The sequence below is a fragment of the Algoriphagus locisalis genome, assembly GCF_900116615.1.
In the GTDB taxonomy this organism is placed as follows: domain Bacteria; phylum Bacteroidota; class Bacteroidia; order Cytophagales; family Cyclobacteriaceae; genus Algoriphagus; species Algoriphagus locisalis.
In genome coordinates, this window is record NZ_FPBF01000002.1 from 519042 (window position 1) to 919806 (window position 400765).

A 400765-nucleotide genomic window follows, 5' to 3' on the forward strand; every position below is an offset into this window, starting at 1 on the left:
TGGAATTGTCCGAGTAAAGGCAAAGCTTTCAAAAAGTATTCGTGAGGGTGTTGTTTTTCTCCCGATGCACTGGGGAAAGCAATTGCAAAGTGACCTCAATCGAGCAAACAACTTGACAAAAACTGTGGTCGATCCGCAGTCTAAAGAACCGGATTTCAAATTCACCACGGTATCAGTTTCCAAGTACAAGAAAGCCACTGAGAAAATTGTGGTCGTAGGTGCTGGAGCGGCAGCTTTCAGATTTATACAAAACTACCGAGAACATAACGAATCGGATCAAATTCATGTATTCTCCAAGGAGCCTCATCCTTTTTACAACCGGGTACTTTTGCCTGAGTATGTAACCGAAGAATTGACTTGGGAGCAACTGCAGAAGATCAAGGAATATGAACTTCAAAAATTAAAAATCAGCCTCCACACTGGTCTTTCCATAGAAAAAATTGATCCTGAAAAGCAGGTTGTGGTCGATGATGATGGAAAGGAATATCCCTTCGATAGGTTGATTCTGGCTACAGGCAGCAGAGCTTTCATCCCAAAAGATGCGCAATTAGACCTTCCAGGAAGATTTACGATGCGGAATAAAATTGATGCGGATCGATTTAAAGACTACCTGGATTCAACCAAATTACCTCCCGAAAATCAACATGTAGTAATCATAGGAGGCGGTTTGCTCGGTCTGGAACTCGCTGCAGCACTACAACACAATCGCGTAAAAGTGACAATCGTGCAGCGTGCTTCCCGACTCATGGAACGACAACTTGATGAGGTGTCAAGTAAGCTACTTTCGCTGGATGTTCAGGAGCGGGGAATTCACGTGTATTTTGACAATGAAGTGAGCACAGTCTTCGATGACGAAGAGCAAAAATCACTTTCTATCACCCTAAAAAGTGGTAAAATAATTTATGCTAATGCCGTAGTTTACGCCATTGGTACTCAACCAAACATTAAAATCGCTAAAGATAACGGCATTTTATGTGGTCGTGGAATCAAGGTAAACCAGCATTTACAGACTAATTACCCCAACATTTTTGCCATTGGTGAGATTGCGGAATTCGAAAACCAACTCTTCGGAATCACCTCAGCAGCAGAAGAGCAAGCGATGATTTTGGCGAATTATATTGCCGGAGATGTCAGCAGCATTTATAGCGGATCCGTGCTGATGAATATTCTGAAATTCAAGGATTTGGAACTGTGCAGCATTGGTGATATCATCATCCCTGAAAATGATGATACCTACGAGGAAATCATTTTCACAGACATGAAACGGCGATATTATAAGAAATGTATCGTCAAGGATGATCTTTTGATAGGAGCCGTATTGATGGGGGACAAAAATGAATTTGCAGAATTCAAATCCTTGATAGAGAACAAAATCGAGCTTTCCGAAAAGAGAAAATCACTACTTATGGGCTCATCAGACACACGACCTGTCATTGGTAAACTAGTCTGCAGCTGTAGTCGTGTAGGAGAAGGAAACATACAAGAAGCAATCGCAGGTGGATGCGTAGATTTCACTGAACTGTGTCAGCAAACTGGCGCTGGTTTAGGCTGCGGAAGTTGCAAAACAGAGGTAAGAGAAATTCTTCATCAATCAAAAGTCCTTGCATGAAATCGTCCTTTCATAATAATAAGTGAGATGGTAGTGTCAGCCTGAGCGAAGTCGAAGGCTCTTTTAAATTTAAGTAAAATTATTGTCCTCGACTCCGCTCGGACTGACACAATTTGCTGAAAAAAATAATACGTCAATAGGTAGGACAACATGTTCCGGACAAGGCTATCTGACCATTGAAAAGTAAACAGATGAAACAGACATTCTCAAGAGTTGTAGTTAAAGGCGGAGTGCTATCTCCTGCTGAACTAAAGCAGATTTTGGAACTGGCAGAAAGTGCTGGTTTAGACACAATTTCTTTGGGCTCTCGCCAAGACATTCTATTCATCAAGGATGAAGATAGCTTGGAAATTGATGCTCAGGACAAATTCCAGTTGGTTTCGCCTGAAGAAATCGGCGTGGAAAACATCGTCTCCTCTTATGTTTCTTCTGATATTTTCCCGAATACTCCTTGGCTCACAGGTGATCGATATCTGTATATTTTGGAGCAATTTAGAGTTCAGCCAAACCTTAAAATAAACATCACGGATCCAAAGCAGCGCTTGGTTCCGCTGTTTACAGGCCATCTGAATTTCATTGCATCTCAGCATGAAGATTACTGGTATCTATACGTTCGACTTCCGGAATGGGAAGATACCATGATGTATCCTGCGCTGATCTACAGCTGGGATATGTCGAAGGTAGCTTCGGCTATTGAGGATATTCTTCAAGAAGAACCCGAAACTGTGGAATTCCTTTTTGAGTTGGTAAACGACGCTGTGGACTCCAATAATAGGACTGTTGATACTCCTCTGGAAGTGCCTTTTTATCCTTTTCCCTATTATGAGGGAATCAATCGCGTAGGTGATGATCGCTATTGGTTGGGGCTGTATTGGAGAAACAACAAGTATTACACTGAGTTTCTGAAAGTACTTTGCGATCTCTGCGCGGATAGTAAAATTGGTAAAATCTCCATCACTCCCTGGAAGTCTATTATCATCAAAGGAATCCCTGAAAACACAAAGATTGAATGGGAAAGACTACTTGGGCGTTACGGAATCAATGTGCGTCACTCCATGCTGGAACTGAATTGGCATCTTCCTGTTAACAACAAATCTGCTCTTAAGCTTAAGGAGTATTTGGTGGAAAACTTTGACAAAAGAGACATCAGTACGTACGGATTGACTTTTGGAATCACCGATTACACCCGAAAAGCTTACTATTTCACCTCTATTATTATTGAGAAAAACCAGCCTCCAGTTGGATTGGAAAGCATCAAAATCCGCAACACCTACAATCTGCTCTATGCCAAAAACTTTGACCCAAATACTCAGCAATACATCGTGTATGTACAGGAGGTGGATAAAGTCGAATTGCCAGGATTACTTATAGAGCTAAGTAAGATGTATTTTGAGCAGCTAGGTAAAAAGCCAGCCGGTTCTAAACAGCAGAGTAAACCAAAGGAGATGGTCAAAACAGAGGCATACCAATGCTCCGATTGTCTAACAGTTTATGATCCCGTTTATGGAGATTCATCTCAGGATATTGCTCCGCTGACTCCTTTTGAAGATTTGCCTTCGGAATATCATTGTTCACTTTGCGAAGCACCGAAGTCTAAGTTCACTAAAAAAACGTTTGAGAAGCAAATAGATTAAGTAAAGACTAATAGACTGTATTTCAATCAGTTTAAAAAAGGGTCACTATTTTTCCATTTTTAAAATACTTAGTTTTTTACGTATTTTAATTAGGTTTTAATAAGTACTTTTACGTATATTTCTTACGGAAATAACTTATTGAATCATGAAAAAAATTTTTACTCTGCTCCTCACCCTATTGGCCTACTATCAAGTTGGCTATTCTCAGGAATTCACACTTGATGCGGATATTCGTCCAAGATTCGAATATCGTCACGGCTTTGGAAGTCTCTTCCCAACGGACGCCAAAGCAGCTGCATTCGTAACGCAGCGATCTAGACTCAATTTGGGTTTTCAAGACGAAAAGCTAAGCCTCTATTTAAGTGTACAGGACGTAAGTACCTGGGGCGACACCCAGCAACTCAGCGCTGAAGATGGTAATGACTCTTTTGGCCTTTTTCAGGCATGGCTTCGCTATTCTTTTACCCCCAACTGGGCAATCAAATTAGGCCGTCAAGTCATATCGTATGATGATCAGCGGATTCTTGGGGGAGTGGATTGGGCTATGCAGGGAAGGTTTCATGATGCTGCTATGATCCAGTATTCGAAGGATAAGTTCAAGCTAGATTTAGCTTTTGCTTACAATCAGGAGAATCAAAAAACATTGGGAAGCGATTACACCATTACTGGTTTTTTCTCCTACAAAACCATGCAAATGGCTCACCTTACTAAGTCATGGGACAAAGGATCGATTAGCTTTCTCTTTATGAATAATGGTTTTCAGAAGTACACCAGCGACCCGGTTCCTCAGACAGACGGACTTTATTACCGCCAGACTACAGGCACTTATTTTACATTCACGCTTTCTGCTCTCACTATTACGGGTTCAGCTTATTTGCAAACCGGAATGGCAAATGCCTCTACAGATCTGAGCGCATACCAGTACATGATTGAAGCAAAATATAAAGCTGGAAAAGTGACTTTAATTGGGGGCTTTGAGTCATTGAGTGGTACAGATCAAGCTGGCGAAGAAAAGAATAAATCCTTCTTCCCTCTTTATGGTACCAACCATAAATTCAATGGATACATGGATTACTTCTACGTGGGAAATCATGCCAACAATGTAGGACTGAACGATTTCTATGGCAAAGTAGCCTTATCAATCGGCGAGAAATCTACTTTGGGCCTTAATGCTCACGTGTTTTTTGCCAACGGTGAAATGGCCGACGATTTATCACAAAATTTAGGCACAGAGCTAGACTTGGTTTATGGTAACTCGCTGGGAAAATATGTGAAAATGAATGTGGGTTACTCTCAGCTATTTGCCACGGAAAGTATGAGTGCTGTGAAAGGCGGAACAAGTTCAGAAAACACCAATAACTGGGGTTGGGTGCAATTGATTGTGAATCCTAGATTGCTTACTTATAAGTTCAAGGAGGATTAATCAGAAATTTTTCATAAAATTGGCAAAGGTTACCTTTTTAGGCAACTTTGTTAGGGTGCAAACAACTTACTTTAAATGAGCGAGTTTAAAAGAGAAATCGGATTCTACGAAAACCATTTCAAGGATTTCTATTTTAAACAACAAAAAGTTGTCAGAGAGAAAATTGACTGGACCCTAATGGTTATAAGGACTACTCGGGTGGTACCTGAAAAATTCTTCAAGCACCTTACAAATACCGATGGACTTTGGGAAGTTAGAATTTCAGCTGGCAATGGAATTTTCCGAGTGTTTTGTTTTTTTGATGAGGGAAATTTAATTGTTGTGCTAGGTGGCTTTCAAAAGAAAACACAAAAAACGCCTATTAAGGAAATAAAAAAGGCAGAACGGCTTAAAAAAGAATACTATGAAAACAAATAAAAGAATTACCTCATTCGACGACCATTTAGATCAACAATACGGGAAAATCGGCACTGAGTCACGACAAAAATTTCAAGAAGGATTCGAAACTTTTAAAATAGGGGTATTGATTCAGGAGGCGAGAAAAAAACAGAACCTCACTCAGGAACAACTCGCAGAAAAAGTAGGAACTACGAAGAATTACATTTCGAGAATTGAAAATAACGCGAGCGATATCCGATTATCCACATTGATGAGAATAATCCGAGAAGGACTAGGAGGACATTTAACCCTTAATGTAGAAGTGTAATCCTGCCAATAACTTTTTAATTGGATTGCTCGAATTTCTCTTTCGCTCCGTCCAAATAGTCAATAAAAGCCTGAATATCGGTATCATAACCTTTGGGTTGGGCTAAAAGATTTTCATTATGATCCAATATCACATAGTAAGGCTGAGCATTATTTTGGAAGCGGGTAATCTGAAAATCAGCGTTTTGCTTTCCTAATGTTTTTTTGACCTTATTGTCGTATTCAGAAGTGTACCATTCACTTTCAGGAAGTTCCAATCGCTCGTCGATGTAAAGTGCCACCATGACAAAATCTTCTTTCAGACGCTTTAATACCTGAGGATCCACCCAGACATTTTCTTCCATCTTACGACAATTCACACAGCCGTGTCCAGTGAAGTCAATGAGCAAAGGTTTATTGGCTTTTTTGGCAGCGCGCATTGCTTGCTCATAATCGAAATAACCTTGAATTCCATGAGGGATCTCCAGTGGGATATCAGCGTATTTGACAGGTTCGCCAAGGATATTTTCTCCAGCTTCAGTATTTAAGCCACCAGTCATTTTAAATTGCTGAGTGGACATCGGCGGTAGATAGCCACTTAGGTATTTCAGTGGAGCTCCAAAAAGTCCGGGAATCATATAGAGCACAAACATGAATGTGAACAATGCCAAAAGCAGTCTTGGCACTCCTATAGTTTCCATAGGTGAATCATGTGGAAGGCGAATTTTACCCAAAAGATAAAGTCCCAATCCTGAGAAAATCACAATCCAGATGATCAGGAAAATATCCCGATCCAGGATTCCCCAGTGGTAGACTAAATCAGCAATGGAAAGGAATTTGAAAGCTAAAGCGAGTTCCAAGAAACCCAGAACAACTTTCACAGAATTCAGCCAACCACCTGACTTCGGAAGTCTGTTCATCCACTCCGGGAAAATGGCGAATAAGGTAAATGGAATAGCGAATGCAAGTGAAAAAGCAAACATTCCTAAGATTGGTTTAATCAATTCCCCTCCAGCGGAAGAGATCAAAATTGATCCCACAATTGGGCCTGTACAAGAAAAGGAAACCAACACTAACGTGAAAGCCATGAAGAAAATGCCTGTCAGACCTCCCTTTTCAGACTTTTCATCGATTTTATTCACAAAGCTGGAAGGCAAAGTAATTTCAAACATGCCTAGAAAAGCGAGTGCGAAAAAGATGAAAATCCCAAAGAAAAACAGATTTGGAAGCCAGTGCGTTGCCAGCCAATTGGCGAACTCAGGGCCTTGGATAGCTGCTACGGCGGTACCGGCTATCGTATAAATAGCAATGATCGACAACCCATAAATAATGGCATTTCGAATCCCCGTTGCTTTGCTTCCTGCACGTCCAGTAAAGAAGCTCACTGTCATTGGAATCATAGGGAAGACACATGGTGTTAGCAAGGCCGCAAGTCCAGCCAAGAAAGCCAACACCATAAAACCTAGTAGCGACTCGTTCTCCTGAATCGGAACAATTTCAATGGATGAATCCGCATTCTCTTCCCCTACCTCATTAAATAGATTTTCATCGCTGTCAGCAGAAGTATTTGTGGAGTTAGACGATTGAAAAGGAATTTCAAAGTCTTCCTCAAAAGGCGGGGTGCATTTTCCGGTAATATCATTACACATCTGATATTCCACAGTACCTTGAATAGTACCGGAATCAGCTTTTAGGAGGATTGCTTGCTCAAACCTCCCTTTTCCTATGAAGTATTTAACGTCACCTTCCCAGATATCCTCGTACTTTGTCTTGGGGTCAATAGCCGTAAAGCCTCCTTTTAACTCATAACCCGCTGGATTATCCAGCTTCAAATTTGCCAAAATTGGACCGAGCTTCGGATCAAAATCATTGGCATAGATATACCAGCCAATTGGAATTTGTGCATCGAACACCAGAGTAGCTTCATCACTATGCACAGGGCTAGGCTCGAGGGAAATCGTCCATTTTGGTGGAGCTACAATCCCTAGTTCTGCTGATTCCTGTTGTCCTGCTTCTCCAAAAACTGGAGTGTTTGTTTCTTGCTTTGCTGTAAAAGCTACCTCAATCTCTTCATCATAATTGACACACTGACCAGTTACATCAGAACACATCTGATATTCCAGTGTTCCTGAGATTTTTCCTGAAGTAGATTTAGGTACAAAAGATTGCTCAAACCGCCCTTTCCCAATGAAATATTTGACGTCTCCTTCCCAGATATCCTCGTACTTTGTCTTGGGGTCAATAGCCGTGAAGCCACCTTTTAACTCATAACCCGCTGGATTATCCAGCTTCAAAGTTGCCAAAATCGGACCTAAATCCGGATTAAAATCATTGGCATATATGTACCAGCCAATTGGAATTTGGGCCTCGAAGACCAAAGTCGCTTCTTCACCTTGAACAAGATTTTTTGGCTCGATGGAAACAGTCCATTTTGGTGGAGCGATAATCTGTGCTTGGGCGTAGAAACTGAAGAAAAGCAATGCCAGTAGCAGTAGTTTTCCTGATTTTCCTTTGGCTTTAGTCATGAAGTTGGAAAAGAAATGAATTGAGAATTGGGGGCAATAGGTGGGTTTATTTTTCGCTTAGTTTTCTAAACTGACGGAAGAATGCCGCGATAGTTTCTATTCCAATAAAGTAATTTTTCACGCCATAATGCTCATTCGGCGAATGCAGCGCATCTGTGTCCAGTCCAAAACCAAACAATATCGGATCAGAACCTAGTTCCTTTTGGAACAAAGCAACGATAGGAATAGATCCACCTTCACGGGTAGGAATTGGTCTTTTACCAAAAGTCTCCTCCATAGCTGCCTCAGCTGCCTTGTATCCAATAGACGAATCGGAAACGACTGCCGGTGCGCCACCATGATGAGCTTTCACTTTCACCTTCACGGATTTTGGAGCGATGGATTTAAAATGATTTTCGAACAACTCAGCGATTTCTCTCCAGTCCTGATCAGGCACTAAACGCATGGAAATCTTTGCATGAGCTTTGGACGGCAAAACAGTTTTTGCTCCTTCGCCAATATATCCACCCCAGATTCCATTGACATCCAGCGTAGGACGGATCCCTACTCGCTCGATCGTCGTGAAACCATTTTCTCCATGAACATCATCAATGTCCAATTTCTCTTTGTACTCATTTAGATCAAAAGGAGCTTCGTTCAGACGCTCTCTTTGCACAGCCGTCAACTCCTGCACTTTGTCGTAGAAACCTGGAATTGTAATGTGTTTGTTCTCATCCTGCATAGAAGCAATCATATCACAAAGCACATTAATTGGGTTGGCAACAGCTCCTCCGTATGTACCTGAGTGAAGGTCTCGATTGGACCCGGTTACTTCCACCTCCATGTAAGCCATACCTCGTAGACCGACCGTGATGGAAGGATCTTGCATGGAAATCATGTGCGTATCAGAAATCAAAATGACGTCAGCTTTCAGTTTCTCTTTATTTTCGATTACGAATTTGTCCAGGTTGTCAGAGCCGACTTCCTCTTCTCCTTCGATCATGAATTTAACGTTGCAAGGCAAATCACCAGAAGCCATCATCGCTTCAAAAGCTTTCACATACATGTAAAACTGTCCTTTGTCATCTGCTGATCCACGGGCGAAAATTGCTCCTTCCGGATGTATTTTTGTCTTTTTGATCACTGGCTCAAAAGGTGGAGAATCCCAAAGCTCATAAGGATCAGCAGGCTGCACATCATAATGCCCGTACACCAAAACTGTCTGTAAAGCAGGATCAATGATTTTCTCTCCGTAAACAATTGGATACCCTTTCGTCTGGCAGATTTCCACTACGTCAGCACCTGCTTTTTCTAGACTTTCCTTTACAAAATTAGCTGCCGCAAAAACATCATCTTTAAATTTGGGATCGGCACTTACCGACGGAATGCGGAGCAAATCCAATAATTCATTAAGAAATCGATCTTTGTTGTCACGGATAAAATCATTAACAGCCATATATCTGGGGATTATTTAGTACAGCTTCAAAATTATCCTTTTCAGCCTGAAATGCCTATTTTAAAAATGTAATTGTCAGTAAAGAAGACAGTAAGAACGAGAGAACCTGGTGAGTTTACAAAAAAAATCAAACCACATAGAATCATAGAAAAGACAGCTGTAAAAAGCTTTGTGCTCTTTGTTTGTGCTATAAAATGATTTTATCACAAAAGTCATAAAGGCATCAATGTTAGGACTGCTCGTACCATTAAGATTAGGTATGAATTCTCGACTCTGAAACCTATGATTCTATGTGGTCAAAAATTTTAAACCACATAGAATCATAGAAATCATAGCTTTAAAGTGCATTGTGGACTTTGTTTGTGGTGAAAATGGCTTTACCACTAATGCCATGAAGACAATTTTCCTCAGATCGCTTTCACATTCACCTCAATATTGCCTCTGGTTGCTTTAGAATAAGGGCAAACTTCATGAGCTGCATCTACCAATTTTTGAGCTTCTTCCAAAGACGCTGCATGCGGAATTTTCACATGAATATCCACTGCCAATCCAAAATCTCCAGGACCATAATTTCCTAAATGAACGTTAGCTGTGATCTCGGAATCACGTAAACTTGTCTTGCCAGCTACAGCTCCCAAAGCTCCTCCAAAACATGCTGCATACCCGGCCGCGAATAACTGCTCAGGATTGGTTTTTCCTCCTTCACCCCCAATTTCCTTCGGCATGGCTACATCAAAATCAATTAAACCATCATCTGTTTTAACATGACCTTTTCTTCCACCTGTATTAATGGCTACTGCTGTATAATCGACATTCAGTTTTTTCATCTTAGTTGATTTGTTTTAGTGTTTCAATAGTTATTAACATCTCTTGAAGAATTTGGTTTAGCTCAGCTATATTTAATTCCGAAGCTTCCTTGAATTTCCCATTTAATAGGCTTATTTCTTCCTGTACTTTCGATTGGAGTGACTTCCCCGGATAAGTCAATTCAACATGTACCGTTCTTTCATCAGCTTCTCCTCTCTGTCTTTTTACAAAATTCATTGCTTCCAGTTTTTTCAACAATGGAGTCAAAGTACCGGAATCCAGGTATAAGCGCTTCCCGATTTCATTGACCCTCAACCCATCTTCCTCCCAGAGAATACTGAGAACAAGAAATTGCGGATAGGTCAAATTCAATTCATTCAAGGAATTTTGAATGAATTGAATCATTAACCTTGAACTGGAATATAGAGAGAGTGAAAGCTGATGAATTGGAGACATTAGTTTATACTTTAGGTTTTATACAATTTAACCGTATAATCTTAAAAGTGGAAACTTTTCATGATGAGATAATTGATATCCACCGGAATCTAGTGTAGAAGAAGAAACTCTTTTGGGAAATTTTTACTTTTGATTCACAGAAGCCCATCTTTATGACGATACAACAACTGGAATACCTAATAGCTGTAGATAAGCACAGACATTTTGGCCACGCCGCAGAAAGCTGTTTCGTGACTCAACCTACCTTGAGTGCGCAGCTCAGCAAGCTAGAGCGAGACTTAGGGGTAATCCTTTTTGATCGGAGTAAAATGCCAGTGATCCCAACTGAAATGGGCGTACATATAATCAAACAAGCCAAGAAGGTCGTTTCGGAGAGTAAGGGAATTTTTGAATTAGTAGCCGATATGAAAGGTGATATTTCAGGCGTGATTAAGCTGGGAATTATCCCTACGCTTGCCCCCTATTTGTTGCATCTTTTTATCCGGAATTTCCTCGAAAAATACCCGCATGTAAAGCTAGAAGTGCAGGAAATGGTAACGGAGGATGTGGTGAAAAAGCTGAAGAACGATGAGTTAGATCTTGGTATTATAGTTACTCCTTTGGATGAGGCTGGAATCGTGGAAAAGCCGATGTTTTATGAAAAGTTTTTTGCGTATCTATCCAAGGATCATCCCCTACTCGATGAGTCTTTTTTCCAGCCTGAAAAAGTAATAAAGGAAGATTTCTGGGTGTTACAGCAAGGACATTGCTTTAGGGATCAGGTATTAAATCTTTGTGACCAAAGCTTGAGCGGACCTAAGAATTTCCACTATGAAAGTGGCTCGCTGGAAGGCTTGAAAAATATGGTGAACCGATACAAAGGAGTAACGCTTTTACCTGAATTAGCTACTTTGGAACTTTCCGAAGAAGAAAAATCGCGGCTTAGGCCATTTGACGGTGTATCTCCTACCCGGGAAGTAAGTATAATACTCAATCGAAGTTTTCTTAAACAAAAATTAGTAGAGCTCCTTTACAAAGAAATCACTGACTCCATCCCGAAGCATATGACGTCCAAGGCACATGGAAAAATCGTCAGGTTTAAATAAGCTTACTGTTTGGTAAGAATGTAATGATCTGCCAGGTCTCCAGTGATCATATTGCCCTCCATATCGAGTTGCCAAAGCTTATTCTCTCCAACTTTATATTGCGTTGGCCCATTGCTGACTTTTTCTAGCGTGATGATAGATCCGGTTTCATCCCAGGTAAAATTCCCCATATCATCTTCCTCTAGCGCATCATTTCGCCCAAAGTAATGTGTTGACAACACATAAGTTAGATCTTTATTGAGTGTCAGAACTGTTTCAATTCCCTCACAGCTCGCGCAGGGTACGGTACCTTTATAGGTGCCATTCCAATCAAGAGAAGTAGCGGAATTGTCTGATGTATAAACGATGGGTTCCTCTAGGACAAGCTCTTCCTCGACTTCTGTTTTCTGTTCAGGTTTGGAGCAGGAAATAAGGATAGCAGATAAAGCAAATAGACCTATTACGATACGGATTCTGTTCATGAAAATGATAGTCTGATTAGCCTGAAACATCAAGAATTAAACCGAAACTAATATTTTGAATAAATTTTAGAGCTTTTTTTGAAAAAAGCAGAAATGAAATCTCATGCTATTTAATCACAAAAAGAGGACTAAAGCCCTCTTTTTCCGCCTTCAAATGCTAACTAATCTAAAGTGATTTTGGCCCCTGGGACAGGTAACCTACAATCACAACTTCAGTTAACATTCTATTCTCTAAAAATTCAGCTTGATTCAAATCCATCTCCGCGCGAAGGTTCAGACCTTCATTACTCAGAATTTCCGCTCTATTCTTATATAGTTTTGGAGAAAAGGGGTTTTCTGCCAAAGCTTGGCTCACTGCGTCTAAGGGTGAAACCTCAGCCTTTTTCTGAAATGATGTCAAAAAAGGATTTGGCGGAAAACCAGCGCCTTTGGATAATTTGAAATCAAAGCTCATTAAATATTCTTCACCGTAAGTTTTTCCTTCCAAGTAAGATGGATCCCAGTTTTCTCTCAGCAAGTTAAGCGTCCTTGATACTTCCTCCTCAAATGCCAAATCACCCGATAAAATCTCATAATCTCCTGTCATAATGCCTCGGGAATCCATAGCGATAGAAACTACCACCAGGCCTTCAGTTTCAGTTTGACGCAATTCTGTAGGATATTTTAAATTCTTTGAGAGCAGCTGATTCATCTCTTTACGAGAATCCGAAGTCTGAGCAAATGTGCTAGTTATGCTGAAGAGGAATAAAAGCAAAAACAATCCAGGTAACTTTTTCATGATGAATTTAGGTTAAAGGGTTAAAGTTGAAGAATACAACTTACTGACTGTAAACGGTCTAGGCATAAAAATGTTCCAACAACTTAGTTATCAAACAGGAATACTCACTTAAACACCCCAAAATGCCAAAGAATACCGGCAGGATCGTGAAGAAAAAATTCATTGCCCCAATCCTTCTTTACGATTTTGCTCAGTTTAGTCCCGGGAAACTTATCGGGCAAGCCTAAAACTTTAATAGCTTCCCAATACGACTCAAGATCCTCTTCTATTTCCAGGAAAATCATGGTGTTTTCACACCAAGGCTTTGAATAGTAATCTTGCAAATAAAAGGCTAGCGTATCTGTGACTCTAACTAGTGACATCTTAGGATCAAGAGGTTTTACTTCAAAACCCAATACCTGATAGAAACGAATACTTTCCTGGTAATTTTTGGAACCTATAAAAGTACGGATAGATTTAGCTGGATGAATCATACGCCGAATTGTGTTAAATGGTGATCAAGATGCTTATAGAAAAGACTATTCCATTCCTCAGCAGTTAGGGGGCCAAAGGATAATGATTCCTTGCCTTCAAAATAAGGAATACCCAAATCTCTGGTTTTCTCTAAAAAGCCAATCAGTCGATCTTTTTCAGTCTCAAAGTCTCTGCGCTCGGCAATAATAAAAGCAGGTGCAGTTCTGGCATTTCTCGGGTAGGGCTTTTCATTTACAACACCCTTTTTCACAAAGGTTTTCAATAAGAAACGCATAAAGGCATTTGGCTTGGGGTGCATGTCAGTATATGCCATCTCATAGGCCACACAGCAATGGGCCATCATTTGATCTACACGCATAATTCCCCATCGAGGCGTAGTCTCTGGAGTCAGCTCATTTATCCTTTCGATCAATTCTTGGACTATCTGAGGATGAAAAATATTCTTCATGGCTTAGCTTCAGCTGGTTGAATAATCAAGATAAGCAAATGAAGCCAAAAACGAATTTTCACAGAGTCAGAAATTTATTTTAGCCAAATATCACTGGAAACAACATAATCAAATCCCTAATTATCAATACCTTAAAATTATTATGGTTTATATTATAAACTTATTTACATTTGAATCGTTGAATCAGGAAAAGCACAAAATCATGGAAAAAGAATTAACAAGTTCGGAGTCCTTAGCGATCATCACAGATATGATTGCAAAGGTGAAAAAAGAAGCTGCGGGAGATGGAAGCTTTCATCTTCTACTTTGGGGATGGGTAATTGCCCTATGCAATCTCGGCCATTATACACTTGAGAAAGTCGGGTATGAACACCCTTATTACATATGGATTACAGTCATCCCAGCATCCTTCATTAGCTTCTACTGGAGCTATCAAAAAAGAAATAAAGCCAACTTCAGAACACACTTAGATCTGATCTTAAATCAAATCTGGATAGGGATTTTTATAGCCATCCTTATTGTCCTCGGGTTTATGCCTATCCTAAGATTCAATCACAATCCAGTCATTTTGTTATTGGCAGCGGTGGGTATGTTTGCTACGGGAAGCATTATTAAGGTTTCAATAGTGAAGGTTGGCGGATTGCTATTGGCGATTGCAGCTATTATAGCATTCCTCGTTTCGGTATCAGATCAGTACTTGGTTGCTGGCATTGCCATGGTTTTGGGATATCTTGTGCCTGGTTATTACTTAAAAAACACTTATCGTGAGCGCGTTTAAGCCTTTAGACCCTCTTTTACATTCTCAATTACGTTTGGCTGTCATGTCACTATTGATTAGCGTAGAGTCTGCTGAATTCACATTTCTCAAAGAGAAAACTGAGTCCACTGCTGGAAATCTAAGCGTGCAGTTAGATAAACTAGACAAAGCTGAGTACATCAGTATTTCAAAGTCATTCAAAGGAAGGCGTCCGCTTACTACCTGCTCCATAACTCAAAAGGGAATCAAGGCTTTTGAGAGCTATGTGGAAAATCTTAAAAATTACATCACTTAAAAAAATTTGATTCTTTAGTTTATACCATAAACCAATTTACATAATTATGAAAAAGCTATTAGTATTAGTATTCCTTTTTGTTCAGGTAATATTCAAGGCAGGAGCCCAAAATTACGAAACCGACACTAAGGCAAAGCAAGAGGTAATAAAACTGAACTTTCTCACAGGAAAATGGAAAGGAACAGGCTGGATGATGGGTCAGGACATGAACAAACACACATTTGATCAAACTGAAAATGTACAGTTCAAACTAGACTCCACCGCAATTTTAGTAGAAGGAAAAGGGGTATCAAATGGAAAAACCGTTCAGGAAGCAATGGCAATCATCACATCCCAAAATGAAAGTAATCAATATGATTTTCAATCTTTTCTTCCTTCGGGGCAAAAGGGCACTTTCAAATCGGAGTTAATTAATGGAGCATATTATTGGTATCCCACGGATTTTATCCGCTATATCATGCGCGTCAATGAAAAAGGTCAATGGTTTGAAATCGGAGAAATCAACAAAGCAGGAACCTGGTACCAATTCTTTGAGATGACTCTGGAAAAGATAAACTAAATAAAATAGGCTCAAAATTGATTTTGAGCCTATTTTATTTAATCCAAAATCACTTTTTCCCGCTTAGGGTATTTGACTTCATATTGCAGTTTGAGTTCCTGCTGAGCTCCAGGCTGCAGGGTTATTTCCCAAGTCACAATTCCAGTCTGAGGGTCTAGTTTTCCTCCTGAGAGGCCTAAAGCTTCTACGCTAATATCAGAATTGACAGAAACTGGTATTTGGTCTTCCACGTTGATTGTCACTGCCTGAGACTTATTGTTTTTCACCGTGATTTTATACTCTCGACTCTCAGTAATGTTTGATCCTATCGCCCGCTTTTTGGAGAACTCGTCATTTTTCTCCCGCTGGATCACAATGCTTCTGTCTCGCCCCATGGATATTTCCAAGGTGTCCTGAAGTGATGAACCGTTCAGTATTGACCTGCCAACAAATCCATCTTCAAAGTATAAATTACTTTCTCCTTCCAACAAACTGTATTGACTCCAATCGGCAATTTCTGCGATTAAAAACGCATCATTATCAAGTTTAGGAACCACCGAGTATCTATACGAAGCATCCACTTGGTAATTCTTCAAGTCAACCAGAGTTTTCTCTCCATTCGATTTGATCGAGTAAGGCTCTGAAACTTCGATTTCGACAGTGGTTTGATTCTCGACCACCGAAGTTTGCAGTGCAGGTGCTTCACTTACTTCCGCCGAACTCATTCCTCTTATTTTTATATTAGACCCAGTGATAGATTTCTTTTGTTGAGCGCCATAACCGACGACAACTACTTCCTCCAACATATTTGTACTTTCGTCAAGGGAAATATTTATTCTAGATGAATTGATCGCTATGTCTCTAGGTTGATATCCTATAAAGGAGGCATTCAGCTGACTCGCTCCAGAAGGTAAGGTCAAGGAATAATTCCCATCAATATCAGTAACAGTTCCAATCGTGGTACCTCTCACCATTACTGTCGCTCCTGGAATCGCTTCACCATCTGCTGCACTTGTGATTCGGCCAGAAACTGAGCCGAAGTTTTGAGTCCTGGGATTGAAGGTGGTCAATCTGGCGAAATTCAATTCCCACTTTTCTAAATCAGGAATCTGCCCGCCTTGATTAGGATTACCATTTGAAAATCTGAGTTTGACATTTTTCCAGTCCACACCGGTATTTTGATATACTTCTGCTTTGTAGGTCAGCGAAAGAGGAGAACTCACATTTTTCACTCGGACATCATATTTTGGATACCAGCCTGCATTTGCAACTAGGTAATTGATTTCCAACTTAGCTGTTCCAGCCCGTTCAGCTTTCACCCGTATTCTGATTTCTGAAGTGGATTCATTTGCCGATTCTTGCATGGCCGCAATCTGATTGCTAAGCTTATTCATCTCATCATTTTCCTTCTGAATATTAGCTTGGATTTTCAATTCCTCAGCCTTTATTTTCATAAATTCTTCGTCGTAAAAGTCCATTGCTTGCTTTAACTCTGTCAAGCTTGACCCATTTTGCGTCCCTCCAATATTTTTGTTAGCATTCAGCAAACTGGTTTTTTCTTTCAGCACATCCAGTCGTGCCATTTCTATACTTTGATTTCTCTGGATAGCCAAAATAGAATCCTGAAGCGTTTTTACTTTTTCTCCCACTTTTTGCTCAGATAAATAATCCAAACGTTTGTTGACTGCCTGGATCGTAAAATCACCCATACCTTTGACCTGAATACTTTTTTCATCCACATAGGGAGAAAGGCCCTTAATCAAAATGAATGATTCACCGGCTGAAATCTGACCGTTGGAAGTTTCAAAGACTTGGGCTCCTGATAGGAAAACGGTGACTTCTTGGATCTCTGACTCAAAGGTCGATTCTTTGATTTCTTGGGAGAAACTAAAAAAAGACACAAGACAAAGTGCGAGTAAAAAAGGTAGTTTTTGCATGAATTGTGGGTTGAACTTTTAAGGAAGTAAAAATTTAACGAGAAACGAAATCCCGAGTTCAACTTCACTAAGTTAAGCAATCAAAAAAATCAGTTTCTCTATCCGCTTTCAACGAAAAGTAGGTGAGACAATTCAAGTAAAAAGCCCGGTTAAACTAGTTAATCGGGCTTCTTGCTTATCAAGCAGTTTGTCCAGCGTGTTTTCCTTCCCGGAATTCCTCCACCATCTTCTTATTAAAGGCAGGCAAATCTTTCGGACTTCGGGAGGTGACTAGGCCACTATCTACCACCACCTCTTCATCTACCCAATGTGCACCTGAATTTTCTAAGTCCTTTCTGACCGATGCAAAGGAAGTCAACGTGCGACCATTTGTAACTTCAGCTTCTATGAGCATCTGCGGGCCATGACAGATGGCTGCCACTGGCTTGTGGTCTTCGAAAAAGCTCTTGACGAAATTCACTGAGGTCATATCTCTTCTTAACAAATCTGGGTTAATCACTCCTCCTGGAAGCAACAAGGCATCAAAGTCAGAGGCACTCACTTGATCCACTCGTGCATCTACTTTGATTGAATCACTCCAATCGCCATTTTTCCAACCTTTTATTTGATCATTTTCAGGAGATATAATTACTACTTCTGCGCCTTCTTTTTCAAGGGCTCGCTTAGGTTCTGTCAATTCTGATTCTTCAAATCCGTTAGTCGCAAGAATAGCGACTCTTACATCTTTTAATAAACTCATGATTTTAGTGGTTTAGTTGGCAAATACTTTCATATGGAGAAAGTAGCTTCTGTTTGGAAGCATTTATAAATTCACCAAGACTGTTCCAAAAAAAGAATCCCGCCTGAGTGTAAGATAGGCGGGATTGTGGTTTTTAAATGATTGGACTTATTCCACGATTTGAGAAACTTAAGCAAATATTCGGGAAGAGCTTAAAGTGGTGATTCAACTCACTACTTGAAATCCAAATAGCTTTTGCTCAGCCATTTTTCTTCCAAACTCATTTTACACCAGCCGTCAGATTCTTTAGAAATGAATACTTCTTCGGATTTCATCAAGTTGTCCACAATAGGGAACCCCGTGCCAGGCCCACTTCTTACACGTAGCACATTGGCATTGACTGTGGCCCGTTTTACCTCGGTAGTATATCGGCCATATACCCAGTGAGATTGGCTATTGGAAATTTTCAACCAGCCATTTGCTTCCTCATAAATCCTCAGAATAGCGCCAAGCTGGGCAGCTTCTCTATCCGAAGCTTTCGAAGCAGAGCCGTTTGGTGCCGTTCGCACATTAAGCGAAGAAGCTGTGACAGCTACATAGTGTATGATGGAAGGAGGAGCATCTGTAGGGTGAAAGCCTGGGATCGCCTGAGCAACCATCGGGAGAAAATAAGTCTCGCAGTCCTGGGGTTTATTTCCTCCAAAAAATGCCGTGCCTGGACAGGATTTGTTACCTCCAGTACCATTGTTTCTTTTCCCAGTACTTAACTCGTACCAATGGTGATATATAATGCTAATTGTATTGATAGGTAGTCTGAATTTATCACAAAGCGCAGCTGTCATTTGGACTATGGCCATTCTATGTTCGTTGGTCATGGAGTCACCGTCGGTATCAAAATTACCCAGATGCTCTATACATATGGAATCTCGATTAGCTCCAAAAATACATGCTGGTGTAGCTTCCAACGATCTGCCTGTAACAATAGTACCATCCGGGAAACTGGTGAAATGTTGTCCTATATCACTCCAGCCGTTGTTTCGAACATGATGATTCTTCATGGCCAATTGTCTGTCAAAATGATTTCTTCCATTGAAATGAGTATAGTTAGGACTCCAGGTATGATGCTGCTGCACCGTGATAATGGTTCGTGCAATACGCTGAGACTGGATCCAAGGAATAAATTCAGCAATACTCATTTTCAAAAATCCATGTTTGCTTTCCATGATTAATAGGGTTAAAAGTTAAAAATCAGATCTTTAAGTTAAGCAGATTTACGCAAGCTTCGAAAATGAAGGAATGATAATTTTCATTTCATAGTAACTATAGTAATAGCTGCATATGGTTTGGAACTCCTTATTCCTTAATTTCCCAAATGCCGATTCTTGCTTAATAGTTGAATGAAATATATTTTCCATCTTTAACTCATTATGAAAGCAATTGTAATTTTCTCGCTACTACTTATCGGCCTTTCGCATGGCCTGATTGCCCAAAATAATTACCAAGCCACTATACTGGAATTTCAGCATGAACTGAACGAGGAATTTAAAAACCCTAAGGAGTCTCCGCTTACTAAAAAAGAGCAGGATGAATTCAAAGGACATGATTTCTACCCAATCAATAAAAAATATCATGTGATTGCAAAATTCGAAAAATTGCCTCCGCAAAGCTTTTTTCAAATGAAAACTACTGCAAACTCACTAAAAGACTATGACATCTATGGGGTTGCGACATTTGAATTCGGTGGAAAAGAATATCAGCTCCATATCTATCAAAGTCATCAGTTGAGAACCCAGGAAAAATACAAGGACTACCTCTTTTTGCCTTTTACTGATCTAACCAACGGAACTGACACTTATGGAGGTGGAAGATATATGGGCTTGAGTATTCCTGAAGGAAACACAATTGAATTGGATTTCAACAAAGCATACAATCCCTATTGCGCCTATGCGGCTGGGTATGCTTGCCCTATTCCGCCAAAAGAGAATGATTTGCCTGTGAAGATAGAAGCGGGCGTGAGAATGAAATAAAGGTGATTATTTGCTTTCTCATAAGACAATAATATTCATCAGATTCATCCTGGAAGTTTCGTCCATCAGATAGGTTTGGTCGGGATTGAGTTATCGATAGATAGTTCTCAAGCTTACTTAATCTCGATGGCTTTCAAGATATCTCACCGATTTACATTCCAGGTTCTGGCTAGAGGTTGGCGATTTCTATAAATATCCTTAAAGGACTTCCCAAATCTAGTTGAGCAAACATCGCACACATAAAAAAAGCCCCAACAACTAACTTGCTGGGGCTTCGATGCTATTGATAATTCTTAGTTTCCTTTTTCTCCAATTGAGATCATCGCACATCTGAAACCAATATGGTTGGTAGCAGAATCTTGGTGCATAAATCTTCTGGTACCAGGAGCTAGCCAGTAAGCTACATCTCTCCAAGATCCTCCTTTATATACTCTAAGCTCATCTGTGAGCATAGAAGTCATATACGTATCCTCTTCATCATCTGTCCCATTATTTCTAATTGGATTGAGGTCATCCATGTCTTGGTAAGAAAGTGGACGGTAAATATCCTGAACCCACTCGTTCATGTTTCCAGCCATGTTATATAGTCCGAAATCATTTGGAGCATAATTATAAACATTGGTTGGGATAATATCGCCATCATTTGATTCTCCTCCGGCAATTCCTCCATAATCACCTCTGCCTCTTTTGAAGTTGGCAAGCATATCACCTTGCTTACCTTTTCTTTTTACATTGTAAGGATTACGAACACCTCTACCATCCCATGGGTAGATACGGCCATATTCCTGATTTTCATCCAAATATTGAGTACCAATCATCGCTTTAGCAGCGTATTCCCATTCAGCTTCAGTAGGAAGTCTATAGTCAGCTAGTGCCACTCCTCTTTCTACCAGTTGACTTTTGGTAAACGAAGAATCGATTCCCCTGTCTTCTCTGATTATTTCCTGAACATATTCAGTTCTCCATTTGGAGTATGCGTTCGCTTGAACCCAAGAAACTCCTGCTACTGGGTAGAAATTAAAGCCTGGAAATCTGAAATAATAGGATTGGTACATGTCATTGAACGACATTTCACCACCTGCCCATACATTATCCTTTGGCTCGAGTTTAAGAAGTGAATCTGCACTCACCTTTTTCTTCATATTGAAAAGAAACTCCCGATAATCGTTATTGGAAACTTCTGTTTCATCCAGATAGAAGTTGGCAAGGGTAACAGTTCTTTCCTGATTATCACGGAAAGCCATCACATCCTCTTCCTGAGAGCCTAGCACAGCTCTACCGCCTTGGATAAATTTCAGATTTGGCCCTGGGATTTGCTCGGCATTTTTTGCTACAAAAAATTGAGTAGAATCATTTTCATCAAAACTGAATTCTGCTCCGGTGGTAGCACTTTTTTTACCAGGCTTACTTGCAGTTCTTCTGCCGTACCCAGGAGTTTTGTTACATGAGGTTAAAATAGAGCTTCCGACTATTGCCAAAGCTGCTACCCACATTCCCCAAGATTTGTTACTCAGACGCATATTTCTAATTGTTTTAGGTCTTTTTCAGTGTGCTAATATAATTGCAATGTAAAGCACTTGCAATGATTTGAGTTGAAGTACTTGGATTCCTTTTGACAAAAAACAGCCAAAATCCCAGAAATTCAACAAATTCGGTAGCCAAATCTGCAATTTTTATGCCACTAAATTATTTTAAAATCATGCTTCATTCATCTCTTTCAGCTTAATCTGAGCCTTTGAAATCGTAGAAACATTCGATAATGTAAGAATCAAACGGTTTTTGTACTCCTTTATTTTGCAAAATTTACTATTCATCTGTGCAAATCGCATAATTTTTTGGAAAATATCTGAGGAATAATAATCATCTCGGGTCGAAGGAAGTAAATGGCACTTCATCAACCCTCCCTTCAAGACAAGTTTCTCAATACCAAGTTTTTCGGCTTTCCATCTCAGGCGTACAGTTTCCATCAAATCTTGTACAGATTCCGGCAATGGGCCGAATCGATCCAGCAGCATAGTCGAGAATCTAGTCAACTCTTCCTCATCCTTGATTGCATCAAGTTTAGAATAAAGCCCCAGACGCTCACTGATGTTCCCAACGTACTCTTCAGGTATTAATAATTCCAAATCTGTCTCAATCGTACAATCTTGCACAAGCACTTTTACCTTTTCTGTGAGATCCGTCTCGAATAAAGCTGCAAATTCATTTTCCTTCAGTTCCTGAACAGCTTCATCGAGGATTTTGTGGTACATCTCAAAGCCCAGATCAGTGATAAATCCGCTTTGCTCCGCTCCTAATAAGTTTCCAGCTCCACGAATATCCAAGTCCTTCATAGCCACTTTGAAACCATCTCCCAAATCAGAGAATTCTTCCAGTGTCTGCATCCGCTTCCTAGCCTCAGCTGTCAAACCGGACATGGGTTGTGTGAGCAAATAGCAAAATGCCTTCTTGTTACTTCGCCCGACACGACCTCGCATCTGGTGCAAATCACTCATTCCAAACATGTGCGCACGGTTAATTATAATCGTATTCGCATTCGGTATATCGAGTCCTGACTCAATGATATTGGTAGAAACCAGCACATCGTACTCGTGATGGATAAAATCCACCATGACTTTTTCCAGTTTTTTCCCATCCATCTGACCGTGAGCTCCAACTACCCGGGCATCAGGGACCAATTTCATGATCAAATTGGCTATGGAATCAATTTCCCCCACACGATTGTGAACAAAGAAAACCTGCCCACCTCTTCTCAATTCATAAGAAACTGCATCCCGAATCACTTCTTCCTGGAAGGTCTGAACCTCCGTAGTCACCGGCTGTCGGTTTGGCGGAGGAGTAGCGATCACGGACAAATCTCTTGCTCCCATCAGGGAAAAGTGCAAGGTTCTCGGTATCGGCGTGGCAGTTAAAGTCAAGACATCCACATTTAAACGCAGATTCTTTAACTGATCTTTCACTTTCACCCCAAACTTCTGCTCCTCATCAATCACCAGAAGCCCCAAGTCCTTAAACTCAATGTCCTTATTGACGATTCTATGGGTACCTACGAGGATATCAATCTCGCCGGTTTTCACCTGAGCGATGATTTCCTTGATTTCTTTAGCAGTACGAAATCGGTTGATGTATTCGACTTTCACAGGGAAATTATCCAATCGTTCGCTGAAGGTCTGGTAATGCTGCATAGCCAGAATGGTCGTCGGAACCAAAATGGCAACCTGCTTTCTATCATTTACTGCTTTGAAAGCCGCACGGATTGCAACCTCGGTTTTCCCAAATCCCACATCTCCGCAAACCAAGCGATCCATTGGATAGGACTTTTCCATATCTGACTTCACATCTTGGGTGGCAGCAGCCTGATCGGGTGTATCCTCATAGATAAAGGAAGACTCCAATTCAATTTGCAATACCGAATCCTGGTGGAAAGCAAATCCCGCCGCAGATCTACGTTTGGCATACAGGGCGATCAAATCTTTTGCAATGTCTTTTACCTGCTTCTTGGCCCTGGATTTCTTGTTTTCCCAGTCTGGAGAACCCAGCTTTGACATGGCCGGAACGATGCCTTCCTGCCCCGAAAACTTTGAAATTTTGTGCAAGGAGTGAATGTTCACATATAGCAAGTCATCATCTCTAAAAATCAAACGAACGGCTTCCTGCATTTTGCCTGCGACGTCCACTTTTTCCAATCCAGCAAATCGGCCTACTCCATAATCCACATGAACGATGTAGTCACCGGGATGCAGCGCTTTCAGCTCTTTAATCGTAAGCGCTTTTGATTTACTGGCTTTGTCACGGGTCTTGTAGCGATGAAAACGCTCAAAAAGCTGATGATCTGTGAAACAGGCTATTTTTGATTGCTTATCATCAAAGCCCTCACGCAAGCCAAGAAGCATACTTTGCACCTGCAAGGTCGGGTCTAATTCTTTGAAAATCCCAAGTAGTCTATCGATTTGCTTTGCATTTTCCGCAGTCAGAATGTTGACAAAACCTTTCTTTTCATTCTCAGAAAGTTGGGTAACTAATAAGTCAAAATTCTTATTGAAAGAAGCCTGAGGCTGAGATTCCCATGTGGATTGTTTGGCATTTTTCAGGTAAAATTGCTTCCCAAATTCTACCCGTGAGAAATTGGCCGATGTTGTCGCAAAGTCAGCTCCTTTGTCAAATAAATCAGAAGGACCGAGTACTGTTTTTGTATTATTGGTTTTTTTGACGATTTGGTCAAAAGCGAGTGAAGCCTTGTGAAAACACTCGTCCATCACATCCAGCGTCAGCTGATAATCCTTAATCCAGACGATCGTTTGCTCCGGCAAAAAGCCCAAAAATGACTGCCTTACTTCCTGCAAAAGCTTGGTTTGCACGTTTGGAATCAATGAGATTTGATCTACACTGGCAATAGAGAGCTGTGATTCGGGATCAAAGGTGCGGATGCTTTCTATCTCTTTTCCAAAAAGCTCCAAGCGGTATGGGTTTTCATTGGAAAATGAAAAAACATCCAAAATCCCGCCGCGTATGGCAAATTGTCCGGGCTCATAGACAAACTCCGTACGCTCAAAATCATAGCTAGCGAGGATTTCAGAGACAAACTCCATATCAACTTGCTCCCCAACTTTGGCCGAAAAGGTATTCTCCAGAAGTGAGCGTTTGTTGATCACCCGCTCATAAATGGCTTCAGGATAGGTAATAATAATGCGTGATTTGCCTTTCTCCTCCAGTACAAGATTTAGAATCTCCGAACGCATCAGGACATTGGCATTGTCTATTTCCTCGTACTGATAGGCACGCTTGAAACTGGAAGGGAAGATCATATGCTCTTCGGTGTTCAGGAGATTCTGAAGATCCGAATTGAGATAAGCAGCTTCTTCTTTGTCTTGGGCAACGATAAGATGAAAACCTCCTTTTGTCTGAAACAGCGCTGAAAATAATACCATATCCAAACTCCCTGACAATCCCTTGATCTGGTATGAAAGCTTATCGCCATTTGAAATTTCATGAGCGATAGTCTGAAAAATTGGGTCTGATTGGTAAATGGAAAGAAAGTCTTGACGATCCAAAAGCGTGTGGTTTTAATACTTAGGTTGGTGGGACAAAGTTAGCGCTTTATGAATTCCTGATTTTCATTCTTGCTTTTTTTCCCTGCTAAGTAACACGGGAAGGCAATAAGAGTTCAGAATTAAAGAAACTAGACTTGACGGGAGTTGCACAGAAAAAAAAGTAACCTATTTACTCTTCAAGCTCTCCCAATCTTTACTTCATGTAGCGTAAATGATTGATTTGACACAAAACGTTTCCTGAGGAATAGTCACTTGAGAGAAAAATAAATAAGGCTAATTTCCACATTTCTTCTTCAGTGTTTTTGACATGTTATTATTCTTCCATTTGAATTGCATGGATTTTTACGTTATAAACCTTAAGTCTATTTTTATCTAAGAATTCTTGGTCAGTACTATAGTCCTTAGGATGTATTATAAATACATTCCGTCTAGAAGATTCTATCCTAACCCAATCATGGTAATTTAATTTGGAAGAATAGAAAGGTGAAGAGTTTATAACACTTCCCCACGTGACAGTTTTTGATAAAATCACATCTGGATCTAAGCTACCATGGAATAAACTAACTTTTGCCAGTGTATCGCTATCATAAGGTGAGAAATAGTAAGGAGGAACACAGCAAACTTTATCGTTTGAAAGATAAAAAAAAGTTGAATCCGAATTTGAAACACTTTTTTCTTCCCAACTTTTGCTATCATCAATAATGACATAAACGCTATTGTCAACCTTACTAATACTAACCGAAAATTGCATTAAAATTAATATTATTGTCCACATGGCTTTGTCAACGTTTCTGCCAGATCACTCAATAAGCTCTAGCCCTATCTTTACTTCATATAATGTAAATGATTGACTTGACACAAAACGCTTTCCGGAACAATAGTCACTTGAGAGAAGAATAAATATCTTTTTTTTATTTGTTTTCAATTTTGCCCATGATAGTAAATTATTGATATCTGAAGTAAACATCGGATTACCCTGTAGTATTTCGCGATAGCTCATAGTCATGGTGGAGGGCTTATCTTCAGGATATATATAATCATGACCAAGAGTAACCAATCCCCTAGTATCTCTATAATCCAGCACAATAAAGAACCTTTTTGGATTTTCACCTCTTTCTACATACTTAGCAAGCTGACAATTATTCACGATTAACACTACAAAGTCAGGAGTAGGAGGTTGAGGTAGAAACCAGAACGGTATAATTAAGATCAATTTCCACATAACTTTTTCAAAAAACCTGCAGTATAATTATCCCTGTAATATTTATCATATGGTGAAGCAATTGGAGAACTTGTCTTGATTGCCTTCATCTGCGCATAAGCAAAAGTTTTGTTAAACCCACCCCAAAACATATTTTTATAAAACTCCACAGTGACCCCATTTGGATAATCGCCATTCCTTTTCACATAACTGTTCAAAGATTGATAATCTTCCGGGAACTGATATTTGTGAATATTCATTAGCGCTTCGCCCATTTCACCCATCAGATTCTCTGCCATATATTTATGCTGCATATTATGTGGAGATATTTATGTGGCGTAATAAATATTGACATAGTTATTGAGATTTTCAGCAAAATCCCCATCCAAAGGCGTTTCTCCATTCGCTTTAAGTGCAGCATATATTACCCCATGAACTAGCTCATATATATTTCGATGAATCACATTATCCCACCAGTACTAATGCTAACCTCATAAACTTTAAATTCGTAGTCTGGATCCAAAGAACCTTTCACTAAATAATCGTCTTCATAAATAATAAAGTAAGTCTCAAGGCTACTTAGGTGAAACCAATCAGTATATCCCATCTCTTGATCGAACCAGACGATCTTGCTATCTAAATCCTTACGGGTAATTACCTTTTTTCGGAAGTCAATATCATGAGAAACTCTGATATGCAGATTTGGGTCATAAAAACCTTCTCTCATATATTGAAAGCTTTCAACACCGTCGGATGATCTGTCATGAAAGACTGTATTTGGTTCCAATCTATTAAAGATAATCACCAATTCTTTCTTATCAGTATCGATAGAATTTTCTATTTCATCTTCAACCTTTTGCCCGTTGCAAGAAGCAAACAACACAACAGTCCATAGTAAAATATTGAGTCTCATAATTGCTATTTACATGTTTCATTGAAATTGGCTGCAAAACTCTGATATTTCTCCATAGAGTATCTTTCTGGTAAATCATACCTCCACTTATCAGTCCATTTCAAACCATTCCACGCCATACCTTTATAAAAATCGGGAGGTAACCCATGTGGATAAGCTTTTTTGACTTCGGGGTCATTTAAAAATTCCTGTTTACCCAAATAGGGATGGATTAACTTTAAAACATCAGACATTCTATCTACTATTTTTTCAGCCATATAATTGTGATGTACGTCTGCATCACCATACTCCTTGTAGTATAATTCAACATACTTATTGAAATTGTATTCGAAATTTGCATCAATTGCGGTGCCCTTTTTATTGCCAATTGCCACATATAGTTCCGCATGGATTATTTCGTGCAATATAGTATGAGCAATTTCAAGTGACCCTCTATTTAATTGGGTCGAGTTAATAGTTATAACTATATTATTAAAGCCATAAAAGTCATTCGTTTCTGCGGCGGCTTTAGGATCTATTGTTTTTCCTACTGATAACACTACATTTCTAGAAACAGATGTTTCTCCAATAATTGCCAAGTTTTTCACAAATTGTGTTAACTCAAGTTTTCCTAAAATACACATTAGCTTTTCATTGTCTTTAAAGCTTTTATGTTTCTCAATTCTTAGATTAGGTGAAGGGAGCGTTGGTGGCGTATATTGCGAGGGTCCTCCACCGCCTCCTCCACTTCCTCCACTTCCTGATGAAATACCTCCCCCTACATTCACCCATTCACATACCTTAGAAAAGGTAGTGTCAAGATACTTTGGTGGAGAACTACTACCTCCCACAGTCGTGACCTGATACCAGTCTGTAGTGGTCTCAGTACATTCATAAACCATCTTTGCACTAGATGAATCTGTTCCTAATTGGCTTTCCTGCGATAGCGTTCTAGAAGAGACCTTTGTCCCCTGCTCAATCCGAAATCCTATCAGATGATGCTCATCGTAGGAAAAGAGATCAATCCACCCACTCCATTTCTCATCGATGCCCAAATAATAGAGATCGTTAAAATCCCTGTTTGAATTCACATCATCTGGAAAGTAGCGAACAATCAAGGGATCAAAACGCTCTTCTACAGGATCTTTTACAAACATGATATTTTGAATCGCTCCGCTTTCCAGGGTATTTTCATCCTGAGATAAAGAGGGAATATAGAATTCGGCATTATCCAGATTGATTTCAAAAACTTCCCGCCCATCCGGGAAATAGTAATGGTGAAACTTGTCCCAGTCAGGTTCCTTCTCTAAAAAAGGAAGAATCAATTCCTGGGATTCGGTCCGGAAGTTGACTCCCTGCTCAGGCAGTCTGAGTTTAGATTTGTTTTTGTCAAACCAATCTTTAACTAAGACAACCTCTGTGTTTTCACTTATCTCGCCAATTGGAATATCATTTTCTTCATTTACGCAGGAAGTGATTATAAAATTTACAGCGATCATTAAGATCAGAAATCTCGGAAAACGCAATCTATCCAGATTTTTGCTGAGGGAGAGAGTAAAATGTGTTTCATAAAAATCAGTTTAGTTAGCCTATAAAAACCTGCTTTAATTTCTGAATGAAATGGTTAAAATCCAATATCTTCAAATAAAATTTATGTTTTTTAACTCGCTTTTACTAATTCTATAGAATACCGATTTCTTGTTTTCTTCAATCATCTCCGCTTCCACTACATTTCCTTATCTTTGTCCCCCGATCATTAAATCAAAATACGCCCTCAACATTAAAGGGAGGGTATTGACATATAATTCTATGAGTAGAGAAGTTCGCGTAAGATTTGCCCCATCACCGACGGGGCCGTTGCATATCGGCGGTGTTCGTACAGCGCTTTATAATTACCTTTTTGCCCGCAAAAGGGGCGGCAAGTTCCTTCTGAGAATAGAGGATACGGATCAAACCCGCTTCGTGCCTGGTGCAGAAGCCTACATTCAGGAATCGTTGGAATGGCTAGGCATTTCTCCTGACGAAAGCCCATGGAACCCAGGTGACTCTGCGCCTTACCGCCAATCTGAGCGTAAGCCAAGCTACATGCAATACGCACTTGACTTGGTAGAAGCCGGGCATGCTTATTACGCATTCGACACCTCTGAGGAATTGGAGGCCATGCGTGAGCGATTGACCGCTGCGCGAGTGGTACAACCGCAATACAACAGCATCACTAGAACTCAGATGAAAAACTCGCTGACACTTCCTGATGAAGAAGTCAAAGCAAGATTGGCATCCGGCGAACCTTACGTGATCCGGGTGAAAATACCACGCAAAGAAGAAGTGCGATTGAATGACATGATCCGTGGTTGGGTGATGGTTCAATCTGCTACACTGGACGACAAGGTTTTGATGAAATCTGACGGGATGCCAACTTACCACCTTGCAAATATCGTGGATGATCACTTGATGAATATTACCCATGTGATCCGCGGTGAGGAATGGCTTCCATCTGCTCCACTGCATGTATTGCTATACAAGTTTTTTGGCTGGGAAGATACCATGCCTGAATTTGCCCACTTACCTCTTTTGCTAAAGCCTGATGGAAACGGGAAGCTTTCCAAGCGTGATGGCGATAAGTTAGGGTTTCCAGTATTCCCTCTGAATTGGGAGAATAAATTAGATGGGGAAACAGCATCTGGATTTAGAGAATCCGGCTATTTACCGGATGCATTCCTAAACTTCTTGGCTTTCCTCGGTTGGAATCCTGGAGACGACCGCGAAATCTTCTCTTTGGAGGAATTGATCGAAGCTTTCTCGGTAGAACGAATAGGCAAGTCAGGAACCAAGTTTGACATTGCGAAAGCAAAATGGTTCAATGAGCAGTATTTGAGAGCTAAATCAAATGCAGAATTAGCGCCGCATGTGATTGCTGATGCTTCCAAAGAAGGGGAAATTATCCTTCAGGACACAGCAGAGGCTCTAGTTGCTTTGATGAAAGAGCGCGTGACCTTCCCTTCGGAAATTTGGCAAGGAAGTAAATTCGTGGTAATCGCTCCTACCGAGTTTGATCAGGATGTGGCTGGCAAACGATGGAATGCTGACGCAGTGACAGTTCTGACAGCTTATGCAGAGACCCTGGAAGGTTTTTCAGGAACCTATGATGCAGAAACTGCCAAAGCAATGCTGGGAGAAACTGCCGAAGCAAAGGAAATTAAGCTTGGTAAAGTAATGCAGGCAGTTCGCCTTGCGGTAACAGGTGTAGGTGCTGGACCGGATTTGATGGAGATTTTTGCTATTTTAGGACCAGAAGAAGTAGCCAAACGGATTAGATTTTCGTTAGCTACTTTGGATGTAATCAGCTAAAAACACAAGCTATGACTAAGAAGAAAAAGAAAAACGAAGACCCTAAAGTTCATGAAGATTTGAACGGCTTCAAGATGAACATAAATTCCTTTGGTGAGATCTCCTCCTCCTTTTCAATTGATAAAATCAATGAGTTTCTCAATAAAAATGTGGAAGACAAAAAGCTCAAGGATAGAGATGACCTAGACCTGAAGGACAAAAAAAAGTAACAACCCCTTTCACTCCAGAATCCAAAGAGCTCCAGTTGGGGCTCTTTTGTTTTGGAATTTCAACTGCTATTAAGAATAGATGGGAGCCCCAACTATTAATTAAAGATATCGTTTAGCATTTATTCTTACACCTTTAATGCTTGCCAGAAGGCTCTTGATTCTTGGCTCTTAGATCTAATTTCTCAACTTATCCTCCTAAACACTTCCTTCCCAAACCTTTTAATTGGTTACTTTTGGATATGAATAGAGTATTGCTCACCAGCATTTTCATTATAGTCTCTTTCGTGGTCAGCGCCCAAACCAGCGTGGGGATCCGTGGTGGCTACGCGACCTCCACTTATTCTTATCGACCTACACCCAGCACCCGCGGGATTTCAGTGGATGGACTCGGCACGCCTACTTTCGCCTTGGTTTTTGAGCACTTCAATGCCAAAAACGCAGGGTTAGAAATAAATCTTCAGTTTCTACGCTTAGGATTCACGCAGATTTCAGATGAAGACATAGAACTTGAGCTAGTCAATGAAACCCAGTTTGACTACCTGAAAATCCCGATGCTTTCCAGCTTTTTCCTAGGAAGATCCGGTAGATTCCAAATCAAACTTGGGCCACATCTAGGCTATCTGCTTCAGGCTAAAGACATCACCCGTGAATTTTCTGGTGCCACACCAGCAGAAATCCCAACCTATGGTGGTGCCGATGACGAACCTAACAGAATCATGTATGGTCTAACAGCTGGAGCAGGTATTTCCAAGCTTTTTGGTAAAAGCACCCTGGCGGGAGAAGTCCGGTTTTCCTATGACTTCACCAATCCTGAGGGACAGGATCGTATTTTCGAGATGAGTTCTACCAACTTGGAGTTTACGCTAGCGTATCTTTTTAGAATAAGAGATTCGAAAATTGAAAGATTGAAAGATTGAAAGATTGAAAGATTTATACTCGTAATTTTATAATATTCAAATATGTATAGCCGCTTTTCTACCAGTAAGAAGGCAAAAGCAGCATAGTGTATGTTAAGCTTAAGAATTGAGGCCACTTTGGTCTTCGGTCATCGGTCTTCCGGCCGGTTGAGCAGAGAAATATTGGTTACTGGCATCATTCCGTATATCCATATATTCAAATTTTTCAATTGTGCCTGTCATATATTGGATTCATTCCCCGACTAACTTATGTAAATGAATCGCAGTCAGCTTGATCATATCTTAAAAGCTCACCACAGGGATGCATACCTATGGGCTAGGCAATGTTGCTCTTTTGAGGATGAGATGGCAAAGGATGTGCTTCAGCAGGCATATTTGAAGATTTTGGAAGGGCAGGCAAAGCTAAAGGATGCATCAAAAGCTAAAACCTGGCTCTTTTCGATCATTAGATATACCGCTATTGACGAGATACGAAAAGGCGGAAATGTCGTTTCGCTTTCCGATTCTTATGATCCAGTGGAGATCATTGAGGAAATAGATGCGACTGATTATGAAGGGATAATCAAGCACTTACCAGAAATGCAGCGAGAGGTGATTTTGATGGTTTTTTATCATCAGATGACCATCGCGCAAAGTGCCGAAATCCTACAAATCGGCCTAGGAACCGCAAGAACACATTACGATCGCGGGAAGAAGAAACTCAGGGAATTAATTACTAAAGTTCAAATCCAGGAAGAATATGGAAAATAATGAACAACTAGAACGGTTTTTTGATCAGATGAAAAAGCAGGATGAGCACATTGAAATCCCAGCTTTTCCAGAAGTCCAAACCCGGAAATTCGGTTTTTGGATTCCTACAGGAATAGCTGCGTCTATGATCTTTGCCTTCCTGTTTATCCAAAAACCAGCGCCTGTTGAAACTCCAGCTCCTGAAGTTGTGATTATTACACTTCATGAAGACGAAAATCAAAATCAACATTTCACTATAGAAGAAAGTACGTTCCTAGACACCTGGGAGTCGCCTACAGCTTCTTTATTATCAGAATATTAAGCCAAAAAAAATGAAAAAAATACTCTTCTTATGTCTTATGCTGTCCGCAGGATTTGCAACAGCCCAAGACCTCTTCCAGAAAAATCTATACTCTGCAGATAGGGTGATGGAGCTCCGAAATGATCTTGATCTCAGCGAGGCTCAGGCCACCAAAATCAAGAAAATCCATAGTGAAAATGCAGGTAAGTTCAGCACCATGAAGTGGGATCTGGATGATGAAACCAAAAAGCTTAAAGCACTTCTTGACGAAACTAAAATAGACCAAGTAGCTGTCCAGAAACAAATGGATAAGGTATTAGCGCTAGAAAACTCACTGAAAAAACAGCAGCTGAGCACGATGGTGGCGATCAAAAATGAATTAACCTTCGAACAGCAAGAGATCCTTCAAACACCTCGGGCACAAACTGTAAATGGAGTTAGCATTGCAGGATATGGCAAAAAATCAGTCTCTTCAGGTGACCATGTGAGTGGCTACACATCAAACTACCGAGTAGGCAAACCCCTTTATGGAGTTGCTGAACCTGGATCTTCATCCAACCCTAAAGTATCCGTGGTCGTGGCAGGGACTAATAACTCTGAAAACCCACCACTCTATATTATCAAATCCAAAAATACAGACCTTACTATTCCACACGGGGCTTTGAAGGATATCAATCCGAATGACATTGAAAGTATTAGCGTCTTGAAAGACAAGTCTGCCATTGACCTCTATGGCGAAAAAGGTGAAAATGGAGTAGTTATTATCACCTTGAAAGAGTATCCTAAAAAGTAATTAGATTCTTGGTTTTATAAATGGAAAAGGAGTCCCGCAATTGTGGGACTCCTTTTTTTCATATAGTTATTATTTGATTTTTAAAAGCCATAACCTGTCCCGTGACGAAGGATACGGGATGGAATCTCGCATGAATTATAATCATCCCAGCGTGTGACGCTTGAGTCATGCCTGTCTGCATCATGCAGGCTCGATTTCGCATTAATGTCTAATTCTGACAGGATTTATCCTAGTGGGAAAGAAATCAGTTACATAGACCTTTAAACCCTTTTCTTGGATAAAGTAGATGATTTTCAATTCAAAATTACTTGTCTCCCGATGTAGCACAAATCGAAATTCTTCCTTTTCATTCTGCAGATACTTTTCTTTTGTACCTCTGGAGGGAAAAAGCGCTAAAGATTGGACTGTGTTTTCAATATCAGCTTCTATTTCTAGTGCTCTCTGTAAACTAAAATTATGGATAAGGTATGGCAAAACTTCCTCTTGATACCTATGCAATGCAGACTTAGAAATTTCTATTTCATAGCTTTTTCCTTGAGCCATCGCCTATTTTGATTTCCAAAATCCTTTAGTGAAACAGTTTCACCTCTTTTAATTGACTGGAGAGACTCTTTAGTTCTCGATTCTAGCTCAGCCTGCTCAATCAATTCTTCTAATCTTTCTAGCACGGATGTATCTTTCATTCGCATTACTCTTTCAATCAGTTCTAACTTTAGAGTTTCTAGCACCATTTTTTAAATAGTTTAATTGAACCAATAATTTAGCAATCCTCATCCAGTTTAAGTTCAATCCAGCTAAGTTTTTTCAATTTCAATCCAAAAACCTCCAGCTTGCTTTGTGATCCTTTTTTAGAGGTTGCCCAGCCACTTTTGCTCTTAATATTTCCACTGGCATCGCATTTTGGCTCAATACCAAATCATGGTATTCTTTCTCGGTCATTTTTCCCGAATTGACTACTTCGTCTCTCAACGAATAAAACTCAAGCGCCCCGATCATATAGGCGATTTGATATAATGGCCCATATCCACCTTCGAATGATCTTCTTACCTCAGCTTCGGCATTAGCGCGCTCATGGCCAACTTTATCTACCAATAAATCAATACACTCTTGAGGAGTCATCTTCTCCAGATGATAATTCAGTGAGAAAATGATCCGTGCACAGCGGTGCATTCTCCAGAACAGCATCCCCACTTTATCCTTCGCATCTCGCGGGAACTCCTTGTCCCAAAGCACAAACTCCCAATACAACGCCCAGCCTTCCGTCCAAAATGGCGTTCCAAACATGCGACGATGAGTCATATTTCGCTGGTTCATAAACTGCTGCAAATGATGCCCAGGAATCAATTCATGCTGCACAGTAGCTCTGGAAAAATGTGGGTTATTTCCTCTCATACTCATCATTTTATCGGCATGACTCATTTCAGAAGTTGGGTATGCGATCTGAATGGATTCCCCTCCCAAAAAGAATGGGCTTATCCGCTGACGCTCAGCAGAGATCATGATCGTTCGCCAAGTTTCTTTTGCCAAAGGAGGCACAGTCACCAAATCGTTGGATTCCACATAATCAGTTGCTTCCTCTGCCAATCGGATCACTTCAGCTGGCCATTCTCCAGCCGGGAAATACGCTTCTTTCACCATTTCCAAGGCAGCTTTCCAGTCGTTACCAAACCCCAATTCGTTGGATGCTTTTAGCATTTCTTTCTCGCACCAAGCAAATTGCTTCTCCGCTTCCGCGATCAGTTCTTCCGGACTATACGCGATCATCTCAAAAGCCAACTGCTTCTCTAAGGCTTCTCTGCCAATAGGTCTTCCGATAATTCCACTTCCATCATCTTTCACCGAGTTGGTGTAGTGCTCACGCAATGCTTTTGCATACCCTTTCATACTTTCATCAAGCTTTTTCCAAGGCTCGGGCATCCACCAAGTGAACATGGGATCATAGTCGAAATAATAATTATATGCCTCCCCAGTTGCTCTATCCACAGCTTCTACCGCACTGGCAGCAAGATCAGCTTTCTGCCAGCTATTGTACTTTGGAGTTGAAGGCAGGTTTTTTAATTGCACATCCACTTGCTTCGCTACTTCATTCCAGGAAGCAGCAAGTTTTTGAGGTTCTGGCATTTTGGCTCTTCGCCTTCCCTGATAGAAATCCTCAAGGGGCTTTGAAAATGCCAAAACTTCAGATATTTCATCGAAGGAAGCTTTTTCTATAGCCAACTCAGCCAATTCTTTTTCCAGGTAATTCCGAAAAAGTACATAGTCTATTTTACCATCCTCTGAAAGAGAATTGTAATTCACCTTACCCAAATTGTTCAAATACTCCTGATTGAATTTCTGGATTCTGGAAAAATATTCATCAGAAAGAGAGTTGGAATACAATCTTCTCAATGCCCCATAATCGGCTTGATAGGTCTGGATGGTTTGAGCTAATTCGATAGCAAAACCCAAAGTAGCCATCAAACAGAAGAATAGAATTAGGTAGGTTTTTTTCATAAGAATGGAGGTATTTAAAACCTTAAATTAAATCTTTTGAGACTAAATCATCAAAATGACTCCTTCATATAGCCCATGAATTGTAATTCTTTGATCAGCGGTAAAACTTATTTTTAACAATAACCCTCAAACATTTTGTAATCAATTACTTATATTGATCCAGAGTCACAGCTTTTTCAGAAACTGAACCAAACAGGAATTACTTAAGAGTCTTGACCAGAGTTTTACTAAATCATTTTTAACTATTGCTTTTGCTACATCAGGCCACTTTTTAGCCGTAGCGGGAGCGATGCCCCCAAACCCCATACATATGGAATTAACGATCACTAGTCTGTCAAAGACCTATCCCAATGGAGTAAAGGCTTTGAATGACATTTCTTTGACTATCCCGCAAGGGATGTTTGGACTTCTCGGACCAAATGGAGCTGGAAAATCCACCCTGATGCGGACTATTGCTACGCTTCAAGATCCAGACTCAGGGAGTATCACGTTAGACAATATTAATGTCTTGGAAGATAAACAAGCAGTTCGTGAGCGCTTAGGATATTTACCACAGGATTTTGGTCTTTATCCTAGAATAAGTGCTGAGGTGATGCTTGATCATATTGCTCAAATGAAGGGCATTGGAAACAAATCCGAAAGGAAAGTACTGGTGGAAAGCCTACTTCAAAAAGTAAATCTTTACACTCACCGAAAAAAAGGTCTTGGAACTTATTCAGGCGGAATGCGCCAGCGATTTGGAATTGCTCAGGCTTTGGTGGGCAGTCCCTCACTAATTATCGTCGATGAACCAACTGCGGGACTGGACCCTTCGGAGCGAAACCGTTTCTATAACCTTCTTTCAGAAATCGGAGAAAACACAGTGGTTATTCTATCAACACACATAGTTGAAGACGTGAATACCCTTTGCTCAAATATGGCCATCATCTGTCAAGGAGAAGTTTTGATGCAGGGAAAGCCAGCCGAGGGAATTGCTTCAGTAAATGGTAAAATCTATAAGAAATCAATAGAGAAATCAGATCTGGGTGAATATCGTGAGAAGTACTCTGTGATCTCCACCAAACTGCTGGAAGGAAAACTCAGCCTAAGAATAGAGAGTGATGAAAATCCTGGAAATGGATTTGAAGCGGTTCCTGCAGATTTGGAAGATGTGTATTTCAGTCATATTTCTAAAAAAGTGGATCCCATCACGATTTAATCTGAAGCCATGTTTTTAGATATTTTCATTTTTGAACTAAAATATAGATTCAGTCGTCCCGCGACCTATATCTATTTCTTGATGCTATTGGTGGTCCCATTGCTTTTGGTGGGATTTGGGAATACTCCAGCCTCTGAAAAGGTCTATCACAATGCGCCGATTGTGATTGCAAATCTTCAGTTGTTGATTTCGATTTTTGGGATTCTGATCGCTTCCGCTGTGATGGGAGTTCCTATCTACCGGGACTTAGAGCACAAAACCGGTACTTTCCTGTTTAGTTATCCAATTTCCAAGTTTGCCTATTTTATGGGTAGATTTTGGGGCTCTTTCGCAACGCTGGTATTTATCTCTTTTGGTAGCCTTGTCGGATTTTATTTGGGGACGTTGTTTGGGCCGCTTTTCGGTACAGATGAGCTGCGTTATGGTCCAAATTTGCTGATCAATTACCTGCATCCTTGGATTACACTTTCTCTTCCAAACCTTTGGCTGGCAGGTTCACTCTTTTTTGCACTGATTGTATTTACCAGAAATATTAAGTCAATTTACTCTGGAGGAATAGTTGTTTTCATCATTTATTTACTTGCAAATTTTCTTGCACAAGATATAGAAAACAAGGATTTGGTGGAGATCATGGATCCTTTTGGAATCAACACGTTCGACTTTCAAACGAGATACCTAACACCTTTTGAGCAAAATAACTTTATCCTTCCCGTAGTTGGCAATTTGCTAATCAACCGATTGCTATGGATTGGGGTTGGAATCTTTTTTTTCGCAGCTGCTTACGCTAGATTTAGCTTTACCTATTTCTTTCAAACCCAGCAGAAAAAACCCAAAGCAGAAAAAGAAGAAACGAAAGCTCCCTTGCTTCAAAATGTGCTTGTTAAAGCAAATTTTGCAGGAAACTATCAGTGGAACAGTTTCAAAACACTGTCTAAAATTGAGTTTCAAAACATCTTCAAAGACATCTATTTCAAATCGATCTTGCTCGGTGGATTGGTGTTTTTGATTTTGGATTTTTGGATAGGAAATACGCTTTATTCAGTTCCAAACTTCCCCTCCACCTCCTTTTTGATGGAGTACAAGACCTTTGATTACAACCTCTTTGTATTCATCATTATTGTGTTTTTCACAGGAGAAAGCTTGCATAGAGATAAGTCCTCTGGATACGCTGTCATCAATGATACATTTCCGGTAAAAGACGGAACAGTGATCGCTTCGAAGTTTGCCGGCATGGCTTTTATCTGTCTGATGTTGGCCACTATCCCCATTTTTGTAGGATTGGCCGTACAGACTTTGAAAGGTTATTTCAATTATGATCTAGGCGTATATCTGGTCGATAGTTACTTGATCTCCCTTCCTGATTACCTACAAATGGTGATGTTGGTATTTGCGGTGCATTTGGTGGTCAACAACAAATTTGCGGGTCATGCCGCAGCAATTGGGATCTGGGTTGTGATGATCATATTTCGTGATTTCGCAGGATATGATTTCAATCTATTCTTTTTCTCCTACAAACCGGGTTACCGCTGGAGCGACATGAATGGGCTGGGACATTTTGGGGAACCGCTTTTTTGGTTTAACCTCTATTGGACTGCCATTGGCTTATTCCTGATTCTTTTCTTCAGTATTTTCTACAGCCGTGGTACGGAGAATTCACTCAAGAACACCTTGAAAACAGCCAAAGGAAGATTGACTCAAAGGACCTCCTTAGCGGCATACTTATTTCTGATTATCGGGATTGCCGCTGGAGCCTATATTTTCAATTCGGTAGTTTACCTGAATGGCTATCGAACAAGCGATGAAGGTGAGTTGCGTCAAGTGACTTATGAAAAGCAGTTGAAGCAATATGAGTTTATAGCTCAACCTAAAATCACCAAAGTCAATCTCAAAGCTGATCTTTATCCAATAGAACGGGATGCCAATTTTGAGGCGGCTGTACAGATGGTGAACAAAACCAATGAGCCGATTGACTCAGTTCATTTCAACAGTACCAGTTTGACGGAATTTGAGGTTTTCTACCAAGGGGAAAGTTTACCTTACCGCTTTCCCTTAGTCTATGAGCCTGCCAAATTTCAGATTTTTGGTAAAAAGCCAGTCCGGGAATGGTATAAAATCACTGCACTTCCAGAAACTTTGATGCCGGGAGACACGATAGATCTTGTCGTCAAAAGCAAAGTAATCAACGAGGGATTCCCCAATTCAGGATTTGGTCGAGAGCTGGTTTACAATGGTAGCTTTATTGCAGGAGGAATGCCTGAAATAGGCTATTCAGCTAATAACGAACTGAATAGTGACGAAAAAAGAAGAGAATATGATCTCCCGGAAAAGCTGGAAGATCTACCTCCTCATGACGATCCTTATGGGAGAAACACACTCCTATTCGCTGATGAAGCTGACTTGATTCAGTTTGAGGCTACAGTAAGTACAGTTCCAAGTCAGATCGCTATCGCTCCTGGATACTTGCAGAAAGAGTGGGAAGAAGAAGGACGTCGTTATTTCCACTACATACAAGATACACCGATTCAGGCATTCTTTTCTGTTCTTTCGGCAGAATACGAAGTACTTCGGGATAAGGCAACGTTGAGTTCTGGAAAGGAAGTGGATATCGAAATCTACTATCAGAAGGGTCATGAATACAATCTTGACCGCTTTGTGAACTCCTATAAGGATGGGCTCAACTATTTCTCAGAAACCTATGGAGACTTCCAGTTCAGGCAAATGCGGATCCTGGAATTTCCTCGCTATGCAGGTTTTGCGCAGTCATTTCCTAATACTGTTCCCTTTGCAGAAAGCTTCGGTTGGGTAGCTGATTTCTCTGACCCCAACAGCTTTGACTACGTCTATTACGTAACTGCGCATGAACTTGCACATCAATGGTGGGGGCATCAGATTACTCCTAATTATACCCGAGGAGCTAATTTAATCTCAGAAGCGCTGGCTGAATTCTCAGCATTGATCCTTTCAGAAAGAAAGTACGGCAAGGAAAATATGAAGCGATTCCTAAAAGACGAATTGGATGATTACCTAAGCGGAAGATCGAATGAAGGCAAAAAGGAAAATGTCTTTATCAATTGCAATCGCGCATACCAATGGTATAACAAAGGAAGTTTAATTCTTTATGGACTTCGGGACTTAATCGGTGCAGAAGCGATGGACTCTGCACTTTATAATTTCAATACCGAATTTGGCTTGCGTGAGGCGCCACCTTTCCCTGGAAGTTCGGATCTCTATAGACACCTAGCAGCAAAAACACCAGATAGCTTAATGTATTATCTGGATGATACTTGGAATAAAATCACCCTTTACGACAATAAAGCTGAGGAAGTGACCGCGACTAAAATAGCCGATGGGGAATATGATATCACTTTGAAATTAAGGTCTCAAAAGCTCTATGCCGATTCAGGCGGACAAGAGTCAAATGCCGAATACGAAGGAGATTACATCGATGTGGGAATCTTCGCGGCTGATGATCAGGATGAAAACGGGAAAGATCGTGTCAATCCACTTTTTGTGCAGAAATATAAAATCAAGCCGGGTGAAACCTCACTCACCATCAGAGTAAAAGGTGAGCCTGTAAAAGCTGGAATCGATCCATACAACAAACTGATAGATCGAATACCTGATGATAACACCATCAGCGTGGAGCTAAAGTAAAACGAAAAAGGGTCGTTTCGAATTGAGACGACCCTTTTTATTATTTCCTTTTTCGCAGCAAGGCTACCAATATCAAAACAAAGATAGCTCCTCCTACTACCCAAGCCCAAGGCTGTTGGTACCATTCTTTCTTACCGATGTTCACATCGATATCTAATCCTCCATCTTGAGCATATGCCACTACCGAAAAGAGCATTGTCATTAGGAATAAAAATACACTCTGCGAGTACTTTTTCAATTGATTTTTCATGATTGTATGGTTTTTATTTGAATCTAATATTATAAGTCGCTGCTACTCCAATAGCCTGAATATCAGCCCATGGTTCAGATGTAAATACCTGATTATAAAAAGCGAAAATATTCCAATCGTAATTGTGATAGCCAAGTTGTGGGCGTATGTAAAACCCGCCATCACTGGCGATATCTCCGGTCAAAAAGGTGTAACCTACATCCGTACCCACAAAGAAACCTGAAGGTTCAGGGTAATATCTCAGCATCAATCCCAGCGGGATGGCACCAAAGTCAGGAAGATTTTCCTTCCCAAAATAATTGGTGTATCCTGAAGCTACTCCAAGTCCGAAATTATCCGTTCTCATAAACTGCGCTGCCACATCCAGACCAAGCGCAAAAGAAGAAAAGTCACCTATGTCTCCTACCGGTACTCCCATATTAAGACCTAGTTTCAGCCAGGAGTTATCTTCATTGATATCTTCGATTTCTCTGGTGGCTTGTGCGTAAGTAGCGAAAACTGCCATCATTAAGGCAAATGATAATACTAATTTTTTCATTTTTGGTGTTGGTTTGTTTTTCCTCTTGTCTTGCCAAACCAAATGCCATGAAAAAATCGAAGCTTCCAAAAAATGGTCTAAAAGCCTCTATCCATGCAGTTAACAGGTTTTAACATATCTATTCCAGATTTCTGAAAAAACAAATACACCAACACCGTACACCCTACTTTGGGGAATATCCTTCCCAATAAAGCGCGATTAACCCATTTTTTACTCCAATTTCCTCCAATCTTTTGGGGTCATTTCCGTGAGCCCCTTGAATGTCTTGTTGAAATGGGAAAGCGTCTGAAAACCCACTTGAAACGAAACTTGGGATATACTTAAATCAGTCTCTAACAGTAATTTCTTGGCTTCGGTGACTCTTAGCTGTTGTACATATTGCGTAAAAGTCCTCCTAGTCCTCAGTTTGAAAAATCTACAAAATGCTTCTTTACTCATATAAGCCTGTTCAGCAACTTCCTCCAAACTTATCTGCCTTTTGCTATTATCAAGGATGAATCTCATCACCTGATCCATCCTGCGCCCATCTCTCTCAGTCATTGTTTTCATAACGGGGATTTGGTTCAAAGCCACCATATCCATACTCGTAAAGTCCAACAGAGACAATATATGAATGCAATGCCGTAACCTAGTGAGCCCCGAATAATCGCCAAACTCAGCTAGCAACGAAGCTATCTCTTCTCTAGTCTCTCCCAAAATCTTGAAGCAACCAGCTATTTTCTCATTTAGATGAATGAGATCATGGAAGTCTTCCACCTCCGAGAAAGCCTTGTTCATCGCTTTAAAATCAAAAAACAATGTATTCCCACCTATCTGGAGATTGCTGTCCTCCTCGTAATAAGCCGAATCACTTCGGAAAACATGCGGGATACTTTCCGGGAGCAAATACACATCTCCAGGCTCAAACCTCCCCACATAATCACCCACCAGGAGTTGTCCACGACCTTCCAAAATCAGTGTCAACTGGGCTTGGGGATGCTGGTGAAGACTGTCGTAAAAGTGTTTTCCGCGATCTTCTTGGTATTGTATAAATGAATTATCAGACTTTGGAATCTGAAAGGATATAACTTTACTCATATGTCATAATAGGCTTGAATTAGTAAATAAACCTAAATTTACTTGAATTATGATCAAAATAGTATCATTATTTATTAAAAGACAACTTTCATACATTTGATTCCTACCCTACCTTTGAAATAAAAAAAGCTATGAACTGGAAAGGCGTATTCCCTGCTGTAACGACTAAATTCCATGCCGACGGAAGTCTGGACATGGATCTATTTTTCAAAAACATCGACTACCAACTAGAATCCGGCGTTCATGGTATCATTCTAGGCGGAACACTCGGTGAAAGCTCTGTGCTAACTCAAGAGGAAAAGATCACATTAACCCGTGAAACGGTAAACTATCTGGACGGTAAAGTCCCTGTGATTTTGAATATCGCTGAAGGAGCAACTCAAGAGGCACTCTTCTGGGCTGCCAAAGCTAAAGAGCTTGGAGCTGCAGGTCTGATGATTTTGCCTCCGATGAGATATGCTGCGGACGCAAGAGAAGTCGTGGCTTATTTCAAAGCTGTGGCAAATAGTACTGACCTACCGATCATGATCTATAACAATCCAGTGGATTACAAGACTTTGGTCACCTTGGATATGTTTGCTGAGTTAGTGGAATGTGAAAATATCCAAGCAATCAAAGAATCAACTCGGGACATCTCCAATGTCACTCGAATGAGAAATAGATTTGGTGACCGATTCAAATTGCTTTGCGGTGTTGATACGCTTGCTATGGAAGAATTGGTAATGGGAGCAGATGGCTGGGTTGCAGGTTTGGTCTGCGCGTTCCCAAAAGAAACAGTGACCATCTTCAATTTAGTAAAAGAAGGCAAAAACGATGAAGCTAGAGAGATTTATCGTTGGTTCTTACCACTCTTGGAACTTGACATTCATCCAAAACTAGTTCAATACATCAAGCTTGCTGAGCAACATTGCGGTATTGGAAGTGAGCATGTAAGAGCTCCGAGATTGACATTGATCGGGGAAGAGCGCACACGCATTGAGAAAATCATTACGGACGGGATTGCCAAAAGACCTAAGCTATAAGCTTTAAGGCAAATGGCATCTGACTTGCACGTTTTTTACTATCTTCAAACTATTAACCTTTTAAACCTACAATTCCTATGATTGACGAAATTTTCAACGCAGCCCACGAGGCTTTCTTAACGTACAAAAATCTCCCTGCAAATCTCAAAGCAGACTTCTTAGATACCATTGCGGAAATCTTGGAAGCCAACCGAGCTAATATTGTACCTGTAGCGGTAAAAGAGTCTAATCTTCCTGAAGGGAGAATCAACGGTGAACTGGGAAGAACAACCGGCCAAATTAAACTTTTCGCAACCATGGTAAGAGAAGGAAGTTGGCTGGAAGCGACTATAGACCCAGGAGATAGAAATCGTGAGCCAATGCCAAAAGCAGACATCAGAAAAATGCTCACTCCAATCGGACCAGTTGTGGTCTTTGGTGCGAGTAATTTTCCACTTGCATTTTCTACGGCAGGAGGAGATACTATTTCAGCGTTAGCAGCTGGTTGTCCGGTTATTTACAAGGGTCATCCCGCTCACCCTGAGACATCCAGATTGGTAGCCGAATGCATACATAAAGCTGTAATCAGTTCAAATCTACCTGAGGCAGTGTTTATCCATGTAGAGGGAGGAATCGAAATTGGACAAGCTTTGGTGAAGCACCCGCTTGCAAAAGCAGTGGCATTTACCGGTTCTCACAATGGAGGAAAAGCGCTATTCGATCTGGCAAGTCAGCGTGAAGAACCTATTCCTGTTTATGCAGAAATGGGATCTGTGAATCCTGTTTTCACTTTCCCAGAGAAACTGGGAAATGAACTGGTTCCACTCGCACAGTCTTACGTGAGTTCCTTGACTTTAGGCTCAGGACAGTTTTGCACCAATCCAGGATTGATCTTCGTACCTAGTTCACATGCAGCTGCTTTTGAAGCTGCTATGGCTAAAGAAATCAAGGATATCGCCGGCTCCCCAATGCTGCATCCGGGCATTGCCAGTGCTTATTATGATTCCATAGAGTACTACCAAAGCCGTCAAGAACTTAAGTGGATCAAAGTAGCAGACCCTAAGCATCTAATCAACGGAAGTCCGGCTTTAGCTGAGATAAAAGCTGCAGACTGGATCGCTGATGATGTGTTCCAAAAGGAAGTTTTTGGAGCCTTTGCTTTGATGGTCGTTTATGATTCGCCAAATGAATTGATGGAAGCTGCCAAAAAACTTCACGGACAATTAACAATCACAGTCTGGGGAGACATTCCTGAGCTAAAGGAAAATGCTGCACTAATCAATATCCTTGAAGAGAAATGTGGCAGATTGCTATTTGCAGGTGTTCCTACAGGTGTTGAAGTCGGCTATGCAATGCAGCATGGAGGACCTTATCCATCCACTACAGATTCCAGAAGTACTTCCGTAGGTGCTGGTGCAATCAAGCGTTTTGCTCGCCCAATTGCCTTCCAAGATATGCCTGCTGATTTGTTACCAGACGCTTTGAAGAATGATAACCCAATGAAAATAGTAAGGCAAGTGAATGGGAAGTTTACGGTAGAGAAAATTAACTGATTTGGGATTTTAGATTTGAGATTTACGGCATTATGCTGGACTCCATAGGTCATTGAAATGATATGCGTCTAAATCCACTTTACCACCTTCCAACTTAAAACACTAGCTCAATTTCCCAATATTTCAATTTTCCAATCTTGAATTAGTTCATGTCAACACGACACACTTTCTCCTGCATCGATGCCCATACCTGCGGCAACCCGGTGCGGGTAGTTTCTGGGGGAGTTCCCTTTTTGAAAGGCGACAACATGCTGGAAAAACGCCAGTATTTTCTGGATAATCTAGACTGGATCAGAACAGGATTAATGTTCGAACCGCGAGGTCATGATATGATGTCTGGCTCAATGCTTTTTCCACCACATAATCCTGAAAATGATGTGGCTGTGTTGTTTATTGAAACAAGTGGATGCTTGGCGATGTGCGGACACGGAACGATCGGGACTGTGACCATTGCCATTGAGGAAGGATTAATCTATCCCAAAACTCCCGGAAAGCTTAGACTGGAAACTCCTGCTGGCCTGGTGCTAGTGGAGTACAAGCAGGAAGGCAGAAAAGTCAAGTCCGTCAAGCTTACGAATGTGAAAAGCTTTCTGGCTGCTGAAGGCTTGGAGATTGAATCCGATGAACTTGGAAAACTGAAAGTGGATGTTTCTTACGGTGGCAACTTCTATTGCATCGTTGATCCTCAGGAAAACTTTCCAGGATTGGAGCATTTCAAGGCTGAACAATTGATTTCTATGGCCCGCTCGCTTCGCAAGAAGATGAATGAGAAATATGAGTTTGTTCACCCAGAACACCCAGAAATAAAAGGACTTTCGCATGTGCTTTGGACGGGTAAAACGCTTGACCCAACTAGTACTGCTCGCAATGCAGTATTCTACGGAGATAAAGCTATAGACCGCTCGCCTTGTGGTACGGGAACCTCAGCTAGATTGGCACAATGGTACGCAAAAGGGCTTTTGAAACCAGGTGAAGACTTCATCCATGAAAGCTTCATTGGCTCTAAATTCATTGGCAGGATCGAAGAAGAAACAGAAATTGCCGGCAAACCAGCCATCATTCCAAGCATCGAAGGCTGGGCAAAAGTTTATGGATATAACACCATCATACTTGATGACGATGACCCGTATGTGCATGGATTCCAAGTGATTTAGTCCTTTGAGGTGTCATTATGAGCGACAAAGGAGCGAATAATCTCCTCGAAGGTCTTTTCTGAAAAGTACTTATTAACTAAACCTTCGAGGTTTTATAAACCTCAAAGGTTGTGCTATAAAAATGAAACCAACAATCATCATCGGCGGCGGAGTAATCGGCCTTTTTACTGCTTATTTTCTTGAGAAAGAAGGAATAGAAGTACAGGTAATCGATCAAGGTGACATGCAAGTGAATTGCTCCACTGGCAATGCAGGCATGCTCGTGCCTAGTCATATTATTCCTTTGGCAGCTCCAGGCATGATCAGCAAGGGTATTTCTTGGATGTTTTCTTCCAAAAGTCCATTCTACATCCACCCGCGTCTTGATGCTAAATTACTGAAATGGTGTTATCAGTTTTATAGAGCAGCCAATCCAAAACACGTGGAGCGAAGTGTTCCAATTTTGAAAAACCTGAGTTTACTCAGCAAAGCACTTTATCAGGAGTTTCGGGATGAGCATCCTGAATCTTTAATCGCTCTTCAGGAGAAGGGTTTGATGATGATTTATCAGACCGAAGCCGTTGAAAAAGAGGAAATCGAATTTGCCCATCTTGCGAATGCCAACGGTTTACAAGCAGATATTCTAACTCCAGAGGACATTCGAACTTTCGAGCCAAACCTAGAAGTAAAAGCCCGTGGGGCAGTCCGTTTTCCTGGAGATGCCCATTTGGATCCGGGGAAACTCTATGGCTTCCTAAAGAGTTACTTACAAGAAAAAGGAGTGAAATTCTTGCCAAATACCACGGTAACTGATTTCGAAAAAAGCGGCAATACGGTCAAAGCCGTTATCACGGATAAAGGTAAAATCGATGCAGAGAAAGTAATACTTTGCGGAGGTTCTTGGTCGGGAGAGTTGGCAGATCTGCTTGGTTTCAATCTTCCAATGATGGGTGGCAAAGGCTATTCCTTCTTGCAAGAAAACAAGCCTGAGATCATGCAATCTTCGATTTTAACAGAATCGAAAGTAGCGGTAAGTCCTTACGGCGAGCAAATACGCTTTGGAGGCACCATGGAAATTGCCGGTACCAATCAATCTGTAAACATCAATAGAGTGAAAGGGATTTTTGAATCCATTAATCGCTTTTACCCAGACTTCGAGGCAAAGTTTCCGGAACAAAATAAAATCTGGAAAGGCCTAAGACCATGTTCACCAGATGGACTTCCATACATAGGTTTTGCTCCAGGTTATTCCAACGTAATGGTAAATTCAGGCCATTCAATGATGGGTGTGAGTTTAGCTCCAGCTTCTGGCAAAATCATCAGCGAATTACATCAGCAGAAGGATACAACTTTGGAACTGAAAGGTTTTGAAGTGGATAGATACATTTAAGTACTCTAAGGTATTCAGAACCTCGAAGGACTTTTTTTGTTTACTGTTTTTTCAAGCCATTTCATTAACTTTCATTTATGGAATCAGATAAAAAAGATCTTGTAGAAGAGCCGTTTACAGAATATGGAAGGTATTCTTATGCGGACTATTTGACTTGGGAGATCGACGAGATGGTCGAACTCATCAAGGGAAAAGTATTTCGATCTGCCGCTGCAGCGCCTAGACGAAAGCATCAAGAAATAGCTGGAATGTTATATTCTCAATTTTTGATTCACCTTGAAGGCAAACAATGCAAAGCATTTATCGCCCCATTTGACGTAAGGCTTCCAGTGAAATCCCGAAAGAATGAAGACATATTCACGGTAGTTCAGCCTGATATATGTGTGGTTTGCGATCGCTCGAAATTGGATGATGCAGGATGTGTCGGAGCGCCGGATTTAATCGTCGAAGTGCTTTCCCCAGGAAACAATAAAAAAGAGTTACAGAACAAATACGAAGTTTACGAAGAGTCGGGAGTTCAGGAATATTGGATTATTTCTCCCTATGAGGAGACTTTGATGATCAATACGCTCACTGCTGGTAAGTATATTTCTTCCAGACTTTTTACACGTGGAGACATCGTCAAGTCTGAATGCATCGCCGGATTTGAACTGGATCTGGAAGAGTTTTTTGAGAAGATAGATTAGAAAGTCAAAAAAAATCCCGCCTCAGGAGAAGCAGGATAACTTTTGTAAGTAAGACAGAGTTTATTATCAAGTCGTATAAACAGAATTGAACATCACATAGTCGGTCGTCAAATCTGATCCCCAGCCTATTCCTTCTTCTTCACCGGTATTCAGCTCCATATGCACTCTGATATGAGATTCACGAAGAAGCTTTTTCATATAGGATTTTTCAAACTCAACAGGATTTCCTTTATCTAGTACTTGGACTAGATGTTTTTGATCTCCGATGAAAAGATTTACTTTTTTGTAGTTGAAGGCCACCCCGGCATTTCCAGCTGCTGCAACTATTCTCCCCCAATTTGGATCTCTGCCAAACATCGCTGTTTTCACCAAAGTCGAATCTGAAATAGCCCGAACCAATGTTCTGGCAATAGCCTCTGATCGAGCCTTGGTCACTTTGTACTCTATAAACTTAGAAGCACCTTCACCATCCGAAACAATCAACTTAGACAAGTGCGTCAGCATTTCCAGTAGTTTCTCCAAGAAAATCTCATATCCCGGATCATCCTTAGATTTCACTTTTCTATTACCAGCCAAGCCATTCGCCAGCACGGCCACCATATCATTGGTAGAAGTATCCCCATCAACTGTAATCATATTGAAAGAGCGATCTACACAATAGGAGACAGCTTCTTGAAGTAGCTTCTCATCAATATTAAAATCAGTCACCACAAAAGCCAGCATGGTTGCCATGTTTGGATGGATCATCCCAGAACCTTTGGCTACTCCGCCCATATTTACCGTCACTCCTTCATATTCAAAATCGATGAAGCCTTCCTTGGCAAAGGTATCAGTTGTCAGGATTGCATTCGCCACAAATGATCCGGCCTTAATTTCTCCGCTTAGTTTAGGGATATTGACTTTCAATCCTTCCACCACATCTTCGGTAGGGAATTCCACTCCAATAATACCCGTAGAAGCTACAATCACATCCTCTTCAGGAATCCCAAGAGCTTCTGCAGTAGTTCTTACCATTGCTTCAGCTCCCTCTCTTCCTTGATCTCCAGTACAGGCATTCGCATTTCCTGCATTACAGATGATCACCTGAGCGCGGTTGTTTTCAAGGTTTTTCTCGGTGATTTTAATAGGCTCAGCACGGACTTTATTTTGAGTCAAGGTACCAGCTGCTGCTGCTGGAACTTCTGAATATATAATGGCCAAATCCCTTTTCATGGATTTCACACCAGTGTGCGCACCCCAGCATTTGATGCCACGTACGTTTGTAATATTTTTAATCATCTTTTTCTAAATTATGATTTTATAATTCTTCTTTTTTGCCAAAAAGCTAACTATTCATAGAAGCAGCTCATTTCTAGCATTATGGCGACTTCGGTCTTCGGTCTTATGGCTTCAATGGCACTTGGTTCAATCCAGCGGACTCTGTCAAGCCAAACATTAAATTCATATTGTGTACGGCCTGACTTGCGGCGCCTTTTAGCAAATTATCGATTGCTGAGATCACAATCACTCGCTCCGTTCTAGCATCCCAAACAGGAAACACATCGCAAAAATGACTTCCACGCACGTCTTTGATTCCCGGAGCTTGGTTCCTCAATCTAACAAATGGCTTGTCTTTGTAAAAATCACGATAGATCTCAGTCAATTTTTCCTGATTCATTTCGCCTTTGATTTTGGCGTAAGCGGTCACTAAAATCCCTCTATCTACGGGCAGCAAATGAGGCGTAAACTGAACCGCAGTTTGGCTACCTGCCAATCCACCGAGTTGCTCTTCGATCTCTATAGTATGTCTGTGACCAGCGATTCCGTAAGCTTTGAAATTCTCATTTACATTGGAAAAATGCGTGGTTGCGCTGGCTTTAATACCTGCTCCTGTGAGACCTGATTTGGCATCGATGATCAAGGACTTCTCTTCGACCAGCTGCTTCGCAAAAAGCGGAGCCATGCTCAAAATCGATGCGGTAGGGTAGCAGCCTGGATTTGCAACCAAGGTTGCCAACTTAATTTTGTCAGCAAACAGCTCCGGCAAACCATAAACAGCGCTCGCAAATCCTTCTGGATAACTGTGCTTTTTGTTATACCATTCTTCATATACTTCTTTGTTAGAAAGTCTAAAATCACCCGAAAGATCTATAATTTTCGCTCCTGAATCTTTCCACTTTGCCACAAAATCCATGGAAACACCATGAGGCAAAGCCAGGAAAATCACATCCAATTCTTTATTACTGACTTCCTCTGCACTTACCAAAGGAATATCTAATCTGCTGAAAAACTGTGGGTGTAAGTCCGAAAATGGCTTGCCCACATGTGATTCAGAAGTGATCATTTCTATAGAAACTCCTTCATGATTCAGGAGTAATCTAGCCAACTCAGAACCTGTAAATCCAGAGGCTCCGACTATGGCTACTTTTAATTTTTGATTGCTCATATTAGGCGGATACGGTGGTTTCGGTTAAGATTTCGTCAAGTTTCTCCAAGAAAATATTCAGCTCATCTCTGCTAATGTTGAGTGCAGGAACTAGCCTTAAAATATTTCCCGCAGTAGCATTTGCCACGATTCCTTCCTCAAGCAATCTCAACACATAAGGCTTGGCTTCAGACTTCATTTTCACGCCTAGCATCAAACCTAATCCTCTCACGGACTCAAGTTCATCATGCTTTGCAATCAATTCTGCCAATTTCCCTTGCAGCCATTCGCTGGTTTCAGTAGCTCTTTTGCAAAGCTGCTCCTCATTGATCACCTCAATAGTCGCTATCGCAGATGCAGCTACAAGTGGATTTCCTCCGAAAGTCGTTCCGTGATCGCCAAACTCTATGGCACTTGCTACTTTTTCATTACAGAGAACTGCTCCTATCGGCGCGCCTCCACCTAGGCCTTTGGCCAAAGTCATGATATCTGGCTGTACTCCGAAATGATCTTTCGCAAACCATTTTCCAGTCCGACCGATACCGCATTGGATTTCGTCAAAAATCAACAGTATGCCTTTCTCATCACACAATTTTCGCAGTCCTTCCAAATACGCTTTTTCTGCAGGAACAACTCCTCCTTCACCTTGAATAGGCTCTACAATCACTGCTGCAGTTTCGGCATCAATTTCAGCTTCTACCGCTGCAAGATCATTAAATGGAACTTGGGAAAATCCTGTTGGGATCGGCCCAAAACCTTGTTGATATTTTTCTTGCCCAGTTGCTATGGTCGCCAAAGTTCTTCCATGGAAAGAATTGTGCATGGAAATAATTTTCCCACCCCTTTCATGCTTGTGCGCATATCTACGGGCAATTTTAATAGCTCCCTCCACAGATTCTGCACCGGAATTCGTCAAGAAAACCCGATCCAATCCTGAGATTTTAACAAGCAATTCACTAAGAGCAACCTGCTGTGGACTCACGAAAAAGTTAGAAATATGCATCAACTGAGCTGCTTGCTCCTGAATCGCTTTCACGACTTTTGGATGGCAATGCCCCACATTATTTACTGCAATTCCAGCCAATAAATCAATGTATTCCTTACCATCTGCATCCCAGAGTCTGCTTCCTTTGCCTTTAATAAACGCTAGTGGAAAGCGATTGAAGGTCGGTAAGTAATTTCCTTTGTCTTTGGTATATAAATCTTGATTTGTCATAGTCTTTTATAGGGTCAAAGTGGTTCCAATTTTTTCATTGTCGATCACGTACGTTGCGATCTGCTCAGGCCTGGTGCCATTCAGGATAATTGCTTTTCCCACACCTTCTTTCAATGCCAGCATACAGGATTGAATTTTTGGAATCATTCCACCCTGAATGGTTGTTCCCATATGCTTATTTACAGCATTTTCATCCAATTCACGAATGATAGATGCAGGGTCGGGATAGTTGAGAAAAAGTCCATCCACATCCGTTAATACGATCAATTGGTTAGCTTTTACGGCTGCTGCGAGTTTCCCGGCAAAAGTATCCGCATTGATATTATAAGAAGTGCCATCTGCTCCATCTGCCACACAAGCGACAACAGGCACATAGCCAGCTTCGCAAAGTAAATTAACCAGGCTATCGTCGATTTCAGTGATCTCACCGACCAAACCCAAATCGACAATACTGCCTTCAGCTGATTTGTGATGATATTTTTTGGCTCGCACCATCCCTCCGTCTTTACCGGAAAGGCCGACAGCTTTTAATTTATTATGATTTAGCGTGGATATCAAGTCAGCGTTGACTTCTCCGATGAGAGCTTTTTGGATTTCTGCGAAAGCAATGGCTTCCGTCACTCTGAGGCCATCCACAAATTGTGATTTGATGGCTGCTTTTTCTAGGGCTTTATTGATAAATGGCCCACCTCCGTGTACCATGATGACTTCAAATCCCGCTTCCCGAAGTTTAAAAATCTGTGCCGCAATTTCCTGCTGCAACTGGGGATTCACCATCGCATTCCCACCATATTTGATGAGAATTCTTTGCTTAGACATTTCTACTTTTTTTATATTTAATTGATTTTTTCCGAACCTGACTCTCCCTTATGGAGGGACAGAAATAGAAACAAATCAGAATTGAATTACAGTATTAGAATGTTGATAATTTGATAAATACAGGTTTAACTTATTTAACCTGCCATTATTTAAACAACCTTCGTACCGAAAGAGGATATTTTGCAGATTAGGTTCATCTTATTGAAATAGTGAAACAAAAAACTCTTAAAAGTCAAAAGACAAATATTTCTTTGGTAACAAAGGCTGACAAGCTGGCAGTTTTAATTTTAAATCTAACTATCAAATCCTAACACCCCCTCAATATTTTTTGGAGAAATTACGTCAAGAGTCGCCTTCGGGTATGCCGCTGTGAATGTAGAAGGAAACCTAACTTTGGCTTTTTCGCTCCACTTACATTCTATTGCTTTCATGCCTTCTTCTGATTCTTCTATAAAATCAATTTCCTGCTGTGCCGTTGTTCTCCAGAAATAATAGTTAGCATCCACGTTGTTATAAGCCTGATACTTCATCCGCTCTACGATAAAGTAATTTTCCCATAGCGCTCCCACATCCGTTCTATTTAGAAAAGGATTGAAATTTCCTAAAATCGCATTTCTGATCCCGCAATCGTAAAAGTAAATTTTCTTCCCTTTCTTTAATTCAGTTCTTATATTTCTGTTATACGCTGGAATCCTAAAGATTACGAATGCCTTTTCCAGTAGGTCTATGTACTTTTCTACCGTAATCTTATCCGCTCCTACTATTTGCGCTAACTCATGGTAATTAACTTCACTACCAAGCTGAAGCGCCAATGCTTTAAGCAATTTCTCAAGCAAAATCGGCTTTTTGATTTGCTCCAGCATCAACAAATCTTTGTAAAGATAACTTCCCGCAAGAAGTTTCAGCAACTCCTTTTCTTTTCCTACGTGTGTGACAATTTCCGGATAATACCCATAAATCATCCGCTGCTCAATTAGACGTTTTTCAGCCAATAAACCATGATGATTTACCATTTCTCCAAAACTCAATGGAAAGAGAAAGAATTCAAATTTCCTGCCTGTCAAAGGTTCATTCGAGAGATTTACCAAATCAAATGCAGATGAACCCGTAGCAATTACTTGCACGTCTTTGAGTTGATCTACGACTATTTTCAGAGTAATCCCAATGCCTGGAATTCGCTGCGCTTCGTCAATAAAAAGGATTTTATGATCCCCTAGTAAGTTCTTTAACCGCGTAGCTGTGGTATCTGTTAGCTCCGATCTCACATCGGCTTCATCTCCATTTAGATATAACCAGGTTTGACCAGATTCTTCCAATAATTTTTCGCAGAGTGTACTTTTTCCAACCTGTCTCGGCCCTAAAACCAGGATGGCTTTATTTCTGAACAAACGCTCTTTAATGGAAGAGAGAAGATTTCTAATAATAGCAGTTTGTGACATAGTAAAGAGGGCTAATCACAAATTTAATATAATTTTTGTGATTCAAATCACAAAATATAGCTATTATTTGTGATTCAAATCACAAAAATCACGGATACAGTTTAGTTTGAAATAATTTAAAACCAGTACAAACCGCTCTTAATTTGACTCCAATACCTTCACCATCTTATCAAATCCCTTTTTGATTTCTGTGAATTGTCGTTCCCGGGAAGCTTCCAAATCTTCTTTTGTAGCATTGGTGGCCACCTCGAATTGTTCATAGATTTCAGAAAACTCTATAGAACGCTGATTCCCTTCCAATCCCCAAGTCGCCAAATAAGCACCTAGCTTTTCTACCTTCAATCCTACATGCGGCACCGCATAACTCAATGCCGTAATCGCTCCATGCAAACTCGTGCCCACATAGCATTTCGCATTTGCGATCAGGTACATGATATCCCAGATATTGTCTGCATCAAAATAAGTAAAAGGGCTTTTCAAAAGTGTCCCTATCTCCTGAAGAGCTTCATGATCGTCGTGATCCAATGCTTTCCCAATTGGGCAAAGGCAGATTTCAGTATTCCCTTTTTGATAAATCTCATCCAGACCATCCGCAATGGTCTGCTCATGACCGCGTGTGGTTTTCTTATTTATTTGAGCAAAAACATACTTTCCAGAATGCTCAGCCACATATCCAGCCACCTCTTGGGTGACATTTTTATGCAGGAAATTCAACGGGTAAAACTCAGACATCAAAATCGCTGAATCAGGAAAGAGGTCAGCGCTCAATCCATTTTCCTTTAAATTATTCACTGTCAATTGATCCCGCACTGCAAAATAATCCGCATTCTGAAGCTTATCTTTCAAGAAATCATACTTTTCGAAAGTGGCTACACTTAACCCTGATCCACCGAGAGAATTCAGCGTCACAGATTGTACTCCGGCAAAATCTGATTTGTCAAACACGAAAGGAAGCGTGGTCTTTCCTTTCAGGATCTTCTTAGTCCAGCCATTGAGATCCAACAATTTATTTACCCGGACATGCCTCTTATTAATTTGTTGGAAAAGTGGATTCAGCGCAGCATAAAGCGAATTCCATGTCACTCCCAATGCCTCACCACCCGCGATAATCACATGAACAGGATTATTTGGATCATTACAGGCTTTGTAAAACTTCTGTAATCCCTTGGTCGGCAAGCCTCCAACAGATGTAAGATCACTCTCAACCAAACCGAAATACTCAAATTTAAAATCCTTACCGTATGTACTCAATTGCCTTTCGATCACCAATGGAAAAAGTAAATCCCCGTAATTGTATCGATCAAAGGCTCCAATAATTAAGACTTTTGTCATGTGTTTGTTTTTAGTCGTCAGGCCATAGACCACAGTCCACAGCTGGTAAAGCTGAACCTCGAACGCTTAACTAAATTGCCTTTGGGACAACCTTCAACGCTACTCAGTTCAGAATAATAATATCCTTGCAAAAAAGATACTTGATTTTAAATCCAGAGAAATTAAGCTGAGGAACTATTTTTGGTAAGTAGGACGTAAATTCAGTACAAAATCATCAAAAGACTATTTTGAGCACCAAACCAGTTGCAGTCCACCGTATTTTTTCAGGTTCAGTCTGGGGAATTTTAGCCAAAATCCTGGATGCTGCCGCCAAGTTTGTTACCATACCCTTATTGGTGGGTTTTTATGGCAAAGCGGACTACGGATTGATCGCTTTGGCCTTTTCCCTCAATGCCTATTTAAGGCTAATGGATTTGGGAATGAACGTGGGTTCCGTACGCTTTTTCTCCATGTGGGAAGCCAAAGCTGACTGGCAAAATATCGGAAAAGCTTCAAGATCCAGCATTATTTTCTACGGGACGATTGGTCTGGTCAATGCGCTGATTTTCATATTTATGGCCAACTACGGCCAGTTTTTCTTCAATCTAAAACCTGATCAGATCCCGACGTACAGGATCATGATGTACATTCTTTCGGCAAGTACAGTTCTCAACTGGCTGTCGAATGTGATCATCCAACTCCTCAGCGCCAAAGACGAATTGGGTTATGTGAATCGGGTGACGGTGGTCAGTAGCGTATTGAACTTCATGGTCGCAATTATCGCCATTCATTTCAAGTGGTCACTCCCACTTTATTTTCTTTTCTATACGATTTCCACGCTTGTCCCTATACCACTGAATATTTTAAAGTTGGGAGTTTTTCCGATCCCTAGGACTCAACTTCTTAAACCACAATGGGATGGGAAGATTTTTAGAGAAATAATCGGCTACAGTTCTGCGATATTTCTGATGGGTTTATTCCAGCTCACCGCAAATGAATTACGGCCAATCTTATTGGCAAAATTCGCCTCGGGTATCGATGTGTTGACGGATTATCGTGTAATTCAGACGATTGCGATGCTGATCATTTCCTTTGGAACGATCTTCCTTCAGGTACTTTTACCCTCAGCTTCCAAAGTATATCAAGAAGGAAATCATCCTAAGATGGAGAAAATGGTTTTCACTGCCACACGATACATTTCTATCTTTTTAAGTTTTATTGTCTTTCTGCTGGTGCTGAATTCGGAATCAATTCTCCTCCTCTATATGGGGAAGGATTACCTCCATTTGGCGGTTTGGCTGAACATTTGGCTGCTCACTGTGCTACTCAATATGCACAATACTCCCGTGGCTAGTCTGGTTCTTTCTTCAGGCAAAACCCGCTTCCTGATTTACTCCTCCGCGACGGCTTGTATTCTTTCCCTTCCGATTACAATCATTCTAGCTCCCACGCTAAATGTAGGCGCTGCGGTTATTGGGTACTTAGCTTACATGCTGATTCAGATCGGTTTTTTCTATATTTATTACATTCCAAAAGTGCTGAAACTCGATAGCAAGAAGATTTTCTTTGGCGCATTTTCTCCTTCTGTACTGGGTGCTTTGATTGCTTTCGCAGTCGCTTTTGGAGCTGGAAAATGGATAGAAATGCCGGAAGGTCTGTTAGGAATGATTATCAGCTCCCTTATTTTCACTACGGTTTTTGCCGCAATTCACTTTCTGTTTATCATCAAATCAGCGGATATTGAATTTCTACGCACAAAACTTTTGAAAAGAAAACCATCCAATGAGCAAGAATAAATTTTCGATTTGTATTCCTGCTTACAAGAGCAAATACCTGCAAGAATGCATCGCTAGCATACTTGCACAGACCGTTGCGGACTTTGAACTGATCATTTTAAACGATTGCTCGCCTGAGCCAGTGGAAGAAATTTCGCTAAAAAATCAGGACCCACGTATTCGCTATTTCAAAAACGAAAAGAATGTCGGTGCTTATGATTTAGTGGACAATTGGAACAAATGCATAGAGTTATCCACTGGGGAATATATCGTCATAATGGGGGATGATGACCGTTTAGCACCGGATTATTTGGCAGAATTTGAAAAGCTGATTCAATCCTACCCAGACTTGAATGTCTACCACTGTCGCAGCAAAATCATCGACGACGATGGAAATGATGTGATATTAACTCCAGCACTTCCGGCTTTTGAATATGTTTATGATTCGATCTGGCATCGACTGCGTCAATTGCGCTCAAACTACATTTCAGATTACGTTTATCGGGTTACTTCCTTGAAAGCACAAGGTGGTTTTTACAAACTTCCGCTTGCCTGGGGGTCGGATGATATCACCGCCTTTATCGCCTCAGCAAAAAAGGGCATTGCTCATTCGAATAAACCCGTCTTCGAATATCGAAGCAACCGTCTTTCCATCACCTCCACAGGAAATGACCTGCATAAAATGATGGCTGACTTGAGCTATTCGGTTTGGCTGGAAGATTTCTTGAAAACCAATCCTCCACATCCTTCTGAAAAAGTCATTTACAATCATTTGCTGAGGGAAAAAGGCAAGTACATGCATGATAAGAAGCTTTACACGATGATGCTTTCCATGCGAAGCAATCCTCTGGAGAAAGCAAAAACCTGGATGAATGCGCGGGATAAGTTTGGTTTATCCATCAAGGACATCGGTCTTTCGCTTGCGAAAAGCATGAAATCAAAAAGCTCCTGATGGCTATGAATTCACGCACCAAAATCATCTTCAATCCCTGCGAAAACAAGGAAAATCAATACATCGCTATTCTGGTGAATGGCTTGGAAAAGCATGGCTATGACGTAAACCGGTTGGATGATTTTCTTTCTTCAAGCAAGCATTATCAGTCCATCAAATTGCTGCATTTGAATTGGTTTGAAAATCTGGATGACAGCAGTGCCGCAAGTATGTGGAAAAGCTATTTCCGGAAATTGGTGGTGCTAGCAGCGGTTAAATTTGGGAAGAAAAAGCTGGTCTGGACCATGCACAATAGACTTTCACATGAGAAAAAATCAGGAAAATTAAGTAGGGCTTTGACACAGAAAATCGTTTCACAGGCCGATGCCATCGTGATTCATTCAGCAGTTTCCAAGGAAATATTGCAAAGCCAATACCCAAAACTTACCACTAAAATCGTCCACATTCCCCATCCTGATTTCGTCGATGTATATGGCCCGATGATTTCAGAAAACACCGACAAAAAGGGCACAAAATTGAAGTTGCTTTTCCTGGGTGCGATCAAACCTTACAAAAACATTGAATTGCTGATTGAGGTAGCCAAGAAATTTCCAGAAGCAGTTCATTTAACTATAGCAGGAAACCCGAATTCAGAAGGTTACCGAAGTGACTTACAAAAGGTAGCCGAAGGTGCTGGCAACATTTCTCTTCAGTTGAAATTCATCCCGGATGCTGATTTACCAAAATACATTCACGATTCCGACTTGCTTATTCTTCCCTATTCTATGGAAAGCAGTCTAAATTCGGGAACAGTCATTTTAGGCTTTTCCTATGGCAGAACAGTCATATGCCCGAAAATTGGCACTATTGATGACTTAGGAGCAGGTGAAGATGTTTTTGATTACCGTTATTCTTCTCAGGCCGAGCATCTTCAGGCATTGGAAAAACAAGTTCAAATAGCTATAAAGCTGCATCAAAGCAACCCAACTTCTCTGATTGAAAAAGGTCATAGAATGAGGAGTTTGGTACAAAAGAAAAACAATAAACAGGACGTAACCGATAGTTTAATCAAGCTTTACGAAAGCTTATTAAATTGATATTTCTTTTTCAGCTAACCCCAACTAATGAAAATAATATACATCAACTCTCTTTATAGTCCGCTGATCGAAGGTGGCGCAGAGATTTCCCTGAAACTTATCGTGGAAGGCATGAAATCTCTCGGACACGAGGTCGTGGTCTTGAGTTTGATGCCTGAAAAAGGGGTAAATACCGAGCAGGTTGATGGAGTAAAGGTCTACAGAGCAGGTCTGCAAAATGCCTATTGGCCATATTCTAAGGCCAAAAAAAATAAGCTTGCCCGACTCAATTGGCACTATCAGGATCAATCAAATGAAAAGATGTCAAGTGTAGTAGAAGAAGTTTTGGAGGTAGAGAAACCTGACATCGTTTCTTGTCACAACCTTGCAGGATGGTCTGCTGAAGTATGGAAACCCATAGCCAAAGCAGGAATTCCTATCGTACAAGTGCTCCATGATTTGTATTTGCTTTGCCCAAACAGCAACATGTTTAAAAACGAGCAAACCTGCGAAAACCAGTGTTTGAGGTGTAAACTTTTGCGCAGCAACCATGCAGAAAAATCAAAGCAAGTCTCGGCCGTTGTAGGTATCAGCAATAGCATTTTGCAGCGTTTTATTGACTTTGGCTACTTTTCAAACGCTTCTAAAAACATTATTTACAATACGCGAACAATTCCAAATCCTTCTCCAAAACGGCCTAGGAAAACCGAACAACCCATTCATTTTGGCTATTTGGGCACACTTTCTAAGGTAAAAGGATTGGAATGGCTGATCGAGCAATTCAAAACGCTGGACTTCGAAGCTAGCTTGAGCATCGCAGGAAAAGGAAATAAAGCCTACGAACAACATCTCAAAGATCTGTCATCAGGCGCTACAATTGAGTTTGTAGGCTATGTGAACTCCACTGAATTTCTAGCAAACATTGATGTACTTATAGTGCCTTCTCTTTGGGAAGAACCATTGGGAATGGTAGCAATCGAAGCGCTGGCAAACCACGTCCCTGTGATCGCTAACAAAAGAGGCGGACTTCAGGAAACTGTGAAAGACGGAGTCAATGGACTTTATTGCTTTGACCATTCATCGGATTCCTTAAGCGCTGCGATGCGTCAGCTTTATTTTGAACCCGAGCTATACAATCAGTTTAGCAAGGTAGCACGGGAGTCGGTTGCTTCAATTTTGGATGCTGATCGTATGATAGAAGAATATGAGTCAGTTTTGAAACATGCTTTGAAGAAATCCCAAACTGCTATTTCCAAATGAGCACACCGGAAATCACATTAACAAATCAGACTTCAGTCCTAGAAGGAAATCAATGGAAAGCTATTTCCATCGCTGAGACACTGTTTTTGCTTTCGCTGATTTCCATGTTCTTACCGGTAAAAGTTTATCCCCTTATTTTCCTGGTGAGCTCCTTCTTTTTTTACAGAGAAACTCCTCAGATAAAATACCCAAATTGGTCAATTGCTTTGGCTGTTTTTAGTAGCTATGCAGTCATCAGCTATTTGATTAACTATCCAGGCGAACCACTAGCGCTGACCAATATCATTAAATTAGTCATCAATTTCTCCTTTCTCTTTTTCGCAATCAATTGGCTTGGCTCACGGGAAAATGAAGCTCTAATCAATAAACTGGACACGGTTCTTCTGGTAGTCTTGGCCCTTTCCCTAGTCCAGCTTTTGATATTTCATCAAGCTTACGATTTCAGCTTAATTCTAGGCAGTGACTCTTCTGGAGAAGCAAGTGCTTTGTATAGAGATACACTTTTTTATTGGGGACTTGATGACAAAAACATGTTCGGAGCTCGCATTGCCTTGATGGGTTTTTCCTTCATTGCTATCCCTTTAGTGTTGAAAAGTAAGCTATCGATCTGGAGAATTGTCTTTGTTTTTCTGGTGGCTTTTCTCAGTCTTTCCCGAACTCCAATTGTTGCGTTATTGATTGGAGTTTTCATGTTGATTTGGTTTTCTGTGGATAAGAAATGGAAAATTGGACTAGTAATCTTGATCGCCATCTCACTCCCATTTGTCCTTCAAAAAGTAATTAGAGTAGATTCTTTGACTTCTTCAAATGATGGAATGGGCATCCGACTGGTTTATTGGACAGCTTTTTTTGAACATTTTGATAAAATCTCCCCTCTGGGAAATGGCTTTCTAAGTGCGCCGGATTTCCTTGATACTTATGCAGAATTCTATCGTGGAGAACCACATATCCATAACACCTTCATGTCCACTTATCTCGAAATGGGAATCGTTGGTTTTATATCCTTCATGACATTTATAATCTGCTTTATGCAGGAATGCTGGCGAAAAATGGGCAATCCACGTCTTTGGATTGCGCTTTTTCTTCCAATCCTGGCAATTATGATGATTCTATATTCAGGGTATGACAACGACGTAGTGATGTATTTCTGCCTGATTTATCTGATCGGTACTCTTCAGGAAATCAACTTCAAAAAAATAAAGATCAGCCTATGAATCGACAGAAAAAAATATTGATTGATAGTCGCTGGGCCGGGAATACAGGAATCGGAAGGCTGTATCAGGAAGTCATGAACTATGCTCCTTCTGAAGCTTCCTGTGAATTTGTGCAAAGCAAAATGGGCTTAGGAAGTTTGCTGTCTCCTTTGATGCTCGGTGAGGAAATTAAGAAGTCTAGTGCGGAGGTATTCTACAGTCCTTCTTTTATGCCTCCGGCTTTTTCGAAGATTCCCTTCATTTTTACCGTGCATGATTTGATGCATTTGTTTTACTATTCGAAGCTGCATAAGATTTACTATGAGCAGGTCATTGCTAGGCTAGCTCCAAAAGCCAAGAAAATCATAACCGTTTCGCATTTCAGCAAAAGCCAGCTGGTAGAACTTCTAAAAATTCCTGAAGAGCTCATAAAAGTGATTTATAATGGAGTGGATAGTCATTTTCTTCAAAATGAGGAAGAATATGAGAGCATTCGTCCCTATTTTCTTTACGTGGGAAATCGTCGAAAAAACAAAAATGTACCAGCCATGCTGACGGCCTTTGCAAAGGCTAGAATTCCAAATGACTTTATGTTTTTTCTTTCCGGTGATAACGATCCAGATCTTGAAACATTGATCTTGAGCCTAGGAATTCAAAAAAGGGTTCGGTTTTTGGGTTTTATCGAGGAAAAAGATTTACCCAAACTTTACAAAGGCGCCCATGCAACTTTGTTTGTATCCCTGATGGAAGGTTTCGGCTTGCCCATCATAGAATCCATGGCCTCAGGCACGCCTGTCTTGACTTCCAATACCAGCTCTCTTCCTGAGGTGGCCGGAGGAGCGGCACTTTGCGTGGATCCCACGGACATTTCCGCAATAGCTTCTGGTATAGAAAAACTGGTGAATGAAGAGGAATTCTATGTGGATTGCATGGTGAAAGGTTTGACACGGGCGCAGGAATTCAGCTGGGAGAAAACAGCTGCGGAAACCTGGGACACCATTTTAGGTTAAAAGCATTCAACTACATGATCAGAAATATCCAATTCTTCTTTTTATTGCTACTTGCATTGCCTTTAGCTGGCTTTTGCCAAAGCGATTCCTTAAAGCCTGGGAAGAAAATAAATGTGCTTGAAAAGGGAGTTTTGGCAGCATCTGAAAATGATCAGACAGATGCAATCCAAGGTGTGATCGACCAAGCAACGGAAGGAGATACGGTGTTTTTCCCAAAAGGCATTTATTTGGTCAGAACAATTCTTCTAAAATCTGGAGTGAATATTCAGTCAGAAGGAACCATCAAACATCACGAGTCTGCCAAAGACGGACAATATTCCATAGAAAAACAGAATTCTCCCAATCCTTTAATTTTGGGACAAGGAGTAAGGAATATCAGCATTTCACTGAAAGGAGAATCAAAAAATGAGGGGATCTACCTTCTGAAAAGCCATCAGATCCGAATATATGACAGCGAACTAATTGGAGATTCTACCAAGCGAAGAGCGCATCCTGGAATCATGACTTTTCAATCGAGCGGGATTGATATTGCCAATACAAAAATCCATCATTTCGGAATGCCAAGAGCAGAAACCCACAGCTATCAGCCGGGAACAGGTGTCCGTATTTTGTCCAGTAATACAGTTTCCATTCATGATTCTGAAATTTATAAAAATGGGGAAAACGGTGTTTTTATCCATGGAAGCAGAAAGGTGGAAGTAATCAACAATGTCATCCATCACAATGGAATGTCTGCGATACAGGTGGCTTTTGGGGATTCTGGCAAAGAAAAAGATTACAATTTCTCCTACAATGTACTGGAAGAAAATGCCTCCGATGCCATCGATATTAATAACCGATCCAAGGAAAAAGCGAAGAATATAGCATGCCTGATCACAGAAAATATCACTTGCGGAAATGGATTTGTGAAAGGAGAATCTACTCCAGACGGATCAGGAATCGTGACACTGATCAATGTGGCCAATGTGCTGATTTATAAAAATGAAGCTTATCGAAATAACCGTCCGGCAATCTATGTGGAAAGCTGCGGAGTGATCCTGGGAAAGAAAAACTGGGCTGATAATCAGGTGGAAATTACGTTGGATTTGGATGAATTGGTACTTGAAGAAAACAGGTTCAGCAGTATCAATTTGATTGCGAACACTAAAGCGCAGAAAATTCATCTCAAAAATAATGAGCTGGGTTCTCTTTCCCTTCCGAATGGAATCCAGGTCGAAGAATTTATCGTTGAAAACAACAGCTTTTCACACGCCAACTTCAACCTGAATTTGAAAGGGAAAGTGGAATTGATTGGAAATAAAATCGAAAACTCCTCGAGAAATCCCACAATTCTAATCACTGAAGCGGACAACGCACGGATTGAAAACAACGAGATTCTGAGTCAGAATTCCTCAGCCGTTATTCTCAGGAAGACCGCTAAAAACGTCCAGATCATTGGAAATCAGATCAAATCTTTCAACACAGCCATTTTTGACGACAACTCAAAAGAACTGGTCGTGAAAAACAACAAGGTAACTTCCATAGCCGGAGGAAAGGAAAACCAGGCTTTTCGAAGTCATTATCCCGATAATCTAATTTTGGAAGGAAATGAATATCGGGGCATAGCCAATACAGAAACGGTAATATTCGTAGGAAAAGGGAAAGCCAGCGTATCGAATGAAAAAATGATTACCGGAACAGCCAATTATGGAGTAGTAGATATCTCTGGCAATTAACCTCTGAGCAATGAAAGTCAATCTTTTTATTCCCACGCTAAACGCAGGCAAGACCTGGAAAGAGGTACTCGCTGGCATTGCTATGCAAAATCATCCGATTTCAAGACTTGTCATCATAGACTCTGGCTCAACCGATGGCACCCTGGATCTGATCAATGAGGAAACTTGTGATTTGATTCAGATTGACAAAAAAGACTTTGATCATGGAGGCACGCGGCAAATGGCAGCGGTGACCTTTCCGGATGCGGATATTTTTGTATTTCTTACCCAAGATGCGATACTCGCAGATTCCAATTCGATCAGGGTGATGGTGGAAGCTTTGGAAAAAAATCCTGAGCTAGGAATGGTCTATGGCCGACAACTCCCACACAAAAATGCCAAGGTTTTGGAGACGCATGCGAGGCTTTTCAACTACCCAGCGGAGTCAAAAACAAAGAGCCTAGAAGACGCTGACCGCTATGGAATTAGAACGATTTCCTGCTCCAATTCTTTTGCTGCCTATAGAAAAACAGCCTTTTTTAAAGTAAATGGCTTCCCAACAGGCTCTATTTTGGGGGAAGACGTATTAATTGCAGGTAAAATGTTGTTGGATGGATGGAAAATGGCGTACCTTTCGGACTCCAAAATACACCACTCACATGATTATTCTGCCATTGAAGAATTCAAGCGGTATTTTGACATCGGAGTATTCCACGTCAATAACCAATGGATTTTCGAACACTTTGGCAGGGCAGAAAGTGAAGGATTCAAGTATCTCAAATCAGAACTCAACTACACTTTTAAACACAACCCACTATTGATCCCAAAAAGCCTAGTCGCGACGGGAGCTAAATTTCTTGGGTATAAACTGGGACTGCATTATCAATCTCTCCCAGTCAGACTTCGTAAGTCATTCTCTATGACCAAGGCTTATTGGCGTCATGCCTGAACCCATCAGGTAATATCTCTCTCAATGTGTGGACAGCCTCCACATAATAAATGTTAACAATTTCCCAAAAAGCTCTTGAACAGCCAATATATAGGCGTGTTTTTGCTTGGCATCCCTATTGGATTATGTCAGGCACCACAGTATTTGACTAAAAAAATTAAACCAATGATACCTAACTCCACACATCAACAAGAAATTGTTTTCAAAGGCTACCAGTCGGGGCGCATAATCCCTGACCTTTATTCTTTAACAAACATTTCAAGAAGCACTGTATCACAACGAGTGAATGAGGGCATAGAAGTAACGACAAGATTTGCAAAAAGAACATTTGATATTTTATTTTCTTCCCTGGCAATTCTTACAGGTTTACCTGTTTTCCTAACATTAATGGCTATCACCAAATTGACTTCAAAAGGTCCTGTTTTCTACAAGCAGGAAAGAATCGGTAGAAATGGACAGCCATTTTATATCCTTAAGTTCAGAAGTATGATCGTGGATTCTGAGTTAAATGGCCCACAGCTTACTTCAGACAATGACCCTAGAATCACCAAATGGGGTAATTTCATGAGAAAAACCCACTTGGATGAACTCCCTCAGTTCTTCAATGTATTGATGGGGGATATGTCCGTAGTAGGTCCTAGACCAGAGCGTGCACATTTTATTCAACAGATCGTAGCAAGACAGCCACTTTATACTCAGTTGCTGACTATCCGTCCGGGAATTACTTCTATTGGACAGGTAGATTATGGTTATGCAGAGACAGTAGAAGAAATGTGTCAGCGAATGATTTTGGATTTAAAATATTTGAGCCAAGTCAATCTATTGACGGATTTAAAAGTGATAGGTCAGACAGTAATGACAATGATCAATAAAAAAGGAAAGTAATAAACTATTAACCACTAATTCACCAATAACAAACGGCATCCTCCTAGGTTGTCGTTTTTTTTTGTGAAAGATTAAATGAGTATGCTACTAGTCATGTATAATTACTTTGAATATTAAATCCAATCCATTATTTATACTGATCTCATCAACATTCACCCCGAATAATGAAGAAGACTGTTTTAGAAGATATTGGATTACTGATACTGAGGTTAGGCGCTGGAGGTATGATTTTAACTCATGGCTATCCAAAATTGATGCGGTTTTTTGGAGAGGAACCCATCAAATTCATGGATTTTTTAGGCTTAGGCCCAGTGGTCTCTTTATCACTGGCAGTTTTTGCCGAGTTTATCTGTGCGATTCTTATCCTTATTGGATTCAAGACCAGGCTAGCAACGATCCCTCTAATAATTACAATGCTAATGGCTGCTTTTGTAGCTCATGCATCTGATCCTTTTGGAAGGAAGGAACTACCTCTTTTATACTGTACTGTCTTCATATGTGTACTTATTTTCGGTGCAGGAAAGTTTTCCATTGATGGCATGAGCAACCGCAAATCCATGTACTACGGAGGATAACCTTTCTAATTAATCAGGTAAAGCAAAAGCTACGTAAGCATCTCCGCTTTTTGTGCCTTTTCCTCCACCACATGCGATCACGAGGAATTGCTTACCGTTCATTTCATAGACAGCTGGGGTAGCGTGTCCCGAAGCTGGAAGTTTAGCTTCCCAGAGAATCTCTCCAGTTTCCTTGTCAAAAGCTCTGATCATCTCATCCTTGGTGGCAGCTATAAAAAGTATTCCTCCAGCTGTTACTACTGGTCCACCATAGTTTTCAGTACCTGTCGGAGCAAATCCCTGACCACTTAGTGAATCTATTTCACCTAGTGGAACTTGCCACTTTTTCTTACCCGTGCTCATATCGATCGCAGTCAAAAGACCCCAAGGTGGATTTGATCCATAAACACCTTCTTTGGTCACCAACTTTTTATAGCCATCCATATAGTAGCGGGGAAAAAGTTGGGTTTTTCCTCCTTCTATCTCCTGCTTATCTCCTACTTCCAGAGCTTTGTCCATCAAATACTCTAAGATCACTTTTCTGTTTTCGGTAGAAATATGATCAAAAGCCGGCATCGCTCCTCTTCCTTTGCGAAGCAAAAGATCGAGTGAATCATAAGTGAATTTCTCCTTCAAATCTAGCAAACTAGGAATGGTTGGCGGATTCCCTTTCCGATCTAGCCCATGGCAATTGCCACAGTAATTTGTGTAAACAGACTTGCCCACATTTTCAAAATCTGCGTTGGGAGTCATTCCTATAATCCAAGGAATCTGATTGGCATTTACGTAGAAAGTCTGTGTTTCCGGATCAAAAGAAGCTCCGCCCCATTCTCCGCCTCCATCCATTCCCGGGAAAAGTACGATGGGTTTCTCCGGGTGAGGTGGTGCCCAAGTATCGCCATAAATCGCATCTTCGAGTTGATTTCTGATATCGGCTTCCCATTCTGGCTTAAGGCTCAGAATACTGGATTCATCAAACACCATATTCATAAATGGCTCCGGCAAAGTAGGAATTGGCTGAGTGGCGGACGTAAATTCCCCCGGCATGACAGACTGGGTAACTTCAGTTTCCACAATAGGCCAGACAGGCTCTCCAGTGGCACGATCAAAAACATACGTCATTCCTTGCTTGGAAATCTGGGCCACTACATCTATCCATTCTCCGTCTTTTTGAATTCTAATCAGATTAGGATTTGCAGGAAAATCCCGATCCCAGACATCATGGTGCACCGCCTGAAAGTGCCAGATTCGTTCTCCCGTTTGAGCATTCAAGGCAATTAGAGTGTTAGCATAGAGATTATCTCCTTTGCGATAGCCACCCCAAAAATCATAAGTAGCTGATCCTGTCGGTACAAATACAATTCCCCGCTCCTGGTCCACGGTCATTCCAGCCCAGTTATTTGCACCGCCGATCTGTTTTATAGTAGCTGGATCCCAAGTCTCATAACCAGGTTCTCCTTCCTGAGGAATGGTATGAAAAATCCATTCCCGCTTTCCAGTTCTGATATTGTAAGCACGAATATGACCAGGCGCAGCATCCAAGCCTTCGGATAGTCGCATTCCTATGATCAGCAAATCTCCATAAACCACTCCAGGAGCATTGGCTACGATCATAAAATCCTCCCTCTCGGTATCCAAACCTTTGCGAAGATCGACTTTTCCCTCATCTCCAAAACTCAGAATCGGCTCACCTGTCTCTGCATCCACTGCCATCAACCAATTCCCAGCTCCAAATAGGATACGTTTGTCATCGCCATCTTCCCAGTAACTCACCCCACGATTGGTGCCAGCCCAGGAATTCTCTCCACCCAATACCTCGAATGGGTCAAACCGCCAGACTTCTTCACCTGTTGAAGCATTCAAAGCAAACACATTCAACTTGGGAGTAGAGCCATAGAGCAATCCATTCACGACAATTGGCTGACATTGAATCTGAGAACTGGCAGTGGCATCACCGGTATTGTAGGTCCACGCCACTTCGAGTTGGGAGACATTGTTTTTTGTGATTTGGGTCAATGCCGAGTATCGAGAACCATCCGCCGGACCTCCATAATGAGACCAATCTGTATAATCGATTTTGGCTGTTTTTGGCTGACAGGCAGAAAAAAGTAAGAGTGAGCCAAAGACAACTTTGAGTAGGGGTTTCATGAATAGGTCAGGATGGGTTTGAAAGCAAAATATCGGGAATTACCGGCGAAGGAAAAAACTCTTCTCCAAGAGTCAATTTCTCAATTAGGTTTAAGAAGAAAATCACCCTCTGGAGAAGCAGGATAGTTATTCTACAGATTTCTTTCTCGAAAAAATCTTATGCACTCCGTAAATCACAAAGCCTAACCCAGTCCATAGTGCCATGTCGGTAATCTCCTCTATTTGAGTACTGCTAAGTAGCCAGATCGTAGCGACCATTCCTGCTATTGCCAGTGGAATACCAAACTTCAACTTGTAGTAATCGGCGTCTGGCTGGCTTTTGCGCAAGCGAATCAAAGCTCCGCAAACCAAGAGGTAAATCAGCAATCTTGCGATGACAGAGATCGCCAGCGAACCCATAAAATCCCAGACTGTGGCCACGATAATAATCAGAAAAGCAAAGAACAAAACAGCTACCGATGGAGTCCTAAATCGGAGATGAATAAAGGAAAAGATCTTTGGGAATTGCTGGGACTCACTGAGCGCAAAGGGCAATCTCGAACCGCTTAAAATCTGCACATTCAAGGTTCCCAAAATCGAAACAATCGCTCCAATCGTAATAAATAAGCCTCCACCATAACCCATAATTCGGGATGCAGCATCTGCCAAAGGCTTGTCTGAAGTAGCCAAATCAGGAAGTGTACCTATAGCTACGACCTGAATTAAAACATAGAAAACAGTGATAATCAGCGCCCCGGTCATCAACGCATAGGGAAGGTTTTTACGTGGATTCTCCACCTCTCCTGAGATCACTAAACCAGCCTCAAACCCTCCAAACGCAAAAATCAGCAACAAGGCAGAGTTTGCAAACTCAGGCATTGGCGGAGGTGAACTGAAATCAAAAGCTTCAGCATTTAAAAAGAAAAGACCAATCACAATAAAGATCGTCAGCGGAACCAATTTTGAAACCGTCAGGATATTTGTGGTGCGCGTGGAGTCTTTGATCCCAAGTAGATTAATCCCAGTTAAAACCCCTGTGATTCCTACGATCATCAGAATTCTCATCCATTCTTCCTGAAAAACAGGAGAGAAAAAGGACATGTAGATGACAAGCAAATTGACTAAGGTAGCATAGCTAAAAAGCCGAGTTAGCATCAACACCCAACCTACAGCGAAAGCCGGAATATTGCCAAAGGCTTCCTTAATGTAAAGGTATGGTCCGCCAGTTCTATCAAAACGAGAACTCACCTCCATAAACACCAAAATCAGGACCAGCATCACTACAGCACAAACACCAAACGCCAGCAAGGAATAAGGACCCGAAAGAGCAAAAGCTTTGGCAGGAAGGCCAAAAATACCCGCTCCTATGACAGAATTTATAATCAAAAATACCAGATCCCATCTGCGGATCCCTCGCTTAAGCATAATGTAGAATTAGGTGAATGAAGGTATAAAGTAGGGAGAAAAATCAAGTATCAAGTACAAAACTTGATCATCGGCAAATGGAATTTAAGTGGGAAAAATGGAAATTTTCAGTCCGTTCTCCGTGAGTTCTGTGGGATAAGTCTCTAAATCCCCGCAAGAGCCGACCTTCAATTTCCCAGTCTTCAAATCAAATCTATATTCATGCAAGAGGCAAACTATTTCGTTTGTCTCGGTTAATGTCCCTTGAAATAAAGAAGCTCCACGATGGGGGCAATCTGACTGAAATGCATAAAAGCTTTCCCCCGATCTCACCAAAGCAACGGTATGCTCATCCAAGTGAATTTTATGAATTGCCTCTTCAGGAATCATTTCCAAAACTTGGCTTTTCGAACTACCCAAAAAGAATGTTTTCATAAGAAGGAATTTCTCTGTTCAAAAGGAATCTAAACCACAACATAAACAAAGCATTGGTTTTCTGCAGAAACTTCCTGAATTTAATAGAACAATAAATCTCCTGTAACCATGAAAGCTTTACTCTTACTATTCACCGCATTTTTAAGTTTCAATTTAGCGATTGGGCAAAACCTGGAAGGTTCATGGAGGCTCACCCATCAAGACGGGCAAGAGGTTAAAGATATGGAATACATCAAAATCTATCAGGATGACTATTTCGCCTTTGGAGCAAAGCGAGTAGCTGACAATCACTTTGTGAGTGCTGGCGGAGGTCCATTTTCTTATGTAGATGGAAAATATCTTGAAACCCTGGATTTCTTTACTCTGGATCCATTTCAGGTAGGGAAGACAAATAAATACAAGCTGGACTGGGTTAATGAAAAGATGGTCATCTCCTCAGAGATCAACGGCAAAATGCTCGTAGAAATCTGGGAAAAAGTATCTGATGAGAAGAATGATCTCACCGGAAACTGGGTTATCACCGGTAGAAAAAGAGGTGAGGAAATCTCCAGATCTACCCCAGGAGCAAGAAGAACGGTTAAAATCTTAAGCGGAGGCAGATTTCAGTGGATCGCTTTCAACTCCGAAACCAAGGAATTCTCCGGTACTGGAGGAGGTACTTACACTGCCAAAGATGGAAAATACATAGAAAACATCACCTTCTTTTCACGTGATGATAGTCGTGTGGGAGCCAGCCTGGATTTCAATTACGAGGTCAAAGACGGAGAATGGCACCACAGCGGTCTCAGCTCCAAAGGCGATCCTATTTATGAAATTTGGACGCCGTATGCGATTGGATATACTGGGAAGTGAGAATTCTGAAGTTTGAAGTTTGAAATTCGAAGAATGACTATTTGTAAATATCCTTTGTGTGTCCTATAGCAATGACTCCTACTAAAAGAACTTTATCTTTAATCTCATAGATTACCCTAAAGTTCTGAATTCTTATTCTAAAGGCCGGTCTACCTTTAAGTTTCTTGTAGCCTGATGGTCTAGGATTGTCTGCTAAAGAAATTATAGCTTTTAGGATTGGGTTAGCCACATTATTGGATAGTTTATCCAATTGCTTTTGAGCCTTTGAAGTTAAAAGAACCTTATACTTACTCATTATCCAAACTTCTCTTTTTCAAATAATCTGAAATCGAAATACGCTCTCCACTATCGGAAACTTTCGATTCATCATACAGTCTGATATCCTCCAGTTCATCCAACTCATCCATCATTTTCTTGTAATCATTAATTGGAATGATAACTGCAACTTTTTCTCCCTTAGGATCTGTAACAAATTGATGTTTTCGATATTGAGTATCCATGCTTCAATTTAATTGAAAAAGACAAATATTTATTCAACTCATTCATAATGAGCAAATAAAAAAAGGAGCCTTATCAGCTCCTTTCTTATTTATTATGCTTCTACAACGTAAAGTTCTTTCAGCTTTCCGACTGTATAATCTACTTCCTCTATGGTATTAAATCGGCTAAAGGAGAATCTAACAGCATCCCGCTCTGGCGTGTGATTGATCGCTCTCAGCACATGCGAACCAACTGTGGCTCCTGAGCTGCAAGCCGATCCTCCAGAAGCTGAAATGCCTTCCAAATCAAGATTGAAAAGCAACATACCACTATTGGCTTCGGATGGAGGTAAGCTTACACTGAGAACTGTGTACAAACTCTTATCCAGATCAGCAGAAAGACCATTGAACTCAACTCCAGGAATTTCCAGCGTCAGGCTATGGGCAAAATGCTTTTTGATTGCTTCCACATGAAGTTGGTGCTCAGCCATGTCTTCATAGGCGATTTCCAATGCTTTTGCAATCCCGATAATCCCAATCACATTCTCCGTTCCACCACGCATATTTCTCTCCTGCGCACCTCCGTGAATCAATGGATGGATTTTTTTATCCTTTTTCACATATAAAAATCCGGATCCTTTTGGCCCATGGAATTTATGTCCACCAGCTACAATCGCATCCACTGGAAGAGACTTCATGTCATGAACATAATGACCCATAGTCTGCACCGTATCCGAATGGAAAAACGCTCCGTATTCTCTTGCAAGTGATCCGATGTGATTCAGGTCATTCAAATTGCCAATTTCATTATTTGCATGCATCAACGACACCAGGCTTTTTGGATTTGTTTTCAGCAATTCTTCCAGCTGATTCATATCCAATTCACCTTTCTCGTTTACATCAAGGATACTAAGCTTGATGTGGCCTTTTTTCTCACACATCTGCAGTGTATGAAGCACCGCATGATGCTCAAGTGGTGAGGTGATCGCATGCGTAATGCCATGGCTTTCTATCCCACAAACTATTGCTGTATTATCAGCTTCTGTTCCACCAGAGGTAAAGAAAATTTCGGCAGGAGTTACATTTAACAATTCAGCAACCTTCTTACGTGATCTCTCTATGGCAGTTCGGACCTCCCTACCAAAACTATGGACAGAAGAAGGATTACCGTAATGATTTCTCATAAAAGGAATCATAGCTTCGATCACCCGATCGTCCATGGCAGTGGTGGCTGCATTGTCTAAATAAACTTTCATCGTACTCGTGTTGGGTTGTATATTCTTTCTTTAGAGCTAATCTCAAATCATTGAAGCATTCACTACTTCTTTGATGTCGGCAATCAGCTTTTTCGCCAAGTGCTCTGCAGTAGCTTCCGACTCAGATTCAGAATAAATCCGAATAATCGGCTCTGTATTTGACTTCCGCAAATGTACCCATTCCTTTTCAAATTCGATTTTTACACCATCTATGTCGTTGATAGGGTGGTTTTTATATTTCTTTTTGATCTCAAGCAAAATATTATCGACATCAATCTCAGGAGTGAGCTCGATTTTATTTTTTGAAATATGGTAGTTTGGATAAGTCGCTCTTAGTCTGGAAATTGTCTTTCCGAAATTAGCCAAATGTGTCAAAAACAACCCGATTCCCACCAAGGCATCACGACCGAAATGAGAAGTTGGATAGATGATACCACCATTTCCTTCTCCACCGATCACTGCATCCACAGCTTTCATCTGGTTAACTACATTCACTTCTCCTACCGCTGAAGCATTGTAAACTCCCCCTCTTTTTTCTGTCACATCACGAAGTGCGCGAGTTGAACTAAGATTGGAAACGGTATTTCCTGGGGTTTTAGAAAGCACATAATCAGCAACTGCAACCAAAGTATATTCTTCTCCAAAAGCTGACCCGTCTTCATTGATAAATGCCAAACGATCCACATCTGGATCAACTACAATTCCTAGATCATAACTTCCTCGTTCAAGTTTCTGAGAAATATCTCTCAAGTTTTCCGGAAGTGGCTCAGGATTATGGGGAAAATGACCGTCTGGAGTACAGTACATCTCTTCTATTTCTGTCACTCCCAACGCTTTCAAAAGCATAGGAACTGCGATTCCTCCAGTGGAATTCACGGCGTCAACTACCACTTTGAAACTTCTGGCTTTGATCGCTTCTACATCTACCAGTTCCAAGTCCAAGACATGCTGAATATGGCGCTCGATGTAGTCATTAATTTGCGTATAGCTTCCAAGTTTTTTTACTTCCGCGAAAGAAAAATCCTCCTTTTCAGCTTTGTCAAGAATGTCTTTTCCTTCAGCATCCGAAATAAATTCACCTTTAGCATTCAACAACTTTAATGCGTTCCACTGAATGGGATTATGGCTAGCAGTAAGGATAATTCCTCCACCGGCTTTTTCTAAAGGAACCGCAAATTCTACCGTCGGAGTGGTACTTAAACCAAGATCGATCACATTGATCCCCATTCCTTGGAGCGTAGCCGAAACTAATCCAGAGACCATCTCACCAGAAAGACGTGCATCTCTACCGATAATTACCTTAGGATTATTTGTTTTCTCGAGTACCCAAGCTCCATATGCAGAAGCAAATTTGACAATATCAATGGGAGTAAGTCCATCGCCGGCCTTACCTCCGATGGTACCTCTGATGCCAGAGATTGATTTAATTAGTGACACGTATGGTGGTTTGATTTGATTAAAAACTAGTGAATCCCGTCAGGAAGCAGGGTTTCTTTTATTTGAATTTGGCCATGACCTTATCGACTTCATTGTCTGGATTACCACAGCTGGTATCACCATCCATGGTCTTACCACAGAAGCCGCAGGTCGCTCCTTCTTTATTAAGAAAGGGACTTTGGGAGGCACAAGTACCTTTGAATTCGCCGTTTTTGAGGAAAATGAGCCTTACCGACATCAAAATGAAGAATAAGGCAACGAAACCAAGGGTAATAAATACGGTAATCATAACGAATAAATTTGCGTAAATTTAAGGCTTTCCACCGAAAACGTCCACAAACCTAGCATAGTTTCCTCACCCATGACAAATTTGAGCACCCGAGCCGAGAAATTGGCAGCATTTGACAGATTACTTACGATCATGGATGAACTCAGGGAGCAATGTCCCTGGGACAAAAAACAAACGACAGAAAGTCTCAGACATTTGACCATAGAGGAAACTTTTGAGCTTTCTGATGCAATTCTCGAAGGCGATCCTGATGAGATCAAAAAAGAATTGGGTGATATTCTCCTTCATATTGTGTTTTATGCCAGAATCGGATCTGAGGAAGGCAACTTCGATATAAAGACCATGATCGATGCGCTTTGTGACAAACTCATCAGAAGACATCCCCATATTTATGGAGACACGCAAGCTGAGGACGAGGAGGCTGTGAAGCAAAATTGGGAGAAAATAAAACTCACCGAGAAAGGTAATAAATCCGTCCTCGGAGGAGTTCCAAAATCACTTCCTGCACTGATCAAAGCGATGCGGATTCAGGAAAAAGCTCGTGGTGTTGGGTTCGATTGGGAAGAAAAAAGCCAAGTCTGGGAAAAAGTGGAAGAGGAAATGCAGGAGTTCAAAGAAGAATTCAATGTGGCAGACGAAAGGGAAATCGATCCCGAAAAAGCCAGTGGAGAATTCGGCGACCTTTTATTTTCCTTGATTAATTATGCCAGATTTATCGACATCAATCCAGAGGAAGCTTTGGAACGAACAAATAAAAAATTCATCAAGCGGTTTCAGTATTTGGAATCTGCGGCAAAGAATTCTGGAAAAACTTTGAGTGAAATGACTTTAGCGGAGATGGATGTGTATTGGAATGAAGCGAAATCAAAGTAAAATTTGTAAGTGGTAAGAAGTAAAAGGTAAAAAGTGAAAAGTAAAATCAGGACGTGACAGAAAGAAAAATAAGAATCCAATGAACAAAATCATATTCACAAGTGAAGCTCCGGCGCCGATAGGGCCATATTCTCAAGCTGTTTTGGCTGGTAACTCGCTTTACGTGTCCGGACAAATCGCACTTGACGCTGAGACAGGAGAATTGATCAATGAGAATATCACCGAGGAAACTCATGCGGTGATGAAAAACCTGGAAGCAGTACTTAGAGCTGCTGATTTCACATTTCATGACATTGTGAAGTGCAGCATTTTTATAAAAAACATGGATGAATTTGGCACGATCAATGAAGCCTATGGACAGTACTTCAAATCAAATCCTCCTGCGCGTGAAACCGTAGAAGTAAGTAAACTCCCTAAAAATGTCAATGTAGAAATATCCTGCATTGCCGTCAAATAAAAACCTTGAACCTCCTGCCATACGATAGCGAAACCTTAGTCAGTGCTCTTTCCAAAGAAGAGGTGCTAAGCCACTTGAATCGTGTGACAAGGGAAGTCAATTACCTGAATCCGAGAACTCAAGCCAAGAAAGATGTACTTTTCAATGGATTGGTGGGACAGAATGGATTCAGAATATCCAAAGTTGTGGACAGGGCAGACACATTTCTACCTTTGATTTTGGGGAAGATCGAAACTACGCAGCGCGGATGTATTCTCTTCATCAACTACCGCCTGTTTCCTGGCGCGCTTTTTTTCATCGCATTCTGGTCTGTCATATTACTTTCCTTTACCGGATATTATTGTTTTGCCCTTCCTAATTATGGCTATGCCGCCATCTGCTTCGCACTAGGTTTGGTAAATTATATCGTAGCAATGTATTTCTTCAATCGGCAGGTGAGCGCTTCGCGCAAAGTCTTTCACCAGCTGATCAATTTCCAGATGAAGGATTAGCCATTCTATTTTTAGGGAAAAATGGCTTTTGGGGTTAATTTAGCCCCGCAAAAAAAGAATCAATAAAACATACAATATGAGCATCCGCATAGAAAAAGACACCATGGGGCCTGTAGAGGTGCCTGCTGACAAATACTGGGGCGCACAGACCCAAAGATCCATTAACAATTTCAAAATCGGTGGCGAGAAAAACCGCATGCCGATTGAAATCACTAAAGCTTTTGCGATTTTGAAAAAAGCGGCTGCTCAGACCAATGCTGAACTTGGCGTTTTGGATCAGGAAAAGGCTGATATTATCAGCACCGTTTGTGATGAAATCCTGGAAGGGAAGCACGACGATCAATTTCCTTTGGTCATCTGGCAGACAGGCTCTGGTACGCAGTCCAACATGAATTCTAATGAAGTAATCGCCTACCGCGCGCATGTGCTTCTTGGTGGTTCTTTGGAAGATGCCAAAAAGAAAATCCATCCTAATGACGATGTAAACAAGTCTCAGTCTTCCAATGACACCTATCCTACTGCTATGCACATCGCTGCTTACAAAATGGTGATGGAAACTACGATTCCTGGAGTTGAGAAACTTAGAGATACGCTTGCCCAAAAAGCTGAAGCTTTCAAAGATGTAGTGAAAATCGGCCGTACACACTTCATGGATGCTACTCCTCTTACCTTAGGTCAGGAGTTTAGTGGATATGTAGCCCAGTTAAATCATGGCTTAAAAGCTTTGAAAAACACCTTATCGCACCTTTCTGAATTAGCATTGGGAGGAACAGCTGTAGGAACTGGTCTTAATACTCCAAGAGGATATTCTGAGCTAGTTGCAAAGAAAATCGCTGAGCTTTCTGGACAGCCATTCGTGACAGCTGAAAATAAATTTGAAGCACTTGCTGCTCACGATGCCATGGTGGAATCTCATGGAGCTTTGAAGCAATTGGCAGTTTCTCTGATGAAAATTGCAAATGACGTGAGAATGCTTTCTTCCGGTCCAAGATCTGGAATAGGAGAGATTTTGATTCCTGAAAATGAGCCAGGGTCTTCTATTATGCCAGGCAAAGTAAATCCAACACAAGTGGAAGCCTTGACGATGGTTGCTGCTCAGGTAATGGGGAATGATGTGGCTGTTTCAATAGGCGGATCAAATGGTCACTTTGAATTGAACGTATTCAAGCCATTGATCGCTTCTAATTTCCTTACTTCCGCCAGACTTATCGGCGATGCATGTGTATCGTTCAACGACCATTGTGCAGTTGGAATCGAGCCAAATACGGCGATGATCCAGAGACATTTGGAGAATTCACTGATGCTAGTGACTGCTTTGAATCCACACATTGGCTATGAAAATGCTGCTGCGATTGCCAAGAAAGCACATAAGGAAGGATCAAGCTTAAGAGAAGCAGCAATTGCACTTAACCTATTGACTTCAGAGCAATTTACTGAGTGGGTGAAGCCTGAAGAAATGACGGGGAGTTTGAAGTAAAAATCATTCATTAATAAAAATAAAAATGGTCCCGTCAGAGCTGTCGGGACCATTTTTTTATCATAACAAGCAATAAAAATCTTATTGATCGAGGTCATTTAGTAGTGCTCTAATATAAGCATCAGTAATATTTTCTTGGTCAGATTTATCATAAATGGAAAGCAAATAAACCGTATCCTCAGTAATAGCAAAATTGGTTATCACTCTTGCGCCTCCAGACTTCCCTTTCCCTTTTGAAGCAATCGACAACCAGATTTATAACAATTTTTAAAAAGTGGAATGCCTTCTGTAGGATTAACTTCAAGTTTTTCTACCAACTTAAGGTATTCTGATTTAAGCGAATAATACTTCTTAAATAGCTTTTTAAGCTCCTTTTCGAATTCAGGTACAGATTTGACTTTATAAGCCACTGCTAGTCAATTAAGTCTCTAGCATCTTTAGCATTAAGCTTACCCGCTTTCACATCAAGCATTTCTTTGTAACCCTGCGCCACACTTTCTGCAATTATTTTTGATTCCTCACCACCATCAGAAGCAAAGAACTTAATATTCAGAGCCTTTAAAGCAGTCTTTATTTCCTTAGATCTTTCGCTACTTTCGACTTCTATTACAATAGTTTCCATGCTGTTAAGTTAAATAATAAATGAATGAAATTGATAAAGTGATTTTATACCTAATAGAAACTAATTTCCCTCGATGACAAAATCATTTCGGATTTTTCAATTATAGAATAATATATAACCAAAAAATGGCCCCGTCAGAGCTGTCGGGACCATTTTCACATGGTGTTACTTTGTCGGTATCTCAATAGTGTCTTTTAAAAGTTTCTGAGCTATATATTCTTTTAACTGTTCAAAATTCATATTTAAGGTTTCCTCAGAAATTTTCTCTCTTGCTTGACGCATCATTTTAACTGCATCGAATTTTTTTTTCCTTATTAGTCTTCATAGCTAATCAAATCTTTGGGACTTCTAATTTCAATAACGGGATAACCCAATTTAAGATTTACTGAGTTATAACCATTTATCCTTTGAAGATTAACAATATGTTTAAAGGTCCAACTTGCCAACACATCAACTTTGTGAATAGTTGCGAGAGCAATATGCCTACAGTCCTCAAGACTCGTTTTTCCAACTACTTTTTCGCTTATGTAAGCATCTGCCAAATCAACCGCCTCCCGTGTTAATTCAACTTTCTCAAAAACGTCTTTACCAAAAGAAGAAAGTAAATGCTTTACTCTATCAGGAGCATTTAATAATTCAAGCAATACAAGATCCGAGATAACAAAACTAACTTCTCCCTCTTCAAACATTCTGAAAAAGGACCTAGTGACATCTTTAAATTCTTCATCAAAGTAACCGCCTACTATTGAGGTGTCAATGTAAATACGTTGTTTATGCATATTTCACCCTCAATTTAGATCTACTTACTCATTCGGTGTCAACGGATTAGATTTTCTAATCAATCCATCTGGTAATTCCCCCTCTGTACTCGCTACAATCGTACAAACAGTCGCATCACCAGTGACATTGACCACAGTTCGGAACATATCCAAAATACGATCTGGAGCGATAATCAATGCAATACCAGCGGCTGGAACACCAATCGACTCCAGAACAATAATCAACATAATCAATCCAGCTCCAGGAACTCCTGCAGATCCGATTGAAGCTAGCGTAGCGGTTAAAACAATCATCAACTGCTGCGTCAAAGTCAATTCCATACCCAATGCCTGCGCTATAAATACCGCTGCCACACCTTGATAAAGGCTGGTTCCATCCATATTCACCGTTGCTCCTAAAGGCAGAACGAAACTGGAAACCTCCTCTGAGACTCCTAACTCTTCCTCCACTTGCTTCATCGTAACAGGAAGGGTAGCAGAACTTGAACTGGTAGAAAAAGCCAGCAATTGAGCTGGTCTGATTGCTTTGAAGAAATCCTTGTATTTCACTTTTGTGAACGCCATCAAAATCAATGGATAGACGACTAAAATCATGGTGAAGAGCCCTCCCAAAACAACTAAACTGTATTTCAATAAGGCCATCAATAATTGCACTGCGGAATCAGGGTTTTCTCCTGCTATCTCTACAATCAAGGATGCCATCAAAGCAAAAACACCAAAAGGTGCAATCATCATGATGTAATTCACGATCTGGATTATCACATCATTCATCCCATCGAAAAATGCGATCACAGGAGCAGCTTTACCCTTGGGGATTTGCAATAATGCTATCCCAACAAGTATTGCAAAAAACACAACTTGCAGCATGGCCGCATTATCTGTCGTGGCTCTGAAAACGTTATCAGGAACGATATCGACCAATGGTTGCAAAGGACTTTGCTTTTGCAATTCTGCCGCTTGACCTACTCTGGAGCCAGCGTCACCTTCATACAAACTCATTAGATTCTCCCTCGTTTCAGGAGGAAGACTTTTGCCTGGTTTGAAAACATTCACCAACACAAGGCCAATTGTCACTGCAAGAACAGTGGTGACTAGATAGGTGCCGATAGTTTTCCCGCCTATCCTACTCAATTTGGAAATATCACCAAGATTGGAAACACCAACGATCAAAGATGCCAACACGAGTGGCACTGCAATCATCTTTAGACCATTGATAAAAATGGTCCCAAATGGTTTGATATAATCTAATGTAAAAGAATTGGGAATTGCAGTTTTAATAACCACTAAGCCAAAAATCAACCCCAGAACAAGTCCGATGATAATTTGGGTATGTAAGGGTATCTTTTTAAACATATATATCTGGGTTAGAAGTCTTGCAGTTTATTGGTTTTTGCTAACAAAATATAATCAGCTATGACTAAAGCGGCCATTGCTTCCACAATCGGTACAGCTCTAGGCACTACGCAAGGGTCATGACGCCCTTTACCGGAAACTACCACTGCTTCACCGGCTTCGTTAAGAGAATCCTGATCCGTCATGATCGTAGCCACTGGCTTAAATGCCACATTGAAATAGATATCCTCACCATTCGAAATACCACCTTGAATTCCTCCAGAATGGTTGGTTTTCGTTCTTACTTTTTCTCCTTCCTGGAAAAAAACATCATTGTGGGCAGATCCACGCATTTTCACACCCTCGAATCCACTTCCATATTCGAAGCCTTTGACAGCATTGATGCTTAGCATGGCTTTACCCAGCTCAGCGTGAAGTCTGTCAAATACAGGTTCACCGATTCCAACGGGTGTATTCTGGATCACACAGCTCACCACTCCGCCAATGGTATCCCGATCTTTTCGCACCGAATCGATCAGTTCGATCATTTCCTCTGCAACTGCAGGATCTGGACATCTTACGATATTCTCCTCTGCTTTTGCTAAGTCAAGCTCTTCATGACTTTTCTCCAACTTCAACTCTCCAACCTGGGACACATAAGCCTGAATTGAGATTCCCTTTGTTTCCAAAAGCTGTTTTGCGATAGCTCCCGCAACAACACGAGCCGCAGTTTCCCTTGCAGAACTTCTACCTCCACCTCTGTAGTCTCTCAATCCGTACTTCTCAAAGTAGGTGAAGTCAGCGTGAGAAGGGCGAAATTTATCTGATATATGAGAGTAATCCTTACTTTTTTGATCTGAGTTATTGATGACAATCCCAATAGGAGTTCCGGTAGTGACACCTTCAAAAACTCCGGACTTGATCTCAAACTCGTCTTCTTCCTTGCGTTGAGTGGTAATTTTAGATTGACCAGGCTTCCTTCTTTGCATCTCTGCAATGAGTTTCGCTTCGTCTATTTTCAGTCCTGCCGGGCAGCCTTCGATGATTACCCCTAAAGCTAGTCCATGTGATTCACCGAAAGTGGTGATCTTGAATAGCTTCCCAAATGAATTGCCCATTATCTCTTTCTAATTATCAAAATAGCCAACAATGCTACTGCTATCAGCAGGAAAACGTTGATTGCGACCGTAAAATAGTATTTATATTTCTCGTTTAAAAACCTGTTGTCTTCGGTGGAAATGCGATCATAAAGTCCACCTAATCGCTGACTAGAAATCGCCTGATTGACTTTACTCTCACCAACCACTGTGATTTTAGCTTCAGGTCTTAATGTATCATACACAGCACGCTCTGGGTCAAAATAAACCCATTCGAAATTCTTCGATAGATCTACAGCTCCTGCCTCATTTATCGTGATGTAGTAATTGAATTCCTTAATACCGGAAACCCGTCCGTAGCCACGATTTATCTGCTGGCGGACATTAGGATCATACGTATTCAAATTCGCTGTAGGTATTCTTTTTGGCGCAGACACCGCATTGATATTCCCAACTCCGCTTACGCCAAAATTATAATCAAAGCCCTGTCCAGTCTCTACTTCTATGTTTGTAATGTTTTCTCTTAGCTGAAATTGGCCTACGCTAACCTCATTTTTGAGCGGATGAGGAGGTAGAGGCTTGACCTTGATCGTCTTTGGATTGGAATAAAAGGTTTTGAAATCCTCTTGTCTGTTTGCTCCAAAGAAAGTCGGGTTCTTGGCAATTTTGTATTTGATCATCTCCCAAGGAATTCGTGGGATAGTAATTTCTCCTTCGGAAAAAGGAAAAAAAGTAGCCTCATACACCTTAAACTTTGTCCACCTTTTACCATTAATAGTCACCTGCTCAGGATCTATATTACTGATATTGAAGTTTTCTTCCCAGGCATTGGTAGGCTTGATTTTCTTCAAAATATCATCCAGCTGCCTGCCTGGCTCGTGAAAATTAAAAGGGGCCTGATTGGATTCAGACATGTAAAAAGCCAGACTCACATTAACTCCCTCTCCTTGATAAACCTCCTCTTTATCCACAGAAACCGAGAAAAAAGCATCATCCTCTAGCTCCACATATTCTGGATCTTCTACAGCTGATCTCCCAAAAAAATCGGCAAATGGATCTGTAGCTGATCCTCGGCTAGTATTGGAACTTGTAGCATCACCAACAGCTATTTTTTTTCCTGGTGAAGAATAGGCCTGGCCATTGATCGTGAGCTCGAAAGAAGGCAGCGTGAAATCACCTTTTCTGCTTGGTTTGTAATATTGAATGATACTATTTGAGCTACTCATCTGCCCGTTGATGAGGTTCATAGACGAGGATTGGGAAATTCCCTGCTTTTGGAAACTCGGGATATCTGGAAACTGATCGTAAGATTTGATTTTTTCGTTGCTGAGGGTTACTTTGATAGTGAAAGTTTCATTCAACCCGATCTCAGCAGGTCCAAGCTCAATTTGAACTTCCTGAGCTTTAGCCATTCCTGTAACTAGGAAAAAGCTACATACGAAAATGAATCGGACAAGCGTTTTAATCATGATTGCGAAAATAGGGAATATTCTACTCTTTGATTTCTAAAATAACGCAACATCTAGAGAAATGCCTCCGTATTGAAACTTAAAATCAGTTAAAACCTTAAACTCTTTAGACTATGATCGAATATGTGAAGACTATCTTACAAAAGGTCAGCTTTTCCAAGTATTTGTTTGAACGTGAGCTGAGAAAGGGATTAAGATTAATTTCACCCACTGAAATTCAGGAATTCAAAGATTGGTGCTACCAGATGTTTGGCAAAGTGCATCAGGTAATTCTCAATCGGTATTTCGAACCAGCATTTTAAAAGAAAGCCCCGACCATTTTTGGACCGGGGCTTTTTCATATATGGTAGTTGGTATTTTTTTAATCTTTTGTAGCAAAGTCAGGATAAGCACGCATGCTGTGCTCATTGATATCCAAACCTTCAGTTTCTTCTGCTTCATCTACTCGGATGCCAACGGTCTTTTTCATCACAAAGAAAATCACACCAGCAAAAATCACACAGAACACACCAACGGCAGCTACTCCTATCAATTGGGAGAAAAACTGGCTTACGCTAGCCAAATCCCCAAATATGCCTACGGCTAATGTACCCCAAATTCCACCAACTAGGTGAACTGAAATCGCACCCACAGGATCATCAACTTTGATCTTGTCAAAGAAGACTACAGCTAGCACAATCAAACCTCCACCAATCAGTCCGATGATAATTGAAGAATTAACCCCCATTTGGTCAGCTCCAGCAGTAATACCTACCAGGCCAGCCAAAATACCATTCAATACCATGGTGATATCGTAGGTCTTAAACATCAAATAAGAAACTATCAATGCTCCGAAAGCTCCTGCGGCAGCAGCCAAACTCGTAGTCACAAACACTTTGGAAACCAATCCCGGATCTGCACTTAATACTGATCCGCCATTGAATCCAAACCATCCGAACCACAGCAAGAACACGCCAAGTGTAGCCAGTGGAATGTTATGGCCAGGAATCGCAGTCATTCCTCTGGAAGTATATTTGCCTATTCTAGGGCCTAAAAGTGCAGCGCCAATCAGCGCTCCCCATCCACCCACTGAATGGACAATCGTAGATCCTGCAAAATCATAAAAAGGTGTCTCAAGTGTATTTAGGAATCCACCACCCCATTTCCACATCCCTACGATAGGATAGCAAATCCCTACATATAGAAAGGAGAAAAAGATAAATGGCCCAAGCTTTACTCGCTCAGCAACAGCTCCAGATACTATAGTAGCTGCTGTAGCTGCAAACATGGCCTGGAAAATAAAATCGGTAAAGTAGGTATAGCCAGCGTTATAATTGCTCGTGTCCCAACCTTCCGGAAGCGTAAGTCCAAAACCTGCAAACCCGAAGAAGGAGCCAGCATATTCTGCTCCTGGGTACATCAGGTTAAATCCGACAAAAGCGTAAGTCAAAAGCCCGATGGCAGGAATAATAGTATTTTTGAATAGGATGTTAACGGTATTTTTTGAGCGAGTCAAACCAGCTTCTAAGCTGGCAAAGCCCAAGTGCATGAGGAAAACCATGGTAGTGGCAATCATCATCCATAAGTTATTGACGGTAAATAAGTCTTGCATTTGATAAAATAGGTTCGGTGGATAAATGAGTAAAATTAAAGTGCCTGCTCGCCAGTATCGCTGTTTCTGATTCGATAAGCTTCCAGCACATCATAGACGAAGATCTTTCCGTCTCCTACCTGACCAGTTTTACCCTCAGTGAGGATACAGTTGATCACAGGCTCCACCAATTCCTCTACCGTGACGATTTCAATTTTGGTTCTAGGAATATATGCCGGCTCATAAGGAACGCCACGGTACATTTCAAGCCTGGCATGCTCCAAGCCCATACCTTTCACCTCATAAAAGGTGAGAAACTTCACTCCAAGAGCAGCCACACAGGTGTGGATCTGGTCAAAGCGGGAAGTCCTGATAATCGCTTCAATTTTTTTCATTTTTTCAATGGGTTTAATGGTTTTTTGAATTAATGGCATAAAACTAAACAGAAAATTAAATTAATTCATATTATGGGTAATTTTTTACCCAATTCTGAAATGAGACACCTAGTATTCTTTATTTATGGAAGAAATGAAAGCCTATAACTGATCCATAAAATAGCAAACCCTCAAATTCAAGTTTAAATCAAAACCGAGTGAATTTCTTGAAAGAGGTACATTCCCTTGCCCTCCTAACATAAACACTTATTTTTGCCTTCGATTTATAAAACCTACTATGAACCAGAAACCAACACTTTTATTACTTGCTGCAGGAATGGGGAGCCGCTATGGCGGAAATAAGCAAATCGATGGATTTGGCCCTAATGGAGAGACTATCCTTGAATATTCAATTTTTGATGCGATTAGAGCTGGATTTGGCAAAGTTGTATTCATCGTCCGCGAAGAAATCCTCGAAGTCGCCAAAGAAAAATTTCTTCCAAAACTTGAGGGCAAGATTGAAGTTGACTTTGTAATTCAGTCCCTTGATAGTTTTGTACCTGCAGAATTGAAGCAAGCCGATCGTAAGAAACCCTTTGGGACGGCTCATGCAATGCTTTGTGCGAAAGACGTAATAAAAGAGCCTTTCGCTGTCATCAATGCAGATGATTTCTACGGAAAAGAAGCTTTTGAAGCTATCGGCAAATTCCTCACAACTGAGGTAAAATCAGACCTGCACGCGATGGTAGGCTATGCAATACAAAATGTTCTTTCAGAAAATGGTACCGTAAGCCGTGGGGTCTGCGAAACCAATGAGAAGGGGCATCTGACAGGCATGGTAGAGAGAACTTCTATCGCTCGTGAAGGAGATAAAATAGTAAGCAAAGGGGAAGGAGAAACTTTAGAAATCACTGAAGGAACTCCAGTAAGCATGAACTTTTGGGGTTTTCACCCAGCTGTTTTTGCTGATATTGAGAAAATGTGGAATGACTTTCTTCCAGCTAACCTCGATAATCTAAAATCGGAATTCTACATCCCAACCGTTGCCAACAACCTGATCAAAGCTGATGAAGCAGCCTTTGATATTTTGGAAGGTGGTAAGACTTGGTTTGGCGTCACCTACACAGAAGATAAACCTGTGGTGATAGATTCACTGAAAAAATTACATGATGCCGGTGAATATCCGGCTGATCTATGGAAATAAGATAAAGGAGCTTCGGCTCCTTTTTTTATGGCTTTGTATTGACAACACCATCCTCCAACGAAAAGAAAACTACCTCAGAGTCCAACTTTGAAAGTATCTTCTTTGACCTCTCCGGTCTCGCATCGGTCAAAAAAATCTGCCCAAAGGTATGCTGGGATATTAGCTGCATCATTTGAGCAATTCTTAGATCATCTAGCTTATCAAAAATGTCATCCAGTAAGAGAATTGGCTTTTCTCCTTTTTCCTTCTCGAAAATCTGAAATTGAGCCAATTTCAGAGAAATAATATAGGATTTTTGCTGTCCCTGGCTACCAATCTTCCGAATCGGATGCTCACCGATCATAAATCCAAAATCATCTTTGTGGATTCCTGCATTACTATTTTTGGTGATCATATCTTTTCTCCGAAGGCTTTTGAAATACTCTTCAAAGTCCGCTCGCAAAGCTTCAGTCTCATAAATCACGCTAACCAATTCCTGACCTTGGGAAATTTCTGAATAGTGGCTTTGCAGTAAAGGCGCCATCTCAGTCAAAAGCTCATTTCTTCTTGCTGATAGGACGATACTAAGCTCGATTAACTCAGAATCATAACTATCCAAAAGGGTCAGATCACGTCTTCCAGTTTCGGCAAACTTCTTCAGTAAAGCATTCCGCTGTTTTAGGTAATGATGATATCGAATCAATTGATCCAAGTATGCATGATCGAGCTGAGAAATCAGTCCATCAAAAAACTTTCTTCTTCCGTCTGATCCTCCTTTGATCAGCTCTGTATCATCCGGCGCAATTAAGACCAAGGGAATCAGTCCAACATGCTCGGAAGTTTTCGCCAGTGCCTTTCCATTTTGGTAGATCTGCTTCTTTTTCCCCAGTTCTACGGTACATCTCACCTCAAGCTGCTTTTCCTCAGCAAGCTCAAATTGACCTTTAATCGCAAAGAAATCTTTCTCGTGCTGCACGTTAAGACTATCGCTGGATTGCACAGCGCTTTTGGTCAAAGACAGGTAATGAATCCCATCCAGCACATTGGTTTTCCCGCTCCCATTCAAGCCTACAAAGCAATTGATCTCACGGGAAAATTGGAGTCGGGTCTTCTCGTGATTTTTAAATTGTAAGAGTTCGAGAGACTTCAGGTGCATGAGATTGGGTAATTATTTCGAAGGGAGCCTGTTATTTAGGGCGGGTTGATTATATTTGGATCCTAAAATTAGCATATTTTCATCATTACGATATGGCAAAGAAAACTGCAGCAACGAAGTCCAAAGTAAAATATTCGAAGGAAACCTACACCTTTTGGTACGAGAGCATGCTCTTAATGAGGAGGTTCGAGGAGAAAGCTGGACAACTTTACGGTCAGCAAAAAATCAGAGGATTCTGTCATTTATATATCGGTCAGGAAGCTTGCGCTTCCGGAGCTATTTCAGCATTGACCAAAGACGACAAGTGGATTACCGCTTATCGTTGTCATGCGCATCCACTTGGATTGGGTACTGATCCAGGAGCTGTTATGGCCGAGCTTTTCGGTAAAGCTACGGGTACTACCAAAGGAAAAGGTGGTTCTATGCACATTTTCGACAAAGAGAAAAACTTTATGGGAGGCCACGGAATCGTAGGAGCACAAATTCCTATGGGTCTTGGAATGGGCTTCGCCGAAAAATATAAAGGAACCAAAAACCTGGCAATTTGCTATATGGGTGATGGTGCTGTTCGTCAGGGAGCTTTTCATGAAGCGTTAAACTTGGCCATGCTTTACAAGACTCCTGTGATCTTCGTCATTGAAAACAATGGCTATGCAATGGGTACTGCTGTAAAGAGATCCTCTAACGTGGAAGACCTTTCTACTTTGGGAGAATCTTATGACATGCCATCATTTGCAGTGGACGGGATGAATGTGGAAGCCGTTCACGAAGCTGTAGCTGAGGCTGCTGACAGAGCAAGACGAGGCGATGGCCCGACTTTGCTTGAGATGAGAACTTACCGCTACAAAGGACACTCCATGTCCGATCCTCAGAAGTACAGAACCAAGGAGGAAGTGGAAGAATACAAGCAGCGTGACCCGGTAGAACAGGTTTTGGCAACCATCAAGGAAAATAATATTCTCAGCGAAGAAGAGATTGAGGAAATCATAAAAGGCGTAAAACAAAAGGTAACCGATGCGGTGAAATTTGCAGAAGAATCCCCTTGGCCTGACGGACAGGATGCTTTCAAGGATGTTTACATCCAGGAAGACTATCCTTTTGTGATGGAATAAATCAACAAATACATAACCTCTTAAAAGCCATGAAGACAGAAAGCTTTCATGGCTTTTTTATTGGGCTTTGTAGAAATTATAAAAACCGTATATTTGCGGCTGAAATTTGAGTAGCATGGCAACGAAACAAACTAAAAGAGTACACCCTGAGCATCACAATGATCTTTTGGAAGATCCTTCCGAAATAGCATCTAGATTAAGTAGAGGTGAGACTTTTTTAAAGCAGAATAGTAAGGTACTAGCTGGAGTATTAATCGCAGCAGTGGTTTTGATCGGAGGGATTTTATTTTTCCAAATCAATAACCAAAACCAAAATGAAGAAGCGCAGAAGGAAATGTTCCAAGCGGTGTATTTCTACGAGCAAGACAGCGTTCAACTAGCTTTGAATGGTGACGGTATCAATGCAGGACTTCTTAATATCGTAGATGAGTACCCAAGAACTGATGCTGCAAATCTTGCGCATTTCTACATTGGTTCAATCTACCTTTCTGAAAGAAAATACGAAGAAGCAATCAGTGAATTGGAGCAATTCTCAGCTGATGACTTCTTGGTACAAGCAAAAGCTTATTCCCTAATCGGTGATGCAAACATGGAGCTTGGTAATACTGATCAGGCGATAGCCAACTATAAAAAAGCGGCTGACTATGATGAGAACAAGTTTTTCACACCCAAGTATTTGACCAAACTTGCTATCGCTCAAGAAGCTGCCGGCAATATTCCTGAAGCAATCGCTGCCTATACTGAGATCGAAGAAAAGTACTTCGAGTCATTCGAATTTTCTGCTGCACGAAAACATAAAGCTCGCTTAGAAGGTCTTGCCTCTAAGTAATGCTTTTTATATAGCATACTAAGAAGAGTAAGGCCCTGCGGTCTTACTCTTTTTTTGTTTTACTCAGATCTAAAAACTGCCAAAACGAACAGCAGCCTAACCTAAATTTATCAGTTTAAAATTCTTGGTTCTTATTTCTAGCCCCTTGGCTCTTGATACTTGATACTTGATACTTGATACTTGATACTAAAAATCCTGACTCTTGATTCTTGGTTCTCTAATAAAAACTTTAAAAGCAATCCTATATGGCAACTTCTCTTAAAAGCCTAAGTGCACATTCCTCTAAAAACGTTCAGGATATCAGTGGTAAAACCTTTGGGATCATCGTATCCGAATGGAATGAAGACGTGACAGAAGCACTTTATTCTGGTGCATACCAGACACTTATTGAAAACGGTGCAAAAAAAGAAAACATCATTCGCAAGAATGTTCCTGGATCATTTGAACTAACCCTTGCTGCTCAATGGCTAGCCCAAGAAGAAAGCATTGACGCAGTAATCTGTTTAGGATGTGTCATCCAAGGTGAAACCAAGCACTTTGATTTCATCTGTGATGCGGTGGCGCATGGGATTACAAATGTGGCCTTGAAATATAATAAGCCGGTGATTTTTGGAGTATTGACCCCAAATACTCAGCAGCAAGCCATGGATCGCGCTGGAGGAAAACATGGTAATAAAGGCGACGAAGCAGCAATTACAGCTGTGAAAATGCTTGGATTCTAAGACAAAAACCTATTAACCTATAATCTTCAACAGTATGAAAATCATGAAATTTGGAGGCACATCCGTGGGCCGTCCAGAACGCATGCACCAGGTAAAAGACCTAATCACCCGCGGTGATGAATCAAAAGTCGTAGTTCTTTCTGCTCTTTCCGGTACCACCAATTCATTGGTAAGCATTGGAGAAGCCCTAGCAGCTGCAGATAAAGTTTTGGCAAAGTCTAGAATCGATGAGCTTCATGCGCATTACAATGACTTTTACCCAAAATTGGTAAAGACTGAAGCAGCAAGAGAAAAGGCTCAAGAGATCATCAAAGAGCACTTTGAGTTTTTGAATATACTTTTGAGAATCTCTTTCAACGAGGCTATTAACCGCGATATTCTTGCTCAGGGAGAATTACTTTCTACCAAGCTATTTCATACCCTTTTGGAGGAGTTGGAGATCCCTGCGGTATTCCTTTCTGCCTTGGATTTCATGAGTATTGATGAGAATTCTGAGCCGGAACTTCAGAAAATCTCTGATAAACTTAAAGCAATTCTTTCCCAGCATCCTGACGACACTATTTTTATCACTCAGGGTTTTATCTGCAAAAACCACCTGAATGAAGTTGATAACCTGAAACGTGGCGGATCTGATTACACGGCTTCACTTGTTGCAGCAGCAATCCAAGCTACGGCTTGCGAGATATGGACTGATATTGACGGCATGCATAATAATGATCCTCGTATCGTGGATAAGACACGTCCAATTGCAGAAATGTCTTTTGACGAAGCAGCCGAGCTTGCTTACTTCGGAGCGAAAATCCTTCACCCAGCATCTATCTGGCCAGCCCAGCAATTTAACGTACCAGTGAAATTGCTGAATACCATGCAGCCTGAAGCTCATGGAACGCTGATAAAAGCTGAAGTGGATTCGGTTGGTGTAAAAGCAATCGCTGCCAAAGACGGGATCACTGCAATCAAAATTAAATCCAGCCGCATGCTGTTGGCTTATGGATTTTTGAGAAAGGTGTTTGAGATTTTCGAAAAATATAAAACTCCGATCGATATGATTACCACTTCAGAAGTGGCAGTATCAGTGACAATTGACGATTTAAGTCATTTGGAACATATTTTGGAAGAGCTTGGAACATTCTGTAGTGTAGAAGTGGATAGAGATCAGACGATTATTTGTATCGTTGGAAATATGGTTTCCGAAAGCAAAGGAGCGATCCAATCCGTGATTGATTCGCTCATAGAATATCCTGTGCGTATGGTATCCTTCGGGGGAAGTCGCCATAACGTTTCCGTTTTGGTAGATTCCAAATTCAAAAAGGAAGCACTGCAAAGTCTAAATCAAGACCTGTTTACTTGGTAAAATACATAGCCGGCCTAGCGTCGGCTATTTTATTTAGACTCATTCTTAGTACTTTTGAGGGATGTCAGCGGAAAACGATAAACCAGGCTTTCTTCAACGCCTACAAACCAAATGGAAATTAGATAGCCTGCTTCAGGTTGTATTGGTTTTGGTGGTTTTTGCCTGCACCGGATTTACCATTCTTTTTATTAAGAATCCTATTCTTGACTTCTTCGGTGTAGAGAAAGGCGGATTTGTCAACACGATTCTTTATTTACTTTTAGTTCTACCGCTCTATCAGATCTTCCTGCTTATTTATGGCTTCATTTTCGGCCAGTTTAAATTCTTCTGGGAAAAAGAGAAACAGATTTTCAGGAGGATAGGAGGATTGTTTTCTAGAAAGAAATAGACGCATTTCAGAATCCCCTTAACTTTTACTAACTTCTCGCGTTAGTAGATTGAACTCATATGATTCTATCATTTGGATCAAAGGAAACTGAAAAGATTTGGAATGGTATCAGAGTGAAAAAATTACCTCCAGACATTCAGCAAACCGGTCGAAGAAAGTTAAGAATGCTGAATAACTCGCAAGAGATTGGAGATTTGCTTATACCTCCGTCCAATCGATTAGAAAAACTAGCAGGAAATTTCGCTGGTTATTATAGTATTCGAATTAAAATTCAATGGCGAATAATTTTCAAGTGGGAAAACGGAAACTCAACACAGGTAGAAATAGTAGATTATCATTAACAAAATGGAAAAATTAGCAAACATACATCCGGGAGAAGTTTTGAATTTGGAGTTTTTAGTGCCTCTAAATATCACTGCGTATCGATTATCTAAAGACCTTAATATCCCTCAAACTAGAATTTCAGAGATTATTAAAGGAAATCGTAGGATTACTGCAGATACAGCTCTCAGACTGAGTAAATATTTTGGAAACTCAGCTAAATTCTGGCTTGGCCTACAAAACGACTATGATATCGAAGAAGAAGCAGCTCAAAAAGAAAAAGAACTGAATCACATTAAGCACTTCGAAGAAAAGAATGTCGCTTAGCTTTCAGATCAGGAAATCCTACTCCAATTTACAGCAGTGTTCTTCTGTTGCTTGATCTGTCGGAGAATTGGCGCATTTTCCGGCTGAAGCAATTCCGGATCATTTGCTAAAAGTTGCTGTGCTGCATCCCTAGCCAAAGTCAAAATCGGCGCATCCTTACTCAGGTCAGCAATTAATAAATCCGTGATTCCACTTTGCTGGGTTCCCATCAGATCCCCAGGACCACGCAATCGCAAATCCACATCGGCAATCTCAAAACCATCATTGGTGCGAACCATCGTCTCCAATCGCACCCGCGAGTCCTTAGAAAGCTCATACTTGCTCATTAGGATGCAATAACTCTGCTCAGCGCCTCTTCCCACTCTGCCACGCAGCTGATGCAGCTGAGACAACCCAAAGCGCTCAGCATTCTCTATGATCATCACCGACGCATTTGGAACATTCACTCCCACTTCGATCACGGTGGTCGCAACCATGATTTTTGTTTCCTCTTTCACGAAGCGCTGCATTTCATACTCCTTAGCATCTGCTTTCATGCTGCCATTCACTATGCTGATTGGATAGTTAGGAAAAGCACGGGAAATACTTTCGAAGCCGTCCATTACATTCTTCAAGTCCATCTTTTCAGACTCTTCGATCAATGGATAGACGATATAAACCTGCCTGCCTTTTTTAATTTCTTCATTGATAAAGCCGAAAACCTTCAGTCTGTCTTTGTCATAGCGATGCACAGTCTGAATAGGCTTTCTCCCTGCCGGCATCTCATCGATCACCGATACATCCAAGTCTCCGTAAAGTGTCATCGCCAGCGTCCTAGGGATTGGAGTCGCGGTCATGACCAGAACATGAGGAATAAAAGCCTCATTCTTAGCCCAAAGTTTCGCCCGCTGAGCTACGCCAAATCGGTGTTGCTCATCGACGATTGCTAAAGCTAAGTTTTGAAACTGAACCACATCTTCTAAAAGTGCATGCGTCCCGATCAGGATTTTGAGTTCTCCGGAAAGTAATTCATCATGAATTATTTTTCGGGCAGACTTCTTAGTCGAGCCAGTCAACAAAGCAATTTTCAGCCTCATCATATCGGCAAATTCCTTCAAGCCTGCATAATGCTGTGTAGCCAAAATCTCCGTCGGAGCCATCAGACAAGCTTGGGCGCCCGAACTGATCGCAATCAAAGCACAAATAAAAGCAACCATTGTTTTGCCACTACCCACATCACCTTGAATCAAACGATTCATCTGCTTACCCGATTTCATATCTCCGTAGGACTCACGAATTACCCGCTTCTGAGCATTGGTAAGCTCGAAAGGAATATGATTGGTATAAAACTCTGTGAGTAGCTCTGTATTGTTTAAAATCTGACCTCGAAACTTTTCAGTTCGAGTCAATTTTAGCATCAAAAGACGAAGTTGTAGGTAGAAAAACTCCTCGAATTTCAATCGCTTTCTAGCCCGTTGTAGAAGATTAGGCTCTGTGGGGAAATGGATTTGTCGAATAGCCTCCTTTTTCCCAATGAGCTGGTACTGCTGCAAAATATCCGCAGAAATAGTCTCCTGAATATGTGGAAAGCAAACTTGGACCAACTGATCCATGATTTTGGAAATCCCTTTGGAATCCAAAAATCTTGCTTTCAGCTTTTCTGTGGTAGAGTAGACGGGCTGGAAATTATTTCTTTTCTCATTTGCTGAGGTAAGCGGCTCCATCTCGGGATGTGCTATGCTCCACTTTCTGCCAAATTGAGCTGGTTTCCCCAGAAAAACATAAGCTGCACCTGGAGCAATATTCTTTTGAACCCAAGCAATTCCTTTGAACCAGGTCATTTCCATTTCACCTGTTTCATCAGCTACATGCGCGACGAGTCGCTTTTTATTACCCATTCCAATGAGCTCCAGTTTTCGGATTTTGGCAACAATCTGAACAGATTCCATATCTGAATACAGTTCTCGGATCTTAAAAAACTTCGTTCTATCCTCGTAGCGAAACGGGTAATGCTGCAAGAGTTCCCCGAAGGTGAAAATATTCAACTCCTTGTTGATCAGAGCGGCACGCTGTGGACCTACTCCTTTGAGAAATTCTATTTTAGTGTCAAAAAAACCGGACAAGGAAAATTGATTTTTGGGTTAGGACAAATTAAACCCACCCAGTCCAATTGCCAATAAAAATGACTGGAATTGTCTGAAATCAATTTCAGGATTGTGTGATTGACTTCCAGATTTTCTCTAGCTCGGACTTACTTGCTTGGGTGTTTTTCAGCAAAATCATTTGATTCTTGGCACGATCAAAGTTCTGCTGTGGATATTCTACTTTGTAATACACATTGCCTTGTAGGTGATCTGTGAAAAAGCGAAGTCCCATAATGCAAATCATTACTTCTCCGGCTATCAAGAGCGACTGGCTTTCCTCAGCTGTTGCCAAGGTTTTAACCCCTTCCCAATAGCCTTTGATTAATTGCTCGAAAACTGGAATTTCTAACTGGATTCTTTCCCAGTTTCGGCTAGTCTCGGATTCGGAACAAGCCACCGTTCGCACCAAATCACCAAAATCATACATCAAATACCCACTCATCAGGGTGTCCAGATCGACCAAAGCCTCTACTTTTTGTAGGTCATGTGAAAAGATCAGGTTATTGATTTTGGTATCGTTGTGCGTAAGACGGGTTGGAAGGATGGATTGGAACTTTTGGTAAGCTTCAATAAGATCCTTTTGACTCAAGTAGAATTCCAGAACATCTTGATCTTCCTGAGAAAGTGTTTCTTGTCCAGCGGCCACCTCTTGCAGCTTTGCGAAGCGCAAATCCAATCTGTGAAAATCCGGAATACATTCCTGCAATTGATCTGTATCTACAACTTTGCCCCATTCTGCAAAAATCCCATAAGCTTTGGCTGCCAAATAGGCTTGATCCAACGCACTGATTTCTTGGATCGTCTGACCAGAGACAAATTTAAATAATCGAAAAAGGCGTCCGTTCACCGTAGTTATCAACCTATTATTTGAATTCAATAGAGGTAAAGGAAGCTGAAAAGGCAAAAAAGTATCGTTCCCTTGGGATTTCACCAATCGCTGATTATGCGAAATGCGCTCAGGAAATTGGAACACGCCATTGTTGAATTCCTGCAAAATAAATTTAGAATCTCCAGACTCTATCAAATAGGTACCGTGGATCAGCCCTGCTCCGAAAGCCTTAAATTGGAAATTTTCAAAAGGATGAAATTTGTAATTGGCAAGAATGCCAGCCATCTGTTCCTGATTCATGGCCCAAAGCTATAGCTTCACGTTCAATTCAGAATTATAAGGCACAAAAAAAACCGATCAGTTTGATCGGTTTTTGAAAATATTTTAGAAAAATCAATCGTTTTGATAAACTCTCAAAAACCCATCATCCTCTGAACTCACGACTAATAAGGGTTTTCCATTTGGACTTTCATCCGCGGAAATAAATAACACTCCTTCTGGAGCATCGCCTGTTTCCAAAACCTGCACAAAAGTAAACGAAGAAGTTCCAGTCAACTCATACACCATTACAGCATCCACTCGCTCCAACCCTACGAATACCAACGTTTTTTCATTGATCATCCCGATCGTTACTCCTTCAGGTTCTACTCCTTTATTATCGCCTCTACCGTCATCATATAGATTTGGAGCTACTGCTAAAAAGTCTTTCTCCAAACTGTTGTAATCCATCACCATCGCACCACTGTTGCCATCCCAAACTGTAAAAGATCTAGCTCCTATGCCATAGAGTTCTTCAAATATGCCATCATTATTTTCGTCTCCGGCGCTAGTGGTCACGGTATATCTACCCAAATTCTCATCCTTTTGTAGCTCTTCAGCATCTGGAAAAGCCACAGGATCAAGCTCCAGATCTTTTACTCTTTCTTCCTCAGCATAGCCATCATAATCTCTGGTATCGCCTTCATTCACCGTGATCAGGTAATTTGCACCATTTACTGCATAGCTAGCCAAAGCATCTGGCAAGAAATATGAAAGCAACGGCCAGCTTTTAAGGCTTACCTCATCATCCCTGTCGCTAGCATCCAATTCATTTCCAGCAATGGAATTATCTTTTAATCCAAAAGGAAAAACATCCGTGATGGTTTTAGTGCTCAAGTTCACCTTGGCCATTCCGTTATTTTCCTGCAAAGTCACCCAAGCAAATTCAGAATTTTCATCAATTGCCACGTATTCTGGCTCCACATCCTGAGCCAAAGTCGCACCTGGCCCGAAAACTCTAAAGCCATTTGACATCAAAGTTGCCTTCTGACTTTCGAAGCTTTCAAAACCAAGCGTCACAACTGAAAAGTTGGAATTCACATCTATCACTGATATTGAACCTACGGGATCAATCGTGTATTCGTCATTTGGCTCACCTTCATTGGCAGTGACAATGTATCGTGCATTTGGGCTGAATGTCACCATATCCGGCAAAGCACCTACTGTAACCTGTGCAATTGGAGTTGTCAAATCACCTGTGTTGTACACGATCACCGTACCATTATTCGTTTTGGTATCCGCTTCCACAGCCATAGCAAGCATTCCATCCTTCACAGCCACACTATTCACTCCTCCGCCAAATTGGGTCACGTCAATAGAACTGCTGATCACAGGGCTGAGTGGATCAGAAAAATCCACAACATCCACCTTCGAATCTTCGCTGTTGTTTACTACGAAGAGCTGATTGGTCTCTGGGTCAAACGCCGTAATTTCAGCAGCTGCCGCTCCACCTATTTGCAAAGAGGAAATTTGGCTAAAATCTATAGTTGTAATTGGAGTTGGTGTGGGGTCACTCTCATTACAAGCTACCAGTGCTGAAAAAAGCACGATTGATAAATATCTTTTCTTCATGTGATAAAAGTTAAATTGGTTAAAAATCAAAGCGCAAGTACACACTTTGATTTAACCTCATCATGAATCTGAGATTAGCCTTTGGTTAAGAATGATCGAACTGGTGATTAGATTACTTAATATTAGAATGCAGTTGCTGGCTTTTAGTAGCATTCAATTTCTAGGTGAAGAAGCGTATATAATTTCGATTAAATGCCGACTTGCCAAAATTCTGAGCAATCTTCGACAAAGCCTTTTCCTGTTTGCTAGAAAATAAATACATTAGCAAAATTTATCTTTTAAGTAGAAAGCAATTTTCGAAAAAATTTAAAGAACTTGTAAATACTAATCATTATGAACGTAACCGCCATAGACTGGGCGATCATTGCCGCTTTCTTTATTATTTCCCTTCTGATAGGGCTTTATACTTCGAAGCAAGCAGGATCCTCTGCCAAAGAATTTTTCCTCTCAGGTAGAAATATGCCTTGGTGGTTATTAGGTGTTTCCATGGTAGCAACCACTTTCTCAGCAGATACCCCAAACTTGGTAACCGATATTGTAAGAAAAAATGGTGTTGCAGGTAACTGGGCCTGGTGGGCATTCTTGCTGACCGGTATGTTGACCGTATTTGTCTATGCAAAACTCTGGAGACGATCTGAAGTTACCACCGACTTAGAATTCTATGAATTACGCTATTCTGGCAAAGGAGCTGCTTTCTTGAGAGCCTTCCGAGCAATCTATCTCGGTGTTTTCTTTAACGTGGTAATCATGGCAACCGTGTCACTTGCCGCTATCAAAATAGGTGGTGTTATGCTTGGCCTTACCCCTATTCAAACCTTATTGATTGCATCTATAGTCACTGTGGTTTATAGCTCTCTTGGAGGTTTAAAAGGCGTTTTACTGACAGACTTTTTCCAGTTTTTCATAGCGATGATAGGTTCTTTCGGGGCGGCTTATTTTATCATTGACCTTCCTGAGATTGGGAGTTTGAATAACCTTTTGACTCACGAAAATGTGGCTGGGAAACTTGATTTCCTTCCAGATTTCTCCAATCCGAATGCATACATTCCACTTTTCCTGATGCCAATCGCCATCCAGTGGTGGGCAACATGGTATCCAGGTGCTGAGCCTGGAGGAGGAGGGTACATCGCCCAACGTATGCTTTCTGCAAAAGATGAAAAAAATGCAATTGGAGCAACTTTGTTTTTCAACATTGCTCACTATGCCATGCGTCCATGGCCTTGGATTTTGATTGCGCTCGCGTCCTTGATCATTTTCCCGAATATATCAGACTTACAGACGGCTTTTCCGAATATTCCTGTGGATAAATTAGGAGACGATTTGGCCTATTCTGCCATGCTTACCTACCTGCCCACAGGTTTGATAGGTATTGTTTTGGCATCCTTGATTGCTGCAGTGATGTCCACACTTTCTACGCATTTGAACTGGGGGTCTTCCTACATCGTGAATGATTTCTACTTAAGATTTATGAAGCCAGAAGCTTCAGATAAGGAATTGGTTGCAGTAGGTAGAATTTCTACTGTGGTGTTGATGATCCTTTCCGCAGTTTTAGCATTAGCTCTTTCAAGTGCATTGGATGCATTCAATATTTTACTTCAAATCGGTGCAGGTACTGGCTTGATCTTTATCCTGAGATGGTTCTGGTGGAGAATCAACGCCTATACAGAGATCTCCGCAATGGCAATTTCATTCGTGGTAGCTATTTTCTTTGAGGTGATTAATCCAAAAGTAGAATGGATTATGATTCCAGAAAACCAGGCTTATTTGAAGTTGATTTATAGTGTAAGTATCACCACTATTGGCTGGTTGATCGTGACGTTTATAACTGCTCCTGAAAAAGATGAAGTGCTACTTTCATTTTACAGAAAAGTAACTCCTGCTGCCTTTGGATGGAAAAAAGTGCTCGATAGATATCCAAATGAGCGCCAGGTGATCGGTCGATTGCCTAAAGAAATCGGACTAATGATGATCGGCTCAGTGATGGTTTATGCAGCTTTATTTTCCACTGGCTTCTTTATTTACGGTAATATGCTCGGCGGATTTATAGGAGGAGCCATCGCTCTAGTAGGGGGAATCATTATTATTAGCTCCTGGAAAAAAATGAGTTAATCCTCAAATTTTACAGAATTCATCAAGTGGACCATGTCCTCCTTGATGAATTCTATTACCGGAGCAAGAGAGTCATTTTTCATAGCAGTATTGAAGTACAAGGCACCTCTGAGGAAATTATCAGTAGAATCGGTGACAAAAAACTGAAACTGCGTAGGCACTTCGCCTGAAAGTTCTGCCACTACTCCAGTATATCCCTCTGGAGTTAAAAGTACAGCTTCCTCTATCCCATATGCCTTCACTTGGTGCTGTGCTGTCAATTGAAAAGCATCACTGGATAATTGCCTGAAATTGACTTTATCTCCATCTATTCGCTTGTAGGTTAAGTGCACTTTTGCCCCAAAGTCTGCATAGTTCAAATTGACCCATGCATCTTCTTGAAGATTGAAGGAATCAGCCTCCACTTTTGAATAAGAAGAGTAATCGATCTGATAAGGATAACCCTCAGAAAGCCGCTCGAAAGAATGTTCTGGCAAATCAATGCGGTTGTAACCGGGAGGCTTTGGCAAATATGTCTCATCACAGCCCATTAACCCAACTAAAAAAAGCCCTATGCATAGATGTTTCCTCATGGTTTAAAATTAGACAAAGTGTTTGATTTGGCTGGAGAATAATTGAAATTTAACAAAATAACCAATCGCTATTCAAATGGAAAAAGCACTAAAAATTCTCTCTGGCAGTATGTTAATTGCCATTTTTATGATGGTCGCCTCTGCCGCCACAGCGCAAACGACTATGGACGAGTTCATGAGCAAATGGCAAAACAGTAAGCAATTCACTATTGATGTTCTGAACAAAATGCCTGAATCCGGTATGGATTACAAAACTGATCCGGAAGCAATGTCCTTTAAAGAGCAAATTCATCACATTGGAAATGCGATCGTTGGAATCTCGCAAGGATTCTTAAAAGGTGGTGACCCAGGATTTACGATTGATTTGGCAACTGCGTCTAAAGCTGATTTGGCAGATTATGTTGCCAAATGCTATGACTATGGCACTGCTACGATGAAGGCATTATCTGAAGCAGATGCTGCCGAATCCATGGATGTTTTTGGAAGTACTGTAACAAGGCGCCAAGTGATGGCTTTACTCATGGACCATTCTACACACCACAGAGGATCTGCGATTGCATACCTGAGAGCCGAAGGCGTAGAGCCACCAGCTTTTGTTGGTTTCTAAGAATAATTCATAATCTATAAAAAAACGGCAATGATTGATTTCACTGCCGTTTTTTGTTTCGTGGAAAAACTACTCTCTTATCCAAGCCACTTTTTCATCCATACTATCTCTTTTGCCTTCAGGCCAAGTATCACTCGCTGGCTTGGCTACATAGAAAAAGCCCATTAGCGCATCTTCTCCTTCCAATCCAAAATCTTCTCTGGCTTCCTGCCAGAAAGTAGGCCCACCAGTTCCCCAATAAGCCGCTAAACCATGAGCTGAAGCCGTCAAGTACATATTCTGAACAGCCATAGAAACCGCTGCGATCTCTTCCATCAATGGAATTCCTGCTGATCTTTTCAGGATAATAGCGATCATATGAGAGGCTTTCAATGGTTGCTGCTTAAACTTCTCATAGGTAGCTTCCAAAAACGGCGTTCCATTCTTCTCAGCGCGAAGCTTATACATGTCAGCCTGATAATCAGCAAATTTCTTCAAGCCTTCACCTGTATAGACAATAAACCTCCACGGTTGAGTCAATTTATGTGTTGGAGCCCAGCGCGCATTTTCCAGCATCTCTTCGATGATAGAATCATCAATTGGATCATTTTCCTTGAATTGTGCAGCAAACATGGATCTACGTCCACGTATGATTTTGTTAACTTCTTCGATATTGAAATCGGGCTTTTGCATAAAATATAGTGATGATTAATTCTAGTATTGAATTTGAGTAAGGCTTATTAATCGACAAAAGTTTCCTTGATCACGGATTTACATTTTCTGATTTCTGCCTGCGATAACTTGTCAAAAGATTTTACAATTCTTGATCGATCAATCGTTCGGAGCTGATCAATCGCAATCATTCCTTTTTTGCCATCATGATACACAGCAATTCGAGTGGGATACTTTTTGAGGTTTGTAGTCATCGGAGCGATCACAATGGTCTGCAGATGCAAATTCATTTCGTTTGGAGAAATAACAACATACGGACGTGTTTTCTTAATTTCGCTGCCGACGGTAGGATCTAGGTTTACTAAAACAATGAGGTATTGTGTTATTTCCATTCTTCAAGATGGTCATCGTCAATTCCCTCGTAAATTAATTGTTCATCGTCACCTTGAGCATGCATTTCGGCAAAAGCTTCTCCCCAGCCTTCACGTACATTTTTTATGGGTTTCAACACGATCTGGTCTTCTTCAAGTATAATTTCAACTTTATCGCCCAGATTATATTTTTCCAAAATGGTTTTGGACAATCTGAGGCCTTTAGAATTACCGATTTGAATAATTGAAGCTTCCATATTACCTTATTTTGTAATTACAAAGTTATAACGAAATTCTCACTTCGCCTAGTTATTGCTATTTGAAAAAACCCTTACGCTAAGTCTCCACACAAAAGTTGCTTTCTCAGATCTGGCTCAAACTTCTCAATGGCATACCTCAATGCCGTCCTTGGCATAGTCTGGTAGTTTTTTCTTAAAAACCCCATTTCTACCTCAAAATCCATGTTACCGATCTCCCGAAGCATCCACCCTACAGCTTTGTGAATTAAATCATGCGGGTGGTAAAGCAGCTTTTCAGCTAAGGCCAATGCATCTTCAAAATGCCCTCGCTTGATCCAATAATAAGTACTGATCATTGCCACTCTTTGTCTCCAGAGATGATCTATTTCCGCAAATTCATAGAATAGATCTTTGTTTCTGTTCAAATAATAATGCCCCAAAATATGATGACAGGAGCTATCCACCAAATCCCAATTATTCACATAATCAAGGTGGGACAAATAAAAATCTACCAACTCCTTTCGGTCAGGATCTGACTTCAGCTTTTGATAGCGATAAACAAGAATGTAGATAGCCGTCAGCCTCACTTCATGGTAAACATCATGCAATAGCTCATCTAATTCTGAGTAGCTAATCTCCTTAAAAACCGCCTTGGCTATTTTGCGTTGCTCGGGTACTTTAACTCCCAGAAACTGATCTCCTTCACCGTATTCTCCCGGTCCTGACTTGAAGAATCTGGGGAAAAACGCAGCTTTTTCAGGAATAGCTTTATCTGCAAGAGATGCTTTGATTTGCTCAGTTAAGACGCTCATGGCTAAAAGTAAATAACCTTACTCTTTTCTAAAAATCGTCTCCTCCGAAATCTCCGCCTTCTCGTCTGCTTTCATTTTGACCACTTTTCTCCTTGAATCCTCCGAATCTATAAGTGAAAGCAAGAGTTCCTACGCGGGTTTCACGCTGAAATACACGCTTCTCATCAAATCGCGGATTGTTGGTCGTAATTCTGAAATTTCGTGTATTGAAGATGTCACTCACATTGGCAGATATGGTCGCTTTTCCGTTGAACACATCTTTTCGTAAGCCTACATTCACACTGTATTGAGGCTCGATCTGACCCTGTGGAAGAACTATTGGACCGCGGTAATTCCCCTGAACCTGCACGTTAAACCAGTTAGGAATTAGCCAATTTGCAAGCAAATTCAGCGTCCAGCTGAAATTCTCATTGCTGAAGTCATCCTCGATATTTTCAGCATTGATCTTAGAATAGAAGAGGTTACCTGTCAACGTCGCATCCAGATTGTTAGAAACCTGGATCTGATTGATCAGCTCAAAGCCAGTGCTAGATCTTGTGTCTGCGTTTTCACGACTTTGGATAGCAACATTATCATCAGTTAGGATGGTAATACGTGTTTCTACATCTGTGCTATATCTATGGTAAACAGTAGCATTTAGCAAATACCTCTCCCAGCCTTTCATATAGCCTACTTCATAGCTATCTGTGAATTCCGGCTGCAAATATGGGTTACCTATGCTGAAGTTATACTGATCCCTCACTCGGTAGATTGGTGCCAGATCCCAGATACTTGGTCGTGATATTCTTCGAGTGTAATTCAGCGTCAATTCATTTTCTGGAGCTAATGTATAGCTTAGAAAAGCGCTAGGAAACACATTGAAATAATTGTTTGGAATGCTTTCATTATTTCTGACTGTTTCGCCTTGGGTCTCGGTGTATTCTCCTCTCAGGCCTAGCTGGTAGCCAAACTTACCTTTGGTATTTCTGTAGGTGAAATAGGCAGCATACACATGCTCGTCAAAATCAAAGGTGTCAGACAAAGTATCCACCACCACCGGTTCAAAATCTGAAAACTGATCGCCTTGGGCAAATTCCTGGCTCCACTGCCAATTGCCAAGTGTGGCTTTCAGGCCAGTCTCGATAGATGCGCCATTAGCAAACGGCTTCTCATAGTCCAACTGTGCAACGTATAGATTACTTGTTCTTGGTCTATCATTGGTCTGAACAAGTCGCTTGATTGGATCTGAATTGCCGTCAGCATCAAAATACTCCTGATTAGATAAGTCTGATTGTGAACGGTTATCATAGGAGTACGAAAATGAGGTAAAGAGCTTTTGCCCAAGGCTGTCGAAGTTTAAGGTATAGTTTATACCTCCTTCGTAATTTCCACTGTTACTCCATTCATTATTTTCTCTTACAAAACTAGAATCCACTGAGCCAGTCTGACTGATATTGAGTTGGGTCACATCAGAATATTCAATTTCATCATCAAAATTTCCTTGGAAATAAACTCCGAACAAGCCTCTCTCAGAAATATTGTAATCCACTCCAGTGCGAATCAAATGCGTCTTTTCCAACTCATATCCATCCTGCTCTTGCTCCAGACTGGGAGAGAAACCCTCCAAATAATTTGTTCGGGAGCCCTCACCGGTTTCTATTTGCCGGCGATCTTGCCAGTTATATGAAGCATAGAAATTAGCTTTCTCAGTACCATAATTCAGGTTGACACCGGCTTGGTATTTTTCCCGTGTACCAATTGAAGCATTTACCTGTCCGTTGAAGCCTGTCTTTTCATTCTTTTTCAAAACGATATTAATAATTCCACCTACACCCGTAGCATCATATCGGGACGAAGGGTTGGTAATCAACTCAACAGATTTGATACTATTCGCAGGAAATTGTGATAAAATACTTTCGGTATCGTCGCCGGATAGGTTAGACGGACGACCGTTGATGTAGATCAGTATATTTCCGCTTCCCCTCATGGTGATGCCGCCTTCGTCATCCACTTGGATCGAGGGAAGTGTACTCAGGAGCTGTGATGCAGTCTGGCCTTCAGCCACGATGCTGTTTTCTACATTGTAAGTTCGCTTATCTATGTCAGATTCAAACATAGACGTTACGCCTTCCACTACTACTTCATCGAGATTTTGAGCATCCTCCTCTAGGGTGATAGTCCCCAGGTTTACAGAGTTCTTGTTTTCGCTAAGGCTGATTTTTTCATAAAATTCCAAATACCCAATAAAACCCACTCTCAAAATATACTCTCCGGGAGCGCTGGTAAATTCAAAACTCCCGTCCAACTCACTCATTCCTCCAGTTACAAGCGCGGAATCGCTTGGGGTTAGTAAAGCGACATTCGCAAACTCCAAAGCTGCCTCACGCTTACCATCCACAACTTTTCCCTTGATGCGGATATCCTGGGCTAACAAATCTGCTGAGGATGCTATGAAAATGAAAAGAATAACTAATGGTGAATATTTATTCATAAGAATAGATTGAAAAGAGGTATGTAAAATTGGCGATTCTTTAGGCTGATATTTAAATATTTAAAAATCAACAAATTACTATTGAATACACTATGATTAACTTCTAAAAAGCACTAAGGTTTTACTTTTTGGGCAAAAGATGTTCTATGGAAAAATGTCTATATGATGAGAAAATTACCTGTTCCAACGGTATCGATTTTCTCTTCCTTTGAGAAATTTAGTATTCCATTGGATAAAATTTACCAGCTAGAGATTCAATTGTCTATCTTTCCATATGATTAGATTATTTTTCATAATGGGCTGTGTGCTAGCCTCTATTCTAGTTAACACTCATTCCATCGCCCAAGCTACGCAAGACACCAATCCCCAAACTGATCTCCAACATTTAGCCTCTCTATTTGAAGATGCTGAGCCAAGTGATTCCATTACAGGGGTCTATTTAAAGAATCTTATCCTCCAAAGTGAAAATTTGAGTGAATACGACCTGATGGCAGATTATGTACTTCAACTGGTCCATCATCCTTCATCTTCTATTCAGGATCCTGAGCTCAAAAGACGATTGCTCAAACAGGCTATATCACACGAAAATGAGTTAAGTAAATCGGAAGACAAGGGAAATCTACATTTAAAATTGGCAGGGAATTATTTTGACCTAGAACAATTCGATTCTGCCATTATGGAGTATGGCAAGGCCATTGAGAGATTCTCGGATAAGGATTCCATTTTTATCGCAGATTCATATTTCTTCAGAGGACAGGCCAGGGACTATAAGGGCGACCTTGTGGGTGGTATGCAAGACTATCAGTACGCCAGAGATATCTATTCAAACCTTCAGGACGAGGAATATGTGAATTATGTAGATGGAGGAATGGCCATTCTCTTCAGCAAATTTGCCATCTATAATGAAGCTGAAAAAATCAGAAACTCATTGATCACTACATACCGACAAGCAAAAGACCCTAGAAATGTTGCCATCCAACTTTATAATCAAGCCGAGGACTTTGGAAAACAGGGGAGGTATGAAGAGCAAAAAATCTATCTTCAGAAAGCAGATTCCTTGACACCCTTTGACCAGCGGGATTTCTACACAGAAAGTATGATCAAACTTTCTCTCAGCAATTACTTTGGAGAACATGGTGATATACAGAAGCAAAAAGAATATTTCGAACAGGCAAAAGAGATGCTGCCGGAAGTGCCGGAAATAGCTACTACAAATCCTGTTTATCTCAATGCTAAAGCGCTTTTAGCATACTCAGAAGGAAATTTTTCCGCTGCAAATCAGCTTGCTAATGCGTCTCTGGATGCAGCTAAAAAATCAAAGAATATGGATCATTTGATCAAAGCATACAAGTTGCTAGGTGATACCTATAATGACTTAGGGCAGTCTGCAAAAGCCTACGAAGTCAGACAAAAATTAACTCAATACACCGACTCCATTTTCTCTGCCAATCAAGCCACTACGTTCTCCTATTACCAAACCCTCTATGAAACAGAGCGGAAAGAAAAAGAAATTCTGACAAAAACCCAGGAGATAGAAGCAATAAGCCAACGAAACCAGGCCAGATTAAGATTGATTGGTATTAGCGTTTTTTTTCTGATCATCTCCGGGGTAGTGATCTTCCTTTGGAAGAATTTACAGCACGAAAAGAAGAAGAAAGATATGCAATCGAGATTTTCTCAGGAGCTACTGAAAAACCAAGAGGAAGAGCGCGTGCGGATATCAAAAGATCTTCACGATGGCTTAGGCCAAAGCTTACTTCTGATCAAAAACAAAGTGGCTCTTAACAAGGACAACACGACCGGAGAGCTACTCGATACCGCGATCAGTGAATTGAGGGCTATTGCCAGATCCCTGCACCCAATGCAATTGGAAAAACTGGGATTGAGCAAAGCTGCAGAAAATTTGCTTGACCAAATCGATCGCGAAACAGACATTTTTGTTTCCTCTGAAATTGAAGACCTCAAAGGAATCCTGAAAAAGGAAGAAGAACTACAACTCTATAGAATCTTGCAGGAATCTATCAACAACGTTCTGAAGCATTCCCAAGCCAGCGCCTTGCGTGTTATTTTTAATAAATCGGGAAAAAGGGTAGAGTTGAGAATTGAAGACAATGGAAAAGGCTTTGATTTCTCCGAAAAATTGAATGATTTTCAGAGTCTTGGTCTAAAAACACTTAAAGAGCGGATTGCGTCTGTCAATGGAAGTATGAAAATCAACAGTGAAAAAGGAGTAGGAACCAGTTTAAGCTTTATAGTCTATGTCTGATCAAAAACCTACTGTAGTAATAGCCGATGATCACCCAATCTTATTAAAGGGGTTGCAGGAATTTTTGGGCGAACTAGGACTAGATATAGTCGGGAAAGCTAAAGATGGTCAAGCGGCCTTGGACCTTATCACCACACTGAATCCTAAACTAGCCATCATAGATATGGAAATGCCCTACAGGACAGGGCTAGAAATTGCGACTGAATGTAAGACCTTAGGGCTGGACACCAAAGTCATTTTACTCACCCTACATAAGGAGCTATACCTATATCATCAGGCCAAGGAGTTAAATCTTTCTGGCTATATACTAAAGGAATTTGCATTAGAAGACCTTTCCAAAGCTGTTTCTATTGTACTGGAAGGTGGACAATTTTTTAGTGAGAAAATTTTCGAAGGAATGAAAGAGAACAAATTCCAGACAGAGGAGACACCCTTAACTCCCTCCGAAGTCAAAATTCTCAGATTAATAGCTGTAGGGCTTTCTACGAAGGATATTGCTAGTAAACTTTTTATCTCAGAACGGACTGTGGACAAGCATAGAAGCAATATGATCACAAAGCTACAACTTGAAAAAAAGCATAATTCTCTGCTAATCTGGGCTCAGAAGAACCGAGAAATCATTGATTGACAGTACATCGCAAAAAAAATAGGTATTAATACGTATTGAGTGGCTTTACCAGATTTGGTAAGTTTGATTAATTAATTCTTCACAATTAATTTTTTGAGAAATGAAAATATCTAGTCTTCAGGGGGATTTCAAAGTGATCCAAACCATAAAAAATCGAGACGAATTATTAGTCTTAGGTTCTTGGAAGGACTTGGTTAGGATGTTTGATAGCAACAGAACATTTCTTGTAAATAGAAATGAATCACTTTTTGGCATTTATCTATGCAAACAAGAATGTGCAGAATTTATGAATAAAATAATACAGGAAATTGATTACCATGAATGGGAAGACTTTAAAATAGACAAACCCTCATTCAACAATCAATTCCACGCGTAAAGGGTGATTTTTTCAACAATAAACTTCTAGGGCTGCGCGGATCATACGATCTACGGTTTTTTCAGCTTCTTTATCAAACTCTCCGGTTGGGCGATTAGCCACAATAGCGTTTAAACTTAACATACGATGATTCAGCAGCTGTCCCATAGCGTAGTAACCTGCTGTTTCCATTTCAAAGTTTGTCATCTTCAGGCCTGATACTTCCAGATTGGCTAGCCGCTCAATCATATTTTCCATTTTTGGCTTAAGCCTTATTTCCCGACCTTGGGGAGCATAAAAACCAGGAGCAGTAAGGGTCACTCCTCTATGAAATTCAGCAGGTAATTTTTGTAGAAGTCGAGACGATGCAGATGCTTGGTATGGCAAAAAAGTGAGGTCGAGAGTTTCTTTTACCAGATTTGCCCAGGCCTGACTGCCTTCTAGCTTCGGATAAAACTGCATTAGCGTATCAACCCCGACAGCAATCTCCGATGCCAACAAACTCCCAACTGGCAGATTTGCTTGCATACTTCCTGAAGTGCCTAGTCGTATGATCTCCAAACTGGATTCTACTGGCTTTACGGTATGAGTTTTAAGGTCAACATTCACCAAAGAATCTAGCTCGGTCATCAGAATCTCCACATTGTCAGTCCCCATTCCTGTGCTCATGACTGTGACTCTTTTTCCATTTAATCGCCCTGTATGTGTGACAAACTCACGCTTGCTGCCCTTGAAATCAATCTGGTCAAAATATTTTGAAACCAAAGCTACCCGATCAGGGTCACCCACTGTGAAAACAAGAGAAGCCAGATTCTCTGGCTTCAAATGCAAATGATAAATGCTTCCATCAGCATTTAATATCAATTCGGATTCTGGAATTTGTCTGCTCACACTACAAGTTAGGCATTTGATTTTTCTTTGCCTTTACGCACAAGGCCTTTATATGGGTTGTAGCCATTGGTATTTTTCTGATAATAACCAGTACCATCGTAAGTACGCTTATCAGGATTCTCCTTGCACTCGGTAGAGCAAGCTCCTTCCATCTCCCAACCACATTCTTCGCACATAGGCACGTGGGCATTGCAGGTAGAGTTGGCGCAATTGACCATCCGGTCAGATGGAGTTCCACAAACATGACATTTCGAAACGACCTTGGGGTTTACCTTATTCACATCCACCGCTATTCTATTGTCAAATACGTAGCATTTCCCCTCAAAGTCTTCTCCTCCGGCTTCCATGCCGTATTTGATGATTCCGCCATGAAGCTGATACACATCTTCAAAACCCTGCTCCAAAAGAAATGCAGAAGCCTTTTCACATTTGATCCCGCCTGTGCAGTAAGTCAACACTTTCTTATTCTTCAAATGCTCAAGTTCTTTGACCTTCTCCGGGAAGTCGCGGAAGTTATCGATATCGAGCGTCAAGGCATTTTTGAAACGTCCCAGTTCATGTTCATAATTGGATCGAACATCCAAGATCACGACATCTTCCTGATCTTTCAATTTCTTGAATTCCTCTGGATCAAGATGCTTGCCTGTGCGCACATTCGGATCAAGGTGTCTCAACGCACTGTGAACGATCTCAGGTTTGTAACGTACATGGATTTTGGTAAATGCGTGTTTGTCATGAGAATCGATTTTGAACTCGGTCTTCGCAAACCGCGGATCTGCATGGATGTATTCCATGTATTTCTCACAGTCTTCCACCAAGCCAGAAACGGTACCGTTTAGCCCCTCATCAGAGATGATGATCCGGCCGCGGATGTTGTTTTCTACACAAAAAAGGTGATGCTGCTCACGGTATTCTTCAGGATTCTCAATCTTGGCGTAGCAGTAATACAGGAGGATTTGATAATTGGTGTTTTCCATAACTTGAGCCCTGTTGCGGCAGGGTGTTTTTAGGATTTATGATTTACTATTTCAAATTTGAAATTAAAAATCTCAAATTCATTTAACTTTTGCAGCTGGGTTACCAAACACGGTTTCGTTTGCTCCTACTGTCGCGATTACCACAGATCCAGCGCCTACGCGAGCATTTTTACCAATAGTCACTCCAGAAACGATAGTCGCTCCAGAACCGATGAAAGCTCCTTCTTCGATGATCACGTCGGAATTAATTACTGATCCGGCACCCACTTGCACAAAGTCACCCAACTTAGCCTTATGCTCGATAACAGCCGCAGAATTGATAATACAGTGACTTCCTAGCTCTACGCCTGCACCGATATTCACATTGGCGTTGATAAAATTACCATGGCCGATGATCGTATCTGTGGATATATATGAACGCTGATGAATGGCATTTACAGGCTGAACTTTGCGACGCTCGTTCAACAATTCCACTAAGAACTTGCGGTATTTAGGATTTTCTTCGGCTACAAATGCTTCTGTCTTCTGGCCGATTAACTTCAAGAAACCGTCATCCTCAGGATTTCCAAGTACCGAAACGGTATTGATCTCTGTTCCGTGGATTTTCTCGTCCTCATCTAAGAACCCAAAAACAACCACATCGTTGCTGTTGAAAATCTCAAGTGCGGAATGAGCGATGCCTTTTGCACCAAAAATTATAACTGGTTTTTCCATAGTTTTCTGCAATTCAGGCTGCAAAAATACAGGAATTCACTGGCTTACCCAAAAATCATTTGGATTCTGATTTGATCAGCGCTTGTGCAATTTTACACTGCAGACATTTCTTCGGTTGGCAATAATTCTTAAAAAGCCCAATCATTCCCTGGGAATCAAATGCATTTCCGGCTGTCCAGCCATAGGATTGGAATTTAGTGATGATATGATTTTTCTCGGCAGAAACCTCCTGCAAGAGATCAAAGCAACGTTCTTGCCAGTCAGGCTCTTCGAAATACCGTCCATAGGCAAACCAAAGTGGAATCACATAATTGATAACCAAAAGCTCCAAAACCGTAGTGGAAATACCCGCGCTAGTCTGCCTTTCGGAAGGTTTGCCAAAGCTGTAATGATACTGCCAATAATCACTGGACTTGACTTTGAGCAATTTTTTGAAGCCTGCAAAATCATGAGAATCCTGCATCACAGACTGAAGTAAATTCGGAGCCTTGGAAAGGATCGCGGCTAACTGAGCAATCCTTAGTGTTGGAAAATTACTGGGCCGAACTCCCATAAACGTCCAATGCTGACGCTTCATAGGAGAATCCCAGACATATTTCTTACGATAAAACTCATATTCACGAATCAAAAATTGAACATAAGGCTCTTCCGATTCCGAGGGAAGCAAGCCTGCCTGACCTAAAAGAATAGCCTCCAAAACAGGTAACTGATCTCGATGCTTTTGAAGTACTTTATAAGGGACTAACATAGCCAGTTCACTCATCGCCTCATTGTTTTTCTTAAATCCAAAGCAGGTAAATAACCATCGATAGGCGGTTTCTTCCCAATCGTCAGTTGTGGATTTGAGAATCTGTAAAATCAACGAAGACTTTTCCTGAAGCCTTTCTACCAAAGCTTTCTCCAACGTGGAAAACCTAACAATTTCCGGCGCGTCTTTCAAACCATGTGCACAAGGCAAGTCAGACTTGTAGTCAAGCATACGCTCATAATTCCGCCAGATGTCCAAGTAAATCAACCCTTTCAGTTCAAGTGTGGGCATAGGAGTTCCATCATTTCTAAGCACCTGCAGATCATCCTCCCAAACGACATGTAGCACGACAGAATTATAAGCGGGATTTCCTCCATGCGCATGCTGCTTCCAATCGCTGGCCAGTCTGTGCACCTCTACATGACCGTGGAGTATTACGCCGCCGATGACCACCACCGAATCATGGAAGTCCGGTCCTTCACCTTGATTATGGAATCCTACCTGCACTATTTTCAGCTCATCTCCTGAAGTCGTGTGCAGTTTAGTCTTTTCGAAATATTGGTATTTCCATACTAGCTGTAAAAAATCTTCTTTGAAAGTCATAAAAGTATCGATTAAAAACCATGTGAATTTAACCAAAAACTAAAAAACAAAAAAGTCAGGAAACCCTGACTTTCAAATTTATAGATAATGAAAAACCCTATTAAAGATACATTTCTAGTAAGTTCTTCATTTCCCCTTGGAGTTTTTTTGCTTCCTGCCTAGCAGCTTTCCCAAAGTCTTTTTCCCCCGAAGCATAGATGATCCCCCGGCTTGAGTTCACTAACAGCCCACAAGTGGAATTCATGCCATACTTTGCCACATCTTCCAGGCTACCTCCTTGTGCTCCCACTCCCGGTACCAAAAAGAAATGATCAGGAACAATCTTTCGGACTTCCCCTATCAATTCACCGCGAGTTGCACCAACGACATACATCAGATTTTCAGGAGTGCCCCATTCTTGGCTTTTTTCCAAAACCGTTTGATATAACGGTTTCCCATTTTCGTCTTTGATCAACTGGAAATCCATAGAGCCGACATTGGATGTAAGCGCCAAAAGAATCACCCATTTGTCCTCAAACTCTAGAAAAGGAGTCACACTATCTGCCCCCATATATGGCGCTACGGTGACGGAATCAAAGTCCATTTTCTCAAAAAAGGCCTTTGCATAAAGCTGGGAAGTATTTCCAATATCTCCGCGCTTAGCATCTGCAATCGTGAAAATTTCCTTAGGTATAAGTTCGTTCACCTTCTGCAGCGTCTCCCAACCTTGTGGACCCAAAGCCTCAAAGAAAGCGATATTCGGCTTGTAAGCCACTGCATAATCTGCTGTTTCTTCGATTATCTCCTTGCAAAAGCTAAAAATCGGATCAGACTCAGATTTCAGATGTGCAGGGATTTTATTGATATCTGCATCAAGTCCAACACACAAAAAGGATGATTTTTTCTGAATTTGGGAGAAAAGCTCGGCTCTGGTCATGAAGTCTAGGATTTCGGCAAAGGTAAGAAACCATAATGGCATAGAAAAGGGATGAAAATCATCCTAAATTGAGCCAGAAAAATTCAAATATTTCGCGGAAAAATTAGTTTGAATTGGAATGTTTTTAATATTTTAAGAGAACTTTTATTCATATATAGACTACTCAAATTAGCTATACATTTTGTCTGGGCAATACTAAATTTTACTAATCAAAACAGAAAATGAAATCCTATATACACAGACTCTTTTTCGTTATTCCATTAATCCTTGGCTTGTGCTCCTGCAACAAAAATGTTTCTGAGGATCAAGGGATTCGGAGTGAAAATCAACTGAAGATTAATTATGCTAAAGCAATAACTCTTGATATTTCAGGTGGATTTCCTAAGCTTCAAGGAAACCCTATTTTCTTCTCAGACGAAAATGATTCTTATTTCTATATTCAAACAGCTAATGGAATAGGGACTTTTGATTTACAAAAAGGAGGAAAACCTATTTCAATGTTGAAACTTAGTGAAATAGAAAACTTCCGGGGAGGCACTTCTACAGCGCAAAATCATTTTTTACCTGTATCCAAAAATGAATTTCTCTACTTTGACAGGATAAATGATGAAATTTATGAGATTGAAAATTCCAAAGTGACAGCTAGTCAAAAAATGGCAAGAATAATGAATTCCAGCCCAAAGCCTCAATCTGGATTCCTCAAATTTGCTATTAAAGAAGAAAATATTGTTACACCACTGAATGTGCTGGAAATCTACGCTAGACCACCATATAACTATCAGAAGCTTGAAAATACTATTGGAATTTTTAAAAACAGCCTGAAAGAATTTGATTCAGAGATGCTCCTTCCTGAAAAATATTTAGGCAATAATGTAAATGCTTATGATATGCTGATTTCCTTCGATTACGATCCGAAATCCAACCAATTTATTATCAACTACCCTATCTTGGATGACCTGTTAATCACCAGTGATTTTGAATCTATTGAAAGAATAAAAGCTACTCCAAAAAGTCAATTTGTTGATTTGACAAATCGTTCTGGTGAAAAAATGGGAGAATGGAAAAAGGAATATTATTCAAGTAATTCCTTTTTTGCTGTCTATTATGACCCCTTTCGAGAACTTTATGTGAGACATTATCGAGAAGCTTTATCAGAAGTTGATTATGAATCTTTGGCGGCTAATTCTTTTAAAATGTTAGATCCAAGAAATAAAAATTACCTGCTTTTTTTAGACAAATCAGGTAATGAAATGCATACCATGGATGTCTCTGATTATAATCATTTATACATCCATTTTGGAAAAGAAGGAATGTATATCCTAAATGATACAGAACTGGAAAATGAAGATTCTTTGACTTTCAGCTTGTTTACCATCAATAAAAACTAACCGAAGTCAATCTACGCGAATTAAAGAAAAACAAATAACCTCTTAAAGGGATAAAAGGAAAGCCTCAAAAGCCTTCCTTTATTTTTTTCATAAATCCAGCAAGACCAATTGCGCGTGTATTTTCTCCCAAAGGAAATTCATCCTTGCCGGCATAGATGAAGTAGCGATGATCCGCTGATATATCATCTACAGCATTCAGGAAGCCTTTTGAGAGCTTTGGACTCAAGGTTCGCTTGATTTCTATCGCCCAAATTTCTCCGTTTAGACTCAAAACCAAATCAAGTTCTGCTCCGCCCGAGGTGCGATAAAATCCATAATCAGCTCCTTTTGGCAAGACAGAAATTATATTTTCGATAATGAATCCTTCCCAACTTCCGCCTACCACAGGATGTCCCAGCAGATCATCCAGTTTGGTCAGATTCAATAAAGCATGTGTTATTCCCGAATCTCTGATGTAGATTTTCGGAGACTTCACCAGACGCTTGCCCACATTCACCAACCAAGGTCTGACAGAACGAATCAGCAAAAGATCTTCAAGCATTTCCACATAGCTTTTCACCGTAGGTGAAGTCAGATCCAGACTTGCTCCAAGTTTAGAAAGATTGATCAACTGCCCTTGCTGGTGAGCGAGCATGGTCCAAAGGCGGCGAAGACGATTGGCAGGCACAAATTGTGCAATCTGCGGTATATCTCTTTCCAGATAGGTAGTGATGAAATTCCCTCTCCATGTCATACTGGATTTATCAGAGCTTGCCAAAAAACTATCAGGGAGACCTCCACGAAGCCAGAGCTTTTCAACATGACCTTCTATCGAATCCACTTCCATTACATTGAATCCTGGAAGTTCTTCATAAGCAATTCTTCCCGCCAGTGATTCGGAGGACTGGCGGATCAGATCTAAAGAAGCGGAACCTAAAATCAGAAATTGGCAGGAGCGCAAGCCCTTCTTTCTTCGTCGGTCAATCACTCCACGCAAAAGCGGAAAGAGATCCGGCATGCGCTGGATTTCATCCAGAATGATCAATTGGCCTTCGTGAAGATCAAAGTATTGCTCAGGCTCAGCTAACTTGCTTCGGTCTGAGGGACTTTCGAGATCCAAATAAATTGACTGGGGATCGATGGTTTCCACAAGCTCCTGCGCCAAGGTAGTTTTACCTACTTGCCGTGGGCCAAAAATCGCTATAGCCGGAAAATCAGGTATCAGTTCTTGGAGTTTCAATATCAAATCTCGTACAATCATCCTTGCAAATTTAAAATCAAATTTTAAATTTGCAAGGATGATTTTTTATTATTTCATTGAAAAACAGGTATTTAACTAGTTGGAGTCAAAATTAATTGAAATCATAGATCCTGTCAGCGAAACCAGTGCTGTGATCAAGAAAAAGATCAGACTAAAAGCGACTGCAATCGCCTCATCTATTCCTGCGTAAGTGTGCGCATAGACGAAAACCAGTTCCCGAGCGCCCACTCCACCTATAGTCAGAGGCAGCACTGCCACGATCGAGGAAAGTAAAAACACCAATTGATAGGCAAGAAAATTCTCGGTCACTCCAAGGCTTTTCAAAATAAACCATGCGCATACTAATTGTGCCAGCTGTCCAGCCATTGACCAGGCATTCGCCTTCCAAAAAGAGGGCAGAAAAGCTTTAAAAAGGAGTTTTTGTATCAGCCAAAAAGCAGGAAAAACCAACAATGCAGCTATTCCAACCATAAGCTCCCAAGGAATTTGCGAAGCAAAAGGCAAAGTCAAATTCACTGGAATAATCAAGACCAGCAGCAAAAACACGATGGCGACCAAACCTCCCAAACGATCCAGAAGTGAGGCTTTAACCAGCGACTTGACGAAAGTTTGATAATGCTTATTCAGCAGGTAAACCTTATAACCATCACCGCCAATTCCACCTGGAAGAAAAAGATTGTAAAACATCCCAATCAAGTAAAGTTTGATATTGAGCTTTTCAGAGATGATTAAACCAATGTTTTTGAAATAGAGATTTAAGCGAAATGCAGTAAAAAGCTTACTGAGCACAAAAGTGAAAACCGCAGGCACCAGCCAAAGCCAGTGAATAGTTTTGGTGATTTGCCAAAGCTGCTCGGTGTCGATTTTTCGAAAAACAAGAAACAACGCCAAGCCGGTCAAAACCAATTTCAAGGCAGTTGTTAATTTCTTCTTAAGAGAACGCTCTGTTTTCGCCAAAATTCAATTCCTGTATAAAAACCTAGTTGGCTCTGCCTATTTCCTGCTGCACCGCGACTGCAGGTTCCAGCACACCCTGAAAAACAGATTTGATGCTATAGGTTGTCTTATCCTGAGACTCGAAGTAGGTACGGACAATAATCTCTGCTATAATTCCCGTGGTGATAAACTGAATACCTCCCAGCACCAAAATAAAACCTAGAATCATAATCGGTCTTCCCCAGATATCCTCGCCCATGATTTTCAGGATGAGCAAGTAAAAGTTGATCAATAAACCAATCAAAAATGCGATAATCCCAATTCCTCCAAACAAGTGAATTGGGCGCTGGAAGTACTTTTGAAAAAATAACATCAGAATCAAATCCGACATCACTTTGAACGTTCTGCTCAAGCCATATTTGGATTCACCATGGATCCGTGGATGATGCTTGACATCCATTTCAGTCATTTTCGCTCCTTGCTGCTTTGCGAGCACAGGAATAAAACGGTGTAATTCTCCATAGAGCCCCATTCCCTGAGCAATCTCAGCTTTGTAAACCCGAAGCGTGCAACCGTAATCTTTCAAGTAAACTTTGGTGGTATTTCTGATCACCCAGTTGGCGATTTTACTTGGGATTTTGCGAAGCACAAACCCATCTTTTCTATTCGCCCTGCGGCCTGCTACCACATCCCATTCCTCATCGATTGCTTTTTGAAGCATCACAGGAATGTCAGTTGGATCATTTTGCAAATCCCCATCCATCGTAGCAATGTATTCGCCGGTAGCCATGTCTATTCCTGCTGCCAAAGCGGTAGTCTGACCAAAATTCCTGTTGAAAATAATCAGCTTAGTACGACTATTTGCATACTTTTTCACCTCAGCCACAGTCCTATCTGTAGAACCATCCTCGATCAAAATCACCTCATAATCGATCGCCGCAAGCGCTGCATAAGTTTGTTCTAAAAGTGGCTGGATATTATCCTCCTCGTTGTAAACAGTGATTACTACAGAAATAAGTGGCTTGGACATGGGATAAAATTTTGTCAAAAATACGGTAAAATACTTCCTAGGACAAAAAAGCTGGGATTCGCTTTCGGAAGCCAACGAAAATTTGGTGTGACAAAGTTCAATCACATTATCTTTGCAGCATGTCTTTAGTCACCTCCGAAAATTATCAAATCAGCCCTTGGGTAGTCATGATTGCTTTTGCCATTCTGATTGGCCCTTTTGCATTAAGCTTCCATATGCATTACCCGGATGAGATGTACTATACGGATGCGGCAGTGAAAATGCTGCAAAATGGGGACTACCTCACGACCTATTTGGGAAGTGGGGAATTGAGATTTAAAAAGCCAATTGGTACATATTGGGCTGTTTTGGCTGGTTTCAAACTCTTTGGAGTTACTCCATTTGCCTCCCGTTTTTTCTTTTTAATTGCTGGAGCTTTGACGATTGGATTTACCTATTGGTCAGCAAAAGTTCTTTTTGAGGACAAAAGAATAGCGGGACTTTCGGCTCTGATAATGGCATCCAACCCCGTATTGATTTTCAGTGCGACGCGCTCCATTCCTGATGTATTGCTTGTTTTGACCATGACCGCAAGTGCTGTTGGATTTGCAGGATTGATCCGCTTTGGTGATGCTACGCCGAAGAAATACCTGTGGATGCTATACATCAGTTTAGCTTTGGCATTTGAGGTCAAAGGCCTTCCTGCGGCTGCTCTGGGCGGGATTGGAATCATTTATCTGCTCTTTAATCCTTGGAAAAAAATCCCATTCAAGACACTTTTTCATCTCCCATCTTTAGCGGTAAGTTTATTTATAGCCTTGTTTTGGTTTGTTGCCATGTGGAAAATCCATGGACCAACCTACTTAGATAGTTTCTTGGAAGATCAAGTGGGGACACGGGTAGCTTCCCGCTCCCTTCTCATCATCCAAAATGGTTTTCTTGCGCTGGGAATTCTGATTCTGATTTTTCTTCCTTGGGTACTTTTTAGCTTCGCAAAAGCTAAAAAACCCATCGCAAGTGCCAGAAAAGAGGATCCCGTATTCTTCTGGTTTGCGATACTCTGGGGCTTAGCAATTCTCGGAATGGGCGCCATGACCAGTAAATTCTACGAACGCTATTTACTTCCTGTAGCTCCGGTGTTAGCTATTCTATTAGCTTGGATTCTTGTAAAAGCCGACTTTGAAAGCAAGAGAACTGGGTTAAAAGTCACAAGTTGGTTTTTCCTTATCCTGAATTCCATTGTTTTCATTTTCAGTCTTTGGCTCAATTTCATCTTGGGAGCAAGCGTGCTGATTTGGCTGCAACTTGGACTAGCCTTGGCCATTTTGGTCTATTTGGGAAAACTCACTATTCAAGACCTCAAACTCCCAAAAGCAATCGGCTATGGGTTTATGCTTTTGTTCTTTTTGATCTCTACGGGCACATACCAGATTTCCCTTCCTGATCAAGGTCAGCAGGTCAAAGCTTTTGTAGAAAATGAGCAAATTGATCCAATCGAGAAAATTGGGTTTATAGGAAACCTTCATACGAGCAGTAAAATCAGAATTGCTTTAGGCACAGATTTTCAAATGATCGATTTGCCGCGCTATGAATTCCGGGAGGAACTCAATAATTACGATAGACTAATAATCGAGGACAAGTACCTCGATTCTATTGACGCATCAGGTTTCCAAAAGAAAGTTGCATCCCTAAATTGGGCTTCACGTGCTATTCCAGATTTATTGAAGAATGCAGGAAACTCAGATTTCGAGCAAATCTTAGCCGAAAAAGGCCAGAAATATTACTGGCTGGAAAGATGAGATAAATGAACAAAACTCGAAGAATGTACACTTATTAGTCTAAATGAAAAATTAGTAACTTCACGCTATGACACTTGAATCCAATAAATTAGATACAATTAAAAAGTACTTTGAAACAAAACCTGTTTTAAAGGCCTATTTATTTGGTTCATATGTCAGAAATCAAGCTAATCACCAAAGTGATATAGATATTCTCGTTGACCTTGACTACTCCCAGAGAATCGGCTTACAATTCATTCAAATGAAATTTGACCTGGAGAGGCTTTTAAACTCCAAAGTTGACTTAGTTTCTTCTAATGGATTATCAAAATATATTAGGCCAATCGTTGACAGTGAAAAACTTTTAATTTATGCTAGGTAAACCGGGAGATAAGGTTCGCATAAATCATATCTACGATGCCATACTTGAAATAGAATCATATTTGCTAAATAAGGACTTTTCTGACTTTGTGAAAAACTCGATGATGAGATTTGCCTGTATTAAGCAAATGGAAATTATTGGTGAAGCATGCAATCACATTTCAGTCGATACAAAATCTAGTTTTCCATCGGTCGAATGGTCTCAAATTATTGGTATGAGAAACGTTTTTGTTCACGAATATTTTGGGATAGATTCTAATCTTGTCTGGGAAATTATCAAAAATGATATGCCTATTCTAAAGGTGCAAGTCAAGAAAATTTTAGATACGATAGAATAAGCTTTCTAACCTTGTTACATTTCTGATAAAATAATTGAATTAGAAGAGGTTCTTTAGCCAAAATTGATTCAATAAGTATCTGGCATGTAAGGATTAAAAGTTACTAATTTCCTCCAAACCTGAATTTTGGCAACACGAAGCGATTCACCGCGAAAAGTAATCGGCAATTCCTCTTCGTAGATCAATTCCTGAAAATCTGCAAATTCTCCAGGTGAATCATAATTCCAGCTAACGAAAATCCCCACTTCATCTTTTCCCAGAAATTGTTCCAGCCCTGGCCAGAGATCAAACTGATTCTTGCGTGCGCCCATATTCAGCATATAGGTTTGGGGATGCTCAGGCAGATAAAAGGAAAGTTCGGAAGCCATATGATAGGTTTCGGAGAAAATAAAAGCATCCTGAATACCTAAACTGTCTTGTATTGAAACCAAGCGCGCAGCTAGAGGCTCGTAGCCAGCCATTCTTCTGAAAGCTGATTTTTCCACTTTCTTAATGGCAGGAATGCTTTTCATAAACGTAAAGTCAGGAAGCAGAAAAAACAGTGGTAATCCTATGCTCAAACCCACTCCCCAATTCCGAATTCTTTGCCAAGTAAGACTTTGATTACAAACCCAGGCTGCCATCACTATCGACAAACTACCATAAGCAAAAACTGGCCAGTTCACTTCAATGGAAGTTAGAAAACTTAAAAATGCAAAACCAGCCCAAGATATTATTGCCGGTAAAAGTAAATAGACTTTTGCTCGGACCTGGCTTTGAATAGTTTTTCTAAACGCTCCTACGAACAGCGGAAGCATAAATACAGAAACCATTGCCAGCTGCCCTCCTATATATTCGAAGAATTGCCCAAAAGACTTTCCTGCATCAAAGGGTTTAGATTCTCCTCCACCACCGCTGAGTGCGGCCAAGTGTTTAAAAGTGTCGAAGTTATTTTGCCAGTTCCAGATTAAAGCAGGAATGAAGCCCAATAAGGTGATTAACACAAAGAGAATATAATTCTTGCTTTGAGCCTTCCAGCTTTTCGTATAAATAAGATACAAAAGAAGAAAAGGAAAGATCAGAATCATGACCATTTTGGCCATCAGTCCAAATACGGCAGCCACACCAGCCCAAACCCACCAAGACTTTTTACCATCTTCCAATCCTCTGTAGGCTAGATAAACACTCAACACCCAGAAGAAGGTAAGTGAGCTATCAGTCATATGAAACGTAGAAGCCAACCACCACATGGGCATAGCCTGAAGGATCATCGCTGCCCAAAATCCTACCTTTGGAGAATACAGATGTTTACCGAAGAGGAAAGTAACCCAAGACATCCCCACACCGCATAAAATGGCATTTATCCTTACTCCCAGTTCGGTATTGCCTAAAATGGCTGTGCTGAGGTAATTGAGAACGGCGACCAAAGGAGGCTTGGAGTAATAGTGCCAGGCCATATTCTGAGACCAAAGCCAGTATTGGGCTTCTTCAGTAAATAGGTCTATTTCAGGGCGAAACGTAAATAAAACCTTGGCGATCACGAGCAAAAGTGAAATAATCCAGAAATAGACGCTGTAGCTTGTTGATCGTTGCATTGACTAGGAATTGGAATAAAAAAAGGCATCCCCCATTACTGAGAGATGCCCCAAATTTAGTTAGGCTAGCTTATTACTGCTTAGCCAACACTACTTTTTCTTTGTGTTTTTTGATTTGACGTCTTAATCCTTCGATTGCATCATCAGAAGCCGCTTCGAAAGAGTCAGATTGGCTTTTGGTGAAAAATTGCTTTCCTGGCACATTCATTTTGATTTCTACAATTTTATTCGAGTTGTTGTCATTTTTGTCGAGCCTCAAAAAAACCTCTCCGTCTATGATTTGATCATAGTAAGTATCCAGTTTGTCAGCTTTTTTCTGAATAAAGTCGATCAGTTTGCGATCGGCGTCAAAATGGATGGAGTGCATCTGCAGTTTCATATTGATTTGCATTTAGTGGTGAACAAATAATTTAATTTATGCTTTCGGATGTGCCTGTTCGAACACAGCCTTAAGTTTTTCCATGGAATTGTGCGTATAGACCTGAGTGGCAGCGAGATTTGCATGACCTAGCAAATCCTTTACGGCGTTCAGGTCTGCGCCTTTATTAAGTAAATGAGTGGCAAAAGTGTGTCGCAATACGTGAGGACTGCGCTTAGATGTCTGCGCAAAAAGATCGAGATAATGCCTGACGATGCGAAAAATCATCATAGGGTAACTTTGCTTTTGTTGATTGCTGACAATAAAATACTCACTTTGACCTACTTTTGAAAACCTTTCCTCAAATACTTTTTTATATAGCAAAATATTCTGTTTTAAGCCTTTTGTAATAGGAATTATTCTTTCCTTTTTTCTCTTTCCAAGCACTTTGACCGAGTCTTCGATTAGATTGATATCTGACCATTTCAGACCTATTAATTCCGATAGCCTGACGCCGGTGAGGTAAAGAAATTCCATCACCATTTTATCCCGCTGTCCTTCGAAGGTCGGCTCGTAAATGCTTTCGTCTAGAACGGCAAGAATCGTCTCTTCCTGTACAAACTCGGGTAATTTCTTCGGATTTTTAAGACCTTTTAACTTATACGTTGGATCCTTGGAAATGATCCGTGATCGCAGCAAAAACTTGTAATACGACCTCAGAGTGGCGATTTTCCGATTCACCGAAGTAGTGCTTAACCCGCTATCTACCAGATCAATTACCCATGCGCGGAGCTCGGGATGTTGGGCTAAATAAATTTCATTGATATCAAAAGAAAGTCCCAAAAACTCCTCAAACTGGGTCAAATCCCGACGGTATGCGTCCACAGTATGAGGGCTGGCTTTCTTTTCAAACTCTAAGTAATTGATAAAGGAATCGATCATATGTCACGTAACTCTGGAGATAAGTTAGAAGAAAAACTGGCAAGTAGTATCCTGATGATTCACAAACGGGCATAAAAAAAACGCACTTGCCTGATGACAAGTGCGTTTGGTATTGGAAGATCAAAACTGATTACTTCGCTGCTTCTTCTTGTAGATGCTGCTTGTAAGCTGCTTTGATTACTTGTGCTCTTCTTACTACGGAAGGCTTAGTGAAAGCTTGTCTCGCACGAAGTTCACGGACTGCACCAGTCTTGTCAAACTTCTTTTTGAAACGCTTTAGCGCTTTCTCGATTGATTCGTTCTCTTTTACGTTAACTATGATCATATCTATACACCCCCTTTCGTGGGCACAAAGGTATTGATAATATTCTAAAAACAATAACACCACTGGTAATAAACTCTTTTCCACGGCTTGATATATAGGGCGTTTTGCCTAATTTTATCCTGGATCTTATTTCTTACGACGTGAACACCCACAACTTCTTCAAAACCTACCTGCTCGCCCTTAGCATCCTAACCGTATCTTTCACCCAATCTCAAACAGCATATTCTCAAGAAAACCCTGAGAAAATGGAATGGTTCAAAGATGCCAAACTCGGGATTTTCATCCATTGGGGAATCTACTCAGTAAATGGAATCGACGAATCCTGGTCTTTTTTCAATGATTACATCAGCTATGAGGATTACATGAAGCAGCTTTCGGGCTTTACCGCTTCCAAATTCGATCCTGAAAATTGGGCTAAATTGATCAAATCCAGCGGTGCAAAATATGCTGTGCTTACAGCCAAGCATCATGATGGTGTGGCACTGTGGGATACTAAGGCCTCAGATCTTTCTGTGGTGAAAAAGACACCTGCCGGGAAAGATTTGGTAGGTCCGCTGATGAACGCTCTGGAAAAAGAAGGGGTTAAAAAAGGCATTTATTTCTCTGTGCTAGACTGGTCTCATCCTGATTACGATAGAAATACAAGAGAGACTTACCGGTATAAAAATGATCCAACCCGATTCAAGAAATTCACAGATTTCAATTTCGAGCAACTTGCTGAATTATCCGAGCAATACAATCCAGACTTATATTGGTTTGATGGAGACTGGGAGCATACCCCAGAAGAATGGAGAAGTGCAGAGCTCAAAGAAAAATTATTGGGCTATAACCCAAATTTGATCATCAACTCCAGACTTGGGCCGGGCTTTGGGGACTACGATACTCCTGAGCAAGGAGTACCCGTAACAAAGCCAAATAGTGAGTATTGGGAATTGTGCATGACTATGAACAATAGCTGGGGCTATCAAGGAAACGACCATCAGTACAAAAGCCCAAGTGAATTGCTTAGAATCTTTGTGGATTGCCTGCATATGGGAGGAAATCTGCTGATGGATTTTGGTCCTAAGCCAGATGGCACAATTCCAGAGGAAGCAGTCAATATCCTCACTGAGTTTGGTCGCTGGACTAGCAAGCATGAATCTGCGATCTACGAAACTCAGGCTGGAATTCCAGACGGACATATTTACGCTCCTACCACACTTTCCAAGGATAAGACGATTCTTTATATCTACTTGGATTACAAGGTGAATGAGTCTCTAGCCATCAAAGGGTTAAAAAACAAAATCCAGCGTGTCTGGGTAGTTGGCAATGGCACAAAACTTCAATCCAGAGAAGTAGGCAAAATGTACTGGAGTGCAGTACCAGGCATGAAATACATCGACATCCCTGACCATGTATATGACAAGGATATCACTGTATTGGCGGTTCTGCTAGACGGTCCTGTAGATCTCTATCGGGAAAAAGGCGAGGTGATTGAGAGTAATTAATTTACGGAGCCCAACGTTTAGTGCTTTTTGTCTATGAACTGAAGAAACTAGTTCTTTTCGGGCTGGTAATCCATCCAATCCACTTCTAGTTCAAACGGATAGTTAGGCTTCTCCAGAGAGTTCGGATTCCCTTCCACTGCCCAATCCTGAGTATGCCAAAAATTCATTCTATACTTAGAAGCATGTTGTGGGATTCCAAGCTTTGAACCTTGGTAATCCCAAAGTGTAAGTGTGTCTGAAGTTTCCGGATGGATCATCCACCATCGCATTCGATCACTTTCCCAATCAAAACCATACGTATAAAACTGAGCGGAAGCATCGTAACTTTCGATTGCTGGAATCGTCTCAGGCATATTTTGCAATCCTTCTAAAGGAGTAGGTTTACCATCGTAATTAATTTTGGAGATGGTCTCAATGATTTCACCTTCGGCAAGATTGATTATCCTTCCTATGCGCTGAAGCTTGCCTTTCTCGCCCGTCCAGGTTCCCACATAGATGATCCTTGGATCCGCGATTAGCCATTCAAAGTCTATCTCACTCAGACCTTCTTTGTCATCCTCATGGTATGTAAAGTAACCCACTACAGCACCAACATTCGGTTGCCTACCTTTTACATCAGGCACTTTTAGGCGAGTGGAATAAGTCCCGAAGTGTGTAAACTTCTTTGAAATGATCTCAGGGCCTTTACCCGGTCCTGCTTGATCTAGAGGATCTAGTTTAAAGGAAAGAATTTTCTTTCCTGGATCAGTCGGGGAGTCCACGCCCATGTTAAACTTAAAATCGCTTGTTGTACCAGTCGAACCATAGTAAAAGTACCTCGATTTTGATTTCGAAAAATCTTCATGAAACTGTTTTTGGTACTTCTGGGAATCACTTTTGACCAAATGAACCAACGATACAACTAAGAGAACAAGCAGAAATTTCATAGTCGAAGATAGGATAAAACAAATAGCAATTGATTTTGGCTTGGTTGATTGGCTTTCAGACCATTGAGACGTAGTAAGTAAATTTTCAAACTAAATATTTACCCCCTTCATTGAACTTAACCGTTTATAAAAACGAAAAAGATATTTTTTTGTATTTACCGTTTTAAAAATGCAGCTTGAACTAAGCTAGCTTTTTAAATATCTTTTTATCTTAAACAAACTAATCATAAAATCGAGCATAATTTTGGTCTCACAATGAAATAATTGTTATTCAAGCGAGATTCCATATGGCCTTTAAAAGACAAATTAAAATCATATGAAAAAAATGATGATTTTAACCCTCGCCGTACTAGGTATGGTCTTGGTTAGTTTTGCAGTGGTGCAGCCAGCAATGGCTGATATGCCAGCGCCTTGCAATGAAACAATTGCTGATCCATATGGTTGTGCTATCAGAATTTGTGGAGAATGTATTATGACTTTTTGCCCAGGTGAAGCTCCTATTCCATCCTGTGGGCCAACAATCACACCGTAATGAAACGATTCACTTTAGCGCTAATTTGTATTATTTCAATTAATGCCTGCTCCTCCCCTGAGAATGGAGGAAGTCCTCCAGATTTGGCTGAGTTGGTTATAGTCGATTCTATTCGAGTAAATGAGAATAATTTTTATTTGAACGGACAAGGGCAAATAAAAATAGTAGGAGAAAGCTTAATTGCTGTCTCCTCTATTAGAAAACCCGCCATTGGATTAATTGACCTAAAAACCGGTAATCAAATCGCTCAGATCTCAGCTTCTGAATTCCCGGAGGCTTCATTTTTCCCTTCCTCTTTTGACATAGTAGATTTCCCTGTTCTATATATTGCTGATAGATATAGCAATTCTATCTATGAATTTAACATATTGGAAAAAAAATTTATCCGACGAATTAAGCTACAGATCCCAAGTGAAAAAGTAATAAAAATTGCTCTAGGAGAGTTTCATAAAACGAGTTCAGGATTTCTTGTAGAGCTAACTACTGGTAAAGTGGATACTATGCATCCCGATTATTACCGAAATGCAGGAAATCTGATTTATTCATTTAATAGTAATGGAGACAGCATCGGTTCTTTCTTGAAATATCCAGAAATTTTCACCTCTCAGAATGGCACAATTAACTCACAGACCTATTTGAAATCCACCCATTTCAACAATTCATTTCTCTATTCTTTCCCTCAGGAGGGAAAAATAAAACGAATTAAAGATAAAGCCCCATTTAGCGTCATTGAAGAAATGGATATTCCTGAAGCTTTATATTTTGATCAAACTCTTAAAGGTCTAGACAGAATAGTAACTTTTGATGACTTTCAAAATGGCGAAAACATCCAATTTCCAAATAATCATTATTTCAATTCCATTTTAGAAAATGAAACCCAAATTATTCTTGAAACATGGATGATGAATTCAGAAAAACCATCTAATCCAAGAACATCCAACCTTCTAATCTATGACAAAGCAGAAGAAACATGGTACGAAACCTCCAATCCACGAAATATCCTCGATATTGGTATGCTCGCAGGAGTAGTCAATGACACCCTTTATTTCTACGAAGGTAGTCTGATGAAATCAGACGAAAAATATATCAAAAGAGCTGTCCTTAAGCCTATCGACTAATATGGATTGATTACATCCAACAACTTTCTCAAAGTTCCAAGCTTTGGAAAAATTGGTCTTCCAGCTAAACAAAAAAAGGTCTCCCATTCACACAGGAGACCTTTTATATATATTGAAATGAATTGCTTTAAGCGACTACTTTCTCAGCTAGCAATACGATTACATTATCTTTTACTTCCACTACTCCGCCATCCACGACCATGGATTGCTTTCCTTCAGGAGTGGTAAAGGAAACAGTTCCCTTTGCCAAAGCCGAAACGATAGGAGCGTGATTATTCAGCACCTGGAATGATCCATTGGCACCAGGGAAACTGGCCTCGGATACTTCACCCTGAAATACTTTTTTGTCCGGTGTGACGATTTCTAAATGCATGGAATTTTATATCGTTTGGAGACTTCTATTCTGAAAAAAATCAGCAAAAGCCTTCGGTAAATACTATAATGCTATTGGTTTTCGGTTATCAAAACTGACAACCGAAAACCGACAACTGAGATTTATCTAACTTCAGCCAACATTTTCTCTCCCTTAGCGATGGCATCTTCGATGCTACCTACCAAGTTGAAAGCTCCTTCTGGAAGGTGATCCAACTCACCGTCCATAATCATGTTGAAACCTTTGATGGTATCTTTGATATCTACCAATACACCTTTCAAGCCGGTAAATTGCTCCGCTACGTGAAATGGCTGGGAAAGGAAACGCTGCACACGTCTTGCTCTGTGTACGACTTGCTTATCTTCCTCAGAAAGTTCTTCCATACCCAAGATCGCAATGATATCCTGCAATTCTTTGTAACGCTGAAGAATCTCTTTCACCCGCTGCGCACATCCGTAGTGCTCTTCACCCAGAATATCAGGAGAAAGAATTCTAGAAGTAGAATCCAAAGGATCCACCGCAGGATAAATTCCTAGCTCGGCAATCTTTCTAGACAATACAGTAGTAGCATCCAAGTGAGCGAAAGTCGTCGCTGGAGCCGGATCCGTCAAATCATCCGCAGGTACATAAACCGCCTGAACAGAAGTAATGGAGCCGTTTTTAGTAGAGGTAATACGCTCCTGCATGGTACCCATTTCTGTTGCCAAAGTTGGCTGGTAACCTACCGCTGATGGCATACGTCCAAGAAGTGCTGACACTTCAGACCCTGCCTGCGTGAATCGGAAGATGTTATCGATAAAGAATAGGATATCCTTACCAGCACCATCGCCTTCACCGTCTCTATAATATTCTGCCAAAGTCAAACCTGTCAAGGCTACTCGTGCACGCGCCCCTGGAGGCTCGTTCATCTGACCGAAAACAAAGGTTGCTTTAGAGTCTTCTAGTTTTTTCAAATCCACTTTGGAAAGATCCCATCCACCTTCTTCTTCAAGGCTGTGGACGAAGTCATCACCGTAAGTCACGATGCCTGACTCGATCATTTCACGAAGCAAGTCATTTCCTTCTCTTGTTCTTTCACCTACACCTGCAAATACAGATAGACCAGCATATGCTTTCGCGATGTTGTTGATCAATTCCTGAATCAATACAGTTTTACCTACACCAGCACCACCGAACAAACCGATCTTACCGCCTTTTGCATAAGGCTCGATCAAGTCAATTACTTTGATACCTGTGAAAAGTACTTCTGTAGCAGTAGAAAGATCCTCAAAACGAGGAGCAGATCTGTGAATAGGAAGTCTCTTACCAGCCGGTAAAGCAGGCAAACCATCGATAGCTTCTCCAACAACGTTGAAAAGACGGCCTTTGATGCCTTCGCCGGTAGGAACAGAAATAGGAAGACCAAGGTCTCTTACTTCCATGCCACGAACCATCCCTTCAGATGAGTCCATTGCGATAGTTCTCACTCGATCTTCACCCAAGTGCTGTTGAACTTCCATTACGACCACTTGGCCATTTTCTTTGGTAACTTCTACCGCGTCAAGGATATTTGGCAGCTTACCGCCTTCAAAGGAAACGTCCACTACGGGCCCGATCACTTGAGTTATCTTTCCAATATTTGCCATTTGATAATTGAAATGTAAAAAGGATGTGCTTTTTGAATTCGACCGCAAAATTAACCAATAATGCCTAAACCCAAAGGATATTTGGGAAATTAATCTACTAAGTCTCCGCTTTTTACAATTTTAGCATTTTTATTCCCATTATTTGGTACTCTCACAAATCACACTTATTGATACCTAGGTTATAAATACTGAGCACCTATTATAAAGCGCTCATTTTTTTAAGAACTTCTGCCTTGTTTTTATTTGGATTCAATCTAGTTAAGATTACATTTGCACTGTATTTAAACTTAATCTAAATAATGATAAAGCGATTTTTACCACTTATACTTAGTGTCATAGCGGCTTGTTCTTCTCCTTCTACTGATAAAGGAGAAGAATCTACAACTCGTAAAATCATCACAGCTGGCGGAACAATCACTGAAGTGGTGGATGCGCTAGGATACAGCGAAGAAATCGTCGCTACTGACATTACCTCTACTTATCCTTCAAGAATGCAAGACCTTCCATCGATAGGTTACAGAAATCAAATCAAAGCAGAAGGAATACTTGCTTTAGGCCCGGACCTGGTACTTATAGAAGAAGGTTACCTGAATCCTGATGTAGTCACTCAACTCAAAGCCGCTCAGGTAAACATCCAGATTTTCACCAAACCTACTTCCGTGGAAGGTACCAAAAAGCTTGTCACTGATGTTGCAGCATTCTTTGAAGAAGAAGAAAAGGGCAAAGAAGTGAACGCAGCTATCGATACAGATATCGCTGAGCTAAACGGTTATTTAGAATCCGTTGATAGCACTCCTCAAGCAATATTCATCATGGCAAGAGGTCCAGAGACGGTATTCATCGCAGGAGACAAAACTTTCGCCTCAGAAATGTTTAAGCTGGCAAAAATCGAAGGAATGGCAACTGGCTTTGATGAATTCGCTCCAATGACACCAGAATCTTTGGTGTCCATGAATCCTGAATACTTGGTATTCTTCGAATCAGGAATTCAAAGCGTAGGTGGAAAAGACGGCTTGGAAGCGATCCAAGGAATAGATCAAACCACAGCTTACAAAGAAGACCATATAGTCGCACTTGACGGCCAATACCTTTCTGGTTTTGGTCCGAGAGTAGGAAAAGCAGCACTAGACCTAGCTAAAGCAGTTCGTCAATAATTACTTATGAATTTCGCATTGAGTCATACAAAGATCCAACGTCAAAACCTTACCCTTTTTGGGTTTGGTCTGGTGCTGGTTTTGGTGGTAATTGCATCCCTTTCTTTGGGTGCTTTTAGCATACCTTTTCCGCAGACTCTCGCGATCTTATTTGACCAAATCGGAATAACTACAGGAACTTTCGAAGTCCAACAAGCGAATGTGCTCCTACAAATTCGCATGCCTCGCGTTCTCATGGCCATGCTGGTAGGCGGAGGATTAGGAATAGCCGGTGCCGCATTGCAAGGCATGTTCAGAAATCCCTTGGTAGAACCAGGATTAATAGGAGTGAGCACAGGCTCAGCCTTGTTTGCGGTGATATTCATGGTATTGGTGCCCACTATTTCTTCTTTGGCTTGGATCAAAACTTTGGGATTGCCGCTCTTTGCATTTGTTGGCGGATTAATCTGTGTAACGGCAGTTTATCAACTATCCAAATCCCAAGGAAGAACCGATGCCGCAACATTAATTTTAGCAGGCGTGGCCATCAATGCACTGGCAGCCGCATTGATAGGATTGGTTTTGTTTTTCGCCGATGATTCCGCTTTGCGAAGCTTCACATTCTGGAGTCTCGGCGATCTAGGAGGAGCAACTTGGGCGAAGATACCAGTGAGTTTGACACTTATTGGAGTTCCATCCATTCTATTACTATTCAATTCCAGACAACTCAATGCATTGGCGCTTGGTGAGCAGGAAGCATTCCATATGGGTGTAAATGTGCAGCAAGTCAAAGTTCGCTTACTAGTGTCTAGCGCTTTGATCGTAGGGGTTGGAGTGTCCATGGTGGGAATGATCGGCTTTGTAGGCTTGGTCGTTCCGCATTTGATAAGAATTCTTTTCGGCGCAGATCATAGATTGGTACTTCCGGGTTCATTCCTGCTAGGAGCAATACTGATGAATTTTGCAGATCTGATCGCGAGAGTGATTGTTATCCCAGCCGAAATGCCCATAGGTGTCATCACCGCTTTGATAGGAGCACCTTTCTTTATCTGGCTTATTTTTAACCTGAATAAAACTAAAAACTGATGCTTCAAGCTTCCAATGTACATTTTTGCATCCGCCAAAGACCTATCGTAGATGAAGTCAGTTTGGAGCTGAATCCAGGGGAAATTCTGGCTGTTTTAGGACCAAATGGCGCTGGCAAATCTACTTTCTTCAAACTGCTTTCCGGAGAAATCAAATGCAAACATGGTTCAGTAGGTTACAATGGCCATGAAATCAATAAATTAAAAGCCCGTGATCTTGCAGCAGTAAGGGCTGTGATGCCTCAGCATACCCAAGTCAATTTTCCGTTTACTGTGCAAGAAGTCGTCGAACTAGGCCTAATCAGCACCAGAGTAAAACAACCGGCAAAGCTTATCGAAGAAGTTTTGGAGGCTACAAACACTTCTCATTTGAAAGATCAGATTTTCAATAATCTTTCGGGCGGGGAAAAGCAACGCGTACAGCTTGCCAGAGTGCTGGTTCAAATCTGGGAAACAAAGCCTTTTCCGCGGTATTTGCTCCTTGACGAACCTACTTCCAGCTTGGACATTGCGCAGCAGCATGCCGTGTTGAAAATCCTCCAAACACTTAAAGCCAGAAATATTGGGATTCTGGTGATTCTACACGAGTTGAACCTGGCAGCACAGTATGCGGACAAAATCGCTCTCCTTAAGAATGGTCTGATCGCAAAGTCTGGGACTGTGGAAGAGGTTCTGGAGGAAAAAATCCTGGAATACGTCTTTGATCACCCGATACAATTAATTCAAAATCCTGTCACCGGCGGAGTGCTCATATCTGCAGCTGCTCAGGCGAATACATCTCAACCCTCATTTAAACAAGCTTAACCATGGAAACTATCCAAGAATCCGCCCAATCCCTAAAGCAAGCATGGGATAACCTAAAAGAAACTGAGCCACAACTGAGAATCCGTGATGCGGCTGCCAAACTTGGTGTGACGGAAGCACAACTTTTAGCGACCGGTATCGGTGCAAACGTGATTCGTCTGACTGATAATTTTACCGAGCAATTGGAAGAATTCCCAAAACTTGGTCGGGTGATGTCCTTGACCAGAAGCGAAGGCTGTGTATTGGAGCACAAAGGTCCTTTCCAGAAAATCGAAATGCATGCTGCCGGACCACACAAGATCGCTACGGTGATCGGTCCGATCGAGCAACGTGTGTTTTTCGCTGGCTGGAAATTTGGCTTTGCAGTGACTACCGAAACTCCCCGTGGTACCATGAAAAGTTTGCAATACTTCGACAAAGCCGGCGAAGCGATCATGAAAGTTTACTTACAGGAAAAATCAAATCCTGAGGCTTATGAGGAATTGGTGAAAAACAACACGGCAGCTGATCAGTCTAGTGAATTGGAACTTGAAGCTTTCCCGGCTCCTGAATACGTAAGCAAAGAAGAATTGGACTTCGAAGCCTTCTCCAAAGACTGGGAAATGATGAAGGATACGCACGATTTCTTTGGTATGCTTCGCAAATACAAACTGAACAGACAAGATGCTGTGAAGTGGATTGATGATAAATGGGCGTATGAAGTGGACAGACTTTCTGCACGAAAAATCGTGGAAACTGCCGCTGAGACTAAGCTTCCGATCATGATTTTCGCAGGAAACAAAGGCAACATCCAAATTCACCAAGGCAAAGTGCAGACGATCCGCCAAATGGGAGATTGGCTAAATGTGCTTGATCCTGATTTCAATATGCACTTGAATGAGAATGTGGTGGACAAAGCCTATGTGGTCCACAAAAACACGGAAGATGGTTTGGTATCTGCAGTGGAGCTTTTCGACAAAGAAGGCGAAATGGTTGCCCAATTCTTCGGATTGAGAAAGCCGGGACTTCCACAGAAACCTGAGTGGAAAGCATTGGTAGATAGCCTTTAGATAATTGTGGTTATCTGTATTGAAGTCAGTAACCTTTAATTCTCTGCTATACTGGCAGGAAGACCGATGCTTCGACTTCGCTCAGCACAGGTGACGGATGACCGAAGAAGCCTTTTTCGCTAGATTTTACCGAATTCTATATCGCTTTAGTCTTTTGGTGTTACAAGAACGGATATATAAATAAATATCAGACGGAAGCCGAAACTCCCGTCAATTCAAAAAATTTTATGCATATGCGTAGATTTGATCTAAATAAACGCTTTGTTATTTTCTCCCTGCTTTTGCTTGCAATGCCATTCTGGACGCAAGCACAGACTGTCTTGAAAGGAAAAGTAGTGGATGAAAAAGGAGATGGGATTCCCCACGCTACGATTTGGCTGGAAAATGGTAAAGGAGAAGTGGCTGATGAGCAGGGTAAATTCACCCTTTCCCAACTGCCTAAAGATGGCAAACTCAAAATCTCAGCTGTGGGATTTGAAACCCTTTGGGCAACTTGGTCAGCCGGAAAAACTTCGGAAACCTTCACCTTATCCTCCTTCACTTCCGACCTGAAAACGGTGGTAGTCACTGGGAGTTTTGAACCGCAATCTGCCAAGCAATCCGTCTATCAAGTACGGACAATCGGCTCCGAAGTGATTCAAAACCGGGCTCCAAGCAATATTCAAGAAGTTTTGAATACAGAGTTAGGTATTCGATTTTCTCAGGACAACGCATTGGGTTCAAGCAATATGGAGCTTCTCGGAATGTCCGGCCAAAACGTAAAAATCCTGATCGACGGTATTCCGATGGTTGGGCGACAAGGAACTTCCAATGAGATAAACATCAATCAAATCGACATCAACCGCATCGAGCGGGTGGAGATCGTAGAAGGGCCGATGTCCGTAGTCTATGGCGCTGATGCGTTGGCAGGAGTAATTAACATCATTACCAAGTCAGATGATGCTGAAAAATTTGATCTAAAAGCCAGAGTGCAGGAGGAAACTGTTGGAAGTGAATACAGTCCTTTTGATGGAAAAGGCTCGCATATCAGAAGTGCGACTGGAAGCTATCGCCTGAAAAACTGGGATTTCGGGGCTTCATTTTCCCAGAACAATTTTGGCGGATGGAAAGATGAAAAAACCGGAAGGGATTATGAATGGCTGCCTAAAGACCAGAACTTCCTAAACCTAAAAGCCGGTTGGGGTAATGAATACTTAAACCTAGAATATCAACTGGACTTTTTGGATGAAACAGTTTTTGCTTATGGCCCTGATGCCCGATTGGAGGTATTGGATCAGGAATTTATCACCAGCCGCTGGATGCATAGACTGAGCGGAAGATGGGATTCCAATACCACTTTTGGACTGACCTGGCAGGGAGCATTTACAGATTACACTAGAGACAACGAAACTTGGGTAAGCAATGTGAGAACAGGAGAGCATTACCAGTCCCAGGCTCCAGGAGCCAATACAACCATAGATTATAACGGCTTCAGCTGGAGAATGATCGGTGATTGGAAAATTGCTAACAGCTTCAAACTACAGCCGGGAATCGATCTTAATCTGGAAGAAGGATCAGGAGAGCGAATCACGGACAATGAAGGCATCCAGGATTATGCGGTATTCCTTTCTGGAGAGTGGTCGCCTTTCCCTTCAATAAAAATAAAACCAGGACTTCGCAAAAGCTGGAATTCCGCATACGATGCACCGGCACTGATTCCGTCGTTGAACACCAAATTTGCGCTGAATGAAAATCTTGATCTGAGAGTAGCGTATGCAAATGGTTTCAGAGCGCCATCAATCCGTGAATTATATTTCAACTTCTTTGACGCAAGTCACAGCATCACAGGAAATCCGGATCTGAAAGCCGAAACTTCAAACAGTTTCAATGGCTCATTAGATTGGAAAACCCAACTTAATCCGACTTGGAAAATCTCAACTGTATTGGGCGCTTTTTACAATGATGTAAAAGACAGAATCGCATACGGTCAAGATCCAAGTGACATTCAAGTCACAACACTATTCAATGTGGAGCGATACAAAACCGCTGGTTTCACGCTGAGCCATACAGAAAGCTTCAAGAATCTTTCGGCAAATCTAGGTTTCTCCTACATCGGTAGATACAATTTGCTTTCGGAGGAACAGACTGTGGTGCCGGAAATGAGCTGGACACCAGAGGTAAATACAAACCTGACTTATCAGATTTTGCCATGGAAAACCACTGCAACACTATTCTACAAATATACAGGAGCACTTCCTGGCTATGAAACTATCGCTGATTCAGACGGAAATCCCTCCGCCAAAGAAATCATGCTGGATGGTTATTACTGGATGGATATTTCATTCAAAAAGGATTTTGGAAAGCATCTCTCTGTGAATGCAGGAGCCAGAAATATTCTCGATGTAAGACAAATCAGTAGCACTTCTGAAGGCGGAGACGCCCATGGAGGTGGAGCCCAAAGACCTGTAGGCTACGGGAGATCATATTTCATTGGCCTCACTTATCAACTAAATAAATAATTATACAAACTTAAACACAATGAAACAGTATCATTTTCTAACTCTTACAGCCTTATTGGCTGGCGTAACGCTCCTTTCATCCTGCGGTGATGATGATCCAGAACCAGTAATAGTTCCACCTACAGAATCGGGTCTGATCGAAGTAGATGGTGGCGGGGCAGAGTATCCCAACACAGCATTTATTGACTTGAGTAAAGGCACACAGACAGCAGTAGCCAGAGAATCATGGGATTTAGCTTTCGCCACAGGATCAGAATTCAAAGTCCTGATCAACGGTACTACAGGAGCCATGGCTTCTGCTACTGGCGAAACTGATATCAATGCGGTATCTGCAGCGGGTATGACGTCTGCAGATTCGGCAGCCTTAGTTCTTAGCCATACAAATCCAATAGGAATTCTTCACGTTGACAATCCTTCAGATCCTCTTTCTAGTCCAATTATTTCAGCAGTAAGTGCTAATGATGACAATAACGAGGTATATATTCTTTCGAGAGGAGCAAGTGCTGTCGATGCTAAACCGCTTAAAAAAATCAGAATTATCAGAAATGGGGAAGGCTACACACTTCAGCATGCTGATGCTGACGCTACTGAATTCAGCTCTGTAGATATTTCAAAAGATAGTGATCTAAACTTTGTTTATTTCAGCTTTGAAGATGGCATCATAGATGTAGAACCTGGCAAAGCCGCATGGGATATAGCTTGGAGTGCTGGAACTTCTACTACTCCATTCCCATCAGCTCCAAATGGCACATTAGCATACTTCTATCAAGATCTAATCTTTCATAATATTTATGGTGGCGCTGCAGCTGTAGAAGTTTTAGAAGAAACAATTGCTTATGAAGCCTTTATAGAAGGTGATGCAATTGGACTATCTTTTAACACTACTGATAGACTATCAATAGGCTCAAACTGGAGAGCTGGCGGTGGACCTAATAGTGCTCCTGTAGTGAAGGAAGATGTTTATTACGTAATAAAAGATGCTGAAGAGAACATCTACAAAGTAAGATTCTTATCTGTAACCAAAGACGGAGAAAGAGGTAAGCCAAGCTTGGAGTTTGAGCTTGTCTCCGAAGAATAATAGCAATAATTAGGTTCAATGTTTCGGAAAGACCAAGTGCGGCAAAAGCTGTTCTTGGTTTTTTTATGTTAACCACTGCGTTTACAGAGAGTAACACGGAGGGCACAAATTTAATAGTTGAACTGTTTTTCCAGAAGCTTGATTCATTCGTTTTATTTTGAAACCGATTTCTAAAAAGGGTGAAGCAACATAAATAAAAATCTAAAATTGCGCCCTTTGCGTAACCCTCTGTGTTCTCCGCGGCTAAACAATTAATCCAACACTCGTCTAGCAAATAAAAATGCCTTTGACCAGTAATTATTACTGAGATAATCCTCCGAAACCCCAAGGGAAGTAGATGAGTGAATAAATCGAACATCTCCACGCGAGGTCTCCGTCACAATTCCGGAGTGAGTAACTTGCTTTCTCCTTTTGCCTGTGGCAAAAAACAGTACGTCTCCTGGCTTGATTTCATTTGTACGAATGCTTTTGCCCATTTTACTTTGATCCGCTGAGATTCTAGGCATCGTAACTCCCACAGAATAAAAAGAATGATAAACCAAGGCAGAGCAATCCATGCCTGCTCGAGTGGTGCCCCCATAGCGATAAGGAGTTCCTATATAACTTCTGGCGGTCTGGATCACAGTATTAAAAGGCTCACTGGCAGCTTTTCGTTTGGATGCGCAGGAAGTCGCAAGCATCAATCCCAAAACAAGAAAAAAAGCGGTAAAACGGAATTCTTTGCGCAGCATAGTGGTTTTTGTTCCTTCAAGTATAAGATGAAGCCGATCAGGAATCAACCTTTTTTCATCAAAAATGAGAATCGTTTTGGTAACTTAACGAGCGAAACCAGAGATTATGAGTAAAGAAGAATTCGCCAACCTTCCTTTTCACAAAAAAATAGCTACCCTCTACACAGAAGGCACTTTCGTGGTGGGCATTCGCTATTATAAGCACAAGGTGAATTTGTATTTGCTTGAAAATGAATATGTCGAGGTCTTCTACAATCACAAACAAGACAAAATCGATAAGATTGACTTTTTGCCACGGGATCATACTCGAATGAAATTCTATCTGGATCAGATAAAGTTGGCGTGAAATTTCCCGCAGAGAAAACCAATTTGCATAGAATCGTTTACCGCAGATCCACGCAGAAAAACAACGCTGATTTGCGCGGATTTTTGATGGAATATATTCGCTCTGTTGTTTTCCAAGATCCGCGACAATCTGCGGGAGTTATCTGCGAACATCTGCGGGAAATAGCCAGGAAAGGAATCAGTCCAGTGGTAAATCCCAAAAAATTCAAGTAATTCGCAGTGTTAAGTCAACTAGCTATGAAGAGAAAAATTGCCCTGGTGACAGGTGGATATACTGGAGAATCTGTGATTTCCCTGAAAAGTGCAGCTGTGGTGGAAAAAACCATTGACCGTAATCTATACGACGTTTACAAAATCCTGATTTATCCTGGAGATTGGCATTTTCTTTCCATTTCCGGAGAAAAAATCCCTGTGGATCTCAATGACTTCAGCATCAGGATTGGAGATGATAAAATCACCTTCGATGGAGTATTTAATATCCTTCATGGTTCCCCCGGAGAAGATGGTAAACTCGCAGGCTATTTTGATATGATCGGTCTTCCATACACTACCTGTGACCAGCTTAGCTCTGCTATCACGATGAACAAGGGCTACACCAAAGCTATTGTGGACGACATCGAGGAACTTCATATTGCCAAATCACTACAGCTTTTTGAGAACTCTGCTGCCAATCTCAAGCGTGTGGAGAATGAGTTGACCTTACCGCTCTTTATCAAGCCAAACAATGGAGGGAGCTCGATAGGTATGTCCAAAGTAAAAACCTGGGAGGAATTACCTGAAGCCTTGGAAAAAGCTTTTGCTGAAGACAAACAGGTGCTAGTAGAAGAATTCGTATCCGGTCGCGAATTTTCAATCGGATGCTACAAAGGAAAGGGAGAAATCACCGTCCTTCCAGCTACAGAGATCGTAAGCAGCAAGGAATTTTTTGACTTCGAAGCCAAATATGTAGCCGGAGTAACAGAGGAGATCACACCAGGTCGCCAAAGCGAAGAAGAAGTAGCGCGAGTAAACCGCATAATCGCTAAGATCTACGAAAAACTAAACTGCAAAGGAGCGATCAGAGTAGATTACTTCCTTCAAAATGAAACAGGTAAATTTTATTTTATCGAAGTAAACACGGTTCCTGGACAAACGGAAACCAGTTTGATTTCCCAGCAAATCAAGGCAATCGGAATGGAAGTAAAGGACTTTTACACGGAGCTTATTGAAGAGATGTTTTAGACTCTCGGAGGTCAGTGAAACACTCAGTTTCTAGGTGCATTCGCAGCTTGGAACAGTCTTTGGGCAATTGTAAGTCAAATACAAAAGTATTTGGCTGAGCCTACACTTGTCCCCGTGAAAGGCCAATAACAGCAATAATCTGATGAGCCCTTGTGAAAGTTTTTTCTCAGAGCGGGGATAGTACAACTCAGCAAGTGATCCAACTAAACCCGAAGGAAATGAAGAATTATTTGCTATTATCCTCCCTACTCGCAGTGATTTTTGGCTGCGGACCGACAGAAACTCAACAAAACGATATGACAGAACTAGTAACCGAATGGAAAAGCACCTCAGCCAAAGCTATTAGTCTGTACGAGGAAGTGGGGGATAAGAACTATGTGGTCAATAGCACTGAATCAGAGGGCAACGAAGAAGAAATGGGCATGATCACCTACAACAATCAGGAAACTAGCTGTGAGGCAGCCTATGAAAGTTTGAATACCTCCATGGGTGAATTTATAGCCACTTGGAAAGAGCAGTCGCAAAAAGTAGATGACCTGACCAGCAGTATGTCCACCGGAAAATGGTCGGATGAGGATCAGGAACTGATGGAATCTCTGAAGCAGGAAAGAGCCCAAAAAGACACACAAATCGAGCAATGGAAAGAGGAGCTAAAGCAACTCAATCAGCAGTGCGGACTAGACACGGAAGCCCTAGTAATCCAGGAGCAAGAAAGCTAAATCAAGCTAAAAATCTTCAGAAAAACCGTTTAGAATCAGTTCTGAGCGGTTTTTTTGTTAGTACCCTGCTGACTGTACAACCCAGAGCGATCCCAAACATATTCCTTTAGGCCATGCCGCTTTCTGAGTATAGGATAAAAGTAAAACTGATTGTTTCTAAATTCTGCAAATTGTTCTTCGAGAGTTTTTGCTTGAGAAAGTGTAGCTTCTAGCTGCTTTTCACCAGGAAAGGTAGGATAGTTAAAATCAGCTAAGACTTTCAATAAAAAAGCCTCCCAAAAATTCAGGAGGCTTGATATGTTACAATCCAAATGCGGATTTGATTCGATCTACGTAATCCAATTTTTCCCATGTAAACAACTCTACATCGAGTTTGATCTCATCTCTGTACGGAGAATAGAAAGTCTTGGTCACAAACTCGTTAGTTCTTCCCATATGACCATAGGCTGCCGTTTCCTCATAGATGGGATTTCTTAGCTTCAGTCTTTGCTCGATGGCATAAGGACGCATATCGAAGAGCTCCTCTATTTTCTTTGCGATAGCTCCATCATTCATATCCACCTTGGCAGTACCGTAAGTATTGATATAAATACCCATTGGCTTGGCTACACCAATAGCGTATGAAACCTGTACGAGGACTTCATCCGCTAGGCCAGCAGCCACCATATTTTTAGCAATATGACGGGTAGCGTAAGCTGCAGAGCGGTCAACTTTTGATGGATCTTTTCCGGAGAATGCTCCTCCACCGTGAGCGCCTTTTCCGCCATAGGTATCTACGATGATTTTTCTACCTGTCAAACCTGTATCCCCGTGCGGTCCACCGATAACAAACTTTCCGGTTGGATTGATGTGATATTTAATCTCAGAAGTAAATAGCTTCTGGATTTCTGGCTTTAGCTTAGCAATTACCCTTGGAATCAAAATCTCGATAATATCAGACTTGATTTTGGCAAGCATAGCTTCTTCCTCGTCAAAATCATCGTGCTGGGTAGAAACCACTATAGTATCAATTCTCTGCGGCACATTTTCGTCAGAATATTCTATAGTCACCTGCGCTTTGGAGTCAGGACGGATATAGGTGATATCCTTATTTTCTCTTCTCAACTCAGCCAATTCGCGCAGGATCATATGCGAAAGATCCAATGCCAACGGCATGTAATTCTCAGTTTCGTTGGTGGCATAGCCGAACATCATTCCCTGATCACCTGCACCTTGCTCCTCTGGACTTTGACGAACTACGCCTTGATTAATTTCAGAAGACTGCTCGTGAATCGCCGAAAGCACGCCACAAGAATTCCCCTCAAACATGTACTCGCTCTTCGTATAACCGATTCTATTGATCACGTCACGGGCGATTTTCTGCACATCTAGATAAATATCAGAATTCACCTCGCCTGCCAAAATCACCTGACCGGTGGTCACGAGCGTTTCACAGGCTACTTTAGAGTTTGGGTCGAAGGCTAAAAAATTGTCAATTAACGCGTCAGAAATTTGATCTGCGATTTTATCTGGATGCCCCTCAGACACTGACTCTGAGGTGAATAAATATGCCATAAATAAATGTTGGTAATGCGTAATTTTAAGGAAGCCCAAAAATACGGGAACTAGGGGAAATAAAAAATTGAAAAACACGGTCAATAGTAAAGTAGGATAATTTTATCACCTTAACCCAAAATACTTTAACTTATCACTACGTTTAGAGCTTACCATCATACATTAAACTTCTGAGCATCATGAGAAATCTTCTTTATACAATTTTGATACTTCTGTTTTCAGGATGCTCTACAGAGATTGAAGATCCAGAACCCTTTGTGCCACTTCCCATCGGTCCAGGAGGATGTAACCCTAAAGACATTTGCTGCTTTGACCTGAGTGAGAAGTCTGGCGTTTATGATTTGTTTAGCAGCTGGGAGTTTGCAGGATTTCAGACCATCTCCAACGGTCATGAAACTTTAGACAACCTGACTTGCCTTGCTAGAAACGCAGTATTTGCACTTGGAGGGGAAGATTACGATAATCTATTCAAAGTAACGCTTCAGTTTTCTAATGAGGACTCTAAGATCTCAGCATGTGAGAACTGGGCAGCTTTTAATCTCAGAACATTTTCAAATAAAATCACAGGTTGTTATTCCAGTAGCGAGGCAGGAAGTCTCTCAATGCTTACTCCTGAAAAAGGGATAGAGTATATACCGAACTACGCTTCTACTACTTTGCCCGTATCAGTATTTGAAGATGATTTTTTGAAGGCAATCCAGTCTGTGGAATCGTATGAGATAAAAGGCAACAAACTTTATTTGAGCTCAAAAGGCATACGGGAAAAACTCCTTTTTATCGCAAATGAAAATTGACTTAATCGAAGAGGACTTATTCTTTTTTATGATTATCCGCAATCTTGCCAGTAGCCATATTTCCTTTCTTAACCATAGGAAAGACAGCAGACAGCCTTGAAGCAAGTGGTATCCGAATCCTATGATACATTTATAGTTTTACTGGTATAAAATCGGACAATAGATTCTATTTTAAAATTCTCTTATTCATGCTTACGGCTCATAAAAATAAACTGAAGGTATAATCAGAATCGCATTATAAACTCCATGAAATAAAATCGAATACCAAATGCCATGATTAAGACGAATATAACTGAGCATCAACCCGATAAAAAACTGAGCTCCAACCAGAAGTGGTATCCAATAGAAATGAGACACAAAATCAAAATTGCTAAAATTCCCCAAATGGACCACCCCAAAGAAAATTGCTGAGGTGTAAACAACAAATTTGAGGTTTACTACCTCTTTCTGGCTCACACTAATTAACAAGAAAATCATATAAACTAAAAAAGCCACTAATAAAAACCATTGAGTACTCATCACTAAAAATGACAAAATCATACTCCACCAAATTGAAGATTTTTTCAAATCAAGGTGAAGCCTGAAAATCGGCTCTTCTATCAAAGGCGCAAGCAAAATCCCCAAGGGTACGATCAACCACTTATTTATTTTAAATATTTCCTCAAACAGGGAGTCAAATTGATCGCCGATCAAATAATTCATTAAGAGCCCAAATGGAATAACTAAGACGAGAGCAATGAGTAAAAAAGCAACCATACTCCTCGCTGACATTGGTGTATAGGATTCTGCTTTTACCGGATTTTTTGAAAAAGCGAGAAAATCTTGAAAAGTAGTTTGAAGCATTTGAAAGAGTTCTGTGTCAGTGAAAAACAATTAACATCCACTATTTACTAAAGAATACTTAGTCAACCAATCTAAATTTGGTTTTTAAACGTTTTCTTCTCAAATATTAAGGATAGAAATAAAACACCCGTAAATCCTAGCTATAAAAATCCTGCTGTCCATTTGCTTGCATCAAAAAGTCCTAGAAAAAGGAAATCAATCCTACAAAATGAAGTAGTCCAATAAAAATTAGCTCAGAAGTAATAGACTTTTTGTCAATATTTTGCAGGGTGTTGATAAAGTCCAGATCGATCCCAAACATATTCCTTTACGCCATGCCGCTTTTTGAGGATAGGATAAAGGTAAAATTGATTGTTCCTAAATTCTGCAAATTGTTCTTCAAGAGGTTTGGCTTGAGAAAGTGTAGCTTCTAGCTGCTTTTCTCCTGGAAAGGAAGGATAGTCAAAATTCTCCCAGAAGCTAGGGTGATATCGGGCTTTTCCAGAAATAAAAATCCAGCCATTATACAGATCAGTATGGTAGTTTATTGATCTATCAGAATAAACTCCTGCCACGTGGGCTTGATATTTCTCAGACAACTGTTGATTGTCTAGTATTTCCATGCTATAATCCATAGCATAAAGCTCTGCATATTCTTTAACCTCTCGGGTAATAGGGTTTTGCTCAGTTTGATAACCAAAATCTGTATAGGTCATCTGGTAATTACCATAAGTAAATAGGTATTTACCATCTGAATCTCTTCTGAATTTTACGACAGCTTCTCTCTCCTTTTGTAAATAGACTTGTCCAACTTTATCATCCATCTCTCGCTCTGGAGGAAATTTCTGCTTGAGCTCCATCATATGAATCCCATAGTCCTCTTGATCGATATAGATTATCGCATCCTCTAGTAAACCATACAGACTATAACCCCATCTAGAGGCACTACTTTTTACTCCATCATCTTTTGCCGTAATAGCCAAAACATAGACTTGCCTATCCCCAATTTTTTTACCGCCAAGCAGTTCATATTCAAACCAATTAAGCTTGAAATCCCAAAGTCTATAAGGAAGGCTAGGGAAAATAAAATTCCCAATTGCTCCCCTCGGTCTTCCTGTTCTGGTCGTTAAAACCCCATATTCCGTTTTCTGAATATTACTTATGGCCATAAAACTATAATTATCCCCACTGGTATTTGGTTTTCTGGAATGCTTTTTATGATACCCTTCAGAATGCATGTACCCCTCCGCTCGAGTCAAACCCTGGATGGTGTCATTAGCCCAGATAAGTTCCCTGTAAAAAACTTCGATTTCATGTGCTTTAACGTACTGCGTATTTACAAGATTCTCCTTAGCGAGTTCCATTATTCTTTTAGGATGAAAATCCAAAACTATAGCTTGGTCTAGCTCATATTCGCTGGGAATGATCTTTACTTGAATAGGGGGATTTTTCAGATCTTTTACGTAAATCTTAGTCGATTCATAGCCAATGTGCGAAAAGACCACCTCCATATTATCCTGGATATCAGCAGGCAATCGAAAATTAAAATCTCCATCTAGGTTACTTACTGTCCCTTTTCCAAGTTCGGTGATTATGATATTGACAAAGGGAACTGGTTCTCCTGTAGCCAAATTGGTCACTTTTCCATTTACCAAAATTTGGGAATATCCAGTAACTGAAAACAAGAGGAGAATCGAACAAAGAAATTGTTTCATTTCACATTTATTTGAGACTCAGCAAATAGAAACCTTGTTTTTCCGTCTGCTCATTAAAATAGCCATCCGCCACATAGCGATCACCTATTTTCCCGAGAATCTTTTTTGGATTTCAATGCAAGTAATAAAACACACGCAAATCCTAGATAAATAAATCCTGCAGTCCATTTGCTCACATCAAATAGCCCTAAAACAAGAAAATCATCCTCTATATCGGTAAATAGAAAAACATAAACGGAGTTCAATGCAAAAACAAGCATTAGAATCCAGAGAAACCCATTAGCGATTCTTTCCATCATCATTATCTACTAATTCATGGGATGGTTCACCTCTTAGTCCTCTTTTGAATTCATCCCAGTTTGCAAAAAAGTAAGATGAAACTAAAAAGGAAACTGTAAATACTAAAGCTTTAACAAGCGAAGAATTCTTCATGCCATTGACTTTAAAATGAAAAACTATTTCAATTTAAAAAATTAGTCAATAGCTGCAAAAAATCAACTTGATTTCTTCACCAACCCCTCCGTAATCTCATTCATCGCTTTGACTTTGTATTCAAAGTCGCCTTTAAGGGTTTCACGGTAAGCATTTAAGTTGTCCAGCAAATCATCCAATTCCTCAGGAAGTACATCTTCCAATAGTTGGCGAAGTCGCTTGGCCGCTGTTGGGGATTTCCCATTGGTACTGATCGCCACTTTCAGGTTGCCTTTGGTGACAATTCCACCCAGGTAGAAATCACATAAATCCGGCGTATCCGCCACATTTACTAATAGAAATCGCTCTTTTGCCTCGTCTTGGATCTGCCGGTTAACCGCTTTATCATCAGTAGCTGCGATGACTATATGTTTGGCGCCCAGATATTTCTCATGATACACATCCTCGATCATAGTGACTGTATCAGTGGTCTCTGCCAAGTCGATAAAACTTTGGGAAAACTCCCTGGAAACCGCTGTCACCTGTGCTTTTGGACTGGATTTGAGTAGAAATTCCAATTTCTCTGTACCCACATTTCCACCCCCAATCAAGAGTATATTCAGTTCGTGAACTTTGAGGAAAATGGGATATAAATGGTTCATGTGATTTCAGATTTGAAATTTCAAATTTAAGAATTCCACAACTTCATTATTCGAAATTCAGTATTCTTCATTCGAAATTAAGATGAAAGTGCAAAGTACATTTTCAAATCCCCAAAGATGCCATATCGACCGAGGAACGAGAGAGAAATCTCCTCGAGATATTAATCTATCCCAAGTCAAAACAAATTAGAGATTTCTCGCTTCGCTGCGAAATGACTCTCAACGTAAAACGATTTTGAACTATACCTTCGAGGTTTTAAAAACCTCAAAGGTTATACTTCACCGCTTCCCGGTAAACTTCAGCTAATTTAATGCTTTCGCGTACAACTTCACCGATGATGATAATTGCCGGAGCCTCTACTTTATTTTCAAAAGCCTTCTCCTCGATATCATGCATGAATCCAGCGGTGATTTTTTCATCTCTGGTGGTACCGCTTTGAATAATCGCGATGGGCAAGTCCTGTTGGCCAAACTTCCTATAAATTGCAGCTATTTCAGCCAATTTCTTGGTTCCCATCAAGACTACCAGGGTAGCTGTTGATTGGGCTGCAAGAGACAAATCCTTGGAAAGCTCACCGGCAGAAGTCGTCCCAGTGACCACCCAAAAACTCTCAGAAACACCACGCTTAGTGACTGGCACTCCTGCAGCTGCAGGAACTGCTATTGCCGAAGTAATTCCAGGAATCACTTCAGTCGAAATCCCAAACGTCTCTATATAATCTACCTCCTCTGCTCCACGCCCAAAAACAAAGGGATCTCCGCCTTTCAGACGGACTACATGCCCATGCTTTATGGCTAGGCTCACGCAAAGCTGATTGGTATCTTCCTGGGGCAATGAATGTTTTCCCACTCGCTTGCCCACAAAGATTTTAAGCGCAGATGTTGGTGCGTGATCAAGTAAAACAGGATCGATCAGCGCATCATATAACACCACATCGGCTTTGTTCAATGCCAAAACCGCTTTTAGCGTGATCAACTCGGGATCTCCCGGACCTGCGCCAACAAGCGTTACTTTCGGTTGAATTACGGTCTTCATGCAGTCACCTCTTCCTCACGGTAGCTTTTCAGCAGTCCGTAAATTTCCAATGCCTGTGCAGCATAGGCGTTTGCAAATTCTTCAGTAGGCTCGTTCTGATTGATCTGGTAGATTTTCTCAGCGAAAGTTCCTCCCACATTGATTTTGCCACTTTCTACAAATACCTCATCGAACTGCTTGATAATATTTGCATAAGAATTAGTGCTCACACTTTCGCTAAGCAAAATCGCTTTGGCAGCATTGATCAAGCCTGCATAGTGATGGTAAATGCTATCTGACCAGCGTCCTTCCTCCAGGCATTTCTGAGCGATATCGATTTTCTCTTTGGCTTCCAAAAGAAGTGTTGCGACCAAGTCAAGAACCACACCGGCACATTCTCCTACGCCCACCGCGATCTTGTACTCCTCAGTATTTCCCCAATCCACGTAATCAGCCGGAGTCACAGTAGATGCATCTCCAAGTTCCTTCAGCAATTCATAGAAATAGATCTGACCTTTCTCGTCGTAATAACTCAAGAAATCCTGCCCATTTGCATTTGCTTCAAAATCATCCAGTAAAATTCTCAAGGCTTGAGGTCCTCGTTTGCTAGGAATTTTAGTCACTTTATCTGCAAATCTGCCATTTCCATCTCCCATATTTCCCCCTCCAAGCAGAACCTGAAGTGCAGGAATTACAACTTTCCCAGATTTCATTGACATACCCTGAAAACCAATGTGAGCCATATTATGCTGACCACAAGCGTTCATACAGCCTGAGATCTTGATCACCAAATCCTGATTTTTCAGGTATTGTGGATATTCGGCAAGAATCACTTTTTCAAGTTCAGCGGCAATACCAGTTGAACTTGCAATTCCTAGGTTACAGGTGTCTGTTCCTGGGCAAGCCGTAATATCTCCCAATGAATTATAACCAGCAGCCGCCAATCCGATTTCTTTCAATTCCTTGAAGAAATAAGGAACCAAATCCTCCCGAACATCACGGATCAAGAAGTTTTGACGAAGGGTAAAGCGAACTTCAGCACTCGCATATTTCTCAACCAAATCGGCCAGTTTTCTAGCCTGATCTGTGTAGAAATCCCCAAGAGGAACTCTTACTCCAACAGAAACAAAACCTTTTTGCTTTTGAGGCAAAATATTGGTTAGTTTGAAGTGCTCAAAATCCAGCCCAAGCTCTTCTTCTACAGTCGCAGATGGAGCTTCAGGTAGCTTTTGCGCAGTATCATAAGATTCATGATCTATAGGATAAGACTTAAATGGAAGTGCTTTTTTCTCATTTTCCACCAATTCCAAAAACGACTCCAAACCAATATCCTTGATCAAGAACTTCATTCTGGCCTTCATTCTCTTCGCACGCTCTCCATGACGGTCAAAAATCCGGATCACTGCCTCTGCAAATGGAATTATCTGATCTGCCTCCACAAACTCTGAAAACACATCTGCGTGTCTTGGCTGAGATCCTAGACCTCCACCAAGCATGACTTTAAATCCACGAACTTCTTTGCCATCGACAAGCTGAACTTTTGGGATAAAACCCAAATCGTGCAAATAGCTCAGACCTGTATCTTCATCAGAAGAGGAAAAGGAAATCTTGAATTTTCTCCCCATCTCCTGAGAGATCGGATTCCTCAAAAAGTATTTGAAGACAGCATCTGCATAAGGAGTCACATCAAATGGTTCATTTGCGTCGATTCCTGCAGTTTCTGAAGCCGTCACGTTTCTCACGGTATTTCCACAAGCTTCACGGATGGTGACATCATCGCGCTCCAATTCCGCCCAAAGCTCAGGTGTCCTGTCCAAACTCACGTAGTGAATCTGAATATCCTGACGCGTGGTGATATGAAGTCTTCCTGTAGAGTATTCATCAGAAACCTTGCAGATTCTGCGAAGCTGATCTGAAGTAACTCTTCCGTAAGGCAGTTTGATACGGATCATCTGCACGCCTGGCTGACGCTGACCGTATATTCCCCTTGCCAATCGAAGGCTACGGAATTTCTCTTCGTCGATATTTCCACCTTTGAAAAGCGCAATTTTCTTTTCTAGGTCGATGATATCTTGTTCTACAATATGATTTTCTAATTCTGTTCTAAAGCTTTGCATGGCTGTAATAGGTTTTTGTCTGGGTTGGAAAGTTGGAAAGTGATAAGGTTATTAAACCTCTACTTCCAATTTTTTAATCATTCTATAAATCCAACCGAAACGGTATCATACTCTGCTTCATCGATTAGGATGAAGCTTCCATTTGACTTATTAGTCTTATAAGGATCAAAATGAATGGGCTTGCTCAATCGGAAATGAACCCGCCCTATGTCATTTAATTTTAAGGAATGAGCATCTTCTGCTCCTGTGAAATCCGTGTGAATTCTGGACTCTATTTGATCTACTTTTGCCAAGACACGATTTACTCCGTGCTGCAAAATATACTTCTTGCCTACGGTCAAAGCCTTGTTGTTCACCTGACAAATGGTGGCGGAAATCTGCTTTTCACTGGCTGGCAATTCCCCGCTTTTCACTAACATATCTCCGCGGCTCAAGTCCACTTCTGTTTCTAAGGTGATTGCAATAGAACTTCCTGCAGAAGCTTCTTGAACTTCCTGATCGAAATAGTGTATGCTTTTGATTTTGGAAGTATTCAATGAGGGCAAAAGCGTTACTTCATCACCTACTTTCAGGTTACCTCCGTAAAGCATTCCTGAAAAACCCCTGAAGTCATGCCAGGCTTCGGTTTTTGGACGGATGACATATTGCACAGGGAATCTCGCCACAGAACTTGGTTCCAAGTCCGATGGCTCAAGCACTTCCAGGTGATCTAAAAGTGTATTTCCCACATACCAAGGCATCTCTTCTGACTTTCTGGCGATATTTTCACCTTTCAGCGCCGACACCGGAATAAAGGTAATCTGGTCCTCAGAGAAATCTGATTTGGCTACCAAAGCATCAAAATCAGCTTTGATCTTCAAGTACACTTCCTCATCATAATCCACCAAATCCATCTTGTTGATCGCAACGACCACATGGCTGATTCGAAGGAGATTTGCGATAAAGAAATGGCGATAAGTCTGCTCGATCACGCCTTTTCTGGCATCGATCAGAATGATCGCCACCTGAGAAGTAGAAGCCCCGGTCACCATGTTTCTCGTGTACTCCACATGACCAGGAGTATCCGCTACGATAAAATTGGTTTTCGCAGTATTGAAATAAATATGTGCTACATCGATGGTAATTCCCTGCTCACGCTCGGCTACCAAGCCATCTGTTGCCAGAGAAAAATCCAAGTAATCATATCCGCGTTGCTTGGAGCTGCGCTCGATTGCTTCGATTTTATCTGTGGTCAGAGATTTGGTATCGTAAAGTAATCGCCCGATCAGCGTGCTCTTGCCATCATCGACAGAACCTGCAGTAGCGATTTTTATTAGTTTTCTATTTTCAGACATGTTGTTCATTTTTTAGTTGATAGTCAATAGACCATGGTTAAGAATACTTTGTACATGGTACATTGTACTTCGTACAATTCTAGAAGTACCCGACTTTCTTTCTAGTTTCCATGGCCGCTTCGGATCGCTTGTCATCAATTCGTGCACCACGCTCGGAAATGGTAGATAGACGAATCTCGCCCACTACGTCTTCCAGAGAAACTGCTTCCGAAAGGACCGCGGCAGTACAAGTCATATCTCCCACCGTTCTGAACCTTACCATTCTTACTTCAACTTCTTCGTGGGCCTCTCTGAATACATGCTCATTGGCTGTCCAGATCATGCCGTCCCGGAAGAAAACTTCCCGCTCATGCGCAAAATAGATTGATGGAATCTCAATATTTTCGGTTTTGATATACTCCCAAACGTCCAATTCAGTCCAGTTGGAAATCGGGAAACAACGTACATTCTGTCCATTATGGATTTTTCCATTTAGCATATCAAAAAGCTCTGGACGCTGATTTTTCTCGTCCCACTGACCAAAGTCATCTCTTACTGAGAAAACCCGTTCTTTCGCTCTGGCCTTCTCCTCATCCCTTCTCGCTCCTCCTATACAAGCATCGAATTTGAACTCTTCGATGGCATCCAAAAGCGTGGTAGTCTGAAGAGAATTTCTGCTTGAATATCTACCGCGCTCTTCACGAACTTTCCCCTGGTCTATGGAATCCTGCACATTGCGCACGATCAACTCCAATCCGAGCTCTTCCACTAACTTATCCCGGAACTCAATGGTCTCAGGGAAATTATGCCCAGTGTCCACGTGCAATAAAGGAAAAGGAATCTTCGCTGGGTAAAATGCTTTTTGAGCCAATCTCACGAGTGTAATGGAATCTTTTCCTCCGGAAAAAAGCAAAACCGGACGCTCAAACTGCGCCGCCACCTCACGGATGATGTGGATCGATTCTGCTTCTTTCGGATTAGGAATTAATAGGTTGTTCATTTCCTTACTATTTATGTCTTCTGATTGACTTCATTATTCGCTATTCGATGTTCATCATTCTTAATTAATCTTTTAATATCGAATGAAAAATGATGAGATAATGAATGTTGAAGTTCTAATGTCTTAAGTCTAAAATCTTATGTCTTGATTCTTGATTCTAAAATCTCAGATCTCACTTCGCATGCAGCCCACACTCCTTTTTTGAATCTTCCCACCACCATCTTCCGGCTCTTGCATCTTCTCCTTCCATAATCGCCCGTGTACATGGAGCACAGCCTATGCTGATAAAACCCTTGTCGTGAAGTGGATTATATGGAATATTCTTCTCGCTTATATAGTTGATCATGTCTTCAAATGTCCAATCCAATAAGGGATTGAACTTCAGAATCTGATTTCCTTCATCACATTCGATGCGTTTCATTCCTGATCTATTGGCTGATTGCTCGGCACGAAGTCCGGTGATCCAGACATCATTTCCCGCCAAGGCTCTTTTTAAAGGCTCTACCTTGCGGACAAAACAGCAGGACTTGCGGTTTTCAACCGAGTCATAAAACCCATTTATTCCAATCTCCGAAACCAGTTTTTCTACAGATTCTGTATTGGGATAATAAACTTTGATATTTTGCTTGTACTTCGCTTCAGTTCTGGAAAGCAGATCCAAGGTCTCCGGAAACAATCTCCCCGTATCCAGGGAAAAGATCGAAATCGGTAAGTTTGTCTCTGCGATCAATTGCGTGATTACCTGATCTTCCTGACCCAAAGAAGTAGAGAAAGTGACTTTGCCGGGGAATAAATCCGCGATCAAGGCCAATCCTTCCTGAGCACTCAATTCACTCAACTGAGCCTCTAACTCATGCATATTCTTTTCGAGTGTCATCTTCTTTTACTTTAGGTACAGATTCCCAGATTCTCTCATGGAAATAAAACAGGATGATTTTGGAGAAAACCTCAACAGATCCAATTGATAACGCCATCACGAACTCTCCAGTCACGAAATAGGAAATGATAATGGTGTCAATTGTACCCACGATTCTCCAAGAGATAGACTTAAGCAAGCTCTTCGCATTGCTATCTTTTCCCGGCTTGCTGGCAAACAGCTTTTTGAGTGGTTGGTCTAAAATCATACTAGGTTTATTACGAGCATAAAGTACAAAAGTATATAAACCCTATAAAATATATAGGGTTTATGGTAAAAAATTTTTATTCTTCTTTTAGAATATCCTCTAATGTCTTGTTTTCCAGTATTTTAAGAGTTTCATCTCTTACTTGGATCATCACTCGATTTATCCCGCAAACAGCTTCATTTTTGCACTCATCGCAGGGTTCGTAATAGTTTAAGCTCACGCAAGGAAGCAAAGCAATTGGTCCATCCAACAGGCGGATCACACGGGAAAGTGGAATATCCTTGGGTTCTTTGATCAGGTAATAACCTCCACCTTTTCCTTTTTTGCTTCCCAGCATTCCTGCCTTTTTGAGTTCCAAAAGTATATTCTCCAAAAACTTATGGGAAATCCCATGCTCTTCAGCAATCTCTTGTATCAAAACTGTCTTCTCATCTTTGTGTCTTCCAAGATAAGTCAGGGCATGAAGGGCGTATTTGGTCTTTTTAGAAAGCATAGACAAAAATAAGCTTTTTGGCGGAATACCCTAGTGTGGAGGTAGGCTTTGATTATTGAGGAAAAGGATGAGGTTAATAGTAAGAGAATCGAGAGTTAACTCCCTTTCTTCAATTCCCCTTTTTAATCAACAACGAATCCATTTCCAAAGCCTTGATGAAATTAAATTTAAGGTCAACTTCATTTTCCGATTGGAATGTGATATTATATTTAACATATGGTTCAGTAACTAACATTGTGTCTAATATTTCAGGACTAACTATTCCCAAAACATCTTGAAGGTTCAAATTTGTAATAGTTAATATATTATCTTTTGGTTTATAATGCCCAGAATTTGAATTCAAAAAAGGAATTCGTTGATACTCCATTTGATAATTCTCTGTTATCACTTCTCCAGGCTCTTCTGAGATCCCAAATTGCAGGTACCACAAAGTGATTAAGCCTAACACCAAGTTCCATCCTCCATGTAGTAGAAAAGCCCATATAATAGATTTATTAAGAATTACCCAACTAAATATTAAACCGAGCGAGAAAGTAACTCCAAGAAAGGGTATCCAAGACCAACTGAGATTAGCTTCCTTAGGTAAATGAAGAGAACTGAAGAGTAGGGATGTGAGAATAATTAATATATCCAATATTAAGCCATATTCATATCTTTTATACAAAATAAAAAGTCCATATATAATCAATACGAATATAAACACATTGATATTCCAGCCTGAGACAAATAAACTCATTGGGGTGAGAATTATAAAAAGGCCTTGAAGTATTTTGCTTTTTGACAGAAAGCCACGAAACCGTATCTCTTCGTATAATGGAGCAAATAGTACAGGTAATATGAAAGTATACAAATAAAAACTTGAAAAACTAGACTGCTTTATATCAGTCAGCGGTGGTGCTAGCTGAAAAAAAGCAATAAAGAAAAGTACCAGTGAAAGCAATATGCTTCCACTGATAAGTAACCATTTTTTTTGATTCATTAAGTTATAGGATTAATCAGGCAATTGACAGTTGACTGTACACGTACTTTCACTAAACCATCCTCCTTCTGTTACTTCCAATTCAGCCACTCCGCCTGCGTTTGCACAATTGTTTAAGGCTAGTGCACAAATACTATATACATCATCTCCAAGTTCATCCAATATAGCAGCCAAAAAATATGCTAATGGCCAACACCACGGACATGCAACCGATGTTCTAGAATTAGCTGAACCCATTGAATCACTCGGTGGTATTGTGAAATTGAGATTTTCAAACTTCAAGCCATTACTAAGTTCTACATCAAATGATATAGTACCGGGTTTTGACTCATCAACGTTTAGCAATTTTAAATACTCATCAGTCACCTCGTTTTCGATTATGAAACTATCATCTTTAAGCCTATAATTTTCTTGAAGATTTTCAAGATTAATATTTAAAGATTCAGTATCATACAAAAACTCATGTTTTCTTGAGTTTCTCTTATACTTAGTAATTGTCCCCTTAGAATTATCATTAAAGATATAAGTGTTTTCACCAATTCTGAGTACACCTTTGTTATCATCTTCTAGAGCTTGAGTAAGATCATCATTTAAAATAATTTCTGTTTGATCAAATTCACATCCGAAGGCAAAGTATGCCAAGCATACAAGTGCCATTAATTTAATTGTCTTCATTTTGCTTAAAAATTTTAGAGTTGTTGATTTATTAAAAAGTCTTCGGCGCTTTAAACTTATTTCTAATTTATACTTCAACCATTTATGGATCCAAATTCTTAGTATAAAAATTTTTAAACTACTCATATAACCAACTGACAATCAGCTATTTTATTTTTAACTCACGCAAAAATCCCATTTATAACGTGCTATAATTCAATTAGTTAACAAAACTCGAAAAGTTGATTTCAAACTGCATATTTTTACGTTTGAAGAGTCAAAAACGAAAAAAATCCCCGAGCTTCTCGGGGATTTTTAGAAAATTAAACTCTCCAAAGGTTGACCCCGATAGCTATCGTGGGCCTTGGAGGGTAGCTACTACCAATTACAACAACTCTACACTTCTCTTTACAAAGGCTGTCAGATCTTTACCTGTTAGCAAACCTTGGGAAAGAAGCGCAAGATCAAATGATTGCTTGGCTATTTTGATCTTTTCTTCTTCGGTTGCTGCTTTCAGAACTTTGTCCACTACTGGGTGATTTCCATTGATGGCCACTTTGTACGCATCAGGAAGGGAACCGTAGAAGCCCATTCCTCCGCCACCTGTGGCAGCCATTTCCTTCATTCTGCGCATGAATTCCTCCATGGTGATTGTCACTGGAAGTTCCTCCGGGCTTAAGCCTTCCACTTCTACTGTGTAAGTCTTATTGTTGATCGCTTTGTCGAAGATTTCCTTCACTTCCTTGCTCTGATCTTCAGTCAGTAGGTTGGCGTAAGTCTCATCCTTCTGGATCAGCTTCTCGGCTACATCGGCATCTACGCGTTTCAGAGACGTTTTTTCCAGTTTGCTTTCCAAATTCTGGATAAAGTGACTATCTATCGGTGAGTCCATCACTAAGACATCGTAGTCTTTCTTGTTGGCAGATTGAATAAATCCATCCTGCTTTTCCAAATCAGTTGCATACAAAATGACCGTTTGCTCATTCTTGTCTGTTTGGTTTGGCTTTACTTTAGACTGGTATTCTTCGATTGTGAAGAATTCGCCATTTGTATTTTTAAGTAATGCGAAGTCTTTCCCTTTTTCGTAAAATTTCTCCTCAGAGATCATTCCGTATTTCACGAAAAGTCCGATATCACCCCATTTTTGCTCGTAAGCAGTTCTGTCTTTTTTGTAAAGCTCAGCAAGCTTGTCTGCTACTTTCTTAGTGATGTAAGAATTGATTTTCTTCACATTCCCATCCGCCTGCAAGAAGCTTCTGGATACGTTCAAAGGAATATCCGGAGAGTCAATCACCCCATGCAGCAACATCAGGAACTCTGGTACGATGTCTTTTACCTCATCGGTGATAAATACCTGACGGCTGAATAATTTGATCTTGTTACGCTGAAGTTCGAATTCGTTTTTCACTTTAGGGAAATACAAAACTCCCGTCAAGTTGAATGGATAATCCACATTCAAGTGAATCCAGAAAAGTGGATCCTCAGACATTGGATAGAGTTCCTTGTAGAATTTCAGGTAATCCTCGTCGGTCAGATCGCTTGGTGATTTGGTCCAGATAGGAGTAGTAGTATTGATGATATTATCAACTTCCACTGACTTCCATTTCTTCTCGCCTTTGTCATCCACTCCATCTTCTACAGATTCGGTTTTCGTGCCAAATTTGATCGGAACAGGAAGGAATTTTGCGTATTTGTCTAAGATCCCCTGAAGCTTCCATTTGTCAAGGAATTCTTCAGAATCTTTGTTGATATGTAGAATAATGTCGGTTCCGCGTTCTTTTCTTTTTCCTTTGGAGATTTCGAAAGAAGTAGAACCGTCACAGGTCCATTTAGCGGCTTCCGCGCCTTCTTGGTAGGAAAGTGTGTTGATTTCCACTTTGTCAGCAACCATGAAAGCCGAGTAAAAACCTAGCCCGAACTTACCTATGATCTCATTGGCATCTTTGGCGTCTTTGAATTTCTCTACGAATTCCTCAGCCCCTGAGAAAGCCACTTGGTTGATGTACTTTTTGATTTCCTCAGCAGTCATCCCCAGACCTCGGTCGGAGATGGTGATGGTTTTCTTTTTCTCATCAAAGCTCACTTCCACAGTCGTATCTCCGAGTTCGCCGGAATACTGACCTAATGTCGCAAGTCGCTTGATTTTTTGTGTCGCATCGACAGCGTTGGAGACAAGTTCTCTTAGAAAAATCTCGTTATCAGAATAGAGAAACTTCTTGATAATCGGGAAAATGTTCTCGGTATGGATCGAGATCGTGCCTTTTTCCTGCATGGCTATAAATTAGTTTAGTTAAACACAATGTTTGTCGGGCACAGAATTGCAAGTGTTGTTCCAAAGGAGATTTGGTGTCATTTTGGCAGTTTCGATTTGGGATTTCTGATATACGATTTCAGATTTGTCGGACCGAAATCCGAAATCCAAAATCCGAAATCAATATATTTGGCGATGCTAAAGGTAATCTCGGTTCTGATCAGTAAAGAAGTCACGCTCGAATGGCGGCAGAAATTCGCGCTGAATGGGATTTTGCTTTATGTGGTTTCGGCAGTTTTTATCACTTATTTAAGTGTAGGTGCTAGACAAGGGAATATTTCCACTCCTACCTGGAATGCCCTGTATTGGATCATCATTCTTTTCTCGGCAGTGAATGCCGTGGCAAAAAGTTTTGTGCAAGAGCATCAAGGCCGTCAACTCTATTATTACATGATAGCATCTCCCGAAGCGATTATCCTTTCCAAAATCATTTACAATACAGGTCTGACGCTAATTCTAGCACTTTTGGGGTATGGCGTTTTTTCAGTAATTTTGGGCAATCCTATTCAAGACCAAGGCTTATTTCTACTCAATTTGGTTTTAGGAGCAATGGGTTTCTCGGCAAGTTTGACCATGGTAAGCGGGATCGCTTCCAAAGCTGGAAATAACGCCACACTGATGGCCATACTAAGTTTCCCGGTAATCATCCCGATTTTGCTGATGGCCATCCACATTTCCAAAAACGCAATGGACGGATTGGACTGGAGTGTAAGTGTGGATAAACTTTTGACACTTCTGGCAATCAATGTCATCGTAGCAGTGACTGGGTTTATTCTGTTTCCTTATTTGTGGAGGTCGTAGTCTTCTTAATTTGGAGTTCATCATTCATCATTCGTGATTTAAAATTGAAAAATTGGAAGATTGGAAGATTTGAAAATTACTCACCAACTCGTCGTATCCTAAACCTCCATTTATTTCTCGAAAAATAGACTTCCTAAAAAGTCAAAATTAAATCCCATCTTTAATTATCTTCTCTGTGAGCTCTATGTTATCCTCCGCGAATCTCCGCGGTTAAAAGAACTCACAAAAAGCAGCGTTTTCAGGAACTTATGCCTTATTTTTGCGCTTAAATTAGCAAAAATGCCCTATGCGCCAATCCTGGTGGAAATTTCTTGCAATTGCCCTGCTGCTGTACACACTAATCGCAGGCTTGCTGATGGACGTACCTCGACTACCCATCTTAAACGAAACTATACGAGCACTTTACTTCCATGTGACGATGTGGTTCGGCATGATACTCATGCTAGTCGCTGCTGTGTACTATAGCATCAAATACCTTCGCACCAACGACATTAGGCACGATGACATGGCGATAGAATTCACCAACTCAGCCATTCTATTCGGAGTATTGGGAATAGTAACGGGTATGCTTTGGGCCAAATTCACCTGGGGAGACTACTGGAGTAGTGATCCCAAACAAAATGCTTCAGCCATCGGGATATTAATGTATTTCGCATATTTAGTACTAAGAAATTCACTAACTGACTCTCAGCAGAGAGCGCGTATCGGAGCCATTTATAACATTTTCGCCTTCGCGGCTTTTATTCCCCTTATCTTCGTATTACCAAGATTAACAGACAGTTTACATCCTGGAAATGGTGGAAACCCCGGCTTCAATGCCTATGACTTGGACTCCAAACTTCGGGCGGTGTTTTATCCGGCGATTATTGGATGGACACTTTTAGGTAGCTGGATCGCAACTGTGCGCGTCAGAATGCGTAGGGTGGAGAGGACAATTGAAGACCGAATGATTAATTCCTGATAAATGAAAAAATTACTAACAATAGCTCTTTTGGTTTTCAGTCTTTCTGCTTTGGCACAAGAGAAAATCCCTGTCACTGAAGCCGATTACACCAATAGCTCGGTAGAAATGGCAGATGTCATGCGTTCAAATGGTAAAATCTATGTTTTGGTAGGTGTCATCGGGATCGTTTTCGCCGGGATCACCGTCTATCTCATCAGAACAGATCGTAAAATCACCAAGCTCGAAAAAAATCTTCATTCCTAAAATTCAATAATCTTATGAAAACAGGACATTTAATAGGCCTAGGAATCATTGCAATATCAATAGTAATTATCATGACTTCCATCGGTGATGCAAGTAGCTACGAAAGCTTCACCACTGCCAAAGAAATGAAGCAAAATGGAGATGACAAAGCGATTCACGTAGTTGGACAGCTGAAGAAAGATGGAAGCGGAGAAGTGACTGGTTTAAATGTGCGAGAGGACAAAGTTTCTTTCACTTTCATGTTGGTTGACAACGAAGGAGTGGAGCAGGAAGTGTTTTACAATGAGCCAGTTCCTGCGGATTTCACCCGCTCTGAATCTGTGGTGGTGATCGGTTCATATAAGAACGACGAAATATTTATTGCCGATAAAATCCTGATGAAATGTCCTTCAAAATATCAGGAAACTGAAGTGCAGGCGGCAGGAATGTGAGTAAGAGCAGTTAGAATAAAAAATCCATGATCAATACCTTTATCGGTAATCTTGGCCACTTCATGACAATAGTGGCCTTCGTCAGTGCACTGACTACCGCATACGCTTACATTCAATATTTCCGCGCTAACGAAATCGACAAAGCCAGCTGGAAAAGATTCAGTAGAATCAGCTTCGGTATCCACGGCATTTCCGCAGTGATGATTGCTGTGTCACTTTTTGAGATTATCTACAATCATCGTTTCGAGTATTTTTATGCCTACTCGCACAGTTCGGAAGCGCTACCCGTTCACTATATGATTTCCAGCTTCTGGGAAGGCCAAGAGGGAGCTTTTATCCTTTGGATCTTTTGGAATGTGGTGCTGGGAACCATCCTTATTTTCACCAATAAGTTCTGGGAAGCGCCAGTAATGATCGTTTTTGCACTCGTGCAGGCATTCTTGGTTTCCATGATATTGGGTGTTGTGATTGTGGATTTGAAAATCGGCAGCTCGCCTTTTATTCTCTTAAGAGATGCGACTCAAGCGCCAATCTTCCAGATGAATCCTGATTTCGTTCCTGAAGATGGAACAGGATTGAATCCACTTTTGCAAAACATCTGGATGGTCATTCACCCTCCAACACTCTTCTTGGGCTACGCTTCGACTTTAGTCCCTTTCGCCTTCTTGATGGGAGGACTGGTGACCAAAAAGTATTCTGAATGGATTCGTCCAGCGTTGCCTTGGGCGATTTTCTCCGCTATGATCCTAGGAATGGGAATCATCATGGGAGCTTACTGGGCATATGTGACGCTGAACTTTGGCGGGTATTGGAACTGGGATCCGGTGGAAAATGCAGTGTATGTACCCTGGCTCATTTTAGTAGCTTCGATCCACACCATGATTACTTACAAGAAAAGTGCAACGGCACTTAAGACCTCGATTGTCTTAGTGATTATGACTTTTATCCTAGTGCTTTATGCCACTTTCTTAGTGAGATCAGGTGTATTGGGCGACGCTTCTGTGCACTCATTCACCGACCTTGGGCTATCCGGGCAGCTGCTGATCTACATGCTTTTCTTCCTAGTTGTGGCTGTAGTCCTTTGCGTGATCAATTGGAAACATATTCCGACTTCAGAGAAAGAGGCTTCAGTTTACTCCCGTGAGTTTTGGGTGTTTATCGGTGCCACTACACTTGCATTGATGGCATTTCAGGTGATTCTTCCTACTTCCATTCCAGCTTGGAATGCGATGGTGGAAAGTTTCGGAGGCATATCGAATATGGCACCTCCGGCAGATCAGATAGAATTCTATACCAAATTTCAATTGTGGTTTGCTGTAGCCTTGGCTATGCTTACGGCCGTAGGACAGTTTTTCTGGTGGCAAAAAATGGACAAAAAAGCCCTGAAAGATGCGCTATTGACTCCTTACATCATATCAGTATTGCTATCTGCAGCGATTATCGTTTTGGCCAAAGTCTTTGATTGGCAATATATGATCATCGTCCTTGCGGGCACATTTACGATTACTGCCAACTCGGTAATTTTAGCCAAGATCTTGAAAAAATCTACGTTCAAACTAGCGGGTGGCTCTTTGGCGCATATTGGTCTAGGTATGATTCTGATCGGAATCATGTTCAGTTCAGGATATTCCGACACCATTTCCATCAATATGTCTGGCTTGACTTACAGCAACAGCTGGGAAGATGAATTGAACAAAGAGCATGTGCTACTTTGGATCAACAAGCCTACTCAGATGAAGGACTATACGGTGATTTACCGTGGTCGTCAGAAGAAGGTAAAAGGTATTTCTGAGTACGTTCCCGCGAAGATTCTTGAACCTACAGGTAAAGTAAATGAAGCCCTTGCTTTGGAGGATTACAAAGATTACTTCAAGAAAGGAGATAAAGTAGCTATCGTGCTGGAGGAAAACGACTACTTCCAGATCGAGTATTACCAAAATGAAGTGCTGAAGTTTTCACTTAGTCCCATGTCTCAGTTCAACGAGGGAATGGGTGGGTTGATTTCTTCTCCTGCTTCCAGAATCTTTATTGACAAGGATCTTTATACTTACGTGGCAGCCATGAATGATTCTGAAGATCCAGATTGGAAAGAAGATGAAACCTATGAAGTTGCTCCTGGCGAGCAATTCCACATAGCAGACTTCGTGACTTACTTTGATGGGGCTGATGTGCTGAAAGAGCTCGATGGATATGTCCTTCAGGAAGGTGACGTCGCTGTGAGAGCAAATCTCCGAATTTTGGATTACGATGTAGAGAAATTAATTCAGCCAACTTTCATCATTAGAAACAACCAGGTTGGAAAACTACCAGTGGTAGATAATGAGCTCGGAATCAAAGTGAGTCTTGAAAATATCCTGCCTGAAGAGAATAAGTTTGTCTTCAAAGTCAATCAATACCAAAAAGACTATGTGGTGATGAAGGCTATTGTAAAGCCTTATATCAATATTCTCTGGATTGGAACTATCATTATGCTTGCTGGATTTACGGTAGCTATATTCAGAAGATTTGATGAGTTCAAAAAGATGCGTGATAAAGGAATGGAGATTTAAAGTAGAATTCTGAAGTCAAAAAGATAAAGTTAGAAGAATAACAGAGCCCGGGGATAAATCACCGGGCTCTGTTACTTCAAGCAATTTTCTAGTCTATCGATAACTCGATTTTTAACTGAGTCAAGTCTTCAAGCAGCTCCTGTTTCATTTTCTGAGTGTATATCCGGTAAATATCACCTGAGTTTTGAAACTCTACCAATCTCTCAAAATCCCGAAGCCGTGCAGTCCATGTGACGCCATCAGTAACTAACAAAAAATAGGTGTCATTACGCTTTTCACTGATTATTTTCTGAACATCACCAATTACATCACTTTGCTTACTTCCAGTAGCCCCATAGGCCTTAACTTCAATCACGATGCTTGGTTGTTGGGTTGAAGGGATACAAAAATCTGCTTTTGCTGTGCTGAGTCCGTTTGAACCAATAAAGCTTTTCCGTATCTCGAATTTATCAAAAACCTCCCCAACAATAATCTCAACAAAATCTTCTAGATTCTTTCCTCTCGTTTGACCTTTTATTGCACTTCCTCTTCCCATCTTAAGTCTTTCTTGAATTATATCCTTCCAAGAATATTTCCTTGAAGACATCTCGTTAATCTTCCGAACAAGTCCAAGTTTATTAAGAGTTCTTGTATATCCGCTTGGATCAAACCTGAATGAAGTTTTTCCATACCCTTTCGGGTTCTCAAAGAAGATGGCTTTTAAGGTCTCCGTAAACTCATCTTTTGATTGTTCGAGAATAATGCGAAAAAGTGTGATAGAAACTTCAAAATCCTGTTCAAGTAACAAACTAAGGTGCTCTTCTTCTAGATCCCCACTTTGCTCCAAATTGTTTAGGTAATCAATGAATTTAATTGCAAAAGCATCTTTCCAATCTGTCACCACTTCACCTAAATCTGCAACCAATTGACTTTTTGTCTGTGTATGTCTTCTCATATTAGCCCTGACCAATAACTAAATATTCATTTACATTTGATCTCAATACGGAAGAATGATTACCAAAATGATATTTATGTGGCTTTGTTTTGACTTCAACATCATCTTTATGATTTTTCATAATACTAACCAAAGTCTCTAAATCTGGATAGGCGTTTGAAGAATAAGAAAGAACTAGAGTACTATCGGAAAATTTATCAAACATCTCTTCAAACGCTTGAATGGCAGTCTTTCTATAGGAAAAAGGAGTATGTTTTTTCTTAATTTTTTTCACTTTCGTGTTTTCCATGATTTCTTCACCTTTCCAATATTTAGATAAACCTTCCAAAAAGTGGTATCTTTTTACATAACAGTTATCATCTGAAGCAGGAACATAGGGAGGATCCATATATACCAGATCAGGTTTATACATTTTACTACCGAAATCGAAAACATTCAGGTTAAATGAAGCATTTTCTTTATGGTTATCGAATACCACTTCATTATAGATCGCTACTTGCTCTACAAAATGCTGCCTCATTGACAATCGTAAATCTCTTCTCCCATCATTGTATCGATCTAAATTCCCTGAAATTGTAAATACACCACGAGGTTGCTTCTTTAGGCAGGATCTGAATAAGGCAGCATAGGCTAAAGCTCTTTTATACTTAGAGCCTATTTGACCAATGTTTGATGAAATTTTATCTAAAAAAAGTAGATCAGCTTGGTCATAGAAAACATCTTTGAAAGTTCTTTGGATAAAATCCTCTGACTTCACATCCATATCAAGCAAAATGGACATATCATGAGCATTGATTTTGTCAGTATTATTTTCAATTACTCCCTTAGAAATAACTGAAGAAAAATTTAAAAAATCATTAGAGTAAACTTTCTTGTTCATCGATTTCATCATGTACGATACTACACCAGATCCTGAAAAGGCATCCAAGGCTGAATCAAAATCTAAACCCTCCAAAGTTTCGTGAATCCAATGAACTAGTTTGTTCTTGCTTCCCATGTATCTCATTAAAGGATACTTAGATACTCTATGCTCAACAGAGATCTCTGAATCAAATGGAAATAGCTGCAAGTCTTGCATTTTAACTTTTACGTTTGCTCTTAGTAATACTACAATTTAGAAGTTACCTTATTCTAGCTTCCAATCAAAAAATTATACCAGCAACATCCCCAATATCTCATCCAGGTATTCTCTGGAATTGGAAAGTCTTGGTACTTTATGCTGTCCTCCCAGCTTCCCTCGTTTACGCATCCACTTTTCAAATAATCCATGCGGTGCATGATGGATGATTGGTTCAATTAATGCCAGCCCTTTGTGTCGCTTAGCATCGTAATCGGAATTGATTTCTCTCAAATGCTCGTCCAAAAGCCTGTCAAACATGGCCGGATCTGATGGACTTTTCTGAAATTCCACGATCCATTCATGGGCTCCTTTTGATCCAGATCCGTCAAAATAAACTGGTGCTGCAGTAAAATTGGAAATCATAGCATCTGTATGTTCCGCTGCGAATTGAATAGCTTTTTCAGCATTTTCTACAATCACTTCTTCACCAAATGCATTGATGAAATGTCTGGTTCTTCCGGATATCCTGAAACGATAAGGAGTAGTGGAAGTGAACTTCACCGTATCACCAATTTTATATCTCCAAAGTCCACCATTGGTGGTAATCACCAACGCGTAATTCTTTCCAACCTCTACTTGAGACAATGGAATCACTTCCGGATTTTCACTATCCCACTCTTCCATGGAGATAAATTCATAGAAAATCCCGTAGTCCAAAAGCAGCAATAACTCATCAGAATCTTTCTGGTCCTGAATTCCAAAGAATCCTTCAGATGCATTGTATGTTTCCATGTAACGCATCTTTTCCGAAGGAATCAGCTCCTTAAAAAGACTTCTATATGGACCAAAAGCAACCGCACCGTGGAAAAATATCTCCAGATTTGGCCATACTTCTGTGATGTTTTTGGCTTTCTTGAGCTCTAAGACTTTTTGCAAGAGAACGATGGTCCAGGTTGGAACCCCAGCCATACATGTCACATCTTCGTCCATGGTCTCTAGAGCCATTTTTTCAATTTTGGCTTCCCATTCTCCCATCAGGGCAGTTTCCTTGGAAGGAGTTCTGACGAAATAAGACCAAAACGGCAAGTTCTCCATGATCACTGCAGAGATGTCTCCAGCTCTTGCGGTTCCCAGAGGATTTAAAGGATTTTGATCAAGAGTCCCACCAATCGTGAGGGTCTTCCCGGCAAACATCCTGGAGTCAGGGTAATTGGCCATGTAAAGCGCAACCATATCCTTTCCACCTTTATAATGACATTCTTCTAGGCTTTCATGGGTAACTGGGATGTATTTGCTTCGACTTGCGGTAGTTCCGGAGGACTTCGCAAACCATTCTATTTCTCGATTCCAGATCACATTATCCTTCCCTTCCATCGTTTTGTCGATGAATGGCTTGAAGCTATCATAGTTTCTTATGGGAACTCTCTTAGCAAAATCAGCATAGGATTTTATCTCCGAAAATCGATGTTCAATACCAAAATCTGTATTCTTTCCGGCTTCCAGAAGCTCCTTAAAAATTGCCTCTTGAACGGCAATCGGATTTTTCTTGAAATTTTCGATTTGACCTAGGCGACTCTTGAAAATCCAAGTCATAAGGGAATTCAGAACCGCCATTAATTAAAAACTTTTCGTTTCAACTCAAAATTAGATCCTAAATACACTTTTCTTACTTGCTCATCGGCTGCCAATTCTTCTGCTGTTCCTGCTTTAAGAAGCTTCCCTTCGAACATCAAATAAGCTCTGTCTGTAATAGACAGCGTTTCGTTCACATTGTGATCTGTGATCAAAATGCCGATATTTTTTGTTTTTAGCTTCGCAACGATAGTCTGGATTTCCTCCACAGCGATAGGATCCACACCTGCGAAAGGCTCATCCAATAAGACAAACTTAGGATCCACTGCCAAGGCTCTAGCAATCTCAGTTCTTCGTCTCTCACCGCCGGAAAGTACCATTCCAAGGTTCTTTCGCACGTGAGTCAAACTGAATTCTTCCAGTAAACTTTCCACTTTTTCTTTGCGCTCCTGTTTTGGCATTTTGGTCATCTCCAACACGGCCATGATATTTTCTTCTACTGAAAGCTTACGGAAGACAGAGGCTTCCTGAGCTAAGTATCCTATTCCCAGCTTTGCTCTGCGGTACATTGGCAAACTGGTGATATTATCATTTTCCAGAAAAATTTTGCCTTCATTCGGCTGAATCAATCCCACGATCATATAAAATGAAGTGGTTTTCCCAGCTCCATTTGGTCCCAGAAGTCCTACAATTTCACCTTGACTAACCTCCACAGAGATGTCATTCACCACCCGGCGACCTTTGTAGATTTTTACTAAATGTTCGGCACGAAGAATCATATCAATCAAATTTGATGTCTTTCACGTAGAGTTGCAAACTACTCTTATCGCGAAATACATTTTCCCGCATTTCTGCAACTATATCAAATCGCATTTTTCCGCGAAGCATATTTACTGTCGTCAAGTCAGGATCCTTTGCCCGATCTGCCATTCCAAATCCCAGACAAACTGGTGTAGTCACTTGACCATCCTGTACTATTTTGAACCTCAGATGTTTATCCTTAAGAACAGTCACATCTTCAGCATAAACATTCGCAATTCGGAAAATCGGTTCGGTATTTCCTGGCCCAAAAGGCGCCATTTGCTTCAAGATATTATAAAACTTGTAATTAATCTGATCTAAAAGCAATTCATCGTCAACTTCTATCACCGGTTTCCGATGAACTTCCTCGATTCTACTCTTCACCACCGCCTCAAATTTCTCCTGAAAAGCTGGAACATTCTCCACGGGAAGCGTCAATCCCGCAGCATACATATGGCCTCCAAACTGATCGAGCAGATCTGCGCATTCTTCTATAGCTTCGTAAATATTGAAGTCCACCACAGATCTCGCACTTCCGGTTGCTTTGCCATTGGACTCCGTCAAAATAATAGTTGGTCTATAATATTTCTCAATACAACGACTTGCCACGATTCCAATTACACCTTTGTGCCAATCTTCCTTGAAAAGCACAGTAGAATTCCACTCCACCAATTCTTCTCGGGAAGCGATCATTTCGAATGCCTCCTTGGTGATATTCTCGTCAAAATTCCTTCGAGTGGCATTTACTTCATCCACCACTTTCGCTCGCTCCATAGCGCCTTCCAAATCGGAAGAAATCAGTAATTCAACAGATGCCTTAGCATGTTCCAGTCTTCCGGAAGCGTTAATTCTTGGGCCAATTTTGAAAACCACATCAGAGATCCCAATGTCTTTTTCCAAATTACTGCTGAGCATCAAAGCTTTCAAACCAGGTCGTGGGGTATTATTCAAACGATCTAGTCCGTAATAAGCAAGAATTCTGTTTTCTCCTGTGATCGGAACGATGTCAGCCGCAATACTCACTGCCACCAAATCAAGATAAGCATCCAGCTGGGAACTGTCTATGCCACGCTTCATTGCGATAGCCTGGATTAATTTGAAGCCAACTCCTGCGCCACTTAATTCCTTGTAAGGATAATTACAATCAGAGCGCTTGGCATCCAGAACCGCCACCGCAGCAGGGAGTTCATCACCAGGCGTATGGTGGTCACAAATAATAAAATCAACGCCTAGCTGAGTCGCCAAAGCCACTTTCTCAATGGCTTTGATACCACAATCCAACGCTATAATCAGTTTGATATCATTTTCAGCAGCAAAGCGAACTCCTTTTTCCGAAATACCATAGCCTTCCTTGTAGCGATCAGGAATATAGAAAATCACATCGGGGTAGAAGGTTTTTAGAAAACCATACATCAGCGCCACCGCCGTAGTACCGTCCACATCATAGTCTCCATAGACCATGATCTTTTGTTCTTTAGCAATTGCTTCCTGAATTCTATCTACCGCCTCGGTCATATCCTTCATCAGAAAAGGATCGTGAAGCATCACCAGCGATGGACGGAAGTAGCTCTTTGCTTGCTCAAAACTCTCTACCCCCCGATTAATCAGCATATTGGCCAATGTCGGATTGACATTGATCTCTTTGCTCAGCTGATCTATTGCCGGTTGTGAGGTTTTGGGCTTTTGTTTCCAGAGGTACTCCATGAAGCTAATTTAGTAAACTAAGTTTCTTTTGATCTTATAAATAAAAGTATTGGTTCTATAATCGACTATGGTAGCCTAAAAGTTTACTTCGAAGCAAAAAAAGCTAGCCTTTTGCCTTCTTATATTTTCCCCAAAAATAGGCTGGGAAAATAAGTGCTTTGAGTTTCCAATCATTTTTCTCCGACAAAGTCAAGCTGGAGTCCTCATGCACAGCACGATACATTTTCCCTGCAAAAAGGCAATGGCCAATCAGCAATACAAAAACTACGGCGTAAATAATCAATTCGGTCATTTCAGGTAATGCGTTCAATGTGGTAAAGACAGAAGGTTTTGTGGCATCTTGGAGTTACTTGATCCTTTCTGGTTTTATTTACGATTTTCGAATTGCGATTTACGGCCAATATGTGAGAGTTAAATTTCACCTCACTTCTGAGCCTGACTGATGTAATTTTCTAATGTCTTGAATCTAATGTCTAACGTCTTATCTAGCTTTCTTCAAAATCAACGCCGCCCAATTGTCCTTACTTTGCTGAGAAATCAATTCCAGGCCAAGAGGCTTTGCGCAAGCATCCAAATCTTCTATATCCTCAGTGTAAAACCCGCTAAGAAGTAAAAAACCCTCAGATTTCAACAAATCAGCATAGATGCTCATCTCGTCCAAGAGTACATTCTTATTGATATTGGCTAGGACGATATCGAATTCACCCTGGGGATTTACTTCTCTGATCGTACCCAGCTCCATTCGGGTAGTGAGTCCATTCAGGTCGAAATTCTCATTTCCATTTTCCACACACCAATCGTCTATATCAAAGGCTTCGATTTCACTGGCTCCGAGTAAATGTGCCATGACAGCCAAGATTCCTGTTCCAGAACCTACATCCAATACTCGCTTGCCTTGATGATCGATCTGACCTTGATGTCTTAGCATCTGAAATGTGGTCGCATGATGCCCAGTGCCAAATGACATTTTTGGGTTGATCACTATTTCGTGCTTGAACTCAGGCTTACTTGGGTGAAAAGAAGCTCGAACATAAACCAGATCATCCACGGCGATGGGATCGTAATTTTTTTCCCACTCTTCATTCCAATTAACCTTAGGCATTACGCCCTCTTCCAAAGTGATTTCAGCATCCACTTTATATTGGGCTATCACTTCATCGAAAGCGCCTCGATCAAAATCTGACTCCAGCGTATAAGCATCGATTCCCTCCTCAGTTTCGAGGAAGGAATCAAAGCCTATCATGGATAGTTCTGCGATAAGGATTTCCCGGAATTGCTCCAGGCAGGTGATTTTAAACTCCAGGTAATCCATTTTTTATTAGAATGATTTGATAATATCCACGAAATCACGCGACTTCAAAGAAGCTCCACCGATCAATCCGCCATCTACATCTGGCTTCGCAAAAAGCTCCTGTGCATTCTTTGGGTTACAGCTACCTCCGTAAAGGATTGACGTGTTGTCAGCGATATCTTTTCCGTACTTAGTAGCGATGTGTCTTCTCAAAGCTGCATGCATATCCTGCGCCTCCTCAGAACTTGCAGTTTTTCCAGTTCCGATAGCCCAGATTGGCTCATATGCAATCACGAGCTTCGAGAAATCCTCAGCGCTCAAATCAAAAAGACCTTCAGTCAATTGGAACTTCACATTTGATTCGTGGGTACCTGCAGTTCTGATCTCCAATGATTCTCCACAGCAAAAGATAGGAGTCAAGCCATTAGCCAAAGCAATTTTCACTTTGGCAGCAAGCGTACTATTGCCTTCTTTGAAGTACTCACGGCGCTCGCTATGGCCGATGATGACAAATTGTGCTCCGAATGAGGCTAGAATCTTTGCAGAAACTTCACCGGTGAATGCTCCAGCTTCTTTATCAGAACAATTCTGAGCTCCGATAAAAACACCTTTTGCTTCACCAATCAGTTTTTTAACAGGGAAAATATGTGGAAAAGGAGGATTTAGCACCGCGATGGCATCGCCTGAATGCTCGTCCTTCATCATATTTAATATTTCGGAAGTAAGGGTCTGACCTTCTTCGAAAGTCATGTTCATTTTCCAGTTGCCGGCTACGATTTTCTTACGCATAGTGAGTTTTGAAAATTTAATTAGGTTTGATAAAAAAGGGATTCGATCTAATTTGGTTTAAAATTACAGAAAATGTCCAGTTGGGGAAAGTATAAGCCAAATGAGTCAGCAAAAAACTCTTGGTCGGAGGAAGAAGCTTTTGAAAAGCTCACCACTTACTGCGCGTATCAGGAGCGCTGTCCGTGGGAAGTAAAGAGGAAACTCTTCGAAAAAGGCATTAAGGACGAACTTGCGGAAAAACTAATCGCTGAGTTAACCTCAGCAGAATTTGTGAATGAAGAACGTTACGCGAGGTCTTTTGCCAGAGGCAAATTCAGACTGAAAAAATGGGGAAGGAACAGGATCCGGATGGAATTGAAGATGCGTGAAATTCCAGAAACATTAATTCGAAAAGGGCTGACAGAAATCGATCCTGAAGAATATTACGATACGCTTCTGACCCAAACGGAGAAAAAGTGGGAAAGTACTCGAGAACCAGACACCTACAAAAAGAAATTCAAAGTCACCCAGTATTTAATGAGTAAGGGATATGAGATGGATTTGGTGAAGGAAGCGGTTGAAAGCTTGATTAGTGATCAGTCGCAGTAGATGGTCGCATTTTCGTAGGTTTTACAGCTTTAGCGCAAGGTCTTCAGACTTACTTCATTGCAGTCTTCAGACTGCCTCTGATTGTTTAAACTGATAGCAGTCGAAGACTTCAATAGAATATGTCCAAGTCTGAAGACTTGAACAAGTGTAGGAAGTATAAACTGCAACTGAACCCTGCCTACTAACTTTCCACCATCTCACTCATAATCTTCGCAGAAAGCAAACAAAGCGGAATCCCTCCACCCGGATGCACGGATCCTCCACAGAAGTATAGATTTTTGATCGAGGAAGAATAATTCGCGTGGCGAAGGAAAGCTGCAAACTTATTATTTGAACTATTCCCATAAAGAGCTCCTTGGGCTGAGGAAGTCTTGGACTCGATAGTACGTGGATCTAGAATTCCCTCCACTTCGATTAGTGATTCTACATCAGTTTTCAGAATCCGGTTGAGCTTATGAAGAATATTTCTTTTTGCTTCTGCGATCATTTTATCCCAATCCTGCCCTTGATTATTCGGGACGTTGATCATGGTAAACCAATTCATGCATCCTTCTGGAGCGTCGTCTGATTTGTGCGTGGAAGTAATATTTAGATAGATCGTAGGGTCATCGTAGATCGTCCCCTTTTTGAAAATATGCTCGAATTCCAGCGCATAGTTATCTGAGAAGAAAATATTATGAAGGTCGAGTTCAGGAAAATCACGCTTGATTCCCCAGTAAAAAATCAGTGCAGAACTAGACTTGGGTTGCTTGAGCAAAAGTTTGGGTTGCTTCTCCTCTTTCAGGATGGTCTTGTACGCGTTGACCATATCCATATTGTTCACCAGCAGATCAGCGAACTGATCTTTCCCCTTTACTCTAATTCCTGATGCCTCTCCATTTTCCACTAGGACCTTTTCTACTTTCTGTCCAAAATGATAATTCACGCCAAGTTCTGTAGAAAGTTTATATAAACTCATCGTGATGTCATGCATTCCTTTTTTCGGGAAAAACGCACCGATATTAAATTCCAGATGGGGAATGATATTCAGCGTAGCCGGAGTCTCATAAGGGTTTGAACCGTTATAAGTTGCATAGCGATTGAAAAGCTGCACCAGCTTTGGGTGGGAAAACTGCTTCCGATTCGCCTCATTCATGGTGGAGAAGATTCCCAATTTCCCCATTCTCAGATAAGACTTAAGCGCCTGGGGATTTGTCCAGGTATCCAATTGATGAAGCGAGCGATTCATAAAGAGTGGCGCAAGGCTATCGTAGATAAATGCTGATTTCCTGAGTGCTTCCCGGATGTTTTGTGCTGGCTCACCTAATTTCGTCTGCACTTCCTCTGCAAAGCGGTTGATATCGGAATAGGCTTTCAACCTAGTGCCATCTTCCCAGAAATACTGGCAAGCCACATCGAGTTTTTCATATTCAAAGTAGTCTTTGGGGTTTTTCCCGGCCAACCGGAATAACTCATCCACCTGCTCTGGCAGGGTGAAAAGCGATGGCCCGGCATCAAATCTATACCCTTCAATTTCTATTTCAGACAGCTTTCCCCCTGGATAGGAATTTGCCTCGAAAAGTTCCACTTGAAAGCCTTTTAAAGCTAAGCGAATGGAGGAAGCTATGCCGGCAATTCCCGAACCTATGATTATGGCTTTTTTACTTGATGACATATCTGTAAAACTAGGAACTGAGAAGTTCTAAAAAAGTTAAAAAAAGAGAAATAGTAAATCGATTTGACACTTCAGCTCAAGTTTGAGTTCAAGAAGCTGCATTGGGGACTTTTATACTATATGAATGGGAGGAAGATGACCTTTGTTAAAGTCAATGGAACTGAAGACCTTCAAAAAAGCAGATAATCATCAAACTACCATTAAAAATGAAAGCATCTGTAATAAGGGAAAAATCAATGATAGTGGAAGTTCAGTGCAATTTGAGGCAAAAAATCCCTCATTATTTATAACTTTCGCAAACTTCAGTGATTTTAATTAGAGATAAACTAAGATGATTTTTAGTTTTTTCCGACTCTATTAACGGTTGGGTTCTCTTAATTTTTAATAAACCCAAAGAATATTCTGCTTGATTTGTTTATGCCAAAATTTGCAGTTTGAATTGTTCTATCCGTACACCATTCTCTGCAATTTTGGCAGGCTTTTCGTAAAAATAGATTTTATGAGCAAAAAGATTTTGGGCCTTTTAATCTTTCTTGTATCCGCTCAGACGGGTTTTTCACAAGATACGCGGCCGTACAAAGGGGGCTATACCTTCAAAGGTCTCAGAGGTACTGCCGAACTTACCTATACCTTGGATGAAGAGATGGAGCCAATTCTCAATGGCCCCTTTACCTTCAATTACAATAAAATGGACAGTTTGCAAAACGGGCTATTTGTAAAACTGCAGGTCAAGGGCACTTACGAGGAGGATCTAAAAGATGTCGCTTGGTCTTATAATCAAGAGACCCATCAGATTTCCATACAGGATATACTCAACCGTGAGATTCAAGCTTCCTTAGCTTCCAGGCATGTAGAGCTAGAAGCAAATTATGAAAATGGCAGCTTAGAAGGCCAATGGGATTACTTGGAAAAAAACTGGCAAAATAACGAGTACCTAAACCTATTTGAGGCTCAAGATCTTACTTTTCGAAAAGACAGTTTGCAAGGCTCCGTAAAACTTATTTCAAGCAATCCAGAAAAGCAGTATCAAATCTTCGGGCAGGTCAATAAAGAAGGTTTGATGGAAGGGAACTGGGATTTTTTCTATCCCTTAGATAGCGCAGTGACTATTCACGAGACCAGACGGTACGAAAAAGGTTTTCTCATCGGCCTTTCTAAAATGAATAACTTAAGCAATGAAAAACTCGATGAGGTGGTTTTTTACAACGCTATTGTAAAACTAGACTCCCTCAATCAGGGATTTGAAGTGGATTACCGAGTGTCCAGTCAAGCCTTTGGACTAATATTCAATGATGGATATACCGAAAACAGTGATGAGTTTCGTGAGCAATACTTGGGAACTTCTCTCTTACAAGATGCACTGAGCCGGATATTACAGTTCGAAGAAGATTTCTTTTCTGAAGATGGGTCGCTGGTTAAATATCCCTTGGCTACCCGCAGATTTGTGTACGCAGTCTCTGAAGAAGATCAGATTCGCTACGATGAAATAATTGATTATTTCGATCGATTGAAAGCTCAGTCCAGTCAAAAGGCACTTCTAGACTTCCTTTCTCTAAATCAAAACACCTCGGACTCTTTAGCTTTCACAGCGGCATACGTAGATTACCTTAATGACAAGATCCAAAGTTATGAGCAGGTGATAGGCCTGCTCCGAAATGGAGAAATCAAGTATTTCGATACTGAGAATTACGTACAGGATGGATTGAATTTCCTGCACCCAACAGAAGAAATTACCTATACTTATAACACCGATCTTCATGAGAAAACCCTAGAGTTCCCTGAGCTCTCCGAGCAAAGAAATCTGGGAATTGACCTGCTTGCGCATATAGAAACCGAATGGGAGTTTTTTGAGCAAACTCTGGGCTTCATTCAGCAACAGCAAATCAATTTCAGACAGACTAATGAACTGGATGTCCTGGAAGAGCGAATTTTATCTGAGAGAAAGCTCGTAAACGAAATCAAGGACTCCATAAACGTAACCTCAGAACGGCATCAAATTTTGTTGGATTCTGTGCATAAGCATCTGAGTATTGACAATTATCAAAGCCTTCTGGATGTGTATAATAACACGGAAGGGTTTTTAGAAAAAGCAGCCATAGGAGATGAACTTATAGAGCTATTTCTCTTCCAGCAGGAAAAGCTGCCCGAACTTGGCAGATATGAAAACCTGGGAAGTTTTCTCCGAAAGGAATTTACCGCAAAGACCCTAGATCCATTCACCTTTGAAACTGACTTCGAATATTTGAAGCAACAGGATCTCATTCAAGCAGCTGAGGAGATTATTGACTACGAACTAGATCTAATTACTAAATCAAAGGACTTCCGCGAAATACAGGCTCACCTGATCAATCTTGATGCCCTTGAATCCCGACTTTTGGAACTAGAGGGAAAGAATACCAAACGATTGGAAAGAAATATCCGCAAGGTGTCAGGAAATATCAATCAACTTAAAAAACTACTTTCCATATGAAGTGTGATTTTTTAATTCTTCTCTTGAAAAAGGTGATTAAGCCATTATGCATGGTATTGCTAATGGCATTTCCCATGGTGTCTATGGCACAAGAAGACCCTGATGAGCCGGAGGAGCGGATTACTTCTCGTAGATCCGAACTTTGGAATGGACTCTACACCAAGTACCGGATCGGGGAGAAGCTTTTCTATTACGGAGAGTACCACATACGGACACGGGATCATTTGATAGAAAACATGGCGCAAATCTATCTGAGATTCGGGCTAGCCTATATCATCAACAAGAATCTAGAAATCACCGGAGGAATAGTCACTCCATTCTACTGGGCTCCTCCTGAATACGCTGAACAAGATCAACCCTATGATAATGTCGTGAATCAGTTCAGGTTTTGGCAGCAGGCACTCTTTATCCAGTCCCTGGGAAAAGCTAAGCTATACCATCAGATCAGAACAGAACAGCGATGGAAAAGAGATTATTATGTTGGTTCTCCTTTTGAACTCTCCTTCCGCTGGCGCTATAAGATAGCATCCTACATTCCGCTGAATTCATACAAGTTCCAGCCGGGAACGTACTTCTTGTCGCTTTACAATGAAGTCTTTATCCAATCAGGAAAAACTATCGTCCGCAATCCCTTCGAAGACAACCGGGCTTTTGTGGGCATGGGGTATATATTGAATGAAAACATCCAGTTTCAAGTGGGTTATGCCAAAAGCTGGCAGCAACGAGACTCAGGTATCAATTACAACAATCGGGACTTAGTCCGCTTTTCAGTGTATCACAACTTGGATTTCACTAAGAAGAAAAGTCCTCCAGTGGACTTTCAGCCTGTTTTTTAACCCGGAATAGCATAAAAGGAATTTTGTTAAAAGTCAGAGTCAATGTAGCGACTTTGGCTAGGAGTACGTAAGGATAAAGTACTTACCTGCTTTTTTATGAAAAACTTACTACTACTTCCTCTCTTAGGAATAATTTTCTTTTCCTGCGAAAAACTTGATGAACCGGACCTTTTGGGAACCTACACCTACATTCCTGAAGGCTGTGATCCCGGAGCTAATCCTGAATTGGGTTGTGCAAGTACTCTGACACTTTCTCCCGATGGAGTGGCAGACATTCTGCCAAGTGGGGATATCATGTATAGAACTACTTTTAAGGTTAGAGGTGAAAAAATCATAGTGGCCAAAGCGGATGAGGTGATAGACCAATACGTATTTCGCTATGTGGATAATTCCACCTTGAAAAATGAAAGGGATGGAGCTTTGTGGGTGAAGTGACAAACTAATTTGATAGCCATCAGAATTTGTCTAAAAGCAAAAAACCTCTAAGATCACTCTCAGAGGTTTTTTTGATGGCTTTTCTTTTCTTACAACTTCTCGAATACTCTTCTAAAGCTAGTTGCCTCAGCGATTCTTCCATGAAGTTCAGCAATTGGAACTCGCTCTTGCTCGGTAGTATCTCGATGACGAATGGTTACTGTGTCATCTTCTAGAGTCTGATGATCGACTGCGATACAGAACGGTGTTCCGATCAGGTCCTGACGTGCATAACGCTTACCGATTGATGCTGCATCTTCATAAATGATATTAAAATCATATTTGAGTAGCTCTACGATTTCCTGACCTTTTTCTGGCAGGCCGTCTTTCTTCGTGATAGGAAGAATTGCCGCTTTCACCGGAGCAATAGCTGGATGTAGCTTCAGGTACGTTCTGCTTTTCTCCTCAGTTTTCTCTTCCGTATAGGCGTTGCAAAGTGTTAACAAAAACAAACGATCTGCCCCGATAGAAGTCTCGATCACATACGGGATGTAATTCTGATTGACTTCCGGATCGAAGTACTGCTGCTTCTTTCTGGAGAATTCCTGGTGTGATTTCAGATCAAAATCTGTTCTGGAGTGAATTCCTTCCACTTCTTTGAAACCAAATGGGAAATCAAACTCAATATCCATGGCCGCATTGGCGTAGTGAGCTAGCTTCTCATGATCATGTTTTCTAAGCTTTTCCGCAGGAGTTCCCAGTGCCAAATGCCATTTCATACGCATATCCGCCCATTTCTGATACCATTCCAGCTCCGTACCAGGACGCACGAAAAATTGCATCTCCATTTGCTCAAACTCACGCATTCTGAAGATAAACTGACGGGCTACGATTTCATTTCTAAACGCCTTACCAATCTGGGCAATTCCGAAAGGAACCTTCATTCTGGCTGTTTTCTGCACATTCAGAAAGTTTACGAAGATACCCTGAGCCGTCTCTGGTCTTAGGTAAATGGTCGTGGAATCCTCAGCCACAGAACCTACCTGAGTCGAGAACATCAAATTGAACTGACGGACATCTGTCCAGTTGGAAGTGCCGCTGATAGGGCATTTGATGCCTTCATTGGTGATCAAATCTCTCACTCCATCAAGATCTTCTGCTTCCAGCAATCTTGCCAAAGCTCCTGTTAAAGCATTTGCTTTTTCTACATCACCGGCTCTTTCAAAAACTGCCGCATGTTCTTCTACAAGCACATCAGCACGGTAGCGCTTCTTAGAGTCCTTGTTATCGATCATAGGATCATTGAAACTGTCCACGTGACCGGATGCTTTCCAGGTGGTAGGATGCATAAAAATCGCTGCATCTATCCCTACGATATTGTCCTGAACCCGTGTCATGGTTTCCCACCAAAGGCGCTTCAGGTTATTTTTTAATTCCACGCCATAAGCACCATAATCATACACCGCCTGTAGGCCGTCGTAGATCTCTGAACTTGGGTAAACAAATCCATACTCTTTGGCATGGGAAATAATATCTTTCAATTGCGCGTTTTCCGCAGGAGTTTCTGTTTTTGCCATAGGCGCAAAAATAGGGAAAATGAATGAATCACCGTAATAAAATGAAAGTCTCGAAACATAAGTAGCCTACATAGCTGCAAAACCAAAAAGGTCAACTCATCGCTGCGTTGACCTTTTTGGTTGTTGGTGGTTTTATTTTTTATCTAAAAGTGTATTTCACGCCAACCCCACCTCTAAGATAAGTGTGCGAGTGATTGGCTATAACCGGGGCTGCTTCTATCAAAAAGCCTAGATTTTTGGTATTGAAAGGAGTGATCAATACACCGACAGGAATTGCGACATAGATATCGTTATGATCGTCGTGATGCTTGTGGTGATGATCACCCAACAAACCCAAACCAGCGCCTACATAGGCATTGACCTCACTTTTACGTACGAAATTATAGCCTCCCATCAACTCCAATCCTATATCGTGACCGACCCCAAGTCTTGCTTCACCAAAGAATTCTTTGTCCGGGTCAGTTCCTACTGTGATGAACGTATCAGACGTTTGGAAATTCAGGCCAACTGAAACTTGGGCTTTAGAAATGGATATAAATGCAAAAAGAGCAAATGCTAATAAGAATACCTTCTTCATGGTGGATTAAAATTATTTCTAATCTTTTACCCCAAGAAAGAGCCAAAACTTAAAAAATCACCATCCTCCTTCTTCTTTTGAAACCCTTTTTCCTTCTTTTGCACTTGCAAAAGAGGATTCTATGATCTTTAAAACACTGATAGTCTGAGGAATCGTGATGTCCAGAGTTGCTCCTTTTGAAATGGCATCAGCAACATTCTGATAGAGAATTCTATAATTGCCCGGAATGGTTTCATACAATTTAGTTTCTTCGTTGAGGAAAATTTTTCCCCACTTTTCCTCAGTTTCCACACCCCAAGCCGGACCTTCTGGCTTTTCGCCTGCTTTGAAGGCCGCTTCCTGTACGTCCAAACCAAACTTCTGATAAGATCCATTTTTACCCAAAAGCAAAAACTTTGGCGTCGGCACATTCACCAAAGCACCCGCAGTTACTTTTGCTTTGAGTGAACCATAATCTAGCGTGATATCAAAATAATCGTCAGCAATTGCTCCTGTTCGTTGCTTTCGGATATCAGCCTGAATCCAATTAGGCAAGCCAAAAAGCAATACTACTTGATCTATCAAATGAGATCCTAAATCAAATGTGATCCCATTTCCTGGAACTTCCTTCTCTCTCCAGTTCTCTGTAATATCCGGGCGAAAACGATCAAAATGTGATTCCAAATAAACCAAATCGCCAAGATCTCCCTCACGAACCAACTTTTGCAAAGTCATAAAATCCCCATCATATCGACGGTTGTGAAACACAGAACAGATCAGTCCTTTCTCTTCCGCAAGTTTATTTAATTCCTCAGCTTCATGTGAGAAAATCGTTACGGGTTTGTCCACCACCACATGTTTTCCTGCTTCAAGGAACTGCTTAGCCATCGGAAAGTGAAACTCATTTGGTGTCGTGATCACAATCAGATCAGCAACGTCAGCATCAAGCAACTCCTGCAGGCTTCTATAGGTAGTCACATCAGCGTACAATTCCTCGCAGCGATTGGTGCGTCGCTCCACTGAGGCCACGAGTTCAAGATCTGGACACACATCAATAAGTGGTGCATGCATTTTCTCAGCTACAGAGCCAAAGCCTACGATAGCGGTCTTGATAGGATTACTCATTATTATAGATTCATTTCATGTGCCTTGTTCACCAACTCAATTCGGGAGCTCACCTGAAGTTTCTGGTGGATATTCTTTCTGTGAGTCTCGATAGTCTGCTTACTTAGATTCAGCATCCGGGCGATTTCTTTGTTTTGAATTCCCTCCTTGATTAAGTGGATTATTTCAGTTTCCCGGCGCGAAAGTTTATACTTCGTTCGGAATGCATCAAAATATGCGCCTTGCAAAGCTTGTTTTTTTACACGGTCAAAATTCAGCACATGCCTACCTTCAAAAACTTCATGAACGGTAAAAATCAACTCGTCAGGGTCAGCATCTTTTAATATAAAAGCGTCTGCTTTCTCATTGATGCATTGTTTATAAATCTTCTCCTCATCGTACATTGAAAGCACGATGACCTTCAGTTGCGGATGATTTTCCTTACAATGACTTAAAACGCCAAAGCCATCCATTATTGGCATATTGAGATCGGTCAGCACTACATCTGCCTCATTATCTGCAAGATAGTCACAGAGCTCTTTACCATTGGGAAAAACTCCAACGACCACCAGGTCATCTTCTTCCTCTAGGATTCCTTCGATTCCTTTAGCAAATAATTTATGGTCGTCAGCCAGGGCAATCCTGATCATGAAAGGTGGGGATTATTGTATTAGGGGGATTAAACTTCAAATTATACCCTTATTTCTAATTTGGCAAGGTTAAAGTGATTTCTGTTCCCTTTCCTACAGCAGAAGTAAGGTTAAATCCCCCACCGATCGTCTCCATTCTCTTCTTCAAATTGAACATGCCACTACCGGTTGACTCCTGAGAGGCATCAAATCCCTTTCCATCGTCCTTAATCAGAATTTGTTTTCCCTTCCCATTTTCATATATCCTAATCTTTATTTGATCAGGGGAGGCATGCTTAATCGCATTATTGAGAGATTCTTGAATCACACGGATTAACACCAGTTTTTGATCCTTGGGTAAATCAATGAGTTCAAAATCCGCAGCCAATGAAGTCTCACAAAAACCTGTGGCATGAATTCTCTCTAGCTGTTGGGAGATAAATTCATTGATGCTGATAGATTCTACCCAATCCAGATTTAATTGCTTGGAAAGGCCGCGCACTTCTTGAATCGCCTGAGCAAGTATCTCTTTTCCTTCTGCTTGTTTTTCAGGTTTGATGGATCCAAAATTGAGCTTTGCCAGAGAGAGTAACTGACCAATATTATCATGAAGCTCTCTTCCTATATGAGTCAGCGTTTCCTGCTGTATTTCATTCTCAATATTCAGCAAAGTCTTCTCATGTTCCGATTTGACTTGATCCATCTTTTGGCGGTTTTGGGTCTGGCGCTGCCTATGGATAAAAACCATGGAAATGACGAAAGTGGACATGATTCCGCCAAGAAATAGGGTGGCAAAAATGATGACGTAAATTTGATCTTCAGTTGGATTCATAAGAGGGCTCTTTTTCAAATATTCTAGAAATATGCGGAGAGGCGACAGATAAAGTGAGTATTCCAAGCGTAACAAGGGACATGATATCGCCTATGGTCTGTAGGGATTCACCTAAAACTGGGTTGACCTTATAAAGGTAAAATAAAGCCACCGAGGAGATGTAAGACAGGGAAAATGTGAACATAATAAATGTCATCTGCCAAAAGGAAACCAGTTTCAAGGGGTTGCTATCCAAATACTCCTCTTGCGTAATCATCCCGATGAAATAGAGCCCACATCCGACTAAGATCATATTTGCCCCCAAAGCAAATATGATGGGTTGATGTAAATACATTAATTCTATGCCGGATAACTGCAAGAATACAATGGCTACTACGAAAATATACATCATCCAGGTGATATATATCCTTTTAGAAGGAGCTAGCCATATCCTTATCAACCCTAAAAAAAGCAATACCCCTATCTGCTTGTCAGTTATGTTAAAAAGCCAAAGATTGAACTGGGGATATTGAGTGTTACCAAGAAAGGCGTTGACTGATTTTTTAAATTCATAGTTGTAATTTGTATAAAACCCAACATTTTGAAACAACACGCTAAGTACCACGATCAATAATGGAAGCCAATAGTGAACATTTGCTCTCAATTCTTTTGGCAATTTGAAAAAGCAAATTAATCCTATCATCAAAAGTAAATCCATAGGGATCGTGTACTCATTAAAAAAAGCCTCGATAAACCTATCATCCATATTCCTTCTATTTCTCTTAAGTATTTGTGATTTTATTACTAGAAAGGTTATAAAATTTAGAATTGGATTAGGCAGTTAAGAACTGCAAGCGATTTTACTCTAGCTCATTTTAATTCATAGATAGGATCACTATCAAAGACCTTCGGAAGAAATGGAGAAAGAATTATTATCACAAGCATTAATCTAATAGAAATCCCAAAAACCCTATCTATATGTGCCATATTTATGGCGATCTCCTTACTGATTCCATAAATGTAAATTCTAGCAACGGAGTTGATATAAATCAATGAATAAGAAAACAACAGAAAGGTAGTTTGCCAAAAGGAAATTAATTTCAAAGGTTTGGATTCTAAATAGTGGTCATTTGTGATCATCCCAATAAAATATAACCCACATCCTATCAATATCATATTAGCTGCCATAGCTCCAATGAAAGGCTGATTTAAATACAAAGGCTCTATGCCAGTAAGCTGTAAACTTAAAGAGATGAGGAAAAACAGGGGAATCATCCAATCAATGTATTTTTTCTTGGACGGTTCCAAAAAGCATCTAATTAAAAAAAGATAAAGAATTGTAGTGATTTGCTTATTGGATATATTATATAACCATATATTATAAGAGGGATTCTCGGTATTTCCGAGAAAGGCATTAGCTGCTTTTTTGAATTCATAATTATAATTCAAATATGCGCCTATCGCTTCATAACAAACAGAAAAACCCAAAATCAGTAAAGGAAGCCAATAGAGACTATTGGCTTTTTGTTTCTTTGGCAATTTTAGAAAGAAGTAGATTCCGATTATCAGAAGGATATCTACCGATATCGTATAATAATTGAAATAAGTATTCCAAAATTTACTTTCCATATTTAGGAAATATCCGGCTCGGGCTCACAGAATGGAGGGCAACACATCCCGTCATTTTGAAATTCATCCTCCTCACCAGTCAAAGTAATCTGGTCTTCGTCAAGATTTGCAGCCCTCATCACCAGTGTCAGTGCACCGGTCAATTCCTCCACTTCCTTAGGATGATATTTTGCTGCTACTTCTTCAGTGTATTCAGTGATATAAAACTGAATCCCTCCTTTTTTAGGATCCTTATCAGCTTTAGCCAGTAAGCCCTCTAATGTTTCTCTATTGAAAAATATCCAATTAGTCTGATCCGTTTTATCCTTGCCTTTTTTGTTTTTGGCTGGCTTTCCTTTCTTCACTTCCTTACTGTACTTTAACTTCATGCTTTCGAAGTCTTCTTTTGAAATTTTCATAGAAAAATATTTTTTAGTTTTAGGTGTAATGAAACTGTAGAACTTATTCCCCAAAAGATAAGAAGATTATATCTCTTGAGACAAAAAAAGGAGCGAGTATATCACCCGCTCCTTTTAAAAACATATTATGCTAAAACTTAAGCAACTTTTTTGGCTTCTTTAGCAACATTTTCATTGTCAATTTCTCTTTTCATCAAATCCACTACAATCGGAGTAGCGATATAGATCGAAGAATAAGTACCTACCAATACACCTACAAATAAGGCGAAAGAGAAGCCTCTCAATACTTCACCACCAAATACCAAGAGCACAATCACCACAATTAACGTAGTGAATGAAGTAATCAAGGTACGGCCTAGTGTCTGATTGATAGCATCGTTAAAGACCTTCACCAATTTGCCTGTGCCTCTATTTTCAATGTTTTCACGAATACGGTCAAACACAATCACGGTATCATTTATAGAGTAACCAATCACGGTCAATACCGCTGCGATGAATACCTGATCGATCTCAAACGTTGCTCCAAATGCACTTGCAATAGCAAAGGCAGCAATCACAAACAAGGTATCGTGTATCAAGGCAATGATAGATGCCAAGGAGAACTGCCACTTGCGGAACCTTAGTAAGATGTATAGGAAGATAGCGATCAATGCTACGACCATGGCTTCCACCGACGATGCTTTGATATCGTCTGCTACAGTAGCACCTACTTTTGATGAACCTGTGATGGCAAATTGACCGGTTGTTAAAGATTCAGCATCGTCAGTAAATGCTAATCCTGTTACGGCTGCAATTCCCTCTTTTACTTTACTTTCTACTTCAAGATTAGACTCAGCATCATCCTCATTTACCAAATAAGAAGTCGTCACTTTTAGCACATTGTTAGAACCATAAGTTTTTACTTCCACTGATCCATCAAATTCACTATCCAGACCTGACTTTAAATCAGAAGCTGCCATCGGCTCATCAAATGCGACGATGTAAGAACGACCTCCTGTAAAATCAACTCCGAATTTCAACCCATTTACTGCCGCAATACCAAGACCGATCACAATGATTGAAGTCGAGATAAGGTAAGCAACCTTTCTTTTGCCCAAGAAATCTAGATTCAATGAGCTTAATGAATTCTTAGCAAACGGCGTGGCAAAACTGATAGAGCTCTTATCTCCCTTCTTGCTCATCCAGGATACAATCACTCTAGTGATGAATACTGCTGAGAAGAAAGATGATGCAATACCGATCATCAATACAATTGCAAAGCCTTTTACCGGTCCTTGACCAAGTGCAAATAGGATGGCACCTGTAAGGAATGTCGTGACATTCGAATCCAGAATGGCTGAAAATGCTTTGTTGTAACCTGCATTGATCGCTGCAATCAGCCCAACCCCATTGCGAAGCTCTTCTTTGATACGCTCAAAAATCAATACGTTCGCATCAATGGACATACCTATCGTCAATACGATACCAGCAATACCTGGCAAAGTCAACGCTGTACCTAACTGGGCAAGGATTCCTAGGATAAAGAAGATGTTGAACACTAATGCTGCAATAGCTACCAGACCACCTTTTGAATAATAAGCCACCATGAATAGAACCACGATTGCCAAACCAGCTACCATTGAGATCAAACCTTGGTTCAATGCTTCCTTACCCAAAGTTGGGCCGATGATGCTTTCTTCTACGATCTGAGTAGGTGCTGGAAGAGAACCTGATTTTAGGATGTTTGCCAAATCCTGAGCCTCTTGTAAGGTAAAGTTTCCAGAAATCTCAGATTGTCCTGATGGAATCTCACCGTTTACTACTGGAGCAGTGTAAACATAGTCATCCAATACTACGGCGATTCTCCTACCGATATTTTCAGCAGTCAGCTTTCTCCACTTTCTAGCACCATCAGCGTTCATCTGCATAGACACAGCAGGTCTTGAAGTCTGGTCCAAAGCCTGACGTGCGTCAGTAACCACGTCACCTTCTAGTGGAGCTTCCTCAGTCCCTCTTTCAGTTTTAATCGCAAAAAGCTCCAATGTTTCGCTTCCGTCTTCTGCCTCAAAAGGCTTCACTCCCCAAAGAAGCTTGATATCTCTTGGCAATAAGTTTTTATAATCCTCATTTTTAATGATGCGGTTGATCGCCATCGTATCGCGAAGCTCGTATGCCAATCCATAATTAGGCTTAAGCAAGCTGAATAAAGGAGAAACACTGTTGTCACCTGATCTAGAAGGATCGATTTCTGCCAGTTGCTTTTCTAGGGCATTTTTTAAAGAATCCTCTTCTGTTAGATTTTCTGTAGATACGGTATCTGCAGCTACCTCTGCTGTTGATTGATTTGCAGCTACCCAAGCAGAGTTTACTGACTCTAGCGCTGCAAATATTTCATTGGATTCAGCCACTTCCCAGAACTGAAGTTTTGCTACACCTTGCAGTAGGTTTCTTACTCTTTCCTGATTGTCAACACCTGGCAATTCGATCTGAATACGACCAGAACCCTGAATTCTCTGAATGTTTGGCTGAGAAGTACCGAATCTATCGATACGCGTTCTTAGGATATTGAAGGAACGCTCGATCGCATTTTCGATCTCGTTGTCGATGATCTCGAGAATTTCTGAATCAGAAGACTCCAAAGAAATACGACCTCTATTGGCTGCCGTAGCGAAAATACTGCTAAGCTTTTGGTCTGGACTATTCTTTTGGAAGGCTGCATAAAATAAATCAACATACTTCGAATTTGAGGTCTTAGCTTCTTCACGAGCCTCTTCCACAGATTTATTGAACGCCTCATCCTTAGGATTGCCGGCAAGTCCTTTTACAATCTCCACAGGGGAAACTGCCAAAGTCACGTGCATCCCACCTTGAAGGTCAAGACCCAATCCAAGCTCAGTTTCTTTTACCTCTTGGAAAGTATAATCAGCTCCTAGAAAGCTATAAACCGGAGCTCTCCAGATAGAATCCAGATAGCTTTGTCTTTTAGAAAAATCCACGTTGCCGGATGCGTCAGTCGCATATTCCTGGGCTCCTTTTTGGATATTGTTTGATACAAATGTGAATGACAGATAGTACAAGCATAATGCTGTAACGATCACTGTCAAAAACACAATGACACCTTTGTTTTGCATGAGAAATTGAAATTATTAATTGATTGTAAATACAGATTTATGGCTATCCTGAGATTCAGGTAGCGGGATTTCAGCAGAAAATTGCTGGATAATTAAGGCCCCTTGGTGGATATTATTCGCTCAAAAAGTATTTCTACGAGCTGATTGGGCTGAAAAACAGAAGTTGATTCGGTAACAAAAGAGGTCCCTTCAAAGCTTACTACATCATGAATAAGATAGAGAATGCTGTGTGACACATGAACCACAAAGGGAACTACCGCATCTACTGCTACATTCAAAAAAGTCTGATCCTGATCCGATGACGAAGGCTTTTCCTGCTTTTCTATTTTAGTAGAGCCTGCATTTTCAGGAATATATTCTACACTGGAAATAAATAAACACAATAGCAAAGCTAGCATCACCGTGAGGCGCTGCTGGAATAAATTGCTATTTCGTTTAGTTTCTTTCATGCGGCGCAAATATAGCCAAATATTTAAAATGAGCGATTCTCTGTTTAGAATTTCTGAAGCAAGATATGGAAATCAGAACAATCTATTTAATATCAACAAGTTAACAGAATTAAATCTCAGCCATTTAAAGAGATCTGGCTCTCAAATAGGTACGGATTACATCTAAGGCTTTGTCGAAATTATGGTTATTCGGCACGATCAGGTCGGCATCGTTCATAAATGGCTTGATGTATTTCTCATAGGTAGGCATCACGTGCTGCTCATAGCGATACAGCACATCATCCAAATCATAGCCGCGCTCCACTTTATCTCTGATAATTCTTCGCTTAAGTTTGATGTGATCCTTGGCGTCTATAAAAACCTTCAAGTCCAAGAGGTTTGCCAGCTCTGGATAATACAACACAAAAATCCCTTCTACGACCACAACCGGAGCAGAAGAAAAAGTTAACATCTTGGGTGTTTTCGCTGAGTTATTAAAGGTGTATTCTTCACGATGAACCGTCTCGCCAGCTTGGATTTTACGGATATCAGCCGCGTACTCTTCAAAATCTATACTTTCCGGCCTATCAAAGTTATGAACCCCGTGATCATCAATCGGCTGCATCTCTCTTGGCTTGTAATAATTGTCCTGAGAGATCAAGCAAACCTCACCGTCCTCGAATGAACTTAGCAATCGCTCTAGAAAAAGTGTCTTCCCGGATGCAGAGCCGCCTGTTATGCCTACGATGAATGGTTTTTTCATTGGGCAAAGTTAACGTGATTTTCTTCTTTAAACAGAATTATATATGGCTCAAAAAGGAAATAAGTTCGCTAACTGCCTTTCCACGATGGGAGATTTCATTTTTCTCGGTAAGATTCATCTCGGCAAAAGACCTTGAATACCCTTTTGGCAAAAAGACTGGGTCATACCCAAATCCCCCAGCACCAGTTCGAGTCCTTAATATTTCTCCTTCAGCCACGCCTTCAAATTTATACTCTTCATCACCCAGTAACAGGGCAATGACCGTTTTAAATCGGGCGGTGCGAAGTGAAGTGTTTTCAAGGTTTTTGAGTAAAAGATCAATATTTCTCTCATCACTGCGAGGTTCGCCAGCATACCTTCCAGAGTAAACTCCCGGTTCGCCTTGCAGCGCATCCACTTCCAATCCAGTATCATCTGCAAAGCAATCCACACTAAAGTGTTCTTTAACGTATTTGGCCTTTTGAAAAGCATTATGCTCTAGTGTGTCGCCAGTCTCAGGAAGCTCTTCCAGACATCCTATATCTTTCAGAGAAACAATTTCAAAGCTATCACCCAGTGCAGCTTTTACTTCCTCAATTTTCTTTGGGTTGTTGGTAGCAAAACAAATCTTCATCCCTCAAAAATAGTGGATAATGAATACTTGCCATGATGCCATTAAATAAAATTCCCTTGATTGATGGGCTAGAAGACCGAAGACGGGAGACTCCCGCCAAGACGGGACAGGCTTAAGCGGCCTCAATATGAGTATTTACCATCCATGAAGACGCTGTTCATGATACTTTTGAGAACTTTTATGTTCAATTCTAATCCCAAACACCATTTCATCCAGTACCATTAAGCTTTTGTAAAACCTGCTTTATGTCTGTGCATTAAAAATTAGAAACCTGTAATTTCGAATTCAAAGTTTGATTCAAAGCCATGAAGAAAATCACCATTTATTGCGGTTCTAGAAAAGGAGAAAGCACAGTTTATGAAGCAGGCGCTCGGGCACTGGCTCAGGAAATGATCAAGCGAGATCACTCTTTGGTGTATGGAGCGGGTAGAGTAGGACTGATGGGTGTGATCGCGGACGAAATGTTAAACGCTGGTAAAGAAGTATTGGGTATCATCCCGCAGAAATTGGTTGATCGGGAAGTTGCTCACCGAGGCTGCACAGAACTGATCATCGTAGAAACCATGCGTGACCGCAAATGGCTGATGGCGGAGCGTGGAGATGCATTTATAGCAATGCCTGGAGGTATCGGCACTTTGGAAGAACTTTTTGAAATCATGACTCTAAACCAACTCCACTATATTCAAAAACCACTAGCCCTGTATAATGTCAATGGCTATTATAATAAATTGATTGCATTTTTGGAACATGCCATGAAAGAGGGATTTATGTATCCCGAGCAGGAAGAGTTATTGATTGTGTCTGATGACCCTGCAGACTTATTGGATCAAATAGATTCCTATGAGGCAAGAAGGCCTTCGGATTGGGGCTGAGGGTGCTGGACGTCGGGTGTCCGATGCACGGTTTCAGTCTGAGCGCAGTCGAAGACAGTGTGTTCATCCAGTTTAGCTATCCAAATTAGCGCTAGTATTCAATGTTAAAAGTTTGAAATAAGGTCCAAAATTGCTTCAGATCAAACTTTATAATGATAAATGTAAAATGTTGAATTTCGAATAATGAAGTTTGGCCAAAGCATCGGTCACCCGTCATCCGACATAAAACAGAATTTAAAACCATCCTAAAAAGATAATTTGCTATTTTTGCGAAGCATGATCCAAAAACTCTTTCCATTAGATAAAAACTACATTCTTAGACAAGCTCAGTCCGTGCTTGAGGAAGAACTTATTGATCGAATGGTTTTTGAATTGAAGCGTTCTTATACAGCCTTGTATAATCCCCTTCAATTGATGGATGAAACGTATGCTCAGATCCTGGATACGTTTATTTTTCCCAGAGAGCGGGTACGCCTGATCTACCGTCAACTTTGCGGTATTTATCGCTTTAAGCATGGAGACAATCAATTGGAAATGCTTTTTGATGGGAGAACTCACTTGGAGAAATTTCAGGAGGATTGGTCTGCAGCTTTTCTCAGATATGTACGTGAACTGGGAATCTATGAGCAATACGTGAAAACTATGCTCAGAATGACTTTACTTTTTGATACCGAGTCCAGAGCCGAATGGGCAGAAAACCACTGCAAAGCTTTTATCAATCAATACTTCGAATTGAAAGTGGTGAAAAGACATGGTGAACTAATTTTGAAAGTCGGGTAATCTCGAATATTCTAAAATCAACTAAGATTATCTGCAGGTTGGTTAAGACCAACTCAACGTTGTCCGTGGGTGGACAAAATTTTTCAAGTTCGAACGTAGGCTTCATCATAATCCTTCTATTGACGCAATTAATACACATTTCACTTGGCTTTCTCTTTGCAAAAACTGCAGTGCAAACCAGTCTGTCAGCGATATGATCATCAATAATTACTTCAAAACTGCCCTCAGAATTCTTCGACGAGAGAAGAGCAATTCCATTATTAACATAGCCGGACTGACTCTCGGGATTACCGGAGGTTTGATTCTTTTCTTGCTTGTTGCAAACGGGTCCAATTTTGACGATTATCATAAAAACAAAGACAGAATCTATCGGGTAGTCACCTCAGAGAAGACCAGCAATGGAGAGTCTTTCACGCAGGGAATCCCTCCGATTCTGGTCAGCGCATTTCAAGATGATTTAGAAGCAGAAGTGGAAACTGCCACCTTTACCTCCTATCGCCGCAATTCTATGATCGGCTTTGCTAAGCCAGACGGTTCATTTTCCAAGGTGGTAGAACCCACGGGGGTCGCCTACGCTGAACCTTCCTTTTTCGATATTTTCGATAGAGAATTTTTGATTGGTGATCCTTCTAGCATTGAAAGCCCAAATACCGCTTTGATCTCAAAGACCTGGGCTGAGAAATATTTTCAGAAAGAGGATCCGGTGGGTGAAGTAATTAAGTATGATGACAAGGATTTTAAAATCAGTGGCGTCCTAGAGGATTATCCTGTAAAAACCGACTTGCCTTTTGACTTGATGCTTTCATATGCAACTATCAAAAAGGAGAAAGAAGGCAGCGAATGGGGTGGCATTTCGGATACGGATAATTGTTACTTTTTATTGAAGGAAAATGCTTCAATAAAAAATCTGGAAGCTCAGTTGCCTGGATTTACGGAGAAATACTACGGAGAAAAAGACAAATCCGGCTTTGGAAAGAATTTCCTTATTCAGCCACTCAATACACTTCATAGTGATATGCGATTTGGCAACTACAACTCAAAAATGCCCTTCATAGCCAAAGTAACTTTTATAGGTATTGGGTTAGTTTTATTAGTTAGCTGTTGCATCAATTTTGTCAATTTGACTACAGCCGCAGCAGTGAAGCGAAGCAAAGAAATCGGCATCAGGAAAATTCTGGGAAGCTCCAGATCCCAACTCATTTTCCAATTGCTCAGCGAAACGCTTTTAGTGACATTTATCGCCACTGGATTCTCGGTTATTTTAGGGGAATTCCTGTTGAAATTCATCAACCCTTATTTAGGCCTCAATATCTCACTTCAATTAACTTCAGGCCTGTCTGTTTGGATTTATCTGATAGGTGTCATGATCATTGTCACTCTCCTGTCAGGACTGTATCCAGCTTGGATTATCTCTTCTGGCAAAGGCGGAAAAGTGTATTCTTCCAATAGTTCTGAAAAGAAAAGAGGATTCTCCATGCGCAGTTCGTTGGTGGTAGTCCAGTTTTTCATTTCCCAGTTCTTTATCATCGCGACCTTGGTCATGTATTCTCAGTTTCAGTACATTCAAAAAATAGATCTTGGATTTCAAAAAGATGCGATTGTGACTTTGCCAATTCCGGTGAATGAACAAGTGGATACCATACAAAACCAAAGTGTGATGCGAACGCTGAAAGGTGAATTGCAACGCTTATCAGGCATTTCTATGGTCAGCCTAAACAATGCTCCACCATCATCAAGTGGCGTTCTTGGCACCAGTTTTACCTTGCCGGGAAGTGACGAACCAATCAGTACCCAGATCAAAGAAGTGGATGGCGATTACATCGACTTATTTGAACTGGAACTGCTCGCCGGAACTGGGCTTTCTGATATGGATACCATGTCCGGCTTTGTGGTAAATGAGACATTAGCAAAAGCTGCTGGCTATGAAGATTATAAGGACTTGGTGGGTGAACAAATAGACCTTTGGGGAAATATGATGCCGGTAAAAGGTGTTGTAAAAGATTTTAATACCACTTCTCTTTCCAAACCTATGGAACCTGTGATCTTACTTAATAATCTAAGTGGTTTTCATAATATTTCTCTCAAACTGGAAGGGGATAGTTTCGAACAAAACCTTGCGCTAATCCAAGATAAGTGGGAAGCTGCCTATCCGGAGCATATATTCAGTTACAGTTTCCTAGACGACCAGGTGAAGAATTTGTATAACGGGGAAAGAAAAACATCCACAACACTTGCCTTATTCTCTTCCTTGGCGATTTTCATCGGCTGCCTAGGTCTGTATGGTTTGGTGACCTTTATGGCCAATAACAAAACAAAGGAGATCGGCATACGAAAAGTCTTGGGAGCCACGTCTGAAAGTATCGTATTACTTTTCACAAAGGAGTTTTTCAAATTGATCTTTTTTGGATTTGTATTGGCTGCTCCGATTGCAGGATTTGTAATGAATATGGTGCTAAAAGAATTTGCCTACCAGATTTCTCTAGGACCAATATTGTTTCTTTCCGGACTCGGAATCACATTCATCATCGCCTTTATCACCGTTGGGTTTAGGTCTTTTGGTGCGGCTATGGCAAACCCTGTGGACTCACTCAGATCAGAATGATGGGTTGGACTACCTCCATTTTACTTTGATGTAATCATCAATTTTCTGAAACCTTTCTGGAATTGACTTGAGAATACTTGCGCGCAACACTTCAATCAATGCTTCCTTGGTAAAGCTACTTTGGACGACAAGACTGATCTCGCGCACGGGTTCCGGAGAGTCAAATCTTCTGATTCTTTCATTTCCAGATTCTGAAAGCACAGCCATTTCAGGTACCAGCGTATACCCCACTCCTTTGTCGACCAATCGAATCAAAGACTCAATGGACCCGCTTTGATATTCAAAACCAAAGTTATTTCTGGTTCTATCGCTTTCGCAAATTGCCAAGGTCTGTTCTCTAAAGCAGTGTCCCTCATCCAATACCAGCATTTGATTGGGATCCAATACGGCTGGAGTGATATGCCATTTTTTTGAGAAAGGATGATTTTCTGGCAAATAGAGGAGAAAGGGTTCATTGAAAAGTGAAATTTCCCGAATCGATTTTTCTTCGATCGGAGTTACTAAAATCCCGATGTCAAGCGTCCCTTTTTGAAGCTCAGAGATGATTTCCAGGGTTTGAAGTTCCCTAATCTTCAGTTTTGTCTTAGGATTGGCTCGAACGAACTCAGGCAAAAACAAGGAAAGTAAATAGGGCGCAATGGTGGGAATTACCCCAATTGTAAATGTGCCTTCTAAAGATTCCTTTTCATCCAGGACAAATTCATTCAAATCGGCCACTTCCCGAAGAATTTGGCGGGCTTTCAGAAGGATCTGCTCCCCGGCTTGTGTAGGTTTTACCGGCTTGGCGTCACGATCAAAAATTTTGACTCCTATCTCTTCTTCCAACTTTTTGATCTGCGTAGTCAAGTTTGGCTGAGAGACATGGCAACTCTCAGCAGCTTTCACAAAATGCCGGTGATTATCCAAGGCTACGATATACTCTAATTGATATAGCGTCATATAACCCAAAGTTATAAAGAGATAACAATTATTAATTTGATTGATAGAAAATTCATAGACAACTTTGTGTAACAATTTTGAAAACTAAACCTTACAATATTATGAGCAGCAGAATGCTTGGCTTGGGTGCTGAATTCCCAGCTTTCGAAAAAACCGCAGTAGTTTCTAGAGAAAAAGGACAAGAATTCCAGACGATCAGCAACAATATCCACACTGCCGACGGCAAATGGATGGTGATGTTCTGGTGGCCAAAGGATTTTACTTTTGTTTGCCCAACTGAAATCGCAGAATTCAACAAGAATGCAGGTGAGTTTGCAGACAGAGACGCAGTATTGGTAGGCGCATCTACTGATTCTGAATTCGTTCACTTGGCTTGGAGAAACAACCACGAAGATCTACGTGACCTTAAATTCCCAATGCTAGCTGATACTTCTAAGTCTCTTGCAGAGGAACTAGGTATTCTTGAAGCAAACGAAAAAATCGCTTACAGAGCTACTTTCATCATCGATCCTCAGGGAATCGTTCGTTGGGTATCTGCATACGATCTTTCTGTAGGAAGAAATGTAGAAGAAGTATTGAGAGTGCTAGATGCGCTTCAGACTGACGAGCTTTGCCCATGTAACTGGGAAAAAGGAGAAGCTACCTTGAACCTGAACTAATTCAGATCTCAAACCTAATTTCAGCAAAGGAGGTCTCAGGATCTCCTTTGCTTGTTTTCAAACCTTAATCTTACATCATGGAAGTATTAAATGTAAATCAATCCGTAGCCGAACTTTTGGAAGTAGTAGGATTGAATGAAGAGTTTACCAATGAATCTTTAAGAAATCTGGGCGATTCTGATTCCAGATATGTGAAGGATTTGAAACTCAACTTTAAGACCATTCTTAAAGGCGATAAACTAAATCAAAAGGAAGTGGCTTTGATGGGATTGGCACTAGCGGCTAATGCAGCAAACAATCCACTTCAAGCATTTTTTAGAAAATTGGCAGAGGAAAACGAAGCGACTGTAGCCGAAATCGGTGAAGCAGTAGCTTGTGCTTCTTTGCTCAGCAGCAATAACGTACTGTACAGATTCCGCCACTTTGTAGAAAAAGAAAAGTACGGGCAAATTCCCGCAAGACTCCGTATGAACATAATGATGAATCCTGTGTTAGGAAAAGAGTTCTTCGAATTGATCTCAACTGCAGTATCAGCAGTGAACGGCTGCCAGATGTGCGTGGCTTCTCACGAAAATCACCTGATCGAATTGGGATCCAGCGAAGAAAGAATCTTCGAATCCATCCGCATGGCATCTGTCATCACGAGCATAGTGAAGGTGATCTATTAAGAATTATAGTCCGGTATATAAATGCAAAAACCTCCTGAGTGATCGGGAGGTTTTTTTGTTGACAATTATTTTAATAACCTAATAATTTCATTTTTTAGTTTGGGTAAGTGGTTGATCAGAATAGACCAAATATTTTCATCTGAGATATTGTCATAAGCATGAATAACCTGATTTCTAAGTCCTACAATGGATCGTGCATTTTTGATTTTGTCTTCAAAAGAAGGATCTCTTTTTAGAATTCGATTAAGTGCTTCACCAACTATTTCAAGATGTCTCTCCACTGCTCTTTTTCTCATGGAATTCTTATTGTAGTGGTAAAAATTTTTCTCCTCAGCCGGGAAATAACTTTCTATTTCCTCAATTGAAAAATGAATATCATAAAGCCATTTTTCGATCCTCTCATCTATAAATTTGCTGCTTATTACGATCAATGGATCGTATTAGTACAGGGTTTTTTAGTGTTTGTTCTTCGACTAAATCAACTTTTCGTTTGAGCAACTTCTCCAATTTATTTTTCAGATCTAGGTAATTGTCAAAATAGTTGAACAAATCGATCTTTTGGAAGGACACCAATAAATCTACATCGCTTTTGGGACTAAACGATTCCGATGCGACAGAGCCAAAAACATAAAGTTTATCAACTTTATGGCTGATGCAAAGCTGAATAATCTTCTCAATATTGGTTTGGATAATTCCCATGCTTAAAAATACGAAATACTCTGAAATACCCTAAAGACAAAAGCTCGCCAATATTCTTAGCGAGCTTTTACATTCTCTGAAAACCGATCACTGACCACTGCCAACTCTTATTTCCCCCATTCGGTATGGAATATTCCTTCTCGATCCGTACGCTCGTAGGTATGCGAACCAAAGTGGTCGCGCTGCGCTTGGATAAGATTTAGAGGCAGTTTAGTAGAAGTATAGGCATCGAAGTAACTCAATGCAGAAGAAAGTCCCGGAACAGGAATTCCGTTTTTCGCAGCAAAAGCAACTACTTCACGAACTGCAGGTAAAGTCCCTTGAACTTTAGGTACGAATGAAGGTGAAAGCAACAAGTTAGGAATGGAATTATCCGCAGTGTAGGCTTCCGCGATATCAGCCAACAATCCTGCTCGGATGATACAGCCTGCTCTCCAGATTTTGGCGATTGTAGACATATCCAGATCATAGCCATAATCTTTGGAAGCATACATCAACTGATGCAATCCTTGCGCATAAGCGATGATAAAGGAGAAATACAACGCTTGCTCTGCCTGAGCTATCAGTTCTTCCTTTGCGATATGTGCTACCTCTGGGCGAGAATATAATTCGTCTGCCTGTACTCGTTCATCCTTCAGCGCAGAAATCTCACGCATGCTTACCGCCATATCGATGGTCGGAACAGGAATTCCCAAATCCATCGCATTCTGAGAAGTCCATTTGCCTGTTCCTTTTTGCTTGGCTTTATCCAAAATCATATCCACCAAATCAGCAGAAGTCAGCTCATCTTTTTGGGTAAATATCTCTGCGGTGATTTCTACCAAGAATGACTGCAATCGGCCTTTATTCCAAGTATCATAAACCTGATGAAGTTCCTCATTGGATAGGTCACAGGATTTTTTCAGCAAATCGTAAATCTCCGAAGTCAGCTGCATCATGGCGTACTCAATGCCATTGTGCACCATCTTTACGTAATTTCCAGCTGACTTTGGACCTAAATAAGCCACACATGGTTCTCCTTTGTATTTTGCAGAAACTGCCTCAAAAATTGGCTTTACGTATTCGTAAGCTTCTTTGTCTCCGCCAGGCATGATGCTTGGGCCTTTTCTAGCACCTTCAGCACCTCCAGATACTCCAGATCCAAAGAAGTGAATTCCTTTTTCTTTTAGATAAGCCTCTCTTTTGTCGGTATCGGTGAAAAATGAATTTCCTCCATCAATGATAATATCTCCTTTGTCCAAAAGTGGCAAAAGGTTTTCTATTGCACTATCTACGATTTTTCCAGCAGGTACTAGAAGCATGATTTTCCGTGGAGTAGATAAAGCCTGAATAAAAGTTTTGACATCCGTCGTGGCTTTCACATTATCCATGCCTTCAGCTTCAACTTCCATAGCCTTCACCTGAGCTTCGCTTAAGTCATATCCAAAAGCTCTAAATTTATTGTCAGCGACATTCAAAATAAAATTTCGCCCCATCACTCCTAGGCCAACTAATCCAAAATCGTAATTCGTATCCTCCATCGTTTCTTTGTGTTGTTTTTCAAATTTGCTTCTAAGCCTACCAGCTTGCAAGGTTAGAAATAAATATGGGTTATTTTTGCGTCTATTGCCTCCAAAATTAATGGATTGAAGGTTGGCTTTCTAGTAAGATTGATAAATTTGTGACCGCCCAAAGCAGGGTTTTGATACAAAAACCATAAAAATACGCCTCAAGAAATGAAAAAAACACAAAACCAGATGCTTATAATTTTTGGTGCGTCAGGTGATTTGACTGCACGAAAACTGGTTCCGGCAATATATAACCTCTATAAGGGTAAGCATCTTCCAGAAAATTTCGTGGTTTTGGGCGCTAGCCGAAGTGCGATGACGGATGAGGAATTCCGTCAGAAAGTAGTTCAGGAAAGCGAGTTTTTGAAGGATAAAATCAGTAAGGAAGAGAAAGCTTATATAGCTGCTTTTGCCGAAAAGCTATTTTATGAAGACTTGGGGGATGACTATGACAGCAAGTACGATGGGTTGGCAAAGAGGATTCAAAAGCTGAATAAAGAAAAGAGCTGTGATGAAAATTACATCTTCTACCTATCCACACCTCCAAGTTTATACGAAGTAATCGCTAAGAATCTTTGCGAAGCTGATCTTACCACAGAAGAAAATGGCTGGAAGCGCATCATTGTGGAGAAGCCTTTTGGATATAGTTTGGCTACTGCTCAGGAGTTGAACGCAGGTTTGCACAAGTATTTCAACGAACCTCAGGTTTATAGAATTGATCATTATTTAGGGAAAGAAACTGTTCAAAACCTACTTGTAACGCGATTTTCCAATTCTCTTTTCGAACCTACCTGGAATCGCAGATACATCCACCATGTGGAAATCACCAATGCAGAAACTGTCGGTGTAGAGAAACGTGGCGGGTATTATGACAAGTCCGGCGCACTTCGGGACATGTTTCAAAGTCACTTGCTTCAAGTCGTTTCCCTTATTGTGATGGAGCCACCCATCAATTCCAGTGCTGAGGAAATCCGGGATGAAAAAGTAAAGGCCTTAAAATCTCTTCGCATAATGACAAGTGACGAAGAATTGGCAACCCACACCATGAAGGGCCAATATGTGGCTTCGACTATCGATGGCAAAAAAGTAAAGGGCTACAGAGAAGAAGACGGAGTTGATCCTGATTCTAAAACGGAGACTTTTGCGGCAGTTAAGTTTTTTGTAGACAATTGGCGTTGGAAAGATGTGCCATTCTATGTCCGCACAGCGAAGTATATGCCGACAAAAGTGACTGAGGTGGTAATCCACTTTAAGTCTCCGGCGCATGAGGTTTTCAAAAGCCAGGATGCATACCAGAAGGACAATAAAATCATCATTCGTATTCAGCCTGATGAGGGAATCCTGATCAAGTTTGGAGTGAAAGTTCCGGGCTTGGGCTTCCATGTGGAGCAGGCAAATATGGATTTCTACTATTCAGATCTCGACTCAGCAGAGATTATGGATGCTTATGAGAGATTACTATTAGACGCTATGCAGGGAGATGCAACACTTTACGCGAGAGCTGATGAGGTGGAAGCTGCCTGGAAGTTTGTAGATCCAATTTTGAAATACTGGCAAAATGAAGATGTACCAACTTACGGTTACGCAGCGGGTACTTGGGGACCTAGAAACTCAGATGAAATGTTTGAGGGGCATTTTGGCTGGAGAAATCCAGGAAAACGTCTCACTGACGAAACCGGATTCTGTATTCTGTAATCCTTTTTTACCGCAAAGTTCACGGAGAATTTCGCAGAGGGCGCAGTTTATTAATTAAGCTTTCGCTAAAAGTGGGAAAACTTAATTAATCCATCCTGCGATCGTAATTATAAATTTTCAAACTCAATGACACTAAAAATATACGATACCAAAGAGCAAGTTGCCGAGGAATTTTCTGAATACTTCCGAGACTTGGCAGCTAGCGATCAAACGATCCACGTTGCGCTGTCAGGCGGCAGCACTCCGAAGATTATTTTCGACTATTTGGCAGAAAATTTTGGAAGCGAAATCAACTGGTCAAAAATCAAGTTTTACTGGGGTGATGAACGCTGCGTGGCACCGACAGATTCTGAAAGCAATTATAAAATGACAGTGGATCACCTGCTGTCAAAAATAGAAGTTCCTTTCTTCAATATTTTCAGGGTTTTAGGAGAAAATGATCCCGAAGAAGAAGCTCAGCGCTACAGTAAAGTCCTATCCGATGAATTGCCGATAGTCAACGGAATACCACAATTCGATCTGGTCATGCTCGGCATGGGTGATGATGGACATACCGTTTCTATTTTCCCGGATTCCATCTCTCTTTGGGATGCTAAAGAAAACTGCGTGGTAGCTACGCATCCTGACTCAGGGCAAAAACGTGTGACGATTACAGGAAAAGTCGTGAACAACTCCAAAGCGGTAGCTTTCTTGGTAACAGGAGCTGGAAAAGCAGAAAAAGTACAGGAAATTGTGATGCTTGAAGGAGATTTTGCCAACTACCCGGCTTCACTGGTCAAGCCTATCAGTGAGAATTTAACTTGGTTCCTTGATCGGGATGCAGCAAAAAATCTAGATTTTTCTGAAGAGTATTAGAGCAACTAGTGATACCATGGATAGGCCTATATACGGGTTAAGGTTATTTAACTATTAAATCAGGCATTCGTATAGTTAAAATCTGGGGATTGAAGTATCTTAAGGTTCAATCTAGTACATACTCATGCGAAAATTAGTAGTTATTCTTTTTTTGTTGACTTGTAAATCAGTTTGTGGACAAGATGGAATAATTAAACCAAAGGATATTTCTACACTTGATTCCGTTATTTATTCGCTGGAGAAGGAATATGAAAATAGTATTGTTCCTGATTATTTCTCCCTGCCACAGACCACTTCTGATTATTTTGAGATAAAAACCAGTGACCTAGATGGCTTTAGCGAAGTATTCAAAAAGGCAAATAGCATTGAGGAGTTGATGGCTGCATATCCTCAATTGATTGTGGATAGAAGCTTGCTTATCATAAAAAGCCAGTACATTGATTACAAGGATAATGAGGTGATAGCTATAAAAACGTTTGAAATAAAAAACAATAGAAATCACGAAATAGTCATTCCATATTCTGATTCTCTGGAAAAGCAATTAAAATTTTTTGAATTCTATAAAAGCTACAAATCCGATCTTTACACTATTTCCGGATTTTTTTTAGAAGATTATTTTCAATCGTATAAAATTCCGGAGAAGTACGCAGACTGGCTTTTTTATGGGGATGTACTTATTCAGCCTGAGGAGAAAATTTTTATTGTTGAAAATAAATCAATGCCTGACTTCACAACTACTGAGGAAACGATTATTGATTCATTGGTTTCTTATTTTGATTTAAAATCCGGAAAACCATTTTACCCAAAGGATCCCAATAATTTAAATCATTATAGAGATTCTCTTGAAATGTGGAGGACAAAAAGGAAATCAGATTTGAGTAAGATTTATGAAGAAGATGCTACTTTCAAAATCCTTTTGGACAGTGCACTTACTTTTGCCGAAAAATCCCAAGTCACAAATGGAGACTTAGAAGATTTTACGGCACATTTACTATCAAAAGAGCGGGCTTTAAATCTGATGAGGCTTAATCAGCAGGTAGGTTCCTGCAGTTTTGATAATGGTCCACTAGAGCAGCAGAAGAGGATCGCAAGGCTTGCGGCTGAAACCCACGATTGGAGCATATTTATCAAAGCTTTTTTAAACGTGATGAATGACCAAGTCTCTAGAGTAGCTGACAATTCTATAGCTTCTGAGGCTCGCTCTACCTATGTGCAAGAGCTAAAAAAGCTAGATTTAGACATGTACAAAATTCTTCTTGGGGCAAACTTAAAAGTGAAGAATGGAGATCAAGCACATTACTTTGCTGATGGAAGCAAGATCGCTCAGGCTTTTGCCAACCTAGAGGAAAATGATCAAGAATATTTTGAAAATACACTTGTACGTATAATCCAAGACAATTCTGTTGATGATTTTAATAAGCTCCACCATTACAACACTTTTCTCAATTATCAATATTTTCAAAACAAAACAGATGACTCTCTAAGAATTGCGGATAAAATAAATTCGCTTACTCCTTATTTACCTTTTACCATAAAATCCAGGATAGAGAATCCAAATAAACAATTGTCCGAATTGCTTCATCGAGAAGCCAAGACACTAGAAAAATTTGAAATTTTAGACTCCGATATTGGCAACATTTTATCCTACAGCTACAGTGGAGATTGCTGGATGGCAGATATGGTAGAAAAAGGCAATGAAAGCAATATTGTATATAATCTCACTATGCCCATAACGGACGAAATAACTCCATTTAATAATTTCACCACTCATATGTCTGAACTCAAGCGGAGAATAGAAAATCATGATTTCATCCAACAAATAGCAAATCAAAACCTCTCCAATAGGATCTATATAAACTTTACAGACGATCGGTCATTTGCCAACTTTAAAGATAGAGTCTTGGAGAAAATCCCTGAAAAAATAAAAGAAAGTGAGTCGTTTGAAAATGCTTTATCCTTTTACATTACCTTCTCGAATAGACGGTATGTGCGGTTTATCCTATTGGAAAATAACGCTGTTCTGGTATTGGGAATACCCGAGGGGTTTACTTTACCAGGCTATGATTTTGATGAGTTGGTTACCGCTACATCAGAAGGATTTTTACACAAGAGTTATGACAGCTACAAATTGTTCAACGAAAAGGGGAAGATGCTAAATTAGCCCTGATAAACCGACCTAAGGCATAGTTTCCAGAGATATCAAGCTCTTCCTTCGAACAGCTCTTTCTCACGTCTCCTTTTGGAATTAAATCCCTACAGGATACCACCTGATGGCATTGCGCTTGACTTTTAATAGACTTGTAACTTGACTTGAACTTTGTAATTAATCGAACCAATTCTGATCTGAATGAGAACGCTATTTTCTTCCTGTTTCTACTTCCTTTTGATATTTCAGACTGGTTTTTCTCAGCAACAAGCCACAGAAACCTGGCCTGATGGAAGCGAGATCTCACCTTGGTTTCATGATTATTCCAAAATCAAATTGGAAGACCTAGGCAAGCAGTATGTCTTGACTGATTTTGGGGTTGAAAATGACAGCAGTATCATACAAACGAAGCAAATCCAAGCTGTAATTGATGAGGCTGAAAAAAATGGAGGTGGGGTCATCATAGTCCCAAAAGGCACTTTTCTAAGCGGAGCGCTATTTTTCAAACCCAAAACCCATTTGCATGTCGTGGAGGGCGCTGTATTAAAAGGCTCAGATGATATTGCAAATTATCCTTTGATTCCTTCTCGTATGGAGGGTCAAAACTTGGATTACTATGCCGCACTTGTCAATGCCTACGGAGTTGATGGATTTACTATTTCTGGCCATGGAACAATCAACGGAAATGGATTGAAATTCTGGGAGGCTTTTTGGCAGAGAAGAAAGGAAGATCCCAACTGTACTAATCTGGAAGTATCTCGACCACGGTTGGTGTTCATCTGGAAAAGTAATGACGTGCAGGTTCAGGATGTAAGTCTCATCAATGCAGGCTTCTGGAGCAGCCATTATTATCAATGCAAAAACATTAAGCTACTTGATCTCACGATTACTTCTCCACATGAACCTGTCAAAGCACCAAGTACTGATGCGATTGATCTGGATGTCGTATCAAACGTGCTGATCAAAGGATGCTACCTCGCAGTGAATGACGATGCGATAGCACTTAAGGGCGGGAAAGGACCTTGGGCAGATGAGGATCCAAATAACGGGGAGAACACCAATATCATCATCGAAGACAGTGAATTTGGCTTTTGCCATGGAGCACTTACCAATGGTAGCGAATCGATTCACAATAAAAATGTGATCATGCGGAATATTAAGGTGCAGGATGCTGTACGCCTATTGTGGCTGAAAATGCGACCTGACACTCCACAACACTATGAATACATTACCTTAGAAAATATCACAGGCAAAGTCCGCAGCTTCATCTATGTGAAGCCTTGGACTCAGTTTTTTGATCTCAAAGGCAAAGAAGAAGTTCCTCTTTCCTATTCGGACCACATCACCATGAAAAATATGGACTTGGAATGTGATATATTTTTCGATGTGGCGATTACAGAGCACGATAGACTTTCCGATTTTACATTCGAAAACCTGAATATACGAGCTGCAAAAGCTGATTTCGAACCAGACTTTGTAAAAGGGTTTGAAGTAAAAAATGTGGTAGTAAACGGTAAAAAATTGGACTGATCACCGCATACAAGCAATCAATAAAATCCTGAAATTCGCGGTTCTAATCACCTCGCAAATGAAGGCTCTTCTCACGATCGCACTGCTAATTCTTTCCAATACCTTCATGACTTTGGCTTGGTACGGCCATCTAAAGTTTGCCGAATGGAAATGGTTCAGTAAGCTGGGTTTGGTTTCGGTGATTTTGGTGAGCTGGGGAATCGCCTTATTCGAATATTGCTTTCAGGTTCCAGCCAATAAAATAGGCTTTGATGGCAATGGTGGTCCTTTTTCCTTGGTTCAACTGAAAGTGATTCAGGAAGTGATCACGCTGGTCATATTTATGATTTTTTCCTTAATCGCTTTCAAAACTGAGACCTTCAGACTCAATCATCTTATTGGATCCATATTCTTGGTTTTAGCCGTTTACTTTTTCTTCAAGAAGTAGTTATATCCCCTCATAGATTATAAATAAGGGTATGGATAAATTTCATTTTAGTCACCGCAGCTGAGCTGACCACAAAAGGATACGCATCGGGCACTCCCATACTTCTGTTCAGACTATTGATAGCAAATGATATGGGTGCCCAACTTTGATAGATTTTTTCAAAGTCTCTTTTTTCATAAGGATCAAAGGTAAATGCCCCTTTTAAGCTCTTTTCTTTGACGTTTGGGTTAACTGATATCCCATAGTAATAAGCCGTCTCGGCCATATCCATGATGTGTAAATAATGTGCCCAAGTCTCCGCCCAATCCTCCCAGGCATGTGAACTAGCATATTGGCTGATAAATGTCTGCTGCCAATTTGAAGGAGCTCCTGTTTGGTAGTAATTCTTCAGCGCTTCACCATAATCTAAGCTGTCATCACCAAATAGATTTCTGAATTCCAAAAGGCGCTTTTCATTGTTAGCCACTAATCTATCCCAAAAGTAATGACCCACTTCGTGGCGAAAATGCCCGATTAGCGTACGGTAAGGTTCTGACATTTGCTTTCTCATCTGCTCTCTATGCACTGAATCCGCTTCAGAAAGTAAAATTGTAATCAATCCATTTGCATGGCCAGTCATGATCTGACTGTCTCCCTGACGGGAAATAAAATCAAATGAAAGTCCAATCTCAGGATTTGTCTCCTGGGGAGGAATAGCTAACTCAAGCTTCAGTAATTGATAAACAAGTCTGTGTTTTGCAACCTCAAGCTTCTGCCATTTGGGAAAGTTTTCTGCATCAGATAAATCTGGAATAGTCCTATTGAGTTCACAGGCAGGACAAAACTCATTGTCTTGCTCTGCTGGAATCAACCAATTGCAAACTCCCAGATCTTTGTTTTCGCAGTATTTATAAGCCTTACCTTTTCGATCAGAAATAAGGGGAAATTTACTGGGATCAAATGTGAGCATTGTCGAAGTAGTGCTGGAATAACCAGTAAGATGCCCACATTTTTCACAATGATCGTTTTCGAAATAAAGTGGATGAGCGCAATTTCCGCATTCAAAAATTTTCATATCGTTTTTGCTAGGTAAGGTAAGATAGGAAGAAGTTTAACTCACATTTCAAGCCAGTAAAATAGATTTCCTTAATTCTACCAATGAATCGAATCAGTAAGCTTTTTAATCTCATTCTTTTTAAAACACATGAGAACTTCACGATAATAGTATATCTCTTGAGGGAATAAAAAATCACAGTATGGGACAAAATTCACCAATTAAGCCATATTCACTCGTTGGCTTCCAAAATCAAAGACAATCTGACCAAATTTACGTTACCCAAACCATCAACGGTGAATGGCAAGACAACAAAATATTAACACAGTAATAGTCATTTTTTAGAAATAATATTTGTAAATTCATTATACTAACTACAACCCCCACTTTTATGAAAAAACTCGTTGCAGAATTTATTGGAACCCTCTGGCTAGTGCTAGGTGGTTGCGGAAGTGCCGTATTAGCAGCAGGTTTCCCTGAACTGGGAATTGGATTCGTCGGAGTATCTTTTGCCTTCGGCCTTACTGTTTTAACAATGGCCTATGCTATTGGTCATATCTCCGGTTGCCATCTCAACCCCGCTGTGACTGTGGGACTTTGGATCGGAGGAAGGTTTGATAGCAAGGATGTCATAGGATACATCATCGCGCAAGTTCTGGGTGGTTTGGCAGGCGCCGCTATTTTATATACGATTGCTACAGGCAAAGCTGGAGTAGAGCTAGGAGGATTTGCCGCAAATGGCTATGGTGAGGCGTCTCCGGGAGGATATAATCTGGCTTCCGCCTTAATTACAGAGGTAGTGATGACCTTTATGTTTTTGACTATTATTCTTGGATCTACCTACCCTAAATCACCGGCTGGATTTGCAGGAATTGCCATTGGTTTAGCCTTGGTTTTAATCCATTTAATCAGTATTCCTGTCACAAACACATCCGTAAATCCTGCCAGAAGCACTTCTCAGGCTATTTTCGCAGGAGGAATTTACTTGCAACAATTATGGCTTTTCTGGCTTGCACCGATTGTGGGAGCCGTTTTAGCTGGAATTGTTTATAAATACCTAGCGCCAAACGAATAATTAAAGAAAAAAGTGAATATTTGTAAGTAGTATTTTCTATTTATAATATATCCCATATTAATATGAAGTATTTAAAGATTTTAACTCTTGTATTGTTTTTTGGATTGGGAGCGTCACTTGAAAGTAATGCTCAGGAACTAGGTATTCGTTTTGGTCAATTCGGAGGAAACAATGTGGCTATTGACGGAGTGTTTGCCCTTGGCGAATTCAGTAGAATCCATGGAGACGTCAGCTTCGGGTCAGGCGTTGGCATTGACCTAATTTGGAACCCACTCTACAGACCGGTGGGATCAAGTGATTTCAACTGGTATGCCGGTTTTGGCCCGTCAATTTATATCGATGATCCATTCTCTTTTGGAGTAGCTGGAGAGATAGGCATTGAATATGCATTTGAAGAAGTACCTATTGTAATCGGTGCGGATTGGCGACCTACTCTTCGTATTGTCGAAAACACTGATTTCTTTGCAGATGTCTTTGGTCTCAATATCAGATGGCGATTTGGTAATATAAATTAATAATTAGAGCAGGTGATCCCTGCTCTTTTTTTATGCTAAAATTAGTTGACGGTGAATTCCTTATTGAGCGAATGCAGGGGAAAGGCGGCTGGAGCTTTGTGAAATTTCCAAAGGAAATTATGCCCTCTTCCAAAGCCTTTGGAATGATGAAGGTATCCGGCAGTATCGATGATTTTTCTTTTGAAGGGAAACATCTCATGCCCATGGGAAATGGGTATATTTTCCTTCCATTAGCCAAACCAATACGCACAAAAATAGGCAAGCAGGAAGGAGACATCGTTTGGGTGAAACTATATAAAGAAGAAATCCCGGAAGAGATCCCGCTGGAATTAATAGCGTGCCTGAAAGATGACCCTGGAAAATATGACCTTTTCCAAAAGCTCTCTAAAACAGATCAAAAACACTGGATAGAATACATCTTTAGCACTGATAAGATCGAAGAAAGGTCAGACAGAATACTTAAGTTACTTCATCAATTGGACAAGTCTTAGAATTCTACGATTAAGCCCACGGTCGGCAAAACCGTCCCGGCCGGGTTGTTTAGATAGTTCAATTGATATCTTGTAGGGTCAGCTGAATCTACTAATATATTGCCTTCTCCATCTCGCTTAGGCACTAACAAAGGAGGTTGCTCCGCTTTGAAGTTATACACATTCTGGATATCTATATACCAATTCAAATTCCATTTTTTGAAGTAGTACTTTTTGTCCAGCCTCAAATCCAGCTGATGAAATCCCTTTAAACGAATTGCGTTGATTTGATCATAATCCAAAATAGGCTGATTTCTCAAATCCCAATTACTAATTAAGCTTGACTCCTCATAGTCATAAGGGGTATAAGGAGTCCCACCTAAGAATCTCCATCTCGCTCCAACTTCCCAGTTATTTCCAAATCGCCTGCCCGCTGTCAAACTGATTATAAATCGATTGTCCCATGAGGAAGGCACATAGCCGTCGGTATTAGGATTAGTAAACTCACTTCTTACCAAAGTAAGCGCGGCAATCCCATAGAAATTGTCGAAAAGACGTTGCTGGGCAAGCATCTCCAACCCATAAGCTCTACCTTCCGAATTGGACTCCACAGGCTCATTTCCAATAACCCCAAAGTCTGCTCCAAGGTTAGCCAAAGAAATCCCATTGCGAAGAGAGGAAGGGTAATTGCTGTATTTCTTATAAAATACCTCAGCTGTAAAACGGCGATTTTTCTCCGGAACTAACCACTCGATTCCACCAATCAGTTGTGAATTTCGAATGAAAAGCACATCATTAAGCTGATTGACTAGCTGCCCATCTTGGTCCTGAAATCCCAAAACTGTATAGGATGGTTTCTGATAATATATCCCTGCATTGGCAGTGGCAAAAAGATTAGGCCTCAATTGGTAGGAAAAAGAAACGCGGGGACTGAGCTGGTTGAACGGGTTTTGGGCGGTTTCCCCAAAATCAGCACCGTCAATTCTAATTCCACCTGTGATCAGCAAACGCTCATCATACAGATTCTTGCTGGCAGACAAAAAACCACCGTACATGTTGTAATTGCTGGTAGATTCTACGGAAATCACCTGCCCGCTACTGGCAAGGGTAGCCCGGTCAAAATTATTGATGTAATACCTGGAGTACTCATAGTTAACCCCGTATTTGAACGTGTAGCCATTTTTGAAAATACTGTTTTCCGCACGGAATTTATTCTCAGACTCTTGAGATAGGTAGTTAAACAGCAGATTATCCTCATTGCTATCGTCATTGCCAGAATACTTCACAGACTGATTGTTCAGCATATTCCTGCTGAGCACAAACGTCCAGAAACCATTTTCCCTAAATCGCTTCAACCTGACTCCCGTGGCATAATTCCATTGATTTTGGACCGGTAGCACATTCAAAAGGTAAAGGCGGTTTTCCCGCTCCTCCTCCGTTTCATCATCGGGAATGTCCTCGTTCAACACAAACTTATCTATCGCTCCCACTCCGATAAAAGTAAGCTCTGTTTTCTCGTTGATTTTGGTAGTAGTTTTCAATTGAAAATCATTGAAAGTCGGAAGAAAAGGTAAGCCAATCAGTTTGAAAAGTCCTTGTAAATAGGATCGGCGAGCTGAAAGCAGATAAGTTGTTTTCTCTCCAATCGGCCCCTCGTTGGACAAAGTCAATTCTGAAGCGCCCACGGTTAGCTGAGTTGCCATTTTGTCTCTACGTCCTTCTTTGAGCTGAAATTCAAAAAAAGAACTTAGCGCATTCATACGATTCGTAGGAAATCCGCCGGCAATCAAATCCACATTTTTGATCAGATTGACATTCAATATCCCGACAGGTCCTCCAGAAGATCCTTGGGTGGCAAAATGATTGATAACAGGCACTTCTATCTCATCGATAAAGAACTTATTTTCGTTTGGCGCGCCACCACGAATCAAAATATCATTCCTGAAGCTCGGCGTACTTGCCACACCCGGTAGCGCTTGTATCACTCTGGAAATATCCCTGTTTCCGCCAGGATAGCGCTCTATCTCATTAGCATTAAGCTTTCTTACCGAAAGCGGTGTCTCTTCGGAACGGGAAAACTCAGAACTAACCACTACTTCTGAGAGCTCTGAAGCATCCTCGGTTAGGACAAAGTCCAATTGAACCGGTCTAGCCAAAGTGACCTGTATCTCGAATTGGGTTTTGGTTTTATACCCGACAAAACTTGCTCTTACATTGTACAGCCCTGGAGGAACATTGGTGATTTCATAAAAACCCTGCTCATCTGAAATAGCTCCTAATTCAGTATTCAATAGGAGAACATTAGCGAAGGCAACCGGCTCATTATTTACTGGATTGGTGATTTTACCACGAATAACTCCCTGAGAATAAGTGGTCGCTGAGAATGTAAAAAGAGATAGTACAAGTAGAAATATCCTCATTTAAAATATAAGATAAGTGTGGTGACTTTACCCTTGCTCGATGGATTGAGATTCTTTGACCCGCCAAAGTCTCCACCAAGGAGTGCCAGGCGAATCATGGTGCTCATAATGGTATCCAAAGAAATAGCAGGTAATAAAAGCCCAAAAATGGTTTTTTGATTGTGTAGTTGAGTGATGTTTGTTGTCATTTACTCCCCGATGCGGCAGATAGGTACCAAAGAAAAAAAGCTGGAAAGTAGATAGGACCGCTGGAAGCATCCAGAATACGATCAAGTTCTCTGTAGGGAGGAATAGCTTCAGAATATTGAATGTCACAGCCATCAAAAGAATTTGCCATATGGTAACGTATTGCTTGATAAAGCTGAAATACCAGGCAAAGAAATTATCAGATTCATGGTAATCCGGATCTTGATCTGTGGCTACAAAACGATGATGCTCGTGATGCTTAGGGAAGAGTCTGCTGTAGAAATTATAGGAGAAAAGTAGGGCTGTAGTCCAGCCAAGAGCTTTGTTGATCTTTTTGTTGGAAGATACCAAGCCATGCATCGCATCATGGGAAGTGATGAATAGTCCGGTATAGAGATGCATTTGAATTAACACGCCAAAATAAACGAGCGGATCAAACAAGGAAAGCGGATAATTCAGAAGGAAAATTAAACTGGCAAACCACAGGATAATAATCACCGAGGCAATCAAAATTCCTTTTGGGTCAACAGTCGCATAATTGATTTCTGACTTCATACCGGCAAGTTGGGAATGTTTTCTCAAAAAGTCAGGATTCTTTCCCTCACCTGCTCCATGAGCCACATAGGCGTAGAGGTTGCCCCACATATTCCCACTTGGTCATTATCAGTAAACCAATCACGCTCTATTTGGTCAGAGTTAGAGACGAAATAGGTATTTGGGTTGGTGTCCTTACAAACGTTGAATAGAACTTTGCCATTAGAAGACTTCGTACCACTGACAAAAACTATTTTATCAAATTTGGTGGCAAAATCACGAAGTTCTTTGTCCCGATTGGAGACTTGTCGGCAAATCGTATCATTCGTGTTGACGGCTATGCCATTATCCTTGAGTACATTATTGATCTCGTAGAATTTATCTGTGCTTTTAGTCGTCTGGCTGTACAGCGTGATGTTTTTGGGGAGATTTTCTAAGTCCAATTCGGAAATATCCTGAAAGACTACCGCTTCATTATTAGTTTGACCAAGTAAACCGATCACCTCAGCATGTGCATGCTTTCCATAGATGTAGATGGAATCTCCCTTGTCAAATGAATTCTTAATACGATGTTGCAATTTCAGCACTACCGGACAGCTGGCATCGATCAGGGTAAGATTGTTTTTTATAGCAAGCTCATACGTAGCAGGCGGCTCACCATGTGCGCGGATAAGCACATTCTCGTCACGGAGTTCTTTAAGGACATCATGATCAATGATTTTCAAACCCTTCCTTTTCAGGCGATTTACCTCTTCATCATTGTGAACTATGTCACCCAGGCAATACAAATGCCCAGTTTCATCCAGGATATCCTCAGCCATCTCAATGGCATAAACTACCCCAAAGCAGAAGCCTGAATGTGCATCAATCTGAACGTGAAGATTCTTCATAACCAAATAACTTAAAGCTTATTGAATTGTTTTTCTCTTTATGAAATATTCATAAAACGAGACATTCATCAGCAGCAATGTCATAGAATAAATCGTATCCTCAATCGGCACTGTCCATATTCGAATTCCCAGATTTTCCGCATTGTTATATATCACAACTGGCTCCGGGGTGGTTCCTCCAGTGAGCACTCCATTACAAAGGATAAAGGGAATGAGGTGAACCAAATAGGCAAACAAAAACCTGCCCATGTATTTATCCTTAAATATCAACCAGTGAACTGCAAGCGCCACAGCTCCTACACTAAAATTAACTGCGGTGTACATTTTATCAAAATTGATAAATGCTAAAATCAGCAATACCGGTATCATGATATACACAAAGTACTTTCCGGCAGGTTTGAAGATATCCTTTGGGAAAAAGTAAATCAGCACCTCATAGATGAACATACAGGCGTATGGCACGGTGAAGAAGAAAAGCCATTCTTCTAGAGGAAGCTCAAAAAAATAAATCCCCAGTATATACCTTGGATTGAATTCCCAGATTCCAATTAGCGTAAACCAATGGTCCCAAATCAAAAAGAAAACTGCCGTGATTAAAATGGCCGGAAACAAAGCATACCACTTGCTAGCAAATTTAATCCTTGATTCGAAAGACCGAACCAGAGGAAAGGAAATTGCAAATAGGTTTACCGCCAAGTAGAGGTAGATTTCCATACTTAGCTCAAGCCTAATTTACTTCCGAAATAAGTTCCAATCAGCAAGCTGAATTTTTGGGAATTAGGAATTCTGATACGCTCATGAGCTATTTTGGCAGCAGAAAGTCCCTTGATTTTATCAAATAATTTCTGATAATATAAGTAAGCTACTTTCACTCCTAGCTTTGCTCCATCCGGAAGATTGGCAATGCCGATAAGCGCTTCGTCAAAATCCTTTTGAATGTCTTTTTCTATCAGTTCTTTAGCTGACTTATCGAATTGCTCAAAAGCAACACCCGGGAAATACACTCTTCCCCGCTCTTCGAAATCACTTTTGATATCACGCAAGAAATTGACTTTCTGAAAAGCAGAACCCAGCATTTGAGCCGGTCTCCTCAGTTTCTGATAGGCTTCTTCATCTCCATCTACAAATACTTTCAGGCACATCAATCCTACCACTTCCGCCGAACCATAGATATACTCTAGATACCTATCATCATTATAGGTAGTGAAGTCCAGATCCATTGCCATGCTACGGAAAAATGATTCGATCAGCTCATGGTCAATATCGTACTTATTTACAATCATCTGAAAGCCGTGCAGCACTGGATTCAAAGAAAGACCAAGCTCAATTGATTTGTAGGTTTCCTGTCTGAATTCTGCCAATAATTTGGCTTTGTCATGGGTATGAAACGTATCCACTATTTCGTCTGCAAAGCGCACAAAGCCATAAATAGCATAAATGGGCTGATGGAATTTCTTGTCCAAAGTTTGAATACCAAGGGTAAAACTGGTACTGTAGCGCTGGGTGATCAGCTTGCCACATTCCAGGCTGGTTTGGTCAAATAACTCCTTTGCGTCCATGAACTTTAATATACTTGTTTTATTACGAATTTTCCCGAATAACCTCTTTTGCAACGACATAGCCAGAAATTAATGAGGGAGGAACTCCCGGTCCCGGTACAGTCAATTGACCTGTATAGAACAGATTTTTTACTTTTTTGTTTTTCAGCGAGGGCTTTAGTATTGCCGTTTGCTTCAACGTATTAGCCAAACCATAGGCATTCCCTTTGTATGCATGATAGTCTGTTTTAAAATCTGAATGCGCATAAGACCGCTTGAAGATCACATGAGAGCGTATTTCCTGACCGGATATTTTCTCCAGTCGATCCATTATTATATTATAATATTTTTCTCTGGTCTCCTCAGAGTCTTCCAAATCAGGAGCTAGTGGAATAAGCAGAAATAAATTTTCCATCCCTTCTGGGGCGACTGTATCATCGGTTATAGAAGGCACACAAGCATAAAATAAAGGGGCTTCTGGCCATCTAGGGTTAGAATAGATCGCATCCGCATGTGGGCCAAGAGGCTCATCAAAAAACAGATTATGGTGGCGGAGGTTTTTCAACTTCTTGTCCACTCCCAGATAAAAGAGCAAACTGGACGGAGCCATCACCCGCTTATCCCAATACTCTTCACTGTAGTTACTGTATATGGGATTGATCAAATGCTTGTCCACATGGTGATAATCTGCTCCTGCTATTACCAAATCTGCATACACTTTCTCTCCGGATTTCAATCTCACTTGCTTGGCTGTACCCTTCTCTATTTCTATCTCTTCTACTTCTGCATTGTACCTTATTTTCACTCCTTTTTCTTCAGCTAAGGCTACCATTCCAGCAATGATCTCATGCATTCCTTTTTTGGGATACCAAGTACCTAAGGCTATATCCGCATAGTTCATCAGGCTGTAGAGGGCTGGTATATTCTCCGCAGTCTCTCCGAGAAATAACACCGGGAATTCCATCAAGCGAATGATTTTCTCTGCTTTGAAAAACTTCCTCACATGAACTGCCATGGACTGAAACACATCCATACGCATGACATCCCTTAGAAGCGATAGAGATGTAAACTCTAAAATAGAGCGACTGGGCTTTTTCACCAAGTCATGAATTCCTACTTGATATTTATACTTGGCCTGCGCCAAAAACTCATCTAATTTCTCCCCAGCACCAGGCTCTATTTTCTCGAGCTTTGATTTGAATTCATCCAGATTTGCAGGAATATCCAAGATATCATCCTGTCCATATACCACCGCATACGAAGGATCTAGGCGTATTAAATCGTAATAATCAGAGGGCTTTTTGCCAAAATGCGAAAAATAATCTTCGAAGATATCGGGCATCCAATACCAGCTCGGACCCATATCAAAGGTAAAACCGTGACTTGAAAATTTCCTTGCTCTTCCTCCGGGAGAATCATTTTTCTCCAGGAGGGTAACCGAATAATTATTGGCAGCAAGATGGGTTGCAGCAGAAAGGCCTGCAAACCCAGACCCAATTACCACCGCATGTTTTTTCGTCATCTGATTAGTTAATGTGCTTATAAACTGTCAAATCTTCCTTGAGATATTTCCTAGCAATATGAATTCGATTTTTTACAGTTCCAATTGGAATATTCAGGCGGTCTGCGATTTCGTGGTATTTAAAACCTCTATAATAAAGCAAAAACGGCGTACTGAAAATCTCATCCAATCTTTCAATGGCTTCAAAGATATCCTCCATCGCAAAATCCCCATACGCAGAATTTTCTATCAAAGCACCACTGGAATTGATAAAGTGGAGATTGTCCGTGGTATCTACGAAAGTTGCTCTTCTCACCATTTTCTGATAATTGGTGATAAAGGTGTTTTTCATGATGGTATAGAGCCAGGCTTTCATGTTAGTGCCCTCAGCGAATTTATCCTGATTGGTGTAGGCTTTCACCATAGTGTCCTGAAGCAAATCGTTTGCGTCATCCAAATCTCTTGTCAGTTTTAATGCAAAGGGCTTTAAAACACCAGAGAGTTGATTTAATGAGTAACTGAATTCTACTGAGGTCATAATCTTGCTCTTTTTGTTTAAACAAACCTAACATTCATTAAACAAAATACCAAGCCTTTGATTAATATTTTTTTCATTTTGTTAAACAAAAAAGACACGAACTATCCGATTTTTTGAGCAAAAGCGCCATTAATGAGCCAGTGAGCTTTTTTTGAGCAAAAAAAAAGTATTCACTAGGAATACTTTTGTTTAATAAATTTAAAATAAATCTAAACAATCTGCTCTTCCATCTGGACTAGAATGCGTTTGATTTCTTTTGAATATGCAAGCGAACAGATGTTAGACGGAATGGAAAGTTGTTGTTCTACACTTTGCAAACCTGACACAAAAACCTTTGCCTCCGAAAACTCCCGTCCTAGCATAGTTAAATAATCCTGAATATTTTCCGGAGAAGGAGAGGTAGTGATCACGGTAAAAAGGAAATCGGGACGCTGCATATTATATACAGAGATCAAATCCGCATCTGGCGTATTTTGACCTAAGTAGATGACCTTGTGCCCGTGTTTCTTGATCAAATAGCTACTAAATAGAAGCGATATTTCGTGTAATTCTCCTTCCGGCAGGAATAACATAAACGTTTTACCCGTGTTTTTCCCCACTTCTCCGTCTATAGCCACAATAAGTTTTTGGCGGATCAGATTGGAAATGAAATGCTCTTGGGCTGGTGTGATAGCTCCGGTAAGCCAGAGCACTCCAATTTTGGTAAGGAAGGGATAAACCACCTTTATTATGGTGTCTTCAAATCCCAATTTGATGATACTGGTGGAAAGTACTTTTTCGAACCTATCCTCGTCCATTTCTATCATACAGATCGTAAGCGCCTGGATCTGATCGTTGTAGTCGAGGGATTGATCTGTGAGCCGTATGATCTCTTCGCTGATATCAGTGTGACTCATTGAAGCGATTTTGCTGATTTTAATGCCATGGCTATTTAGCATGGCTACATTCAGAATCCTCTTGAGATCTTCGTCATCGTAGTAGCGAATATTAGTATCAGTCCTTTTAGGATTGACTAAGTTGTACCGCTGCTCCCAGATTCTTAGGGTATGCGCTTTTATACCTGAGAGTTGCTCCAGATCTTTTATTGAGTAGTTGCTCACCTTTTTTAGTTCTTAAAATATTTCCTCGGCACTAGAAACAGGCCAAACGAGACTGCTCCTTCTCTTTTTCTGCTTTGATGATGAGCCTGATGGGCTGAAAAAATTCCTTTCAAAAACCCCTTTCTAGGCCTATCCAGCCATTTCATTCTACGATGGATCAGTACGTCATGGAGAAAGAAATACAACATGCCATACATACTGATTCCTATTCCGATCCAAAACCTGTAATCCAGATCTCCTACACCAAGAAATATCAGCAGAATGGCGATACTCCCAAATAAAAGCGAAAAGAGATCATTCAATTCAAAAAATGAATCTGAATGCTCGTGATGAGTCTTATGGATCGACCATAAAGGACCATGCATTAGGTATTTGTGAATTGCCCAACCCGACAATTCCATCAAGACAAATCCCAATATACTATACCCTATAGCTTCAATCATCAAGTTTACAACTTAAGCTGTTTCTTTTTGTTTTCGTTCGTAATGAATTAACTCCGGTTTTTAATACAGGAAATCAAACCTGGAGCGTAAAATTAAGAATTGTAAAAAAGAGAATCATCGCAACCAGCAAGAAAGCGGCCAGTGGATTCCCTTTATCAAAGTTACCTTTTCTATAGATCAAATGGATCAAAAACGCAACTATAAACCAAGTCAGATAGTTATCAGCTGGAATAACCCCTGACTTCCAATACCAAAAGTCCAAGGCCACCGCTACAGGTTCCATGATGTAATCAATCAACGTCATGGCTGTGGCTCCAAGTAAGGCTGCATAATAATCATTATCGGTAACCTTGTAGAAAACGGCTCCGGTGAGATATACCAAAATAAACCAATTGATTCCAATGACGATAGGTACCTGCCAAAGCATGGGTCCCAGCGTAGGACCATACACATAATCTCCGAAAATATACCCGGTATGAATCCCGATCAGCTCGGCACCAAAGCCTATCCAAAAAGCAACGGCTGCAAAAATCGGAAATGCCTCTGACCAACCTCTATGAAATCCCAAAACCAATAAGAGCGTAAGGATAAGCTGAGCCGGTGTGAGCATCAGGAAATAGTCTCGGTATTCCGGCAAACTTAATCCTATGGCTCCAACGCCATATAGCGCAACCACCACAATTTTTGCTATAATCAATCGCTTATTCTGTGCTTCGGGGGGAGCTTTCGCTATTTTATGCATTAACTGAGGCGCTTTTGATTAAAGAATATTCACTTATTCGGGTTTGGATTCCTAACTTTGAAATCTCAAATCTGTTTGCAAAAAAACGAAATTCCAGCCAAAATTCACTGATATGATTCTTTACAACATCACGTTTACTGTCTCCAACGATATAGAAGAAGATTTTGTACAGTGGATGAAAGGCACCCATATCCCGGATATTTTTGCCACTGGGCTATTTACTGAACATAAATTCTTTAGATTACTCAACAGCCCAGACGACAGCGTAACGAATTATTCTGTGCAGTTTTTTGCAGAAAACACCCGCAAACTGATCGAATACGAAAGTCGGTTTGCAAAAGAACTTCGCTACGAAACTCAAGCCAGATACGGCGAGAAGGCAATACCGTTCCGCACGCTGATGGAGTCGGTGGGTTAACTTTAAAGCAGGGAGGCACTAGTTTCGCCCCATTCGGGGCTGCCAGACAGGTTCTACCGAAATGCCCCCGGCTTTGCCGAGGGTTATGAAAAGTTACAATCCTTCGGGTTTTTCCTATCAAGATGACCTCTAATCAGCTATGAATTACGCAAGGATAGTATTCAATGAAGTGCTTCATTTTTAAGCCAGCTCCGAAGGAGCCTAACCATTCATGACCCTGTACGAAGTGCAGGGAACCAATGACGATGAAATGGATGAGCCCTGAAAGGGCGGAACTTTTACCAAAAAAACTTAACTTTCTTAAAACAAACTTTTTTAAAAAATGACTTCTTACCGACAAATGTATTACCATGTCATATTTCATACCAAGAGGAACAAGCCTTCCTTAGATTCAGATTGCAAAGACGTTTACAATTATTTATGGGGAATAGTTAAAAACAAAAAATCAAAACTGTATCAAATCAATGGTATTGAAAACCACATTCATTTGCTAGTGGATATCCACCCCACAAATGCTGTTGCAGATTTCATGCAAGATTTAAAAGCCTATTCAAGTGCTTGGATTAAAAAATCAAAAGCACATCCACATTTTACAGGTTGGGCAGACGGATATGGGTGCTTTACCTGTTCCATTCATGAAAAGGATAGATTAATAAATTACATCAAGGGACAAAAGGAACATCACAAAACAGAAACCTTTGAGGATGAGTATCGAAGAATTTTGATTGAAAATGGAATTGAGATTGATGAAAGGTATTTTTTGAAATAGAAAGAAGTTTCGCCCCATTGGGGGCTGCCATCCAGGTTTTGTCTTCATAACCCCCGGCTTTGCCGAGGTTTATGAATAGTCGCAACCCTTCGGGTTTTTCTTCCAGAGCTGTTATTAATCAGGTATGAATTATCGAAGAATAGTATTTAGGGAAGTGCTTTTTTATAACCAGCTCCGAAGGAGCCTGACCATTCATGACCCTGTACGCAGTGCAGGGTACAGGAAACTAGTAAACAAAGTAGCCCCGAAAGGGCGGAACTTTTATTCATTAGGCTTCACCATACTATAAAATCTTACTAGCAAAGTTAAATTACCTAGAAGTTCAGCTTTCAGAGCCAAAGTCTCACACCGCATATTAGTATCATTCCACCCTATTTTTTTTGAATAATTAACATTTTTTAGTCGGTTTTCACTTACAGATTTTTTAGTTTTAAGGCTAACCCTCCTGTAAATGAAGAGACTACTTATTTTTTCCTTTCTGACTATTTCATTTTTTTCCTGCGGAGAAAAAGGCATCTCCAAAAAATCCGAATCCGATAACATTCTAGAAAACCTGACTTACTCAGTGGATACTGTCGTGGTAGATCCTGGAGATGAGCTCATCAATCTCGCTATGGGTCTTTACTTTTTTGATGTTTCCAACGACTCCAAAAGACTCTATCAACTAACACCAAATGATCAATCGGTAGCTGTGATCGACCTGGACCGACTGGAACTGATCAAAAAAATCAAATTCGAAAAAGAAGGACCAAACGGAATAGGCTCATTCCCAGCTGATATAAAAGTGTTGCCAGGCGAAAACTTCATGTTTTCAACCTTTCAATCAGCGGGGGTCTTCGATTCTCAGACTTCCAAAATAGATGACATTACGCTAAAAGCTGAGCAGTATCCAGAACTTGGGATAGAGGAAAGTCAAGACATGAATTTCCAGATCAACATCAGTGAAAATGGGGATTACCTCTATTCCCTTCCGGGAGGAATTATGGAAAGTAACAGAGACTTGGTGGTCATAGACAAATCCAACAATACCGGTAAAAAGTTTGACATTCCTGCGTTGGACAACACGGGGAAGTTCAGCATTATGTTTTTCAAGGACGGCATGGCAGAGATTTCTATGGAAGATTATTTCATGGATGAATACCAAGGTGATTTGTATCTCTCCTCTTCGGTTACCAGTGATTTATATCGCTATAACTTCCAGCAAGACTCGCTGCAACTATTTTCCTTTCCCATCACAGTAAGTCCCAAAGAGAAAACCGAACTTCCAAAAAGAGAAGTCTCCTCCAAAAAAGAACAGCAGGAAGAATCCCAAAAAGTACGCTCCCAAATATCCTTCAAACACCTCATGTGGGATGAATCCAGAAAGCCTTTTTTTAGGATTGCGAGCATTACACTACCCAGTGAAACCCCAGGTTCTCCAGCAAAAATCTCGGTGTTTCTATATGCCTTTGACACTAACATGAAGCTGGTTGGAGAGACCTTGATAGATGATCTAAAAAGCATTCCTGAATCAGCCTTCTTCAAAGACGGCAAGCTCTACTCCTATGTCAATGTCGAAGACGAGCTCGGCTTCGCAGTATTTACTTTTGATTTTTAAGCAACTATGAAAAAACTACTAACAATTTCCCTTCTCGCCTTACTTGCCGCCTGTGGCGGTAAAGAATCCGATTCCACAGAACAAAAAAACATTCTCGAAAACCTGACCTACACTGTGGATACAGTAGTAGTGGATGCTGGGGAAGACTTCATCAACCTAGGTTTTGGCCTGGGTTCATTTGACCTGACGTCTGATAAAAGCCAGTTACTGTTCTTTCAAAGTAAGCCACTAATGCTCGTTACAGCGGATTTGGATGAGCTCAAAATCCTGAGCAAAGCAGAATTTGAAACGGAAGGTCCCAACAGCGTGGGAGCTTATACCCGTGGTCTTAAGGTAGGACCATCGGGGGAGATTTTCATCAAAGGCTATAACGGACAAGGTATTTTCACTCCTGACGGGGCGATGACCGAGAACCTGAGGTTTTTTCCTGAAGGCTTAGATCCTGACTATGCCAATGACTTTATCAAGGTGTATGGCGGAGGTATTTATGATTTCGGGAGCAATAAGTTTTATACTCAACCTTACGGTGAAATTGAAAAACTCAATGAACTGTGGGTTATAGACCCGGTTAGCAAATCCTTCAAATCCTACCCTATTCCAAAAATGAAATCGGTAAGAGACAGTGAGATCACCTTGACCCAAAAATCAGATCAGGGAACTACAATGAATTACTTTGGTCCATCAGCCTACATGGATATGGAAAACGGTCAGTTGCTGATTTCGGCAGGAACGATGAGTGGGGTTTATACATTGGATCTTGAGGCTGACAGCGTAAAGTTCATTGACATAACCCACCAAACTGTTCCAAATGAATGGAATATCACCGTCATGAACGAATCTAGCAATGAAGCTGGCTTTATGGAAGACAGGCGGAAAATTGCCGAGCAGCTGAATTTCATGGATTTCAAATGGGATGAGACTAGGCAGATGTATCTGCGCTTTGGGAAAAAGACTTTTTTTGGCGAAAACAGAGCAGATCCCCCTACCTATGAATTATATCTTTTTGCCTATGACAAGGACTTTAATGTATTGGGAGAGACCAAATTGGAAAGCATCAAAACCATACCTATCTCTTACTTCTTCAAAGACGGCAAGCTCTACTCCTATGTCAATGTCGATGACGAGCTCGGCTTCGTAGTTTTCACTTTTGATTTTTAAACCCATGAAAAGACTTTTAACTGTTTCATTTCTTGCATTGCTTTCTGCCTGCGCTGGTAAAGAGCCTGAATCAACTGAACAGAAAAACATCCTCGAAAATCTTACTTATTCGGTCGATACACTGGTGGTAGATGCAGGAGAGGATTTTCTGAACTTATCCCGTGGATTAGGTGAGTTTGGTCTCAGCGATGATAAAAAAAGGCTGTTCTTTTTTGAGAGTGAACCACCTAAGCTAGTTGAAGTGGATTTGGAAAATTTAAAAGTCCTGAAAAAGACTGAATTTGAAGTAGAAGGACCAGACGGTATTGGATCATATTTATCCGGTTTGGAAATAGGCCCTACTGGAAATCTGTATATAAACAGCTATGCGACCGTAGGGATTTTCGGTCAGAACGGAAAAAAACTACAGGATTTGAAATTTTTCCCTTCTGGAATAGATTCAGCTTTGGCAGAAAATAATCGGACGCTCTTTTCAAGAGCCGTGTATGATTTTGACAGCAGAAAAATTTATAGCCAACCTACGTTTCAAGATGCTCAGGATCATATCCTATTAATTCTCGACCCCGAAACCCAAACCGCCCAATCGCTGCCTATACCCAAAATGAAAATAGTGGATGATTACAGCGGGACTTTTACAATTGAATCTGGAGGCTCAAGCATGATATCATTTTATGCTGTTGCGAGTTTCTTCACTTTTTTCCCAGGGGAATTGATCCTATCCACCGGTGCTATGAGTAGTATTTATAGATATAATATTCAAACAGAGGAGCTAGCTTTTATTGATATACAGCACCAATCTGTCCCTAACGTAATGAAAATAGAAATCCCTAAAAATACTTCAGATCCAAAGGAGGCTAGTGATATTCAGAATAAGATTTTTGAACATATCAATTTTATGGAAATGTTATGGGACGAATCTCGTCAACTGTATTTTCGATTTGGCCTGAAAACTTTTAGAGGTGAAACGAAAGATGATCCTACAACTTTTGAATACTATCTTTTTGCGTATGATCGAGATTTCAAGGTACTGGGAGAGACCAAATTGAACACTATAGAAGGTTTATTGTCGAAAACTTTCTTTAAAGACGGCAAGCTCTACTCCTACGTCAATATCGATGACGAGCTAGGCTTTGCAGTATTCACTTTTGATTTTTAAGGAACTATGAAAAGACTACTCATTCTTATTCTAATAACGATAGTTTGTAAATCCTGCACTAAACAATCCAATGAATCTGAGCAGGACGAATTTGAATTTACTTACTCAGTTGATACTGTGATGATAGATTCAGGCGATGAGTTTATTTATTTAAACTCGGGGTTAAGAATGGCAGCCCTATCCCCAGATAAAAACTTACTTTACAATTATAATCATAGTTCATCAGAAATTGAAGTTATAGACTTGGGTCAATTGAAATTGACTAATCGAATAAAAATGGAAAAGGAAGGGCCTAACGGCACAGGTAATCCCAGTAGCATAACAATAAGTCTAGATGGGAGATTCTTTTTTGCTACCAATACTGAAATCCGAGAATTCAATGCTCAGTTGGATTCCATGAAGCAGTATAAATTCAACGGAAAGAAGTTTGAAGTTTTGAATTCTGATGAGACTATTAATTCCCCTTTTGTGCTTTCTCCAGACGGGAAGTTTGCACTCGTTAATTATGGACCTATCGAATATTTTGAAGTAAGAAATGGGATTTCTGCGCTTAATTTGGCTGATTTTAAACTTAAGAAGTTCCCATTAGAATTATTTGAAAGATCTGATCCCTATCATATCTCCTTTTCCGAAAACGGACAAATAAGACTGAAAACGATCGAATCAATGCATATCGATCCAATAGATCATCGAGTGCTAATTTCCTCTCATAATTTCAACGAAGCTTATCTATTAGACCTGATCTCAGATTCCTTAACAAGAAAGATATTTGATTCGAAGCTGACTCAAAACATCAAACAGATACCTGCCAGATCCACTGCAAATTCACGGGAAGAATTTCATAAATTATGGAATGGAACTAAAGACTACGTGGAGTTTGGTAGATTCTACTATGACGATTTCAATGAAAAGTTCTGGAGGTTCTCACAGGATCTCGATCGCAAGATAGGAGACTCAGCAGTCTATAAGCAGATAACGACCATTTTTGATAAAAACCTGAATCAACTCCACGAGGAAGTAATCCCTATTCCTTATTACGGATTCAAGTTCTTCAAAAACGGCAAGCTCTACTCCTATATAAATGTCGAAGACGAGCTCGGCTTCGCAGTATTCACTTTTGATTTTTAAACCCAACTATGAAAAAACTGACTCCTCTTATTTTACTCGTCCTTTGTCTGGCTTGTGGTAATCCAACAGATAAATCCAATCAGGAAGAAGTTAATTTTACTTTTCGGGTGGATACGGTTATGGTGGACGCAGGTGAGGAAATCCTCTTTCTCCAATCGGCCTTAAGCCATTCAAGCCTTTCTGTGGATCAAAAGAAACTCTTCAATTTTTCTCCCAAAAGTGAGCTGGAAGTTATTGATTTGGAAAGCTTGAAGTTGCTTGACAAGATTGCCACAGATAAAGAAGGACCACTTGGTACAGGCTGGCCTTACGCCATCCAAGTCGATCAAACTGGAAATATGGTTTTTTATGGGGTTGAGGAAGTAAGGGTTTTTAGTTCTGACTTGAGCTCCATGAAACGTTATCAACTTACTACCGAGGCTTTGTCAGGGCTAGAACCTGAGATGTTATCCATGTTTAACCCAAAGATCACTTATGGTAACCTACTCTATGGGATATATGAAACGCTCGAACAAGTACCTCAAGGGATTGCAATTGTTTCAATGGAAGATGGTAGCGTAAAAAAGATTCCACTAGATCTGGCTGGTAGAATAGCCCCATATACCTATTTATTAGGATCAGATAGAAAAGTATTTGAAATGATCAACTTGGAGCTAGTCGATAAGTCGCTTATCCTGTCCACGGCATACGCCAATGAAGCGTTGATACTGGATTTGGAAAGTGATTCGGTAACAGTAAAAACCTTTCACTCTGAATTGACATCTGACAAAAAGAAGATTCCAATCAGAACATCGGCTGAGACAATCAATGAAATAGATGACCTCATAAAGGAGTCGAAGAAAGATGTAACATTTGGCCAATTCTATTTCGATAAAATGCACCGGAGGCTTGTACGATTTTCCCGGGAACTTGACCGGGAAATCGGTGACTCCTTGATTTTTAGAAATGTACTTACGGTCTTTGACAAAGAGCTGAATCAGCTGGCTGAGACCGAAGTGTCCGTAGATCCCTTTTCCAAGAAATTCTTCAAAGACGGAAAGCTCTACTCCTATATTAATGTCGAAGACGAACTCGGCTTCGCAGTTTTCACATTTGATTTTTAAAAAACTATGAAAAAACTACTTACGATTTCATTACTTGTACTTCTTTCAGCCTGCGGGGGAAAGGAATCTGAAACCACCTCTAGATCCGAAAATATCCTGGAAAACCTGACCTACTCGGTAGATACGGTGGTGGTGGATCCAGGGGAGGAAATCATTAATCTCAAATATGGGCTATCCAGTTCTTCAATGAGTCCTGATCAACAAAAGCTCTATAAGTTTGATGGGAATACAATGCAATTGCAAGAAATCAATTTGGATAAATTGGCACTTACAGCCAGCTTTCCATTTGAAAAAGAAGGGCCAAATGGGGTAGGCCCCTTTGGAAATACACTCACCTCTCTCAGAGATGAGCTATTTCTATTTAGTGGTCATAATAGAATTGGCAAATTTTCGAAGACCGGTGAGCTATCGCAGGACTTTGATTACACGATTGATGAGTTACTTGAAGGTGAAAAAGCAAAGGGGCATATGCTTTCTCAATTCGCTTATTTGGAAGGAAATCAACTGGGATTTTTTTTGGAAACCAATTTTTTTGATCCTGTATTCAATCTCGTATTAGTCAACTTTGAAGAAGAGAATTCAAAAGTGATCGACCTTCCAGAGATGGATATAACACATGATTATAGAGTCGTCACGGATGATAATGGTTATAAAGTGAGTATTACACAGGAAGTAAATGTACAAACTATAAATTCCAAAGCTTATGTCTCCAATACGGTAAGCAGTGGCATATACCGTTATGATCCTGAACTGGATACCCTGCAATACATCACTTTCCCTCTTACCCTTACAGCTACCCAAAAGACCAGAAAAATCAAAAATGAGGTGTCGTCAGCAGAAGAACGAAAAGAGCAAACGGCATTGATAAATTCTGAAGTACGTTTCAACGAACTTCTTTGGGATGATAAATCCAATCAATTCTTCCGCTTCAGCTCTATCCTAATCCCTAGCAATTCTGAAGAACCAAGCAAAAAAAGTGAAGTATTTCTTTCTGCTTTTGACTCACAACTCAACCTGATAGGTGAGAAAAAACTGGAAGAGCTCTTTACTGTACCCGAAAATGCCTTCTTCAAAGACGGCAAGCTCTACTCCTACGTCAATGTAGGAGACGAACTCGGCTTCGCAGTATTCACTTTTAACTTCTGAACCCATGAAAAAACTGCTTACGATTTCCACTTTAGCTATCCTGGCCGCATGTGGTGAAAAGCAATCCGAGTCAACTGAACAGATAAACATTCTCGAAAATCTGACTTTTTCCGTGGATACAGTCGTGATCGATGTGGGGGAAGAGATTTTTATGCCGGGGGCTTATTCGGCCTTTGCGATCAGCGAAGAGGAAGATCGTGTTTTTACATTTTACGAGCCTGAAGTGGAAGTTCACGAGATTGATTTGAACAATAACAAACTTGTGGCGCGTCATAAATTCGAAAAAGATGGCCCTAATATGATTCCTAATTATGCTAATTATTTACAGGTTTTAAATGATGACGAGCTATTTCTGGGAAACTTCTATACGGGAGTAATCTTTACGCTTGATGGGAAAAAAGTAAAGTCTCTACCATTTCAGGCAGAAAAATATTCAGGTTTCGATCCGGATTTTTCTATGTCTATGGGCAACTCAATTACTCTCAGCTCAGATAAAAAAACGGCACTTTTTTACCCAAATGAAGGGATAGGCGCTCCTGATGGGCTAGCGATACTCAACGCTGATGAAATGAGTGGTGAATTAGTAGCCCTACCGGCTTTAGAGATGTCGGAAAACTTCCGGATCAAGATGAGTGATGGTTCCATCACTTTTGGTCAATTACAGAAAATCAGCTGGGTCAATGAGCAGTTTATCCTTTACAGCGGAACGACCTCTGATATTTACTTATATGATCAAACAGATTCATTACGCTTGGTCACCTTTCCACATCAGCTTGTACCCAAAATGAAAACCGGAGAATTCCCAAGTACTGCGGACACTTATGAAAGACTCAGGGAAGTAGGGAGGGAAATCGATAAACAAATTACTTTTTCCAATTTCTATTGGGATAAAACCCGGCAAATGTATTTCAGACTGGCACAAATGAATTGGGAAGTAAACGAAGAAGCGCAATCTTTCAGCGCAGACATTTACTTGTTTTCATACGACAAGGACTTCAATTTGACTGGTGAAGCGGAAGTTGAAGGGTTAGATGCACTTCCATTCCAAAGCTTTATGAAAAACGGCAAACTTTACTCGCGCTGGGTGGTCGGCGAAAACCCAGCCTTTATCGTTTACAGCTTTGATTTTTAGAGGCATGAAAAAACTACTTCCATTTTTAGCCCTTACATTTTTTGCCGCTTGTACGGAAAAGCCTTCTTCTGGAAGCAGTTTGAGTGAAACCGAGTCCACTAATATCCTTGAGAACCTGACCTTTTCCATCGATACATTGATGGTGGATACTGGGGATGATTTTATAAATTTTGCCCCTATATTCAGTACTTCATCTTCTCCTGACGGCCATTACTTTTACTTAATTGATAAGGACCTCAAGCTTCAGAAAATAGATTTGGACGCGATGAAGATAATAAGCTCTTTTTCATTTGAAAAGGATGGCCCTAATCGTCTAGTCCATAGCATTAATTTTCAGGCTATCGGGGACGGTTACTTTTATTTTCCCTTGTCTCCGCCGTATCCACAAATTTTTGATGCAAATGGAAACAAAATAAAACGTTTTAAAATGGATCTGGATAAGATAGTAGAAGGCTATCCCATTGATGGAAGATCATTAATTATTCGGATTATTCCGGATCCAAAACGAGGTGGTTTGTATTCTATGCCTATGAACAATGAATACAACACTCATTTTCTAGCGGTAATCGACTCGCTGGGAGGAAGAACTAACTTGCTGGAGCTCTCTGAATTTAAAAAGGCCAACAAATTCGAAATTCGGGGTAAAGGATTAAAGAGCATGGAACAAGTCTCTATCCAATATTTTAATGACCTCGTTCTTATTTCCTGTACAGTTGGAAACGCTATATATGTCTATGATCTTCGCTTAGATAGTCTTTCCTATAGAGAATTTCCACATGAGCTTGTTCCGCTGGAAAAAACCGGAGAAGTGAAAAGCTTTGTTGGGAGCAAGAGTGAGTTTGATGAGGAAATAAAAAAACGAGCAACTAAGATCAGCTATCGCAATTTCATTTGGGATGAGAAATCCCAACGTTACTTTCGATTTGCCAGTCGTGCACTATCAGTTCCTATAGAAGGAGAAAAGGCTGAAATGGAAATATTCCTATGTGCTTACTCAAAAGATTTAAAACTGATTGGAGAAACCCGATTAGAAGGTTTATCAAACGTCCCGCGCATGCCTTTCTTCAAAGACGGCAAACTCTACTCTGATGTCAATGTCGAAGACGAACTCGGTTTCGAAATATTCAGATTTAACTTTTAAATCTATGAAAAAACTACTTACGATTTCAGCTCTTGCACTACTTTCAGCTTGTGGGGAAAAGCCTAAATCTGAGGAAGTTGCTGTCGTAGAGGAGCCCAAGAATATTCTTGAAAATATGACCTATACGGTCGATACGGTGCTGGTCGACACAGGTGATGATTTTATAAATTTTGCATGGCCTTTTATTAGTTCGCCATCTCCGAATGGCAATTATTTCTATGTTTTAGACTTGAAAAATGAAAAGCTTCAGAAAATAGATCTGGATCTGATGAAGCTAACAGATACGTTCACCATTTATAAAGATGGTCCAAATAGTCCCGGTTCTATTTTAGGTGTTACCGCTCTTCATGATGATCAGTTTTTCTTTTCCCAATTGCATCGCCTCTCTGTGATCAATAAGGAGGGAGAAAAAACAAGGTCTTGGATACTTGATGGGGACAAAATAGTAGAGGGATTTTCAGCTGACGGAGGCTCTGTGTCCAATCGGATAATTTTGGATAAAGACTTTAGTAGGCTTTATTCACTTCCACTGAATTACGAGACGAGGGATACATATTTTGCAGTATTGGATTCTGCTGGGGAGAAAATAATGCTAGAAGAACTGACTGAATTCCAAAAGGCTAACAAATTCAGGATTCAAGGTGATTCTGAGGGAAAAGGTGAATTTCTACACCTCCAACAGTTTAATGACTTGGTACTCATTTCCTGCTCCGTTGGGAATGGCACTTATATCTACAACCCTAGCTTAGACAGCCTTTTTTACAGGGAATTCCCTCATGAAATCGTCCCTCTAGAAAAGACGGGAGAGGTAAAAAATAAGGTAGGTGGTAGAGCAGAGTTTGAGGAAGAATTAAAAAAGCTAAACCACCAAATCAATTACTGGAGCTTCCTTTGGGATGAAAAGTCTCAGCGGTATTTCCGCTATGCCAGTAGAGCTATTGGGTTCGATGAGGAAGGCTGGGCAAAAGAATTTGAAATATTTTTCATGGCTTATTCCAAAGACATGGAGCTAATCGGTGAAACTCGATTCGGGGAATTCTCCACAATCCCTTTTGGATTATTCTTTAAAGACGGCAAACTCTACTCCTACGTCAATGTCGAAGACGAGCTAGGCTTCGCAGTATTCACTTTTAACTTCTGAACCCATGAGAAAACTTTTTACGATTTCATTGCTCGCTTTACTTGCCGCTTGTGGTGGCAAAGAATCCGATTCTACAGAACAGAAAAACATTCTCGAAAACCTGACTTACACTGTAGATACAGTGGTGGTTGATCCTGGCGATGAGATCATTAATCTCAAATATGGGCTTATCATATCTTCATTGAGCCCTGACCATCAAACGCTCTATAAGTTAGATGGAGGTACAATCAAGTTGCAAGAAATCAATTTGGATAAATTGGCACTTACAGCCAGCTATCCATTTGAAAATGAAGGGCCAAATGGAGTAGCGTCGTTTGGAAGTCAACTCACATCACTGGGCGATGAAAAATTTCTCTTTAGTGGGCCTCATAAAATCGGTAAATTTTCGAAGACCGGTGAGCTATCGCAGGACTTTGATTATTCCATGGACAAGCTCCTTGACAGTGAAAAGCACCAAGGTAATATGCTTTCTCAGTTTGCTTTTATTGACGAAAAGCAAATGGGATTTTTACTGGAGACCAATTACAATGATCCCGTTTTCAACCTAGTTACTATTAATTTTAAAGAAGAAAATTCAAAAGTGATTGACTTGCCGGAAATGGATGTAACGCATGATTTTAGAGTCATGCATATTGATAATAATTACACATCTAGGTGGAAACAATCAGTTAGAATACAAACTATAAATTCCAAAGTATATATCACCACCGAGGTGAGCAGTGGCCTATACCGATATGATCCTAAACTGGATAGCCTGGAATACATCACTTTCCCCCTTACTCTTACAGCTACCCAAAAAACCAGAAAAATCAAGAATGAAGTGTCGTCAGCACAAGAGCGAAAAGAGCAAACGGCATTGATAAATTCTGAAGTACGTTTCAACGAACTTCTTTGGGATGATAAATCCAATCAATTCTTCCGCTTCAGCTCTATCCTAATCCCTAGCAATTCTGAAGAACCTAGCACAAAAAATGAAGTTTTTCTTTCTGCTTTTGACTCCCAGCTCAACCTGATAGGTGAGAAAAAACTGGAGGAGCTCTTTACTGTTCCCGAAACTGCCTTTTTCAAAGATGGTAAGCTTTGGTCTTTTGTCAATGTCGAAGACGAACTAGGATTCGCAGTATTCACTTTTGATTTTTAAGAAAGCATGAAAAAACTATTCAAAATTTCGATCCTCTTATTTGCTTCCTGTGGTGGGGAAAAATCAGAATCCACAGAAGAGGTGGAAGTACTCACCTTAGAAAATCTTTCTTACACTACGGATACCTTAGCAGTGAATATTAGTGATGAAATCTTCAACGCTTATGGATACTATGGAGATGGGTTGAGCCAGGACGGAACCACCATCTATCTTTTTAACGATCAAGAATCTGAAATCCATGAGATAGATGTCAACTCAATGACTCTTGTTGAACGACATCCATTCGAAAAAGACGGACCTAATAAAATCCCTTCATTTGTCAACTATTTCCAAACCCTTCCCGGAGATGAGTTTTTGCTTTCAAATTCCAACAGTTCGGGGATTTATTCTCTCTCTGGCAAACTAGTTCAAAAGCTAAATCTTACAACCGAATCAGTCAGCGGGTTTGATGAAAAAGCCAGTTCTTTTCTTACCAATAGTATTCATATTACAGAGGATAAAAGTAAAGCCATTACTCTTCCTAGAGCTTTCAGTGGAGGTATTTCCGGATTAGGAATCATTGATCTTGCAAGCAAAAAGGGGATAAACTTAGAACTTCCCGCCATGAAGATTACCGAAAAATATAGAGTGACTTTCAGGGAAGGAAACGGTTCTAGCAGCGCTGGTGATTATGAAAATCTTCAAATGCTCAATGGCAACTTTGTTATTTATAGCGGTGCCACATCTGATATCTATTTATATGACCCATCTCTTGATTCTTTGTCACTACTCACTTTTCCGCATAAGATAGTCCCCAAATCCAAACAGGGGAATTATCCAACAGAAGTGGACTCCCCGGAACTAATCACTGAGATTAGAAAAGAAATGGGTAAGGAAATCCGCTTTGGGAGGTTCTATTGGGATGCCAAAAACGAGCGATACATGCGCTTTGCCCAAAAGAACAAATATGATGTGGAAGGAAAGATGATCGGCGGAGAATTTTATGTATTCACCTATTCCAAAGACTTCAAACTAACTGCAGAAGGAGAATTCAAAAACTATAACCCCAACCAAAATATGGGCTTTTTTAAGGATGGAAAGCTGTATTGCTACACTCCCGTGGATGAAATCCCAGGCTTTGTTGTCTATACTTTTGATTTTTAAAAATTAAATATGAAAAAACTGTCCCCCATTTTAATACTTATTATACTTACTTCCTGCGGTGGTAAAGAGTCCCAAACCAAGGAAGCTAAGAATATCCTTAGAAACTTTTCCTTAAAAGTGGACACTGTTCAAGTTGATGTGGGTAACGAGTTATTTGTTCCTGGCTCCTTTACCCTTCAAGATTTCAACACTGATTTGTCAAAAGCTTACCACTTTTATTCTCAAAATGAAATCCACGAAATAGACATCAACAGCCTAAAACTAGTGGGAAGGCATGTATTCGAAGAAGATGGTCCCGACTTAATACCTCAACACGTCAGTCACATGCAATTACTTCCTAATAAGGAAGTTTTCTTCTCTAATTATACCCAACTATCTTTTCATAAGTTGACGGGCGAAAAACTAACTACTCAAAAGCTTCTTCCTGAAAATATTGATGGAATTCCTAATGACGCAAGATATTCACTTACCAATTCGATTCATATCAGTCCGGATAAATCCATCATCGTGAGCCTTCCTAACAACCAGGGAGAGCCGATTGAAGGGCTTGCAGTGATCAACATGCAGGAGATGATTGCGAAAATCTTACCCCTACCTGCTTTAGAGCTAACGAGCAATTTCCAGATCGTATGGAGACTAGCAAATGGTCCTGCTATTGCCACTTCAGGAGATCACCAAAAGATTCAATTGCTTAATGACAAATTCCTAATCTATAGTGGATCGACATCGGACATTTATTCCTATCAATGGAAAACAGACTCATTAAAAATGCATACGTTCCCCCATCGTTTAGTCCCTTTAAAAAAGACCGGCAGCTATACAACAGAGGTTCGGACTGCTGAAGATTTACGTGCTGTCTCCAGAACATTACAAAAAGAGATTACTTATGGGCAGTTTTACTGGGATGAGACCAGAAATTCTTACTTCAGGTTTGCTTTCGATAATAAGCAGTTTAATGATATGGGAGGTGCTGTAAAGGCTGAAGTTTACCTGTTCTCATACGATGAAAATTTGAATCTAACTGGAGAATCCAAAGTAAGTGCTCTTAGGTGGATGCCTACAGGCAATTTTATGTCAGGGGGAAAACTTTATATGAACTCTGTGCAAGGAGAAAATCCAGCATATATCAGGTACACTTTTAATTTTTAAAAAAACCTATGAAAAAACTACTTACACTACCATTCCTTATTGCGCTCTTTTCTTGTGGATCTGGATCTTCGGATTCCGAGGAAATATCTGAATTTCCCTTCTCTTTCACCATGGATACCGTGCAGGTGGATCCTGGAGACCACTTGGTGTTCATCACCAATTACATGAACTCGGCAGCTGTTTCTCCAGATCAAAAGATCTTGTATAACCTGAACACCAAAGCTCCCGAACTAGAGATTATAGATCTGGAGACATTGGCATATCAGGAATCCATTCCCTTGGAAAAAGAAGGCCCAGAGGGAATAGGCACTTATGTGTCAGATTTTGCGGTGTCAGAGGGTGGAGACTTTATTTTTCAGGGCTATAGATCCTTTGTAAAAGCCAATTCTGATCTCGACCAATATGAATCATTCAAGTTTGATGCTCAGCATCTAAAGGGCGATAGCTTGGCCGAAAAGGAAGGCGTGGATTTCGGTTCCATTCCATCTCTTGATGGAAACTACCTCTTTGGGACTTACTCAGTTCAGGAGTTTGGAGGGGCGGCTAAGGGGTTCGCTATTGTGGATTTGCAAACCAAGGAGCTGCAAAAAATCCCCATCCCAGAACTGGAATCACTGACAGATTTTAACATCAATCAGTATGACGATAAGGGAAATCCCCGCATGAGTACCATCGAGCGTATTTGGATTTTGCAGGTAGGAAACAAAGTCTATTTGACGAATACATCCCGAAATGAGGCGTTTATCTATGATATGAAGTCAGATTCCTTACAGAAAAAGTCCTTTCACTCCACGCTGACTTCGGACTCCAAAAAAGGACTTTACACCAAAAATACCAACAGCGACAAGGAAATGGACGATGCCTGGACTGAAAAGAACAAAGAGGTAAACTTCAACAATCTGGTGTATGATGATAAGAACAAAAAATTCTGGCGAGTAAGTACTGAAATGGATCGCATGATCGCCGACTCCGTAGTGACCAAAAAAGTTCTCACCATTTTTGACCAAGACCTCAATCAGCTGCATGAGCAGAAGATAGATTTTAACATTTCTCAAAGCCTGGCCTTCTTCAAAGACGGCTCACTCTACACATTCATCAATCTGGAAGACGAGCTTGGCTTCGTCAGAATCAAACCTACCTATGAATAAAATTGTACCCTATATTTTACTTTTTACTATCCTTTCGTGTAGTGAAAAAGTCAGTTCAGAAAATGATGAATCAGGCAATATCCTTGAGAACCTAAGTTACTCGGTAGATACTATCGTGATGGACTCTGCCGGGGAAATATTGGCTCTTTCTGAAGGTTTTTTCACCCCATTTGCTACTTCGGTAGATAAATCACAGCTACTTGTATTTGAAGGCAGTACGAGCACCTTAGACCTTTTTGACCTGGAGGAGAACAAACTCCTCAAAAGAATACCTTTTGAAAAAGAAGGCCCAAATGGCGTAGGAACCTATGCGCAAATCATCCAATCCCTGAGTGACAGTACCTTCTTTTTGCATGGCAATGAGAAAATAGGATTCTACGATTATGCCGGAAATCAGGTAAAAAACCTCAAAATAACTCCAACGGGCATTGATCAGGAGATATCAGATAGTTTCTACTCCCTCTATCAAAAAACCAAAATCACCCAAGACCAACAGTATCTCACTTCTTTCCCCGGAGAAATGATGAAGGAGAAAAAGCAGCTGATGATCATGGACATTGCCACCGAAGAAGCGAAGTTGATTGATCTTCCAGAAATGGATATTTCGTCCAAGTTTCGGGCAATTTATTTGGAAGCTGGAGGAGGAATGTATGTGGAGCCATATCAGGTAACTGAGCACGAAGGCAAGCTCTACATCACCTGTGGTACTATCAGTAGCGTCTATGAATATGACCCTGCATCGGATAGTCTTAGTTTTATTCCTGTGAAGCATACGATCACTCCCAATTCCAAAAGCGGGGAAATCTTGACAACTCCTAATTCTGGAGAGCAGTGGTGGAGTGAATACCGCAAAATCGTCGGTCAGATTACGTATCAGAACCTGCTTTGGGATGAAAGCAGAGAGATCTTTCTGCGCCTAGGTAGAAAAATAGCACTTGGAGATTCTCCAAAAGACCCAAGCTCGACAGAACTTTTTCTATATGCTTATGATAGCGAAATGAAGGTTTTGGGAGAAAGCAAGCTTGAAGGCGTAGACGAAAGTCCACGGGTATATTTCATGAAAGACGGCAAACTCTACTCCTATGTTAATGTCGAAGACGAACTCGGCTTTGCAGTATTCACATTTAATTTTTAAAACCATCTATGAATAAACTACTACCAATTCTAATCCTTAGCGTCCTTGCTTCCTGCTCTGAGAAAACTGATTCAAAATCCTCCAACTCCAGTAATCTAAACTTCACGGTAGAAATAGACACCGTGCAGGTAGATCCCGGAGAGGATCACTTTATTTACTTATCGAGAAATCTAAGTACCTCTACACTTAGTTCCGATAAAAAAACTCTTTACAATTTCAATCCCAAAGTACCCGAATTGGAAGTAATAGACCTTGATGAGCTATCGCTCAAGGAAGTTATCAAACTGGAAAATGAAGGTCCGACCGGGATCAACGCAGCGAATTCCTATATGCCGATGATGGATGTGTCTGACAGCGGCGAACTCTTCCTAAACAGTTGGTCATACCTGATCAAGCTCAATGCAGCTAAGGATAAAATGAGCCGGTATTGGTTTACGGCGGATTCCTTGAAGGGAGACTCCTTTTCAGAAATGGAGAAAATATATCCGGAGGGAATCTTGTCCAGAGACGGGAATTTTTTCTTTAGCAGCTATGGGCTTCAGGACAATAAAAGTCCAAAAAGTGGTCTGGCAATGGTAAACCTCAACACGATGGAACTTAAAAAAATACCACTGGATATTTTTGAAAAGATCGACAAATACGCAATTGTCTTTAGTCCAGAAGAAAACAGCAAAATGTCCATTACAGAAACTGTTTTCTTTAGTTTTTTTCAGAACAAAATCCTCATCTCAACTACAGCCTTTAATGAAATCTATATACTAGACCCGGCGGATGGCTCCATTGAGTCTAAGTCCTATCACTCCGAAATTACGGATGATTTCAAAGAAGGGAATTATGATAAAAGAGCCAATTCCCAAGAGCATCTTTTTGAACTCAATAAGGATAAATTGAAAGAAGTGACTTTTGGCAAGTTTTACTATGACGATCAAAACGAGAAGTTCTGGAGATTCTCAAAGGATTTGGATCGTACGATAGCTGATTCAACTGCTTACGATGTTGTGCTTACCATTTTTGACAAAGACCTCAACCAGCTTCACGAGGAAAAGGTGGAATATTCAGAAGCCGGTTCCCTTACATTTTTCAAAGACGGCTCACTCTATTCATATATTAATCTCGAAGACGAACTGGGCTTTGTCCGAATCAAACCTACTTATGAAAAAAACTAGATTCCTATTTCTGATTTTTCTGGCAGTTTTGACTAGTTGCAGCACTAAGGAAAGTGCAGAAAACACAGAGGCTACGACTATTGATTTTTCTTATGAGATAGACACTGTGCAGGTAGATCCAGGAGATGATCATTTTATCTACCTATCGAATTACATGAATACTGCCACCCTCAGCTCGGACAAAAAACTGCTTTACAACTTTAATCCTAAAGTCCCCGAATTGGAAGTAATAGATCTTGATGAGTTAACAATCAAAGAAGTAATCAAACTGGAGAAGGAAGGCCCATACGGGATTAATGCAGCGAATTCCTATATGGCGATGATGGATATCTCGGACAACGGAGACCTCTACCTGAATAACTGGAACTACATGATCAAGCTAAACGAAGCCCGTGATCAGGTGAGCAAGTATTGGTTTACTGCGGATTCACTTAAGGGAGATCCTATGACCCAGCTCGAAAAGATTTATCCAGAAGGACAGATTTCTAAGGATGGTAAATTTTTCTATAGCACCTACGGAATACAGGATAACAAAAGTCCGAAAAGTGGTCTGGCAATAGTAAACCTCAATACAATGGAATTGAAAAAAGTACCTATAGATCTTTTTGAGAAAATAGACAAGTTCTCCATTGTCTTTAGCCCAGAGGGGAATAGCAAAATGGAAATTTCCGAGACAGTTTTTTTCAATCTTTTTCAGGATAAAATTTTAATCTCCTCCACGACATACAATGAAGTCTTTACGCTAGATCTTGCAGATGAAACTGTAGCCCAGAAGTCATTTCACTCTGAACTGACCAACGATGAGAAGGAAGGCAACTATCAGAAAAGGGCCAATTCTCGTGAAGAGCTTGATGAGCATGTTAGGGAGAAGGCCAAAGAAGTGACTTTTGGCAAGTTGCACTTTGACGATCAAAATGAGAAGTTCTGGAGATTCAGCATATCATTAGATCGTATGATCGGAGATTCTGCGACATATCAATCCGTGCTGACCATTTTTGATAAAGAACTTACCCAAATCCATGAGCAGCGGGTGAGCTACTTAATGAATGTGCCTTCCTTTTTAACCTTCTTCAAAGACGGCTCACTCTATTCATACATTAATCTGGAAGACGAACTGGGCTTCGTTAGAATCAAACCTACTTATGAAAAAAACTAGATTCCTATTTCTGATTTTTCTGGCAGTTTTGGCTAGTTGCAGCACTAAAGAAAGTGCAGAAAACACAGAGGCTACGACCATTGATTTTTCTTATGAGATAGACACCGTGGAAATCGACCCAGGGGAGCACTTAATCTATATCACAAGTGGTATGAGGACAGCTGCTGTTTCTACTGATAAAAAGATTCTATACAACCTAAATCCTGATGCCCCCGAACTAGAACTCATCGATTTGGAAGCTCTAGCCTATAAAGAATCTCTTCCTCTGGAACTGGAAGGTCCAGAAGGTATTGGTATGAACGTTTCAGATTTTGCCGTCTCGGAAAAAGAAGACTTTATTTTTCAATCTTATCAATCTTTCATAAAGGCAAATTCTAAGCTTGACCATTTCAAAAGCCTCAAGTTTCAGTCCGAATACCTATCAGGAGATACCTTAAAAGAAAACGAAGTAATCAATTTTTACTTTGGGGCCATCTACTCCAAAGATGGGGATCACCTTTTCGCTACCTATTCTGAACAGGGGCTGGGAGCCATTATTAAAGGGCTTGCCATAGTGGATTTGCAAACTATGGCGCTGAAGAAAGTCCCCATTCCTGAACTGGAATCACTTGTTGATTTTAATATCACTCGTACTGACGAGAATGGAATCCGATGGACTAATAATCCTGAGCAGGTATGGCTAATAGAGGCCAATAATAAAATTTATCTCACCCATACTGTTAGAAATGAGGCATTCATTTATGATTTGAAGGCTGGTTCCTTAAGTAAAAAGACATTTCACTCTATACTAACCGCAGACGCCAAAGTAGGCCAATACATAAAAAACACCAACAGCAGGGAGGAAATGCGAGATGCATGGGCTGAGAAAAACAAAGAAGTTGAATTTAACACATTGATTTTTGACGATACGAATAGAAAATTCTGGAGAGAAAGCCAGGATTTGGATCATATGATTGGGGATATGCGGGTGATGAAATCAGTACTAACCGTCTTTGACGAAAACCTTAATCAGCTTCACGAACAGGAGTTAGACTTTTCCATTTCTGAAAAAATGGCTTTCTTCAAAGACGGCTCACTCTATTCCTACATTAACCTGGAAGACGAGCTGGGCTTCGTCCGAATCAAACCTAGTTATGAATAAATACCTAGTTCTACTTTTACTACTTGCCATTGTAAGCTGCAATGCTGAGAAAAACTCTGAGAAATCCTCCATAGGAGATTTTGAGTTTTCCTATACAGTGGATACAGTAAAGGTGGATTCTAAGGGATTGTTATTAAATGTGCAAGGAGGATTTTTGAGCATGTCCGTATCCGCTGAAGATCAAACCTTATATTTTTTCAATACTTCTGAAAAGCGTCTTGACTTCATTGATCTAACTAATTATGAGATTAATAGATCAATCCGGTTTTCTTTGGATGGTCCAAATAGTATTGGTACCCAGACTCCCTATGAATTTAGATCCATAAATGATGGGACGATCATTATTCCTTCGTTTGATGCTATCCGAAAAGTAGATTCATCAGGACTAGTACTGGACATTTACAATTGGGACAATATTGCCTTTCAAAAAGGCAATATTCCAGAGGGTAATATCCTGAGTTTCTCTGGTGAGTACAATGAAAATGGGGAAGTTTTTTATGGAATATATGGCGTAGCTCGGGGAGGAAACAGATCAGGTGTTGGTTTGGCTATTTTAGACATTCCGAACTTATCCGTTCAAACCATTGAAGTCCCATTATTGAAAAGAACGGAGGAATACAAAGTAGTATTAGAAGGGGAAATGTCAATTTCAAGTGGAGACAAATACTTCTTTCAATTAGTAGATCAAAGGGTTCTGATCAGTACAGAATCCTTTAATTCAATAGCTGTTTATGATTTAGGTGAAGGGACTTTGCGGCAATTGGACTTTCAATCTGACTTATTACCAGCGAAAAAACCGGGAAATTTTCCAAAGAAAGTAAATAGCCAGAAAGCACTTGAAGATGCTTTACAATTAAAAGCTAAGGAAATCACTTTCGGCTCATTCGAGTGGGATGCTGAAAGGAGGCACTTCCTTAGATTTAGTTATAAGCAATTGGGAATTGACCCTCTGAGGTATGATACTTTCCTCTCTGTATTTGATGAAGATTTTAACTTGATTAATGAAGTAAAAGAGGTTCCTATGTTAAATGGAAACACTTTCTTTCACAATGGATATTTACACAAAGGAATCAACATTAATGACGAACTAGCCTTCGTCCGCTTAAAACCAAATATTACCTATGAATAAAATTAAACTTCTTACCCCTATTATTCTGGCGGTTTTGGCCAGTTGCTCTTCCAAAGAGAGTTCTGAAAGTAGCTCTACTACCTCCTCCGGAAAGATATCCTACGAACTGGATACCGTGATGGTAGATGCCGGCGATGAAATTATTTACATAAACAGGAATTTAACTACTTCAGATATATCTGCTGACGAAAAGTATTTCTACAACTTCAAAACCGGATCCAATGAACCCGGCTTGGAAATCATAGACTTGGAGAACCTCAAGCTAGAACGAGTTATCCCCATGAGCATGGATGGACCAAATGCCATCCGGTCTCCCTATATGTCCGATGTGTATTCGCTGCCTGATGGCAGATTTTATCTTTCTGATAGTTACGAATTGTATCTGTTTGACCAAGAAGGAACTAAGCTCTCATCGCTCACTTTTGCAAATCATGAGTTTGAGGGAGAAAATCTACCTGAGGAATTTCGTATAGGTCTCGACCAGGTCCTTGATCGGGAAAATAAACGCGTACTTACACTTTATGCTGACCAAAAGCTGGAGAAAGCACCACTTGGGATCGCGGTTTTTGACCTCGAAAAAGAGCAATTTTCTTATAAACCCATGCCGGCATTGAAGGAAATGGAGAAATACCGCATCAATTTCTACATAGATGGTAATCCTATGGGAGCCATGTTTTCAAACTTTGAACTCATGCCGAAGAACGATACCTTGATCCTATCCAATAGCGGTTCAAATGAATTGTTTTTCTATAATTTGAAAACAGATTCTCTCAGCTCCAAAGCATATTCCAGTCAATACACCAGTTTTGAGATTACTAGAACTTTTCCTGAGCGTGTGGACTCGGAGCCGGAATACAGGGATTTGGTAAAGGAAACCCAGAAAAATGTACGCTACGGTCCATTGATTTTCGATGAAAAGCAGGAAGTTTATTGGCGGTTTACTAAGGAAATGGATCGCATGAAAGGCGATACCATCGTGCACAAAACAGTACTCACGGCCTTTGACCAGAATTTTGATCAGCTTTCCGAAGCACTCCTCCCAGAAGAATATGTCCTAACTTATAAATTCTTCATGCGTGATGGAATGATCTATTCCTTTCTAAATATCGATGACGAAGTGGCATTTGTACGGCTAAAACCAACACTATCCTATGAATAAATACCTAGCACTTCTTCTTTCGGCAACTATTTTCGCTTCCTGTGATAAGGCTCCTGAGAAAGTGGAGGAACCCAGTTTCTCTGTTTCCCTCGATACCGTACGCGTTGATGCTAAAGGGGAAATTCTCTTTTTGAACTACTTCTTAGGAGTTTCCGCACTAGATCCTTCGCAGAAATTTCTCTACAACATGAATATGATGAAAACTGTTCTGGAGAAAATAAACCTGGAAACCCTGAAACTGGATACTCTTATACAACTGGAAAGGGAAGGTCCTAATGGCGTTGGCGGCCCTTCAACTATAATCGCCTTGGAAAATGGAGGTTTTGTATTTTCCAGTAATTACACGCTCACGTACATGGACTCCGGTTTTAAAGTATCTAATAAACTTACGCTTGCCAGAGAGAAAATTATTACTGACTTACTTACTACAGGTAAAAGCATAAGTGCACAATCCAATGGCATTTCCAGCGATGGTAGATACTTGGCGGGAATATATGAAACCTCAGAAATGTCGGACAAACCTGAGGGAATCGTATGGTTTGATCTTGAACAAGAAACAGGAAAGCTTATCCCTACTCAAGCGCTGGATTTCATCAGGGAAAATAACTTAACATTAGAACTAGACGGGGAGATCAGAGGAGGTTTTTCCACGGCTGTATTTTTTGAGCCTAGCAAGGATAAAATTTTATTCTCCCCAACTTCCAAGAACATGCTCATGATCTATGATTTGGCTACTGACTCCCTGATCACCAAAAAGTATCAAAGTAAATTAACTAGCAATGAGCAAAAACCAGGAGAATCAAAAACTATAACAGACCTCAACGAATTCAGTAAGTTGCGAGAGGAATTAATTAAAGATGTTACGTTTGGATCATGGGAACTAGATAGTAAAACCGGCTACCGCTGGAGATTTTCGCAAGAACTAGATCGCACAATCGGAGAAGATAGCCTGATCTTCAAAACTGTGGTAACGGCAATAGATGAGAATTTTGAACTGTTGGGTGAGGCGCAACTTCCGCAGGATTTTGTATTTCCATATAGCTTCAGGATTCGGGATGGGATGCCCTATGTATTTCTGAACATCGATGACGAGCTAGCTTTTATCAGACTTAAACCAACTTTTACAAATGAATAAACTCTGCTTCCTCTTATTTGCTTTTATAGCGACAGGCTGCTCCTCAGAGAAGAAATCTGAAAGCAGCGTGGCAAACGCTTTTGACTTCTCTTATACCATCGATACCGTGATGATCGATGCGGACGATGAATTTTTGTTTCTGAATATGGAGCTATACTTCTCGGATTACTCTGCCAAAGAGGGCTTACTGTATAACCTAAACCCACAATCTGGCAGAGTTGAGGTAATCGATCTTGACAATAGAAAACTAGCCAAACTGGTTCAGTACGAGCTAGAAGGGCCAAATGGGATTTTGGAAATGGCCTTAGTAGGTATAAAAAAAGCTTCCTCCGGTGATTCCTTTTTTATGAATTATTATTCGATAAACCACCTCGACTCTTCGGATAGCAAAATTGCCTCTTACAGATTGACCAATGATTTTTTGAATGGAGAGAAGCTGGCCGAAAATGAAGAAATAGATGGTATGGGACAGATAGATTCACGTGGAGAATACTTTTCAAGCTTTTATGGGAACTATCAAGAAAAGGGAGGCATACGCGGCGTAGCACAAATCCATTTAGCGGACAGCAGCCTAAGTCTTATCCCATTAGAATTTTGGGGAGACCTCGACAAGTACGAAGTAAACATGGATCAAGGTGGAGGAAGAGCCATATCGGCACCTGAGGCAAAATTTCTGGTGGCGAATGGAGAGGGTTTTATCGTCTCTACAACAGCAATAAATGAACTCTGGCAGTATAGCAAAGAGCTGGATAGTGTAATCCATCGTCAGTATTCCAGCCAGTTCACAGAAAATATAAAGCCTGGTAAATTCCCACAAACTGCAAATAATCAGGAGGAATTTGATCAGCTTATCCAGCAAAAAGTAGATGAGGTCGTATTTGGTCCATTAGTGAAGGATGAAAGTTCAGGTCGTTTTTACAGGTACTCGCGCGAGTGGGACAAAAGTGACAATAAATACACGTATGTACTCACCATTTTCGACGAAAACCTTGATCAGCTCCATGAGGAAAAAATGAGGGAAGAAGTAAGCATCCCTGGTAAGTACATGCCTGGCAGCAAGACCTTCGTCCACGAAGGGATACTATATAGTTTTCTCAATATCGAGGACGAAATGGCATTTGTGAGACTCAAACCAACATTCGATTAGGAGTAAACCCAAGGAACTTGACCAATAAGTTGGCTTTATGGATTATAGCCTTTAATTTTTAGGCAATGAAGCAGCTCTGTGTATTGGTACTTTTATTCATGATTGCCTCTTGCGAGGAAACACCGGTAGAAGTACAGCTTGCCGCAGCTAATGTCTCTCCTGAGTTTAATTATGTACTTGATACCGTTTTTATCGAGGCCGGAGAGGAGCAGATTTATCTGGAAATGGATCTGAATATGTCGGATTATTCGGCTAGAGAAGGAATTCTGTACAACCTTACTCCAGAAAGCGGGAGAGTAGAAGTGATTAACATGGAAACCTTGAAATTGGACAGTATCATCAACTATAAGATTCAAGGTCCTAATAGTGTGAAGCAGTATTTCCCTTTCGGCCTAAAGAAAACACTTTTTGGAAATACCTATTTTAAAGAATACAAAGTCCTCCACAAGCTTAACTCCGAGGGCAAAAAGATCGACTCCTACGAATTTATAAACAGAAAACTCTCCGGCGATCGACTTCCCTTTGACACCGAGATCGATGGGCTCGGGGAGATAGCAGACGACGGATCCTATTTGGCAAGCTTCTATGGCAATTTCAAAATTGGGGGAAACGTGCTGGGAATAGCGAAAATAAATCTGCTGGACAGATCTCTAAAGCTTATTCCGATTGACTTTTGGGATGAACTGAAGCAATATACCGTCACCGTAGATTATGATATTGGCAAAAGAAATAGTTCTCCCGAATTGAAATTTTTGCTATTGAATGGTCCAGATATCATTTTGTCCACCTCCGCCAGCAATGAGTTGTGGTATTATGACGCTGAGAGTGGCAAAGTCATCAATAAAAAATACCACAGTCAGATCACTGCTGATAAGAAATCCGGTAAGTACAGAGAGGACATTACGGATCAACGCTTATTTATGTATTGGGTGAAGCGCAAAAATGACGAGGTGACCTTTGGACCTTTGCTCAAGGATCACAAGGCCCAACTCTTCTACCGCTATAGTCGTGAACTGGACAAAAGCGATCCTCAGAAACCAAAATATGTCTATGTATTAACCGTCTTTGACGAGACACTAGAGCAGCTCAATGAGTACAGATTGCAGGATAACATTCCGATTATAGGCAAATACTTCGAAGAAAAAACCTTCGTACACAAAGGCTCCATCTATTCCTATTTGAAACGCAAAAACGAGCTAGCCTTTATCCGATTAAAGCCAAGTATTGAAAATGAGTAACACCTCGACACCGATGTTCGTGTCACAAACATCAGCTAACCACCACCGTGGTCTGTGTCCTCAAAGACCAATACTAATAATAGAAAAGACAAAATCGGTTTCTCAAAACCGCCGATGTTCATGTCAAGAACAGAGGCTTTATCAAAACCGTAAAGAAGATCATGCATCAGCATAAAATTTTGAATCTATCACTTTCCAAATGACAAAATACTTACCTCTCTTCATCATTCTTTCAATTGTTGGTTGTGCTGAGAAAAGCCAGAAAAGTGGACAGTTAAAAGATCTGGAGTTTTCATATACAATAGACACTGTGAGTATTGATCCAGGGGAACATTTGTTTTTTTTAGGACATGGATTGCCAAAGGCAAAGCTGTCTCCAGACGAGCGATATTTGTATTTTTTCGATGACTATAATACTACATTCGACAAGGTAGATTTGGTAGAAAATAAGTATGCTGGGACTATTCCTCTAGACAAGGAAGGCCCAAAAGGGATTGGTTCTGGGTTTGATTATGCTATTAATCCTGACGGCTCCTTTTTAGTATTAACAAGAAAAAACTTGCTTCACATAGATGAAAAGGGTGATTTACTTACTTCTGAACCAATAGTAGATAGTTTATTTGAAATTGATCAAGAAAAGCAGTTTTTTAGATATGCTCAATTATCCTCAGATCAACGATACTTTTTTGGGCTTACTTCAGCTAACAACCAAGGACGCCTCCTTGGATGGATCGATAGATTGGATTCTATGTATCACGAAGTGAAAGCTGATAGCATGGCCTATACTGAAAATCTAAAAATAGATCTCGGGGCAATGTCGATTTCAGGTATAAAAGAAGTCAAATACCTCAACAAGAAAATTTTGCTATTCCACGATGAGGGGATAGATATCTACAGTCTAGATCCAACAGATGGGAATTGGGAATTCCATGACAATAATCCTAAACTGATAGAAAAGCGAAAGCCTGGAAACTATTCAAAGACTGGGGAAATAGCAGATGCCTCTAAGATCCTAGCGGAAAAAAATTTAGAAGTCTATTACCACCCCATGGTTTATGATTCTGAAAACAAAAGGTACTATCGGGTAGCAAGTAAGAAAAGGGAAAACCAATCAAGAGGTACCGTTTCTGATCAAGTCCTATTTATTTTTTCTGAAGACTTTGAATTGATTCATGAAGAAGATTTATCTGATTTTTCTACACCTCTTACTGGATATTTCATCAGAGATGGAAAATTCTGGATGAAAAATAATGATACTGAAGAATTAGAATTTCTTGTATTTGATTTTCAGCTGAATTGATTCAAATAGGATAAGAACTGTGTCCTCTGCGCTGTCTCCGCGTCCTCCGTGGTTTAAAACAACCGAAGGTCAATCATCATGGCACAACTCAATTTACATTTTTCTGAACCTTCATCCCTCTTGACTGTTTTCTGAGTAATGAGACCTTCCAAGCAACAACTCTCCCTATTTCAACGGATTGAAAGACTGCATCCCTATGAGACCATGCTCTATCTGGGCATGTTTGGAAGTGGACTCATCTTCTTATTTCTGACTTTTGCGTTTCTGGTTTCCTCCCGAAATCTTCTGGCAGGCATGAACCAAACCGTGCCACTTGCATTTCTTATATCCACTTTTTTATTGGTAGTCAGTGGCTTCTCAGCGACCACTATCCGAATTGCATATCAGGAAGAAAACACCAACAAACTACTCAGCACCCTCAGAAATACGGTACTTCTAGGTTTTGCCTTTACCGTTTTACAGATTATTGGCTGGTTTGAATTGAAAGCAAAAGGCATAGAATTCACAGGAATCCCAAGTGGTAGTTTTCTTTACGTACTCAGCGGCATACATATTTTTCACCTATTAGGGGCAATGATTTTTGGCTTGATTCTCTTTTTCCAACTTGAAAAAAGCAGAACGGATGAAATAAAAAAGTTAATAATCCATACCAATCCCTTTGAAAAAATGCGTGTTCGCTTATTCACCTTTTACTGGCATTTTATGGATGGTATTTGGCTAATTCTTTTCCTGTTATTTGTCCTTAGCTTTTGAAAAATGATGAAATCGAGCTAGTCGAAAACGACAAGCATCACATAGGAATGGATAATGCCCAAGTAGCCACTGTTTTAGCAGATAAGCCTATTGTTATGGCGGGGAGGGGTGACGCAGCAGTGAGCCAGCGGCTGGTTTGCGCGCTGAAGCTTTGCTGGCGTCTTGGCCTTTTGGTTTTGGGCCAAGCCAATAGAACAAAGAAATCTAGGCTGACTTCTATAAAAGAACTAAAGATCTAACACTCAAAAAAATGAAAATCAACCTCTCCACTCAGGTAAACCAAGATTACCTCTCAGTAAAAAACGGCTTTGACGAAACGCTCTTCACTAAGCTAAGTCCGCCATTTCCACCCGTGAAACTAGCCAGATTTGACGGTTCAGAAGTTGGAGATTTGGTATCTTTGGAATTGAATTTCTTACTTTTCAAGCAAAACTGGACCAGCGAAATCACCGAAAGCAGCACCACTGAGTCGGAATATTTTTTCGTTGATAGTGGCACAAAACTTCCCTTTTTTCTGAAAAAATGGAGACACAAGCACAGAATCATCAAACACGGAAAAAATTCGATTATCCGGGATGAAATCGAGTTTTCTGCTCCTTTTGGACTGGCTACTTTGCTTTTATATCCTGCGATTTACCTTCAGTTTTTGTATCGTAAACCCATCTACAAAAAGATTTTCGCTTAGATCTCCTGAAGATTTTCACAATTCTCAATCTCGCAATCTCCATACAGCACCAGGGAGTGGGTTCTAATTGCTGATTGAAATGATTTTCCTATTTCTTCCTTGATCTCGTTGATTTTGGGATCGGAGAATTCCCGGATTTTGCGGCATTGATTGCATACATGGTGATCATGATGCTTGTAGGTAAGCGCCTGCTCGTAGAGCGCTACTTTGTCTTTGAACTGGTGTTTGACAGCTAGCCCACTTTCCACTAGAAGATCAAGCGTATTGTAAATAGTGGCCCGGCTGATGGTGTATCCTTTGTTTCTCATACTGAGAAACAGCCCCTCCACGTCCATATGCTCGTCTTCTGGAAGGGAATAGAGTTCATCAATTACTGAAAATCTCTCAGGAGTTTTCCTGCTTCCTTGCTTGGTAAGGAAGTTTTCAAAGATTTTTTTAGCCTTTTCAATGAGGGCCTTGTCTGCCATGGGTTTGATAGAATTAAAAATAAAGATGAGTCATTCTCAAATTTTTGGCAAACCTGATCAAGCAATCTCAGTAATTTGGTTTCAGTCTAATTAAAATAAGACCTAATTATTCAGTAAACAGACCTTTAGAAATTGGTAGTTTTTCTAAGATTCCGTATAATATTCCCAAAAGACAGTAACTTATTAGGACGATCCGGGTTTTCAAAACTATATGTATAAACGCTTACCCCTATTCCTTATACTTTTTTTCATTGGGCAGATACTATGCAAAGCACAGGTGCCTGGATTCTTCATGAAGGAGGATAAACGCAAGGTGACATTACCCTTTTACTCCTCAAACAGTCTGATCATCCTGCCGGTATCGATTAATGGAAGTACCCCTTTAAATTTCTTAATAGATACAGGTGTCCGCTCTAATATTCTTTTTAGCAAAACTCTCGGAGACGCGCTGGATTTGGAATACACGCGTAGGATAAAACTAGTAGGCGCTGACGGCACGGAAGATTTAATGGCCTCAGTATCTCCGATTAACAACTTTGATTTAGGCCCGATTGAAGGGATATTCCAAAGTTTACTTGTGTTGGAACAGGAGTTTCTTGAGCTAGAGTCTGTGATCGGGATTCCTGTTTATGGGATCTTGGGCTACGAGTTTTTCAAGTATAATCCTGTGAAGATTAATTATGACGATGGGAAAATAATTTTTTACAAATCGGGTGCACTGAAGTGGAAACCGCTGTTCTACCGAAAGGTAAACATGGAAGTTCTCGACAATAAACCCTACATCAATGTGACGGTAAAGCAAAAAGACGGATCTGTACTGAAGCCAAAACTACTCATCGATACCGGAGCAAATCATGGCCTTTTGCTTAACCGTGAGACGTCCGAAAACATCACCATGCCATCACTTTTTATAGAATCCGCTTTGGGGCAAAGTCTCGGAGGGATACTTTACGGCTACGTGGGTCGGATAGATTATATGAAGCTGGCGAATTTCAAGCTGGACGAAGTCCTCACTTCTTATCCAAATGAAACCCCATACAGCTATGTGATCAAAGAATCAGGACGTTCTGGAAGTTTGGGAGCTGAGGTGCTTGGACGCACCAGACTTATTTTTGATTATCAGCGAAACCGTTTGCTCGTTCGGAAAGCAGAGAATTTTTATGCGCCTTTCCAATTTGACATGAGCGGGATGTCCTTGAAAAAAATCATAGATGATGACAATAGAATATATATCTCCGAAGTTCGTCCAGGTTCTCCCGCCGGTAGAGCTGGATTACAAGCCTACGATGAAATAATGGTAATCAATAAAGTCCCTACCTTCATTTGGGATCTGGCGGAAATCAACAAGTTACTTAGATCCGATCCTGGAAAGAAAATCGAATTGGAGGTCCGTAGGTATGATGGAGATGATGTCAGCAAATACACAGATCTCAAATTCACACTAATCCTTAAACAGCAGATTTAAGGAAGTAATTTCTTGCGTTCAGATAAAAGCGGTAATTTTGAACGAAGGAAGGCTGAATAATCAAACCTCCTATTCCAAAATACGTGAGTATTCAAGTTGTAATAAAACAATTATAAACAGATGAAATCGAGCATGACTAAAAAGTCACACATTGGCATGATTATACTCACTGCGAGATTCCATCCCGTATCCTTCGTCACGGGACAGGTTGTGACCTTTAAAAATCAAATTCTAAACACATGAAAAAATTCTTAATTCCTATTGGCATCCTTCTGGTGCTTGGTATTTTTATTTACACCAAAGCAGTTGGAACGTATAACACTTTTGTCCAAAAAGAAGAAGTGATCAATGGACAGTGGGCTGAGGTAGAGACCCAATATCAACGCCGCTCTGACCTAATACCTAACTTGGTAAATACAGTGAAAGGCTATGCGGATTTTGAGCAGGAAACCTTGACAGGCGTGATCGAAGCAAGGGCAAAAGCTACTTCTGTAAACGTGGATGCATCAAACCTTACTCCTGAAAAACTAGCCGAATTCCAAGGCGCTCAGGACAATCTTTCCGGTGCATTAGGCAGATTATTGGTAAGTGTGGAGCGCTATCCTGAATTAAAAGCAAACCAAAACTTCCTTGAGCTACAGGCTCAGCTGGAAGGCACAGAAAACAGAATCGCCGTAGCCAGACGTAATTTCAACCAGTCTGTACAGGATTACAATTCCAATCTCCGCACCTTCCCAAACAATATCTTTGCGGGTTGGTACGGATTTGAGCAGAAAGGCTACTTCGAGGCATCCGCAGGAGCCGAAAATGCACCTACTGTTCAGTTTTAAAAACTACCATTATGGCTGAGAAATTATTCTCAAAAGCAGACCGGGAAGCTATCGTCAATGCGATCCGGTCTGCTGAAGTTTCCACCTCTGGAGAAATTCAAGTTCACATAGAAAGTCGCTGCAAAGGAGATGTCCTAGATCGTGCGGTGAAAGTGTTTGATACGCTGAAAATGCATCAGACCAAAGATCGAAACGGGGTTTTATTTTACCTCGCAGTAGTCGATCACCGTTTTGCGATACTCGGCGACAAGGGCATCAACGAGGTAGTCCCGGAAGATTTCTGGGAGAAAATAAAAGAACACATGACCGACTTATTCAAGCAAGGTCAATTTACACAAGGTCTGATCGACGGCATCCACAAGGCTGGCGAGCAACTTGGACAGCATTTCCCGTATCAGGGTGATTCAGACATAAACGAACTTCCTGATGAGATTTCTTTTGGGTCATAAGATCCTACCAATACCATTTATTCTCCTGTTTTTCGTCATTGGCCTTCAGGCTCAGGACTTTCCCCCTGTGCCCAATCCACCAAAGCTGGTGAATGACTTTACCAATACCCTTTCCACAGCTGAACTAGCACAATTGGAAAGTAAGTTGGTTGCTTACAATGACAGCACCTCCACCCAGATTGCTATCGTAATGATGCGATCTGTAGGACAATATGATATCGCTGACTATGCCATCCGACTGGCTCAGTCTTGGAAAATAGGTGGTGCTGATAATAACAACGGCATATTGATTCTTGCCGCTATGGAAGACCGCAAAGTCTTTATTGCGACAGGGTATGGTATGGAAGGTGCAGTTCCTGATGCTTTGGCAAAACGGATCGTAGAGAATCTGATTCTCCCCAATTTCCGTCGTGAAGCCTATTTCCAAGGACTGAATGAAGCAACTGATATGATTTTCAAACTGGCTTCCGGTGAATACAAGGCAGAGGATTTGGAGTCAAAAGGAAACTCCGGAGGGGCCATTTTTATGATCCTTTTCTTGATCTTCATTTTCATCATTCTCCCACTTCTCAAAAACAGAAATGACAACAACAACCACATGGGAGGAAGAAGCGGAGGAGTAGATCTCTGGACCACCATCATGCTGGCCAATATGCTTGGCGGCGGCGGCAGATCTTCTGGCGGCTTCGGCGGCGGTGGCGGATTTGGTGGCGGTGGCGGTGGCGGAGGAGGCTTCGGAGGTTTTGGAGGCGGTGGCTTCGGCGGCGGTGGAGCTGGCGGTAGCTGGTAATCCAAATTCTGACACTAGTAAAAACGCTTTGATTAGCGTTTTTTTTTGCGCAAAAATTACCTGAGCTTCATTGTAGAAAGTGGTTTTGAAAATGAAAATGCTTCCTGAATCAAATAAATACTTAGAAAAGTAAGTATTTATACGTAATTTTTTATAAGTTTAGCCAAGATTAGAATACAAGATGATTTCAGTTTCTGAAGCTTTAGCATTAATTAAAACTCACACGAGCCAATTACCAAAAGTCGAAATTCCACTCAGGGATTCTTATGGATGTTTTTTGGTGGAAGAGCAGGTAGCTCCCATAAGCTCACCATCATTCAGGCAGTCTGCAATGGATGGTTATGCTTTTCGATGTGGAGAAATCTATGAGCTGGAGGTCATCGGAGAATGCAAGGCCGGTGATGCTCTGGAATTTGATCTGCAGGATAATCAGGCTGTGAGAATCTTTACAGGTGCGCGCGTTCCTGATCAGGCAGATACAGTCATCATGCAAGAGCATGTTGAGGTAAACGGAGAGAAAATTTCCATTCAGAAAATGCCTGAAAAGACTACGAATGTGCGGGCAATCGGCGAACAAGTACAGGTTGGTGAACAATTGCTCCCAGCTGGGACAAAGATCACTGAATCCATAATCGGCTTTTTGGCTGGATTTGGAATCTCTGAGGTTTTAGTCTTTAACAAACCCAAAATTACCCTTATCGTAACCGGAAATGAACTTCAGGAGGCTGGTAGTCCCCTGAAGCCCGGATGCATCTATGAGAGCAATGCGATCATGCTGGAATCTGCACTGAAATCAAGAGGATTTGATTCAGTGCAGATTTTAAAAGTTGCCGATGATTTGGAAGCTACCAAAAAGTCTGTTGCGCAAGGTCTAGAGGCTGATGTGCTGCTGATCTCTGGCGGTATTTCTGTTGGTGACTATGACTTCGTCAATGAAGCATTGCAGGCCAATGGAGTTCAGGAGATTTTCTACAAAGTGAATCAGAAGCCAGGTAAACCTCTTTGGTTTGGAAAAAAGGGCGGTAAACTGGTTTTCGCATTACCTGGAAATCCCGCCTCATCCTTGACTTGTTTTCTGATTTATGCACTATCAGCTCTGAAAATCATGTCAGGAAATCCTGATGTTGACTTAAATTTCCAGACCGGAGTTCTGAAGCATCGCACGTTTAACAAGTTTGGAAAGACCCTTTTCATCCTCGGAACAGAAAAAAATGGTGAGGTAGAAATTTATCCAAAACAGGCCTCTAGCATGTTGATTTCTTATGCTTTGGGAAATGCGCTGGTATTGATTCCTGAGAATTTGGAAGTTTTGGAAGCAGGTGAAACCGTTCAATTCTTGGCAGTAAACAGAAACTAAGATGAATGCGACACCAAGCACTTGTACTCAAGATATTTCGGCCTATGTCCTCTGTGGAGGAAAAAGCGTTCGTATGCAAGAAGAGAAAGGTTTGGTCCTTTACAAAGGCAAGCCTTTTATCCGCTGGATTATTGAGGCGATTATGCCCATTACTTCCAATATTATTCTGGTGACCAGCAATGGTGATTACAGCTTAGTGGGCCTGCCAATGATTGAGGACATTTATGCAGAAAAAGGGCCAGTTGGAGGGATATATACTGCTTTAGAGCACAGCAGTACTGAGCAGAATTTGATTCTAAGCTGCGATATTCCAAAGATTAATACAGCATTGTTAAGCAAAATCGCAGAGGAATCAAGCGTAAATGATTCACACGTCACCTTTGTCAGCGATGGAAAGAATGATTATCCCTTAATAGGCATATATAAAAAGACTGCAGTAAAAACCTTCGCTGATGCCATTTCAGCTGATAAATTGAAACTTTGCCCGCTGGTGAATATGATCTCTCATCAGAAAATCATTATCAATTCTGATGAAAAGGCTCATGTTCAAAATGTAAATAGTAAAGCCGAATTACTCTCACTCAACCTACTTGACCAATGACAACACTCACTGGAAAATCACCGAAACTCACTCTCCTAGGTGCAGGTCCTGGCGACCCGGAACTACTTACTTTGAAAGCAGTAAATGCGCTGAACAATGCAGATGTGGTACTCTATGATTCCTTAGTAAATGAGGATATTCTGGCTCATGCGAATCGTGCTTTGCTAGTTTTCGTAGGTAAACGAAAGGGGAATCACAGTCATACGCAGGACGAAATCAATGAGCTGATTGCGGATTATGCCATGGAATTTGGCCACGTAGTACGCGTTAAAGGCGGAGATCCTTTTGTGTTTGGTAGAGGAAAAGAGGAGGAAATTTATGCTTTGGAAAATGGTATAGAAGTAGAAGTGATCCCAGGTATTTCTTCCAGTGTGGCAGTTCCTGCTTCGGTAGGAATTCCTGTAACCAGTAGAGGAATAGCGGAAAGTTTCTGGGTAATTACAGGCACCACAAGTGAGAGAGAACTTTCAAAAGATCTGACTTTGGCAGCCCAATCATCTGCTACCGTAGTGGTATTAATGGGCATGAGCAAGATCGCTGAGATCGCCGCTATCTATACCAGCGTGGGTAAAGCTGATTTGCCTGTAGCAATCATCCAAGATGGAACAAAATCAGCCCAAAAGGAAGTGGTGGGAACCATTCAAAATATAGTAGAAATCAGTCAGAATCAAGGAATAAAAGCACCCGCAGTGATTGTGATTGGCGAAGTGGTGCATCTGGCAAGAGTGAAAAAACAACTCCAGGAAGATTGGGTTTTGGAAGACGAATTTATTTTTCAAAACCTGAATACCTTGCCGTTTAGTAATTAATCCCAGCGATCTGTATTAACTTGAAGCTATGATTACAGTAAACTATTTTGGAAATATTGCCGAAGCCACTCAAAGTGACTCTGAAACACTAGACCAGAAATCTATGAGTTTGGAGGAGCTATTGAATTTGCTAGATTCCAAATATGACATTAGAAAATTCCAGTTTCAGGTTGCCGTTAATCGTAAAATCATACCAAAGCAGCAAGTTTTGACTATTTCAGATTCAGACGAAGTTGCGCTTCTTCCACCATTTGCAGGAGGTTGAAATGGAAAGATTCCAGCGTCAAATAATTCTTCCCGGAATCGGGACTTCCGGTCAGCAAAAGCTAAAATCCAGTCGTGTGCTGGTCGTGGGAGCTGGAGGTTTGGGCTGTGTTATCTTGCCATATTTAGCCGCTGCTGGAATAGGAAAAATCGGAATCATTGATGGAGATAAAATTGAAGAGTCCAACCTTCACCGGCAAGTCTTGTACGCTTCGGAGCAGATCGGTCTTTACAAAGTCAAAGAGGCGGCAGATGCTATTATCAAAAAAAACCCTGGCCTAGAAGTTCTGGTGTATGAGGAGTTTTTGACTGCAAAAAATGCACCTGAAATCTTTTCTGACTTTGACCTGATCATAGATGCTACAGATAATCTGTTTATCCGCTATGTCATCGACGATACATGTGTTGCCTGCGGCAAACCTTTCGTCTATGGATCTATCCACCAATTTCAAGGACAGGTATCCGTTTTCAATTACGAAGGTGGTCCGACTTACCGGGATATTTTCCCCGAGGAAAATAAATCTGCACCGAATTGTGCCGAGGCTGGAGTACTGGGTACGACGGTTGGTTTGATTGGAATGCTTCAGGCAAATGAGGCGATGAAAATCATTTTGGGAATCGGAGAAGTGCTTTCCGGCAAACTTCTGATCTACAATTTACTGAACAATACCCAGCAAGTATTTGAATTTGGTAATGCACCCAAGTCAGAAAAGCGGCATATTTCTGCTTCATTTAAGTTGATTACTGCGGAGGAAGCTCTTTTGGGTGAGTCAGTTTTGTTGGATGTGCGAGAGCAAGGTGAAATGCCCCAAGTGAATCTAGAAAATGTTCAACAGATTCCGCTTTCCATTTTGGAAAAGGAATTGGGAAGCTTGGATAAAAGTGCAGAATTTAGAATCTTTTGCCAATCTGGAGTCCGAAGTAGAAAGGCAGCTGATTTACTATCCCAAAAGGGATTTGAGAAGTTGAAGTTGATTCGCGGCGGAGCACAAGACCTGCTACTTGAAACAGAAACCAATAGGATAGAAAAGGAATGATATATCTAAAAACTACTTATATAAAGGGTTGAGGTTCAAATTTGGTAATTCCCCCTTTAAAAAGGGGGCAAGGGGGATTTTCTCTTGTAAACCTAAAAACAATAAATGAAAAAAGTATTTCTTGAGGGAGCTATCTCCCCTGAATTTATAGCAGATTCCATTGCGAAGCATCAAGGCAAACATAGCATTGGCGCACATAATATTTTCCTGGGTCAGGTACGAGCAGATGAAGTTGGTGATAATAAAGTCGTAGCCATAGAATACACGACGTATGAGGAAATGGCGAATGAAAAGCTTCATGAAATCCGAGAAGCAGCTTTCGAAAAATTTAACCTGACTTGCCTACACATTTACCATAGTCTGGGAAAAGTGGGCGTTGGAGAGATTTGCATTTTCGTCTTCGTTTCGTCACCGAGAAGAAAGCAAGTTTATGAGGCTACAGAATGGCTAGTGAATCAAGTAAAAGAGCATGTCCCAATTTTCGGGAAGGAGATTCTGGACAATGCCGACCATCAATGGAAAGTAAATAGTTGAGAAATTTAGAAGCCTAAAGTCTGAATTCTGAAAGGGGATTGAATAGATTGGTAGAGACTGAGTCAAGTGTCATCCTGAGTAAGAAAAATTGACAAAAGAGTGATGGCGGTGTCGGACTGAGCGAAGTCGAAGTCTATTTTAAAGCAAGTAATATTATTGTCCTCGACTCCGCTCGGACTGACACTCGAAGGGTCATAGTTTAGACTAACAAGAGTAGAGATTAAAATTAGAAATGGTAGATATCACACATAAAGTAACCACACTTCGTACGGCAAAAGCTCAGGCGATTGTACATGTTAGTTCGGAAGAGACGATCGCTGCAGTGGTGGAAAATCGGGTGCCAAAGGGCAATGTGTTCGAAATGGCGAAGGTGGCCGGACTTTTCGCAGTGAAAAATACCCACATTACCATTCCGGATTGTCATCCTCTTCCTGTGGAATACACTGCCGTGGAATATGAAATTGATGGCCTGGAAATAAGGATTTACATCACTGTGAAAACGGTGTATAAAACTGGAGTGGAAGTAGAAGCCATGCATGGAGCTTCAGTGATTGCGCTGACGATGTATGACATGCTGAAGCCGATTGATAAGGGAATTGTAATCCGGGAAATCGGGTTGGTAGAGAAGACTGGTGGGAAATCCAGTTTCAAAGACAAAAACCCGAAACTCATCCAAGCGGCTGTGGTTGTTTGTTCAGATTCTATTTCCAAAGGAATCAAAGAAGATAAAGCTGGAAAAGTGATTATGGATAAGTTGAAATCACATGGAGTAGAAGTGACTTCCTATGAAGTGATTCCGGATGAATTGGAGCTGATTAGAGCGAGGACTTTCGAACTTACGGAGAAGAACCAACTGGTGATTTTCACCGGTGGAACTGGCCTTTCTCAAAGAGACGTTACTCCTGAAGCCTTGGAGCCGATATTGGAGCGAAGGATTCCTGGCGTGGAAGAAGCCATTCGCAGTTATGGACAGAAGATTATGCCATTTGCGATGCTTTCCAGATCTGTGGCAGGAACAATTGGTGACAGTATAGTTTTGGCTTTGCCGGGATCAACTAATGGAGCGAAGGAATCAATGGATGCGGTTTTCCCGCATGTATTGCATGTATTTAAAATATTAAAAGGAGCCAATCATGACCCAATCGGGTAATATTCAGGAGCTAAAAGATCGATTTGGGCGTGTCCACAATTACTTGAGGATTTCGCTTATCGAGAAGTGCAATCTGCGCTGTAGCTACTGCATGCCCGCTGAAGGAATCCCATTAAGCCCAAAAGCTCACCTGATGAGCGCGGAAGAAGTGCTGGAGTTTGCCAGAATTTTTGTGGGCTTGGGAGTGAATAAAATCCGTCTCACTGGAGGGGAACCTCTGCTTCGCAAAGACATAGGAGTCATTCTAGAAGGACTTTCAAAAATGCCAGTGGAAATATCTCTGACTACCAACGGTTTGCTCGTCGATAGGAATGTGGATAACTTTCAAAAGCTTGGAATTAAAAAGATCAATTTCAGCTTAGATACGCTGAAAGAATCCCGCTTTCAGGAACTGACAAGAAGAACAGGCTTTCAGAAAACACTGGATAATTTTGAGCTACTACATGACAATGATTTCGATCTGAAAATCAACGCTGTCCTAATCAAAGGAGTAAATGACGATGAATTGGTGGACCTAGTAAATATGACCAAAGACTACAAGGTCTCGGTTCGTTTTATAGAATTCATGCCTTTTGACGGAAATAGCTGGGACAGATCTAAGATGGTTTCCGAGAAGGAAGTGCTAAATCATCTGGGGGCTCATTACGGAGTTGATCGAATTTTGTCCCTACCGGATGAAGCTAATTTCACTGCCCGAAAATTTAAGGTTCAAGGCTATAAAGGTGACTTTGGAATTATATCTTCCGTAACCAATCCATTCTGCGGTACCTGTAACCGGATCCGTCTGACAGCCAATGGTCGCATTAAAAACTGTCTTTTTTCCAATCAGGAAACCGATTTGCTTGCTGCAATGCGGGCCGGTGAAAATGTGGAAAACTTAATTTTGGAATCCATTCTCAATAAAAAAGCAGTGCGAGCAGGAATGGACAGTATGGAGAAATTATCCGACCCAGCACTTCATTCTGATAATCGAAGTATGATTGCGATTGGGGGGTGACGCACAGCTATGATGAGTGGGGATTAGAAAGCACTAACCTCTCGTCTCGCGCATAGCCACGCCTTGATTAAAGTTTAAAAATTATGGAGGACTTTCTTATCCTCACGAAAGTATCCCGAGCGATAAAACCCCATTCATTCATAGCATTTGTTGGGCTTTCGTGTTTTCAATTTCTTTAGTCAGTTAGTCCCAAATGTTCAGGATTATGTTGTTCGATCGAGATTAGGCTTTCCTGAGAAATTCAGTTCTAGAGTTCGTGAGTTGATACTTTTTACCTGGCTTTTCCACAAGCCCGTTTTTTGTTAGCCATCCCAAAGCAGTTTGAATTTCTTTATGAGTTGGAACGGATTGGTTAATTCCATCTGCTATTTGGAATATTGATTCAAAGTTCGCTGCTTGCTATTCACTCGCAAATGCAGTTGACAATAAAATCCATGAAATTGTCTGACTACTCATTTGTTCTTATACATCTTCTTCCTTGTTTTATTATTTGTAATGTTCAATAAAATTAGTCCAGTCCATCTTTTATTCGCATAAAGTTCCTCTGGTTCCTTGTCGAGCACTTCTATTTCCACATTGTCTGCTATGAGTTCATTTGCTAGAAAATTTCTTACTCCTTCATTGATGTCAAGGCTAATTGGAATTCCATCTACAACCATAACAGGCAAATCCTCATTGTCCGATTTCATCATTGGTCGAGTCGGTTTAAAGAACCGATTTTGTATCATCGTTAGTTGGACTTGTTTAGTTGTGTCTTTTAATGAAGTCAACCAAGCAAGATTCTCACCACTCGTCATTCCTATTCCATATGCTGGCTCTGAATTCTGGCAAAATCCCGGAAAACAGATAGTTAGAATTAGTGATATGATAATTAGTGATTTCATTTACTCCTAAGTTTTAGCATGAAGCCCAACATTTTTATATACGTAACTTCCGAAGCCAATTGCTTGAATATTTCCAATATCCACAGGTCTTAGGGAAACATCAAGACTAAATTAAGAATTTCGGTCAGCTAATTTAAGATGAAAGAGGTGAATTGGAAATCCAAAGATCAATAAATCGAGATTCGAGAAAGGGGTTTCTACATTATCAACTCATAATTAGTGCTTCTGCCACCGGCCACCTCCTTTTGTAGAATTCCTTTTTCTATTAAATCATTGATATCCCTGACGGCTGTGTCTTTGGAGCATTTTGTGATTTTCGCCCATTTGGAGGAAGTTAATTTCCCCTCAAATCCGTCGAGAAGCATATTCAACATTTTCTGCTGGCGTGCATTCAGAATTGTTTTAGCATGTTCTTTCCAGAAGTTGGCTTTGATCAAAACCGTTGTCAATGTGGAATTGGTTGATTTTAAAGCTCCAGAAAGACAATTTAAAAACCAGAGCATCCACTGAGTTATATCTAAATTTCCTTGTTGGGTTTTCTCTAAGATCTCGTAGTACTGCTTTCTTTCTTTCCTGATCTGGGCAGACATGCTATAAAATCTCTGGGTACTTTGATCAGATTGAGCTAATAACATATCCGTCAATGCCCTAGTGATTCGTCCATTACCATCTTCAAATGGGTGAATGGTCACAAACCAAAGGTGTGCTATGGCTGCTTTTAAAACCAGGTCTAATTCTTGGTTCTGATTATACCAAACTAAGAATCGGTTAATTTCTTCTGGAATAAGCTCAGAGGCAGGCGCTTCAAAATGAATCTTTTCTTTTCCTAATGCACCTGAAACAACTTGCATCGGACCAGTAGTGTCATTTCTCCAATCAGCGACTCTAAGTTTGTACATACCACTGCGTCCAGTGGGAAATAATGCTGCGTGCCAATCAAATAGTCGTTCTTGGGTTAATGGGGCAAAGCAATTTTTCGTAGCATCAACCATCATATCAACCATACCGTCCACGTCTCTATCAGATTCTATTGATCCTGCGATTTCCATCCCTAGTTTGCGGGCAATGGACGAGCGTACCTGATCAAGAGATAAAATTTCGCCTTCAATCTCTGAAGACTTAATGACATCAAGGGAAAAGGCATCAAGTTGTGCTTCGTTCTGGAGTTCAAAGCCAAGAGATTCCATTTTTCCAATTAGCCTTCCTTGGAGATTTCTGACCTCGCTGAGAGGTTTAATTAAGGAAGTGATTTCCCAAGTGAAGATTGGCCATTGCTGTTTCTGATGTATGTAAGGCTTTAATCGCGGCATAATATGCTATGAATATATGGCCATTTCGGGACAACTTGAAGATATTCACCTTATTTTTTGCGACGAATATAGGCTCTATTCGACGTATTTTTGGCTAAAAACCTGATTTTGGAGTCTATCCTCAACAAAAAAGCCGTCCGTGCCGGATTGGATAGTATGGAAAAATTATCCGACCCTGCGCTTCATTCTGATAATCGAAGTATGATTGCGATTGGGGGGTGATGACGATTTTAGATGAGTAAGGAGTCGTGGACTGTTGCCGCAGCGGAGGATCCTCAGAGGACACTCGTATGCCCTATTCTGGTCTGTGGTGACACAGACCAGGACTAAGTAAAGTTAATGTTTCACCTTGCTTCCTTCAGACGCATCATCCTTTTGGCCACCAAATAAATGTAAGTCACATCTAATATAAAAATCACCGAACCTATGTACAAAACAGGCTCGTGAACTCCTCCTCCTGTCTTTGAGCCAAGGATCCCAAACATGATGGTCAGAGGGAGCGTCCCTATAAATTTTGCAATCGCCAGAATCAAGGATTGCCCCTGCAAACCAGGTCTTCGATAATACATGCGGATAAACAGGATGGACATCAAAATACACTGAAGAAATCCCATATAAAGGGCTCCAAGGACTATTCCAACCCATTGGAAAACAAAATGCTGCAAGATCAGGCAACCTATTAGGTACAGAATTGCCTGAAGGTAAAAAGTACGTTTGCTGGTAGTTACTTCTTTTGGCCCATAGGTAAAGTACGTGTACAAAATCCCGCAGTCCAGCAACAGCCAGAAGGCATTGAAATAGGTAGAGACATGTGTGCCAAACTCAAAGTAGCCTGGGAGAGTATAGTAGAGTTCCCAAGTAAAATTAAGACCTAGTGCTATAAAGGGAATTCCATAGGACTTATCCCTATGGCCAAGCCTCAATGCTTCTATATAGGTCATGATCCAGCCTAATCCACAGATGGAAAGCAGGATGGTATTAGTAGTCATAAAGAATTTAAAATCAACAAAATGAAACTCATTTCTAATTGAAATTGAGGATGAATACCTGCGGAAAAATGCCCTGTTCTACTTCTAAAGGGGCAAATCTCTTTTCAAAAGGCCTAGCAAGTTACAGAAAAACAGAATAATTGACCGACGAATTTATAAGAAAGTGATTTTTGTCAGGTAGGGCACTTTTTCCTACCGCTGAGCACTTTGTAACTGGATATTCTGCTAGATTTCAGCGTATTTTATGAAAACAAAGTAAAGTTGACGCTAAGCCCTAAACGGCATCTCGATCATGAAAAATCAATTGACAAGCTTTCTCACCCAATTGCTTGAAAAATCATCTAATCAAAAAGGACTGGATTGGCTGGAGAAACAGGTAGAAAAAATTGCCTTTAACCGCACTCCTTCAACGTTTTTCCTAGCTTTCAGCCAAGCTTCCAGATTCTTCAAAAAAGATAAACTCACGATTTCAGCTGATTCGAAAGAGCAGGCAAATGAACTGGTAGTAGGCTTTCAACCCGAACATTGGGATGAATTGCAGACTGCACGTACGGTGTTGATGCTCAGTTATCCACAGGAGAAAGAAGCATGGTTTGTTGCAATGAATCAGCTTTTTGAAACTGCAGACATGCATGAGCATCAGGCCCTTTTCGCAGCTTTGCCCCTGATGCCTTTTCAGGAGGATTTGATACCTAGAGCTATTGACGGTTTGCGAACCAATATCTCTCTTGTCTTTGATGCGATTGCGTTGAATAACCCATTTCCGGCAAAGTACTTCCCGGAAGCCAATTGGAACCAACTAGTGCTAAAAGCAATATTCATGCAGCGCCCGCTTTATAGAATACAAGGATTGGAAGCGAGAAGAAATCCAGCTTTGGCTGCGATAGCGCGTGATTTTGCACATGAACGCTGGGCTGCTGGAAGAGATGTCATGCCCGAAATTTGGAGACTGGTAGCTCCTTTTGTCAATGAAATGTATTTGGAAGATCTGAAGAAAACGTTAGCAACTGAAGATGATCTTCAAGTGAAAGCTGCGCTCTTGACACTAAGAGAATCTGCATACAATGAGGCAGCACAATTACTAGAATCTTACCCCGATCAAGTAGCTACACTTGATATGGAAGCTATTGCTTGGGAAAGCATCGGCTCGGAGTTTCAGCAAACTCGGGTATAATCACTAATTTTACATTCTCGTATTAGACAAATAGGTATATCCTCTTTCTGCCAATTTGGAATTAAAAGCGATAGAGGAGAAAGTCAAAAACTAGCACTGAGGCCGCTTCGGTCTTCCAACCAAAAACATTAGAAAATTATTGCTCTTGGCATTATTGCGCATTTTCACAAAATTTAAAATCCATGTATATAGATCCTCATATTCACGTCGTATCTCGCACAACTGATGACTATGAAGCCATGCAAAAAGCTGGAATTGTAGCTGTCATCGAACCAGCATTTTGGCTAGGACAGCCAAGAACGGAAGTAGGGAGTTTCAAAGATTACTTCAGTACGCTGGTAGGTTGGGAGCGTTTTCGCGCCAGCCAATTCGGAATAGTACATTACTGCACGATGGGTTTGAATTCTAAAGAAGCTAACAACGAGCCTTTGGCGGAACAGGTGATGGAACTTTTGCCATTATATGTGGGCAAAGAAGGTGTGGTCGCAATCGGTGAAATCGGCTATGATGATCAGACCGAAGCTGAGGATAAATTCTACAGGCTTCAGTTAGAGCTGGCCAAAGAAGTAGATCTACCGGTACTTATCCACACGCCTCACCGAGATAAAAGAAAAGGAACGATTCGTAGTATGGATGTGTCGGAAGAGCACGGCTTGGACCCGAAAATGGTAATCGTAGATCATAACAATGAGGAGACCGTAAAGGAAGTCCTTGACCGTGGATACTATGCAGGATTCACTATTTATCCACATACCAAAATGGGTTCTGAACGTATGGTAGAAATCGTGAAGCATTATGGACCAGAGCGAATAATCGTCAATTCCGCTGCGGATTGGGGGATTTCAGATCCTTTGGCTGTGCCAAAAACAGCTGACCTAATGCGCAAATCAGGAATTAATGAAGAGCATATTAAGCTTGTCACTTACCAAAATGCTTTGACTGCTTTTGGCCAAAGTGGACAAATGGATGAGCAGGATTGGTTGAATGCAGCTCCTTTGGACCAAACCAAAAAGATGAGCGGTAATTCAGTTCTTCGTGGTGGACAAACACCAAGAGTAGAAGGTTCTTCAGATTTTGTAGAGAATTAAATATGGGATCATCCCGCATTTTTGCTTACCTCCAACTCACCCGCCCTGCCAATGTAGTCACTGCCATTGCCGATATCTGGGCAGGATTTGCAGTTGCCGGAGCATGGGCTTTGATAGCAGCAGATTGGGGATCTGGAAGCAATGAGTTTCTGATAAATTTAGCTTGGCTTTCATTGAGTACAATTGGATTGTATGCTGGTGGAGTTGCTTTCAATGACGTCTTTGATGCTGAATTAGATGCTGTGGAAAGGCCAGAAAGACCCATTCCAAGCGGAAAAGTGTCCATATCTTCAGCGGCTTGGATGTCTTTTTTATTACTTGTAGTTGGAGTAATAGCAGCAGCACAGGTGAATTTTATTTCCGCAGGAATAGCATTGGCCGTCGCTGCGCTTGCCGTTTTATACGATTACTGGGGGAAGCATCAGCATCTTTTCGGGCCTATCAATATGGGACTTTGCCGAACGGGAAATTTACTCTTGGGGGTTAGCGTAGTTCCAGAAATTTTAGCTTCTTTTTGGCCATTGGGATTTCTTCCTTTAATCTTTGTAGCAGCCATTACCATGATCAGTCGCGGAGAAGTGCATGGCAAAAATAGAAGTGCGCTTTACGGAGGATTATCCATGTATGTGATCGTGATAGTTGCAATAGCCGCAATGCCCTTTCTACATAACACTGCTGCATGGCAAGTGCTACCATTCTTAGCTTTGCTTTCTTACATGATTTTCCCGCCTTTGATCAAAGCTATTCGCAGCCAAAATCCAAAACTCATAGGCAAATCAGTAAAAGCTGCCGTTATTTCCTTAATTATTGTAAATGCTTCCATTGCCTCATCTTTCGCAGGATGGAAGATTGGAATATTTGTGCTAATGTTGTTGCCAATTTCCCTTTGGCTAGCCAAGAAATTTGCTGTCACCTAACACCAAGAACTAAAAGGAGCTCGGAATTGTATTTATTCCAGCAAGCAACTTAAGCCCGTACCCTGTTGATTATGAATACGATTATTGAACAATCATTTTCAGTACCCTTCCAATATAAAGTCTGTTTTTCAGAAGAAATTTTTTCTCCTGAGAATAAATTATTTGTAGATATTCTTTCGAAAGAAAGAAAGTCCAAAGTCCTATTCGTAGTGGACAAAGGGGTTGCCGAAGCTCACCCAAAATTGCTCAGCCAACTAAAAACCTATTCAGATGTCCATTCAAAGTCATTTACTATTGCATCTGATCCTATTGTCGTAGTAGGCGGAGAAGCTTCTAAAAATGACGAGGCTATCTACGAAGAAATTGTTGAGGCAACCCATTTGTATGGAATTGACAGACATTCTTATATCGCGGTAATCGGCGGCGGAGCGGTTATTGATATGGTCGGGTTTGCAGCAGCAATTTCCCACCGAGGCATTCGCCTGATAAGAATACCAACTACAGTTCTTTCCCAAAATGACTCAGCAGTCGGCGTGAAAAACTCGGTGAACCTTTTCGGCAAAAAGAATTACCTAGGGACATTTACTCCGCCTTATGCAGTTCTGAATGACTTCAATTTCCTCAAAACCCTAGACGATAGAGATTGGAGATCCGGAATTTCCGAAGCTATAAAAGTAGCTTTAATCAAAGATTTGAGCTTTTTCACTTGGATTGAGGATAATTCCCCGGCTTTGGCTGCAAGAGAAATGGCTCCAATGCAGGAGTTGATTATCCGATGCGCTCAGATGCACTTGGATCATATTTCTGGAAAGGACCCCTTTGAATTTGGCTCCTCACGCCCATTGGATTTTGGACATTGGGCTGCGCATAAACTTGAGCATTTAAGTGATTTTAGAATTCGTCATGGTGAAGCCGTGGCAATTGGAATTGCCTTGGACTCTACTTATTCTCACTTGAAAGGATGGATTTCAGAAGACGATCTATCCAGGATTATAGCTGTATTTAAGACCTTGGGCTTTGAGCTTTTTGCTCCAGAATTAGCTGGAGATCATCTCATCAAAGGATTAAAGGAATTTCAGGAGCATTTGGGAGGACAACTTACTATCATGCTTTTAAAAGCTTTGGGCAAGGGCGAGGAAGTTCATAAAATGGATCATGAGCTAATCCATCAGGCTATCGATTTACTCAAAAGTTACAACCAAAAACAAAAATTGGTCACCAATTAATTCAGCACAAAATCATCTTTATTCATGGAAATCAAAGGGTTTCACCTCAGTTACTGCAGCAATATTCACCCAGGAGAAAGCTGGAAGGCCACTTTTGAAAACCTGAAAAAATATATCCCTGAAATAAAGGAGCGATTGGAGGTTGATAAGCCTTTCGGCATTGGGTTGAGACTTTCTCACGAAGCTAGTCTCCTACTTGAAAAACCGGAGCAACTGGCAGAATTTAAAAAATGGCTGGAATCTGAAAACGCCTATGTTTTCACTCTGAATGGCTTTCCGTACGGAGATTTTCACAGAACTACCGTAAAGGATCAGGTTCATTTTCCAGATTGGACCACCAAAGACAGACGAGATTATACGATCAGATCTTTTAAGATTTTAGCAGAGCTGTTGCCAGAGGGAATGGACGGTGGTATCTCCACTTCCCCTATTTCTTATAGACATTGGTTCAAAAGTGAAACTGAACTGAATGCCGGAATGGAGGTGGCAACGAAACACTTACTAGAGGTTGTAGCAGAGTTAGCTGAAATCAAAAAGCAAACTGGAAAGTCTCTTCACTTGGATATTGAGCCAGAGCCGGACGGGATCTTAGAGAATTCCGATGAGATGCTTTGGCTATTTTCAGATTGGTTGCTGCCAATTGGAAAACCATGGCTTGCAGAGAAATTAGACATTTCAGAAGAACAAGCTGAGGAAGTTTTGAAGGAACACATTCAAGTTTGCTATGATGTTTGCCACTTCGCGATTGTCTATGAAAAGCCGGCAGACACTTTTACCAAATTTGAAAAGGCTGGAATTAAAATTGGTAAAATTCAAATTTCTGCTGCCTTGAGAGTGCTCATCCCACATGAGCCAGCAGCTAGAGATTTACTTAAGGTGAACCTCCTTCCTTTTGAGGAATCGACCTACCTGCATCAAGTTGTTGCTAAAAGGAAAGACGGAACGTTGAATTCTTACTCTGACTTACCAGAAGCACTTAAAATATTAGACCAAACTGAGGAAGAAGAATGGAGAATTCATTTCCATGTACCCGTCTTTTTAGATAATTATGGGGCTCTAGCCTCTACACAGGATCAAATTTCAATTGTACTCAATGAAATTTTAAAAAATCCTTCTTTGACAAATCACTTGGAGGTAGAAACTTATACTTGGGAAGTTTTGCCAGAAGATACACGCCTAAGCCTAGGCGAATCCATCTCAAGAGAGTTGGCTTGGGTGATCGAAAAATTAAATTAAAATGAAAAAGACAGTCGTCTTAGATATAGTAGCACTTTCGCCTAGAGTAATTGGAGAGCATACACCATTTTTGAAAAAGTGGATAGAAAAAGGCAAGCGTGCAGTGGTAGAACCTGTTTTGCCTGCGGTGACTTGCTCCGCGCAGTCCGTTTACCTCACTGGCAAAATGCCAAATGAGAATGGGATTGTTGGAAATGGCTGGTATTTCCAAGACGAGTGCGAAATCAAGTTTTGGAGACAGTCCAACAAATTGGTACAATCGCCAAAGATCTGGGAAACTCTAAAGAAAGAGAATCCTGATTTCACTGTAGCCAATATGTTCTGGTGGTACAACATGTACTCCAGTGTTGACTTTGCTGTGACTCCACGACCTCTTTATTTGGCAGATGGACGCAAAGAACCTGATTGCCATAGCCAGCCCATGGAATTACGGGATAGACTTCAGAAAGAATTAGGACAATTTCCCCTTTTCTCTTTTTGGGGACCAAACGCGAACATAGAATCTAGTAAATGGATTGCAGAAGCTTCCAAGAAGGTGGACGAGTGGCACTATCCAACATTGAACCTAATCTACATCCCGCATTTGGATTACTCACTTCAGAAATATGGGATTGATTTTGACAAAATCGGAAAGTACCTGAAAGAAGTAGATGAGCTTGCAGAGGATCTTATCTCCTACTTTGAAAACCAAGGAACTCAAGTGATTTTGCTGTCAGAGTACGCGATCACCACGGTGACTAAACCAGTTCATTTGAATAGAATTTTCAGAAATCAAGGTTGGATTCAGGTTAAAGATGAGCGGGGGTTAGAGACATTAGATGCAGGAACCTCTAAAGTCTTTGCCGTGGCGGATCACCAAGTAGCTCATGTCCATGTGAATGATCTAAGCTTATTGCCTCAGGTGAAAAAGCTACTGGAAGAAACTCCCGGGGTAGAATTGGTTCTGGATGAAGAAGGTAAAAAGAAGCATCATCTCGATCATGAGCGTTCTGGAGATTTGGTGGTGATGGCAGATAAGGAATCTTGGTTTACTTATTATTTCTGGCTGGATGATGCAAAAGCTCCGGATTACGCCCGTTGCGTAGATATCCACAAAAAGCCAGGTTACGATCCAGTAGAGCTGATTTTGAATCCAGAAATCAAAATTCCTATGCTTACTGTAGGCTCAAAAGTGTTGAAGAAAAAACTAGGCTTCCGGTACTTGATGGACGTCATTCCGTTGGATGCAACTTTGGTAAAAGGTGCTCACGGACGATTGAGTGAAGATGATTCTGATAAGCCTCTCCTGGTTTCCCAGGACAAAAGTTTACTTAATTCAGAAGCCATTCAACCTACTGATGTGTATGATTTGATCCTGAAAGCTGTTAGGGGGAAATAATTTGAGATTAGAGGTACGAAATTTGAGATTTTCAAAAATTTGGGATTTGAGCTTATCTTTTTCAGAGATAATTTAAGGTTCCGGAATTTATTTATTGCAGAGTTGGCAGTGAAAGCAATCAATTCATTTTCATATATTTAGTTTCTAATGAACACTAGTATGACAACCGTTAAAGAAGAGTTTCATAAGCTAATTGAAGAAATAGAAGATGAGAATCTAATTGCCTCGTACTTTGAGTTATTTCTTCATTTGACCAAGAAGAAAGATGGGAGTTTGATGCAAGGACTAACTAACCATGAAAAATCAGAACTTTTACTTAGCTATATTGAAAGTCATAATAACGACAATTTGGTTAAACACGAGCAGCTCTATAATGAATACTCCAAATGGCTCGAGAAATAGTATGGACGAAAAGAGCAAGTAATAGCTTTAGAAGAATTACTAATTATCTAGAGTATGAATTTGGGGAAAAGACAACTAGAAATTTTATTTTAAGAACTTTCAATGTAATAGACCTTCTCAAGGCCAACCCTGAAATGGGGACGATTGAAAGCTTTGAATTAGGAATTTTTGGCTTTTTGATCACCAAGCATAATCGCCTCTTTTATAGATTTAGCCAATTAGAACTAATTCTTTTAAACTTTTTTGACACTAGATCTCAGCGCCCAAAATTTTAGGTTTAATTCCCAAATATATGAATGCAGGACTTCGTTGAGCCTGTTACCATTCCAATTCTTATTTTTGAAAAAAAAATCATTCATGCGCATTTCCGGTTCCCGATACTTATACTTTTCTTTTCTACTGATTTTAGCTTTCGCCTGCGGCAAAAAGGAAGAAAGCTGTGAGCTTTCCTCAGCTATTTTAGATCAAGACCTAACAGTCAACATCACACGATTGGAACAGGATTTTTTTAATGCAAAATCTGCTGATGACTTTAAGTTTCTATTTGAGGAACATCCTGAATTCACCAAGGAATACTTGCAAATGGACCTTTATCCTAGCCCTGATACCTTAGCCTCGGAACTTTTGGCGATTCATCAAGACTCATCTATGCGAGTTCTGTATGACTCAGTGCAAGCAGTATTCAGTGATTTTTCTGATGTGGAACAGGATCTAGAAAATGCCTTCAAAGCAATCAAATATTACTTTCCTCAATTTCAGATTCCAAAGGTTTACACCTTCACTTCTGGTTTCAATTCCGACTTGATTGTGACAGATGATGTGATTGTGATTGGACTAGATTATTTCTTGCCTCCTTCCCATACTTTCCAGCCCGAACTACCACGCTACATGGCTGAGCGCTACGATCGCCCGTACATAGTCCCAATGATCGTGATGGCTATCTCGGCTCGTTTTAACGTAACTAATCCACAGGATAATAGATTGCTTGCTGAGATGATTTATTATGGGAAAACCTATCACTTCACCAAGGCAATCATGCCCTGCACTTCAGATCAATACATCATCGGATACACGCCTGAGGCTATTTCTGAGAGTTTTGACAATGAAGAATTTATATGGTCCCACTTCGTGGAAAATGAATTGTTGTACGAAACAAATCCCTTTGAGATCAGAAAATACATAGGGGAAGCGCCATTTACCGATGCCATTAGTACCAAAGCGCCAGGAAGATTGGGAAGGTGGTTGGGCTGGAATATTGTGGATGATTACCAATTCAATCAGGATGTGCCTTTGGACGTATTGATGGCGGAACCTGATGCCGAGAAAATTTTTAGAGAATCGGGTTATAGACCTAGAAAAGCAAACAATTAAGTTCCTGATTAGCAAGTATCAGGGATTAAACTAAAATAAACCTGTGATTTTTCTACGAAAGTCTTCAGGATCAAGAATTAGGCTTAAAAAAAGCGAGCCTAGATACCCAGACTCGCTTTCCCACTTCAACCAATCTAATTTATTCTGGCAATATCACTTGATCAATCACGTGAATTACTCCATTAGTCGCATGTATATTTAACATACTTGGAACAAGGCTGCTTTCATTGATCGTAAGTCCAGGAAGATCCACAGTCAGATTTTGACCTTCCAATAATGTAGGAAGCTCTGCTCCATCTCTTAGATCCTGAGAAAAAGCTCTAGCTGGTACGACATGATAAGTAAGCACATCAGTCAAAAGATCAATATCAATTTCATCAACCCCACTTACGCCTAAGGCATCGTACAGATCTTGGAAAGCTGCATCAGTAGGGGCAAAAACTGTCAAATTATCATCCATTCCACCACTCACTGCATCTACTAAACCAGCTCGTGTAAGTGCTGCTACCAATTGGGTAAATTCCGGTGTAGCAGCGGTAGTACTTGCCACTGCAATTTCAGCGATACTTTGCGTAGGAGCTGTGATTACATAATCCAGCGTATGGATCACTCCGTTGCTAGCCATCTCATCTACAGCTGTAATCATAGTATTACCGTTAATCCAAATACCTCCATCTGGATCCACGCTCACGTAAAACATATCACCTGTCAAACTTGTCACTGGCCCGGCCTCAACATCTGCTGAAGTTACATTTCCGGATACAACATGATAGCTTAATATATCTGCCAAATCTGCACTACTTAACAATGCATCAGCTGTTAGGCCATTATCAGAAATAAAATCTCCAAAAGCAGCGTCTGTAGGGGCGAAAACTGTAAAAGGACCTGTTCCGCTCAAATCATCATCCAATCCGGCGGTTATTACCGCAGATTCCAAAATAGAAAAATTTGGATTTTCTACTACTACATCAACGATATCATCTGGTTCGGGAACCATATCGTCGTCGTCATCATCGCACGAAGAGAATGCCATCGTGCCTACTACTGCAAGTGAAAGCGATAAATATCGCCATACTTTAATTTTCATTGAATTCATGTTAGTTGGTTTTTGGTTAAGAATTAAGTTGGACTAATGGAACCAACTAACCTCCAAATGGTTTTGAAAAATTTGATTTTTTTTTAAATAAAGCAGCATTTAGCATGTTATCTATAAGGTTATTACCTGTAAAAAACGGGCAAGGTGTGAATTTAAAATAGGAAAAAACAAGAAGTTCTGACTGGATTTGTCAAGCAAAAAAACTGGCTAAAAAGCTGTTTATGCCATCAAAATGTCTTTCCTGCCTACAGAATTTGGCGGGGAATTCTTTGGACCAATTGCATGATTTAATCGGGAAATCGCAAGCTCTTTGCTGAAATATTGCTCCGCCAACTTCCGTGAGTTATTTCCCATTTTTTCCAGTTGATGCGGAGCACTTTCTATTTCTTCTAGCTTCGCAAAAGCTGAATTTACCTTCGATGGCAAACAGGAAATTCCGAGTTGATGAGTCTTCACCAGATCATAAACCCATCCTTTGTGATTGACCAAAATAGCTTTCCCGGCTGCCAAAGCATCAAAAAATTTATTCGGACTGTTGGTTTTCAAAACAGGCAAATGAGCAAAAGATATCCAGGAAAAATCCGCCAGACCCAGCACTTCATTTACTTTATCTTTCGACCCAAAGGGCAAAAAACGGACATTCGAGAGTAACTTTTCGCTAGCAAAATCCTGAAGTTTTGACTTGTAGCTTCCTTCTCCCATAATGAGAAATTGCCAATTTTTACCTCGGATTTTGGCCAATTCCGCAAGCGTCAACAGTTCATCCACCGCATTTACTTTACCCAAAGCTCCTGTATAGGCAATGGTCAAGGAGTTTTGCAATCCATATTTTTGAAGGGAAAATTGGCTTTTCTCCATAGGGAAAAACCTATCCAAATCTGAGAAATTTGGAATTAAATGAATTTTCTGGTTTGGAGTGACCTTCCTCAGGTGATCTGCGATTCCTGGAGAAAGTGCCACCAAACCCATAGCACGTTGGTAAATCTTTCTCTCCAGCCCTTTCAAACTACTTTTCAACACCGGATTCTTAATCGCTCCAACTTCTATCGGTGCCTGTGGCCAGAGATCCCGAACTTCAAAAATATAAGGAATAGCCAAGCTCTTTTTCGCCCATAGCCCAATCAAACCGGTAGTAAGCGGCGTAGAAGTGACATACAGTAAATCAGGTCTGGGAAGTTTTTTGATGAGTTTTTTGGCTTGACGGACATAGTTTAGAAAGGCCCAAGACCTTTTTAAAAATCCAAATTTCTGATCGTAAGCCACAGGCAAGTAATGCACTTTGATCCCATCTATCCAGCGCTGATCGTAGCCGTTTATTGAGCCGCCAGTGATCATTTCCACTTCATGCCCGGCATCCACCAATCCCTTCGCCAAGTGATAAGAGCGCACGGCTCCACCTTCGGTCGGGGTTTTGAAATATTGATGAATGTAGATTATCCTCATAGCTTCTGCAATTTCACCCATTCTGCGAGAAGAAATAGATTGTAGAGGGTTAAAAAATGATGTTTTGTGCCAAGTTCAGGCTTAGCCGCTAGCCTTCTCATTTCCGCTGGAAAAAACTCTCCATGCGTTTTTTCAAATATTTTAATAGAGGAGAATATTCGTTTTGCAAACTCACCGTTCTCAGCAAACCATTCTTGAAGTGGCAACCCAAAGCCCATCTTCTTCCGCTCAGAAATCCATGATAAATCAAGCTCATTCAGAAATTTTCGAATCCAAGGCTTTCCTTTTAGTAACTTTTCATCTTTTACACTTCTCCATAAATCCAGCATGCAAGCATCCAGGTAAGGCGATCTTCCCTCGATGCTGTGAGCCATCAATGCATTATCCTGAATCTTCAGCACGTCCTGAACTAAATAAACCTGTCGGTCAAAATCCAGCATTTGTTGGTATTCAGGGAGATTTTTGTCAAAAATTCTCTCGTAATCCTGCGCCAGGTCAGCGGGCACGTTATCCAATCCCGAGAAATTGAGAAAGGTGTTTTGAGGGGTTGGATCAATTGCCGAAATGAACTTTTGGTAACTTCTACCCAGAGGTAATTTCCCAAAAATCCCTTGAAATCTTAGCAGTAAATCCTTTCTCTTCTGATAAATATCAAAAGCCTTATGCCGCTGATATCCTCCCCATAGCTCATCGGCTCCAGCTCCTGAGACCAGCACTTTCACTGATTTCTTCGCCTCCTTTCCTATCATCCAATTCAGGAAACCTGCCGAATCTCCGATTGGCTGATCCACACTTTCCAGATACTCTTCCCAATTTTCCCAAAAGGCCTTTTGATCGATTTCCACCAGCTGATGATGTGAGGGGAATTGCTTTGCAAATCGAATAGCAGCGTCTCCATCAGCATACTTCTTTCTACATTTTTGCTCCAATTGGATTGTATATGAAGGTAATGGCTTGCCAGATTCCTTGTACCAAAGAGCATAAAGCAGTGAGCTATCAGCTCCTCCACTGAGTTGAATCCCTACTGGCACATCCGCGTGAAACTGTCTTAGGATGGTTTCACTCAAAGAATCTTTGAAATCAGCAAAAGTTGGTTCTGTTTGAGACTTTATTTGGTTTGAAATAGTATCCCATCTAAAGGCAGAATGATTCAAAATCTTTGTGAACCTCGCAGGCTTCCATTCATGGATTCCTTTATAAAACGTATTCCCCAACATAGGAGCTCTGCAATAGTAAAAAGCTTCAAACTGTCTGACTTCCAATTGCGATGATTTTAGCTTTTGAATACTTCGACATTCAGAGGAAATGATCAAGGCGTCTGGGCTTTGGGCATAGTAGAGTGGCTTTTCTCCATTGCTATCACGAGCTACCAGAACTGATTTTTCGATCAAATCAATGTAAATAATAGCATACATTCCTTGAAGTTTCTCTAAGCCTTTGACTCCAAAAAGTCTAAGTACATGTAAAACGACCTCAGTATCCGATTGGGTAATGAAGCAAATCCCCATTCTAAGTAGAGAGTTTCGGATCTCTTGAAAATTGTAAATTTCGCCATTCCAAATGAGTAATGAACGACCATCCGGAGCCATAAAAGGCTGATCAGCTTCTGCTCCTGTATGAATGATTTTCAGGCGATTTACTCCGATCCAAAGTCCTGGCCAAGGGCTGAAACTTCCTTGCTGATCTGGACCTCGGTGCATGCTTTGTTGAAGCATACTTTCGATTGCTTCTTCATTCGCTCCCTTACCCCAAATCAGATGAATCCCGCACATTAACCTTCAGTTTCGATCTTCGTTATTTTTCCTTGATTTTTCTCAAAATACCTACACAAATGCGTCAACGTACATTCTTCACATTTTGGCCTACGTGCCAAACACACATATCGTCCATGTAAAATCAGCCAATGATGCGCGATATGTACATACTCCTTGGGAATATGCCGGATCAGCTGCTTCTCTACGTCAAGCGGAGTTTTGGCAGTTTGGGAGACTAAGCCAAGTCTTTTTGAAACTCGAAATACGTGAGTATCCACAGCCATATTCGGTTGATTCCAAACGACTGAAGTAATTACATTCGCAGTTTTTCGACCCACTCCAGGAAGTTTGATGAGCTCTGGAACCGTCGATGGAACCTCACTTCCAAAGTCTTCCACGAGCATTTTCCCCAAGCCCAACAAATGCTTGGTCTTATTATTCGGATATGAAACGGTCTTGATGTAGGGAAATAGCTCGTCAAAATTCGAAGCTGCCAAAAACTCAGGTTCTGGGAATTTTTCGAATAAAGCGGGAGTCACCATATTGATCCGCTTATCTGTGCATTGTGCTGAAAGTACCACTGCACAGAGGAGCTGAAAGGGATTTTCATACTGAAGTTCCGTCTCGGCTACGGGCATATTTTCCCGGAAGTGATTGATGATGGCTTGGTATCTTTCTTTTTTCAGCATATTATGAGTTGGTAAATTAACCACAGGAGATCACAGAGATTTACGCAGAGAGCGCAATTATAAAGTGTTATTTTAAAATAAATTGACGCAATGCTAGTGAATTTGAGATCACATAATGGCCGGACTGCGCGAAGTCTAAATCTCAACTATACTCTGAGCGAAATGCTAATTTATAAGATGCTCGGATCAATCCCATTTTTGAAAACAAATACGTATGATAATATTCTCAAAAAGCCAGAATAAACCATAAAAAGCAGTTTTTGCAGGATTGATACCTCCTGTTATTTTTTGGTGAAGACATAAAGTTTAAATTCGGGAAACTACCGGCTATGCAACACCTCAAAACCTTATTTGTACTTTCCTTTTTTCTCACTTCTTCCGCATTTTCCCAAGAAAGGCCACGGGAAAAAGGGATCATTATTGGCGTACTTCCGACTGGATCGATCAATGCGATTACTGACGTTCCGGGAGTAAAAGTGGGGCATTTCACCAAAATCGAAGGAGACAATATCCGTACAGGAGTTACTGCGATTTTACCCCATGGTGGTAATATTTTTCAGCAAAAAGTGCCTGCAGCGATTTATGTGGGAAATGGTTTTGGAAAGCTGGCTGGCGTCACCCAAGTGCAAGAACTGGGAAATATTGAAACCCCTATTATTTTGACCAATACGCTAAGTGTGGCTGCTGGAATCGAAGGTGCTGTTCGGTATTCTTTGGGACAAAATGAAACTGCCCAATCTGTCAATGCGGTGGTGGGAGAAACGAACGATGCCTACCTGAATGACATCCGTGGAATGCATATTTCTCCTGAGGAAATTATCCAAACGATCCAGGCTGCTCAATCCGGCAAAGTCGAGGAAGGAAATGTGGGTGCTGGCACAGGAACGGTTTGCTTTGGCTGGAAAGGTGGAATAGGAACGGCTTCCCGTAAACTCCCTGAAAGTCTTGGTGGCTACACTGTCGGGATCTTAGTCCAAACCAATTTCGGAGGAAATCTGCAAATCGATGGAGTTGCCGTGGGTGAGAAAATGGGTCAATATCCATTTCGGAATGCTATGGAAAAATCAGACGGAAGCTGCATGATAGTCGTGGCTACTGATGCTCCTGTGCTAGAAAGAAATTTGGAACGAATGGCAAAACGCGCCATGATGGGTTTGGCTAAAACCGGTGGTATTGCATCCAACGGATCAGGTGATTATGTGATCGCATTTAGCACGGCAGAAGAACTTAGAATTCCCTACTCCGCTAAATCCGGAACCTTGGAAAGTGCTGAATTTGTACGAAATGATGATATGAGCTCACTTTTTATGGCAGTAATAGAAGCAACAGAAGAGGCGATTATCAATTCCTTGTTTGCCGCGGAAACTATGGAAGGAAAGGATGGACATCAGGTCAATCAATTACCAATCGATCAGGTGATGAGCCTGATGAAGGAAAATTAAACCAAAAACATGGGGAGTATTGACCAGAAAAACCAATTGGAATTAACAGACAAAGATTGCTGTGCTGTGGATGAAAAAGTCAATCATGAGGGACATTCCCATGATGATGGACATGATCATGACCATGCTGCGCCTGAAGGTGAAAGCATGCTGAAATTTTTTGCGCCAGCTCTTTTTTCATTTGTGGTGATGCTGATTGGATTGGGGTTTGATTACATTTTTCCACAGGATTGGTTCCAGGGATTGATTCGCTTTGGTTGGTATTTAATCGCCTATTTACCCGTTGGTTTTCCTGTTTTGAAAGAAGCTTGGGGCAGCATTCTGAAAGGTGACATTTTCTCTGAGTTTCTGCTGATGGGGATCGCTACGGTTGGCGCTTTTGCGATCCAGGAATATCCAGAAGGGGTTGCAGTGATGCTGTTTTATTCCGTGGGAGAGGTTTTTCAGGCCATGGCAGTCACGCGCGCAAAAACCAACATCAAGACTTTACTGGATCAGCGACCTGATGAAGTGACGATTTTGGAAGGGAATTCTACCAAAAAAATCAAAGCTTCCAGCGCAAAAATCGGGGATATCATTCAGTTAAAAGCTGGGGAAAAACTTGGTCTAGACGGAGAGCTAATTTCTGAAAAAGCTTCATTCAACACCTCTGCGTTGACCGGTGAAAGCAAGCCTGATTCCAAGCAAAAAGGCGCAATTGTCCTCGCAGGGATGGTAAATCTGAATATGGTATCGCAAGTCAAAGTGACTACAGCTTACACTGATAGTAAGCTTTCCAGAATTCTTGAATTGGTTCAAAATGCGACTGCTCAAAAGGCTCCTACGGAACTTTTCATCCGAAAATTCGCCAAAATCTACACACCAATCGTGGTCTTTCTGGCGATTGGAATTTGCTTTTTGCCCTTCCTGTTTGTGGACACTTATGAATTCAGTGATTGGCTTTATCGCGCACTGATTTTCTTGGTCATTTCTTGTCCCTGTGGCTTGGTGATCAGTATTCCGCTAGGGTATTTTGGAGGAATCGGAGCAGCGAGTAAAAACGGCATTTTGTTTAAAGGAAGTAATTTCCTGGATAGCATCGCTGAGATCAAAAATGTGGTGATGGACAAGACAGGTACAATGACTGAAGGCGTTTTCAATGTTCAGGAAGTGCATTTGGAGCCTGATTTTGAAAATTCCAGAATACTCGATTTTGCCAATGCGCTAGAAAGTAAAAGTTCCCATCCAATTGCCACAGCGATAAAAAATCATGTGGGTGAGATTGATTCCAGCATTGTCTTGGAAAATGTGGAGGAAATTTCTGGACATGGTTTGAGAGCTCAGGTTGAAGGCAAGGAATTGCTTGTAGGTAATTTCAAGCTGATGGATAGGTATTCGATTCCCCACTCCATCGATCCTTCCAACATTGTTTACACGGTGGTTGCGATAGCCTATGGTGGGAAATTTGCAGGCTTTTTGACCATTGCAGATAGTATCAAAGCAGATGCTCAGCACACCATAGCTCAACTGAAATCTATGAATGTAGGGATCACCATGCTGAGCGGTGACAAAAGCAATGTGGTCAAGTTTGTAGCCGACAAATTAGGTATTCCTAATTCTTTTGGAGACCTACTACCTGAGGATAAAGTAGAAAAAGTCAAGGAAATCAAAGCCCAAAAAGGGACAGTTGCCTTTATCGGCGATGGAGTAAATGATGCTCCTGTAGTCGCTATCTCTGATGTGGGGATTGCCATGGGGGGATTGGGAAGCGATGCTACGATTGAAACTGCTGATGTGGTGATTCAGGACGATAACCCGAGCAAAATTCCAATGGCAATTTCTATCGGGAAAAAGACCAAGCAAATCGTTTGGCAGAACATTGGATTTGCCTTTGGGATCAAAGTACTGGTCTTAATTCTGGGCGCTTTGGGGATGGCGACCATGTGGGCTGCAGTTTTCGCTGATGTAGGAGTGGCTTTGCTGGCGATTTTGAATGCGATTAGAATCCAGAGGATGAAGTTTGATTGATGGATTTATCAATGATTTGATTAATCTTTAACGTAGTGAGACAGGGTAAAGACTAACTCTTTACATATTTCCACCCAGGGCCAAATAAAGATCGATTCGTTGTGAAATCTTTTGACTACGGATCCTTAGCAGATTGATTTGTGTGGAATACAGATCCATTTGCTGGCGAATCACATCCCGCATATCTGTTTTCCCGACTTCGAATAGTTGTTGCTCCAGCTCAAAGGCCTTTTCATTACTTGCCACTGCATTCACGAGAAACTGCTCCCTTCCATCTACTGTTTCGACTGCATCTAAGGCATTTTCCACATCTCCTATCGCATTTAGCACCGTTCTGCCATAGATCTCTGCGGCTTCTTTTTGCTGGGAATTTCTGATTTCCACATTTGCCTTCAACGCTCCACCCTGGTAGATCGGTGCAAACAATTCGCCTCCTATACTTCTGATGGGATTGGAAAATTCTGGTCGTAAAGTTACCACCTGGCTAGTGATAGCCCCAAATCCTCCAGTTAAGGAAAGTCTTGGCAATCGAGCTGCCTTCGCTTCGCCCACACGATAAAATGCAGAATTAAATCGCTGCAGTGCTGCCAACACATCCGGTCGCCGTTCCAAAATCTGAAAGGGTATTCCAGCAGGAATAGCATTGGACATTTCGATCAACTCTTCATTTATCTGGATTTCTGCAGCGGGGTATCTTCCGAGAAGAATCTCCATTGCACGTAATTGATTGGCATAGGCAAGTTCAAGCTGTAGTAGACCATCTTTGAGGTTATTTAAATTCGCCTCAGATACCACCAAATCTATTTCTGTCCCGATTCCGATTTCAAATCTTTTAGTGGCAACATCTACCATCATTTCGGAGATACGTATCATCTCCTTTGCCAATTCAGTTTCCAGATGAATTTCTGTAGCCAAATAGTATGACTTCGCTAGCAGTGCTGCTAGCGATAAATGAGCAAAAGAGACTTCGCTCTCCAAAGCCAGCAAATTTGCCTCCTCAGCATTTCTGGCATTTCTTAGCTTTCCCCAGAGATCAATTTCCCAGGAAGCGGAAAGAATAGCACCGTTTAGCCCACCACCCAGATCACCACCCAGTTTGGTGTTTTGTCGGCCTAAGATTGAAAAGGCAGGTCTCAGGGCTGCTTTGGCCATTTCCACGTATCCCATAGCCTGATCGATACGAATACAACTGATTTTCAAATCGTAATTGTAAATCAATGCTTCCTGTACCAAAGAATCCAATTGAGGGTCGTTGAAATCACTTAGCCAGTTGCTCGTGATGGTGGAGTCAGCACTACTAAATGCAGTGGATTGCCAGGTGGAAGGCAGGATAAAATTGGCAAAAACCTGTTCCTGCAGCTCTTCGCTTGAGGTTGGGGCTTTTACGGCACAAGTGGTCAGCAAAACTGCAGCAGTTGCAAAAATTAGAAAAGTTTTGAGTTGTTTGGATAATGCTCGCATGGTTTAATGGAGTTTGAGTACTAGCCAATCCATTTTAGTGCCTACTCTCAGGATTACTTTTCTAACCAGATGGATGATTTTGCCACGCTCGGTATAAATTGCTCCTTGTCCTACCGCTCCAGACGCTAGAAAAAGATCCTTATCCTCTTCAGCTATCTTCAGGCGAACTGCAAATCTACCTTCGTGAAATTCTGTCTGCTGTGTATCAGGAATCATCCCGCTTGCGGTCAATTGCCCCTGGGCATTTGCCCAGACAATATGCTCCACTTCACATTTAATGATCCGGTTTGGATAGGTTTTAAGTGCGATTTCTGCCTCGTTTCCATCCTCCACATAGCGTAGTTCATTTTGGTGGAAAAGCGCGGTGACCCACTGCTCATCTTCTACAAAACTCATCACAGGCTTAATCGGAAACTGTACTGCCATAGCTCCGGGACGTAGCTGCAAATTGATGACACGTCCATCTGCCGGTGCATAAAAAGTGGTTTGGCTCAGATCCCATTCCGCCTGGGCTATTTGTGCCTTGGCTTCCTCCAATGCGGATCTGGCTTGGGCTATTTCTGAAAGTTCTCCGTCTGATGACTGAGCAGACATTTTTTGCAAAACCTGTGATTTATTCGCTTCTGCAACCGCTATTTGTCCTTGAAAATTTGCCAGATTAGTTTGTGCTTGTTCATAGTCAAATTTGGATCCAGCACCTGATTCTGCCAGTGCTTTAGTCTGTTCCAATCGTTTGATAGCCAGGTCGAGTTGGGATTGGATGACACGGATTTGGCTATTTGCGGAGGTCAGCTGAGATTCCAACTCCCTATCATAAGCACGGGCGCTGACTACTTTGGCTTCTAGCATGGGTATTTTAGCCTCCAGATTTTTGATTTTAAGTTCAAAAGGCTCAGGATTGATTTTGAATAGTACATCTCCTTTTTTCACATGTTCATTGGGCTCAACTGGGACTTCTACTACTTGCCCGGTAACTGTAGGCACGATCTCTACTGTGTAGTTCATGACACGGACATCGTGTGAGCTGGGCGCATAAATGTTCAGAAGCAAGATCAGCATAGCGATGGCTACTACGGGAATTGTAATTACAATTACCTGAGAAATAGTGTTCCAAGGCAGCAGTTTGTATTTGAAGAAAATCAGCCAGACAATCCCGCTGTATATCAGTAACAATAATATTTCCATGACTTACTAGGTTCTGAGAAGAAAATTGATTAAAAATATTAGGATTTTGGAGATCATTCACTGCTTGCTTTGAGAGCTTTATCCTGCTTCAAATCTTCCATGGTTTCTTCATGATAATCGCCTTTATCCGTTCCATATGCCATTTTATAAAAGACGGGTTTAGAATAAGTCCAAAGCCAAGCTAAAGGCCATAGAAGGCCACCAAAAAACAGGGAAAGAATACAGAGTGTTTTGATGGCTTCTGCCTGAGGATGATTCCTTTTTTCTGCGATTTTTTCAGGTAGAACATGAACCATGAGAAAAACAGTAATCAGTACAATTGGTGCTACTATCAGGGCAATCCAACTGACCACCTCAGCGATCTTATCTTCAAAAGTGTTGGCAAATGCTGTCTCTGGGATGAGAATGAAACTTACCAGAAAAAGGAAAAGAGAAGATTTGTGATTGAGTTTGGGAAGAAATTTTGAGGTTTTCATAGCCAACAATTAATTCTAAAAATGACTTGACTAAATATAACTTATTTTCCAATAAAATATCTGATTTGTAGACTTAGATCTATATTAAATACTAAATATTGAATAATTACAGCTAATAATTTTGTCGGAAGTAATGCATGAAAATGAGCCTTCTCCGCTTTCTCAATAGAATTAATTTGCTGTTACATAATTTTCGACTATCTGTCCTCCATATTTTTTGAACTTTTTGAAGAAAGAGAAATATATTGAGTGTTAATCATCATTATTCCTATGAAACCAACCTTCACAACTTTACAGATTGCCTTTCTCTTTTTATTTATTTCATTTAAGTCCTTTTCCCAGACCTACGCTGAAAATGGTATGGTCGTCTCGGACCACGTCATAGCTTCCCAAGTTGGAGTTGATATTTTGAAAAAGGGTGGAAATGCTATCGATGCTGCCGTAGCAACAGCTTTTGCCCTGGAAGTAACTCATCCTGAAGCCGGGAATATCGGCGGCGGAGGATTCATTGTTTTTTTAAATTCTGAAGGCGAGGTTACTACGTTTGATTTTCGTGAAAAAGCACCTTTGGCAGCCAGCCCAACCATGTTTTTGGATGAAAACGGTAAGATTAAAGACAACTCAAATCATCAGGGATTGCTTGCAGTTGGTGTTCCTGGCACCGTGGCTGGACTGTATCAGGCTCATCAGAAGTATGGTAGGTTACCTTGGGCTGATTTGGTGAAACCCTCTGTAGAATTAGCCAAAAAAGGATTTACCATGTCCTGGGGTCTTTACAATGCTGCTGTGCGAATGACTGACAGAGATCCTTCTGAAGATATCATGCAGAATTATTTCAAAGGAAAAGATGGAGAAGTAGTAAAACCTGGGGAAACCTGGAAGCAGCCGGCTTTGGCAAAAACACTTAAGGAGATTCAGAAACATGGCAGAGATGGTTTCTACAAAGGCTGGGTAGCTCAGGAGATCGAAGATTACATGAAGGCAAACGGCGGAATTATCACCAAAGCCGATTTGGAGAAATATGAAGCCGTGGAGCGTGAGCCCGTGAAAGGGACTTTCAATGGTTATGAGATTTACTCCATGCCTCCACCGAGTTCCGGCGGAGTTGCACTGATAGAAATGATGAATCTGATGGAGCAAGCGAACATCGCTGAAGTGGAGTTCAACTCCACAGCCTATGTTCATCTAGTTGCCGAAGCAATGCGAAGAGCTTTCGCTGATCGAGCTGAATTTTTAGGTGATCCAGATTTCAATTTGGATATGCCATTGGATAGATTGCTTTCAAAGGATTTTGCAAAAAAGAGATTTGAAACTCTTGATATGACCAAAGCTTCGATCTCTGATCCTGCGCAATTTGGCCACCCATACGGAGGAGACAATACCACTCATTTTTCTGTAGTGGATAAAGACGGCAATGCCATCTCCATGACTTATACGCTAGAAAACTCTTATGGAGTAAAGATGGGATCAGATAAGTTGGGCTTTATCTTCAACAATGAAATGGGCGACTTTAATCCTGTTCCTGGCGAAACCACCGCCACAGGTCAAATTGGCTCTGATCCGAATTTGGTGGCTCCTGAAAAAAGAATGCTCTCTAGCATGACTCCGACTATTGTGGCAAAAGATGGAAAACCCTACTTAGTTATTGGCAGTCCGGGAGGAAGAACGATTATCAACACGGTGTTCCAGACGGTTTTGAATGTACTCGCTTACGATATGAGAGTAGATCGTGCTATTGAGGCAATGAAAATCCATCATCAATGGTTGCCAGATCGCATTCTGTACGAGCGAAATCTACTTTCACCAGACACGAGAGAAGCATTAGAGAAAATGGGACATACACTTACGCCAACTACCAATATTGGTGTGCTGATGGGAATCACCTACGATGCTTCCAAAAAACTTTACACCGGAGCTGCTGATTCTTCGAGCGAAGATGGCGGGGCAAGAGGCTATTAAGGTGTATTTTGTAAGTGGTAAAAGGTTAGATGTGAAAGGTGTAGGGCTTTCTGGGTAAGATGTGATAAGTAACAGCATGGTGTAACAAGCCTCGATACCAACAGAATTACCAAATCAATAATGATTTAGTCTCTTTAGTAGAAGAATTACAGATAAAATATAATTGTGGAAAAAGATACAGGCTTACTAAGAGAAATTGGTGTATGGGGTCTCTCAGCCAACATTGTTAATATTATTGTCGGTGCAGGAATTTTTGTTCTACCTGCCATCGTAGCAGAGATTATGGGCTCTTCGGGGATCTTTGTTTATCTATTCTGTGGATTTCTGATTGCTTTGGTAATGCTTTGCTTTGCTGAGGCAGGAAGTAAAGTGACCCGATCCGGAGGAGCTTATGCCTATGTGGAAACGGCCTTTGGACCTTATACTGGTTTTTTGGCAGCAGTATTTATGGTGATGGGCAGTGCGTTTTCGGATGCTGCCGTGGCAAATGCGCTGGTAGAATTAATTGGATTGGCCTTCCCGGTTTTCAGCAATGAATACATCCGGGTTTTACTACTTTTTCTGATTTTTGGAGGCTTGTGCTTTCTCAATGTGATTGGGGTGAAGCAAGGAATTGGGCTGGTGAAAATCAATACCGTAGCGAAATTGACTCCTTTGCTCTTACTTATAGTATTCAGTTGGAAAGATGTTTCCTTCTCCAATCTTATGATTGAAAATGCTCCTTCCTTCAAGAATTTTGGTGCCGCTTCTCTTATTTTATTCTTTGCTTTTCAAGGTGGAGATGCAGGACTGACTGTAGGCGGAGAGATCAAAAACCCTCAAAAAACTGTTCCAAAGGCGATTTTCATAGGAATCACCTTTGTGCTAATTCTATATATTCTGATTCAGACTGTTTCTCAGGGTGTTTTGGGCGCTCAATTACCAGAATTTAAAGAGGCTCCCTTAGCTTCTGTGGCAAATGTTGTTTTTGGACCAATTGGGTATTCGCTGTTATTAATCACTGCAGGTGTTTCTATGTTTGGCATGCTGAGCGGAGAAATCCTTAATCTGCCAAGAGTGCTTTTTGGATTGGCCAGTGATCGCGTGATTCCTTTGGAGAAATTGGCAGCAATCCACCCTAAATTCAAAACTCCCTATTACTCCATTCTACTTTATGCGGGAATTGGTTTTACACTAGCTGCTATTGGCGGCTTTCGTCAGCTAGCCGTAATTGCTTCGGCAAGTATGTTGTTGGTTTACTTTGGCGTAGCCTTATCCGTAATCAAACTGAGAAGAAAAGAAAAGGCCAATGTTGGTGATTTCAGAATACCTTTTGGCTACACCGTTCCGATTCTTTCGGCAGGAATTATCCTCTTTTTCCTATCCAATCTTACTGGTTACGAAAAGACTGGAATTCTAATCTTCATAGCTGCGCTTACTTTGATTTACTTTCTGGTAAAAGCAGTTTCAAAAGGAAAGCAAAATCCTGACTAACACTTGTAAAACCTTACCTTCAACACATTACCTTAAACTAACCTTACCTATGGGACTATTTTGGGATCTTATCCAGCAAAGTCAAATCCAAGATCATAAATCCAAAGCTGAATCGCTGGAAGTCAGAGTCAGGAATCTAGAGTGGGAACTGGCAAATACCAGAGAGCTTTTGATAAAAACACTCAAAATACTCGAAGAACAATCTGGAAGGGACATCGATGGGGATGGAAGAATTGGGTGATTATACTATAGCAAAGTTGCTAAGCTATTCGAGCCAATAGGGGCAACGACTGAAATTATTCTTATTTTGCTTCTTGCTTAGTCCTCTTTTTTCAATGCTAGCTCAGTTTACATGGATTTTATACTTCTGATTATTGCTTTTAGGTTTCTTCAAACTCACGCCCAAACCAAAGCGCATTTCCCGGAATGGCAAGGAATATTTCTAAAGGCCCTAATCGCTTCTTGCGTTTTATTGGCCATACAAGTAGTGTTTGATAGCCTTGAAGAGGTAATGCGCTGGGTGGCACATGGCATCAATTTATATGTGATTTATGCTGCTTATAATAGGAAGGTATTTGAGCCGCTAAAGCCCTTCGTTTATGCATTTTCCCCAGTAGTGCTGGTACATGTGGTCGAAGATCTTACTGCGCTGATAGCTCCGGATTTCTATGATAGTTGGGAAAATTTGTTTGGTACAGCAGCCATATTTGCGTGGATCTGGCTTGTAGCGCAGTTTATAATCAGCAGAAAGCAACGAAAGGCTTTAGAACTTGAGCGGATCAAAGCAGCTACCCAAGAGCTGGAATTCAAAAAGTCGCAAAAGCTAAAAGACGCGCTGGAAATTCAAGTAGCTGAGCGTACGGCTGAAATTACTGCCCAAAAAGATGCGCTGGAAAAGACGCTACACGAGCTCAAAGCTGCCCAATCACAATTGGTGCATTCTGAAAAAATGGCCTCGCTGGGTGAGCTTACTGCAGGCATAGCACATGAGATTCAAAATCCGCTAAACTTTGTGACCAATTTCTCTGAGCTCAACCGAGAGCTTCTAGAAGAACTGAAAATCGAACTGGCAAAGGGTGATTTGGAGGAAATAAAGCTGATTGTAAGCGACATAGAGGCGAATGAGGAGAAAATAGTTCATCACGGAAAGCGTGCAGATGCAATCGTAAAAGGCATGCTCCAACATAGCCGCAGCAGTACAGGCGTGAAAGAGCCTACAGATATCAATGAACTCGCAGATGAATACCTACGACTTTCTTACCATGGATTGAGGGCAAAAGACAAGTCATTCAATGCGAGTATGGAAACGGATTTTGATGAGGAAGTAGGGACGGTAGATGTGATTCCACAGGAGGTAGGCAGGGTGATCCTGAATCTGGTAAATAATGCGTTTTATGCAGTTTCGGAAAAGAAAAAGCAATTGAGTGTACTTCAGGATTCGGAAGTAGCCAAAAACTATAAGCCGACAGTTTGGTTAAGTACAAAACGAATAAAAAATGGTGTGGAAATCCGGGTGAAAGATAACGGCACAGGAATGCCGGACTCTGTCAAAGACAAAATATTTCAGCCATTTTTCACTACGAAACCAACTGGACTTGGAACGGGCTTAGGGCTCTCATTGAGCTATGATATCGTGAAAGCACATGGTGGAGAATTGAAAGTAGCTAGTCAAACAAGCACTGAGGAAAGCAGTGGGGAATCTTGGACAGAATTCTTTATTTCCTTGACCAATTGAAACCTCTGCAACTACTAATTCAAACCTATTTATATTTTATGCATATCCGCTTTTCTGCCAATAAGGAGGCTAAAACAATATAGCACAAGTTAAACTTTAGAATTGAGGCCACTTCAGCCTGTCCCGCCAATGCGGGAGTCTTCGGTCATCGGTCTTCTGACCAGGTGAGCAAGGAAATATTGGTTACTGGCATCATTCCGTATATCCATGTTATATTTTTCAAAATTGCACTATTCAAATTTCAACGTTGCCCTTATTCTTCGGAATTAAGTAAGAATCACAGGTTTTTGTAGTATGTAAACATTTCACCAATTATTAAAAAAGTGCAAAAATAGTTTTATGTAAAACATTTAATATGGCATAAAAATATTTACCTTTTGATATCTTTTTAGCACATCTGGGCCATCGGATCTATACCAAATTGAGTTTTTGCAATGAGAAATTTTCTCTTTTTTGTGGGAGGCATTTTACTACTGTTTTCCTGTGCGACACCACAGGAAGACACTACCGTATCTACACTTTCTCAGGCTGCTCTTCCGGATCTCATCTCAATAAGAGATCTCCCAGATTCCGTTCAGCCAATCAGCATTAGTATAGCTGAAGTACCGCCACCCCTTCGAATTAAGATCCCTACCCGATCTGCTGGTTCATATTCTCACATCAATGAGTCAGGATCGCTGACTCGTGTCAATTTAGAAATTCCGGTTTCTCAAAACTTACCCTATTTGACCGATGAGAACGATCAGGTGGTACGTGATGTAGCTGGTAAGCCCTACATCCGAGGAGATGGAGGAGTTTCCCAATTCAAAAATTACTCCACCGATAATGGTCTGGCTTTAGACGCAGTGAATAGCGCTATTTTAGACAGTAGAGGACATTTATGGTTCGCTACCAACGGCGGCGGAGTCAGCAGATTTGACGGGATAGCTTTTACGAACTATACAACCTCCCAAGGATTAGCAGGCAATTCAGTTCGAGTTGCCTTAGAAGACAGTAAAGGCATTTTATGGTTTGGAACAGTGGGAGGTGGGGTGAGTCGTTATGATGGCTATGTTTTCACCAACTATACCACGTCAAATGGCTTGGGGGATGATGCGATTTTGAGCATAATGGAGGATTCCGAAGGCAACATTTGGTTTGGAACCTACGGTGGCGGAGCAAGTAAGTTTGATGGGAAATCATTCACGACATTCACTACAGCTGAGGGACTAGCTGATGATGTGGTTATCAGCATTGCCCAAGACCACTCGGGAAATCTGTGGTTTGGCACAAATGGCGGTGGAGCAAGCAGATACGATGGAAATACGTTTACCACTTTTACTGTTACAGAGGGGCTTTCCTCAAATAGAATCCGGAGTATTAAAGTCGATCATTCCGGCATCATTTGGTTTGGAACGATAGGCGGTGGCGTGAGCAGATTTGACGGGCAAAATTTCAAATCCCTAGGTCATGAAGATGGGCTGGCAAGCCTGGTAGTCCGCAACATCGCCGAAACGAGAGACGGAATTCTTTGGTTTGCTACAGAAAATGGGGCAAGTAAATACGACGGGACACACATGACTACCTATACTAGGGAGCAAGGTCTGGCGAGTAATAGTATTCTGGACGTGGTGATCGATGCTAATGGCAAACTTTGGTTTTGTACAGAAGGGGGTGGAGTAAGCCGGTTTGACGGAGGCAGTTTCACCAACTTCACCACCTCCCAAGGTTTAGGCGGAAATATTGTTTTGAGTACCGTTGAAGATAAAGAGGGAAATCTATGGTTTGGTACTGCTGGAGGAGGCCTTAGCCGTTTTGATGGAGAAAAGTTCACCAGCTATACTGCTACTCAAGGACTAGCCGGAGAAATAGTAAGCAGTAGCCATCGGGATCAAAATGACAACCTTTGGTTTGGAACAGGAGGCGGTGGAGTGAGCATGTACGATGGCGAAGCATTTACTACCTACACCACCGCGCAAGGATTGGCAGCAAATGAAGTGTATAATATCAACGAAGATGCCCGAGGGAATCTGTGGTTTGGGACAGATGGCGGAGGAGTCAGTAAGTACGATGGCGAAGCATTCACCACTTATACTTCTCAGCATGGTTTAGCAGGAGACGTGATTTTAGGTATTGCAGAAGATGACTACCGAAAACTATGGTTTGGCGCTGCAGATGGTGGTTTGACTAGATTTGATGGATTAGCTTTCACAAATTTCTCTTCGGCTCAGGGACTTGCTGATAACGCAGTAATCAGGCTGGTAAAGGATGCCCAAGGCAATCTCTGGATAGGTACTGAAAACGGACTAAGCATTTTGAGTGCGGAGAAAATCAAGCAAATAGAAACTGTGATCAAGCTCGATGATTACAAACCAATTTTAGAAGATTCTGTCTCTTTATTCCAAAACTTCACCACAAACGATGGCCTACCGGATAACGTAATCCTGCAAATCACAGAATTGCCCAATGGAAAAATGGCGGTAGGCACCAATCTTGGCATAGCGGTTTTTGATGGTGCCAAAGAAGGTAAACCATTAGATTCTCTGCGAAATATTGAGATTTTTAATTCAGAGACAGGATTTCCAGTCAAAGACCTTGTTGATGGCCAAAATGGAATGTACGTAGATCAAAAAGGTATCCTTTGGGCCGGAACGGGAAATAACAAAACAGCGCTAGTCCGCTTTGATTACAATAAATTAAAAAGGAATCACACCGCACCCTCCGTGTTGATCAAGGAGCTTAGGCTAAATGAAGAAGTCATCTCATGGCATAGCTTAAGCAAGCAATATGAGGCTATTTCTACCAATACTTTCCCCCGTACCATCGATGAATTAATTGTTTATGGCAAAGAATTGAGTAACACAGAGCGGGCAGAATTGCAGGATAAACACAAGGGAATAGACTTCGAAAGTATTTCCAGCTTTTTTACCCTACCACAAAAACTAGTTCTTCCTTACAAAAACAACGACATCAATATTGATTTTGGTACGGACGAACTGTCCAAGCCATTTTTAGTCGAGTACCAATATATGTTGGATGGATACGATGAAAACTGGAGTCCAATCCTCAGAAAAACAACAGCCAATTTCGGTAATATTCAAGAAGGTAAATACACCTTCAAAGTAAAAGCTCGATTCACCGGCCCAGTAGATTCAGGTGCAGGAGAGTGGACTGAGCCCATCAGCTATAGCTTCGAAGTCTCGCCTCCTCCGTATAGAACCTGGTGGGCTTATTTGATTTATGGCTTGCTATTCATTTCCCTGATTTACCCGATTTCTATTTATCAGCGAAATCAGGTTATCAAAGCTGAAAATGAACGGACTAAGGAACGTGAATTAGCGCACGCCAAGGCCATAGAAGTAGCTTATACCGAGTTAGCTTCTACCCATGAAAATCTAAAGGATACCCAAGCGCAGTTGCTTCATTCTGAAAAAATGGCTTCTCTAGGTGAGTTGATGGCAGGCATTGCGCACGAAATTCAAAACCCGCTGAATTTTGTAAACAATTTCTCAGAAGTGACCAACGAGCTAGTCAAAGAAATCAAAGAAGAACGGGCAAGACCCGATGAAGAACGGGACAAAGAGCTAGAAGACGATATTCTTGAGGACATAGAAAGTAATCTGGAAAAAATCACCAAGCATGGGAAGCGTGCCGGTGCTATCGTAAAAGGTATGCTTCAACATAGCCGAAGTGGCAAAGGATCAAAAGAACCCACTAACCTTAATATGCTCGCCGACGAGTATTTGCGATTATCTTACCATGGCTTACGCGCCAAAGACAGCTCATTCAATTCTGACTTTGAAATGGACTTTGACTCAGACCTCCCCTTGATTCCAATGGTAAGTCAAGATATGGGCAGAGTTTTGCTAAACCTGTTCAACAATGCCTTTTATGCTGTGAACGAACAGAAAAAAGAAATGGGAGAAGACTACAAACCGCTTGTAGCTGTGCAAACCTCGAAAGTTGAAATGGGTAAGGACAAACAGGGCATCCAACTCAAGGTAACAGATAACGGAAAAGGTATCCCCAAAGCAATTTTGGAAAAGGTTTTTCAACCTTTCTTTACGACCAAGCCAACAGGGCAAGGAACCGGTCTTGGGCTGTCTTTGAGCTACGATATCATCAAGGCTCACTACGGCGAAATCCGGGTGGAGTCCATCGAAGGAAAAGGCACAACCTTTACAATCAACCTGTATATTTCACCCGCCAACCCAAGTTAATTATGAAGAAAAGCTACCGTCATTTATCAACTTACTTCCTTTTTCTATGCTTGATAGTGATAGTCGTGTCCTGCCAACAAGGTGGCGTAGTACCTTTTCCCGAAAACCCATCAGAATACAAAGAACCCAGTGTAAAGCCATTTGAGATGCCTATGGGCAAGCCGCTCACATGGATAAAAATACCTGCAGAGAAGGTGCCCAAAGCTGTAAATCACACCATAGATTTTAGCAAACTACCTTCCAAACCCTTTGACATTCTGGATTTCAAGCCGCTAAAAGCTGCTCCTGTAGCTACGTCTATCCCTTGGCAGAATGAGGAAGAGATTACGTTGAATTTGGATACGATTCCGGGTGTTTCCATTCCTGTCAAAAAGCAGCTTTTATTGGAACCTCAGATTACCAAACTGGCATTTCTTTCCAAGTCAGATTTATCCAATTCGGGCATTTTGAGAATCGGCCAGACCGAGGGATTAATTGGCAACAAAGTTTTTGCTATGGTCACTGATCTCAATGGTATGATTTGGATTTCTACTGAGCGAGGACTTTCTAAATTTACAGGAGATCAATTTGAAAATTACAATGTGCTTCCTCGAAATCCAGATGGACTCATAGACTACATTGTTGACCTGGAGATTGCAAATGATGGCAGTCTGCTGATTTTATCGCAATTGTCCGGTCTTTACGTATTGGATATCAATCACAGTTTACTCACCAACTATGAGATCGGGACGCAGTTTGCCAGATTATATGAAGATGAATCGGGGTTGTTTTGGCTCGCAAATCTTAATTCAGGGATACATTTTCTAGATCCTAGCAAGAAAAAACTCCATTCGATGAAATTTCTTACCAATCCAGGAAATTTAACCTCAGCCGGCATACATCTGGATAAAGCCAAAAATCTCTGGTTCGGTCTGAGAGGAAAGATAGGAGTTTTTAACCCTGCACGAACGTCAATTAAATTTATCTCAGCAACTGCAGGAATAGGCTCAGAGTCGTTCTTCTATGAGTTTACGGAAAACGAAAAAGGTGAAGTTTGGGCTTCCTCAGCAGAAGAAAAGCCTATTGCTATTTCTTTAGAAGAGGATAAGCTGATTCGGCTTGGTCCGGAGCAGGGTTATTATGGCAAAGCCATGTCTGTGACCTTTGACTTGCATAATCGCGCTTGGATTACCGACCATGACACCATTAGCCTGTATGATCCCGCTATTCAAAAAATAAAGAAAATTCATACCGGAGCTAAATTTGCCGGTACTAATTTCCCTTCTGCTACCATGACAGATGCCAAGGGAAATGTTTGGTTAGGAACGGAGAATTCGGGGGTGCTTTTGATTGATCCTGAAGGAATGCTTTCTCAGCACTTCAATGCCAACAGCGGCTTAGTAAATGATGAGGTCTGGGGAATCCAAGAAGGTCCAAACGGGATGGTGTGGATGGCGACTTATGAAGGAATTAACATTTATGACCCTGAGAAAGAGAGAATTTATCTTCTCAAGTTCCCCGGCAATGCAAATACAAATAACCATCGCTCTGTCTCCAGAATATCTGATCATGAACTATTATTTGGAAGTTTTGGAGGCTTCACGCTCATTGATCTAAACACCACTATTGCGTCGGTTTTTGAGCTAGACCCGGCGGTGTCGAGGATTGCTTGGAAATCCATCCGAGATTCCAAAGGCAATGTCTTGCTCGGAACTGTGGACGGCGTACTCAAGTTCAACCCAGACTTAAGCTCCCTCGAAAAAACAGATGAAGATTCTGGGCTTGCGTCCAGCAGAGTATGGCTGATTGAAGAAGATAAAAACGGTAGAATCTGGCTGGGGAACGACATCGGGATAGACATTATAGATCCGGAGTCAGGCCAGGTTAGTTACCTGAGCGGGAGTACAGGATTGACCAGCGACTTTACTTCTATTATGATCAAGACTCAAAGGGACGAACTAGTAATAGGCGGTGATGCAGGATTCTCGATAATAGATTTAACAGCTAATACCATCACAAACTTAACACCTGAACAAGGCCTGAATCCTCCTGTGATGTATGACATGGTAGAGGTAGGAAATGACCTTCACATCGGTTCTGATAATGGAATAGTAGTTGCTAAGCGTCCACAGCCTGAAAATCCAAAAGCTATTTGGCGCTTTTATAACTATGGCAAAAGAGAAGGTTTCCCTTTTAATGACTACAACCAGGCCACAGCGACTTTCACTTCAAACGGGAACGTATGGTGGGGAGCTGCACCTATCATGTCTGTCAATACGCAAATCCCTAGAATTGACACACTCCCACCAGCGGTGGTGCTTACCAAGATCAATATCATGGATCAAAATCCTGATTTTCTCGGGACTAATTTCATCAAGAGCCTTTTCACTGATGAAGATTCGATTTGGAATACCGATCACACGGAATTTTATACAAAAAAAGACATACCAAACGACAGCAGCTATTTGTTCCAGAATCAAATCTTGTGGGATAGTGTCGATTTGGTGAGTAAAATGCCTGTAGGCTTAGTCCTGCCTTTTGATCAGAACTCCATGAATTTTTCCTTTATGAACCAGGATGTGCTCGGGAGGGATAAAATCGTCTATCGATATATTTTGGAAGGAGAGGATGATAGCTGGTCTGAAATAAGTAGCCGAAGTACCACCCAAAATTACTACAACCTTCTTCCCGGAGATTATAACTTCAAAGTCGCTACACGGGGATTCAACGGGATTTGGAGTGAGCCAGCCAGTATCAAGTTTACCATTTCGCCTCCTTGGTGGCAGACTTGGATAGCATATTTGGTTTTTGGGTCCTTATTGGCAGCATTCATTTATGCCATCGTCCAGGTGCGATCCAAATACCTGCAAAAGGAAAACCGCATTTTGGAGGAGCGTGTATCGCATAGAACTGCCCAACTCAAAAAGAGTATTGATGAGCTGAAAAATGCGCAAAGTCAACTAGTACAATCCGAGAAAATGGCTTCTCTGGGTGAGCTGACAGCTGGTATTGCCCATGAAATTCAAAACCCGCTGAATTTTGTCAATAACTTCTCCGAAGTAAGCAGTGAGCTACTCGAAGAAATGCGGGAAGAACTGGATAAGGGTGAAATCGATGAAGCCAAAGCCATTAGTTACGACATACAGCAGAATCTGGATAAAATCAATCAACATGGTAAGCGGGCAGATTCCATCGTAAAAGCCATGCTCCAGCACAGTAGGATCAGTGGTGGCAACCGCACCTTGACAGACATCAACATGCTCGCCGATGAATACTTACGATTGGCATACCATGGCCTGAGAGCAAAGGATAAGTCCTTCAACTCCTCGATGAACACCGACTATGATCCAAATGTGGGTAAAATAGAACTCGTGGCTCAGGAGTTAGGCAGGGTTTTGCTTAACTTAATAAATAATGCTTTTTACGCAGTGACTGAAAAAAAGAACGAAAACAAAGCTGGGTACGAACCACTTGTCCAAGTCAGTACGAAGCGATTGGGGGATTGGGTAGAGATCAAAATAAAAGATAACGGCAAAGGAATAAATGAGTCCGTCAAGGATAAAATTTTCCTCCCATTTTTCACCACCAAACCTACCGGACAAGGAACAGGGTTAGGTTTATCAATTAGTTACGATATTGTAAAAGCACATGGCGGAAAACTTGAAGTAGAAAGTCAGGAAGGAGAAGGCACTGAGTTTAGTATTCGATTACCGATAGATACCCAAAAATATGGATAATGTACAAGAAGAATGGATTGAGAAAAATAGGGAGTTAAAACGCCTCCTGGAAGTAAGAACTATGGAGCTTGAGAAATCCCTTAAAGATTATCAAGAGCTTCAGGAGCAATTGCTTTTGCAGGAAAAACTAGCAAGCCTGGGGCAGCTGTCTGCTGGCATAGCTCATGAAATTAAAAACCCAATCAACTTTATCAATAATTTTTCGGAGCTAAGCATAGAGTATGTAGAAGAAATCGTGGAAGAACTCCAAAAACTGGAACATGACGAAATAATTGGGGATATCGATGAATTGCTGAAGGACATCAGATCCAATCTTGAAAAAATCCTCCAGCATGGCAAGCGGGCAGATGGTATAGTCAAGTCCATGCTGATGCACTCCAGAGGTGGACAGAGTGAATTTGCCCAGACCAACTTGAATGGCTTACTTCAGGAGTTTGTGAATTTGGCATTTCACGGAATGCGGGCCGGAAAAACCCCCATCAACGTGAGTTTTGAGTGGGATTTGGATATAGAAATAGGATTGGTATCCATTATCGCAGAAGACTTCAGCCGGGTAATAGTCAATCTCTGCAACAATGCCTTTGATGCTATGAGAAGCAAACTAACCTTGCTCTCTGAAGGAGATCAGAAAACGACCTATCACCCAAAATTGATCATTAGAACCAAACAATCAGAGCACAAAATAATTACTGAAATAGAAGATAACGGAGCTGGAATCCCAGAGCCCATTTTGAATAGAATTTTAGAGCCTTTTTTCACAACCAAAAAAGGAAAAGAAGGTACAGGACTAGGCCTGTCAATAACCCATGACATAGTGAAAGCCCACAAAGGCAGCTTGTCGATTATATCCAAAGAAGGGGAGTTTACCAGATTTGAAATTACATTACCATCCATATCACCAAAAGCATGACAAAAATATTAATAGTCGATGATGAGCGAGACGTAGAACTACTTTTTCGTCAGAAATTTAGAAAAGAAGTAAGAAGTGGGCTTTTAGAACTTGCCTTTGCATTTTCTGGCGATGAGGCACTGAAGCTACTGGATAGCGAGCATCCTCCAGAGGTTGTCTATGTATTTTCAGATATCAATATGCCAGGCATGACAGGACTGGAATTACTGGATCGGGTGAAAAGCCAATTTCCAGCGATCAATGTCAGTATGATTTCTGCCTATGGAGACACCGAGAATTATAAAAAAGCGATGGAGTCAGGAGCAAAGGAATTTTTCACAAAGCCGATTGATTTTGATTCTTTGCGAAAGGAAATCGGTAAAATTATCAACCAAGAGTAGATCATTAAGCTATGTCTAAGATACTAGTAGTAGATGATGAGGCGGATTTAGAAGTCCTTATTACGCAGAAATTCAGGCGTAAGATCAGAGCTGGAGAATATGAATTTGTGTTTGCGCTGAATGGTCGCGAAGCATTGGATATCTTGCAGTTGCAGCCGGATATCGACATGATCCTTAGTGATATCAATATGCCGGAAATGGATGGATTGACTCTTTTGACGAAGGTCAAGGAACAAAACCCCTTACTCAAAGCGGTGATAATCTCTGCCTATGGAGATCTGGAAAATATCCGTACGGCTATGAACCGGGGCGCTTTTGATTTCATCACCAAGCCGGTTGATTTTCAGGATTTGGAAATCACCATAGAGAAGACTCTTCAGCATATCCATCAGATCAAATCAACCCTCACAGCGATGAGGGAAAATAATATTCTGAAAATGTATGTGGATGAAACTGTGCTCAATTTCATGGTTGGCAAAGAGTCTGAAACATCCCTGATGGAAAACGAAACCGTAGAGGCTACCGTGGCTTTTGTGGATTTGGTTGGTTTTACAAAAATTTCAGAAAATGAAGAGCCAAATGTCGTGGTGCCTTTACTGAATGAATACTTTGATCTGATGGTCCGTGAAATCATCGAGGAAAAAGGCGCTGTGGACAAATTCATTGGAGATGCCGTGATGGCTGTTTTCAAAGGGCCGGATCAGGTGGCAAGAGCGCTCAGAGCCTGCGTAGCGATCCGAGACAAAATGAATGCAATGCCCATGTATTCTGAAAAATCCAATTTTAGCCCGAAAGTCTCCATTGGACTCAATGCGGGTGAAATGGTGTCCGGAAATATCGGTTCGCAGTCTCTAAAAAGATTGGATTACACCGTCATTGGTGACGCTGTAAATATAGCCTCCCGACTTCAAAGTGCTGCTTCGCCTGGCCAAATATTGATTCTGGAAAAATGTACTGAAGGAATCAAAGAATTGTTTACGTTCAAAGATTTAGGAGAATTCACGCTAAAAAACAAAGCCAAACCAGTTTCAGTCTTAGAGGTGGTAAAATAAGGTAGCTCCATTGCTTCTTCCTCCAGCTATTCTTTACTTAGCCCTGTGAATACTAATTTCCTCATGGCCACTTCGTTCATACGATTTCTGACTTTTCAGAAACTAATGAATTATGCCCTTTTGGCCTTCTCTTTTCAGGTTTCAAGAATCGTAGGAAGACCTATTCTTTGGGGACAGCCTACCACACTTTCAATTGAACCCACCACCAGCTGTAATCTTAGATGTCCGGAATGTCCTTCTGGGCTGCGGGATTTTTCACGCCCGACAGGAATGTTGCAGGAAAAGCTTTTTAAGCAAACCATAGATCAAGTTCAAGATCATCTTACCTGGCTACATCTTTACTTTCAGGGCGAGCCATTTCTGAATCCCAGATTTTTGGAAATGGTAACTTATGCAGATTCCAAGGGCATTTTCACCTCCACCTCCACCAACGGGCATTACTTGCAGGAAAAACAAGTAGCTGAAATTCTTCAAAGTGGTTTGAAGCAGTTAATTGTTTCCATAGATGGGATCACGCAGGAGATTTATGAAAAATACCGAGTTGGAGGAAATCTGGAAAAGGTGCAGAAGGGTTTAAAATTACTTTTAGAAGAGCGGAAAAAGGCCAAACAAAACTTCCCACGAGTAGTCTTGCAGTTTTTAGTCACTGGACAAAATGAACATCAACTGCCCGAGCTGAAACGCTGGGCAAAAGAAATGCAGGTCGATGAACTTCAACTGAAAACTACGCAGATATACGACTTCGAAAATGGCTCCGGGCTAATCCCGTCCGACTTGGGCTATTCTAGGTATATCCCTGCGGGAAATGGCAAATGGAAACTCAAAAAACGCATAGAAAACAAATGTTGGCGCATGTGGCAAGGCGCTGTAGCTACTTGGGATGGTAAGATCGTCCCTTGCTGTTTTGACAAAGACGCTAAGTTTGTCATGGGTGAGTTGAAAGCCCAATCCTTAGCCTCCATTTGGACTTCCCTGCCCTACCAAAACTTCAGAAAACAACTTCTAAGCGACCGATCCCAGATCGAAATATGCAGGAATTGTACGGAGTGAGTGGTGCTGCATGATCATGAATAAAAAACTATTCCAACTCTATTTATATGGTCTATCAATTCCTTGTTTTCTATTTTGTGAAATAAAGAAAGGTCAATTTTCCAAGGGAGAAGTAGATCATCGAGTTTCTGCTCTATTTCGAATAATTCAGTAAGTGTCACGCTTTCTCCTACAATAGTGAGATCTATATCTGAGCCAACGCGAAAAGTATTTTTTGCTCTGGATCCATATAAAAGAACTGATTCAATTTGAGAATAGTCTTTGAATACAGCATTGATCGCGTTTATATCTGCATTATCAAGACCTATATTAATCATTGAAAATATCAGATTGAATTCCACCTTGTTTTGAATCCATGGTATTTTTAAAATCTAGAAATGCTAGATAGTATTCATTGATTACCATGCTGAAAATTTCATTTGCAACTTCCTCATTATAGGTATGGGAGGTCCTGTTCCTGCTACTTACCATATCCATCCACATTTTTCCATTAGCTATCAAACCTACTTTGTAGGCCTCCCGGATCGCATCTTTTGATCCATAAATTTCCGTAGCCCCGCTCTCCATCAAAAAATCCTTCATCACATTCCACGCAAGTTCATGCGTATATTCAAACCGCTGAATTAAACCTTCTTTGATAATATCGTCTCCAGCTTTGAACTTATTTTCATCAATTTCTCCATCTTCAAAAAAATCTGTTTTTATCCTTAAAACTGCCTCTTCCAGCTTTTGGAATGCTTTCTCATAATTTTTGAAGCGCTGTTTCCATCTTATATCTTGATTGCCCATGTAGTAAAGTTACAATGAAATCGATACGATTAAAATCATCATTAAACACACAGGGGAATGATTATTCAGGGCATTCCATATGACCGCTAAAAAACAATTATAAACAGATGAAATACAGTAAATTATATTGTTCGACGCTTTGATTCTACATTTGCTTTTATAATCATTTCAATACCGGAGCGTATAGTGATCTGTTTAGGTTTTTGGAACTATATTTGGTAGAATTAAGAAATTCATGGATTTTTAATCTCCATATTTGTTCTTGATTCACCTGGGACTTCCTTTTCTATATGATTTCAATTATACGATTCTCTTACTTTTTAGCATTTCTGGCCTTACTAGGGCTGATTATTCCTCAAACTTTTGCACAGGAAATAAACGATGCCAGTAAAATTCAAGTGGATGAACTTTCCGATGAGCAAGTTCAGGAGTTACTAGGTCGGGCAACTGACGCTGGACTTTCAAAATCAGAGTTTCTCAAAGCACTGGAACTTCAGGGCATGCCTCCTAGCGAGGTAGCCAAGATGAGAAAGAGAATCGCTGAAGGTGGAGATGAATCTGTCAGAAGTACCAAAATCTCAAAACGAGATGACCGTGAGCAGGCCGATCTGGATGAAATAGCCTTAGGTATGTTTCAATTTTCAGATGGGTCATTTAAAAAGCCGGACGGGAATGAAATCTTTGGGACATCTCTTTTTTACCAAAGAAACCGCCGATTAAGCTTCGAACCGAGTCTGAATCAGGCGACACCAAAAAGCTATGTATTAGGCCCTGGAGACCTGATTTATGTAGATATCTACGGTCAATCCGAGCAATATTATGAAGCTAAAGTAAATCCAGACGGATTCGTTCTCTTGGATAATATAGGGCCAGTGTCTGTGTCCGGGAAGTCCATAGAAGAAGCTACAGGAATCCTGAAAAACAGAATTGGAAAATATTACTCAGGACTTCTAGGTAGCAGCCCCAATACATTTCTTCAAGTGACTTTAGGAAATGTAGGCTCTATAAAAGTGAATATCCTTGGGGATGTTCGACTTCCTGGCACCTTTACGCTAAGTGCTTTTTCTACCGTATTCAATGCACTCTATGCCGCTGGTGGACCCAATGAAAATGGCTCCATGCGAAAAATCAAACTGGTAAGGAATAGCAAGCAAATCGCTGAAATCGATGTGTATGACTTGCTGATAAATGGAACTGCCCAACTAGACCTGAAACTTCAGGATCAGGATGTGATTCACGTGCCACCTTATCTTTCCCATGTGAAAATCAAAGGCGAGGTAAAACGCCCGATGGTCTTTGAGGTGCTGGAGGAGGATACTTTTTCTGATCTACTCAGCTACGCCGGAGGATTTACTGATGAAGCTTTCAAAGACCGTGTAGCTATTTCGAGGATTACAGGAAATCAGCGCTCTGTTTCGGATGTGTATCAGAATCAGTTTGACATGTTCATCCTGAAGGGTGGGGATGAAATCAGTGTTCAGCGCATTCTCGATCGCTATTCCAACCGGGTACAAATCAAAGGAGCGGTGTATAGAGAAGGCACTTTTGCTTTAGAAGAAGGGCTTACTTTGTCTCAATTAGTGAAAAATGCAGAAGGACTTCGCGGTGATGCCTACACCACCCAGGCAAGTATTTTGCGCACCAAAGCTGACCTGAGTACGGAAATGATCCAGGTGAACCTTCGCGGTGTATTGGATGGAACGGCTCCGGATGTTCCCCTCCAACGTGAAGATGTAGTGAGAATTGCCAGCATCTACGACATCAATAATGAGCAATATGTGCAGATCCTCGGTGAAGTGAAAAAGCCTGGTGTTTACCCCTATTCCAGCGAGATGAAAGTAGAAGATTTGATTGTGATGGCTGGAGGATTCCAGGAATCTGCCAATGCTCAGGATATAGAAATCGCCAGAAGACTGGAAGATTCGGACTTAGGCACTTTGGCGGATATCATTCCCACACAGGTAGATCCGGACTTGGGTTACAATCCAGATTCCCCTTCTCTAGTGCCATTTGATCAGGTGATCGTAAGGAAAAGAGCGAGTTTTACCATGCAGAAGTTAGTCGCGGTAGAAGGCCAGGTAAATTCTCCGGGAATCTTTGCTATCCAAAGCAGTGGCGAGCGAATCTCAGATTTGGTCAAGCGATCCGGTGGTTTGAATCAATTTGCTTATGCAAAAGGGGCAACCTTAATTCGAAGAACTGAATTTTTCAACACAGAATCTGAGCAACTTCGACGCCAGCGAAACCTGGAAGGCCTGAAAATGAAACTGGCTGAAGATCCGAGCAATTCGGAAGCTCAGGCAGAATTGCTACAACGCTTATTGACTGAATCTCCAGAAGCTGAATCTCCAGTAGATAATCAGTTGGCGCAAACCAAAAAAGAATCCTTGGATCAAATCGCTTCTGAAACACCTGGGTTCGCTGTGAAACTTAAGGAAACCGAGGCTGTTGCGATTGATTTGGAAGAAATACTACGAAATCCAGGATCCGAAGATGATATCCTCTTGGAAGAAGGGGATATTCTTTCTGTTCCTAAGTTATTTCAAACAGTGCGAATGCGTGGAGATGTGGTTTATCCTACGACACTAAGACATGAATCAGGTCGCAGTCTGAAGCATTATATTAATGGGGCTGGTGGATTTGAGCGCCGAGCCAACCGAAAGCAAACCTATGTGGTCTATGCCAACGGTGCAGTAAAGAGAACCAAGGGTTTTCTGGGAATTAGAAATTATCCTCCTGTAGAACCTGGTGCAGAAGTAATAGTCCCAACCAAAGGACCAAAAGTACCGCTGAGACTTGGAGAAATAGTGGGAATTACCACAGGATTAGCTACGCTTGGATTAGTCATTTCACAAATCAACTGGTAGTAATGGCAGGATCAAAGCATTTTACAGACAACCAATTTACGTTCAAGGAAGTCATTCAAAACTTCTCCAGCTGGATCTCTTATTTCATTTCCAAATGGAAAATCCTAGTCCTTGCAGGCTTACTTGGAATTGGGTTAGGGGCTTTGGTGTCAATTTTTAAAAAGCCTGTTTTTATCGCAACCACATCATTCGTACTCGAAGATGGGGATACGGGAGGAATGGGAGGAATGTCTGGATTAGCGTCATTGGTAGGTGTAAACCTAGGGTCCATGGGCGGAACCAGCGGACTTTTCCAAGGTGATAACATCATGGAACTGTACCGCTCAGAGCGTATGCTGAATGAAGCTTTATTAAGTCCTTTTGATGAGAACCAATTGCTGATCGATCGATTTATTGAATTTGAGAAAATCGATAAAAAATGGGCTTCCAAAGTGGATATAAAATCAATGGACTTTTCCATTGCAAGAGAAAATTTCACGGTTTCGCAGGATTCAGTAGTCAAAGAAGTCACGCAATTGGTACGTGAAAATCAGCTTTCCGTGGCCAAACCGGACAGGAAGCTGACCATAATCCAAGTGAGTGTTGCGTCTAAAGACGAGGCTTACGCCAAGGTTTTCAATGAAAGATTGGTAGAGAATGTCAATGAATTTTACAGGGAAACTAAGACCAAAAAAACCAGCGAAAACCTAGCTATTCTTCAGTCACAGGCAGATAGCGTAAGGAAAATATTAGACGCCAGTATCGGAGCTTTTGCATCAGCTACAGATCGCGTTCCTAATGCCAACCCATTACTTTCCTCAGCAACAATAGAAACCAAGAAGCGACAGATCGATGTGCAGGCTACGGGTGCGGTTTATGAGGAAGTGGTGAAGAATCTGGAAATCGCAAAAGTCAATCACCGTAACAATTCGCCACTGATTCAAATCATCGATTCCCCTAGATTGCCTCTAGACCGCTCAGATGTAAGTCTGGCAAAAGGCATAGTCTATGGCTTGGTGATCATGATGCTGCTTTCTTTAGGTTGGTTGTATTTCCGAAGGCTTTTTCAAAAACATGTTCAGGAAAGCTAAAAAATAAGCTGGCATGCTAGAAAAAATAAGGCATTTCAAGCTTAGCTATTTATATCGGAATAATTCGGTTCAAAATTTTCTCTATTTAGGGCTAATTCAGGGTACTAATGTTCTGATTTCCATTATTTCAGTACCATTAATTATTCAACGTGTTGGCGTGGACCAATTTGGCTTGGTCAGTTTAGCACTTTCGGTTATTACTTCGCTGAATATTGTGGTGGGCTTCGGCTATAATTTTAGTGGACCAAGAGAGGCATCTATCCACCGTCACGATTCAGTCAAGCTTTCGAATCATTTTTCATTAGTTCTGTATAGCAAACTGTGTATAGTGCTGCTATTACTAGTAGGCATCTTTTTTCTTATTCAGCTTACGAGTGCCTTTGAAGAGTATAGGGTTATTCTGGCTTTCTCAACCATAATCCTAATAGCTGAGGCCATTCAGTTGGTTTGGTTTTTTCAAGGGATAGAAAAGACAAAAATCGCCAGTATTGTCAATGTGTTAAGCAAACTTTGTTACCTACTGGCGATCATGTATTTTATCGATGCCCCAGATAAATCAAAGTATGTGAATTTTATATGGGGGACGATTGCACTTGGTTTTAATCTCGGTTTAGTTTTTTTCTGTTTACGGCAGTTCCAGATACACTTCGGGAAGCCAAATTTCAGGCATATTATAAAATCAGTAAGGGAAAATGCTAAGCTGTTTTTCTATAATTTGATTTCCCACGTTACGGTAAGTGGTGGGATCATTATCTTAAGTTTTTTCGAAGGATCTGCTCAATTGGGGATGTATGGACTAGTCGAGAAGGTAATTATCACACTTAGGTTTTTTCCTTCTTTGGTGGTGTCCGCCACCTTTCCAAAAGCTTCTCATCTTTTTGTCCATCATAGAGAAAGGTTCATCCCGTTTCTTATGAAAATTTCGTTGATCGGCATTACTGTGACAGGACTGATTTCAATTACTGCTTATTTATTCTCTCCTGAGATTGTCAGGTTTTTGGCAAAAAGCCACTTGCCAGACTCCATTTTATACCTGAAAATCCTGTGTTTTATACCTTTTCTATCCTCTATCAATATTTTTAACATGATGTATTTTTTAACAAAAGACCTACAGCAGCTATTAATTAAATCTTCTGTGATTAATAGCATATTCATGCTAACTACAGCAGCCATACTTACTGCCATGTATGGCACGATTGGGTTATGCATGGCCTTAATATGCTCTGAAATATTTACAGCCATTACCTGCACTATATTTAGAATCGGTCACTCTAAACGTGTGAATTAAATTATAGGGAGGGATCAGCCAGCATTTGAATTATGCTGGTTATTTTATCTCCCCATTTTTCCCAGCTTAGTTCATTTTCGTATTTCTTCAGTGCACTCGTTGACATTTCTTCATATCTCATAGGATCTCTGATCAAAAACTCCGAATAATCCAAAAAGTCATTGATACTATGGGCTAAAAAGCCATTCACCCCATGCTCCACCTGACTGGATATGCCGCCGGTGTGTGTGGCAATAACTGGAATACCAAAAGCTGCCGCTTCATTGAGAACTATTGGAGTACAGTCTGCTTCTGTGGGCAATAGCATCAAGTGCGTCTGCATCATGATGTAATGAAGTGCTTCGCGATCAGCCTCATTATTCTTATCCAAAAAAGGAATTATCGTGATATCCCTATCCTCAAGGTCTGGGTTACAGCCACAGATGGTCAATGATACGGGATAGCCTTTTTCTTTAAGGAAATTATAAACTGTAACTGCTTTTGCCCCACCCTTTCTATGCCAGTCAACGCCAAGAAACAGGATGTTGAAACCCGAAGATCTCTTTTTCGCAAGCTGGTTCATTTCTCTGTGGGGAACCATGTTGGCTCCGAATTTCGCTATAAATATTTCGATCCTTGATTTTTGGTAATAATCGCTTACGAAATCTGCTGCCCATGCTGACGAATATACACACGCAGTGGCTACTTGAATTGCTTTTTTTTCGATTTGGTTTGATTCTCTCTTAGATCTTTCAGAAAAAACCTTGTACTCTTCGTAATAATCACTAATCTGGGCAAAAGAAGAATCTGAATAATAACATATTGGAATTACGGTTTTTATAAAGGCAATTTCAGTGGAAGCGGCTGGCGCAAATATGACATCAACTCTTGACTTTTTTAATCGTTTATTTATGACTTGAGCGTAATAGCGACTAAGTATTGAAGAGCGTAATTTGTCATATTCTTTATTAAAAACTGCTCTATGAAATACAGCAATGCATTCTAGCCACACCCGAATTAGTAAAGGACGCGCAATGGGAGCTATTACTTCTACATGTTCAAATCTGGCTTCAAGTTCTTTGAGCATGTAGGAATAGATTCCTGACCACGACTTTTTGTCATCAGGATCTTGAGAAGTGATGAATGCCAGAGATATTGAATTCTTTTTTCTGATCACATTTAGTGAAGTATAGTGATGTTGATTTATAAAAAGAGCATCAAAAAAATAAAGGAGTTAAATTCTGTTTGTACTTAATTTGGGAACTGTTTATTCCGGGGGTTGAGCTATTGTGCTACAATTCCGGCTAATTTACCGTTATTTTTTTTTAAATGATTAGCTCATTCAGCTCTGATTAAACTACGTTAACTTTTACTTGCCTGAATTAACGGCAACAGGATATAAAAGGAGGCATAATGGTTTAGTTCTCCACAGCTAGGTGAATACTGCACGTTAGACTTGAATACTCTTTTTCTGTCTAGCTTCGTTCAAAAAAGGTAGCCTTCCCGATATCTTCAAAATTACCTTTAGTATCAGGTAAGCCCCAATCAAAAATTTAATCTAAACTTTGACCTGATAAATACCATGAGCCTTAATTTTTGGGATGTATCTTTGGCTTTAGATTGGAGTTCAGCATCGCTATCTTCATTGGTTTTTAGACTACCTAATAAATTGAAATGAGTACCCGTTCGTATCCTTCAGTAGCAGTTGTACTGATTAATTGGAAAAATTATGCTGATTCCAAAAAATGTTTGATCTCATTGCAAGCATGTAGTTATCCAAATTTTAAAGTTGTGATGATTGACAATTTTTCCGAGGATGGATCAGGTGAAAGACTTCAACATGAATTCGGGGAGTTTGCACATTTCATATTTACTGACAAGAATCTTGGCTTTTCTGGAGGGAACAATGTGGGATTTCGATATGCGCTTCAGGAAAAGTTTGACTATATCATGGAGCTGAACAACGATACAGAGATGGAGCCGGATTTTTTAGAAAATTTAGTGTGGTCTATAGATGATAGGCCAGAATTTGGAGCAGCTCAACCTTTGATTTTTTACAATGGTAATAGAAGAAATGTAATTTGGAATGCAGGTGGAAAGCTTATTCCAGCATTGGGGCTTTCGCTAACAAAAAAGGAAGGAAAAACTGATCTAAGTGATGTAATAGCCTCAGAAACCGAGTGGACCACCGGATGTGCTACACTTATAAAATCTGAGGTACTGCGTCAAACAGGACTTCTGAAAGAATTCTTCTTTTTCGGCTCCTTTGAAGATGTGGATCTCTCCATGCGTATCCGTGAACAAGGCTACAAATTATGGTTCGAACCAAGCGCCGTGGTTTATCATTCCGTGGGGAGTTCCTCCAGCTCAAAGACCAAAGGTAAAGAAGGTTTTCTAAACCCAATTGTGCATTATTTGGCTCAGCGAAACCAAATAATATTCATCAAACATCACACTAAAAATATTTTTATACCTTTAGCCGTCACAGTCCAATTTGGAAAAATGATTCTTTATACTGCGTATTTTTTAGGCAGATGGAGGCTACAAAAATTGCGGATGGTCTGGAAGGGGTTTGTGGATGGGCTAATAAAAACGTACCATGATTAAAATAGAGGAGATAAAAAATAGAGTTGGGGAGTTTCACGCAGCTGAACCTTTTCCACATTTAGTTATTGACGATTTTGTGGATAAAGAATTCGCAATTTCCCTTTCTGCGGAGTTTCCGGTGATTGATGACAGTAGTCTCTTTACTTATTCCAATCCTTTAGAAAAAAAGTCTGCACTAAATGACTGGAATAAATTCCCCGAGTTTACCTATAAATTTTTTAAACACCTGTGTTCTGAGGCTTTTGTAAATCAGCTAGGTACCCTATTGGGAATCAAATTATATCCTGATTTTGGGCTGCATGGAGGTGGGTGGCATATGCATCCTGATGGGGGTAAGCTTAATCCACATTTGGACTATAACATCCATCCTAAACTTGGATTACAACGGAGGATCAATTTAATCATATACCTGTCTGAAGATTGGAAACCTGAATTTGGAGGGCATTTTGGTCTATGGAGTAACGACCCTGAAAGTAATCGTCCCCTAGAGTTAAGAAAAGAAGTTGAAGTGAGGTTCAATCGAGCCGTGATTTTCGACACTACCTATAAGTCTTGGCATGGATTGAGCCGGCAGGTAAGTAGTGGAGGCACCAACATTCGTAAATCTCTGGCTATCTATTATTTATGTGACCCGCCGGTAAATGCTGAAAACAGGCAGCGCGCACTGTACGCTCCTACCGAAGATCAATTATCTAACCCTGATATAGAAGAATTTATCCGAAAAAGAGCTGATAATCAGCTTTATAAAGATCATTATATTACCAAAATTTGATTTGGATCTGTTCGAATAATATGGAAAATTGTTTGATTAATCAGTGATTGACCCTCCGGGTTGATTAATTTGCTTATCAGCCTAGTCATCTTTTTCTTTCGCTGATCTAATTTTGGAAGCTCAATGTCTTTACTATTTTTCCTTTTGATCACAATCGCTGTAGCTGCCGGATTCCTTTGGGCGACTAGGAAAATGGTATTTGAAGGAAACTGGGACTATTTTATTTTTTTTCTACTCGGATATCTTCCTATTTATATAACATGTCTGAGCCTTGTTTATCTGGTTACCCGCTCTCCAGAAGCAGTGTTAGTATTCCAATCGCTAAAAGAGCTAATTGTGTTAATCGCTGCATTTGCCTTTGTGATCTTCCAGCGAAAACCATTTGACTATGCTTTACGGCTTCAGACTACTGACTGGTTAATGATATTCTTTTTGGGGTTAACAGTGCTATTTCTTGTTTTGCCGATAGGACTTGCCAGTTTTACCAATAAGCTATTGTATTTCAAGGGCATGATAATTCCTGGTTTAATATATTTCTTGGGTAGAAATTCAAGAATGACCGAGATCGACCTTACCTATGTTTTTCAGTTTCTTTTTGTGATTACGATTGCTGCTTTTTTGGTAAATGTGTTTGAAGGGATCATCCTTGACACGCATTTACAGCAGTTCACCGGATACGCACTTTTTAATTTAGAAATCAGTGGTCTCGAGCCTGCTGGCCATTATGGGCTGACTTGGACATTTGAATCTACCAATGCTATGAAGCGCTTCGCAAGCTTCTTTGCAAATCCTTTGGAACTCGCCAGTTCTGTATTAATGGGTTTTTCAGCCGGATTGATCTGGTTTTTGACTTCCAAGAGAGGCATGAATTGGTTTTACATTTTCATTATGTTTTGTTCTATTGGTAGTTTAATATTTGCATCTTCCAGGGCAGCTTTTGCCGCATTTTTTATCATGATTATTTTTATTGCCATTGTCTTTAGGCTATTTAAGCTTATAGGGTTTGGAATCTTCTTCTTTCTCCTTTTTACAGCATATGTTCTTTTCTTTGCATCTGACGATCTATTATTTTATGTAATAGACACCCTAAAAATGCAAGACACGTCAAGTGTGGGTCATGTCGTTGAGTGGGCTCTTGCCTTTGACTCTATGCTCAGCAATCCACTGGGAATCGGGCTGGCTATGAGTGGAAATTTCGGAAGTGTTACAGATGAATTACGGGTAGGAGGAGAAAATCAGTTCTTGATCTATGGAGTCCAATTGGGTTGGCTGGGGATGTTATTATATATAAGTATGTTGATCTCTGGGATACGAGAATCCATTATTGTTTTTAAAACCTCAGATAATCTAAACATTGCAAGAATTGCATTCGTGGCAGGGACTGTAAAGGTGGGTTTACTACTCCCTATGTTCACCGCCAATGTTGAAATCTATGCATTCGTTTCTTGGATTTCGTGGTGGATGATTGGGCTTAGCGTAAGGGAATATTCTCGGATAAAATTGGAAACCAATAGAAATGGATTAAAAATTTAATTGTATGATTTTATATAGAAAATGTCCGATTTGTGGTTCAGAAAATCTTAAGGGGTACGCAATAGACACATATAGAAAAGGCCCACATATCTCGCGAGTCCAGTGTTTACATTGTGAATTGGTATTTGCCAACCCAATGGCAGATAGTCAAGAATTAGCTGACTATTACACCAATTATTATGACAAGGATCACTATTTAGCTTTTGACTATAAAAATCATATTCTAAATCACTTTGAAAGAATAAGTACTTTAAATCCTGCACAGATAAAAAGTGAATCAAGATGTCTTAATAAGTTAGTGCCGGATGGTAGATTCTTAGACATCGGTTGCGGTTTGGGACTTGGATTAGCCTATGCTCAACAATTAAACTGTGAATTATATTCGACTGAATTTGATACCGGGGCCTTGGAATTTGTAAAAAGTAATTTTCCTGTAGAAACTTATCAGGGTGATATCTGGGAGGCAAAATACCCTGATTCATTTTTCGATTTTATCCATATCTCACATGTGATAGAGCATGTGCTAGATCCGAAAGCCTATATCGAGGAGATGAAGCGGATAGTAAAGCCCGGGGGATATATTGCGATTGGGACACCAAATATGTCAAGTAATCTTTATCGCTTTCATCGCTGGGCTAAAATGCTAAATATGAACGTCCCAGACGTGATTGATGGTCTCGAGCATACATTTATTTTCCCTAAAAAATTACTTCGTAAAATTTGTGAAGAGCAAGAGTTGAAGATAGATGATCATTATACACACAATTTAGGAGAGACATTTAGTAACTTACTTCGTTACAAGATGCCTGTCAGCAAAAAAATAAACAGACTTATTCAAAACGCTTTTCAGGTAAATCAGTGGACTGTGTGTAGGAAATAGTACCTGATATTCGACCTGTGAAAACTAGTGATTCACCGAGTTACGCTTAACTTTGATAAAATAAAATTTCTGAATACCCTCGTGTTCACAAAACATAATTGACTGATTATGAAAGAAATTACCTTAAGAATTCCAGAAGAAAAGTTAGAATTCATAATGGAGTTGATCAAACAGCTCGATTTAGAAGTGGCAGGATCTAATGAGATACCCGAAGAGCATAAAGAAATAGTACGCCAAAGAATTCAGAATTCAGATTCTTCAAAATTACTTTCTTGGGCAGAGGTGAGAAAAGATTTAAAATATAATGGCTTTTGAAGTCCTATTGGAACCCTCTGCCAAAGAAGATATCCAGCAAGCTTTATATTTTTATGAAGAAAAGAGAGAGGGGTTAGGCAAGAAATTTGAGCTGGAACTTCAACACTATTTCCAACTTTTGGAAACCAATCCTTTTTCCAAATCAGATATGACTCAGTTCGCTGCTTGCCTCTGAAGAAATTTCCTTTTATGATTCACTACACATTAAGCGAGGAATATAGAAAGGTGGTGATTAGAGGCATATTTCATACTGCTAGAGATCCTCAAGATTGGAAATTTCGCTAAACTGACAGAATAACCCACCACATGAAAGTCCTCCTCGATCTACAATACCTCAATGTCGCCACAACAGGCATCAAAACCTATATGATGGAGCTGGCGCATGCAGCGCTGGCTTATCCACACCCGGACATTGAGTGGGTTTTTTCGCATGATCCTGAGGAGCAAAGTGCGGATCAGACATTCAAAGGCCCGCAGACTAAAATCCATCGTCTCAATTACCACATGGACTACTTTCGGTGGAAAGAATTTCAACTTCCAGATCTGATCAAAAAACATCAGCCCGATGTGTTGATCTGTGCGGATTTTGTCTCCCCCGCAGCTTCTTTGCCCTGCCGCAGACTCACTGTAATCCACGATGCATTCTTTTGGCAAATGCCTCAAAACTATCCCAAATGGTGGAGAACCTACTTTTTAAGCTTGATAAGAAAAGGGTTGAAAGAAGACACAGAAATCATCACCACGACGGAATATTCCCGTAAATCCCTTTACAAATACCTGAAGAAGATATACCCGATGACTGTCATTCATCAGGCACCTAAAAAGTTGGCCAATGGTGTCGATCCCTCATTTTTGGAAAATCACGGCTTAAAGAGCCAACAATATTTTTTACATATTGGCACCTTTGACAAAAGAAAAAATCTGCCGCTACTTGTCCGCTCATTTGCCGATTTTCTCAAAAAGACAGACTCCAATTTCAAATTGGTTTTGGCGGGAGGAGCAGGTCAAAGCACCCAGATGAACGATAAGCCTGTCGTAAATGAGCTTGTAGCAGAACTTCATCTTCAGGATAAAGTGATATTGCCTGGATACGTCAGCGATGCGCAAGTCAGATCATTGTATGAAAATGGATTTGGATATGTTTTCCCTTCCGAAAATGAAGGATTTGGCATTCCCATCGTAGAAGCGATGGCTTTTGGCTTGCCTGTAATACATTCAGATCAGCCTGCCCTAATGGAAGTAGCGGGTCAAGCAGGTCTAGCTGTCAAAACAGGAGACCAGCAGGATTTGACTGAAAAAATGATACTTTTGAGCAGCGAAAACAGCCGGCTTGAAACGATGATTGAAAAAGGAAAAGAGCAATCCAAGAAGTTTTCGTCAAAGAATTTTATTGAAGGGTTTCAAACTGTAATCCTCAAAAATTAACACTAACGATCCAATTGACTGTACTTTTTCTTAATAGTTCTTCAGATCTATACGGTTCCTCCAGGATTCTGATAGAAGTAGTAAAAACTTACAAAGAGGCAGGTCTCGTCCCTGTGGTGGTGATGTCCGAGCCGGGACCGCTACAATCTCATTTTTTGGAACTGGGAATCACCGTGAAAATCCAGAATCTAGGAATATTGCGCAGGAAGTACGTAAACTTCTCAGGGCTCATAAACAGATTAAGAAAAAATGTCGAATCCCTACGTTTTCTCGACAAACTTCATGATGAATATCAATTTGAGCTAGTGTATTCCAATACATTGGCAGTATTGGCTGGAGCACATTGGGCCAAGAGAAACAAGGTTCCTCACATTTGGCATATTCATGAAATACTACTTGGCCCGAAGCCTTTGGTGAGCCTATTGAGAAGGCTCCTGGACAACACCACTCCAGCTCCCATTGTAGTTTCTGAAGCTGTGAGAAACCACTGGTCAACGCGTTTAGAAAAATCCAAACCAGTCGTAATCCACAATGCTATTTTATACGATCATTTTCTTTCGCCAGAGATAAAAACTCCTTTAAATCTGGAATTAGCAGCTAATAAGGTAATTATCACCATGGTGGGTAGAATTAATCCGGGAAAAGGGCAACTTTTCTTTTTGGAGATGGCTAAAATGATTTCAGCATCCTATCCTCACTGTCACTTTTTGCTCGTAGGAGATCCATATCCTGGGTATGAGAATTTGGAAGTGGAAATGAAACATTTTATCACTGAAAATAGACTTGAAAACTCCGTCACAAATCTTGGTTTTCGAAAAGATATAGCCTCAATTTTAAAAGCAACAGATATTTTTGTCCTGCCTTCAATTTTACCAGATTCATTTCCTACGGTTATTCTGGAAGCTATGGCAGCTGCCTGCCCAGTGATCGCGACCCGATCAGGGGGTGCATCGGAAATGGTGGTTGATGGCAAAACAGGCTATTTAATCCCAATTAACGATCTCGATAAGGGTGTAAATGCGTTAATTAAGTTAATTTTGGATCAGGAACTTAGAGAGCAGTTTGGAAGTGCTGGTAGAAACCGTGTTTTGAAGGAGTTCAGTTTGGATAATTTTAGAAAAAACATTGAAAACCATCTATGGCAGCAGCTAAAAAGAAATTGAAAGTAGCCATAATGGGGGCAAAAGGATATCCCTATGTCTATGGTGGATATGACACCATGGTCAAAGAACTTGGGGAGCGACTCGTAGCCAAAGGAGTTCACGTACGGGTTTATAACCACAAAGCCCTTTTTCAAGAGAAACCTAAATTTGTAAATGGTATAGAATGCATTTACATAGGAGCGATTGAATCTAAAATCGGCACTCAACTTTCACATACTTTCTTTTCCATGATGCATGCCTGTTTTTCAGATGTGGATGTGATTTTCGTAGTCAATAGCGCGAATGGACCTATTGGTTGGTTTTCCAGACTTTTTAGGAAAAAGACAGTGATCAATGTAGATGGCTTGGAATGGCTCAGACCCAAGTGGAAAGGTATGGGATCCAAGTATTTCTTCTGGGCATCAAAAATGGCGACGAAATACTACGATCAGCTGATCAACGATTCTGATGAAATGCAGCGGGTTTATAAGGAATTATTCAATGCCGACTCGAAAGTCATCGCTTATGGCGCAAATCCTAAGGCAGATGTACCAGCAGACCCAATTGAGAAGTGGGGAATCAAATCACAAGAATATTTCTTGATCGTAGGCAGACTTATTCCTGATAACAATGCGGACCTCATTATTGATGGGTTTCTAAAATCAGATTCCACACGAAAACTGGTGGTTGTAGGTGACGTTCCTTTTAATGACGAATATGCTAATGTCTTGAAAAATATTGAGGATGAAAGACTTTTGTTTTTGGGATATATCACTGATCAGAATGAATTGGCAGCCTGGTATTCTCATTGCTATGCCTATTTTCATGGGCACGAGTACGGCGGCACGAATCCAGCTATGCTGAAAGCCCTTGGCTTTGGCTGTGCGATCCTAGCACTGGACACGCCATTCAATCAGGAAATGCTTCAAAATGGAAAACACGGATGGTATTTCAAGAAATCAGCAGCCTCCGTTCAGGACATCGTAGAGGCAGCAGAAAGCAGTAAAGAGCGTATGGCATATTTCCGCAGCACTGCCCGGGAGGGACTTATTCAGCGATACAATTGGGACTATGTGACTGACCAGTATTTGGAAGTATTCCAGAACCTGGCGCGAAAAAAAGTGTCAACTCACCCACCGGAAAAACCAAAATTTGAAAAAGTGGAGAACTGAGAATTACCCTTCCTTAGGTGAACTTTCAATGCTGTTTCCTACTTTCATAGATATAATTTTTAACCCTAAATAGTTTAACCATGATCAGAAAAGCAACTGCCGTATGGCAAGGAACAGGTAAAGATGGCAAAGGTACTTTGACTACGCCAAGCACAGTTTTAGACAAAACTCAATACTCATTTGGATCCAGATTTGAAAGTGGAGTAGGTACAAATCCTGAAGAATTGATCGCAGCGGCACACTCAGGCTGCTTCGCTATGAAATTGAGCTTCAACTTGCAAGAGGCTGGCTTTACAGCAACTGAACTGGATGTGACAGCTAACATCACATTTGAAGAAGGAACACTTAAGAAGTCTCACTTAGTCCTAAAAGCAAAAGTCGATGGAATCGCTCAGGATAAATTCGATGAGCTAGTGAAAGACGCCGAGGAAAACTGCCCAATTTCCAGAGTTTTGGATTTGGAAATCAGTGTGGAAAGCACGCTAAATTAAGAGCCAAGAAGCTAGAATCAAGAGTTTAGATTTTGGTATCAAGTATCAAGTATTAAGACTTAAGACAAAGGAACGGCGCTTGGAAGGATTTCAAGCGCCGTACTTATTTCTTGAATTTCAAATTGCCAAACCTCTAATTTCAAATTCTAGCTCCATCTCCTTTTCCTCCAGTTTTCCTGCTGTTCGGAATTCAGAAAAGTCCAGGCGATAAATCTGGTTTTCTTGTTTCCGTGCGTCATCTGGATGATTTTACGATCAGAAACCCGTGCTTTTTTCAAGGCTAAAACCAGCTCCTTCAAATGCTCCTCTTTGGAAACTAAGGAGGTAAACCAAAAACAATTGAACTTGAAAGTAACACTTTCTCGGATCATCTTGTGTATAAAAGCAAGTTCGCCGCCTTCGCACCAAAGCTCGTTGCTTTGACCTCCGAAGTTCAAGGTGATTTTCTTGTCCACTTTTCCTTTTAGGTTTTTGACTTTTCTGGTACTTCCTGCCAAGGCCGCTTCTTGGGATTCATGAAATGGAGGGTTACAAATCACCAAATCAAACACATCGTCAGACTTGACGATTCCAGTAAGAATTTCTTTGGAGTTTTCCTGTAGCCTTAACGTAACTTTTCCTCTGAATTGAGGATTGGAATAAAGATTATCTTGGGCAGCATCAAGCGCCTTTGGGTCGATTTCCGACCCGATAAAATTCCATTTGTAAACTGTACTTCCAAGTAGGGGATAGATGCAGTTTGCACCAACACCAATGTCTAAGGCATTTATCTTTTCACCAGTTGGTAGTTTTCCAGCATTACTTTCTGAAAGCAAATCTGCCAAATAATGAAGGTAATCTGCTCTGCCAGGAATAGGCGGGCAAAGAAATCCAGCTGGAATATCCCATTCAGAAATATGATAGAAATGTTTCAGCAAAGCCCGGTTGAGTTCTTTGACCGCTTTAGGATCAGCGAAATCAATACTGAGATCACCATACTTATTTTCTGACACAAACTTGCCTAAATCAGGCAGAGTGCTGATTAAACTTGGGAAATCGTAACGCTCTCGATGGAGGTTATTGGGGTGAAGGTCAGTTTTTACTTGTTTGGTTTCTTTCACTTTAATCAACTTCAAAGATAAGCTTCATGGTAATCGAAGCCGTTTTGTTTTTGTCTGCGGTGTTAAATGTTCCGCCCCAAGAATAGTCTTCTCCTGAGTTTTGTCCGGTGATCTGAAAGATACCCATATTTGCTGAGATCAGATCGCCGAGATCTCCTTTGGAGTTTTCGGCGATGCGCTCCGCACGAATTCTAGCATCTTCGGTGGCTTTGGCGATCATTTCCAGCTTAAGAGATTCCAGTTCGGTGTAGTAATATCGAGGCTGCTGGGAATAAAAGGCTATTCCTTGATTTAGCAATTCGGTGATTTCCCGCGAGATTTTCTCTACTTTTTCTACCTCCGTAGATTCGATTTTCAAGGATTGATTGAGCGTGTATCCATCAAAAGTTTGGCCTAAGTAACGCCCATCATTAGAGTAATTCTGCTGGTATTTTGGGTTAGTATTCACCGCATTAAAAATCAATTTCTCGGCTGGAATTCCTTTAGAAATTAAATAGTCTGAAACGAGTTTTCTGTCTTTTTCCAGATCGGCGTACGCTGACTTTAGATCAAAACTTTCCCTGCTGAAATTCCCTTCCCACACGACCAAGTCAGAAGTGAAATTGCTCTCTCCCAAGCCCGTGACATTGATTGTGCCCTGAGGTCGGTTTCTGTTGATAATAGCATTTCCCAGTACGATAGATGCAATTATGATCGCTACTGCGAAAAGAATGGCGGAAAAATTCTTGTTCATGATTTTAAAAATTAAGTCTTCAAGCTAGGTAACAAATAACCCGCCAAGTAGCGGGTTTTAAGGATGTTTAACCATGTATTAAATTAATTTCTGAAAGTTCCTTCCCAATCTGATGAATCCCAGATAGAATTTTCTGAGTTTGTTTATCAGAAGGTTTTTTTTGCCCTTGTACATATTGAGAAAGAAGTGTCGGATTCATGCCTATTTTTTCAGCTAAAAATTTAGAATTCAACACTTTATAGTATTGAAAGAATTGTTGAAAATCAATTTCAAATTTCAAATACTCTGCCTGAAAACCTATGTTTTCTTCCTCAAAATAGAAATTGACTGCTTCCAATGCATTGTGAAGTAATTCCGGAATAGTAGCTCCAGTTGTGAAAATTGCATAAGACTCTGAAAAAGCTGAAAAACCAGTGTCAGTCTTTTCCAAAATCATTTTAAGTTTTTGTGTCTTCATCATCGTTCATTTAGCAATTCCCGCATCTTTCTTAATCTTTTTCTCAAGACCTTTACCTACCTCTTTACTTCCATGGTTTGAAAAAATATGATCCCCATTTTAGTAGCATGTTTCATTTTAAGATGGGATCCTTTCTGCGAAACCGAAAACCAGCCATCTTTCTCAAGTAACCTCAAAAGTTCAGAACTCTTCATATAACATTGCTACTAAAAAATGATTCCGAAAGGTAAACAATAATTTACCTTTCGGAAAATAATAAATCAATTAACTCGCTGCTTAAACTCCTGATCTTTGGGATTATCCAAATCAATAAGATAGCCATTCACCACCGCGTATTTTCTAACTCCATCCTTCTCCAAAAAGAAATTTGTGCTTTCTCCCGTTTTCCAACCTGAGGAGAATGATTCGGTACTATTCAGCACCAAAATCGGAAGCTGATGAAAGTCGCCTTTAGCTCCATTCTTTACTTTCACTGCCAAATATCCCTGTTTCAAAAGCTCCATTGCCTTTGCCTCATTTATCGAATTCATGGATTCAAAGGCTGTTTCATAGACTTTTCCCTCCTCATATTTCAACCCAGAAGCATCAAATTCCTCCAAGCCAAAGTAAACCTGTAAGTCACCCAAATCATCCACCGAAGCTGAAATATAGAAGGTGGTGTCCGAAGTGATATCTCTTCTTCTGATGCCCAGGTCAACCGGATAATATTTTCCATTGACAGGTACTTGCACCTCATTAAGTAGCAAATCTACCAGTTGCAAGTCGTTATTAGGAATAGCAAAATATTCCTCCGTAGTGTATTGTTCGTAGCTTCTGGTTGCGATCTGTTCTAGCGCATTAAGAATAATCATAAAATTGAGCTGACGGATGTACTGCTTTTCCGGATCATTAGGATATCCTCCCGACTCGATCAAAATCGTGCTTGTCCCCCACTTGGTAATATTATCTCCGAAAGCTCTAGGCTCAAAAGCATCATTATATTTCCCAACATGACCTGGCACCACTTGCTGCAAAATCTCATTCATACCCACGATAGTCTGCATAGCTCTAGTTCGCACATCATTCACATCAGTTGCATAATTATATGCTGGTGCCAAAACTGAAATCGTTGCTTGCTTGGGTGATCCGGTGGTATTATAATAAGTTTGCTGATCGTGCAGATTGAAGCCAAATTCAGGTTCGAAATCATCTCTAGCTCCTTTTAAGATAATTGCTTCTGGAGAAATTTGGGAAATCGCATCGCGGTTCAAATCTATGTCCAGAGCATTTCTGCGTTTGAATTCTTCTGCTCCATCCGGGTTGATCATAGGGATAAATTTGAGATCCAGATTTGATCTCAAAAGATCCCGAAGTCCATCAAACTCGTCTCCGCTGGCTTCCAAAAAGTTGAACAAATCGAAAAGAGACATGGTGGCTGTACTTTCGTTTCCGTGCATTTGTGACCAAAGCATCACTTTCGTCTTTCCATCTCCCCAATCCAAGCTGGAAATACTTCTGCCTTCTACCGATTCACCCAATTTAGAAATCTCAAAAGAATCTGAATGCTTTTGAATCAACGGTTGCAAGTCAGCATGCTTAAATCTTCTATGGATGATCGCAGCTTCCTTATATTTAGAATAGGCTGCTTCGAGCGTTTCAACAGAAGTTGAGGTTGACGTGAGTATGGTTGCCGTTTTACAACTAAATGTAAAAACTAAAAACAGCAAAAACAGGCTAATTGATAGGTTAGGATTGACTTTCATATATATTTCTATTTACCTTGAATAAAATGTAAATCTATCTATCATTCAAGCAAAAAACAGGTTAATTTTGCTTCAAATAGAATATTTCCCCAAATGAATTTATCCTTTCAAGTCGTCGATCTTCCACTCAAGCATACATTTACCATCGCGCACCAAAGCAGGGATGTGCAAGATACACTTATTGTAAAACTGCAAGATGGTGCACTTTCTGGTTTGGGTGAATCTACGACAAATCCATTTTACGGCATGACCATTACTAATATGTCGGAATGTTTGGAGAATTTCAGACCTATTGTAGAAAAAGGTGAATGGGAAACTCCTGCAGAACTTTGGGATCTTGGTAGAGAAACATTCAAAGAAAATCCTTTCGCACAGTGCGCATTGGATATGGCCGCTTGGGATCTTTATGCAAAGAAGCAAGACAAAAAGCTTTACGAATTGCTCAACCTAAATCCTGCTGATATTCCTTTGACCAACTTTACGATTGGAATCGATACGGTAGAGAAGATGGTGACAAAAATGAAGGAAGTTCACTGGCCGATCTATAAAATCAAGCTGGGCACTTCGGATGATTTGGCAATTATCCGTGAGCTCCGAAAGCACACCAATGCGGTTTTCAGAATTGATGCTAATTGTGCCTGGACAGCTGAGCAGGCCATCGCTTATTCTGAAGAATTGGAGAAATTGGGGGTGGAATTTATGGAGCAGCCACTCGGAAAGGATGATTTGGAGGGAATGAAGGAAGTATTTAAGCACAGCAAATTACCAGTAATCGCCGATGAGAGCTGCATCGTAGAATCCGATGTGAAGAAATGCCACGGCCTTTTTCATGGAATCAATGTGAAGTTGGTGAAAGCCGGGGGGATCACACCTGGGCTGCGAATGATCCATGAGGCGAAGGAACTCGGAATGAAAACCATGGTAGGCTGCATGACTGAATCTTCCGTGGGAATTACTGCAATTGCGCACATTGCACCGCTATTGGACTATGTAGATATGGATGGAGCGATGTTGCTGTCAAAAGATCCTGCCAAGGGAGTGGTGATCACTCCGGAAAAAATATCCTTTCCTGAAGGAAATGGAATTGGAGCAGAAATGATTTTCTAAGTATCAAGTAATTAGACACTAGTATTAAGATTTTAGATGCTAGAATTGAGCCAAGATCTTAAATCTAACAGTCCAGATCTTGGTGAAATAGCTCTTCAAAAAGCAAAAAACCAGAGCGATTTTCTATCACTCTGGCTTCTTATTTCTATTTTCAATTCAGAGTAAAATCCGAAATCGTATATCTCAAATCCCAAATCCTCTCTCTTATCCCTCACTCACGATTAGCTTAAAGCCCTCTCCGTGGACGGTGATGATCTGTACTTTCGGGTCATCCTTGAGTAGTTTACGGATTTTACTCAGATACACATCCATGCTTCTTGCATTGAAGTAGCTATCATCTCCCCAGATTTGCTTCAGGGCGTGACTTCTGTTTACCAAGTTGTTGATTTCAGAAGCAAGTAGGCGGATCAACTCATTTTCCTTTGAAGTCAACTTGTGACGTCCTTTTGGCCCATCTAAGAACTGCTCATCGTAATGAAGCGTGAAGCCTCCGAAAGTATAAACTTTTAGCGGGTTGACATCTTCATTTTTATGCGTTCGCTTCAAGATCGCATTCACTCGAAGAAGCAATTCCTCCATGCTGAAAGGCTTGGTGATGTAATCATCAGCGCCTATTTTGAGACCTTCTATGATGTCATCCTTTTGGTTTTTTGCCGTTAGAAAAAGAATAGGCAGATTTTCCTCCACTTTCTTGATCTCTTTGGCCAAGGTGAATCCATCCTTTTTCGGCATCATAATATCAAGGAGGCAAAGGTCAAATTTTCCCTTCTTGAATTTGTTCCAACCTTCTTCCCCATCGCGACAAAGCGTAGGCTCGTACCCTTTCATTTCCAAATATTCCTGTAGGATATCTCCCAAATTCGGATCGTCTTCGACCACTAATAGTTTCGCTTTACTCATTGTTTCTTTGGTATGTTAATAGTGAATGAGCTTCCTTTTCCAAGTTCGCTACTTACTTGAATTCCTCCTTTATGCGCTTCCAACATGGTTTTCACATAGGAAAGACCAAGGCCAAAGCCCTTGACATCGTGTACATTTCCTGTGGGAACCCGATAGAATTTATCAAAAATTTTCCGTTGTGCGTCTTTATTCATCCCAATTCCTTCATCCTTGATCGTAATGAAAACTTCATCTGGACTGTCATAGGCTCTGATCATGATAAATGGATGCTCTGGCGAATATTTATTCGCATTGTCCAGCATATTGTTGAAAATATGGGTGAGGTGAAATAGGTCACCTTGGACCATCGGGTCATTCAGTTCATTCATAAAGGTGATCTGTCCACCTTTTTTCTCTACCTGAAGCCCAAAATGATCTACTGTAGTTGCTAATATCTCAGCCAGGTTCAAAGATTCTATTTTCAACTTAAAATCCTTCTTATCCAACGCTGCTGCCTGAAGAACGTTTTCCACCTGAGAAACCAGGCGTTTATTTTCATCCTTTATGATTCCCAAATATCGGGAACGAAACTTGTCCTGGCTGGATAATTCAGGATCCTGAAGTGCCTCCACAGCCAAACTTACCGTAGCCAGCGGCGTCTTGAATTCATGGGTCATGTTGTTGATGAAATCATTTTTCGTATCGGAAAGCGCTTTCTGACGGATGATCACTTTGATGGCGTAAATGAAGCAAGAGATAATAACAATAATAAACAGGATAGAACTGGATAAAGGCAGCCAAACTTCACGAATCACATGGGCATTTTTTTCAGGAAAATAAACTGTCAAGAAATTGGGCTTGCCAAAGATGTCATTTGGAAAAAGTCTCGCCTGAATTCCCTGTTGGGCTAATACAAATTGCTGCTGGACAGGCCCGATTGGCATCAATGAACGGTCGTCCTTAAGTAACGCTAATTCAAAGTCCTCTGTAATATTTCTTTCCAGCAAAAAACGCTTCAGGATCCTTCTTACGTTCGAAGTATCCATTCTGTCCAAAATTGCTTTTTGCCCAGCACTTATTTCATCAACATATTTGTTTATAAAATCAATTTTTATGTTTGTTCTATACACTTTCTCCAAGGCATCAGGACTAATATTAAATTCCGGCATCATTTCGACTTCTACCTGACTTGTACTTTCAGCTGCACGACGTGGTGCGTTTTCCAACTTACTTAGGTATTGGAATTGCCGCTCTTTTTCTTTGAGCAAAACCTCCATTTCATCAGGAGTGAACATCTTTGCCGCTAACTCAGGAGTCATGTAGGCGAAAAAAGCCTCTAACTCCTCCAGCTGGTTCATATCAACACCTTGTGATTCAAGGATTCTTTTGAAAGTCTGACTCACTCTAGGCGCAGGCTCTTGAAAGAAGGAATCCACCAAGGAAGGTCTTGGTCTGGTAATTCGTCTGGAGCTCACAGTTAGGTCAAAATCAATCGGATCGATTTTTTCAAAAAGTGACCTGTTAATAATTGAATCCTGCATCATAAAGCCATAAAAAGCGGCTGATGTTTCTCCTTTCTCCAGCTCATCAACTGTGGAGGAAAGTGCTTGATAAACATTTTGATCAAAGCGCTCCCGATTGATACGAATTGCATTTTTCACCCAATAGAATTGGAATCCCATCAAACCAAAGCTGGCCAGGGACATCAAGACTATGATTAGGGTAATATTACTCTTCGACATTTCACAAATTTAATCCTATAATCAGGCCAAGGAGAGAGCTTAACAATATTTAACCGCCTCAAATTCGGCTAAAAGGCGATTACTTTCATCTCCTTCTTCTATATTTAAACTCGAAAACAGCGTTTTCTTAATTACACTATAACTTATGAAAATAGGGGGCAAATGCCTCCTTTTTTTGTTATTTGGCTATCTTTGCCCGCAAATTTCAGACAATGTCCGCACCGCAACATCCTACTCAACTTCAAGGAATAAGCTTAGAATCTATTGCTCAGCAATTCGGTACTCCCCTATATATCTATGATGGGGAAAAGATCGTGACTCAGATCAAATCTTTACAGACCGCCTTTGCAACTGTTCCTTTGAAGATCAAATACGCAACCAAAGCACTCTCCAATATCAGCATTTTGAAGTTGGTGAAAAAGGCAGGTGGGGGCGTGGATGCTGTTTCTATCGAGGAAGTGAAGATCTGTATGCTAGCGGGTTTTTCTGCTTCTGAAATCATGTACACTCCTAGCGGGGTCAATTTTAGGGAGATACAGGAGGCTGTGGAACTAGGTGTGATGGTCAATCTGGATAGCATCCCCTTGATGGAGGAGTTTGGTGCTGTGTACGGAGATACTAAGCCAGCATGCATTCGAATCAATCCTCATATTATGGCTGGAGGAAATGCGAAAATCTCTGTAGGTCATATTCAAAGCAAATTTGGGATTTCTATACAGCAGTTGCCTGAGATATTGGATGTTGTGAAAAAATATGCTATCAATATTGTCGGTCTTCATATCCATACAGGCTCTGATATTCTGGATGCTGAGATATTTCTAAAAGGCGGTAATGTGCTTTTCGAAGCAGCTATGAACTTCCCAAATCTAACCTTTCTGGATTTTGGTGGAGGGTTCAAAGTTGCCTACAAGGCTGGCGATCCATTTACTGCTATTGAAGAAGTCGGGACAAAAGTATCTGCTGCATTCAATGTATTCTGCGAGAAATACGGAAGGAAACTTGAGCTATGGCTAGAGCCTGGTAAGTTCCTGGTAAGTGAATCTGGTTATTTGTTAGTGGAATCAACTGTGGTAAAAAAGACGCCGCAACTCACCTTTGTAGGAGTTGACTCTGGATTGAATCACCTCATCAGACCAATGATGTACGATGCCTTTCATGATGTATATAACATAAGCAATCCTGAGGGAGAATTGAATCCATACAATGTGGTTGGGTACATCTGTGAAACAGACACGCTCGCGAAAGACCGTATGCTGGCAAAAGTCAGCAAAGGGGATCTTTTGGTATTCAAAAATGCTGGGGCATATGGCATCAGTATGGCCTCCAATTACAACTCTAGGCTACGGCCAGCAGAGGTTTTGGTCTGGGAAGGCAAGGCGCAGTTGATCAGAAAACGCGAAGAATTTGAGGATTTGCTAAGAAATCAGGTGGAAATAGCGATTTAATTTACGCTTTTACTAATTGTATATCCTTTGGTATAATTATTGAGCTCGCATGGACTAATTCACGTGCACTGGATTTATTCGGTGCTTCAAATTAAAATTTTGAAACTCATTTGATTGATCGCCCCCAATCCTAAGCCCTAGAGGTTTCAAATTGTTAATTCATACTAATATAACCTTTGCCATTTTACAAATGCATAAATTTGGCTGGTAAAGGCGTAATTGTCTATGTATAGGAGAATAATTGGTATTTTCATAACTATAGGGGCTGTTTGTTGCATTTTCTCCAATGTAATAGCTCAGGACACCCAGTATTCTCAATTCTACGCAGCACCTTTATATCTAAACCCAGCATTGACAGGTGCTAGTGAATTGACGCGCATCGGTGTCAATTACCGAAATCAATGGCCTGGACTTGACCAAAACTTCAATTCCTATTCTGCTTACATTGACCATTACATTTTTGATTACAATAGTGGTATTGGACTAATCTTCAATGGAAGCCAGGAAAGCATGGCTAACTTATCTACCAATGAAATTGGGCTTTCTTATGCCTATAGACTACAGCTTAGTGAAAATACTTTTTTCAGGATTGGAGGAATGGTCAGCTACATGCAGCGAGATGCATTTTTCTCTGATTTGGTATTCGGCTCTCAGATCGATATTATCAATGGAACTATTGGCGGTATCACAGATGAACTTAATGGAATACCGATTGATAGCCGATACAGTTTCGTAGATTACAGCGTTGGCGGGATGTTTTATACCAACAACATCTGGCTAGGAGCCTCTGCGCATCACCTATCCGAACCAAACACGTCTTTTGTAGATGATCAGATTTCAAAGCTTCCAATGAAACTTTCGGCACAAGGTGGAATTAAGTTTGACTTGGGCGGAGGCCGAAGAAACTACTTTACCCATGCCTATTCAGAACGATCAGTTTCATTTGCTTTTAACTATAAGCAACAAGATCCTTTCAATCAACTGGATGTAGGAGCCCAGTTATTTTTAGAACCAATCGTTTTGGGTCTTTGGTATAGGGGACTGCCTACTAAAAATGATTTGCCAAACAATGAAGCCATCATCGGATTGGTGGGGATTTCTTTAGAAAGTGGATTGGATATAGGGTATTCTTATGATGTAACTATTTCAAAATTGGGTTTGAAAAATAGTGGCGGTGCACATGAGATATCCCTGACTTATAGTTTTTTATGGGGAGATCCAAAGAGTAGAAATGCGAGAGCTAGGACTATTCCATGCTTTAGATACTAAGCATGGCCAAGGAGATACTGGCACAAAGCTGAGATGCTATTTGTGACTAACCCGGCAAATTTGATCAGTCAATAAAATGTAAGCAAATATTACAAAATTATGCTTAGAAGTAAGCTGTTTAATATTTTTAGCTTCTTTCCCGTGCTAATGTTATTTTTCCCGGGCGGTTGGTTGTATGCCCAAGAAATTGATCCTGTTAATTGGGAAATCTGCGAAGGTGATCCTGTCACCGTGGAACCGGGATTCGACCAAGCTGGAAGTGATGCAAACTATACTTGGTATCATGATGCTGGCGGTACAGTGGCGATTACAGACGGAACCTACAATGGCATAGAATATCAACTGGGTAGCGATGGTGAATTGACCATTCTTGGATTGAAATATGAACCCACTGCAAGTACCTACATTCAAGCCTCGACTTATAATTACTACGTAGAGCTATCCGGATCTAATGTGCCCCCGACCCCTCTGAAGCATATCAAAGTTCGTGTTTTCCATGTACCAAGACTCCGGACTAACAACCCTCCCGCAGTATGTGATCCGGATGGGTCTGTAGATTTAAGTTCATCTATTGATGAGTTTGACCTCGATGTTTATGATTATCAACTAGTCAGTCCTTCGGGGAACGCCGTTTCTATTGACGATATCTATGACCAACAGGAAAATGGTACTTACACCGTCCGTAGTAGCTTTAAGGAATTCGAATGCTGGTCGGAATGGAAGTCAATAGATGTGACCATAGCTCTTTCAACGTTAGAACCCGCTTTTGACTATGAGGCAAATCTAGGCACGGGAAATGTGCTGAGGAATGGAACTGCGCAATTGCTACATCCCGTAGATTTCTTTGATGTCACGCCATGGGCAGTCAGTTCATGGCATTGGGACTTTGGAGATGGTCATGAAGCTACTATTCAAAACCCAACACATACTTTTGCGGCCAAGGGAATCTACACCGTAGTTTTAACTGCGGAGGATACGATTGGTTGCTTGCATACTTTGGAGCGATTGATCGAAGTCCGAGATGATTACCTCATACTAATTCCTAACGCTTTTTCTCCCTCCGGCCAAAAGAACAACCATTTCAAACCAGAATACAAAGGAGTAGTGAAGATAGAATTCTATGTATTTAATACCTGGGGTGAGCTACTATTTTTTACCCAAAGTCTCGATTCCGAAGGCTGGAATGGCACCTGGAAAGGCAAAGTAGCACCTGAAGGAAATTACATTTACAAAGGGGTTTTTATCACAAGCTCTGGAATGGAAGTCATCAAAGATGGAGTTTTTAGTTTAATCAGGTAAACCAGTCATTGATCGTTTTTGAGAAATTATTCAAAACTGAAAATCCCTAAACAGGTCTGATATTTTTGAAAGATTAGGCAATTTATCGTCGAAATCCAGGAAAGACAGAAACCAATCAAATCATACTTCGCTTCGGTTACTGAGCTGAAAAACAACCAATTAAATTTTTCTTAGAAAAAAGTTTGTAAAATCTTAATTTTTTTTCAATCCCAGTAAAATGGGGCCTTTTTGATTTTATAATCATAAAAAAGCATGATTTCCTACCTTTTTTGACTATGGTAATATTAGAAGAAAAATAATACTTTTTTTAGGTGCATTTCGTTTTAAGAGCTTTTTGTCAGGCTCTTGCATAATAAAATAATTCTACACTTATTTCGGAATATCACATCTCAAAGAGAATATCATTTTGCTGTATATGATGTACATAAAATAATATTCTTAAAAATGAAATGCAGTAATCTTGATTTATAAGACAATTTTACAAAGTTGAAAAGTCACCCAGTTTCACTCAACTACAAAACTCTTGAAAAAGGTATATTCTACATATTGCCTAATGATACCCGCACTCCTTTGGAGTCTGATGGTCTTTACCTCTGCCTCTGCTCAGAGGACGATAAATACTAGTGCTCAAACGCTGGAGAACAGCAGAATATTTCAAACTGAGGACATTTCAGTCGAAGTTTCTGGTAAACTTGCGCTTTGTTCTCATTCAGAAAAAGGAACGATCATTCTGGATGTCACCGGTGGTGTGGCCCCTTATACCTACCGCTGGAATACCCTACAAACGACTAAGGACCGAACCAACTTATTTGCCGGTACCTACACGGTTGAAATTACGGATGCTGTTGGCAATGTACACACCGAAAGAATTGTGGTTCAGCCGCCTTATCCGCTGATTCTTGAGCCTTTAGAGAAAACTGATGCGACTTGCGGTTCTGGAAATGATGGAACTGCGAAAATAAGCGTGAAAGTAGGCAGAGGTGAGCCTTATCAAATCACATGGAGCAACGGATTGAAAGATACTTGGGAAGCGCACAATTTAGCTCCAGGTACTTATTCGGTAACAGTTGCAGACAAATATAACTGTGATGTCACCACTTCCTTTGAGATCAAGGCGGCTTCGGAGGGTATCCAAGTATCTGAAGCTATTCAAAACCTAAGCTGCTCCGGACAAAAAAATGGTGCTATCAATCTGAGCATCAGCGGTGGACAATCACCTTATACCTACATTTGGAATACTGGATCTACTGCGCAAAATCTTACGAACCTAGCTGCGGGTACATATTCAGTATTGATTAAAGACCAAACAGGTTGTTCTTTTCAGGCTTCTTATTCTATCCAAGCGGCTACTGCTATCCAATTAAATGAAACGATAACACCGGAAAGCTGCGCGGGATCAAGCAATGGAGAGATACAAGTTATGCTAGAAGGAGGTTCTGCTCCATACACTTATAAGTGGAGCAACGGCCAAACTTCAGCCAAGCTTAGCAATGTAACCGCCGGGAATTACGCGCTTACCGTCACGGATGCTTTGGGCTGCACTATCGAGAAGCAATTTATTCTTGGAACAGCCTCAGAGCTCGAATTGGAGTTAGTAGAAAAAAATGATATCTCGTGCGCTGGTGCAGATACAGGATCTATCCATTTAAAAGTAGCAGGAAATTCAGGCACCTACACCACTACTTGGCTGGACGATTCATCTGCTGGTTTAAATCGTGAGAACTTGCCTGCCGGCACCTATCAACTCATAGTAGCTGATGAAAGTGGTTGTACCGTAAGTAGCTCATTTACCATTGCGGAAGCTCAGCCCATACAAGCAAGAATAGAAACTGCCTTAGATGTGGATTGTGCTGTAGGTACTATTACAGGAGTAGCGTGGGTATCGATACAAGGCGGAGTTCAGCCTTACCAAATCTCATGGAGTTCAGGGGAAACTGGCTCCCGAGAAATCAATTACAATTCTTCAGGAAACTTGAAAGTCAGCGTGACCGACGCTTTTGGCTGTAATTATCAAACTGAAGTAAGAGTTGATTTCCCATCCCAAATCAATAAGTCAGGAAGGTTGGATTTCGACTATAGAAAGCTAGAGATCAACAGCGAACCGGAAGTGCAAATTGACGAAGAAATCATCTTCGAAAGTGTCATTTCCGAAGAATTCATAGGCTGGGAATGGTCCTTTGGTGATGGAAAAGCCTCCAAGGAAAAAGACCCGATTCACATCTTCGAAGCTGCCGGAAATTTCGAAGTTACGCTTACAGCATATGATATCTACGGATGTTCCAGTGTTGAGAAAAATATCATCCAAGTAAATGCGCCTTTAGAGTTTATCACCATACCGAATGCTTTCACCCCAAATGGAGATGGCCTGAACGACACGTTTATCCCCAAATTCAGAGCTGTTTCAGAATTCTCCATGACTATTTTCAATACATGGGGAGAGAAAATTTACTCCACTACTAGCCAAGAAACAACGGGCTGGGATGGAACACACCAAGGTCAGGCATCACCCCCTGGCAATTACTTATATCAAATCACCTACACCTCCAAAGATGGCGAGCAATTCACCAAAACCGGAGGAGTCACCCTTATAAGATAGAATATGAAAAACGTTTATCTGCTACTTATTACCCTGAGCTTGCTTTTCCCAAAAGCGAATGGGCAAGACATTCAATACTCGCAGTTTTATGCTGCTCCTTTGTATTTAAACCCAGCAATGACTGGCGCCTCTGAGATGACAACTATTGGAGTCAACTATAGAAATCAATGGCCTGGACTAGATCAATCATTCAACTCCTATTCAGCCTATGCGGATCATTACATCTTCAGCGCAAACAGCGGTGTGGGTCTAATTGTCAACAGATCGGAACAAAGTATGGCAAATCTGAGCATGACTGAGGTTGGAGCTACGTATTCCTACAGAATGCGATTGGGTTTCAGATCTTTCCTTAGAATGGGTGGACAGGTGAGTTATATGGAACGAGATGCTTATTTTGGAGACCTGGTTTTTGGTAGCCAGATCGATGATCAGACCGGTACAGTAGGCGGTAATAGTGGAGAAAGTCTGGGCGAGGGCATCAGTCATCAGTTTATGGATTACAGCTTCGGAATGCTTTTTCATAATGAAAATATCTGGTTAGGACTTGCAGGACATCATTTGACGCAGCCTAATATTTCTTTCATGGACGGGGCTAACAGCAGATTACCGCTTAAAATATCTGCTCATGGCGGAGTAAAATTTGATCTATCAGGCGGTAGCTCGACAGAATATCTGAATCAAAAATTTGGCACAAAAGAATTGACTTTAGCTTTTAACTATAAAAATCAAGGTTCCTTTTCTCAATTAGATATGGGAGCACAAATAAACATTCAGCCGATTGTGCTGGGCGTTTGGTACCGCGGAATCCCTGTACAGCAAGAAAATTTACCAAATCATGAAGCAATCATCGGACTTGTAGGAATCTCCCTCGGTGGAGGCCTAGACGTTGGATACAGCCATGATTTTACACTTTCTTCTCTGGGAAATGCCAACACAGGCGGAGCCCATGAGATCAGCTTACGTTATAGCTTTCTTGCTACCAATAAACGAGGCGCAGGTAGAACTTCTTCAATGCCTTGTTTCAAGTATTAATCAAAACAAAGTAGCGGAAAAAGGGCTTTCACTTAAAAGCCCTTTTTTATGCCCAAAACATTACGATTGATTCTTGGAGATCAACTGAATGCCCAGCATTCTTGGTTTGATGAGAAGGATTCCTCAGTGACTTACCTCATGCTTGAGCTCAGGCAAGAGACTGATTATGTAGCACATCATATTCAAAAAGTAGTTGCGTTTTTTCTAAGCATGAGAAACTTTGCCCAGCTTCTCAATACCCAAGGGCATACGGTCCACTATGTGCAACTAGACCAAGAAGATAATAGTCAGGATTTAAAGAAAATGATCCAAGGAATGGTCAAGAAACACCACTTTGAACAGTTCGAATACCAACTCCCAGACGAATACCGACTTGATACCCAATTAAAATCAATCTGTAAAAATCTGTCTATTCCCTGTCGTAGTGTAGATTCAGAGCATTTTTTGACAGAGCGGGAATACGTGAAAGACTTTTTCCATGGGAAGAAAACATTCCTAATGGAGAGCTTTTACCGACAAATGAGAAAAGACTTTACGATCCTGATGGATGGAAAAGAGCCACTTCAGGGCAAATGGAATTTTGATCATGAAAACAGAGCTGCGCTGAAAGATAAGCGCCTTTTGCGAAAGCCTAAAACCCACCCCAAGCCAGTTTCTGATGTGGTGAAAATGATAAAAAAGGCTAACGTAAAAACCATTGGAAAAATAGCCGAGGAAGAGTTTACCTGGCCTTGCTCCAGGGAGGAAAGTCTGGAGGTTTTGGACCACTTTTGTACACAGCTACTGGTTCATTTTGGTGACTATCAGGATGCTTTGACCACCTGGGATCCCTTCCTTTTTCACTCCAGGCTGAGTTTTGCCATGAACACCAAGATGCTTTCTCCACTGGAAGTAGTTCAAAAAGTAGAGGCTTATTGGAAGGAACATCAAGACACGATTGCTATTTCTCAGACGGAGGGATTTATTCGTCAAATCATAGGATGGAGAGAATATATGCGGGGAATATACTGGGCAAAAATGCCTGAATTTGCAGAATTGAATTTCTTCAATCACCAGAGAAAACTCCCTGATTGGTTTTGGACAGGTGACACCAAAATGAAATGCCTTAGCCACTCCATCGGTCAATCATTGGACCTGGCTTATGCGCATCACATTCAACGATTGATGGTGATCGGTAATTTTGCTTTGCTAGCCGGCATTCATCCCGATGAGGTGGATCAATGGTATCTGGGTGTATATATCGATGCCATCGAATGGGTAGAGATCACCAATACGCGTGGGATGAGCCAGTTTGCTGACGGAGGGATTGTGGGAACCAAACCCTACGTTTCATCGGCAAATTACATCCATAAAATGGGCAATTACTGCAGTCATTGCGCTTATAGTTCTAGCAAAAAAGTTGGTGAGGGAGCTTGCCCTTTCAATAGCCTTTACTGGCATTTTTATAATCGAAACAGGGAAAAGCTGGAAAACAACCCCAGAATCGGAATGGCATATCGTACGCTGGACAAATTGAAAAATAAGGAAGAATTAATTAATCAGGCGGAGGAATACTTGAAGAATTTGGATGACTTATAATCCTAGAGAGAAAGCATAAACGTTCACCCTCCGAAAAAAACACCATGCAAATACCTTCCAGGAGCGAGGGTAAACCCTCCCGCTAAAATGATGGCTCCTACATAAAGTAAGATCATTTTTCGCTGATGGGTTTTGACTTTTCCTTTTTTGATGGACAAAAATGCTGTGGGAACAGTCCAAAAAACAAGCAAACAAAAAAGATGAATGTATCCGAAATGTTTGAAAAGTCTTTCTCCCACTTGTGCTTCAATAAACAGGGCGATAACAGCAGTAACCATCATCAAACTCATGTATAAAGCACCAAGCTTTCTATGCGTTAATCCACCTTTTTTTGCAAAAAGTAAGTAAGCTCCCAAAAATATGCAGGGCACTACTGTCGCCAAATGGCTAAACATCAAAATGTCGTAATTCATATCATCTAAGTAGCTCTTTGCGTCATTTCCACCCTGGTTTTTGGAAGGCTTTCCGGGTAATTTTTTTGTATGAACTCAATCATTTTCTCCCGAACATACACACGTAAATCCCAAGCTATGGGTGAGTTTTTGGCACTCACCAAAATACGGGTTTCTACGGTGAATTCTTTCGCATCTGAGACTTGAAGCACCTTTACTTTTTTGTCCCAGAGATCTGTAGTTTCTAAAATCCTGTCCAATTCTTTTCGCAGCTCCTCAAAAGGAATGGTGTAATCTGTATATAAAAACACCGACCCAAGTAAATCTCCGGAGGTTCTGGTCCAGTTCTGAAAAGGATTCTCAAGGAAATAAGTGGTGGGCAACACAAGCCTTCGAAGGTCCCAGATTCGCACGACGATGTAGTTCAAATTTATCTCTTCAATCCACCCCCATTCTCCCTCTACGACCACTGCATCTTCCAATCGAAAAGGCTGGGTAAAGGCAATCTGAATCCCGGCGATCAGCGTTCCAATGGCTTTCTGAGCGGAAAAACCAATGATTATCCCCGCAACTCCTGCTGAAGCAAAAAATCCAACACCAACTTTTCGTACAGATTCAAAGGACAGTAGAATTAATCCTATACCAAGCAGTATGATAAGAAAGTTGGCAATTTTCACCAGTAAATTGATCTGGGTTAAAACTTTCCTTGCCCGAAGATTATCTTCTTGTGAGATGTCATATTGCTTCAGAAAGATCCTCTTGACAATTTGCATACCCACTAAAAGGCACCAAGTGAACCCAACGATGATAAGGACTGTATTGATATGTGGTAAATAAGCAAAGACTCCCTCCCAGTTTTTAGCTTCTTCCCCGAAGTATAGCTTGGAAAAAGCAAGGGCAAATGTGACCAGAAATGGGATTACCAATCGGGAATAGTATTTCATACACTCAATTTAAAAAGAATTAAACTTAAACAGGCAGAGGTTTTATAGCCTCTTAAAAAGGTGATTTTGGGCGAGTTGAGTTTAGAAATTAGGCAATTGAGATCAGAAAATCAAAAATGGCCACTCTTGTTTAATCACAAGGCACGGGAGTTAACGCCATTTGATGACTGTAATCCAAAGAATCAATATTGACCTGAACAGGAATTCCATCCACAGATTTCATCTCGCCAAACCCTTCTTTCCATCCTTCTTCAGTGTTTTTGAATACCACCTGACGCTTTGAAGTAACACCTTCAGATTGAAAAGTGTATTCTGCTATGATCATATTATCACGGATTTCACCTTCGATTGTACCGCTGTTCTTATCTTTTTCATAGATGGAATAATCTAAGGTGCCAGTGATATTAGTGCCGTCAACATGTGTGGTTAGTAGTACTGTATCTTTTTCCCCAAAGTATCTAAAGCATTCCGTGTTGATTTCTTCGGCGTGCTCTTCATCTGGGGAAAATGCTACATCAATTGGGGAATCTTCCTTAGGGCCTTTGCAGGATAGTATTGCTAAAACAAAGATTAATATGGGTATTGAAGCTTTCATGGGGATTTTTGTTTTATTCACCCTTAATAACACAAAAAGACCGCCAATTGCTTGACAGTCTTTTGGTTAAAAAAGCTTGCTAAGGTTTATTCACCTATCCACTCAGCCACGAAAAGATTCGTATCTCTAGTTCCGCCGTTGTTTCTATTGGAGGAAAAAACCAAATATTTGCCATCGTTAGAGAATACCGGAAATGCATCAAAAGTGCCATCGTGTGTAATTCGCGTTAGCCCAGTTCCATCCAGATTAACCATAAAAAGGTTGAAAGGATAGCCTCTTTCCGTTTGATGATTTGAGGCAAAAATGATTTTTTCTCCAGATGGATGGAAGAACGGTGCCCAGTTGGCTTTGCCAAGGTCAGTGATTTTTTTTACGTCCGTTCCATCAGCATTTGCCACATAGAGTTCCATGCTCGTTGGCATTACCAGACCTTCTTTTAGCAAATCCTTATACACTTTTACGTCTTCCTCAGAAGTTGGTCGCGAAGCTCTCCAGATGATTTTGCTGCCGTCCGGTGAGAAAAATGCGCCACCGTCATATCCCAAATCTGAAGTGATCTGCTTCACATCTGTGCCATCAATATTCATGGTGAAAAGCTCCAAATCACCGGTTCTCAAGGAGGTGAACACGATTTTATCACCTTTTGGAGAAACTGTAGCTTCCGCATCGTATCCCGGTTCGCTGGTCAGTTGTGAAAGTATATTGCCTTCCAAATCAGCTGTGAAAACGTCGAAGGAATCATAAATAGGCCATACATACTTGCCGTCTTCTCTTCTCTCCGGCACCGGCGGACAATTTTCCCCTCCTGGGTGCGTGGATGCATAGACTATACTTTTATTATCTGGAAGAAAATAAGAACAAGTCGTTCTTCCTAAACCCGTACTCAGACGTTTGGGGGTGTTATTTTTCAAATCATCGGTTTTCCAATTGGTATAAAATATCTGATCGCATTCTGCTCCCCACTCACTGTAGTCCGATTGAAAAACCAACATGGAATCGTCAAATGACCAATAAGCCTCTGCATTATTTCCCCCAAAGGTCAATTGCTTGATATTTTTCAGATACTTCATTTCCTCAGGCGTCAGCAGCAAAGAATCTGATGCCGAATGTACTGCTGTTTCTATTTCAGTTTGAACTTCTGTTTTTGGGCTGCATGCAAAGGAAATCAGCAGCAGGGAAAAAAGGATTTGTCTCATTTTAAGCTATGAATTATTAGAATTGCTGCGCAAAGTTACCATTTATTATCTTTGGCAAAAGATGATAAAAGACATGAACTTTTCACCAAAATATACGCTAGCTGCAGTTGCAGGAGCATTACTAATATGGAGTTGTGATACTGCTCCTTCAGATCAAAGCATAAAAGCTGGATTAAAAGAAGATGTAACTTATCTAGCTGCAGATGATCTTGGAGGTCGAGCTATTGGCACAGTAGGCGAGCAAAAGGCGGCTGAATACCTTGCGGCTGAGTTCAAAGAAGTAGGTTTACTGCCAAAAGGTACCGAAGAATATTTCCAACCATTCACCGTATCAAAACCCACTAATCCTCATGAGGAAGCCGTAATCGGAACAGACGGTGAAGGTGTGACAGGAAGGAACGTGATAGGCTTCATTGACAACAAGTCTGAAAACACCATAGTCATCGGAGCGCACTTTGATCACTTGGGAATGGGTGGAAATGGTTCTTTGCATCGTGGCGACTCTGCGATCCACAATGGAGCAGATGACAATGCCAGCGGGACAGCTGCTTTGGTGGCTTTGGCTAGAATCCTAAAACATGAAGAGCACAAAAGCAACTTTCTATTCATCGCTTTCTCTGGCGAGGAAAATGGCCTTTGGGGTTCGAATTACTTTGTAAAAAATCCTACCATCGAGCTTTCGCAAGTCAATTACATGATCAACATGGATATGGTGGGTCGATTGAATGCTGAAAAGACGCTTGCAATCAATGGTGTGGGAACCAGTCCTAGTTTCCTTCCTGCCTTGGATTTGGCAAATGCAGATAGTTTGAAATTAGTAACCTCTGAATCTGGTGTTGGCCCTTCGGATCACACTTCTTTTTACTTACAGGATCTTCCAGTACTACACTTTTTCACCGGGCAGCATGAGGATTACCACAAGCCTACTGATGATTCGGAATTGATCAATTTCGACGGTTTGCTGCTTGTGGTGAAATACATTGATCGCTTGGTGGATCAATTGGACGTAGAGCCAAAACTTGCTTTTACCAAGACGAAAGATTCCTCAGGTGATTCTCCAAGATTCACAGTTTCCCTCGGCGTTGTTCCGGATTATCTTTATGATGGAAAAGGCATGAGAATCGACGGTGTCTCTGAGGACAAACCAGCTCAGGCTGCTGGACTGATGAAAGGTGACGTGGTAGTGCAGATGGGCGATTCTACGATTGTGGATATGATGAGTTACATGAGAGCGCTAAGTGCTTTTCAGAAAGGTGATGAAGCCACAGTAGCCTATGAAAGGGATGGAGAAAAGAAGGAAGTGAAGGTTGTTTTTTAAGAGCCAAGAAGCTAGAATTTAGAATCAAGAGTGTAAAAAAACATACCCCGAGATCTCATCAATCTCGGGGTTTTGTTTTACCTTTTACTGTTAAAGTAAAATATAGATTTTCTTATTTTACTTTCGTTCCGTATTTCTAAGCCTTCAAATACGCTTAAAATCAAGGGGTTAATTGATTGGGTTCGCTTCCACGCCCTCGAAAGTCATTTTCACCGGCTTGATGGTCCCGTCTTCGTTGAATTCCAGCACGTCAATCGCAGTCACACGGTGATCTCTGCCTTCATTTGGAATAGGTCTGCGGTGATAGACCATATACCAATCATCGCTCCCCGGCTTTTGAATCACGGAATTATGACCCGCTCCAGTGGCGATAGTAGTGTCTTTTTCCAGAATGGTGCCGATTCTGTCCCAAGGGCCATGGATATTGTCAGACATGGCATAGGCAACTTTGTAACTGTCATTTGTCCAGCCACCTTCAGACCACATAAAATAGTATTTCCCTTCTCTGATAAATACAAAAGGTCCTTCTACGTAGCCTTCCGGGGTGATTTCATGGAAAAGCTCTCCATCCTCCCAAGGCTCAAATCCTGTGAAATCGGCATTTAACTTACCAATGTTACAGTGACTCCAGCCTCCGTAAAGCATATAGTATGTGCCGTCGGTGTCTTTGAAAACGAACTGGTCAATAGGTTGCGCGTCATTATAAAACTCTGAAAGCAAAGGTTCGCCAATATGATCCTTAAATGGTCCACTTGGTGAATCAGCCACAGCTACACCCAATCCACCAAAATGGTTGATATCATTATTCGGATCCCAGCCCGGGCGGCTCGGTCGCTGGATGTCGTTGGCAGAAAAGAAAAGATAATATTTCCCGTCTTTTTCGATTGCAGCTGGAGCCCACATCGCTTGTCTGGCCCATTTGATAGCTGCGGTGTCGAGGATATTTTCATGCTTTTCCCAAGTCACTAGGTCCTTGGATGAGAAAGCATCGAAATGCAATTGATCGGTATATCCTGCGGAAAAAGTCGGATAAATCCAGTATTCATCCCCAAAGACGATTCCTTCAGGATCTGCGTACCAGCCTTCAAAAATAGGATTTCCGGCGCGCTTAGGAGCTTCTTTCTCTTCTACTGTTTTTGGGGAAGAGCAGGCAAAAGCTAAAGCAATAGTCCCGGTTAATAAAGTATAGCTAAGTTTCATAATAAGGGGTAAGGTCGTATGAATTGGAAATTTAAGCAGTCGGATTCAAATGAAGATGTGTCTGGTGTAAAAGTGTCAAAATATGAGGTTTTTCTTATCATGAGCCGATTAAATCTATTATTCGGCTCATAAAATAGATTATTATGAGCCGAATAAGCGGTATATTTGGCTCATGAGTTTTAATTGGGAACAGTCGGATTGGCCAAAGTTTACCTACAAAGAAGGTAAATCAGGAAAACTACTGCCTGATTTTCTTATGAAATCCGGGCAATTATCTGGTGTGCTCACTGGTTTGTCGGAAGGAAATCAGACTGAACTGCTTCTGGAAATGATGGTAGTAGAAGCCATCAAAACTTCCGAAATCGAAGGGGAATTTCTCAGTCGCCCCGATGTGATGTCTTCCATCAAAAAGAATCTGGGAATCCATGAGGAGCAACCCTTACTGGTCAAAGATCAGCGGGCAAAAGGAATAGCTAAACTGATGATCAAGGTACGATCTGAATTTGCCCAAGACTTGACTCAAGAAATGCTTTTTGAATGGCATGAGCTGCTCATGGAAGGCAATCGCTATGTCGGAACTGGTCAATGGCGAGTGGACTCTTCGCCTATGCAGGTGGTTTCAGGAGCTATCGGAAAAGAAATCGTGCATTTCGAAGCACCACCTTCGAAGCAGGTTCCTTCAGAAATGAATGCCTTTATTTTATGGTTTAACGAAACTGCTCCCGGCAATACAAAGGAGATAAACAATCCGTTGATCCGGTCTGCGATCACGCATTTGTACTTTGAGTCGATCCACCCCTTTGAGGATGGAAATGGGCGAATCGGCCGTGCTTTGGCAGAAAAGGCCCTGCATCAGGGTCTGGGTCATGCAACCTTGATCAGTCTTTCCAGTACAATTGAGGCGAATAAAAATGAGTATTACAACGCCTTAAAAAACGGACAAAGTGCTAACGAAATCTCAGGTTGGCTGGATTATTTTGCCTATACAGTCCATCATGCACAGCTGAGCGCAGAGGAACTGATCAACTTCACACTTCAAAAAGTCAAGTTTTTTGATCGCTATAAGGAAGTATTGAATGAACGCCAAGTCAAAGTTATCAATCGCATGCTAGCTGAAGGCCCAACTGGTTTTGAAGGAGGGATGACTGCTAAGAAATATATTGCGATTACTAAAGCCTCGAAGGCGACAGCCACACGGGATTTACAGGCTTTGGTAGAATTAGGCGTCTTTTTGCCGCAAGGCGGAGGGCGAAGTGTGAGCTATGAATTGGTAATTAATGGCTAAGAGCAAGACACGGGTATCAAGATGCTAGAGCTAAATGGATTGTAAAATTGCAAAATTTGAAGACTGGAAAATTGGAACAGTGACTTCGTCTATTGAAAGCTGGCATTTTTTACGATTCACCCTCCCAGAAAGGGGGATTTCTCCTATCTTTGTGCCTGCTTTTGAGGAGGATGTTTCCTTGATCGCGTGAGGGATAGCAGCGGTATCGGCGAACCCCGATAGTTATCGGGGGAAGTCGATAAGAGCGGATAGCCCGACCCCGGCTTTTTCAGACGGGGGCACGCCCAAAAATAAATTATCACCTACTTGCCCTTAAGAAAGGATACAGTGAAGACATATCAGGAATTTAAACAAGTGGATTATCCCGAAATCGGGGAATCTGTATTGAAGTACTGGAAAGAAAACCAGATTTTCGAGCAATCAGTAGCCAACCGTGACGGTGCGGAGACATTTACTTTTTTCGAAGGCCCGCCTTCTGCAAATGGTACGCCGGGAATTCACCACGTGATGGCGCGAGCGATCAAGGATGTTTTCTGCCGATACAAAACGCTTCAAGGCTTCCAAGTGAAGCGAAAAGGCGGTTGGGATACGCACGGCTTGCCTGTGGAATTGCAGGTGGAGAAGGAATTGGGTATTACTAAAGAAGATATCGGGAAGAAAATCTCCGTAGAAGAATACAACCAAAAATGTCGTGAGACGGTCATGCGATTCAAGGATCAGTGGGATGAGATGACCGAGAAAATAGGCTATTGGGTGGATCTGGATGATCCCTACATCACTTTTGAGCCGAAATATATAGAGTCGGTTTGGAGCTTGCTAAAGAAGCTTTATGAGAAAGATCTGATCTACAAAGGCTATACGATTCAGCCATATTCTCCTGCGGCAGGAACAGGATTGAGTTCACACGAACTGAATCAGCCTGGAACTTATAAGGACGTAAAAGATACTTCCATCACTGCCCAGTTCAAATTGAAAGGCGAGGAAAATACCTACATCCTCGCTTGGACGACTACGCCTTGGACTTTGCCTGCCAACTCAGCTTTGGCTATCGGAGAGAACTTGGATTATGTGAAAGTGAAGACTTTCAACCCATATACTTTCGAAGCTTGTACGGTGATTTTGGCGAAAGCCAGAATGAATTCCTACCTGAATCCAAAGGCAGCTGAGCTGAAATCGGAGGATTACAACCGCGGCGACAAATTGATTCCATTCGAAGTAATCGAGGAATTCAAAGGAAAAGACATGTTGGGTTGGGAATACGAGCAATTGTTCCCGATAGCTGGTTTGGCGCTTGCACACCCAGCTTTCACGGTCGTTTCTGGTGACTATGTGACTACCGAAGATGGTACGGGCATAGTCCATCTTGCGAAAGCATTTGGTGCGGATGACTTTAGAACTTTGGCACAAAATAATGTGCCTGGTGTCTTCGTGAAGGATGAGCAAGGAAAGGATCTTCCGATTGTGGATAAGCGAGGAAAGTTTATCACTATGGTAGGTGAATACCTGCTGGAAAAAGTAGCTGAACATGGCATAACTGCGCATAAAGAATATGGTGCGGATGATTTCTATGTGAAAAACTACACCGAGGATGATGAGAACGCGGCGGACTTTAAGAGCACCGACGTGATCATTTCTATCATCTTGAAAAATGAAAATAAGGCCTTCAAGGTCGAGAAATACGAGCACAGTTATCCACACTGCTGGAGAACTGACAAGCCTGTGCTTTACTATCCAATGGACAGTTGGTTTATCAAAACCACAGCTTACAAGGATCGATTAGTGGAGTTGAATAAGACTATCAACTGGAAGCCTGAGGCTACCGGGACGGGTCGTTTTGGCAACTGGCTGGAAAATCTTGTGGATTGGAATTTGAGTAGATCCCGATTCTGGGGCACTCCGCTTCCTATCTGGAGAACTGAGGATGGTAAAGAAGAGCGCTGTATAGGATCTATCGCTGAGCTTGAACAGGCGATTGAGGAATCTATCGCAAAAGGATTCATGGAGAAGTCACCTTATGAAGGCAAGGAATTAGATCTGCACCGTCCGTATGTGGATGATGTGATTTTGGTTTCTGCTTCTGGAGAAAAAATGGTACGTGAATCAGATTTGATCGATGTTTGGTTTGATTCTGGAGCCATGCCGTATGCGCAATGGCATTATCCATTTGAAAACGAGGATATTTTCAACGCCAACTATCCGGCAGATTACATAGCGGAAGGTGTGGATCAGACTCGCGGTTGGTTCTTCACACTACATGCGATTGCGGTGATGTTATTTGATAGCGTGGCTTTCAAAAACGTGATTGCAAATGGATTGGTGCTGGATAAAAACGGTAACAAAATGTCCAAGCGATTGGGCAATGCAGTGGATCCTTTCAAAACATTGAAAGAATACGGCCCAGATGCTGTCCGCTGGTACATGCTAAGCAATGCCAATCCTTGGGATAATTTGAAATTCAATCTGGATGGGGTAACTGAGGTGCAGCGTAGATTCTTTGGCACACTTCAGAACACCTATAATTTTTTCGCGCTTTATGCAAATCTGGATGCTTTTGTCTATGACAAATCCAAAGCTATTCCAGTTTCAGATCGTGCTGAATTAGATCAGTGGATCGTTTCCAAACTTCAGTCTTTGATCACTGAAGTGGAAGAAGCGATGGACAATTACGATGCGACCAAAGCAACCCGCGCGATCATGAGTTTCACAGTGGATCAGCTATCCAATTGGTACGTGCGACTGGCAAGAAAGAGATTCTGGAGAGGTGAAATGAATGCGGATAAACAGGCGGCATACGAAACGCTCTACGAATCTCTGCTTACACTTTCTCAGTTGATGTCTTCCTTCGCTCCATTCTATGCAGATTGGTTGTACCAAAACTTGACTGAATCCGGAGTCGAGGCTAAATCTTCCGTGCATTTGACGGATTGGGTGGATGCCGATTCAGCTTTGATCAACAAAGATCTTGAAGAAAGCATGGAGTTGGCTCAGACAATTTCCTCTTTGGTTCACTCACTGCGAAAGAAAGAGAAAATGAAAGTGCGTCAGCCTTTGCAACGTATCCTAATTCCAATCTTGAAAGAAAAAACAAAAGCTCAGATCGAGCATTTGGCAGAATTGATCAAGTCAGAGGTGAACATCAAGGACATTGAATTCATTGACGATGCTTCCGGAATTTTGGTGAAAAATGTGAAGCCAAATCTTCCCGTTCTAGGAAAGAAACTAGGACCGAAAATGCGTTTTGTCGTAGTAGCAATAAATAAATGGGAGCAAGCCGAAATCGCTGAAATTGAACGCGAGGGTAAAATCTCTGTAGATGTAGAAGGCGAAAGCCTGGAGTTGCTTTTGGAAGAAGTATTGATCACTTCTCAGGATATTCCTGGTTGGTCTGTAGCTTCTGATCAGGGAGTAACGGTCGCACTTGATGTGACGCTTTCTGACGAATTGAAGCAAGAAGGTGTGGCACGTGATCTTGTAAACCGTATCCAGAATCTACGTAAGGATATGGGCCTTGAGGTTCAGGACAAGATTAACATCAAGATCGCTGATGATAATGAGTTGGTGAAAAATGCACTAGGGTCTTTCGGAGAATACATCCAAACCGAAGTACAAGCGCTGAACCTGGAGCTTTCTCCTGCGTTGGATGGAGCTACGGTACTTGATATGGATGATTTTGAACTAGCTGTTTTGGTAGAAAAAGCCTAATAGCAAAACGTATATAATGAATAAATACCTGAAATACTTTGGCATTGCTTTATTGGTAATCCTGATAGATCAAGCGGTAAAAATGCTGGTTCACTTCCAGATGGATTTTGGCTCACCAGGGCAGATTCCGATTTTCGGAGATTGGTTTAAGCTGCACTACACCACCAATCCGGGCATGGCATTCGGTATGGAGTTGGGATCTGACTATGGCAAATTACTTTTGACTTCGTTCAGACTAGTAGCGATGTGTGGGATAGGTTATTATCTATATCATATCATTGAGAAAAAACAGCCGAGCTTATATATAGTATGTATAGCGATGATCTTAGGTGGAGCTATTGGCAATTTAGTGGATTCTGTATTTTACGGAGTGTGGTTAAATAATGCGCCTTACAATGCTTCAACACCTTGGTTCCACGGACAGGTAGTGGATATGTTCTATTTTGACATTTGGGAAGGTTATTTACCTGAATGGCTTCCAGTTTGGGGCGGTTCCTATACTGCGCTTTGGCCAATTTTCAATGTAGCAGATGCTGCAATATTTGTGGGTGTAGCTATGATTTTAATCTTTCAAGGAAGGTTTTTCCCTGAAAAAGACGAAACTTCTACCACCATAAAAGACGAAGAAGTAGATCAGGTTTCTGAGTAAAAACTCATCGCTTTTAATAAAAAATCCTTCAAGATCATTTTTGGTGATTTTGAAGGATTTTCATGTTTTCAGCCAGATAATTGCCATAAATCAAGTATTTGAGCTGTATTTTTTGTAATTTTCAACTTGCTTTCCCCTTTTTTGGGAACATTAACCCTGACTTGACTTCTTTTGCTTAACCCCGATTATATAGAAGTTATGTCCTTTCGACAATAATATGATAGTAGATGCTGATAAGCCCTTTCAGATAGTTTATTCTATTTACAGCCACGAGTCTTTAGGACTTCTTCTCGAATCTTTTGTAGTTCAAATAGATCCTCAAGGCAGGCTTTCTTTAGCGTACCAAAATATTAGCTCCGCAAATGCGAGTGAATTTGATGCTGGATTGGATAAGACCGATTATGAGTTGATAAAAATCATGGATTCTATGAATCCTGAAGTGGTAGTGAAGCCTTTTATCAAGCGCGGTAACATCAGACCTAAGCAATACCTGGAGAAGATTTTTGATCCTAAAACGGAAGATAAAAAGACGCAGGACTTAATCGAGGAAGTCATTGAGAAAAAGCGTTCGAAAATAATGCCCTTGCTAATCGGAAAGCGACTTTTCGAAATGGGAAGTGACGGAAACCCTGTGTGGAAAGAAATTATTGTCAATGCCGAGCGTGCAAGTGTATTATTTCATTTTCACAAAAATGCTGAAAACACACACTATTGGCCTACTATAAAATACAAAGGAGAAAAACTAGACTGGCAATACAAAAACGGCTATTTCATCAGTAATGAGCCAGGATGGCTTGTTGTAAATGGTCAACTTTTTCACTTTGAAAAAGGAATTGATGGCAAGAAACTCAAGGCTTTTCTGAATAAAAAGTTTATTGTCATCGATAAGCGAATTGAGCCTAGCTACTACAAAGGTTTTATGGCGAATTTGATTTCCCAGTTTGATGTAGAATCTGTTGGGTTTGATATCAATATTGAGCGTGGCACTCCTGAAGTATTTATTAATATTTCTGATCTCCCTGGAGGAGGCGGAAAGAATCTCTTTGGGGAAGATGGGGAGAAATTAGAAGAAGATAAAATCGTTTTTGAGCTTAGATTCAAATATGGAAATATTGATTTCCCGGTGCAGACGCCAAGTTCGGAATTACACGGCGCATCCGTGAGACTGGAAGCAGGTGATGATAGTTATACATTTTATAAGACTATTCGAAGTACGCAAAAAGAAAAGGCCTACATAAAGTTACTACGGGACAAAGGCCTGGAATTTAAGATGGGTAAGGATGCGTTGCCCAAAACTGAAGCTTTTGAGTGGATTGGCGAAAACGAGGATTTTCTGGATATAGAGAAAATAAAAATTCTACAAAAACCCAATCCAAAAGGCAAAGTCTATAACATCGGCAAAGCACAGATATCGATTGAAGTCAATGAGAATATTGACTGGTTTGATGTGAAAGCACTTATCAAATTCGGTATTTACCTCGTCCCTTTTGCGAAGCTGAGAAAGCTTTTGCTTCAAGGCAAAGCTGAATTCGAGTTACCAAACGGTGAAATTGCGGTGATTCCGGCATCTTGGTTTGTAAATTACTCCGAGCTGTTCAACTTCATGGAAGACCGTGGTGATGAAAACTCCATGGTTTTGCGCAAGCATCACTTAGCTCTAGCCAGAGAGATGGAAATCGGAAATCTGGTACAGGTCACGTTGAGCAGAAAGCTGGAAAGGCTGAGAGATTTTGAATCTATCGAGGAGTATGAGTTGCCTGCAAACTTTGAAGGAACACTCCGACCATATCAGCATGCAGGATACAATTGGCTTCGATTCTTAAATGAATTTAAGTTCGGAGGATGTCTGGCAGATGATATGGGTCTGGGTAAAACCGTCCAAACACTTGCCTTGCTCGCACATGAAATGGAGGCAAATCCTGGTTTGACTTCGTTATTGGTAATGCCAACATCCCTGATTTACAACTGGGAACTGGAGGCGAGGAAATTTACCCCTGATTTGAAAATTCTGGTTTACTCCGGGACTCAGCGTATCAAAGACCCATGGAGATTCGGCGACTACGATCTGGTTTTAACTTCTTACGGAATCACCCGACTGGATATTGAAGTGCTGAAGGATTTCTATTTCAATTACATCATTTTGGATGAATCCCAAGCAATCAAAAATCCAGGAAGTAACATAGCCGGAGCAGTAAACCAGCTGAAAAGTAAGCAAAAGCTAATCTTGACAGGTACTCCTGTAGAGAACAGTACCATGGATCTCTGGTCCCAGATGAACTTCATCAATCCGGGACTGCTAGGCAATCAGAATTCTTTCAAAACACAATTTTTACAACCTATAGAAAAACAAGGAGACCTGGATAAGTCGGCGAAGCTTCATGCGATGATCAAGCCATTTATCCTAAGGAGATTGAAATCGCAGGTAGCGACAGACTTGCCTGAAAAGATCACCAATGTGAAATACTCGGATATGACGGCCGCGCAAGAGGAGGTTTACGAAGAGGTGAAAAGCTACTATCGTGAGAAGATTATCTCGGATATACAGAGCACCGGAAGAAATAACCAACAGTTCACCTTGCTTCGTGGTTTGACCCAACTTCGCCAGATCGCCAATCACCCAAAACTGGTCAGAGATGACTACGAAGGTGAGTCTGGTAAGCTGGAAGATGTGACTTACATGCTTCAGTCCACTATTTCGGAAGGCCATAAAGTCCTTGTATTTAGTCAATTCGTAAGACATTTAGCTATTGTAAAAGAATATTTGGAAGAGCAGGGAATTCCTTATGCATACCTGGATGGTACTACAAAAGACCGTCAGGCGCAGGTGGAGAAATTCCAGGAAAATGATGATATCAAAGTTTTCTTGATTTCCTTAAAAGCTGGTGGAGTAGGTTTGAACCTGACGAAAGCAGAATATGTATTCTTGCTAGATCCTTGGTGGAATCCTGCGGTGGAAGCCCAGGCAATTGACAGAGCGCATAGAATCGGACAGGAAAACAAGGTGATCATCTACAAATTCATCACCAGGGGATCTGTGGAAGAAAAAATCATGGCACTTCAGGATCGTAAGCTGGCACTTGCTGGCGAGCTGATAAATACGGAAGAAAGCTTCATGAAGAGTTTGGGCCAAGAGGATATCGCCGCATTACTGGAGTAAAAAATTCAGATTCATACGAAAAGGGCAGAACCATAAATTCTGCCCTTTTTTTATTGGATTGATAGTCAACCGCATAGAGAAAGGTCATATTTAATTAACCATAAATTCTCATTGAAACTTTGTCAATAGCCCAAATATTTTTCTAAATTAAATCACATAGTACCACTACACTACCTGCGCATGCCTAGAGCCAAGTCCGATAAAGATCGGAAAATCTTTGTGCTGGATACTTCTGTGATCCTTTACGCACACAACTCCATTATGAACTTTGCCGAGCACGATGTGGTCATCCCAATCACGGTGCTGGAGGAACTTGATCAATTCAAGAAAGGCAATGATACCAAGAATTTTGAAGCCCGGGAATTCATCCGATTGCTGGATAAGCTCTCACAGGATCATATGATTCATGAGTGGACTCCGCTGAATGGCAAGACCAAGGGGAATTTCCGAATTCTCATGAATCCGGAGAATCAGGTCAACGCCAACGAGATTTTTGGGGAGGAAAAAAATGACCATAAGATTCTAAATTGTGCCTTGTATCTCAAACAACATGAGAAGGGCAGAAAAGTGATCTTGGTCAGTAAGGATATAAACCTCCGGCTGAAGGCCAAATCCATAGATCTTCTCGCTGAGGATTATGAGACGGGTAAAATCAAGAATATCGTTGAGCTGGAGAATACCGGCAAATACATCCTTGACAACATGGATCCCGAGCATATCAACAAGCTATATGAACAGGGATACATAGAGGCAAAAGCAGTATTGGGCACCAGAAAAAGAAAGTCCAACGCCTATTACATTCTAAAGAGTGATAAGAATTCTGTTTTGGCTTATTACAACTCAGAGGAAAGTATTCTTGAGCGGGTTGACAAAAAGCTAGCATATAATATCAAGCCTAAAAATGCAGAGCAGACTTTCGCGCTGCATGCGATCACCAATCCAAATATCCGCTTAGTCTCTATTCAAGGAGTTGCCGGGACGGGGAAGACTTTACTTGCTTTGGCGGGAGCTTTGGAGCAAAGAAGAGAATACAAGCAGATTTTCTTAGCGAGACCGATCGTGCCACTGAGCAATAAGGACATCGGTTATTTGCCTGGAGATATCAAGTCAAAGTTGAATCCATACATGGAGCCACTTTGGGATAATTTGAAGTTTATCCAAAATCAGTACAAGGAAACGGATAAGGAATTTCAGAAGATCACTGAACTGGTAAATCAGGAAAAGTTGGTGATTCAGCCATTGGCTTATATCCGTGGGCGTTCTCTTTCGAATATCTTCTTTATCGTGGATGAAGCGCAGAACTTGACTCCTCATGAGATCAAGACGATTATTTCCCGGGCCGGAGAAAACACAAAAATCATCTTCACTGGAGATGTATTCCAGATCGATACGCCATATCTAGACTCACAGTCGAATGGCTTGTCCTATCTGATTGATCGTGTAAAAGACCATCCACTTTATGCTCATATCAAATTGGAGAAAGGCGAAAGATCAGAACTAGCGAATCTGGCGAATGAGCTTTTATAAAAACTCCCATTTTGACTATAAACAAAAAGCTGTCTCTGATGAAGAGACAGCTTTTTGTTTAATTAGGGCTGTATTTTTTCCATAAAGCTAAATTCCCATCCGCGTTGTGCGATTATTCCCTTATCACCAAAGTCATAGACCGCTAGATAATACGGGCTAAAATCCGCATGAATAAGGGTTTCTTCTCCATTGTTTAGATCTACACTATATAATCCATCTATTCGATAAGTACTGTCCGGTCGGTGGCTTTTATAGTAGATGAATTTGCCATCAGAAACATTGAACTTTCTAAAAAGATGCCTATGTCCTATATCTGATTCTTTGGATTCAAAAACCAATTGCTCGTCTTTATAAACATAAGTCCTAGGATATTGGATCTCAGCTCCACGAGGAAAAGGAAGTTTCTCCATATAGAATGTATATCCGTTTTCATCTTTGTAAAGAAAGTATGCGTCTTTGTCTGCCTCTGGAAGAGGGCTTAAGCTTAAATCATTTGGCTCTACAAAGTAATTTCCAATAACTAATTGGTCAAAGTTATCCTCAAATATTTGGCCTTCGATCTCTCCCAACACAGTAACCTCCCCAGAATTAACATCTATGGATTTTTTAAAAGGAGTAGGTGAACTCCTATCGTTAACGATCAATTTATTCTCAATTATTCTGGATATGCTTCCATATCCCCTTGAATAGCTTCCCATGGGAATAGACTCCTTAGTTCTAATGTCCATTCTGTTTAGAAGTGAGATATCAGGGTTAAATGTGTCGTAAGATTCTATGTGTATAAATTCATGGTCTGATGCAGCGCGAATTAGTCGTGCATAAACCTCATCTTCAGTGAAAAGGGTCTCTACTGAGTGATTTTTAAGATCTACTCTATGGATGTTATATTTATTACCGATAAAATCGCTGACAAACATTATGTCTCTAGAAGGACTAAAATCGTAATCTTGCCATAGGTAAAATTCTGCGAACGGCTGAAAAGTATATGCTTCTGCAAAAATGTGCCTGTAAGTTGGTAATTGGAAGGTATATCGTGTATTTGGATTGTAATAATCCACAGCTTCTACTAAAAAAAAATAATCCTTAGCAGGGTCGAATTGATGTGATACACTTGCTGCCAGCTTTTCTTGTGAATTGTATTCGGAAGTTGTAAAATCAGTGTGATTTAAGGTATCTTCCCCGGCCATTAGGAAAATAGTTTTGAACTGGTAGCCATGGATTCTATCAAATTGGAAATTAACCACAGAATCGGACTTTGGCATGGTAATAAAAATCAATTCATCGTCAAGTCGAACATATTCAACAGGATCGGGATTTGGGGTGAGAGGTATTGGATCATCCGCGCAGGAACTCAAGAAAATCACTAATAAAGAGGCTAATCCAGAAAGAAGATTATGGTGTAGTCGCATGGCATAAAGATTCGTTGAGTTAAATTACGAATATTCAACTTTTTTGTTAGTCTTGATAACTAAAATTCATGATTATTTAATTTGGGGAGCAAAGCATCTATTGGGCTACTGATAGATTTTAGTAAGAGCTAGGTGCTTAAATCATCTGTCAAAAAAAGAGCATCACTTACTTCTCAATTTATAAACCACAGAATACTTCATTCCTGCTGAATATTTCCCCGGCCCGATCATCTCTTGAGGTTTACGACCATCAGAGTAAAGGATATAAGTGTATTCATCAATCTTCCCACTTACAAATGAAATATTGAAGACATTGTGAATATCAGGATTGACATTTTCCAGAAACTTAATTCCTAGGTAAATTCGTTCCTTAGGATTCACCTCAATGTTTTTTGAAGATAAATCGATATAAAGTCGGCTTTTAAGTTTTGGTGTCACCAAATATTTTTCAGCAAAATCTTCATAATTAGCTTCAGGAGCACCATTTATTTCCCTGCTTACAACTGGTTGAACATAAAAGCCTAATGAATCTAAGGCCCAGTCATAGTTGAAAAACAGCTCCATACCTTCCACCTTTATAGATGATTTCTCTGAATTCATAAAGCCAATCACAGTTGCTACCTTCATTTTACCACTAGGTCCAAATACTTTCGCACTGTTTTCTGTGTGCCTCTTAGTAAAGTTTGAATATACCAGAAGCTCATCGGTGGGAATAATGTCTACTTGTTCCAATTCGATAATCTTGGAGTCTTGACCCCATGCTTTTAGACTCAAAAGAGAAGCTGCTAAAAGGAGAAATAAATAGTTGCTCATGGTAAGTAAGATATAGAAAATAGAAATTGCCTGCTTTTCCTTTATTCTTATTTAACAAACTATTAAAAACTCTGCTTAGAGATTGGTGCGTTCCAGAAATTAGATTTGCTTGTCTGGAAATTCTCTGATTAAACATTCCCATTTCCTCAGAGGAGTAAAACAAAACAGTCTTCCATCATTTTTCAAAAATTTCTATAACGATTTGTAACCCATTGTCTTTTAAACAATTGTCCATCTGTGGGTTCTAGCTGTTCAAAACCGTACATCATATTAATGCGGCCTTACACTAACACACTGATTTATAATTAGTTAAAATTTTGGGTCGCTTTTTGGAATATAGCAGACATAGAAATTAAACCAACTTATTACTGCCATGATTACTTCATTATTCTCCCAAAAAAACATTTGTGCTGCATTGGGCTTCGTAATGGCAATTACCATTGTTTGGAAAGCTAAAGTAGAAACAAATCTTGCTCAGCATACTGCCCTTATTGAATATACTGAACCAACTTACAATACCGGCATCCCATTAAATTCTGAAGCTGAAAAAGCATTTGAATTCAAAAAAATAAGGACCGAAACTTCGGTCCTTTGATAATCTTACTGGGTGAAATTCCCATAACGAATACTCGTAAGGGTAGATTTGGTTGATTGGTTAATCGAAAGAGGTGGGTACTAACCCACCTTTTTGTTTTCCTAACTTTCTGTAATAGTACTCAATTTTGCCAGAAAACTATTGTAGTACTGTCTGCCTACTTGCACCATCGCTCCAGAGCGAAGCGTAATCTCTTTGGTATTGAAGCTTTCGATTTGTCCCAAATGAACAATGAATGACTTTTGTACTCGTAGAAACAATTGTGAAGGCAGAATTTCTTCAATCTCCTTCATGGATTTTCGGATATTGTAATCTCTATTTTTGGTGAAGATGGTGACCATATTTCCATTTGCCTCCACGTAATAAATATCATCGTAAGACACCCGCTCAAAAGCATTATCTGCTTTGATAAAAACAGCATCGGTGACTAGAAAGGGACTGTCACTCACCGGACTGGCGGTGGCTACTTCACTTACAGGTTTGGTACGCTTGTTATAGAGAACAATCTCCACTATCGCATGAATATCATTTGTATTGAAAGGCTTCACGATAAATCCGGCTGGATTGATGCGTTTGGCTCTTTCTATGATGGTGGGATCTGAGTAAGAAGTCACATATACCAATGGCGCATCCACCATTTGTTTTACGATTTCTCCCAATTCTATCCCGTCCTTATCGCCTTTTAATTTGATGTCCATAAAAATCAAATCCGGTCGATATTTCTTTATGATTTTAATACACTGATTTGCAGAGTTAGCGATGTCTGTGTTGACATAACCGAGGAGTTCTAAGATTTCCTGGATATTCTCTGCGATACTGATATCGTCTTCGACGATTAAGATCCGCTCTTCTTTCATTAGATTTTGGCAGATATTGCGTTTGAGGTGAAAAGTAAATTAACATGCTGTAAACAGCAATTACTCTCTAGTTACATAAAATATAGCGAAAATCAAATGCTTTTTACTGGATATGAAATCATTTAAAGGCTCATCATTTCCTTGAATCGGGCAGCTTGTCTTCTACTGACTTCTATTCTGTCCCCTCCTCTCAAAGTGACTACGAGACCTCCATTGAACCATGGCTCTATACCTTCTACCCAGCCGAGATTAATGATATGCTTTCTGCTGGCGCGGAAAAAAGATTTTTCATCCAATCGCTCATCCAATGCATTTAGCGATTTGTGGATCATTGGCTTAAAGTTGTCAAAGTAAACTTTGATGTAATTGCCATCAGACTCAAATAAACGAACATTCGAAAGCCTCACAAACCAGCATCTATCACCATCTTTCACAAAGACTTGGTCTTCAAGCGTAAGCTTCTTTTGGCTATGCACCGATAAGCTTTCCTCACTTTTTGTGTAACCATCTATTTTTCCTTGCAGCTTTGTAATTGCTTCTTCCAGGCGCTTAGGTTCTATTGGCTTTAGAAGATAATCCAAAGCGTTTACCTGAAATGCTTTCAAAGCATATTCATCATAGGCTGTGGTGAATATCACATGGGGCACATTATCCAATTCTTCCAACAGCTCAAAACCAGTTTTCTCAGGCATCTGAATATCCAGAAAAATAACATCTGGGTTCAGCTGTTCTATTTTGTCTTTGGCATCATCTACATTTACCGCTTCGCCGACTACATCTACACTTTCAAGCTGATTTAAGAGGGTGATCAGTTCTTTTCGTGCTAATCTTTCATCATCTATTACAATGGCTCGCATTTTTCTTGAGTTTGTTATTCGAATGTAACTTTTTGTTTCGGGATTTTGATTTCAGTTATGACGAACTGAATTCCTGAGTTGAAGATACGGAAGCTTGCTTTATCTCCATATATCAATTTCAGTCTTTGTACTGTGTTGCTTAATCCATGGCCTTGTTCATCTTGGGAATTCAACGTAGGCTGATGGGTAAGTTGACCGCTATTTTTGACTTGAATATACAAATCATCGTGTAAACCTTCCCTACACTTGATCTCAATCGTTCCGCCCTTCACTAGATTGGAAACCCCATGCTTGATCCCATTCTCCACGATAGTCTGCAGCATCATAGGTGGGATTTTGTAGCTGAATGCTTCATCCTCTATGTGATACACCACGTTCAGCCTTTCTTCAAAACGAATAGATTCAAGTTCTAAATAATCTTTTACCGTATTTAGTTCCTCTCCAAATTCTATGGTTTGCTTCTTATCCATCATCAACGAAAAGCGTAGCATATTGGAAATTCTCGTGATGGCTGTCTTCGCTTTGATGGGATCTTCATCCACCAGTGCCCTTACGCTATTGAGCGCATTGAAAATAAAATGTGGGTTAAGCTGACTTTTGAGGTGGTTAAGACGGATTTCATTGATTTTGGCTTCGTACTTCAAGGTCGTATTGTAATTGTCCAAAAAGTGGACTAAAAAGTAAATCACAAACCAGAGTGCGAAGATGAGGAAAGCCAAAAAGATGTTGGACAAAATCACCAAAACCTTAAAATCTTCTGTGGGATTTAGTATGCCAAAGGCAATGTTGATCAGGATTTGTGCTACGAAATTAGCCAGTGAGAGCGCTACAATGGCCAGAAAAGACTGGAACAATAGCTGAGGAATACTCAGTTTAAACCAGTTGTATTCTTTGACTACATGACGAAGAAAGTGTGAGGAAATAAGATTGGTAACGGCAAGCACAATAAAGGCCCAAATCTGAACTGAAGCAATTTCTCCCGTCAGAGAGGCTAAAGTAATGGTGACCAAGGCAAATCCGCCCCAGCCTAATATCTGCAAAAACCAATAAAGCCTAATTCTGTTCATAATCGACCAAAGATAAAAAACAGAGTTGTGGCCTTTTTTATAATTTGATAAAAGGAGGATACCCTTGATTATTTCCCTTATTAGCTATTTAATTCCATTTTAAGGAATTTGCCGGTATAGCTGTTTTTAGTATCAGCCACTTTTTCCGGAGTTCCTTGTACCACGATTGTTCCGCCTTTGTTACCACCTTCAGGACCCAAATCCACGATGTAATCTGCCATTTTGATCACGTCCATATTATGTTCGATGATCAGGACCGTATTTCCTTTGGCCACCAAGCCATTTACTACCAGCATCAGTAATTCTATGTCCTGGAAGTGAAGTCCCGTAGTAGGTTCATCTAAAATATAAAAGGTCTTTCCCGTATCTTTTTTAGAAAGTTCAGTAGCTAATTTCACACGCTGAGCCTCTCCACCGGAAAGTGTGGTGGCATGCTGGCCAAGGGTGATGTATCCCAAGCCAACATCATTAAGTGTCTTAATTTTTCGGAGGATTTTTGGAAGTTTATCGAAAAACTCCACCGCTTGCTCTACCGTCATATCGAGCACATCGGAGATGGATTTGCCTTTGTAGCGAATTTCCAGCGTTTCCCGGTTGTATCGCTTTCCTTTGCAGGTTTCGCAAGGTACGTGCACATCTGGCAAGAAATCCATTTCGATCAGCTTCATGCCTGCTCCTTCACAATCCTCACATCTACCTCCTTTGACATTAAAGGAAAAACGTCCTGGCTTGTAGCCTCTAATTTTGGCTTCAGGCAGTTCAGTGAAAAGGGTTCGGATATCAGAAAACACACCGGTATATGTAGCTGGATTTGACCTAGGAGTTCTGCCAATTGGAGATTGATCGACTTCTATTACCTTATCCAAGTGCTCCAATCCTTCCACACTTTCATAAGGCATCGGGTTTTTCTTCGAATGGTAGATTTGCTGATTAAGGATTGGGTAAAGCGTCTCGTGAATCAGTGTACTTTTCCCACTTCCCGATACTCCAGTAATACAAATCAGTGTCCCTAAGGGAAGCTTAAGGTCAATATTCTTTAGGTTGTTGCCAGTAGCTCCTTTGATCAATAAAGATTTTTCTTTCCCATTTCTACGCTCTTTGGGAACGGGCAAGCCAATCTTTCCAGCAAGGTATTTTGCTGTAAGTCCATCTGTTTTTAAGATTTCGGCAGGTGTGCCATTCGAAACAATATGTCCGCCATGTCTCCCCGCTCCTGGTCCCATGTCCAATACATAATCTGAAGCCAGCATCATGTCTTTGTCATGCTCGACTACCAAGACAGAGTTGCCTAAATCGCGCAAGCTTTGAAGCGCCTGAATCAGTTTTTCATTATCTCTCTGATGAAGCCCTATGCTAGGCTCATCCAAAATATAGAGTACTCCGACTAACTGCGTACCAATTTGAGTGGCCAAGCGGATTCGCTGGGCTTCTCCACCCGAAAGGGTCCGCAAAGGCCTGTTTAGAGACAAATAATCCAATCCAATATCTAATAGAAAACCGATTCGCTTTCGGATCTCTTTTAATACTTCTGCAGCGATGACATTTTGCTTCTCAGTAATCCTGCTTTCCAGTCCCTCAAACCATTCACTCAAGGAGCGAATGTCCATCACTGCCAATTGACCGATGTGCGTATCGTCAATTTTGATATGAAGGGCCTCTTGCTTGAGTCTGTAGCCCTGACAATCCGGACAGGTTTGAGTGATGGTGAATTCACTGACCCAGTCCTGGATTTTATCTGAACTGCCCTCTTGGTATTTTTTCAAAAAATTTATGATGCCCTCAAACGTCGTATGCCACTTCGTTCCGGGATGTTTCACAGAATCTACAGCTACTTCAATCTTATCTCCGCTGAGAAGTATATCAACTACATGCGGAGGAAGTTTTTCTATTGGCGTACTCATGCTGCACTTGTAGTGCTTTAGAATAGCCTCAATTTTCTTAAAAATCCAAATATCACGATACTCACCGAGAGGCGCTATTCCTCCCCGGGTGATGCTCAATGTTGGATCTGGAATAATACTTTCTCGGGTTATCTCTTCAGTAATTCCCAGCCCATTACAGGTAGGACATGCTCCGTACGGGCTGTTGAATGAAAAGGTATTGGGTGCGGGCTCCTCGTAGGATAGTCCAGTCTCGGGATCCATCAAATACTTAGAGAAATGGTGAATCTCACCTTCTTCATCCCGAATCATGATTACACCTTTGCCATGCTGCAAAGCAGATTTCAGAGATTGAGTAATTCGAAAACGATCTGATTCTTCGGCAACAATTCTATCAATAACTATCTCGATATCGTGGATCTTGTATCGGTCCACTTGCATTTTGGGAACCATCTCCATCACTACGCCATCTACACGCACTTTGGAGAATCCCATTTTACGGATCTGCTCAAAAAGCTCACGGTAATGTCCTTTTCGCCCTTTCACCACCGGAGCAAGGATATAAAGCTTCTTATTTAAGAAATTAGTAAACAGTAAGTCAATGATCTGATCTTCCGTCTGACGGACCATTTTTTTGCCCGTGAGATAAGAATATGCATCCCCTGCTCTTGCATATAGCAAACGCATGAAATCATAAATCTCCGTGACTGTACCTACAGTAGATCGAGGATTTTTGGAAGTTGTTTTTTGTTCGATGGCAATCACCGGAGAAAGCCCATTAATCTTGTCCACATCTGGACGTTCCATTCCTCCTAGGAAGGATCTTGCGTAGGCAGAAAAGGACTCCATGTATCTACGCTGGCCTTCCGCATAGATCGTATCAAAAGCCAAAGAGCTTTTTCCACTACCACTCAGACCGGTAATCACTACCAGTTTGTTCCGGGGAATCTTTAGATCTAAATTTTTGAGATTATGCTCTCGGGCTCCAAATATCTCTATGTATTCTTCCTGTGCAGGAGTGACTTGACTCATATAATCGGCGGGCAATTTTAAAGGGCAAAGGTACGGAATTTCAGCTGCATGAGACAGTAAAGTTCAAAGAGTATAACCAGAGTAAGGAGGATTGGTTCAACGGATTGACACAGTTTGACGAGTATTCTTACTTCTACCTATTCAGGTAAAGTGATCTCATAGGTTTTCCCTCGCTTCACATTAAGGTCTTTGTCGCGAAGCCATGGATTATACAACTTCAATTCCTTGTAATTACTTCCCTGCTGTTTAGCCCAGCTCGCGAGATTTTTAATGTCAGCACTTACTGTGACTGTTTTAAAATTTGGGTTCTGGTAGTAGTCTGACTCCCTCAGGTGAAAACCAAATTCCCCCGGGTTTTCAAAAATCACCTTGAAGGCTAGTATTCTAAAAAGATACCTGCTCGTCTCATCATTGAGGTATAGCTCGTAATAGTCTTTAGCCAATTGATCCTCCTGTCTTCGTGAAAATCCAGCTTGACCCATGTTATAGCTTGCCGCCACCGCCGTCCAATCTCCAAATCTCTTATGAGCTTTGTTTAGGTACTTTGAAGCAGCAAGTGTGGCCTTTTTCAGATGGTATCGCTCATCCACATCATTGGAAACTTCCAACCCATATTCTTTGCCTGTGGACTCCATGATCTGCCAAAACCCCCTTGCTCCGGCAGGTGAGGCTACGTTCATCAGAGCGGATTCAGCCATTGCCAAGTATTTGAAGTCATCAGGAATCCCATTCTCTTTCAGCATTTGTTCTATTTCAGGAAGGAATTTGCTGGAGCGCTTCATCAGCAAAATCATATTGGACTGCCAATAAGCATTTACATAAATTTCCCGTTCTAGTCTTTCTTTCACATCTTCTATTTCCAATGGGACTTTTTCTCCCGCAAAAGTCAATTCAGTAGGAATGTTAAATAATCTAACTGTGTCTCTAGACGACAACGGCATGGATTGGAGCAGCTGTACATTAGCTACACTTGGTTCAGAAGTGGATACTTCGGGGGTTTTCCATATCGCATATCCGGCCAAGCCTAAACATAGGATTAGCAAAGCGTAGATCAGAATTAAGTGCGATTTGTTCATTTTCTATAATATAGGTATTGTTGCGCAGCAGCTCGCTGCAAAATCCAGTCAAACGGATTAGAAATTCGGACTCAATAAATATTTGTTGTAAAAATCATCGATCACTTTGACTGCCTCAGTTGCATCTTCTACTACGGCAAATAGGTCCAGATCTTCTTCATTGATATAGCGATGTGTCAAAAGGGTCTTTTTGATCCAATCCACCAATCCTGACCAGTAATCTTTACCCACCAGCACGATAGGGAATTTCCCGATTTTGTTTGTCTGTATCAAGGTCAGCGCTTCGAAAAACTCATCCATGGTACCAAAACCACCCGGAAGCACCACAAAGCCCTGAGAGTATTTGACGAACATGACCTTTCTCACAAAAAAGTAATCAAAGGTAATCAGCTTATCGCGGTCAATATAAATGTTGTCAAACTGCTCAAAAGGAAGGACGATATTCAGCCCCACAGACTTACCTCCTTCGGAATGTGCGCCCTTGTTACCTGCTTCCATGATACCAGGGCCACCGCCGGTGATCACTCCATATCCATGACGAACCAGTTTGGCAGCTATATCTTCTGCCATTTTGTAGTGATGGTGGTCTCTCGGTGTCCGGGCCGATCCAAAAACAGATACACAAGGGCCGATCTTAGCAAGCTTCTCAAAGCCCTCTACAAATTCAGACATTACCTTAAAAATCACCCAGGAGTCCGCACTTTTGATCTCACTCCAATCCCGCTCTTTAAATGCCAAGCGGATCTTATCTTCTGCATTTTGATTTTCTAGATTGCTCATAAGCTTCTTTTTATTAAAGAAAACGATCTCTAGACTGAAATGGACAGTCAATGGAGTACTATTCGGAAAGTATAAAGTTAAACAACTGACTTTCAATGCAAAAAAATAGTAGCTCTGGAGAATCAATCGACCCATACTGGTGTATTTTTGCGCCACTATTTGAAATATAGAGATGAATCTCGCTGAAAAATCTCAAGCTACCCTGGACGTGTTCAGTGAGCTGGAGTCAGAAACAAAGCAATTTGTGTCTGAGAGTGGATTAGGCTGTGTATCAGGATGCGGTTTTTGCTGTGCAAATCCCAGAGTACCAGCTTCCCCGTTAGAATTTCTGCCATTGGCCTTTGACCTCTATGCCAAAGGCTTGGCCGAATCAACTTTGGCATCTCTGGAAAGCAGTGAGGAAGGCGCCAGCTGTGTGATGTATAAACCGCAGTCTGCGGACGGAAAGCAGGGGTTTTGTGGCAACCACACCAAAAGAGGTATGATCTGCCGACTATTTGCCGCCTCAGCACGCCGCACCAAGTATGGCAAAAAAGACCTCATAATCTGCAAAGTATTGAAGGAGGAAAAACCTGAAGCTTACCTGAATACAAGTGAAAGAATAAATAAGGATATGGATATTCCGCTTGCTACGGCCTTCTACAGCCGATTAGACGAAATAGATCAGTCTCTTTGCCAGCAATTCACTATTAATGAAGCAATTGCGTTTGCCTTGGAATTAGTTTTGAGATACAAGTTCTATGAGGAGCAAGAAGTGGATGTGATTGCATAATTTTTTTGCTCCTCTCAATTGAAGTATATTGTGGCTTAGTTCAAAAATAGGCTCTCACAAATTTTTAATTATGCTAAAAATCGGAGAAATAGTACAGACTGTCAAAGGAATCGTAGAGACCAAGATTGATATGGTCAAACTGGATATACAAGATCAAGTAGCTGGGATTTTAACCAGATTGATTTTTCTAATCCTGATGGGCGGAAGCCTCCTATTGGTCTTATTGTTTCTGAGTCTTTCACTTGCCTTCTTCCTTAGTCAGTATTTTGAATCTCCCCATATGGGATTTTTATTGGTAGGACTATTATACCTAACGATTTTGGTAATTTTATACATGCTCCGGGACAATGACGCCACTGAAGAAAAGATGCAAAAAGGATTGAAGGGGTTTATTTTTAGAGTAAGGATATTTAAAAAGCGCCAAGAGAATGAATAAGGAATTGAAAAGAAAAGAGGAAGAGCTGGAACAGACTTTGGCCAGACAAATGGAACTTTTCAAAGCTGAATCCGGCGATTGGCTGAAGATTGGTGGAGTAGTATTAGCCGGTGGTTTGATAGCGCTGGCGATAGTAAAAACACGAAAAAGCAGAAAAGATAAGAAAACTGAGGAAGCACTTTTTGTACTTGAACGTGAGGGATTGCTGACAAAAGATATTGAGAAAAAACTCACTGAAAGCTCCAAATCAAGTTTTTGGCCTAGTATGGGACAGCGACTTCTGATTTTAGGACTTGCTTTTGCAAAAGAGAAATTTCTTCCCAATCTATTTGCTGCTCAGTCAGAAGATGTCAACACCGAAGAAAAAAGTCAGTAGGATCCTAAAAAATTTTCATGCCACCGGGACAAAAGGTCTGGCTTGGTTGGTGGATCCAGACAACTTTATAAATTCAGCGCTTTTCGAAGAAGAGTTTGCTTGGGTGAAGGACTCCTATCTGGATTTAATTTTTGTGGGTGGAAGCACGCTCAGTCGGGATAATTTTCGGGAAGTAGTAACATCAGTGAAAAAAATTGCCGGGAAAATCCCCGTAGTAATTTTCCCAGGTTCACAGATGCAACTAGCCGAAGAGGCAGACGCCATTTTATTCCTTTCCCTCATCTCTGGTCGCAATCCCGAATACCTGATTGGACAACAAGTCTTGGCTGCACCTATCATTAAAAAAATGAGGTTAGAGGCACTTCCCACGGCTTATATGCTTGTTAATGACGGCGATATTACTTCCGTGCAATATGTCACTCAGACAGTTCCTTTACCAAATTCCAAACCAGATCTGGCGAAGGCAACAGCACTTGCTGGCAGCTATTTAGGGATGAAATATTTCTTTATGGATGCTGGAAGCGGTGCAAAAAACCCTGTGTGTGGTGAAGTGATAAAAGCTGTAAAAATGGCGACTAATAAGCCTATTCTAGTCGGCGGAGGGTTAGATTCTTTGCAAAAGGTAAAAACAGCCTATGAAAGTGGCGCAGACCTCTTGGTGATCGGAAATGCGATAGAGAAAGATTCCAGCTTTTTGGCCAAGGTATTGGATTACAAAGTACTTCTGAACTTATCCTTAAACGTTAATTAAGGAATCTCTTCTTCTCATTTTCCCGGCAGGAACCCCATACATCATCTTAAATCTGCGGCAGAAGTATGCAGTGTCTTTGTAACCCACCTCTTTGCCTATATCGCGGATTGACTTCTTGGTAGTTCTCAACAGCTCCACAGCAGCTTCCATGCGCTGATATTCTATGTAATCCTGAGGATTGATACCAGTGAGCATTTTGAAATATTGACCTACATAATCCTCAGATACATTCGCCACTTTGGCCAAAATCTTATTGGATAGATCGCCTCCGAGGTTCGTCTTAATGAAATTAAACAAGTCAATCAGACGTGGATCTTTGAAGTAAGTAGCGTTGGTAGAAAGCTCTTCGAGGAACAATCTGTTTTTAAGAATATGGCGGAGAAGCTCAATTACAAGCAACTCAGTATGGGATTTGAGCGCTCGTTCTTTTCCCACGTTGCTCACTTCCACTTCTTTCATCAAGTCCTCAATAATAGTCGCCAATCGATCATTAAACCGAATGATAAATGGCGGAATATCCAGGGAGTTAAAAAAGTTTACTACATCAAAAACTTTGGATTCAAATCCAAGGATAGAAATGCAATCATCCTCGGTACTTTTAATCTCTCTGAAACTAATACTCTGAAGATACTTTCTCTTGCTTTCCTGAAACTGTTCTTTTGAAATCTCACCTTTTTTGGAACCTCCACCTATGGTGAGTTTAGTTTTTTGGTCGGCTGGCAAGAAAAGTACTTCTCCTTCGTTAAGTAATTCTTGGTCTTCCCCAAACTTTAGTGTCCCATGATGAAGAAGAATCAGCGTATTGTCCGATTCAGAATAATCTGTAACTGAAACAGGTTTTTCCACTCGGAAATTATTTCCTCGTATAAACCTGACATTGACCGATTCGATCACCTTATTGTAATATTCCATGAATAAGTATTAAAAAAAACTGAGGCACAAAAATATAATTTTTTTAACGGATATTCATAGAATTTCTATAGATGGTGTTAAAAAAACAAAAAAGGGCATAGTTTTATTTAACTATACCCTTTTCTGAATAAAATAGTTATTACCTAAGAATACCTCTGGATATAACTATTTTCTGAATCTCTGAAGTACCTTCATAGATCTGGGTGATCTTGGCATCTCTCATCAAACGCTCCACATGGTATTCCCGCACATAGCCATATCCTCCGTGGATTTGAACTGCTTCTACACTTACATCCATTGCTACCTTGGAGGCATATAATTTTGCCATGGCAGAAGCATGAGCGTAATCCTCTCCCTGATCTTTTAGCCATGCTGCTTTATACACTAAAAGTCTAGCAGCCTCGATGGTTGTCGCCATATCAGCAAGTTTGAATTGTATGGCTTGATGCTGGCTAATCGGTTTGCCAAACGTTTTTCGTTCTTTGGAATAGGCTAGCGCAAATTCATAAGCTCCTGCTGCGATTCCGAGTGCTTGTGCAGCAATTCCTATTCTGCCTCCGTTTAAGGTTTCCATGGCATATTTGAAACCAAATCCTTCTTCCCCTATTCGGTTTTCTATAGGCACTTTCACATCGGTAAACATCAACGAAGTGGTGTCAGATGCTCGGATTCCTAGTTTATCTTCCTTATGACCAGAAGTAAAACCTTCCCAGCCCTTTTCCACGATAAAAACAGAAATGCCTTTATGCCCTTTGCTGTGATCTGTTTGGGCAAAAACTAAATAGGTATCCGCTTTTGAGCCATTCGTAATCCAGTTTTTGGTACCATTTAAGATGTAGTGATCGCCCTCAAGGTAAGCTTCCGTTTTTTGTGAGGTGGCATCAGATCCCGCTTCAGGTTCTGATAAGGCAAAAGCGCCAAGTTTTTGTCCAGAAGCCAGAGGTTTTAAGTATTTCTCTTTTTGGGCTTCGGAGGCGTATTTTTCCAATCCCCAGCAGACTAGGGAATTGTTCACAGACATGATCACGGATGCCGAAGCGTCTATCTTGGATAATTCCTCCATTGCAATGACATAGGAAACAGTGTCCATTCCACCACCGCTGTATTTGGGATCTACCATCATTCCCATAAAGCCGAGCTCACCCATTTTTTTGATTTCTTCTTCTGGAAATCTAAAGGCAATATCCCGTTCAATTACTCCTGGAAGCAAGTCATTTTTTGCAAAATCTCTTGCCGCTTCTTGCACTGCTCTCTGCTCTTCTGTTAATTCAAAATGCATAATTATCTCTTTGGGTTTAGCTATCTGCTTGGAATATATGGCAAAAAAAAAAGAGGGACAACGTTTGCCCCTCTTCCAAAATTTTATTTGATCTGTATCAATCCCGACCGCCGAAGAACACCATAATGTAATATGCTAAGGTGGTCAATGCCGCTAATGCCGCTACTACATAAGTCATGGCCGCCCATTTAAGTGCATCTTTCGACATGGCATATTCATATGGAGTTACGATATTTCGTGTCTTCACCCAAGCCAACGCTCTATTACTAGCATCGAACTCTACAGGTAAAGTTACCACTGTAAAAAGCGTGATTATTGAATAAGATCCCACAATTATGTATCCAATAAATGGAACAGGAAGTCCTAAAGCAAATCCACCAAATAAAGAGGCAATCAAGACGAAATTTAAAATTTTACTGGCACTATTTTGAAGCGGAACTAAAGTCGATCTCAGATTTAACCAAGTGTAAGATGTGGCATGTTGGACTGCGTGGCCACACTCGTGAGAAGCTACGGCCGCTGCAGCTGCATTTCTACCATAATACACATCAGGGCTTAGGTTGACTGTTTTGTTGGCTGGATTATAATGGTCGGAAAGCTGTCCTTCCACTGATAAAACCTGTACATCCGTAATGTTATTGTCTGCCAGCATTAGCTTGGCAATCTCTGCCCCAGACAAATTTGCCTGCAGCGGGATCTGAGAGTATTTCTTGAATTTGCTTTTCAGCTTATTGCTGACCACAAATCCTGCAATTGCGAATACGATAATGATGATAAGAAACATAATTTATTTGGTTTGCAGGGTTGAATACGTTTTAAGCTTCCTTGGGTTCGGTATGAGATGGTAATTTCATCATTATTAACCAGCTTACAAGGCCTGCTATTAATACAAGGATTACCTGAGTGCCGTGTATGATAGCTGCGAAGATTTTTCCATCTACCTCCGATATTCCAAGCTGTATCAAAATGAAGGCCACGAGTGCGTGAAAGGTTCCAATACCCCCTTGAACAGGAGCCACCATGCCAATACTGCCCATTACCATGACTAAGAGCACTTCTCCTGGAGACAAATTGGCAGTGCTTGGTATCCCAAAAGCAATAGTGTACATCGTTAAAAAATAGATCACCCAAAGTAAAATTGAACTTATCCAAAATCCTGCTGGATTTGCCAGCGTACCAATTCGTTTGAGGCCCGAAAAGATCTCTCTAAAAAAATGTTGGAGTTTATTGATTATTCCATGGTCACGAAATCTCTTGAAAACAAAGAAGAGAAATAACGCTAGAACGGCGACCCCACCAATGGCTATAGGAAGATTCGAGAGTATTCGCTCCCCCAATGAATCAATCGATATTAGTTGATCTGCCAAGTTTAGAAACAACTCTTTTTCGACAAGAAATGCTAGCAAAATTACAGAGACCAAACAGAGTAAATCCACACTTCGCTCTACTATAACAGTACCGATCAAATAGCCTATTGAGATTCCATTTGTACGTGTGAGCACCCCGCACCGGGCCACTTCTCCAGCTCGAGGTATCAGCATATTTACCAAATATCCAACCATTAAAGCATGATAAGCGCGAGTTAATGTTACCTTCTGTCCTTCTTCAGTATCAATCAACAAGGTCCAGCGCCAGCTTCTGATGAAATACCCAAGTATTGAAATCATAATTGACAATACAATCCAGGACCAATTGCTAGACCTAACTTGATCTATTAACGAGTCAAGCGCGATATCTTTGTACAATAACCAAAAAATCCAGACAGCAATTCCTAAGGAAATCACTACCTGGATAAATTGTTTAATGTTTTTATTCCCCATCAGATGAGTTTATTTTGCTCGTCTGGGAAAATCAATACCGGCTTGAATTTTTTTGCTTCCTCTAATTCCATTCCTGCGTAAGAAATGATAATTACTATATCTCCCACTTGGGCTTTTCTAGCGGCAGGGCCATTTAGGCATACTTGTCCAGAGCCTCTTTCTCCGGTAATGACGTACGTCTCTAGTCGTTCGCCATTGTTTACATTGACGATCTGAACCTTCTCATTTTCGATTAGATTCGCTGCATCCATCAAGTCTTCATCGATGGTGATTGAGCCTACATAGTGCAGTTCCGCCTGGGTAATCTTCACCCGGTGTATTTTGGATTTCAGTACCTGAATTTGCATTGGTTTAATTTTGCCGCAAAATTAAAGAATTATTGGAAGGTTGTCGATTAATCTGATTTTTCCTACGTAGGCCGCTACACAAATTGATGATTTTTGATTTGCATCAAACGCTGAGTATCTCGTAAAGCTTTCAGGGTGAATCAGTTCGAAGTATTCCAAACTAGCCAGAGGCATTTCCTCAAAATCGTGGTTGATTTGATTCTGGATCTCAAACCATGCTTTACCGGTTAAAAGTTCCTGCTTTGCTTTTTCTAAGCTGTTAATCAAAATCAACGCTTGTTGTCTTTCGTCTGTGGAAAGGCGCATATTTCTAGAGGACATCGCCAGTCCATCCTGCTCTCGCCGTGTAGGCACTATTACCAGTTGGACATTCATGGACAAATCTTTGACTAATCGCTTGATGATTCCAGTTTGTTGTAGATCTTTCTGACCAAAGTAGGCTTTATGAGGTCTGATTATGTTGAACAACTTTGAAACAATTATCCCTACGCCATTAAAATGACCAGGACGAAATGCTCCTTCTAATACAGTCTCAAGATTTCCAAAATCAATACTCAATTGTGGCTTTTCGGGGTAAATATTTTCTGTATTAGGGACAAAAACAAAGTCAACTTTTTCCTCTTTAAGTTTAGCTAAATCTGCTTCTAAAGTATTCGGGTAGTTATCAAAATCTTCCTGATTATTGAATTGCGTTGGGTTTACAAAGACAGAAACTACTACAATATCACATTCAGATTTGGCTTTTCTTACTAGGTCAAGATGACCTTCATGCAGTGCGCCCATAGTGGGGACCAAACCTATGGATTTGTCGTTTTTAAGAGAGTTAAGCCAGTATTTTTGCCAATCGGCTCCAGTATAGACTACTTGCACTGGGAGAGGGTTTAGTATGGGTAAATAGGGGCAAATGTATATTATTATTCAACAAAACAAGGCTATTAAGGCTTTTTTTATTATCTTTGCGCAGTTGTTTTTTCACCTCAACATTAAAATCCAATAAACATGTCCAAATTACGTATCCTCTACGTTGCCAGTGAAATCAACCCTTTTCTCCAAACATCAGAAGTCGCCAATTTCTTAAGATCCCTTCCTCAAGCTATGCAAGAGCGTGGAATGGAAATCAGAATCTTAGTGCCGAGATTTGGTCTGATCAACGAGCGAAAGAATAGACTACACGAGGTAGTGAGATTGTCAGGAATCAATATTGCGGTAGGAGAAGAGGAGAAACCTTTGGTGATTAAAGTAGCTTCCATTCCAAATGCGAAACTGCAAGTTTACTTCATTGATAACGAGGATTACTTCCAGCGCAAGCATGTATTCCATGACAAGCAGCAGAAATTCTATGAGGACAATGACGAACGCGCGATTTTCTTCTGCAAGGGCGTGATAGAAACTGTGAAAAAACTAGGATGGGCCCCGGACATCGTTCATTGTAATGACTGGATGACCAGCTTGATCCCAATGTATTTGAAAACCACTTATAAGAGCGAGCCTTTATTTAAGGACACGAAGTCTGTATTTGCGATCTACAACAACGGATTTTCTCATACCTTTGGCGATGATTTGTTAAACAAGGTTAAGATGGTGGATATAGATGACGCTATTTTAGCACCTTTGAAGAGCAAAGACTTTACAGGATTTATCAAGATGGGCATGGAGTATGCAGACTTGGTAGTCAAAGGCGGTGAAGTTTCCGCAGAATTAAACCAACTAATCGAGGATTTCTCAAAAGACAAGAAGTTTGACATCAGCATTGAAGCAGAATCAGAAGCACAGGCTCACGAAGAGCTATTCGATATTTACACGAATCTCGCCAGTTAAGCTGGCCTTTGGCGCAATCGCGTCCCTAATCCTTATTAGTTCATGTAGTGACCCTGCCACAGTAGGCATTGAGCTTGCTCCCGGAAACAACCAGATCGGTGTTGTTTTCGAGGAGTTTGAGCTGCCTGCTTCGGTAGTTTTATTGGATTCCTTCAATACCACCAACCAAGCAGTGCTGGTGGTGGGAGAAGAGGAAGACGATTTCTTTGGTAAAACCTCGGGCACCGGATATTCTAGGCTTTCCTATAATGCCAATTCCAATTTTCCAAAGGAAGATGCGGTGTTAGACTCTGTATTATTCAGGCTAAATGTACGAGTGATCAGCGGGACTGATTTAGATCAGGGAAAAGCCTATTCTGTCCACAAACTCACTGAAAACATCCTGGATACTGCCTATTATAATTACGATGAGCTGCTCTATGAGGAAACACCTTTTGCATCTACAGAAGTTGTTTTCGGAGAGGAAACAGATACTTTAGTTTCATTTCCTGTAAACCAGGAGTTTGCCGAAGAGCTTTTTGCTGATCTAAAGGACAGCGTTTTCTTTCAAGATCCTTTTGTATTTAGAGACTATTTCCCAGGAATCGCATTAAAAGGAAGAGCAGGAGATAACGCATCAATCGGTGTAGGCTTAGGTACTAGCACCGGGATCACTGCCTATTACCATTACGAAGGAGATACTGTTTCTTCAACCTATTCCCTTTTAACAAGTGTTAGCTTATCAGGAGGAGGTAGTGCAGCCGCGAGGAATTTCAGTGGAATTAAAAGCGATAGAAGTGGAACACCTACCCAAGTGGTCACAGAATCGAATCAAGCCTATGATGTGGGTTCACTAGTAGGAATTAAATCTGGAATGCGCATGGCCATCAAATTGGACACCAGCCCATTAGATGAATTTCTAGACACGCTATCTGGTGTTACTTTCAACCAAGTATTACTCGAAATCGGCGAGTTGGAACCACAGGATGAAACTGAAAGATTACCGGCTAATATTAGAATGTTTTTTACTGATTCAAACAATGAAGTCCTTACCTCAAGCGATGGAACCGAATTAACCGTTCAAGCGGATGGTTTTCCACAGGTACAACTCGATGAAGATGGAGATGAAATTCCCAGCACTTCTAATCCAGCAACACTATTCTATGATTCTGAGGAAAGAGTATATAGTGAATTAATAACCTCCCATGTGAATGCAATATTTCGTGGTAAACTTACAAGGAGAGACTGGCTTATCTATGGCATAGATTCGAAGCAATCTCTTAGTCAATTGGTGGTAAACACTAATAGAATTAAAGTTAAAGTAATCTACTCCAGATCTAGATAGTTAATATCTTAGTTTTTGGAAAAATTTAAATAATCCACTTTCTAATTTTTAGGAAGTGGATTATTTTTTTTGGCATGAATACTGTTTCTTTGTCGAAGTTCAAACCAACCGATAGAATTTTTAACTATGTGCGGAATAGTAGCGTATGTGGGACAGCAAGAGGCTCTACCCATAATTATTAAAGGTCTTAGAAGATTAGAATACCGAGGTTACGATAGTGCTGGTGTAGCTTTGCTGGATAACAATGGAGTAAGCATCTACAAAAAGAAGGGTAAAGTTTCCGAATTGGAGAAGCATCTGGAAAGCTCTTCTGATTTAGAATCAAAAATCGGAATCGGCCACACCCGCTGGGCTACACATGGTGAGCCTAATGATGCCAATGCGCATCCACATTACTCCTCTTCCCAAAAAATCGCGATGATCCATAACGGCATCATTGAAAACTACGAGGTTTTGAAGAAGGATTTGTCCAAAAAAGGTTACACTTTTCAATCTGATACAGACACGGAAGTGTTTATAAAATTCATAGAGGACATACAACTGAACAATCACTGTAGTCTTGAAGAAGCACTTCGTTTGGCGCTTCACAAGGTGGTGGGTGCCTATGCTATTGTATTGATCAATAAAGAAGAGCCAGATACGTTAATAGCTGCTCGCAAAGGTTCCCCTTTGGTAATTGGAGTTGGAGAAGATGAATATTTCTTGGCCTCGGATGCTACTCCGATAATTGAGTACACCAACAAAGTGATTTATTTGGATGATTTTGAAATCGCGGTAATCCGCAACAACAGACTTCAAATCAAAAACATTGAGAATGTAGAAACCAGCCCATACATCAATCAACTTGAAATGGAATTGGAAGCGATCGAAAAAGGTGGCTACGAACATTTCATGATGAAGGAAATCTACGAGCAACCTAAGTCAATAGCCGATTGTTTAAGAGGTCGTTTGGACGCAAAGTCTGGGCGCTTAGTGCTGGGAGGTTTGCGGGATTACATGAATAAATTCCAAAATGCCGAACGAATAATCATCACAGCCTGTGGCACATCCTGGCATGCAGGACTAGTAGCGGAATATCTTTTCGAAGAATTTGCGCGCGTTCCAGTAGAAGTAGAGTATGCCTCTGAGTTTCGATATAGAAATCCAGTCATAGGAGAAAAGGATTTTGTGATTGCGATTTCGCAATCTGGCGAAACAGCAGATACTTTGGCAGCAATTGAGTTAGCCAAATCCAAAGGTGCCACGATTTTCGGAGTATGTAACGTAGTTGGATCTTCGATTCCTAGAGCGACCCACGCGGGATCCTATACCCATGCTGGCCCTGAGATCGGGGTCGCCTCCACCAAAGCTTTTACAGCACAGATTTCTGTTCTTGCTATGATGGCACTAAAGCTAGGATATCAAAGAGGGACATTGCCTGAAAGTAGATATATCCAGCTTTTGCACGAACTTGAGGCAATACCTGGAAAAGTGGAGCGTGCCTTGAAATCTAATGAGGCGATCAAGTATATCGCTGAGGAGTATAAGGATGTGAGAAATGCTCTTTATTTGGGTAGAGGGTACAATTTCCCTGTTGCGCTAGAAGGTGCGTTGAAGCTGAAAGAGATTTCCTATATCCATGCGGAAGGTTATCCAGCAGCGGAAATGAAGCATGGCCCTATCGCTTTAATTGACGAGGAAATGCCAGTCTTTTTCATTGCTACTAAGGATAGCTCTTACGAAAAAGTGGTAAGTAATATCCAGGAAGTGAAAGCCCGAAAAGGAAAAGTGATCGCGGTAGTCACAGAAGGTGATACACAAGTGAAAGCTATCGCGGATCACGTGATCGAAATTCCTGAAACCCATGAAGCTTTTGCCCCGCTGGTGGCTGTCGTTCCGCTTCAGTTGCTTTCTTATCATATAGCAGTGATGCGTGGATGCAACGTAGATCAGCCGAGGAATTTGGCAAAATCAGTAACTGTAGAATAATAAGGAAAGGCTGTCACATCTGACAGCCTTCTTTAATTACATGCTCCTTCTTCCCATGAAGTGAGTCCTGCCATATCGGCGAAGCAAGCATTTCCATAGGTTTTGCCATCGCAGCCACAAACTGGCGCATACTCCTTAGTACAACCTCCTTCTTTGATCCTTTCCGGATCAATACATTTCTTTAAAGGTTCCTCCTTTTCACATGCCAGGGCAAAAAGGGAAACTACGCAAATGAGTAAAAGCAAAGCCTGTTTCATAGTTCTGAGACGAAATTAAGACAGCAAATGCTACTTGCAAATCTAATTTATAAGTCAGGATGAATATTCTGCCTCCGGATAAATTTGCCTACTTTTGCGCAGCGAAAAAAATACTATGCTAGACAAATTACAATCAATCAAAGAACGTTTCGAAGAAGTAGGCCAACTGATCGTTTTGCCTGAGTCCATGGCTGATATGAGCAAATACGCCAAACTGACGAAGGAATATAAGGACTTGGAAAAAATTGTAACTGTTTATAACGAGTACAGCTTGGTGCTGCAAAATATTAAAAGTTCTAAAGAGCTTTTGGATAAGGAAAAAGATCCTGATTTCAGAGAAATGGCCAAGGCAGAACTAGATGAACTGCGACCTAGAAAGGAAGAGCTTGAAGATGAACTGAAGCAACTATTGATTCCCAAAGACCCTAATGATGCTAAAGATTGCATTCTGGAAATCAGAGGTGGTGCTGGAGGAGATGAAGCGTCTATTTTCGCCGGCGACTTATTCCGCATGTACCAGCGTTTTTGCGAAATGCAAAATTTAAAACTTACCGTCCTGGATTTAACATTTGGCTCTGCCGGAGGATACAAAGAAATCATTGCAACGATATCAGGTGGTGATGATGTATATGGGCGGATGAAATACGAATCTGGGGTACATAGAGTACAGCGTGTACCTGCTACAGAATCCCAAGGGAGAGTTCATACTTCGGCAGCATCAGTTGCAGTTTTGCCAGAAATGGATGAGGTGGAAGTCACTATTGATATGAATGATGTCCGTAAGGATACCTACTGCTCTTCTGGACCAGGTGGCCAATCTGTAAACACTACTTACTCCGCAGTACGGTTAACTCACGAGCCTTCAGGATTGATCGTAACCTGTCAGGATGAAAAGTCGCAGATTAAAAACTTCGAAAAGGCATTGAAAGTATTGCGGTCTAGACTATACGAAATCGAACTGGCCAAGCACAACGACGCTGTGGGTGCTCAGCGTAAATCCATGGTAGGATCTGGGGACAGATCGGACAAGATCCGAACCTACAACTATCCCCAATCACGGGTGACGGACCATAGAATCAACAAAACTGTATATAACCTCCCCGAGGTAATGGATGGGCATATTGAGGATTTTATCTCCGCACTTAGATTTGCAGAAAATCTTGACCGGATGAATACCAGTGGATTAGAAGATTAGGCTGGAGATTTGCATAAATTCCAGTTGAATTTTATTGATTCTACGAATACTTATTATCTTGAAGATTAAACCATCAAATTTTTATGATTATTACCGGAGAAAGAGAAATAAGATTAGTGACCTGGAATGAGGCGCATTTCCACCAACTCTATCCTTTGGCCAATAATCCCAAGATTGCGATGAATCTGAAGGATAGCTACCCACAGCCCTATACGATTCATGATGCCCGCCACTGGATAGAGCACAATCAGAAATATAATCCACCCCAAAACTTTGCTGTAGAGTATGAAGGAAGACTTGCCGGATCTGTAGGTTCGGAAAGAGGAAAGGACGAGCTCCGCACCAACATGGAGTTAGGCTTCTGGATAGGAGAGCCTTTCTGGGGAAAGGGAATTGCTACCGAGGCTGTAAAACTGTACACCAAGTATATTTTTGAGAAGTTTGATATTGAGCGAATCTTTGCTCAAGTCTATGATTTCAATGGACAATCCATGAATGTGCTGGAAAAGGCAGGTTATTTCCCTGAGGCCATTCTGAAAAAAGCATTTGTAAAAAATGCTACCGTTGGGGATATTTTCCAGTATGTGAATATTCGCGGAGAGCAGTAATTTTCGGCGTTTATAGCTATTAGTTCACCACCACCTTTCTTACTACCACGCTAGAATCAGTGTATAGCTGTATCAAGTTGATTCCTCTTGGCAGGTTTTCCAAGTTGATTTCTTTGGTATTACTTGTTAGAGATAGGGATTGGATAATTTGTCCAAAAGCATTTATGACTTGGATCTGCTTATAATTTCCAGCTCCCAGTTGCACTTTGATTGTTCCTGAAGATGGATTTGGATAAATAGCTAAGGTCAGATCCTCCTTTTCTGGCAAGCTGGTAATCACGTTCACATTTACATTCACTATTCTAGCCAGGCCTTCATTGCATTCGTTTTCAGGGGTAACGCTAAGCTGAAAATCTCCTTCTTTTTCCCAAAGAACAGTCACTTTTTCTGTGCCTTGTCCTTGTAGGATGGATCCTCCATTGTCTGAAATATTCCAAATATAATTCACTCCTTCCTGAACTGGAATAGCATATTCTGTTTGCCAAAGTCCTGTTTGTAGCTCACCCAAGATCTCTCCGGGCTGATCAGGAGGCCTATTTACAGCAATTGGTTTTACCACAGGATCAGTCTTTCCACATTGATTTTCCTGAATCACTCGCAGCTCATGAGCACCAGCGCTGGTCCAGCGTACTTGGACTTGTGAACTTCCTTGACCTTGCGTCACTTCTCCCCCGCTCACCTCCCAGGTATAGCTGAGGCCTTCCTGAGTTGGAATGGAGTAAGATTCAGTTTCTTCTAGGCAGACAGCTCCATTTCCTGCAATTTGAAGAGGTTCTGTTGGAATAGCAGATACTGTCACCCCAAGTGAAGAGGTTGTTCCATTTCCACAAAAATTCTCCAAACTCACATAGACCCCATTCCTTCCGGGGGTATTCCATTCCACTTCTATAGCATTGGTTCCTTGGCCAGAAATAATCTCTCCTCCGTCCACACGCCAAACGAGCTGGGCGCCGGGAACACCTTCATCGGTAATAGAATAATTTGCTACGGTCAAGCATATTTCACTTTCTCCTATAATTTCGGAAAGTCCGGAAGGTTGAATGCATTCATATTTTAGGATAGTGCCATCATCCCCTACGGCAAAAGCAACAGTGGGATTTCCCACGCTTATTCCGCTGAGATTTCTAGCTGTTCCGCTGGGGATCTGTATCCAGGATTCTCCCCCGTCTTTTGTCTGGAGCACAAGGCCATTTTCCCCGGAAATAAATCCCAAAAACTCATCCCAAAAATCAACCGAAGTGAAGTTTTCGGTAAAGGGAACATCTATCTTTCTCCAGGTCCTGGCCATGTCCTCAGACTTGAGGATTACTCCTGCATCACCTACTATTACGGCAGTGGATGAATCCAATTTAGAAAGGGCATTCAGGTTTTCTGTAGTCAACTTTGGTAGGTTCTCCCATACATTTCCTCCATTGGACCAACTGATCTGTCCATTATCTCCCATGGCAAAACCTACCTGGAAATCAAAAAATGTAACATCTCGGAGGTTCTCAGTGGTGTTTGATTGAATACCAGCCGCATCCCATGTTCCACCTGAGTTGAAGGATCTGGCGATGTACCCATTGGTGCCGGTAGCATAAAGGACAGATGTGGCGAAAAGAAAGAATCCAGCTATGGTTTCTGAGGTTTGGGCTGGAACAGGAACCCAGGAAGATCCGCTGTTTGATGTTCTGAAGATTTTTCCTGAATTAGTCCCAACATAGCCAAAGGAATTGTTCCAGTAGTCCAATCCAACCAAATCCACAGCTTCAGGAATAGGTCTAGAAACTAGTGAGGTAGCGCCGTTAGAAGTTACATACACTGCTCCCTGCTGACCGATAATGTGTCCAACCCGATCCGTTTTGAAATCTGTTCCTGTGAAATCATTCCGGATACCCGCCAATCGCTGTGTATAGCTGCTTCCCGCATTCGTTGAAGAAATCAGGTAGCCCTCCTGTCCAACTGCATAAACCAGGTTGCTTTCAGGCTTAAAATCCAAGCCCTTGAGGCCTCTGGTATTGGTAGCTCCTAGATTTGCTTTTCCGAATGTTGCTCCTGAATTGGTGGAGCGAAGCGCAGTAGCCTGGTCACCCACTATCGTCACAATGCGAATGTCGAAACGGCTAATGGCTATTTTCCTTAAGTCGGTAGTAACAGGCGATGTTTGAGGCAACCAAGTATCGCCACCGTCCAACGTTTTGAGGATATTGCCGGCATCTCCAACTGCGTATCCGATTAGCGCTGTTGAAAAAGCAATTCCATTAATATTTGAAGAAAGACCAGAATTCAAGGCGGTCCATTCATCTCCACCATTATAAGTTCTGAAAATCAGACCTTGATTTCCTGCTATATAGGCGGTGTCCGTATTAATAAAGCTGAGATCATTTAGGCTTTGGCTTGTTCCAGAAGCAATTTTGACCCAGGTATCGCCTTTATTTATGGAGAAAAGAATTTCTCCACCTCCTGAAGTCGCCAATATTCTATTTTCATCGGAGATATCTACACTAAGCAAGGATTGAACTGAACCGGATGGTTTTTGAGCCCAGGTGTTTCCCCCATCCAGGGTTTTTAGTATTAGGCCATTTTCTCCCACCGCCAGACCTACATTTTCATCCCAAAAGGCTACATCCAGTAATTTCCCTTCAAAACTCACAGGTAATTCCTTCCAAGTAAGGCCACCATCGGCTGTTTTTATAATGAGGTTTTCCCCTACACTAAATCCTACCGTATCGTCCACCCAGGTGATGGCCTCGAGATCAAGACCCCAGCTTTGCATTCTTTCCCAAGTTTGGGAAAAAAGCTGTGTGCTGAGGAACATCCCAATTAAAAACAGACCGATGGTTTTTTGCATGTGTAAAAGATGAATACAACAAAAATAGGTTATTTGAACTCTTCTCAAAGAAATCTATCAACTTGAAGAAATTACCTTGCGTAGATTAGTTATGCTTAAATTTAATACCTGTACTGATATAGTAGATTTACCAATTGATCAAAAACTAATACTCATGAAGCGCTCCACCTATATTATAATCTCAATTATTGTTCTAGCGGCTTGCGGACCCCAAGAGCGCGTTTCCAAGGATGTATTTGATCAGGTGAACAATGCTATGGAAGCCAAGAAGCTTTCGGAGGCACAAATCACCCAAGAAGCAATGATCTGGGGAGACTCAATCAGTAATGAGGCGCAGCAGCAACTGATGAGTAGTCTTCATCAAGCTGTAGAAGAAAAAGGATATGCGGGAGCTCTGGAGTTTTGTAATGTAAATGCGGCCCCAATTGTGAACGACTTGAGTAACAAGCATGGCGTAGAGATAAGAAGAACTTCCTTCCGTGCCAGAAACCAGAATAACTTACCTACGGAAGCCGAGTCTGCCTTACTCGAAGCCTATCAATATAATGTAGAAAATGGCATACAAAGCGAGCCCAATATTCAGAAAATAGAAGGCGGAGATGTTTTGCTCTATACTAAGGCAATTGTGATTCCCTCGGAATTTTGTTTGGCATGCCACGGAGATTCGGAAAATGAAATAGAAGCAGGTCTATTAAACAAGATAGATTCGCTTTATCCGACTGATTTAGCAAGAGGTTTTAGCGTTGGAAATTTGAGAGGAATGTGGTCTTTGAAAATTCCAAAAAAGGCTGTTGTCAATCGCTTGTAAAAAGCGCTTATATCAATCGATTGCATACCAATTTTAGGTCATTATTAGATATTTTGTTACACAACGATTTTTTCGTTAAATATAGATATTATTCAATTTTTCTCCGAATAACACAATAATGATCTGTTAAGGTCATAGTTAACCCCCGATTCAGTCAAGATTCAGTCAATTTTTAGCAAAAAACAGTTTGGTTTTGCCAAAGCATAGGGAGAAATTGAATTGTTAAATTTTATTAATTAATAATAAACCCCTATGCCAATGAGAAACTTTACTCATTTAAAGCTATTAAGCCTGACAATAATCTTTTGTCTAGGACTTCTTAGCACTGCATTCGCACAGACCCGGGAGGTGTCTGGTGTGCTTATTTCAGGAGAGGATAATCTGCCTCTGCCTGGTGCCTCTGTACTCGTCAAAGGTACGACAAATGGTACCGTCACAGATATCGACGGTAAATTCACCCTAAGTGTATCAGGACCTTCAGATGTGCTGGTTGTGTCTTTTATAGGTTTCACTCCTATGGAAGTACCTGTTGGCTCCCAATCTACCTTCAATCTCACCTTGCTTCCTGACACCAAGTCTCTGGAAGAGGTAATTGTGGTAGGTTATGGTGAGCAGAAGAAAGAGACGATTACCGGTTCCGTAGCCACTGTGAAAGGTAAGGAACTGAATAAGTCTCCAGCCATGAACTTATCCAACTCTATCGCTGGTCGTATGGCAGGTGTGGTAGCCGTAAACAGAAGCGGTGAGCCGGGTTACGATGGATCAGGTATTCGGATCCGTGGTTCCAATACCTTGGGAAATAATGATGCTTTGGTAGTAATCGATGGTATCCCTGCAAGAGCTGGTGGTCTAGAGCGATTGAATCCAAATGACATCGAAAGTATCTCTGTATTGAAGGATGCATCTGCTGCCATCTATGGAGCAAGAGCTGCTAACGGTGTAATTCTCGTAACTACCAAAAGAGGTACTACTGGTGCTCCTGAATTAACCTTCCAAGTAAATCAGGGGTTTGCCCAACCTGCTTTGCTACCAGAATTGGCCAATGCTGCTGAGTATGCAAATGCCTTGAATGAAATCAATATCTATGAGCTTCCTACAAATGAATGGGCTGCTGCTAACGAGGCTTACAAGCAAAATGGAGAATACACCAGACCAGATGGTCAGGTAAGAACAGCTCCTTATTCACCAGATGAGATCGAATTGTATAGAAATGGTTCGGATCCTTGGAACTATCCTGATACAGACTGGTATGATGAGACGCTGAAAACCTGGTCTCCTCAAAGCAGATACAATCTACAATTAGTAGGTGGTAGCGAAAATATTAAGTATTTAACTTCTCTGGGTTACCAAAACCAAGATGCTTACTACAAGAACGCAGCTACAGGATATAAGCAGTATGACTTCCGTATCAACCTGGATGCAAATGTAAATGAGTACATAAAAGTAGGACTTGGTATCTTGGCAAGAGAGGAGTATAGATTCTTCCCGACCAGAGGAGCTTCAAATATTTTCCGTATGTCAATGAGAGGTAAGCCAAATCAGCCGGCTTACTGGCCAAATGGTCTGCCAGGTCCAGATATAGAAAACGGGGAAAACCCAGTAGTCATCACTACTAACCAGACTGGATATGATCGTGATAAGCGTGATTATATCCAGACTACGGGTAACTTGGAGATCAAGATTCCAGGAGTAGAAGGATTGAAATTTACCGGTACAGCCGCCATTGATAAATACATTCGTATCACCAAAAGATGGGATATTCCTTGGACTTTGTATGAAAAAGGGAACGGTTTCGAAGAAGATGGAGTCACTCCTATATTGGTACCAAGCAAAAGAGGTCCTGCCGAGCCTAACCTGAACGAAGGCACCAGTCATCAATTAAATGTACTCTTAGGTGGGGTATTGAATTATGACAAGACCTTCAATGATGTGCACACACTGAATGTTGTTGCCGGTGTTAACCGGGAAACAATTGAAGGAAATAACTTCAGTGCCTATAGAAGGTTCTTTATATCTACTGCGCTAGATCAAATGTTTGCAGGTGGTGACTTACAGAAAAACAACAATGGTGGAGCTTTTGAAAGAGCCCGTCTGAACTACTTCGGTAGAGTTGCTTATAACTACAAGGAAAAATACCTTGCAGAATTCCTATGGAGATATGATGGCTCATATATCTTCCCTGAAGACACAAGATTCGGTTTCTTCCCAGGCTTGATGTTAGGTTGGGTAGTTTCAGAAGAAGATTTCTGGAAAAACTCTTTGGGTAAAACCTTTGACTTCTTTAAAATCAGGGGTTCTTGGGGTCAGTTAGGTAACGATCAAATTGGGGAGTACCAATTCCTTTCCACCTATGGATTTAGCTCGTATATAGCTGATGGCACTGAGACTAAAACGCTCTTCGAAACCAGAGTACCAAATCAGGCGATTACTTGGGAAGTGGCAAATAACTCTAACTTAGGTTTTGAAGGACAGTTCCTTCAAGGCAAAGTTTTCTTCGAGTTTGATATGTTCTATAACAAGCGTACTAATATTCTTTGGCAGAGAAATGCTTCTGTACCAGAGTCCACAGGTCTTTCCTTACCTGCTGAGAATATAGGTGAAGTAGAGAATAAAGGATTTGACTTAAACCTCGGTGTACGTGGTGGCAAGGGAGAATTCCAATGGTCTGCGAGCGTAAATGGTGGCTATGCCAAGAACAGTATTTTGTTCTGGGATGAATCACCAGGAGCTCCTGAATGGCAACAATCTACCGGAAGACCTATGAATACAGGTTTGGTTTATCAGTATGCTGGGGTATTCCCAGATCAGGCATCTATTGATTCTGAGACATTGGATTACTCGGCTATTACGAATAACCTACGTCCAGGTGACATGAAGTATGTAGATTACGATGGAGATGGTGCGATCACTCCTGATGATAGAGTGCGTATGGACAATAATAATATCCCACTATTCCAAGGCGGTATTAATCTAAATGCAAACTGGAAAGGTTTTGACGTGGCTATTTTGCTTCAAGGAGCGGCTGGAGCTAGACAATACATCAGTGGTGGAGAAGCAGGAAATATCGGTAACTACCTATCAGATATCTACGATGATAGATGGACAATCGATAATCCTAGCAGCACAGCTCCAAGACTTGCCAATAGAAATGACCAGTACTGGTCTTCGAATAATACCTACTGGTTTAGAAGTTCTGATTATTTGAGATTGAAGAACGTGGAAATAGGTTATAATATTCCTGCAACTTTGACTGAGAAAATCGGCATCAAAAATGCGAGATTCTATGTGAATGGATTGAATTTAATTACTTGGAGCAAGACTAAAGTGTTTGATCCAGAATCAGACAATTCACTGGGTCAATATTATCCTCAGGCTAGGGTAATCAATACAGGTCTTTCTGTTTCATTTTAAATAACCCAAAATAATGAAAAGAAACATAAAATATATAATAGCAGTCTTTGCAGCAAGCTTAACATTTGCCAGCTGTAATAGCGACTTTCTTAACACCGATCCGCTTGGTGAAATTTCACAATCTGCGGTATGGGGTGATCCAGCTTTAGCAGATGCATTTGTGACTGGAATCTACCAAGGTTTTGGTCAAGGTGGATTTGATGAGCAAATGCTTGCTTCGCTTACAGATGAAGCTATGTTTACTCACCCAGGTCGTGGTATTACCACTGTAACTGAAGCAAGAGTTAACTCTGCCGATCGAGGATGGGCTAACTATTCTTATAACTGGGAAAATATGTACAGCTATATCCGTAGAGCTAATATTGCGATTGCGGAGCTTTCGGATCCACAATTTCCTAATGATGGTGGGGTAGTTGACCGACTATTAGGTCAGGCTAAATTCATGAGAGCTTATTACTATCATCAGCTGGCCCGCTATTATGGAGGAGTTCCACTAGTTGATCGTCCTTATGAATTAGGTGAAGAAGATTATGAGTCGCCAAGAGCAACATGGGAAGAGACAATCAACTTCATAATTGCAGATTTGGATGACGCTGTAAGTTTATTGGAAGGCCAAGATATGGGAGAAGGCAGAGCGAGTGAATTAGCAGCCTTGGCACTTAAATCTAGAGTATTACTCTATGCTGCCAGTGATCTTCACGATGGCCCTACAGCTTCAGGTAATTCTCCTACATTGGCCAGTTTCAGCGATTTAGAGTTAGTTGCATACGCTGGAGGAAATAGAACAGAAAGATGGCAAAGAGCTCAGGCTGCGGCAAAAGCTGTTTTGGACAAGACTACTGGTAACTTATATGGTCTTTCAGAGCCAGTTTCTCACGAGGAGGGTATTGCTAACTACATGAATAACTCTCTTTCCAGAAATGGAGGAGAAAATGAATTGATTTTAGCGAGATACTTTATCAATTTAAAACAAGAGAATGGTGGTCGCCAAGGGCTATACAATGGTCCAAACGGCTACAATAACTGGGCAGGGAATAGTCCAGTACAATTGCTTGTGGATGATTACGAGATGATGGACGGAACCGAGTTTGATTGGTCAAATCCTGAGCATGCCAATGCTCCTTATGACAACAGAGATGCACGTTTCTATGCCTCTATCCTATATGATGGAGCTCAGTGGAAGCCTAGATCTACTGCCAATCAGCCTAAAGATCCTTTGGGACAAATTCAAACCGGTACATATGAAGTAACAGATGCTTCTGGAGCTAAAGTAACCCACTTCGGCCTAGATACCCGTAACAGTTCTATAGAGGATTGGAATGGTAGCTATACTGGGTATTACGTGAGAAAGTTCATCGATCCAGACCCGGCAATTGTAGATCAGAATACTTGGCAGGAAATTCCATGGCCTTTGATTAGATATACCGAGATTGTTCTGAATTACGTGGAAGCATCTCTAGAATTAGGTCAGGAAGATGAAGCTAAAGCTTGGTTGAACCAGATCAGATTCAGAGTTGGCCAGCCGGCGATCACTTCTACAGGTGAGCAGTTGGTTGAAGATTACCGAAATGAACGACGAATCGAATTAGCCTACGAAGAGCAAAGATACCACGATACGCGTCGTTGGATGATCGCTGAGGAGACCTTAGGTCGTAAAGCGAATATCATCAACATCACTGGTACCTTGAAGCCAGGAGAAACGCTATCTACGTATCGTTATGATCCAGAGATTTTCGACTATGAATACCAAGTCTTTCCGATTGATCCAGGAAAGGAAAATAGAACATGGCAAGATAAAATGTATTTCGTCCCAATTCGTAGGGATGAGATTAACAGAAATTCAAACCTGATTCAGAATCCTGGAATAGAATAAAGTAAGAATTCTTATAAATTTGATCTAAGCCATTCCATTTGGGGTGGCTTAGATTATTTTATCTTATGACCAAAAGAACACTAATATCGGCTTTGGGTCTCAGCATACTGATGATGTCTTGCACAGAAAATGACAAGTCAAGCGCAGCTGATAATCCCTCAATTGCCAACACCCCTCCTCTCTTTACACTATTGACTCCCGAGCAAACCGGGATTACTTTTTCCAATAAAATAGAAGAGAATCTGAACCTCAATGTCCTGATGTACGAGTACCTCTACAATGGAGGTGGAGTGGCAGTCGGGGATCTCAATGGAGATGGTTTGGAGGATATTTATTTTTCTGCTAATGTGAGTGGCAATCAGCTTTACCTGAATCAAGGTAATCTTACATTCAAAGAAACAGCCCAAGCTTCCGGAGCAACGGGAAGATCTGGTCCCTGGAAGACCGGAGTTGTATTTGTCGATATCAACGGCGACAACAAACTAGATATTTATCAATGCTACTCAGGAAATCTCCCTACAGAGAAGCGCACAAACGAACTTTTTGTCAATCAGGGAAATGATGAAAACGGAACTCCTATTTTCAAAGAAATGGCAGAGGAATACGGAATTGCATCAAACGCCCCGAGCACCACAGGCAGCTTTTTTGACTACGATCTGGATGGAGACCTGGATTTATTTCTACTCAATCATAACACCAAATCCATCCAAAACCAGGATGTGAATCTGACTAAAGTGCTTATGCAGGAAAAGCACGAGGCAGGCCCGCAACTTTTTGAAAACCGAGATGGGAAATTCGTTGAAGTCACTCAAAAAGCAGGAATCTCCAGCTCCAGCCTATCTTATGGTCTAGGTATAGCCATTGCAGATATCAATCAGGACGGCTGGCCGGACCTCTACATTGGCAATGACTACTCCATGCCCGATTACCTGTATATCAATCAACAGGACGGCACCTTCAAAGATGAAATACTTGCTCGAATGGGACACACTTCCCATTTCTCTATGGGAAACGATATCGCTGACATCAACAACGACGGTTTACCGGATATTTTCACCCTGGACATGCTACCTGAAAGTAATGAAAGGCAAAAGCTTTTGCTTGCTCCGGATAATTTTGAGCTATTCAAGCTGAATGTGGACAAAGGTTTCCACCACCAGTACATGCGTAATATGCTTCATGTAAACTCAGGCGATGGGACTTTTCAGGAAATCGGGCAGTTGGCAGGATTGTCAAATACGGACTGGAGCTGGTCATCCCTTTTTGCGGATTTCGATAATGACAGCTGGAAAGATCTCTTTGTCACCAATGGATACCTGAGAGATTATAACAATCAGGATTTTCTGAAATACATGGACAATTATGTGCGTACTTCAGGAGGAAAGTTGAAAAGGGAGGATCTGCTCAATATGGTGAAAAACATGCCTTCCTCGAATCTGACCAATTATATTTTTCGAAATTCAGGAAATCTGACTTTTCAGAACCAAACTGCATCCTGGGGAATCAACCAAATCGGCAATAGTAGTGGAGCTGCCTACAGCGACCTGGACAATGACGGAGATCTTGACTTGATCGTCAACAACATCAATACCCCGGCTTTTATCTATGAAAATCAGACTAGCCAAAGAGATGGAGGGAATTACCTGAATATTAACCTTGCCGGATCGGGAAGTAATACTTCGGCATTTGGAGCGAAAGTTGCCATTTTTACCGGTTCAGATGTACAGGTGCTGGAGCAAAATCCGTTTCGGGGATATCAATCATCCATATCGACTACCTTACATTTTGGTCTGGGGAAAGTCAAAGAAATAGACTCACTTCGGGTCACATGGCCAGGAGGGCAAATCACAAAGCAATATAAAGTTGCCGCCAATCAAACCTTAGCCTTAAGTGAAAATGAAGGCCAAAGCTTCCTTCCCGAAAAGCCAAAGGCCTCTAAAGCCTTCCTGACAAAAAAATCAGATTTGGCTACTGAAGCAGGACGGGAATTCAATGATTACAAAAGACAACCCCTGCTGATCAATCCTATTTCTGGAAATGGAAAGGCAATGGTAGTCGCCGACTTTACCGGTGACGGAAAAGAAGACCTTTTCGTCGGAGCAGGTTCCAATGCCAGCGCTTCATTATTTACCCAAAGTTCAAATGGAACCTTTGTTAAACAGAATTCCAGCGTATTCGCGTCAGCATCCAAGGCTGAAGATTCGGATGCCATCGCCTTTGATGCCAATGGTGACGGGAGTTTGGATTTATATGTTGCAAGTGGCGGGGTTTATGACTTCAACCTGGGAGACGATTCCCTGAGGGATCGTATGTACCTGAACGATGGCAAGGGCAATTTCTCCCTTAGCCCAGATGCTCTTCCCAAAGAAGCTTTTCCTACCGGGACTATACAGGTTGCCGACCTTAATTTTGATGGGTTTCCCGATTTATTTGTGGGCGCCAGAGTCAATCCCGGCCAGTTCCCAACTTCCCCAGGAGCAAGGATATGGATCAATGATGGCCAGGGAAATTTTTCAGACCAGACCAAACAACTTGCACCTACCTTTGTCAATTTGGGGATGCTGACTGACTCCGGCCTAGCAGACCTCGATCAGGACGGAAAACCGGAATTGATAGTAGTCGGTGATGCGATGCCAATCCAGGTTTTTTCTTTTCAAAATGACAGGTGGCAGGAAACCACGCTCAATTACTTTGAAAAGCATGAATTTGGTTTTTGGAATAACTTGACTATCGCAGATTGGGATGGTGATGGTACAGTGGAGCTATTGGCAGGTAACCTAGGCACCAACTCCCAAATCAAAGCCAGTAGCGCCGAACCAGCCGAGATTCTTTATAAGGATTTTGACGGAAATGGCTCTGTAGATGCATTCTTGGCCTATTACATTCAAGGAGAACGATATCCTGCTGCCAGCCGGGATGAGATTCTCGGACAGGTGCTGTTCTTGAAAAAACGGTACTTGGACTTTAAGTCTTTTGCCAATGTGAAAATGAGTGAGCTTTTTACTCCGCAAGAACGTCAAGGAGCAAACTCGATTTTTATCAACCGACTGGAAACCAGCTATTTTGTCAGAAATGAATCGGGAAAATATCAAGCGAAAGCCCTACCAATTCAAGCTCAGTTTTCTCCAGTCTATGCTTCTGAAGCCGTAGATATGAACGGAGATGGTAACCTAGATATGGTATTGGGAGGAAATAATGACTACGGAAAACTGTACTTTGGTAAATATGACGCCAACCATGGCACTGTCTTACTTGGCGATGGCAAAGGCCAATTTACGTTTGTCAATAAATCAGCAGCTGGCTTGGATCTCCGTGGAAGTGTACGAAAGATCACAGCTCGCAAAGACCTGTTGATTATATATTTGGATAACTACACAGTAAGCATCTATTCCCTCCACCCATCAAAAATGGATTAAATCACAAACCCTATACGCGTATATTTAGTGCTAAAGAATTTCTCTTTGAACATGTTTAAGAATAACTCAAAATACCTAGTGGTACCTGCCTTGATGCTGATGAGCTTTGATGTCAGCGATGCCAACTTTGAAGCCTACACCCAGAAAATCCCCGGAACAGAAGTGACTTTCCAAATGACCCCTATACCAGAGGGAACCTTCACCATGGGATCAGAAAGCTCTGAAAATGCTGACGAGAAACCCGCCCACGAAGTGAAAATCGCTCCCTTCTGGATGGGTACACATGAAGTGACTTGGGATGCCTTTGAGCTTTTTTTGGATAAAAACTACGAGCTGGCGATTTCCGAAGGACCGATCGGCGAATTGGTAGATGGGCTGACCAGACCAAGTATGCCGTATCTTGATATGACGTTTGGGATGGGTAAGGAAGGCAAGCCAGCCATAGGTATGACCCAGTATGGAGCCATTCAGTTTTGCCACTGGCTTTATTTGAAAACAGGTATTTTCTACAGGCTTCCAACTGAAGCGGAATGGGAGTATGCAGCAAAGGCAGGAACGGATACCCGTTTTTTCTTTGGTGATGATCCGGCCTTACTTGGAGAATATGCCTGGACCAAAGAGAATTCGGAAGAGAGCACGCATCCTATCGGAGAAAAGAAGCCTAACCCTTGGGGTCTTTATGATATTTACGGAAATGTACTGGAATGGACTTCGGATCAATATGATCCAGAATTTTACGCTACATCTCCTTCAGATAATCCTACGAACCCATCGACTGACCTCTATCCTAGGGTCGTTCGTGGCGGAAGTTACGATACAGAAGCCGAGGAACTGAGTTCTGCCGCACGTTTTGTAAGTTCTGCGGATTGGAAGCGAATCGATCCACAGATCCCCAAGAGCCAATGGTGGTTCCCGGAAGCTCCTTTCTTGGGATTGAGACTGGTGAGGCCACAGATCCCACCGAGTCCAGAAGAAATAATGGCTTATTATCAAGCCGCACCTATCACTGATTACTAACCCTTAATACCTATACTTATGAAAATCGATAATACGCGAAGAGACTTCATCAAAACATCTGCCTTGGTAACTGGCGGATTGATGACATCCCCTTTTATTTTGCCAGGCGCCTATGCTGCCCCTGCCAATGAACTGAAACTTGCAGTAATAGGCTGTGGTGGCCGTGGAACCGGTGCTGCATTCCAGGCTTTGGCTACAGGACATAATATTAAAGTTGTCGCTATGGCGGATGCCTTTAGAGACCGACTGGATAATGCGCACAAAGCCTTGAGCGAGAAATATGGAGATAAAATGGCTGTTCCTGAAGAAATGAAATTCGTTGGGTTTGATGCTTACAAAGATGCTATGGCTCAGGCAGATGTTGTGATCTTAGCGACACCTCCAGGTTTCAGACCGATTCATTTCGAAGAAGCGGTAAAGCAGGGAAAACAGGTTTTTATGGAGAAACCAGTAGCAGTAGATGCTGCCGGTATCAGAAAAGTACTGAAAGCAGCCGAAGAAGCTAAAGCCAAAAAACTAAATGTGGTGGTAGGTCTTCAGAGACACTATCAGGCAAATTATATAGAGACAATCAAGCGAATTCATGATGGCGAAATCGGTGATATAATCAACGGTCAAGTCTATTGGAACGATGGTGGCGTGTGGGTAAGAGAGCGACAGCCGGGGCAGACAGAGATGGAATACCAGATGAGAAACTGGTACTATTTCAACTGGCTTTGCGGTGACCACATCAATGAGCAACATGTACACAACATCGATGTGGCCAACTGGGTGAAGCAAGGTCCACCTGTAAAAGCAGAAGGAACCGGCGGACGCTTGGTGAGGACTGGTAAGGAAAACGGAGAAATCTTTGATCACCATGTATTGACTTATACTTATGCTGATGGTACAGTAATACACAGTGAGTGCCGTCACTTCCCAGGTGCGCAAAACCGCGTAGATGAAAGTTTCCAGGGAACCAAAGGAACTGCATTCCTAAGTGCTGGTAACCACGGTATTCTGAAGGATTGGAAAGGCAATATGCTGTACGAGCATGATCGCAAAAATCAGCCAAACCCCTACCAAGTGGAGCACGACCTACTTTGGGAGGCGCTGTTCAACGGGGAATATAAATTTGCTGATGCTGAAAATGCCGCAAACAGTACCATGACTGCGATCATGGGCAGATACGCTACCTATTCTGGTAAGCCACTCACCTTTGATGAGGCGATCAATGGCACGGTGGATTTGATGCCAGAAACTTTTGCCTGGGATGCTATGCCGAAGATTCTACCTGGAGAAGATGGCTATTATCCACATGCTATTCCTGGAAAAACTAAAGTGATATAATCATGGAGAGAAGAGGATTTATCAAAAAAATCGGCTTAGGAAGCACTGTTTTAGGCGCTTCTGGAGCATTGAGCTTTCCTTCATTTGCCGGAGGCAATGCAGAGCCAACTTTCAATATGGATTTTGCACCGCATTTCGGAATGTTTAGAAATTCTGCTCCTGGTGGGATTGTGGACGAATTGAAATTCATGGCTGACCAAGGTTTCAGATCTCTGGAAGATAACGGTATGCTTGGCAGATTAGTAGAAGATCAGACCTTGATCGGCAAAACGCTTGAATCTCTGGGAATGAGAATGGGTGTTTTTGTGATCGATGGAGGTGAAAACTGGAAAACTTCCCTGACCACTGGAAAGAAAGAACACGAGGATCTTTTCGTAGAGACCTGCAAAAAATCCGTGGAAGTAGCCAAGCGCGTAGGTGCAAAATGGATGACTGTGGTACCTGGTTATTTCGAAAGAAACCTTCCTATGGGAGTACAGACTGGCAATGTCATTGAAGCCTATAAGCGTGGAGCGGAAGTATTGGAGAAAGAAGGTTTGGTCATGGTAATGGAACCCTTGAGTGACAACCCGGATCTTTTCCTACGTCATGCGGATCAGTCTTATATGATTTGCAAAGCCGTGGACAGCCCTGCATGTAAAATCCTGTACGATATCTACCACATGCAGCGGAATGAAGGAAACCTCATCGCGACCATGGAAAAGACCTGGGATGAGATCGACTACATTCAAATCGGAGATAATCCTGGCAGAAAGGAACCAGGAACCGGAGAAATCAATTATAGCAATGTATTCAAATTCATCCACGAAAAAGGTTTCAAAGGTGTGATGGGAATGGAGCACGGAAATGCTTCCCGCGGAATCGAGGGTGAAAAAGCATTAATCCAAGCCTATAGAAAAGTCGATATAGTCTGATTTTAAAATTTATATGATTAAGAGAAAGTTACTGGCGCTATCATTTTTGGTAGCGCTTTTTTCCTGCAAAAAATCTGAGGAAACCCTAGCGGAAATGCCCACTGGATGGGAAGTTTTGGAAACCCCGGTCGAATCCTCCTTGCGAGGGCTAGCGCCACTTACAGGCGATATAGCCTGGGCAAGTGGAAGTAATGGGACTTGGTTGCGCACATTGGACGGGGGCCAAACCTGGGAACATGGAGTCATAGCCGGACTGGACACAGTGGATTTTAGATCAATACATGCTTTTGATGCGATGACGGCAATTGCTGTTTCGGCAGGTCAGCCCGCGGTGATCTACAAAACATTGGATGGGGGCAAAAACTGGGAATTGAAGCATCAGGAGAATGAATTGGCTTTCTTGGATGGGATTAGCTTTTCATCAGAATCCCGGGGGTTTGTCGTTGGTGATCCGAGTGAAGGAAAGTGGACCATCCTGCAAACAGCAAATCAAGGTGACACCTGGTACCCTCTTGATTCATTGCCTGGAGCGGTAGCGGGGGAAGCAGCTTTTGCCGCGAGTGCTACATCTCTTTTGGCTGAGGGAAACCAACTATGGCTTGGTACTGGAGGCAGTGAGTCCAATCTGCATTATTCTAAAGATATGGGCAGCAGCTGGGAGAAGTTTACCAGTCCATTTGTTCAGGGAGAGTCCTCCCAGGGGATTTTTTCGATTACCAGCATAGGAGAAGGTGAAATCGTGGGAGTGGGCGGAGATTATTTGAAAGAGGATCTACAGCAGGGAGTTTCAGGGATTTTTGTACCCAATACAAAAGAGTGGGTAGTTCCAGAGCAAGAGCCTAGAGGATACCGATCCGGTGTTGTTTATTTCCCGATGCAGAAATGGTTAATAGCCGTAGGACCTAGTGGTTCGGATTACTCAAAGGATGCAGGTATTACCTGGCATTCTTTTTCCGACGAAGGTTTTCATGCGGTAAAAATGGGCCATGCAGATGGCTCTGTTTGGGCATCAGGTGCAAAAGGAAAAATCGCTAAATTGAAGTATTAAATAGTATAGATTGAAATAGCTATGGGCAATGTGAGGTAAACATTGCAGTAAATTTTACATCTTGGCTAAGATTATTAGTCCTAAGCTGTAGTATCTTTAGCCTAATCCTCAAAAACCAATAACCCTGATTTTATAAACCATGTTTGAAATTATTCCCTCCATATGGCTAATCAATGGAAAATGCGTCCGTCTTAAGAGAGGAGATTTTTCTACTGAAGAAGTGATATCCCATAATCCTTTAGAGATCGCGCAGGCTTTTGAGTCCATCGGGATTCAGAGACTTCATTTGGTGGATTTGGATGGTGCACGTAGAGGAGAACCCAAAAATTACCATATCCTAGAGGCAATAGCTGGATACACTGAATTGAAAGTTGATTTTACCGGCGGTATCACCACCGATGGAGATGTAATCAAATGTTTTGAATTTGGTGCTAGTACCATCACGGTCAGTTCTGTGGCTGCAAATTATCCAGAACGTTTTGCTCAATTTATCCTTTCCTATGGAAGGCAAAAAATCAATTTGGCAGCAGACACCAACCCTTCAGATAATAAAATAAAAATCAGGGGCTGGCTTAAGAAAACAGAAATTGATCTTTTTGATCATATTTCTTTCTTCTATGAAAGAGGTCTGAAGTATCTGAAATGCTCGGATGTCTCCCGTGATGGCGTCATGCAAGGACCTAACTTTGCACTCTTTCAATCTATACGTGACAAGTTTCCTGAGATAAATCTAGCGGCAAGTGGTGGTGTGAGAGGAATAGATGATTTCCGAAGACTAAAAGACATGGGTGTCTCTGCATCAGTGTTTGGAAGAGCTTATTACGAAGGAATGATTAGCCTTCAGGACTTGGAAAAATTTCTTTCAGAAGGCTGATTAGTCAGCCTTGAACTTATCTACTATGTAGAGAAAAATATTAAACGATAAGGTAGAGGAGGTTGTTTCTGGTTTTTTCCCTTCTCCGCTAACCTGAGTGTCTTTCTTCGGGGCAACGGTTTTAGCACTTGTCGTAGGATTAGCAACTACTACAGGAGGCTGATTATCACCTACTTGAACATCCCCTACATCAGACATATTTTCTTGTGACTGAGGCTTTGAAAGAGGTCTTTCTCGCTCACCTTCAGGCTTATCACGCTCACTTTGAGCCATTGCGCTCCCTGCACAAAAGCATAATCCAAGGACAGCTAGGCTGATGATGGTTAATTTCTTAAAGGAAAAATCTTTAATTAGGGTCATAATCGATTAAGGTAACCTCTCTATTAATGAAAAGGTTTCGTAAAGGGCTCATAAAATTAGGAAAAAAATCCACTATGCAAACGATTGACTTCAAAGATTTTGACAAAATAGAATTGCGCATCGGAACAATTCTGCGGGTGGAACACTTTGAAAAAGCAAAAAAACCTGCTTATAAAATTTGGGTGGATCTAGGAGAAAAGTATGGTGTCAAAAAATCTTCCGCCCAAGTCACAGCGCATTATTCGCCAGAAAACTTGATAGGGCGACAAGTGGTCTGTGTGTGCAATTTTCCTCCACGACAGATCGCTGATTTTATGTCAGAGATTTTGATCACCGGGTTCAGTGACGATGAGGGAAATATTGTGTTGACTTCCGTGGAAAGGCCAGTGCCAAATGGAGCAAAACTACATTAGGTAATTTTAAAATATGGGAAGTCTAGGGGGTTTGGAAAATCAAACTCAAAACCAGTTTCAAGAATCTTGTGACCTGATACTAAGCGATCATTCCCTAAAGCTGCATTCTGATAACTTTTTGGGCCTTCTAAGCCAAGATCTTGCACATTACGCTCATAGATGTCTTTTCTTAGTGCATGAGTAGGAGCGACACCATTATACGTCTCATTCCAGAGTTCTTTTTCAATAATCCAAGCCAGCATCCTAGCAGCATCATTTCTATAGATAAAATTCACACGGGTATTACCATTTACATTTTCTTTACCTGCCACATATTTACCTGGAATTCTATCATCTCCAAGTAGTCCGCCGAATCTTACAATGGTAAGATTATTCAGTCCCTTGAAAGTATTTTCTCCCTTCAACAGGGTGATATTCCCTGTATTTTCAGATACGATCTCTTCAATTTCAGTATAGGCCTCTGCTCTATTTTGCTCAGGATAAATGCCCGTACTGGACACAAAAATTACTTTCTTGATGCTCGATTGATCGACCATACTTCTAAGAAATTTCAATTGCTCCAAGTAAACTTGCCCATCCGTGGTCCGGGATCGTGGAGGAATATTTATGACAAGGACTTCACTTGTAAACAGTTCCTGAAAGCCCTTTCCCTGAGGAAAAGGAGCAAGTGAAAATTGGATAGCATTTATGTTTTGCTCTTTGAGCTTTGCTTGCTTTTCGGCCGTGGTAGTGCTTCCCACTACTTCATACCCTTTTTCCTGAAGCACGTACGCCAAAGGCAAGCCAATCCAGCCTAGGCCTATAATAGATACTTTTGTCATCGAAAATTAAAAGAAAAAACCTCTCAGAAATCTGAGAGGTTTGTGATTGTTAGTCTTTTTTAGGGATCGTACCCAGCAGATAATCCCACAAAGGAGTACTCACTCCAAACGCTACATCAGGATCCTTGTAATGGTGAATCGCATGATGTACCCATAGGACTTTCATGAAATTCTTTGGCGGTTGCATCGCATGCACCAAGTAGTGAATCCCAAGATATAAAGCGTATCCCAACAAGAAACCTGGCAAGAAATAGTAAGCCAAATCTCCCATGGTCAATTTGAATATCAAGTAGAGTATAGCGGCATAGGCAGCACTCACGAACGGAGGCATCGCCAGTCTGTACTTATCCTTAGGATAATCATGGTGCACCCCGTGTACAGTGTATTGCAATTTATCCTTGATGGGAGTGTTTGGCTCCATGTGGAAAAAATGCTTGTGCATCATATATTCCACCAAAGTGAAACCTATATAGCCTACCACAAATAGTAGGACCGCTGTTCCAATTCCAACAGAAGTTTTCTCAATACCAAAATATATAGAAACACCACCCAATAGGATAAAAATCGCAATTGGCATCCATATCGGTGTCCGGGTTAATCTTTCAAGAATAGGGTTGGTGAACATCTGGGCTGTGCCAAAGTTGTCCGGCTTATCCAATCTTCCGATCTTTTTCATACGCTACTGATTCTAATTTTACTAAACTTTCTGAGACTCAATTAAGAATCCACTTGCAAAGATAATCCAAAACGGTCTTTTGTCACTGAGATTTTAATGACAATAATCAGTTTTTAATTAAATCTGTGCCATTGTTGATTCTATGGTCTTCTGATAATAAGAGACATAAAGAGGTAAAATATTGGAAATATCGAACTCCTTAGCTCTTGCAAGGGCATTTTTCTTAAATGTCGGAAGATTTGCATCATCCAAAATATAAAGTGCTTTTTCCTTCATGTATGGAATATCCCCGATTTTTGAGACGAAGCCTGTGACACCATCGATATTCAGTTCGGGAATACCTCCAGCATCAGAAGTGAGTATAGGCACTTCACAGGCCATTGCTTCCAGGGCGGCTAAGCCAAAACTCTCCTTCTCAGAAGGCATCAAAAACAAATCTGCAACAGAAAGAACCTCCTCTACAGCATCCAACTTCCCTAGAAAACGAACATCATCACAAGTGCCTAATTCACGGCAAAGTCGCTCCATTTTATCACGCTCTGGTCCATCTCCTACTAACAGCAATTTGGCAGGAATCTCTTTTCTTACTTCGTAAAACACTCTAATGACATCCTCTACCCGCTTTACTTTTCTAAAATTGGACGTGTGCACCAAGAGCTTTTCTCCATTCGGACAAATCGCCAATTTGAAATGTTCTTTCTTCTGGCGTTTGAACCTTTCCAGATCAATGAAATTTGGAATTACTTCGATTTCACGCTGAATATCAAAGAAACCATAGGTCTCTTTTCTTAAATCCTCAGAAACCGCTGTCACTCCGTCCGACTGATTGATGCTGAAGGTCACTACCGGTTCATAACTCGGGTCTTTGCCTACCAACGTAATATCTGTCCCATGAAGTGTGGTAACTACAGGAATTTGTATTCCTTGAGTTTTGAGAATTTGCTTAGCCATGTACGCGGCAGACGCATGCGGAATGGCATAATGAACGTGAAGCAAATCCAGTTTTTCATATTTCACTACACTCACCATTTTACTGGCTAGTGCCAACTCATATGGTGCATGCTCAAAAAGAGGATAACTTTTAATATCCACTTCATGGTAATATAGATTTTCGCTAAAAAAATCTAGGCGGGTGGGCTGCTTGTAGGTGATGAAGTGAACTTCATGACCGATTTTCGCAAGACCTTTTCCTAGTTCTGTTGCTACTACACCACTACCTCCAAAGGTCGGGTAGCAAACAATACCTATCTTCATAATTTCGTTGGGCTGGTTATTTAACCTGATTTTTAACACGCATTAACCCCTCTTTTGTTCAAAATGGATGTTAATTAAGCAATTAATAAAGAATTTTAAGCGAAAAGGGCTGAAAACCAAGCGTTTTGGAATTTTAATTCTTACTTGCAAAAATCAAAAAACCCTTTGGAACACAAATTTTCCAAAGGGTTTTTTCTAATCAACTGGCTACTGAATTAGCCTTTTTTGCTCTCACTAACCGCATGATGTGCTGCTCTGGCAGCAAAAGCCATGTAAGTCAATGTAGGGTTTTGAGTGGAAGTAGAAGTCATACAAGCTCCATCAGTCACATACACATTTGGTACTGCATGCAGTTGATGATTGCCATTGAGCATGGAAGTTTTCGGATCTTTTCCCATGCGAACCCCGCCCATCTCATGAATGTCCAAACCAGGCGTTCTATGGTCATCATTGACTCTGATGTCAGTAAACCCTGCTTTCGCAAACATTTCAGAAACCTGCTCCTGATAGTCCAAAATCATTTTCTCGTCATTATCATCGTAGGACACATTGAATTTCAAGGTTGGAAGACCATATGGGTCAAGCTTGTCCTTGTCCAAAGCAATGTAGTTTGACTCTTTAGGAATAGTCTCTCCCATCATGTGCGAGCCTACTCTCCAAGGACCATCTGGTGGAGTTGGGTTTAGCATGTTATTTTTCAAATCCATCCCAACTCTAGCATCAGCCACATATCCACCTCCACGATATGCACTAAATCCTCCCGCATAGCCCCGAAGGAAATCGGTTTCCTGCTTTTTCACATTTCTGAAGCGCGGAATGTAGCCACTCGTAGGTCTGCCGCCAGAAGTGGTATATTCCATAAATCCTTCATAAGAACCATTTACCTGTGCCCGGTAATTATGGAAAGCAAAGTATTTACCCAAAACTCCACTGTCATTCCCTAATCCATTCGGGAATCTGGAAGAAGTAGAATTCATTAATATGGCGTTGGAATTGATCGCAGCGGCATTTACAAATATTACGTCGGCGTAAAACTCTTCCATTTCCTTGGTATGTGCATCAATCACTCGTACACCCGTTGCTTTTCCTTTTTCCTCATCGTAAATAATGGAATGAACTACCGAATCTGGTCTTAAGGTCACATTCCCACTTTTCAACGCCCAAGGAATCGTAGAGGAATTACTGCTGAAATATCCTCCAAAAGGGCAGCCGCGCTGGCAAAGGTTTCTATTTTGACAGAAAGCACGGCCTTGTGCAGTAAACTGCTCATGAGGTCCGTTGATGTGTGCACAGCGAGCTGAAATCATGTGACGATCTCCTCCATAGGTTTCCTTTAGTTTTTGAGCAAAATGCTTCTCTACAATATTCAGCTCATAACCAGGCAGAAATTCTCCATCGGGCAAGGTATCTAGTCCATCAAGGTTTCCTGAAACACCAGCAAATTTCTCCACATGGCTGTACCATGGCGCAATATCCTTGTAGCGAATCGGCCAATCGACAGCAAAACCATCTCGTGCCGGACCTTCGAAATCATAATCTGACCAGCGCTGCACCTGTCTAGCCCAAAGAAGTGATTTTCCTCCTACCTGATACCCTTTGATCCAGTCAAATGGTTTCTCCTGGATGTATGGCTGTTCAGCATCTTTAGCAAAAAAGTGCTCTGAGTCCTCCCCAAAGGCATAACACTTGGATACAATTGGGTTTTCGTCCAATACTTTTTGAGGTAGTTTTCCTCTATGTTTGAATTCATAGGGAAGCATATTCGTGGTCGGATAATCCTTGATATGCTTTACGTCTCTTCCTCTTTCGAGCAGAAGAGTCTTCACTCCCAAATCACCAAATTCTTTTGCAGCCCATCCACCACTGGCTCCGGAACCTACTACTATCGCTTGATAGGTCCGTTCTTGTTTGTTTCTGATATTCAGATTAGCCATTGATTCTAGGTTTTTGAGTTTCTGAGATTAATGCCGCTCCGTTGTAAGGGCCAGGGATCAGAGAATAAGGAATAATTTCTGTCTGAATGTACTCGGAGGCCATATAGCCTTGCATAGTGAGTCGTTTAGTCGTATTCAAGAAATACATGATTGCTCGGTCCTTTTCTTCTTCAGGAGTTTCTGCAGGCTTCAGATCAATACCGGCTTGGATAAGATCCTCTTTCTCTTTGGCAGTTAGTTTATCATACTTCTTGCCTGCCTTATTTTTTGCATAATCTGGAAAAGCTGCCAAGCCTGAGCTAAAAAGCATCTGATTTTCAGAAGTCATGCAATCATTCACCATCACGAGAATAAAGTCAGGAACCTCCAACTCTAGTGCGCCTTTGAGCTCTCCTGCTGGAATAATTGTATTGGAAATGTCTCCCAAAAGCTGCTTTTGTGATGCAGTTACTTTGAGATTTTCATATGCTGCTAGGATATCATCTGAGCTGAAATCACAGGAAGGAATAAGGGCAAGTCCTCCGGAAATCAGCGCGAGATGCCTAAGGGCTATTCGTCTGTTCATTTATTCAATAGGTTTTGGGTCCTAAAACTTGGCTTGAATCTAGCCAAATCAAAGATTAATTACCACTTAATTTTGATCTGCTGTCCATTACGCCTTTTAACCAATCCTCATGAAGCATTAGTAATTCTGCAGTAACCTCAGGATGCTCCATTTTTAGATTCTTCGATTCAGTACTATCCTGAGATAAGTTGACTAAGTAAAGATCATCCGCTTCAGTAAATTTCAATTTATTGGCAGGATCTCGAGGGTTGCCAAGAAGTTTCCAAGGGCCTTTCCGAACTGCCCAAGAGTTAGTGCTGACTTCTGGATTTCCAGTTGCCCAATGCATCACATCATGTCCGGAAGCTTCATTATCGTAGATCACATCTCTCAAACTAATGCCATCCATATCGGTTGCATTCGGCAAATCTACCCCAGTAAGGTCGGCTAGCGTTGGGAACCAATCCACACTTCCAGCCCATTGGTTTCTTACCTCTCCTTTTGGAAGTTCTCCACCTGGCCAAGAAATTATCGCTGGAACACGAATCCCTCCTTCCAGCATACTGAACTTAGCTCCATTGAATGGTCCTGCATTTCCTCCACCAAAATATGCACGTTCCTCTGTGCTATGTCCATGATCGGATTGGAATACAATGATCGTATTATCCAACTGGCCAGTTTGCTCCAAATGATCCAAAACATTTCCTACCAATTCATCCAAGGTGGAAATAAAAGCCGCATACTCTCTGCGAGGACTTGGTAAATCCTTGTAATGCTCCAACCAACTTGGTCTGCCTTGATAAGGATAATGCGGCATATTGATCGCCCAATAGATAAAAAATGGATTTGCAGATGGTTGAGTAAAGGCTTTAACTTCCTCCACCATCAAGTCACCAAAGAATTCTCCTGGTCTATAGATCTCCTTTTCATTTTGATACAAATCATGCAGGTTTGGACCACTCCAGAAGAAATAATGGGAGTAATTGTCTATACAACCCCTTTGATGCCCAAAGAAATAATCAAAGCCCTGTCCGTTTGGAAGCTTCTCTGGTGTATGTCCCAAATGCCATTTACCGATAGATGCTGTCCTATAACCTGCCGGCTTAAACAACTCTGCGATAGTAATCTGCTCGGTTGGCATGCCTGACTTACCCTCTGGATCATGATCAGGTATGTCCACATTCCCGTATAGCCCTGCATTATAATTATATCTGCCTGTCAAAAGCCCTGCTCGGGAAGGTGAGCAAACTGGAGCCACGGCATAGAATTGCGTAAAGCGAACACCCGATGCTGCCAATCGATCTAGATTTGGGGTAGATAAATCCGTTGAACCGTAGCTATTCAAATCCAGCGTGCCTTGGTCATCCGATAGGATTACAATGACATTAGGTTTAGTAGGCTTAGAGGAAGTAGCTTGTTTTTCCTCTTGAGTACATGATGCAACTAATAGGGCTGCGCCCAAAATTAGAGCTAATTGGGATTTCATGGTTTTCAACTTTCTAATATTATTTTGTCAAAACTCCCACTTCCGCAAAAGTCGCAGGGTTTCCATCTGCTGTCTTGATTGCTTTCAATCGAATGAAACGAGCATTTACTTCGTCAAAACGGATGATTTGCTCGATGGGACTATTGACAATGTTTGAGAATTCACCAGAAGCTACTTGTATCCAGGATTTTCCATCGGGACTAACTTCAAACACATAATTGGTGATAAATCCACTTGGATATCTAGCCTGCATTGGCATATAGGTAAAGCCTTTCAGAAACACATTTTCTCCCAAATCTACGGTGACACTATTGTCTTCACTCGTGAAATAAGACCCAGCTTTTTCATCTAGTGCCAAAGCAGATTTTTCGGTAGCGCCAACCCATTTTGATTTTGCCAAATCAACTTCAACGCGGAGTGGATCACTTTTCTTTCCAGACTCAGGATTTAGTGAAATGGCCTGCAAGGTGCTTGCTTTAGCTATGGAAAAAGGCGCTGAATATTTCTGACTTGCTGCGCTTGGCTCAGATCCATCCAATGTATAATAAACTTCCAATCCTTCATCCGGAGAGCTTAGTGTTACTTCTCCAGAGGTAGCTCTGGAATAATTTGGCGGCAACAAGAGCTTAGGCGCATTGTAAATTCCTATTTCAGAAATAACAGGAATGTCCTTTCCATCCGTAAATCTTATCCGCACTTTGGCAGCAGTGACATCAGGGAATCGAAGAATCCTTTTATGTCCAACGGTAGTTGCTTCAGCTATTTTCTCCCAGTTTCCTTCAGCTTCTTTTTCCAATACAAACCCTTTCACCCGCTGCCCAAGAGGCGTGTATTCCTGAATTAAAAGTCGATTGAAAGTCATTTCTGTACCAAAATCAAGGGTAATCTCCCCAGTCTTTCCTCCATCAGGAGTGGTCCAATAGGTCTCATAATTTCCATCCAATACATTTTCCACTTCATATCCAGCTCCTCTTTCCTTATTAGCACTGGCTCTTGCCTGTGGAGCTAAATTGTTAGAGAAATCCTCTTTCACTTTTTCCCCAAACTTCAAAATCGCCTCCACATCATTTTCATGAATCAACCCACGTGTGTCCACTGGGAAGTTGATCAGTAAAGAGCTATTTCTACCGATACTTTTATAGTAGATCTCTAATAGCTGCTGAAGCGACCTGACCTTATGGTCCTCATATTTATGATAATACCATCCCGGGCGAATCGATACATCTGCTTCCGCTGGCACCCAATGTGTACCGTTTTCTTGACCAGTTGCGTATTTTTGCGGGTAATCTGGCATCCCAGCATAAACAGAGTCCCGCATCAAATTTGACCAGGTGGTTTCGTAGGCAAAACCATGCTCATTTCCTACCCAACGAACATCAGGCCCGCCGTCGCTGAACATCATCGCTCCAGGTTGTAATTCACGAACAAGTTTGTAAGTATTCGGCCAATCGTAATAGGTTAATTTATCTACTTTTCGCGTCTCGTTTGCTCCTCCATAATACCCGTCACCGCCATTTGCACCATCAAACCATACTTCGAAAATATCCCCATAATTGGTAAGCAATTCGGTTAGTTGATTTCTCATGTAAGTGATGTATTCCGGCTTGCCATAGTCGGGATGATTTCTATCCCAAGGCGAATAATAAATCCCGAATTTCAAACCGTATTCCTTGCATGCTTCCGCTAGTTCTTTGATCAAATCACCTTTTCCATCCTTCCAAGGGCTATTCTTGATAGAATGCTCTGTATAAGCCGAAGGCCAAAGCACGAATCCGTCATGATGCTTTGCCGTAATGATCAAGCCTTTCATTCCAGCTTCGGCGGCTACCTGCGCCCATTGTCTAGGTTGGAGATCTGTCGGATTGAACATCTCTGGTTTTTCATCACCAAACCCCCATTCTCTATCAGAAAAGGTATTCATGTTGAAATGCACAAATCCATAATACTCCAATTCTTGCCAAGCGATCTGCTTTGCATCTGGGACTGGAAGAACTGGCGCGGGCGGGGCAACTTTTTCTTGACAGAAAGTAAGCGTAAGCAAAAGTGCTAACCAAAGTGAATTTTTCATAGGTGATTAATTAAGACAGAAAATTAGGGCTTTCGCCTCAATATTGAAAGAAGTATCTAAAGTAAAGACTTTAGAAATGACCTTTGGTGGAATGGCGGTGTTAAGTTCAATCGAAAGGTTTTAATTTGCGAGATGAATAGAATTTTTATGTTGATATTTCTGCTGATTTCATTTGTGAGTGAGGCGCAGATTCAGATTAAAGTGGTTGATGCAAAAACCCAAACTCCCTTGGAAAATGTACGGGTTCATCCTGAGAATGGCAAAGCCCAAATTACCAATGCATCAGGAGTTTTAGCGTTCTCCGCGTCACAAAATCAGGTTTTTACATTCTTCAAGTCAGGTTTTGATACTTTTTCTGCCACTTTTGGAGAAGGAGAGCATACCGTAGAGTTATACGAAAAATCGCTTAACCTATCCGAAGTTACTGTTTCAGCATTTGAATCCGAGCGTCCTCTGCTAGAGCAATCCGCGGCAATCGCCGTTGTCTCGGAACAGGATTTTAGTCGTTTCAATGAAACCTCCATTGTCAATTCATTTAATACCAAACCGGGCGTTCGCATTGAAGAGCGTGCTCCTGCGAGTTATAGGATTTCTATTCGTGGCAGTTCGATCCGAGCTCCATTTGGCGTGCGGAATGTGAAGGTGTATTGGAATGAAGTTCCTTTTACCGCTCCAGATGGCACCACTGCTCTGAATTTGCTGGATCTATCCAATATCCGAAATGCGGAAGTCATCAAGGGTCCATCGGGAAGTATCTATGGTGCAGGAAATGGTGGTGTGGTAAACCTTTACAGCCCCGCAAATCCAATCGGAGGAAGAGTTTCAGCAGACTTTATGGTTGGCGATTTTGGTATGACCCGCTATCGATTGGGAATTTCTCAACAAGTTGGAAATGGTGGATTCGAGGCTTCTTACGTAAGCCAAAAATCAGATGGCTATAGGGAGCAATCAGCCATGGACAGGCAGGTATTCCAACTGGGGGGATTTTTCTCTGTTTCAGACAAACAGCAAATCCGAACTCAACTGTTGGTTTCCGACTTAGATTATCAGATCCCGGGAGGACTAAATGCGGACCAAGTAGCGGAAGACCCGACTCAAGCCCGGCCTGGTTCGGTGGAACAAAACAGTTCTATTTCCCAGCAATCTGTCTTTGCTTCACTGGAGCATGTATATACCTTCTCTTCGAAAATCAAGAACTCTACAACCCTCTATCTGAATACTAATGATTTTGAAAATCCATTTCTTTTGGATTATAAAAAAGAGCTAGGTTTTGGATATGGAGGAAGAACAAAGTTTACTTATGATGGAAAATTAGCCGGAAAATACCTGAGAATCATCGCGGGAGGAGAATATCAAAGCAGTTTGACGGACGCACAGAATTTTGGAAACCGAGCCGGAGTAGCGGATACGGTACGTTTTGCAGATAAACTTCGGGCAACACAGGGGTTTTTGTTTCAACAAGCGGAATGGAATCTTACCGAAAGTTTGTTGCTGACTTTTGCACTTAGCGAGAATTTCAGCAGCCTGGAAATTGATAGACAAATCGACGCTTCTGGCGGAGACTTAGGATTACAAACCAGAAAATTCGATCCGATTGTCGTTCCAAGGTTTGCGGTGAATTACCAATTCAACGACTATTCTGGGGTGTATGGGAGTATCAGCAGCGGTTTTTCCCCACCAACTATCGATGAGGTGAGGACTAATGAGGGAAGTTTGAATTTGGATCTGGAAGCTGAAAGGGGAATCAATTATGAAGTTGGATACAGGATGGGAAAAGGAAAGCTGAACCTGGATCTGACCGCTTTCTACTTTAAACTTGATCAGACCATCACAACTTACACCAACCCTCAAGGCGTGGTGCTTTTCAGAAACGCAGGTTCCACTGATCAAAAAGGAATAGAAGCAGCGATAGACTATGCTTTGATCCGAAATCAAACAGCTTTTGTGAGAGATCTAAAAATAGGGACAGCATTCACTGGGAATTACTTCACTTTTGCAAATTATCAACAAGGAGACAATGACTTCTCAGGAAATGACCTGACTGGGGTCGCTCCAAATACGCTAGTTTCCCGTTTGGATCTTCGAACTGCGCTAGGTTTTTACCTGAATTTCACCCATCAATACGTGGATGAGATTCCGCTGAATGATGCCAATACAGTTTATCAGGATTCCTATAATTTGGTCAATGCAAGATTCGGCTGGGCGAGAAGTTTTGCAGGAAAATGGGAATTGGAGGCTTTTGCCGGTGTGGACAACTTGCTGAATGAAAGCTATTCCTTAGGCAATGATCTTAATCCTTTTGGCGGAAGATACTATCAGCCCGCACCGACTAGGAATTGGTATGGTGGGGTGAAAGTGGCGTTTTTGTATTGAGTTTTAGACGCTAGTAGCTAGACGTAAGACAAGAGACCCATTTGGCGCAAGGTACTATCTTTCGAAACAAGAGTTTTGTGAAAATTTTTACCTTTACGATACCGGAGAGGAAGCATACAGTGATCGTTCACTTGGATGTTTACCTTGTGTAGTGCCGACTTGATCGGCACTACTTTTTTCAGCTTTTGCAAAGCTGACCGGAGAGGGAAGCTCCAGCTCCTGTTCTTTGGATATTTGGGGTTTATAATCATCTTCAAATGGGGTGTTGTTTTTCCATAATGCGTAGATGGTGGTTAGAATTTTCTTTTGGACAGCCACATAGCTTTTCATTTTCAGGCCATGCTTTTCGAAGGTACGATCGAA

At 41.1% G+C, this 400765-nt stretch carries 373 protein-coding genes and 1 pseudogene (1 of these 374 running past the window's edge); 199 read left to right on the forward strand and 175 right to left on the reverse strand.

Translation table 11 applies throughout. The features are described from left to right. From BM386_RS07230 to BM386_RS07250, 5 genes are all read left to right on the forward strand, one after another. Nucleotides 1–1609: the final stretch of a molybdopterin-dependent oxidoreductase gene (locus BM386_RS07230; protein ID WP_091692873.1), read on the forward strand. The gene continues 1913 nt to the left of window position 1, outside the view; the window shows 1609 of its 3522 coding nt (coding positions 1914–3522); the start codon falls outside the window, past its left edge; its stop codon occupies nucleotides 1607–1609. Nucleotides 1610–1800: 191 nt separating this feature from the next. Further along, entirely contained in the window at nucleotides 1801–3243 is a 1443-nt protein-coding gene (locus BM386_RS07235; protein ID WP_091692392.1) for a rubredoxin, read from the forward strand. Between the two features lie 145 nt (nucleotides 3244–3388). Continuing rightward, nucleotides 3389–4666 carry an alginate export family protein gene (locus BM386_RS07240; RefSeq protein ID WP_091692393.1) on the forward strand — a complete coding sequence of 426 codons (1278 nt, stop codon included), beginning with the start codon at nucleotides 3389–3391 and terminating at the stop codon, nucleotides 4664–4666. Nucleotides 4667–4741: 75 nt separating this feature from the next. Then, nucleotides 4742–5083, forward strand: coding sequence for a type II toxin-antitoxin system RelE/ParE family toxin (locus tag BM386_RS07245; protein ID WP_091692394.1), 342 nt, complete (start codon nucleotides 4742–4744; stop codon nucleotides 5081–5083). Beyond that, the gene (locus BM386_RS07250; RefSeq protein ID WP_091692395.1) at nucleotides 5070–5372 is read left to right on the forward strand and encodes a helix-turn-helix domain-containing protein; all 303 of its coding nucleotides are present in this window, start codon (nucleotides 5070–5072) and stop codon (nucleotides 5370–5372) included. Before BM386_RS07245 ends, BM386_RS07250 begins: the two co-directional genes overlap by 14 nt. Before the next feature lie 16 nt (nucleotides 5373–5388). On the opposite strand, the gene BM386_RS07255 is transcribed toward BM386_RS07250, so the two are convergent. From BM386_RS07255 to BM386_RS07270, 4 genes are all read right to left on the reverse strand, one after another. After that, the gene (locus tag BM386_RS07255) at nucleotides 5389–7875 is read right to left on the reverse strand and encodes a protein-disulfide reductase DsbD family protein (protein WP_244545474.1); all 2487 of its coding nucleotides are present in this window, start codon (nucleotides 7873–7875) and stop codon (nucleotides 5389–5391) included. A 46-nt stretch (nucleotides 7876–7921) separates the two neighbouring features. Next, nucleotides 7922–9310, reverse strand: coding sequence for a dipeptidase (locus BM386_RS07260; RefSeq protein ID WP_091692396.1), 1389 nt, complete (start codon nucleotides 9308–9310; stop codon nucleotides 7922–7924). Nucleotides 9311–9717: 407 nt separating this feature from the next. After that, the gene (locus BM386_RS07265; protein WP_170857056.1) at nucleotides 9718–10137 is read right to left on the reverse strand and encodes an organic hydroperoxide resistance protein; all 420 of its coding nucleotides are present in this window, start codon (nucleotides 10135–10137) and stop codon (nucleotides 9718–9720) included. 1 nt (nucleotide 10138) lies between these two features. Continuing rightward, the gene (locus BM386_RS07270; protein ID WP_244545475.1) at nucleotides 10139–10522 is read right to left on the reverse strand and encodes a MarR family winged helix-turn-helix transcriptional regulator; all 384 of its coding nucleotides are present in this window, start codon (nucleotides 10520–10522) and stop codon (nucleotides 10139–10141) included. A gap of 203 nt (nucleotides 10523–10725) precedes the next feature. Between BM386_RS07270 and BM386_RS07275 the strand changes: the two genes are divergently transcribed. Continuing rightward, nucleotides 10726–11658: a hydrogen peroxide-inducible genes activator gene (locus BM386_RS07275; RefSeq protein WP_091692398.1), complete on the forward strand. Its 933-nt coding sequence runs from the start codon at nucleotides 10726–10728 to the stop codon at nucleotides 11656–11658. A gap of 2 nt (nucleotides 11659–11660) precedes the next feature. On the opposite strand, the gene BM386_RS07280 is transcribed toward BM386_RS07275, so the two are convergent. From BM386_RS07280 to BM386_RS07295, 4 genes are all read right to left on the reverse strand, one after another. Beyond that, the gene (locus BM386_RS07280; protein WP_091692878.1) at nucleotides 11661–12119 is read right to left on the reverse strand and encodes a copper resistance protein NlpE; all 459 of its coding nucleotides are present in this window, start codon (nucleotides 12117–12119) and stop codon (nucleotides 11661–11663) included. Nucleotides 12120–12285: 166 nt separating this feature from the next. Continuing rightward, complete coding sequence (locus BM386_RS07285; protein ID WP_091692399.1) at nucleotides 12286–12897, reverse strand: energy transducer TonB; 612 nt, start codon at nucleotides 12895–12897, stop codon at nucleotides 12286–12288. Between the two features lie 104 nt (nucleotides 12898–13001). Next, entirely contained in the window at nucleotides 13002–13370 is a 369-nt protein-coding gene (locus BM386_RS07290) for a VOC family protein (RefSeq protein ID WP_091692400.1), read from the reverse strand. Further along, the gene (locus BM386_RS07295; RefSeq protein WP_091692401.1) at nucleotides 13367–13819 is read right to left on the reverse strand and encodes a DUF1569 domain-containing protein; all 453 of its coding nucleotides are present in this window, start codon (nucleotides 13817–13819) and stop codon (nucleotides 13367–13369) included. The genes BM386_RS07290 and BM386_RS07295 overlap by 4 nt, the downstream gene beginning before the upstream one ends. Before the next feature lie 202 nt (nucleotides 13820–14021). Between BM386_RS07295 and BM386_RS07300 the strand changes: the two genes are divergently transcribed. The 3 genes from BM386_RS07300 to BM386_RS07310 are packed head-to-tail and all read left to right on the forward strand — an operon-like array spanning nucleotide 14022 to nucleotide 15430. Further along, nucleotides 14022–14597 (forward strand): hypothetical protein, encoded by a 576-nt coding sequence (locus tag BM386_RS07300; RefSeq protein ID WP_139235866.1) that lies wholly within the window; start codon nucleotides 14022–14024, stop codon nucleotides 14595–14597. After that, nucleotides 14584–14871: a winged helix-turn-helix domain-containing protein gene (locus BM386_RS07305; protein WP_211482891.1), complete on the forward strand. Its 288-nt coding sequence runs from the start codon at nucleotides 14584–14586 to the stop codon at nucleotides 14869–14871. Before BM386_RS07300 ends, BM386_RS07305 begins: the two co-directional genes overlap by 14 nt. A gap of 46 nt (nucleotides 14872–14917) precedes the next feature. Next, the gene (locus BM386_RS07310) at nucleotides 14918–15430 is read left to right on the forward strand and encodes a hypothetical protein (protein WP_091692404.1); all 513 of its coding nucleotides are present in this window, start codon (nucleotides 14918–14920) and stop codon (nucleotides 15428–15430) included. A 38-nt stretch (nucleotides 15431–15468) separates the two neighbouring features. Here BM386_RS07310 and BM386_RS07315 read toward each other — a convergent pair whose 3' ends face one another. From BM386_RS07315 to BM386_RS07325, 3 genes are all read right to left on the reverse strand, one after another. Continuing rightward, entirely contained in the window at nucleotides 15469–17346 is a 1878-nt protein-coding gene (locus BM386_RS07315) for a mucoidy inhibitor MuiA family protein (RefSeq protein ID WP_091692405.1), read from the reverse strand. A gap of 178 nt (nucleotides 17347–17524) precedes the next feature. After that, nucleotides 17525–18085, reverse strand: a complete 561-nt coding sequence (locus BM386_RS07320) for a type 1 glutamine amidotransferase domain-containing protein (RefSeq protein WP_091692406.1) — start codon at nucleotides 18083–18085, stop codon at nucleotides 17525–17527. Nucleotides 18086–18297: 212 nt separating this feature from the next. Then, a complete protein-coding gene (locus BM386_RS07325) occupies nucleotides 18298–19287 on the reverse strand; it encodes an SH3 domain-containing protein (protein ID WP_091692407.1) in 990 nt (329 codons plus the stop codon). A 204-nt stretch (nucleotides 19288–19491) separates the two neighbouring features. Here BM386_RS07325 and BM386_RS07330 point away from each other — a divergent pair, with 204 nt between their 5' ends. Continuing rightward, the gene (locus tag BM386_RS07330) at nucleotides 19492–20091 is read left to right on the forward strand and encodes a DUF1684 domain-containing protein (protein WP_091692408.1); all 600 of its coding nucleotides are present in this window, start codon (nucleotides 19492–19494) and stop codon (nucleotides 20089–20091) included. Nucleotides 20092–20384: 293 nt separating this feature from the next. Here BM386_RS07330 and gldJ read toward each other — a convergent pair whose 3' ends face one another. The 7 genes from gldJ to BM386_RS07365 all read right to left on the reverse strand — a co-directional run bounded on the left by gldJ (nucleotide 20385) and on the right by BM386_RS07365 (nucleotide 28761). Then, nucleotides 20385–21611 carry a gliding motility lipoprotein GldJ gene (gene gldJ / locus BM386_RS07335; protein ID WP_091692409.1) on the reverse strand — a complete coding sequence of 409 codons (1227 nt, stop codon included), beginning with the start codon at nucleotides 21609–21611 and terminating at the stop codon, nucleotides 20385–20387. 177 nt (nucleotides 21612–21788) lie between these two features. Further along, nucleotides 21789–25142: a transcription-repair coupling factor gene (gene mfd / locus BM386_RS07340; protein WP_091692410.1), complete on the reverse strand. Its 3354-nt coding sequence runs from the start codon at nucleotides 25140–25142 to the stop codon at nucleotides 21789–21791. Between the two features lie 313 nt (nucleotides 25143–25455). Continuing rightward, a complete protein-coding gene (locus BM386_RS07345; RefSeq protein ID WP_139235867.1) occupies nucleotides 25456–25917 on the reverse strand; it encodes a hypothetical protein in 462 nt (153 codons plus the stop codon). 24 nt (nucleotides 25918–25941) lie between these two features. Next, the gene (locus tag BM386_RS07350) at nucleotides 25942–26364 is read right to left on the reverse strand and encodes a hypothetical protein (RefSeq protein WP_091692412.1); all 423 of its coding nucleotides are present in this window, start codon (nucleotides 26362–26364) and stop codon (nucleotides 25942–25944) included. After that, on the reverse strand, nucleotides 26352–26657 hold the full coding sequence (locus tag BM386_RS07355) for a hypothetical protein (protein ID WP_091692413.1): 306 nt from the start codon (nucleotides 26655–26657) through the stop codon (nucleotides 26352–26354). The genes BM386_RS07350 and BM386_RS07355 overlap by 13 nt, the downstream gene beginning before the upstream one ends. Before the next feature lie 146 nt (nucleotides 26658–26803). Further along, nucleotides 26804–27256: a hypothetical protein gene (locus BM386_RS07360; protein WP_091692414.1), complete on the reverse strand. Its 453-nt coding sequence runs from the start codon at nucleotides 27254–27256 to the stop codon at nucleotides 26804–26806. 5 nt (nucleotides 27257–27261) lie between these two features. After that, nucleotides 27262–28761 (reverse strand): hypothetical protein, encoded by a 1500-nt coding sequence (locus BM386_RS07365; RefSeq protein WP_139235868.1) that lies wholly within the window; start codon nucleotides 28759–28761, stop codon nucleotides 27262–27264. A gap of 283 nt (nucleotides 28762–29044) precedes the next feature. Here BM386_RS07365 and gltX point away from each other — a divergent pair, with 283 nt between their 5' ends. From gltX to BM386_RS07395, 6 genes are all read left to right on the forward strand, one after another. Beyond that, nucleotides 29045–30583 (forward strand): glutamate--tRNA ligase, encoded by a 1539-nt coding sequence (gltX, locus tag BM386_RS07370; RefSeq protein WP_091692416.1) that lies wholly within the window; start codon nucleotides 29045–29047, stop codon nucleotides 30581–30583. 11 nt (nucleotides 30584–30594) lie between these two features. Continuing rightward, on the forward strand, nucleotides 30595–30792 hold the full coding sequence (locus BM386_RS07375; RefSeq protein ID WP_091692417.1) for a hypothetical protein: 198 nt from the start codon (nucleotides 30595–30597) through the stop codon (nucleotides 30790–30792). 239 nt (nucleotides 30793–31031) lie between these two features. Continuing rightward, a complete protein-coding gene (locus BM386_RS07380; RefSeq protein ID WP_091692418.1) occupies nucleotides 31032–31709 on the forward strand; it encodes an outer membrane beta-barrel protein in 678 nt (225 codons plus the stop codon). 255 nt (nucleotides 31710–31964) lie between these two features. Further along, nucleotides 31965–32459 carry an RNA polymerase sigma factor gene (locus BM386_RS07385; RefSeq protein WP_091692419.1) on the forward strand — a complete coding sequence of 165 codons (495 nt, stop codon included), beginning with the start codon at nucleotides 31965–31967 and terminating at the stop codon, nucleotides 32457–32459. Further along, nucleotides 32449–32760, forward strand: coding sequence for a hypothetical protein (locus tag BM386_RS07390; RefSeq protein WP_091692420.1), 312 nt, complete (start codon nucleotides 32449–32451; stop codon nucleotides 32758–32760). Before BM386_RS07385 ends, BM386_RS07390 begins: the two co-directional genes overlap by 11 nt. Nucleotides 32761–32770: 10 nt before the next feature. Next, nucleotides 32771–33532, forward strand: a complete 762-nt coding sequence (locus BM386_RS07395; protein WP_139235869.1) for a Spy/CpxP family protein refolding chaperone — start codon at nucleotides 32771–32773, stop codon at nucleotides 33530–33532. Nucleotides 33533–33733: 201 nt separating this feature from the next. Here the strand turns inward: BM386_RS07395 and BM386_RS07400 are convergent, their stop codons facing one another. The 3 genes from BM386_RS07400 to BM386_RS07410 form a co-directional block, all read right to left on the reverse strand. Continuing rightward, the gene (locus BM386_RS07400) at nucleotides 33734–34075 is read right to left on the reverse strand and encodes a hypothetical protein (protein WP_091692422.1); all 342 of its coding nucleotides are present in this window, start codon (nucleotides 34073–34075) and stop codon (nucleotides 33734–33736) included. Then, entirely contained in the window at nucleotides 34048–34263 is a 216-nt protein-coding gene (locus tag BM386_RS23605) for a hypothetical protein (RefSeq protein WP_091692423.1), read from the reverse strand. Before BM386_RS23605 ends, BM386_RS07400 begins: the two co-directional genes overlap by 28 nt. A 79-nt stretch (nucleotides 34264–34342) precedes the next feature. Beyond that, complete coding sequence (locus BM386_RS07410) at nucleotides 34343–36025, reverse strand: DUF885 family protein (protein WP_091692424.1); 1683 nt, start codon at nucleotides 36023–36025, stop codon at nucleotides 34343–34345. A 310-nt stretch (nucleotides 36026–36335) separates the two neighbouring features. On the opposite strand from BM386_RS07410, the gene BM386_RS07415 reads away from it, so the two are divergent. Continuing rightward, nucleotides 36336–37223, forward strand: coding sequence for an ABC transporter ATP-binding protein (locus BM386_RS07415; protein ID WP_091692425.1), 888 nt, complete (start codon nucleotides 36336–36338; stop codon nucleotides 37221–37223). Between the two features lie 9 nt (nucleotides 37224–37232). Next, on the forward strand, nucleotides 37233–40877 hold the full coding sequence (locus BM386_RS07420) for an ABC transporter permease/M1 family aminopeptidase (protein WP_091692426.1): 3645 nt from the start codon (nucleotides 37233–37235) through the stop codon (nucleotides 40875–40877). A 40-nt stretch (nucleotides 40878–40917) separates the two neighbouring features. Here the strand turns inward: BM386_RS07420 and BM386_RS07425 are convergent, their stop codons facing one another. The 3 genes from BM386_RS07425 to BM386_RS07435 form a co-directional block, all read right to left on the reverse strand. Continuing rightward, on the reverse strand, nucleotides 40918–41127 hold the full coding sequence (locus BM386_RS07425) for a hypothetical protein (RefSeq protein ID WP_091692427.1): 210 nt from the start codon (nucleotides 41125–41127) through the stop codon (nucleotides 40918–40920). A gap of 13 nt (nucleotides 41128–41140) precedes the next feature. Beyond that, nucleotides 41141–41665, reverse strand: a complete 525-nt coding sequence (locus BM386_RS07430; protein WP_091692880.1) for a hypothetical protein — start codon at nucleotides 41663–41665, stop codon at nucleotides 41141–41143. Nucleotides 41666–41875: 210 nt separating this feature from the next. Continuing rightward, the gene (locus BM386_RS07435; protein ID WP_091692428.1) at nucleotides 41876–42742 is read right to left on the reverse strand and encodes a helix-turn-helix transcriptional regulator; all 867 of its coding nucleotides are present in this window, start codon (nucleotides 42740–42742) and stop codon (nucleotides 41876–41878) included. 131 nt (nucleotides 42743–42873) lie between these two features. Here BM386_RS07435 and BM386_RS07440 point away from each other — a divergent pair, with 131 nt between their 5' ends. The 5 genes from BM386_RS07440 to BM386_RS07460 all read left to right on the forward strand — a co-directional run bounded on the left by BM386_RS07440 (nucleotide 42874) and on the right by BM386_RS07460 (nucleotide 48505). Further along, nucleotides 42874–43764 (forward strand): dihydrodipicolinate synthase family protein, encoded by an 891-nt coding sequence (locus BM386_RS07440; RefSeq protein ID WP_091692429.1) that lies wholly within the window; start codon nucleotides 42874–42876, stop codon nucleotides 43762–43764. Nucleotides 43765–43841: 77 nt separating this feature from the next. Further along, a complete protein-coding gene (locus BM386_RS07445; RefSeq protein WP_091692430.1) occupies nucleotides 43842–45296 on the forward strand; it encodes an aldehyde dehydrogenase (NADP(+)) in 1455 nt (484 codons plus the stop codon). A gap of 149 nt (nucleotides 45297–45445) precedes the next feature. After that, a complete protein-coding gene (locus BM386_RS07450; protein WP_091692431.1) occupies nucleotides 45446–46450 on the forward strand; it encodes a 4-hydroxyproline epimerase in 1005 nt (334 codons plus the stop codon). 121 nt (nucleotides 46451–46571) lie between these two features. Next, nucleotides 46572–47819 carry an NAD(P)/FAD-dependent oxidoreductase gene (locus BM386_RS07455; protein WP_091692432.1) on the forward strand — a complete coding sequence of 416 codons (1248 nt, stop codon included), beginning with the start codon at nucleotides 46572–46574 and terminating at the stop codon, nucleotides 47817–47819. Nucleotides 47820–47896: 77 nt separating this feature from the next. After that, the gene (locus BM386_RS07460; protein ID WP_091692433.1) at nucleotides 47897–48505 is read left to right on the forward strand and encodes a Uma2 family endonuclease; all 609 of its coding nucleotides are present in this window, start codon (nucleotides 47897–47899) and stop codon (nucleotides 48503–48505) included. 66 nt (nucleotides 48506–48571) lie between these two features. On the opposite strand, the gene argJ is transcribed toward BM386_RS07460, so the two are convergent. The 6 genes from argJ to BM386_RS07490 form a co-directional block, all read right to left on the reverse strand. Next, a complete protein-coding gene (gene argJ / locus BM386_RS07465) occupies nucleotides 48572–49783 on the reverse strand; it encodes a bifunctional glutamate N-acetyltransferase/amino-acid acetyltransferase ArgJ (RefSeq protein ID WP_091692434.1) in 1212 nt (403 codons plus the stop codon). Between the two features lie 103 nt (nucleotides 49784–49886). Further along, complete coding sequence (gene argC, locus BM386_RS07470; protein ID WP_091692435.1) at nucleotides 49887–50930, reverse strand: N-acetyl-gamma-glutamyl-phosphate reductase; 1044 nt, start codon at nucleotides 50928–50930, stop codon at nucleotides 49887–49889. A 1-nt stretch (nucleotide 50931) separates the two neighbouring features. Then, a complete protein-coding gene (locus BM386_RS07475) occupies nucleotides 50932–52125 on the reverse strand; it encodes an aspartate aminotransferase family protein (RefSeq protein WP_091692436.1) in 1194 nt (397 codons plus the stop codon). A gap of 6 nt (nucleotides 52126–52131) precedes the next feature. Continuing rightward, on the reverse strand, nucleotides 52132–52944 hold the full coding sequence (gene argB / locus BM386_RS07480; protein ID WP_091692437.1) for an acetylglutamate kinase: 813 nt from the start codon (nucleotides 52942–52944) through the stop codon (nucleotides 52132–52134). Nucleotides 52945–53237: 293 nt separating this feature from the next. After that, nucleotides 53238–54383, reverse strand: coding sequence for an ATP-binding protein (locus tag BM386_RS07485; protein WP_091692438.1), 1146 nt, complete (start codon nucleotides 54381–54383; stop codon nucleotides 53238–53240). Nucleotides 54384–54521: 138 nt separating this feature from the next. Further along, nucleotides 54522–55715: a polysaccharide pyruvyl transferase family protein gene (locus tag BM386_RS07490; RefSeq protein ID WP_091692882.1), complete on the reverse strand. Its 1194-nt coding sequence runs from the start codon at nucleotides 55713–55715 to the stop codon at nucleotides 54522–54524. Nucleotides 55716–55942: 227 nt separating this feature from the next. Here BM386_RS07490 and BM386_RS07495 point away from each other — a divergent pair, with 227 nt between their 5' ends. The 10 genes from BM386_RS07495 (at nucleotide 55943) to BM386_RS07540 (ending at nucleotide 67042) form a co-directional block, all read left to right on the forward strand. Next, complete coding sequence (locus tag BM386_RS07495; protein ID WP_091692439.1) at nucleotides 55943–57490, forward strand: lipopolysaccharide biosynthesis protein; 1548 nt, start codon at nucleotides 55943–55945, stop codon at nucleotides 57488–57490. Then, the gene (locus BM386_RS07500) at nucleotides 57477–58421 is read left to right on the forward strand and encodes a glycosyltransferase family 2 protein (RefSeq protein WP_091692440.1); all 945 of its coding nucleotides are present in this window, start codon (nucleotides 57477–57479) and stop codon (nucleotides 58419–58421) included. The genes BM386_RS07495 and BM386_RS07500 overlap by 14 nt, the downstream gene beginning before the upstream one ends. A 5-nt stretch (nucleotides 58422–58426) precedes the next feature. Continuing rightward, nucleotides 58427–59497, forward strand: coding sequence for a glycosyltransferase (locus BM386_RS07505; protein WP_170857057.1), 1071 nt, complete (start codon nucleotides 58427–58429; stop codon nucleotides 59495–59497). 27 nt (nucleotides 59498–59524) lie between these two features. Next, nucleotides 59525–60736, forward strand: a complete 1212-nt coding sequence (locus BM386_RS07510; RefSeq protein WP_091692442.1) for a glycosyltransferase family 4 protein — start codon at nucleotides 59525–59527, stop codon at nucleotides 60734–60736. After that, complete coding sequence (locus BM386_RS07515; protein WP_091692443.1) at nucleotides 60733–61950, forward strand: O-antigen ligase family protein; 1218 nt, start codon at nucleotides 60733–60735, stop codon at nucleotides 61948–61950. The genes BM386_RS07510 and BM386_RS07515 overlap by 4 nt, the downstream gene beginning before the upstream one ends. After that, nucleotides 61947–62939 carry a glycosyltransferase family 4 protein gene (locus tag BM386_RS07520; protein ID WP_091692444.1) on the forward strand — a complete coding sequence of 331 codons (993 nt, stop codon included), beginning with the start codon at nucleotides 61947–61949 and terminating at the stop codon, nucleotides 62937–62939. The genes BM386_RS07515 and BM386_RS07520 overlap by 4 nt, the downstream gene beginning before the upstream one ends. 14 nt (nucleotides 62940–62953) lie before the next feature. Further along, nucleotides 62954–64654, forward strand: coding sequence for a right-handed parallel beta-helix repeat-containing protein (locus tag BM386_RS07525; protein ID WP_091692445.1), 1701 nt, complete (start codon nucleotides 62954–62956; stop codon nucleotides 64652–64654). A 10-nt stretch (nucleotides 64655–64664) separates the two neighbouring features. Next, nucleotides 64665–65582 carry a glycosyltransferase family 2 protein gene (locus BM386_RS07530; protein ID WP_091692446.1) on the forward strand — a complete coding sequence of 306 codons (918 nt, stop codon included), beginning with the start codon at nucleotides 64665–64667 and terminating at the stop codon, nucleotides 65580–65582. A 165-nt stretch (nucleotides 65583–65747) separates the two neighbouring features. Then, nucleotides 65748–66467, forward strand: coding sequence for a sugar transferase (locus BM386_RS07535; protein ID WP_091692447.1), 720 nt, complete (start codon nucleotides 65748–65750; stop codon nucleotides 66465–66467). Between the two features lie 164 nt (nucleotides 66468–66631). After that, nucleotides 66632–67042 carry a DoxX family protein gene (locus BM386_RS07540; RefSeq protein WP_091692448.1) on the forward strand — a complete coding sequence of 137 codons (411 nt, stop codon included), beginning with the start codon at nucleotides 66632–66634 and terminating at the stop codon, nucleotides 67040–67042. A 9-nt stretch (nucleotides 67043–67051) separates the two neighbouring features. Here the strand turns inward: BM386_RS07540 and BM386_RS07545 are convergent, their stop codons facing one another. From BM386_RS07545 to BM386_RS07555, 3 genes are all read right to left on the reverse strand, one after another. Continuing rightward, on the reverse strand, nucleotides 67052–69169 hold the full coding sequence (locus BM386_RS07545; RefSeq protein ID WP_091692449.1) for an outer membrane protein assembly factor BamB family protein: 2118 nt from the start codon (nucleotides 69167–69169) through the stop codon (nucleotides 67052–67054). A gap of 126 nt (nucleotides 69170–69295) precedes the next feature. After that, nucleotides 69296–70573 (reverse strand): APC family permease, encoded by a 1278-nt coding sequence (locus tag BM386_RS07550; RefSeq protein WP_091692450.1) that lies wholly within the window; start codon nucleotides 70571–70573, stop codon nucleotides 69296–69298. A gap of 84 nt (nucleotides 70574–70657) precedes the next feature. Next, nucleotides 70658–70987, reverse strand: a complete 330-nt coding sequence (locus BM386_RS07555; RefSeq protein WP_091692451.1) for a Rieske (2Fe-2S) protein — start codon at nucleotides 70985–70987, stop codon at nucleotides 70658–70660. 108 nt (nucleotides 70988–71095) lie between these two features. On the opposite strand from BM386_RS07555, the gene BM386_RS07560 reads away from it, so the two are divergent. Then, on the forward strand, nucleotides 71096–71839 hold the full coding sequence (locus tag BM386_RS07560; RefSeq protein WP_091692452.1) for a hypothetical protein: 744 nt from the start codon (nucleotides 71096–71098) through the stop codon (nucleotides 71837–71839). A gap of 37 nt (nucleotides 71840–71876) precedes the next feature. Here the strand turns inward: BM386_RS07560 and BM386_RS07565 are convergent, their stop codons facing one another. The 5 genes from BM386_RS07565 to BM386_RS07585 form a co-directional block, all read right to left on the reverse strand. Next, complete coding sequence (locus BM386_RS07565; protein ID WP_091692453.1) at nucleotides 71877–72134, reverse strand: type II toxin-antitoxin system RelE family toxin; 258 nt, start codon at nucleotides 72132–72134, stop codon at nucleotides 71877–71879. Beyond that, nucleotides 72127–72339, reverse strand: a complete 213-nt coding sequence (locus BM386_RS07570; protein WP_091692454.1) for a hypothetical protein — start codon at nucleotides 72337–72339, stop codon at nucleotides 72127–72129. Before BM386_RS07570 ends, BM386_RS07565 begins: the two co-directional genes overlap by 8 nt. Before the next feature lie 92 nt (nucleotides 72340–72431). Continuing rightward, entirely contained in the window at nucleotides 72432–73574 is a 1143-nt protein-coding gene (locus BM386_RS07575) for a cysteine desulfurase family protein (RefSeq protein ID WP_091692455.1), read from the reverse strand. A 42-nt stretch (nucleotides 73575–73616) separates the two neighbouring features. Next, complete coding sequence (gene glmM / locus BM386_RS07580; protein WP_091692456.1) at nucleotides 73617–75011, reverse strand: phosphoglucosamine mutase; 1395 nt, start codon at nucleotides 75009–75011, stop codon at nucleotides 73617–73619. Nucleotides 75012–75069: 58 nt separating this feature from the next. Continuing rightward, complete coding sequence (locus BM386_RS07585; RefSeq protein WP_091692457.1) at nucleotides 75070–75300, reverse strand: hypothetical protein; 231 nt, start codon at nucleotides 75298–75300, stop codon at nucleotides 75070–75072. 72 nt (nucleotides 75301–75372) lie between these two features. On the opposite strand from BM386_RS07585, the gene mazG reads away from it, so the two are divergent. The 4 genes from mazG (at nucleotide 75373) to fumC (ending at nucleotide 78598) form a co-directional block, all read left to right on the forward strand. Then, nucleotides 75373–76173 (forward strand): nucleoside triphosphate pyrophosphohydrolase, encoded by an 801-nt coding sequence (gene mazG, locus BM386_RS07590; protein ID WP_091692458.1) that lies wholly within the window; start codon nucleotides 75373–75375, stop codon nucleotides 76171–76173. Nucleotides 76174–76252: 79 nt separating this feature from the next. After that, nucleotides 76253–76630, forward strand: a complete 378-nt coding sequence (locus BM386_RS07595) for a RidA family protein (RefSeq protein ID WP_091692459.1) — start codon at nucleotides 76253–76255, stop codon at nucleotides 76628–76630. 5 nt (nucleotides 76631–76635) lie between these two features. Beyond that, nucleotides 76636–77121: a hypothetical protein gene (locus BM386_RS07600; protein ID WP_091692460.1), complete on the forward strand. Its 486-nt coding sequence runs from the start codon at nucleotides 76636–76638 to the stop codon at nucleotides 77119–77121. Nucleotides 77122–77197: 76 nt separating this feature from the next. After that, a complete protein-coding gene (gene fumC / locus BM386_RS07605; protein WP_091692461.1) occupies nucleotides 77198–78598 on the forward strand; it encodes a class II fumarate hydratase in 1401 nt (466 codons plus the stop codon). An 81-nt stretch (nucleotides 78599–78679) separates the two neighbouring features. Here fumC and BM386_RS23915 read toward each other — a convergent pair whose 3' ends face one another. From BM386_RS23915 to BM386_RS07635, 7 genes are all read right to left on the reverse strand, one after another. Then, nucleotides 78680–78802 (reverse strand): hypothetical protein, encoded by a 123-nt coding sequence (locus BM386_RS23915; RefSeq protein ID WP_244545487.1) that lies wholly within the window; start codon nucleotides 78800–78802, stop codon nucleotides 78680–78682. After that, nucleotides 78799–79008, reverse strand: coding sequence for a hypothetical protein (locus BM386_RS23920; RefSeq protein WP_244545490.1), 210 nt, complete (start codon nucleotides 79006–79008; stop codon nucleotides 78799–78801). Before BM386_RS23920 ends, BM386_RS23915 begins: the two co-directional genes overlap by 4 nt. A 2-nt stretch (nucleotides 79009–79010) precedes the next feature. After that, nucleotides 79011–79220: a DUF2683 family protein gene (locus BM386_RS07615; protein WP_091692462.1), complete on the reverse strand. Its 210-nt coding sequence runs from the start codon at nucleotides 79218–79220 to the stop codon at nucleotides 79011–79013. A gap of 314 nt (nucleotides 79221–79534) precedes the next feature. Continuing rightward, nucleotides 79535–79999: a PIN domain-containing protein gene (locus BM386_RS07620; RefSeq protein ID WP_091692463.1), complete on the reverse strand. Its 465-nt coding sequence runs from the start codon at nucleotides 79997–79999 to the stop codon at nucleotides 79535–79537. Between the two features lie 24 nt (nucleotides 80000–80023). Then, nucleotides 80024–81352 (reverse strand): dicarboxylate/amino acid:cation symporter, encoded by a 1329-nt coding sequence (locus tag BM386_RS07625; protein WP_091692464.1) that lies wholly within the window; start codon nucleotides 81350–81352, stop codon nucleotides 80024–80026. Between the two features lie 11 nt (nucleotides 81353–81363). Next, nucleotides 81364–82449, reverse strand: a complete 1086-nt coding sequence (gene aroC, locus BM386_RS07630; protein WP_091692465.1) for a chorismate synthase — start codon at nucleotides 82447–82449, stop codon at nucleotides 81364–81366. Then, nucleotides 82449–83897 carry a BatD family protein gene (locus BM386_RS07635; RefSeq protein WP_091692466.1) on the reverse strand — a complete coding sequence of 483 codons (1449 nt, stop codon included), beginning with the start codon at nucleotides 83895–83897 and terminating at the stop codon, nucleotides 82449–82451. The genes aroC and BM386_RS07635 overlap by 1 nt, the downstream gene beginning before the upstream one ends. A 113-nt stretch (nucleotides 83898–84010) precedes the next feature. On the opposite strand from BM386_RS07635, the gene BM386_RS07640 reads away from it, so the two are divergent. After that, on the forward strand, nucleotides 84011–84199 hold the full coding sequence (locus tag BM386_RS07640; protein ID WP_091692467.1) for a hypothetical protein: 189 nt from the start codon (nucleotides 84011–84013) through the stop codon (nucleotides 84197–84199). A 59-nt stretch (nucleotides 84200–84258) separates the two neighbouring features. Here the strand turns inward: BM386_RS07640 and BM386_RS07645 are convergent, their stop codons facing one another. Together BM386_RS07645 and BM386_RS07650 are read right to left on the reverse strand one after the other, a co-directional pair. Continuing rightward, complete coding sequence (locus tag BM386_RS07645) at nucleotides 84259–85488, reverse strand: ammonium transporter (protein ID WP_091692468.1); 1230 nt, start codon at nucleotides 85486–85488, stop codon at nucleotides 84259–84261. A 35-nt stretch (nucleotides 85489–85523) separates the two neighbouring features. After that, nucleotides 85524–85862, reverse strand: coding sequence for a P-II family nitrogen regulator (locus BM386_RS07650; RefSeq protein ID WP_091692884.1), 339 nt, complete (start codon nucleotides 85860–85862; stop codon nucleotides 85524–85526). A gap of 277 nt (nucleotides 85863–86139) precedes the next feature. On the opposite strand from BM386_RS07650, the gene BM386_RS07655 reads away from it, so the two are divergent. Then, on the forward strand, nucleotides 86140–87045 hold the full coding sequence (locus tag BM386_RS07655; RefSeq protein ID WP_091692469.1) for a nucleotidyltransferase family protein: 906 nt from the start codon (nucleotides 86140–86142) through the stop codon (nucleotides 87043–87045). Between the two features lie 25 nt (nucleotides 87046–87070). Here BM386_RS07655 and recF read toward each other — a convergent pair whose 3' ends face one another. Then, nucleotides 87071–88180 (reverse strand): DNA replication/repair protein RecF, encoded by a 1110-nt coding sequence (gene recF / locus BM386_RS07660; RefSeq protein WP_091692470.1) that lies wholly within the window; start codon nucleotides 88178–88180, stop codon nucleotides 87071–87073. 92 nt (nucleotides 88181–88272) lie between these two features. Here recF and pdhA point away from each other — a divergent pair, with 92 nt between their 5' ends. The 7 genes from pdhA to BM386_RS07695 all read left to right on the forward strand — a co-directional run bounded on the left by pdhA (nucleotide 88273) and on the right by BM386_RS07695 (nucleotide 93233). Further along, on the forward strand, nucleotides 88273–89292 hold the full coding sequence (gene pdhA / locus BM386_RS07665; RefSeq protein ID WP_091692471.1) for a pyruvate dehydrogenase (acetyl-transferring) E1 component subunit alpha: 1020 nt from the start codon (nucleotides 88273–88275) through the stop codon (nucleotides 89290–89292). 115 nt (nucleotides 89293–89407) lie between these two features. Beyond that, the gene (locus BM386_RS07670; RefSeq protein WP_091692472.1) at nucleotides 89408–90121 is read left to right on the forward strand and encodes a tetratricopeptide repeat protein; all 714 of its coding nucleotides are present in this window, start codon (nucleotides 89408–89410) and stop codon (nucleotides 90119–90121) included. 245 nt (nucleotides 90122–90366) lie between these two features. Then, nucleotides 90367–90843 carry a 6,7-dimethyl-8-ribityllumazine synthase gene (ribH, locus tag BM386_RS07675; protein ID WP_091692473.1) on the forward strand — a complete coding sequence of 159 codons (477 nt, stop codon included), beginning with the start codon at nucleotides 90367–90369 and terminating at the stop codon, nucleotides 90841–90843. Between the two features lie 34 nt (nucleotides 90844–90877). Continuing rightward, entirely contained in the window at nucleotides 90878–92197 is a 1320-nt protein-coding gene (locus BM386_RS07680; protein ID WP_091692474.1) for an aspartate kinase, read from the forward strand. A gap of 61 nt (nucleotides 92198–92258) precedes the next feature. Then, nucleotides 92259–92585: a DUF6787 family protein gene (locus tag BM386_RS07685; RefSeq protein WP_091692475.1), complete on the forward strand. Its 327-nt coding sequence runs from the start codon at nucleotides 92259–92261 to the stop codon at nucleotides 92583–92585. 59 nt (nucleotides 92586–92644) lie between these two features. Beyond that, a complete protein-coding gene (locus tag BM386_RS07690) occupies nucleotides 92645–92926 on the forward strand; it encodes a type II toxin-antitoxin system RelE/ParE family toxin (RefSeq protein WP_091692476.1) in 282 nt (93 codons plus the stop codon). Between the two features lie 4 nt (nucleotides 92927–92930). Next, nucleotides 92931–93233 carry a HigA family addiction module antitoxin gene (locus BM386_RS07695; protein WP_091692477.1) on the forward strand — a complete coding sequence of 101 codons (303 nt, stop codon included), beginning with the start codon at nucleotides 92931–92933 and terminating at the stop codon, nucleotides 93231–93233. 8 nt (nucleotides 93234–93241) lie between these two features. On the opposite strand, the gene recG is transcribed toward BM386_RS07695, so the two are convergent. From recG to BM386_RS07710, 3 genes are all read right to left on the reverse strand, one after another. Beyond that, nucleotides 93242–95335, reverse strand: a complete 2094-nt coding sequence (gene recG, locus BM386_RS07700; protein WP_091692478.1) for an ATP-dependent DNA helicase RecG — start codon at nucleotides 95333–95335, stop codon at nucleotides 93242–93244. Between the two features lie 85 nt (nucleotides 95336–95420). Then, a complete protein-coding gene (locus BM386_RS07705) occupies nucleotides 95421–96485 on the reverse strand; it encodes a phosphotransferase enzyme family protein (protein ID WP_091692479.1) in 1065 nt (354 codons plus the stop codon). Between the two features lie 93 nt (nucleotides 96486–96578). After that, nucleotides 96579–98075 (reverse strand): choice-of-anchor I family protein, encoded by a 1497-nt coding sequence (locus BM386_RS07710; RefSeq protein WP_091692480.1) that lies wholly within the window; start codon nucleotides 98073–98075, stop codon nucleotides 96579–96581. 333 nt (nucleotides 98076–98408) lie between these two features. On the opposite strand from BM386_RS07710, the gene BM386_RS07715 reads away from it, so the two are divergent. Next, nucleotides 98409–100184 (forward strand): sodium:solute symporter family protein, encoded by a 1776-nt coding sequence (locus BM386_RS07715; RefSeq protein WP_091692481.1) that lies wholly within the window; start codon nucleotides 98409–98411, stop codon nucleotides 100182–100184. Here BM386_RS07715 and gldD read toward each other — a convergent pair. After that, entirely contained in the window at nucleotides 100181–100756 is a 576-nt protein-coding gene (gldD, locus tag BM386_RS07720; protein ID WP_091692482.1) for a gliding motility lipoprotein GldD, read from the reverse strand. The two genes, BM386_RS07715 and gldD, sit on opposite strands and share 4 nt — an antisense overlap. Before the next feature lie 76 nt (nucleotides 100757–100832). On the opposite strand from gldD, the gene BM386_RS07725 reads away from it, so the two are divergent. Next, nucleotides 100833–101363 (forward strand): DinB family protein, encoded by a 531-nt coding sequence (locus tag BM386_RS07725; protein ID WP_091692483.1) that lies wholly within the window; start codon nucleotides 100833–100835, stop codon nucleotides 101361–101363. Nucleotides 101364–101432: 69 nt separating this feature from the next. On the opposite strand, the gene BM386_RS07730 is transcribed toward BM386_RS07725, so the two are convergent. The 5 genes from BM386_RS07730 to BM386_RS07750 all read right to left on the reverse strand — a co-directional run bounded on the left by BM386_RS07730 (nucleotide 101433) and on the right by BM386_RS07750 (nucleotide 105906). After that, nucleotides 101433–102035 (reverse strand): nitroreductase family protein, encoded by a 603-nt coding sequence (locus BM386_RS07730; protein ID WP_091692484.1) that lies wholly within the window; start codon nucleotides 102033–102035, stop codon nucleotides 101433–101435. A 47-nt stretch (nucleotides 102036–102082) separates the two neighbouring features. Then, on the reverse strand, nucleotides 102083–102406 hold the full coding sequence (locus tag BM386_RS07735) for a type II toxin-antitoxin system PemK/MazF family toxin (RefSeq protein WP_091692485.1): 324 nt from the start codon (nucleotides 102404–102406) through the stop codon (nucleotides 102083–102085). Then, complete coding sequence (locus BM386_RS07740; RefSeq protein ID WP_091692486.1) at nucleotides 102397–102642, reverse strand: AbrB/MazE/SpoVT family DNA-binding domain-containing protein; 246 nt, start codon at nucleotides 102640–102642, stop codon at nucleotides 102397–102399. Before BM386_RS07740 ends, BM386_RS07735 begins: the two co-directional genes overlap by 10 nt. Nucleotides 102643–102716: 74 nt before the next feature. Then, nucleotides 102717–103436: a DNA alkylation repair protein gene (locus tag BM386_RS07745; RefSeq protein ID WP_091692487.1), complete on the reverse strand. Its 720-nt coding sequence runs from the start codon at nucleotides 103434–103436 to the stop codon at nucleotides 102717–102719. Between the two features lie 28 nt (nucleotides 103437–103464). Then, entirely contained in the window at nucleotides 103465–105906 is a 2442-nt protein-coding gene (locus tag BM386_RS07750) for a TonB-dependent receptor (protein ID WP_091692488.1), read from the reverse strand. Between the two features lie 274 nt (nucleotides 105907–106180). Between BM386_RS07750 and BM386_RS07755 the strand changes: the two genes are divergently transcribed. The 3 genes from BM386_RS07755 (at nucleotide 106181) to BM386_RS07765 (ending at nucleotide 109176) form a co-directional block, all read left to right on the forward strand. Beyond that, entirely contained in the window at nucleotides 106181–108172 is a 1992-nt protein-coding gene (locus tag BM386_RS07755) for a sensor histidine kinase (protein ID WP_091692489.1), read from the forward strand. Beyond that, nucleotides 108165–108800 carry a response regulator gene (locus BM386_RS07760; protein WP_091692490.1) on the forward strand — a complete coding sequence of 212 codons (636 nt, stop codon included), beginning with the start codon at nucleotides 108165–108167 and terminating at the stop codon, nucleotides 108798–108800. Before BM386_RS07755 ends, BM386_RS07760 begins: the two co-directional genes overlap by 8 nt. 100 nt (nucleotides 108801–108900) lie before the next feature. After that, nucleotides 108901–109176 (forward strand): hypothetical protein, encoded by a 276-nt coding sequence (locus BM386_RS07765; protein ID WP_091692491.1) that lies wholly within the window; start codon nucleotides 108901–108903, stop codon nucleotides 109174–109176. A gap of 12 nt (nucleotides 109177–109188) precedes the next feature. On the opposite strand, the gene BM386_RS07770 is transcribed toward BM386_RS07765, so the two are convergent. The 5 genes from BM386_RS07770 to pyrF form a co-directional block, all read right to left on the reverse strand. Continuing rightward, entirely contained in the window at nucleotides 109189–110046 is an 858-nt protein-coding gene (locus BM386_RS07770; protein WP_091692492.1) for a nucleoside phosphorylase, read from the reverse strand. A gap of 8 nt (nucleotides 110047–110054) precedes the next feature. Continuing rightward, on the reverse strand, nucleotides 110055–111023 hold the full coding sequence (gene trhO, locus BM386_RS07775; protein ID WP_091692493.1) for an oxygen-dependent tRNA uridine(34) hydroxylase TrhO: 969 nt from the start codon (nucleotides 111021–111023) through the stop codon (nucleotides 110055–110057). A 78-nt stretch (nucleotides 111024–111101) separates the two neighbouring features. After that, nucleotides 111102–111737, reverse strand: coding sequence for an acetyltransferase (locus tag BM386_RS07780; RefSeq protein WP_091692494.1), 636 nt, complete (start codon nucleotides 111735–111737; stop codon nucleotides 111102–111104). 55 nt (nucleotides 111738–111792) lie between these two features. Next, entirely contained in the window at nucleotides 111793–113088 is a 1296-nt protein-coding gene (locus tag BM386_RS07785) for a DUF2851 family protein (RefSeq protein WP_091692495.1), read from the reverse strand. 100 nt (nucleotides 113089–113188) lie between these two features. After that, nucleotides 113189–114004, reverse strand: a complete 816-nt coding sequence (gene pyrF / locus BM386_RS07790) for an orotidine-5'-phosphate decarboxylase (protein ID WP_091692885.1) — start codon at nucleotides 114002–114004, stop codon at nucleotides 113189–113191. Nucleotides 114005–114225: 221 nt separating this feature from the next. Here pyrF and BM386_RS07795 point away from each other — a divergent pair, with 221 nt between their 5' ends. Then, nucleotides 114226–115392, forward strand: coding sequence for a hypothetical protein (locus BM386_RS07795; RefSeq protein WP_091692496.1), 1167 nt, complete (start codon nucleotides 114226–114228; stop codon nucleotides 115390–115392). A gap of 64 nt (nucleotides 115393–115456) precedes the next feature. Here the strand turns inward: BM386_RS07795 and BM386_RS07800 are convergent, their stop codons facing one another. From BM386_RS07800 to BM386_RS07810, 3 genes are all read right to left on the reverse strand, one after another. Next, nucleotides 115457–116632 (reverse strand): ATP-binding protein, encoded by a 1176-nt coding sequence (locus BM386_RS07800; RefSeq protein ID WP_091692497.1) that lies wholly within the window; start codon nucleotides 116630–116632, stop codon nucleotides 115457–115459. Nucleotides 116633–116707: 75 nt separating this feature from the next. Next, nucleotides 116708–117589 (reverse strand): lysylphosphatidylglycerol synthase transmembrane domain-containing protein, encoded by an 882-nt coding sequence (locus tag BM386_RS07805; protein WP_244545476.1) that lies wholly within the window; start codon nucleotides 117587–117589, stop codon nucleotides 116708–116710. A 22-nt stretch (nucleotides 117590–117611) separates the two neighbouring features. Continuing rightward, a complete protein-coding gene (locus BM386_RS07810) occupies nucleotides 117612–118598 on the reverse strand; it encodes a glycosyltransferase family 2 protein (RefSeq protein ID WP_091692498.1) in 987 nt (328 codons plus the stop codon). Nucleotides 118599–118717: 119 nt separating this feature from the next. On the opposite strand from BM386_RS07810, the gene BM386_RS07815 reads away from it, so the two are divergent. The 3 genes from BM386_RS07815 (at nucleotide 118718) to BM386_RS07825 (ending at nucleotide 121074) form a co-directional block, all read left to right on the forward strand. Beyond that, nucleotides 118718–120376 (forward strand): ArnT family glycosyltransferase, encoded by a 1659-nt coding sequence (locus tag BM386_RS07815; RefSeq protein WP_091692499.1) that lies wholly within the window; start codon nucleotides 118718–118720, stop codon nucleotides 120374–120376. Nucleotides 120377–120443: 67 nt separating this feature from the next. Then, nucleotides 120444–120737 (forward strand): nucleotidyltransferase family protein, encoded by a 294-nt coding sequence (locus tag BM386_RS07820; protein WP_091692500.1) that lies wholly within the window; start codon nucleotides 120444–120446, stop codon nucleotides 120735–120737. Continuing rightward, entirely contained in the window at nucleotides 120727–121074 is a 348-nt protein-coding gene (locus BM386_RS07825) for a HepT-like ribonuclease domain-containing protein (protein ID WP_091692501.1), read from the forward strand. Before BM386_RS07820 ends, BM386_RS07825 begins: the two co-directional genes overlap by 11 nt. A gap of 68 nt (nucleotides 121075–121142) precedes the next feature. Here the strand turns inward: BM386_RS07825 and BM386_RS07830 are convergent, their stop codons facing one another. The 4 genes from BM386_RS07830 to rpsU all read right to left on the reverse strand — a co-directional run bounded on the left by BM386_RS07830 (nucleotide 121143) and on the right by rpsU (nucleotide 124273). Next, nucleotides 121143–122648, reverse strand: coding sequence for an ArnT family glycosyltransferase (locus tag BM386_RS07830; protein WP_091692502.1), 1506 nt, complete (start codon nucleotides 122646–122648; stop codon nucleotides 121143–121145). A gap of 73 nt (nucleotides 122649–122721) precedes the next feature. Then, the gene (gene hpf, locus BM386_RS07835; protein ID WP_091692889.1) at nucleotides 122722–123027 is read right to left on the reverse strand and encodes a ribosome hibernation-promoting factor, HPF/YfiA family; all 306 of its coding nucleotides are present in this window, start codon (nucleotides 123025–123027) and stop codon (nucleotides 122722–122724) included. Nucleotides 123028–123063: 36 nt separating this feature from the next. After that, entirely contained in the window at nucleotides 123064–123948 is an 885-nt protein-coding gene (locus BM386_RS07840; protein WP_091692503.1) for a tyrosine-type recombinase/integrase, read from the reverse strand. Between the two features lie 130 nt (nucleotides 123949–124078). After that, nucleotides 124079–124273: a 30S ribosomal protein S21 gene (gene rpsU, locus BM386_RS07845; protein ID WP_091692504.1), complete on the reverse strand. Its 195-nt coding sequence runs from the start codon at nucleotides 124271–124273 to the stop codon at nucleotides 124079–124081. Nucleotides 124274–124377: 104 nt separating this feature from the next. Here rpsU and BM386_RS07850 point away from each other — a divergent pair, with 104 nt between their 5' ends. Then, nucleotides 124378–125760: an alpha-L-fucosidase gene (locus tag BM386_RS07850; RefSeq protein WP_244545477.1), complete on the forward strand. Its 1383-nt coding sequence runs from the start codon at nucleotides 124378–124380 to the stop codon at nucleotides 125758–125760. Nucleotides 125761–125807: 47 nt separating this feature from the next. On the opposite strand, the gene BM386_RS07855 is transcribed toward BM386_RS07850, so the two are convergent. Beyond that, nucleotides 125808–126686 carry a glycoside hydrolase family 16 protein gene (locus tag BM386_RS07855; RefSeq protein WP_091692505.1) on the reverse strand — a complete coding sequence of 293 codons (879 nt, stop codon included), beginning with the start codon at nucleotides 126684–126686 and terminating at the stop codon, nucleotides 125808–125810. 316 nt (nucleotides 126687–127002) lie between these two features. On the opposite strand from BM386_RS07855, the gene BM386_RS07860 reads away from it, so the two are divergent. Beyond that, the gene (locus tag BM386_RS07860) at nucleotides 127003–127218 is read left to right on the forward strand and encodes a hypothetical protein (protein WP_091692506.1); all 216 of its coding nucleotides are present in this window, start codon (nucleotides 127003–127005) and stop codon (nucleotides 127216–127218) included. Further along, entirely contained in the window at nucleotides 127218–128336 is a 1119-nt protein-coding gene (locus tag BM386_RS07865; protein ID WP_091692507.1) for a YncE family protein, read from the forward strand. Before BM386_RS07860 ends, BM386_RS07865 begins: the two co-directional genes overlap by 1 nt. Nucleotides 128337–128463: 127 nt before the next feature. Here BM386_RS07865 and atpC read toward each other — a convergent pair whose 3' ends face one another. Both atpC and atpD read right to left on the reverse strand, forming a co-directional pair. Continuing rightward, nucleotides 128464–128709, reverse strand: a complete 246-nt coding sequence (gene atpC / locus BM386_RS07870; RefSeq protein WP_091692508.1) for an ATP synthase F1 subunit epsilon — start codon at nucleotides 128707–128709, stop codon at nucleotides 128464–128466. A gap of 122 nt (nucleotides 128710–128831) precedes the next feature. Continuing rightward, entirely contained in the window at nucleotides 128832–130334 is a 1503-nt protein-coding gene (gene atpD / locus BM386_RS07875; protein ID WP_091692509.1) for a F0F1 ATP synthase subunit beta, read from the reverse strand. A gap of 299 nt (nucleotides 130335–130633) precedes the next feature. Between atpD and BM386_RS07880 the strand changes: the two genes are divergently transcribed. The 6 genes from BM386_RS07880 (at nucleotide 130634) to BM386_RS07905 (ending at nucleotide 137981) form a co-directional block, all read left to right on the forward strand. Further along, entirely contained in the window at nucleotides 130634–131488 is an 855-nt protein-coding gene (locus tag BM386_RS07880) for a heme/hemin ABC transporter substrate-binding protein (protein ID WP_091692510.1), read from the forward strand. A gap of 6 nt (nucleotides 131489–131494) precedes the next feature. Continuing rightward, nucleotides 131495–132553: a FecCD family ABC transporter permease gene (locus tag BM386_RS07885; protein ID WP_091692511.1), complete on the forward strand. Its 1059-nt coding sequence runs from the start codon at nucleotides 131495–131497 to the stop codon at nucleotides 132551–132553. Nucleotides 132554–132597: 44 nt separating this feature from the next. Further along, the gene (locus BM386_RS07890) at nucleotides 132598–133356 is read left to right on the forward strand and encodes a heme ABC transporter ATP-binding protein (RefSeq protein ID WP_425285307.1); all 759 of its coding nucleotides are present in this window, start codon (nucleotides 132598–132600) and stop codon (nucleotides 133354–133356) included. Between the two features lie 2 nt (nucleotides 133357–133358). Then, nucleotides 133359–134405 carry a hemin-degrading factor gene (locus BM386_RS07895; protein ID WP_091692513.1) on the forward strand — a complete coding sequence of 349 codons (1047 nt, stop codon included), beginning with the start codon at nucleotides 133359–133361 and terminating at the stop codon, nucleotides 134403–134405. A gap of 233 nt (nucleotides 134406–134638) precedes the next feature. Next, nucleotides 134639–136903 carry a TonB-dependent receptor gene (locus tag BM386_RS07900; protein WP_091692514.1) on the forward strand — a complete coding sequence of 755 codons (2265 nt, stop codon included), beginning with the start codon at nucleotides 134639–134641 and terminating at the stop codon, nucleotides 136901–136903. Nucleotides 136904–136922: 19 nt separating this feature from the next. Continuing rightward, nucleotides 136923–137981 carry an HmuY family protein gene (locus BM386_RS07905; RefSeq protein ID WP_091692515.1) on the forward strand — a complete coding sequence of 353 codons (1059 nt, stop codon included), beginning with the start codon at nucleotides 136923–136925 and terminating at the stop codon, nucleotides 137979–137981. 251 nt (nucleotides 137982–138232) lie between these two features. Here BM386_RS07905 and BM386_RS07910 read toward each other — a convergent pair whose 3' ends face one another. Next, a complete protein-coding gene (locus tag BM386_RS07910; protein ID WP_091692892.1) occupies nucleotides 138233–138712 on the reverse strand; it encodes a C40 family peptidase in 480 nt (159 codons plus the stop codon). Nucleotides 138713–138818: 106 nt separating this feature from the next. Here BM386_RS07910 and BM386_RS07915 point away from each other — a divergent pair, with 106 nt between their 5' ends. From BM386_RS07915 to BM386_RS07930, 4 genes are all read left to right on the forward strand, one after another. Further along, on the forward strand, nucleotides 138819–139058 hold the full coding sequence (locus BM386_RS07915) for a hypothetical protein (RefSeq protein ID WP_091692516.1): 240 nt from the start codon (nucleotides 138819–138821) through the stop codon (nucleotides 139056–139058). After that, a complete protein-coding gene (locus BM386_RS07920) occupies nucleotides 139055–139270 on the forward strand; it encodes a hypothetical protein (RefSeq protein WP_091692517.1) in 216 nt (71 codons plus the stop codon). The genes BM386_RS07915 and BM386_RS07920 overlap by 4 nt, the downstream gene beginning before the upstream one ends. Nucleotides 139271–139294: 24 nt before the next feature. Next, nucleotides 139295–140278: a D-alanine--D-alanine ligase gene (locus BM386_RS07925; protein WP_091692518.1), complete on the forward strand. Its 984-nt coding sequence runs from the start codon at nucleotides 139295–139297 to the stop codon at nucleotides 140276–140278. 218 nt (nucleotides 140279–140496) lie between these two features. After that, on the forward strand, nucleotides 140497–140997 hold the full coding sequence (locus BM386_RS07930; RefSeq protein ID WP_139235871.1) for a hypothetical protein: 501 nt from the start codon (nucleotides 140497–140499) through the stop codon (nucleotides 140995–140997). Nucleotides 140998–141297: 300 nt separating this feature from the next. On the opposite strand, the gene metK is transcribed toward BM386_RS07930, so the two are convergent. Then, nucleotides 141298–142551: a methionine adenosyltransferase gene (metK, locus tag BM386_RS07940; RefSeq protein WP_091692521.1), complete on the reverse strand. Its 1254-nt coding sequence runs from the start codon at nucleotides 142549–142551 to the stop codon at nucleotides 141298–141300. A gap of 179 nt (nucleotides 142552–142730) precedes the next feature. Between metK and BM386_RS07945 the strand changes: the two genes are divergently transcribed. After that, nucleotides 142731–143345: an META domain-containing protein gene (locus BM386_RS07945; protein WP_091692522.1), complete on the forward strand. Its 615-nt coding sequence runs from the start codon at nucleotides 142731–142733 to the stop codon at nucleotides 143343–143345. A gap of 192 nt (nucleotides 143346–143537) precedes the next feature. On the opposite strand, the gene BM386_RS07950 is transcribed toward BM386_RS07945, so the two are convergent. The 13 genes from BM386_RS07950 to htpG form a co-directional block, all read right to left on the reverse strand. Further along, nucleotides 143538–144047, reverse strand: coding sequence for a CPBP family glutamic-type intramembrane protease (locus BM386_RS07950; protein WP_244545478.1), 510 nt, complete (start codon nucleotides 144045–144047; stop codon nucleotides 143538–143540). A gap of 395 nt (nucleotides 144048–144442) precedes the next feature. Further along, nucleotides 144443–145882 (reverse strand): carboxypeptidase-like regulatory domain-containing protein, encoded by a 1440-nt coding sequence (locus BM386_RS07955; RefSeq protein ID WP_091692524.1) that lies wholly within the window; start codon nucleotides 145880–145882, stop codon nucleotides 144443–144445. 494 nt (nucleotides 145883–146376) lie between these two features. Beyond that, on the reverse strand, nucleotides 146377–146955 hold the full coding sequence (locus tag BM386_RS07965; RefSeq protein WP_091692526.1) for a precorrin-2 dehydrogenase/sirohydrochlorin ferrochelatase family protein: 579 nt from the start codon (nucleotides 146953–146955) through the stop codon (nucleotides 146377–146379). Between the two features lie 265 nt (nucleotides 146956–147220). Then, complete coding sequence (gene cobA / locus BM386_RS07970) at nucleotides 147221–147991, reverse strand: uroporphyrinogen-III C-methyltransferase (RefSeq protein WP_091692527.1); 771 nt, start codon at nucleotides 147989–147991, stop codon at nucleotides 147221–147223. Then, on the reverse strand, nucleotides 147988–150087 hold the full coding sequence (locus tag BM386_RS07975) for a HEPN domain-containing protein (protein ID WP_091692528.1): 2100 nt from the start codon (nucleotides 150085–150087) through the stop codon (nucleotides 147988–147990). Before BM386_RS07975 ends, cobA (BM386_RS07970) begins: the two co-directional genes overlap by 4 nt. A 77-nt stretch (nucleotides 150088–150164) precedes the next feature. Further along, nucleotides 150165–151421, reverse strand: a complete 1257-nt coding sequence (locus tag BM386_RS07980) for a sulfate adenylyltransferase subunit 1 (RefSeq protein WP_091692529.1) — start codon at nucleotides 151419–151421, stop codon at nucleotides 150165–150167. A 79-nt stretch (nucleotides 151422–151500) separates the two neighbouring features. Continuing rightward, complete coding sequence (gene cysD / locus BM386_RS07985; protein ID WP_091692530.1) at nucleotides 151501–152400, reverse strand: sulfate adenylyltransferase subunit CysD; 900 nt, start codon at nucleotides 152398–152400, stop codon at nucleotides 151501–151503. A 172-nt stretch (nucleotides 152401–152572) separates the two neighbouring features. Next, nucleotides 152573–153277 (reverse strand): phosphoadenylyl-sulfate reductase, encoded by a 705-nt coding sequence (locus BM386_RS07990; protein ID WP_091692531.1) that lies wholly within the window; start codon nucleotides 153275–153277, stop codon nucleotides 152573–152575. Beyond that, nucleotides 153252–153524, reverse strand: a complete 273-nt coding sequence (locus BM386_RS07995) for a DUF2061 domain-containing protein (RefSeq protein WP_091692532.1) — start codon at nucleotides 153522–153524, stop codon at nucleotides 153252–153254. Before BM386_RS07995 ends, BM386_RS07990 begins: the two co-directional genes overlap by 26 nt. A 76-nt stretch (nucleotides 153525–153600) precedes the next feature. Further along, nucleotides 153601–154017, reverse strand: a complete 417-nt coding sequence (locus tag BM386_RS08000) for an RrF2 family transcriptional regulator (protein ID WP_091692533.1) — start codon at nucleotides 154015–154017, stop codon at nucleotides 153601–153603. 109 nt (nucleotides 154018–154126) lie between these two features. Next, nucleotides 154127–154996 (reverse strand): CPBP family glutamic-type intramembrane protease, encoded by an 870-nt coding sequence (locus BM386_RS08005; RefSeq protein ID WP_091692534.1) that lies wholly within the window; start codon nucleotides 154994–154996, stop codon nucleotides 154127–154129. A gap of 12 nt (nucleotides 154997–155008) precedes the next feature. Continuing rightward, nucleotides 155009–155671, reverse strand: a complete 663-nt coding sequence (locus BM386_RS08010) for a hypothetical protein (protein ID WP_139235872.1) — start codon at nucleotides 155669–155671, stop codon at nucleotides 155009–155011. A gap of 364 nt (nucleotides 155672–156035) precedes the next feature. Then, nucleotides 156036–157922, reverse strand: coding sequence for a molecular chaperone HtpG (gene htpG, locus BM386_RS08015; protein ID WP_091692536.1), 1887 nt, complete (start codon nucleotides 157920–157922; stop codon nucleotides 156036–156038). A gap of 174 nt (nucleotides 157923–158096) precedes the next feature. Here htpG and BM386_RS08020 point away from each other — a divergent pair, with 174 nt between their 5' ends. From BM386_RS08020 to ccsA (BM386_RS08040), 5 genes are all read left to right on the forward strand, one after another. Further along, entirely contained in the window at nucleotides 158097–158762 is a 666-nt protein-coding gene (locus BM386_RS08020) for a heme exporter protein CcmB (protein ID WP_091692894.1), read from the forward strand. Between the two features lie 286 nt (nucleotides 158763–159048). Next, nucleotides 159049–159723 (forward strand): cytochrome c biogenesis protein CcsA, encoded by a 675-nt coding sequence (ccsA, locus tag BM386_RS08025; protein ID WP_091692537.1) that lies wholly within the window; start codon nucleotides 159049–159051, stop codon nucleotides 159721–159723. Nucleotides 159724–159726: 3 nt separating this feature from the next. Beyond that, nucleotides 159727–159969, forward strand: a complete 243-nt coding sequence (locus BM386_RS08030; RefSeq protein ID WP_170857058.1) for a CcmD family protein — start codon at nucleotides 159727–159729, stop codon at nucleotides 159967–159969. 14 nt (nucleotides 159970–159983) lie between these two features. Then, nucleotides 159984–160400: a cytochrome c maturation protein CcmE domain-containing protein gene (locus BM386_RS08035; protein WP_091692538.1), complete on the forward strand. Its 417-nt coding sequence runs from the start codon at nucleotides 159984–159986 to the stop codon at nucleotides 160398–160400. 26 nt (nucleotides 160401–160426) lie between these two features. Continuing rightward, nucleotides 160427–162949 carry a cytochrome c biogenesis protein CcsA gene (gene ccsA / locus BM386_RS08040; protein WP_091692539.1) on the forward strand — a complete coding sequence of 841 codons (2523 nt, stop codon included), beginning with the start codon at nucleotides 160427–160429 and terminating at the stop codon, nucleotides 162947–162949. A gap of 88 nt (nucleotides 162950–163037) precedes the next feature. On the opposite strand, the gene BM386_RS08045 is transcribed toward ccsA (BM386_RS08040), so the two are convergent. The 8 genes from BM386_RS08045 to tpiA all read right to left on the reverse strand — a co-directional run bounded on the left by BM386_RS08045 (nucleotide 163038) and on the right by tpiA (nucleotide 171100). Then, the gene (locus BM386_RS08045; RefSeq protein ID WP_091692540.1) at nucleotides 163038–163883 is read right to left on the reverse strand and encodes a DpnII family type II restriction endonuclease; all 846 of its coding nucleotides are present in this window, start codon (nucleotides 163881–163883) and stop codon (nucleotides 163038–163040) included. A gap of 1 nt (nucleotide 163884) precedes the next feature. Continuing rightward, nucleotides 163885–164961 (reverse strand): DNA adenine methylase, encoded by a 1077-nt coding sequence (locus BM386_RS08050; RefSeq protein ID WP_211482892.1) that lies wholly within the window; start codon nucleotides 164959–164961, stop codon nucleotides 163885–163887. Nucleotides 164962–165033: 72 nt separating this feature from the next. Next, nucleotides 165034–166557, reverse strand: a complete 1524-nt coding sequence (locus tag BM386_RS08055; protein WP_091692541.1) for a GH3 auxin-responsive promoter family protein — start codon at nucleotides 166555–166557, stop codon at nucleotides 165034–165036. After that, on the reverse strand, nucleotides 166557–167294 hold the full coding sequence (lptB, locus tag BM386_RS08060) for an LPS export ABC transporter ATP-binding protein (protein WP_091692542.1): 738 nt from the start codon (nucleotides 167292–167294) through the stop codon (nucleotides 166557–166559). The genes BM386_RS08055 and lptB overlap by 1 nt, the downstream gene beginning before the upstream one ends. Nucleotide 167295: 1 nt before the next feature. Then, nucleotides 167296–169020: a single-stranded-DNA-specific exonuclease RecJ gene (gene recJ / locus BM386_RS08065; RefSeq protein WP_091692543.1), complete on the reverse strand. Its 1725-nt coding sequence runs from the start codon at nucleotides 169018–169020 to the stop codon at nucleotides 167296–167298. A gap of 103 nt (nucleotides 169021–169123) precedes the next feature. Next, on the reverse strand, nucleotides 169124–169330 hold the full coding sequence (locus tag BM386_RS08070) for a hypothetical protein (protein WP_425285303.1): 207 nt from the start codon (nucleotides 169328–169330) through the stop codon (nucleotides 169124–169126). Between the two features lie 171 nt (nucleotides 169331–169501). Continuing rightward, nucleotides 169502–170332, reverse strand: coding sequence for a 50S ribosomal protein L11 methyltransferase (gene prmA / locus BM386_RS08075; RefSeq protein ID WP_091692545.1), 831 nt, complete (start codon nucleotides 170330–170332; stop codon nucleotides 169502–169504). Between the two features lie 6 nt (nucleotides 170333–170338). After that, nucleotides 170339–171100 carry a triose-phosphate isomerase gene (gene tpiA, locus BM386_RS08080; RefSeq protein WP_091692546.1) on the reverse strand — a complete coding sequence of 254 codons (762 nt, stop codon included), beginning with the start codon at nucleotides 171098–171100 and terminating at the stop codon, nucleotides 170339–170341. 72 nt (nucleotides 171101–171172) lie between these two features. Here tpiA and BM386_RS08085 point away from each other — a divergent pair, with 72 nt between their 5' ends. Beyond that, nucleotides 171173–171688, forward strand: a complete 516-nt coding sequence (locus BM386_RS08085; protein WP_091692547.1) for a regulatory protein RecX — start codon at nucleotides 171173–171175, stop codon at nucleotides 171686–171688. 181 nt (nucleotides 171689–171869) lie between these two features. Here the strand turns inward: BM386_RS08085 and crtD are convergent, their stop codons facing one another. Further along, nucleotides 171870–173342, reverse strand: coding sequence for a 1-hydroxycarotenoid 3,4-desaturase CrtD (gene crtD / locus BM386_RS08090; protein WP_091692548.1), 1473 nt, complete (start codon nucleotides 173340–173342; stop codon nucleotides 171870–171872). Nucleotides 173343–173841: 499 nt separating this feature from the next. On the opposite strand from crtD, the gene BM386_RS08095 reads away from it, so the two are divergent. The 3 genes from BM386_RS08095 (at nucleotide 173842) to BM386_RS08105 (ending at nucleotide 177083) form a co-directional block, all read left to right on the forward strand. Next, nucleotides 173842–175812: a hypothetical protein gene (locus tag BM386_RS08095; RefSeq protein WP_091692549.1), complete on the forward strand. Its 1971-nt coding sequence runs from the start codon at nucleotides 173842–173844 to the stop codon at nucleotides 175810–175812. Nucleotides 175813–175862: 50 nt separating this feature from the next. Then, a complete protein-coding gene (locus BM386_RS08100; RefSeq protein ID WP_170857059.1) occupies nucleotides 175863–176648 on the forward strand; it encodes a DUF2490 domain-containing protein in 786 nt (261 codons plus the stop codon). Nucleotides 176649–176744: 96 nt separating this feature from the next. Then, nucleotides 176745–177083 (forward strand): hypothetical protein, encoded by a 339-nt coding sequence (locus BM386_RS08105; RefSeq protein WP_091692551.1) that lies wholly within the window; start codon nucleotides 176745–176747, stop codon nucleotides 177081–177083. An 89-nt stretch (nucleotides 177084–177172) separates the two neighbouring features. Here BM386_RS08105 and BM386_RS08110 read toward each other — a convergent pair whose 3' ends face one another. From BM386_RS08110 to BM386_RS08165, 12 genes are all read right to left on the reverse strand, one after another. Further along, complete coding sequence (locus BM386_RS08110; RefSeq protein ID WP_091692552.1) at nucleotides 177173–178639, reverse strand: glycine--tRNA ligase; 1467 nt, start codon at nucleotides 178637–178639, stop codon at nucleotides 177173–177175. 139 nt (nucleotides 178640–178778) lie between these two features. Further along, nucleotides 178779–179216, reverse strand: coding sequence for an outer membrane insertion C- signal (locus BM386_RS08115; protein WP_091692553.1), 438 nt, complete (start codon nucleotides 179214–179216; stop codon nucleotides 178779–178781). Nucleotides 179217–179273: 57 nt separating this feature from the next. Beyond that, a complete protein-coding gene (locus tag BM386_RS08120) occupies nucleotides 179274–180320 on the reverse strand; it encodes a Gfo/Idh/MocA family oxidoreductase (protein ID WP_091692554.1) in 1047 nt (348 codons plus the stop codon). Between the two features lie 2 nt (nucleotides 180321–180322). Further along, entirely contained in the window at nucleotides 180323–180949 is a 627-nt protein-coding gene (locus BM386_RS08125; RefSeq protein ID WP_091692555.1) for a response regulator transcription factor, read from the reverse strand. Between the two features lie 55 nt (nucleotides 180950–181004). Continuing rightward, nucleotides 181005–181760, reverse strand: a complete 756-nt coding sequence (locus tag BM386_RS08130) for a sensor histidine kinase (RefSeq protein ID WP_091692556.1) — start codon at nucleotides 181758–181760, stop codon at nucleotides 181005–181007. Further along, nucleotides 181747–182505: a histidine kinase gene (locus BM386_RS08135; protein ID WP_091692557.1), complete on the reverse strand. Its 759-nt coding sequence runs from the start codon at nucleotides 182503–182505 to the stop codon at nucleotides 181747–181749. The genes BM386_RS08130 and BM386_RS08135 overlap by 14 nt, the downstream gene beginning before the upstream one ends. Nucleotides 182506–182609: 104 nt before the next feature. Continuing rightward, the gene (locus BM386_RS08140) at nucleotides 182610–183368 is read right to left on the reverse strand and encodes a histidine kinase (RefSeq protein ID WP_091692558.1); all 759 of its coding nucleotides are present in this window, start codon (nucleotides 183366–183368) and stop codon (nucleotides 182610–182612) included. Between the two features lie 2 nt (nucleotides 183369–183370). Continuing rightward, nucleotides 183371–183766 (reverse strand): molecular chaperone DnaK, encoded by a 396-nt coding sequence (locus BM386_RS08145; protein ID WP_091692559.1) that lies wholly within the window; start codon nucleotides 183764–183766, stop codon nucleotides 183371–183373. Between the two features lie 137 nt (nucleotides 183767–183903). Continuing rightward, the gene (gene secDF / locus BM386_RS08150; RefSeq protein WP_091692560.1) at nucleotides 183904–186876 is read right to left on the reverse strand and encodes a protein translocase subunit SecDF; all 2973 of its coding nucleotides are present in this window, start codon (nucleotides 186874–186876) and stop codon (nucleotides 183904–183906) included. A 92-nt stretch (nucleotides 186877–186968) separates the two neighbouring features. Beyond that, on the reverse strand, nucleotides 186969–187325 hold the full coding sequence (locus BM386_RS08155; RefSeq protein ID WP_091692561.1) for a hypothetical protein: 357 nt from the start codon (nucleotides 187323–187325) through the stop codon (nucleotides 186969–186971). 124 nt (nucleotides 187326–187449) lie between these two features. Then, entirely contained in the window at nucleotides 187450–188067 is a 618-nt protein-coding gene (locus BM386_RS08160) for a uridine kinase family protein (RefSeq protein ID WP_091692562.1), read from the reverse strand. Between the two features lie 37 nt (nucleotides 188068–188104). Further along, nucleotides 188105–188680 (reverse strand): non-canonical purine NTP diphosphatase, encoded by a 576-nt coding sequence (locus tag BM386_RS08165; protein ID WP_091692563.1) that lies wholly within the window; start codon nucleotides 188678–188680, stop codon nucleotides 188105–188107. Between the two features lie 305 nt (nucleotides 188681–188985). Between BM386_RS08165 and BM386_RS08170 the strand changes: the two genes are divergently transcribed. The 3 genes from BM386_RS08170 (at nucleotide 188986) to BM386_RS08180 (ending at nucleotide 192934) form a co-directional block, all read left to right on the forward strand. Then, entirely contained in the window at nucleotides 188986–189552 is a 567-nt protein-coding gene (locus BM386_RS08170) for an LOG family protein (protein WP_091692564.1), read from the forward strand. Nucleotides 189553–189828: 276 nt separating this feature from the next. Next, a complete protein-coding gene (locus BM386_RS08175; RefSeq protein WP_091692565.1) occupies nucleotides 189829–190332 on the forward strand; it encodes a hypothetical protein in 504 nt (167 codons plus the stop codon). A 193-nt stretch (nucleotides 190333–190525) separates the two neighbouring features. Then, nucleotides 190526–192934, forward strand: a complete 2409-nt coding sequence (locus BM386_RS08180) for an ABC transporter permease (protein WP_091692566.1) — start codon at nucleotides 190526–190528, stop codon at nucleotides 192932–192934. A 9-nt stretch (nucleotides 192935–192943) separates the two neighbouring features. Here the strand turns inward: BM386_RS08180 and BM386_RS08185 are convergent, their stop codons facing one another. After that, nucleotides 192944–193873, reverse strand: a complete 930-nt coding sequence (locus tag BM386_RS08185; protein ID WP_091692567.1) for a LysR substrate-binding domain-containing protein — start codon at nucleotides 193871–193873, stop codon at nucleotides 192944–192946. Nucleotides 193874–193974: 101 nt separating this feature from the next. Here BM386_RS08185 and BM386_RS08190 point away from each other — a divergent pair, with 101 nt between their 5' ends. Continuing rightward, on the forward strand, nucleotides 193975–194532 hold the full coding sequence (locus BM386_RS08190) for a peroxiredoxin (protein WP_091692568.1): 558 nt from the start codon (nucleotides 193975–193977) through the stop codon (nucleotides 194530–194532). 77 nt (nucleotides 194533–194609) lie between these two features. After that, complete coding sequence (locus tag BM386_RS08195) at nucleotides 194610–195200, forward strand: carboxymuconolactone decarboxylase family protein (RefSeq protein ID WP_091692569.1); 591 nt, start codon at nucleotides 194610–194612, stop codon at nucleotides 195198–195200. Nucleotides 195201–195265: 65 nt separating this feature from the next. On the opposite strand, the gene BM386_RS08200 is transcribed toward BM386_RS08195, so the two are convergent. The 3 genes from BM386_RS08200 to gndA all read right to left on the reverse strand — a co-directional run bounded on the left by BM386_RS08200 (nucleotide 195266) and on the right by gndA (nucleotide 197419). Further along, entirely contained in the window at nucleotides 195266–195631 is a 366-nt protein-coding gene (locus BM386_RS08200; protein ID WP_244545479.1) for a HepT-like ribonuclease domain-containing protein, read from the reverse strand. Beyond that, complete coding sequence (locus BM386_RS08205) at nucleotides 195600–195899, reverse strand: nucleotidyltransferase family protein (protein ID WP_091692570.1); 300 nt, start codon at nucleotides 195897–195899, stop codon at nucleotides 195600–195602. The genes BM386_RS08200 and BM386_RS08205 overlap by 32 nt, the downstream gene beginning before the upstream one ends. A 107-nt stretch (nucleotides 195900–196006) precedes the next feature. Next, nucleotides 196007–197419, reverse strand: a complete 1413-nt coding sequence (gndA, locus tag BM386_RS08210) for an NADP-dependent phosphogluconate dehydrogenase (RefSeq protein ID WP_091692571.1) — start codon at nucleotides 197417–197419, stop codon at nucleotides 196007–196009. A gap of 195 nt (nucleotides 197420–197614) precedes the next feature. Between gndA and zwf the strand changes: the two genes are divergently transcribed. From zwf to BM386_RS08235, 5 genes are all read left to right on the forward strand, one after another. Further along, entirely contained in the window at nucleotides 197615–199141 is a 1527-nt protein-coding gene (zwf, locus tag BM386_RS08215; protein ID WP_091692572.1) for a glucose-6-phosphate dehydrogenase, read from the forward strand. 126 nt (nucleotides 199142–199267) lie between these two features. After that, on the forward strand, nucleotides 199268–199996 hold the full coding sequence (gene pgl, locus BM386_RS08220) for a 6-phosphogluconolactonase (protein ID WP_091692573.1): 729 nt from the start codon (nucleotides 199268–199270) through the stop codon (nucleotides 199994–199996). A 124-nt stretch (nucleotides 199997–200120) separates the two neighbouring features. After that, nucleotides 200121–202157, forward strand: a complete 2037-nt coding sequence (locus BM386_RS08225) for a hypothetical protein (RefSeq protein WP_091692574.1) — start codon at nucleotides 200121–200123, stop codon at nucleotides 202155–202157. A gap of 186 nt (nucleotides 202158–202343) precedes the next feature. Next, the gene (locus tag BM386_RS08230) at nucleotides 202344–203672 is read left to right on the forward strand and encodes a rhamnogalacturonidase (protein WP_091692575.1); all 1329 of its coding nucleotides are present in this window, start codon (nucleotides 202344–202346) and stop codon (nucleotides 203670–203672) included. A gap of 58 nt (nucleotides 203673–203730) precedes the next feature. Further along, on the forward strand, nucleotides 203731–204099 hold the full coding sequence (locus BM386_RS08235) for a DMT family protein (RefSeq protein WP_091692576.1): 369 nt from the start codon (nucleotides 203731–203733) through the stop codon (nucleotides 204097–204099). Nucleotides 204100–204109: 10 nt separating this feature from the next. Here BM386_RS08235 and BM386_RS08240 read toward each other — a convergent pair whose 3' ends face one another. Next, nucleotides 204110–205153 (reverse strand): zinc-binding metallopeptidase family protein, encoded by a 1044-nt coding sequence (locus BM386_RS08240; RefSeq protein ID WP_091692577.1) that lies wholly within the window; start codon nucleotides 205151–205153, stop codon nucleotides 204110–204112. Between the two features lie 346 nt (nucleotides 205154–205499). Here BM386_RS08240 and aqpZ point away from each other — a divergent pair, with 346 nt between their 5' ends. The 3 genes from aqpZ to BM386_RS08255 all read left to right on the forward strand — a co-directional run bounded on the left by aqpZ (nucleotide 205500) and on the right by BM386_RS08255 (nucleotide 207213). Further along, entirely contained in the window at nucleotides 205500–206207 is a 708-nt protein-coding gene (gene aqpZ / locus BM386_RS08245; RefSeq protein ID WP_280141005.1) for an aquaporin Z, read from the forward strand. A 62-nt stretch (nucleotides 206208–206269) separates the two neighbouring features. Then, the gene (locus BM386_RS08250; protein WP_091692579.1) at nucleotides 206270–206722 is read left to right on the forward strand and encodes an outer membrane insertion C- signal; all 453 of its coding nucleotides are present in this window, start codon (nucleotides 206270–206272) and stop codon (nucleotides 206720–206722) included. A gap of 32 nt (nucleotides 206723–206754) precedes the next feature. Continuing rightward, complete coding sequence (locus BM386_RS08255; protein WP_091692580.1) at nucleotides 206755–207213, forward strand: DUF1905 domain-containing protein; 459 nt, start codon at nucleotides 206755–206757, stop codon at nucleotides 207211–207213. Here the strand turns inward: BM386_RS08255 and BM386_RS08260 are convergent. From BM386_RS08260 to BM386_RS08305, 10 genes are all read right to left on the reverse strand, one after another. Continuing rightward, complete coding sequence (locus BM386_RS08260; protein ID WP_091692581.1) at nucleotides 207210–209612, reverse strand: TonB-dependent receptor; 2403 nt, start codon at nucleotides 209610–209612, stop codon at nucleotides 207210–207212. The genes BM386_RS08255 and BM386_RS08260 overlap by 4 nt on opposite strands. A 27-nt stretch (nucleotides 209613–209639) precedes the next feature. Beyond that, on the reverse strand, nucleotides 209640–210353 hold the full coding sequence (locus tag BM386_RS08265; RefSeq protein WP_091692582.1) for a fatty acid desaturase: 714 nt from the start codon (nucleotides 210351–210353) through the stop codon (nucleotides 209640–209642). A 23-nt stretch (nucleotides 210354–210376) separates the two neighbouring features. Further along, nucleotides 210377–211222 (reverse strand): 4-hydroxy-3-methylbut-2-enyl diphosphate reductase, encoded by an 846-nt coding sequence (locus BM386_RS08270; RefSeq protein WP_091692583.1) that lies wholly within the window; start codon nucleotides 211220–211222, stop codon nucleotides 210377–210379. 18 nt (nucleotides 211223–211240) lie between these two features. Then, nucleotides 211241–211936 carry a lycopene cyclase domain-containing protein gene (locus tag BM386_RS08275; protein ID WP_091692584.1) on the reverse strand — a complete coding sequence of 232 codons (696 nt, stop codon included), beginning with the start codon at nucleotides 211934–211936 and terminating at the stop codon, nucleotides 211241–211243. A gap of 2 nt (nucleotides 211937–211938) precedes the next feature. After that, entirely contained in the window at nucleotides 211939–212781 is an 843-nt protein-coding gene (locus BM386_RS08280) for a phytoene/squalene synthase family protein (RefSeq protein WP_091692585.1), read from the reverse strand. Between the two features lie 22 nt (nucleotides 212782–212803). Further along, nucleotides 212804–214282 (reverse strand): phytoene desaturase family protein, encoded by a 1479-nt coding sequence (locus BM386_RS08285; RefSeq protein WP_091692586.1) that lies wholly within the window; start codon nucleotides 214280–214282, stop codon nucleotides 212804–212806. 4 nt (nucleotides 214283–214286) lie between these two features. Next, nucleotides 214287–214799, reverse strand: coding sequence for an RNA polymerase sigma factor (locus BM386_RS08290; RefSeq protein ID WP_091692587.1), 513 nt, complete (start codon nucleotides 214797–214799; stop codon nucleotides 214287–214289). A gap of 209 nt (nucleotides 214800–215008) precedes the next feature. Next, complete coding sequence (locus BM386_RS08295) at nucleotides 215009–215899, reverse strand: MerR family transcriptional regulator (RefSeq protein WP_091692588.1); 891 nt, start codon at nucleotides 215897–215899, stop codon at nucleotides 215009–215011. Between the two features lie 5 nt (nucleotides 215900–215904). Then, a complete protein-coding gene (locus BM386_RS08300) occupies nucleotides 215905–216342 on the reverse strand; it encodes a sterol desaturase family protein (protein ID WP_091692589.1) in 438 nt (145 codons plus the stop codon). A gap of 73 nt (nucleotides 216343–216415) precedes the next feature. After that, nucleotides 216416–217084 carry a carotenoid biosynthesis protein gene (locus BM386_RS08305; RefSeq protein ID WP_091692590.1) on the reverse strand — a complete coding sequence of 223 codons (669 nt, stop codon included), beginning with the start codon at nucleotides 217082–217084 and terminating at the stop codon, nucleotides 216416–216418. A gap of 112 nt (nucleotides 217085–217196) precedes the next feature. Between BM386_RS08305 and BM386_RS08310 the strand changes: the two genes are divergently transcribed. The 24 genes from BM386_RS08310 to BM386_RS08425 all read left to right on the forward strand — a co-directional run bounded on the left by BM386_RS08310 (nucleotide 217197) and on the right by BM386_RS08425 (nucleotide 243960). After that, the gene (locus BM386_RS08310) at nucleotides 217197–217502 is read left to right on the forward strand and encodes a DUF4286 family protein (protein WP_091692591.1); all 306 of its coding nucleotides are present in this window, start codon (nucleotides 217197–217199) and stop codon (nucleotides 217500–217502) included. Nucleotides 217503–217824: 322 nt separating this feature from the next. Continuing rightward, nucleotides 217825–218271 carry an IS200/IS605 family transposase gene (gene tnpA / locus BM386_RS08315; protein ID WP_091692592.1) on the forward strand — a complete coding sequence of 149 codons (447 nt, stop codon included), beginning with the start codon at nucleotides 217825–217827 and terminating at the stop codon, nucleotides 218269–218271. A gap of 451 nt (nucleotides 218272–218722) precedes the next feature. Beyond that, a complete protein-coding gene (locus BM386_RS08320; protein ID WP_091692593.1) occupies nucleotides 218723–219868 on the forward strand; it encodes a DUF4221 family protein in 1146 nt (381 codons plus the stop codon). 6 nt (nucleotides 219869–219874) lie between these two features. After that, the gene (locus tag BM386_RS08325) at nucleotides 219875–221026 is read left to right on the forward strand and encodes a DUF4221 family protein (RefSeq protein WP_091692594.1); all 1152 of its coding nucleotides are present in this window, start codon (nucleotides 219875–219877) and stop codon (nucleotides 221024–221026) included. 4 nt (nucleotides 221027–221030) lie between these two features. Next, nucleotides 221031–222182 carry a DUF4221 family protein gene (locus tag BM386_RS08330; RefSeq protein WP_091692596.1) on the forward strand — a complete coding sequence of 384 codons (1152 nt, stop codon included), beginning with the start codon at nucleotides 221031–221033 and terminating at the stop codon, nucleotides 222180–222182. 6 nt (nucleotides 222183–222188) lie between these two features. Continuing rightward, entirely contained in the window at nucleotides 222189–223310 is a 1122-nt protein-coding gene (locus BM386_RS08335) for a DUF4221 family protein (RefSeq protein ID WP_091692597.1), read from the forward strand. 8 nt (nucleotides 223311–223318) lie between these two features. Continuing rightward, entirely contained in the window at nucleotides 223319–224413 is a 1095-nt protein-coding gene (locus BM386_RS08340) for a DUF4221 family protein (protein ID WP_091692599.1), read from the forward strand. Between the two features lie 6 nt (nucleotides 224414–224419). After that, nucleotides 224420–225559 carry a DUF4221 family protein gene (locus tag BM386_RS08345; protein WP_091692601.1) on the forward strand — a complete coding sequence of 380 codons (1140 nt, stop codon included), beginning with the start codon at nucleotides 224420–224422 and terminating at the stop codon, nucleotides 225557–225559. 4 nt (nucleotides 225560–225563) lie between these two features. Next, entirely contained in the window at nucleotides 225564–226691 is a 1128-nt protein-coding gene (locus tag BM386_RS08350; protein ID WP_091692602.1) for a DUF4221 family protein, read from the forward strand. Between the two features lie 4 nt (nucleotides 226692–226695). Beyond that, nucleotides 226696–227832 (forward strand): DUF4221 family protein, encoded by a 1137-nt coding sequence (locus BM386_RS08355; RefSeq protein ID WP_091692604.1) that lies wholly within the window; start codon nucleotides 226696–226698, stop codon nucleotides 227830–227832. Nucleotides 227833–227836: 4 nt separating this feature from the next. Then, entirely contained in the window at nucleotides 227837–228973 is a 1137-nt protein-coding gene (locus tag BM386_RS08360) for a DUF4221 family protein (RefSeq protein WP_170857060.1), read from the forward strand. A gap of 4 nt (nucleotides 228974–228977) precedes the next feature. Beyond that, entirely contained in the window at nucleotides 228978–230114 is a 1137-nt protein-coding gene (locus BM386_RS08365; RefSeq protein WP_091692607.1) for a DUF4221 family protein, read from the forward strand. 6 nt (nucleotides 230115–230120) lie between these two features. Then, nucleotides 230121–231257 (forward strand): DUF4221 family protein, encoded by a 1137-nt coding sequence (locus BM386_RS08370; RefSeq protein WP_091692608.1) that lies wholly within the window; start codon nucleotides 230121–230123, stop codon nucleotides 231255–231257. A 9-nt stretch (nucleotides 231258–231266) separates the two neighbouring features. After that, the gene (locus tag BM386_RS08375) at nucleotides 231267–232406 is read left to right on the forward strand and encodes a DUF4221 family protein (protein ID WP_091692610.1); all 1140 of its coding nucleotides are present in this window, start codon (nucleotides 231267–231269) and stop codon (nucleotides 232404–232406) included. 8 nt (nucleotides 232407–232414) lie between these two features. Then, entirely contained in the window at nucleotides 232415–233554 is a 1140-nt protein-coding gene (locus BM386_RS08380; RefSeq protein WP_091692612.1) for a DUF4221 family protein, read from the forward strand. Then, entirely contained in the window at nucleotides 233547–234689 is a 1143-nt protein-coding gene (locus BM386_RS08385; protein WP_091692614.1) for a DUF4221 family protein, read from the forward strand. Before BM386_RS08380 ends, BM386_RS08385 begins: the two co-directional genes overlap by 8 nt. An 8-nt stretch (nucleotides 234690–234697) precedes the next feature. Continuing rightward, on the forward strand, nucleotides 234698–235855 hold the full coding sequence (locus BM386_RS08390) for a DUF4221 family protein (protein ID WP_091692616.1): 1158 nt from the start codon (nucleotides 234698–234700) through the stop codon (nucleotides 235853–235855). Continuing rightward, the gene (locus BM386_RS08395) at nucleotides 235842–237011 is read left to right on the forward strand and encodes a DUF4221 family protein (protein WP_170857061.1); all 1170 of its coding nucleotides are present in this window, start codon (nucleotides 235842–235844) and stop codon (nucleotides 237009–237011) included. The genes BM386_RS08390 and BM386_RS08395 overlap by 14 nt, the downstream gene beginning before the upstream one ends. Next, nucleotides 236998–238152, forward strand: a complete 1155-nt coding sequence (locus BM386_RS08400; protein WP_091692620.1) for a DUF4221 family protein — start codon at nucleotides 236998–237000, stop codon at nucleotides 238150–238152. The genes BM386_RS08395 and BM386_RS08400 overlap by 14 nt, the downstream gene beginning before the upstream one ends. Continuing rightward, the gene (locus tag BM386_RS08405) at nucleotides 238145–239281 is read left to right on the forward strand and encodes a DUF4221 family protein (protein WP_091692621.1); all 1137 of its coding nucleotides are present in this window, start codon (nucleotides 238145–238147) and stop codon (nucleotides 239279–239281) included. The genes BM386_RS08400 and BM386_RS08405 overlap by 8 nt, the downstream gene beginning before the upstream one ends. Then, a complete protein-coding gene (locus tag BM386_RS08410) occupies nucleotides 239274–240440 on the forward strand; it encodes a DUF4221 family protein (RefSeq protein ID WP_091692623.1) in 1167 nt (388 codons plus the stop codon). The genes BM386_RS08405 and BM386_RS08410 overlap by 8 nt, the downstream gene beginning before the upstream one ends. After that, on the forward strand, nucleotides 240433–241575 hold the full coding sequence (locus BM386_RS08415) for a DUF4221 family protein (protein WP_091692624.1): 1143 nt from the start codon (nucleotides 240433–240435) through the stop codon (nucleotides 241573–241575). The genes BM386_RS08410 and BM386_RS08415 overlap by 8 nt, the downstream gene beginning before the upstream one ends. Then, nucleotides 241568–242722, forward strand: a complete 1155-nt coding sequence (locus tag BM386_RS08420; RefSeq protein ID WP_091692626.1) for a DUF4221 family protein — start codon at nucleotides 241568–241570, stop codon at nucleotides 242720–242722. The genes BM386_RS08415 and BM386_RS08420 overlap by 8 nt, the downstream gene beginning before the upstream one ends. Nucleotides 242723–242787: 65 nt before the next feature. After that, nucleotides 242788–243960: a DUF4221 family protein gene (locus BM386_RS08425; RefSeq protein ID WP_091692628.1), complete on the forward strand. Its 1173-nt coding sequence runs from the start codon at nucleotides 242788–242790 to the stop codon at nucleotides 243958–243960. A gap of 35 nt (nucleotides 243961–243995) precedes the next feature. Here the strand turns inward: BM386_RS08425 and BM386_RS24015 are convergent, their stop codons facing one another. Then, nucleotides 243996–244127: a hypothetical protein gene (locus BM386_RS24015; protein ID WP_280141004.1), complete on the reverse strand. Its 132-nt coding sequence runs from the start codon at nucleotides 244125–244127 to the stop codon at nucleotides 243996–243998. A 32-nt stretch (nucleotides 244128–244159) separates the two neighbouring features. Here BM386_RS24015 and BM386_RS08430 point away from each other — a divergent pair, with 32 nt between their 5' ends. The 3 genes from BM386_RS08430 (at nucleotide 244160) to BM386_RS08445 (ending at nucleotide 246698) form a co-directional block, all read left to right on the forward strand. Then, nucleotides 244160–245260: a DUF4221 family protein gene (locus BM386_RS08430; protein ID WP_091692630.1), complete on the forward strand. Its 1101-nt coding sequence runs from the start codon at nucleotides 244160–244162 to the stop codon at nucleotides 245258–245260. A gap of 138 nt (nucleotides 245261–245398) precedes the next feature. Beyond that, a complete protein-coding gene (locus tag BM386_RS08435; RefSeq protein WP_091692632.1) occupies nucleotides 245399–246013 on the forward strand; it encodes a cytochrome c oxidase subunit 3 in 615 nt (204 codons plus the stop codon). A 250-nt stretch (nucleotides 246014–246263) separates the two neighbouring features. Next, the gene (locus BM386_RS08445; RefSeq protein ID WP_091692636.1) at nucleotides 246264–246698 is read left to right on the forward strand and encodes an SRPBCC family protein; all 435 of its coding nucleotides are present in this window, start codon (nucleotides 246264–246266) and stop codon (nucleotides 246696–246698) included. On the opposite strand, the gene BM386_RS08450 is transcribed toward BM386_RS08445, so the two are convergent. After that, nucleotides 246695–247165, reverse strand: a complete 471-nt coding sequence (locus BM386_RS08450; protein WP_091692637.1) for a Fur family transcriptional regulator — start codon at nucleotides 247163–247165, stop codon at nucleotides 246695–246697. The genes BM386_RS08445 and BM386_RS08450 overlap by 4 nt on opposite strands. Before the next feature lie 211 nt (nucleotides 247166–247376). On the opposite strand from BM386_RS08450, the gene BM386_RS08455 reads away from it, so the two are divergent. The 12 genes from BM386_RS08455 (at nucleotide 247377) to moaA (ending at nucleotide 257448) form a co-directional block, all read left to right on the forward strand. After that, nucleotides 247377–248630: an aspartyl protease family protein gene (locus BM386_RS08455; protein ID WP_091692639.1), complete on the forward strand. Its 1254-nt coding sequence runs from the start codon at nucleotides 247377–247379 to the stop codon at nucleotides 248628–248630. A 239-nt stretch (nucleotides 248631–248869) separates the two neighbouring features. Next, nucleotides 248870–249460 carry a LemA family protein gene (locus BM386_RS08460; protein WP_091692641.1) on the forward strand — a complete coding sequence of 197 codons (591 nt, stop codon included), beginning with the start codon at nucleotides 248870–248872 and terminating at the stop codon, nucleotides 249458–249460. Nucleotides 249461–249471: 11 nt separating this feature from the next. Next, complete coding sequence (locus BM386_RS08465; protein WP_091692643.1) at nucleotides 249472–249909, forward strand: TPM domain-containing protein; 438 nt, start codon at nucleotides 249472–249474, stop codon at nucleotides 249907–249909. Then, complete coding sequence (locus tag BM386_RS08470; protein WP_091692645.1) at nucleotides 249887–250699, forward strand: TPM domain-containing protein; 813 nt, start codon at nucleotides 249887–249889, stop codon at nucleotides 250697–250699. Before BM386_RS08465 ends, BM386_RS08470 begins: the two co-directional genes overlap by 23 nt. A gap of 181 nt (nucleotides 250700–250880) precedes the next feature. After that, complete coding sequence (locus BM386_RS08475; protein ID WP_091692647.1) at nucleotides 250881–252056, forward strand: molybdopterin molybdotransferase MoeA; 1176 nt, start codon at nucleotides 250881–250883, stop codon at nucleotides 252054–252056. A gap of 1 nt (nucleotide 252057) precedes the next feature. Continuing rightward, on the forward strand, nucleotides 252058–252657 hold the full coding sequence (locus BM386_RS08480) for a molybdenum cofactor guanylyltransferase (RefSeq protein ID WP_091692648.1): 600 nt from the start codon (nucleotides 252058–252060) through the stop codon (nucleotides 252655–252657). Continuing rightward, nucleotides 252654–253466 carry a uroporphyrinogen-III C-methyltransferase gene (cobA, locus tag BM386_RS08485; RefSeq protein ID WP_091692650.1) on the forward strand — a complete coding sequence of 271 codons (813 nt, stop codon included), beginning with the start codon at nucleotides 252654–252656 and terminating at the stop codon, nucleotides 253464–253466. Before BM386_RS08480 ends, cobA (BM386_RS08485) begins: the two co-directional genes overlap by 4 nt. A gap of 28 nt (nucleotides 253467–253494) precedes the next feature. Then, the gene (locus BM386_RS08490; protein WP_091692652.1) at nucleotides 253495–253731 is read left to right on the forward strand and encodes a MoaD/ThiS family protein; all 237 of its coding nucleotides are present in this window, start codon (nucleotides 253495–253497) and stop codon (nucleotides 253729–253731) included. 1 nt (nucleotide 253732) lies between these two features. Next, nucleotides 253733–254767, forward strand: a complete 1035-nt coding sequence (locus tag BM386_RS08495; RefSeq protein ID WP_091692653.1) for a HesA/MoeB/ThiF family protein — start codon at nucleotides 253733–253735, stop codon at nucleotides 254765–254767. 105 nt (nucleotides 254768–254872) lie between these two features. Beyond that, nucleotides 254873–255301: a molybdenum cofactor biosynthesis protein MoaE gene (locus BM386_RS08500; protein WP_091692655.1), complete on the forward strand. Its 429-nt coding sequence runs from the start codon at nucleotides 254873–254875 to the stop codon at nucleotides 255299–255301. Between the two features lie 232 nt (nucleotides 255302–255533). Then, nucleotides 255534–256451, forward strand: coding sequence for a bifunctional molybdenum cofactor biosynthesis protein MoaC/MoaB (gene moaCB / locus BM386_RS08505; RefSeq protein ID WP_091692656.1), 918 nt, complete (start codon nucleotides 255534–255536; stop codon nucleotides 256449–256451). After that, nucleotides 256435–257448, forward strand: a complete 1014-nt coding sequence (gene moaA, locus BM386_RS08510; protein WP_091692658.1) for a GTP 3',8-cyclase MoaA — start codon at nucleotides 256435–256437, stop codon at nucleotides 257446–257448. Before moaCB ends, moaA begins: the two co-directional genes overlap by 17 nt. 452 nt (nucleotides 257449–257900) lie before the next feature. Here the strand turns inward: moaA and BM386_RS08515 are convergent, their stop codons facing one another. From BM386_RS08515 to BM386_RS08525, 3 genes are all read right to left on the reverse strand, one after another. Beyond that, complete coding sequence (locus BM386_RS08515; RefSeq protein ID WP_139235873.1) at nucleotides 257901–258332, reverse strand: hypothetical protein; 432 nt, start codon at nucleotides 258330–258332, stop codon at nucleotides 257901–257903. Nucleotides 258333–258529: 197 nt separating this feature from the next. Further along, nucleotides 258530–259642: a Fic family protein gene (locus tag BM386_RS08520; protein ID WP_091692662.1), complete on the reverse strand. Its 1113-nt coding sequence runs from the start codon at nucleotides 259640–259642 to the stop codon at nucleotides 258530–258532. A 344-nt stretch (nucleotides 259643–259986) separates the two neighbouring features. After that, on the reverse strand, nucleotides 259987–260631 hold the full coding sequence (locus BM386_RS08525) for a transmembrane-type terpene cyclase (RefSeq protein WP_091692664.1): 645 nt from the start codon (nucleotides 260629–260631) through the stop codon (nucleotides 259987–259989). 292 nt (nucleotides 260632–260923) lie between these two features. Between BM386_RS08525 and BM386_RS08530 the strand changes: the two genes are divergently transcribed. The 9 genes from BM386_RS08530 to gldB all read left to right on the forward strand — a co-directional run bounded on the left by BM386_RS08530 (nucleotide 260924) and on the right by gldB (nucleotide 269423). Beyond that, nucleotides 260924–261805 (forward strand): EboA domain-containing protein, encoded by an 882-nt coding sequence (locus tag BM386_RS08530; RefSeq protein ID WP_091692665.1) that lies wholly within the window; start codon nucleotides 260924–260926, stop codon nucleotides 261803–261805. A 182-nt stretch (nucleotides 261806–261987) separates the two neighbouring features. Continuing rightward, nucleotides 261988–262893 (forward strand): TatD family hydrolase, encoded by a 906-nt coding sequence (locus tag BM386_RS08535; RefSeq protein ID WP_091692667.1) that lies wholly within the window; start codon nucleotides 261988–261990, stop codon nucleotides 262891–262893. Nucleotides 262894–262895: 2 nt separating this feature from the next. After that, entirely contained in the window at nucleotides 262896–263810 is a 915-nt protein-coding gene (eboC, locus tag BM386_RS08540; RefSeq protein ID WP_091692669.1) for a UbiA-like protein EboC, read from the forward strand. Between the two features lie 71 nt (nucleotides 263811–263881). Continuing rightward, the gene (locus tag BM386_RS08545; protein ID WP_170857062.1) at nucleotides 263882–265036 is read left to right on the forward strand and encodes a 3-dehydroquinate synthase; all 1155 of its coding nucleotides are present in this window, start codon (nucleotides 263882–263884) and stop codon (nucleotides 265034–265036) included. Between the two features lie 24 nt (nucleotides 265037–265060). Beyond that, nucleotides 265061–266272 carry a metabolite traffic protein EboE gene (gene eboE / locus BM386_RS08550; protein ID WP_091692670.1) on the forward strand — a complete coding sequence of 404 codons (1212 nt, stop codon included), beginning with the start codon at nucleotides 265061–265063 and terminating at the stop codon, nucleotides 266270–266272. 1 nt (nucleotide 266273) lies between these two features. After that, nucleotides 266274–267650, forward strand: a complete 1377-nt coding sequence (locus BM386_RS08555) for an alkaline phosphatase family protein (RefSeq protein ID WP_091692672.1) — start codon at nucleotides 266274–266276, stop codon at nucleotides 267648–267650. Between the two features lie 147 nt (nucleotides 267651–267797). Continuing rightward, nucleotides 267798–268052: a hypothetical protein gene (locus tag BM386_RS08560; protein ID WP_139235874.1), complete on the forward strand. Its 255-nt coding sequence runs from the start codon at nucleotides 267798–267800 to the stop codon at nucleotides 268050–268052. Continuing rightward, complete coding sequence (locus tag BM386_RS08565) at nucleotides 268037–268327, forward strand: type II toxin-antitoxin system RelE/ParE family toxin (RefSeq protein ID WP_091692675.1); 291 nt, start codon at nucleotides 268037–268039, stop codon at nucleotides 268325–268327. The genes BM386_RS08560 and BM386_RS08565 overlap by 16 nt, the downstream gene beginning before the upstream one ends. Nucleotides 268328–268409: 82 nt before the next feature. Next, a complete protein-coding gene (gene gldB, locus BM386_RS08570) occupies nucleotides 268410–269423 on the forward strand; it encodes a gliding motility lipoprotein GldB (RefSeq protein WP_091692676.1) in 1014 nt (337 codons plus the stop codon). A 139-nt stretch (nucleotides 269424–269562) separates the two neighbouring features. Here the strand turns inward: gldB and BM386_RS08575 are convergent, their stop codons facing one another. The 4 genes from BM386_RS08575 to nth form a co-directional block, all read right to left on the reverse strand. Beyond that, on the reverse strand, nucleotides 269563–270510 hold the full coding sequence (locus tag BM386_RS08575; protein WP_244545480.1) for a fasciclin domain-containing protein: 948 nt from the start codon (nucleotides 270508–270510) through the stop codon (nucleotides 269563–269565). A 228-nt stretch (nucleotides 270511–270738) separates the two neighbouring features. Further along, nucleotides 270739–271962, reverse strand: a complete 1224-nt coding sequence (locus tag BM386_RS08580; protein ID WP_091692903.1) for a glycosyltransferase family 4 protein — start codon at nucleotides 271960–271962, stop codon at nucleotides 270739–270741. Further along, nucleotides 271959–273734, reverse strand: a complete 1776-nt coding sequence (asnB, locus tag BM386_RS08585) for an asparagine synthase (glutamine-hydrolyzing) (protein ID WP_091692680.1) — start codon at nucleotides 273732–273734, stop codon at nucleotides 271959–271961. Before asnB ends, BM386_RS08580 begins: the two co-directional genes overlap by 4 nt. After that, nucleotides 273734–274405: an endonuclease III gene (gene nth, locus BM386_RS08590; RefSeq protein ID WP_091692682.1), complete on the reverse strand. Its 672-nt coding sequence runs from the start codon at nucleotides 274403–274405 to the stop codon at nucleotides 273734–273736. Before nth ends, asnB begins: the two co-directional genes overlap by 1 nt. Before the next feature lie 329 nt (nucleotides 274406–274734). Here nth and BM386_RS08595 point away from each other — a divergent pair, with 329 nt between their 5' ends. Then, complete coding sequence (locus BM386_RS08595; protein ID WP_091692683.1) at nucleotides 274735–275847, forward strand: DmpA family aminopeptidase; 1113 nt, start codon at nucleotides 274735–274737, stop codon at nucleotides 275845–275847. Nucleotides 275848–275856: 9 nt separating this feature from the next. After that, entirely contained in the window at nucleotides 275857–277854 is a 1998-nt protein-coding gene (locus BM386_RS08600; RefSeq protein ID WP_091692685.1) for a heavy metal translocating P-type ATPase, read from the forward strand. Between the two features lie 60 nt (nucleotides 277855–277914). Here the strand turns inward: BM386_RS08600 and BM386_RS08605 are convergent, their stop codons facing one another. Genes BM386_RS08605 through BM386_RS08615 form a run of 3 tightly spaced genes read right to left on the reverse strand, consistent with a single transcriptional unit; the run spans nucleotide 277915 to nucleotide 280976 of the window. After that, nucleotides 277915–279315, reverse strand: coding sequence for a TolC family protein (locus BM386_RS08605; RefSeq protein WP_091692687.1), 1401 nt, complete (start codon nucleotides 279313–279315; stop codon nucleotides 277915–277917). 3 nt (nucleotides 279316–279318) lie between these two features. Further along, nucleotides 279319–280500: an HlyD family secretion protein gene (locus tag BM386_RS08610; protein ID WP_091692688.1), complete on the reverse strand. Its 1182-nt coding sequence runs from the start codon at nucleotides 280498–280500 to the stop codon at nucleotides 279319–279321. Nucleotides 280501–280553: 53 nt separating this feature from the next. Beyond that, the gene (locus BM386_RS08615; RefSeq protein ID WP_091692690.1) at nucleotides 280554–280976 is read right to left on the reverse strand and encodes a DUF3302 domain-containing protein; all 423 of its coding nucleotides are present in this window, start codon (nucleotides 280974–280976) and stop codon (nucleotides 280554–280556) included. A 270-nt stretch (nucleotides 280977–281246) separates the two neighbouring features. Here BM386_RS08615 and ggt point away from each other — a divergent pair, with 270 nt between their 5' ends. From ggt to BM386_RS08665, 10 genes are all read left to right on the forward strand, one after another. After that, on the forward strand, nucleotides 281247–282935 hold the full coding sequence (gene ggt / locus BM386_RS08620; RefSeq protein WP_091692905.1) for a gamma-glutamyltransferase: 1689 nt from the start codon (nucleotides 281247–281249) through the stop codon (nucleotides 282933–282935). Between the two features lie 165 nt (nucleotides 282936–283100). Continuing rightward, a complete protein-coding gene (locus BM386_RS08625) occupies nucleotides 283101–284408 on the forward strand; it encodes an APC family permease (RefSeq protein ID WP_091692691.1) in 1308 nt (435 codons plus the stop codon). 49 nt (nucleotides 284409–284457) lie between these two features. Next, a complete protein-coding gene (locus BM386_RS08630; RefSeq protein WP_091692693.1) occupies nucleotides 284458–284649 on the forward strand; it encodes a hypothetical protein in 192 nt (63 codons plus the stop codon). 111 nt (nucleotides 284650–284760) lie between these two features. Beyond that, nucleotides 284761–286143 (forward strand): sensor histidine kinase, encoded by a 1383-nt coding sequence (locus BM386_RS08635; protein WP_091692695.1) that lies wholly within the window; start codon nucleotides 284761–284763, stop codon nucleotides 286141–286143. 434 nt (nucleotides 286144–286577) lie between these two features. Further along, complete coding sequence (locus BM386_RS08640; RefSeq protein WP_091692697.1) at nucleotides 286578–290342, forward strand: sensor histidine kinase; 3765 nt, start codon at nucleotides 286578–286580, stop codon at nucleotides 290340–290342. Between the two features lie 2 nt (nucleotides 290343–290344). Then, a complete protein-coding gene (locus BM386_RS24040) occupies nucleotides 290345–294058 on the forward strand; it encodes an ATP-binding protein (RefSeq protein ID WP_091692699.1) in 3714 nt (1237 codons plus the stop codon). Continuing rightward, nucleotides 294051–294968: a sensor histidine kinase gene (locus BM386_RS08650; RefSeq protein WP_091692700.1), complete on the forward strand. Its 918-nt coding sequence runs from the start codon at nucleotides 294051–294053 to the stop codon at nucleotides 294966–294968. Before BM386_RS24040 ends, BM386_RS08650 begins: the two co-directional genes overlap by 8 nt. Next, nucleotides 294965–295348, forward strand: a complete 384-nt coding sequence (locus BM386_RS08655) for a response regulator (RefSeq protein ID WP_091692702.1) — start codon at nucleotides 294965–294967, stop codon at nucleotides 295346–295348. Before BM386_RS08650 ends, BM386_RS08655 begins: the two co-directional genes overlap by 4 nt. 11 nt (nucleotides 295349–295359) lie before the next feature. Continuing rightward, nucleotides 295360–296400, forward strand: a complete 1041-nt coding sequence (locus BM386_RS08660) for an adenylate/guanylate cyclase domain-containing protein (protein WP_091692704.1) — start codon at nucleotides 295360–295362, stop codon at nucleotides 296398–296400. A gap of 105 nt (nucleotides 296401–296505) precedes the next feature. After that, nucleotides 296506–297450: a radical SAM/SPASM domain-containing protein gene (locus BM386_RS08665; protein WP_244545481.1), complete on the forward strand. Its 945-nt coding sequence runs from the start codon at nucleotides 296506–296508 to the stop codon at nucleotides 297448–297450. Between the two features lie 14 nt (nucleotides 297451–297464). On the opposite strand, the gene BM386_RS08670 is transcribed toward BM386_RS08665, so the two are convergent. Together BM386_RS08670 and BM386_RS08675 are read right to left on the reverse strand one after the other, a co-directional pair. Continuing rightward, nucleotides 297465–297767: a nucleotidyltransferase domain-containing protein gene (locus tag BM386_RS08670; RefSeq protein ID WP_091692708.1), complete on the reverse strand. Its 303-nt coding sequence runs from the start codon at nucleotides 297765–297767 to the stop codon at nucleotides 297465–297467. After that, nucleotides 297760–298239, reverse strand: coding sequence for a nucleotidyltransferase substrate binding protein (locus tag BM386_RS08675; RefSeq protein WP_091692709.1), 480 nt, complete (start codon nucleotides 298237–298239; stop codon nucleotides 297760–297762). Before BM386_RS08675 ends, BM386_RS08670 begins: the two co-directional genes overlap by 8 nt. A 290-nt stretch (nucleotides 298240–298529) precedes the next feature. On the opposite strand from BM386_RS08675, the gene BM386_RS08680 reads away from it, so the two are divergent. Genes BM386_RS08680 through BM386_RS08690 form a run of 3 tightly spaced genes read left to right on the forward strand, consistent with a single transcriptional unit; the run spans nucleotide 298530 to nucleotide 303464 of the window. Then, complete coding sequence (locus BM386_RS08680) at nucleotides 298530–301106, forward strand: SLBB domain-containing protein (protein WP_091692711.1); 2577 nt, start codon at nucleotides 298530–298532, stop codon at nucleotides 301104–301106. Nucleotides 301107–301108: 2 nt separating this feature from the next. Continuing rightward, nucleotides 301109–302176 carry an exopolysaccharide biosynthesis protein gene (locus BM386_RS08685; protein WP_091692713.1) on the forward strand — a complete coding sequence of 356 codons (1068 nt, stop codon included), beginning with the start codon at nucleotides 301109–301111 and terminating at the stop codon, nucleotides 302174–302176. A gap of 13 nt (nucleotides 302177–302189) precedes the next feature. Further along, nucleotides 302190–303464, forward strand: a complete 1275-nt coding sequence (locus BM386_RS08690; RefSeq protein WP_091692714.1) for a lipopolysaccharide biosynthesis protein — start codon at nucleotides 302190–302192, stop codon at nucleotides 303462–303464. 1 nt (nucleotide 303465) lies between these two features. Here the strand turns inward: BM386_RS08690 and BM386_RS08695 are convergent, their stop codons facing one another. Further along, a complete protein-coding gene (locus BM386_RS08695; RefSeq protein WP_091692716.1) occupies nucleotides 303466–304620 on the reverse strand; it encodes a glycosyltransferase family 4 protein in 1155 nt (384 codons plus the stop codon). A 497-nt stretch (nucleotides 304621–305117) separates the two neighbouring features. On the opposite strand from BM386_RS08695, the gene BM386_RS08700 reads away from it, so the two are divergent. From BM386_RS08700 to BM386_RS08745, 10 genes are all read left to right on the forward strand, one after another. Further along, nucleotides 305118–306050: a glycosyltransferase family 2 protein gene (locus tag BM386_RS08700; RefSeq protein ID WP_091692718.1), complete on the forward strand. Its 933-nt coding sequence runs from the start codon at nucleotides 305118–305120 to the stop codon at nucleotides 306048–306050. Then, complete coding sequence (locus BM386_RS08705; protein WP_091692720.1) at nucleotides 306043–306822, forward strand: 2OG-Fe(II) oxygenase; 780 nt, start codon at nucleotides 306043–306045, stop codon at nucleotides 306820–306822. The genes BM386_RS08700 and BM386_RS08705 overlap by 8 nt, the downstream gene beginning before the upstream one ends. A 123-nt stretch (nucleotides 306823–306945) precedes the next feature. After that, nucleotides 306946–308355 (forward strand): O-antigen ligase family protein, encoded by a 1410-nt coding sequence (locus BM386_RS08710; RefSeq protein WP_091692721.1) that lies wholly within the window; start codon nucleotides 306946–306948, stop codon nucleotides 308353–308355. A 136-nt stretch (nucleotides 308356–308491) separates the two neighbouring features. Further along, entirely contained in the window at nucleotides 308492–309235 is a 744-nt protein-coding gene (locus BM386_RS08715) for a class I SAM-dependent methyltransferase (RefSeq protein WP_244545482.1), read from the forward strand. Between the two features lie 108 nt (nucleotides 309236–309343). Then, nucleotides 309344–309550, forward strand: coding sequence for an addiction module protein (locus BM386_RS08720; protein ID WP_091692725.1), 207 nt, complete (start codon nucleotides 309344–309346; stop codon nucleotides 309548–309550). After that, nucleotides 309540–309725 (forward strand): hypothetical protein, encoded by a 186-nt coding sequence (locus BM386_RS08725; RefSeq protein WP_091692727.1) that lies wholly within the window; start codon nucleotides 309540–309542, stop codon nucleotides 309723–309725. The genes BM386_RS08720 and BM386_RS08725 overlap by 11 nt, the downstream gene beginning before the upstream one ends. Nucleotides 309726–309856: 131 nt before the next feature. After that, entirely contained in the window at nucleotides 309857–310975 is a 1119-nt protein-coding gene (locus tag BM386_RS08730) for a glycosyltransferase family 4 protein (protein ID WP_091692728.1), read from the forward strand. Between the two features lie 14 nt (nucleotides 310976–310989). Beyond that, entirely contained in the window at nucleotides 310990–312138 is a 1149-nt protein-coding gene (locus BM386_RS08735) for a glycosyltransferase family 4 protein (protein ID WP_244545483.1), read from the forward strand. Further along, complete coding sequence (locus tag BM386_RS08740) at nucleotides 312114–313289, forward strand: DUF1972 domain-containing protein (RefSeq protein ID WP_170857063.1); 1176 nt, start codon at nucleotides 312114–312116, stop codon at nucleotides 313287–313289. Before BM386_RS08735 ends, BM386_RS08740 begins: the two co-directional genes overlap by 25 nt. An 80-nt stretch (nucleotides 313290–313369) precedes the next feature. Then, nucleotides 313370–313780 (forward strand): OsmC family protein, encoded by a 411-nt coding sequence (locus tag BM386_RS08745; RefSeq protein WP_091692731.1) that lies wholly within the window; start codon nucleotides 313370–313372, stop codon nucleotides 313778–313780. 146 nt (nucleotides 313781–313926) lie between these two features. Here BM386_RS08745 and rlmF read toward each other — a convergent pair whose 3' ends face one another. The 5 genes from rlmF to BM386_RS08770 all read right to left on the reverse strand — a co-directional run bounded on the left by rlmF (nucleotide 313927) and on the right by BM386_RS08770 (nucleotide 317812). After that, a complete protein-coding gene (gene rlmF, locus BM386_RS08750; RefSeq protein WP_244545484.1) occupies nucleotides 313927–314880 on the reverse strand; it encodes a 23S rRNA (adenine(1618)-N(6))-methyltransferase RlmF in 954 nt (317 codons plus the stop codon). 1 nt (nucleotide 314881) lies between these two features. Further along, on the reverse strand, nucleotides 314882–315613 hold the full coding sequence (locus BM386_RS08755) for an SIMPL domain-containing protein (protein ID WP_091692734.1): 732 nt from the start codon (nucleotides 315611–315613) through the stop codon (nucleotides 314882–314884). A 67-nt stretch (nucleotides 315614–315680) separates the two neighbouring features. Further along, nucleotides 315681–316070, reverse strand: a complete 390-nt coding sequence (locus BM386_RS08760; protein ID WP_091692909.1) for a helix-turn-helix domain-containing protein — start codon at nucleotides 316068–316070, stop codon at nucleotides 315681–315683. Between the two features lie 56 nt (nucleotides 316071–316126). Further along, on the reverse strand, nucleotides 316127–316264 hold the full coding sequence (locus tag BM386_RS24120) for a type II toxin-antitoxin system HicA family toxin (RefSeq protein WP_091692736.1): 138 nt from the start codon (nucleotides 316262–316264) through the stop codon (nucleotides 316127–316129). Nucleotides 316265–316330: 66 nt separating this feature from the next. Beyond that, entirely contained in the window at nucleotides 316331–317812 is a 1482-nt protein-coding gene (locus BM386_RS08770; RefSeq protein ID WP_091692738.1) for a M14 family zinc carboxypeptidase, read from the reverse strand. A gap of 93 nt (nucleotides 317813–317905) precedes the next feature. Here BM386_RS08770 and BM386_RS08775 point away from each other — a divergent pair, with 93 nt between their 5' ends. Then, entirely contained in the window at nucleotides 317906–318919 is a 1014-nt protein-coding gene (locus BM386_RS08775) for a dipeptide epimerase (RefSeq protein ID WP_091692740.1), read from the forward strand. A gap of 204 nt (nucleotides 318920–319123) precedes the next feature. Here the strand turns inward: BM386_RS08775 and BM386_RS08780 are convergent, their stop codons facing one another. Continuing rightward, nucleotides 319124–319819, reverse strand: a complete 696-nt coding sequence (locus tag BM386_RS08780; protein ID WP_091692741.1) for a response regulator transcription factor — start codon at nucleotides 319817–319819, stop codon at nucleotides 319124–319126. Then, the gene (locus BM386_RS08785; protein ID WP_170857064.1) at nucleotides 319816–321540 is read right to left on the reverse strand and encodes a sensor histidine kinase; all 1725 of its coding nucleotides are present in this window, start codon (nucleotides 321538–321540) and stop codon (nucleotides 319816–319818) included. The genes BM386_RS08780 and BM386_RS08785 overlap by 4 nt, the downstream gene beginning before the upstream one ends. 212 nt (nucleotides 321541–321752) lie before the next feature. Between BM386_RS08785 and lysA the strand changes: the two genes are divergently transcribed. From lysA to BM386_RS08815, 6 genes are all read left to right on the forward strand, one after another. Continuing rightward, nucleotides 321753–322985 (forward strand): diaminopimelate decarboxylase, encoded by a 1233-nt coding sequence (gene lysA / locus BM386_RS08790; protein ID WP_091692743.1) that lies wholly within the window; start codon nucleotides 321753–321755, stop codon nucleotides 322983–322985. Between the two features lie 225 nt (nucleotides 322986–323210). Next, entirely contained in the window at nucleotides 323211–324254 is a 1044-nt protein-coding gene (locus tag BM386_RS08795; RefSeq protein WP_091692745.1) for a PorP/SprF family type IX secretion system membrane protein, read from the forward strand. A 99-nt stretch (nucleotides 324255–324353) separates the two neighbouring features. Beyond that, nucleotides 324354–325553, forward strand: a complete 1200-nt coding sequence (locus tag BM386_RS08800) for a PKD domain-containing protein (RefSeq protein WP_091692746.1) — start codon at nucleotides 324354–324356, stop codon at nucleotides 325551–325553. 553 nt (nucleotides 325554–326106) lie between these two features. Beyond that, the gene (locus BM386_RS08805) at nucleotides 326107–328149 is read left to right on the forward strand and encodes a T9SS type B sorting domain-containing protein (protein ID WP_091692748.1); all 2043 of its coding nucleotides are present in this window, start codon (nucleotides 326107–326109) and stop codon (nucleotides 328147–328149) included. Nucleotides 328150–328152: 3 nt separating this feature from the next. Beyond that, nucleotides 328153–329181: a PorP/SprF family type IX secretion system membrane protein gene (locus tag BM386_RS08810; protein ID WP_091692749.1), complete on the forward strand. Its 1029-nt coding sequence runs from the start codon at nucleotides 328153–328155 to the stop codon at nucleotides 329179–329181. 48 nt (nucleotides 329182–329229) lie between these two features. Beyond that, nucleotides 329230–330759 carry a cryptochrome/photolyase family protein gene (locus BM386_RS08815; protein WP_091692751.1) on the forward strand — a complete coding sequence of 510 codons (1530 nt, stop codon included), beginning with the start codon at nucleotides 329230–329232 and terminating at the stop codon, nucleotides 330757–330759. Nucleotides 330760–330782: 23 nt separating this feature from the next. Here the strand turns inward: BM386_RS08815 and BM386_RS08820 are convergent, their stop codons facing one another. From BM386_RS08820 to BM386_RS08835, 4 genes are all read right to left on the reverse strand, one after another. After that, complete coding sequence (locus BM386_RS08820; RefSeq protein WP_091692753.1) at nucleotides 330783–331172, reverse strand: DUF2306 domain-containing protein; 390 nt, start codon at nucleotides 331170–331172, stop codon at nucleotides 330783–330785. Between the two features lie 5 nt (nucleotides 331173–331177). After that, nucleotides 331178–332095, reverse strand: coding sequence for a mechanosensitive ion channel family protein (locus tag BM386_RS08825; RefSeq protein ID WP_091692755.1), 918 nt, complete (start codon nucleotides 332093–332095; stop codon nucleotides 331178–331180). Between the two features lie 130 nt (nucleotides 332096–332225). Beyond that, nucleotides 332226–332690: a hypothetical protein gene (locus tag BM386_RS08830; protein WP_091692756.1), complete on the reverse strand. Its 465-nt coding sequence runs from the start codon at nucleotides 332688–332690 to the stop codon at nucleotides 332226–332228. Between the two features lie 86 nt (nucleotides 332691–332776). Beyond that, entirely contained in the window at nucleotides 332777–333886 is a 1110-nt protein-coding gene (locus BM386_RS08835; protein WP_091692758.1) for a TolB family protein, read from the reverse strand. A 73-nt stretch (nucleotides 333887–333959) separates the two neighbouring features. Between BM386_RS08835 and BM386_RS08840 the strand changes: the two genes are divergently transcribed. Further along, nucleotides 333960–335204, forward strand: a complete 1245-nt coding sequence (locus tag BM386_RS08840; protein WP_091692912.1) for a M28 family peptidase — start codon at nucleotides 333960–333962, stop codon at nucleotides 335202–335204. A gap of 168 nt (nucleotides 335205–335372) precedes the next feature. Here the strand turns inward: BM386_RS08840 and BM386_RS08845 are convergent, their stop codons facing one another. Next, nucleotides 335373–336404: a glycoside hydrolase family 43 protein gene (locus tag BM386_RS08845; protein ID WP_091692760.1), complete on the reverse strand. Its 1032-nt coding sequence runs from the start codon at nucleotides 336402–336404 to the stop codon at nucleotides 335373–335375. A 172-nt stretch (nucleotides 336405–336576) separates the two neighbouring features. Between BM386_RS08845 and BM386_RS08850 the strand changes: the two genes are divergently transcribed. The 5 genes from BM386_RS08850 (at nucleotide 336577) to BM386_RS08870 (ending at nucleotide 346724) form a co-directional block, all read left to right on the forward strand. Then, nucleotides 336577–337689 (forward strand): Fic family protein, encoded by a 1113-nt coding sequence (locus BM386_RS08850; protein WP_091692761.1) that lies wholly within the window; start codon nucleotides 336577–336579, stop codon nucleotides 337687–337689. A gap of 327 nt (nucleotides 337690–338016) precedes the next feature. Then, nucleotides 338017–341391, forward strand: coding sequence for an isoleucine--tRNA ligase (ileS, locus tag BM386_RS08855; protein WP_091692914.1), 3375 nt, complete (start codon nucleotides 338017–338019; stop codon nucleotides 341389–341391). Between the two features lie 16 nt (nucleotides 341392–341407). Then, entirely contained in the window at nucleotides 341408–342040 is a 633-nt protein-coding gene (locus BM386_RS08860; protein WP_091692763.1) for a lipoprotein signal peptidase, read from the forward strand. 217 nt (nucleotides 342041–342257) lie between these two features. Further along, complete coding sequence (locus tag BM386_RS08865; protein ID WP_091692764.1) at nucleotides 342258–345197, forward strand: DEAD/DEAH box helicase; 2940 nt, start codon at nucleotides 342258–342260, stop codon at nucleotides 345195–345197. Nucleotides 345198–345377: 180 nt separating this feature from the next. Continuing rightward, entirely contained in the window at nucleotides 345378–346724 is a 1347-nt protein-coding gene (locus BM386_RS08870) for a PhoH family protein (RefSeq protein ID WP_091692766.1), read from the forward strand. A 62-nt stretch (nucleotides 346725–346786) separates the two neighbouring features. Here the strand turns inward: BM386_RS08870 and BM386_RS08875 are convergent, their stop codons facing one another. Continuing rightward, nucleotides 346787–348133, reverse strand: a complete 1347-nt coding sequence (locus BM386_RS08875; protein ID WP_091692767.1) for a hypothetical protein — start codon at nucleotides 348131–348133, stop codon at nucleotides 346787–346789. Between the two features lie 162 nt (nucleotides 348134–348295). Next, nucleotides 348296–348946, reverse strand: coding sequence for a hypothetical protein (locus BM386_RS08880; RefSeq protein ID WP_091692769.1), 651 nt, complete (start codon nucleotides 348944–348946; stop codon nucleotides 348296–348298). A 373-nt stretch (nucleotides 348947–349319) separates the two neighbouring features. On the opposite strand from BM386_RS08880, the gene BM386_RS23455 reads away from it, so the two are divergent. Next, nucleotides 349320–349541, forward strand: a complete 222-nt coding sequence (locus tag BM386_RS23455) for a hypothetical protein (protein ID WP_139235875.1) — start codon at nucleotides 349320–349322, stop codon at nucleotides 349539–349541. 101 nt (nucleotides 349542–349642) lie between these two features. Here the strand turns inward: BM386_RS23455 and BM386_RS08885 are convergent, their stop codons facing one another. From BM386_RS08885 to BM386_RS08910, 6 genes are all read right to left on the reverse strand, one after another. Continuing rightward, the gene (locus tag BM386_RS08885) at nucleotides 349643–350398 is read right to left on the reverse strand and encodes a LytR/AlgR family response regulator transcription factor (RefSeq protein ID WP_091692770.1); all 756 of its coding nucleotides are present in this window, start codon (nucleotides 350396–350398) and stop codon (nucleotides 349643–349645) included. Nucleotides 350399–350520: 122 nt separating this feature from the next. Beyond that, entirely contained in the window at nucleotides 350521–351255 is a 735-nt protein-coding gene (locus BM386_RS08890) for a LytR/AlgR family response regulator transcription factor (protein WP_091692772.1), read from the reverse strand. Between the two features lie 14 nt (nucleotides 351256–351269). Next, entirely contained in the window at nucleotides 351270–352322 is a 1053-nt protein-coding gene (locus BM386_RS08895; protein ID WP_091692774.1) for a sensor histidine kinase, read from the reverse strand. A gap of 80 nt (nucleotides 352323–352402) precedes the next feature. Beyond that, nucleotides 352403–355234, reverse strand: a complete 2832-nt coding sequence (uvrA, locus tag BM386_RS08900; protein WP_091692776.1) for an excinuclease ABC subunit UvrA — start codon at nucleotides 355232–355234, stop codon at nucleotides 352403–352405. 137 nt (nucleotides 355235–355371) lie between these two features. Beyond that, complete coding sequence (locus BM386_RS08905) at nucleotides 355372–356310, reverse strand: lytic transglycosylase domain-containing protein (protein ID WP_091692777.1); 939 nt, start codon at nucleotides 356308–356310, stop codon at nucleotides 355372–355374. A gap of 57 nt (nucleotides 356311–356367) precedes the next feature. Continuing rightward, a complete protein-coding gene (locus BM386_RS08910) occupies nucleotides 356368–357090 on the reverse strand; it encodes an LOG family protein (RefSeq protein ID WP_091692915.1) in 723 nt (240 codons plus the stop codon). Between the two features lie 172 nt (nucleotides 357091–357262). On the opposite strand from BM386_RS08910, the gene BM386_RS08915 reads away from it, so the two are divergent. The 4 genes from BM386_RS08915 to BM386_RS08930 all read left to right on the forward strand — a co-directional run bounded on the left by BM386_RS08915 (nucleotide 357263) and on the right by BM386_RS08930 (nucleotide 359425). Next, nucleotides 357263–357862 (forward strand): YkgJ family cysteine cluster protein, encoded by a 600-nt coding sequence (locus BM386_RS08915; RefSeq protein ID WP_091692779.1) that lies wholly within the window; start codon nucleotides 357263–357265, stop codon nucleotides 357860–357862. 70 nt (nucleotides 357863–357932) lie between these two features. Continuing rightward, nucleotides 357933–358298 (forward strand): phage holin family protein, encoded by a 366-nt coding sequence (locus tag BM386_RS08920; RefSeq protein ID WP_091692780.1) that lies wholly within the window; start codon nucleotides 357933–357935, stop codon nucleotides 358296–358298. Further along, entirely contained in the window at nucleotides 358291–358674 is a 384-nt protein-coding gene (locus BM386_RS08925; protein WP_091692782.1) for a hypothetical protein, read from the forward strand. Before BM386_RS08920 ends, BM386_RS08925 begins: the two co-directional genes overlap by 8 nt. Then, the gene (locus tag BM386_RS08930; protein WP_091692783.1) at nucleotides 358646–359425 is read left to right on the forward strand and encodes a phosphoglycerol geranylgeranyltransferase; all 780 of its coding nucleotides are present in this window, start codon (nucleotides 358646–358648) and stop codon (nucleotides 359423–359425) included. Before BM386_RS08925 ends, BM386_RS08930 begins: the two co-directional genes overlap by 29 nt. Here BM386_RS08930 and BM386_RS08935 read toward each other — a convergent pair. From BM386_RS08935 to panC, 6 genes are all read right to left on the reverse strand, one after another. Further along, entirely contained in the window at nucleotides 359411–360337 is a 927-nt protein-coding gene (locus tag BM386_RS08935) for an AraC family transcriptional regulator (protein ID WP_091692785.1), read from the reverse strand. The genes BM386_RS08930 and BM386_RS08935 overlap by 15 nt on opposite strands. A gap of 139 nt (nucleotides 360338–360476) precedes the next feature. Continuing rightward, complete coding sequence (locus tag BM386_RS08940) at nucleotides 360477–361616, reverse strand: acyl-CoA dehydrogenase (protein ID WP_091692786.1); 1140 nt, start codon at nucleotides 361614–361616, stop codon at nucleotides 360477–360479. Nucleotides 361617–361713: 97 nt separating this feature from the next. Next, on the reverse strand, nucleotides 361714–362400 hold the full coding sequence (locus tag BM386_RS08945) for a zinc metallopeptidase (protein WP_091692788.1): 687 nt from the start codon (nucleotides 362398–362400) through the stop codon (nucleotides 361714–361716). A 31-nt stretch (nucleotides 362401–362431) separates the two neighbouring features. Beyond that, a complete protein-coding gene (locus tag BM386_RS08950; protein WP_091692790.1) occupies nucleotides 362432–363436 on the reverse strand; it encodes a lysylphosphatidylglycerol synthase transmembrane domain-containing protein in 1005 nt (334 codons plus the stop codon). Next, on the reverse strand, nucleotides 363436–363783 hold the full coding sequence (gene panD, locus BM386_RS08955) for an aspartate 1-decarboxylase (RefSeq protein WP_057936936.1): 348 nt from the start codon (nucleotides 363781–363783) through the stop codon (nucleotides 363436–363438). Before panD ends, BM386_RS08950 begins: the two co-directional genes overlap by 1 nt. Before the next feature lie 21 nt (nucleotides 363784–363804). Continuing rightward, entirely contained in the window at nucleotides 363805–364653 is an 849-nt protein-coding gene (gene panC, locus BM386_RS08960) for a pantoate--beta-alanine ligase (RefSeq protein WP_091692791.1), read from the reverse strand. A gap of 129 nt (nucleotides 364654–364782) precedes the next feature. Here panC and BM386_RS08965 point away from each other — a divergent pair, with 129 nt between their 5' ends. From BM386_RS08965 to glmS, 3 genes are all read left to right on the forward strand, one after another. Continuing rightward, nucleotides 364783–365601 (forward strand): glycogen/starch synthase, encoded by an 819-nt coding sequence (locus tag BM386_RS08965; protein WP_091692793.1) that lies wholly within the window; start codon nucleotides 364783–364785, stop codon nucleotides 365599–365601. Beyond that, nucleotides 365522–366925, forward strand: coding sequence for a DUF4270 family protein (locus BM386_RS08970; RefSeq protein WP_170857065.1), 1404 nt, complete (start codon nucleotides 365522–365524; stop codon nucleotides 366923–366925). Before BM386_RS08965 ends, BM386_RS08970 begins: the two co-directional genes overlap by 80 nt. Before the next feature lie 126 nt (nucleotides 366926–367051). Further along, nucleotides 367052–368893 carry a glutamine--fructose-6-phosphate transaminase (isomerizing) gene (gene glmS, locus BM386_RS08975; protein WP_091692796.1) on the forward strand — a complete coding sequence of 614 codons (1842 nt, stop codon included), beginning with the start codon at nucleotides 367052–367054 and terminating at the stop codon, nucleotides 368891–368893. Nucleotides 368894–368925: 32 nt separating this feature from the next. On the opposite strand, the gene BM386_RS08980 is transcribed toward glmS, so the two are convergent. After that, complete coding sequence (locus tag BM386_RS08980) at nucleotides 368926–369150, reverse strand: Kazal-type serine protease inhibitor domain-containing protein (protein WP_091692798.1); 225 nt, start codon at nucleotides 369148–369150, stop codon at nucleotides 368926–368928. Nucleotides 369151–369265: 115 nt separating this feature from the next. On the opposite strand from BM386_RS08980, the gene prfA reads away from it, so the two are divergent. Both prfA and BM386_RS08990 read left to right on the forward strand, forming a co-directional pair. Continuing rightward, a complete protein-coding gene (prfA, locus tag BM386_RS08985; RefSeq protein ID WP_091692800.1) occupies nucleotides 369266–370345 on the forward strand; it encodes a peptide chain release factor 1 in 1080 nt (359 codons plus the stop codon). 83 nt (nucleotides 370346–370428) lie between these two features. Continuing rightward, a complete protein-coding gene (locus BM386_RS08990; RefSeq protein WP_091692801.1) occupies nucleotides 370429–370953 on the forward strand; it encodes a GNAT family N-acetyltransferase in 525 nt (174 codons plus the stop codon). 19 nt (nucleotides 370954–370972) lie between these two features. Here BM386_RS08990 and BM386_RS08995 read toward each other — a convergent pair whose 3' ends face one another. Continuing rightward, nucleotides 370973–373783, reverse strand: a complete 2811-nt coding sequence (locus tag BM386_RS08995; protein WP_091692803.1) for a YCF48-related protein — start codon at nucleotides 373781–373783, stop codon at nucleotides 370973–370975. Between the two features lie 154 nt (nucleotides 373784–373937). On the opposite strand from BM386_RS08995, the gene BM386_RS09000 reads away from it, so the two are divergent. The 9 genes from BM386_RS09000 (at nucleotide 373938) to BM386_RS09040 (ending at nucleotide 388473) form a co-directional block, all read left to right on the forward strand. Continuing rightward, nucleotides 373938–374591, forward strand: coding sequence for a Tll0287-like domain-containing protein (locus BM386_RS09000; RefSeq protein ID WP_091692805.1), 654 nt, complete (start codon nucleotides 373938–373940; stop codon nucleotides 374589–374591). Between the two features lie 258 nt (nucleotides 374592–374849). Continuing rightward, entirely contained in the window at nucleotides 374850–378002 is a 3153-nt protein-coding gene (locus BM386_RS09005) for a SusC/RagA family TonB-linked outer membrane protein (RefSeq protein WP_091692917.1), read from the forward strand. A 13-nt stretch (nucleotides 378003–378015) separates the two neighbouring features. Next, nucleotides 378016–379875, forward strand: coding sequence for a RagB/SusD family nutrient uptake outer membrane protein (locus tag BM386_RS09010; RefSeq protein ID WP_091692807.1), 1860 nt, complete (start codon nucleotides 378016–378018; stop codon nucleotides 379873–379875). A gap of 65 nt (nucleotides 379876–379940) precedes the next feature. Beyond that, a complete protein-coding gene (locus BM386_RS09015; RefSeq protein ID WP_244545485.1) occupies nucleotides 379941–383291 on the forward strand; it encodes a VCBS repeat-containing protein in 3351 nt (1116 codons plus the stop codon). A 51-nt stretch (nucleotides 383292–383342) separates the two neighbouring features. Next, nucleotides 383343–384308, forward strand: a complete 966-nt coding sequence (locus BM386_RS09020; protein ID WP_091692809.1) for a formylglycine-generating enzyme family protein — start codon at nucleotides 383343–383345, stop codon at nucleotides 384306–384308. An 18-nt stretch (nucleotides 384309–384326) separates the two neighbouring features. Beyond that, nucleotides 384327–385637, forward strand: coding sequence for a Gfo/Idh/MocA family protein (locus tag BM386_RS09025; protein WP_091692810.1), 1311 nt, complete (start codon nucleotides 384327–384329; stop codon nucleotides 385635–385637). A gap of 2 nt (nucleotides 385638–385639) precedes the next feature. Continuing rightward, nucleotides 385640–386551, forward strand: coding sequence for a hydroxypyruvate isomerase family protein (locus BM386_RS09030; protein ID WP_091692812.1), 912 nt, complete (start codon nucleotides 385640–385642; stop codon nucleotides 386549–386551). Between the two features lie 13 nt (nucleotides 386552–386564). Further along, nucleotides 386565–387599 carry a WD40/YVTN/BNR-like repeat-containing protein gene (locus BM386_RS09035; RefSeq protein ID WP_091692814.1) on the forward strand — a complete coding sequence of 345 codons (1035 nt, stop codon included), beginning with the start codon at nucleotides 386565–386567 and terminating at the stop codon, nucleotides 387597–387599. A 139-nt stretch (nucleotides 387600–387738) separates the two neighbouring features. Then, entirely contained in the window at nucleotides 387739–388473 is a 735-nt protein-coding gene (locus BM386_RS09040; RefSeq protein ID WP_091692815.1) for a 1-(5-phosphoribosyl)-5-[(5-phosphoribosylamino)methylideneamino]imidazole-4-carboxamide isomerase, read from the forward strand. Here the strand turns inward: BM386_RS09040 and BM386_RS09045 are convergent, their stop codons facing one another. Continuing rightward, nucleotides 388474–388833, reverse strand: a complete 360-nt coding sequence (locus tag BM386_RS09045; RefSeq protein WP_091692817.1) for a hypothetical protein — start codon at nucleotides 388831–388833, stop codon at nucleotides 388474–388476. A gap of 74 nt (nucleotides 388834–388907) precedes the next feature. Between BM386_RS09045 and BM386_RS09050 the strand changes: the two genes are divergently transcribed. Continuing rightward, nucleotides 388908–389246 (forward strand): tRNA-binding protein, encoded by a 339-nt coding sequence (locus BM386_RS09050; protein WP_091692920.1) that lies wholly within the window; start codon nucleotides 388908–388910, stop codon nucleotides 389244–389246. Here BM386_RS09050 and BM386_RS09055 read toward each other — a convergent pair. The 7 genes from BM386_RS09055 to BM386_RS09085 all read right to left on the reverse strand — a co-directional run bounded on the left by BM386_RS09055 (nucleotide 389243) and on the right by BM386_RS09085 (nucleotide 398029). Then, on the reverse strand, nucleotides 389243–390067 hold the full coding sequence (locus tag BM386_RS09055) for an NAD(P)-binding domain-containing protein (protein WP_091692819.1): 825 nt from the start codon (nucleotides 390065–390067) through the stop codon (nucleotides 389243–389245). The genes BM386_RS09050 and BM386_RS09055 overlap by 4 nt on opposite strands. Nucleotides 390068–390116: 49 nt before the next feature. Then, nucleotides 390117–390743: a sterol desaturase family protein gene (locus tag BM386_RS09060; protein ID WP_091692820.1), complete on the reverse strand. Its 627-nt coding sequence runs from the start codon at nucleotides 390741–390743 to the stop codon at nucleotides 390117–390119. A 117-nt stretch (nucleotides 390744–390860) separates the two neighbouring features. Then, nucleotides 390861–391997 (reverse strand): N-acetyl-alpha-D-glucosaminyl L-malate synthase BshA, encoded by a 1137-nt coding sequence (bshA, locus tag BM386_RS09065; RefSeq protein ID WP_091692921.1) that lies wholly within the window; start codon nucleotides 391995–391997, stop codon nucleotides 390861–390863. A 215-nt stretch (nucleotides 391998–392212) separates the two neighbouring features. Further along, entirely contained in the window at nucleotides 392213–393931 is a 1719-nt protein-coding gene (locus tag BM386_RS09070; RefSeq protein WP_091692822.1) for a GMC oxidoreductase, read from the reverse strand. Next, nucleotides 393924–394496 carry a gluconate 2-dehydrogenase subunit 3 family protein gene (locus BM386_RS09075; protein WP_091692825.1) on the reverse strand — a complete coding sequence of 191 codons (573 nt, stop codon included), beginning with the start codon at nucleotides 394494–394496 and terminating at the stop codon, nucleotides 393924–393926. Before BM386_RS09075 ends, BM386_RS09070 begins: the two co-directional genes overlap by 8 nt. Nucleotides 394497–394551: 55 nt before the next feature. After that, a complete protein-coding gene (locus tag BM386_RS09080) occupies nucleotides 394552–395961 on the reverse strand; it encodes a sulfatase family protein (RefSeq protein WP_091692826.1) in 1410 nt (469 codons plus the stop codon). 19 nt (nucleotides 395962–395980) lie between these two features. After that, nucleotides 395981–398029: an alpha-L-fucosidase gene (locus tag BM386_RS09085; protein WP_091692828.1), complete on the reverse strand. Its 2049-nt coding sequence runs from the start codon at nucleotides 398027–398029 to the stop codon at nucleotides 395981–395983. Nucleotides 398030–398161: 132 nt separating this feature from the next. Between BM386_RS09085 and BM386_RS09090 the strand changes: the two genes are divergently transcribed. Then, nucleotides 398162–400402 (forward strand): TonB-dependent receptor family protein, encoded by a 2241-nt coding sequence (locus BM386_RS09090; RefSeq protein WP_091692829.1) that lies wholly within the window; start codon nucleotides 398162–398164, stop codon nucleotides 400400–400402. 93 nt (nucleotides 400403–400495) lie between these two features. On the opposite strand, the pseudogene BM386_RS23615 reads toward BM386_RS09090, so the two are convergent. Beyond that, nucleotides 400496–400765, reverse strand: a pseudogene (locus tag BM386_RS23615) (hypothetical protein); the annotation flags it as partial.

Excerpts from the sequence above, each read along its gene's own strand:
- BM386_RS07235 (WP_091692392.1), top strand. The coding sequence starts at position 1,801 with ATGAAACAGACATTCTCAAGAGTTGTAGTTAAAGGCGGAGTGCTATCT.
- BM386_RS07240 (WP_091692393.1), top strand. The coding sequence starts at position 3,389 with ATGAAAAAAATTTTTACTCTGCTCCTCACCCTATTGGCCTACTATCAA.
- BM386_RS07245 (WP_091692394.1), top strand. The coding sequence starts at position 4,742 with ATGAGCGAGTTTAAAAGAGAAATCGGATTCTACGAAAACCATTTCAAG.
- BM386_RS07250 (WP_091692395.1), top strand. The coding sequence starts at position 5,070 with ATGAAAACAAATAAAAGAATTACCTCATTCGACGACCATTTAGATCAA.
- BM386_RS07255 (WP_244545474.1), bottom strand. The coding sequence starts at position 7,875 with ATGACTAAAGCCAAAGGAAAATCAGGAAAACTACTGCTACTGGCATTG.
- BM386_RS07260 (WP_091692396.1), bottom strand. The coding sequence starts at position 9,310 with ATGGCTGTTAATGATTTTATCCGTGACAACAAAGATCGATTTCTTAAT.
- BM386_RS07265 (WP_170857056.1), bottom strand. The coding sequence starts at position 10,137 with ATGAAAAAACTGAATGTCGATTATACAGCAGTAGCCATTAATACAGGT.
- BM386_RS07270 (WP_244545475.1), bottom strand. The coding sequence starts at position 10,522 with ATGATTCAATTCATTCAAAATTCCTTGAATGAATTGAATTTGACCTAT.
- BM386_RS07275 (WP_091692398.1), top strand. The coding sequence starts at position 10,726 with ATGACGATACAACAACTGGAATACCTAATAGCTGTAGATAAGCACAGA.
- BM386_RS07280 (WP_091692878.1), bottom strand. The coding sequence starts at position 12,119 with ATGAACAGAATCCGTATCGTAATAGGTCTATTTGCTTTATCTGCTATC.
- BM386_RS07285 (WP_091692399.1), bottom strand. The coding sequence starts at position 12,897 with ATGAAAAAGTTACCTGGATTGTTTTTGCTTTTATTCCTCTTCAGCATA.
- BM386_RS07290 (WP_091692400.1), bottom strand. The coding sequence starts at position 13,370 with ATGATTCATCCAGCTAAATCTATCCGTACTTTTATAGGTTCCAAAAAT.
- BM386_RS07295 (WP_091692401.1), bottom strand. The coding sequence starts at position 13,819 with ATGAAGAATATTTTTCATCCTCAGATAGTCCAAGAATTGATCGAAAGG.
- BM386_RS07300 (WP_139235866.1), top strand. The coding sequence starts at position 14,022 with ATGGAAAAAGAATTAACAAGTTCGGAGTCCTTAGCGATCATCACAGAT.
- BM386_RS07310 (WP_091692404.1), top strand. The coding sequence starts at position 14,918 with ATGAAAAAGCTATTAGTATTAGTATTCCTTTTTGTTCAGGTAATATTC.
- BM386_RS07315 (WP_091692405.1), bottom strand. The coding sequence starts at position 17,346 with ATGCAAAAACTACCTTTTTTACTCGCACTTTGTCTTGTGTCTTTTTTT.
- BM386_RS07320 (WP_091692406.1), bottom strand. The coding sequence starts at position 18,085 with ATGAGTTTATTAAAAGATGTAAGAGTCGCTATTCTTGCGACTAACGGA.
- BM386_RS07325 (WP_091692407.1), bottom strand. The coding sequence starts at position 19,287 with ATGGAAAGCAAACATGGATTTTTGAAAATGAGTATTGCTGAATTTATT.
- BM386_RS07330 (WP_091692408.1), top strand. The coding sequence starts at position 19,492 with ATGAAAGCAATTGTAATTTTCTCGCTACTACTTATCGGCCTTTCGCAT.
- gldJ (WP_091692409.1), bottom strand. The coding sequence starts at position 21,611 with ATGCGTCTGAGTAACAAATCTTGGGGAATGTGGGTAGCAGCTTTGGCA.
- BM386_RS07345 (WP_139235867.1), bottom strand. The coding sequence starts at position 25,917 with ATGTGGACAATAATATTAATTTTAATGCAATTTTCGGTTAGTATTAGT.
- BM386_RS07350 (WP_091692412.1), bottom strand. The coding sequence starts at position 26,364 with ATGTGGAAATTGATCTTAATTATACCGTTCTGGTTTCTACCTCAACCT.
- BM386_RS07355 (WP_091692413.1), bottom strand. The coding sequence starts at position 26,657 with ATGCAGCATAAATATATGGCAGAGAATCTGATGGGTGAAATGGGCGAA.
- BM386_RS07360 (WP_091692414.1), bottom strand. The coding sequence starts at position 27,256 with ATGAGACTCAATATTTTACTATGGACTGTTGTGTTGTTTGCTTCTTGC.
- gltX (WP_091692416.1), top strand. The coding sequence starts at position 29,045 with ATGAGTAGAGAAGTTCGCGTAAGATTTGCCCCATCACCGACGGGGCCG.
- BM386_RS07375 (WP_091692417.1), top strand. The coding sequence starts at position 30,595 with ATGACTAAGAAGAAAAAGAAAAACGAAGACCCTAAAGTTCATGAAGAT.
- BM386_RS07380 (WP_091692418.1), top strand. The coding sequence starts at position 31,032 with ATGAATAGAGTATTGCTCACCAGCATTTTCATTATAGTCTCTTTCGTG.
- BM386_RS07385 (WP_091692419.1), top strand. The coding sequence starts at position 31,965 with ATGAATCGCAGTCAGCTTGATCATATCTTAAAAGCTCACCACAGGGAT.
- BM386_RS07390 (WP_091692420.1), top strand. The coding sequence starts at position 32,449 with ATGGAAAATAATGAACAACTAGAACGGTTTTTTGATCAGATGAAAAAG.
- BM386_RS07395 (WP_139235869.1), top strand. The coding sequence starts at position 32,771 with ATGAAAAAAATACTCTTCTTATGTCTTATGCTGTCCGCAGGATTTGCA.
- BM386_RS07400 (WP_091692422.1), bottom strand. The coding sequence starts at position 34,075 with ATGGCTCAAGGAAAAAGCTATGAAATAGAAATTTCTAAGTCTGCATTG.
- BM386_RS23605 (WP_091692423.1), bottom strand. The coding sequence starts at position 34,263 with ATGGTGCTAGAAACTCTAAAGTTAGAACTGATTGAAAGAGTAATGCGA.
- BM386_RS07410 (WP_091692424.1), bottom strand. The coding sequence starts at position 36,025 with ATGAAAAAAACCTACCTAATTCTATTCTTCTGTTTGATGGCTACTTTG.
- BM386_RS07415 (WP_091692425.1), top strand. The coding sequence starts at position 36,336 with ATGGAATTAACGATCACTAGTCTGTCAAAGACCTATCCCAATGGAGTA.
- BM386_RS07420 (WP_091692426.1), top strand. The coding sequence starts at position 37,233 with ATGTTTTTAGATATTTTCATTTTTGAACTAAAATATAGATTCAGTCGT.
- BM386_RS07425 (WP_091692427.1), bottom strand. The coding sequence starts at position 41,127 with ATGAAAAATCAATTGAAAAAGTACTCGCAGAGTGTATTTTTATTCCTA.
- BM386_RS07430 (WP_091692880.1), bottom strand. The coding sequence starts at position 41,665 with ATGAAAAAATTAGTATTATCATTTGCCTTAATGATGGCAGTTTTCGCT.
- BM386_RS07435 (WP_091692428.1), bottom strand. The coding sequence starts at position 42,742 with ATGAGTAAAGTTATATCCTTTCAGATTCCAAAGTCTGATAATTCATTT.
- BM386_RS07440 (WP_091692429.1), top strand. The coding sequence starts at position 42,874 with ATGAACTGGAAAGGCGTATTCCCTGCTGTAACGACTAAATTCCATGCC.
- BM386_RS07445 (WP_091692430.1), top strand. The coding sequence starts at position 43,842 with ATGATTGACGAAATTTTCAACGCAGCCCACGAGGCTTTCTTAACGTAC.
- BM386_RS07450 (WP_091692431.1), top strand. The coding sequence starts at position 45,446 with ATGTCAACACGACACACTTTCTCCTGCATCGATGCCCATACCTGCGGC.
- BM386_RS07455 (WP_091692432.1), top strand. The coding sequence starts at position 46,572 with ATGAAACCAACAATCATCATCGGCGGCGGAGTAATCGGCCTTTTTACT.
- BM386_RS07460 (WP_091692433.1), top strand. The coding sequence starts at position 47,897 with ATGGAATCAGATAAAAAAGATCTTGTAGAAGAGCCGTTTACAGAATAT.
- argJ (WP_091692434.1), bottom strand. The coding sequence starts at position 49,783 with ATGATTAAAAATATTACAAACGTACGTGGCATCAAATGCTGGGGTGCG.
- argC (WP_091692435.1), bottom strand. The coding sequence starts at position 50,930 with ATGAGCAATCAAAAATTAAAAGTAGCCATAGTCGGAGCCTCTGGATTT.
- BM386_RS07475 (WP_091692436.1), bottom strand. The coding sequence starts at position 52,125 with ATGACAAATCAAGATTTATATACCAAAGACAAAGGAAATTACTTACCG.
- argB (WP_091692437.1), bottom strand. The coding sequence starts at position 52,944 with ATGTCTAAGCAAAGAATTCTCATCAAATATGGTGGGAATGCGATGGTG.
- BM386_RS07485 (WP_091692438.1), bottom strand. The coding sequence starts at position 54,383 with ATGTCACAAACTGCTATTATTAGAAATCTTCTCTCTTCCATTAAAGAG.
- BM386_RS07490 (WP_091692882.1), bottom strand. The coding sequence starts at position 55,715 with ATGACAAAAGTCTTAATTATTGGAGCCTTTGATCGATACAATTACGGG.
- BM386_RS07500 (WP_091692440.1), top strand. The coding sequence starts at position 57,477 with ATGAGCAAGAATAAATTTTCGATTTGTATTCCTGCTTACAAGAGCAAA.
- BM386_RS07505 (WP_170857057.1), top strand. The coding sequence starts at position 58,427 with ATGAATTCACGCACCAAAATCATCTTCAATCCCTGCGAAAACAAGGAA.
- BM386_RS07510 (WP_091692442.1), top strand. The coding sequence starts at position 59,525 with ATGAAAATAATATACATCAACTCTCTTTATAGTCCGCTGATCGAAGGT.
- BM386_RS07515 (WP_091692443.1), top strand. The coding sequence starts at position 60,733 with ATGAGCACACCGGAAATCACATTAACAAATCAGACTTCAGTCCTAGAA.
- BM386_RS07520 (WP_091692444.1), top strand. The coding sequence starts at position 61,947 with ATGAATCGACAGAAAAAAATATTGATTGATAGTCGCTGGGCCGGGAAT.
- BM386_RS07525 (WP_091692445.1), top strand. The coding sequence starts at position 62,954 with ATGATCAGAAATATCCAATTCTTCTTTTTATTGCTACTTGCATTGCCT.
- BM386_RS07530 (WP_091692446.1), top strand. The coding sequence starts at position 64,665 with ATGAAAGTCAATCTTTTTATTCCCACGCTAAACGCAGGCAAGACCTGG.
- BM386_RS07535 (WP_091692447.1), top strand. The coding sequence starts at position 65,748 with ATGATACCTAACTCCACACATCAACAAGAAATTGTTTTCAAAGGCTAC.
- BM386_RS07540 (WP_091692448.1), top strand. The coding sequence starts at position 66,632 with ATGAAGAAGACTGTTTTAGAAGATATTGGATTACTGATACTGAGGTTA.
- BM386_RS07545 (WP_091692449.1), bottom strand. The coding sequence starts at position 69,169 with ATGAAACCCCTACTCAAAGTTGTCTTTGGCTCACTCTTACTTTTTTCT.
- BM386_RS07550 (WP_091692450.1), bottom strand. The coding sequence starts at position 70,573 with ATGCTTAAGCGAGGGATCCGCAGATGGGATCTGGTATTTTTGATTATA.
- BM386_RS07555 (WP_091692451.1), bottom strand. The coding sequence starts at position 70,987 with ATGAAAACATTCTTTTTGGGTAGTTCGAAAAGCCAAGTTTTGGAAATG.
- BM386_RS07560 (WP_091692452.1), top strand. The coding sequence starts at position 71,096 with ATGAAAGCTTTACTCTTACTATTCACCGCATTTTTAAGTTTCAATTTA.
- BM386_RS07565 (WP_091692453.1), bottom strand. The coding sequence starts at position 72,134 with ATGAGTAAGTATAAGGTTCTTTTAACTTCAAAGGCTCAAAAGCAATTG.
- BM386_RS07570 (WP_091692454.1), bottom strand. The coding sequence starts at position 72,339 with ATGGATACTCAATATCGAAAACATCAATTTGTTACAGATCCTAAGGGA.
- BM386_RS07575 (WP_091692455.1), bottom strand. The coding sequence starts at position 73,574 with ATGAAAGTTTATTTAGACAATGCAGCCACCACTGCCATGGACGATCGG.
- BM386_RS07585 (WP_091692457.1), bottom strand. The coding sequence starts at position 75,300 with ATGATTACCGTATTTATTACCCTTGGTTTCGTTGCCTTATTCTTCATT.
- mazG (WP_091692458.1), top strand. The coding sequence starts at position 75,373 with ATGACAAATTTGAGCACCCGAGCCGAGAAATTGGCAGCATTTGACAGA.
- BM386_RS07595 (WP_091692459.1), top strand. The coding sequence starts at position 76,253 with ATGAACAAAATCATATTCACAAGTGAAGCTCCGGCGCCGATAGGGCCA.
- fumC (WP_091692461.1), top strand. The coding sequence starts at position 77,198 with ATGAGCATCCGCATAGAAAAAGACACCATGGGGCCTGTAGAGGTGCCT.
- BM386_RS07615 (WP_091692462.1), bottom strand. The coding sequence starts at position 79,220 with ATGGAAACTATTGTAATAGAAGTCGAAAGTAGCGAAAGATCTAAGGAA.
- BM386_RS07620 (WP_091692463.1), bottom strand. The coding sequence starts at position 79,999 with ATGCATAAACAACGTATTTACATTGACACCTCAATAGTAGGCGGTTAC.
- BM386_RS07625 (WP_091692464.1), bottom strand. The coding sequence starts at position 81,352 with ATGTTTAAAAAGATACCCTTACATACCCAAATTATCATCGGACTTGTT.
- aroC (WP_091692465.1), bottom strand. The coding sequence starts at position 82,449 with ATGGGCAATTCATTTGGGAAGCTATTCAAGATCACCACTTTCGGTGAA.
- BM386_RS07635 (WP_091692466.1), bottom strand. The coding sequence starts at position 83,897 with ATGATTAAAACGCTTGTCCGATTCATTTTCGTATGTAGCTTTTTCCTA.
- BM386_RS07640 (WP_091692467.1), top strand. The coding sequence starts at position 84,011 with ATGATCGAATATGTGAAGACTATCTTACAAAAGGTCAGCTTTTCCAAG.
- BM386_RS07645 (WP_091692468.1), bottom strand. The coding sequence starts at position 85,488 with ATGCAAGACTTATTTACCGTCAATAACTTATGGATGATGATTGCCACT.
- BM386_RS07650 (WP_091692884.1), bottom strand. The coding sequence starts at position 85,862 with ATGAAAAAAATTGAAGCGATTATCAGGACTTCCCGCTTTGACCAGATC.
- BM386_RS07655 (WP_091692469.1), top strand. The coding sequence starts at position 86,140 with ATGAACCAGAAACCAACACTTTTATTACTTGCTGCAGGAATGGGGAGC.
- recF (WP_091692470.1), bottom strand. The coding sequence starts at position 88,180 with ATGCACCTGAAGTCTCTCGAACTCTTACAATTTAAAAATCACGAGAAG.
- pdhA (WP_091692471.1), top strand. The coding sequence starts at position 88,273 with ATGGCAAAGAAAACTGCAGCAACGAAGTCCAAAGTAAAATATTCGAAG.
- BM386_RS07670 (WP_091692472.1), top strand. The coding sequence starts at position 89,408 with ATGGCAACGAAACAAACTAAAAGAGTACACCCTGAGCATCACAATGAT.
- ribH (WP_091692473.1), top strand. The coding sequence starts at position 90,367 with ATGGCAACTTCTCTTAAAAGCCTAAGTGCACATTCCTCTAAAAACGTT.
- BM386_RS07680 (WP_091692474.1), top strand. The coding sequence starts at position 90,878 with ATGAAAATCATGAAATTTGGAGGCACATCCGTGGGCCGTCCAGAACGC.
- BM386_RS07685 (WP_091692475.1), top strand. The coding sequence starts at position 92,259 with ATGTCAGCGGAAAACGATAAACCAGGCTTTCTTCAACGCCTACAAACC.
- BM386_RS07690 (WP_091692476.1), top strand. The coding sequence starts at position 92,645 with ATGATTCTATCATTTGGATCAAAGGAAACTGAAAAGATTTGGAATGGT.
- BM386_RS07695 (WP_091692477.1), top strand. The coding sequence starts at position 92,931 with ATGGAAAAATTAGCAAACATACATCCGGGAGAAGTTTTGAATTTGGAG.
- BM386_RS07705 (WP_091692479.1), bottom strand. The coding sequence starts at position 96,485 with ATGAATCAGGAACAGATGGCTGGCATTCTTGCCAATTACAAATTTCAT.
- BM386_RS07710 (WP_091692480.1), bottom strand. The coding sequence starts at position 98,075 with ATGAAGAAAAGATATTTATCAATCGTGCTTTTTTCAGCACTGGTAGCT.
- BM386_RS07715 (WP_091692481.1), top strand. The coding sequence starts at position 98,409 with ATGAACGTAACCGCCATAGACTGGGCGATCATTGCCGCTTTCTTTATT.
- gldD (WP_091692482.1), bottom strand. The coding sequence starts at position 100,756 with ATGAGGAAACATCTATGCATAGGGCTTTTTTTAGTTGGGTTAATGGGC.
- BM386_RS07725 (WP_091692483.1), top strand. The coding sequence starts at position 100,833 with ATGGAAAAAGCACTAAAAATTCTCTCTGGCAGTATGTTAATTGCCATT.
- BM386_RS07730 (WP_091692484.1), bottom strand. The coding sequence starts at position 102,035 with ATGCAAAAGCCCGATTTCAATATCGAAGAAGTTAACAAAATCATACGT.
- BM386_RS07735 (WP_091692485.1), bottom strand. The coding sequence starts at position 102,406 with ATGGAAATAACACAATACCTCATTGTTTTAGTAAACCTAGATCCTACC.
- BM386_RS07740 (WP_091692486.1), bottom strand. The coding sequence starts at position 102,642 with ATGGAAGCTTCAATTATTCAAATCGGTAATTCTAAAGGCCTCAGATTG.
- BM386_RS07745 (WP_091692487.1), bottom strand. The coding sequence starts at position 103,436 with ATGAGCGTCTTAACTGAGCAAATCAAAGCATCTCTTGCAGATAAAGCT.
- BM386_RS07750 (WP_091692488.1), bottom strand. The coding sequence starts at position 105,906 with ATGAATAAATATTCACCATTAGTTATTCTTTTCATTTTCATAGCATCC.
- BM386_RS07755 (WP_091692489.1), top strand. The coding sequence starts at position 106,181 with ATGATTAGATTATTTTTCATAATGGGCTGTGTGCTAGCCTCTATTCTA.
- BM386_RS07760 (WP_091692490.1), top strand. The coding sequence starts at position 108,165 with ATGTCTGATCAAAAACCTACTGTAGTAATAGCCGATGATCACCCAATC.
- BM386_RS07765 (WP_091692491.1), top strand. The coding sequence starts at position 108,901 with ATGAAAATATCTAGTCTTCAGGGGGATTTCAAAGTGATCCAAACCATA.
- trhO (WP_091692493.1), bottom strand. The coding sequence starts at position 111,023 with ATGGAAAACACCAATTATCAAATCCTCCTGTATTACTGCTACGCCAAG.
- BM386_RS07780 (WP_091692494.1), bottom strand. The coding sequence starts at position 111,737 with ATGGAAAAACCAGTTATAATTTTTGGTGCAAAAGGCATCGCTCATTCC.
- BM386_RS07785 (WP_091692495.1), bottom strand. The coding sequence starts at position 113,088 with ATGACTTTCAAAGAAGATTTTTTACAGCTAGTATGGAAATACCAATAT.
- pyrF (WP_091692885.1), bottom strand. The coding sequence starts at position 114,004 with ATGACCAGAGCCGAGCTTTTCTCCCAAATTCAGAAAAAATCATCCTTT.
- BM386_RS07795 (WP_091692496.1), top strand. The coding sequence starts at position 114,226 with ATGAAATCCTATATACACAGACTCTTTTTCGTTATTCCATTAATCCTT.
- BM386_RS07800 (WP_091692497.1), bottom strand. The coding sequence starts at position 116,632 with ATGATTGTACGAGATTTGATATTGAAACTCCAAGAACTGATACCTGAT.
- BM386_RS07810 (WP_091692498.1), bottom strand. The coding sequence starts at position 118,598 with ATGTCCAAGCCACTTATTTCTGTAGTAATCACTGTTTACAACGAGGAG.
- BM386_RS07815 (WP_091692499.1), top strand. The coding sequence starts at position 118,718 with ATGTCTTTAGTCACCTCCGAAAATTATCAAATCAGCCCTTGGGTAGTC.
- BM386_RS07820 (WP_091692500.1), top strand. The coding sequence starts at position 120,444 with ATGACACTTGAATCCAATAAATTAGATACAATTAAAAAGTACTTTGAA.
- BM386_RS07825 (WP_091692501.1), top strand. The coding sequence starts at position 120,727 with ATGCTAGGTAAACCGGGAGATAAGGTTCGCATAAATCATATCTACGAT.
- BM386_RS07830 (WP_091692502.1), bottom strand. The coding sequence starts at position 122,648 with ATGCAACGATCAACAAGCTACAGCGTCTATTTCTGGATTATTTCACTT.
- hpf (WP_091692889.1), bottom strand. The coding sequence starts at position 123,027 with ATGAAACTGCAGATGCACTCCATCCATTTTGACGCCGATCGCAAACTG.
- BM386_RS07840 (WP_091692503.1), bottom strand. The coding sequence starts at position 123,948 with ATGATCGATTCCTTTATCAATTACTTAGAGTTTGAAAAGAAAGCCAGC.
- rpsU (WP_091692504.1), bottom strand. The coding sequence starts at position 124,273 with ATGATCATAGTTAACGTAAAAGAGAACGAATCAATCGAGAAAGCGCTA.
- BM386_RS07855 (WP_091692505.1), bottom strand. The coding sequence starts at position 126,686 with ATGAAATTTCTGCTTGTTCTCTTAGTTGTATCGTTGGTTCATTTGGTC.
- BM386_RS07860 (WP_091692506.1), top strand. The coding sequence starts at position 127,003 with ATGAAAAAAATGATGATTTTAACCCTCGCCGTACTAGGTATGGTCTTG.
- BM386_RS07865 (WP_091692507.1), top strand. The coding sequence starts at position 127,218 with ATGAAACGATTCACTTTAGCGCTAATTTGTATTATTTCAATTAATGCC.
- atpC (WP_091692508.1), bottom strand. The coding sequence starts at position 128,709 with ATGCATTTAGAAATCGTCACACCGGACAAAAAAGTATTTCAGGGTGAA.
- atpD (WP_091692509.1), bottom strand. The coding sequence starts at position 130,334 with ATGGCAAATATTGGAAAGATAACTCAAGTGATCGGGCCCGTAGTGGAC.
- BM386_RS07880 (WP_091692510.1), top strand. The coding sequence starts at position 130,634 with ATGATAAAGCGATTTTTACCACTTATACTTAGTGTCATAGCGGCTTGT.
- BM386_RS07885 (WP_091692511.1), top strand. The coding sequence starts at position 131,495 with ATGAATTTCGCATTGAGTCATACAAAGATCCAACGTCAAAACCTTACC.
- BM386_RS07895 (WP_091692513.1), top strand. The coding sequence starts at position 133,359 with ATGGAAACTATCCAAGAATCCGCCCAATCCCTAAAGCAAGCATGGGAT.
- BM386_RS07900 (WP_091692514.1), top strand. The coding sequence starts at position 134,639 with ATGCGTAGATTTGATCTAAATAAACGCTTTGTTATTTTCTCCCTGCTT.
- BM386_RS07905 (WP_091692515.1), top strand. The coding sequence starts at position 136,923 with ATGAAACAGTATCATTTTCTAACTCTTACAGCCTTATTGGCTGGCGTA.
- BM386_RS07910 (WP_091692892.1), bottom strand. The coding sequence starts at position 138,712 with ATGCTGCGCAAAGAATTCCGTTTTACCGCTTTTTTTCTTGTTTTGGGA.
- BM386_RS07915 (WP_091692516.1), top strand. The coding sequence starts at position 138,819 with ATGAGTAAAGAAGAATTCGCCAACCTTCCTTTTCACAAAAAAATAGCT.
- BM386_RS07925 (WP_091692518.1), top strand. The coding sequence starts at position 139,295 with ATGAAGAGAAAAATTGCCCTGGTGACAGGTGGATATACTGGAGAATCT.
- BM386_RS07930 (WP_139235871.1), top strand. The coding sequence starts at position 140,497 with ATGAAGAATTATTTGCTATTATCCTCCCTACTCGCAGTGATTTTTGGC.
- metK (WP_091692521.1), bottom strand. The coding sequence starts at position 142,551 with ATGGCATATTTATTCACCTCAGAGTCAGTGTCTGAGGGGCATCCAGAT.
- BM386_RS07945 (WP_091692522.1), top strand. The coding sequence starts at position 142,731 with ATGAGAAATCTTCTTTATACAATTTTGATACTTCTGTTTTCAGGATGC.
- BM386_RS07950 (WP_244545478.1), bottom strand. The coding sequence starts at position 144,047 with ATGAATTATTTGATCGGCGATCAATTTGACTCCCTGTTTGAGGAAATA.
- BM386_RS07955 (WP_091692524.1), bottom strand. The coding sequence starts at position 145,882 with ATGAAACAATTTCTTTGTTCGATTCTCCTCTTGTTTTCAGTTACTGGA.
- BM386_RS07965 (WP_091692526.1), bottom strand. The coding sequence starts at position 146,955 with ATGAACCATTTATATCCCATTTTCCTCAAAGTTCACGAACTGAATATA.
- cobA (WP_091692527.1), bottom strand. The coding sequence starts at position 147,991 with ATGAAGACCGTAATTCAACCGAAAGTAACGCTTGTTGGCGCAGGTCCG.
- BM386_RS07975 (WP_091692528.1), bottom strand. The coding sequence starts at position 150,087 with ATGCAAAGCTTTAGAACAGAATTAGAAAATCATATTGTAGAACAAGAT.
- BM386_RS07980 (WP_091692529.1), bottom strand. The coding sequence starts at position 151,421 with ATGTCTGAAAATAGAAAACTAATAAAAATCGCTACTGCAGGTTCTGTC.
- cysD (WP_091692530.1), bottom strand. The coding sequence starts at position 152,400 with ATGAACAACCTATTAATTCCTAATCCGAAAGAAGCAGAATCGATCCAC.
- BM386_RS07990 (WP_091692531.1), bottom strand. The coding sequence starts at position 153,277 with ATGACACTCGAAAAGAATATGCATGAGTTAGAGGCTCAGTTGAGTGAA.
- BM386_RS07995 (WP_091692532.1), bottom strand. The coding sequence starts at position 153,524 with ATGATTTTAGACCAACCACTCAAAAAGCTGTTTGCCAGCAAGCCGGGA.
- BM386_RS08000 (WP_091692533.1), bottom strand. The coding sequence starts at position 154,017 with ATGCTTTCTAAAAAGACCAAATACGCCCTTCATGCCCTGACTTATCTT.
- BM386_RS08005 (WP_091692534.1), bottom strand. The coding sequence starts at position 154,996 with ATGAATCAAAAAAAATGGTTACTTATCAGTGGAAGCATATTGCTTTCA.
- BM386_RS08010 (WP_139235872.1), bottom strand. The coding sequence starts at position 155,671 with ATGAAGACAATTAAATTAATGGCACTTGTATGCTTGGCATACTTTGCC.
- htpG (WP_091692536.1), bottom strand. The coding sequence starts at position 157,922 with ATGCAGGAAAAAGGCACGATCTCGATCCATACCGAGAACATTTTCCCG.
- BM386_RS08020 (WP_091692894.1), top strand. The coding sequence starts at position 158,097 with ATGCTAAAGGTAATCTCGGTTCTGATCAGTAAAGAAGTCACGCTCGAA.
- ccsA (WP_091692537.1), top strand. The coding sequence starts at position 159,049 with ATGCGCCAATCCTGGTGGAAATTTCTTGCAATTGCCCTGCTGCTGTAC.
- BM386_RS08030 (WP_170857058.1), top strand. The coding sequence starts at position 159,727 with ATGAAAAAATTACTAACAATAGCTCTTTTGGTTTTCAGTCTTTCTGCT.
- BM386_RS08035 (WP_091692538.1), top strand. The coding sequence starts at position 159,984 with ATGAAAACAGGACATTTAATAGGCCTAGGAATCATTGCAATATCAATA.
- ccsA (WP_091692539.1), top strand. The coding sequence starts at position 160,427 with ATGATCAATACCTTTATCGGTAATCTTGGCCACTTCATGACAATAGTG.
- BM386_RS08045 (WP_091692540.1), bottom strand. The coding sequence starts at position 163,883 with ATGAGAAGACATACACAGACAAAAAGTCAATTGGTTGCAGATTTAGGT.
- BM386_RS08050 (WP_211482892.1), bottom strand. The coding sequence starts at position 164,961 with ATGCAAGACTTGCAGCTATTTCCATTTGATTCAGAGATCTCTGTTGAG.
- BM386_RS08055 (WP_091692541.1), bottom strand. The coding sequence starts at position 166,557 with ATGGCGGTTCTGAATTCCCTTATGACTTGGATTTTCAAGAGTCGCCTA.
- lptB (WP_091692542.1), bottom strand. The coding sequence starts at position 167,294 with ATGATTCTTCGTGCCGAACATTTAGTAAAAATCTACAAAGGTCGCCGG.
- recJ (WP_091692543.1), bottom strand. The coding sequence starts at position 169,020 with ATGGAGTACCTCTGGAAACAAAAGCCCAAAACCTCACAACCGGCAATA.
- prmA (WP_091692545.1), bottom strand. The coding sequence starts at position 170,332 with ATGGATTACCTGGAGTTTAAAATCACCTGCCTGGAGCAATTCCGGGAA.
- tpiA (WP_091692546.1), bottom strand. The coding sequence starts at position 171,100 with ATGCGTAAGAAAATCGTAGCCGGCAACTGGAAAATGAACATGACTTTC.
- BM386_RS08085 (WP_091692547.1), top strand. The coding sequence starts at position 171,173 with ATGTCCAGTTGGGGAAAGTATAAGCCAAATGAGTCAGCAAAAAACTCT.
- crtD (WP_091692548.1), bottom strand. The coding sequence starts at position 173,342 with ATGTCATCAAGTAAAAAAGCCATAATCATAGGTTCGGGAATTGCCGGC.
- BM386_RS08095 (WP_091692549.1), top strand. The coding sequence starts at position 173,842 with ATGAGCAAAAAGATTTTGGGCCTTTTAATCTTTCTTGTATCCGCTCAG.
- BM386_RS08100 (WP_170857059.1), top strand. The coding sequence starts at position 175,863 with ATGGTATTGCTAATGGCATTTCCCATGGTGTCTATGGCACAAGAAGAC.
- BM386_RS08105 (WP_091692551.1), top strand. The coding sequence starts at position 176,745 with ATGAAAAACTTACTACTACTTCCTCTCTTAGGAATAATTTTCTTTTCC.
- BM386_RS08110 (WP_091692552.1), bottom strand. The coding sequence starts at position 178,639 with ATGGCAAAAACAGAAACTCCTGCGGAAAACGCGCAATTGAAAGATATT.
- BM386_RS08115 (WP_091692553.1), bottom strand. The coding sequence starts at position 179,216 with ATGAAGAAGGTATTCTTATTAGCATTTGCTCTTTTTGCATTTATATCC.
- BM386_RS08120 (WP_091692554.1), bottom strand. The coding sequence starts at position 180,320 with ATGAGTAATCCTATCAAGACCGCTATCGTAGGCTTTGGCTCTGTAGCT.
- BM386_RS08125 (WP_091692555.1), bottom strand. The coding sequence starts at position 180,949 with ATGATCAGGATTGCCCTGGCTGACGACCATAAATTATTTGCTAAAGGA.
- BM386_RS08130 (WP_091692556.1), bottom strand. The coding sequence starts at position 181,760 with ATGAATCCAACTGAAGATCAAATTTACGTCATCATTTTTGCCACCCTA.
- BM386_RS08135 (WP_091692557.1), bottom strand. The coding sequence starts at position 182,505 with ATGGATGATAGGTTTATCGAGGCTTTTTTTAATGAGTACACGATCCCT.
- BM386_RS08140 (WP_091692558.1), bottom strand. The coding sequence starts at position 183,368 with ATGGAAAGTAAATTTTGGAATACTTATTTCAATTATTATACGATATCG.
- BM386_RS08145 (WP_091692559.1), bottom strand. The coding sequence starts at position 183,766 with ATGAAAATTTCAAAAGAAGACTTCGAAAGCATGAAGTTAAAGTACAGT.
- secDF (WP_091692560.1), bottom strand. The coding sequence starts at position 186,876 with ATGCAAAACAAAGGTGTCATTGTGTTTTTGACAGTGATCGTTACAGCA.
- BM386_RS08155 (WP_091692561.1), bottom strand. The coding sequence starts at position 187,325 with ATGAAAGAAACTAAACGAAATAGCAATTTATTCCAGCAGCGCCTCACG.
- BM386_RS08160 (WP_091692562.1), bottom strand. The coding sequence starts at position 188,067 with ATGAAAAAACCATTCATCGTAGGCATAACAGGCGGCTCTGCATCCGGG.
- BM386_RS08165 (WP_091692563.1), bottom strand. The coding sequence starts at position 188,680 with ATGAAGATTTGTTTTGCTACCAACAACCCAAAGAAAATTGAGGAAGTA.
- BM386_RS08170 (WP_091692564.1), top strand. The coding sequence starts at position 188,986 with ATGAAGAAAATCACCATTTATTGCGGTTCTAGAAAAGGAGAAAGCACA.
- BM386_RS08175 (WP_091692565.1), top strand. The coding sequence starts at position 189,829 with ATGATCCAAAAACTCTTTCCATTAGATAAAAACTACATTCTTAGACAA.
- BM386_RS08180 (WP_091692566.1), top strand. The coding sequence starts at position 190,526 with ATGATCATCAATAATTACTTCAAAACTGCCCTCAGAATTCTTCGACGA.
- BM386_RS08185 (WP_091692567.1), bottom strand. The coding sequence starts at position 193,873 with ATGACGCTATATCAATTAGAGTATATCGTAGCCTTGGATAATCACCGG.
- BM386_RS08190 (WP_091692568.1), top strand. The coding sequence starts at position 193,975 with ATGAGCAGCAGAATGCTTGGCTTGGGTGCTGAATTCCCAGCTTTCGAA.
- BM386_RS08195 (WP_091692569.1), top strand. The coding sequence starts at position 194,610 with ATGGAAGTATTAAATGTAAATCAATCCGTAGCCGAACTTTTGGAAGTA.
- BM386_RS08205 (WP_091692570.1), bottom strand. The coding sequence starts at position 195,899 with ATGGGAATTATCCAAACCAATATTGAGAAGATTATTCAGCTTTGCATC.
- gndA (WP_091692571.1), bottom strand. The coding sequence starts at position 197,419 with ATGGAGGATACGAATTACGATTTTGGATTAGTTGGCCTAGGAGTGATG.
- zwf (WP_091692572.1), top strand. The coding sequence starts at position 197,615 with ATGAAAAAAACACAAAACCAGATGCTTATAATTTTTGGTGCGTCAGGT.
- pgl (WP_091692573.1), top strand. The coding sequence starts at position 199,268 with ATGACACTAAAAATATACGATACCAAAGAGCAAGTTGCCGAGGAATTT.
- BM386_RS08225 (WP_091692574.1), top strand. The coding sequence starts at position 200,121 with ATGCGAAAATTAGTAGTTATTCTTTTTTTGTTGACTTGTAAATCAGTT.
- BM386_RS08230 (WP_091692575.1), top strand. The coding sequence starts at position 202,344 with ATGAGAACGCTATTTTCTTCCTGTTTCTACTTCCTTTTGATATTTCAG.
- BM386_RS08235 (WP_091692576.1), top strand. The coding sequence starts at position 203,731 with ATGAAGGCTCTTCTCACGATCGCACTGCTAATTCTTTCCAATACCTTC.
- BM386_RS08240 (WP_091692577.1), bottom strand. The coding sequence starts at position 205,153 with ATGAAAATTTTTGAATGCGGAAATTGCGCTCATCCACTTTATTTCGAA.
- BM386_RS08250 (WP_091692579.1), top strand. The coding sequence starts at position 206,270 with ATGAAGTATTTAAAGATTTTAACTCTTGTATTGTTTTTTGGATTGGGA.
- BM386_RS08255 (WP_091692580.1), top strand. The coding sequence starts at position 206,755 with ATGCTAAAATTAGTTGACGGTGAATTCCTTATTGAGCGAATGCAGGGG.
- BM386_RS08260 (WP_091692581.1), bottom strand. The coding sequence starts at position 209,612 with ATGAGGATATTTCTACTTGTACTATCTCTTTTTACATTCTCAGCGACC.
- BM386_RS08265 (WP_091692582.1), bottom strand. The coding sequence starts at position 210,353 with ATGAAGTCAGAAATCAATTATGCGACTGTTGACCCAAAAGGAATTTTG.
- BM386_RS08270 (WP_091692583.1), bottom strand. The coding sequence starts at position 211,222 with ATGAAGAATCTTCACGTTCAGATTGATGCACATTCAGGCTTCTGCTTT.
- BM386_RS08275 (WP_091692584.1), bottom strand. The coding sequence starts at position 211,936 with ATGGAAATCTACCTCTACTTGGCGGTAAACCTATTTGCAATTTCCTTT.
- BM386_RS08280 (WP_091692585.1), bottom strand. The coding sequence starts at position 212,781 with ATGGACGCAAAGGAGTTATTTGACCAAACCAGCCTGGAATGTGGCAAG.
- BM386_RS08285 (WP_091692586.1), bottom strand. The coding sequence starts at position 214,282 with ATGACGAAAAAACATGCGGTGGTAATTGGGTCTGGGTTTGCAGGCCTT.
- BM386_RS08290 (WP_091692587.1), bottom strand. The coding sequence starts at position 214,799 with ATGACCTCAGTAGAATTCAGTTACTCATTAAATCAACTCTCTGGTGTT.
- BM386_RS08300 (WP_091692589.1), bottom strand. The coding sequence starts at position 216,342 with ATGATTGAAGCTATAGGGTATAGTATATTGGGATTTGTCTTGATGGAA.
- BM386_RS08305 (WP_091692590.1), bottom strand. The coding sequence starts at position 217,084 with ATGCATAAAATAGCGAAAGCTCCCCCCGAAGCACAGAATAAGCGATTG.
- BM386_RS08310 (WP_091692591.1), top strand. The coding sequence starts at position 217,197 with ATGATTCTTTACAACATCACGTTTACTGTCTCCAACGATATAGAAGAA.
- tnpA (WP_091692592.1), top strand. The coding sequence starts at position 217,825 with ATGACTTCTTACCGACAAATGTATTACCATGTCATATTTCATACCAAG.
- BM386_RS08320 (WP_091692593.1), top strand. The coding sequence starts at position 218,723 with ATGAAGAGACTACTTATTTTTTCCTTTCTGACTATTTCATTTTTTTCC.
- BM386_RS08325 (WP_091692594.1), top strand. The coding sequence starts at position 219,875 with ATGAAAAAACTACTAACAATTTCCCTTCTCGCCTTACTTGCCGCCTGT.
- BM386_RS08330 (WP_091692596.1), top strand. The coding sequence starts at position 221,031 with ATGAAAAGACTTTTAACTGTTTCATTTCTTGCATTGCTTTCTGCCTGC.
- BM386_RS08335 (WP_091692597.1), top strand. The coding sequence starts at position 222,189 with ATGAAAAGACTACTCATTCTTATTCTAATAACGATAGTTTGTAAATCC.
- BM386_RS08340 (WP_091692599.1), top strand. The coding sequence starts at position 223,319 with ATGAAAAAACTGACTCCTCTTATTTTACTCGTCCTTTGTCTGGCTTGT.
- BM386_RS08345 (WP_091692601.1), top strand. The coding sequence starts at position 224,420 with ATGAAAAAACTACTTACGATTTCATTACTTGTACTTCTTTCAGCCTGC.
- BM386_RS08350 (WP_091692602.1), top strand. The coding sequence starts at position 225,564 with ATGAAAAAACTGCTTACGATTTCCACTTTAGCTATCCTGGCCGCATGT.
- BM386_RS08355 (WP_091692604.1), top strand. The coding sequence starts at position 226,696 with ATGAAAAAACTACTTCCATTTTTAGCCCTTACATTTTTTGCCGCTTGT.
- BM386_RS08360 (WP_170857060.1), top strand. The coding sequence starts at position 227,837 with ATGAAAAAACTACTTACGATTTCAGCTCTTGCACTACTTTCAGCTTGT.
- BM386_RS08365 (WP_091692607.1), top strand. The coding sequence starts at position 228,978 with ATGAGAAAACTTTTTACGATTTCATTGCTCGCTTTACTTGCCGCTTGT.
- BM386_RS08370 (WP_091692608.1), top strand. The coding sequence starts at position 230,121 with ATGAAAAAACTATTCAAAATTTCGATCCTCTTATTTGCTTCCTGTGGT.
- BM386_RS08375 (WP_091692610.1), top strand. The coding sequence starts at position 231,267 with ATGAAAAAACTGTCCCCCATTTTAATACTTATTATACTTACTTCCTGC.
- BM386_RS08380 (WP_091692612.1), top strand. The coding sequence starts at position 232,415 with ATGAAAAAACTACTTACACTACCATTCCTTATTGCGCTCTTTTCTTGT.
- BM386_RS08385 (WP_091692614.1), top strand. The coding sequence starts at position 233,547 with ATGAATAAAATTGTACCCTATATTTTACTTTTTACTATCCTTTCGTGT.
- BM386_RS08390 (WP_091692616.1), top strand. The coding sequence starts at position 234,698 with ATGAATAAACTACTACCAATTCTAATCCTTAGCGTCCTTGCTTCCTGC.
- BM386_RS08395 (WP_170857061.1), top strand. The coding sequence starts at position 235,842 with ATGAAAAAAACTAGATTCCTATTTCTGATTTTTCTGGCAGTTTTGACT.
- BM386_RS08400 (WP_091692620.1), top strand. The coding sequence starts at position 236,998 with ATGAAAAAAACTAGATTCCTATTTCTGATTTTTCTGGCAGTTTTGGCT.
- BM386_RS08405 (WP_091692621.1), top strand. The coding sequence starts at position 238,145 with ATGAATAAATACCTAGTTCTACTTTTACTACTTGCCATTGTAAGCTGC.
- BM386_RS08410 (WP_091692623.1), top strand. The coding sequence starts at position 239,274 with ATGAATAAAATTAAACTTCTTACCCCTATTATTCTGGCGGTTTTGGCC.
- BM386_RS08415 (WP_091692624.1), top strand. The coding sequence starts at position 240,433 with ATGAATAAATACCTAGCACTTCTTCTTTCGGCAACTATTTTCGCTTCC.
- BM386_RS08420 (WP_091692626.1), top strand. The coding sequence starts at position 241,568 with ATGAATAAACTCTGCTTCCTCTTATTTGCTTTTATAGCGACAGGCTGC.
- BM386_RS08425 (WP_091692628.1), top strand. The coding sequence starts at position 242,788 with ATGAAGCAGCTCTGTGTATTGGTACTTTTATTCATGATTGCCTCTTGC.
- BM386_RS24015 (WP_280141004.1), bottom strand. The coding sequence starts at position 244,127 with ATGCATGATCTTCTTTACGGTTTTGATAAAGCCTCTGTTCTTGACATG.
- BM386_RS08430 (WP_091692630.1), top strand. The coding sequence starts at position 244,160 with ATGACAAAATACTTACCTCTCTTCATCATTCTTTCAATTGTTGGTTGT.
- BM386_RS08435 (WP_091692632.1), top strand. The coding sequence starts at position 245,399 with ATGAGACCTTCCAAGCAACAACTCTCCCTATTTCAACGGATTGAAAGA.
- BM386_RS08445 (WP_091692636.1), top strand. The coding sequence starts at position 246,264 with ATGAAAATCAACCTCTCCACTCAGGTAAACCAAGATTACCTCTCAGTA.
- BM386_RS08450 (WP_091692637.1), bottom strand. The coding sequence starts at position 247,165 with ATGGCAGACAAGGCCCTCATTGAAAAGGCTAAAAAAATCTTTGAAAAC.
- BM386_RS08455 (WP_091692639.1), top strand. The coding sequence starts at position 247,377 with ATGTATAAACGCTTACCCCTATTCCTTATACTTTTTTTCATTGGGCAG.
- BM386_RS08460 (WP_091692641.1), top strand. The coding sequence starts at position 248,870 with ATGAAAAAATTCTTAATTCCTATTGGCATCCTTCTGGTGCTTGGTATT.
- BM386_RS08465 (WP_091692643.1), top strand. The coding sequence starts at position 249,472 with ATGGCTGAGAAATTATTCTCAAAAGCAGACCGGGAAGCTATCGTCAAT.
- BM386_RS08470 (WP_091692645.1), top strand. The coding sequence starts at position 249,887 with ATGAGATTTCTTTTGGGTCATAAGATCCTACCAATACCATTTATTCTC.
- BM386_RS08475 (WP_091692647.1), top strand. The coding sequence starts at position 250,881 with ATGATTTCAGTTTCTGAAGCTTTAGCATTAATTAAAACTCACACGAGC.
- BM386_RS08480 (WP_091692648.1), top strand. The coding sequence starts at position 252,058 with ATGAATGCGACACCAAGCACTTGTACTCAAGATATTTCGGCCTATGTC.
- cobA (WP_091692650.1), top strand. The coding sequence starts at position 252,654 with ATGACAACACTCACTGGAAAATCACCGAAACTCACTCTCCTAGGTGCA.
- BM386_RS08490 (WP_091692652.1), top strand. The coding sequence starts at position 253,495 with ATGATTACAGTAAACTATTTTGGAAATATTGCCGAAGCCACTCAAAGT.
- BM386_RS08495 (WP_091692653.1), top strand. The coding sequence starts at position 253,733 with ATGGAAAGATTCCAGCGTCAAATAATTCTTCCCGGAATCGGGACTTCC.
- BM386_RS08500 (WP_091692655.1), top strand. The coding sequence starts at position 254,873 with ATGAAAAAAGTATTTCTTGAGGGAGCTATCTCCCCTGAATTTATAGCA.
- moaCB (WP_091692656.1), top strand. The coding sequence starts at position 255,534 with ATGGTAGATATCACACATAAAGTAACCACACTTCGTACGGCAAAAGCT.
- moaA (WP_091692658.1), top strand. The coding sequence starts at position 256,435 with ATGACCCAATCGGGTAATATTCAGGAGCTAAAAGATCGATTTGGGCGT.
- BM386_RS08515 (WP_139235873.1), bottom strand. The coding sequence starts at position 258,332 with ATGAAATCACTAATTATCATATCACTAATTCTAACTATCTGTTTTCCG.
- BM386_RS08520 (WP_091692662.1), bottom strand. The coding sequence starts at position 259,642 with ATGCCGCGATTAAAGCCTTACATACATCAGAAACAGCAATGGCCAATC.
- BM386_RS08525 (WP_091692664.1), bottom strand. The coding sequence starts at position 260,631 with ATGACTACTAATACCATCCTGCTTTCCATCTGTGGATTAGGCTGGATC.
- BM386_RS08530 (WP_091692665.1), top strand. The coding sequence starts at position 260,924 with ATGAAAAATCAATTGACAAGCTTTCTCACCCAATTGCTTGAAAAATCA.
- BM386_RS08535 (WP_091692667.1), top strand. The coding sequence starts at position 261,988 with ATGTATATAGATCCTCATATTCACGTCGTATCTCGCACAACTGATGAC.
- eboC (WP_091692669.1), top strand. The coding sequence starts at position 262,896 with ATGGGATCATCCCGCATTTTTGCTTACCTCCAACTCACCCGCCCTGCC.
- BM386_RS08545 (WP_170857062.1), top strand. The coding sequence starts at position 263,882 with ATGAATACGATTATTGAACAATCATTTTCAGTACCCTTCCAATATAAA.
- eboE (WP_091692670.1), top strand. The coding sequence starts at position 265,061 with ATGGAAATCAAAGGGTTTCACCTCAGTTACTGCAGCAATATTCACCCA.
- BM386_RS08555 (WP_091692672.1), top strand. The coding sequence starts at position 266,274 with ATGAAAAAGACAGTCGTCTTAGATATAGTAGCACTTTCGCCTAGAGTA.
- BM386_RS08560 (WP_139235874.1), top strand. The coding sequence starts at position 267,798 with ATGAACACTAGTATGACAACCGTTAAAGAAGAGTTTCATAAGCTAATT.
- BM386_RS08565 (WP_091692675.1), top strand. The coding sequence starts at position 268,037 with ATGGCTCGAGAAATAGTATGGACGAAAAGAGCAAGTAATAGCTTTAGA.
- gldB (WP_091692676.1), top strand. The coding sequence starts at position 268,410 with ATGCGCATTTCCGGTTCCCGATACTTATACTTTTCTTTTCTACTGATT.
- BM386_RS08575 (WP_244545480.1), bottom strand. The coding sequence starts at position 270,510 with ATGAAAATTAAAGTATGGCGATATTTATCGCTTTCACTTGCAGTAGTA.
- BM386_RS08580 (WP_091692903.1), bottom strand. The coding sequence starts at position 271,962 with ATGAGGATAATCTACATTCATCAATATTTCAAAACCCCGACCGAAGGT.
- asnB (WP_091692680.1), bottom strand. The coding sequence starts at position 273,734 with ATGTGCGGGATTCATCTGATTTGGGGTAAGGGAGCGAATGAAGAAGCA.
- nth (WP_091692682.1), bottom strand. The coding sequence starts at position 274,405 with ATGCTGAAAAAAGAAAGATACCAAGCCATCATCAATCACTTCCGGGAA.
- BM386_RS08595 (WP_091692683.1), top strand. The coding sequence starts at position 274,735 with ATGCAACACCTCAAAACCTTATTTGTACTTTCCTTTTTTCTCACTTCT.
- BM386_RS08600 (WP_091692685.1), top strand. The coding sequence starts at position 275,857 with ATGGGGAGTATTGACCAGAAAAACCAATTGGAATTAACAGACAAAGAT.
- BM386_RS08605 (WP_091692687.1), bottom strand. The coding sequence starts at position 279,315 with ATGCGAGCATTATCCAAACAACTCAAAACTTTTCTAATTTTTGCAACT.
- BM386_RS08610 (WP_091692688.1), bottom strand. The coding sequence starts at position 280,500 with ATGGAAATATTATTGTTACTGATATACAGCGGGATTGTCTGGCTGATT.
- BM386_RS08615 (WP_091692690.1), bottom strand. The coding sequence starts at position 280,976 with ATGAAAACCTCAAAATTTCTTCCCAAACTCAATCACAAATCTTCTCTT.
- ggt (WP_091692905.1), top strand. The coding sequence starts at position 281,247 with ATGAAACCAACCTTCACAACTTTACAGATTGCCTTTCTCTTTTTATTT.
- BM386_RS08630 (WP_091692693.1), top strand. The coding sequence starts at position 284,458 with ATGGGACTATTTTGGGATCTTATCCAGCAAAGTCAAATCCAAGATCAT.
- BM386_RS08635 (WP_091692695.1), top strand. The coding sequence starts at position 284,761 with ATGGATTTTATACTTCTGATTATTGCTTTTAGGTTTCTTCAAACTCAC.
- BM386_RS08640 (WP_091692697.1), top strand. The coding sequence starts at position 286,578 with ATGAGAAATTTTCTCTTTTTTGTGGGAGGCATTTTACTACTGTTTTCC.
- BM386_RS24040 (WP_091692699.1), top strand. The coding sequence starts at position 290,345 with ATGAAGAAAAGCTACCGTCATTTATCAACTTACTTCCTTTTTCTATGC.
- BM386_RS08650 (WP_091692700.1), top strand. The coding sequence starts at position 294,051 with ATGGATAATGTACAAGAAGAATGGATTGAGAAAAATAGGGAGTTAAAA.
- BM386_RS08655 (WP_091692702.1), top strand. The coding sequence starts at position 294,965 with ATGACAAAAATATTAATAGTCGATGATGAGCGAGACGTAGAACTACTT.
- BM386_RS08660 (WP_091692704.1), top strand. The coding sequence starts at position 295,360 with ATGTCTAAGATACTAGTAGTAGATGATGAGGCGGATTTAGAAGTCCTT.
- BM386_RS08665 (WP_244545481.1), top strand. The coding sequence starts at position 296,506 with ATGAATTATGCCCTTTTGGCCTTCTCTTTTCAGGTTTCAAGAATCGTA.
- BM386_RS08670 (WP_091692708.1), bottom strand. The coding sequence starts at position 297,767 with ATGATTAATATAGGTCTTGATAATGCAGATATAAACGCGATCAATGCT.
- BM386_RS08675 (WP_091692709.1), bottom strand. The coding sequence starts at position 298,239 with ATGGGCAATCAAGATATAAGATGGAAACAGCGCTTCAAAAATTATGAG.
- BM386_RS08680 (WP_091692711.1), top strand. The coding sequence starts at position 298,530 with ATGATTTCAATTATACGATTCTCTTACTTTTTAGCATTTCTGGCCTTA.
- BM386_RS08685 (WP_091692713.1), top strand. The coding sequence starts at position 301,109 with ATGGCAGGATCAAAGCATTTTACAGACAACCAATTTACGTTCAAGGAA.
- BM386_RS08690 (WP_091692714.1), top strand. The coding sequence starts at position 302,190 with ATGCTAGAAAAAATAAGGCATTTCAAGCTTAGCTATTTATATCGGAAT.
- BM386_RS08700 (WP_091692718.1), top strand. The coding sequence starts at position 305,118 with ATGAGTACCCGTTCGTATCCTTCAGTAGCAGTTGTACTGATTAATTGG.
- BM386_RS08705 (WP_091692720.1), top strand. The coding sequence starts at position 306,043 with ATGATTAAAATAGAGGAGATAAAAAATAGAGTTGGGGAGTTTCACGCA.
- BM386_RS08710 (WP_091692721.1), top strand. The coding sequence starts at position 306,946 with ATGTCTTTACTATTTTTCCTTTTGATCACAATCGCTGTAGCTGCCGGA.
- BM386_RS08715 (WP_244545482.1), top strand. The coding sequence starts at position 308,492 with ATGGCAGATAGTCAAGAATTAGCTGACTATTACACCAATTATTATGAC.
- BM386_RS08720 (WP_091692725.1), top strand. The coding sequence starts at position 309,344 with ATGAAAGAAATTACCTTAAGAATTCCAGAAGAAAAGTTAGAATTCATA.
- BM386_RS08725 (WP_091692727.1), top strand. The coding sequence starts at position 309,540 with ATGGCTTTTGAAGTCCTATTGGAACCCTCTGCCAAAGAAGATATCCAG.
- BM386_RS08730 (WP_091692728.1), top strand. The coding sequence starts at position 309,857 with ATGAAAGTCCTCCTCGATCTACAATACCTCAATGTCGCCACAACAGGC.
- BM386_RS08740 (WP_170857063.1), top strand. The coding sequence starts at position 312,114 with ATGGCAGCAGCTAAAAAGAAATTGAAAGTAGCCATAATGGGGGCAAAA.
- BM386_RS08745 (WP_091692731.1), top strand. The coding sequence starts at position 313,370 with ATGATCAGAAAAGCAACTGCCGTATGGCAAGGAACAGGTAAAGATGGC.
- BM386_RS08755 (WP_091692734.1), bottom strand. The coding sequence starts at position 315,613 with ATGAACAAGAATTTTTCCGCCATTCTTTTCGCAGTAGCGATCATAATT.
- BM386_RS08760 (WP_091692909.1), bottom strand. The coding sequence starts at position 316,070 with ATGAAGACACAAAAACTTAAAATGATTTTGGAAAAGACTGACACTGGT.
- BM386_RS24120 (WP_091692736.1), bottom strand. The coding sequence starts at position 316,264 with ATGAAGAGTTCTGAACTTTTGAGGTTACTTGAGAAAGATGGCTGGTTT.
- BM386_RS08770 (WP_091692738.1), bottom strand. The coding sequence starts at position 317,812 with ATGAAAGTCAATCCTAACCTATCAATTAGCCTGTTTTTGCTGTTTTTA.
- BM386_RS08775 (WP_091692740.1), top strand. The coding sequence starts at position 317,906 with ATGAATTTATCCTTTCAAGTCGTCGATCTTCCACTCAAGCATACATTT.
- BM386_RS08780 (WP_091692741.1), bottom strand. The coding sequence starts at position 319,819 with ATGAGTAAAGCGAAACTATTAGTGGTCGAAGACGATCCGAATTTGGGA.
- BM386_RS08785 (WP_170857064.1), bottom strand. The coding sequence starts at position 321,540 with ATGTCGAAGAGTAATATTACCCTAATCATAGTCTTGATGTCCCTGGCC.
- lysA (WP_091692743.1), top strand. The coding sequence starts at position 321,753 with ATGTCCGCACCGCAACATCCTACTCAACTTCAAGGAATAAGCTTAGAA.
- BM386_RS08795 (WP_091692745.1), top strand. The coding sequence starts at position 323,211 with ATGTATAGGAGAATAATTGGTATTTTCATAACTATAGGGGCTGTTTGT.
- BM386_RS08800 (WP_091692746.1), top strand. The coding sequence starts at position 324,354 with ATGCTTAGAAGTAAGCTGTTTAATATTTTTAGCTTCTTTCCCGTGCTA.
- BM386_RS08805 (WP_091692748.1), top strand. The coding sequence starts at position 326,107 with ATGATACCCGCACTCCTTTGGAGTCTGATGGTCTTTACCTCTGCCTCT.
- BM386_RS08810 (WP_091692749.1), top strand. The coding sequence starts at position 328,153 with ATGAAAAACGTTTATCTGCTACTTATTACCCTGAGCTTGCTTTTCCCA.
- BM386_RS08815 (WP_091692751.1), top strand. The coding sequence starts at position 329,230 with ATGCCCAAAACATTACGATTGATTCTTGGAGATCAACTGAATGCCCAG.
- BM386_RS08820 (WP_091692753.1), bottom strand. The coding sequence starts at position 331,172 with ATGAATTACGACATTTTGATGTTTAGCCATTTGGCGACAGTAGTGCCC.
- BM386_RS08825 (WP_091692755.1), bottom strand. The coding sequence starts at position 332,095 with ATGAAATACTATTCCCGATTGGTAATCCCATTTCTGGTCACATTTGCC.
- BM386_RS08830 (WP_091692756.1), bottom strand. The coding sequence starts at position 332,690 with ATGAAAGCTTCAATACCCATATTAATCTTTGTTTTAGCAATACTATCC.
- BM386_RS08835 (WP_091692758.1), bottom strand. The coding sequence starts at position 333,886 with ATGAGACAAATCCTTTTTTCCCTGCTGCTGATTTCCTTTGCATGCAGC.
- BM386_RS08840 (WP_091692912.1), top strand. The coding sequence starts at position 333,960 with ATGAACTTTTCACCAAAATATACGCTAGCTGCAGTTGCAGGAGCATTA.
- BM386_RS08845 (WP_091692760.1), bottom strand. The coding sequence starts at position 336,404 with ATGAAACTTAGCTATACTTTATTAACCGGGACTATTGCTTTAGCTTTT.
- BM386_RS08850 (WP_091692761.1), top strand. The coding sequence starts at position 336,577 with ATGAGTTTTAATTGGGAACAGTCGGATTGGCCAAAGTTTACCTACAAA.
- BM386_RS08860 (WP_091692763.1), top strand. The coding sequence starts at position 341,408 with ATGAATAAATACCTGAAATACTTTGGCATTGCTTTATTGGTAATCCTG.
- BM386_RS08865 (WP_091692764.1), top strand. The coding sequence starts at position 342,258 with ATGATAGTAGATGCTGATAAGCCCTTTCAGATAGTTTATTCTATTTAC.
- BM386_RS08870 (WP_091692766.1), top strand. The coding sequence starts at position 345,378 with ATGCCTAGAGCCAAGTCCGATAAAGATCGGAAAATCTTTGTGCTGGAT.
- BM386_RS08875 (WP_091692767.1), bottom strand. The coding sequence starts at position 348,133 with ATGCGACTACACCATAATCTTCTTTCTGGATTAGCCTCTTTATTAGTG.
- BM386_RS08880 (WP_091692769.1), bottom strand. The coding sequence starts at position 348,946 with ATGAGCAACTATTTATTTCTCCTTTTAGCAGCTTCTCTTTTGAGTCTA.
- BM386_RS23455 (WP_139235875.1), top strand. The coding sequence starts at position 349,320 with ATGATTACTTCATTATTCTCCCAAAAAAACATTTGTGCTGCATTGGGC.
- BM386_RS08885 (WP_091692770.1), bottom strand. The coding sequence starts at position 350,398 with ATGAAAGAAGAGCGGATCTTAATCGTCGAAGACGATATCAGTATCGCA.
- BM386_RS08890 (WP_091692772.1), bottom strand. The coding sequence starts at position 351,255 with ATGCGAGCCATTGTAATAGATGATGAAAGATTAGCACGAAAAGAACTG.
- BM386_RS08895 (WP_091692774.1), bottom strand. The coding sequence starts at position 352,322 with ATGAACAGAATTAGGCTTTATTGGTTTTTGCAGATATTAGGCTGGGGC.
- uvrA (WP_091692776.1), bottom strand. The coding sequence starts at position 355,234 with ATGAGTCAAGTCACTCCTGCACAGGAAGAATACATAGAGATATTTGGA.
- BM386_RS08905 (WP_091692777.1), bottom strand. The coding sequence starts at position 356,310 with ATGAACAAATCGCACTTAATTCTGATCTACGCTTTGCTAATCCTATGT.
- BM386_RS08910 (WP_091692915.1), bottom strand. The coding sequence starts at position 357,090 with ATGAGCAATCTAGAAAATCAAAATGCAGAAGATAAGATCCGCTTGGCA.
- BM386_RS08915 (WP_091692779.1), top strand. The coding sequence starts at position 357,263 with ATGAATCTCGCTGAAAAATCTCAAGCTACCCTGGACGTGTTCAGTGAG.
- BM386_RS08920 (WP_091692780.1), top strand. The coding sequence starts at position 357,933 with ATGCTAAAAATCGGAGAAATAGTACAGACTGTCAAAGGAATCGTAGAG.
- BM386_RS08925 (WP_091692782.1), top strand. The coding sequence starts at position 358,291 with ATGAATAAGGAATTGAAAAGAAAAGAGGAAGAGCTGGAACAGACTTTG.
- BM386_RS08930 (WP_091692783.1), top strand. The coding sequence starts at position 358,646 with ATGTCAACACCGAAGAAAAAAGTCAGTAGGATCCTAAAAAATTTTCAT.
- BM386_RS08935 (WP_091692785.1), bottom strand. The coding sequence starts at position 360,337 with ATGGAATATTACAATAAGGTGATCGAATCGGTCAATGTCAGGTTTATA.
- BM386_RS08940 (WP_091692786.1), bottom strand. The coding sequence starts at position 361,616 with ATGCATTTTGAATTAACAGAAGAGCAGAGAGCAGTGCAAGAAGCGGCA.
- BM386_RS08945 (WP_091692788.1), bottom strand. The coding sequence starts at position 362,400 with ATGTTTCTTATCATCATTATCGTATTCGCAATTGCAGGATTTGTGGTC.
- BM386_RS08950 (WP_091692790.1), bottom strand. The coding sequence starts at position 363,436 with ATGGGGAATAAAAACATTAAACAATTTATCCAGGTAGTGATTTCCTTA.
- panD (WP_057936936.1), bottom strand. The coding sequence starts at position 363,783 with ATGCAAATTCAGGTACTGAAATCCAAAATACACCGGGTGAAGATTACC.
- BM386_RS08965 (WP_091692793.1), top strand. The coding sequence starts at position 364,783 with ATGTCCAAATTACGTATCCTCTACGTTGCCAGTGAAATCAACCCTTTT.
- glmS (WP_091692796.1), top strand. The coding sequence starts at position 367,052 with ATGTGCGGAATAGTAGCGTATGTGGGACAGCAAGAGGCTCTACCCATA.
- BM386_RS08980 (WP_091692798.1), bottom strand. The coding sequence starts at position 369,150 with ATGAAACAGGCTTTGCTTTTACTCATTTGCGTAGTTTCCCTTTTTGCC.
- prfA (WP_091692800.1), top strand. The coding sequence starts at position 369,266 with ATGCTAGACAAATTACAATCAATCAAAGAACGTTTCGAAGAAGTAGGC.
- BM386_RS08990 (WP_091692801.1), top strand. The coding sequence starts at position 370,429 with ATGATTATTACCGGAGAAAGAGAAATAAGATTAGTGACCTGGAATGAG.
- BM386_RS08995 (WP_091692803.1), bottom strand. The coding sequence starts at position 373,783 with ATGCAAAAAACCATCGGTCTGTTTTTAATTGGGATGTTCCTCAGCACA.
- BM386_RS09000 (WP_091692805.1), top strand. The coding sequence starts at position 373,938 with ATGAAGCGCTCCACCTATATTATAATCTCAATTATTGTTCTAGCGGCT.
- BM386_RS09005 (WP_091692917.1), top strand. The coding sequence starts at position 374,850 with ATGAGAAACTTTACTCATTTAAAGCTATTAAGCCTGACAATAATCTTT.
- BM386_RS09010 (WP_091692807.1), top strand. The coding sequence starts at position 378,016 with ATGAAAAGAAACATAAAATATATAATAGCAGTCTTTGCAGCAAGCTTA.
- BM386_RS09015 (WP_244545485.1), top strand. The coding sequence starts at position 379,941 with ATGACCAAAAGAACACTAATATCGGCTTTGGGTCTCAGCATACTGATG.
- BM386_RS09020 (WP_091692809.1), top strand. The coding sequence starts at position 383,343 with ATGTTTAAGAATAACTCAAAATACCTAGTGGTACCTGCCTTGATGCTG.
- BM386_RS09025 (WP_091692810.1), top strand. The coding sequence starts at position 384,327 with ATGAAAATCGATAATACGCGAAGAGACTTCATCAAAACATCTGCCTTG.
- BM386_RS09030 (WP_091692812.1), top strand. The coding sequence starts at position 385,640 with ATGGAGAGAAGAGGATTTATCAAAAAAATCGGCTTAGGAAGCACTGTT.
- BM386_RS09035 (WP_091692814.1), top strand. The coding sequence starts at position 386,565 with ATGATTAAGAGAAAGTTACTGGCGCTATCATTTTTGGTAGCGCTTTTT.
- BM386_RS09040 (WP_091692815.1), top strand. The coding sequence starts at position 387,739 with ATGTTTGAAATTATTCCCTCCATATGGCTAATCAATGGAAAATGCGTC.
- BM386_RS09045 (WP_091692817.1), bottom strand. The coding sequence starts at position 388,833 with ATGACCCTAATTAAAGATTTTTCCTTTAAGAAATTAACCATCATCAGC.
- BM386_RS09050 (WP_091692920.1), top strand. The coding sequence starts at position 388,908 with ATGCAAACGATTGACTTCAAAGATTTTGACAAAATAGAATTGCGCATC.
- BM386_RS09055 (WP_091692819.1), bottom strand. The coding sequence starts at position 390,067 with ATGACAAAAGTATCTATTATAGGCCTAGGCTGGATTGGCTTGCCTTTG.
- BM386_RS09060 (WP_091692820.1), bottom strand. The coding sequence starts at position 390,743 with ATGAAAAAGATCGGAAGATTGGATAAGCCGGACAACTTTGGCACAGCC.
- bshA (WP_091692921.1), bottom strand. The coding sequence starts at position 391,997 with ATGAAGATAGGTATTGTTTGCTACCCGACCTTTGGAGGTAGTGGTGTA.
- BM386_RS09070 (WP_091692822.1), bottom strand. The coding sequence starts at position 393,931 with ATGGCTAATCTGAATATCAGAAACAAACAAGAACGGACCTATCAAGCG.
- BM386_RS09075 (WP_091692825.1), bottom strand. The coding sequence starts at position 394,496 with ATGAACAGACGAATAGCCCTTAGGCATCTCGCGCTGATTTCCGGAGGA.
- BM386_RS09080 (WP_091692826.1), bottom strand. The coding sequence starts at position 395,961 with ATGAAATCCCAATTAGCTCTAATTTTGGGCGCAGCCCTATTAGTTGCA.
- BM386_RS09085 (WP_091692828.1), bottom strand. The coding sequence starts at position 398,029 with ATGAAAAATTCACTTTGGTTAGCACTTTTGCTTACGCTTACTTTCTGT.
- BM386_RS09090 (WP_091692829.1), top strand. The coding sequence starts at position 398,162 with ATGAATAGAATTTTTATGTTGATATTTCTGCTGATTTCATTTGTGAGT.